General features: G+C 53.6%; 461 protein-coding genes, 14 tRNA genes, 2 rRNA genes and 3 pseudogenes (2 of these 480 only partly in view). 263 read left to right on the top strand and 217 right to left on the bottom strand.

All coding sequences use genetic code 11. From position 1 onward, the window contains the following. On the bottom strand, nucleotides 1–179 hold the start of the coding sequence (locus tag PED39_02865) for a hypothetical protein (protein WII08159.1). 355 nt of this gene lie to the left of the window's left edge; the window shows 179 of its 534 coding nt (coding positions 1–179); it begins with the start codon at nucleotides 177–179; its stop codon lies off the left edge, out of view. Between the two features lie 155 nt (nucleotides 180–334). Between PED39_02865 and PED39_02860 the strand changes: the two genes are divergently transcribed. Next, a complete protein-coding gene (locus tag PED39_02860) occupies nucleotides 335–1,948 on the top strand; it encodes a radical SAM protein (GenBank protein WII08158.1) in 1,614 nt (537 codons plus the stop codon). Nucleotides 1,949–2,039: 91 nt separating this feature from the next. Continuing rightward, entirely contained in the window at nucleotides 2,040–3,101 is a 1,062-nt protein-coding gene (locus tag PED39_02855) for a DNA primase large subunit PriL (protein WII08157.1), read from the top strand. On the opposite strand, the gene PED39_02850 is transcribed toward PED39_02855, so the two are convergent. The 5 genes from PED39_02850 to PED39_02830 are packed head-to-tail and all read right to left on the bottom strand — an operon-like array spanning nucleotide 3,095 to nucleotide 7,204. Beyond that, nucleotides 3,095–3,769: a CDP-alcohol phosphatidyltransferase family protein gene (locus tag PED39_02850; GenBank protein ID WII08156.1), complete on the bottom strand. Its 675-nt coding sequence runs from the start codon at nucleotides 3,767–3,769 to the stop codon at nucleotides 3,095–3,097. The genes PED39_02855 and PED39_02850 overlap by 7 nt on opposite strands. After that, nucleotides 3,760–4,293, bottom strand: a complete 534-nt coding sequence (locus tag PED39_02845) for an adenylate kinase family protein (GenBank protein WII08155.1) — start codon at nucleotides 4,291–4,293, stop codon at nucleotides 3,760–3,762. Before PED39_02845 ends, PED39_02850 begins: the two co-directional genes overlap by 10 nt. Then, the gene (locus tag PED39_02840; protein WII08154.1) at nucleotides 4,290–5,210 is read right to left on the bottom strand and encodes a PfkB family carbohydrate kinase; all 921 of its coding nucleotides are present in this window, start codon (nucleotides 5,208–5,210) and stop codon (nucleotides 4,290–4,292) included. Before PED39_02840 ends, PED39_02845 begins: the two co-directional genes overlap by 4 nt. Beyond that, nucleotides 5,207–6,445, bottom strand: coding sequence for an adenosylhomocysteinase (locus tag PED39_02835; protein ID WII08153.1), 1,239 nt, complete (start codon nucleotides 6,443–6,445; stop codon nucleotides 5,207–5,209). Before PED39_02835 ends, PED39_02840 begins: the two co-directional genes overlap by 4 nt. After that, nucleotides 6,446–7,204 (bottom strand): 4-phosphopantoate--beta-alanine ligase, encoded by a 759-nt coding sequence (locus tag PED39_02830; protein ID WII08152.1) that lies wholly within the window; start codon nucleotides 7,202–7,204, stop codon nucleotides 6,446–6,448. Nucleotides 7,205–7,325: 121 nt separating this feature from the next. Between PED39_02830 and PED39_02825 the strand changes: the two genes are divergently transcribed. Then, on the top strand, nucleotides 7,326–8,057 hold the full coding sequence (locus tag PED39_02825; GenBank protein WII08151.1) for an RNA methyltransferase: 732 nt from the start codon (nucleotides 7,326–7,328) through the stop codon (nucleotides 8,055–8,057). On the opposite strand, the gene PED39_02820 is transcribed toward PED39_02825, so the two are convergent. The 7 genes from PED39_02820 to PED39_02790 all read right to left on the bottom strand — a co-directional run bounded on the left by PED39_02820 (nucleotide 8,049) and on the right by PED39_02790 (nucleotide 12,630). Next, complete coding sequence (locus PED39_02820; GenBank protein ID WII08150.1) at nucleotides 8,049–8,852, bottom strand: hypothetical protein; 804 nt, start codon at nucleotides 8,850–8,852, stop codon at nucleotides 8,049–8,051. The two genes, PED39_02825 and PED39_02820, sit on opposite strands and share 9 nt — an antisense overlap. Nucleotides 8,853–8,956: 104 nt before the next feature. Further along, nucleotides 8,957–9,271 (bottom strand): 50S ribosomal protein P1, encoded by a 315-nt coding sequence (gene rpl12p / locus PED39_02815; protein ID WII08149.1) that lies wholly within the window; start codon nucleotides 9,269–9,271, stop codon nucleotides 8,957–8,959. A 20-nt stretch (nucleotides 9,272–9,291) separates the two neighbouring features. Then, entirely contained in the window at nucleotides 9,292–10,293 is a 1,002-nt protein-coding gene (locus PED39_02810) for a 50S ribosomal protein L10 (protein WII08148.1), read from the bottom strand. Nucleotides 10,294–10,305: 12 nt separating this feature from the next. Continuing rightward, on the bottom strand, nucleotides 10,306–10,944 hold the full coding sequence (locus PED39_02805; GenBank protein WII08147.1) for a 50S ribosomal protein L1: 639 nt from the start codon (nucleotides 10,942–10,944) through the stop codon (nucleotides 10,306–10,308). Nucleotides 10,945–11,101: 157 nt separating this feature from the next. Next, nucleotides 11,102–11,572, bottom strand: coding sequence for a 50S ribosomal protein L11 (locus tag PED39_02800; protein WII08146.1), 471 nt, complete (start codon nucleotides 11,570–11,572; stop codon nucleotides 11,102–11,104). 3 nt (nucleotides 11,573–11,575) lie between these two features. Next, complete coding sequence (locus tag PED39_02795) at nucleotides 11,576–12,433, bottom strand: transcription elongation factor Spt5 (protein WII08145.1); 858 nt, start codon at nucleotides 12,431–12,433, stop codon at nucleotides 11,576–11,578. Continuing rightward, nucleotides 12,400–12,630, bottom strand: coding sequence for a protein translocase SEC61 complex subunit gamma (locus PED39_02790; GenBank protein ID WII08144.1), 231 nt, complete (start codon nucleotides 12,628–12,630; stop codon nucleotides 12,400–12,402). The genes PED39_02795 and PED39_02790 overlap by 34 nt, the downstream gene beginning before the upstream one ends. Before the next feature lie 255 nt (nucleotides 12,631–12,885). Between PED39_02790 and PED39_02785 the strand changes: the two genes are divergently transcribed. Then, entirely contained in the window at nucleotides 12,886–13,050 is a 165-nt protein-coding gene (locus tag PED39_02785) for a hypothetical protein (protein WII08143.1), read from the top strand. A 15-nt stretch (nucleotides 13,051–13,065) separates the two neighbouring features. Beyond that, nucleotides 13,066–13,323 carry a UPF0147 family protein gene (locus PED39_02780; protein ID WII08142.1) on the top strand — a complete coding sequence of 86 codons (258 nt, stop codon included), beginning with the start codon at nucleotides 13,066–13,068 and terminating at the stop codon, nucleotides 13,321–13,323. 176 nt (nucleotides 13,324–13,499) lie between these two features. Here PED39_02780 and PED39_02775 read toward each other — a convergent pair whose 3' ends face one another. Both PED39_02775 and PED39_02770 read right to left on the bottom strand, forming a co-directional pair. Continuing rightward, entirely contained in the window at nucleotides 13,500–13,814 is a 315-nt protein-coding gene (locus tag PED39_02775; GenBank protein ID WII08141.1) for a hypothetical protein, read from the bottom strand. Between the two features lie 121 nt (nucleotides 13,815–13,935). After that, nucleotides 13,936–14,610, bottom strand: a complete 675-nt coding sequence (locus PED39_02770) for an alpha/beta hydrolase-fold protein (protein WII08140.1) — start codon at nucleotides 14,608–14,610, stop codon at nucleotides 13,936–13,938. 295 nt (nucleotides 14,611–14,905) lie between these two features. Between PED39_02770 and PED39_02765 the strand changes: the two genes are divergently transcribed. Next, nucleotides 14,906–15,178 (top strand): Gar1/Naf1 family protein, encoded by a 273-nt coding sequence (locus tag PED39_02765; GenBank protein ID WII08139.1) that lies wholly within the window; start codon nucleotides 14,906–14,908, stop codon nucleotides 15,176–15,178. Then, nucleotides 15,144–16,076: a transcription initiation factor IIB gene (locus tag PED39_02760; GenBank protein ID WII08138.1), complete on the top strand. Its 933-nt coding sequence runs from the start codon at nucleotides 15,144–15,146 to the stop codon at nucleotides 16,074–16,076. The genes PED39_02765 and PED39_02760 overlap by 35 nt, the downstream gene beginning before the upstream one ends. Before the next feature lie 72 nt (nucleotides 16,077–16,148). Here the strand turns inward: PED39_02760 and PED39_02755 are convergent, their stop codons facing one another. Beyond that, nucleotides 16,149–17,420 carry a hypothetical protein gene (locus PED39_02755; GenBank protein WII08137.1) on the bottom strand — a complete coding sequence of 424 codons (1,272 nt, stop codon included), beginning with the start codon at nucleotides 17,418–17,420 and terminating at the stop codon, nucleotides 16,149–16,151. A gap of 124 nt (nucleotides 17,421–17,544) precedes the next feature. Here PED39_02755 and PED39_02750 point away from each other — a divergent pair, with 124 nt between their 5' ends. From PED39_02750 to PED39_02735, 4 genes are all read left to right on the top strand, one after another. Further along, nucleotides 17,545–17,769 carry a DUF6290 family protein gene (locus PED39_02750; GenBank protein ID WII08136.1) on the top strand — a complete coding sequence of 75 codons (225 nt, stop codon included), beginning with the start codon at nucleotides 17,545–17,547 and terminating at the stop codon, nucleotides 17,767–17,769. Next, nucleotides 17,766–18,032: a type II toxin-antitoxin system RelE/ParE family toxin gene (locus PED39_02745; protein ID WII08135.1), complete on the top strand. Its 267-nt coding sequence runs from the start codon at nucleotides 17,766–17,768 to the stop codon at nucleotides 18,030–18,032. Before PED39_02750 ends, PED39_02745 begins: the two co-directional genes overlap by 4 nt. A 68-nt stretch (nucleotides 18,033–18,100) precedes the next feature. Then, a complete protein-coding gene (locus PED39_02740) occupies nucleotides 18,101–18,358 on the top strand; it encodes a DUF5654 family protein (protein ID WII08134.1) in 258 nt (85 codons plus the stop codon). A gap of 48 nt (nucleotides 18,359–18,406) precedes the next feature. Next, on the top strand, nucleotides 18,407–18,745 hold the full coding sequence (locus PED39_02735) for a hypothetical protein (GenBank protein WII08133.1): 339 nt from the start codon (nucleotides 18,407–18,409) through the stop codon (nucleotides 18,743–18,745). Nucleotides 18,746–19,054: 309 nt separating this feature from the next. Here PED39_02735 and endA read toward each other — a convergent pair whose 3' ends face one another. After that, entirely contained in the window at nucleotides 19,055–20,128 is a 1,074-nt protein-coding gene (endA, locus tag PED39_02730; GenBank protein WII08132.1) for a tRNA-intron lyase, read from the bottom strand. A gap of 157 nt (nucleotides 20,129–20,285) precedes the next feature. On the opposite strand from endA, the gene PED39_02725 reads away from it, so the two are divergent. The 5 genes from PED39_02725 to PED39_02705 all read left to right on the top strand — a co-directional run bounded on the left by PED39_02725 (nucleotide 20,286) and on the right by PED39_02705 (nucleotide 25,688). Continuing rightward, on the top strand, nucleotides 20,286–20,816 hold the full coding sequence (locus PED39_02725) for a helix-turn-helix domain-containing protein (protein WII08131.1): 531 nt from the start codon (nucleotides 20,286–20,288) through the stop codon (nucleotides 20,814–20,816). 2 nt (nucleotides 20,817–20,818) lie between these two features. Beyond that, on the top strand, nucleotides 20,819–22,969 hold the full coding sequence (locus PED39_02720; protein ID WII08130.1) for a CDC48 family AAA ATPase: 2,151 nt from the start codon (nucleotides 20,819–20,821) through the stop codon (nucleotides 22,967–22,969). A gap of 80 nt (nucleotides 22,970–23,049) precedes the next feature. Continuing rightward, nucleotides 23,050–23,997, top strand: coding sequence for a transcriptional regulator (locus PED39_02715; GenBank protein ID WII08129.1), 948 nt, complete (start codon nucleotides 23,050–23,052; stop codon nucleotides 23,995–23,997). Beyond that, entirely contained in the window at nucleotides 23,994–24,602 is a 609-nt protein-coding gene (locus PED39_02710; GenBank protein ID WII08128.1) for a hypothetical protein, read from the top strand. The genes PED39_02715 and PED39_02710 overlap by 4 nt, the downstream gene beginning before the upstream one ends. A 6-nt stretch (nucleotides 24,603–24,608) precedes the next feature. Continuing rightward, nucleotides 24,609–25,688, top strand: coding sequence for a CPBP family intramembrane metalloprotease (locus PED39_02705; GenBank protein ID WII08127.1), 1,080 nt, complete (start codon nucleotides 24,609–24,611; stop codon nucleotides 25,686–25,688). Here PED39_02705 and PED39_02700 read toward each other — a convergent pair. The 6 genes and pseudogenes from PED39_02700 to PED39_02675 all read right to left on the bottom strand — a co-directional run bounded on the left by PED39_02700 (nucleotide 25,658) and on the right by PED39_02675 (nucleotide 30,628). After that, entirely contained in the window at nucleotides 25,658–26,416 is a 759-nt protein-coding gene (locus PED39_02700; GenBank protein ID WII08126.1) for a sugar phosphate isomerase/epimerase, read from the bottom strand. The genes PED39_02705 and PED39_02700 overlap by 31 nt on opposite strands. Beyond that, a complete protein-coding gene (locus tag PED39_02695; GenBank protein ID WII08125.1) occupies nucleotides 26,413–26,799 on the bottom strand; it encodes a hypothetical protein in 387 nt (128 codons plus the stop codon). The genes PED39_02700 and PED39_02695 overlap by 4 nt, the downstream gene beginning before the upstream one ends. A gap of 43 nt (nucleotides 26,800–26,842) precedes the next feature. Next, nucleotides 26,843–27,202: pseudogene (locus tag PED39_02690) on the bottom strand (ABC transporter ATP-binding protein). Nucleotides 27,203–27,218: 16 nt separating this feature from the next. Beyond that, nucleotides 27,219–28,055: an ABC transporter ATP-binding protein gene (locus PED39_02685; protein ID WII08124.1), complete on the bottom strand. Its 837-nt coding sequence runs from the start codon at nucleotides 28,053–28,055 to the stop codon at nucleotides 27,219–27,221. Between the two features lies 1 nt (nucleotide 28,056). Further along, nucleotides 28,057–29,160 (bottom strand): iron ABC transporter permease, encoded by a 1,104-nt coding sequence (locus tag PED39_02680; protein WII08123.1) that lies wholly within the window; start codon nucleotides 29,158–29,160, stop codon nucleotides 28,057–28,059. Between the two features lie 91 nt (nucleotides 29,161–29,251). Further along, nucleotides 29,252–30,628, bottom strand: a complete 1,377-nt coding sequence (locus PED39_02675; protein WII08122.1) for a hypothetical protein — start codon at nucleotides 30,626–30,628, stop codon at nucleotides 29,252–29,254. Between the two features lie 225 nt (nucleotides 30,629–30,853). Between PED39_02675 and PED39_02670 the strand changes: the two genes are divergently transcribed. Next, a complete protein-coding gene (locus PED39_02670; protein ID WII08121.1) occupies nucleotides 30,854–32,284 on the top strand; it encodes a DNA-directed DNA polymerase II small subunit in 1,431 nt (476 codons plus the stop codon). Nucleotides 32,285–32,327: 43 nt separating this feature from the next. Here PED39_02670 and cobB read toward each other — a convergent pair whose 3' ends face one another. The 18 genes from cobB to PED39_02580 form a co-directional block, all read right to left on the bottom strand. Continuing rightward, entirely contained in the window at nucleotides 32,328–33,659 is a 1,332-nt protein-coding gene (gene cobB, locus PED39_02665) for a hydrogenobyrinic acid a,c-diamide synthase (glutamine-hydrolyzing) (GenBank protein ID WII08120.1), read from the bottom strand. Continuing rightward, complete coding sequence (cfbD, locus tag PED39_02660; protein ID WII08119.1) at nucleotides 33,656–34,729, bottom strand: Ni-sirohydrochlorin a,c-diamide reductive cyclase catalytic subunit; 1,074 nt, start codon at nucleotides 34,727–34,729, stop codon at nucleotides 33,656–33,658. The genes cobB and cfbD overlap by 4 nt, the downstream gene beginning before the upstream one ends. Further along, nucleotides 34,726–35,940 carry a coenzyme F430 synthase gene (cfbE, locus tag PED39_02655; GenBank protein ID WII08118.1) on the bottom strand — a complete coding sequence of 405 codons (1,215 nt, stop codon included), beginning with the start codon at nucleotides 35,938–35,940 and terminating at the stop codon, nucleotides 34,726–34,728. Before cfbE ends, cfbD begins: the two co-directional genes overlap by 4 nt. A 13-nt stretch (nucleotides 35,941–35,953) precedes the next feature. Further along, nucleotides 35,954–36,754 (bottom strand): nitrogenase iron protein NifH, encoded by an 801-nt coding sequence (locus PED39_02650; protein ID WII08117.1) that lies wholly within the window; start codon nucleotides 36,752–36,754, stop codon nucleotides 35,954–35,956. Between the two features lie 12 nt (nucleotides 36,755–36,766). Beyond that, entirely contained in the window at nucleotides 36,767–37,552 is a 786-nt protein-coding gene (locus PED39_02645; GenBank protein WII08116.1) for a sirohydrochlorin cobaltochelatase, read from the bottom strand. A gap of 186 nt (nucleotides 37,553–37,738) precedes the next feature. Next, nucleotides 37,739–38,296, bottom strand: coding sequence for a hypothetical protein (locus PED39_02640; protein WII08115.1), 558 nt, complete (start codon nucleotides 38,294–38,296; stop codon nucleotides 37,739–37,741). Nucleotides 38,297–38,903: 607 nt separating this feature from the next. Further along, on the bottom strand, nucleotides 38,904–39,050 hold the full coding sequence (locus PED39_02635) for a hypothetical protein (GenBank protein WII08114.1): 147 nt from the start codon (nucleotides 39,048–39,050) through the stop codon (nucleotides 38,904–38,906). Between the two features lie 13 nt (nucleotides 39,051–39,063). Further along, complete coding sequence (locus PED39_02630) at nucleotides 39,064–39,684, bottom strand: V-type ATP synthase subunit D (protein ID WII08113.1); 621 nt, start codon at nucleotides 39,682–39,684, stop codon at nucleotides 39,064–39,066. Nucleotides 39,685–39,689: 5 nt separating this feature from the next. Beyond that, the gene (locus PED39_02625) at nucleotides 39,690–41,198 is read right to left on the bottom strand and encodes a V-type ATP synthase subunit B (GenBank protein WII08112.1); all 1,509 of its coding nucleotides are present in this window, start codon (nucleotides 41,196–41,198) and stop codon (nucleotides 39,690–39,692) included. 5 nt (nucleotides 41,199–41,203) lie between these two features. Continuing rightward, nucleotides 41,204–42,931, bottom strand: a complete 1,728-nt coding sequence (locus PED39_02620) for a V-type ATP synthase subunit A (GenBank protein ID WII08111.1) — start codon at nucleotides 42,929–42,931, stop codon at nucleotides 41,204–41,206. Beyond that, nucleotides 42,932–43,237: a V-type ATP synthase subunit F gene (locus PED39_02615; GenBank protein ID WII08110.1), complete on the bottom strand. Its 306-nt coding sequence runs from the start codon at nucleotides 43,235–43,237 to the stop codon at nucleotides 42,932–42,934. Continuing rightward, nucleotides 43,237–44,292, bottom strand: a complete 1,056-nt coding sequence (ahaC, locus tag PED39_02610; GenBank protein WII08109.1) for an ATP synthase A1 subunit C — start codon at nucleotides 44,290–44,292, stop codon at nucleotides 43,237–43,239. The genes PED39_02615 and ahaC overlap by 1 nt, the downstream gene beginning before the upstream one ends. A gap of 5 nt (nucleotides 44,293–44,297) precedes the next feature. Continuing rightward, nucleotides 44,298–44,855 carry a V-type ATP synthase subunit E family protein gene (locus tag PED39_02605; protein ID WII08108.1) on the bottom strand — a complete coding sequence of 186 codons (558 nt, stop codon included), beginning with the start codon at nucleotides 44,853–44,855 and terminating at the stop codon, nucleotides 44,298–44,300. 20 nt (nucleotides 44,856–44,875) lie between these two features. Further along, complete coding sequence (locus tag PED39_02600; GenBank protein WII08107.1) at nucleotides 44,876–45,115, bottom strand: ATPase; 240 nt, start codon at nucleotides 45,113–45,115, stop codon at nucleotides 44,876–44,878. Nucleotides 45,116–45,117: 2 nt separating this feature from the next. Then, the gene (locus tag PED39_02595) at nucleotides 45,118–47,142 is read right to left on the bottom strand and encodes a V-type ATP synthase subunit I (GenBank protein WII08106.1); all 2,025 of its coding nucleotides are present in this window, start codon (nucleotides 47,140–47,142) and stop codon (nucleotides 45,118–45,120) included. Nucleotides 47,143–47,146: 4 nt separating this feature from the next. Continuing rightward, on the bottom strand, nucleotides 47,147–47,479 hold the full coding sequence (locus PED39_02590; protein ID WII08105.1) for a hypothetical protein: 333 nt from the start codon (nucleotides 47,477–47,479) through the stop codon (nucleotides 47,147–47,149). 106 nt (nucleotides 47,480–47,585) lie between these two features. Further along, complete coding sequence (locus PED39_02585; GenBank protein WII08104.1) at nucleotides 47,586–48,044, bottom strand: cytidine/deoxycytidylate deaminase family protein; 459 nt, start codon at nucleotides 48,042–48,044, stop codon at nucleotides 47,586–47,588. 67 nt (nucleotides 48,045–48,111) lie between these two features. Continuing rightward, complete coding sequence (locus tag PED39_02580) at nucleotides 48,112–49,245, bottom strand: low temperature requirement protein A (GenBank protein ID WII08103.1); 1,134 nt, start codon at nucleotides 49,243–49,245, stop codon at nucleotides 48,112–48,114. An 85-nt stretch (nucleotides 49,246–49,330) separates the two neighbouring features. Here PED39_02580 and PED39_02575 point away from each other — a divergent pair, with 85 nt between their 5' ends. After that, the gene (locus tag PED39_02575) at nucleotides 49,331–50,161 is read left to right on the top strand and encodes a S26 family signal peptidase (protein WII08102.1); all 831 of its coding nucleotides are present in this window, start codon (nucleotides 49,331–49,333) and stop codon (nucleotides 50,159–50,161) included. Nucleotides 50,162–50,217: 56 nt separating this feature from the next. On the opposite strand, the gene PED39_02570 is transcribed toward PED39_02575, so the two are convergent. Continuing rightward, entirely contained in the window at nucleotides 50,218–51,456 is a 1,239-nt protein-coding gene (locus PED39_02570; GenBank protein WII08101.1) for an orc1/cdc6 family replication initiation protein, read from the bottom strand. Between the two features lie 466 nt (nucleotides 51,457–51,922). Between PED39_02570 and PED39_02565 the strand changes: the two genes are divergently transcribed. The 9 genes from PED39_02565 to PED39_02525 all read left to right on the top strand — a co-directional run bounded on the left by PED39_02565 (nucleotide 51,923) and on the right by PED39_02525 (nucleotide 57,822). Then, on the top strand, nucleotides 51,923–52,219 hold the full coding sequence (locus PED39_02565) for a hypothetical protein (protein WII08100.1): 297 nt from the start codon (nucleotides 51,923–51,925) through the stop codon (nucleotides 52,217–52,219). 6 nt (nucleotides 52,220–52,225) lie between these two features. Next, nucleotides 52,226–53,548: a tRNA(Ile)(2)-agmatinylcytidine synthase gene (locus tag PED39_02560; GenBank protein WII08099.1), complete on the top strand. Its 1,323-nt coding sequence runs from the start codon at nucleotides 52,226–52,228 to the stop codon at nucleotides 53,546–53,548. An 87-nt stretch (nucleotides 53,549–53,635) separates the two neighbouring features. Beyond that, a complete protein-coding gene (locus PED39_02555; GenBank protein WII08098.1) occupies nucleotides 53,636–54,814 on the top strand; it encodes an acetyl-CoA C-acetyltransferase in 1,179 nt (392 codons plus the stop codon). Nucleotides 54,815–54,881: 67 nt separating this feature from the next. Further along, complete coding sequence (locus tag PED39_02550) at nucleotides 54,882–55,475, top strand: TatD family nuclease-associated radical SAM protein (protein WII08097.1); 594 nt, start codon at nucleotides 54,882–54,884, stop codon at nucleotides 55,473–55,475. 133 nt (nucleotides 55,476–55,608) lie between these two features. Continuing rightward, nucleotides 55,609–55,818 carry a hypothetical protein gene (locus PED39_02545; GenBank protein ID WII08096.1) on the top strand — a complete coding sequence of 70 codons (210 nt, stop codon included), beginning with the start codon at nucleotides 55,609–55,611 and terminating at the stop codon, nucleotides 55,816–55,818. 184 nt (nucleotides 55,819–56,002) lie between these two features. Further along, the gene (locus PED39_02540) at nucleotides 56,003–56,179 is read left to right on the top strand and encodes a hypothetical protein (GenBank protein WII08095.1); all 177 of its coding nucleotides are present in this window, start codon (nucleotides 56,003–56,005) and stop codon (nucleotides 56,177–56,179) included. Between the two features lie 109 nt (nucleotides 56,180–56,288). Then, complete coding sequence (locus PED39_02535; protein WII08094.1) at nucleotides 56,289–56,564, top strand: hypothetical protein; 276 nt, start codon at nucleotides 56,289–56,291, stop codon at nucleotides 56,562–56,564. 192 nt (nucleotides 56,565–56,756) lie between these two features. Further along, nucleotides 56,757–57,428, top strand: coding sequence for an SIMPL domain-containing protein (locus PED39_02530; protein ID WII08093.1), 672 nt, complete (start codon nucleotides 56,757–56,759; stop codon nucleotides 57,426–57,428). 46 nt (nucleotides 57,429–57,474) lie between these two features. Then, nucleotides 57,475–57,822 (top strand): hypothetical protein, encoded by a 348-nt coding sequence (locus PED39_02525; protein WII08092.1) that lies wholly within the window; start codon nucleotides 57,475–57,477, stop codon nucleotides 57,820–57,822. 123 nt (nucleotides 57,823–57,945) lie between these two features. Here PED39_02525 and PED39_02520 read toward each other — a convergent pair whose 3' ends face one another. From PED39_02520 to PED39_02510, 3 genes are all read right to left on the bottom strand, one after another. After that, the gene (locus PED39_02520; GenBank protein WII08091.1) at nucleotides 57,946–59,301 is read right to left on the bottom strand and encodes a DUF2130 domain-containing protein; all 1,356 of its coding nucleotides are present in this window, start codon (nucleotides 59,299–59,301) and stop codon (nucleotides 57,946–57,948) included. Nucleotides 59,302–59,393: 92 nt separating this feature from the next. After that, nucleotides 59,394–60,620, bottom strand: a complete 1,227-nt coding sequence (gene dcm / locus PED39_02515; protein WII08090.1) for a DNA (cytosine-5-)-methyltransferase — start codon at nucleotides 60,618–60,620, stop codon at nucleotides 59,394–59,396. Nucleotides 60,621–60,645: 25 nt separating this feature from the next. Then, nucleotides 60,646–61,101: a very short patch repair endonuclease gene (locus PED39_02510; protein ID WII08089.1), complete on the bottom strand. Its 456-nt coding sequence runs from the start codon at nucleotides 61,099–61,101 to the stop codon at nucleotides 60,646–60,648. Between the two features lie 81 nt (nucleotides 61,102–61,182). Here PED39_02510 and PED39_02505 point away from each other — a divergent pair, with 81 nt between their 5' ends. From PED39_02505 to PED39_02495, 3 genes are read left to right on the top strand one after another with little or no spacing between them, the layout of a single operon-like run. Further along, nucleotides 61,183–63,858 (top strand): hypothetical protein, encoded by a 2,676-nt coding sequence (locus PED39_02505; GenBank protein ID WII08088.1) that lies wholly within the window; start codon nucleotides 61,183–61,185, stop codon nucleotides 63,856–63,858. Nucleotide 63,859: 1 nt separating this feature from the next. Then, a complete protein-coding gene (locus PED39_02500; GenBank protein WII08087.1) occupies nucleotides 63,860–65,074 on the top strand; it encodes a hypothetical protein in 1,215 nt (404 codons plus the stop codon). Next, on the top strand, nucleotides 65,058–67,625 hold the full coding sequence (locus PED39_02495) for an SNF2-related protein (GenBank protein WII08086.1): 2,568 nt from the start codon (nucleotides 65,058–65,060) through the stop codon (nucleotides 67,623–67,625). The genes PED39_02500 and PED39_02495 overlap by 17 nt, the downstream gene beginning before the upstream one ends. 86 nt (nucleotides 67,626–67,711) lie before the next feature. On the opposite strand, the gene PED39_02490 is transcribed toward PED39_02495, so the two are convergent. Beyond that, on the bottom strand, nucleotides 67,712–67,861 hold the full coding sequence (locus PED39_02490) for a hypothetical protein (protein ID WII08085.1): 150 nt from the start codon (nucleotides 67,859–67,861) through the stop codon (nucleotides 67,712–67,714). Between the two features lie 302 nt (nucleotides 67,862–68,163). Here PED39_02490 and PED39_02485 point away from each other — a divergent pair, with 302 nt between their 5' ends. Continuing rightward, nucleotides 68,164–68,685 carry a hypothetical protein gene (locus PED39_02485; GenBank protein ID WII08084.1) on the top strand — a complete coding sequence of 174 codons (522 nt, stop codon included), beginning with the start codon at nucleotides 68,164–68,166 and terminating at the stop codon, nucleotides 68,683–68,685. Between the two features lie 61 nt (nucleotides 68,686–68,746). Here the strand turns inward: PED39_02485 and PED39_02480 are convergent, their stop codons facing one another. From PED39_02480 to PED39_02455, 6 genes are all read right to left on the bottom strand, one after another. Continuing rightward, complete coding sequence (locus PED39_02480) at nucleotides 68,747–69,829, bottom strand: DUF3883 domain-containing protein (protein WII08083.1); 1,083 nt, start codon at nucleotides 69,827–69,829, stop codon at nucleotides 68,747–68,749. Continuing rightward, on the bottom strand, nucleotides 69,822–70,892 hold the full coding sequence (locus tag PED39_02475; GenBank protein WII08082.1) for a DNA cytosine methyltransferase: 1,071 nt from the start codon (nucleotides 70,890–70,892) through the stop codon (nucleotides 69,822–69,824). Before PED39_02475 ends, PED39_02480 begins: the two co-directional genes overlap by 8 nt. Further along, entirely contained in the window at nucleotides 70,889–72,019 is a 1,131-nt protein-coding gene (locus tag PED39_02470) for a DNA cytosine methyltransferase (protein ID WII08081.1), read from the bottom strand. The genes PED39_02475 and PED39_02470 overlap by 4 nt, the downstream gene beginning before the upstream one ends. A 124-nt stretch (nucleotides 72,020–72,143) precedes the next feature. After that, nucleotides 72,144–72,812, bottom strand: coding sequence for a hypothetical protein (locus tag PED39_02465; protein ID WII08080.1), 669 nt, complete (start codon nucleotides 72,810–72,812; stop codon nucleotides 72,144–72,146). Between the two features lie 466 nt (nucleotides 72,813–73,278). Next, a complete protein-coding gene (locus PED39_02460) occupies nucleotides 73,279–74,445 on the bottom strand; it encodes a hypothetical protein (protein WII08079.1) in 1,167 nt (388 codons plus the stop codon). Continuing rightward, nucleotides 74,446–75,174 carry a hypothetical protein gene (locus PED39_02455; GenBank protein WII08078.1) on the bottom strand — a complete coding sequence of 243 codons (729 nt, stop codon included), beginning with the start codon at nucleotides 75,172–75,174 and terminating at the stop codon, nucleotides 74,446–74,448. It abuts the gene before it with no gap. 278 nt (nucleotides 75,175–75,452) lie between these two features. Between PED39_02455 and PED39_02450 the strand changes: the two genes are divergently transcribed. The 4 genes from PED39_02450 to PED39_02435 all read left to right on the top strand — a co-directional run bounded on the left by PED39_02450 (nucleotide 75,453) and on the right by PED39_02435 (nucleotide 78,122). Continuing rightward, on the top strand, nucleotides 75,453–76,508 hold the full coding sequence (locus PED39_02450) for a hypothetical protein (protein ID WII08077.1): 1,056 nt from the start codon (nucleotides 75,453–75,455) through the stop codon (nucleotides 76,506–76,508). Nucleotides 76,509–76,913: 405 nt separating this feature from the next. Continuing rightward, on the top strand, nucleotides 76,914–77,246 hold the full coding sequence (locus PED39_02445) for a hypothetical protein (GenBank protein WII08076.1): 333 nt from the start codon (nucleotides 76,914–76,916) through the stop codon (nucleotides 77,244–77,246). A 140-nt stretch (nucleotides 77,247–77,386) separates the two neighbouring features. Then, nucleotides 77,387–77,749, top strand: a complete 363-nt coding sequence (locus PED39_02440) for a hypothetical protein (GenBank protein ID WII08075.1) — start codon at nucleotides 77,387–77,389, stop codon at nucleotides 77,747–77,749. Next, nucleotides 77,742–78,122, top strand: a complete 381-nt coding sequence (locus PED39_02435; protein WII08074.1) for a hypothetical protein — start codon at nucleotides 77,742–77,744, stop codon at nucleotides 78,120–78,122. The genes PED39_02440 and PED39_02435 overlap by 8 nt, the downstream gene beginning before the upstream one ends. Before the next feature lie 793 nt (nucleotides 78,123–78,915). On the opposite strand, the gene PED39_02430 is transcribed toward PED39_02435, so the two are convergent. Continuing rightward, entirely contained in the window at nucleotides 78,916–79,368 is a 453-nt protein-coding gene (locus PED39_02430) for a hypothetical protein (GenBank protein WII08073.1), read from the bottom strand. A gap of 653 nt (nucleotides 79,369–80,021) precedes the next feature. Between PED39_02430 and PED39_02425 the strand changes: the two genes are divergently transcribed. The 7 genes from PED39_02425 to PED39_02395 all read left to right on the top strand — a co-directional run bounded on the left by PED39_02425 (nucleotide 80,022) and on the right by PED39_02395 (nucleotide 83,786). Further along, nucleotides 80,022–80,195 carry a hypothetical protein gene (locus PED39_02425; protein WII08072.1) on the top strand — a complete coding sequence of 58 codons (174 nt, stop codon included), beginning with the start codon at nucleotides 80,022–80,024 and terminating at the stop codon, nucleotides 80,193–80,195. A gap of 598 nt (nucleotides 80,196–80,793) precedes the next feature. Further along, nucleotides 80,794–81,345 carry a GNAT family N-acetyltransferase gene (locus PED39_02420; protein ID WII08071.1) on the top strand — a complete coding sequence of 184 codons (552 nt, stop codon included), beginning with the start codon at nucleotides 80,794–80,796 and terminating at the stop codon, nucleotides 81,343–81,345. A gap of 89 nt (nucleotides 81,346–81,434) precedes the next feature. Continuing rightward, on the top strand, nucleotides 81,435–81,929 hold the full coding sequence (locus tag PED39_02415) for a hypothetical protein (GenBank protein ID WII08070.1): 495 nt from the start codon (nucleotides 81,435–81,437) through the stop codon (nucleotides 81,927–81,929). Further along, the gene (locus PED39_02410) at nucleotides 81,926–82,612 is read left to right on the top strand and encodes a hypothetical protein (GenBank protein WII08069.1); all 687 of its coding nucleotides are present in this window, start codon (nucleotides 81,926–81,928) and stop codon (nucleotides 82,610–82,612) included. Before PED39_02415 ends, PED39_02410 begins: the two co-directional genes overlap by 4 nt. Continuing rightward, on the top strand, nucleotides 82,609–83,073 hold the full coding sequence (locus tag PED39_02405) for a hypothetical protein (GenBank protein WII08068.1): 465 nt from the start codon (nucleotides 82,609–82,611) through the stop codon (nucleotides 83,071–83,073). Before PED39_02410 ends, PED39_02405 begins: the two co-directional genes overlap by 4 nt. Before the next feature lie 144 nt (nucleotides 83,074–83,217). Next, on the top strand, nucleotides 83,218–83,379 hold the full coding sequence (locus tag PED39_02400; GenBank protein WII08067.1) for a hypothetical protein: 162 nt from the start codon (nucleotides 83,218–83,220) through the stop codon (nucleotides 83,377–83,379). After that, nucleotides 83,376–83,786, top strand: a complete 411-nt coding sequence (locus tag PED39_02395; protein WII08066.1) for a hypothetical protein — start codon at nucleotides 83,376–83,378, stop codon at nucleotides 83,784–83,786. The genes PED39_02400 and PED39_02395 overlap by 4 nt, the downstream gene beginning before the upstream one ends. Nucleotides 83,787–83,925: 139 nt before the next feature. Here the strand turns inward: PED39_02395 and PED39_02390 are convergent, their stop codons facing one another. Next, a complete protein-coding gene (locus tag PED39_02390; protein ID WII08065.1) occupies nucleotides 83,926–84,387 on the bottom strand; it encodes a zinc ribbon domain-containing protein in 462 nt (153 codons plus the stop codon). 298 nt (nucleotides 84,388–84,685) lie between these two features. Between PED39_02390 and PED39_02385 the strand changes: the two genes are divergently transcribed. Both PED39_02385 and PED39_02380 read left to right on the top strand, forming a co-directional pair. Beyond that, nucleotides 84,686–85,165, top strand: a complete 480-nt coding sequence (locus PED39_02385; protein ID WII08064.1) for a hypothetical protein — start codon at nucleotides 84,686–84,688, stop codon at nucleotides 85,163–85,165. After that, the gene (locus tag PED39_02380) at nucleotides 85,162–85,677 is read left to right on the top strand and encodes a DUF367 family protein (GenBank protein ID WII08063.1); all 516 of its coding nucleotides are present in this window, start codon (nucleotides 85,162–85,164) and stop codon (nucleotides 85,675–85,677) included. Before PED39_02385 ends, PED39_02380 begins: the two co-directional genes overlap by 4 nt. Before the next feature lie 64 nt (nucleotides 85,678–85,741). Here PED39_02380 and PED39_02375 read toward each other — a convergent pair whose 3' ends face one another. Continuing rightward, a complete protein-coding gene (locus PED39_02375; protein WII08062.1) occupies nucleotides 85,742–86,044 on the bottom strand; it encodes a zinc ribbon domain-containing protein in 303 nt (100 codons plus the stop codon). Between the two features lie 271 nt (nucleotides 86,045–86,315). On the opposite strand from PED39_02375, the gene PED39_02370 reads away from it, so the two are divergent. The 6 genes from PED39_02370 (at nucleotide 86,316) to PED39_02345 (ending at nucleotide 91,827) form a co-directional block, all read left to right on the top strand. After that, a complete protein-coding gene (locus PED39_02370; protein WII08061.1) occupies nucleotides 86,316–86,585 on the top strand; it encodes a hypothetical protein in 270 nt (89 codons plus the stop codon). A gap of 147 nt (nucleotides 86,586–86,732) precedes the next feature. After that, entirely contained in the window at nucleotides 86,733–88,040 is a 1,308-nt protein-coding gene (locus PED39_02365) for a DUF4143 domain-containing protein (GenBank protein ID WII08060.1), read from the top strand. Between the two features lie 140 nt (nucleotides 88,041–88,180). Then, complete coding sequence (locus tag PED39_02360; GenBank protein ID WII08059.1) at nucleotides 88,181–88,417, top strand: hypothetical protein; 237 nt, start codon at nucleotides 88,181–88,183, stop codon at nucleotides 88,415–88,417. Next, the gene (locus tag PED39_02355) at nucleotides 88,414–90,504 is read left to right on the top strand and encodes a minichromosome maintenance protein MCM (GenBank protein ID WII08058.1); all 2,091 of its coding nucleotides are present in this window, start codon (nucleotides 88,414–88,416) and stop codon (nucleotides 90,502–90,504) included. Before PED39_02360 ends, PED39_02355 begins: the two co-directional genes overlap by 4 nt. Nucleotides 90,505–90,508: 4 nt before the next feature. Continuing rightward, on the top strand, nucleotides 90,509–90,799 hold the full coding sequence (locus tag PED39_02350) for a DUF424 family protein (GenBank protein ID WII08057.1): 291 nt from the start codon (nucleotides 90,509–90,511) through the stop codon (nucleotides 90,797–90,799). Further along, complete coding sequence (locus PED39_02345; GenBank protein ID WII08056.1) at nucleotides 90,796–91,827, top strand: NMD3-related protein; 1,032 nt, start codon at nucleotides 90,796–90,798, stop codon at nucleotides 91,825–91,827. Before PED39_02350 ends, PED39_02345 begins: the two co-directional genes overlap by 4 nt. A 2-nt stretch (nucleotides 91,828–91,829) precedes the next feature. Here the strand turns inward: PED39_02345 and PED39_02340 are convergent, their stop codons facing one another. Further along, nucleotides 91,830–92,372, bottom strand: coding sequence for a CDP-alcohol phosphatidyltransferase family protein (locus PED39_02340; protein WII08055.1), 543 nt, complete (start codon nucleotides 92,370–92,372; stop codon nucleotides 91,830–91,832). An 84-nt stretch (nucleotides 92,373–92,456) separates the two neighbouring features. Here PED39_02340 and PED39_02335 point away from each other — a divergent pair, with 84 nt between their 5' ends. After that, the gene (locus PED39_02335; protein ID WII08054.1) at nucleotides 92,457–93,395 is read left to right on the top strand and encodes a fumarate hydratase; all 939 of its coding nucleotides are present in this window, start codon (nucleotides 92,457–92,459) and stop codon (nucleotides 93,393–93,395) included. Continuing rightward, nucleotides 93,320–93,958, top strand: coding sequence for a FumA C-terminus/TtdB family hydratase beta subunit (locus tag PED39_02330; protein ID WII08053.1), 639 nt, complete (start codon nucleotides 93,320–93,322; stop codon nucleotides 93,956–93,958). Before PED39_02335 ends, PED39_02330 begins: the two co-directional genes overlap by 76 nt. Nucleotides 93,959–93,963: 5 nt before the next feature. Here PED39_02330 and PED39_02325 read toward each other — a convergent pair whose 3' ends face one another. Beyond that, entirely contained in the window at nucleotides 93,964–94,830 is an 867-nt protein-coding gene (locus PED39_02325; protein WII08052.1) for a carboxypeptidase-like regulatory domain-containing protein, read from the bottom strand. Between the two features lie 45 nt (nucleotides 94,831–94,875). After that, a complete protein-coding gene (locus tag PED39_02320) occupies nucleotides 94,876–95,364 on the bottom strand; it encodes a YbjN domain-containing protein (GenBank protein ID WII08051.1) in 489 nt (162 codons plus the stop codon). A 149-nt stretch (nucleotides 95,365–95,513) separates the two neighbouring features. On the opposite strand from PED39_02320, the gene PED39_02315 reads away from it, so the two are divergent. Both PED39_02315 and PED39_02310 read left to right on the top strand, forming a co-directional pair. After that, entirely contained in the window at nucleotides 95,514–100,874 is a 5,361-nt protein-coding gene (locus tag PED39_02315; GenBank protein WII08050.1) for an ATP-dependent helicase, read from the top strand. Between the two features lie 90 nt (nucleotides 100,875–100,964). Then, entirely contained in the window at nucleotides 100,965–101,360 is a 396-nt protein-coding gene (locus tag PED39_02310; protein WII08049.1) for a transcriptional regulator, read from the top strand. Here PED39_02310 and PED39_02305 read toward each other — a convergent pair. Beyond that, nucleotides 101,350–102,153 carry a DNA glycosylase gene (locus tag PED39_02305; GenBank protein WII08048.1) on the bottom strand — a complete coding sequence of 268 codons (804 nt, stop codon included), beginning with the start codon at nucleotides 102,151–102,153 and terminating at the stop codon, nucleotides 101,350–101,352. The genes PED39_02310 and PED39_02305 overlap by 11 nt on opposite strands. 57 nt (nucleotides 102,154–102,210) lie before the next feature. Here PED39_02305 and PED39_02300 point away from each other — a divergent pair, with 57 nt between their 5' ends. The 4 genes from PED39_02300 (at nucleotide 102,211) to PED39_02285 (ending at nucleotide 105,162) form a co-directional block, all read left to right on the top strand. Then, on the top strand, nucleotides 102,211–103,023 hold the full coding sequence (locus tag PED39_02300) for a TIM barrel protein (protein WII08047.1): 813 nt from the start codon (nucleotides 102,211–102,213) through the stop codon (nucleotides 103,021–103,023). Nucleotides 103,024–103,193: 170 nt separating this feature from the next. Continuing rightward, a complete protein-coding gene (locus PED39_02295; protein WII08046.1) occupies nucleotides 103,194–104,618 on the top strand; it encodes a DUF1538 domain-containing protein in 1,425 nt (474 codons plus the stop codon). Nucleotides 104,619–104,622: 4 nt separating this feature from the next. Continuing rightward, on the top strand, nucleotides 104,623–104,973 hold the full coding sequence (locus tag PED39_02290) for a hypothetical protein (GenBank protein WII08045.1): 351 nt from the start codon (nucleotides 104,623–104,625) through the stop codon (nucleotides 104,971–104,973). 114 nt (nucleotides 104,974–105,087) lie between these two features. Next, nucleotides 105,088–105,162: transfer RNA gene (locus PED39_02285), tRNA-Thr, on the top strand. 18 nt (nucleotides 105,163–105,180) lie between these two features. Here PED39_02285 and thiC read toward each other — a convergent pair. Continuing rightward, nucleotides 105,181–106,494: a phosphomethylpyrimidine synthase ThiC gene (gene thiC, locus PED39_02280; GenBank protein ID WII08044.1), complete on the bottom strand. Its 1,314-nt coding sequence runs from the start codon at nucleotides 106,492–106,494 to the stop codon at nucleotides 105,181–105,183. Nucleotides 106,495–106,606: 112 nt separating this feature from the next. Between thiC and gyrB the strand changes: the two genes are divergently transcribed. The 6 genes from gyrB (at nucleotide 106,607) to PED39_02250 (ending at nucleotide 113,131) form a co-directional block, all read left to right on the top strand. Then, on the top strand, nucleotides 106,607–108,520 hold the full coding sequence (gene gyrB, locus PED39_02275; protein ID WII08043.1) for a DNA topoisomerase (ATP-hydrolyzing) subunit B: 1,914 nt from the start codon (nucleotides 106,607–106,609) through the stop codon (nucleotides 108,518–108,520). Nucleotides 108,521–108,524: 4 nt separating this feature from the next. Next, on the top strand, nucleotides 108,525–111,032 hold the full coding sequence (gene gyrA / locus PED39_02270) for a DNA gyrase subunit A (protein WII08042.1): 2,508 nt from the start codon (nucleotides 108,525–108,527) through the stop codon (nucleotides 111,030–111,032). A 75-nt stretch (nucleotides 111,033–111,107) separates the two neighbouring features. After that, nucleotides 111,108–111,183, top strand: a tRNA-Phe gene (locus PED39_02265). Nucleotides 111,184–111,215: 32 nt separating this feature from the next. Next, nucleotides 111,216–111,392, top strand: coding sequence for a hypothetical protein (locus tag PED39_02260; GenBank protein WII08041.1), 177 nt, complete (start codon nucleotides 111,216–111,218; stop codon nucleotides 111,390–111,392). Continuing rightward, on the top strand, nucleotides 111,374–111,913 hold the full coding sequence (locus PED39_02255) for a DUF531 family protein (protein WII08040.1): 540 nt from the start codon (nucleotides 111,374–111,376) through the stop codon (nucleotides 111,911–111,913). Before PED39_02260 ends, PED39_02255 begins: the two co-directional genes overlap by 19 nt. A gap of 258 nt (nucleotides 111,914–112,171) precedes the next feature. Further along, nucleotides 112,172–113,131 (top strand): polyprenyl synthetase family protein, encoded by a 960-nt coding sequence (locus PED39_02250; GenBank protein WII08039.1) that lies wholly within the window; start codon nucleotides 112,172–112,174, stop codon nucleotides 113,129–113,131. On the opposite strand, the gene purM is transcribed toward PED39_02250, so the two are convergent. The 4 genes from purM to PED39_02230 all read right to left on the bottom strand — a co-directional run bounded on the left by purM (nucleotide 113,132) and on the right by PED39_02230 (nucleotide 116,846). Next, nucleotides 113,132–114,148 carry a phosphoribosylformylglycinamidine cyclo-ligase gene (gene purM, locus PED39_02245; protein WII08038.1) on the bottom strand — a complete coding sequence of 339 codons (1,017 nt, stop codon included), beginning with the start codon at nucleotides 114,146–114,148 and terminating at the stop codon, nucleotides 113,132–113,134. A gap of 67 nt (nucleotides 114,149–114,215) precedes the next feature. After that, entirely contained in the window at nucleotides 114,216–114,617 is a 402-nt protein-coding gene (locus PED39_02240) for an RrF2 family transcriptional regulator (protein ID WII08037.1), read from the bottom strand. Nucleotide 114,618: 1 nt separating this feature from the next. Further along, nucleotides 114,619–115,545, bottom strand: a complete 927-nt coding sequence (gene cysK, locus PED39_02235; protein WII08036.1) for a cysteine synthase A — start codon at nucleotides 115,543–115,545, stop codon at nucleotides 114,619–114,621. Between the two features lie 5 nt (nucleotides 115,546–115,550). Next, the gene (locus tag PED39_02230; GenBank protein ID WII08035.1) at nucleotides 115,551–116,846 is read right to left on the bottom strand and encodes an O-acetylhomoserine aminocarboxypropyltransferase/cysteine synthase; all 1,296 of its coding nucleotides are present in this window, start codon (nucleotides 116,844–116,846) and stop codon (nucleotides 115,551–115,553) included. A 105-nt stretch (nucleotides 116,847–116,951) separates the two neighbouring features. Between PED39_02230 and metA the strand changes: the two genes are divergently transcribed. Genes metA through PED39_02210 form a run of 4 tightly spaced genes read left to right on the top strand, consistent with a single transcriptional unit; the run spans nucleotide 116,952 to nucleotide 119,999 of the window. Continuing rightward, nucleotides 116,952–117,878, top strand: a complete 927-nt coding sequence (gene metA / locus PED39_02225) for a homoserine O-succinyltransferase (GenBank protein WII08034.1) — start codon at nucleotides 116,952–116,954, stop codon at nucleotides 117,876–117,878. A gap of 5 nt (nucleotides 117,879–117,883) precedes the next feature. Further along, a complete protein-coding gene (gene nifS, locus PED39_02220; protein ID WII08383.1) occupies nucleotides 117,884–119,065 on the top strand; it encodes a cysteine desulfurase NifS in 1,182 nt (393 codons plus the stop codon). 2 nt (nucleotides 119,066–119,067) lie between these two features. Then, nucleotides 119,068–119,508: a Fe-S cluster assembly scaffold protein NifU gene (gene nifU / locus PED39_02215; GenBank protein WII08033.1), complete on the top strand. Its 441-nt coding sequence runs from the start codon at nucleotides 119,068–119,070 to the stop codon at nucleotides 119,506–119,508. After that, a complete protein-coding gene (locus tag PED39_02210; protein WII08032.1) occupies nucleotides 119,505–119,999 on the top strand; it encodes a DUF3877 family protein in 495 nt (164 codons plus the stop codon). The genes nifU and PED39_02210 overlap by 4 nt, the downstream gene beginning before the upstream one ends. On the opposite strand, the gene gltS is transcribed toward PED39_02210, so the two are convergent. Both gltS and PED39_02200 read right to left on the bottom strand, forming a co-directional pair. After that, on the bottom strand, nucleotides 120,000–121,157 hold the full coding sequence (gene gltS / locus PED39_02205) for a sodium/glutamate symporter (protein WII08031.1): 1,158 nt from the start codon (nucleotides 121,155–121,157) through the stop codon (nucleotides 120,000–120,002). 53 nt (nucleotides 121,158–121,210) lie between these two features. After that, the gene (locus PED39_02200; GenBank protein ID WII08030.1) at nucleotides 121,211–121,717 is read right to left on the bottom strand and encodes a flavodoxin family protein; all 507 of its coding nucleotides are present in this window, start codon (nucleotides 121,715–121,717) and stop codon (nucleotides 121,211–121,213) included. A 256-nt stretch (nucleotides 121,718–121,973) separates the two neighbouring features. On the opposite strand from PED39_02200, the gene PED39_02195 reads away from it, so the two are divergent. Together PED39_02195 and PED39_02190 are read left to right on the top strand one after the other, a co-directional pair. Next, complete coding sequence (locus PED39_02195; GenBank protein WII08029.1) at nucleotides 121,974–122,657, top strand: RlmE family RNA methyltransferase; 684 nt, start codon at nucleotides 121,974–121,976, stop codon at nucleotides 122,655–122,657. Further along, complete coding sequence (locus PED39_02190) at nucleotides 122,654–123,274, top strand: fumarylacetoacetate hydrolase family protein (GenBank protein WII08028.1); 621 nt, start codon at nucleotides 122,654–122,656, stop codon at nucleotides 123,272–123,274. Before PED39_02195 ends, PED39_02190 begins: the two co-directional genes overlap by 4 nt. Before the next feature lie 3 nt (nucleotides 123,275–123,277). Here PED39_02190 and PED39_02185 read toward each other — a convergent pair whose 3' ends face one another. Both PED39_02185 and PED39_02180 read right to left on the bottom strand, forming a co-directional pair. After that, on the bottom strand, nucleotides 123,278–126,022 hold the full coding sequence (locus tag PED39_02185) for a DEAD/DEAH box helicase (protein WII08027.1): 2,745 nt from the start codon (nucleotides 126,020–126,022) through the stop codon (nucleotides 123,278–123,280). A gap of 48 nt (nucleotides 126,023–126,070) precedes the next feature. Next, on the bottom strand, nucleotides 126,071–127,291 hold the full coding sequence (locus PED39_02180; protein WII08026.1) for a (Fe-S)-binding protein: 1,221 nt from the start codon (nucleotides 127,289–127,291) through the stop codon (nucleotides 126,071–126,073). A 158-nt stretch (nucleotides 127,292–127,449) separates the two neighbouring features. Between PED39_02180 and PED39_02175 the strand changes: the two genes are divergently transcribed. After that, the gene (locus PED39_02175; protein ID WII08025.1) at nucleotides 127,450–128,619 is read left to right on the top strand and encodes a hypothetical protein; all 1,170 of its coding nucleotides are present in this window, start codon (nucleotides 127,450–127,452) and stop codon (nucleotides 128,617–128,619) included. On the opposite strand, the gene PED39_02170 is transcribed toward PED39_02175, so the two are convergent. Then, nucleotides 128,612–129,487: an EamA family transporter gene (locus PED39_02170; GenBank protein WII08024.1), complete on the bottom strand. Its 876-nt coding sequence runs from the start codon at nucleotides 129,485–129,487 to the stop codon at nucleotides 128,612–128,614. The genes PED39_02175 and PED39_02170 overlap by 8 nt on opposite strands. 161 nt (nucleotides 129,488–129,648) lie before the next feature. Between PED39_02170 and PED39_02165 the strand changes: the two genes are divergently transcribed. Next, on the top strand, nucleotides 129,649–129,996 hold the full coding sequence (locus PED39_02165) for a hypothetical protein (GenBank protein ID WII08023.1): 348 nt from the start codon (nucleotides 129,649–129,651) through the stop codon (nucleotides 129,994–129,996). A 28-nt stretch (nucleotides 129,997–130,024) separates the two neighbouring features. Here PED39_02165 and PED39_02160 read toward each other — a convergent pair whose 3' ends face one another. Further along, entirely contained in the window at nucleotides 130,025–130,882 is an 858-nt protein-coding gene (locus PED39_02160) for a DUF1638 domain-containing protein (GenBank protein ID WII08022.1), read from the bottom strand. 45 nt (nucleotides 130,883–130,927) lie between these two features. Beyond that, nucleotides 130,928–131,962, bottom strand: a complete 1,035-nt coding sequence (locus PED39_02155) for a hypothetical protein (GenBank protein WII08021.1) — start codon at nucleotides 131,960–131,962, stop codon at nucleotides 130,928–130,930. Nucleotides 131,963–132,065: 103 nt separating this feature from the next. On the opposite strand from PED39_02155, the gene PED39_02150 reads away from it, so the two are divergent. Beyond that, nucleotides 132,066–132,545, top strand: a complete 480-nt coding sequence (locus tag PED39_02150; protein WII08020.1) for a hypothetical protein — start codon at nucleotides 132,066–132,068, stop codon at nucleotides 132,543–132,545. Nucleotides 132,546–132,563: 18 nt separating this feature from the next. On the opposite strand, the gene PED39_02145 is transcribed toward PED39_02150, so the two are convergent. The 7 genes from PED39_02145 to PED39_02115 all read right to left on the bottom strand — a co-directional run bounded on the left by PED39_02145 (nucleotide 132,564) and on the right by PED39_02115 (nucleotide 141,242). Further along, complete coding sequence (locus PED39_02145; GenBank protein WII08019.1) at nucleotides 132,564–134,429, bottom strand: SpoIIE family protein phosphatase; 1,866 nt, start codon at nucleotides 134,427–134,429, stop codon at nucleotides 132,564–132,566. Nucleotides 134,430–134,444: 15 nt separating this feature from the next. Further along, complete coding sequence (locus PED39_02140; GenBank protein WII08018.1) at nucleotides 134,445–134,738, bottom strand: STAS domain-containing protein; 294 nt, start codon at nucleotides 134,736–134,738, stop codon at nucleotides 134,445–134,447. After that, nucleotides 134,735–136,924, bottom strand: coding sequence for an ATP-binding cassette domain-containing protein (locus PED39_02135; protein WII08017.1), 2,190 nt, complete (start codon nucleotides 136,922–136,924; stop codon nucleotides 134,735–134,737). Before PED39_02135 ends, PED39_02140 begins: the two co-directional genes overlap by 4 nt. A gap of 12 nt (nucleotides 136,925–136,936) precedes the next feature. After that, a complete protein-coding gene (locus PED39_02130; protein WII08016.1) occupies nucleotides 136,937–139,114 on the bottom strand; it encodes a cysteine peptidase family C39 domain-containing protein in 2,178 nt (725 codons plus the stop codon). Between the two features lie 112 nt (nucleotides 139,115–139,226). Then, a complete protein-coding gene (locus PED39_02125; protein ID WII08015.1) occupies nucleotides 139,227–140,621 on the bottom strand; it encodes a radical SAM protein in 1,395 nt (464 codons plus the stop codon). 41 nt (nucleotides 140,622–140,662) lie between these two features. Then, the gene (locus PED39_02120; protein ID WII08014.1) at nucleotides 140,663–140,941 is read right to left on the bottom strand and encodes a hypothetical protein; all 279 of its coding nucleotides are present in this window, start codon (nucleotides 140,939–140,941) and stop codon (nucleotides 140,663–140,665) included. A gap of 22 nt (nucleotides 140,942–140,963) precedes the next feature. Continuing rightward, nucleotides 140,964–141,242 (bottom strand): hypothetical protein, encoded by a 279-nt coding sequence (locus tag PED39_02115; GenBank protein ID WII08013.1) that lies wholly within the window; start codon nucleotides 141,240–141,242, stop codon nucleotides 140,964–140,966. 237 nt (nucleotides 141,243–141,479) lie between these two features. Between PED39_02115 and PED39_02110 the strand changes: the two genes are divergently transcribed. From PED39_02110 to PED39_02090, 5 genes are all read left to right on the top strand, one after another. After that, nucleotides 141,480–141,677 (top strand): hypothetical protein, encoded by a 198-nt coding sequence (locus PED39_02110; GenBank protein ID WII08012.1) that lies wholly within the window; start codon nucleotides 141,480–141,482, stop codon nucleotides 141,675–141,677. 4 nt (nucleotides 141,678–141,681) lie between these two features. After that, the gene (locus tag PED39_02105; GenBank protein WII08011.1) at nucleotides 141,682–141,879 is read left to right on the top strand and encodes a hypothetical protein; all 198 of its coding nucleotides are present in this window, start codon (nucleotides 141,682–141,684) and stop codon (nucleotides 141,877–141,879) included. After that, entirely contained in the window at nucleotides 141,876–142,109 is a 234-nt protein-coding gene (locus tag PED39_02100; GenBank protein ID WII08010.1) for a hypothetical protein, read from the top strand. The genes PED39_02105 and PED39_02100 overlap by 4 nt, the downstream gene beginning before the upstream one ends. Nucleotides 142,110–142,383: 274 nt before the next feature. Then, nucleotides 142,384–142,728 (top strand): hypothetical protein, encoded by a 345-nt coding sequence (locus tag PED39_02095; GenBank protein WII08009.1) that lies wholly within the window; start codon nucleotides 142,384–142,386, stop codon nucleotides 142,726–142,728. Continuing rightward, the gene (locus tag PED39_02090) at nucleotides 142,725–143,099 is read left to right on the top strand and encodes a hypothetical protein (protein ID WII08008.1); all 375 of its coding nucleotides are present in this window, start codon (nucleotides 142,725–142,727) and stop codon (nucleotides 143,097–143,099) included. Before PED39_02095 ends, PED39_02090 begins: the two co-directional genes overlap by 4 nt. Before the next feature lie 173 nt (nucleotides 143,100–143,272). Here PED39_02090 and PED39_02085 read toward each other — a convergent pair whose 3' ends face one another. Beyond that, nucleotides 143,273–144,334, bottom strand: coding sequence for a carcinine hydrolase/isopenicillin-N N-acyltransferase family protein (locus PED39_02085; protein ID WII08007.1), 1,062 nt, complete (start codon nucleotides 144,332–144,334; stop codon nucleotides 143,273–143,275). Between the two features lie 62 nt (nucleotides 144,335–144,396). Between PED39_02085 and PED39_02080 the strand changes: the two genes are divergently transcribed. The 7 genes from PED39_02080 (at nucleotide 144,397) to PED39_02050 (ending at nucleotide 148,603) form a co-directional block, all read left to right on the top strand. Then, nucleotides 144,397–144,669: a tyrosine-type recombinase/integrase gene (locus PED39_02080; GenBank protein ID WII08006.1), complete on the top strand. Its 273-nt coding sequence runs from the start codon at nucleotides 144,397–144,399 to the stop codon at nucleotides 144,667–144,669. A gap of 359 nt (nucleotides 144,670–145,028) precedes the next feature. Further along, complete coding sequence (locus tag PED39_02075; protein ID WII08005.1) at nucleotides 145,029–145,352, top strand: hypothetical protein; 324 nt, start codon at nucleotides 145,029–145,031, stop codon at nucleotides 145,350–145,352. Nucleotides 145,353–145,654: 302 nt separating this feature from the next. After that, complete coding sequence (locus tag PED39_02070; GenBank protein ID WII08004.1) at nucleotides 145,655–146,023, top strand: hypothetical protein; 369 nt, start codon at nucleotides 145,655–145,657, stop codon at nucleotides 146,021–146,023. Next, complete coding sequence (locus PED39_02065) at nucleotides 146,013–146,366, top strand: hypothetical protein (GenBank protein WII08003.1); 354 nt, start codon at nucleotides 146,013–146,015, stop codon at nucleotides 146,364–146,366. The genes PED39_02070 and PED39_02065 overlap by 11 nt, the downstream gene beginning before the upstream one ends. Nucleotide 146,367: 1 nt before the next feature. Then, nucleotides 146,368–147,762, top strand: coding sequence for a hypothetical protein (locus PED39_02060; GenBank protein WII08002.1), 1,395 nt, complete (start codon nucleotides 146,368–146,370; stop codon nucleotides 147,760–147,762). A gap of 285 nt (nucleotides 147,763–148,047) precedes the next feature. Then, nucleotides 148,048–148,305 (top strand): type II toxin-antitoxin system Phd/YefM family antitoxin, encoded by a 258-nt coding sequence (locus PED39_02055; protein ID WII08001.1) that lies wholly within the window; start codon nucleotides 148,048–148,050, stop codon nucleotides 148,303–148,305. Then, nucleotides 148,286–148,603 (top strand): type II toxin-antitoxin system RelE/ParE family toxin, encoded by a 318-nt coding sequence (locus tag PED39_02050; protein ID WII08000.1) that lies wholly within the window; start codon nucleotides 148,286–148,288, stop codon nucleotides 148,601–148,603. Before PED39_02055 ends, PED39_02050 begins: the two co-directional genes overlap by 20 nt. 420 nt (nucleotides 148,604–149,023) lie before the next feature. Here PED39_02050 and PED39_02045 read toward each other — a convergent pair whose 3' ends face one another. Continuing rightward, nucleotides 149,024–149,698 (bottom strand): hypothetical protein, encoded by a 675-nt coding sequence (locus PED39_02045; protein ID WII07999.1) that lies wholly within the window; start codon nucleotides 149,696–149,698, stop codon nucleotides 149,024–149,026. An 852-nt stretch (nucleotides 149,699–150,550) separates the two neighbouring features. Here PED39_02045 and PED39_02040 point away from each other — a divergent pair. From PED39_02040 to PED39_01995, 10 genes are all read left to right on the top strand, one after another. Then, nucleotides 150,551–153,256: an InlB B-repeat-containing protein gene (locus PED39_02040; GenBank protein ID WII07998.1), complete on the top strand. Its 2,706-nt coding sequence runs from the start codon at nucleotides 150,551–150,553 to the stop codon at nucleotides 153,254–153,256. Between the two features lie 4 nt (nucleotides 153,257–153,260). Continuing rightward, entirely contained in the window at nucleotides 153,261–154,310 is a 1,050-nt protein-coding gene (locus PED39_02035; protein ID WII07997.1) for a hypothetical protein, read from the top strand. A 1-nt stretch (nucleotide 154,311) separates the two neighbouring features. Next, entirely contained in the window at nucleotides 154,312–155,697 is a 1,386-nt protein-coding gene (locus PED39_02030) for a helical backbone metal receptor (GenBank protein ID WII07996.1), read from the top strand. Continuing rightward, nucleotides 155,694–157,556, top strand: coding sequence for a PQQ-binding-like beta-propeller repeat protein (locus tag PED39_02025; GenBank protein WII07995.1), 1,863 nt, complete (start codon nucleotides 155,694–155,696; stop codon nucleotides 157,554–157,556). The genes PED39_02030 and PED39_02025 overlap by 4 nt, the downstream gene beginning before the upstream one ends. Next, nucleotides 157,549–158,682, top strand: coding sequence for an iron ABC transporter permease (locus PED39_02020; GenBank protein WII07994.1), 1,134 nt, complete (start codon nucleotides 157,549–157,551; stop codon nucleotides 158,680–158,682). The genes PED39_02025 and PED39_02020 overlap by 8 nt, the downstream gene beginning before the upstream one ends. Beyond that, nucleotides 158,672–159,472, top strand: a complete 801-nt coding sequence (locus PED39_02015; GenBank protein WII07993.1) for an ABC transporter ATP-binding protein — start codon at nucleotides 158,672–158,674, stop codon at nucleotides 159,470–159,472. The genes PED39_02020 and PED39_02015 overlap by 11 nt, the downstream gene beginning before the upstream one ends. A 47-nt stretch (nucleotides 159,473–159,519) precedes the next feature. Next, entirely contained in the window at nucleotides 159,520–160,773 is a 1,254-nt protein-coding gene (locus PED39_02010; GenBank protein ID WII07992.1) for a hypothetical protein, read from the top strand. Nucleotides 160,774–160,904: 131 nt separating this feature from the next. Beyond that, complete coding sequence (locus PED39_02005) at nucleotides 160,905–161,618, top strand: hypothetical protein (protein ID WII07991.1); 714 nt, start codon at nucleotides 160,905–160,907, stop codon at nucleotides 161,616–161,618. Next, complete coding sequence (locus PED39_02000) at nucleotides 161,609–162,190, top strand: hypothetical protein (protein ID WII07990.1); 582 nt, start codon at nucleotides 161,609–161,611, stop codon at nucleotides 162,188–162,190. The genes PED39_02005 and PED39_02000 overlap by 10 nt, the downstream gene beginning before the upstream one ends. Then, nucleotides 162,187–163,665, top strand: coding sequence for a leucine-rich repeat protein (locus tag PED39_01995; GenBank protein ID WII07989.1), 1,479 nt, complete (start codon nucleotides 162,187–162,189; stop codon nucleotides 163,663–163,665). Before PED39_02000 ends, PED39_01995 begins: the two co-directional genes overlap by 4 nt. 51 nt (nucleotides 163,666–163,716) lie before the next feature. On the opposite strand, the gene PED39_01990 is transcribed toward PED39_01995, so the two are convergent. Both PED39_01990 and PED39_01985 read right to left on the bottom strand, forming a co-directional pair. Then, on the bottom strand, nucleotides 163,717–163,860 hold the full coding sequence (locus PED39_01990) for a hypothetical protein (GenBank protein WII07988.1): 144 nt from the start codon (nucleotides 163,858–163,860) through the stop codon (nucleotides 163,717–163,719). A gap of 604 nt (nucleotides 163,861–164,464) precedes the next feature. After that, the gene (locus tag PED39_01985; protein ID WII07987.1) at nucleotides 164,465–165,877 is read right to left on the bottom strand and encodes a putative DNA binding domain-containing protein; all 1,413 of its coding nucleotides are present in this window, start codon (nucleotides 165,875–165,877) and stop codon (nucleotides 164,465–164,467) included. A gap of 987 nt (nucleotides 165,878–166,864) precedes the next feature. Between PED39_01985 and PED39_01980 the strand changes: the two genes are divergently transcribed. Continuing rightward, on the top strand, nucleotides 166,865–167,860 hold the full coding sequence (locus PED39_01980) for a hypothetical protein (GenBank protein WII07986.1): 996 nt from the start codon (nucleotides 166,865–166,867) through the stop codon (nucleotides 167,858–167,860). Between the two features lie 81 nt (nucleotides 167,861–167,941). Further along, a complete protein-coding gene (locus PED39_01975) occupies nucleotides 167,942–169,459 on the top strand; it encodes a hypothetical protein (protein WII07985.1) in 1,518 nt (505 codons plus the stop codon). 128 nt (nucleotides 169,460–169,587) lie between these two features. Here PED39_01975 and PED39_01970 read toward each other — a convergent pair whose 3' ends face one another. Beyond that, complete coding sequence (locus PED39_01970; GenBank protein WII07984.1) at nucleotides 169,588–169,797, bottom strand: DUF6290 family protein; 210 nt, start codon at nucleotides 169,795–169,797, stop codon at nucleotides 169,588–169,590. Between the two features lie 659 nt (nucleotides 169,798–170,456). Between PED39_01970 and PED39_01965 the strand changes: the two genes are divergently transcribed. The 5 genes from PED39_01965 to PED39_01945 all read left to right on the top strand — a co-directional run bounded on the left by PED39_01965 (nucleotide 170,457) and on the right by PED39_01945 (nucleotide 182,725). After that, a complete protein-coding gene (locus PED39_01965; GenBank protein WII07983.1) occupies nucleotides 170,457–171,443 on the top strand; it encodes a hypothetical protein in 987 nt (328 codons plus the stop codon). 99 nt (nucleotides 171,444–171,542) lie between these two features. Next, nucleotides 171,543–173,039, top strand: a complete 1,497-nt coding sequence (locus PED39_01960) for a hypothetical protein (GenBank protein ID WII07982.1) — start codon at nucleotides 171,543–171,545, stop codon at nucleotides 173,037–173,039. Between the two features lie 8 nt (nucleotides 173,040–173,047). Then, nucleotides 173,048–178,726, top strand: a complete 5,679-nt coding sequence (locus PED39_01955; GenBank protein WII07981.1) for a leucine-rich repeat protein — start codon at nucleotides 173,048–173,050, stop codon at nucleotides 178,724–178,726. Next, nucleotides 178,723–181,632: an Ig-like domain-containing protein gene (locus PED39_01950; GenBank protein WII07980.1), complete on the top strand. Its 2,910-nt coding sequence runs from the start codon at nucleotides 178,723–178,725 to the stop codon at nucleotides 181,630–181,632. Before PED39_01955 ends, PED39_01950 begins: the two co-directional genes overlap by 4 nt. A 115-nt stretch (nucleotides 181,633–181,747) precedes the next feature. Beyond that, nucleotides 181,748–182,725: an adenosylcobinamide amidohydrolase gene (locus tag PED39_01945; GenBank protein WII07979.1), complete on the top strand. Its 978-nt coding sequence runs from the start codon at nucleotides 181,748–181,750 to the stop codon at nucleotides 182,723–182,725. Nucleotides 182,726–183,021: 296 nt separating this feature from the next. Here PED39_01945 and PED39_01940 read toward each other — a convergent pair whose 3' ends face one another. The 8 genes from PED39_01940 to PED39_01905 form a co-directional block, all read right to left on the bottom strand. Next, nucleotides 183,022–183,318 (bottom strand): hypothetical protein, encoded by a 297-nt coding sequence (locus tag PED39_01940; protein ID WII07978.1) that lies wholly within the window; start codon nucleotides 183,316–183,318, stop codon nucleotides 183,022–183,024. Beyond that, nucleotides 183,315–184,037, bottom strand: a complete 723-nt coding sequence (locus PED39_01935; protein ID WII07977.1) for a hypothetical protein — start codon at nucleotides 184,035–184,037, stop codon at nucleotides 183,315–183,317. The genes PED39_01940 and PED39_01935 overlap by 4 nt, the downstream gene beginning before the upstream one ends. Continuing rightward, the gene (locus PED39_01930) at nucleotides 184,037–184,333 is read right to left on the bottom strand and encodes a hypothetical protein (GenBank protein ID WII07976.1); all 297 of its coding nucleotides are present in this window, start codon (nucleotides 184,331–184,333) and stop codon (nucleotides 184,037–184,039) included. The genes PED39_01935 and PED39_01930 overlap by 1 nt, the downstream gene beginning before the upstream one ends. Further along, the gene (locus PED39_01925) at nucleotides 184,334–184,630 is read right to left on the bottom strand and encodes a winged helix-turn-helix transcriptional regulator (GenBank protein WII07975.1); all 297 of its coding nucleotides are present in this window, start codon (nucleotides 184,628–184,630) and stop codon (nucleotides 184,334–184,336) included. Next, complete coding sequence (locus PED39_01920; protein ID WII07974.1) at nucleotides 184,630–184,899, bottom strand: hypothetical protein; 270 nt, start codon at nucleotides 184,897–184,899, stop codon at nucleotides 184,630–184,632. Before PED39_01920 ends, PED39_01925 begins: the two co-directional genes overlap by 1 nt. 226 nt (nucleotides 184,900–185,125) lie before the next feature. Further along, nucleotides 185,126–185,518 (bottom strand): hypothetical protein, encoded by a 393-nt coding sequence (locus PED39_01915; GenBank protein WII07973.1) that lies wholly within the window; start codon nucleotides 185,516–185,518, stop codon nucleotides 185,126–185,128. A 72-nt stretch (nucleotides 185,519–185,590) separates the two neighbouring features. Further along, nucleotides 185,591–186,289 carry a hypothetical protein gene (locus tag PED39_01910; protein ID WII07972.1) on the bottom strand — a complete coding sequence of 233 codons (699 nt, stop codon included), beginning with the start codon at nucleotides 186,287–186,289 and terminating at the stop codon, nucleotides 185,591–185,593. Nucleotides 186,290–186,300: 11 nt separating this feature from the next. Then, a complete protein-coding gene (locus PED39_01905) occupies nucleotides 186,301–186,648 on the bottom strand; it encodes an AbrB/MazE/SpoVT family DNA-binding domain-containing protein (GenBank protein ID WII07971.1) in 348 nt (115 codons plus the stop codon). 261 nt (nucleotides 186,649–186,909) lie between these two features. Here PED39_01905 and PED39_01900 point away from each other — a divergent pair, with 261 nt between their 5' ends. After that, entirely contained in the window at nucleotides 186,910–187,056 is a 147-nt protein-coding gene (locus tag PED39_01900; protein ID WII07970.1) for a hypothetical protein, read from the top strand. Then, entirely contained in the window at nucleotides 187,056–188,018 is a 963-nt protein-coding gene (locus tag PED39_01895; GenBank protein WII07969.1) for a site-specific integrase, read from the top strand. Before PED39_01900 ends, PED39_01895 begins: the two co-directional genes overlap by 1 nt. A gap of 122 nt (nucleotides 188,019–188,140) precedes the next feature. Here PED39_01895 and PED39_01890 read toward each other — a convergent pair. Then, nucleotides 188,141–188,217 (bottom strand) — tRNA-Ile (locus tag PED39_01890). 94 nt (nucleotides 188,218–188,311) lie between these two features. Between PED39_01890 and PED39_01885 the strand changes: the two genes are divergently transcribed. Then, a complete protein-coding gene (locus tag PED39_01885) occupies nucleotides 188,312–189,499 on the top strand; it encodes an ATP-binding protein (protein ID WII07968.1) in 1,188 nt (395 codons plus the stop codon). 65 nt (nucleotides 189,500–189,564) lie between these two features. Here PED39_01885 and PED39_01880 read toward each other — a convergent pair. The 3 genes from PED39_01880 to PED39_01870 form a co-directional block, all read right to left on the bottom strand. Then, nucleotides 189,565–189,640: transfer RNA gene (locus PED39_01880), tRNA-Asn, on the bottom strand. A 62-nt stretch (nucleotides 189,641–189,702) separates the two neighbouring features. Beyond that, nucleotides 189,703–190,008 (bottom strand): hypothetical protein, encoded by a 306-nt coding sequence (locus PED39_01875; GenBank protein ID WII07967.1) that lies wholly within the window; start codon nucleotides 190,006–190,008, stop codon nucleotides 189,703–189,705. Nucleotides 190,009–190,077: 69 nt separating this feature from the next. Then, nucleotides 190,078–190,245, bottom strand: a complete 168-nt coding sequence (locus PED39_01870) for a hypothetical protein (protein ID WII07966.1) — start codon at nucleotides 190,243–190,245, stop codon at nucleotides 190,078–190,080. A 243-nt stretch (nucleotides 190,246–190,488) separates the two neighbouring features. Between PED39_01870 and PED39_01865 the strand changes: the two genes are divergently transcribed. The 9 genes from PED39_01865 to PED39_01825 all read left to right on the top strand — a co-directional run bounded on the left by PED39_01865 (nucleotide 190,489) and on the right by PED39_01825 (nucleotide 196,256). Continuing rightward, complete coding sequence (locus PED39_01865; protein WII07965.1) at nucleotides 190,489–190,989, top strand: ArsR family transcriptional regulator; 501 nt, start codon at nucleotides 190,489–190,491, stop codon at nucleotides 190,987–190,989. Between the two features lies 1 nt (nucleotide 190,990). Continuing rightward, nucleotides 190,991–191,506, top strand: a complete 516-nt coding sequence (locus PED39_01860; protein WII07964.1) for a tRNA (cytidine(56)-2'-O)-methyltransferase — start codon at nucleotides 190,991–190,993, stop codon at nucleotides 191,504–191,506. Then, the gene (locus PED39_01855) at nucleotides 191,490–192,068 is read left to right on the top strand and encodes an HDIG domain-containing protein (protein WII07963.1); all 579 of its coding nucleotides are present in this window, start codon (nucleotides 191,490–191,492) and stop codon (nucleotides 192,066–192,068) included. The genes PED39_01860 and PED39_01855 overlap by 17 nt, the downstream gene beginning before the upstream one ends. A gap of 105 nt (nucleotides 192,069–192,173) precedes the next feature. Further along, on the top strand, nucleotides 192,174–192,485 hold the full coding sequence (gene trxA / locus PED39_01850; GenBank protein ID WII07962.1) for a thioredoxin: 312 nt from the start codon (nucleotides 192,174–192,176) through the stop codon (nucleotides 192,483–192,485). A 2-nt stretch (nucleotides 192,486–192,487) separates the two neighbouring features. Beyond that, the gene (locus PED39_01845; GenBank protein ID WII07961.1) at nucleotides 192,488–193,378 is read left to right on the top strand and encodes an FAD-dependent oxidoreductase; all 891 of its coding nucleotides are present in this window, start codon (nucleotides 192,488–192,490) and stop codon (nucleotides 193,376–193,378) included. Next, nucleotides 193,368–193,880, top strand: coding sequence for a helix-turn-helix domain-containing protein (locus PED39_01840; GenBank protein WII07960.1), 513 nt, complete (start codon nucleotides 193,368–193,370; stop codon nucleotides 193,878–193,880). The genes PED39_01845 and PED39_01840 overlap by 11 nt, the downstream gene beginning before the upstream one ends. Nucleotides 193,881–194,021: 141 nt before the next feature. Further along, complete coding sequence (locus tag PED39_01835; protein ID WII07959.1) at nucleotides 194,022–194,471, top strand: helix-turn-helix domain-containing protein; 450 nt, start codon at nucleotides 194,022–194,024, stop codon at nucleotides 194,469–194,471. A 5-nt stretch (nucleotides 194,472–194,476) separates the two neighbouring features. Further along, a complete protein-coding gene (locus tag PED39_01830; GenBank protein ID WII07958.1) occupies nucleotides 194,477–194,722 on the top strand; it encodes a hypothetical protein in 246 nt (81 codons plus the stop codon). Continuing rightward, a complete protein-coding gene (locus PED39_01825; GenBank protein WII07957.1) occupies nucleotides 194,715–196,256 on the top strand; it encodes a tRNA uridine(34) 5-carboxymethylaminomethyl modification radical SAM/GNAT enzyme Elp3 in 1,542 nt (513 codons plus the stop codon). The genes PED39_01830 and PED39_01825 overlap by 8 nt, the downstream gene beginning before the upstream one ends. 16 nt (nucleotides 196,257–196,272) lie before the next feature. On the opposite strand, the gene PED39_01820 is transcribed toward PED39_01825, so the two are convergent. The 3 genes from PED39_01820 to PED39_01810 all read right to left on the bottom strand — a co-directional run bounded on the left by PED39_01820 (nucleotide 196,273) and on the right by PED39_01810 (nucleotide 199,556). Further along, nucleotides 196,273–196,563: a hypothetical protein gene (locus tag PED39_01820; GenBank protein ID WII07956.1), complete on the bottom strand. Its 291-nt coding sequence runs from the start codon at nucleotides 196,561–196,563 to the stop codon at nucleotides 196,273–196,275. A 274-nt stretch (nucleotides 196,564–196,837) separates the two neighbouring features. Further along, a complete protein-coding gene (locus PED39_01815) occupies nucleotides 196,838–197,293 on the bottom strand; it encodes a hypothetical protein (GenBank protein ID WII07955.1) in 456 nt (151 codons plus the stop codon). Between the two features lie 67 nt (nucleotides 197,294–197,360). Continuing rightward, on the bottom strand, nucleotides 197,361–199,556 hold the full coding sequence (locus PED39_01810; protein WII07954.1) for a CDC48 family AAA ATPase: 2,196 nt from the start codon (nucleotides 199,554–199,556) through the stop codon (nucleotides 197,361–197,363). Nucleotides 199,557–199,642: 86 nt separating this feature from the next. Between PED39_01810 and purS the strand changes: the two genes are divergently transcribed. From purS to purQ, 3 genes are read left to right on the top strand one after another with little or no spacing between them, the layout of a single operon-like run. Continuing rightward, nucleotides 199,643–199,882, top strand: a complete 240-nt coding sequence (purS, locus tag PED39_01805; GenBank protein ID WII07953.1) for a phosphoribosylformylglycinamidine synthase subunit PurS — start codon at nucleotides 199,643–199,645, stop codon at nucleotides 199,880–199,882. Nucleotides 199,883–199,886: 4 nt separating this feature from the next. Further along, a complete protein-coding gene (gene purL / locus PED39_01800; protein ID WII07952.1) occupies nucleotides 199,887–202,214 on the top strand; it encodes a phosphoribosylformylglycinamidine synthase subunit PurL in 2,328 nt (775 codons plus the stop codon). Next, nucleotides 202,211–203,029: a phosphoribosylformylglycinamidine synthase subunit PurQ gene (gene purQ, locus PED39_01795; protein ID WII07951.1), complete on the top strand. Its 819-nt coding sequence runs from the start codon at nucleotides 202,211–202,213 to the stop codon at nucleotides 203,027–203,029. The genes purL and purQ overlap by 4 nt, the downstream gene beginning before the upstream one ends. A 22-nt stretch (nucleotides 203,030–203,051) precedes the next feature. On the opposite strand, the gene PED39_01790 is transcribed toward purQ, so the two are convergent. The 3 genes from PED39_01790 to PED39_01780 form a co-directional block, all read right to left on the bottom strand. Continuing rightward, nucleotides 203,052–203,708 carry a DUF120 domain-containing protein gene (locus PED39_01790; protein ID WII07950.1) on the bottom strand — a complete coding sequence of 219 codons (657 nt, stop codon included), beginning with the start codon at nucleotides 203,706–203,708 and terminating at the stop codon, nucleotides 203,052–203,054. A 100-nt stretch (nucleotides 203,709–203,808) separates the two neighbouring features. Then, complete coding sequence (locus tag PED39_01785; protein ID WII07949.1) at nucleotides 203,809–204,177, bottom strand: hypothetical protein; 369 nt, start codon at nucleotides 204,175–204,177, stop codon at nucleotides 203,809–203,811. Nucleotides 204,178–204,209: 32 nt separating this feature from the next. Then, nucleotides 204,210–204,776 carry a DUF998 domain-containing protein gene (locus PED39_01780; GenBank protein WII07948.1) on the bottom strand — a complete coding sequence of 189 codons (567 nt, stop codon included), beginning with the start codon at nucleotides 204,774–204,776 and terminating at the stop codon, nucleotides 204,210–204,212. A gap of 70 nt (nucleotides 204,777–204,846) precedes the next feature. Between PED39_01780 and PED39_01775 the strand changes: the two genes are divergently transcribed. After that, nucleotides 204,847–205,611 carry an ATP/GTP-binding protein gene (locus tag PED39_01775; GenBank protein ID WII07947.1) on the top strand — a complete coding sequence of 255 codons (765 nt, stop codon included), beginning with the start codon at nucleotides 204,847–204,849 and terminating at the stop codon, nucleotides 205,609–205,611. Between the two features lie 48 nt (nucleotides 205,612–205,659). On the opposite strand, the gene PED39_01770 is transcribed toward PED39_01775, so the two are convergent. Further along, nucleotides 205,660–206,904, bottom strand: a complete 1,245-nt coding sequence (locus PED39_01770) for a proteasome-activating nucleotidase (protein ID WII07946.1) — start codon at nucleotides 206,902–206,904, stop codon at nucleotides 205,660–205,662. A 96-nt stretch (nucleotides 206,905–207,000) separates the two neighbouring features. Between PED39_01770 and PED39_01765 the strand changes: the two genes are divergently transcribed. Next, on the top strand, nucleotides 207,001–207,489 hold the full coding sequence (locus PED39_01765) for a multiprotein bridging factor aMBF1 (protein ID WII07945.1): 489 nt from the start codon (nucleotides 207,001–207,003) through the stop codon (nucleotides 207,487–207,489). 35 nt (nucleotides 207,490–207,524) lie between these two features. On the opposite strand, the gene PED39_01760 is transcribed toward PED39_01765, so the two are convergent. Together PED39_01760 and PED39_01755 are read right to left on the bottom strand one after the other, a co-directional pair. Next, complete coding sequence (locus tag PED39_01760; protein ID WII07944.1) at nucleotides 207,525–208,022, bottom strand: DUF2240 family protein; 498 nt, start codon at nucleotides 208,020–208,022, stop codon at nucleotides 207,525–207,527. Between the two features lie 86 nt (nucleotides 208,023–208,108). After that, the gene (locus tag PED39_01755) at nucleotides 208,109–209,125 is read right to left on the bottom strand and encodes a hypothetical protein (protein ID WII07943.1); all 1,017 of its coding nucleotides are present in this window, start codon (nucleotides 209,123–209,125) and stop codon (nucleotides 208,109–208,111) included. 104 nt (nucleotides 209,126–209,229) lie between these two features. On the opposite strand from PED39_01755, the gene PED39_01750 reads away from it, so the two are divergent. The 4 genes from PED39_01750 (at nucleotide 209,230) to rpsB (ending at nucleotide 210,848) form a co-directional block, all read left to right on the top strand. Beyond that, nucleotides 209,230–209,559, top strand: coding sequence for an SMR family transporter (locus tag PED39_01750; protein WII07942.1), 330 nt, complete (start codon nucleotides 209,230–209,232; stop codon nucleotides 209,557–209,559). Then, complete coding sequence (locus tag PED39_01745) at nucleotides 209,556–209,900, top strand: SMR family transporter (protein WII07941.1); 345 nt, start codon at nucleotides 209,556–209,558, stop codon at nucleotides 209,898–209,900. Before PED39_01750 ends, PED39_01745 begins: the two co-directional genes overlap by 4 nt. A gap of 117 nt (nucleotides 209,901–210,017) precedes the next feature. Next, nucleotides 210,018–210,200, top strand: coding sequence for a DNA-directed RNA polymerase subunit K (locus PED39_01740; GenBank protein ID WII07940.1), 183 nt, complete (start codon nucleotides 210,018–210,020; stop codon nucleotides 210,198–210,200). An 18-nt stretch (nucleotides 210,201–210,218) separates the two neighbouring features. Further along, nucleotides 210,219–210,848, top strand: a complete 630-nt coding sequence (gene rpsB / locus PED39_01735) for a 30S ribosomal protein S2 (GenBank protein WII07939.1) — start codon at nucleotides 210,219–210,221, stop codon at nucleotides 210,846–210,848. Nucleotides 210,849–210,932: 84 nt separating this feature from the next. On the opposite strand, the gene PED39_01730 is transcribed toward rpsB, so the two are convergent. From PED39_01730 to PED39_01715, 4 genes are all read right to left on the bottom strand, one after another. Next, entirely contained in the window at nucleotides 210,933–212,630 is a 1,698-nt protein-coding gene (locus PED39_01730) for a class I adenylate-forming enzyme family protein (protein WII07938.1), read from the bottom strand. A 1-nt stretch (nucleotide 212,631) separates the two neighbouring features. After that, a complete protein-coding gene (locus PED39_01725) occupies nucleotides 212,632–214,203 on the bottom strand; it encodes a hypothetical protein (GenBank protein WII07937.1) in 1,572 nt (523 codons plus the stop codon). A gap of 165 nt (nucleotides 214,204–214,368) precedes the next feature. Further along, nucleotides 214,369–215,274, bottom strand: a complete 906-nt coding sequence (locus PED39_01720; GenBank protein ID WII07936.1) for a glycerol dehydrogenase — start codon at nucleotides 215,272–215,274, stop codon at nucleotides 214,369–214,371. Beyond that, entirely contained in the window at nucleotides 215,271–216,590 is a 1,320-nt protein-coding gene (locus tag PED39_01715; GenBank protein WII07935.1) for a single-stranded DNA-binding protein, read from the bottom strand. The genes PED39_01720 and PED39_01715 overlap by 4 nt, the downstream gene beginning before the upstream one ends. Before the next feature lie 181 nt (nucleotides 216,591–216,771). Here PED39_01715 and PED39_01710 point away from each other — a divergent pair, with 181 nt between their 5' ends. After that, the gene (locus tag PED39_01710) at nucleotides 216,772–217,845 is read left to right on the top strand and encodes a formate--phosphoribosylaminoimidazolecarboxamide ligase (GenBank protein ID WII07934.1); all 1,074 of its coding nucleotides are present in this window, start codon (nucleotides 216,772–216,774) and stop codon (nucleotides 217,843–217,845) included. Here PED39_01710 and PED39_01705 read toward each other — a convergent pair whose 3' ends face one another. Continuing rightward, nucleotides 217,846–218,136: a hypothetical protein gene (locus tag PED39_01705; GenBank protein ID WII07933.1), complete on the bottom strand. Its 291-nt coding sequence runs from the start codon at nucleotides 218,134–218,136 to the stop codon at nucleotides 217,846–217,848. It lies immediately after the preceding gene. Between the two features lie 389 nt (nucleotides 218,137–218,525). Between PED39_01705 and PED39_01700 the strand changes: the two genes are divergently transcribed. The 6 genes from PED39_01700 (at nucleotide 218,526) to PED39_01675 (ending at nucleotide 225,004) form a co-directional block, all read left to right on the top strand. After that, nucleotides 218,526–219,611 (top strand): pyridoxal phosphate-dependent aminotransferase, encoded by a 1,086-nt coding sequence (locus PED39_01700; GenBank protein WII07932.1) that lies wholly within the window; start codon nucleotides 218,526–218,528, stop codon nucleotides 219,609–219,611. 183 nt (nucleotides 219,612–219,794) lie between these two features. Further along, entirely contained in the window at nucleotides 219,795–220,799 is a 1,005-nt protein-coding gene (locus PED39_01695) for an aminotransferase class V-fold PLP-dependent enzyme (GenBank protein ID WII07931.1), read from the top strand. A 2-nt stretch (nucleotides 220,800–220,801) separates the two neighbouring features. Beyond that, entirely contained in the window at nucleotides 220,802–222,382 is a 1,581-nt protein-coding gene (gene serA / locus PED39_01690) for a phosphoglycerate dehydrogenase (protein WII07930.1), read from the top strand. 4 nt (nucleotides 222,383–222,386) lie between these two features. Beyond that, nucleotides 222,387–222,782 carry a hypothetical protein gene (locus PED39_01685; GenBank protein ID WII07929.1) on the top strand — a complete coding sequence of 132 codons (396 nt, stop codon included), beginning with the start codon at nucleotides 222,387–222,389 and terminating at the stop codon, nucleotides 222,780–222,782. Continuing rightward, a complete protein-coding gene (locus tag PED39_01680; protein ID WII07928.1) occupies nucleotides 222,782–224,665 on the top strand; it encodes an ATP-dependent DNA helicase in 1,884 nt (627 codons plus the stop codon). Before PED39_01685 ends, PED39_01680 begins: the two co-directional genes overlap by 1 nt. Before the next feature lie 57 nt (nucleotides 224,666–224,722). After that, on the top strand, nucleotides 224,723–225,004 hold the full coding sequence (locus tag PED39_01675; protein WII07927.1) for a hypothetical protein: 282 nt from the start codon (nucleotides 224,723–224,725) through the stop codon (nucleotides 225,002–225,004). Here the strand turns inward: PED39_01675 and PED39_01670 are convergent. From PED39_01670 to PED39_01660, 3 genes are read right to left on the bottom strand one after another with little or no spacing between them, the layout of a single operon-like run. Continuing rightward, entirely contained in the window at nucleotides 224,998–225,624 is a 627-nt protein-coding gene (locus PED39_01670) for a tRNA 4-thiouridine(8) synthase ThiI (protein WII07926.1), read from the bottom strand. The two genes, PED39_01675 and PED39_01670, sit on opposite strands and share 7 nt — an antisense overlap. After that, a complete protein-coding gene (locus PED39_01665) occupies nucleotides 225,624–226,190 on the bottom strand; it encodes an exosome complex RNA-binding protein Csl4 (GenBank protein WII07925.1) in 567 nt (188 codons plus the stop codon). Before PED39_01665 ends, PED39_01670 begins: the two co-directional genes overlap by 1 nt. A gap of 6 nt (nucleotides 226,191–226,196) precedes the next feature. After that, complete coding sequence (locus tag PED39_01660; protein ID WII07924.1) at nucleotides 226,197–226,790, bottom strand: METTL5 family protein; 594 nt, start codon at nucleotides 226,788–226,790, stop codon at nucleotides 226,197–226,199. A 233-nt stretch (nucleotides 226,791–227,023) separates the two neighbouring features. Between PED39_01660 and gdhA the strand changes: the two genes are divergently transcribed. Next, nucleotides 227,024–228,373 (top strand): NADP-specific glutamate dehydrogenase, encoded by a 1,350-nt coding sequence (gene gdhA, locus PED39_01655; protein ID WII07923.1) that lies wholly within the window; start codon nucleotides 227,024–227,026, stop codon nucleotides 228,371–228,373. 705 nt (nucleotides 228,374–229,078) lie between these two features. Beyond that, nucleotides 229,079–230,659 (top strand): bifunctional phosphoribosylaminoimidazolecarboxamide formyltransferase/IMP cyclohydrolase, encoded by a 1,581-nt coding sequence (purH, locus tag PED39_01650; GenBank protein ID WII07922.1) that lies wholly within the window; start codon nucleotides 229,079–229,081, stop codon nucleotides 230,657–230,659. A gap of 59 nt (nucleotides 230,660–230,718) precedes the next feature. On the opposite strand, the gene PED39_01645 is transcribed toward purH, so the two are convergent. Then, complete coding sequence (locus PED39_01645) at nucleotides 230,719–230,931, bottom strand: hypothetical protein (protein WII07921.1); 213 nt, start codon at nucleotides 230,929–230,931, stop codon at nucleotides 230,719–230,721. A 63-nt stretch (nucleotides 230,932–230,994) separates the two neighbouring features. Next, on the bottom strand, nucleotides 230,995–232,227 hold the full coding sequence (locus PED39_01640) for an MBL fold metallo-hydrolase (GenBank protein ID WII07920.1): 1,233 nt from the start codon (nucleotides 232,225–232,227) through the stop codon (nucleotides 230,995–230,997). Nucleotides 232,228–232,538: 311 nt separating this feature from the next. On the opposite strand from PED39_01640, the gene PED39_01635 reads away from it, so the two are divergent. The 8 genes from PED39_01635 to PED39_01600 are packed head-to-tail and all read left to right on the top strand — an operon-like array spanning nucleotide 232,539 to nucleotide 239,704. Further along, nucleotides 232,539–233,942, top strand: coding sequence for a hypothetical protein (locus PED39_01635; GenBank protein ID WII07919.1), 1,404 nt, complete (start codon nucleotides 232,539–232,541; stop codon nucleotides 233,940–233,942). Then, entirely contained in the window at nucleotides 233,827–234,339 is a 513-nt protein-coding gene (locus tag PED39_01630) for a transcription factor S (protein ID WII07918.1), read from the top strand. Before PED39_01635 ends, PED39_01630 begins: the two co-directional genes overlap by 116 nt. Nucleotides 234,340–234,348: 9 nt before the next feature. Beyond that, nucleotides 234,349–235,083 carry a DNA polymerase sliding clamp gene (locus PED39_01625; GenBank protein ID WII07917.1) on the top strand — a complete coding sequence of 245 codons (735 nt, stop codon included), beginning with the start codon at nucleotides 234,349–234,351 and terminating at the stop codon, nucleotides 235,081–235,083. 5 nt (nucleotides 235,084–235,088) lie between these two features. Continuing rightward, a complete protein-coding gene (locus PED39_01620) occupies nucleotides 235,089–235,919 on the top strand; it encodes a transketolase (protein ID WII07916.1) in 831 nt (276 codons plus the stop codon). Next, entirely contained in the window at nucleotides 235,916–236,857 is a 942-nt protein-coding gene (locus PED39_01615; GenBank protein WII07915.1) for a transketolase family protein, read from the top strand. Before PED39_01620 ends, PED39_01615 begins: the two co-directional genes overlap by 4 nt. A 4-nt stretch (nucleotides 236,858–236,861) precedes the next feature. After that, nucleotides 236,862–237,509 (top strand): fructose-6-phosphate aldolase, encoded by a 648-nt coding sequence (gene fsa, locus PED39_01610; protein WII07914.1) that lies wholly within the window; start codon nucleotides 236,862–236,864, stop codon nucleotides 237,507–237,509. Nucleotides 237,510–237,515: 6 nt separating this feature from the next. Next, nucleotides 237,516–238,658, top strand: coding sequence for an NAD(P)/FAD-dependent oxidoreductase (locus PED39_01605; GenBank protein ID WII07913.1), 1,143 nt, complete (start codon nucleotides 237,516–237,518; stop codon nucleotides 238,656–238,658). Further along, a complete protein-coding gene (locus PED39_01600) occupies nucleotides 238,658–239,704 on the top strand; it encodes a class I SAM-dependent methyltransferase family protein (protein WII07912.1) in 1,047 nt (348 codons plus the stop codon). Before PED39_01605 ends, PED39_01600 begins: the two co-directional genes overlap by 1 nt. Here the strand turns inward: PED39_01600 and PED39_01595 are convergent. Beyond that, a complete protein-coding gene (locus PED39_01595; protein WII07911.1) occupies nucleotides 239,673–241,181 on the bottom strand; it encodes a hypothetical protein in 1,509 nt (502 codons plus the stop codon). The genes PED39_01600 and PED39_01595 overlap by 32 nt on opposite strands. 105 nt (nucleotides 241,182–241,286) lie before the next feature. On the opposite strand from PED39_01595, the gene PED39_01590 reads away from it, so the two are divergent. From PED39_01590 to PED39_01545, 10 genes are all read left to right on the top strand, one after another. Further along, nucleotides 241,287–241,781, top strand: a complete 495-nt coding sequence (locus PED39_01590; protein WII07910.1) for a ribonuclease III domain-containing protein — start codon at nucleotides 241,287–241,289, stop codon at nucleotides 241,779–241,781. A 68-nt stretch (nucleotides 241,782–241,849) separates the two neighbouring features. Beyond that, nucleotides 241,850–242,776 carry a ribose 1,5-bisphosphate isomerase gene (locus tag PED39_01585; GenBank protein ID WII07909.1) on the top strand — a complete coding sequence of 309 codons (927 nt, stop codon included), beginning with the start codon at nucleotides 241,850–241,852 and terminating at the stop codon, nucleotides 242,774–242,776. A 4-nt stretch (nucleotides 242,777–242,780) separates the two neighbouring features. Next, entirely contained in the window at nucleotides 242,781–244,010 is a 1,230-nt protein-coding gene (locus tag PED39_01580; GenBank protein ID WII07908.1) for a RuBisCO large subunit C-terminal-like domain-containing protein, read from the top strand. Then, nucleotides 244,007–245,518, top strand: a complete 1,512-nt coding sequence (locus tag PED39_01575; protein WII07907.1) for an AMP phosphorylase — start codon at nucleotides 244,007–244,009, stop codon at nucleotides 245,516–245,518. The genes PED39_01580 and PED39_01575 overlap by 4 nt, the downstream gene beginning before the upstream one ends. After that, a complete protein-coding gene (locus PED39_01570; GenBank protein ID WII07906.1) occupies nucleotides 245,515–246,279 on the top strand; it encodes a polysaccharide deacetylase family protein in 765 nt (254 codons plus the stop codon). Before PED39_01575 ends, PED39_01570 begins: the two co-directional genes overlap by 4 nt. Before the next feature lie 81 nt (nucleotides 246,280–246,360). Then, entirely contained in the window at nucleotides 246,361–247,248 is an 888-nt protein-coding gene (gene folD, locus PED39_01565; GenBank protein ID WII08382.1) for a bifunctional methylenetetrahydrofolate dehydrogenase/methenyltetrahydrofolate cyclohydrolase FolD, read from the top strand. Beyond that, nucleotides 247,245–247,904 (top strand): RNA 2'-phosphotransferase, encoded by a 660-nt coding sequence (locus PED39_01560; protein WII07905.1) that lies wholly within the window; start codon nucleotides 247,245–247,247, stop codon nucleotides 247,902–247,904. Before folD ends, PED39_01560 begins: the two co-directional genes overlap by 4 nt. Before the next feature lie 5 nt (nucleotides 247,905–247,909). Further along, nucleotides 247,910–248,863: a DUF1743 domain-containing protein gene (locus PED39_01555; GenBank protein ID WII07904.1), complete on the top strand. Its 954-nt coding sequence runs from the start codon at nucleotides 247,910–247,912 to the stop codon at nucleotides 248,861–248,863. A 4-nt stretch (nucleotides 248,864–248,867) separates the two neighbouring features. Beyond that, nucleotides 248,868–249,647 (top strand): polyprenyl diphosphate synthase, encoded by a 780-nt coding sequence (gene uppS / locus PED39_01550; GenBank protein WII07903.1) that lies wholly within the window; start codon nucleotides 248,868–248,870, stop codon nucleotides 249,645–249,647. After that, entirely contained in the window at nucleotides 249,644–251,368 is a 1,725-nt protein-coding gene (locus PED39_01545; GenBank protein ID WII07902.1) for a TIGR04190 family B12-binding domain/radical SAM domain protein, read from the top strand. The genes uppS and PED39_01545 overlap by 4 nt, the downstream gene beginning before the upstream one ends. Nucleotides 251,369–251,378: 10 nt before the next feature. Here PED39_01545 and proC read toward each other — a convergent pair whose 3' ends face one another. Then, nucleotides 251,379–252,185 carry a pyrroline-5-carboxylate reductase gene (proC, locus tag PED39_01540; protein ID WII07901.1) on the bottom strand — a complete coding sequence of 269 codons (807 nt, stop codon included), beginning with the start codon at nucleotides 252,183–252,185 and terminating at the stop codon, nucleotides 251,379–251,381. A gap of 137 nt (nucleotides 252,186–252,322) precedes the next feature. Between proC and PED39_01535 the strand changes: the two genes are divergently transcribed. The 14 genes from PED39_01535 (at nucleotide 252,323) to PED39_01470 (ending at nucleotide 264,826) form a co-directional block, all read left to right on the top strand. Continuing rightward, nucleotides 252,323–252,664 (top strand): NADH-quinone oxidoreductase subunit A, encoded by a 342-nt coding sequence (locus tag PED39_01535; GenBank protein ID WII08381.1) that lies wholly within the window; start codon nucleotides 252,323–252,325, stop codon nucleotides 252,662–252,664. Then, nucleotides 252,655–253,218 (top strand): NADH-quinone oxidoreductase subunit NuoB, encoded by a 564-nt coding sequence (nuoB, locus tag PED39_01530; GenBank protein ID WII07900.1) that lies wholly within the window; start codon nucleotides 252,655–252,657, stop codon nucleotides 253,216–253,218. Before PED39_01535 ends, nuoB begins: the two co-directional genes overlap by 10 nt. A gap of 2 nt (nucleotides 253,219–253,220) precedes the next feature. Continuing rightward, nucleotides 253,221–253,685: an NADH-quinone oxidoreductase subunit C gene (locus PED39_01525; protein ID WII07899.1), complete on the top strand. Its 465-nt coding sequence runs from the start codon at nucleotides 253,221–253,223 to the stop codon at nucleotides 253,683–253,685. A 4-nt stretch (nucleotides 253,686–253,689) separates the two neighbouring features. Further along, a complete protein-coding gene (locus tag PED39_01520) occupies nucleotides 253,690–254,844 on the top strand; it encodes an NADH-quinone oxidoreductase subunit D (GenBank protein WII07898.1) in 1,155 nt (384 codons plus the stop codon). A gap of 4 nt (nucleotides 254,845–254,848) precedes the next feature. Next, complete coding sequence (locus PED39_01515) at nucleotides 254,849–256,018, top strand: NADH-quinone oxidoreductase subunit H (protein WII07897.1); 1,170 nt, start codon at nucleotides 254,849–254,851, stop codon at nucleotides 256,016–256,018. A 5-nt stretch (nucleotides 256,019–256,023) separates the two neighbouring features. Beyond that, entirely contained in the window at nucleotides 256,024–256,758 is a 735-nt protein-coding gene (locus PED39_01510) for a 4Fe-4S binding protein (GenBank protein WII07896.1), read from the top strand. After that, nucleotides 256,758–257,099: an NADH-quinone oxidoreductase subunit J gene (locus tag PED39_01505; GenBank protein ID WII07895.1), complete on the top strand. Its 342-nt coding sequence runs from the start codon at nucleotides 256,758–256,760 to the stop codon at nucleotides 257,097–257,099. Before PED39_01510 ends, PED39_01505 begins: the two co-directional genes overlap by 1 nt. Further along, nucleotides 257,092–257,391 carry a hypothetical protein gene (locus PED39_01500; GenBank protein ID WII07894.1) on the top strand — a complete coding sequence of 100 codons (300 nt, stop codon included), beginning with the start codon at nucleotides 257,092–257,094 and terminating at the stop codon, nucleotides 257,389–257,391. The genes PED39_01505 and PED39_01500 overlap by 8 nt, the downstream gene beginning before the upstream one ends. Continuing rightward, nucleotides 257,388–257,696: an NADH-quinone oxidoreductase subunit NuoK gene (gene nuoK / locus PED39_01495; GenBank protein ID WII07893.1), complete on the top strand. Its 309-nt coding sequence runs from the start codon at nucleotides 257,388–257,390 to the stop codon at nucleotides 257,694–257,696. The genes PED39_01500 and nuoK overlap by 4 nt, the downstream gene beginning before the upstream one ends. Before the next feature lies 1 nt (nucleotide 257,697). Further along, on the top strand, nucleotides 257,698–259,698 hold the full coding sequence (gene nuoL, locus PED39_01490; protein ID WII07892.1) for an NADH-quinone oxidoreductase subunit L: 2,001 nt from the start codon (nucleotides 257,698–257,700) through the stop codon (nucleotides 259,696–259,698). Between the two features lies 1 nt (nucleotide 259,699). Continuing rightward, nucleotides 259,700–261,196, top strand: coding sequence for an NADH-quinone oxidoreductase subunit M (locus tag PED39_01485; GenBank protein WII07891.1), 1,497 nt, complete (start codon nucleotides 259,700–259,702; stop codon nucleotides 261,194–261,196). Nucleotide 261,197: 1 nt separating this feature from the next. Further along, nucleotides 261,198–262,682, top strand: a complete 1,485-nt coding sequence (locus PED39_01480; GenBank protein ID WII07890.1) for an NADH-quinone oxidoreductase subunit N — start codon at nucleotides 261,198–261,200, stop codon at nucleotides 262,680–262,682. Nucleotides 262,683–262,785: 103 nt separating this feature from the next. Beyond that, nucleotides 262,786–263,733, top strand: a complete 948-nt coding sequence (locus PED39_01475; protein WII07889.1) for a class 1 isoprenoid biosynthesis enzyme — start codon at nucleotides 262,786–262,788, stop codon at nucleotides 263,731–263,733. Nucleotides 263,734–263,737: 4 nt separating this feature from the next. Continuing rightward, entirely contained in the window at nucleotides 263,738–264,826 is a 1,089-nt protein-coding gene (locus tag PED39_01470) for an NAD(P)/FAD-dependent oxidoreductase (protein WII07888.1), read from the top strand. On the opposite strand, the gene PED39_01465 is transcribed toward PED39_01470, so the two are convergent. Beyond that, nucleotides 264,827–265,285 (bottom strand): nucleic acid-binding protein, encoded by a 459-nt coding sequence (locus tag PED39_01465; protein ID WII07887.1) that lies wholly within the window; start codon nucleotides 265,283–265,285, stop codon nucleotides 264,827–264,829. A 92-nt stretch (nucleotides 265,286–265,377) separates the two neighbouring features. On the opposite strand from PED39_01465, the gene PED39_01460 reads away from it, so the two are divergent. The 8 genes from PED39_01460 (at nucleotide 265,378) to PED39_01425 (ending at nucleotide 274,533) form a co-directional block, all read left to right on the top strand. Beyond that, nucleotides 265,378–265,959, top strand: coding sequence for a CDP-2,3-bis-(O-geranylgeranyl)-sn-glycerol synthase (locus PED39_01460; GenBank protein ID WII07886.1), 582 nt, complete (start codon nucleotides 265,378–265,380; stop codon nucleotides 265,957–265,959). Between the two features lie 4 nt (nucleotides 265,960–265,963). After that, a complete protein-coding gene (pyrE, locus tag PED39_01455; GenBank protein WII07885.1) occupies nucleotides 265,964–266,497 on the top strand; it encodes an orotate phosphoribosyltransferase in 534 nt (177 codons plus the stop codon). Next, nucleotides 266,494–267,024, top strand: a complete 531-nt coding sequence (locus PED39_01450) for a uracil-DNA glycosylase (GenBank protein WII07884.1) — start codon at nucleotides 266,494–266,496, stop codon at nucleotides 267,022–267,024. Before pyrE ends, PED39_01450 begins: the two co-directional genes overlap by 4 nt. Beyond that, nucleotides 267,021–267,791, top strand: coding sequence for an HAD-IIA family hydrolase (locus PED39_01445; protein WII07883.1), 771 nt, complete (start codon nucleotides 267,021–267,023; stop codon nucleotides 267,789–267,791). The genes PED39_01450 and PED39_01445 overlap by 4 nt, the downstream gene beginning before the upstream one ends. A 154-nt stretch (nucleotides 267,792–267,945) precedes the next feature. Then, nucleotides 267,946–271,527: a chromosome segregation protein SMC gene (smc, locus tag PED39_01440; GenBank protein WII07882.1), complete on the top strand. Its 3,582-nt coding sequence runs from the start codon at nucleotides 267,946–267,948 to the stop codon at nucleotides 271,525–271,527. Nucleotide 271,528: 1 nt separating this feature from the next. Then, nucleotides 271,529–272,398, top strand: a complete 870-nt coding sequence (locus tag PED39_01435) for a chromosome segregation protein ScpA (GenBank protein ID WII07881.1) — start codon at nucleotides 271,529–271,531, stop codon at nucleotides 272,396–272,398. A 1-nt stretch (nucleotide 272,399) separates the two neighbouring features. Next, nucleotides 272,400–272,900 (top strand): SMC-Scp complex subunit ScpB, encoded by a 501-nt coding sequence (gene scpB, locus PED39_01430; GenBank protein ID WII07880.1) that lies wholly within the window; start codon nucleotides 272,400–272,402, stop codon nucleotides 272,898–272,900. Between the two features lie 190 nt (nucleotides 272,901–273,090). Beyond that, complete coding sequence (locus tag PED39_01425; protein ID WII07879.1) at nucleotides 273,091–274,533, top strand: hypothetical protein; 1,443 nt, start codon at nucleotides 273,091–273,093, stop codon at nucleotides 274,531–274,533. Here the strand turns inward: PED39_01425 and PED39_01420 are convergent. The 6 genes from PED39_01420 to mtnA all read right to left on the bottom strand — a co-directional run bounded on the left by PED39_01420 (nucleotide 274,466) and on the right by mtnA (nucleotide 280,511). Then, entirely contained in the window at nucleotides 274,466–275,695 is a 1,230-nt protein-coding gene (locus tag PED39_01420; protein ID WII07878.1) for a transposase, read from the bottom strand. The two genes, PED39_01425 and PED39_01420, sit on opposite strands and share 68 nt — an antisense overlap. A gap of 501 nt (nucleotides 275,696–276,196) precedes the next feature. Continuing rightward, nucleotides 276,197–277,075 carry an agmatinase gene (gene speB, locus PED39_01415; protein WII07877.1) on the bottom strand — a complete coding sequence of 293 codons (879 nt, stop codon included), beginning with the start codon at nucleotides 277,073–277,075 and terminating at the stop codon, nucleotides 276,197–276,199. Next, nucleotides 277,072–277,449 (bottom strand): translation initiation factor IF-5A, encoded by a 378-nt coding sequence (locus tag PED39_01410; GenBank protein WII07876.1) that lies wholly within the window; start codon nucleotides 277,447–277,449, stop codon nucleotides 277,072–277,074. The genes speB and PED39_01410 overlap by 4 nt, the downstream gene beginning before the upstream one ends. A 350-nt stretch (nucleotides 277,450–277,799) precedes the next feature. Beyond that, nucleotides 277,800–278,882 carry a ribosomal biogenesis protein gene (locus PED39_01405; protein WII07875.1) on the bottom strand — a complete coding sequence of 361 codons (1,083 nt, stop codon included), beginning with the start codon at nucleotides 278,880–278,882 and terminating at the stop codon, nucleotides 277,800–277,802. Between the two features lie 4 nt (nucleotides 278,883–278,886). Then, nucleotides 278,887–279,495 (bottom strand): class II aldolase/adducin family protein, encoded by a 609-nt coding sequence (locus PED39_01400; GenBank protein ID WII07874.1) that lies wholly within the window; start codon nucleotides 279,493–279,495, stop codon nucleotides 278,887–278,889. After that, entirely contained in the window at nucleotides 279,492–280,511 is a 1,020-nt protein-coding gene (gene mtnA, locus PED39_01395) for an S-methyl-5-thioribose-1-phosphate isomerase (GenBank protein ID WII07873.1), read from the bottom strand. The genes PED39_01400 and mtnA overlap by 4 nt, the downstream gene beginning before the upstream one ends. 72 nt (nucleotides 280,512–280,583) lie before the next feature. On the opposite strand from mtnA, the gene PED39_01390 reads away from it, so the two are divergent. Beyond that, complete coding sequence (locus PED39_01390) at nucleotides 280,584–281,366, top strand: winged helix-turn-helix domain-containing protein (protein WII07872.1); 783 nt, start codon at nucleotides 280,584–280,586, stop codon at nucleotides 281,364–281,366. Here the strand turns inward: PED39_01390 and PED39_01385 are convergent. From PED39_01385 to PED39_01375, 3 genes are all read right to left on the bottom strand, one after another. Then, entirely contained in the window at nucleotides 281,337–281,969 is a 633-nt protein-coding gene (locus PED39_01385; GenBank protein WII07871.1) for a 2,5-diamino-6-(ribosylamino)-4(3H)-pyrimidinone 5'-phosphate reductase, read from the bottom strand. The genes PED39_01390 and PED39_01385 overlap by 30 nt on opposite strands. A 45-nt stretch (nucleotides 281,970–282,014) precedes the next feature. After that, on the bottom strand, nucleotides 282,015–283,070 hold the full coding sequence (gene rtcA, locus PED39_01380; protein WII07870.1) for an RNA 3'-terminal phosphate cyclase: 1,056 nt from the start codon (nucleotides 283,068–283,070) through the stop codon (nucleotides 282,015–282,017). Between the two features lie 53 nt (nucleotides 283,071–283,123). Continuing rightward, nucleotides 283,124–283,195, bottom strand: a tRNA-Gly gene (locus tag PED39_01375). Between the two features lie 81 nt (nucleotides 283,196–283,276). On the opposite strand from PED39_01375, the gene PED39_01370 reads away from it, so the two are divergent. The 3 genes from PED39_01370 to PED39_01360 all read left to right on the top strand — a co-directional run bounded on the left by PED39_01370 (nucleotide 283,277) and on the right by PED39_01360 (nucleotide 285,260). Continuing rightward, nucleotides 283,277–283,352, top strand: a tRNA-Val gene (locus PED39_01370). A gap of 374 nt (nucleotides 283,353–283,726) precedes the next feature. Next, a tRNA-Val gene (locus PED39_01365) sits at nucleotides 283,727–283,802 on the top strand. 66 nt (nucleotides 283,803–283,868) lie between these two features. Further along, nucleotides 283,869–285,260: an aldehyde dehydrogenase family protein gene (locus PED39_01360; GenBank protein WII07869.1), complete on the top strand. Its 1,392-nt coding sequence runs from the start codon at nucleotides 283,869–283,871 to the stop codon at nucleotides 285,258–285,260. On the opposite strand, the gene PED39_01355 is transcribed toward PED39_01360, so the two are convergent. The 6 genes from PED39_01355 to PED39_01330 form a co-directional block, all read right to left on the bottom strand. Continuing rightward, nucleotides 285,261–285,824 carry a hypothetical protein gene (locus PED39_01355; GenBank protein ID WII07868.1) on the bottom strand — a complete coding sequence of 188 codons (564 nt, stop codon included), beginning with the start codon at nucleotides 285,822–285,824 and terminating at the stop codon, nucleotides 285,261–285,263. A gap of 1 nt (nucleotide 285,825) precedes the next feature. Then, nucleotides 285,826–286,470: a hypothetical protein gene (locus tag PED39_01350; protein WII07867.1), complete on the bottom strand. Its 645-nt coding sequence runs from the start codon at nucleotides 286,468–286,470 to the stop codon at nucleotides 285,826–285,828. Further along, a complete protein-coding gene (locus PED39_01345; GenBank protein ID WII07866.1) occupies nucleotides 286,467–287,300 on the bottom strand; it encodes a hypothetical protein in 834 nt (277 codons plus the stop codon). Before PED39_01345 ends, PED39_01350 begins: the two co-directional genes overlap by 4 nt. 2 nt (nucleotides 287,301–287,302) lie before the next feature. Next, nucleotides 287,303–288,211 carry an ACT domain protein gene (locus PED39_01340; GenBank protein ID WII07865.1) on the bottom strand — a complete coding sequence of 303 codons (909 nt, stop codon included), beginning with the start codon at nucleotides 288,209–288,211 and terminating at the stop codon, nucleotides 287,303–287,305. 40 nt (nucleotides 288,212–288,251) lie between these two features. Then, nucleotides 288,252–288,461: a hypothetical protein gene (locus tag PED39_01335; protein ID WII07864.1), complete on the bottom strand. Its 210-nt coding sequence runs from the start codon at nucleotides 288,459–288,461 to the stop codon at nucleotides 288,252–288,254. A 61-nt stretch (nucleotides 288,462–288,522) separates the two neighbouring features. Then, complete coding sequence (locus PED39_01330; protein ID WII07863.1) at nucleotides 288,523–288,915, bottom strand: hypothetical protein; 393 nt, start codon at nucleotides 288,913–288,915, stop codon at nucleotides 288,523–288,525. A gap of 76 nt (nucleotides 288,916–288,991) precedes the next feature. On the opposite strand from PED39_01330, the gene PED39_01325 reads away from it, so the two are divergent. The 3 genes from PED39_01325 to PED39_01315 all read left to right on the top strand — a co-directional run bounded on the left by PED39_01325 (nucleotide 288,992) and on the right by PED39_01315 (nucleotide 291,353). Beyond that, nucleotides 288,992–289,077, top strand: a tRNA-Leu gene (locus PED39_01325). Nucleotides 289,078–289,166: 89 nt separating this feature from the next. Next, nucleotides 289,167–289,709 carry a hypothetical protein gene (locus PED39_01320; GenBank protein ID WII07862.1) on the top strand — a complete coding sequence of 181 codons (543 nt, stop codon included), beginning with the start codon at nucleotides 289,167–289,169 and terminating at the stop codon, nucleotides 289,707–289,709. 9 nt (nucleotides 289,710–289,718) lie between these two features. Further along, nucleotides 289,719–291,353 (top strand): hypothetical protein, encoded by a 1,635-nt coding sequence (locus tag PED39_01315; GenBank protein ID WII07861.1) that lies wholly within the window; start codon nucleotides 289,719–289,721, stop codon nucleotides 291,351–291,353. 1 nt (nucleotide 291,354) lies between these two features. Here the strand turns inward: PED39_01315 and PED39_01310 are convergent, their stop codons facing one another. The 12 genes from PED39_01310 to PED39_01255 all read right to left on the bottom strand — a co-directional run bounded on the left by PED39_01310 (nucleotide 291,355) and on the right by PED39_01255 (nucleotide 303,096). After that, nucleotides 291,355–291,723: a hypothetical protein gene (locus PED39_01310; GenBank protein WII07860.1), complete on the bottom strand. Its 369-nt coding sequence runs from the start codon at nucleotides 291,721–291,723 to the stop codon at nucleotides 291,355–291,357. A 1-nt stretch (nucleotide 291,724) separates the two neighbouring features. Then, a complete protein-coding gene (locus PED39_01305) occupies nucleotides 291,725–292,462 on the bottom strand; it encodes a geranylgeranylglyceryl/heptaprenylglyceryl phosphate synthase (protein ID WII07859.1) in 738 nt (245 codons plus the stop codon). 110 nt (nucleotides 292,463–292,572) lie between these two features. Then, nucleotides 292,573–293,562: a methyltransferase domain-containing protein gene (locus tag PED39_01300; GenBank protein ID WII07858.1), complete on the bottom strand. Its 990-nt coding sequence runs from the start codon at nucleotides 293,560–293,562 to the stop codon at nucleotides 292,573–292,575. 15 nt (nucleotides 293,563–293,577) lie between these two features. Next, on the bottom strand, nucleotides 293,578–294,519 hold the full coding sequence (gene radA, locus PED39_01295) for a DNA repair and recombination protein RadA (protein WII07857.1): 942 nt from the start codon (nucleotides 294,517–294,519) through the stop codon (nucleotides 293,578–293,580). 141 nt (nucleotides 294,520–294,660) lie between these two features. Beyond that, the gene (locus tag PED39_01290) at nucleotides 294,661–295,827 is read right to left on the bottom strand and encodes an aminotransferase class I/II-fold pyridoxal phosphate-dependent enzyme (GenBank protein WII07856.1); all 1,167 of its coding nucleotides are present in this window, start codon (nucleotides 295,825–295,827) and stop codon (nucleotides 294,661–294,663) included. A gap of 4 nt (nucleotides 295,828–295,831) precedes the next feature. Then, nucleotides 295,832–296,674, bottom strand: coding sequence for a diaminopimelate epimerase (gene dapF, locus PED39_01285; protein WII07855.1), 843 nt, complete (start codon nucleotides 296,672–296,674; stop codon nucleotides 295,832–295,834). Then, nucleotides 296,675–297,931, bottom strand: coding sequence for a diaminopimelate decarboxylase (gene lysA / locus PED39_01280; protein ID WII07854.1), 1,257 nt, complete (start codon nucleotides 297,929–297,931; stop codon nucleotides 296,675–296,677). It abuts the gene before it with no gap. A 5-nt stretch (nucleotides 297,932–297,936) separates the two neighbouring features. Beyond that, nucleotides 297,937–299,280, bottom strand: coding sequence for an aspartate kinase (locus PED39_01275; protein WII07853.1), 1,344 nt, complete (start codon nucleotides 299,278–299,280; stop codon nucleotides 297,937–297,939). Then, nucleotides 299,277–300,056 carry a 4-hydroxy-tetrahydrodipicolinate reductase gene (gene dapB, locus PED39_01270; GenBank protein WII07852.1) on the bottom strand — a complete coding sequence of 260 codons (780 nt, stop codon included), beginning with the start codon at nucleotides 300,054–300,056 and terminating at the stop codon, nucleotides 299,277–299,279. Before dapB ends, PED39_01275 begins: the two co-directional genes overlap by 4 nt. After that, nucleotides 300,057–300,935: a 4-hydroxy-tetrahydrodipicolinate synthase gene (gene dapA / locus PED39_01265; GenBank protein WII07851.1), complete on the bottom strand. Its 879-nt coding sequence runs from the start codon at nucleotides 300,933–300,935 to the stop codon at nucleotides 300,057–300,059. Between the two features lie 2 nt (nucleotides 300,936–300,937). Continuing rightward, nucleotides 300,938–301,360 carry an Lrp/AsnC family transcriptional regulator gene (locus PED39_01260; protein WII07850.1) on the bottom strand — a complete coding sequence of 141 codons (423 nt, stop codon included), beginning with the start codon at nucleotides 301,358–301,360 and terminating at the stop codon, nucleotides 300,938–300,940. Nucleotides 301,361–301,503: 143 nt separating this feature from the next. Next, nucleotides 301,504–303,096 (bottom strand): mechanosensitive ion channel, encoded by a 1,593-nt coding sequence (locus PED39_01255; protein WII07849.1) that lies wholly within the window; start codon nucleotides 303,094–303,096, stop codon nucleotides 301,504–301,506. Between the two features lie 50 nt (nucleotides 303,097–303,146). Here PED39_01255 and PED39_01250 point away from each other — a divergent pair, with 50 nt between their 5' ends. After that, nucleotides 303,147–303,956, top strand: a complete 810-nt coding sequence (locus tag PED39_01250; GenBank protein ID WII07848.1) for an A24 family peptidase — start codon at nucleotides 303,147–303,149, stop codon at nucleotides 303,954–303,956. On the opposite strand, the gene amrS is transcribed toward PED39_01250, so the two are convergent. Further along, nucleotides 303,949–304,959: an AmmeMemoRadiSam system radical SAM enzyme gene (gene amrS, locus PED39_01245; protein WII07847.1), complete on the bottom strand. Its 1,011-nt coding sequence runs from the start codon at nucleotides 304,957–304,959 to the stop codon at nucleotides 303,949–303,951. The two genes, PED39_01250 and amrS, sit on opposite strands and share 8 nt — an antisense overlap. Then, nucleotides 304,946–305,878, bottom strand: coding sequence for a thiamine-phosphate kinase (thiL, locus tag PED39_01240; protein ID WII07846.1), 933 nt, complete (start codon nucleotides 305,876–305,878; stop codon nucleotides 304,946–304,948). The genes amrS and thiL overlap by 14 nt, the downstream gene beginning before the upstream one ends. Nucleotides 305,879–305,969: 91 nt before the next feature. Here thiL and larA point away from each other — a divergent pair, with 91 nt between their 5' ends. The 5 genes from larA (at nucleotide 305,970) to PED39_01215 (ending at nucleotide 309,836) form a co-directional block, all read left to right on the top strand. Continuing rightward, nucleotides 305,970–307,211, top strand: coding sequence for a nickel-dependent lactate racemase (larA, locus tag PED39_01235; protein ID WII07845.1), 1,242 nt, complete (start codon nucleotides 305,970–305,972; stop codon nucleotides 307,209–307,211). Continuing rightward, a complete protein-coding gene (locus PED39_01230) occupies nucleotides 307,212–308,312 on the top strand; it encodes a (Fe-S)-binding protein (protein WII07844.1) in 1,101 nt (366 codons plus the stop codon). It abuts the gene before it with no gap. Then, nucleotides 308,309–309,097 (top strand): dihydropteroate synthase, encoded by a 789-nt coding sequence (folP, locus tag PED39_01225; protein ID WII07843.1) that lies wholly within the window; start codon nucleotides 308,309–308,311, stop codon nucleotides 309,095–309,097. The genes PED39_01230 and folP overlap by 4 nt, the downstream gene beginning before the upstream one ends. A gap of 80 nt (nucleotides 309,098–309,177) precedes the next feature. Beyond that, nucleotides 309,178–309,435 (top strand): hypothetical protein, encoded by a 258-nt coding sequence (locus PED39_01220; protein WII07842.1) that lies wholly within the window; start codon nucleotides 309,178–309,180, stop codon nucleotides 309,433–309,435. A gap of 35 nt (nucleotides 309,436–309,470) precedes the next feature. Continuing rightward, nucleotides 309,471–309,836 carry a hypothetical protein gene (locus tag PED39_01215; GenBank protein WII07841.1) on the top strand — a complete coding sequence of 122 codons (366 nt, stop codon included), beginning with the start codon at nucleotides 309,471–309,473 and terminating at the stop codon, nucleotides 309,834–309,836. Here the strand turns inward: PED39_01215 and PED39_01210 are convergent, their stop codons facing one another. From PED39_01210 to PED39_01175, 8 genes are all read right to left on the bottom strand, one after another. After that, nucleotides 309,837–310,376 carry an SIS domain-containing protein gene (locus tag PED39_01210; GenBank protein WII07840.1) on the bottom strand — a complete coding sequence of 180 codons (540 nt, stop codon included), beginning with the start codon at nucleotides 310,374–310,376 and terminating at the stop codon, nucleotides 309,837–309,839. A 1-nt stretch (nucleotide 310,377) separates the two neighbouring features. Then, on the bottom strand, nucleotides 310,378–311,415 hold the full coding sequence (locus tag PED39_01205) for a TIM barrel protein (GenBank protein WII07839.1): 1,038 nt from the start codon (nucleotides 311,413–311,415) through the stop codon (nucleotides 310,378–310,380). Nucleotides 311,416–311,564: 149 nt separating this feature from the next. Continuing rightward, complete coding sequence (locus PED39_01200; protein ID WII07838.1) at nucleotides 311,565–312,362, bottom strand: sirohydrochlorin cobaltochelatase; 798 nt, start codon at nucleotides 312,360–312,362, stop codon at nucleotides 311,565–311,567. Nucleotides 312,363–312,376: 14 nt separating this feature from the next. Further along, entirely contained in the window at nucleotides 312,377–313,006 is a 630-nt protein-coding gene (locus PED39_01195) for a precorrin-8X methylmutase (GenBank protein WII07837.1), read from the bottom strand. A 12-nt stretch (nucleotides 313,007–313,018) separates the two neighbouring features. After that, nucleotides 313,019–313,753 (bottom strand): precorrin-3B C(17)-methyltransferase, encoded by a 735-nt coding sequence (gene cobJ, locus PED39_01190; GenBank protein WII07836.1) that lies wholly within the window; start codon nucleotides 313,751–313,753, stop codon nucleotides 313,019–313,021. After that, entirely contained in the window at nucleotides 313,750–314,514 is a 765-nt protein-coding gene (gene cobM, locus PED39_01185; GenBank protein ID WII07835.1) for a precorrin-4 C(11)-methyltransferase, read from the bottom strand. The genes cobJ and cobM overlap by 4 nt, the downstream gene beginning before the upstream one ends. After that, entirely contained in the window at nucleotides 314,511–314,786 is a 276-nt protein-coding gene (locus PED39_01180) for a hypothetical protein (protein WII08380.1), read from the bottom strand. The genes cobM and PED39_01180 overlap by 4 nt, the downstream gene beginning before the upstream one ends. Before the next feature lie 2 nt (nucleotides 314,787–314,788). After that, nucleotides 314,789–315,184 carry a precorrin-2 C(20)-methyltransferase gene (locus PED39_01175; GenBank protein WII07834.1) on the bottom strand — a complete coding sequence of 132 codons (396 nt, stop codon included), beginning with the start codon at nucleotides 315,182–315,184 and terminating at the stop codon, nucleotides 314,789–314,791. 82 nt (nucleotides 315,185–315,266) lie between these two features. Between PED39_01175 and cbiD the strand changes: the two genes are divergently transcribed. The 9 genes from cbiD (at nucleotide 315,267) to PED39_01130 (ending at nucleotide 322,397) form a co-directional block, all read left to right on the top strand. Continuing rightward, nucleotides 315,267–316,400 carry a cobalt-precorrin-5B (C(1))-methyltransferase CbiD gene (cbiD, locus tag PED39_01170; protein ID WII07833.1) on the top strand — a complete coding sequence of 378 codons (1,134 nt, stop codon included), beginning with the start codon at nucleotides 315,267–315,269 and terminating at the stop codon, nucleotides 316,398–316,400. Continuing rightward, the gene (locus PED39_01165; protein ID WII07832.1) at nucleotides 316,397–317,425 is read left to right on the top strand and encodes a cobalamin biosynthesis protein; all 1,029 of its coding nucleotides are present in this window, start codon (nucleotides 316,397–316,399) and stop codon (nucleotides 317,423–317,425) included. The genes cbiD and PED39_01165 overlap by 4 nt, the downstream gene beginning before the upstream one ends. Beyond that, nucleotides 317,422–319,404, top strand: a complete 1,983-nt coding sequence (gene cobK / locus PED39_01160) for a precorrin-6A reductase (GenBank protein WII07831.1) — start codon at nucleotides 317,422–317,424, stop codon at nucleotides 319,402–319,404. The genes PED39_01165 and cobK overlap by 4 nt, the downstream gene beginning before the upstream one ends. Then, the gene (locus tag PED39_01155; protein WII07830.1) at nucleotides 319,401–320,750 is read left to right on the top strand and encodes a cobyrinate a,c-diamide synthase; all 1,350 of its coding nucleotides are present in this window, start codon (nucleotides 319,401–319,403) and stop codon (nucleotides 320,748–320,750) included. The genes cobK and PED39_01155 overlap by 4 nt, the downstream gene beginning before the upstream one ends. A gap of 86 nt (nucleotides 320,751–320,836) precedes the next feature. Next, nucleotides 320,837–321,196 carry a 50S ribosomal protein L18e gene (locus PED39_01150; protein ID WII07829.1) on the top strand — a complete coding sequence of 120 codons (360 nt, stop codon included), beginning with the start codon at nucleotides 320,837–320,839 and terminating at the stop codon, nucleotides 321,194–321,196. Nucleotides 321,197–321,201: 5 nt separating this feature from the next. Next, nucleotides 321,202–321,627, top strand: a complete 426-nt coding sequence (rplM, locus tag PED39_01145; protein WII07828.1) for a 50S ribosomal protein L13 — start codon at nucleotides 321,202–321,204, stop codon at nucleotides 321,625–321,627. A gap of 4 nt (nucleotides 321,628–321,631) precedes the next feature. Then, entirely contained in the window at nucleotides 321,632–322,033 is a 402-nt protein-coding gene (locus PED39_01140) for a 30S ribosomal protein S9 (protein ID WII07827.1), read from the top strand. Between the two features lie 9 nt (nucleotides 322,034–322,042). After that, complete coding sequence (locus PED39_01135) at nucleotides 322,043–322,234, top strand: DNA-directed RNA polymerase subunit N (GenBank protein WII07826.1); 192 nt, start codon at nucleotides 322,043–322,045, stop codon at nucleotides 322,232–322,234. A 90-nt stretch (nucleotides 322,235–322,324) separates the two neighbouring features. Further along, nucleotides 322,325–322,397, top strand: a tRNA-Pro gene (locus PED39_01130). Nucleotides 322,398–322,743: 346 nt separating this feature from the next. Here PED39_01130 and PED39_01125 read toward each other — a convergent pair. Next, the gene (locus PED39_01125; protein WII07825.1) at nucleotides 322,744–323,664 is read right to left on the bottom strand and encodes a hypothetical protein; all 921 of its coding nucleotides are present in this window, start codon (nucleotides 323,662–323,664) and stop codon (nucleotides 322,744–322,746) included. Between the two features lie 263 nt (nucleotides 323,665–323,927). On the opposite strand from PED39_01125, the gene PED39_01120 reads away from it, so the two are divergent. Further along, a complete protein-coding gene (locus PED39_01120; GenBank protein ID WII07824.1) occupies nucleotides 323,928–324,551 on the top strand; it encodes a hypothetical protein in 624 nt (207 codons plus the stop codon). Nucleotides 324,552–324,555: 4 nt separating this feature from the next. Further along, nucleotides 324,556–325,992 (top strand): cardiolipin synthase, encoded by a 1,437-nt coding sequence (gene cls / locus PED39_01115; protein ID WII07823.1) that lies wholly within the window; start codon nucleotides 324,556–324,558, stop codon nucleotides 325,990–325,992. 35 nt (nucleotides 325,993–326,027) lie between these two features. Here the strand turns inward: cls and asd are convergent, their stop codons facing one another. Further along, on the bottom strand, nucleotides 326,028–327,113 hold the full coding sequence (gene asd / locus PED39_01110) for an aspartate-semialdehyde dehydrogenase (GenBank protein WII07822.1): 1,086 nt from the start codon (nucleotides 327,111–327,113) through the stop codon (nucleotides 326,028–326,030). A gap of 3 nt (nucleotides 327,114–327,116) precedes the next feature. Next, a complete protein-coding gene (locus tag PED39_01105) occupies nucleotides 327,117–328,883 on the bottom strand; it encodes a cation:proton antiporter (protein WII07821.1) in 1,767 nt (588 codons plus the stop codon). Nucleotides 328,884–329,132: 249 nt separating this feature from the next. Between PED39_01105 and PED39_01100 the strand changes: the two genes are divergently transcribed. Then, on the top strand, nucleotides 329,133–329,729 hold the full coding sequence (locus tag PED39_01100) for a hypothetical protein (protein ID WII07820.1): 597 nt from the start codon (nucleotides 329,133–329,135) through the stop codon (nucleotides 329,727–329,729). A gap of 143 nt (nucleotides 329,730–329,872) precedes the next feature. Next, nucleotides 329,873–330,568, top strand: coding sequence for a hypothetical protein (locus PED39_01095; GenBank protein WII07819.1), 696 nt, complete (start codon nucleotides 329,873–329,875; stop codon nucleotides 330,566–330,568). Here PED39_01095 and PED39_01090 read toward each other — a convergent pair. Further along, on the bottom strand, nucleotides 330,476–330,856 hold the full coding sequence (locus PED39_01090; GenBank protein WII07818.1) for a hypothetical protein: 381 nt from the start codon (nucleotides 330,854–330,856) through the stop codon (nucleotides 330,476–330,478). The two genes, PED39_01095 and PED39_01090, sit on opposite strands and share 93 nt — an antisense overlap. A 72-nt stretch (nucleotides 330,857–330,928) precedes the next feature. Here PED39_01090 and PED39_01085 point away from each other — a divergent pair, with 72 nt between their 5' ends. Next, nucleotides 330,929–332,089 carry a hypothetical protein gene (locus PED39_01085; GenBank protein WII07817.1) on the top strand — a complete coding sequence of 387 codons (1,161 nt, stop codon included), beginning with the start codon at nucleotides 330,929–330,931 and terminating at the stop codon, nucleotides 332,087–332,089. On the opposite strand, the gene PED39_01080 is transcribed toward PED39_01085, so the two are convergent. Beyond that, entirely contained in the window at nucleotides 332,062–332,895 is an 834-nt protein-coding gene (locus PED39_01080) for an MBL fold metallo-hydrolase (GenBank protein ID WII07816.1), read from the bottom strand. The genes PED39_01085 and PED39_01080 overlap by 28 nt on opposite strands. A 94-nt stretch (nucleotides 332,896–332,989) precedes the next feature. Here PED39_01080 and PED39_01075 point away from each other — a divergent pair, with 94 nt between their 5' ends. Next, entirely contained in the window at nucleotides 332,990–334,279 is a 1,290-nt protein-coding gene (locus PED39_01075; protein ID WII07815.1) for an amidohydrolase family protein, read from the top strand. Between the two features lie 32 nt (nucleotides 334,280–334,311). Here PED39_01075 and PED39_01070 read toward each other — a convergent pair whose 3' ends face one another. Continuing rightward, nucleotides 334,312–336,171: a cation:proton antiporter gene (locus PED39_01070; protein WII07814.1), complete on the bottom strand. Its 1,860-nt coding sequence runs from the start codon at nucleotides 336,169–336,171 to the stop codon at nucleotides 334,312–334,314. A gap of 167 nt (nucleotides 336,172–336,338) precedes the next feature. On the opposite strand from PED39_01070, the gene PED39_01065 reads away from it, so the two are divergent. Both PED39_01065 and PED39_01060 read left to right on the top strand, forming a co-directional pair. Further along, nucleotides 336,339–337,196 (top strand): 4Fe-4S binding protein, encoded by an 858-nt coding sequence (locus PED39_01065; protein ID WII07813.1) that lies wholly within the window; start codon nucleotides 336,339–336,341, stop codon nucleotides 337,194–337,196. Nucleotides 337,197–337,314: 118 nt separating this feature from the next. Continuing rightward, nucleotides 337,315–337,695, top strand: coding sequence for an alanine:cation symporter family protein (locus PED39_01060; GenBank protein ID WII07812.1), 381 nt, complete (start codon nucleotides 337,315–337,317; stop codon nucleotides 337,693–337,695). Between the two features lie 65 nt (nucleotides 337,696–337,760). Here the strand turns inward: PED39_01060 and PED39_01055 are convergent, their stop codons facing one another. Continuing rightward, complete coding sequence (locus PED39_01055) at nucleotides 337,761–338,174, bottom strand: hypothetical protein (protein ID WII07811.1); 414 nt, start codon at nucleotides 338,172–338,174, stop codon at nucleotides 337,761–337,763. A 92-nt stretch (nucleotides 338,175–338,266) separates the two neighbouring features. Here PED39_01055 and PED39_01050 point away from each other — a divergent pair, with 92 nt between their 5' ends. The 9 genes from PED39_01050 (at nucleotide 338,267) to PED39_01010 (ending at nucleotide 348,795) form a co-directional block, all read left to right on the top strand. Then, nucleotides 338,267–339,739: a DUF853 family protein gene (locus PED39_01050; GenBank protein WII07810.1), complete on the top strand. Its 1,473-nt coding sequence runs from the start codon at nucleotides 338,267–338,269 to the stop codon at nucleotides 339,737–339,739. 5 nt (nucleotides 339,740–339,744) lie between these two features. After that, nucleotides 339,745–340,620, top strand: a complete 876-nt coding sequence (locus PED39_01045; GenBank protein ID WII07809.1) for a phosphatase PAP2 family protein — start codon at nucleotides 339,745–339,747, stop codon at nucleotides 340,618–340,620. A gap of 311 nt (nucleotides 340,621–340,931) precedes the next feature. Then, nucleotides 340,932–341,603 (top strand): energy-coupling factor ABC transporter permease, encoded by a 672-nt coding sequence (locus PED39_01040; GenBank protein WII07808.1) that lies wholly within the window; start codon nucleotides 340,932–340,934, stop codon nucleotides 341,601–341,603. A gap of 2 nt (nucleotides 341,604–341,605) precedes the next feature. Then, a complete protein-coding gene (locus tag PED39_01035) occupies nucleotides 341,606–341,893 on the top strand; it encodes a cobalt transport protein CbiN (protein ID WII07807.1) in 288 nt (95 codons plus the stop codon). 288 nt (nucleotides 341,894–342,181) lie between these two features. After that, on the top strand, nucleotides 342,182–343,006 hold the full coding sequence (locus tag PED39_01030) for an energy-coupling factor transporter transmembrane component T (protein WII07806.1): 825 nt from the start codon (nucleotides 342,182–342,184) through the stop codon (nucleotides 343,004–343,006). Next, nucleotides 343,006–344,118 carry an ABC transporter ATP-binding protein gene (locus PED39_01025; protein WII07805.1) on the top strand — a complete coding sequence of 371 codons (1,113 nt, stop codon included), beginning with the start codon at nucleotides 343,006–343,008 and terminating at the stop codon, nucleotides 344,116–344,118. Before PED39_01030 ends, PED39_01025 begins: the two co-directional genes overlap by 1 nt. Further along, nucleotides 344,115–345,260: an ABC transporter ATP-binding protein gene (locus PED39_01020; GenBank protein ID WII07804.1), complete on the top strand. Its 1,146-nt coding sequence runs from the start codon at nucleotides 344,115–344,117 to the stop codon at nucleotides 345,258–345,260. The genes PED39_01025 and PED39_01020 overlap by 4 nt, the downstream gene beginning before the upstream one ends. 300 nt (nucleotides 345,261–345,560) lie before the next feature. Next, nucleotides 345,561–347,591, top strand: coding sequence for a cation-translocating P-type ATPase (locus PED39_01015; GenBank protein ID WII07803.1), 2,031 nt, complete (start codon nucleotides 345,561–345,563; stop codon nucleotides 347,589–347,591). Between the two features lie 250 nt (nucleotides 347,592–347,841). Next, nucleotides 347,842–348,795 (top strand): calcium/sodium antiporter, encoded by a 954-nt coding sequence (locus PED39_01010; GenBank protein WII07802.1) that lies wholly within the window; start codon nucleotides 347,842–347,844, stop codon nucleotides 348,793–348,795. Here the strand turns inward: PED39_01010 and PED39_01005 are convergent. Next, entirely contained in the window at nucleotides 348,721–349,638 is a 918-nt protein-coding gene (locus tag PED39_01005) for a DUF2099 family protein (GenBank protein WII07801.1), read from the bottom strand. The two genes, PED39_01010 and PED39_01005, sit on opposite strands and share 75 nt — an antisense overlap. 77 nt (nucleotides 349,639–349,715) lie before the next feature. On the opposite strand from PED39_01005, the gene PED39_01000 reads away from it, so the two are divergent. After that, nucleotides 349,716–350,561: a hypothetical protein gene (locus tag PED39_01000; protein WII07800.1), complete on the top strand. Its 846-nt coding sequence runs from the start codon at nucleotides 349,716–349,718 to the stop codon at nucleotides 350,559–350,561. A 586-nt stretch (nucleotides 350,562–351,147) separates the two neighbouring features. Beyond that, entirely contained in the window at nucleotides 351,148–351,750 is a 603-nt protein-coding gene (locus PED39_00995; GenBank protein WII07799.1) for a DUF3800 domain-containing protein, read from the top strand. A 248-nt stretch (nucleotides 351,751–351,998) separates the two neighbouring features. Here PED39_00995 and PED39_00990 read toward each other — a convergent pair whose 3' ends face one another. Then, nucleotides 351,999–352,973 carry a site-specific integrase gene (locus PED39_00990; GenBank protein ID WII07798.1) on the bottom strand — a complete coding sequence of 325 codons (975 nt, stop codon included), beginning with the start codon at nucleotides 352,971–352,973 and terminating at the stop codon, nucleotides 351,999–352,001. Then, entirely contained in the window at nucleotides 352,974–353,096 is a 123-nt protein-coding gene (locus PED39_00985) for a hypothetical protein (protein WII07797.1), read from the bottom strand. 133 nt (nucleotides 353,097–353,229) lie between these two features. Here PED39_00985 and PED39_00980 point away from each other — a divergent pair, with 133 nt between their 5' ends. From PED39_00980 to PED39_00970, 3 genes are read left to right on the top strand one after another with little or no spacing between them, the layout of a single operon-like run. After that, nucleotides 353,230–353,766, top strand: coding sequence for a hypothetical protein (locus PED39_00980; protein WII07796.1), 537 nt, complete (start codon nucleotides 353,230–353,232; stop codon nucleotides 353,764–353,766). A 9-nt stretch (nucleotides 353,767–353,775) separates the two neighbouring features. Further along, nucleotides 353,776–354,009: a hypothetical protein gene (locus PED39_00975; GenBank protein WII07795.1), complete on the top strand. Its 234-nt coding sequence runs from the start codon at nucleotides 353,776–353,778 to the stop codon at nucleotides 354,007–354,009. After that, nucleotides 354,006–354,371, top strand: coding sequence for a DUF3800 domain-containing protein (locus PED39_00970; GenBank protein ID WII07794.1), 366 nt, complete (start codon nucleotides 354,006–354,008; stop codon nucleotides 354,369–354,371). The genes PED39_00975 and PED39_00970 overlap by 4 nt, the downstream gene beginning before the upstream one ends. A gap of 201 nt (nucleotides 354,372–354,572) precedes the next feature. Here PED39_00970 and PED39_00965 read toward each other — a convergent pair whose 3' ends face one another. The 11 genes from PED39_00965 to rpiA form a co-directional block, all read right to left on the bottom strand. Next, nucleotides 354,573–358,286, bottom strand: coding sequence for an InlB B-repeat-containing protein (locus tag PED39_00965; GenBank protein WII07793.1), 3,714 nt, complete (start codon nucleotides 358,284–358,286; stop codon nucleotides 354,573–354,575). Nucleotides 358,287–358,667: 381 nt separating this feature from the next. Then, on the bottom strand, nucleotides 358,668–359,852 hold the full coding sequence (locus PED39_00960; protein ID WII07792.1) for an SGNH/GDSL hydrolase family protein: 1,185 nt from the start codon (nucleotides 359,850–359,852) through the stop codon (nucleotides 358,668–358,670). A gap of 639 nt (nucleotides 359,853–360,491) precedes the next feature. Continuing rightward, nucleotides 360,492–360,959 carry a hypothetical protein gene (locus PED39_00955; protein WII07791.1) on the bottom strand — a complete coding sequence of 156 codons (468 nt, stop codon included), beginning with the start codon at nucleotides 360,957–360,959 and terminating at the stop codon, nucleotides 360,492–360,494. Nucleotides 360,960–360,964: 5 nt separating this feature from the next. Continuing rightward, complete coding sequence (locus PED39_00950; protein WII07790.1) at nucleotides 360,965–362,014, bottom strand: hypothetical protein; 1,050 nt, start codon at nucleotides 362,012–362,014, stop codon at nucleotides 360,965–360,967. A gap of 106 nt (nucleotides 362,015–362,120) precedes the next feature. Beyond that, a tRNA-Tyr gene (locus PED39_00945) sits at nucleotides 362,121–362,232 on the bottom strand. A gap of 158 nt (nucleotides 362,233–362,390) precedes the next feature. After that, on the bottom strand, nucleotides 362,391–363,134 hold the full coding sequence (locus tag PED39_00940; protein WII07789.1) for a PAC2 family protein: 744 nt from the start codon (nucleotides 363,132–363,134) through the stop codon (nucleotides 362,391–362,393). Further along, nucleotides 363,112–363,300, bottom strand: a complete 189-nt coding sequence (locus PED39_00935; GenBank protein ID WII07788.1) for an RNA-protein complex protein Nop10 — start codon at nucleotides 363,298–363,300, stop codon at nucleotides 363,112–363,114. Before PED39_00935 ends, PED39_00940 begins: the two co-directional genes overlap by 23 nt. Nucleotide 363,301: 1 nt before the next feature. Further along, entirely contained in the window at nucleotides 363,302–364,084 is a 783-nt protein-coding gene (locus tag PED39_00930) for a translation initiation factor IF-2 subunit alpha (protein WII07787.1), read from the bottom strand. Further along, nucleotides 364,084–364,251 carry a 30S ribosomal protein S27e gene (locus tag PED39_00925; protein WII07786.1) on the bottom strand — a complete coding sequence of 56 codons (168 nt, stop codon included), beginning with the start codon at nucleotides 364,249–364,251 and terminating at the stop codon, nucleotides 364,084–364,086. The genes PED39_00930 and PED39_00925 overlap by 1 nt, the downstream gene beginning before the upstream one ends. Nucleotides 364,252–364,256: 5 nt before the next feature. Continuing rightward, nucleotides 364,257–364,535 (bottom strand): 50S ribosomal protein L44e, encoded by a 279-nt coding sequence (locus PED39_00920; protein WII07785.1) that lies wholly within the window; start codon nucleotides 364,533–364,535, stop codon nucleotides 364,257–364,259. A gap of 90 nt (nucleotides 364,536–364,625) precedes the next feature. Beyond that, nucleotides 364,626–365,357: a ribose-5-phosphate isomerase RpiA gene (gene rpiA / locus PED39_00915; GenBank protein WII07784.1), complete on the bottom strand. Its 732-nt coding sequence runs from the start codon at nucleotides 365,355–365,357 to the stop codon at nucleotides 364,626–364,628. 99 nt (nucleotides 365,358–365,456) lie between these two features. Here rpiA and PED39_00910 point away from each other — a divergent pair, with 99 nt between their 5' ends. After that, entirely contained in the window at nucleotides 365,457–366,185 is a 729-nt protein-coding gene (locus PED39_00910; protein WII07783.1) for a diphthine--ammonia ligase, read from the top strand. Here the strand turns inward: PED39_00910 and PED39_00905 are convergent. Next, complete coding sequence (locus PED39_00905) at nucleotides 366,114–368,342, bottom strand: heavy metal translocating P-type ATPase (GenBank protein WII07782.1); 2,229 nt, start codon at nucleotides 368,340–368,342, stop codon at nucleotides 366,114–366,116. The genes PED39_00910 and PED39_00905 overlap by 72 nt on opposite strands. Before the next feature lie 66 nt (nucleotides 368,343–368,408). Continuing rightward, nucleotides 368,409–372,275, bottom strand: a complete 3,867-nt coding sequence (locus PED39_00900; protein WII07781.1) for an AAA domain-containing protein — start codon at nucleotides 372,273–372,275, stop codon at nucleotides 368,409–368,411. Nucleotides 372,276–372,415: 140 nt separating this feature from the next. On the opposite strand from PED39_00900, the gene PED39_00895 reads away from it, so the two are divergent. After that, a complete protein-coding gene (locus tag PED39_00895) occupies nucleotides 372,416–372,793 on the top strand; it encodes a thioesterase family protein (protein ID WII07780.1) in 378 nt (125 codons plus the stop codon). Here the strand turns inward: PED39_00895 and PED39_00890 are convergent. Next, nucleotides 372,780–374,174: an MFS transporter gene (locus tag PED39_00890; protein ID WII07779.1), complete on the bottom strand. Its 1,395-nt coding sequence runs from the start codon at nucleotides 374,172–374,174 to the stop codon at nucleotides 372,780–372,782. The genes PED39_00895 and PED39_00890 overlap by 14 nt on opposite strands. Nucleotides 374,175–374,207: 33 nt before the next feature. After that, complete coding sequence (locus PED39_00885; GenBank protein WII07778.1) at nucleotides 374,208–375,467, bottom strand: tripartite tricarboxylate transporter permease; 1,260 nt, start codon at nucleotides 375,465–375,467, stop codon at nucleotides 374,208–374,210. 123 nt (nucleotides 375,468–375,590) lie between these two features. Between PED39_00885 and PED39_00880 the strand changes: the two genes are divergently transcribed. Continuing rightward, nucleotides 375,591–376,670, top strand: a complete 1,080-nt coding sequence (locus PED39_00880; GenBank protein ID WII07777.1) for a tyrosine--tRNA ligase — start codon at nucleotides 375,591–375,593, stop codon at nucleotides 376,668–376,670. Between the two features lie 3 nt (nucleotides 376,671–376,673). On the opposite strand, the gene PED39_00875 is transcribed toward PED39_00880, so the two are convergent. The 13 genes from PED39_00875 to PED39_00815 all read right to left on the bottom strand — a co-directional run bounded on the left by PED39_00875 (nucleotide 376,674) and on the right by PED39_00815 (nucleotide 384,967). After that, the gene (locus PED39_00875; GenBank protein ID WII07776.1) at nucleotides 376,674–377,645 is read right to left on the bottom strand and encodes a DHH family phosphoesterase; all 972 of its coding nucleotides are present in this window, start codon (nucleotides 377,643–377,645) and stop codon (nucleotides 376,674–376,676) included. 85 nt (nucleotides 377,646–377,730) lie between these two features. Beyond that, nucleotides 377,731–379,125 (bottom strand): ABC transporter permease, encoded by a 1,395-nt coding sequence (locus tag PED39_00870; protein ID WII07775.1) that lies wholly within the window; start codon nucleotides 379,123–379,125, stop codon nucleotides 377,731–377,733. Beyond that, nucleotides 379,122–379,847, bottom strand: coding sequence for an ABC transporter ATP-binding protein (locus PED39_00865; GenBank protein ID WII07774.1), 726 nt, complete (start codon nucleotides 379,845–379,847; stop codon nucleotides 379,122–379,124). The genes PED39_00870 and PED39_00865 overlap by 4 nt, the downstream gene beginning before the upstream one ends. Before the next feature lie 75 nt (nucleotides 379,848–379,922). After that, on the bottom strand, nucleotides 379,923–380,270 hold the full coding sequence (locus PED39_00860; GenBank protein WII07773.1) for a prefoldin subunit beta: 348 nt from the start codon (nucleotides 380,268–380,270) through the stop codon (nucleotides 379,923–379,925). Continuing rightward, nucleotides 380,267–380,506, bottom strand: coding sequence for a KEOPS complex subunit Pcc1 (locus tag PED39_00855; GenBank protein WII07772.1), 240 nt, complete (start codon nucleotides 380,504–380,506; stop codon nucleotides 380,267–380,269). Before PED39_00855 ends, PED39_00860 begins: the two co-directional genes overlap by 4 nt. A 1-nt stretch (nucleotide 380,507) precedes the next feature. Continuing rightward, nucleotides 380,508–380,648: a DNA-directed RNA polymerase subunit P gene (locus PED39_00850; GenBank protein ID WII07771.1), complete on the bottom strand. Its 141-nt coding sequence runs from the start codon at nucleotides 380,646–380,648 to the stop codon at nucleotides 380,508–380,510. Between the two features lie 22 nt (nucleotides 380,649–380,670). After that, nucleotides 380,671–380,922: a 50S ribosomal protein L37ae gene (locus PED39_00845; protein ID WII07770.1), complete on the bottom strand. Its 252-nt coding sequence runs from the start codon at nucleotides 380,920–380,922 to the stop codon at nucleotides 380,671–380,673. A 5-nt stretch (nucleotides 380,923–380,927) separates the two neighbouring features. Beyond that, complete coding sequence (gene rrp42 / locus PED39_00840) at nucleotides 380,928–381,698, bottom strand: exosome complex protein Rrp42 (GenBank protein WII07769.1); 771 nt, start codon at nucleotides 381,696–381,698, stop codon at nucleotides 380,928–380,930. Then, nucleotides 381,695–382,435, bottom strand: a complete 741-nt coding sequence (rrp41, locus tag PED39_00835; protein WII07768.1) for an exosome complex exonuclease Rrp41 — start codon at nucleotides 382,433–382,435, stop codon at nucleotides 381,695–381,697. The genes rrp42 and rrp41 overlap by 4 nt, the downstream gene beginning before the upstream one ends. Nucleotides 382,436–382,437: 2 nt before the next feature. Further along, nucleotides 382,438–383,148: an exosome complex RNA-binding protein Rrp4 gene (gene rrp4 / locus PED39_00830; protein WII07767.1), complete on the bottom strand. Its 711-nt coding sequence runs from the start codon at nucleotides 383,146–383,148 to the stop codon at nucleotides 382,438–382,440. Between the two features lie 19 nt (nucleotides 383,149–383,167). Continuing rightward, nucleotides 383,168–383,863 carry a ribosome assembly factor SBDS gene (locus tag PED39_00825; GenBank protein WII07766.1) on the bottom strand — a complete coding sequence of 232 codons (696 nt, stop codon included), beginning with the start codon at nucleotides 383,861–383,863 and terminating at the stop codon, nucleotides 383,168–383,170. A 9-nt stretch (nucleotides 383,864–383,872) separates the two neighbouring features. Continuing rightward, nucleotides 383,873–384,595, bottom strand: a complete 723-nt coding sequence (gene psmA / locus PED39_00820; GenBank protein WII07765.1) for an archaeal proteasome endopeptidase complex subunit alpha — start codon at nucleotides 384,593–384,595, stop codon at nucleotides 383,873–383,875. 69 nt (nucleotides 384,596–384,664) lie between these two features. Beyond that, nucleotides 384,665–384,967: a hypothetical protein gene (locus PED39_00815; GenBank protein WII07764.1), complete on the bottom strand. Its 303-nt coding sequence runs from the start codon at nucleotides 384,965–384,967 to the stop codon at nucleotides 384,665–384,667. Nucleotides 384,968–385,465: 498 nt separating this feature from the next. On the opposite strand from PED39_00815, the gene PED39_00810 reads away from it, so the two are divergent. Genes PED39_00810 through PED39_00795 form a run of 4 tightly spaced genes read left to right on the top strand, consistent with a single transcriptional unit; the run spans nucleotide 385,466 to nucleotide 391,630 of the window. Continuing rightward, nucleotides 385,466–388,486 (top strand): FAD-dependent oxidoreductase, encoded by a 3,021-nt coding sequence (locus PED39_00810; GenBank protein WII07763.1) that lies wholly within the window; start codon nucleotides 385,466–385,468, stop codon nucleotides 388,484–388,486. Between the two features lies 1 nt (nucleotide 388,487). Further along, nucleotides 388,488–388,910, top strand: coding sequence for a hydrogenase iron-sulfur subunit (locus tag PED39_00805; protein WII07762.1), 423 nt, complete (start codon nucleotides 388,488–388,490; stop codon nucleotides 388,908–388,910). A gap of 1 nt (nucleotide 388,911) precedes the next feature. Further along, nucleotides 388,912–390,111, top strand: coding sequence for an oxidoreductase (locus PED39_00800; protein ID WII07761.1), 1,200 nt, complete (start codon nucleotides 388,912–388,914; stop codon nucleotides 390,109–390,111). Nucleotide 390,112: 1 nt separating this feature from the next. Then, nucleotides 390,113–391,630 carry a Ni/Fe hydrogenase subunit alpha gene (locus PED39_00795; GenBank protein ID WII07760.1) on the top strand — a complete coding sequence of 506 codons (1,518 nt, stop codon included), beginning with the start codon at nucleotides 390,113–390,115 and terminating at the stop codon, nucleotides 391,628–391,630. Nucleotides 391,631–391,708: 78 nt separating this feature from the next. Here PED39_00795 and PED39_00790 read toward each other — a convergent pair whose 3' ends face one another. The 4 genes from PED39_00790 to PED39_00775 form a co-directional block, all read right to left on the bottom strand. Continuing rightward, a complete protein-coding gene (locus tag PED39_00790; protein ID WII07759.1) occupies nucleotides 391,709–392,503 on the bottom strand; it encodes a metallophosphoesterase in 795 nt (264 codons plus the stop codon). A gap of 2 nt (nucleotides 392,504–392,505) precedes the next feature. Next, nucleotides 392,506–393,888 carry an NAD(P)H-hydrate dehydratase gene (locus PED39_00785; protein WII07758.1) on the bottom strand — a complete coding sequence of 461 codons (1,383 nt, stop codon included), beginning with the start codon at nucleotides 393,886–393,888 and terminating at the stop codon, nucleotides 392,506–392,508. A gap of 5 nt (nucleotides 393,889–393,893) precedes the next feature. After that, on the bottom strand, nucleotides 393,894–394,190 hold the full coding sequence (locus PED39_00780) for a signal recognition particle subunit SRP19/SEC65 family protein (GenBank protein WII07757.1): 297 nt from the start codon (nucleotides 394,188–394,190) through the stop codon (nucleotides 393,894–393,896). 102 nt (nucleotides 394,191–394,292) lie between these two features. Next, the gene (locus tag PED39_00775) at nucleotides 394,293–394,673 is read right to left on the bottom strand and encodes a 30S ribosomal protein S8e (GenBank protein ID WII07756.1); all 381 of its coding nucleotides are present in this window, start codon (nucleotides 394,671–394,673) and stop codon (nucleotides 394,293–394,295) included. Nucleotides 394,674–394,988: 315 nt separating this feature from the next. Between PED39_00775 and PED39_00770 the strand changes: the two genes are divergently transcribed. Next, complete coding sequence (locus PED39_00770; GenBank protein ID WII07755.1) at nucleotides 394,989–395,540, top strand: GNAT family N-acetyltransferase; 552 nt, start codon at nucleotides 394,989–394,991, stop codon at nucleotides 395,538–395,540. On the opposite strand, the gene PED39_00765 is transcribed toward PED39_00770, so the two are convergent. From PED39_00765 to PED39_00750, 4 genes are all read right to left on the bottom strand, one after another. After that, entirely contained in the window at nucleotides 395,488–396,129 is a 642-nt protein-coding gene (locus PED39_00765; GenBank protein WII07754.1) for a metallophosphoesterase, read from the bottom strand. The genes PED39_00770 and PED39_00765 overlap by 53 nt on opposite strands. Before the next feature lie 24 nt (nucleotides 396,130–396,153). After that, nucleotides 396,154–397,185, bottom strand: a complete 1,032-nt coding sequence (locus PED39_00760) for a hypothetical protein (GenBank protein ID WII07753.1) — start codon at nucleotides 397,183–397,185, stop codon at nucleotides 396,154–396,156. A gap of 8 nt (nucleotides 397,186–397,193) precedes the next feature. Then, on the bottom strand, nucleotides 397,194–398,150 hold the full coding sequence (locus PED39_00755) for a hypothetical protein (GenBank protein ID WII07752.1): 957 nt from the start codon (nucleotides 398,148–398,150) through the stop codon (nucleotides 397,194–397,196). A 101-nt stretch (nucleotides 398,151–398,251) separates the two neighbouring features. Then, nucleotides 398,252–398,337, bottom strand: a tRNA-Ser gene (locus PED39_00750). 675 nt (nucleotides 398,338–399,012) lie between these two features. Here PED39_00750 and PED39_00745 point away from each other — a divergent pair. Next, a 16S ribosomal RNA gene (locus tag PED39_00745) occupies nucleotides 399,013–400,482 on the top strand. Nucleotides 400,483–400,631: 149 nt separating this feature from the next. Next, nucleotides 400,632–401,105: a hypothetical protein gene (locus PED39_00740; protein WII07751.1), complete on the top strand. Its 474-nt coding sequence runs from the start codon at nucleotides 400,632–400,634 to the stop codon at nucleotides 401,103–401,105. A 1-nt stretch (nucleotide 401,106) separates the two neighbouring features. On the opposite strand, the gene PED39_00735 is transcribed toward PED39_00740, so the two are convergent. From PED39_00735 to PED39_00720, 4 genes are all read right to left on the bottom strand, one after another. Beyond that, on the bottom strand, nucleotides 401,107–401,736 hold the full coding sequence (locus tag PED39_00735) for a flavodoxin family protein (GenBank protein WII07750.1): 630 nt from the start codon (nucleotides 401,734–401,736) through the stop codon (nucleotides 401,107–401,109). Between the two features lie 63 nt (nucleotides 401,737–401,799). Next, nucleotides 401,800–401,875: transfer RNA gene (locus PED39_00730), tRNA-Gln, on the bottom strand. A 27-nt stretch (nucleotides 401,876–401,902) separates the two neighbouring features. Next, nucleotides 401,903–403,132 carry a tRNA (N(6)-L-threonylcarbamoyladenosine(37)-C(2))-methylthiotransferase gene (locus PED39_00725; protein WII07749.1) on the bottom strand — a complete coding sequence of 410 codons (1,230 nt, stop codon included), beginning with the start codon at nucleotides 403,130–403,132 and terminating at the stop codon, nucleotides 401,903–401,905. Continuing rightward, nucleotides 403,132–403,767: a translation initiation factor IF-2 subunit beta gene (locus PED39_00720; protein WII07748.1), complete on the bottom strand. Its 636-nt coding sequence runs from the start codon at nucleotides 403,765–403,767 to the stop codon at nucleotides 403,132–403,134. The genes PED39_00725 and PED39_00720 overlap by 1 nt, the downstream gene beginning before the upstream one ends. A 205-nt stretch (nucleotides 403,768–403,972) precedes the next feature. On the opposite strand from PED39_00720, the gene PED39_00715 reads away from it, so the two are divergent. From PED39_00715 to PED39_00680, 8 genes are all read left to right on the top strand, one after another. Next, nucleotides 403,973–405,850: a hypothetical protein gene (locus tag PED39_00715; GenBank protein ID WII07747.1), complete on the top strand. Its 1,878-nt coding sequence runs from the start codon at nucleotides 403,973–403,975 to the stop codon at nucleotides 405,848–405,850. A 165-nt stretch (nucleotides 405,851–406,015) separates the two neighbouring features. Further along, entirely contained in the window at nucleotides 406,016–406,444 is a 429-nt protein-coding gene (locus PED39_00710) for a 30S ribosomal protein S12 (GenBank protein WII07746.1), read from the top strand. 5 nt (nucleotides 406,445–406,449) lie between these two features. Next, a complete protein-coding gene (locus PED39_00705) occupies nucleotides 406,450–407,034 on the top strand; it encodes a 30S ribosomal protein S7 (GenBank protein WII07745.1) in 585 nt (194 codons plus the stop codon). A gap of 18 nt (nucleotides 407,035–407,052) precedes the next feature. Next, nucleotides 407,053–409,338 carry an elongation factor EF-2 gene (locus tag PED39_00700; GenBank protein WII07744.1) on the top strand — a complete coding sequence of 762 codons (2,286 nt, stop codon included), beginning with the start codon at nucleotides 407,053–407,055 and terminating at the stop codon, nucleotides 409,336–409,338. A gap of 57 nt (nucleotides 409,339–409,395) precedes the next feature. Continuing rightward, nucleotides 409,396–410,661 (top strand): translation elongation factor EF-1 subunit alpha, encoded by a 1,266-nt coding sequence (tuf, locus tag PED39_00695; protein WII07743.1) that lies wholly within the window; start codon nucleotides 409,396–409,398, stop codon nucleotides 410,659–410,661. 11 nt (nucleotides 410,662–410,672) lie between these two features. Beyond that, on the top strand, nucleotides 410,673–410,987 hold the full coding sequence (rpsJ, locus tag PED39_00690; protein ID WII07742.1) for a 30S ribosomal protein S10: 315 nt from the start codon (nucleotides 410,673–410,675) through the stop codon (nucleotides 410,985–410,987). A gap of 119 nt (nucleotides 410,988–411,106) precedes the next feature. Next, nucleotides 411,107–411,179: transfer RNA gene (locus PED39_00685), tRNA-Ala, on the top strand. A gap of 198 nt (nucleotides 411,180–411,377) precedes the next feature. Further along, complete coding sequence (locus PED39_00680; protein WII07741.1) at nucleotides 411,378–411,854, top strand: hypothetical protein; 477 nt, start codon at nucleotides 411,378–411,380, stop codon at nucleotides 411,852–411,854. 401 nt (nucleotides 411,855–412,255) lie between these two features. Here the strand turns inward: PED39_00680 and PED39_00675 are convergent, their stop codons facing one another. Next, a complete protein-coding gene (locus PED39_00675) occupies nucleotides 412,256–412,645 on the bottom strand; it encodes a hypothetical protein (protein ID WII07740.1) in 390 nt (129 codons plus the stop codon). Nucleotides 412,646–412,992: 347 nt separating this feature from the next. Further along, entirely contained in the window at nucleotides 412,993–418,056 is a 5,064-nt protein-coding gene (locus PED39_00670) for a hypothetical protein (protein ID WII07739.1), read from the bottom strand. A gap of 529 nt (nucleotides 418,057–418,585) precedes the next feature. On the opposite strand from PED39_00670, the gene PED39_00665 reads away from it, so the two are divergent. Next, entirely contained in the window at nucleotides 418,586–419,002 is a 417-nt protein-coding gene (locus PED39_00665) for a hypothetical protein (protein ID WII07738.1), read from the top strand. 146 nt (nucleotides 419,003–419,148) lie between these two features. Here PED39_00665 and PED39_00660 read toward each other — a convergent pair whose 3' ends face one another. The 3 genes from PED39_00660 to PED39_00650 form a co-directional block, all read right to left on the bottom strand. Then, entirely contained in the window at nucleotides 419,149–419,424 is a 276-nt protein-coding gene (locus PED39_00660) for a hypothetical protein (protein WII07737.1), read from the bottom strand. Between the two features lie 176 nt (nucleotides 419,425–419,600). Further along, nucleotides 419,601–420,800 (bottom strand): DNA polymerase IV, encoded by a 1,200-nt coding sequence (gene dinB, locus PED39_00655; GenBank protein WII08379.1) that lies wholly within the window; start codon nucleotides 420,798–420,800, stop codon nucleotides 419,601–419,603. A gap of 98 nt (nucleotides 420,801–420,898) precedes the next feature. Continuing rightward, nucleotides 420,899–421,093 (bottom strand): hypothetical protein, encoded by a 195-nt coding sequence (locus PED39_00650; GenBank protein WII07736.1) that lies wholly within the window; start codon nucleotides 421,091–421,093, stop codon nucleotides 420,899–420,901. A gap of 224 nt (nucleotides 421,094–421,317) precedes the next feature. Between PED39_00650 and PED39_00645 the strand changes: the two genes are divergently transcribed. From PED39_00645 to PED39_00630, 4 genes are all read left to right on the top strand, one after another. Beyond that, nucleotides 421,318–421,890 carry a hypothetical protein gene (locus PED39_00645; GenBank protein WII07735.1) on the top strand — a complete coding sequence of 191 codons (573 nt, stop codon included), beginning with the start codon at nucleotides 421,318–421,320 and terminating at the stop codon, nucleotides 421,888–421,890. Nucleotides 421,891–421,947: 57 nt separating this feature from the next. Continuing rightward, complete coding sequence (locus PED39_00640; GenBank protein WII07734.1) at nucleotides 421,948–422,592, top strand: methyltransferase cognate corrinoid protein; 645 nt, start codon at nucleotides 421,948–421,950, stop codon at nucleotides 422,590–422,592. A gap of 275 nt (nucleotides 422,593–422,867) precedes the next feature. Beyond that, entirely contained in the window at nucleotides 422,868–424,322 is a 1,455-nt protein-coding gene (locus PED39_00635; protein WII07733.1) for a trimethylamine methyltransferase family protein, read from the top strand. 140 nt (nucleotides 424,323–424,462) lie between these two features. Beyond that, nucleotides 424,463–425,077, top strand: coding sequence for a winged helix-turn-helix transcriptional regulator (locus PED39_00630; protein WII07732.1), 615 nt, complete (start codon nucleotides 424,463–424,465; stop codon nucleotides 425,075–425,077). 142 nt (nucleotides 425,078–425,219) lie between these two features. Here PED39_00630 and PED39_00625 read toward each other — a convergent pair whose 3' ends face one another. The 3 genes from PED39_00625 to nifB all read right to left on the bottom strand — a co-directional run bounded on the left by PED39_00625 (nucleotide 425,220) and on the right by nifB (nucleotide 429,319). Continuing rightward, entirely contained in the window at nucleotides 425,220–426,995 is a 1,776-nt protein-coding gene (locus PED39_00625; GenBank protein ID WII07731.1) for an alanine--tRNA ligase, read from the bottom strand. Between the two features lie 102 nt (nucleotides 426,996–427,097). Further along, complete coding sequence (locus PED39_00620; GenBank protein WII07730.1) at nucleotides 427,098–428,054, bottom strand: hypothetical protein; 957 nt, start codon at nucleotides 428,052–428,054, stop codon at nucleotides 427,098–427,100. Between the two features lie 32 nt (nucleotides 428,055–428,086). Beyond that, nucleotides 428,087–429,319, bottom strand: a complete 1,233-nt coding sequence (nifB, locus tag PED39_00615) for a nitrogenase cofactor biosynthesis protein NifB (protein ID WII07729.1) — start codon at nucleotides 429,317–429,319, stop codon at nucleotides 428,087–428,089. Nucleotides 429,320–429,410: 91 nt separating this feature from the next. Here nifB and PED39_00610 point away from each other — a divergent pair, with 91 nt between their 5' ends. The 16 genes and pseudogenes from PED39_00610 (at nucleotide 429,411) to PED39_00535 (ending at nucleotide 444,162) form a co-directional block, all read left to right on the top strand. Next, nucleotides 429,411–430,796, top strand: a complete 1,386-nt coding sequence (locus tag PED39_00610) for an MATE family efflux transporter (GenBank protein WII07728.1) — start codon at nucleotides 429,411–429,413, stop codon at nucleotides 430,794–430,796. Nucleotides 430,797–430,852: 56 nt separating this feature from the next. Next, complete coding sequence (locus PED39_00605; protein WII07727.1) at nucleotides 430,853–431,245, top strand: DUF61 family protein; 393 nt, start codon at nucleotides 430,853–430,855, stop codon at nucleotides 431,243–431,245. Between the two features lie 441 nt (nucleotides 431,246–431,686). Further along, nucleotides 431,687–434,601: ribosomal RNA gene (locus PED39_00600) — 23S ribosomal RNA — on the top strand. Between the two features lie 113 nt (nucleotides 434,602–434,714). Continuing rightward, on the top strand, nucleotides 434,715–435,353 hold the full coding sequence (locus PED39_00595) for an MBL fold metallo-hydrolase (protein ID WII07726.1): 639 nt from the start codon (nucleotides 434,715–434,717) through the stop codon (nucleotides 435,351–435,353). Beyond that, complete coding sequence (locus PED39_00590; GenBank protein ID WII07725.1) at nucleotides 435,354–435,992, top strand: L-threonylcarbamoyladenylate synthase; 639 nt, start codon at nucleotides 435,354–435,356, stop codon at nucleotides 435,990–435,992. It begins immediately after the preceding gene. After that, nucleotides 435,986–436,876: a type II methionyl aminopeptidase gene (gene map, locus PED39_00585; GenBank protein ID WII07724.1), complete on the top strand. Its 891-nt coding sequence runs from the start codon at nucleotides 435,986–435,988 to the stop codon at nucleotides 436,874–436,876. The genes PED39_00590 and map overlap by 7 nt, the downstream gene beginning before the upstream one ends. A 34-nt stretch (nucleotides 436,877–436,910) precedes the next feature. Further along, nucleotides 436,911–436,998 (top strand) — tRNA-Leu (locus PED39_00580). 399 nt (nucleotides 436,999–437,397) lie between these two features. Continuing rightward, entirely contained in the window at nucleotides 437,398–438,042 is a 645-nt protein-coding gene (locus PED39_00575) for a B12-binding domain-containing protein (GenBank protein ID WII07723.1), read from the top strand. 13 nt (nucleotides 438,043–438,055) lie between these two features. Further along, nucleotides 438,056–439,462, top strand: a pseudogene (gene mtbB, locus PED39_00570) ([dimethylamine--corrinoid protein] Co-methyltransferase). Between the two features lie 151 nt (nucleotides 439,463–439,613). Beyond that, nucleotides 439,614–441,059 (top strand): annotated as a pseudogene (gene mttB / locus PED39_00565) ([trimethylamine--corrinoid protein] Co-methyltransferase). Between the two features lie 37 nt (nucleotides 441,060–441,096). Next, entirely contained in the window at nucleotides 441,097–441,741 is a 645-nt protein-coding gene (locus PED39_00560; protein ID WII07722.1) for a methyltransferase cognate corrinoid protein, read from the top strand. Nucleotides 441,742–441,804: 63 nt separating this feature from the next. Beyond that, entirely contained in the window at nucleotides 441,805–442,878 is a 1,074-nt protein-coding gene (locus PED39_00555) for a DMT family transporter (protein ID WII07721.1), read from the top strand. A 1-nt stretch (nucleotide 442,879) separates the two neighbouring features. Then, entirely contained in the window at nucleotides 442,880–443,188 is a 309-nt protein-coding gene (locus tag PED39_00550) for a hypothetical protein (GenBank protein WII07720.1), read from the top strand. A 2-nt stretch (nucleotides 443,189–443,190) separates the two neighbouring features. Continuing rightward, nucleotides 443,191–443,352 (top strand): hypothetical protein, encoded by a 162-nt coding sequence (locus PED39_00545; protein ID WII07719.1) that lies wholly within the window; start codon nucleotides 443,191–443,193, stop codon nucleotides 443,350–443,352. A 92-nt stretch (nucleotides 443,353–443,444) separates the two neighbouring features. After that, nucleotides 443,445–443,780, top strand: a complete 336-nt coding sequence (locus PED39_00540) for an SMR family transporter (GenBank protein WII07718.1) — start codon at nucleotides 443,445–443,447, stop codon at nucleotides 443,778–443,780. A 4-nt stretch (nucleotides 443,781–443,784) separates the two neighbouring features. After that, nucleotides 443,785–444,162 carry an SMR family transporter gene (locus tag PED39_00535; protein WII07717.1) on the top strand — a complete coding sequence of 126 codons (378 nt, stop codon included), beginning with the start codon at nucleotides 443,785–443,787 and terminating at the stop codon, nucleotides 444,160–444,162. Nucleotides 444,163–444,201: 39 nt separating this feature from the next. On the opposite strand, the gene PED39_00530 is transcribed toward PED39_00535, so the two are convergent. Continuing rightward, nucleotides 444,202–446,142: an ATP-binding protein gene (locus tag PED39_00530; GenBank protein ID WII07716.1), complete on the bottom strand. Its 1,941-nt coding sequence runs from the start codon at nucleotides 446,140–446,142 to the stop codon at nucleotides 444,202–444,204. Then, nucleotides 446,127–447,101 (bottom strand): AAA family ATPase, encoded by a 975-nt coding sequence (locus PED39_00525; GenBank protein ID WII07715.1) that lies wholly within the window; start codon nucleotides 447,099–447,101, stop codon nucleotides 446,127–446,129. Before PED39_00525 ends, PED39_00530 begins: the two co-directional genes overlap by 16 nt. 295 nt (nucleotides 447,102–447,396) lie before the next feature. Here PED39_00525 and PED39_00520 point away from each other — a divergent pair, with 295 nt between their 5' ends. From PED39_00520 to PED39_00485, 8 genes are all read left to right on the top strand, one after another. Further along, nucleotides 447,397–447,672, top strand: coding sequence for a hypothetical protein (locus PED39_00520; GenBank protein WII07714.1), 276 nt, complete (start codon nucleotides 447,397–447,399; stop codon nucleotides 447,670–447,672). A gap of 8 nt (nucleotides 447,673–447,680) precedes the next feature. Beyond that, nucleotides 447,681–448,208, top strand: a complete 528-nt coding sequence (locus PED39_00515) for a YcxB family protein (protein ID WII07713.1) — start codon at nucleotides 447,681–447,683, stop codon at nucleotides 448,206–448,208. A gap of 67 nt (nucleotides 448,209–448,275) precedes the next feature. Continuing rightward, nucleotides 448,276–448,686 carry a hypothetical protein gene (locus PED39_00510; GenBank protein WII07712.1) on the top strand — a complete coding sequence of 137 codons (411 nt, stop codon included), beginning with the start codon at nucleotides 448,276–448,278 and terminating at the stop codon, nucleotides 448,684–448,686. A gap of 298 nt (nucleotides 448,687–448,984) precedes the next feature. Further along, nucleotides 448,985–450,754 (top strand): amino acid permease, encoded by a 1,770-nt coding sequence (locus tag PED39_00505; GenBank protein ID WII07711.1) that lies wholly within the window; start codon nucleotides 448,985–448,987, stop codon nucleotides 450,752–450,754. 213 nt (nucleotides 450,755–450,967) lie between these two features. Then, the gene (locus PED39_00500; GenBank protein WII07710.1) at nucleotides 450,968–451,441 is read left to right on the top strand and encodes a 30S ribosomal protein S13; all 474 of its coding nucleotides are present in this window, start codon (nucleotides 450,968–450,970) and stop codon (nucleotides 451,439–451,441) included. An 11-nt stretch (nucleotides 451,442–451,452) separates the two neighbouring features. Continuing rightward, nucleotides 451,453–452,100, top strand: coding sequence for a 30S ribosomal protein S4 (locus PED39_00495; GenBank protein ID WII07709.1), 648 nt, complete (start codon nucleotides 451,453–451,455; stop codon nucleotides 452,098–452,100). Beyond that, nucleotides 452,100–452,486, top strand: coding sequence for a 30S ribosomal protein S11 (locus PED39_00490; protein WII07708.1), 387 nt, complete (start codon nucleotides 452,100–452,102; stop codon nucleotides 452,484–452,486). Before PED39_00495 ends, PED39_00490 begins: the two co-directional genes overlap by 1 nt. A gap of 12 nt (nucleotides 452,487–452,498) precedes the next feature. Beyond that, complete coding sequence (locus PED39_00485; protein ID WII07707.1) at nucleotides 452,499–453,341, top strand: DNA-directed RNA polymerase subunit D; 843 nt, start codon at nucleotides 452,499–452,501, stop codon at nucleotides 453,339–453,341. Nucleotides 453,342–453,400: 59 nt separating this feature from the next. Here the strand turns inward: PED39_00485 and PED39_00480 are convergent, their stop codons facing one another. The 3 genes in view from PED39_00480 to PED39_00470 are tightly spaced (at most 49 nt apart) and all read right to left on the bottom strand, a layout consistent with a single transcriptional unit that may run on beyond the window. Further along, nucleotides 453,401–456,793, bottom strand: a complete 3,393-nt coding sequence (locus PED39_00480; protein WII07706.1) for a DNA polymerase II large subunit — start codon at nucleotides 456,791–456,793, stop codon at nucleotides 453,401–453,403. Continuing rightward, on the bottom strand, nucleotides 456,790–457,788 hold the full coding sequence (locus tag PED39_00475) for a 50S ribosome-binding GTPase (GenBank protein ID WII07705.1): 999 nt from the start codon (nucleotides 457,786–457,788) through the stop codon (nucleotides 456,790–456,792). The genes PED39_00480 and PED39_00475 overlap by 4 nt, the downstream gene beginning before the upstream one ends. A 49-nt stretch (nucleotides 457,789–457,837) precedes the next feature. Beyond that, nucleotides 457,838–461,373, bottom strand: the 3' portion of a protein-coding gene (locus PED39_00470; GenBank protein ID WII07704.1) for a lamin tail domain-containing protein. It continues 361 nt past the right edge of the window; only the last 3,536 of its 3,897 coding nucleotides appear in the window; its start codon lies beyond the right edge, outside the window; the stop codon is at nucleotides 457,838–457,840.

The raw sequence follows: 461,373 nt of genomic DNA, 5'->3' as shown, positions 1-461,373 counted from the left end.
CCTCCGAGGATCGCCAGATATGAAGCGAACGTGATCATGATCATATCCGTTTCGAAATAGTCCAAGTATTCCACGTCGAACTGTACTGATACCAGCAGGAAACCGAAAACAAGGAGCGCGAAGGCCAACGTCGCCCATCCGAACGCCTTGACTCCGGATTCGTTTAATTCGAATGTCATGACCCCGAAATCGCTTAGGAGAGTATTTCTATCTGCCGTTGGTCACACTCTTCACAACCTTCCGCAGCAAGGGTGGCGTGCGCAGGTACTGAGCCCGAAGGACATCGGTCAGCGCTTCCATTCAACAGATATACGAGTAGGACGTACTCACTGCGATGACCAAGGAGATAGTGATCGTCCTCATCGACGGTTACATCGACGACCCGGCCGCACTGGGGGTGCCGCCTTACATATCGCCAATGATACGCTCGATACCAGGCGCCGCCTTGGATGCCGGTGCCGACAGGGTCGAGTACATCTCCATAGACATGATCCGCAGGCACAGGAAGATCCCCGATGCCGCGGTCACGGTCGTTCTTTCCGGGAACACAGTCCCCGGTAAGTACCTCAGGACCATGCCGATGTCCCTGAAGGAGCTGAAGGAGATCGCTCCGAAGCTGAAGGGATGGAAGATGATCAGCGGTTCCGCCGCCGACTCTGAGGAGGCTGGACTCTTCGACTTCGTCATCAGGAAGGATCCCGCGGCATCGCTTTATGACGGCATCTGCGGCAAGGAGGTCGGAGAGCGTTTCAGGACGCTCGAGGAATGGAACAGATGGATGCTCCTGGGTGCCGACATCGTCACCCAGCATCAGGACTTCCCAGATCCCCTTGTGGCCGAGATAGAATCGTACAGGGGATGCCACCGCTACAAGTCGGGAGGATGCTCATACTGCATCGAGCCTCTGAAGGGCAGACCGCTGATGAGGGCCCCGAAGGATATCCTGGCTGAAGCTTCCAGGCTCAGGGAGCTCGGTGTAAGGAACATCAGGATAGGCGGCCAGACATGCATAGTTTCCTACGGCTCCGAGGACGATTCCGAGATACCTAGGCCTAATCCCTCGGCCGTAAGGGAGCTCTTCGAAGGCCTGAACGCCATGGGATTCTCGACGATACATGTGGACAATGCGAACCCTGCCGTCATCGCCAGCTACCCGGAGGAATCTAGGGAAGTTCTCAAGATACTCGCTGACAACTGCACAGACGGTAACGTCCTCGCCCTTGGAATGGAATCGGCGGATCCGTTCGTGGTCACCGAGAACAACCTCAACAGCACATCCGAGCAGGTCATGGATGCCGTCAGGCTCATCAACGAGATCGGCTCCGAGAGGGGCCCGAGAGGTATGCCCAAGCTGCTCCCCGGGATCAACATCGTATGCGGTCTGGACGGAGAGACACCGGCCACATACGACATGGACATGGAGATCCTGAGGAAGATGCGCGACGAAGGGCTGATGGTCCGCCGCATCAACATACGTCAGGTCCTACCGGTCAGAAGACCTTTCAACGTCAAGGTCGACCAGCGCAGATTCAAGAAGTTCAAGGAGGAGGTTCGCGAGGAGATCGACCGTGCGATGCTGGAGAGCATCGTGCCCTACGGGACCGTCCTCAAGGACGTCTATCTGGAGCTGAACGACGGGAACACGACGTTCGGCAGACAGATCGGATCCTATCCGCTCCTGATAGGGATACCGTACAAACTCGACACGGAGCAGTTCACCGACGTGTTCATCACCGAATGGGGGTTCCGTTCGATCACAGGGATAACCTATCCCTTCGACATCAACCACATGCCGATGTCGTCATTGGAGGCTCTGCCGGGTATCGGAAAGAAGAGAGCCAGCAAGTTAGTTTTAGAGAGGCCTTTCGCCTCCATGGAGGACCTTGAGAAGGTCATCGAGGATCCCCACGTGATGGACGGATTACGCGATCTGATCTACCTAGGATGAATCGGTCCAAGGATACCTTCCTCGATCCAAGCAGTCCCGATTGTGACCGGAGATGTCAATCATTATCTATCCCTAAGATAGTCCGTCGGGCATGGATACCAAGCGTGCGGCTAGATACCCGTTCCTCAGGGAATCGTCCGAGTTTGCGGAGAACAATTCCGCAGACCTAGAGTCCCTGATCACGTCAGAGTCGTACGCACCTGCACGCACAAGGGGCAGGGAAAGGGTCCTCCAGGCTCTGGATAGATCCGAGGTTTCCTATGTGGAGCTGATGTCGGATTACGACAGGCTCATCGAGGTCATGTCATATCCCTATGCGAGGATGATAGTCTCCCAGATCGGCGACCGTTTCCTGACCAAGAGGTACGCTCTCGCGGAAGCTGTCCGCATGAACAGCCTCCTGAACAAGGAGGACAGGGAGACCGTCCTGATGGTCTCCGAGGAGCTGGGCATCACGTCCACAGTTGACCGCGACGGGACCATCCACATGAAGTTCCCTGATTACCTTAGGCTGTCCAGCAGGCTAAACAGCATCGATTGGAAGCTCATCAACAGCGACATCCACCACGGTATCGTCTACCTCCCGCAGGACAAGTACAGCCGTCTCATGCAGAATGCCCTTCAGGACAAGATCGAATCGGAACTTCCGGTAAAGACACCGGACGAGTACAAGAGGTACTTCGAGGGCGACGTCACCGCTGTGACCATGGCCCTGGCGGACACGAAGATGAAGATGAGCCCCACCAACGGAGAGGGTATGAAGATGGACTACATGCCGCCATGCCTGGTGCACATACTGGAGATGTCGAGGAACGGTCTGAACCTTCCTCACAGCGCCAGATTCGCGATTGTCACGTTCCTGAAGGCACTGGGGCTGGGGTATGACGACATCATCAAGGTATTCGCAGAATCGCCGGATTTCGATGAATCCAAGTCCGAATATCAGATCAAGCACATCATGGGTGAGCTGAGCGGAGGAGAAGGTTACTCTCCACCGGAATGCAAGACGATGAAGACCAACGGTCTCTGCTACAACCCCGATAAGCTGTGCGAGCAGGAGTGGATGTCGCATCCGCTCAAGTACTACAGGACCAAGGCAAAGGATGGCAACAAGGGTCAGCAGACCCCTGCCGGGCCGGAGCAGTCTCACTGATCCTTCTTCTCATCCATCTTGGAGAGGTTGTTCCAAGTTATGATCGCCCTCTGGATGGCCGTGATGTTGCCGACTACAGCGAACCAGAGCATCATGATGGTCAGCCAGTTTATGGAGAACACCCAATCGCCGATCGTGAGGTCGTACCATCCCATGCCGAAGCTTCCGAACACGAACTGAAGGATAGGGAACAATGTCGAAAGAACGACCCTGTCCGCACGTCCGAGGAGACCTGCGTAGAGACGGGGTGCACCGATCGCCTGTGCCTGCGTTCCCATGTACGACGTGAGAAGGACACCCACCAATGCCAGCATCCCCAGGTAAGGGTTGCACCAATAGCCGCAGAACGCAATTCCGCCGATCATGAAAACATCGGCATACCTGTCGAATACGTGGTCGAGATAATCGCCTTTGGCGCTGCATTTTCCGGCGAGCTTCGCGATCTTGCCGTCGAGTGCATCGAAGTATCCCGATACGATGACGAGGAACGCACCGACCAGCAGGAGCCATGTCCTGTCGTCAGCTCCGCTCAGATAGAGGACGATACCGCTCAGCAATGCTATGAGCAGCCCGATCCAAGAAACGATGTTCGGATTCACCTTTATGAAAGCGCGTGCGACTGGCGCGAGCGCGAAATCAACCTTCGATCTCTGTCCGTCTAGAACCATTTGTCCATCCCCTGCGACCAATCGGTCTTTCCTGGTAAGTAGTCAGTAGTCTCCCCTTTTAGTATTTTTTCCACGGAATCCGCGGAAACCGAAGGATCCCCTCCGGAGCAGTCCACCTCGTAGACGGGGATGTCCGAGTCGGTGGCCTCGCACAATATCACGTCCAGCACCTCGGACTGGACGTTCTCCAGGACCTTCTCCTCCGAGTAGCCCCTGGCCTTCAGCCTCTTGTACAGGATCTCCGGATCGCAGCGCAGGACGATGATCCCGCTGCAGTCCATGAAGTGGGAGAGATGGCTGTCCATGAGGTGTAGCCCGTCGGAATCCCGATAGGGTTGAAGCGAATCGTTCAATGCATCCAGATCCACCTCGTGCGTGTCCCTGGAGGCGTCCAGCTCCCCGAGCAATCCGTGGGAGCGTATGTGCTCGTTCATGTCTATGACATCGTAGCCCCTGGAGCGCAGCTCCGCGGATACGGATGTCTTGCCGGTACCCGGCGTGCCCGTTATCGCGAAGAGGCTCATGAGATCTCTCTCAGATAGGGCTCCGCCCTGGCCATGACAGAATCCCAATCGGGGATGTGCGTCAGGGCCCCGGTCTCCTCTATGACGAAGGATGCTACGGCTGATGCTATGGTCAGCGCCTCGGGGATGCCGTATCCCTTGTACAGTGCGGTGTAGAATCCCGCTCTGTAGGTGTCCCCGCAGCCTGTAGGGTCCGCTATCCTGTCGGCCTTGACCGTAGGGATCCTGATCCTCTCGTCGCCGATCCTGGCCACGCTGCCTTCGGCCCCGTGCGTGCATACGACCATGCCGACATCGGCATCCAGTATGTCATCGACTCCGGCATACTTCTTCAGGGACTCCGCCTCGAAGTTGTTGCAGAACATTGAATCCGATCTCTCCAGAGCAGGGACGAAGTTGTCCCTGTTCCATATCCTGTGGGATTCCTGGGCAGGGTCCAGCGCGATCTTGGTGCATCCCTTGATCGCGTCCATGACCTTGATGTAATAGGAGGGTTGTCCTGTGCAGAAGTGCGTGTGCTTGGACTTCTTCGCATTCGATGTGAGCATGATCCCGACCTCATCAGCGAAACCCTGGGGCCCCTGGTAGAACACGACCTTCTGAACCATGTTGGGATCGTTGACGACGACCGCTCCGGATGTCTCGAACTTGTCAACATGGAGGAACTCGTCCAGTATCAATCCTGAATCGGCTATCTGCTTCTCGTACATGCCGGGAAAATCGTTGCCTACGAAAGCGCAGAGAGCGGTGGGGCATCCCAGCTTGGCCGCCGCCACGGCGATGTTCGTCCCCGTCCCGCCGAGGGTCGTCATCTTCGTGACGATGTCCTCGGTGGTGTTGTCCGCGGGGAACTTCCTGACCGTCATTATCTGGTCGACGGTCACATGGCCGTAGACGGACAGGAAGGGCTCCTTCATGTGCCTTCCTGCCATCCAGTGGTGTACTTTATCTGGTCATCCGAGAGGTGGTCGATGACCACTCCCATGGACTCCAGCTTGATGCTCGCGATCTTCTTGTCGATCATCTCGGGCACCCTGTGGACAGTGGGCTCCATGTTCTCGTAGTTCCTGCTCATGTACTCGATACCGAGAGCCTGTGTCGCAAAGGACATGTCCATGATCTCCGCGGGGTGTCCCTGACCTGCTGCCAGGTTCATCAAGCGGCCCTCTCCGATCAGATAGATGCGGCGGCCGTCCTTCATCTTGTACTCGTCGATGAACTCGCGGACGCGGGTGCATGATTCGGACAGAGCGTAGAGATGCTCCTTGTTGATCTCGTTGTCGAAATGACCTACGTTACCTACGACGCAGCCGTCCTTCATGACCTGGAAGTGCTCCAGTGCGATGATGTCCTTGCATCCTGTGACCGTGAAGATCATGTCCGCGATCTTGACGGCATCGATCATCCTCATGACCTGGAATCCGTCCATCTTGGCCTCTATGGCCTTGACGGGATCCACTTCCGTGACGATTACGCAGGCACCCATTCCCTTGGCCCTCATAGCGATTCCCTTTCCGCACCATCCGTAACCGGCGACGACAAGGGTCTTTCCGGCGACCAGCAGATTGGTCGCGTTCATCCATCCGTCGAATGCTGACTGTCCGGTTCCGTACCTGTTGTCGAAGAGGAACTTCATCTTGGCGTCGTTGACGTCCAGGACGGGGAACTGCAGGGTTCCGTCGGCTGCCATGGCCTTGAGACGGGTCACACCGGTGGTGGTCTCCTCGTTGGCGGCCTTGATGTTGGGCAGCACCTCCCTGCGGCTGGTGTGGGCCATCGTGATCAGGTCCGCACCGTCATCGATGATAAGGTCCGGGTTCATGTTCAGGACCGTATTGAGATTCGCGTAGTACTCCTCCTGCGTCTCCCATTTCTTAGCGAAGACGTCCAGTCCGTACTCGTCGCGCAGCGCGGTGGCGACGGAGTCGTCCGTGGAGAGGGGGTTGCAGCTCGCGAGGCGGATGTTCGCACCTGCGTCCGCCAGAGTGATGGCCAGCATACCTGTCTTGGCCTCTGTGTGGAGGGCCATTCCGATCTTGAATCCTGCCAGGGGCTGCTCCTTTATGAAATTCTTTCTGATCTCCTGGAGCACGGGCATGTGAGTCTCTACCCAGTGGAGCTTCAGGGATCCCTGTTTGAGAAGGTCTTCCATTCAATCATCTCCCGTTTCGAAACCTGATATCAGTGAATCACAGATGTATTTGACGGTTTCACGACGGTTCTTCAGGCTACTGTATTGGTTAATTACTTTAAGTATTGCATCGTCGTCGCCCCTGAGCTCCCCGATGAAACGGATGATGTTCTCCAATGCACGGGTCATCTCGTCCGAGATGGGAACCGTCGCTTTGCATGACGTGCGGGACAGCGGGTTTAGGTCTATGGATATCACGATCTTGCCCATGGACACCAGCGCCTCGGCGCGGTCGCCGTCCTCTATGGGAACGACTATCACATCGCTGTCGAAGATGCCTTCCTTCGTGCACAGGGCACGGTCGTGGTTCAGGCCCTGGATCCTGCAGTCGGGGTCCCTTCCGAGGACCTTGCCGGCGCCCTTGGACTCGAGGTACGATATCAATCCCTCCATCCTCTCAGGGGTCCTGTGGAAGAGGTTGACCTCCATCTTGGCCGGTACGGCCTTGGCGAGCGCGATGAGGTTGTCCGGGTCCAGCGCAGCGGCGTTGCCGTTGACGCATACTACGGGGTTCTTCGCCCTGAGAAGGTACGCGGCGGCCACCTTCTCCGCCTCCAATGCGGGCGGGATGCTCTTCTCCCCCATGAGGTAGTCGTATGCCTCCCCTCTTCCGTGGGAGATGAGCCCGGTGGGGGTCACAAGACCTTCCTCGACCATATGAGCCAGACGCTCCCTTGTCATCAGCGATTTGTATCTCGGGTGATCCTTTGGTATGTCCATGAATCTTCCTCTTGATCCGCATATGCGGCTTGACTGAGAACCCTTAATGTTCCTGTCTCGAATTAATGTATCGCTCTCCCGTTCGATGATGTTATGTAGCCAATCCGTTCTGTAGGGGCATATGCCAGAAATCCGTGTGGTAATCGTCGGTCCGAAGTACGAAGGGAATGTGGGGGCCATCGCCAGGTCCATGGCGAACTTCGACATGAAGGAGCTCTATCTTGTGAATCCCTGTGAACTAGGGGACGATGCGTACCGCAGATCGAAGCACGGAGCGGACATCCTTGACAATGCAGTGATCTGCAACACGCTGGAGGAGGCCACTCAGGATTGCTTCCTAGTCGTCGGGACCAGCGGTGTCGTCACCAAGGGCGACAGCAACTACACCCGCGTGCCCATGCCCGTCAGGGAGTTCGCGGAGCACTGCAGGGGCTACACCGAGAAGATCGCTGTTGTGTTCGGAAGGGAGGACATCGGTCTTCTCCAGGACGAGCTGAACTACTGCGATGTCCTCGTCACCATACCGGCCAGCGAGGAGTACCCTATCCTGAACCTGTCCCATGCCACCCACACGGTCCTCTACGAGTTCTTCATGTCCATGCACACGGACCCCAGGAGGCCCGAGCCTGCGGACAAGAGGGAGAAGGAGATGCTATACGCATACTTCGGGGACCTGCTGGATGGTATCGAGTACCCGAAAGAGAGACGCCCTTACACCAGCATCATGTTCAGAAGGATGATGGGGCGTGCTATCCCCACGAAGTACGAGTACAACACGCTCATGGGCGTTTTCGGCGATGCCTCAAAGTACCTGAAGTACGGCAAGTCCTGGAAGAAGGACAGGTCAGAATGACTTGACGGCCCTGAAGACGATCACTTTGGAATCGTCAGAATCGGATCTGGCGACCACTTCGGGCATCGATCCGTGGTTCATCACTACCTGATTCTTGATATCCTCTATCTCGGAGGATTTGATGTTCTTCCCGACCATGACGACGGAGTCGTCCAGCGCCTGGGAGTCGTCGAACAGGATATTATCCCATGCCTTCATGACCGCCTTCACGGGCATGACGTCGCTGTGGGATACGAATGCATATAGCTTGCTCTTGAACGTCGAGAAGAACGGTCCTTGCAAGCAGTCCCTGACCGATACGACTGACGATACTACCATGGTGTCGCTGAGCCTGAGGAAGTTCTTCCATTCACGGTCGCCGAACTCGAGGTTCAGTTCCTGGGATCTCTGCATGTCGATCACCAGGCTGCAATCGGTCAGAGCGACGGATTCAGGAAGTGCTTTCAGAGCCCTCTTGCGCCTGTCCGCCTCCATCTCCATCGGTATACCGAATATGGAGACGATCTTGCAGCCGACGGCCCTGGAGGTCTTGATTATCTCCTGCACCAGATCGGTGCCGAACTCCCCGCCCAGAACACAGTATGTGGTGACGATGCGGTATTGGGAGAGACGATCCTCCAATGCTTTCTGGTCATTGATGTCCAAGGTAGATTCCCCCTTGGTGACGATGTCCAGGTCCTCGCCGAACTTCTGCCTGGCGTCCTTGACGGATTCGTCGAAGTTCTCATCGGCGGCGGGTCCGAGAATGGCGTTGCCGGCAGCCCCTCCGCACATGATGATGAGAACGTCGCTCATTGTATCGGTTCTCCAATGACGGACGGATGTATAATGAATTCGAAGAAAAGAAACCACAAGGGTGTGGTAAAAGGTTTGTATTGACTCTTAAGATCAACTTGCGTTCATCCGAAGAGAGCAGAGAGACCTGCTGCTGCATCCTCTTCGCTGACCTGCTCAACCTCGGGCTCCGCGGCTGCTGCGGGTGCAGCGGCTGCTGCTGCGGGGGCGGCTCCAGCTGCGGGTGCTGCTGCGGGCGCTGCGACTGCGGCGTTCGCGATAGCATCTGCGATGTTGACTCCCTCGAGTGATGCAACCAGTGCTTTGATCTTTGCTGCGTCAGCGTCAACTCCGGCGGCTGTGAGAACTGCCTTAACTGCGTCCTCGGTGATGTCCTTGCCAGCAGAGTAGAGCACCATTGCGCTGTAGATATACTCCATTTAATTCAACTCCTTTAATTTCATCCGAAGAGTGCCGAGAGGCCTGCTGCTGCATCCTCCTCGCTTACTTCCTCGGGTTCATCCTCTTTCACACTCTCTGCTGCGGGTGCTGCTGCTGCAGCTGCAGGTGCTGCTACGGCGGCTGCGGCTACCTTAGCGTTCACAGAATCGCTCTGGTATCCGCTCGCTGCTGCAACGGACAGCGCCTGGGCGTCCGCCTTTGCGACGAGTGTCTTGATACTTGCTTCGTTGGGTATCGCGGCTTCAACAGAGACTGCAACAGTCTCCCTGAACGCCTTGGCGATGAGCAGTGGGGTGGTCTCCTTCGTGGGGAAGGCGATCTCGACACCGAGTGCCAATGCGTTGTGTGCAGCCGTAGCGAACATGTTAGCGTAGTAATCCTCAGGAATGTCCAAGACATCTTTGTGGTAGACTGTTCCGTCCTCGTAGGCGGCCCTAAGGTCCAATCCTACGATCATGGGAAGAATCTCGAGCTTGGGCAGCATTGCTGCAACGTCCGCGGGGATGGGTTCACCCTCCTTCACGAGCGTCGTGTCCTTCTTGATTCCTATCTTTCCTCCCTCAATTGCTGCGGGAAGGCCAATCTTCTGAAGCTCTCCGATAATCGGTCCGGGTCCGAAAGGTGTCGGTCCCTTAGGTACAACGATGTCGAAGGGTGCGATCTGACCGGGCTTTGCCGGTGCGGGTGACATTGTCTTCTTCAACTGTGCGAACAGTTTGAAGGGATCCATGTCAGTTGTGACAATCGCACACTGTCCATCGATAGAGTCCTTGAGTGCCTCGATTCCGGGCTTTGCGCTGGAAACCTCGTCGAGGGCCAAGAGCATGAGCTTGTTCTTGGTCATCTTGAGCTTCGCGTGTGCCCTGAGTCCTGCCCTCATGGCCTGGATCTGCTGTCCGGGGATGTTCTCCATGTCGACAACTGCGACAACTGGAGCCTCGCGCATATCCTGTACCAGCTCGCTTACCAGATCCTTCTTCCAAGTTGCGACGTGTGCCATCTTCAAACCTCCTTACAGAATCTTCTCCGAGGGACCCATGGTCGTCTTGACGTAAGCGGATGCGATGTTGTGCCTTCCCTTCTCGAGGTGGGCCTCAACACGCTTGATGATGAGATCGATGTTGTCAGCGATCTCCTCTGCGCTCATGTCAGCGGAGCCGACGGGTGCGTGGAATGTCTTCCTGTCTTTCGTTCTGATGGACACAGACTTGCGGAGACCGTCAATCATCGGTGCGGGATCTGCTCCCGGTGCGATTGGTTTAGGCATCTTTCCGCGAGGTCCCAAAACGGTACCCAGCCTCTTACCGACCTGAGCCATCAGAGGTGCCTCAGCGATAAAGTATGTGGTACTGTTCGCGATCTTCTTAGCCTGTTTCTTGTCGTCTGCAATCGCTCCGAGTTCCTCGGGTGTGATCACAAGATCGGCCACGTCCTTGGCTTTCAAGGCAAGTTCGCCACCACCAATGACGCAGATCTTCACCGACTTTCCCCTTCCGTTCGGGAGAATGATATCCTCCTGGATACGGTTCTTGGGGATTGTCAGATCGACATCCACGAGATTGATGGCCAACTCAACCGTCTCAGTAAAGTTGCGCTTCTTTGCACTCTCGAGTGCTTTCTGCACGGCCATTACGGTTGATTTTTCTGCCAATACAATTCCTCCTGTAGTGCTTGCGAGCCTTGCGGCTCTCCTACAAGTATTCCACCGTTAGAGACATCTGATATATAAACCTATATATAGAGTCTCAAAAGCGCATACGCGCACAAAAGTATAGGAAAGAAAGGGGGCGGAGCCCCCGTGATTTTTTTCAGAACTGGGAGTCGTACTCACCGGCCTTGACAGCCTTGGTGAAGTCCTTGGGTCCCTTTCCGTCGATGGTCACACCGATGGCGACACAGGCTCCGGCGACTTCCAGAACCCTTGCCTTCATCGTTGCGCCGAGGAGATCGTCGCCCTTCATGTCGGCGATCTTCTTTGCCTGGTCGAGGGTCAGGTTTCCGACCTTCTCGGTCCTGGCGTTGTGAGCTCCGGACTCTACTCCGAGCTCTCCCTTGATCAGTGCGGACACAGGGGGTGTTCCGACCTTGATGTCGAATGTCTTGTCGTCGTTGATCAGGATCTTGACGGGGACCTTCATTCCGTCGAATGCCTTCGTCTTCTCGTTGATCTTTGCGATGACCTGACCGATGTTCACTCCTTTCGGACCCAGTGCGGGACCGAGCGGTGGACCTGCGGAAGCGCGGCCTCCGTCCACCAATGCCTCAACAGTATCTACCATTGCTCATTTCTCCTTTTCAACTAGTCTGACGCTGTCTCCCTTGACAGTGACAGGAATGGGGACCATGGCCTCGGTGAGCTCGACAGTGATCTCCTCTTTGCCATGATCGATGTGCTGTACCCTTGCTTTCTCACCCTTGAAGGGACCGTTGATGAGTTCGACAGTGTCTCCCTCGACGATTCCTACTACAGCGGATACGGGTGTGAGGTAGGGACTTACCTCCTCAATTTTAGCCTCGCCCTCGATGAAGTTCCTGGCCTTCTTGATGTCCTTGGACTTCTCGCGGACGCGATCCGTGTTCATTCCTTCGACGAACACGTATCCCCTGAGTCCGGCTGGGCTCAGGATCGCATATATGTCCTTGTCAGCAGATTTGTTCGCCTTGGATGCCAACTCGTTCGCGACGGTCTTCTCCTGGTCGATCTGCGTCTTAAGGACCATTATGGACTGTTGTGCTACGGCTTCGAATGTGATTGAATCCATTCCGTCGTCGGCAGAGCCGTTGACGGTGATGGTGACGGAGTCGCCGTACCTTGCTCCGTTGGGGCAGATGACGACCAGCTTCAGCTCCTTGGCGTTCTTGCCGGGGAGGGCCACGTCGACCTCTGTCTTGCTTCTTCCGTTGGACCAGATCTCCCCATCGGTTGCATCGTGGAGCTCCACTGTCCACTCAGGGGCATTCTCTGCGTCGGGTCCGGTCACGAGTGAGAACGAGAGTTTCGCTTTCTCCGCACCCGAGCTGATCTGGAACTTCCAGAAGACTGTACCGCTGGCTGCAACCTTCTTCAGATTGTTTTCACCAGTGAACATCATGATGCTCAGCTCCTTCAGAAGTATTTCGGCAGGACGGTCATCAGCCACATGATGGCGAATCCGACTGCTCCGATCAGGATGATTCCGATCGCCGTGATGTACACGGTCTTCTTGTACTCATCCATGCTGGGCGTGCGCGCCATCTTCATGATCCTTCCGTACTTTCCCTTTCCGAATCCGCGTGCCTTCGACTCGAACTCGTCCTGGAGCTCTTCGTACGTTGACTCTTCTTCGTCTGCTGCCATTTGAATCGTTCTCCATCGGCGTTTGCCGATTATTTCGGTGCTTGCTTTCGCTGAAGCGATAACAACACAGAACGAACCCCTCTAACGGACATTCTATTATAAACGTTTCTAATGAAAAGGGGCTTTTCTTACCTATCCTAGGTGTGTTTAGTCTAATACTTCACGCATTAGTTATCTTTATAAGTAAAAAGAGAGAACCGCCAATGATATATATGCCGTGCTTGTTCGCCCAACTATCCTACGGGGGTAATAAGAATGGAAGAGATTCTGTGCAACGTAGAGCTTGTGAAAGAGAACAACGATTTTGTCGTCAGGATTCAGAGCGATCTGGGCGGCGTCAGGGAATACAAATCGATCAACTTCGAGGAAGTCCTCGACCAGATGGTACAGGACCTTCAGGAAGAGTTCGAGAGCTTCTGAGCTCCAGGTGATTCCATGGCAGACAAAGTGAAACAGATAACCGATGTTCTCGACATGCTCGCAGAGGACACCTCCATCCCCAGAAACATCAGGAAAGGCGCGACTGACGCGAAGGCCAGGCTCCTCGACACCAAGGAACCCATGGACGTCCGTGCGACAGGCGCCATCGTCATCCTCGACGACCTGGCCAACGATCCCAACATCCCCATGCACGGAAGGACGTTGATCTACCAGGTCATGAGTCAGCTCGAGATGATCAGTCAGGGTAACTGATCCTTCTCTTCCAATTCTCTTATTTCCTTGACTGGGCTCTGCCCAGTCCTGTTTTTTTCAAAATCCGACTGTGATGATATGGCCGATGGGTCCGTCCATAGCAATCGCTATTGACTGTCGATCGTCTCAATCAAGTGGAGAAAAAAAGGAAAGGTGTTTGGGGACAATGTCCCCGATCAGCTCTTCAGAACTACCGCGAGGAAGATACCAACCGCGATCAGTGCTCCGACAAGGATACCGATGAGGTTGATAATCGCGTCAATGAATACGTCCCAAAGAGGTACATCGGCGAAGATTGAGATGTCGCTGAAGCCGCAAAGCCAGATCCAAATGCCTAACAAAGCGACTCCGATAACGGTCATCAGACCTCCGTATCCCTTAGCCTTTCCCGATCCGAAGAACGCTGCCAGAAGGCCTGCGATCACCATGACCAGGGCGAAAGCGATGACGATGAGACTGACGAAATCCATCGACCAGATTGCTAGTGCCATGTTTTTCACTCCGTTTTTCATTCCCGTGACACGGGCATAATGTTATTGGGAACAAACTCGCCTATATTTATTAATTATCTGTGAGAGTCTGGACACGCTGAAGGCGTGTTCAGCGCCGATTTTAGCGGATATCGTCCGATATCATCGAGATTATCCCCTTGGCGCATCTCAGGTCCGCATCCTTGAAATGGTTGCCCGGATTGAGCTCCCAGATAACGTCCAGACTGGCCTCCCTGTAATGGCTTACCAGCCATTCGGTCCTGTCCTGGACAGTTCTCAGCAGAGGGTTCCTGGTGTTCCTCTCCGCATCCCCCAGTGAGATGTACATGCGGTCGGGCCGCCTCATAGGCTCGTGGCTTGCCACAAAATCGGTGAAATCCGGGAACCACATGGAACCGGACATGCTGGCGACGCGGTCGAACATATCGCAGCGGTAGATCGAATAGACGGCGAAGAGCCCGGCCAAGGAATAGCCTGCGATCCCTATCGACGAAGGCCTTCCGTTCACATGCTCCAGTGCTTCGGGTATGATTTCCTTCGTGAGGGTATCGAGATAAGCGTCCGCGCCTCCGGTGCAGGGCGTGTCGCCCTTGAATGCTGGAGGAGAATCCCACGGGGCCATGTCATGATTCCAGTCCAGGCCGCTCACGCATAGGAGGTTGAACTCCTTGTCGCATCCGGACTTCACGGCATCCGCTACCTTGCTGCCGTCGCCGGAATACTCATTCAGCACGACCAAAGGACGGCCTGCCGTGTCCGCTAGGAAAAGCGTGATACTTCTGCCGCCTGCCGACAACTCCTCCTTCCTAATTCGATCGCCGCCGATTGGATGGGTTCTGTCGTTATATGGGTTCCTGATCGGAGCGTTCAATTGGATGAAAGAGAGCACTGTTTCCACTGGAAAATGAGTACTCAACTCAACCAAGGATAATCCATCCAGCCACCGAAAAAATAGATAATGATACTTAAATATGAGAAAATCGACAAAAAACGAAGGATAATATCATATCCGATATAAATAAATCCCAATGTATTATATAGTAGTCCAGTATAACCACAATTTGTTAGGAATAACTCCATACCCAGGCGGAATGACTATGGATTATTTGGGAAGTGTGCAGGAGATAACGACCGAAGGGAAATTGGTCGTCAAATGCACCGGTTTACCCGAGATCGGAGAAGTCGTCTACGACGCCGAGAAGAACAAGATCGGTGTTGTCAAGAGGGTGTTCGGACCTGTATCCGGCCCTTACGCATCCATCGAGCCCAAGTCCAAGCCCACGGGAGGAGAGAAAGGAACCGACCTTTATACCACAGGAGGAAACAAACATGGTAAAGACAAAGGAAGGAGCAGAAGAAATTGAGGTCTGTCCCGAGTGCGGAAGCCACCACCTCGTACGTGACTACGAAAGGGGAGAGCTCCTGTGTGAAGACTGCGGTCTGGTCCTCGACGACCAGTTCATCGACCAGGGTCCCGAATGGAGGGCCTTCGATGTGGAGCAGGGAGAGAAGAGGGCGCGTACCGGTGCACCCATGACCTACACTATCCATGACAAGGGACTCTCGACGGAGATCTCGTGGAAGAACAAGGACTCTTACGGAAAGAGCATCCCCACCAGGAACAGGGCACAGCTGTACAGGCTCAGGAAATGGCAGAGAAGGATCCGTGTATCCAACGCTACCGAGAGGAACCTGGCGTTCGCCCTGTCCGAGCTGGACAGGATGGCCTCGGCGATGGGACTCCCCAGGAATGTCAGGGAGACCGCCGCCATGATCTACAGGAAAGCGGTCAACAAGAACCTCATCAGAGGAAGGTCCATCGAGGGAGTCGTAGCTGCATCGCTGTACGCGGCATGCAGGCAGTGCGGTGTTCCCAGGACCCTCGACGAAGTGGGCAACAGCAGCCGTGTTGGAAGGAAGGAGATCGGAAGGACCTACCGTTTCATGACCCGCGAGCTCAAGCTGAAGCTCATGCCCACCAAGCCCCAGGACTACGTGCAGAGGTTCTGCTCCGAGCTCAAGCTGAGCGGAGAGGTCCAGACGAAGGCCGCGGAGATCCTGAAGGACACTTCCGAGAAGGAGCTCACCTCCGGAAGGGGACCCACCGGTGTCGCTGCAGCAGCGATCTACATCTCGTCCATCATGTGCAACGAGCGCAGGACGCAGAGGGAGGTCGCCGATGTCGCCGGAGTGACCGAGGTCACCATCAGGAACAGGTACAAGGAGCTCACCGAGAAGCTCGGTATCGAGATCCAGCTCTGAAAACAATACAAGGGCCTCACGGCCCTTCTCTTCTATCGAATTCAATCCGTCGAACGAGTGACCGTTCACGGTTCAGTCGGTCGTTATCCTCTTGTAAAGGAACTCCTCGCTCTCATCGCTGATGTCCATGCTCCCTTCGCGATAGTAGTACTCGGAACCGTGCCTCTTCTCCACCGACTTCAGTCCGTCCTTTAACGATTCGTAAACGATCACGGCGATCATGATGCAGAACAATGTGACGTATGTCATGGCATCTATTATCTCGTCCAGAGATGCGCCGGGACTGAACAGCAGCCAAGATGCTATCCACAGCACGCAGAACAACGCCAGACTCGCAACTGCCATCTTAGTTTTACTGGGTGGCAGGTCCCCCGCGACCTTCCCCGTCTGACCGTTCACAGCGAAAGTGAACTTCTCTTCGTTCCATCTCAGATTGAAGAGCCAGACTGGATACAGGACATAGTCCACCCCGGACCTCTTCGCGTCTATCGACGACCCGTTCATGGTGATCTCGTCGTATCCCGTGATGGTCCCTCTGAACCTGTCGTCCACCTCCTCGCAGACGCGCTCGCGGATCCTCGGGGCAACATCCTCCTGGGCGATATCGTACTTGTCCGCCACGTAGCCGGAAAGGTAAGCAGTCCTGAAATCAACTGCCTCCTCCGAATCGAAGGGTTCCAAAGATTCCATGAGGTCGTCCGGCATCTTCGAGGAACCGTCGGCAGGAACACGGTCGAAAGATATTGATCCCTTTTTCCTGATACGGAAGAACCTCTGCTCCACGACATCCCCGTTCTTTCCCGGGATGAGGGTACGCTGCTTCATACCGGTGTATTCGAGGTCGACGTCCAACTCCAGGTCGTATATCCAATAAGGAACGTACACCCCCTTGGATTCCTCCAGTTCGCTGAGGTTCACGAACCCCTTCTGAACGAACCTCTTCTTGCCTATGAACGAATGCATCTCGTTCAGCGCCTGTTCCTTGGACAGCTTGAACGGTATGACCTTGTCAGGCATGAGGGAGCCCGTGAGACGCCCCCTGAGGATTACGGTACTGCCGCAGAAAGGACAGATCGTGGCGGACGTTGTGGATTCGGTGTAGATCTCCCCTCCGCAGGAGTTGCAGCAGTATTCCCTGACGTCGTCATCCTCGGACCACTGCTCTCCGCCGTTCATGGGGAGCTCGATGCTGTCCGCATCCGGCCTTACGTCCCCGCCGGAAGGTATGAACTCCGCAGGGTCGTAGCTGCATCCGCAGTATTCGCACACCACCTTCTGCGTGCCGGCGTCGAATGTTACCGTCGCCCCGCAGTTTGGGCATTTGTGCTCGATGGTGTCGGACATGATACATCAATCCATTAGGGTACTGGATTCGAAGATATATCAAAGTCAGGTCAGATGTATGAAATCAAAACAATCACAACCACCATATAAATAGTACAATGTACTACACATCGTTGGTGATCTAATGGCATTCTCAATAAGACTGACTGCAGAGGAAGAACTCCTTGCAAGAAGGTATGCAGCCTTGACAGGCGTTTCTATGGGAGAGGCTTTCAAACAAGCTCTGTTTGAAAAAATTGAAAATGAGTATGATATTGCTGTAGGAGAAACAGCGTATAGAAAATACCTCGAGAATCCTAAGACCTATTCTCACTCAGAAGTTCTGAAGATGTTTGGTGATGAAGAGTGATTTATTCCGTCGAGTACACTGAGGATGCTGTTAAGCAGCTCAGAAAAATGGACCGTTACACAAGGACCATGATACTCAATTGGATTACAAAACATCTCGAGGGTACAGACGATCCGTTTGCATCTGGAAAAGCACTTACGGGTGATAAGGCAGGACTATGGATATACAGGGTGGGAAACTACAGACTCATCAGCAAAATCGATGGAGGGAAACTTGTAATCTTGTTAGTGGAGATCGGACATAGGTCCAATATTTACGATTGAACGGTTCATTGGAGTAAATGTATTCTGAATTCACAATGCGTTAATACCGCCAATTCAATACCCCAACCATGGCAGGAGAACTCAAAGTCCAGCTACTTGAGACATTCGCAGCCCTTATCACCGCAGCCTTCGGACTCGTCGCAGCTCTGGCATGGAACGAGACCATCAAGGCGGCCATCGCCATGATCTTCCCCAACGACGACGGAACGATCTGGGGAAGCCTGGTGTACGCCATCATCGTGACAGTCCTGGCCGTTATCATGACCTTCTGGATCTCGAAGGCCCTCGGTAAGGCGAAGGAAGCCGTCACGAAGGACAAGGAGTGAATGTGAAACTCAGGGGGATTTCCCCCGATCTTCTTTTTCGAACTGTTGATGCCCACCGAACCGCAGAAGGAATGGGCCGCGGCCAAGGATGATCTCGTCGATGCGCTGCTAAATCTCGGATTCCCCGAAGAGTTCGGGCTGAAGATCGCCAAAGGACTGGGCTACCCCAAGGCGATACGCCGCATGACCTCATATGTTATCAGGGCCAGACCTAAGAGCCCCGAAGCGATAGCGGATGAGATGATCGCGATCAGTATCGAGATAGATGCGTGGAAGCGGAAGAAGGAAGGAGAAGAGGCCAACTCGAAGTACAACGAGATCCTCCGCTACGGCTTGGATGAGGGCCCCCGATGTAGAAGTCATGCTGACTTTCGGGCCTACAATTAAGTAATAATTAGGGGAACACCCCCTGCCGGTTCCCGGACTTTCAGTCCGGTACAAACGGACTAAAGTCCTATCAGGGTGTCGACCCCGGGGGACTGACAGGGGGTGGAAATAAATTTTCTACTAACCTTAGTCGCGGTCCGCAAGGCGGATTCCGGCTAACTATAACGGTGGGTCCATTGACCATCGTTATCGAGTGGTCATAAACCATCGGCGTAGAAAAAGCTTGACATCGGCTGAATGATGTCGGAGGCTCGAAAGGTCGACCCCTTTAGAAGAAGGGCTCAGAGCCTCCCAACCGCCCATATGACTTCATTTTCCTGGCAGCAGACCGGGCTTATACCACTCGAACTCCAGATAGTGAACAGAGTTGCCCTGAACCATGGCGAAAAGGATCTCCTTCTTGACTCCGCCGGACAGCCTGACCGTCCTGGAGATATCGGGCCACATCTTGGTGACCTCGTAAGGGACGGCATGCACCAGGAACCTGGCATGGCAATCGTCCGGATCGTCCTGATAGACCCTGAAATGGGTGCCGTACTTGAAGCCGGCCTTCACGACCAAACCTCTCTCCCTAAGGTCGGTATAGACCTTCAGGCGGTTCTCGAACTCATCCTGCTCATTGAAGCCGTACTCGAAGAGATCGTCGTAATCCATCTCTGTCCCGGATTCGTCCTTCACTGTCAGCTTTCCTTTCCCGACCAGATAGCAGGCCTCGACCAGTGACAGCTGATAGATACCGTTGATGAGCTTTCCGAAGAACCCGTAGTCGTGGAGGAAGCCGCACTGCTCCTGCTGGAAGATGAACACGCGGTCGCTCACCAGGACCCCGTCAGCATGACCCTTCACATCCGTTGGGAAGACCTTCCCTGCGGGATCCTTGACATGGAGCTTGTAGTATGTCACGTCCCCTTCCTCGTCGACCACGCCGTACAGGAGGTTCTTCCTCCTGTCGTTGGTCTCCTTGGTCCCTTCCAAGGATTCGGAGGCGTCCAGAACGCTCCTTTCGGAGACCGCCCTGAGCATGTATGCGGGACGAGAATTGGACTGCCTCTTGCCGGCGCCGAAGACCGAGAGGTCGTAGTTGCCGGTCTCCTGCTTGACGACCAACCCCCTTCCCAACCTGATGTCCCTGTAGACGATGTAGAGGATGTCGAAACCTTCGATGGCATCGGACGAGAGCTTGAAGATCTCCTCGAAGGACAGCTTCCTGCCCTTGTCCAGGACCTCCAGCTTGCCGAGCTCCGTGAGGAGGGTCGCCTCCAAGAGGTCCAGGTCGACACCGCCGCCGCTGCGCGGGTAGCCGTAGTTGCCCTTGCCGTACAGGTGGTTGCCGTCGGTCTGGTCCTTCACGATGACGTAATCGTCCGCTAGTTCCCCTTTCATCGGATGTGTGTAGATTTCCGAGTTATTATAATTGTAGGCCAGGGCGGAAAGGTGTCCGCCTTGTTTCGTCATCGAGAACGATATTTAGTTATCTTTTTATAGAAGTTCTGTTCTATCATCAACTAGTGAACCAACGGTTAACAACTGAGTGATCCACATGACGGACATAGACGAACTGCTATCGATAATAGAGAATCCGACGAGGAGGAGGATCCTCGAATACCTCACCAGGGAACCGAGCTATCCTCTGCAGCTATCCAAGGAACTTGGCGTTAGCCAACAGGCCGTCATGAAGAATCTGGCTCTTATGGAGCAGACGGGGATGCTGATGAGCTATCCCGAGGAGAGCTCCATGGGTCCGACCAGGACCGTGTACGTGCCCAACAGGCAGTTCACGCTGATGATCGACCTCCACGACAACATGTTCACCGCCCGCCTAATTTCCTCCGGCGGGAAGGATGAAAAGGAGACGGATATCAGCGACACGGAGAAGGCGGTGGAGCAGCTGAAGGAACTGGATTCGAGGATCGCAGAGCTGGACCGGGAGCGCGCTGCCCTGATGGACGAGCGCAACTCGGTGATGAACGGGATCAACCAGGCGATACGCTCGGTTGAGGACCCGGAGAGAAGGAAGGAGCTCTACAGGCAACTGGACGAGATGATCGATAATAACACTGAGGAGGACTGAAGATGGTCAACGAGAAGGCGATTAAGGTCGCAGAACTGAAACCCGGCGAATCGGGAAGGGGAGTAGCAAGAATGGATTCCGAGCTGATGACGGTGCTCGGCATCAAAGTAGGGGACATCGTCCAGATCGACGGTGCGAAGAAGACCGCCGTCAAGATCCTGGACGGATACCCTGAGGACGCCAACAAGGGAGTCATCAGACTCGACAACCTCACCAGGAAGAACGCCGGCGTGACCGCCGACGACCGCGTATCGGTGAAGAAGATCACCGTCCAGGGCGCAGAGAAGATCACGTTCGCACCCTCTGGCGAGCTCAGGCTCCAGGGAGGCGAGGACCACCTCAGGCAGCTCTTCGAAGGATGGGTTATGTCCAAGGGGGACACCGTTCCCATCAACGTCATGGGCAACAAGATGGCCTTCGTGGTGAAGTCCTTCTCGCCGACGGGCGTGGCCACCGTCATCACTCCGGATACCAAGGTCAAGATCACGAACAAGCCTGCGGACGACGGCAACATCCCCAACGTGTCCTACGACGACCTCGGAGGACTGGGCGACGCCGTCAGGAAGGTCAAGGAGATGGTGGAGCTTCCGCTGAAGCATCCCGAGCTCTTCAAGAGGCTTGGAGTTGAGCCTCCGAAAGGTGTGCTTCTCCACGGTCCCCCGGGAACCGGAAAGACCATGCTGGCCAAGGCGGTCGCCGGAGAGACGAGCAGCAACTTCATGTCCATAGGCGGACCTGAGATCGTCAGCAAGTTCTACGGAGAGTCCGAGGGCAAGCTGAGGGAGATCTTCAAGGAGGCTGAGGAGAACTCGCCCAGCATCATCTTCATCGACGAGATAGATTCCATCGCCCCCAAGAGGGACGAGGTCAGCGGGGAGGAGGAGAGGCGCATAGTCGCCCAGCTCCTGTCGCTGATGGACGGGCTGAACTCCAGAGGAAAGGTCGTTGTCATCGGAGCTACCAACAGGCCCAACGCCATAGACGAGGCCCTGAGGAGGCCCGGAAGATTCGACAGGGAGATCGAGATCGGCATCCCCGACAGGGACGGCAGATTGGAGATCCTCCAGATCCATACCAGGGGAATGCCTCTGGACAAGGACGTGGACCTGAACTGGCTTGCCGACAAGACTCACGGATACGCCGGTGCGGACATATCGGCGCTGACCAAGGAGGCGGCGATGACCGCGCTGAGGAGGGTGCTGAAGGACGATGTCGAAGCCGAGAACACGCCCATCGAGGTGCTCAACAGCATCGTCGTCACCAAGGACGACTTCAAGAACGCCCTGAAGGACATGCAGCCCTCCACCATGAGGGAGGTCCTGATCGAGAAGCCCAACGTCAAATGGGAGGACATCGGAGCTCTGGAGGATGCGAAGCAGGAGCTGAAGGAAGCGGTCGAATGGCCGCTGAAGTTCGGCAAGGTGTTCGAGCATATGAACGCCAGACCCCCGAAGGGAATACTGCTCTACGGTCCCCCAGGAACCGGAAAGACCATGCTTGCCAAAGCGGTGGCGACGGAGTCGGAGGCGAACTTCATCTCCGTGAAGGGGCCGGAGTTCCTCAACAAATGGGTCGGTGAATCCGAGAAGGCCGTCAGGGAGACGTTCAGGAAGGCCAGGCAGGCATCGCCTTGCGTGATCTTCATGGATGAGATAGACTCCATAGCGCCGGAGAGGGGAACCGGAGGCGACAGCAATGTCACCGAGAGGGTCATCTCCCAGATGCTGACGGAGATGGACGGTCTGGAAGGACTGAACGACGTGGTGGTCATCGCCGCGACGAACAGGCCGGACATAATGGACCCCGCTCTGCTGAGGCCCGGAAGATTCGACAAGTCCATCTACATCGCGCCCCCAGACCTCGAATCGAGGAAGTCGATATTCGGCATCCACACCAGGGGAAGGCCCATGGAAGAGGATGTTAACCTGGAGGATCTGGCTCAGCGCACCGAAGGCTGCACCGGAGCTGACATATCCGCGATATGCAACGAGGCGGTCATGAACGCGGTGAGGAGGCTTGTCGCCAAAGGCGAGGCCCCTACCGATGAGGACATCGCAGCCTGCAAGGTGAGCATGGAGGACTTCGACAAGTCCATCGATAAATTCGGTCCCAAATCCAGGCAGAAGCTGAGCGAATACAGCGGTCTCCAGTGAGACAGAACAACAGGGCGGGCTACCGCCCGCCCGAAAATTTTCGAGAAATGGTTTATAGAAGTGAAAACCCATCTAGGAACATGGACCGGATGGAACTGATCAACACGACCCGCGCGATATTGGCGAAAGCGGGGTTCGACGTCTCCTCCGCACTCACGCTGAGAGGCATATGCTTCGACATCGTGGCCAGGAGGGACCAGCAGGTGCTGATCATCAAGGTCCTCAGCAACATCGACGCGTTCTCGAAGGAGAACGCCGATGAGATGAAGGTCCTGGCGGAATCGCTCGGGGCCACACCGATGGTCACGGGAGAGCGCTCCAGTTCCGGAGCGTTGGAGCCCGGGATCGTCTATTCAAGATTCAACATTTCTATCGTCTCCAACGAGACGCTGGCCGACCTGCTTCTGGATGAGGCTCCGCCCTACATCTTCGCAGCTCCCGGCGGACTGTACGTGAGATTGGACAGCGAGATGCTGAAGGCCGCAAGGGAGGCCAGAGGCATCAGCCTGGGAGTCCTGGCGGAGACCGCAGGGGTCTCGAGGCGTACCATCCAGATGTACGAGTCCGGTATGGGGGCCATGATCGATGCAGCGCTGCGCATGGAGGAGTTCCTGGAGCTGCCGATCATCGAGCCGATAGACCCGTTCACATTCAAGAGCAAGGAGCGCCTGGAAGAGCAGAGGGAGGCTCCCCAGTCATTGGAAGGCACATTCGCATTGCAGCAGCTCTCGTCTCTGGGATTCAACGTCAGACCCGTCGTGAGGAGCCCGTTCGAAGCGGTCTCGACCAACGACAAGGCTCTGATGCTAACGAGCCTGGGCTCCGATGAAGAAAAAGTTATGGAGCGCGCCATAGTCGCTTCCGAGCTGTCCAGGATCATGGACAGGTTCTCGGTCCTCATCGTAGAGAAGAAGCGCGAGAGGGACAACATCAACAACACCGCCATCGTCTCCAACGAGGAGCTGAAGAAGATCGACGAGCCCAACGAGCTCACCGATCTGGTGGAAGAGAGGAGAACGAAGAGATGATCTCCCTCGATGTGGGGGATTGCAGGGTGGACATCATCCCTGTCGTCAACGGTCTTGTTTCAGAGGCGGACACGGTCCGCGGAGAATTCTCGGAGCATGATGCCTACGCCGCCGCGCTGAGCATCGAAGGCATACAGTGCCTGAAGAACCGCCGCAACATCCAGGACGTTTTCGACGTCAGCGAGCTGGACATGGTCTATGCGAAGCACATGGAGAGGTTCGGCGAGGTGGAGATACCGTCACCAGCGATGTACACGTTCATCGATCTGGTGACCGAAACGGGGAACCTGTGCATACCTCTGGACATGAACGATTCGGAGTTCACCGACCTCTACTGCGACACCGTCGGAGCTTTGGAGTTCGTGAAGGAGCACGGCATCGCCAAGAAGGGCATGAAGAGGATCTTCGACGGCAGCACGCCGGAGAAGCTGGCCAAACAATGGGATGCGTTCGTCAATTCTACGCTCAAATCATACGGTACTCTTTCCAGGAAACGCGAGGAACACATCGCAAAAGAGATAAAAGACATCGCGATTTACAAGGATAACCTACTGGCCGTCATCGAGGTGGAACGCGTCGATGGCGTGCTTGAATTGCTGAGGTGAGAAGGGATGGTGTGCGACGACTGCGAGAGGTGCAAGACGCTGGGCTACAAGTTCTGCATCAGATGCGGTGCCAACTTCGCCATGGAGGCACCAATAGCTGATTACCGCGTCAAGCCCCCCGAGGGAAGGCACCCGATCCTCGAGAAGACGCCCTTCCCCGGAGCATGGCTGTTCCTGATCCTCGCGATAGCGTCCATCGGCCTCATGCTGTACTACTTCGGTACAACCATGGAGTACGCCGGGACCAGACAGGACGTCCTCTATCTCTTCTTCTGGGAGATGGTCAAGTTTGTGACGCTGGAGCCCTTGCAGGTGCAGATCCTCTTCGCATTCATAGGAGTCTGCTCCATCGCCAGCCTGATCATGGTGATCATCGATTCCAAGGAATTCTTCAAAGGCGGTGACAAGTACGTAGAGAGGGCTTCCAAGACACCATTATATTGGATCGGTGTCCTGTTCGGCTCCACCCTTGTGCTGGAATCGGCGATAATCGTATTGCTGCAGCTCGCTGGGGCAGACGTGAAGGTCCCCGACCCACTGGCCAATTTGGATTTCACAGAGGCCCTCTATGAATACTCCTTCGCAGGCGTATGGGAGGAGATAGTCTTCCGCGTGGTGCTCATGGGCATCCCCATGATGATAATCGCCATCGCCGGAAGGCAGAAGGACTTCTGGAAGTACCCGTTCGGCGGATTCGGAGTGTCGAGAGCGGCTGTGATCCTCATGATCGTCTCATCGATCATCTTCGCATACGCTCATGCGAGCGGATGGGGATGGTGGAAATCCTTCACCGTCCTTCTAGGCGGCCTGATGTTCGGATACCTGTTCATGAGGTTCGGAATCCATGTGACAATCCTGGTTCACCTGATCAACGACTTCTTCGCGGTCTGGCTGATGGCAGTTGATCTCTGGTTCACTCTGCCGTTCCTGCTCATTCTGATCTTCGGAGTCCTGACATTGCCTGTGATGTTCGTCAAGACATGGTACGGCATCAAGCACCTGAAGACGATGTCCAATACCGGATTCAAGAAGGATGAGCCTCCAGAGGATCCCCCTCAGGACAACATGGGCTCCAATATATACTGAGACTCCTCTGCGGACTCGTAGTTCTTGGACTCTATGACGAAGTTGCGCTTGTAGAATTTGAGCTTCGAGAGGACCCTCTCGAAATCTATCTTTCCCTGACCGATGGTCAGGTGCTCGTCCTTCTCGCCGCAGTTGTCGTGGATGTGGATGTTCGTTATCCTGTCCCCGAAGGTATCGATCATGGCATCGATCTGGCCGGTGGTGTTGGCATGGCCGATGTCGAAGCAGATCCCGAGGTCGGTACCGTCCACGATGTCGCTGAGCTCGGATGCGGTGCGTCCGAGGAAGAAGTACATGACCGGCATGTTCTCTATCGCGACTGACACCCCGTACTCTGCCTGAGCCTTGTCGAGGGCCTTCATGGATTCCTTTGCGTGGACAAGATACCTATCCTCTATGCCGTGCACCGACATGGACGACAGCCCGGGATGGACGGTGACCCTGTCGATGCCCAGCCTGTTCGCCGCCTCGATGGTGTCCAGGATGTCCTTCATGGAGGCCTCCCTGACAGGTCCGCTGATGGATGCGATGTTTATGTCGCATATCGGCGCATGGACGGAATAGCTGAGGTCGTAGGACGGGAGCAATTCCGAGAACTCGTTGAAATTGTAGACGATGCTGTGACTGGCCTCGGAGAAGATCTCCCACAGGTCGAAGTTGCCCACGATCCTGTCCAGCCATTTCTGCGGGGAATCGGATGAGAACGACGTGCAGGATATGCCAATCATATCCTGACCTCCTCTCCGTTGACGGTGACGGGTGCGACGATGTCGATCAATCCCTCGATGTCGTCGTCCTCTATGCAGACCTCTATCGCTCCAAGGACGGGGTTCTTGTCGGCGAAGGATACCTTGCCGACGGTTGCGACCTGCTTATTCAGGTTCACCCACGTCTTCTCGCCGCGCCTGTTCTTCAGCATCACGCCGCGAGTGGCGTCGAGGATCTTCTGCCTGCGAATCATCTTCGAGAAATGGTCGATGGTCGCGGTTCCCCTGAATCCCTTGGGCGTGCGTTCCAATTCAGCATCCGGGAAGATGGACAGTATCGCTGCCTCGACCTTCTCCTCGTCCTCGCTGGGGTTCACCAGGCACTCGATCGTCACTGAGGTCATGCGATTGCATCGGAATGGAGCATAAAAACGGTTTTGCCGGGATTCATCCCACTGACTCCAATATTATGTGCGGTGACCCGTCGTCGTCTATGACCTTGCAGTTCACGTTGTAGACGTCCTTGATCATCTCCTTCGTGAACACTTCCTGCGGCGTACCGATGTCGTAAAGCACCCTGGGAGGCCCCATGACTATGACGCAATCGGCGAACTTCGATGCCAGGTTCAGATCGTGACTGATCATCAGAACTGACGTCTTGGATTTATCGCAGAGTCTCTTTAGGAAAGCGGATACATACACCTGATGCCTGATGTCCAAATTCGATGTGGGTTCGTCCAGCAGCAGGAGCTTGGGTTCCTGCACCAAACCCCTGGACAGTGATACCTTCTGATGCTGGCCTGCACAAAAGTTAGAATCCTCATCACTTCACATACTGCAGAACAATGTGCGGGGTTCCACCATCATCCTCCACCCTGCACTTCACGTTGTACACCTCTGATATCATCTTCTCGGTAAACACCTCTTGCGGTGTACCGATGCTGTGTATCTTTCCTGGTGCCTCCATCACAATCACCCTGTCAGCGAACTTCGCCGCCAGATTCAGATCATGACTTATCATAATGATAGTCATCCCCGTCTTAGCGGACAGCTTCTTTAGGAATGCAGTGACGTATATCTGATGCCTGATGTCCAGATTCGATGTCGGCTCATCCAAAATGAGTATTTTCGGCTCCTGGACCAATCCTCTTGCGATGGATACTTTCTGATATTGTCCCGCGGATAGATCGTTGAACTTCTCCATGGCATAATCCTGCATCTCCAATGCCTCCAAGGCCTTGTAGGCCATCGCAACCTCCTCCGGTTTGGTCTTCCAGGACTGATGAGCATACCTTCCTATCAACACCGTATCGAGAACAGAAAGCACACTGAAATCATTGGTCTTGACCGGAACATAGCCAGCAACCTTGGCAAGTTCCTTCAGCGCATAGGTCCTGACCTCCTTCCCGTAGATCTTCACGATACCTGTGGACGGCTTCAACAGACCATTCATGCACTTGATCAAAGTGGACTTCCCTACTCCATTCGGACCCACGATGCATACAAACTCTGGTTTGTCTATAGTGAACGAAATATCATGAAGGATGGTCTTCGTGGACTTGTACCCGAAGGTCACATCAGTCATCTCAATGATGTGCTCCGCATTGAAATCAGGCGGAGTCTTATCCACATCGTCCCTGAGGAATTCCGGGAGCCTCATCTCACCATGCCTCCTTCTTCTGCCTTACGATCAGGTAAAGGAACAGAGGTCCTCCGATGAACGCGGTTATCACACCTACCTGGATGGTGGTGGGGTAGAAGATGCTCTTTCCGACGATATCCGCTATAATCAGCAATGCCGCACCAAATGCTGCGGATGCAGGAATCAGGAATCTATTATCCGAACCAACGAATATCCTTGCTATGTGAGGACATACCAGTCCGATGAATCCGATCAATCCCGTGAAGGATACGACTCCGGCCGCAAGGAATGAGACGATCAGCAGAGCGATAATCCTGAGCTGATCAGAATTGACTCCCAATGATTTTGCACTCTCATCCCCAGTGGCGACTACGTTGAGCTTACGGGAGAGTAACAACAATGCGGTTACACCGATCACAACGAAGAAGAACATAGCTGTTACCGCATCCCAACCAGCTATTCCCTTTCCGGCGATATCGATCGAACCTACACTCCAGGAATATATGGCCGACAATGATTCGGGATCGACGAACAACTTGATCAGCGTCGTCGCCGCATTGAAGATGTACATCACCGCGATACCTGCCATGATCATAGTGGTAGGCGATGCGGATTTCAGTTTGGATACGAGGATGATGACGAACATCGGGATCAACGCGAAGATAAATGCGTTGGTGACCACCGCAAACGCGGTCGATGCCACTGACAATCCCAATCCCATCGCCAAGGATGCTCCGAAGGATGCTCCCGATGAGATTCCTGTCGTGTAAGGATCGGCCAACGGATTCCTCAAAATGCTCTGCATAACCGCACCGGCGGCCGCCAATCCTGCTCCAGCCAACAGGCCACAGCAGACCGATGGTCTTCTGATGAACCAAACCGCATACTCGACCTTGTCTTTGGACATATCCCCGGGATGTCCTGTGATATGATTCCACACGACCTCCATTGCATCCATGAAAGACACATAATCCGCACCTATAGACAATGCATAGATGGAGCACACGAAGGCGAGTATCGCGCTACCGATAATGAACAGCCATTTGGCGCGAATGTACTTGTTGTAACTGGAGATCTTCTCATCGTATCCCTTGACCTCCACTTCGGCCGTCCATCTATCCACGGCATTCTCGATCGGATCATATTCTTCCATCATACCCGCCTGTTATCATGAAATGTAAAGGGTTTGGGAAAAGGTTTAATTCAAAGTTATCTCAGGCGTTCTCTTTCTGATACTTCTGAACAAGGGTGGTGTAATTGTCACCGGTGTAGAAGATGAAAGCGTTCTTCGCCGTGTACTGCTTAGTTCCGAAGTAGGTGTTGTCCTGACAGCAGAAGTTGTCGAACCAGTACTGGAGGTTCTTCTCCGCCTCTTCCTGTGTGAAGAGCTCTGGGTACAGGTACCATGCACAGTAATATGCCATCGCATAGGATGCGTATCCTCCGCAGACATAAGGCATAGCGCACATTCCGTTGTTCTTATATGCCTCGGTTCCCTCGAAGAATGCAGCTACCTTGTCAAAGTACTCATTGTACTGTTGCTGGCTTTCACAAGTGAACCAGTCTATCGAAGAGTAGTTCATGAAAATGACCTCCCATTTGTCCTGAGCATCCTCTGTATACCAGAGCTGATCTTTGACTGTCTGTCCGTATGCAGTCTGTGCATCTCCGGTGTAGACGTTAGCAATCTGGCTCATAAGGTTGACAGATCCCTCGTAGGCTGTTCCACAACATACTGCGGTCCTTGATCCCTTAGGTGTTGTCATGGTCACCATTACATTCTTCTTCTCAACATTGCTGATCCTATCCTGGATGTCCTTGATGGCTCCGAAACAGTATTCTGCATACGCCTCGGCCCTGTCCTCCTTGTTGAAAAGAATTCCCATTGTGAGCATGGCGGACATGGCGTTGCTTCCGACGTGGGAGAGCAGTAAGATCTCACAGTTGGGGTGCGTGTCCATATATCCTGCTTTACACTTGTCATAGTTGTTCTGGTTAGGTGTGACCATAATGAGATCGATGTCCTCATCAGCGAATGTAGCAAATGTCGTATCATACCAGTTGTTGGTCGATACACTCTCTACCTCCACTACGTGTGAAAGATCATACTGGTGTGTCTTGACCTGTGTTACGTATGCATTTGCAACCTTGACATCATCCCAGATTCCGAGGACTGCTGCTGCCTCGGCCTGCTGCCAGTATGAGACGAAAATGTTCCTGTCGACGAGAGGGTATGTAATCTCCATAGGCCATCCGAGATACGTCTGATACCATACCTTTCCAGGCTTGTTGTTGATAATCATGTTGACCTGGTCGATGTCAGCCTTTGTGATCGCACCATCATTGTTTGCATCGGCAAGAGGGTTCTTCTCTGCATCCCATGTTGTCTTCCCATCGATGATATCTTGAATGAAAGAAACATCATCACTGTTGATGTAAGCATCGTTGTTGGCGTTTCCGTAAACGAGATTTCCAGCATCGATAGTTACCTTGTCCTTGTCGCTTCCGTTGTTTAATGCCATCACAGCAACTGCGGCTGCTGCAACCACAATAATAGCAACGACGGCGATCGCAAGTACCTTGCTATTCACAGTATCACTTGGATTATTAATCCAACATACTCAATATTTTAGTAATTTATAAAGATCCCACCGAAAAAACAGAGGTCAATTATATAATAGTAAAAATTTTTTGACCATATTAAAAATGTCGGTCTTTTTATGATGGCGGACATCTCTAATCATTTTCCTACTTGATTATCCTCCGTCCGCGCCGGACGAAAACCAATAACTAATCGTACCGCATGGGGAAGGGATATGAGGGAGCAGGTTCTATCGGCCGCCGCAAGCAGGGGCATCTTCTTCTCGCCCGACGCTTTGGAGATGATACTCTCCAACAACGAGCCGATGGAATTCACGAACACCGTATTCTCCCATCTGGCCAAGAACACCATGTTCGTCAGCAAGCAGGACATCATGGACTGCATCGCAGGCGACAAGATACTGCACGAATCCCCCAAGGAGATCAAGCCCAAGAACAAGTTCACCTCGGACATCAGCATCGTCAACGGCACGGACGTCACCGGACAGTCCACCTGCGAAGGGAAGGTGAACGACTTCGCCCAGTACATCAAGGCCAGGTTCTTCACCATGAAGAGGCTGATCGAGAAGCGCAACGATTTCGGCAAGGCGATCAGCATCGAGAGGGCCATGGCCCATGACAGGGAGGTGCGCGTCATAGGCATAGTATACGAAGTGTCGATCACCAAGAACGGACATACCATGCTGTCCATGGAGGATGAGACGGGCATGATCAAGGTGTTCATATCGAAGGACTCCCAGATATCTCAGGAGATCTTCGTCAGCGACGAGGTCGTCGGCATCATCGGGAGGTCCAACTCGCGCACCGGGTTCATCTCTGCCGAGAAGGTCGTGAGACCGGACATCCCAAAGACGCACAAGTGGGAGATCAGCGACAGCACCTCCAAGATAGCGTTCCTGTCCGACTGCCATGTGGGCAGCAGCACCTTCCTGGAGCCTCAATGGAAGAAGATGACCGCGTGGCTGAAGCAGAACGCGGCGGAGGAGGGCATCAACTACCTTGTCTTCCCTGGTGACGTCGTCGACGGCATAGGGGTGTTCCCGGATCAGGACAAGGAGCTGGACATCCCCGACATATACCTGCAGTACGAGAAGCTGGCAGAGTACCTAAAGGAGATCCCCGACCACATCAAGATGGTCATCCATCCCGGCAATCACGATGCCGCCCGTCCGGCGGAGCCGCAGCCCGCGCTGAACTCGGTGTTCACAAAGGGATTCGACTCCAACATCCTGATGGTGAGCAATCCGGTGTACCTGAACGTAGAAGGAAGGACCGTCCTGACATACCACGGCAAGAGCATCGACGATTGGGTCGCCTCGGTCCAGTACCTTACTTACGAGGACCCGCTGAAGGTCATGAAGGAGATGTGCATCAGAAGGCATCTCGCGCCCATCTACGGCCAGAGGAACGCTCTCGCACCGGAGAAGAAGGATTACCTCGCCATGGAGATCGTGCCGGACATTTTCGTATCCGGCCATGTCCACGGAATGGGTCAATTCCAATACAACGGCGTGAGGATGATCAATGCATCAACCTGGCAGAGCCAGACTGAGTATCAGAAGCTCCACAACTTCAACCCGACCCCTGCCGTCATGCCCGTGGTGGACCTAGCGGAAGGCAGGGTCGAGATGAAGGACTTCAACTGATCTGCAGTTGCAGGAAACTAGGAAACCTTCGCTCGTTTTAGAATCAGAGATTATCGACGAAACCCTTGGTCCAATCGTCAGAGGATAGGGCATGCTGGTGCATGTAGGAACCCATGGATCTCCTGACTACCAGGCCGTCCTTCTTGTCCACTATTCCGAGCCCTCTCTTCACATCGAAGCCGAAGGTCTCGGATCCTGAGGCGGACACCTCGGAATAATGGTACTCGTGACCGCGAACGCTGCCCTTGAAAAGAGGGTTGTTCGCATTGGCCTCGGCCATGACATAGGTGGGGCCGTGGCGCTTGTTGACAAAGACCGAATCGCATTCGAAGATTCCTGCCATCGGATGGCTTCTGCCCTCCGGGTCAATAATGTTCCTGCACATGGACATCAGCCCGCCGCACTCGCCCAGGATGGGCTTGTTCTCGAGGGACATGTTCCTCAGACCGTCCATGAAATCCCTGTTCTCAGAGATGGCCTGTGCATGCAGCTCAGGGTATCCTCCGCCGAGGTAGACCGCGTCAGCATCTGGAAGGATGTCCCCGGCGATGGGGCTGAACCTCTCTGTCTTGAATCCGGAGGCTTCCAGGCACTCGATGTTCTCCCTGTAGTAGAAGCAATAGGCATCGTCATAGGGAACGGCGATGCGGGCGCCGACATCCCTCTGGACATACGGTGATTCGGTCGGGAGATCGGGATCGGTGGACTCTGCTATCCCCATCAAAGCATCGAGGTCGACGGTATCGACCAGCCTCTCAAGGGAAGCTATGCCGCTCTTGGCGGGATCCACTATCGTGTGCAGGCCTAGATGCCTCTGGCCCAGGGTGTTCTCCTTGTCCTTGCGGATCTTGCCGACGACGGTAACATCCTTGCAGTAGGTGGACATGGTGACGTCCAGCTTATCTGTGTGCTGAGGTCCGGACACCTTGTTCAGGATCACACCGGCGATCTTCACGTCGGGATCGAAGGCCTTGAAACCGTTGAGGATCGCAGCGGTGCTGCGAGTCAGGGAACCCGCGTCCATGACCAGCACGACGGGCAAGTCGAGGAGCTTGGCGATGTATGCGGTGGAACCGAGGTCGGAATCTCCCGCGAACCCCTCGTAAAGTCCCCTCACACCCTCCACGACGCATACGTCTGCATCCTTGGATGCGAAGCCGACGAGATTGCGTATGGTGTCGTCGTCCATGAGGAAGGAATCGAGGTTCCTGCACGGCCTCCCGGTGGCCGCAGAATGATACATGGGATCGATGAAATCCGGTCCGGCCTTGAAGCCCTGGACCTTGTACTTCTTGGAGAGCAGGGACATTATCCCTGTGGTGATGGATGTCTTCCCGACACCGCTGCCGGTACCGGCAATGACGAATCCCTTCATCCTACCAGCTCTCTGAGCGTCTGAGCGGTCTCCAGCGTGATTATGTTCTTCGTTCCCATCACGAGACCGTGGCTGCCGACCTCTCCGACTGCTGCCAATCCTTCCTGGATGTAGTTCTGCAGCTCACGGGGCTGATCCGTCACGAGGACGCAGTTCTCGTCCAGGAACGGATATGCATGGCAGATACCCAATACAACGGTGAGATCGGGTCCGAATCCTTTAACGGCCTCTCCCATCTCGTCCCCGACGACGGCGTACTCGTCGAGCCCGCCGACGATCCTGTCCAGCTTGACATCCTGGGCCTCTAGGTCCCTCAGGATGTCATCGCAGTATCCCCTGATGCGGGGCAGTCCCTTCTCCCTGTCGAGGTTGGCGACGAAGAACGTCTCTCCGCCCAGTTTCTTCCTTGCGTCGTTGACGGCGCTGAACATGTCCGCGAAGCGGTAGGCCAGTTCCTTCTTGGCCACCATGACGACGGCGACCTTGCCGCCGGCCTTGAGAGTCGATTCTATCCTCTTGCATACGGACAGCTTTGTGGGGCTTCCGGCAGGTGAAAGGTAGGTCTTGCTGGCCATACCTTTCTTCTTCTCGAGATCGGTAGCGGCCTTAAGGAGCTTGGACTGACGGTCCGCCTCATCGGAGGGGATTATCCCTGCCTTCGCTCCGGCCTTAAGGGCGCGGATCGCACCCTCGGTATTGCTGTCCATGCAGCCGTGGCAGTCTATCGGGAAACAGATCGTATCTCCGAGATCGACCCTGCCGATGACTGCTGAAATATCATCTCCGATGATAGTGCTGGCACATGTGCCTATTACCGCCATCGTCTTAGGATTGAACCTCTGCTTCGCCTCGGTGAGCGCCTTCTCCAACGAGGGCCCTCCGCCGAAGATGAGGTCGTTGTCCTTCATAGATGAGGTCACCACCCTGACCCCTGCGTTCTCCATCGGCCTGGAGGCCATGAAGGAGCATCCTGCGGGGCCATGCATCACCACGACGTCCACGTTCATGTCCCTGGCCGTGTACATCGCGGCCACTATGGGGTTGGGACGGGGGTGGAACACTCCGCTCATTGGTACCCTTCCTTGGTCATGCGGATCACCAGTTTGGTGCCCGCGGGAATCTCCGGCTCGGTTCCGTCGCCCGGAGTGACGATGAGCCCTACTCCGTAGCTGTCGACGACTCCCTCTATGAGGTCGCGGTCCAGCTTGTCGCAGACCTTCTTGGACACCGGATCGATGACCACCAATGCGCCGTCCAGGCATCCCATCGCATCGAGCGTCTTCAGGGTGCGGTTGACGGACATGTGGGAGATGCCGGGGTTGCGTTCGATGACGTATCTGATGCCGTCCCTGACGGTGACCTCTCCCCTTCCAGGGATTCCTTTGAATGTAGACAATGCCCTGAACACGCTCTCTGAGTCGATGTTCATCGCGTCGCAGACGCACAGGGCCATGTCGATGGCCTCCACGTACTGCAGACCTAGATATGAGCCGTCCAGCTCCACATCGTGCTTTCCGTTGTAATCCACGACGAGCTTCAGGGGCTCTCCGAACTTCGGCGTCTCCTTGACCGTTACACGGCTCTTGACCGTCGTGAGGGGTTTCCCGTACTTCGCCCAGATATCCTTCTCTGATTCCAGGACGATGTTGACCTTGTCCGTGAGGATGTCCTTCTTGGCCTCTTCCGCACGGCGGGTCTTCTTCGCGATGCCGTAGTCCTCCAGGAGGTTGGTGATGCATGCGATGTCCGCCTTCGCGGATCCTCCGAGGGATACCTCGCATACCATCACATCGTAGTCTCCCTCTGGGAGGTCCAACAGGTAGGGCGGGGCGATGCTCTTCAGCTCCTTGACGTCGTGGCCTTCGGGCTTGTAAGGGCCGGAGCCCCTCGATGACCTGAGATAGACCTTCCTTCCGCTGTTGGCCAGTATGTGGGAGATGAGGTAACATGTGGTCGTCTTCCCCTTCACTCCGGTGACCTCGATCCTGAACCTCCTGTCATCCATGAAACGGTTGACGGCCTGCGAATACCAGATGCGCTGATCGTATGTGCAGCCCTCCAGGAAGATGTCCGGGCAGTGACAAGGCATGGAGACGAGGTCGTAATGGCCAGGCGCAGGATTGCCCACATAGACTTCCGCCCCTAAGGACCTGAGCGATTCCAGCATGGACTCCGTAGCGATCTTGTAAACGTCCGCTACGGCGACATCGTGGCCCTCTGCCTTGAATAATGGCGCTAGGATCTGTCCGCCGTGAGTCATGTCCAACAACAATACCTTCATACAACTCCTCCTTTCAATTGCATCCGTCGCATCCCGAATAATCGTCGATCTTCATTCCGCCGGAGATATCCTCGGACCTGTCGAGCAGTACCTTTGACAGCTTGCGGTAGAGATTGGCCATATCGGAATCCGGTGCTCCCGAGACAACCGTGGAATCCTTCGATTCGCACTGTTGCACTGTGGGGGACCTGGGGAGCCTGAAGATCATCTCTGAACCGATCTCCTTGGCTGCTTCCAATACGAGACGGTCCTCGTCCTCCACTCCCCTTGAGTTCTGGATCAGCCCGCCGAACCTGGCGTAGCCGTCCTGCTTGAAATCGTTGACCGCTGTGGCGATGTTCCTTGCGGCATACAGGGACATCCTCTCGCCGGATGTGACGACGAAAACATCCCTGGCGTAGCCGTTGCGTATGGGCATGGCGAATCCTCCGCACACGACGTCTCCTAGAACGTCATAGATTATGACATCGGGTTTGTAGACGTCCATGGCGTCGAGACGGTCCAGCTCTTGGAACGCGGCTATGATTCCCCTTCCGGCGCATCCCGTGCCGGGGCGGGGGCCCCCGCATTCGACGCAGAGCACTCCGTGGGAACCTACATGGACCATGTCGTCCAGTTCCCTGTCAGGTTTGTCGCGCATGATGTCCAATACGGTGGGGATCCTGCCTCCTACGATCATGCTGGTCGAATCGGCCTTGGGATCGCATCCGATCTGCATCACTCTGAGCCCTGACTCCGCCAGGGCATCGGAGATGTTGGATGAGGTCGTGGATTTGCCTATGCCACCCTTACCGTAGATCGCTATCCTGCGCATATCCCACCCTTATCACTGAATGCCGAGATAATGCCTTGCCTGCCTGTCGAGCAGGTCGGTGAGACGGTTGTCCGCCTCTACCGGGCGGGTGTAGGACAACGATATTGTCCTTCCGTTGACGGTGATGTCTCCGCCTTCGCTGTAGGGAGGGATTCCCAGCTGCTCGGGGATCTCCTCTCCGAGGTGCAGGCCCATTGCGATGAACAGGGGGATCGCGATGATCCTCTTGACTCCCTGCTTCTCCAGATCACTGAGGACATCCTTGATGGAAGGCTCGCAGAACTCGTTGAACGAGTGCAGAGCATGGGAATAGCCCCTCTCTCTGAGCCTCTCTGCGTTGAGCTTCACGACGCGCATGTTCGTGAGGGACTTGTACCTGGTTCCGTGTCCGAGGACGAGGATTCCGCAATCCTGGTCTCCGTTCACATCTGCGATCTTGTCGCAGATGATGTCGGTGAGGGAGAAGCTCACGTCGAATGCGGGAGCGATCTGGATGGTGACGGTCTTGCCCTTGCACTGGACCTCCGCCATGTCCGCCTGCATGCCGAACTTCTCGGGTATAAGCTCCCTTGTGAGTGTTCCCTCCGCGATGTAGTAGGGGAGGACGACGATCTGATCGACGCCTTCGTCGACCATGGCCTCCAGCGCCTCGGGGATCGTGGGGGAGCTTACCCTGAAATAAGCGATGCCCACGTGCTTCCATCCCCTGCACCTGAGCCTGCGTGCCTGTGTTTCCAGGACCTCCTCTAGATTTCCTTTCCTTGTTCCGTATCCGACTATGATGATTCCTTTGGACATTCGAGACCCTCGTTCGATAATACTGATAGGAATCCCATACATCCTTATTATTAATAATTAATTTTTGAGTAACACTATTTATGATTTTTACTCTTGAATAGTATTAACAAACTGTATAATAGATAAGTATGGCTTTTGAAGGGGGGGGGGGATCACTTCTCCCACCATCCTTGTTATTTGACGACTTCAATCGCGTCGTTCTAACTCATTAAAAATCTTTTTAAAACCTACGCCTTCAATCTTTCCATTTTTGTCGCAATGCAATACAGGATACAGGTATTTTTTGAATGCTTCACTTTTTTCCCTGTCGGCATCGATATAAATTCCATCTGCCACATAATTCAATGCATAATTGGAAATTAAATCTGCAATCTGTAATTCTGCCCAATCGTGTGACAAGCCACCTAAAATATGTGGTACAATGGTGCAGTTGAGCTTCTTATGATCATGCGGATTCGTATATGATCCCGTTATAGCACTAAAATCAGCTAATTCATTATTATCAGAAAGATCCCAGACCAGCAAGTTAAGCATGTCTTTAGTTCTTTTATAATTTAGAGAAATCGATATGCGTTCTAATAGCAACTCCCTGGCAATATCCTTAGCTTGCAATCCATTTTTAACATTGGAAGCTGTAAACTTTTTTTCTAATCTCTTTATCGCAGGTGACATATTAGAAGCGGTCACAAAAACAGTCATATTGTACCTTAATATCAGATCAGAAATATCTTTAGCAACAGACATCTTGTCAACTCCAGGATTTAAATGATTCCTAGAAATGTCCGTCCCTTTCAGTTCTCTATTATAGAGTCTCATATTTTTCTTTGTTATAGCGTGTAATTCTTCCGTTATTTTCTAATGATTGTCCAAACTTGATAATACTCCAACAGTCACCCAATAATTGACCTTTCCTTTACTCTTTGAACCACTGCCGGATTCATCCATGAAAACGATGTTACACTCCATTTTGTCAATCTTCTAAATCTTGATTAGAAACATCACAAATATATATCGTGTGATGGAATGACTATATGGAGGAGGGAGAACGGGTTTCACCTGTTAGGCCCTGCTCCGTATTATTCTGTTTCTACTGTTAAATTCGATAAGAATAGACTCTGTTCGTGACATATACAATTATCAGGATCAGATTCTTGAAGCCATATCAAGATGGGTCGAGTAAACATATTTCCCCCGTAAAAACGGGGGAATACTTTTTTCAATACAACTATGAAATGTTTTCCAGAGATTCAAAGTGATTTTTCCCATTGTTTTACTGTAGTAGAATAGGATCCTTTGAATAGCAAGGGGTGCCGGCCCTCCGGGCCGGCTGGAAGATGATTGATAAAGGTGTTTACTGGCCCGTGTACAGTACCCAGATGATGAGGAAGACTCCGATCATGAGCATGCTGTAAGCGACTATCCAGACGATATTGAAGGCCTTCTTGAACTTCTTCGGGTCCTCCGTTATCTCCTCGTAGCGCTCCTCCAGCGATTTCATGATCTTCGCCTCATCATGCCTTCTTCAGGTGCTTGAGCCTTGTGGTGTTCTCTCTTTCCATCTCTTCGAGACTGAATTTGATGAACCTTTCGGACTCCTGGAGCTCGGGAATGATCTTGAACTCGAGTGCGTTGACTCTCCTCTTGGTCTTCTCGATCTCATCCAGCAGTTTCTTCATGGTGGTCTCGACCTCTGCGGCGCGGACGATCGTCTCGAGCAGTTTCTCGAATGCGATCGAAGCGGCCTCGATGTAGGCCGAGGTGGAGATGACTCCGTATCCCTTCTCAGTCATGAGGACGTGGATGTGGTCCGCCTCCACCTTGGGAACGACCATTCCCATGATGCTCTTGCTGGTTACATTGACCTGCGGGTCTGCCTTGAGGGCATATGCCGCGGATTTCACGGCGACCTCTCCCTCTACCGCACGGGCTATGGTGATGGTGCGCATGGCGTACTCGTAATCCGAGCTGACGCCGGCACGCATCTGCCTGGCCTTCTCCAGGATGTCGAAGAACTCGATGATGAGACCGTCTCTCTTCATCTTCAGGACCTTGTGACCGCCTTGGGTCAGTTTGATCCTGCTCTTCAGCTGGAGCAGTACCGAACGGTTGGGGGTGACATCGTGTGCTCCCACGGATATCAAGCCTTCTTGGGCAGGTACTTGTCGATGTACTTACGGCTGATCCTTGTGATCTGGTCCAGATCGAGGGCGGTGAACAGCTCCCAACCGAGGTCGAGGGTCTGCTCGATGGAACGGTCCTCCTCGGCTCCCTGCCTGACGAAGCGGTCCTCGAACAGGTCAGCGAACTCCAGGAGCTTCCTGTCCTTTGCGGACAGCGAGTCCTTTCCGACGATGGCGACCAGTCCACGGAGGTCCTTACCCTCTGCGTATGCCGCATAGAGCTGATCGGAGACTCCCTTGTGGTCCTCACGGGTCCTTCCCTCTCCGGTTCCTCCTCCCATCAGACGGCTGAGTGAGGATGAAACGTTGACTGGCGGGTAGATACCGTTCCTGTGGAGGTCCATGGACAGAACGATCTGTCCCTCGGTGATGTATCCGGACAGGTCGGGGATCGGGTGGGTGATGTCTCCACCGGGCATCGAAAGGATAGGGATCTGAGTGATCGATCCCTTCTTGCCCTTGATCCTTCCTGCACGCTCGTACAGCTGTGCGAGGTCGGTGTACATGTAACCGGGGTATCCACGCCTTCCGGGCACCTCTTCACGGGCTGCTCCGATCTGACGGAGAGCCTCACAGTAGTTGGTGATATCGGTCATGATGACCAGCACCTGCATACCGAGGTCGAAAGCCATGTACTCTGCGGTGGTGAGTCCGAGACGGGGTGTCAGGGTACGCTCCACAGCGGGGTCGTCTGCGAGGTTCAGGAAGACCACTGCGTTCTTCAGTGCACCGGTCCTCTCGAACTCCTTCATGAACATCTGCTTCTCTTCGTTGGTGATTCCCATCGCGATGAACACGACAGCGAACTCCTCGTTCTCTCCGCGGACCTTTGCCTGACGAGCGATCTGAAGAGCGATCTCGTTGTGGGGAAGTCCGGATGCGGAGAAGATAGGAAGCTTCTGTCCCCTGACCAGGGTGTTCATTCCGTCGATGGTTGAGATTCCTGTCTGGATGAAATCCGACGGGGAGTCCCTTGCCCACGGGTTGATAGCGGCTCCGTTGATCTCCAGCTCCTTCTCGGGCACGATGGGTGCTCCTCCGTCCAGGGGCTGTCCGGATCCAGAGAGGATCCTTCCGAGCATGTCCTTGGACACGGGCATCTTCATGGTGTCGCCGAGGAACCTGACGGATGCGTCCCTGTCGATTCCGGATGTTCCCTCGAACACCTGGACGACGACGACCTCATCCGAGGAGTCCAGAACCTGTCCCCTCCTTGTCGTTCCATCGGAGAGCCTGATGTTGACCATCTCTTTGTATCCGACGGGCTCTGTCTTCTTGACGTAGATCAGAGGTCCGGCGATCTGGGAGACTGTCTTGTACTCTTTGCTGATCTTTGCCTCGACCTTCTTGGCTACAGGCTTGGTCGCCTTTGCTGCAGTCTTCGTTACCTTCTTGGCTGCTGCGGGTTTCGCTGCCTTCTTAGCTGCGGGTTTCGCTGCGGCCGTCTTTGCTTTTGCTGCTGCCATCATAATCACGCTCCAAGCTCCGCGAACTGCTTGTCCATGTCTGCGTCTACAGCCTCGAGCTCCTCGTCAACGTTGGGCTCGTACTTGGACTGGTTGAATCTCGTCCTCACGGGGAGGTATGCGATCTTGTCGACGGCTGCGCCTGCCTGCAGAGCCTTCTCCGACATGTCGGAGTACTTCTTGATCAGGGTCAGCATCTTGTACTGCCTGTTGAGGGGGCAGTAACAATCGACGGGGTCGTATGCGTTCTGCTGTAGGAAGATCTCACGGATCATCTTTGCGACCTCGAGTGTGATCTTCTGCTCGTCGGGCAGAGAGTCGGAACCGACCATCTGGACGACGTCCTGCAGCTCGGCCTCCTTCTGGAGGGTCTTCATGGCCCATGCCTTCAGCGCGGGGTAGTCCTCTGCGACGTTGGCCTTGAACCAGTCGAGCAGCTGCCTGTCGTACATGGTGTACGATGTCAGCCAGTTGATTGTGGGGAAGTGCCTCCTCTCACGGAGCTTGGTGTCCAGTGCCCAGAAGACACGTACGATACGCAGTGTGTTCTGAGTGACGGGCTCCGAAAGGTCTCCTCCGGGGGGTGAAACCGCTCCGATAACGGAAACGGATCCGTCTCCTCCGCTGAGCACCTTGGCCCTTGCGGCACGCTCGTAGAACTCGGAGAGACGTCCTGCAAGGTATGCGGGGTATCCCTCTTCTCCGGGCATCTCTTCCAGCCTGGAGGAGATCTCACGCATTGCCTCTGCCCACCTGGAGGTGGAGTCGGCCATGAGTGCGACGTTGTAGCCCATGTCCCTGAAGTACTCGGCGATGGTCATTCCAGTGTAAACGGAAGCCTCACGAGCTGCCACAGGCATGTTGGAGGTGTTCGCGATGAGAACGGTCCTCTTCATGAGCTTCATTCCTGTCCTGGGGTCCTCGAGTTCGGGGAACTCTGTCAGAACCTCGGTCATCTCGTTTCCACGCTCACCGCATCCGATGTAGACCACGATCTCGGCATCGGAGTACTTTGCGAGGGACTGCTGTGTGACAGTCTTTCCGGTTCCGAATGCTCCGGGGATTGCGGCTGCTCCTCCCTTTGCGAGGGGGAACATCGTGTCCAGGACACGAAGTCCAGTGACCAGGGGGATGTCGGGCTGGTACTTCTCGGCGACGGGCCTGGGGTTACGGACGGGCCAGTACTGCATCATGCAGACTTCCTTTCCGGCGATCTTGGCAACCGTTTCGTCGATGGTGAACTTTCCGGTAGAGATCGAGTCGACCTTTCCGTTGAGTCCGATGGGCACCATGATCTTGTGGAGGATAGGTCCCTCCTGCACGGTACCGATGACCATTCCCTCGGAGACCTCGTCTCCCTTCTTCACTGTGGGGTTGAACTCCCATTTCTTCTTGTGATCCAATCCAGGTGCAGCGACTCCACGGAAAATGAAGTCTCCCATCTTCTCCCTCAGAACGGGGAGAGGCCTCTGGATTCCGTCGTAAACGGATTCCAAGAGTCCGGGACCGAGCTCAACGGACAGGGGCTTTCCTGTGTTTGTGACAGGCTCTCCCGGTTTGACGTTGTCTGTGTCCTCATAGACCTGGATGATGGAGTACTCGCCGACGATTTTGATGACCTCTCCCATCAGTTGCTCCTTTCCAACGTGTACGACATCGTACATCTTGGGTGAGATTCCTGTGGCGGTCACGACAGGTCCGGCGACCCTGTAAATTACACCTTCAGTGCTCATTCAATCATCCTCATTTTTGTATAAATCTACGCCAATCGCCCTCTTGACCTTCTCGCGGAGATCGTCATCCGATCCTCCGACGGCCACCACGACGGGCTGGATGGACTCCAGAACCCTGTGCCTCATGTTGAAGGGGAGATTGTCGAGGTCCTTCGCATCTACTGCGAGGATACCGATTGTAGGCTGGGACAATGCGTCCAGCATCTTTTCTTGATAGTTTTCTTGGTCGGCTACGAATACGCGCCTGATTCCGGCAAGCCTGAATCCGAGTGTGAACTCCTCACTGCCTATAACTGCGATTTCCATCAGATCACCAGCAATCCTTTGATCGTTTCCTTGTCGAGTCCGCTCTCGATTCCCCTCGCGATCGTCCTGATATTCCTTACCTCGTTCTCGATGCCGATCATGTAATCGACGGCGGGTAGGATGGACAGAGGGTATTCCTTCGCGAACTTCTTGGATTCCTCGATCTCGTATTTCTTCATCTTCAGGATAAGGTCGCGGACGGTCATGTCCCCGGCCTCTACCAGTTCCTTGAAGTAATCGTAGAAGTCGAGCTGTGCGAGGTCGGAGTAGGTGTCCTTGACGGTCTCCGCGTCTGCCAGCTGTTTGGCGAACTTCATATCGATCTGCTTTCCTCCGGGGATGACGTAATCCATGACCTTGTCACCGGTTACGCCCTCGACCTTCAGCTTGAGGATGGTCTCCAGGTTCTTCATGTCGACGACCCTCCTGATGTAATCCGAGAACATACGTGTCGGAAGGGAGGTTGTCGGGATGACCCTGATGAGCCTCTCGTACTGGACCTTGTCGAGGTAATCCTCGATCCTGCCGAGGGTTCCGGTCTGCTTGTAATCCGCCAGAAGATCGGCGGGAAGCGGGATGGCCTCGGCCTTGCAGTAAGCAGTCAATATCTCTTCGCTCGACTCGAGCGATATGAGTCTCTCTAATTCTTCGGCGCCCATATTGCCAGCGGGGACCAGATCTGCTCTGATGTTGTCCACTGACAGACCATATGACTTTCCACGCAGGATGACCTTCACGTTCCAGTTGTCCCACTTCTGCAGGTATGACGCGAGGAGGGTGTAAAGCTCTCCCTGTGCTCCCTGGAGAAGGGACTTGCAGGTGTCCGCAAGGTACATGTAGGTCGCACGCTCGACGAGGTCGACTCCCTCGGTCTTATCAGCGAGCTCCGTGACTTCCTTGGCGTATCCTGCCTCGGAGGTGAAACGGGCCAGTTCGCTGACACCGAGCTGCAACATCTTGTTGTAGTCATCCTCCTTGATCAGGAGCGCCTTCATCGCTTTCGCTCTGGTGGCGGTGTATGCGTAGTTGCCTTTGTTCTTACCGCGCCCGAACATTTGCTTCACCCGAAGAGAATGTCGGACACGTTCTTGATGCCGCGGTCCCAAACCGTGCGGAGAAGAGCGGAGTACTGCATGTCGATCTCGATCTGGCCGTCCTCGCTCTGGAGGATGAGACCTGCCTTGATCCTGCTGTCCTTCTCGACCTTCTTGACACCGAGGTCCTTCGCCGTGAACTTGTCGTTCTCGGAGATGATGGCCTTGGGTTCAGGGATGATGGTCTTGGCGGCATTCACCATGTTCTTGTAGTGCTTCAGCTTCTGTTCGGCTGATGCACCCTCGAGCTCGGCGAGTGTCTCGTCGAAGACCTCGGAGAGGACCTCCTTCTTCTTGGCAAGGACGATCTTCTTGCTCTCCAGCTCTGCGCTGGAGACTTCCTGACGGTCCATGCGGTCGATGGTGTCCGCGAGCCTCTTGTCTTCGCTTTCTTTCAACTCGGCGATCTTGGTCTCTGTCTCCGACTGGATGCGGGCGATCTCTGCGGCAGTCTCTGCCTGGATCTTCGCCACGGCCTCGTCGGAGATCGCCATGATCTCCGCAGTCACTTTGTCTAATGCCATGAGATAACCTCGAGGCGTAATCACAACTGACCGGGTAATACGAAGAGAGCGAGGATAGCAATGACCAGTCCGAAGATAACGACGGTCTCAGGAAGCACCATGAACATCAGTGCCTTTCCCATCATCTTGGGGTCCTCGGTGATTGCACCGACGGCTGCTGCTCCGATGTCTTTCTGGGCCATTCCTGTTCCCAGTCCAGCGAGTCCGACTGCAAGTCCTGCTCCAACTGCCATAAGTCCTAATCCAATTCCTTCTGCCATTTTCAAGCCTCTTTTACATTTTTATTTGATGAAACTGTTTTGTTGCGTTTGATTTTGAGGGGTGTGAACTCCGTTCCGTCTCCCTCGTAGAACCTGACCATGAACTCGACGAGCTGCAACCTTAATGCGTGCAGTCCCGCGGACATAATTCCGAGAGTCCAAATCATGAGCTGGAAGAACACGAATGCGACGAATCCTACGATGAGTCCGAGGATACCGTCGAGTCCTCCTGCGATCATTCCGATCGAGATGTAGTTGAATGCCAATGCCATACCGGCCTTTGACATTCCGATCGCGACCAGACGAGTGTATGAAAGTATGTTTCCGACCGTGTCAGGAAGCTCGATGACGACCTTCATGACACCTTCTGCCTTCGCGTTGATGACGATACCGATCAACAATATCACCGCACCCACGCCGATGAATCCCATGTAGAGATCGTTCGGGAGGGGGCTGGAGGTGACGAGGTTGGTAGCGACTGCGTAACAGATGAAGACCAGTCCGACGAAGGTGAGGAACGCTCCTCCCTTCTCCATGAACCCGTGCTTGAATCCGAACTGCTTCGATTTGTTGTAAATCGCCAGTATGTATCCGAGGCTCAGGTGGACGATTCCGATGTAGACGGACAGCTTGAGCAGCATGCCCACGTACTCGGCTGAGATCTTGTGCACACCGTGTCCGCCGATCAACCATGTGAACGCCTTATCGAGGTTCTCAAGGCCGAGCAGGCTCTGCCACGTGTACTCCACGCCTTCTGCTTCACCAACGAAGTGCATTCCTAGGGCTTCTCCGAAGAAGAAGAAACCGAACACTGCGGCCCACAGGCCTCCGAAGAACAGGACGGTCGCGATAGCGCGCCAGTCCGGGTTCTTAGCGAACTTCAGACCGTATGCTCCCAGGATGATGAAGGGGATAGCGTATCCGATATCTCCTACCATGAATCCGAAGAACAGCGGGAGGAAGATCGCGATGAGCGTTGTGGGGTCCACCTCGTTGTACTTTGGTACCGACATCATCTTTGTCGGATATTCGAAATGCTTGCTAACTCTGCCGTGCTTCATCTTGGTGGGCACGACCTTGAAGCGGTCCTCGAACTTCTCCGATTCTCTCTCCTTCCTTCCACGGTTCTCTTCAACCTCGACGTATGTTGCGGGTATCTGCGACTCGATGGTGAGCTTCACCATCTCCGCTCTGCTTGTAGGTACCCATGCGTCGACCAAGAACGTGTACTCTGAGGTGGCTATCCTGACGGGCAAAGTACCCTTGTCAGCCTCCGCAGCGAGTTCTTCATCGGATGCTCTGAGGAAATGTTTGTGCTTCTCAAAAAGAACCTCTGTTTCCTTCTGGACTACCTCTTGCTCCTTTGTCAAGCTGGCCAACTCTGTGTCGACCTTCTTGAGGGCAATAGAGACCGGTACCGGTTCCTCTGGAACGGGTATCTCGGAGAAACCGCACTCGGACAGGATGTTCTGGGCCTTGGCCCTGTCCTCGTTCCTGACGAAGACAGCTGCGACGCCGCCCTTCTTCTTGTCCATAGAGGTGAAGACCTCAGCGAAGTCCTTGAGGGACTGTGTGGGGTCCTTCTCCACGGTTCCGACCATGGACACGATGCTCCTGTAACCGGAGTACATGTCGAGGTCTATCGGTAGTCTGGCAAGGAGATCAAGATTCTTCTTCTTTGCGTTTAATTCGGTGATTCTCTGATTGAGATCATTCCTTCTGTCCAGAACGGCTTTGACCTCGCTCTCGACAGATTCGACGCTGTCAGATGATATCTGGCTCCTGATTTCACTCTCTGAAATCGGTTGGGTCTTGGTATGCTTATTGATACCGAGATCCTTCTCCATCGCACGCACCTTCAGAAGCCTCTCGGCTGTCTTGGGTGAGTAGGGACGGGGCGTTCCGAGGGTGAAACCCTCATCCGCGTCGACAGTATGATCGATCAGGTGGATGTTCTCAAGCTCGTACAGGAGATCAATCGTCTCGTCGAGACATGAGTTTGCACCCACAATCACGATTCTACTCATCGACTCAGGAAGAAACATTCAAAATCCTCTCAACTTCTTTTTTAAGGAATTTCTTTGCTTCCTCTTTCTTCGCCTTGGAACCGTAGTCGATCTTATCGGCTTCGGCCTTACCGCCAGCAAGCTTAGAATCATGCTGCTCGGCAAGCTTGTCCTTTTCCGCGGCTACTGCGGACTCGTAAGAGCTGCGCATCTGAGCTTCAGCGTCCTGAATTTTCTTCACAGAATCTCTGCGAGCTTCTGCGAGAGCTGCTTTCTGTTCGTCCTCGGCCTTTTTGACCTTGGCGTCAGCTTCCGCTTCCGCTTGTTTTATCTCCGTAAGTATTTCAGTCCGGCTCAAATTTACACTCCCCGACTTGAGCCTTGTATCCCCTAATTATTATAAAAGAACCGCCCCTAATAATAATAGAGCGGGGTTAGTTGGATGGGAGGTTTTCGGGATGAGATCAGAGGGTTTTCTCGGGCTTGTACTCCCTTATCTTGATGCCCGCCTCTTCCAGCAGTTCCTTGGAGAGGTCGTCGGCATAACCCTCGCTGTAGACGATCTCCCTGATGCCCGCGTTGATGAGGATCTTGGCGCACATGGAGCAAGGATAGGTCGTGGTGTAGATGGTGGCGCCGTCCACGCTCACTCCGAAATAGGCTGCCTGGGTCACTGCGTTCTGCTCGGCGTGAACGCCCCTGCAGAGCTCGTGCCTCGTGCCGGAGGGGACGTTCATCCTCACCCTTATGCAGCCGAGCTCCTCGCAGTGCTTCGTGCCTTTGGGGGATCCGTTGTATCCGGTGGAGAGCACCCTCTTCTCCTTGACTATGACGGCACCCACACGGCGCCTCAGACAAGTGGAACGCGAGGAGACGAGTTGCGCCATCTCCATGAAGTACTCATCGTTGCTTGGTCTCTCCATCCTTGATCCTCTCCCGGACTTAGAGGATGATAGTCCCGTTCACCGATATAACAGGTACGGAGACCGCTCAGATATGATGCAGAGGATTGATGCAGCGATTCGAAGAGTACTTGTACCAGAATAGGTAGAAATTGCCTCCGGTGGCTATGAGCGAACCGATTAGGAACCCGTACGGACTGTCCGGGAATCCGAAGACCACCAGCGCCCCGATCGCCACGACGGCCACGGACATCGCCACATCCTTCAGGCTGTGCGGGAAGTCCTCGCAGTAGTATTTCGATGTGGCATGCAGGGCGAGGTAGAACGCCAGTATCGACATCATCATCAGGCCCGCGGTGAACATGTGTTCCGCCTCCTCGCTCTTGAAGTACAGCAGCGCCACCGTCACCAGGTTGATGGCGATGACTATCTGGTAGTGGCTCCAGGTCATCCTGGTCGGCTTGGCGATCTGATGGTGGTTGCATAGGAAGTGCACCTGGGCCACGTAGGATCCGAACATGAACAGGATTATCATGAGCACCATGGGCGCCGCCGTGCCGAGCTCGTTAGGAACGAAGAATCCCGTGATACCGACTATCGCCTCACCGAAGGTGACTATGGTGATCAGCTCGAGCCTCTCCACCAGATGCGGCATGCTGACGATCCTGAGGTCGTACTTGCCCTTCTTAACGAACGGCAGCATCATACCCAGAATTATGGCGGTGATGATGACCATGATCGACGTCTCGCTGTAACCGGCCAGGTTGATGACCAGGGCGATCATGTAGATCGTGATTATCAATATGAGGATGTCCAGCGTGTGCCATGCCGCCGTGATGTCCTGCTTCTCCTTGTAGATCTGAATGATGTAGAGCGCAGCAACGGATCCCAACACCCCAAGCATAGCGATGATGAAACCGGTGCTGTTGTCCAAATTGTACGTCAGCGTATTGGCCACCACTATGACGGCGCCCATGTTGAACGACACAAGGACATACTCGTACCAACGCCATGAACCGTAGCGGTTCACGTACTCGGTCATGTACAGCCATGCCTGGATGATGACCATGGATGCGATGATGTACACCCCGAACATCTCGTGGGTGAGGATTCCGTGATCCGGCTCCTCCACTATGAGGGTCATCTGCGATATCGCATAGACGTAGATCAGATCATAGAACAGCTCGATGAGCTCGACCTTCTTCTCCTTCACTTTCGGCATGGCAGCTCTTGAAGGCGTGTCAGAACTATTCAGTAGAAAAATCTGTAGGCCCTGAATCTAGATTTTATATCTCGATACCTTACGCATGCACGTGAAAAGGGAGAGCAGGATCCTCATCGCTGTCATCGGCATACTCGCCATTATACTCGGAGCAGGCTATATCGGCATCTTCACGGTATCCGGACTGGACTCCCCTTTGAGCGTTGTCACCTCTTCAAGCATGCAGCACGACAACGACCTTTCTCAGATAGGTGTGATCGACACCGGGGATGTGATGATCATCCAAGCGCCTTCCAAGGTCGATATACAGAGCTATGTGGAGGGCACGGTCTCCGGGTTGAAGATGTTCGGAGATTACGGTCACGTCATCGTGTACAACCGCGGCGACGATGTGAACCCCGTGATCCACCGCGCCATAATCTGGTTGGACTACAACTCTAAGGACGGCACATGGAGCGCACCCTCTCTGGCCGACTACAAGGGATCATGGTCCTGCACCGGTTCGAACAATTATCTGTCCCTTTCCGGCACACTGACCTTCCAGGGGATAACCCAATCCAACAAGACGGTCAGTATCAACCTGGATTCGCTTGGGAAGCAGAGCGGATACCTGACCATGGGTGACAACCCTGTCTCCAACTCGTATTTCGACCAGGCCGTCGGGATCATATCACACCCCATAGGGAACGACGACATCAGATCCGTGCCGATAATGGAGCTTCCCTGGATGGGCGTGCTGAAGGTCTACATGACGGAGAACAAGAGGGCATATCTCAGCCATGTTCCCAACTCCAGCATCTGCCTCATAATGCTGTTCGCCACTGTCATCGGACTGATCTACAGCTACGACATCTTCTACCTCAGGAAGAAGCTCGCAAAGGATCAGAAGGAACTCGACGAGTACTGCTATTATTGACACCCCCACCCCACCGTTTCCACTGGAACCGGAAAAGAGGGTATTGGTGATTTTCCTCAGATCAGAGTGGTCTGTTTCGGAGGCTTATAATTGACGAGATCCTTGAAGAGCTCATCCTCTTTCAGGAGGTCGACGATATCCCTTGAAAGATTCAATTCTATCTCCTTGGTGCGTCCGTTGCGGCCGTAGGATTTGACCCTTGCATAGATGAGACCTAGCATGTCCAGTTCGGAGATCATGTCCGCGACCCTTCTCTGAGTCAAGGATGAGTAACCGATGATCTCGCAGATGTCCTTGTAAGAGCTGTACACCTCTCCGGTGATCATGGTCTTCTGACCTTTCTCTGTTATCTTGATGATGCTCATGAGGACGATCTTCAACTGATCGTTCAATGCCTTCTTCACGATCTCAGTGACCGCATCCATCTCGAACTTGTTCTTAGCCGATTTGACATGGGCTTCTGTGATGACGGGATCCCCGTTGCGCTCCGCGATCTCGGCTGAAAGCTTGAGAAGACTGATAGCCCTTCTAGCATCTCCTCCGTCCTGGGCGGTGATTGCCGCACAGTAAGGGATGACCCCGACATCGAGGATGCCTTCATCGAAAGCGTTGTTCGCCCTCTCGAGAAGGATATCGTTGATCTCCTCCACACTGTAGGGAGGGAAGATTATCTTCTCTTCGCAGAGTCTGCTTTTTATCTTGGAACTGAGGAGATCCGTGAACTTGGGATTGTTCGATATCCCTATCACCGAGATCTTGGATTCCTTCAGAGAATTGTTGATAGAAGTCAGATAATAGAAGACATCGTCACCGTTCTTGTTTATCGATCTGTCGATCTCATCCAAGACCACGATGAAGATCTTCTTCTGTTCTTCCATGTAGTTCTTCAGTTCTTCGATGATCTTATCGACCGACCATCCGGTATAAGGGACTTTCTTGGAAGAATCGGTTATGATCGTGTTCGCGATGTTGTAGAGGATTCCGTATGGGGTATCCGTTATCTCGCAGTTGATGTAGATGAGAGATACATTCTCCTCTGCAGAATCGGCCTTCTTCAGTTCCTTTCCTAGGAAATTCACTGTTACAGTCTTTCCTGTTCCTGTTTGACCAATAATCAATATATTCGAAGGTTTGATCTTGTTCAGTGAAGGAGCTATGATCTCGACCAATTGATTAAGGAGATCGTCCCTATGAGGAAGCGATTCCGGTATGTAGTCGGTCTGGAGGTATTTCTTGTATCTGACCAGATCCTTTCTCTTGTTGAGATATTGATTGAAGATATTTGGTTCAGTCATGTCAGATTTCTCCAGTGGCCTATACCGCTTTGTCGTTTTCTTTCCTCTGTAAGAGGTATCGTAGATATAAGGATTTTCAAAAGGTTCCTGTTAAGAGAATGATCCTTTCTTCAGGAATAGGGATTCTGCAATCAAAAGCTGCTATAAAATGGATGTTTTACCGATTATCAATTTTAGATTCTTAAACTTACGATATTCATCCAATCACAAGCATTTATATCATCATCATCGATAACGAATCTCCAGAGGTAACTCTTATGAAAGGTTGGATCACAATCGGACTCTGCGTCGCAGGGATCATCGCATTCATCGGTGTCCTGTACGTTCTCAACATGATTTTCTCCTGAAAAAAGGGTACATACCCTCTTTTCCGGTTCCAGTGGAAACGGTGGGGTGGGGGTCTATCATAGTTACTGTCGGAGTAACCATTTTAACCGACGTTCTGTAATGATATCGCCGATACTCTATGGATAGGAACATGGTCTTGGGATTATCAGTGATATTGCTGATATCGTTGTTCGCCTACTTCTCTGACGAGAACAATATAGAATATGATTATTCGGGGATCGTCCATGACATAAGGACCTCTTCCACAGGGTACACCTTCTCCATAGATTGTCCGGAAGGTGATCTCCGCTGCTATTACAAGGATATGCCTCAGGATATGGGATACTATTCGGTCAGAGGGGATTTCTCCAACGATCATACCATGTTTTTCGTCAAATGGATGACGAATAATGATATCTATGAAGATAGGGATTGAGAATCCATGTTCGTAGCTGTGGACGATACCGATTCCATGAAGGGGAACTGCACGACGTTCCTGGCTACGGAGATTATCAGGGAATTCTCAGATTTGGATCTGATCGGGAATCCTAGATTGGTGAGGCTGAATCCGGCCACGCCCTGGAAGACCAGGGGGAACGGTTCCCTTGTCATGAGATTCGGTAAAGGTACCGGGAAGAAGCGTTTCATCGGGATGATCGGTGACAGGAAGATCTTCTGCTACGATTCCTGTACTTCCTTCGAACCCGATCCGGAGATGATGAAGGATAGGATTATCCCCCATATCCTGGAGCATCATGAGGATGATGCGGACCCCGGTTTGTTGATCTCCAGGGTGAAGCCTTCCCAGAGCTTCTACTGGAATGGCGTCAGGACCATCATGGATCGCAAGGTCATCGATAAGGAGATCAAGAGGATCGGTGCGACCACCTATGAGATCGGCTGCGGAAGGGGGCTCATCGGCTGCACATGCGGCATGGCATGGAGGCCCAGGGACACGACATTCGAATTGCTGTCCTACAGGCCTTACGACAGATGGGGCACAGAGAGGATCTTTGATCCTCTGACCATAAGGGATGTGGAGCACGGCTATCCTACCACATTCAACAGCTGGGAGGACCGCATGCAGAAGGTGGCGATGGTCCCTTCCACCCCGTGTCCGGTGATGTACGGCCTCAGAGGAGACGATGAGAAGGATCTCATCGAGGCTTCGAAGAGGATCTCGACGGAGCCTATTGAGAGGTGGATGGTCTTCCTGACGAATCAGGGGACGGACGACCATCTCATCAGGGACCCTTCCAAGTTGGTCCCGAACCAATCGTACATCCTTAAAGGCACGATCGTCTCGCAGCCCCGGCACATCTCCGGAGGTCACGTCTTCATAGATATCGAGACGAGGCACGGAGTGCTCACATGCGGAGCATACGAACCGTCGAAGGAGTTCCGTTTCACGGTGGACTGGCTCATACCCGGTGACGAGGTGGAGGTATTAGGTGAGCTGAGGGAAGAACCCCGCACCCTGAACATTGAGAAGATTCATATCATCTCCACTGCGGACGAGTACAGGAAGGTCTCCAATCCCGTGTGCCCGAAATGTGGCAGGACCATGAAATCCAAGGGATCCGGACAGCCGTACAAGTGCAGGGACTGCCACACGTCCTCCGAAGAGCCCGTTTTGGAGAACGTCCGCAGGCAGGTCGTGCCCGGATGGTACGAGCCCCCGACGGCAGCCAGGAGGCATCTCTCCAAGCCCCTGAAGAGAATGGGTTTGGAGCAGCCTGTGGAGTTCCTCAACGGCAGGGTCTGAGCTTTTTGTATTCGGCGATAGTCGAACTTCGACAACGTCACTCTTTAATACTGAACCCATATCTTCACGATTAAAGGAATGATAACCATGGACGAAGTCGTAATCTTAAGCGCAGTAAGGACGCCCATCGGAAAATACGGAAAGACACTCACAGGCATCAAGGCCACCGACCTCGGTGCGATGGTCGTGAAGGAGGCTGTCAGCAGGGCAGGACTCCAGCCCACTGACATCGAGGAATGCATCATGGGTAACGTCATCAGCGCCGGACTCGGCCAGAACCCCGCGAGGCAGGCTGCCATCGGAGCCGGCCTCCCTGAGGAGATCGGTTCCTTCACCGTGAACGCCGTATGCGGATCCGGGATGAAGGCCGCCATGCTCGCAGCCGACGCCATCAAGGCAGGGGAGTACAACGTCCTCGCGGTCGGAGGAATGGAGAACATGTCCTCCGCCCCATACATCATGAACGGCGCCAGATGGGGATACAGGATGAACGACCAGACGGTCGTCGACGCCATGGTCCACGACGGACTTTGGGACATCTTCAACAACCAGCACATGGGATTCACCGGCGAGATCGTGGCCGAGAGGTTCAACGTCTCCAGGGAGGATGCCGACCAGCTGTCAGTGGAATCCCACCTGAAGGCCGCCAAGGCGACCAAGGAGGGCAAGTTCAAGAAGGAGATCCTTCCCATCACCATCCCCAACAAGAAGGGAGACATCATCTTCGACGCAGACGAGGGTATCAGGGAGGATTCCTCCATGGAGGCCCTCGGGAAGCTGAAGCCCGTCTTCAAGAAGGACGGAATAGTCACTGCCGGTAACTCCTCGCAGCTGAGCGACGGAGCCGCATCCCTGGTGGTCGCATCGAGGAAGTGGGCGGAGGAGCACGGACTCAAGCCCCTGGCGACCATCGAGGCCTACGGGGAGAGGGGAGTCAAGCCCGAGTACATCATGGAGGCCCCCATACCCACCACCAGGCACGTCCTCAAGAAAGCCGGAATGACCATCGACGATATCGACCTCTTCGAGCACAACGAGGCCTTCGCATCCGCATCTTGCGCGGTCAAGAAGGAGCTCAACGTCCCCGACGAGATCTTCAACGTCAACGGAGGCGCGGTCGCATTGGGACACCCCATCGGATGCTCCGGTGCCCGTGTGCTCACCACCCTGCTCTACGCGCTCCAGGACCGCAACAAGGACGTCGGTCTCGGAACCCTCTGCCTAGGCGGAGGGAACGCGGTGACGATGATCATCCGCAGGTGCTGATCAAACCAAGGGCCTCACGGCCCTTCTTTATTCACTATTTTATACCGAATCACTCATGGGAGTCACGATGCCCAGCATAGTCTACCGCTACGGATCGAGATACTACATCAACATGACCAACAGGTGCCCCTGCAGGTGCACCTTCTGCGTCAGGGACGAGACCGATCATCTAGGGGATGCTGACTCGCTGTGGCTGGACAGGGAGCCCACGGTGCAGGAGCTTGAGGACAAGCTATCATCGCTGGATCTGGAAGGGGTCCCGGAGATAGTGTTCTGCGGCTACGGGGAGCCAACGGAGAGGTTCGACGACCTCAAGGTCATCGCCAGGTTCATCAAGGATACCCTGCACAAGAGGGTCAGACTGGACACAAACGGTCTGGGCAACCTCATCAACGGCAGGGACATCGTGCCGGAGATGGTGGGTTTGGTGGATTCCGTTTCCATCTCCCTGAACGCATGCAACGCGGAGGAGTACCTGGAGGTCACCCGCAGCAGGTTCGGGATAGATTCCTACCAGGCGGTCCTGGACTTCATCAAGGAGTGCAGGGAGTCCATCGACGGCGTGACAGTCTCCGTCGTAGGGGGATCCATCAGTCAGGCCTCGGAAGAGGAATGCGGAAGGATCGCCGACAGGATGAGGGTGGCGTTCAGGGTAAGATGATCGATCCTTCTCTTTGAAGTCGGGAACGGTTGGTTTTTCAGTGTTTAGTTAGCGAGCGATCTAACCTTATCGTTACCAGGAACGGCACGAGCAAGATTATAAAACTGAGACATGCGGATGATAAATCGATAGTATGGAGGAAACGGCAAAGAGTTTCGCTGAGGAACTCAGGGAGCAGGCCATCGAGGATGCGCAGATCGATGTTCAGGCTAAGAATATCGTTTTCATGGTTAAGAGGAATAACATTTCGATAGACGAGGCTATGAGCAATCTGAGTATCGATCCATCATTAGAGAAAGACATCCGTTTCCTCGCCGAGAAGGAGCTTCAGAAAGGGGATTGATCAGATATCATCGACACCAAAATCAGGGTGTTCTCATCATCTACATAGGTCTTTGCATTGTACATATTGTCTACCCGGTTTGCCAACTAGAGAATGTACCGATTTCTTGAAGTGCAAGGAACGGCAAGGGCAAGATTATAAAATTAAGACAAGCGGATTGTTAATCGATAGTATGGAGGAAACGGTGAAGAGCTACGCTGAGGAACTCTTGGAGCAGGCAGTGGAAGATGCCCTGATCGAAGAGGATGCTAAGTTTGTCGTAGCGTTGGTCAGAAGCGACAACATCTCCATTGACGAAGCCCTTGTAAAGCTCAACATCAAGGAGTATCTCATCAGGGACGTTCGTTTCCTCGCCGAGTAGGAGCTTCAGAAAGCGGATTGATTAGACATACATCATCGACTCCATAATCGCGCGTTATTATCATCCATCATGCGTCTACCCTTTGTCTTCCAGGGCATGTACTGATTTCTTGAAGTACGAGGAACGGCACAGGCAAGATTATAATAATTGGATAGGGCACTGTTCAATCGATAGTATGGATGAATTGACTAAGAGCTATGCTGAGGAGCTTAGGGAGCAGGAAATCGATGATATTTTGATTGAGAACTATGCACATTCAGTAGCTTCGATAGTCAGAATTCGCAAAATGTCCATTGATGAGGCTATCGTCGATCTCGATATCAAAGAGCACCTCGTCAGGGATGTCCGTTACCTTGCAGAAAAGGAGCTTCAGAGAGCGGACTGATCATCGATCCATCTCTGAGCCGCAGCTTTGCTGATTTCACTCTCCAGCAGTTTCTTCACTGATATCATCGCAACCGTCCGGCTAACCCGCAGAAAAAAGATAACAAACATAACATTGTAGTGTTATTATACTCCTGCGACCCATATCGATCACGTAAGCCCCGGAATACTTCCGGGAGAAGAAGGTGAGAATATGGAAAGAATGATCACTATGAGCGGCAAGGCCACCGTGACCGCACCGTCGGATATCACCGTGGTGAGTTTCGACGTCACCGGAAGGGCGAAGGAGTACAGTAAAGCAGTGCAGGAGATGACCGACTGCACCGTGAGGCTGAAGGATGCCATAGAGAAGTCGGGCATAGCCCGCGAGGCGCTCAAGACCACCAACCTGTCCGTCTCTCAGGCCTATTCCAAGAGGAAGATCGGTGTGGACGAGGACGGTGATGACGTATACAAGGAATATCCGGACGGCTTCGTCTATGAGCAGGGTCTGTCCTTCGAGTTCCCCAACGACAACAAGAAGCTGGCGGATATCCTCGGCAGGATAATGAAGATGGACATCACCCCTAGGATCAGGTTCTCTTTCAGGAACAGTGACATGGAGGCCCTGAAGAACAGGGCGCTGCAGGAGGCATGCAGGCATGCAAAGGATGAAGCGGAGACCATCGTGCAATCCGTGGGTGCGAAGCTGGGGAAGCTGCTGAGCGTCGACAGGAAATTCAGCTCATACGGAGGGTACGAGGACTATTCCGATTGCAAGATGCTCGCATCGCCGATATACGATGGTGGATTCGGCTTGGATATAGATCCGGAAGATACTTCCGTCGAGGAATTGGTGACCATGGTCTGGGAGATCGAGGATTGATCAACGATGGGGGAGACCCCATCATCTTCCTGTGAGGTGCGGAACGATGGATAGACCAGCGATGAGGGACGATTGGCGGTTCGTAGACATCGGTGACCAATCCATCAGGATCATATTGAAGAGGAGATTCAGCTCCGAGGAGCTGGGGATCCTCAGATCCGGTCGCAGGCCCGAGGGCATGGATGACAGGTGGGGATCGTTCATGGAGGGGGATACATTGTACCTGTACCGCAGTTGGACCGGTAACAGCATCTATAGGCTGAGGATCGACGATGACGGAGAGAATGAGCTGTCAGTGAACACCGATCATGAGGTCTACAGGTACGAAGGGGATGAACAGAAAGAGTTGGATAGGGTCAACTCTATTCTGAACATCTGGTTATGTGGTGAATGATGCAATTCTCATTTAGGTATCACATTTGTCAGAGTAACATCTAATTGCATACCTAGCAGTTTGGTTAGGATATCTAGCATAGATGTCAGCTGCACACTTTTTCTTAATACCTTCCTTATCGATTCAATTCGATCGTTCGTCTGATTTCTGCTCATTATCGTCCTTCAGATCCGCGAATTTCTTCGCCATAGTGGGATTGTTCTTGGTCAGCTTCTTTATCGACAGGTCCTGGGCCTTGTCGTTCGCCAGTCTTAGGTTCCTCTCTGATCCTATCAGACCCTCCTTCACCTTCTGCAGGTGGTCGATGGTCTTGTCGATCTCATCTATGGCCTTGGCGAACCTCTCGCTCGCCAAACGGTAGTTCCTCTCGAAGCCGTCCTTGAAGGCGTTCATGTTCTCCTCGAAATGGGTGATGTCGAGATTCTGGTTCCTGATGTCCATGAGCTCCTGCTTGTATTGGAGGGAGTTCCTCGATGCGTTGCGCAGGAGGGTGATCATGGGGATGAAGAACTGCGGCCTTATGACGTACATCTTGGGGTATCTGTAGGAGACGTCCACTATGCCGGTGTTGTACAGTTCGTTGTCCGGTTCCAGCATGGTGACCAGGACGGCGTATTCGCATCCCTTCTCGGTGCGGTCCTTATCGAGTTCCCTGAAGAAGTCCTCGTTGCGGTGCTTGGTGGCGGTCTGATCGGCCTCGTTCTTCATCTCGAACATTATGCTGATGTACTCGACGCCGTCCTCGGAATCCCTGAAGATGAAATCCCCTTTGGATCCAGAGCCGGACACCTCGTTGTCCTTCTCGAAGTACGCGTTCTGGAATGCGGTGGGGCGCAGCTTGTTGAACTCGTTCATGCAGAAGATCTCAAGGGATTCCCCAATCATCTTGGTGCTCTGTTTCGCTTTGAAATCCTTGTAGAACTGGACCTCCTCGTCCTTCGCTTTGAGCTGCGACTCGTATTGGTTCCTGATGTTGTCCTGCTCGAGTCTGTTTGACATCTCGACTTGGTCGATCTTCGCTTTGAGTTCTGAGATCTCTTTCTCCTTGGAGTTGAGTTCCTCTATCTTCCTGTTCTCCGCTTCGGAGAGGGCGAGTTTCTTCTCGCTCTCCCATCCGGATTGTTTGGATTTCAGATCGGAGATCTCCTTCTCTTTGGCATCCTCGGCATCCTTCACGGCGATGGTTTTCTCCAGTTCGAACTTCTCGATCCTGGACCTGAGATCGGCTATCTCCCTGTCCCTGGAGGCTATCTCCCCGTTCAGCTGCTCCTTCGTCTTGTTGAGGAGGTCGGCGTGCCTCTTCTCCTCTTCAGCTTTGGTGATAGATACGGCATCGGCCTTCTCCTTCTCGTAATGCTGCACGCGGTACTCCATCTCCTTGGAGAACTCCGCGTCGCGCACCTGGCTGACTATCTTTCCGTAATCGGATTCGTCTATCTGGAAGAACGTTCCGCAGCGGGGGCATCTGATCTCGGACATGGAGAGGGTATGGTAGTGGAAGGATAAGAATCCTATAACCCTCGTGTTTGCATGTAATTCGAACCGTGATAAAGTCGAAAGAGGTCGATTCATCACATGTCTTCGAGACTTAGGATGCCCTTACCCATTCTCTCGATGAGATCCACAACAAGCGCATTACCCATTGTGAAATATCTCTGGCGTTTCGATAGCATGAAGGTCCAACCAGGCTCGAAGCCATTCAGTTTCTCGCACTCTTCGGGAGTCAGCACACGAAGCATGCCGTTGCCTGGATCCCTTATTACGTGAGAACTGCGGTTTCTTGTCCCTTCGGATGTGAGCATGGTTCTTCCAGGCTTGTCCAGCGGGTCCGGGAAAGGAATGGAGCCTTCGGAATAGTAATATTGGATGCCTGTTTTCTTGTTCGTTCTCAGCAAGCGTTTACTGCCCTTCATCTCAATCCATTTGTCGATATAATCCTCCTGCAAGTATGCAGGGTCATCGCAGCTATCTACGACGGTTGATAGTAATCCCTCGCCCTTCTTCTTGCGATACTTTGGAACGGTCTCGCATGTGTAGATGTTTCCCTTTGACATCACACCGGAGTTGTAGAAACGTCCTTCGAACCTGTCGGATACATCGACCAGGCCTTTGTAGGATTTTTTGATTTCGTAAGAGCCGATCTTCTCCAGGTCTTTCAGACCTTTGACCGGGAACACGGATTGGAAATAACCCTTCGAAAGGACCAGATCCTTCAAGTCGATGTCTCTCACTGTTTTGATGAACGGATGGTTCTCTCTGCAGGCGAATATGAATGTCCTCCTGCGTCTCTGAACCATTCCGTAGTCATTAGCGTTGATGACGCGCCATTCCACGTAGTACCCCTCGTCCGAAAGGCATCTGAGGATTACCCCGAAGTCCCTTCCTCTTTTGTCCACTGGTGATTTGAGGAGGCGATCCACGTTCTCTAAGAGAATGTATCTTGGGTGGTGCTTTTGAACGATGTGGTATAGGTCCCACCACAGGACTCCCTTTTTCCCTTGGATGCCTTTTGCATGTGTGGAAGCCACGGAATAATCCTGACAGGGGAAACCGCCTACTAGGAGTTCGAAGTCTTTTGGGACATCGTCCCTGACTTTAGAGATGTCCTCGTTCACATTCTTGGAGCCAGAGTTTCCGTAATGATATTCATAGCATGTGAAGGCGGCCTGCATCTTGGATTTTGGCTCCCATTGATTAGCCCAGATGGTCTTGAACCTCTCTGAAGAGGCTCTTTCTAACCCGACACGGAATCCCCCGACACCAGCGAACAATTCGACTACGCGGATGCAGGATTCCATGTTAGCGGGATCCAATCTACCGATATTAATCCTTCTTACGTTTGCCACGTTTCTTTTCATCATCCTTTGAGAGAATCAGTTCTGCGATACGTTCAATCTGCGATTCCAGATTCTTTTTGAGGTCGCATTCCCATACAACCATCACTGTCCATCCCGATGATTCCAATGCCGATATCTTATCAGCATCACGGATCTTGTTAGCCTCGAACTTGGATTCCCAGTATTCCCTGTTGTTCGTGGGCACGGGCAGATTGCACTTGGGGCATCTGTGCCAAAAGCATCCGTTAACGAATATGGCGATCTTCCTGCCCGGATAGCAGATATCCGGCCTTCCAGGAACCTTCCACTGCAGGCGGTAGCCGCTGTAACCTGCATCCCTGAGGCCTTTGCGGAGGATAAGCTCCGGTTTGGTGTCTTTGCGAACGTTTCCTTTCATGGATTTCGTGACGTTCTTATTCAAGGGCTTCGGCGCAGTCCTCATACTTCTCAGATTGGTTTACAGGTATATCATTGGTTCAGGATTAGGATGCTTAGTTTATAATCCGACAACTATTACGAATTGATGGGTGGAAGTGGCATCGAAGTTGAAGAGGCGATAATAGATTTTCTCAGGCAATTCGTCGGCAAGTCTTCTTCTGAGATAGAGGCCATCCTCAAGGAGCATCTCAATCCGCAGTCTAAAGGGTATTTCAGGTCCTTGGCGGATAGGATGTTGAAGTCATCGCCAGATCTATACTACGCTCTCATAACCAGTGGAACCTACATAAGAACCGTCCGTGTGAAGGATGATTCTCCTCCCAAGGAGAGTATGTCATTTCCGGCATTTGATTTTGAGGAGATGACCAACTCGTCATGGCAGCAGAGTGAATTCTATAAGCAGATTACCAGTAGGTTCCTTTTCTTGGTGTTTACATCATCTGATGATTCGGAGGACGGGGATTTCTCGTTTAAGAATGCGGCTTTCTGGTCAATGCCAGATGATGATCTCCAGAAGGCTGAGTTCGTATGGAACGATACCAGGCAGAAGATCGTTGATGGCAATATCGATGCTTTCATCCCCAAGACGGCCAACCTAATGGTACATGTGAGACCTCATGGACAGAACGCTGCAGAGAGGAAGTACAGCTTTTGGTTGAACAACGATTATGTTGGGAAGGTCATATCCTCACTTCCTGTTATCCAACCACCGTCTTCGACTGGAAACAAAGAGGCACCCAAGACTTTGGAACAGAACATCATAGGCGTCCTATCAGAAGCAGATGGACCGGTAGTCGCATTCAAGCTGAAGAAGAATTTAGATTCGAAATTGATGTTCAATGAGAGTTATGACCGCGTTATTGCATCGCTTCTGGAGAGAGGGGTCGTAGAACGTACTTCCAATGGGTTGTCCCTCAGGGTCCTGACCGTACATAAGATGGTGGAAAAGGCACCGGAGAACGTGAGGGATTATTTCGCTTTGGATTCAGAGGCATTTGAGTCAAGATACAAAGACGTCGATGATGAATTGTTGAGGATTCGTGCGTACTTCTCGGCAAGACCGAAAGAGGATGAATTGGCATCAGATTTCAGTTTGTACAAGTTCAAGGCAAAGCAGTTCATGGACCTGTATTCTGTGGACGAGGAGACCTATCGTTATCTTGAGCTCATGCATCCTAAGGGATGGAAGGAACCGGAGGATCTGCTGAACGATCCGACGAAGACTGACACCTTCAAGAGGAAGCTCCGCGCGATGATGTACAACAATATCGAGTTGGAGGATGGGAAATTGAATCTCTCCGACGATTCCATCATCGCATATGTTCTTTCCAAAATTGGCAAACCCAAGCACATATCAGAGGTCAGCAGGCTCTGCAAGGAGTTCGTAAACAAGAATTGTCTCAAAAACGCTCCCCTCTGTAAGATGAACAGTGCGGACATAAAGCTATGTTCTGACAAACCCGGAACCCATGTCCTGCGTTTGGATTCAACGACTGTCAGGTATTACCCATTCGATGAGAAGCAGGTCACAGAGTTCCTCAAGAGATTGGATCTGGGGAGGTATAGCGATTCCTATATCTCTGCTCAATTGATAATCATCGATTCCAAGGCCATCTGTGATGAGTATGACATAAGGAACGAGCAGGAGATGTACATGCTCTTGAGTAAGTACAAGCACAACAGCATCCTTACTTCATTGAACATGGTGTTGCCGACATCTCCGTCTGTATGCTTCGGTCAGGCGACGATACCTGATCAGATAACAGCGTTGTTGCAGGAGACCGGTCGCATAAACAAGAACGATTTCTGCAGGATGTACTCAGAAAGATACGGAATGAAGGAGCAATCCATAAGATCCCTCATGACTAAGTTCTCCCAGTACTCCAATGGGGATTACTTCGACATGAATCTGCCGAAGTTCTCAGACGAGGTAATCGAATACCTCTCGACGATGATGAGTCCTCCCAGGATTATGTCTCATGATGTGGCCCGTAAGCTGTTTTTCAAGGCTGAATCCAAGTTCGACATAAAATCAGATGATAAGAGCACACATAAGACTAAGAACGATCCGTATTACAACATCGATAACCTTAATAGATTGGGGTACAGAAGTGCTCAAGGTTCAATTTATCCGGATGCCTACCAGTCGTTACGTGAGGCCGTCGATAAGGAACTGTTCTCCAAGGATTTCGTGACAATCACCGATGAGATGAGGGACAACAAATCAGTAATGAACATATTCAACGATTATCTGGAAAGTCGCAGGTATTACCTCATCGAGGGGGACACATATGTCACTGCGGACAAATTGTACGGAGCAGGTGTCACAGACGACATGATTGCAGATTATCAGTCTGCGGCAGCATCCTTCCTCGAACCTGACAGCTACTTCACATTGGATTTCCTCCATAATTGCGGATTCCAGCATGAACTGGAGGAACAGGGGTTCGAGGATGAGTTCTACGAGAACATCCTCTGTCTCTCCAGGAACCTCAGGTGCGGTGAGATCCACAAGCATAAGGTGTTCACCAGCATGGAGAAGTTCAATCGCAACGGGGCGATAGTAGATATGACGCTGACCGCCCTCGGCAATGATGACAGTGATTACGAAATCGATATCGTAGATAAAATCGATGAGCTATACGGCTTAAATCTGGGCAGGGAGCTTAGAAATGAACATAAGCCTTTAAGGTATTGCAAGTACACTGAGAAGATATTCCGTGACGATCAAGCGTACGTAGATGAAATGACAGGGGCATAAAATGACCGAGCTAGATTTATCCAATTCGAACATTGTTCAAGAGACCGATCTTTCCAAGAAATTGACCATCGATGGTCAGACCAAGGCCTATCAGGTCTACAGGATTAAGCTGGACCAGCTCTACTACAATGATCAGAATGATAGGATAGCCACATGGATGAGCAAGTACGAGTCGGAAAATGGCGCGATAGACATCAACAATCCCGAGTACAACAACATCATCCACGATATGATCAAAGAGAGCAATCTGGATGCATTCAAGAAGACTAAGAACAATATCAAGCTGTATGAACAGAGGGAGTCTGGTGTCGTCCTAAGGGACGGCAGGATCATCGATGGTAACCGTCGTTTCACATGCCTGAGGGAGCTCAGCCTCGAGGATCCCAAGTTCAGCTTCTTCGATGCTGTCATCCTTGACAACACATATGATGACGAGACCGGGAAGAAGGCGATAAAGTCGCTAGAGCTCACACTCCAGCATGGAACGGAGAAGCAGGTGGACTACGACCCTATAAACAAGTTGGTGGGGATTTACAGGGATCTGATTGAGGATGGGCATTCTTTCGAACCTAAAGAGTACGCACGTTGCATCGACCAGAAAGAGGCTGAGGTTCGTAAGCTGATGGAGATTGCCAATCTTATGGTGGATTTCCTGGAATTCGTCAATGCCCCTAAGCAGTTCTACATAGCATCGAATCTCAACATAAATGGGCCGCTTTATGAGATTCATAGCGTTTTGAAGAAGCTACCAGATGATGAGGTGAAGGAGAGGTACAAGAAGGATATGTTCGCGTCTCTTCTCTTCGGTTCAGGCGACATGACTCGCCAGATTAGGAAATTTAAGAAAATTGCTGAGAGCGAGCTATCTGAGGAGTACCTTACCGCCACCCAGGAAATAGTGGATGAGGTCATTGAAAAGATAGCATCTATAGACGAGCCGATCACACAGACAGTCATATCGGAGCAGATAAGGAACGATGAGGAGCTAGCCAGAAAGATTGAGGAAACGGTGAACTCTGAGTTCGACCGCATCTCTATCATGAATGCCAAAGATGCACCGCTCAACCTCGTTGATAATGCGATGATGAAGATTTCAGCTATCGATAAACCATCCATAGAGATCGTCGAGCAAAAGGACGACCTAAGATACAAGCTAGAAGAGCTCAAGAAGATGGTAGAGGAACGTCTAGGGATGCTGAATGACCAGACTAGATGAGTTGCAAGGATACTACGACTCCTCCGAGAAGGATTTGCTGAATGATTTCTACATTCCGTTCTTCAGAGCTGCAAAGAGGTTCGACCGTGTATCCTGCTATTTCTCTTCGAAAGCTTTGGCAGCATACTCGCAGGGCCTCGTTGAGTTCGTACACAAGCCCGATTCGAAGTATAGGCTCATCGTGTCTGAAGACATCGAAAAAGAGGATTTCGATGCTATAACCAAGGGAGAGAAGAGTCTCGAGGATCTGGATCCCATGTTCCTGAGCCGTCTGCGCGAGGATCTCACATTGGATGAGGAGGATTCTCTTCAGATTCTAACGGATCTGATTTCAGCCGGTGTGGTCGAGATCAAGATTGCACTAGTTCGCAAGGGGATTTTCCATTACAAATGGGGGTATGCTGAGGGCTATGATGGCGATGCGATGCTGATGCTTGGATCCAATAATGAGACAGCAGCGGCAATCGAAGAGAATTACGAGAGCTTCGATTTCAGAAGATACGAATCATTCGATTCACATAAGGAGAATTTTGAGAGGATGTGGAACGATGATAAGCCTGGAATGATCGTCAAGAAACCTTCAGAGGTTGTTTGGAAGGAGATTAAAAGCCATTCCCATGGCGGCGTGGCTGTGATAGACGAGATCGATAAGACGAAGAATTGCATCTTTCTGGATTTCGATGGTAGCACGATAGTTCTCGACAACCGTCTAGACAATCCTCCAACCAATTATGCAATCGTCTATAAGTCTGATATCAAAAGGTTCGTATCATCATTCGACAAGGAGATAGTATTCCGCAAGGATCTAGATTACATCTCCTTCCAGCGCATTATCAGTAACCTCGGCTCATACTGCCATGACAAGGACATAAGGTTAGCAGTCTCCAAGAGGTTGATGGATTACATCAATTCACACGATCTCATCATACAGAAGAGAAGGAAGTTAGGGATTGATATCAAGAACCGCGCTCACAACATCATGAACGAGTTCATCGTATACAAAAAGACAGTCGATGAGGCCAGTGTGAGGCATCTGTACGATCAGCAGATGTGGGACTCATTCTTCATGTATGCGATGATGAAGGCCGGTAACTTCTCAGTACCGGGATCGGGAAAGACAGCATCTGTCCTGGGGGTATTAGCTTACCTCAAGTCGACATCCAATCTTCTGAACATGGTGGTGGTGTGCCCATTAAACTCATTCGATTCCTGGATTTCAGAGTACAGGGCGATGTTCGGTCGGGAACCCAAAGTGTTCGATTCCAGAGATCATCAGGGAACATCTTCTCTGGCGGCATTCTTCAACAGCTATGCCACCGTGGATATGGTTCTGATAAACTATCAGAGCCTCTGGAAATACGCATCCGCCCTCAATGAGTACCTCATATCAAAATGCCTGCTGGTCTTCGATGAGGGTCACTACATCAAGGGCTGGAGCACCAAGAGGTCTGCGGCATCCAGGATGGTAGCGGAGGAATCGACGCGCACGTTGGTCCTCACAGGTACTCCTATGCCCAATTCGTATTCAGATCTCTACAGCATACTGCATATCCTCTTCCCTAAGGAGTACGGTTCATATTTCAAATACGATCTTTCTTCTCTTCGGAACCCCACTCAATCTGTGATACAGGACATCAATGACAAGATCCAACCGTTCTACTGCAGGACGAGTAAGGATGATTTGGGGGTGCCGCCGGAGAATCCGGATATCCAGATACTTGTGGAATCAACCAATGAGGAGAATCTGCTCTACAGCAGGATAAAGGAAGTCTGTGCAGGCAATCCGCTGACATGGATCATCCGCCTTCTCCAGGCGGAATCGGATCCGAGTATGCTGTTGAAGGACGAGGTCCCTGACGAATTGGTGCAGAGCTTCAAGGATGAATCAACCGATGACTACAATCCGGATGTCATGGCAACGCTGCTGCCATCCCTTAAGGATTTGGCTCCGGTGATCTCAAAGATTGGTGTTACCTCAAAGACCAGATTATGCATAGATCAGGTATCGATGCTCGTCAGGGAGGGCAAAACCGTCATAGTATGGTGCATCTTCAGGAAATCCATATACAACATCAAGGATCTTCTGGGCGCAGAGGGCATCTCCTGTGAGAGCATCGATGGTAGTGTCCCGGTGCATGAGCGCTCCAGGATCATCAATGATTTCAAGGGTGGCAGGTTCTCTGTGCTCATCACGAATCCACATACTTTGGCAGAATCGGTTTCATTACATACTGTATGCCATGACACCATTTACTACGAGTACAGCTATAATCTGGTCCACTTGCTCCAGTCCAAGGACCGCATACACAGATTGGGTCTGTCTGATGATCAGTACACGCAGCACCGCTTCATGAAGGTGACTTACGGCGGGATGATGTTGGACGGCATCAGCAGTGGGCATTCCACATCATTGGATGATGAGATCTACAATCGTCTGAAGATCAAGGAAACCATAATGAAAGAGGCCATCGAGACAGGTAAACTGGAGGGGGTGCTCTCTTCATCTGACGAAGATATCAGGGAGATATTCTCGAAAATGGGTTGGGATTGAAAGATTTGTAACTGGAATTGTATCGTTGTCAGAATATTCTCATCATCTTTTCTTTTCCGTATTTCAGCCCTTTATGATACGCTCTATCAAGCATCTCCCGAAGAGTTTTCATATCTGCATGGAACCAGTCTTCTTAGCTCTTTCTCGGCCTCCTCGCATCCGTGTTCGACTGCACATTTGTACATGTCTATGGCCATGCCCAGATCCTGTTGAATTCCTTCTCCTTTCTCGTACATCCATCCAAGCACTCTGTATCCGTAGCCGTACCCTTTCAGGACCGAGCTTCTCCGCTTCGCTTTTGATGAACACCGCCCAGGAGATGCCCTGGACCTTTATCAGCTTTGAAATCTCGAGGAATTCGTCCATCGAGCATAGAAAATAGGAGTTGGGAATATAATTAGTTGGTTTTACGATGTAATACTGAACGGATTCTTGATGATTCATAGAATAGAAAAAACACATGACTGCCTCATTGTAGGATCAATCCGTGACCTCTTTAGCAGCGCAGCTAAATACAATGCTGCAGCTTACATTTACGATGTCACTTGATCTCTCGAATTTGGAAACGGGGGAGTTAATAGAAGCTTACGGCGACTGCATAGCTCTTTTGAAGGAACGTAACGTAATCCGTACCAATAACGTTGTGGGGGATTTGGGAGAATATCTTGTAATGGAACAGTACAAAAAAGATACGACACTTCCCAACCTAACCCCTGCGGCTACAGGAACCAAAAACGTCGATGCCATCGGCCGTAACGGAAAAATGTACAGTATCAAAACCACAACCGGCTCAGTCACGGGTGTAATTTACGGGCTCCATACACCGGACGAAAACGTGCCAGACGAGAAGATGTTCGATTATCTGGTGATATGCCGCCTGGATCGCAATTACCGGTTGAAAGCAATCTATCAACTGGACTGGGATGCGTTTGTTAGACACAAAAAATGGCATTCACGGATGCGTGCATGGAATGTATGCGTCAGCAAAGAGGTTATAGCAGATTCCCGGATTGTTTATGAATCTGGAGAAGAGGATTTCAACCAGACCAGATTGTTTTGAATGACGAGTTCAATCAATTGTTCAATAGAATCGATGACGTCTCTCAAATCATAAACCGATATCAAAAATCAAGATTGATTTCCTCGTCGAACAATAGGTCGTTGCTGTTTGGATCTATGGTAAGTTTGGCTGTTTCAAGTGTTGTTAACAACTTCAAGCGTTCAGCACATTCCTTCAATATCGTGTCGATTTTCTGGAAATTCTCTTTTGAATTGGAACACACTCTTAAGCAATACTTGGCATTGTTGCCGCGATATACCCTGTAAATGGCATAATTGCTACCGCTATTGGCAACAAAATCTATTTCCTGCTTACTGAAGACCATTGGGCGTGAGAAATCGTACCCCGTGGTCTTTACGTCGAGATATACGATTTCATCCGATTTTTTTACGATAAAGTCATACGGTTCGCCGCTTTCACCATCTTTGTTCTTCCATTCGTATTCATCTATTTTCTTCTGAGTACGTAATTCTTGGAAATACCGGTTGATTATTTCCTCGCCTTCACGACCGATTTCTTGCATCCTCTTTGATGCTTTTACGTAGTTCTTGTGAGTGAAGCGGGTTTTTTGATTACCTGTCTGAACAGCGATTTCCAACTCTTTGTCCATTCCGCCCAGATACTCAGTCAAAATCGGATTAATGCAGGAAAGAATCGTCCTATAACGATTATCGTCAGAAGATATGCCCTTCGAGATGCGTTTATCGGGGTTAATTCCGTTTTTAACAAGACATTTGTATATATCCGACTCCGAATCGAATAGTATAAAAACGGGCGTTTTATCAATCAGACTGAACCAAATAAGATACCATCCGCAATCCTTCTTCCGACAGATTTCACGTATTGTCTTCAGCAAACTAGCATCTTGGTTTATGCCTGTACGAAGACCGATGCTACGTCCAGATCCTCCCCCAGACGGCTGAATTCTGTGATAACTCGCTGGAAGTGTTTTTGACATCTGATCGTACAGCAGAATCGATTCGGCCTCATCGTCATCCTCAAAAAACTTAAAGATACTATTGATTAAACCGATATGGGTTTGATGAGTCGACTCGTGCCCTAGATCAGCGCCACTCAGCTTTTTTAAGCCAATAATCTGGTCGTAGATTTCTATGGATTGTGAAGGGTTTGAAATATCACTCATCAGTTAGATGTAAATGCACGAAAAGATAATATAATATTGCATAGACGGTGTTTACGCTGACCGCATTTCCTGCTTGTTTGTATAACTGACAATCAGAAACTCCCGATGTTTCAACCTTATCGAAGTAAGTAGAGTCAAAACCTTGTAAAGCAAAAGCTTCTCTAGGAGTTATTCTCCTAATTGGCTGTTTTGCCAACTCTTCTTTGGAGAATTGTTTTTTAACATATTCCTCGGGATTGTCTGATTCGATATATCCCGTACTGAAATAATTGTCTTGGCAGGCCCTGTGCATTTTAGCCATTGTAGCGGTTAACGGACGGGCAATTAGTTGATTGATCTCCGAACGGGATTGGAAATTCTTCGATCCATTTGCGAGAATAGTCGGTTTTATCCTTTCGGATAAGAAATATTTGGCATCAACTGACTTAGAAAGCACCTCGTGTGTGTTATCTTGCTTCATTATCGAGGTCTTTCTCTCAATTTTATCGAAAGTAGTTTTCACGACACCGTTTGAAAAATCAATGTCTCCCATAGATTTGGGATACGCGAATATGTAGATCCTATTGCGAGTTTGAGCAAGACCGTAATCAGACGTGTTGAAAATATCCATTTTTACCCTATAGTTTGCGGATTCAAGAGTGCTGATAATGACGCTGAGGGTATCTCCCGAATCGTGTGTTTTGAGATTTTTTACGTTTTCAAGAAGAATGTAACGGGGCTTCTTGATACGTACGATTTTCATTATTTCGAAGAAAAGGTTGCCACGATCATCATCAAAACCTTTCTGCTTACCCATCATACTGAATGGCTGACAAGGAAATCCGCCTGTTATCAAACTGATATCTGGGATGCTCTTAATGTTCGATTCGTCGCTGTTGAATTCAACTATATCGCCGATATCCATCTCGCCATTTGTATCGAAGACACTGTTGTATGTCCTCTTAGCGTTGACGTCTATCTCTGAATACCCAACAGTTTTGAATTCCACTCCGAAGTCGATTTCCAATAATTCTGAGGCCTGGCGGAAACCACCCACACCGGAAAAAAGTTCTAATTGTTTCATAAATGTTTAATGACCTCTTCTCCGATAGCTTGGGCCAATTTTACTGGCACGGCGTTTCCAGCTTGCTTATACCAACTGTTTTGTGCCCCGTAGAAGATAAAATCGTCGGGGAAGGTTTGGATGCGGGCGGCCTCACGGGGGGATAGCCCTCTAGCTTGTGTGGGATGAATGTACATATTACAATCAAACTTCATGTGGGAGGTAATAGTCTTGCAGACTTCGTCCTCTTTGAGTTTGAAATATTTGTCCTTGAAAATGTCGTTACGTGATGCGTAAGGCATTATATCTTTGATACTAGGGTGAAGCGAATTTGCCCCCTGGGGCAACCTCGTAAATATCTCAATGTCGCGATTGTTGTTGTACCGGTTCTTATGATTATATAGGGATTCAATCTTCCTGTCCCCATTAATGAATCTATAGAACTCGTCCATTTCATACTTGTAATCTCTGGCAAAGTATCCGACTTCGTCATTTTCAATGGAACTGCTGTTTTTCTGTCTATTGGGCATCAATGGGGGGAGACCTTTTAATGCATCGCGGAGAACAAAACGAGGGCACGAATCTGACTTGGAACGTATATCTGCGATGATTGAATCTGAAGATATACCCATTCTATTTCCAATAACGATAAGCCTCTCCCTGTTCTGGGGGACACCGTAATCTTTGGCGTTGAAAACAGAGTAAGATACGTCATACTCATTTCCAAGAATGTTTTTTATGTCCTCGAAAATTTCTCCAATTTTGTTCAACATCCCTTTTACATTTTCCATGATGAAATATTTGGGACGAACGTGGTCCAGGAATCTCAAATATTCTTTGTATAGGATATTGCGGGGATCATCAATCAAACGCTGACGGTTAGCCATTGAAAAACCTTGACAAGGCGGACCACCACATACTAGGTCAATGTCTTTGAGATAATCCGAGTAGTCCTCGATGTGGTCATTTAGATCTGCAATGTCGCCTATAAACATCTGTTCTTCTGAAATGTTACGATTTTTTATGAATGTGTTAGAGCAGACGGGATCTATGTCACTGGCAAATACTAATTTGAATCCAGCTTGTTCCATTCCAAGACTGAGCCCCCCGCATCCGGCAAACAAATCTGCAAATCTAAACGAACTCATGAACAAAAAGGAATATTGAATTTAACAAATAAATCTATTCAAAGAACCCTATTGATGCGTCTCTCAAAACCCTCCAATTACAGCAAAGAGTGTTTGTATTTCATACCCTATCGAAATCATTCCACTAAGGGAAGACAATTGTATCAGAGGGAGTTGTAGATTTTGTTTGTGTGACCTCAATTTTTGAATCGATCCCCGCTATGAGCCAACCATGTTCCTTTTCTGGCAAACGGGATTCGACTTTAACAATGCGTCCCGGGATTGATTCCACGATGAATTTGTAACCATCCTCATCCAATTTGATTCTAGAAGGATCGCTGCAAGAAACCAGTTGCCTCCATTCTGTTTCTTTGTCAAATTCCGGTTTCTTCGTGTAAAAAGACATGTGGGACAGATTGATGATTTCCTTGGTCGAAGATTCGAGATCATCCTTGATTGAGTCGAAACCTTCCTTTGCTATACGAAGCATCATCTGACCGTATTTTTCTCTCAAATCATCCGCTTTCGCGAGATAGTCGGAATAAACGACCAGTTTCAACTTTGTATAATCCGGTTCAAACCAAACACAGACGCCATCGTCCTTAGCGTATTCGTGCCACATATATTCCGGATTATTACCATCCGAGAAACTACCGATGAAAACATTGTTTTCCATCGCATCCTGGACACTGTTCCAAATGGAGATTATATCCAAATTCTGCTCCTCGAGCATTGCTTTTAGGATCCGTGCTCTAACCACATCCAAAAAATCATTAGTATTCATCTCTGGTGCAATCGGGAGCTTGCATTCCATATGATCATCTCTTCTGTACTCGCCCACGCTTCCAAATTTAGTCACCGAGTTGAGTATATTGTCTACTGCATGGCCTTTGGGCATGTATTTGCATAGCAGGGCAGGTTTTTCTTCAGAATAATAGGGTGTACTGTGTGATTTCGCGTATTGCTCTACTGTGTCATCGAGAGACTGTATCTGCGCATCTACAAGACGTTTGTATCCTTTGACACTCCTATCCTAGATTTCCTTGAGATTTTTGCTTGCTGTAGGGTTGATTCTCCAGAATGCAATCCGTAACTTCGTCCAAACGATAGGTCTTCTGTGAAGGTACTCTCTGACATCGGGGTCACGCATCACGCGACCTCTTGCCTTTTTGAATTCTTGACGAATAGTATCGTCGGGCACCACATTAAATCTAGTCTTCACAACCCCTCATTAAGATTGTAAGATATTGATTTGTGGGAAATCGAAAGGTGAAAAACCATTATTCTTTCCAGAAATAATCAACGATCTCAAGGAACTCGTATCTAAACTCCCTGTATTTCTCTGGGCACAGATGTCTCTGAAGGTAAATGGATATCTCTTCCGACTTCGTTATAACCTTCTTCAGGAGATGTATCCCGTATGCCTGTTCCTTCGTCGGCCTGGGGATCGAATCCCTTCCTTCAAGCATTAGGGAATCCGTGTGATGAAACAGTTCGCTTAGTATCCCGACGAACACATCGCTAATCTGAACAAACCTGTTCTCCTTGGAATCGACAAACTCGTATCCTTCGTACGGTTTCCCGTCTTCCAGCAGATCGTACTTCCTCAGACTCTTTTCCACCGTACTCTCGTGGTCGAAACGATGGAAAGCATTGGGTGTTTTCTGCATGGCATCCACATATTCCCATTCGTAGGAATCGATCATCACGCCCGGCTCCCCGCCTGAGAGGAAGGTCATCTCCTTTTCTCTCCTCAGATCCTTTATAAGCTGCCTGGTTGCCTCGAGATAGAATAATTCGGGCGTATCATCGTAGCTGTTCTCTTGGATGAAATCCGATACCGCCCTAGCGAATGGATCTATGTCCTCGTTGTCCAAATTGGGGAATCCGTAACCCTGGAGGATGTACGTCATCTCGTCCAGGTGGCCCATGACGAAGTAGAACAGCTGGTCTTTCATTATCTTGTGGAAAGGCATCATCACACGGCCCGCCTCGGTAATCAAGGCCTCGTCGACCAGATCTATGATTGACCAGTACAGGTTGTTCAATGTGGAGAAGTGGACGATGACGCCGGAATCCAGCATCCATTCCAGGAACGTGTGGACCCTCTTCAGGCCGATATCCTTCATGAAATCCCTATTCTTCAGAATCGAACCCGCTTTCAGTTCGTTCTCCTTCTGAATCCCTAGCCTGTCCATCAGTTCTTCAGCATCGGGTTTCTTCCCGGGATCGAACGCTATGCCGCCGAGAATGAAATCGTATGTTAATGCCCTCTCGACATTGTAACCCGATTGTTTCTCCGGATCGAACCTGAACCTCCTGAAGTTGTTGGTCTCGTCGTAATAAAACAACCATCCTTTTACTGGCGGATTCTCGATGTGTCCTTCCTTGACCGACTGCCAGATGTCGATTTGTTCCCGGGTTTTGGATTCCTTATCGTATGCCATTTACGATTCCGGATTGATCTGTTGGGATAAGGATTTGAGTATCCACCCCTCCATAACCGCATCGTCTATCGCCCTGTGCCTCATCCCCTCCAGCCCCATCGGGTCCTCCGGACACAGCACACGGTACGCGTCTATGGATCTCACCCACTTCTCGGGATAGTAGGAATCCTCCCTCTCCCTCAGCAGCCTCTCCTGTAATCCTTTATCCTCAATCGAATCCGAATCCGCCAGCTCGTACACCTTGGTAGTAGCGAGCTTCATGATGTCGATCTTCCTCGTCACAATGTTACGGATGTTCAACGGCTCCTGATACAGGAACTTCCCGAAATCGAATTTCACATTGTAGGACGTGACCTCCTTCCCGGAGACGATCTCCCGTACCTCTCTCACCACCGTATCAAGGTCCTTGGCGGCGTTCAGCGTATCCTCCATCCTCATGTCGGAGTTCCTGTAGATCCATATCCCCCGGGATCCGTCGGGATTCACATACTTAGAATCGAAATCGACGATGTCATCATATCGGATCATCTCCGAATCCTCGACCGACCATGTGTAGCCGTGCATCCTCACAATGTCCACGGTCCCCAATTCGCGGTAGATGTGCCTGAGCAGCCTGTCCGCGTCCGGGGCGTAGAAGCTGTCGATGGCCCCGGGATCGCTGGTCTCGAAGTAGAAGTTCCCCTCTCCCGAGGGCATGGTCTGAACGGGGTTCTCGTAACCGCCGATCATCAAGTGTCTTTCATATTGCAGTTCTTTTTCCCGCCCGTCCTGTGTACTTTTGGACGGGTCTCCGACTCTTCCGTCGATAGTTTTATTCTGTCCCATGGGATATCTCCCAGGGATGACAGAGTGCCGGAATCCTGTTCTGAAGCACGGGTCCGCCCGTGATGGCCAGTCACTCTGAAACTCCGCCCGGGAGTTCCATCGTATCCTCTGATTTAAGTATACGACTGAAATCCCCCACCTGGTATTGCATGACTTCACAACGCCAATGCGCTCTGCCTAAGATGATTGCAAAGGCCTTAAAGGACCCGAAGAGGAACGACAAGATATTATCCAATATCCAATCCATGGCGGATAATCTAAAAGAATTGAAGACCGATTTCGAACAAAATGGATGCATCCAGGATGTCTTTTCCAAAGCAGATGACAATCGCTTCAGACCTGTCAGCAAGGCGTATTGTGCTGTTCCGCCACGCTTCGTATATCGTTGCCTAGAACCTGAATATGTGATAAAAACTATCGAAAACGATAAGATCAGATATTCACGCCCAGTTAACTTCAATGACAAGAAGGATCCAGACTTAGCATCTCTTCGCAATTCCAACCGCAAGGTGTTCTCCGAATCGGCGATAAAAGCATTCATGGATGAGGTGGAGAAAAAGAAAGACATTTCAGATGATGATAAGCACAAAGTACGTGAAAACCTGCACTCATTCAAATCATATTATGACGACATCTACGGAAATCTCCATATATGCTGCTTTACCGACGACGTTGCTGCGGATTCGAAGGACGATGAAGACAGCCGTTGGGCTGGAAAGCAATTCAGAACTGCAGCCTTATGTATAGAAAGTGAAGGAATCCCATCTCTGCATAAGATTTATTACAGCAGTAAAATCCGTATGAAAGGGAAGAAGAAACGCTTAGAAAAGATGTTTATCAAAGGGAGATTCAGAGAATTCGAAGGATTCTATTATGATTCGATGGCGGATTTTTTAGCCAGGATATACATCAAACAAAGGAAGTATAGTTGGGAGCATGAGTGGCGTAGTTCGATAATTGGTACATTAGATCCAGAATGCTTTGCTATTGAGGATGATGGTTATGCACATTTGTATTATCAAGGCATAAATGAATGGATAAGGCACGTCATAATTGGATGCAATACATCTGATTCGGATAAGGCTAAGATAATAACGCTGTGTGAAGAATATGGATTCGGTTTCTGTCTCATGAATGAAGATTATTTGATTTCACCCATAGTTGGGCACGAAACAATTTGTGATAATTGTGAACTAAGATCTGACAGATGTGCTTTGGCTTATAAATCGAACAAATAATTATTGTCGAATAATACCCCATCTGAATAATCTAGAATCGAGTACTCATTCTGAATCCCGCGGAATGTGTTATCTAATTCATAAGAACCTTGCATCATTTACGACCCTAGGTTCCAAGACTTATCCACTCTAGGTTCAGGACACTCGTCTCCTGGTAATATTATCAGAACACTCTGTTCTCGGCACACACCCACTTATGACGGCACTTTAGTGCGTTTTCTTCGACCTTTATTACAGATCTATTATCAATCATTAAAAAAACTTTGAATGAAATGTTACGATGCACATCTGTACGTTATTGGTGACAGTCCGCACGCTGGTAGTTTGACAAATAGCATAGATGGGCTGTCGTTGTTCGATAAATTAAGGTAGTCAATATAATTGAGTAAAAACGTGAGTAATTATATGGCATACAAGGGAAAACATCCGTGCTCCAAAGAGACTGTTGAAAGAATAACCTCAGTTAGAGTAGATGATGTCAATTTGGAACGGATTGCATCCATCTGTAAGCTAAGGGCATTGATCCAATTGAAAGAAGGCCCGAGGTACTTGATGGACCTCTACGGCCTGGTCAATCTGCAGAACAAGACTAAATTGAGGTTCGATGAGATGGAAGCACTAGGATTAATATTCTATAGCACCCTGAATAGGAAAACTGTGGTCGAACTCACAGAGAAAGGCGAAAGGGTGGCCACTCATCTAAGAGCAATATTAGGTGAGTTAGAACCTTTAAACTAAGAACCGAGGTAGTTTAACCTGCTATCTAAGGTTGTTAAACTAACAAGTAATACTCCCAACTTATCTATTCCTTCACTCACTACTCCTTCGACTTATGAGTTCCTCGGGCTAGAACAATTGGTCGAAGATTAGGTGAAAGAATGCAGATACCGATAGCTTACAAAGGGACACGCCAGTGTCCCAAGGATGTCGCAGACAGGATAACGAATGATAAAGTCGATGACAGGGCGATAGAATGGATCGACTCGGCCCAGAAGCTAAGGATCCTCTTACAATTGAATGGTGCTCCAAGGATCCTCATGGATCTCTACCAGATGGTCGGCCGCAACACATACACTGCAAGGAGGATCAAGGAATTGGCCGATCTAGACTTGATCGAGTACTGCACATTGGATAGGAAACAGGTAGTGGTTCTCACCAAGAAAGGAGAGAGGGCCGCAACTCATCTCAAAGCGATGTTGGATGTACTCACTGAAAAGACCATAGAGGCTTCAAATGAATGAGGTGAAGCAATCATCAACTTACTCCATCGAAAGCTGCTGCAGATGCGGCAAGGAGTCCCCATGCTTCTCCCTTCGGTTCCCGGAGTACGGAATCTATCTGTGCATGGAATGCCTCTCCGGAGTGGAGTTCATGACCCGCGCTTACACGGACCAGTTCGATTCGGACGGTAGCAGCGTGTACATACAGCTGTCCAAGCTGCAGGTCAGCGACCTCCGGTCAGCTTATTCCTCTCCGAAGATGTCCGGTATGCTCGCAGACATAGAGCTCGACGTGGAGCAGGACATGAAGCTCAGGCTCATGCTGACGAATCCGGAGAATACCGACGAGGACCTTGGACTTACATACAAGGAAGTGGATGAATATCATTATTGAGCGATTTAGCAAATACGCATTTTCCAAACTTTTTCTTAATCTAAATCTTCCAACGAAAATATGACTAATTTCTAAGAGGAAATACTGTTGATTTGAAAGTAGAAGTGATTAATTCATTGACTATGGAAACAATCTATCATTTTCTTTTTGGAAGATCATCCAACATCCACAAATTGAGAAGATTTTCTAGATAGGGTGGGGCCTGGTTCCTTCCGTCTGTGATGTAATCATTGAGCAATTCATAGAACCATAATGGCGGTCTATCGTTACCGATATATGCGATCGACGGAATCTCGATGGGCAGTCCGCCTGGACGATCTAGTTCTTCCATCTCCATTATTTCAAACGAAATGAGAAACGGCAGTTGATCATTCGTATCAGGCAAGCTGTGCCGGAAGGCCAGATAACGTCCTCTGTTCAATCTGAATGTTAGCAATGCGGGATAGATTGTTCCGTTATGATACAACTCACCGATACGATATAGGCTGGTTTTGTTGTTTTGGTATCTTATCATATGCTCCTTAAAGTCGTACAGTGTTCTGCCGTTCAATACATCGTTGAGAGTAAGAAGCAGCAACCGATCCAACAGTATACTGTACGTGTCTGTGCGATAATTCAGAACGAATGTTTTCCCTTTGATTGAGAATTCATCCATATTGTTAATCAGAATCTTTTCAGCTGCTGTTGGCGAGATCTCCAAAAGACAGAATATTGGTAGGATGAAGTTGTTTTCCAGATAGAGCGGGTAACAATCTAGGAACAAATCACGGACAATCCTGTCATCAGATTGTTCCTATCCATCTTTGCCGCATTTTATGATGGTTGCGGATTCGAGAATTTTTCTCTCATCTTCTGATAAGATCAGTTCTTCCCAGAATGCTTCACGTCTGAATAGTTTTTGATCAGTTATGAACCAATCTAGAGGATTATACGTTTCATTAGAAAGACATTCTTTTTCAAGAGCCAATTCTGAAAGGCTTTCCATTTCATCCTTTATTTTCCTTAGGTGTTCTACCAGGTTTGAAATGGATGATAACATCTCCGAGCATTCCTTCTTACCGAGTTTTTTCTTCTCGATACATTTGACTTTTTTCTGATTGGAGAAGAGTTTTTCAACGATATCCTTAGTCCCGCTCGGGGAATTTGAAAGAGTATTTTTGACATCCATCAATTTACTAATGAATAGATCCATTTCATTGCTCATTTCGAATATTTTACGGAATCTTCCTAACGTTGGTACCGTCATAGAATAAAGGTCGCCGTCGTAAACCTAATCCATTCTGATTTTGATATCATTTGATTTGAGCAGATTCAGAACCAGTTGTCTGTTGACCATCAGATGATAATAAACAGAATTCTTCAAGATGTGATTCTCGACCTTGTCGTCATTATTCGAATATAGTATGTTCAGATATTTTACAAAGGTTTCAGAACTTTCTATAGGGAAGAATCTGTATTGGTTACTCCTGCGCGATTTGGATTTTATCAACCCATCATCTTCCAATGAATTGCAAATATCAAGAAAGTTCGAATAAAGCGTAGATTTCGATTCAGATCCGCCTATTTGGACTTTATAGCATCCAACCATTCCATTAATTGAGTTGAGAATAGGAATTTCTTGATCGTTTGCATCGTCGATAACGATTCCAAAATTGTCGAATCTTATGCGGTTATTATCGCTCATGTATTCATTCAGCATTGCTGGACGATACAGGTTGTTAAACAGATGATTAAGTACCCAGATTTTCCTTTTGGAACTTCTATATCTGGTCTTTTTAGTATCCGCACTCATCGTTACAATATTCTGACGATAGGTTATAAACAATTCTAGTTTTGTGATTTTAAATTAAAAATACAAAACTAGGAACGCATATAAATCAGCAATATGTCTAGGCAATCATGTCCGGTTCATTGGGCATAGATGATATAATGAAAAATCAGAGAGCATATGTGAAGAATCCGAATAACAAGATGAACAAGGCTGCCAGGGACAATCGTGCAAATCAGTTGAACCCTAACAATAAGGAGTATTGGAAATCTCGCGGCTACATAGTAATCGAGAAGGAGGAATGACATGTCTAAGGAGATGTATTGCCCTTATTGTAGCAAGAAAGTCGAGACGCGTTTAGTCAACTGGTGGATGGTCCTTTTGACAGTGCTTACAGGGAGCATCATCATTTACCTTCTCTATTGTCTTCTGATCGGATCAAGAATTTGTAGGGGCTGCAAGTGTCGCATCTACGATATCGGACTCGAAGGGGGCGCACGTCTTGAAAAACCATAAGTTTGTCAAGAGCAAAAGCTCACCACAGAGCGGAGAGGTATGGTTGGCCGATTCTCTTTCTTTCGATGATGGCAGTGGTTCTAAGAGTCGTCCGGTGATGATCAGGCGTCGTGAAGGTGATTCGTTCATCTGTTACAAATGTACAACGAAACCTAAGGACTACAGAAACAGATATAGGATTCTGGATTTGGAAGAAGCTGGTTTAGAGAAGGATACGTATCTTGACCATGAGCCTATTAAGGTTGGCAGAAATCAATTGTTGTATCGTGTGGGCACTATCTCGCAGGATGACCTCTAGTGTTTCTTTGGATGAAATGACCATGTGATGCCATTATGGCCTCGGTGATCGTTCGTTGATTCAAATATCCCCACATCCATACCGACAGTATGCAAAGCCTGGGGACCTGCAGGATCGAGACCGAGAGGCTTGCCCTTCGCCGTTTCACTGAATCCGACATAGAGGACACCTTCCGCAATTACGGTTCCGATCCCCTCGTGAACAGGTACATCAGCTTCGCCCCCTGTTCCACAATCGAAGGCACCAGAGAGTTCATAGGAGGCCATATCATCCGCTACATGGACGATCCCGACTTCTACGGATGGGCAATCTCTTTTGACGGGAAAGTCATCGGATCCATAGGGCTTTTCGACATCGACAAGGAATCCGAATCTTGCGAGATCGGATACAGTCTAGGAAGCAGATGGTGGGGGAAAGGCTATGCAACCGAATCAGTCAACGCCGTTCTGAGGTACGCCTTCGAGAGCATCCGCCTGCATAGGGTGCAGGCAACGTACCATCCGGATAACAAGGCATCCGCCAGGGTCCTTGATAAGGTCGGCATGAAATATGAGGGGACGATCCGTGACGGACAAAGGAACCCGGACGGTACCTTTTCGGACCTCATCCTCTGTGCCAGACTATCCACCGATGAACGATGAATCCTGTACGAACCATCCGTCACATCCCATTATATCCGTTCCACAGTGAACCTTAAGGATGCAGAAGCATCCGAGGCAGGTTCCCGGAAATGGATCGCAGGACAGCGCTCATAATCGCACTATCGGCAGCGACGATCGCCTTCATTCTTGCAGCCTTCATCACCTATTGCCCGATGCCCGGCTTTCGTCTTCTGATAGTGATGACCGGATCCATGGATGGGAATCCCATGCCTTACGGCATCCAGACCATCCCGTTGCACAGCCTGGTGCTCCTTCAGGAGGACCCGGAATGCATCGGTGTGGGGGATGTCATCGGTTACAGGATTCCGGGGATGGAGGAACCCTTCCTGCACCGCGTGTCGGAGATAACGGATGGGGGCTATGTGCTCAAGGGGGACAATGCGCCCACCTCCGAGCTGATAGCAGACTCCGATGTGGTCGGGAAGGTCATCGGTGTGTATCCCCTGATCGGGAGGCTGATATTCTTCCTCAGGACCCACGCCTTCTACCTGATCGGGCTCACCCTGATCCTCGCGATCCTGTTCCGCTCAATACAATACATCCGCGAGGAGGAAGAGATATGAGAAGAAGGATAACGCTCCCTCTTGTCGTGATCGTCCTTTGCCTGGTGTCGATGGTAGGTGTCGGTTATGCGTACCAATCGTCGATCACCAGCGGGGGCAACGCAGTCGAGGGGCACTATGTGACATTGACCGCGGCGAACGGATCCGCGGCGATTCTGAACTACACCCAGGAGTACGACACCTACACCGATGAGGGCGACCTGTACTACATCCTGCTCATCGGGGAGGACCAGGACACCCTGAAGCTGAACGAGGAACCATACACAATAACCATCGAGGACAGCACCGACAGCACATACAACCTGAGGATAGATGCGCCGTTCAATCCGCTGACCTGGACACAGGATACTGATACAATAAGCTGCGAGTACTACTTCGAGGTGACCGTAGGGGATGCTGCAAGGCCTGCGTACTTCGGGATACTGGCTTCCGGCACCGAGTACAGGCTGTACGCCTATGAGACGAACCAATACGACGAACTGGTGAGGCCGAACGTCCTGACGGAGGCCGCCCTGTCTACGGGGACATACCATTTCGATGTGTACCTCAAGCTGCATACGGTTGGGATGGAGCTGTCGAACGGGAGCACCGGAGTCTACGTTCCCAAGACGGAGTTCGTGGACGAGTTCGTCGCATCCGGGCTGGAGATCGAGTTCACAGCGGTGAGGGCAGTCGAATCATGAAGTCGTCGGCAGTCATGCTGGCCTTATTGATGGTGACGGTATCCGCAGTGAATGCAGTGCAGATCACGTCCTACTTCAATTCCATCGAATCGGAGTATTGCGTGGTGACATGCGATTCGGAGGGGATCGTCTTCTCAGATGGTGCTGTCTGGTTCACGGACAACGGTCCCTGCACGTTGTCCTACACGGATTCTTCCGGGATTCCAGCTGATGCGGAGTTCACATTCTATTCGGATGCAGAGGATGGGACCACGGTGGAGCTGATATTCAAGGCAGGTAGCGTATCAAGGATAGTCTCGGGAACCTTCTCGGACGGTGTGTGTACGGTGACCTACAAGGGCATGTCCTCTGGAGTATCCTTCGAGCTCTCCGGCAGGACGCCGGAGGCGGATGGAGAGGTTCTGATGAAGATCACGGCCGTCCCGCAAGGGACCGGCCGTTCCTCCACATTCGTCTGCTGAAACCGTAAAACGGCCTTCCCTGTGGGAAGGCCCTCTTATCTCTTGTTGATGGAATCATATTTCTCGAAACAAACCTAACCCGACTAAAACCGCTAACACGGCTAATGTCGCTCCATCCAAATACGTCTCTTCCGATTCTCAATCATGACGGAAGTAACTGAAGAGATGAAGAGACAAATCGCTAGATTATGTTCACAGCCTGCTAATCTTAGCGATTATGATTCCTGGACCAGGGACGTACCCGATTTCGCAGAGCGCTGCAACTATGTCCCTGGTCCCTCGAAGAACCGCAAGAAGGAGGAATGACCGTGGGCTATGCGCGCTTTTTCATCTGCGAGAAGTGCGGGAAGAGGATCGAGCTCGCATGGGGGATGAGCTATCTGTACGGATGGGGGAACACCGAGCTCTTGGAACGGATTGACAGCGGCAAATATGGGCGGAAGGCCAAGGAGGTCCGCGGATCCCACCAGGAGGCCCTATGCCATCTGGAGGATCATCCATTCATCTGCAGATGCGGGCATATTGAGGCCTGTAAGAGCCTCGTGATGATGAGCAACGACCTGTCCAAGCCCGAGGTCTACTACTCATCCGAGCACATGTGCCCGGTATGCAATAAGAGGATGAGACCTCTGAAAGAGAGCGGTGAGATCAGATGTCCGGGTTGCGGCGGAGAGATGGAAGAGGATCTGAAATCCATGATAATGATAGACTGAGATCATTCTGAGAATGGTTATCCAGCAGTATGGTGATTTGCCACTCAGCTCGCCCGTCTATCATCAACGATCAGCACGAAAAAACGATCATCACCGTGGCATCGTTCGTTACCGTTAGCAACGATAAAAAGCCTGACGCTCAGGAGTTGTACTCTCTGAGCATCTCGTTGATCCTGTGCGTCTCCTTGTAGCCGTCGTATATGCCGTATATCCACAGCACGAAGCATATCGGGAAGGTGTAGAACACGAAGAACGTTATCACCAGCATCAGGACCTGGGCGAACATCAGGGTTATCCCCCTGGTCACGGAACCAGCGTAGAGCGTCCCGAACCCTGTGAATATCACCGACAGGATGATCGCCACCACCTCGTCCTTCTCCTTCACCACGGCGGATCCCTCCCTGGTCTTCGGAGGTACCTTGTTCCTCTTGCTCTGGTCCGCACCGCAGTGCGGGCAGAACCTGTACTCGTCGTCGATCTCCTCCCCGCAGGAGAAGCACTTGTACACCGTGGGAGCCGTTATCATCAGCGGCCCGTGGCATCTGGGGCATTCGGTGTCCTTGGAGGTCAGTTCCTCCCCGCAGTAGGGACAGAAGGTCATGGTACGTAATCCCCTTTCATAGCATAAGTACCTGTCCGAAGGTCATCCGTCCAGTTCGTCCATGAACGCTGATGCGAACAGCGGCAGATGGCGGAACCGGGATGTCATAATCTCAGGATATTGTCTCTATGCATCATTGGGAAAAATGTAGAAAAATACATTTTTACGCGCGGAAAAATGGAGAAAAATACATTTTTCCCAAATCCTGGAGCGGGAACAACGCCGTCCGATCCGAGAATCACGGACTCTTCCCGAATCATACTTTATATCCGATGCCATACCGAGACCCGTTGGTACCATGTTCGGAAAGAAGACCGAGAAGAAGCTGCGCATCCTGTTCCTCGACAGGAAGAACGACTACACCTCACAGCTGGCGGAGTACTTCGCCAACCAGTTCTACGAGAACAAGTACGAGGTGTACAGCGCCGGTTTCGAGCATGACATCATCGACTGCGACATGATCTCCGTGATGTATCAGAACGGGGAGGACATGAGGCGCCAGGTCGCCAAGGACCTGAAGAACACCGAGCTCCTTCCCAAGGACGATTTCTATGATTTCGTTGTATATTTGGAGCAGCCGATCTTCGACGAATTCTCCAAGAAATCCCCTTGGCAGGGCAAGCAGATCCTCGCCCCCATGATGAACAGGGAGGACTTCACTGCCACCGACGACGCCGAGCTCTTCGACGATTACGTCAAGGTCATCGATCAGGTCAGGGAATGGGTGAAGGAGAACCTGGCCGACCCCGATAAGCTGTCTGCGCTGGTCACGGCATGATACCGGTAATCATCTTCGACAAATGTCAGTGCGACCCGAAGAAGTGCACCGCGAAGCGGATGATGAAGTTCGGCCTCGGAAAGGAGGCCAAGACCTTGGGGGCCATCCCGAAGGGATCGATAGTACTGTCCCCCTTTTCAGATAAAGCCATGTCCCCGGCGGACATCCACCACGCCAGGAAGGGACTGGTGGTCATGGACCTCACATGGACCAACATAGACGAGTTCCCCAGGCTGAAGAACGTAGAGGAGAGGGCATTGCCGTACCTGCTCGCTTCCAATCCCATCAACTGGGGCAGGCCGATGGAGCTGAACAGCGCCGAGGCCGTCATGGCGGCATTGTACATCCTAGGGGAGAAGGACCAGGCCGCTGAGTTCTTGGGCAGGTTCAACTGGGCCCCAGAGTTCATGAGGCTCAACGGGGAGATGCTCGAGGATTATTCCAAAGCCAAGGATTCCGCGGAAGTGGTCCGCATCCAGAATGAGTACATCGAAGCGATAACCAAGGGATGACCTATCGGTATGGCGGATGCGAAGACAGGGGCCGGAGACCCCGATTTTCAGGCATTAGTTCGGTTCACGGATGAATGGTGGCAGCAAAAATAAACCATATCACGACCAAAACGATATTCAAAGCCACCGATACCAAGGCACCTATGCCTGCCATCCTGGCACACTTGGGTTTGCTGTCCATCCAAATCAGCCATAGGATGAATCCCACCAGGGGAATGAAGAAGCCCAGAACGGCCCAGCCTATGCTTCCGGAATCATAGTTCTGATTGTAGTATGAAGGGCCGGGGCCGTTCACCTGTGAAGCTCCGCATTCTGGACAATATGCGGCATTGTCCGGAACCATCTTGCCACAATTTCTGCAATACATGTAATCAGCTTTTTTCTGTCGTCGATCTCATTTTCGAATGCAGTCAAAGTTCACACGATCTGTTATGTCGAGGAAATGCCGCAGGCCGCACCAGATTCGATGGAACCGTTCAGATCCGCTCCGTACTTCGTGTACGAGGCGAGGACAATCTGTAACAATATAATGTTAGTGAAAATATTGAGATTATGAATATATGCGGCCAGCATTCCTAATCTGGAATGCCTTTTTCTGATGATTTATATCTACTATCATCGGTTACCGTGTTCCGAAGATGGAACATAACCTGCTTATCAGACGCATCCTGCTCACGTACCTTCCCATCACGATCCTGGTATCGCTCACATCCACAGTGTCGACGTTCATCAACACCTTCATCACTGGAGTATGGCTGAGCGACGAGGACGTGGTCGTAAGGAAGGATGACGGTCTGAACGTCATCGTGAGGGACGATTCCCAATCGGGCACGGCCGTCCCGGAGGGTGTGACGCATTCCAACCTGCTTGGTCTGAACACCTATTACATCAACGTCAAATCAGAATGAGTTTTACGGGAATTACTACCTCGATTCGGTGAAAGTTCCCAAGTGAAAACGGTGAAAGTTCCCAAGTTATACGGGAAAAAGTTCCCAAGTCACATGGGATATTTCACTAAATACTTTGAACACATACCTTAACGTCAGAGGCATCGCATGAAGGTGGACGGATACATCCCGAGGGTAGTGGACAAAGAGATAGAGCAGTTGATCCAGGCCTACGGGGCGGTATCGATAGAGGGGCCGAAGTACTGCGGCAAGACCTGGACATCCAGGACCCATTCGGCCAGCATGTTCGCCTTGGACGACACCGATGGCAATTACAGGAACCTAAGGATAGCCTCCATGGATCCGAAGGTGGCCCTTGAAGGGGACAAGCCCCATCTGATCGACGAATGGCAGCTCGTCCCGGCGATATGGGATTCGGTGAGGAGGGCAGTTGATTCCGAGAACGGTCCCGGGAAATACATCCTCAGCGGATCATCGACACCTGAGAGGGGGAGAAGCGACGATCCCTTGGAGCAGATCAGGAAGGGGAGTCTTCACAGCGGTCTAGGGCGTATCGCAGCCGTGCGCATGCGTACAATGTCGCTTCTGGAGATCGGAGCGTCCGACGGCAAGGTCAGACTGAAGGACCTTTTCGACGGCGATGTCCCCACATCCGTATGCAGGGAGCAGAAACTGGACCGCATAGTCGATCTGGTCATGGGCGGCGGATGGCCCGGGAACCTCAGTCTGGACATCGAACACCGCCTGTTGGCCGTCTCCCGTTATCCAAACGAGATCTGCGAGAAGGACCTTCCCCGTGTGGATGACAGCAAATCGCCTTCCAAGATGAAGATGCTGATGCGTTCGCTGTCACGCAACGAGAGCACCCTCGCCAATTATTCCACCATATCCCGTGATATGAAGGAGTTCGACGACGAGGTGATGTCCGACGAGACCGTCAAGAGCTACATGTCCGTCCTTGACAGGATGCACCTGATAGAGGACCAGCCGGCCTTCAATCCCAATCTGAGATCCTCGGTCCGTGTCGGCAAGAGCCCGAAGAGGCATCTGACGGACCCCGCGCTGTCCATAGCTGCCATGGAACTGAGCAAGGATATGCTGGTGGACGATCTGAACCTGTTCGGATTCATGTTCGAGGCCATGTGCGAGCGCGACCTGCAGATCTATGCGAATTCCATGAGGGGGCACCTTCACCACTACCGTGATGCGAAGGGCCGCGAGATAGATGCCGTGGTGGAGCTTCCCGACAGGAGATGGGGGGCGTTCGAGATCAAACTGGGAGCCAACCAAACGGATGCCGCGGCCGAGGAATTGATCAACATCAAAGAGATGATAACCAATGACGGCAGCGGACGTCCTCCGGAGTTCCTGTGCGTGCTGAGCGGTATGGAGAGCGCCGTGTACAGGCGCGAGGACGGGGTCTACGTGATACCGATCACCTCTTTGGGATGCTGAGCCCGTTCTATACCATGATGAAGGTTCCGGGCCCCTAATCTTCCATTTCTTCGCAACCCATATTTTACCCCGTAGGTCACGACCAATTAACGGGTCAGACAATGCCTAATATACCCCATCGTTCCTACGACTTAGAGCACATGAACGACAGTCTGCTTTCCATGATTTGGGAGTCCTTGGGGGACGATAGACTGACCACCAGGGAGGCCAGCGAGAGGCTGGACCACCTGTTCGGCTACCGCTGCCCGGACGATCTCGCCAAGACCCTGTCCAAGTACCGCAAGGAGGGGACGGTCAAAGGGGAGATCTCCATGGAGGCCGGCGGATGGGTCTGGTGGGTGGATGACGACTGCCGTTCCGAGAGGGGAGAACAATGACGTACGAGGATAACGAGATCGAGAAGCTGTGGACCACGCTGCTCAGTACTGACAAGTACCGTGTGATGATAGCGGACATAACAGACAATTATCCTCAGAAGAAGAGCGTCAAGGTCGATTTCGAGGACATCACCATGCAGGATGTCGAATTCTCCGCCTATCTCCTTGAGGAGCCGGATAGGTGCCTCGAGATCGCAAGGAAGGCAGTCATGGAGCTGGTCCCCAACATCGACCGTCCGGGACACACCATCAACGTCAGGATCATCAATCTCCCTAGAGACGCGAAAGTTGACATCAGGAACCTCAGGGCCGACCACCTCGGAAGGCTGGTCGCGGTGGAGGGACTGGTCAGGAAGGTCACCACCGTAAAGCCCCGTATGACATACGCATTGTTCAGGTGTGCCAGATGCGGTTCCGAGATATGGGTCCCGCAGACCGGTATGATCATGAAGGAGCCCCTGATGTGCAACAATCCCGACGGAAGCTGCAACAAGCAGTCCACTCGTTTCATCGAGGACCTGAAGGCATCTACATACATCGACACTCAGAAGATCGAGATTCAGGAGAGGCCCGAGGGACTCAGGGGAGGATCCCAGCCCGAGAGGCTGGTGGGCTACGTCGAAGACGATATAGCCGGAATCGTGACGGCCGGTAACAGCATCACGTTGAACGGTGTGCTCCGCTCGGTAGAGAAGTACGAGAGGGATAAGTCCACGGTCTTCGAGACATATCTGGACATCATCTCGGTGGAGTTCGAGCAGCACGAGTATGATGAGATCACCATCACAGAGGAGGACGAGGAGAAGATCCTAAGGATGTCCAAAGACCCCAACCTCTATGATAACATCATCAGATCGATAGCGCCATCCATCTTCGGGATGGAGGAGCAGAAGAAGGCCATCGCGCTCCAGCTGTTCGGAGGATGCCACAAGGAGATGGACGACGGAACGAGCCTGAGAGGAGACATCCACATCCTGTTGGTCGGAGACCCCGGAGTCGCTAAGTCGCAGATCCTCAGGTACATGAGCAGGCTCGCACCAAGAGGGATCTATGCATCTGGAAAGTCAGCTTCAGCGGCTGGATTGACAGCGGCTGCGGTCAGAGACGACTTCGGAGACGGAAGGTGGACTCTGGAGGCAGGGGCGCTGGTCCTGGCCGATAAGGGACTGGCATGCGTCGATGAGTTGGACAAGATGAGCGAACAGGACAGGTCGTCCCTGCACGAGGCGATGGAAGCCCAGAGGATCTCCGTCGCCAAGGCCGGTATCAACGCCACGTTGCAGTGCAGATGCTCCATGCTGGCAGCTGCCAACCCCATGTACGGAAGGTTCGAGGAGGAAGAGACCGTCATCAAACAGATCAATCTCCCGCCGCCGTTGGTGTCCCGTTTCGACCTGATCGAGATATTGACCGATAAGCCTGATAAGAAGCGTGACGAGAAGCTGTCCAGCCACATTCTGAACACGCAGATGCGCGGTGAGGTCAGGATGATCCCCGAGGGAAAGGAGATCAAGGGCGTGGATGTGAATAGGATCCTCAACGACACCGGGGAGCTGAAACCGGTCTACGAGATAGAGGAGCTGAGGAAGTACGTCGCGTACTCCAAGAGGATAGTTCCGGTCATGAGCAACGATGCATACAAGATCATCCAGGACAGTTTCCTGAGGATTAGGAATCTGGGAGGCAACGGAGTCGTGACCATCACGGCGAGGCAGCTGGAAGGATACGTCCGTCTGGCCGAGGCCTCCGCAAGGATGCGCTTATCAGATACCGTGAACGAGATCGACGCTAACAACGCAGCCGAGCTCATAGAGTCGTACCTTTACAGGATCGCAGGAAGCGACGACGGCAGCCTGGACATCGATAGGATCGCTTCAGAGCACAGCGCCAGGGAGCGCAGCGGTCTGAAGATGATCAAGGACGTCATCAGAATGGCCAGCGACACGGGAATATCTCTCGAAGAAGTCATCGCCAGATGTCAGTCAGAAGGTCTGACGGAGGACCAGATCCATGATGCTTTCAAGAAGATGAAGGCCAATAACGAGATATACGAACCAAAGCCTGGATTCTTCAAAATGCTGGATTGATAACATGTTCGTGAAGCTTCACAGGGATGAGCAGGCCGTTATTCTGGCTGCATGCGATGAGGATCTGGTCGGACAGACCTTCAGGGACGGCGACAGGAAGCTGGACGTCAACGAGATATTCTACAGGGGCGAAGCCCTCGACAGGAACGGTCTTGTCCAGCGCATGAAGTCGGTGGACATCATGAACCTAGTCGGCGATGAAACGGTGACGGTGGCCATCGAGGAAGGATACGCCTCCGAGGAGGATGTCATCGTCATAGCCGGCGTAAAACATGTTCAGGTCGTGCTATTGTGAACTTCTGCGTGAAGTGCGGCCGTGATTGCGAGGAGTCCCTCCAGGGTCTGTGCATAGACTGCTGGCTGGACGGCCGCAAACTGACCGAGCTTCCGCACCATGTCGACCTGAAGGTGTGCACCAACTGCGGCGAGTTCATGTTCGGCGACAGATGGGTGAAGAAGGAGCTCACCGAGGCCGTCCAGGATGCGGCAGTCGATGCACTGTCGGTTATCCGCGATGCGAAGGTCCTAGGGGTCGCGACCTCGTACGAATGTCAGGATCCCTACGTCTATGTGGTCAATGTCCACACGGACTGCGATGTGATGGGCTACGAGACTAGCGATGTGGCCTCCACCATCGTCCGTATCAAGAACAACGTCTGCAAGAGGTGCTCCAGGCAGCTAGGCAGCTATTACGAGGCCATCCTCCAGATCCGCACCGGTGCGAAGGGAGGCCTGACCAAGGAGCAGAGGGAGGAATCCCTGGCGTTCACCGAGGAGTATGTCGCAAGGGCGGCATCCACCAACAAATCCCTGTTCATAACCAAGATGGAGATCGTCACCGGAGGTGTAGATGTCTATCTATCATCCATCTCTCTCGGAAAGAACCTGGCCAAGGAGTTCTCCGAGGTCTACTGCGCAGAGACGAAGGAATCCCCCAAGCTGGTCGGACAGACCACTGACGGCCAGGACATGTACCGCTTGACCTATCTGGTCCGCCTGCCGGAGTACCATGTAGGCGATGTCGTGATCTTCGAGAACAGGTACTGCAAGCTCACACGCGTCTCAGGCAACGGCGGGCGCGTATTGGACCTGATGAACTTCAGGGAGAAGTCCGTCAGGAAATCCGACATGACGGAGATCAAGCTCTACGAGAAGGCCGATGACCTGAAGGAGGCCACCGTCATCAACGCCAGCGGTCAGGAGATACAGGTCCTCCATCCAGACAATTTCTCGACCGTGGACCTCAGGGTCCCCGAGGGATATGAGGCAGGGGAGACCGTGAAAACGGTCATCATCGACGATGTCCTGTACCTCGTACCGTGATCTCAGTTCTTCTTCACGAAGAATACGCCTTTTGCATTGGGATCGTATTCATCGCTGGTCAGGTTGTAGTAGAAGTGCTCCATGGTCGACACGGTCGCCAGGATGCCGAGGATGACGATGGTGGCTGGAACGCCTATGAAGGCGATCAGCACCGGTGAGAGATAGATCCCCGCGCTTGTGGCCTTGTTTAGGTACGAGTGCAGGAAGGCGGCCTTGCCGAATCTAATCGATCCGACAGCTATGGCGATTATGCGGGATATCGCCAAGGCCGCTATCCAGATGATCATCCAGTCCTCCAGGACTATGTTCGGTATGATGCATATCAGCAGGCTCACCACGAAGAATCCGTCCGCGATGCTGTCGAGCATGCGTCCCTTCTCCGCAGGGAAACCCATCCTCCTGGAGATTATCCCGTCGAACACATCTGTCAGGGCGGCAACCGCTACCAATAGCAGGAAAAGCGGCGAGAAGACCTCGATGAAAGGCAAAATCAGGGATATCCCGATCCTCGAGAACGATAGCATTGGGGGGATTTCCTTGATCACGATGGTGAAATAGTCCTTTACTAGTTAAAACAGATGGCGGAACTGGTACGGAACTCAAATCCTATTTTTCAGGTCTGTAGAGCGATGATCGTCTTCAACACCATGTACCTTCGATGGTCACAGTCATATATCGGTCACTTCTTCTCCTCCATCATGATAAAACTGCCTGAGCCCGTGGAGGATGTCGTCTACAACCTCCTGCGTTTGGCCAACACGAAACTTCCCGAGGATATCGGATGGGCCATGGAGGCTGCTTCCGGTTGGGAGCAGAACGAGATCGCCTACACGCAGCTAGGGGCCATCATGGACAACGTCAAGAAGGCAGAGCACATAGGCATCCCGATGTGCCAGGATACCGGCATACCGGTGTTCTATGTCAAGGGGAAGTTCGATTCTTCCATCGGCAAGGCCATAGCGAAGGCAGTCGAGAGGGCGACGAAAGAGATCCCTCTCAGGCCCAACACAGTCGATCCCATCACCAGGGAGAACTGTGGATTGAATCTCGGGCCCGGAATGCCGATCATCCATTACATCCCTACAGATGATGACTTCACGCAGATCACCGTTCTGCCGAAGGGAGCGGGATCGGAGAACATGACCCGCCTGGGCATGCTGAACCCCGCAGATGGCGTGGAAGGGATCAAGAAATTCATCATAGACTCCGTTCTGGACGCCGGAGGGCGTCCCTGCCCGCCGACCATCGTCGGTATCGGAATCGGAGGGACATCAGACGTCTGCGTCGCGATGGCCAAGGAGGCATTGATGGTCCCGATTGATGAGGAGAATCCCGACCCCGTCCTCAGGAAGCTGGAGGAGGACCTCTTCGTCGCACTGAACAACTCAGGCCTGGGCCCCATGGGCCTCGGAGGATCAACCACTTCCCTCGGAGTGAGGATCAAGAAGTGCGCCTGCCACACGGCCAGCCTTCCAGTTGCTGTCAACATCGGATGCTGGGCAACCCGCCGTGCATCCGCCAAGATCACAGCCGACGGAGTGGAATACGCCCAGGGGGTGAAGTTCTGAAGGTCATAACCGCACCTCTGAAGGAGGAGGACGCAAGAGCCCTCAAACTGGGAGAGACCGTCTTCATATCCGGACCGGTCATCACCGGCCGCGATGAGATGCACATCCGCGCCCTGGAGTACGCCAGGGAAGGAAAGGAGGTCCCCAAGGACATAGAGGAATCGGTCCTGTTCCATTGCGGACCCATCATGCTCCAGAGAGAGGACGGCTCATGGTCCGTCATCGCAGCCGGACCCACAACATCCGCCAGGATGAACAAGCTCGAGCCTGAGTTCATCAGGAGGTTCAAGATCCGCGCGATCATCGGAAAGGGAGGCATGTCCGCCGATACCATCGCAGCGATGAAGGAATGCGGATGCGTCTATCTGGCCGCGACCGGAGGAGCAGCCGTCAGCCTCGCAGAGGGATTGAGCAAATGCACCGGCTGCGAATGGTTGGACCTGGGCATGGCAGAGGCCATGTGGAGATTCCAGAGCGACCGCTTCGGACCGTTGGTGGTAGCCATTGATGCCAACGGCAACAGCCTCTACGAAAAGGTGAACAGCAATCTTGTAAGGCCGTAATCGGCTCACTTCTTCTTGGCCTTGGTCTCGGGAAGGTCGTTCAGCACATAGATGCCGTTCTCCTTCTCGGGCTTTCTGGCCATGTATATTCCGAAGAGCGCGACAAGGACAGATATCAGAAGTCCGAACAGGGCCAGGGTGTGCGCCATATCCATTCCGAGCACACCGATGTGACTCTTCTGTACCATCTGGACGTTGGTCGTCATGTTCAGCGAGGGATCCACATTGCTCACGGTCACGTCCTCCAGGCCTCCCTTGGCGACGGTCACGTCGTAGGTGGTTCCCGTCGGGCAGTCTATGTGGTAGTGACCCGCATTGTTGCTGGTGCCTGTCAGGTTGTACTGTCCGGAGACGATGGTGATCAAAGCTCCTTCAACGGGCACAACACGGTTCTCGATCATGGTGGTGACCGTTCCGAATATGGTTCCGTTCGTACGGGCCAGGAGCGCGGTGACCCCGTAGTCGTCGTACAGCTCATGGACGCCTTCGGTCTCGGTCTCGTCCTTCAGGACGATCTCGTACACGTTGCTGTCTCCCAGGCGGACCAGTTCCGAGCAGTAGCTCTGCACGGAATACCCTTCGAGCGTGAATGTGATGTACCTCAGGCTGGTGTCGTACCTCACGGTGAACGATCCGTTATCGGTGCTCGTAACTTCCTGCAGGGGATCCTGATCGAGGGATGCCCATGTCTTCACGCTCACTCCTTCCAGGGCCCTGTGGTTCTCCTGGGGAGGGATCTCGTGCACGTAGCCGTGCAGGGATGCGATCGGGGATTGCGCCCCATCGTCGGCCGAGGCATCCTCTGCGCTGATGGCTACGCCTGAGAAAAGCAGGGCGAAACCGAGCAATGCGAGAAGGAACTGCCTCTTCATGATGGATGTGAAGGTCCTGACAGTTATTTAAGTGGAATGTAAGGATCATCCATACATCGCGTCAGGTATCTTGGAGACCTCTTCAGCGAGCTTCTTCAGGTCGCCGTCGTGCTGGTCCACGGTCTTGACCATGTGCTTCATCATCGACAGGACGAACTCCTGCGACATCTTGGTCTCAACGAAGATATAGCCGTACTCGAAGGATATCAGTCCCTCGTCCGGGTCCAGGAAGAACGCTCCGAACGGCAGCGTCTTGTTGATGCCGTTCAGCTCCCAGGCCACTTTCTCGAAGTTGTTGGGTTCGGCCTTCAGGGCCAGGGGGCACACGAAATGGATGGCCGCATCCTGCACGACCATGTTCATCATGATAGGCAGGTCATCGCCCTGTATCGGCACTGTGAACATCTTGTAATCGTCGGAGTATTGGTATTTCATATCGTTGGATTCCAATGCCTTCCTGATCGTCGTGATGACGTCATCGTCACCGGTGAGCCCATACCTCTTCGTCTCGTTCTTCTTGCCGAAACCGAACATACACACCGTATCATGGTCTTGGTATTTGAACGGATATCGGCCAGATTATCAGAATCGTAGGTCCTTAAAGCTACAATTCACGGGTGGATTCAGTTACCTTTTTAACAAAAGGTTTTAATCTATAATGTTTCTGTCAGACGGATATTCTCATGGTCGAGAGGGTAGACAGGACATACAGTAAAGATGAGGTCATGGGCATGATGGAGCCCCTCATCTCAACATGGTTCAATGAGAAATACGACGATCTCACCATTCCTCAGGCGAAAGCTATCCCCGTGATCCATCAGAGGCGTAATGTTTTAGTTTCCTCTCCTACAGGATCCGGTAAGACCCTCACGGCCTTCACAAGCATCATCAACGAGCTCACCCGCTACGCCAGGGAGGGGACCCTCGAGGAGCGCGTCTACTGCATCTACGTATCTCCGCTGAAAGCCCTCGGAAACGATGTCAACCGCAACCTCAACACCCCGCTGGCCGAGATGAGGGAGGTTGCGCACAGGCACGGAATGAACATCCCGAACATCACCGTGGCCGTTAGGTCAGGAGATACCCCCCAGGCCGAGAGGCAGAAGATGGTCCGCCATCCTCCCCACATTCTTATCACTACGCCGGAGAGCCTGGCGCTCATCCTAGCGGCACCCAAGTTCAAGGATGCCTTCAACAAGGTCGAATGGGTGATCCTGGACGAGATCCACGACATCTGCGATTCCAAGAGAGGAGCTTTCCTATCGCTCACGCTGGAGCGCCTCAGGAGGCACTGCGAGAACGATTTCGTCCGCATAGGATTATCCGCAACGCTGGCCCCCATAGAGGAGATAGCCGCATACCTTGTGGGATGCGAGCCCGACGGGAAGCCCAGGGACGTGGCGCTGATAGAATCAGGTTCCAAGAAGACGCTGGACCTTCAGGTGATATGCCCGACAAGGGACCTGACCACACTCTCATCGGACATCGTCAACTCGATGATGTACGACACCCTGAAGGAACTGATCGATACGCACGACACGACGCTGGTCTTCACCAACACCAGGTCCGGAGCCGAGAGCGTCGTCTACAAGCTGAAGGAGAGGGGACTGGAGAACATCGAGGTCCACCACAGCTCATTGGGAAGGGACATCAGGCTCGACGTCGAGGAGCGTCTCAAGCACGGAGAGATCAAGTGCGTGGTGTCATCCACCTCATTGGAATTGGGTATCGACATAGGTTCGGTCGACCTGGTGTGCCAGATAGGTTCTCCCAAGTCAGTCGCGAAGGGGCTGCAGAGGATTGGAAGGAGCGGTCACAGCTTCGGAAAGGTGGCCAAGGGAAGGCTGCTGGTCTTCGATCCCGACGACCTAGTGGAATGCGCCGTCATGTGCCGTGCTGCCCACAGGGGAGACATAGACCGTGTCGGTATCCCCGAGAACGCACTGGATGTACTCTCTCAGACCGTCGTCGGCATGTCGCTGGACAACAGATGGGATATCGATGACGCATACGATCTCGTGAAGGGCTCGTACTGCTACCGCAACCTCTCGAAGGAGAGCTTCATGCAGGTCATAAAGTACCTGGGAAGCAAGGATGACTTCGAGGGAGTGTACTCCAAGATATGGTACGACGAGGAGGAGAACACCTTCGGAAAGAAGAAGGGTTCCCGCATGATCTACTTCATGAATCTGGGAACGATCCCGGAGGAAGCCAACTACCGTGTGATCACGAACCACGGATCGGTGGCTGGGGAATTATCAGAGAAGTTCGTCGAGAGGCTGTCACCCAGGGACGTCTTCGTACTGGGAGGACGCTCGTTCGAGTTCGTCCGCTCCAAAGGAATGACGGCATATGTGAAGGAGGCCAACGGCAGGAAGCCCACCGTTCCCTCCTGGGCAGGAGAGATGCTGCCCAGGTCCTTCGATCTGTCGATGGACGTCGCCATCTTCAGGAGGGAGATGTCGCAGAGGATCCTGGAGAACGAGACCGAGGCCATTGCTAAGATCTCCCAGGAGTTCGACGTGGACGAGGGTTCCGCCCGTTCGATCTATTCATACTTCAAGGAACAGGACGCAGTCGCAGGTTTCATCCCGGACGACAGGAAGCTGGCCGTCGAGGAGTACATCGACCCCTCCGGCAACCAGAAGCTGGTGTTCCACTTCCCGTTCGGACGCAGGGTCAACGATGCCCTGTCCCGCGCATACGCCCACAGACTCACCAACCTCCTGGGTGCGAACGTATCCGTCACAATTTCAGATGATAGCTTCATGCTCGGATGCCCCAGGACATTCGATATCGACCAGCTGCCCGGACTTATCAAAGCGAGCGAGCTGGAGACGGTCCTGAGGAAATCGCTGAAGGATTCCGAGATATTCAAGCTCAGGTTCAGGCACACGGCCGCCAGGTCGTTCATGATCCTCAGGAACTACATGGGCAGGCCGATAAGCGTCAACAGGCAGCAGGTCAGATCCACCTATCTCCTGGAAGCATTGGGAGGAATGGAAGGTGTCCCCGTCATCGAGGAGACCTACAGGGAGGTCATGGAGGATGACATGGACATCAAGAACGCCCAGCACGTCCTCAACCTGCTGGATTCCGGCGAGATGCAGCTCAGCCTAATCCGCTATTCCGGAACTCCTTCACCCTTCGCCCACTCAGCGATCCTGTCCGGATTCTCGGATATAGTCCTCATGGAGGACCGTTCCGCACTGCTCAGGGAGCTCCACAGGAAGGTCCTCTACCGTGCGTTGGGAGACTCCGTCAGGGAGTTCGAGTTCGATGAGGACCAGATCGTCCCCTACTACGCTCAGAAGCCCACCCGCATCACATGCAAGGACGACATCCCCAAGCTCCTCATGGAGACCGGACCGCTCCAGGCGCTTCGCGAGAGGGGAAGGAACATCTATTCGTATTCGGACGAGGACAGGAAGGTGCTGGATGGCTGGGTCCGCGAGCTGATGCACTCAGGCGAGATAGGCACCGTGTTCCTGGACGAGCCCCACATCATGGTGGCCGATGAGATCCCATATTATGCCGCGGCCACGAGGAAGGAGAGGGAGCTCAACGAGACCGACCAGGCAGTCTACGACCTGATAGACATGGACGTACCGATGAACGAGGTGGCCGAGAAGCTGGAGATCAGCGAGGACATGGCCATCAGGTCCATCAGGAAGCTGGAATCGATGTACCTCATCACCAGATCCGACCTCGTGAACAACAAATGGGTCTTCGGCAGGGTCGATTATCCGAAGATGGATATCGACGAGGCCACGGACCGCATCGTCATGAGATATCTGGACTGCTTCGCGCCCGCATCCGTGCAGGAGGTCGCATTCGCGCTGTCCCTAACGGACGACAAGGCCCGCCAGTCATTGGAATCGCTGGTCGCCAACGAGGAGGTCGTCAAGGGAAGGTTCCTGGTCTCCGAGAACGACCAGTACATGCTGAAGATCGACCACATGAGGCTTAAGGCCGGAAAGGACAACATCTACAGCTATGAGGCCGTGGAGAGGTACAGGCTAACCAAAGGCCAGCATTTCAAGACCATCAAGGAGTTCTTCGACTTCCACGGTTCCGCAGGGAACGAGCTGGACGTGTACAACAGGGTCGAGAACTTCGACCTCGACGAGTGGTACAGGCTTCGCGCGGCCGGCGAGATCCAATTGGGACGCTTCGTCAGGGGAAGGGTCAGGTTCGTCATGAAGGACGACGCTGACAGGTATGCCGCCGTGAGGATGGACGAGACCGCCCCGGAGGACCTGGAGCTTCTGAACCTCATAGACGGAATGGGCATGGCCACCCTCCGCCAGCTCGTCGCCGAGACGGGCAAGGACAAGGATATTATCCGCGATTCAGTTATGCGTCTGGACAGGTCCCTCCGCATCATCCGCGCATTCAGCGAGAAGGAGGACTGGGGAACGGAGAACACCTATGCAGTCTTCAGACCGGGAATCCCCGAAGGGGATCCCGCTAAGGACCTCATCGCCAAAGCCATCAGGGCCTACGGTCCGATTCCTGCTCAGGGTTTGCGTTACATCGTCGGTGCACCTTTGGACGTCGTCGAATCCACTGCGGCCGATATCGGTGCCAAGGTCATCGCTGTGGGTGACGGCCAGTCGCCCATGTACATCATGGAGGACGAGATCCCCGCCCTTGACGCTGTCAAGGAGGAGGAATACCCCCTCAGATTGTTGTCATTGTTCGATCCAGACCTGGGATCCAAATGGGCCGAGATCGCCGCTCGTTACGGCGACCGCTGGATTTTCCCCTTGGTTAAAGGGACAATGATCGTCGGTGCGCTGGAGATCTGGGAGATGTCGGGATGCATCGAGGTCAGATCCATGGATATGGACGACCCGGAGATGTTCCCGGAGGTGCTGAAGACCATCGACCACATGATGGGATTCTACAACCAGAAGGGAATCGACATCGTCCGCATCAGGGAGGTCCTCAGCGTGGATGTTGCGGATCTGGACGACGCCAAGGTCAAGGCCCTGGAGGATAGCGGATACGCCTTCGTCAACGGATTCTACGCCAAGGGACGCTTCGATCCCTGGACCATGACCGAGGAGCAGATGCTCTCGTACATCTTCGCCAACCAGAAGGTCAACAGGGCGAACATGTACCCCTCGGTCGCCGACTGCGTGGCCAAGCGCGGATACATCCGCGGCGACCAGGAGGTCTTCACCAGGGTGTCCGAGAAGACGCTGATGAAGAAGCAGATGGAGAAGGGCTACCTGATGAAGATGACCCTCACCCCCATGTATCAGGGATACACCGATTCCGATCACGCCAGTTTGTTCAGGGCACAGAAGGGATACGTTCCCGACGAGGACGCCAAGACCCTACTGTCCCTCATCGTCATGAAGCAGCCCGTATCCAAGAAGAAGATAGTCGAGGAGTCCCCGCTTTCCTTAGAGAGGACCAACGAGATCCTAGGCGAGCTCAACAGGATGTCGGTGCTCTACCAGGATGCCGACGGAGGGTTCAACATCGTCCCGGACAACGGAATGGACCAGATGGAGGCCACCAAGGAAGTCGCCAGGATGCACATGCGCGACTTCGGCATCTTCACCGCCGAGGACATGTCCATGTTCATCGGCAGCAGGATGTCGGTCACACGCAGGGTACTGAGGGAGCTGGAGGACGAGGGAATGGTGAAGAAGGGATTCTTCGTCGCCGACGATCCCACTCTCAGATGGATGCTGGCCAAGGACGTCGGGAAGACCAGCCGCAGGGCAGGGGAGTCTTTCATCCTGAACTCGCAGGACAACCTTCACGCCTATCTCCGCGACATGATCAAGAGGGAGGTCGGCTCCACCAAATCCGTGATCTTCGCCAACAACAAGATCATAGGCTCCTTCCAGGGTAAGATATGCGCCTCCGGAGCGAAGGTGGAGGAGTTCGAGGGATCCGACCGCGCCAACCGCATGATGAAGGAGGCGGCGCAGTCTTTGGGAACCAGGTTGGACACCAAGAGGGACCGTGAGGACGAGGATTGGGACGTCTCCGAGTTCTACACCAAGGTCAATACGGGCGCATGAGCTAGCCGGCTCTAGCCAACGGTTCAAGGTCGGTTAATTGTATTTGAAAAATAGTCAAGCATTTTATACTCAAACAATTTCGAATCCAGCATGAAGATCCCCTGCGAGATAATTGTATGGTATATTCTCCCGATAATCCGCAGGGAGATTGCCAACGAATTGGTCAACGTACACCACATGACTCAGGCCGAGGTGGCACGCAGGTTCAGCGTCACAGATGCCGCCATCTCCCAGTATCTCAAGAAGAAACGCGGGGACAGCGCCATCATCGAGGAGAGCGAGGCCTATGCGGAATTCCAGGCATCCATAAGGGAATCTGCCAGGCGCATAGTTGTTGAGGATGCGGACTTCGAACTGGAGCTCTGCAGGCTCTGCGGAACGGTGCGCAACTCGGGTCTTCTGAACGAGGTGAGCCTCAAGCAGACTGGCGACACTTCTGCCAACTGCAATGACATGGGTTGCGCGATCGCGCCTGTCAAGAAATGAAATCGGCGTGATACAGGAACTCTTGAGCATATCCTGCATATTCCCCGAACTTCTCACGTCCGTATGCGGAGACCGCCTTGTAGTTGCCGGTCACGCCGTAGATGTCCTCCATGACCTTGGATATCCTGGCGTCTATGGGGAAGGCCTCCATGTGCTCGAATGCGAACAGCGCCACGCAGTCAGCCACCTTCGGCCCGATGCCGTTGATGTCCTGAAGGGCGACAACGCATTCCTCATAATTCATCTCCGAAAAGGATTCCACATCGATGTCCCCGGACTCCACCCTCTCGGCGAGGGTGACGAACCTCGATTCCCTGAAGCCGAGCCTGCATTCCGCTATACATCCGCATCCGTCCAGGATCTGCTTGGGCGTGGGGAAGCCGTGCCTCCTTCCCAGATCGTCCCCGAAGTGGTCGCAGACAGATTCAACCATCTGACCTATCCTCTTGACGTTGGCGTTGGTGGCTAGAAGATATGTGGCCAGGCACTCCCAATGGTCCTGGCGGAGTATGCGCATGCCTGGACATCTGTCCGCCAGGGATGCTACGTACTCATCCCTCTTGGAGATCTCGGAGATGATGGTCTCCAGATCATCGTCCCCTCCGAGGTATCTGGTGATCCCCTTGCGGTCATCCGTACCGATGACCTCCACGGATGTGGGGGATATCTGCTTCATGGTAATGATCTGGTTCCTCCAGACACCTTCCCAGCTGCCGTCGTCCAGCTTATGCCAGCGGTGGGCCTGTCCGCATCCCAATGTGGGGTCCAGCGATACCTCCAGATCGATCCTCATGGTTACCCGATATCGCTTCCAGATAATCATTTATTCGGTCAGGGACATCGCCCCCGCATGATGAGATTCGGTCCCGCAGGATACCCCTCGGCAGGAAAGACGCCTGAAGGCTCCCTTGAGTACACCAAAGGCTTGGGCCTCAACGCTTTGGAGGTGGAGTTCGTCCGCGGAGCCCGCATCAGTCCCGAGAGGGCGCAGGCGGTCGGAGCGAAGGCGAAGGAGCTCGACATCAGGCTCAGCTGCCACGCACCGTATTTCATCAGCTTCAACTCAGACAGCATGGAGACCCGCGACAAGAGCATCAATTGGGTGATGGATACCGCCCGCGCCGCACACAATCTGGGAGCCTACATTATCGTCATCCATGCTGCCGCATACGGCAAGACGCCGGAGACCGCACTTCCCAATGTCATCGCCGGGCTGTCCAAATGCAAGGACATGCTTGACGACGAGGGGATCAAGGACGTCATCCTCGGGGTGGAGACCATGGGCAAGCTCGGACAGTTCGGGACGCTCGCAGAGATCGGCAAGGTCATGGACGAGGTCGACGGGGTCCACCCGGTACTGGATGTAGCTCACGTCCACGCCAGGGGCCACGGGTACCTGAAGACCGAGGAGGACATGAAAGGTCTCATCGACGAGTTCTTCCCCCTTGCAGGGGACATAGCCCATTTCCACATCAGCTGCATAAAGTACGGCGATAAAGGGGAGATCTCCCATCTGCCTCTGGAGTCCAAGGACCCCGACCTCCAGCTCCTTGCGAATGTTCTCGCGGACAGCAAGCAGGAGTGCAACTTCATTTGCGAATCGCCGATGATAGAGAAGGACGCCGTGGTGTTCAGGGACATGTTCCCCAAGTACCGTCAGTGAACGGTAACGCTGTGCGCTCCATTGTACTTTCTGATTTCGTCAATGGACAGATATCCTCTGACGTTGGATGGATTCGGCCATATCTTTTTATCATTTCAAAGCGATGTTAAGCTGGGTGTTACTGGTTGAGGGAGGTCAGGGGTTATCTGTCGGAGGTGAGTAAGACTACTTTGCCTATCGCAATTTTCATCCTTGCGATCGACACCTTGACCGTAGGCACCAACCCCGAGCAGTTCGCTATCGAGCTGCTATGCGTCATGTTGGTCATAACCGGGTTCTCCCTGTTCCTGTACGGGGTGGACATAGGAGTGATCCCCATGGGGAGGGTCGTGGGTTCCGAGATATCCCACAGGAAATCCGTCCTGCCGATGATCCTGATCGTGTTCGTTATCAGTGTCGTCGTCACGGTGGCCGAGCCGGATGTGACCGTTTTCGCATCCACGGTCGATCTGTTGTTCCATGATGTGAACTACGGTATGCTGATAGCATCCATCGCCGTCGGAGTGGCGGTCATGCTCGTGCTCGCGGCTCTGAGGATCTATCTGAATTACTCCATGAAGAAACTGATCACGATAGGTTATGTCATCGTTATCATCCTGGGGCTCGTGGTCCCCAAGTACATCCTGGGGATAGCTTTCGATTCGGGAGGGGTCACCACCGGCCCGATAACCATCCCCGTCCTCATGGCATTGGGAATGGGAATAGGGATGGCCACATCCCGCAGCTCCGATCCGATGAACAGCTTCGGGATGGTCGGGTTGGCATCGATAGGCCCGCTGATAACGGTCATGCTCTACGGTCAGTTAGCCGGAATATCGGACCTGATGACCCCCGTCGCCGCCGCGGAGATCGACGACATCAGCAAGGAGACCCTGATCCGCTATCTATCGGAGGCATTCGTGGACACCCTGGGTTCGGTCATACCGCTTCTCGTGATATTCCTGCTCCTGCTGAAGTTCTATCTCCACGGGACTTGGCACGACGTGAGGATCACGTTAGCGGGAATGGGGATCACCATGGCGGGGATGGTGTTTTTCCTCACAGGCGTCTATGCCGGTTTCATGCCCATGGCCCAGGAGACCGGGGTCTACCTGATCCAACACGGAGCAGGGATATGGATACTTGCCATAGGACTCATCCTGGGATTCCTGGTCATCGCGGCGGAGCCCGCGGTGAAGATCCTGGGATCGCAGGTGGAGAGCGTATCCAGGAACATGATAACATCGAAGACGATAATGATAGTCGTCGGTATCGGGGTATCTGTGTTCGTCGGAATAGGCATGTACGCCATGTCGCAGGGCTGGATGTCCATATACTACATCCTGCCGATATATGTCGTGGCTTTGGTCATGCTGTGGTTCATGGACGACAGTCTCGTGGGAATCGCTTACGACGCGGGAGGCGTGGCCACCGGACCCATGTCCGTAGCGGTCATAATGTCCATGTACACGGCGATGGCAGAGGAGCTGGGCGGGGATATCGCATCGGAGAATGCGTTCGGAGTCATCGCCCTGATAGCCTTAGCGCCGATCATTGCATTATCGATAATGGGAATCTATATACGTCTGAAAAGGAAATCAATTAACAGGAACTGAGACGATGGAAACTAATCAGAACATGGTGATGATAGTCTCGATGGTCGACAAGAGCGTCGCCGACGAGGTTGCATCCCAGGTGTACGAGATAGCGCAATCCAAAGTGTCTATTTTCTACGGATCCGGAAAGACCGATGAGAGAGGCTTCCTCGGGGTTCGGTTGAACGACGAGGTCGTCGAGATCGTCTGCGTGGTGGACCATTCCATGGTGGATGACATCACGAAGCTCATATCGGAGGTCGGCCGCATGGACGAGCTTGGTAAGGGATACATCGTGGAGATTCCGTCCGTCACGTTCATGGGTCCTACGCCCAAGGCCGACCAAGCCGAGGCCGAACCCAAAGCCGACCAGTAAATCCTTCCGGAATCAGCGCTTTATCAGCCCTAACGACCAGAGGATATCAGCGTGAGCACTCTCGACATACCGTCCGAGCCTATTTTATACGGTGATAATATCACTAGCCTTGAGGCCGCTGTGGCTTAGTGGTATAGCATCTGATTCGTAATCAGAAGGCCGAGGGTTCAAATCCCTTCAGCGGCTCCATCCTCTTCTTCAGACCTTTCAACAATCCTCTTTGGGAGAATCCTTCTTGCCGGGCTTGTCCCCGTTCATGTAGACGTTGACGATCTTGATGGCGCATACGTCGCCGCACATGGAGCATCCCTCGCTTTCCTCCGTGCAGCCTCTCTTCCTGTACCTTCTGGCCTTCTCCTCGTCGATGCAGGTCTCGAACATGGTCTGCCAGTCCAGCTCCTTCCTGGCGTGGGCCATCCTGGTGTCTCTCTCCCTGCCGATGCCCCTTGAAAGGTCCCCGACATGGGCGGCGATCTTGGACGCGATAACGCCCTCTCTGACGTCGTCAAGGTCTGGAAGGGACAGATGCTCCGCCGGAGTGACGTAACATAGGAAATCGGCCCCGTTCTGGGCCGCTACGGCGCCTCCTATGGCGCCTACGATGTGATCGTAACCCGGAGCTATGTCCGTGACCAACGGTCCAAGGACGTAGAATGGGGCCTCATGGCAGAGCCTCTTCTCAAGCTGCATGTTCATCGGGACCTGGTCCAAAGGCATGTGACCCGGGCCCTCAACCATGCTCTGAACACCTGCCTCGCGGGCCCTCTTAACCAAATGACCCAGCGTCATCAATTCTGACAGTTGAGCCTGGTCGCTCGCATCGTCGATGCAGCCCGGTCTGAAACCGTCCCCGAGGGACAGTGTGAACTCGTATTTCCTCGCCATCTCCAACAGATAGTCGAAGTTCTTGTAGAGGGGATTCTCCTCGTCGTTGTGAAGGATCCAAGCCGTGAGGAACGATCCTCCTCTTGACACGACATCGGTGATCCTGTCGCTCTTCTTGAGCCATTGGACGGTATCCTTCGTGATTCCGCAGTGCACCGTCATGAAGTCCATTCCGTCCTTCGCATGCCTCTCTATGCCGTTGAAGATGTCGTCCTCGGTCATCTCCACGATGGCGTTCTTCCTGGCGGCGTGAACTCCGGTCTCGTAAATCGGGACGGAACCCATCATGACAGGACACTCACCTATGAGCCTCGCCCTTATGGCGTCTATGTCCCCTCCGGTGCTCAGATCCATCACAGCATCGGCACCGTACTCTATGGCGACCTTCAGTTTCTTGGACTCCATCTCCACGTCGACCATGTCCCTGGACGTTCCCAGGTTGACGTTGATCTTGACAGACATGCCTTGGCCTATGGCCCTGGGTTCGCAGTCGTGTATGGGGTTGTGCGGTACGCAGATCCTTCCGGAGGCGATTCCGTTCCTGACGAACTCCTCGCTCACCTTCTCCTGTCTCGCGATCTCCTTGATTAGGGGCGATACGACTCCTCTGCGAGCCTCTTCCATTATGGTGCTCATAGATTATCGTCCAGACATCTTCTGGCGGGGTATATCAAAGTTGGGAATGTGCGCGTGCGGGCGCACACATACGCGCGCATACATTATATACAAACGGGGGATACGGAAAAGCATGACCATGGATGGGAACATACAGAAGGCCGAAGAGGAGTACAACGCGGACAGCATCGTCGCGTTAAAGGGCCTCGAGGCCGTCAGGAAGAGACCCGGGATGTACATCGGGTCCACAGATACGCGCGGACTCCACCATTGCGTCTACGAGGTCGTGGACAATGGTATCGACGAGGTCATGGCAGGATTCGCCACGCGCGTCGAGGTCACCATAAACGAGGACGGCTCAATCACCGTGGTTGATGACGGAAGGGGAATCCCCACCGAGATCAACCAGGAGGAGGGCAAGTCCGGACTAGAGATGTGTCTCACGGACCTTCATGCAGGAGGAAAGTTCAACCAGAACTCCTACAAGGTGTCCGGAGGACTCCACGGAGTGGGAGTATCCGTCGTGAACGCCCTCTCCAAGAAGCTCATTGCCACCGTCGACCGTATGGGCAAGAGGTGGAGGCAGTCCTACCAGATCGGTATCCCCGACGGACCCGTAGAGGAGATCGGGGAGTCTGACAGGCACGGTACGACGATCCAATTCTGGCCGGACGGAGACGTATTCGAGACCACCGAGTTCGATTATTCTACATTGCAGAACAGGTTCCGCAACCAGGCATTCCTGAACAGCGAGGCCACCATAGTCTTCACCGACAAGCGCACGGGCAGGACCGAGACCTTCCACTACGACGGAGGAGTCTCGGAGTTCGTGCAGTACCTGAACAGGTCCAAGACTCCGCTGCACCCCAATCCCATCCGTATTTCCGGGGAGAGGAACGGAGTCGCCATCGATATCGCGATGCAGTGGACCGACGGGTACAACGAGGAGATCGACTCCTTCGTGAACACGATCTACACCCCCGAGGGAGGAACGCATCTCACAGGATTCAGGACATCCCTGACCAAGACCGCTAACGATTACGGCAAGGCGAACAACCTGCTGAAGGACCTGGTCCTTGAGGGAACGGATATCCGTGAGGGACTGACGGCCATCGTCAGCATCAAGATGTCCGAGCCCCAGTTCGAGGGACAGACCAAGGCCAAGCTGGGAAGCAGCGTGGCCCAGGGAGCGGTCAGCAGCCTGATGAACGAGAAGCTCTCCGAATTCCTGCTCGAGAACCCCGCCATCGCCCAGCAGATCATCAGGAAGGCCGTCTCCGCCTACGAGGGCAGGGAAGCGGCAAGGAAGGCAAGGGATGCCACAAGGAGGAAGGGGGTCCTTGAGACCACGAGCCTCCCCGGAAAGCTCGCCGACTGCTCCGAGAAGGACCCGTCGCTGTGCGAGCTGTACATCGTCGAGGGAGACTCCGCAGGAGGATCCGCCAAGCAGGGAAGGGACCGTGCGTTCCAGGCCATCATGCCCCTCAGGGGAAAGATCCTGAACGTGGAGAAGGCCCGTCCCGACAAGCTCCTCGACCATGAGGAGATCAAGAACCTCGCCATAGCGATCGGCGGAGGTATCGGAAAGGAGTTCGACATCACCAAGATCAGGTACCACAGCATCGTCATCATGACCGATGCGGATGTCGACGGAGCGCACATCTGTACCCTACTCCTGACGCTGTTCTACAGGCAGATGAGGCCCCTCATAGAGAACGGCAACGTCTACATCGCCATGCCGCCTCTCTACAGGGTCTACAAGGGCAAGAAGCAGATCTACTGCTACAACGACGAGGAGATGGCCAAGGCCATCGAGGAGCTGGGCCAGGGATGCAACGTCTCAAGGTACAAGGGTCTGGGAGAGATGAACCCCCAGCAGCTGTGGGAGACGACCATGGACCCCGAGAACAGGGTGATGAAGAAGGTCTACATCGAGGACGCCATACTGGCCGACCAGATGTTCTCAGTCCTCATGGGCGACGATGTGGAGCCCAGGAGGGAGTTCATCATCGAGCATGCACACGAAGTGATCAACCTGGATGTGTGATACCATGGACGAGGAACAGCAACCCACAAAGAGGATAATCAACCAGACGGTCGAGCAGGAGATGCAGCGCTCCTACATCGACTACTCCATGAGTGTCATAGTAGGACGTGCCCTTCCGGACGTCCGTGACGGACTGAAGCCGGTCCACAGGAGGATCCTGTACGCGATGGACCAGATCGGTCTCACCTACAACAGGCCCCACAAGAAGTCCGCCACAGTTGTCGGAGAGGTTTTAGGAAAGTACCACCCCCACGGCGATTCCGCCGCGTACGAGGCGATGGTCAGGCTCGCGCAGCCCTTCTCCCTCAGGTATACTCTGGTGGACGGACAGGGTAACTTCGGTTCGGTCGACGGAGACTCGGCCGCGGCCATGCGTTACACAGAGGCCAGGATGACCAAGATGGCCAGCGATCTCCTGCTGGATCTGGACAAGGAGACCGTGGACATGGTGGACAACTACGACGGTTCCCTGAAGGAGCCTTCCGTCCTCCCGTCCAAGTTCCCCAACCTGCTGGTGAACGGATCAGACGGTATCGCCGTCGGAATGGCGACCAAGATGCCGCCCCACAACCTCACCGAGGTCTGCAACGCCATCACATACACGATCGACAACCCCGAGGCGACCGTGGACGACCTGATGCAGTACGTCAAGGGTCCCGATTTCCCCACCGGAGGAACCATCTACGGACTCTCCGGAATCAGGTCCGCATACGAGACCGGAAAGGGAAAGCTCAGGGTAAGGTCCAAGGTCCACTTCGAGGACATGGACAACGGAAAGACCAGGATCATCGTCGACGAGATCCCCTACCAGGTCAACAAGGCCATGCTGATCATCCAGATCGCCGACCGCGTGAAGGACAAGGAGATCGAAGGTATCACAGATCTCAGGGATGAATCGGACAGGCACGGAATGCGCATAGTCATCGAGCTCCACAAGGATGCGATCCCCAACGTCGTCCTCGAGAACCTCTGGAGGAAGACCAACATGGAGATCACCTACGGTGTCATCAACATCGCACTGGTGGACAACAAGCCCGCCCTCCTCGGTCTGAAGGAGCTCATCGTCCAGTACATCAAGCACAGGAAGTCCGTCGTCACCAGGAGGACGCAGTACGAGCTGGACCAGGCGGCGAAGAGGTTCCACATACTCGAGGGTCTGATGAAGGCCATCAACATGCTGGACGAGACCATCGCACTCATCCGCGAATCCGCGGACGGTGAGGCGGCCAACCTCGGGCTGCAGAATCTGCTGGGCATCGACCAGGAGCAGGCCAAGGCCATCCTGGACATGAGGCTCCAGAAGCTGACCGGACTCGAGTTGGACTCCATCAAGCAGGAGTACGAGCAGCTGAGGATCCTGATGGATGACCTGAAGGACATCCTCGCTCACGAGCAGAGGGTCCTGAACATCATCAAGGACGAGCTCAAGAACATGTCCGAGACCTACGGAGACGAGCGCCGCACCGAGATCGATCCCAACGAGATCGATGCCGACGAGGAGGACCTGATCCCCAACGAGAAGGTCGTCGTCACGGTCTCCAATGACAACTACATCAAGAGGATCCCGCTGAACACCTACAGGGCGCAGTCCAGGGGCGGAGTCGGCCTCACGGCTATGCAGACCAAGGAGGAGGATCACGTGGCAGCCATGTTCGTCATGATGTCGCACGACTACATCCTCTTCATCACCAACAAGGGACGCATGCAGTGGCTGAAGGGATACAGGATCCCCGAGGGAAGCAGGCAGGCCAAGGGTAAGCCGATCGTCAACCTGATCCCCGATCTAGAGGAGGACGAGAAGATCATCAACTCCATCACCACCCACGACTTCCCCGACGACAGGTACCTGGTGTTCTGCACCAGGAACGGACTGTTCAAGAAGACCGTGATGTCCGCATACGGAAACGTCAGGTCCAGGGGAATCAAGGCCATCAAGCTGGACGAGGGCGACGAGCTGATCGGAATGGGAATCACGGACGGTGAGGACCAGATCATCATCGCATCCGCAGGAGGACAGGCAGTCAGGTTCGACGAGACCGACGCCAGGCCTCTCGGCCGTGACACCATGGGAGTCAAGGGAATGACCCTCTCCGACGGTGACAGGGTCGTGTCCATGGCAGTGGTGAAACCCGGCGACAAGCTGCTGACGGTGTCCGAGAACGGATACGGTAAGATCTCCGACGTGGACGATTACCGCAAGACCAAGCGCGGAGGAAAGGGAGTCATCACCATCAAGACCGACGAGCGCAACGGAAACGTCGTGAGCGTCAGGAAGGTCGTCAACGGCGATGAGCTCATGCTGCAGTCCAAGAGCGGAAAGATCATCCGCATGCAGACCGACAGCATCCGCGAGACCGGACGCAACGCCAAGGGAGTGAGGGTAATGGACATGCGCGACGGCGACAAGATCATCGCTGTCGAGCCTGTCATGGCCGAGGATGCGGAGCCCGAGGACATCGAGGCTCCCGCCGAGGAGGCCCCAGCACCCGAGGGCGGAGACAACCAACAGTGAACCTGAAAGGGGGCTCAAGCCCCCTGGAAAGGTTCAAAAAGGCTTATAAATAGAATGTCCATAGGGGGAAATTGCGCCGTGGTAACTCAGTTGGGAGAGTGCGTGACTGAAGATCACGAAGTCGCTGGTTCGAGCCCGGCTCACGGCACCATCTCTTCTATCATATCGTTTTGAGGCCATCTCATGGAACCCGACCGCATCTTCATAAACTTCCGCGAGGAGAGCATGACGATGATGCAGGTCATAAACAAGGTGGCCGAGCTGCAGAAGCAGTATCCCGAGTACGAGATCTTCATGGACGGAGACGCTTACGCTATAGTCGGAAGGAGGAGGAAGGAGCGATGGGAAGAGGAAGGATAACCATAGGTCTGTACAACTCCTACGATCAGAACTTCAGGGAGCCTCACAGGCGCATCATCGCACGTGCAGGGGACCTCGCCATGGCCTTCGATATGAATCTGGCTCTTTTCGGTTTCCCGATCCCGGAGGACACCCGCACGCCGGTGGAGGTGGCCAATTGGATCGCCGGAACCACCAGCATCGGCCATCACGGCGACTACTTCGTGGACCTCGCCGAGAAGGGGCGCTTCCAGAAGTACCCCTATCCCTCAAAGGGTTTCCCTCCGCAGCTCGGCGAGCCCGTGCTCACCACATGCAGGGCCGAGGAATCCAAGAAGGTGACCGTGGGGCAGCTCACGGACATGGTGGAGAACGGCCAGAGCATCCTCCTTGTGTTCGGCATAGGCCCGCACGGAGTGCCCAAGGATGTCATGAAGATCCCGAGATACAACTTGGACATCACCACCGGGGGATTCTCGTTAGAGACATGCGCAGCCCTTGGATCCGTGGTCGGGGCGCTATACTCCAAGCTCAACTACTGACCGCATTCCAGTCACTTCATCTGGGGTCAATGCGGCACTCTTGCCTATAATCCGGCTTGGCCGTTGCAAGGAGAGAAGAACAAGGGCATGAACTAAATTCTGTTCAACCCGCCTGACAACGTCAATACTTCACGAGAGCATGACCTAGGAAGACCTCATCGATATCCTACTCTATGTCGTTCCTCGACACGTGAACCCCCTGGATAGAAGGCTTCGTCATGACCAATTTTATTATAATACCGAGCGCATCCGTGGCCTATGGCTGAGGGATCTCGCGGCTGGCAAGATGTTATCTCCGATGATCTGGTGGAAGTTTCCAAGATCATGCGTGAGGCCACCCGCGACGGGAATGCGGAGGTGCAGGAAGTCATGGACTACGCACTCGATTCTCCCGGCAAGCTCATACGTCCCTCTATGGTCCTGCTCGTGTGCAATGCATGCGGTAAGAAGCCCGACATCCATGCCAAGAAGTACGCCGCAGCGGCAGAGCTGGCACACATGGCCACACTGATCCACGACGACATCAACGATGAGAGCGAGAACCGCCGCGGGAAGCTTGCGACGTACAGGAAGTACGGTGTCCGCAAGGCACTCACGACAGGGGATGTCATGCTGGTCAAGGCGATGTCACTGTTCGATTCAAACCCTCAGCTCCTGCAGAGCATCATCGACATGGGTTCGTCCCTTGCGGACAGCGAGTTCCTCCAGTACAACCACAAGTTCGACCTGGACATCCTCGAGCAGGAGTACTATCAGGTCATCTCCGGTAAGACAGCGGCCTTCCTGGCCGAATGTGCAAAGACCGGCGCCATAGCAGCAGGTGCATCCGACGAGCTCATCGAGGAGATGGGACGCTTCGGACAGCTGTACGGCATGGCATTCCAGATAGCGGACGATCTCATAGACCTGTTCGGTTCCGAGAAGGTCTCCGGTAAGACGGCTATGAGGGACCTCAGCGAAGGGGTCATAACACTGCCCACAATCCTTGCCATCCGCGACGTCAAGATCGGCAACAAGATCCGCGGAAAGATCAAGAAGGGAGCCTCTCTGGACGAGATCCGCGATATGATCCTCCAGACCGAGGCCGTGGATGACTGCAAGCTGATCATCAAGGATTATGTAGATGAGGCTGTGGACTGTCTTTCCGTTATCCCCGACAGCGAGTACAAGACCTCGCTAATACAGCTGGCCGAGCTCAACCTGAACAGGCTGAGCTGATCAGTAGTGATCGTACAGTATGTTTCCGGGTTCCAACAGTACCCCGTCGCCCTTCTGGACGCGTCCGACTACCTCGGCGTTCTGATACTTCTTCGCGATCTGCTCAGCATCCTCGGCAGGGGCGATTATGGTGAATCCCATGCTCATGTTGAGGGTCTGGTAGATCTCCTTGTCCTCGACCTCTCCCAGCTCCTGGAGCTTGGTGAAGATGGGCGCGGGCTTGACGGGATCGCTGATGACGTACTGGAGTCCCTTCCTCATACGGAGGATGTTCCTCAGTCCGCCGCCGGTGATGTCCACCAATCCGTGGACGTTGAAGTTGGAGGTGATCTCGAGGACCTGCTTGACATAGATCTCGGTGGGTGTGAGGAGCTCTTCTCCGATGGTCTTGGACAGACCGGATACCTTGTCGTTCCAACCGATGTTGTTGGCCTCTACGATCTTCCTTGCCAGTGTAAGTCCGTTTGAGTGGATTCCGGAGGATCTCAGGGATACGATGAGGTCACCCTCCTCGCAGGTGGATCCGGTGATGATCTTGTCCTTCTCCACGTATCCGAGGCAGGTTCCCGAGAGGTCGACGCCGTTCACGATCTCGGGGAGGACGGCTATCTCCCCTCCGACGATCTCCATGTTGGACAGCTCCGCACCCTTCTGGAGTCCGATACCGATCTCCTTGGTGATGTCCTCGTTGGGCTTGTCGATGGCGATGTAGTCAACGAAAGAAGTGGGCTCCGCGTTCACGCAGATGGTGTCGTTGACGTTCATGGCGATGCAGTCTATACCTACGGTGTCCCATTTGTTCAAGGCCTCGGCGATCATGAGCTTCGTACCGACACCGTCTGTGGCGAGTGTGATGTACTTGTCTCCGAAATCGATCAGGCTTGCGAAGAGTCCGGGCATGCGGACGTTCTGACCGATGCCATCCCTCTTGTACTCCAGCTTGTCGACCAATGCCTTGATCGCGTTCGATTTCTGATCGATGCTCACGCCCGATTTCTCGTAGGTCCAACCGCTCATCGTGATCCTCTGGAGAAGGGTATGGATAGAGGGTTTTTATGGGTTGGGATTGTGCTCTGGAAAAGCTTCACATGAGATCCGTCAGCTTGACGGTGTCTAGATAGTCGGACATGATATCGTCCAGCTTCTTCCACATGGGAAGGGTCTTGCAGGTGTCCGCCTTGGGGCAGACGAATCCTCCAGTGAGGCATGCCACAGGGGCCATCTGGTCCTCGGATACCCTGAGGATCTCGCCGACCGTATACTGGTCGGCAGGCTTGGACAGCTTGTAACCGCCGCCCTTGCCTGCCACACCGGTCACCAGACCGGATTCCTTTAGGTTCGGCATTATGGATTCCAGGTACTTGAGGGACAGTTCCTGTCTCTCGGCGATATCCTTCAAAGGGACGGTGGCGCCCTCGCCCTGCTCGGCCATGTCAAGCATCACGCGCAACGCGTACCTTCCCTTTGTGGATACCAGATAACTCATTTCATGCCTCGAACAGTGCTGTGGACAGATACCTCTCGCCCGTGTCGGCGAATATCGCGACGATGTTCTTGCCCTCGTTGGCGGGATCCTTCGCCAGCTGGATGGCCGCAGCCAATGCCGCTCCGGCGGAGATCCCTACGAGGATGCCCTCGGTCTTTCCAATGAGTCTACCGTTTATGAATGCATCGTTATCCTCTACGGCGATGACCTGGTCGTAGATCCCGGTATCGAGGGTGTCGGGGACGAATCCCGCACCGATTCCCTGTATCTTGTGAGGCCCGGTCTTGCCCTCGGAGAGGAGAGGTGATCCCTTGGGCTCCACAGCCACGACCTTCACGTTCGGGTTCTTGGATTTCAGATACTTCCCTGTTCCCGAGATTGTACCTCCGGTACCGACTCCGGCCACCAGGATGTCGACCTTCCCGTCCAGATCCTTGTAGATCTCCGGGCCGGTCGTCTTGAAGTGGATCTCGGGGTTGGCAGGATTCACGAACTGTCCGGGTATCACAGAGTTGGGGATCTCCTTCACCAGCTCCTCGGCTTTCGCAACTGCTCCCTTCATTCCCTTGGCCCCCTCTGTAAGGACCAGTTCTGCCCCGTAAGCCTGGATGAGCTTGCGGCGCTCGATGGACATGGTCTCGGGCATGACCAGTTTGATCTTGTAGCCGCGGGCGGTCGCTATCGATGCCAGGGCGATACCGGTGTTCCCGGAGGTCGGTTCGATGAGGACAGTGTCCTTGTTTATCTTACCCTGCTTCTCCAGTTCGTCGATCATCGCCTTCGCGATCCTGTCCTTGACGGAACCGGCCGGGTTGAAGAACTCTATCTTACCGTAGATGTTGGCCTTCAGCCCCAGCTCCTGTTTTATCCTTTTGAGCTCCACCAGGGGAGTTCCTCCGATCGTTTGATCTATCGATGTGTACAACATGTATCTCACTCTTTGACTGCTTCGAATCCTTGTTTGAGGTCGTTTATGATATCGTCTATGTGCTCCGTTCCGATCGACAGGCGTATGGTCGTCGGTTTGATCCCGCATGCCAGCAGATCCTTCTCGTCCAGCTGCGAATGCGTCGTGGATGCGGGGTGTATCACCAGGGATTTTACGTCCGCCACGTTGGCCAGGAGGGAGAAAAGCTTCAGCGATTCTGTGAATTTCTTCGCCGTGTCCGCATCCCCTTTGATCTCGAAGGTGAAGATAGATCCCGCTCCTTTGGGGAAGTACCTGTCGTAGAGCTCCTTCTTCTTTCCAGTCTCCAAAGAGGGATGGTTGACCTTCTCCACCTGAGGATGGTTCTTGAGGAATTCCACCACCTTCAGCGCGTTCTCGATGTGACGGTCCGTACGGAGGGACAGCGTCTCCAATCCCAACAGCAGGAGGAAAGAGTTGAACGGTGAGATGGCGGCTCCCTGGTCCCTCATGAGGGTGGTGCGGATCTTCACGACGAATGCAGCCTTGCCGACGGCTTCCGTGAACACCACTCCGTGGTAGGACGGATTCGGTTTGGAGAGAGTCGGGAACTTGTCGTTCTGTGCCCAGTCGAAGTTGCCGCTGTCGACTATCACACCTCCCATCGCCACACCGTGACCGCCGATGAATTTGGTCGCGGAGTGCACCACGATGTCCGCTCCGTGCTCTATCGGCCTGAAGACCGAAGGAGGGCTGAACGTGCTGTCGACGATCAGAGGGATCCCGTTCCCATGCGCTATCTTGGAGATCGCATCGATATCGGCGACATCGGAGTTGGGGTTCCCCAGCACCTCGGTGTACAGCAGCTTGGTGTTCTTCTTGATCGCTTTCCTGAAGTTCTCGGGATCGGAAGGGTCGACGAAAGTGGTCTCGATGCCCTGTTCCCTGAGCGTGTTGGCCAATAGATTGAATGTACCCCCATAGAGGTTGGTAGACGCGACGACATGGTCGCCTGCCAAGGCTATGTTCTGTATGGCATACGTTATGGCCGAAGAGCCTGACGATGTCGCCAGAGCCGCCACTCCTCCTTCCAAAGCTGCAATTCTCTCCTCCAGTACGGAAGAGGTGGGGTTCATGAGCCTTGTGTAGATGTTACCGGGTTCGGTGAGTGCGAAGCGTCCTGCCGCAGTCGCCGAGTCCTTGAATACGTAGGATGTGGTCATATAGATGGGTACAGCGCGGGAGTCGGTCGCAGGATCGGCCTCCTCCTGACCAGCATGTACCTGCAGTGTCTCGAGTTTGTATCCATTCGGTGTTGTCATTGGTTCACCAAAGGCTATAACAAGAATGTTGGATAAAAACCTACCTATTAAATTGGTAGGAATTACTAAATACGCAGTTTGGGTTGAGGTGGATAGGTGGAGCAGATGCCGATCAACATACCAGACGGACTCCCGGCCTTCAAGGCCCTGGAGGATGAGAACATATTCGTGATGAAGGAGACGAGGGCTCTAAGTCAGGATATCAGGCCTCTTAAGATAGGAATATTGAATCTTATGCCTACGAAGGTGGAAACCGAGATTCAGCTCATGAGGCTACTCAGCAACACCCCTCTCCAGATAGACATCACCTTGCTGATCCCGGCGACACATGATTCCAAGAACACCTCCCACGAATACCTGGAGAGGTTCTACAGGACATTCGATGACATCAAGGAAGGCAATCTGGACGGTCTGATCATCACCGGGGCCCCGCTGGAGGACATCGAGTTCGAGGAGGTGGACTACTGGGATGAGCTCTGTGCTATCATGGATTGGTCCAAGACGCACGTGACCACCACCATCTACATCTGCTGGGCGTCACTTGCCGGGCTCTACCACAACTACGGCATCGGGAAGCAATCCCTTCCTGCCAAGAAGGCGGGTATCTTCGGATATAGGAACACGATGCCCAGCGAGCCTCTCATGAGAGGGATCGACGACATCTTCAGAGTGCCTCAGTCCAGATACGCCACCGTCCTAGCGGACGATATCCTCGCCTGCCCGAAGCTCCACATCGCAGCCATCGACGACAACAGGGATGTGGCTGTCGTGATCTCCGACAACGCGGAGATCTACATCACGGGGCACATGGAATACGACCTCAACACTCTGGCCAACGAATATCAGAGGGATGTCGCAAAAGGAATAACCCCGGCCTTCCCGGTGAACTACTATCCGGGTGACGATCCCCAGTTCGACCCTATCCTGAGCTGGAGGAGCTATTCCACATTGATTTTCACCAATTGGCTGAACTATTATGTCTATCAGCTCACGCCTTACGACATCGGCAAAGCCGGAAAGATCAGAGGATGACAGTTATGCAGAACGTATATCTTGATAATGCAGCGACCGCACGCATGAAGAAAGAGGCACTGGATGCCATGCTCCCGTATTTCATGGACGAATACGCGAATCCGTCCAGCATCCACGCGATGTCAAGGAACCCCAGGGCGGCGGTGAAGAAGGCCAGGGAGCAGATAGCGTCATGCATCAATGCGGACCCGTCGGAGATATTCTTCACTTCAGGCGGTACCGAATCGGACAACTGGGCTCTAATCTCCGGAATGGAGATGCTGGAGAAGAAGGGAAAGCATCTGATAATCTCCACCATAGAGCACCATGCGATCCTGGAGACCTCCTACTATCTGGAGAAGAGGGGATTCGAGGTGACGAGAGTCGGGGTGGATTCCGATGGAATCATCAGAATGGATGAGCTGGAGAAGGCCATCAGACCGGATACAGTTCTGATCTCGGTGATGACAGCGAACAATGAGATCGGTTCCATACAGCCTATCGCGAAGATAGGGAAACTCGCGCATGAGAAGGGCATCCTGTTCCATACGGATGCGGTGCAGGCATTCGGACACATCCCGCTCGATGTCAAGTCCATGGATATTGATATGATGAGTGCCAGCGGCCACAAGTTCGGTGCACCCAAAGGTGTCGGCTTCCTTTACGTGAAGAAGGGGATCAGACTGCCTCCTTTCATGCATGGAGGGGAGCAGGAAGAAGGCCGCAGGGCAGGTACGACGAACGTTCCCGGCATAGTCGGGATGGGAGTCGCAGCCGAGATCTCATGTAGGGAAATGGCCGACAACGCGACAAAGCTCACGGAACTCCGCGACCATCTCATCGACCGTGTCCTTACCGAGATTCCGTATTCCAGGCTCAACGGTTCAAGGGACAAGAGGCTTCCAAGCAACGCGGACTTCAGCTTCGAGTTCATCGAGGGGGAGTCCATGCTGATGAGCCTGGGCATGAAAGGCGTTTTCATCTCAACAGGATCCGCATGCGCATCAGGATCGCTCGACCCTTCCCATGTGCTGTTGGGGATCGGACTTCCGCACGAGATAGCCCACGGTTCCATCAGGGTATCGATACCGGAGGGCACCACCATGGAGCAGATAGACTATGCGGCCGACTGTCTGAAGCAGACGGTAGAGAGCATGAGGGCCATCTCTCCGCTATATGACGATTTTATCAGAAAACAGAGGGAGTGAACATGTACGACGGAGAATACAGCGACAAGGTGATCGACCACTTCACCAACCCCAGGAATGTCGGGGAGATCGAGAATCCCTCGGGAGTGGGAACGGTCGGAAACGCGAAGTGCGGGGACATAATGAGGATCTTCCTCAACATCGATGAGAACGGAATCATCAGGGATTGCAAGTTCAAGACCTTCGGGTGCGGAGCAGCCGTCGCCAGCAGCAGCATGGCCACAGAGATGGTCAAAGGCAAATCCGTGCAGGAGGCCATGGAGATCACCAACAAGGCGGTAATGCAGGCTCTGGACGGACTCCCTGTTGTCAAGATACACTGCTCCCTTCTGGCGGAGGAAGCAATCCATGCGGCGCTTTGGGATTACTGTCAAAAGACAGGCACCGTAATCGAGGGATTGAAACCTCCAAAGGCGGACATCAACGATGAGTGCACCATATGAACGGAGACGAACTGTTCTCCAGGGTGATCACCACCATCCAGGAGATGTATCTGAAGATCGGGGATTCCTACGGGAGCGTGTCGCTCTACTATCCTTTCGAGAGCGATGATCCCATCGAGGATGAGTTCCGTCATGCCGCAGCCGATTTCCCGGATATGTTACTGGAGAGGCTGCCACAGCGTCTGAGGGTGACAGTCAGCGAGAAGGATTGTGTCCGCATATCGAAGATGCCCGTCAAGGAAACCATCAGGGACATGGTGACGATCACCAAAGGCGGGACAGGCATCGATGCCGTGAAGGAATACATCGGCAGCAGGTATCCGGATTCCAAGATGGTGAAGTCGGGCTACATCGATTTCGACTGGATACTGACTTTCCCTGAAGGGCTGGATGACGATGTGTACTGTCTTTCAGAAGAATTGGGACGGGTGACCTATCACAGGTTCTCCAAGGAAGAGTATCTGGCCTTGGGATTCGAGATCCCGGAATGATCACAGTACGTTCAGCAGGACCGTCAGAACGCTGACGTTGATGAGGTCCATGAAGACCCCTCCTATGAGGGGCACTATGAAGTAGGCGACCGGGGCGGGACCGTTCTCCGATATCATCGCTTCAACGTTGGCGACGGCGTTCGGCGTCGCACCCATACCGAACCCCATTGTTCCCGATACCAGTGCGGCCGAATCGAAGTTGGCACCGGTGAATCTGAACACCAGATGGTAGGCGAAGATGCTCAGCGCCACCGTCTGTATGAGGAGGGTGATCACCATCACGGCCGCCAGATCCGCCAGCTGCCACAGCTTGATGGACATGAGGGCCATGGAGAGGAACAGACTGAGGCAGACCCATCCTATGGTCTCGATCTCCTTGTTGGGCAGGGTGAAACCGAGGACATCGGCCACATTCCTGACGATTATCGCCACGATCAATGCCCCCAGATAGGTCGGCAATGCAATTCCGACCATGCTCAAGGCATTGTTGATGAGGGTTCCCAGACCCATACAGATCACCAGCAGAAGGAAAGCGACCAGGAATTCATGCGGCGATATGATCCTCTCCTTCATCTCCTCCTTTTCATCGATCTCTCCTTCGGAAACGAGATTGTGTTTCTTCACAAGGCGCCTTCCAAGGGGTCCGCCCAGCATACCTGCTATGGCCAGTCCGAACGTCGCGGCCGCTATGGCAACGACATCGCCTCCCACGAGTCCGTAGTCCTCCACAAGGACCTGGCCGTAGGCTGCTGCCGTTCCGTGACCGCCTGTCAACGATATCGAGCCCAGGGCCAATCCGTACTTGGGGTCCAGGCCGAACGCGCTCACGCTCACGATGCCTATGACATCCTGCATGACGACCATCATGAGGGCCAGGATGACCATGACCACGAGGATCCTGCCGCCGGACTTCAGCATCTTGAAGGATGCCATGAAACCCACCGAGCAGAAGAACACTCTCATGCAGATGTCCTTGATCGTCTCGTCGAAGGTGATCTCGGCCACGCTCCCGGAATGCAATATCAGCATCGCCAGAGAGAAGATGAGTCCGCCTACCACCGCTGCGGGTATGCAGAACTTCCTGAGCGCAGGGATCTTGTTGATGAGGTATCCTCCGAAAACTAGAACTATCGCACCGATGGCGGCGCTTTGATACATATCGAACTGCAGTTCTATCACGGAGGCACTTCCTTTGGATACGCCACAAATCGTCAGTTGATCGATGCACCGAGGTCGTGGGCCTGTTGGGTCCCTCCGGATCCCAGTACCTCTCCGAGGCTGTTCCATCCCACGCTGTCCACGAAGTTCCTGTACCAATCCACCGACAGGTCATACTGCGGATCGTCCGATGTCATCAGCAGGGCGCAGTCCCTCTGGCAGGCCTCGAAGCCGTATTTGGAGAACATCGCGAACAATCTGTCGACGGTGGTCTTGAGGGGTCCGGCCACTCCCAGGAAGTACACAGGCGAGGACAGGACCACGACATCGCACTCCTTGAATGCGTCGTAGATCTGCGTCATCTCATCCTTCTGAGCGCATGGATCCGCATTGCGGGTGCATCCCATGCATGCGAGGCATCCGCGGATGCTCATTGTCTGAAGGTAGAACTCCTTCACAGAGTTCCCGGATTCCTTGGCTCCCTTGGTGAACGATTCGACCAGGGCGGCCGTGTTTCCGTTCTTCCTTGCGGCTGCATTCAGTATGATGATGTTGGACATGATGGAGGGGGATTGGCATGTTCGCATATAATCTATTCATGGGATAATTCAGGTACGAATCGTGGTCAGGCGTCGATTATCGTTCGCTACTCAGGTATAATTTCGCATTCTTTACCTGAACAAATCGAAATTTACGACGCAGATGCATCAATGTCGGATGTCAGCGTGTATGTCATCCAAAAGGTGCTCAAGCTGACGATGGGGAGGGTTGGAGCATTCCCGACAACCTTAATATGAGAACCCCGTAACCAGATTCATGGCCGACCTACACGACCGTTGGGTTGCAGAGAGGAGGAACGAGCACTACTACAAGCTCGCCAAGAAGCTCAATTACCGCTCCAGGGCATCCTTCAAGCTCATCCAGATCGACGAGAGGTTCGGCATTTTCAAGGAAGGCGACTCAGTTGTGGACCTGGGAGCATGTCCCGGAGGATGGTGTCAGGTCGCCCAGGAGAGGACCTGGCCCAACGGCCATGTCATCGGTGTCGACCTGAGGTATATCAAGCCCATGGACGGCGTGGAGTTCATCATCGGCGACATCACCGAGGATTCCACCATGAGGGAGCTCCTCAACAGGTTCCACGGGAAGGCGGACGTCGTCCTATCCGATATGGCGCCCAATATCGCCGGCCATTATTCAACCGATCACGCCAGATCCATCAATCTCTGCATGTTCGCTGTCGATGTCTGCGACCGCATCCTGAAGAAGGAAGGGAAGCTGGTCATGAAGGTCTTCATGGGAGACATGTTCGATTCGCTGAAGGAAGAGCTTGAGAAGCGCTTCCAATCGGTTAAGGTCCATTCGCCGGATGCGTCCAGACCTACATCTTCGGAGGTCTATGTGATCGCCCAGGGATTCTACGGCAAATCCGTCAAGCTGAAGGATGTCACCGAGAAGGAGAAGAAGCCGGAGTTCACGGTCAAAGGCGGATTCATATGAAACCTACTAAGATCGTCTGCATCGGATGGAACTACAAATCGCATGTCTCCGAGCTCAAGTCCAAGCTCCCTGAGGTGCCTACGATATTCTTCAAACCCACCAGTTGCTTGATTGGAGACGGTGACGAGATAGTGATCCCGGAAGGTGTGACGAATGTGCAGCACGAGGTGGAACTGGCGCTCATCTACGGAAAGGACTGCAAGGACGTCTCTGAGAAGGACGCGATGTCATACATCTCCCATGTAGCTGTTTTCAATGATGTGTCCGCCAGGGATATGCAGTGGAAGGCACGTGATGAAGGCAACACATGGGATTTGGCCAAGGGCATGGACACCTTCGGACCGATGTCCGATCCCGTGCCGATCGAGAACGCAGGCGACCTGCAGAACCTAGAACTCGAGCTGACGGTCAACGGCGAGGTCAGGCAGAAGGGCAACACCGCCAACATGATCTTCACCCTGCCATGGATGGTCTCTTACGTCTCCAGGTTCATCACGATGTACGAGGGCGACATCCTAATCACGGGCACACCTGAAGGTGTATCCGAGATCAAGCCCGGTGACACCGTCGTAGCGAAAATTCAGAACGTGGGCACTCTGACCAACAAGGTCAGATGAATATCAATCCCAGAATCTCTTGTTCTTCGCGAAGAGTATCTCCGCATTCATGATCTCTCTGAGGAACTCATCCTCGTCAGTGTGCAGTGTACGAAGGATCCTGGCCGCTGTATCCGGGCCGATCCCTCTTCCTGCCAGTACAAGGGCTGCCCTGTTGCCTTGTTCAGCGATGAGATTCGCATTGCGGCTCATCTTCTGGAGGTCCAGCTTCTCCTGTTTAGAAAGGGCGGGTTCCTTGATCAGCTTCACCGTATCCCTCTCGTAGTTCTTCAGAGCTGCGATCATAACTCCTCCGCATTGGGGGCATTTGAATTTCTTCGGGGCATCCCCGACCCTGAACCTGGTCTGGGAACCGCAGTGCATGCAAGATGCGAACAGGATCTCATCCTCCAGCCTCTTCTTCAGCGCCATCAGGATGGAATGGTCCGCACGCACAGGCTGCATCAGTTCCTTCGATCTCGTGATCCCTTCTAGAGCGATATGCGACAGCCTCTGGACCTTCATCTCTATCTCACCGTCGGCGATCATCTTCACGACCTTCTCGGTGTTGGGGATGTCCAGATCCTCCCACAGGACCTTGTTAATCGCCTCGGTGTAAGCCGGTGTGTCCTTGTGGAGGTCGAACAGCCTTCCGAAGTTCATGAAGCGATGGTCCGCCTCCTTCTCCACGATACCGAACTTCTTCGCCACATAGACGAATCTCCATCTCAGGAACGATGAGTTGAGGATGGTCATCCTGGCCAATGCTTCCACGGTTCCCGGTTTGACGGACCTGATGGTGTTCATCATGGTGTCCTTGTCCACGTATCTGGGCAATTCGAGGATGATACGGTAGGGATCGGTCGTCACACCTATGGATTCCCCGAGGCGTGCGCTCAGGAGAGCTGAGTAGATCTTCCCCAGAGTCTCGTTCACCCTGCTCCCGAAGCAGCAGTTGACTATCGCCATCTGCTGGGCCAGGTCTATCGTGACCATCTTGTCGGTGGGCATGATCGATTTCTCGTCCTGTTCCGCGAAGTATTGCTTCAGGACCCTCACGCATCCTTCGTCGCCGGGATAGTCGCCGAAGTTCCTGAGCCTCCTCATCCTGCCGACCTCCATGGCGATCTCGAAGGGAACAGGGATATCCGATCCCACCCAGTTCGGGACTGAACCAACCTCCTTGGCCTCCTCGACCAGGATCTCGTCCTCCCTCATCTCGACTATGCGCCAGGTGCGTCCTTTGGCGATGAACATGGCGTATTCCTCGGCGAACGATGCGACGAAGCTTTCGTCCAGCGTACCGATTATTGCCCTGGTCCCGATGTCGCGGATAAGATACGTCCTCTCGTCAGGGATCATCGAGATGTTGTCGTAGAAGTAGTTCATCCCTTTCTTGGAGCGCTTGAAGGTGTTGCCGTCGTCGAAGACCATCTTGATGCTCTTCAGCTGCTCCAGCACATCCAGCATCTGACCCATGGTCAGGTTCCTGAATGGATAGGCGTTCCTCATGACCTTGTAGGCCAGCTCCTTGTCCATAGCGCCGCTCATGGTCATGGCGATGAGCTGGTTGGCCACCACTGATAGCGGGCATTCCCTGCCCTCGAAGAACTCCAGCTCCTTGGAGTCTGATTTCCTGGCGACGACCATGGCCTCCGCCACCTCGTCAGGTGCGGTAGCGATTATCTTCGCCCTGATGACCTCCCCGATCCTGTGGCCGGCCCGTCCAGCGCGCTGAATCATACGGGAGACCTGTCTGGGGGAATTGTATTGGATTACCATCTCCGTGGTACCGACATCTATTCCCAATTCCAGGGACGATGTGCAGATGAGGCACTTCACGTCCCCTCTTTTGAAGCGGTCCTCCATCTCCATCCTGTTCTCCTTGGACAGGGATCCGTGGTGGACCTCGATCGATATGTTGTCATCCCAAAGGTGGTAACGGGCGGCGAGCCACTCGGCCGTCTCCCTGGTGTTCACGAAGAACAGTGTGGAATTGCCGCTCTCGACTATCTGTCTGGCTCTCTTCATCACCGCCAGTATGTCGGGGTCGCTCTGGAGCTTGTCGATGAGCTCCGAATCCTTATCGGCAGGCTCTGGGCTCTCGACCTTTATGTCGAATTCCCTGAAGGTGTCATGCTTCCTCACGACGACCTCCCTGTTGTTGCCCGCCAGGAAATTCGCTACATTCTCGATATTACCGACGGTGGCGGAAAGGCCGATCCTCTGATAGTTGCCCGCCAGGAGCACCAGTCTTTCAAGACCTACGCTCATCTGGGCCCCTCTCTCGGTGTTGGCCAGCTCATGTATCTCGTCCACGATCACCCATTCCACATTCTTCATGTGCTGGGCGAGCCTCTTGCCGGTGAACATCACCTGTAGGGTCTCCGGAGTGGTGATTAGGATCTCGGGGGGATGCTCGGACTGCTTGTTCCTCTCGGCTTGGGATGTGTCCCCGTGCCTCACGCCAACCGTTATGCCCAGTTCCCTGCCGTAGTCCTCCATCCTCTTCAGCATGTCCCTGTTCAGGGCCCTGAGGGGAGTGATGTAGATGCATCTGATCCCGGGCTTCCCCTGCGATCTCTTGATCATCTCCAGGATGGGCAGGATGGCGGCCTCCGTCTTCCCTATTCCGGTCGGGGCCACGAGAAGCAGGTTCTCTCCCCTGATGATCCTGGGGATGGAGTCGGCCTGGGGAGGTGTCGGTTCGGTTATCCCCTTCTCCGCCAGGACGCGTACGATGTCGGGGCAGAGTTCGGGGAATGTCATGAAAAACGTAAGATAGGGGGCCGGAGCCCCCTTTGATATGTTCGGGTTTCAGGCTTTGTCCGCTGCGGGCTCTTCGGGTTTGGGCGCGGTGACCTCGAGGAGGACCTGTGAGAGATCCATGACCTTGATGGGCGAGCCGATCTTCTTAGCGGCCTGGCTGAGGTTCAGGGCACAGAAAGGACAGCAGCTGACGAGGACGTCCGCTCCGGTCTCCTCCGCATCGTGCACCCTCTCGATTCCGATGTTGAGAGCGAAATCGGGGTATGTGCTCTTGTATCCTCCTCCGGCACCGCAGCACCTGGAGTTCTCCCTGGACCTCTCCATCTCGACGAACTCGACGCCCTTGATCTTCTTGAGGACGTTCCTGGGTGCGTCGTAGACACCGGAGTGCCTTCCGAGGTGGCAGGGGTCGTGGTATGTGACCTTGTGGTTGAACTCGTTGTTCAGCGGGAGCTTCCTGTCGTTGATGAGCTGCTCCACGTACTGAGAGAAGTGGTAGACGTTCTGTCCGGCCTTCGCGTAGAACCTTCCGAAGTCGCAGGAGACTGTCTTGTAGCATCCGGAACAGGTCATGACCATGTCCTTCGCTCCCATTCCATCCGCCTTCTCGACGTTGTGCTGGGCGCAGTCTGTGGACTCCTTCTCGTTTCCTGTCCTGATGAGGGGTGACGAACAGCACCACTCGTCGGGTCCGAGGCAGTTCATCTGGACGCCTGCGCGGTCCAGGACCCTGACTCCGGCCTGTGCGATGTGCTGCATCCTGTAGGATCCGGTACATCCTGCGAAGAAGATGACGTTAGCAGGGAGGTGCCTCTCGACATCCTCGGGCCACCATGCATCCCTCTTCGAGTCGGGCTCGTTGTAGGGGTTGTGGTTGGCGTGGATGCTCTTTCCCATCATGACCGCTGCGGGCATGGGTCCGATTCCGATCTCCACCATCCACTTCCTCATCGTCTCCCAGAGGTCGACGAGGCGGATCTTGGCGTGACAGACAACCTCACAGTTTCCGCATCCTGTGCACTTGTACATGGCGTCAACGAACTCAGGGCTGAGTGATACGGGCCTTCCGAGCATCTTGTCCATTCCGCCGCGTCCCATCAGGTCCAGCTGCTTGAGGTAGTAGATCTTTCCCCTGGGGGTGACTGAGTCCCAAGGTGTCTGGGCGTGAGCCTCGCAGACATCGATACAGTATCCGCACTGAACGCACTGTGTGAGTTCCTGCGAGATCTGAGGCATGTTTATGATTTTGAGTCCCATTAATTCTGGCATTCTTATTCCTCTTGGAGCGGGGGTGCTCCGGATGTAATGGATGTTCCACCGATTCACCTTATTTAAGTATTATAGGGTGGGATAGGCAATCCCGGCCGTCTGCGGGATGTTGTAATGAGAATAAATGAGATTTATATCTGTACAGCCATCATGTCCCCGTGAAGAGCGTCTACGACGATTGGACAGGGAACGTCGTCCCCGAAGCGGACATGCGCAGCTTCGACCCGGAGGCATTGAGAGCGATCAGGGCGACCTATGTGTCCGAGCATTCCGAGCACAGGGACGAGATCGCCGGCATGGACGATCAGGAGTTCCTGTCCCGCATCGGAGTCCTGAAGAGGGGCAAGGTGACGGTGGCCTCCATGATACTCATGGGAAAGGCGTCAGAGAGGGTGATCCCCTCCACCGTATGCATCAGATGGAAGCTCCTTGACGTGGACGGCTCTGTAGTCGATACCCGTACTGTGAACGGCTCCATGGTATTGGCCATAAGGAAGGTCGCATCCATCATCAGCAACTCAACGGTGAAGATAGAATCCGATGAGGGCCAGACATTCGTCAGCACCTACCGTGTCGCATCCCTCACGGAGGCGATGTTCAACGCTTTGCAGCATCAGGACTACACCATGGGAGGGACCATAGACGTCATCGAGCGCGAGAACGAATCCGTGACCGTGATGAGCAAAGGATCCTTCCCGGAAATGCAGCCGGAGTCCTTCGTAAAAGGTCAGAATCAGACCATGGCCTCCAGGAATGCCTTCCTCATCAAGGCCATGACCGAGATAGGCCTGGTGACCAATTCCGGTGCCGGTATCCGCAACTTCTACCTCTCCCAGATGCACAAGCATTTCCCCTTGCCGCATTTCACCATAACCGACGATTCCGTCTCAGTCACATTCCCGGGAAGAAGGGAAGGAGCAGTGGCGCGTGCGTTGGACATCCATTCGAACATGTCCGTGCAGGACATCCTGGACCTCGACCGTTTGGATTCAGGGAGGTACATCCCCGACAGGAGGATGCAGGCGCTGATCTCAGAGGGACTGGTCACGGTCTATGACGGGGTCCCCTGCATAAACCTCTCCCACGAGGATCCCTCGTCCCTTTTCAGCAAAGGTTCCGATCAGAGCGCTGTTCTGAATCTGATCAAGGAGAATGGCTCGGTCACCCGTGCGGATGTGGTGGACGTTCTGAGATTCAGGGACAGGAAGGGACTGACAGACGAGCAACTGTCGGTCAAGGCCACTAACATCCTCCAGAATCTTAGGAAGGACGGCAGGGTGAGGAAGTCCGAGGGCAGCACGCGTTCTGCCAGGTACGAGCTCATCTGAATGCGGTGTCCTTCCTGGTGTTCAGCATTATCACCGATACCAGGATCAGAGCTATACCGAGTACATTCATCCACCCGAACTCGTCGCCGACGATTATGCTGAGGACGGTAGCGACCATCGGCTCGACGAACGCTATTATGGATGCCTTGCCGGCCTCCATGCCCCTCAGTCCGGTTGTGTAGAAGAAGTACGGCAGGATCGTGGACACTATGCCCAGTCCGAGCACATTGAGCAGGATATCGGTATTCATGCAGGCTCCCAGGACATAAGGCACATCGGTGAACGGCACCAGGCATAACGTTGCGACAAGGAACGTGTAGAACAGCACCGTTAGCAGACTGTACTTCTCCAGTGCGTACTTCCCGAATATCGAGTAGAGGGAGTAGCCGAATCCGGCCAGCACTCCGAACGCGATTCCTATGTTGAGGTCGCCGAATCCTAGGCCTGTGGTGAAAACGCATCCGATGAACGCGATGACCAGTGCCAGCACCTTGTTCTTGGTCATCTTCTCCTTGAACAGTATGGCCGACATGACGACCACGAAGCACGGCGCGGTGTACAGCAGGACCGATGCCGTGGAAAGCGAGACCATCTGCTGCGTCGTGAAGTACATGATGTTGAAGAACACGATGCTGAAGAGACCCGTGCCCACGAACATCCATATGTCCCTGGGCTCTATTCTGAGCTTCTTCTTGTCTACCGAGAGTATGACAAGGAACATAGCAACCAGTGTGATGAGGCACCTCGTGAAGGTCATCTGCAGAGGGGACACGTCGTATGCGTAGAGAGAACGTGTGAAGATCCCGATGATTCCCCAGAGCGATGCACCTATCATGACGTATATCGCTGGAAGGAGATCGGACCTCATGCTATCGTTCCTGCGAACGGTCATGATAATAAATATTCAACGATGGCTGGGTTCATCAGATGGTTCGATAATTTAAACTATGTGCCAGCGTTTGATTATTAATCAAATAATTGACTAAAAATCCAGTAATTAATATTTGTTAAATTGTTATATGAATGAGCATGTCCAAGAATCCGCCGCCGGCATATGACCCGGTGTCCCATCAGATTCTTGAGTATCTGCTCGATCATGATGAGGCTAAGGCATCAGACCTTTTCCATCTAGCGACCTGGAGGGCACTGGAACCCCGTTTGAACCAACTGATAGCGGACGGGCTCCTGACGATGAGGACGATGGAGACCGGGAGGAAGATCAGGTTCTTCTCGCTGACGATGAAAGGGCATGTATGCGCTGTCCTCTCACGTTTGCTCATCAGGACATATCGCGGTCAGTTCAAGTTCGAGGATATGGAGTTCATAGAGCAGGTGGACGGGCTGGAGAAGTTCACGAGTCCCCAGTCGAAGAAGTGATAGGACTCAATCTCGCAGGTCTTACAGTTCATTCGTTTTTCTTCAGGAATGATTTGCATCTGCTGTAAAGGTCATCGGTGGGCTGTAGGTCTGCCCATCCATCCTCGGCCATCCTTATGGTGAGCCCAGTCCTCTCGGAAACCTTTTGGATATCTCTCTCGAAACCTTCCCTGTCGCCGATCCCGGTATCGATTTTCAGTATGTGCTCGTAACCGCCCAGAGAGAGCAGCCATCTCATGTAGCCGTCGCGTCCTGGGGCTATCCCTAAAGCTTCCCTCATCTCGTCGGTGAGGCTGGCCTCAGTGGCAGCGGACTCGGCCTGATCTGCCTCCATGAACTCGTCGTAGTTGGTGGCCATTGCAGGGAATATGTACAGATGTCCAGTGTACTTCTTCTGGAGCTCTATGTACTTGGGCCCTCCGGCGATGTTTATCCCCACGCAGTCATGACAGAGCTTGCCTTCCTTGTCGCAGAACATCGCGCCAGGTTTGTAGCCCTTTTCACTGCACCACTTGGGGATGTTCCATTCGAAGTTACCGCAGGTCCCCAGATAGAATCCTATGCCGTCCACGAAGGGCTGCATCTCCTCGGTGATGCCCTCCACGGTCTTCTTCAGTTCATCAGGTTTGGAATGGAGTCCGAGGTTGATCATGTAGATGATGATGGTGAACCTGTCCTGTTCCGGAACGAAGTTCCTGGAGATGATGTCGTTCCATGGAACGAGCCTGTAGCTCTGTCCGATGCCTTCCAGCTTGTTCTTGATGGAGGTGTTGTGATCGTTGTCGATAACGATGATGTTCTTCTCTTCGGGATCCTTGCCCAGACTGTAGGTCAGATTGTCATCGGTCATGGGGCAGACTATCAGTCCGAGGACTCCAGATGTCATGATCATCATTACATGAATGTCGTAGATAAAGGCATCTTCAGTTCATCAGATGAGATCGAAGTAATCCTTGAACCATCTCTTCGTCTGACGGATGAGCTCTGACAGCATGAACGATATCTTTCCTTGACCGGCAGGCCTCTCCCTCTTCTCTTCGATCGGGATCCTCTCGATCCTATCCGCACCGACATGGCTGGCCATCCAGGCCAGCAGTTTGTTCTCATATTCCCATAGATGCCTGATGTGCCTGTTCAGTATATGGATGACATAGAAGAACAGGAACGAGAAGTACAGGCCGACGACCATGAGTATGGGGTTAACTTCCGGAATGCTGAAGCCCAGACCGTTCGCGTATCTGATGCTGAATCTCAGCACAGTTGTCAGCACAAGGGAGATGACAATCAAGGCGACCTGGATCTCCACCTTGTTCTTCATCGTGCTGGGTTTCATCGGTTCGGGGAATCCTTTGCTGTCGAAGGTCCCTTTCAGCAATTCCGTGAACCTGCATAGGATGTCATCTATCTTGTTTAACTTGTAAACGCCGAACAGACTGGTGATGCAGAGGTTGGCGGCTGCGATCCCGAGGACGATGGTCTCCGGGGTCTTGAACTGGCCGTCCCCAGAACCCGAACGGAAATCCAATATGAAGAAACTCAGGGCCATCATCGCCACCATGGCGGCGAATATGAGGAACGAGACCATCCTTCCCCATACGATGCGCTGAGAGGCCACATCATCTGCCAGCAACCTGAGTTCTCTGGAATCCTTGTCGTTGTCCTCCACGAACTCGCATAGGGCATCGGTCCACACTATGGTACGGTCCGTATGCAGCTTGATGGATTTCATCAGCACATAGGTGATGAATGCCGCATCCATGGAGAAGAACAGTGCGATCAGGTATTCGCCTGCATCCGAAAAACCGAACCACACCCCTGATTCGATGTAGAGCCTGACGATCAGGAGTACGATGAAACTCAGGGAACCGGGGATTATCAGCAGCAACACTAACGGATTAATCGATATGTCCTTACCAGCACGGCGTAGAACGCAATCGAGGAATCTGTCCTCTGCCGACATGCCCATAATGGTACGATATTTTTAATTGTAAATAACCATTTTTGAGCCGATCGGCATGGAGTTGGGCGGTGAAAGGACCAGTATTGCGAGGATGCCTCGTATCCTATACTTGGTGGAAATATGCCTGGCCTACGTTCTGTCGTTCAACATCTACAAGTTCAGCGTCCTCTCGTATGGGCTGGACCTGTCCACTCTGGAGTCCTCTGTAAGGTACCTCTACATCCTGGGCTCAACCATCATCTCATCGGAGATGACCATAAGGACCATGGTAAAGCTGTCCTCGGCCCAGAAGAGGTCCTGGCAGCTGGCCAACAAGACCATGATCCTGCAGATATTCCTGGTCCTTCTGAACGGTTATGTGTTCGGGAACTGGGCAAGGAACCCGTTGATCCAATCCGAGGTTCCATTCGTATTCGTCTGCATCCTCTGCATGCTCATCATGTTCCTTCCGCATGTGAGGAAGTACTACACTCCTCCGATGGTCGGCACTACCGAGGCCAAGAAATGGATCCCCTACATTCTGTGGGATTTTACCAAGGACAGCAGGTACCATTACATCTTCGGTTACGATGACGACAAGAAGTCCTGAACGTCGAAGATCCGGACATCAGAAATGCTTCTTGAGGGTCAGGATGTTGGTTCCGTCCCTGTATTCGTATGAGCTTTCTTCCATGATGCTATTGACGATGATAAGGCCGAGTCCGCCTGCGCGCAGGTCGGTCTCTCCCTCTTCGTATGCATGATTTTCGACCTCTAGCTGATTGAAGGGTTTAGCATGATCGATTATCGTCAGGACGAATCCTCTGCTCTCGTCATCGAAGGACAGACGCACCAGGATCTCGCCGCCATTGTTCTCGTACCCGTACTTGATAATGTTGGACAACAGCTCATCGCCGACTATGACCATCTGCTTCTTGAAATCCTCGGGGAATCCGTGCTCGTTACCGAAGACTTCGATGTATTCCAGCATCTCAGGGATGTTATCGATCTTGGCATCGAAACTCCTCTCCTCGAAATAGTCCTTGTTGGCGTGATACTTCACGGTGAGAAGGGTGATATCATCGCTCTGAGGCGTATCCCCGACGAATTCCGCCAGATCATGCTTTATCGCGTCATGGAGTTTGATGACGGACTCATGGACCTGACCGTTCATCGTGTTCAGAAGTTTCTCGTCTCCGTAGAAATCGCCATCGGTATTCCTGGCCTCGGTCACACCGTCGGTGTAGAGGGTCATGCTCTCCCCAGGATTCAGAACGACCTCCTCATCGACGATGAAGGTCTTATTGAAGCATCCCAGCATGATCCCGGGGTTGCATTTCAGATAGCGGTAGTTCCCGTTGGAACCGATCAATACCGGGTTGTGTCCCGCGTTGGCGAACACTATATCTCCGTTCCTCTTGTCCAGAATGGCCAAGAAACAGGTCACGAACATGCTGGCGGAGTTACCCTTCTTGATGGAATCGTTTATCTCATTCAGGATCTGGGAAGGAGTTTTCCCTACTTTCGCGAAGTCCCTGAAGGCGGTGATGGTCTTCATCATGAACATGGCTGCCGGAACTCCCTTGCCAGAAACATCTCCGATAAGGAATGCGAAATGGTCCTTGTCGATCTCCAGATAATCGTAGAGGTCTCCACCGACCTCTTTCGCAGCCTTCAGCTCTGCGACGATCTCAATGCCTTTTATCGACAGATTCTTCTTGGGCAAGGTCTCCATCTGGATCTTCTTGGCGACCTCCAGCTCGGTCTTGCCCTTTTCAACCTCGTTGCTGGCGTTGACCTCATCCGCTAGGAGGGTCTTCGTCCTCTTGTTGAGATACATCACTCCGGCGAACAGCAGGATGATGAACAGCAGCCTTCCTCCCAGATACGCAGTCAGTATTACGTTGAATCTGTTCTCTCCAGCTAAGGCCAGGGCATCCAGGTATTGCTGCCTTCCCTCCGGTGTGTCCGGATAGATGTCAGGCAGAAGTTCGTTGTGGATGGTACCGCTGAGAACATCGACCTGACCAGAAAGGAGGTTGGAATCGTATTCTCCATAGAACACTCCCAGATACAGACAGCATATCATCGCTGTGATGACGGTCACGAAGACGATCATGCAGACCCGGGGGTTGTAATAATGCCCTGTAAGGGCGATACAGACGGCCCACCCAAGTATACCATGCTTCGGCATTATGATGTTCAGGATCGATATGGTCAGGATGAACAGGAACAGCACATAGTACTTGAACAGGGGATTGTAGAGATGCTTGCTCTTGTAGAACAGCATGGGGGTGAGCAGCAACACGACCACGATTGGAAGGATCGTTATCGTCAAATTGTATGTGAACTCTCCGACCTTGAACACGTTTGGGATGTAGGCCATCCACACCAGGATCGCCAGGGCCGCGGCCAGGAGCAGGACCAGGCACATGTGTCTATTGGCGTCGGCCTCATTCTTCGCATACGGACTTAGATATCCATCGTCGGTCATAATGAACACGTGTAATCAGAGCTTTTCGATCTTGAGAAGATTCTGGAAACCTACCATCTCTAGGATGGAATAGATGTCCTTGGGGACGTTGATCAGTGAAGTGTCATCGCATTGCTGCTTCAATCTGACGATTATCCTCAGTCCCGCCGATGATGTGTATTTGAGGTCCTTCAAATCCAGGACGATAGCCTCGTAGGTGCTGCTGGCCATTACGCTCTCTATCTCCTTCTCCGCTTCTTCCGAATTGGAGGAATTCAGTTCCCCTTCCAGGAAGAAGGTCAGGGTACCATTCTCTATGGTGTGCTTCATGCTCTCCCCTCGCTGTTCAATCTCTGTCTCTCGACCAGTTCGGCGAATCTGCCATTTCTGTCGATGAGGGTCTGATAGTCGCCCTCTTCGATGATCCTGCCGTCCTCGAGCATGATGATGCGGTCCGCATTCATAATCGTTGACAATCTATGAGCTATGACGATCCTCGAGCAATTGAGCTTCTGGATGGATTCAGTGACCTTTTTCTGCGTTTTGTTGTCCAAAGCGCTGGTCGCCTCGTCGAAGATCAGGATCTTCGGTTTGTGCACGACGGCCCTGGCGATCATTATCCTCTGCTTCTGTCCTCCGGAGATGCCGCCCTGTCCTTCTGATATGATGGTCCTCATGCCCATCGGCATCTCCCTGATGTCCTCGGCCAGATCCGCGATCTCCGCCGCCTCCCAGGCATCCTTCTCCTTCAGATCCGGAGCGGTGATGAGGATGTTGGACATGATATCGGCGTGGAAGAGGGTTCCGTTCTGGATGACCGAACCTATGTTCCTCCTCAAAGAGGTCAGGTCGATGTCCTTGATGTTGATGCCGTCGTAGAGAATCTCTCCGCTCTCAGGTTCCTCGAATCCGAGCAGCAGCCTCACCAATGTGGATTTGCCGCACCCGCTCTGTCCGACTATGGCAACGTACTCTCCCTCCTTGACGGTCAACGACATGTTATCCAGGATCAGCGGGCCGTCCTCCTCGTATCTGAACGAGACATCCTTCAGTTCAATGTTGCCGGACACCGATTCCAGCTTGATCTTGTCGCTGTTGTTCTCCGGCTCTGTGGTCATTATGGGTCTGGCCATCTCGAAGAGAGGCTGGGCGGAGAACACAGCTCCCAATATCTGACCTAGGTTGAGGAATGCGGCCGTGATGAGACCGTAGCTGGTGATGAAGGCCACGTAGTTACCGACCGGGATGCTGTTCTCTGCGGCTATCAGGTAAAGGACGATGCTTCCCACCAACGTGATGAGCAGAGAGATCGCAGCGTTCAGTTTGAGGATGAGCGGAGGGTTGTACGTCACCTTCGTGGCCCTGAGGTACGCCCTGGTCCATTTGGCGAACGCCCTCTTCTCGGAACCGGACAGCCTGATCTTCTGTATGCCGTTGATGATCTCGTAGGTCACTCCGTCCTCCTTGGAGGACAGCTCGAGCACCTTCCTGGTATGGCTCCTCTGGACATACGAGATGTAAACCGAGAATCCCAGCGATACCACCTCTATGATCACCACAGGGATGATCAGCACGGGTGCGAAGCTGAACAACTGGACGATATAGGCCAGCGACATCACGAACGACAGCAGCGCTATCGACATCTGGTTGACGATCAGGTTCGACAGCATCCCGACGCTGTTGAACCTGGCGGTGAGCTCTCCGGTGTTGTACTGCTTGAAGAACGACGTAGGAAGGCTCAGAGTGCGCATCATCGTCGCTTCCTGTACCGAACGGTCTATCCTTATGGCGACGCGGGAGTTGATGAAGGCCTTCGCCGCATTGATGATCAGCAGACCGGTCGCTGTGGCGATCAGATATATGGATACACTGATGAATTGGTCCATATCCTTCGAACCAACGACATCTCCCGTCATCAGCTTGATCAGGTAAGGCAGAAGGAGCCCGACCCCGGTTGCAATGATCGACAGGAGAATCACCAGGGCTATGTCCGTCGGACGGATGGCTTTGGATATGTAGCTGGCGTATTCCTTGAATGAGACCTTCGTCTTGGGAAGAGGCCTGTAGAAGCTGTACGCCTCCAACTCGAGCCTGTTGACGAGATTGGCATCGATGGTGGTCTTCTTTCCGGTCTCGTGGTTCACGTAGTAGTAGCTCTTCGTTCCCTTGGGGAAAATGACCACCGGGCTGTTCGAGACGATCGTGAAGATGAGCAGCGGGCATTCATCATCGCCGGCGTACGAGTCATCCAGCATTATCTTGCGGTACTGTACGTCGTACTGGCCGAGAGCGTAGTTGAGCTTGTCCGTGAAATCTGTAATGTTCGTCGGGATGTCCGTCATCTGGTGGTTGAAGTAGGAGAGGATCTGCGATATCGCGTAGTTCTCCCTGGCGGCCTTCTCGCTCAGATCGGTCGGATCAGCAGCCTCCATCCCGGCCAGTGACTTGAAGGATTCCTTGAGCAGGTCATCGTCTAGCTTCTTCCTTTCCTTCAACTGATCCTCGAACCAACCCATCTCCTCACCTCCTCATCCATTCGTTACCAGATCGTAGTAGCATCCCTTGACTGCCATGAGCTCGTCATGGGTGCCGCGTTCGATTATGTGTCCCTTGTCCAGAACCACGATGAGGTCAGCATCCCTGATCGTGGACAATCTGTGTGCTATGACGATGGTGGTAATGCCCCTTGCCTTGATGGCGTTGACGACCTCGTATTCGGTCTTGGCGTCCAAGGCACTCGTCGCCTCATCCAGTATTATCAGGCTGGGGTCGTTGGCGAGTGAGCGGGCGATCTCGATCCTCTGCCTCTCCCCTCCGGAGAAGTTCTTCCCGCCTTCCAACACGAGGGAGTTGTACCCTCCCTCCCTGCTCATGATAGTGCTGTGGATCTGAGCATCGTTGCAGGCCATGATGACCTCGTAGTCAGCTATCGATTCATCCCACATCTTGATGTTGTTGTTGATCGTGTCCTCGAACAGGGTTATCTCCTGATCCACGACGGCTATCGATGATGTGAATATCTCGTGGTCGATCTCGCTTATCCTCTGTCCGTTGAATATTATGTCCCCGCTCCATGGCGAATAAAGTCCGGAGATAAGTCTGGAGACCGTCGATTTACCGCTCCCCGTGGAACCGACTATCGCGACCTTCTGACCCTGCTGGACCTCCAAACTGAAGCCCTCTATGGTAGGCTTGTCCATTATTGAATAGCCGAAGGTCAGGTCCCTGACCACGAGGTCGCCTCTGATCTTGGAGGCGTGGTCAGTGGGTATCTCCCTGATGACGTTCTCATCCAGAGGGTTCTCCAGGACATCGTCCACCCTCTCCATCTTGGTGCGCATCTCCTGCAGTGTCTGCCCGCTGGACACGACGGTCATGGCAGGTGACATGAACAGGCTCATCAGACCCTGGAAGGTCACGATGGCACCGACTGTGAACTGGTCGTTCATGGTAAGGTATATTCCGAGGATCAGGACCGCATAGTTGGCCATCGTAGAGATGAATGAGGGCAGAAGGCCCAAGGTCGCATTGATCCTGGCCATCTTGAACTTCCCTTTGACCACATCGTCCTGCACTGCGGACCAGGATGCGAAATAAGAGGATTCGGAACCGTTCGATTTGATGGTCTCCACCATCTCGATGCCTTTGGAGGTCATCGCAGTCAGATTGGCAGCGTCACGTAATTGGACGCGCGAGACGTTCACCCTGATCTTGGAGATGTACTGTGAGATGAAGATGTTCAGGACGATCGCGGAAACCCCTACGAGCGTCAGAATCCAGCTTTGTTTGATCATGAAGAACAGATAGACGATGATCATGATGGCGCTGTACATCAGCGGGGCGAAGACGTTCACCATAGTCTCCGCTATAGTGGCGTTCTCCGACTGGCGTCTCTGCAGGTCCCCTACCATCCTCTGGGAGAAGAACTCTATCGGCAGCCTCAGGATGGTCCACATGTATGTCTTGGAACCGGCTATGTCGAGCTCGCCCCTGATCTTGTACTGGTAGAGGGATTGGATCATCTTCAATATAACTTGGAACAACCCGACTCCCGCTATGATCAGAATGAAAGGTAGAAGCCATCCCGGATCCTCGCCGCCCAGCACCTTATCGATGAATATCCTGTCCATCAGCGGATTGACCACGCCGGCCAGGTTGATGAGGATCGCCGTGATCGAGAAGAATGCGACTATCTTCATGTTCCCCTTGAGCCTCTTCTTGGCGAAATCGATGACCGATTTCCTCTCTCCGCTGGGAACGAAATCCTCACCTGGTTCCAATTCGAGGTAGATCCCGGTGTACATCTCGTCGAAGGTCTTCAGGTCGACCTTGACCAGTCCTTTCGCGGGGTCGTTGATTATGGCCTTGTTCCCTTTGAAACCGTTGAGCACGACGAAGTGACCGCCGCTCCAGTGTATGATCGCAGGGAATTTGCCCTTCTCTTTCAGCTTCTCGATGCCGCAAGCGAACCCCTTGGTCTTGAATCCATACTTCTGGGCGGCCTTGAGGATGTTCTTGGCGTTGCTCCCGTTGCGTGAGACGCCGCAATCGACCCTCAGCTGCTCCAGCGGGACCCATTTGCCGTAATAGGCCATGACCATAGCTAAGGATGCAGCTCCGCACTCGAGTGTCTCGAGTTGCATGATGAGCGGAGTGCTCGCTACCCCGGAAGTTTTGGGCTTCCTCACCTTCTTAGCTTTAGCCACCAAAAATGAACACCTGTTCTTAAAATGGCGAAGAAAATGAAACTATGTAAAATCGACGTACTGACCGCTGTTTTGCTACGATCATTCTAAAGAAAAGTCGATTATGGGCCCCTCAGATGTCCAGGGGGTTGATCAGTTGCCATTCCTTGAGCGAATCTGTGATCCTCTCATACCAACCGTTCTCGAAGAAGATGCATTTGCTGATGTCCTCGTGATAGAAGTCGCTGTCAGGCGAATACAGCAGACCCAATGCCGGACAGCCTCCGGTGCAGGCCTTGTAGTACTTGCAGTCTGCACATTTGTCGTTCTTCATTATCTGGACCAGAAGAGGCGCTACGGCCACGTCGAGATAGGGGCTGTTCCTGATGAGGTCCTTGAGAGGAGTCACTAACAGATTCCCCAGGCTGATCCCCTTGTCCATGAGATAGCCGGACATCTGCAGGCACGGAACGACATCCCCGGTGCTGGTCACGGCGATCATGCCGCGGTTGCTCTTGCACATGGGGATGCGGATGTTGAACCTATCCTTGCTGCACGATACGGGGACGAGTTCGTAGTTCTTGAACCTGGGGACCATCCTGATGAGCTGCCAGACCTCCACGTTCATCTTCAGACCCGAAGCCATGTACTCCTTGGAGAACTCCGTCATGCGCTCATAGTACTCCTCTATCGTGAGACTCGAGTGCGGGGAGGACTTCTCCCATCTGGGCGCTTCGGTGGTCCTGATGATCCTCATGTTCTCCACCCCGAGCCCGTCGAGCAACCTTGCCGTATCCATCATGACATCGACATTCTTGCGGTTCACCTGGACCTGGGCCATGACCCTGAAGCCGTTACTTATGCAGAGCTCTATGGCCTTGATCGCCAGCTCCTCCGCCTTCGGATTCTGTCTGATCCAATTGTGATGGCCGATGCCGTCGAACGATATCTTGATCACCGGTCTGCATCCGATCTCTTTGAAAGCATCCAGCATGCTCTGGTCTATCAGCACCCCGTTGGTGTTGAGCTCGAAGATATGCATGTTCCTCTCGTAGATCGCCCTGACGATGTCCAGGAACCTGCGGTGCATCATAGGCTCTCCTCCGGTCACGGTGAACGCATGGACGCCGATGTCCCTGGCTTGGTCCAGGATGTCCATTATCTGCTCGTAGGAGAGCTCGCTGTTGAGCGGTGCGTTGTCCATCGCATTGAAGCAATGGAGGCAGTTCATGTTGCACCGCCCGGTGATCATCAGATTCATCCTCGGGAAATAGAGGTTATCGTATTCCTTCAGAGCTGACCACTCGCTCGGGCCGTCGCCTTCGCTGCATACTTCGATGAATCCCTTGTCGATAAGTCTGTTCACAAGAGGATCCGTTCCGATATCATGTTCGCCGTCGCACTTCAGGAGCAGTCCGAACTCGTCTTTGGAGACTCTCAAGGCCAGATCGGTGCCTTTCTTGTACACGGCACCGTCTAAGTATTTCCATTTCCTCAGCGCGATGTTCTCTTTCAGACGGTAGAACATGGTTTCACATGGGATCTTTTGTTCGGATCCGTTCGGTATTTTCAAGAATATTGCAGGAGGCCGTTGTACTTGGTACCGCAGCCTTTGCACTCATAGTAACCGATACCGTCGTTCATGGTCTCGATGTATTCGGTGCATCCGCATTTGGGACAGACAGGGAGGACTCTTGTGTCACAGCTGCCGGTAACGGCCGCCATCTGTTCATCGGTGAGCTCTACGCCTTCCGCCTTGGCCAATGCCAACAACTCCTCCGTGGATTCACATTTCTTGGCCAGTTCGAGCTGTTCCTCGGTCAGACCTTTCAGCAATTCCGATTTCATTTAGAATCACCTGACAGAATCATCATTTGTATTGGAGCATGCCGTTGTACTTGGTACCGCAGCCCTGACATTCGTAGTATCCTACGCCACCGCTCATGGTCTCAGTGAACTCGGTACATCCGCAATTGGGACAGACAGGATTGACTTCCGTACCACAGCCGCCGGTCACTGCGCCCAACTGCTCTTCCGAGAGCTCCACGCCCTCTCTTTTGGCAATGGACAGCAGCTCTTCCATACTCCTGCAGTCCTTGATCATCTCTTTCTGTTCCTCGGTCAGACCTTTCAATAGCTCTTCCCTCACGGTTATCCCCCGCTATAATTATGCATGCAGTTATTGGGATTATATCAAACTGTTGTTTTGAAGTACGGAAAACGTGTTTTTGTGTTAATTCTCGACTGCACCATCAGAACGGCATTGTTTTAGTCTAATGGTGGACGCGTGAGTCTCGGCTTAACAACCCCCTTGGACAAGTTTTTTTTGTAAAATTCTGACCCCACAACTACCTTCTTTATTTAAGTCGAATGATATCGTATCATCATGAGTAAGTCAGGCGATGCATTCATGAAGCTTGATAAGACCCTTTACGAGGGCGAGTTCGTCGGCATGTGTGAAGGTGTTATCGTAGCGCACTCCAGGTCGTTCGACGAGGTCTATGATGAAACCGTCAAAGCTTGCGGCAACAAATATGTTCCTTTTGTGACTCAGGTTCTACCTGCGGAATGCATGCTTTTGTGATAGCATGACGATGAACTTCAGATACCTGGATTCATCCAGCCCTAATGGGACTATCAGTAAGCGTCCATACGTCCTCGTCAGATTCTTTCACAACGACAAGGAATTGGAGCAGTATGCTCTGATCGATAGCGGTGCTGACATGAGCGCTATGGATTACAGGTACGCCACGAAATTAGGGCTTGACCTAACAGGAAAAAGGTGAAGACATTCGGCGTATCTGGTCCGGTCGAGTCCGTCGTCACCAGGATTCATGTGGAGATCTCCAAGGGTCATGAGCATTACGTTTATGAGATCCCCCTCCGTGTGCTTTTCTCAGAAACGGAATTCTTCGCCCCTACGCTCTTGGGCAGACAGGGTTTCTTTGATAAATTCGTCATTACCATTGACGAATCCGAGCAGAAGATCAAGCTGAAGCACAATGGTCAGGAATGAGTTAACCGTTGTAAGGTCGTCTCTTATTTTGTGTCCATGAGAGTAAGTCATATGACATGAAAAAGTGGTGGGCCCTACCGAAACCAAATCTCACTGAGCCAGATCACAGAAAAATATTCTATAAAGAGTCGAATTTCTGGCGATAAAAATGCCGTGGGGAACACAGAGGGAAGAATTCCTTGTAGCGTGGGTCCGGTTTTAAGCGCTCGATCTGAGAACAACGACGGCCGTACAGCCGTTCCCTCAACATTGCACTCAGAGCGAGGTAATCAATATGAAAGCGAAAGCTAGGTATGGGCCCTACAAGGCCGGGAGCAGCAGGAAGAACAAGAGGACCAAGGTCAGGAATCTTGTGTCCTTCGAGAAGGGGAACATCAGGATATTTCTCAGACAGATAACGCCATTCGACGAGGTTTCTGAGGAGTACGTCCAGCCCTTCCTAAGGTTGGTCTCTTTGGTTGACGGCAAGTATGCGAGGATTCCTTTAGACAAGGAGATTCTGATCGAGTTGGGAGGATTCCTTCAATCGATCGGTTCCGGACTGTCGATGAAGGAGGATTCAGGATTGGAGTACTCAGCCCCTTTGAAACCGGAAGCTATCCAGGAGGCGAGCGAATGAGCTCAGAGGAGGAATTCATCCAGGAAGCTCAAGAGAAGCTTGGGGTCCCACAGCCGGTATCGAAACCTCCCATGAGGCTGCCGTTGAACAAGTTTCATTACGGCCGCCTCTTCGCCAATTTCACATTGGTGGCAGACTATGACATCAAGAATCAGGAGTACAACCCTCCGGAGCCCAGACTGAACACATCTATGGGGGAGAAGCGCATTTGGCTTCCCACAGATCCGGAGGTCATCAGGCTTTTGGGCGAGTACTTCATCACAGTCGGAAAGACGATGGAGGATCTCAAGTTCCCTACCAAGGAAGTCTATATCGAGGAGATCAGGAGGATCCTGATGTCATGCGGGTGTGTGGTGAAGGATGGGAATTAAGAGATGCTGCCTGACTTGCGCATACTTCCCAGGATTCAACGAGGACGGATTCTACATGCGGTTCATAGTCGCGGATTCTCTCCAAGGGTCCCAAGGCGATCAATGACGATCTTCTTGGTCCCCTTCGAAAGACAGTACTTGTCGGGACCCTCTTCGGGATGAACTCCATAGGCTCAGGCCGCTGCGAGCTCTAGTCTGATAGGATGATCATAGTCCATCGTCTGGCCGGTGCGGAGGTAGAGGGTGGCCGTCAGGTCCTCGGTGTCGTAGACGATCGACCATCTGGTGTAATGGGAAAGGTCGGAGCTATCCTGCTTGACAGATACCAGCACGTCCTTGACCCGGTCCTCGTCCATGACGTCCGATGCGTCCAGGGCATCCCTTATGATATCGTACCTTTGTTGGCTGCTCTCGGATATGGGAACTCCAGTGCCGGGGTAGATGTAATGGTTAGTCATCAGTTCGGTGGGTGTCGCCTTGATCCTCCCGTCGATGACCTCGATCGCCCTGGAATCGCCAGATGTGTCGGTGACTAACAGATGGTAGCATCCCTCGGCCCTCAGGCTGTAATCCTGCAGGAGATCCACGGCCTTCTCGGCGGAGTCCGCATGGTCGAGTATGATCCTCAGGGCGCAGGTCGTGAAGATTGGCGTCTTACCCGACATGTCCATCTCACTGACGTTGTGCACCATGTTGACGCAAACGAAGACGCCCTTCTCGTTGACACCGTCCAGAGGGATGTACGGGGCCGCGTTCAGCCTGACATCGGCGGGCAGCTTGCGATAGTCCTCGTCGGTGTCCACGAACATCCTCATGTCGACGAGGCTCATGGACCGGTAGCAGCCGTCCGCATGGGTGTAGACCACCGCGGGCATGCTGTATCTGTAATCGAAGTTCCTGCCCACGAGGTATCCGGAGCCGTCGGCATCGGTCGCCTCGAAGACGGAACAGTTCCCGGGGATGACGCCGTTGATGTACCGCCCGCACGTCACGTTGTCCTTGAGATATTCGTAGAAGTCCGTCAGATCCAGATCGGACGAGCCGTGCCTGAGGTAGTCCTCGAATCCGTAATCCCCTGTCATGTCTATGTAGGCCAGTTTGCCATCGGCATCCACCTTCACTTCGAAGATGACGGTCTGGTCGTCGTCCGGTACAGCGGTGGACAATACCAGCGCAACGACCGCCAAGGCGATCAGGATGGCAAGGGCTATGATGCCCCTCGTTCTTGTGCTCATGGGCACGGTATGGGCTTCAGCATAGAAATTAATACCCTTCCCTGGCGCTGTTCCCTCCTCTGATGGTCAAGTCGGGATTCGTCACGATGGAGACCATCAACAAGAGGAAGAGGAGCGTCGAGAAGATCATCGGCGAGAGGCTCGCTCTCAAGGACGCCCGCCGCGCCTACGGGCAGAGGATGTTCGACCGCGGGGTACCCATCGAGAGCGTATCCTATGCAATGGGGCACGACTCGATCAAGACCACGCAGAAGTACTACGCGAACTACCGCGAGGAATCCATCCTAGACAACATCTATGACGTCATGAGGGGCAGGTCTGAGAGCATGCCCTGATCCATAGTAGTGCGGGCACACCGGCCGGGCGACAACTGTTGTTGGGCTCAGATTCCAGAAATCGAGCCCGCAACAGTCCAACTCGGCCGAAAACCGTCACTTTCCATCCGAAAAAACACGGACAGCATCTTAGTTGAGCCCATTTTAAATTATGTCATTGACATAAAAAAAAAGGTGGGCCCTACCGAGTCCACTTCGACAATAGCCAGATCTTCGTAATTTTTTCTATGAGGGGGCCAATTTCTGGCGATACAATTGTTGTGGGGAACAGCTCAGATGCTACTCTAAACAGTTGTGGGCCCGAATTGTCTTGGCTTCCATCCGTACGACCTCTACCTCAAGCAAAACGGGGGGATGCGATGGATACAACAACAGTTGATAATCAGAGATCCGACAAGGCAAGGAACACAAAGAGGAACAGGAAGACCAAGGTCAGGAACATAGCTGCCTTCGACAAGGGGAATATCAGGATGTTCCTCAGGTCAGTGGTCCCCTACAACAAGGAGACGGGATGCTACGAGGAGCCTCTCTTAAGACTGGTGACCCTCGTCGATGGGAAGTACGTCAGAGTGCCTCTCGACCCCGGTCTCCTTAAGGAATGGGGAGCCTTCGTCCAGAAGGTCGGTACCGATTTCGAATCCGAATGTCAGGATAGGATAGCTGATACAATGACTAAGGTCTGAATCGAGATAGAGTCGATAGAGGTATCAAGGAATTAACAGAGAATCAAGCAAGCGCTGTTGCCTAAGATCAATATCATCCAGGACAACACGGCGTACCGTGGGGGAACACATAGAATAACAACACCACGACCCCACGAGTGAAAGAGGCGCCGCGATCCATCAATTCTACACAATGCAAAGGCAGCAGGGCATGAGAAAGAAGGGCAGCGGCCGACAGGCCGTAGAGGACGCTCCGTCACCGGGTTTCCCGCATCCAGGATGCGCCCAAGGTGAATAACGCCGAAAGGCAGGACAGTGATTACGTGGTTAACGATACAATCATAAAGGAAGCGCAGGAGGCGCTCGGAGCACCTCAACCGGTATCCAGGCCTCCGTTGAGAATACCTGTAACCAAGTTCAGGCACGGGAACATCTTCGTGGGACTGAACATGATTATGGATTACGACAAGAAGAAGCAGGACTACAAGGTGCCGAAGCCTAAGATGACCTTCATCGTAGGCGACATGCACCCGTACCTTCCTGTGGATGCACAGCTGTTCAAGGACCTCGGAAGATCGTTCATCGAGCTCGGAGAATCCATCGAGGATATGGAATTCCCCAAGGAGGAGATGGACATAGAGGAGATCAGAGAGAAGATGAGAGCGCTGGGGTGCAAGTTGAATGATTCTTAAGAAGAAGTGCTGCCTAACCTGCGCTTGCTATCTATGTCCGGACAGCAAAGGCAAGCTCTGCGGACCCTGCGGGGATTACACCCCTCTGGTCTTCGACAACGGTAACATCGAACATCGCGACAGCGTGATCATCGAACTCTACGGCCTGGATGCCCTCAGGGACCTTTACGACGAAGACGAGTTCGAAGAGTACTATGGATTACTGGTCGAAGAGAAGGAGACGGCCTTGGGACTCGACCGTCAGGGTCGTCTCGACGACTCGGACAGGAAGCAATTCGAGGAGGTGTTCGGTCCCACCGACTGGCCAAGCAAACGTCTTGCCGATTTCGGGAAGGAGCCCTGACATGGATCTCCAGGAACTGTTGGATCTGGGATACACCGAGGAGATGGATTCGGCCGAGCTGGAGCTGAGGATCGCAGAGAGGAACGAGCATCCCGTCATACAGTATGTGAAGATGTTCCCGTTCGAGGATGCATACTACAATCCGGATGATGTCCCCATCTGCGATATCCCCGAACCGCTGACATGGGTGGCTCCCGGTCACGACCTCCAGCGTCCCAAAAGGCTACGCTGCGGTCCGGTGAGGATCAAGGGATCCACGGGAGAGAAGGGCCGTCTCTTCGTCTCCTGCTCAAACTCCAGATTCCATTATCTCAGAGGGAAGAACAACCATTGCTGGTCTCCTAAATGCCCCGTATGCCTGAACGATTCCTGTCTTAGAACGGGAACACGCATCGAGATGAGATACGTGGAATACCGTCTGCTGTGCGAGAAGCAGGGCATCGAATCCGGGAACGTGGGGCATTGGATAATCTCCCCTCCCCAGGACCAAATGAGATGGATCATGCAATCTCATGTGTGGTTCAACAGGTTCAGGAGGAGGCTCCAGCAGGATCTCTGCAAAGTGGGATGTCTGGGAGGTAGACTCGTCTTCCATCCCTGGAGGATGAAGGACTGTACCTGGGAGAACGGCCCCCATTTCCATGGAGTGCTCATAGGATTCCTGGACACGAAGGCGTTCCTGGATACCCATCCCGGATGGGTGATCAAGAAGGTGCATTCCAAGGATGAGCTGCAATCCATACGGCTCACCTTCGCCTATCTTACCACACACGAAGGCATCGGGCTGTACGAGAGGAATCCCACGAGTGACGATTACACTTCGAAGATCCTGAACTACTATCTCCCTGGCCTGAACTCCAACGACGATACTGGACAGAATGGATCGAAGAAGAGGATGTTCAGGTACACCGAGGAGGATCAGGCCAACGAGGTACTCGGCAAGGGCAGGATGGTAGGGGAGATAGGTAACTTCGACTGGTTGGGATATGCCATGGAACCGCAGTTCTCGCAGATCAGTGACAATTACTTCGGAGTGTTGGCGAACAACATGATCAAGACCGTCGACAGGGAATCCTACAGGGTCACTAGGACCTGCACGCAATGCGGAGGTACACTGAACGTCTACTCGGGCATATGCGACCAATGCGGCGAAGCTGCATCTCACATCTTCGAGAACAAGGTCAGGGCATTCGCACGCGATGCCCCTTACGTGAAGGAGGTCCTTCCGGACCTGAAGGACAGTCTCCGCCTCGATGGATCCACGATGGGGGATCTGACGCCGGATGTGGCCATGATAGTATCCGACAGGGAGGTCATGGATAACATAGCATCCTCCAGGCCCAAGGATCCGATGGCGGAGTATCAGCGCCATGCCGCTGCAAGGAAGATAGCCTGACATTCCACGGCCCTCGGAGGCTTCTCCGACAAACCCTTTCCAAACGGTTTGCAAACATCTTATGTCGCCCGACGGACGCGTGAGCGTACGTCGCGCACCCGGAGTGACCCTCAGGAAGCGGAGGGTGCGGGCGACAGGGGCCGTGGCGGCGTGGCGCGTCGGGCCGTGGACCGGCGCCCGCCGACCGGCCTTTCCCGATGTATGCAACAGATTCCAGATTCAACTCATTTTATACACCATAATGACATAATTATGTCTAAATATTCAAACGATATATAAGTGATCATGACTGCCATAGTCCCAATCACAGAACTCAGGAACACCTCCAAGATCCTCGAGATGTCGGAAAAAGAGCCTGTGTTGATCACCAAGAACGGCTTCGGTTCAAGAGTACTGATGAATATAGAGACCTACGACAGGATAAAGGAGATCCTTTTGGACATCGAGCTGGCGGAAGCGTTCAGACGTTCCGAGGAGGAAGGAGGCAACGTGGATGCTTTCGAATTCCTGAAGGAGCTCAGGGATGACCCAATTTTCCATTGAACTATCCCCTGACGCAAAGCAGCAGGTGGATTCCATCGCCAGGTACATCGCTATCGAACTCGGGAACGTATCAGCGGCCCTGTCGTTCCTGGACGATGTGGAAGCATCCATGGAAAATATCAGGGACAATCCGTATTCCCACATGGTCAGACCCAATTCCGCAAGGATCGACGGTTATCCTAAAAGACAGTTCCAATTCCGTAAGAACTTCATCATGTTCTATGTGATCCTAGAGGATCGCAACCTCATCAGGATACTGAAGGTCGCATACTCATGGATGGATCTGAGCAAAGACTGAACGCTGTATCCTGCCATATATGTACCATGCTGAAAGATGGTACATAAAAATTGAACTAATTAGTACATAAGGGAAGGGAGGTACCATGCTGATAATGTTAATAAAACTGGTTTAATTGACCCAACTATGACTAACTTAACTGATACAATAGAGGATTTCAAAATAGATGTTGAAAAATCATTCTGGGCAAGTTTCATCTTTATTCTTTTTGCATTTGCGTTCCAATTTGTATCGGATGGATTAATTTCAACAATTCTGATGGGAATATCTTCTATACTAACTATCATCGATCTTATTGTATTCCTATTAACAAAGGAACCTTTGCCTTTAATTGCATCAATTGTGGGAACCGTATCGGCTGTTATCTTCCTCTATAATTGTGGCATTTCTGTTTAAATTAGGGGCTTATGCCCCAGTTTATCATTCAGAGAATCCGTGTTCTTCAAGCCACTCTTGGATGCTGTCGAATCCCGGATAGATTTGGACAGTTTCCAGAACTGCCTGCTTCCTATCCTCGTTGTTCTTTCTGAAGTCGCTGTCCACATGGGCGATCTGACGGAGGATGACGAAATCCAGGACGTTATCCGGAGTATCCTCCGAATCCAATCCCGCATTGACTGTGATGACCTTCATCAGCATCGATGACCAGGCACTCTGTTCATTCGATGTCCTCTTCGACCAGAATAATCTGATCTTTCCCAGATCCTCCGAGATAAGCTTCCTGTCCTTCAGCCTGTTCAGTGAATCCTCGATGCTCTTGTGCTCTCCTTCATCCGAGCCGATCCTCATATCCCTTGCGATGTACACAGGCTGATTGATCTCGACGAACTCGTCCGAGGTCAGCCATTCCACCGTCTCTTCGGAGTATTCGTGCTCGATCCCTTTGATCTTCGAAAAGATCGTCACTGCGATGTCCTCAATGACCTCCAGCGGAGCCTCTCTGAGGAAATCGCTCACGGTGAACTCAGCCCACTTGTAGGTCCTCATCCATTTGATTTTGAGGTCGCGGAATGCCGCGAACTCTGCTTTTGTTTCAATTCCGAAATCGTTTCCGACCTTCTGGAAGGTCATATTCAGTTCTTCCGATGTTACCATCTTCTTCAACTCCTTTTTTTCTTAGGGGTTACCTGAACCCCGGAACGGAGCTGAGAGCGAGGGGATTATGCGGACTGCGGTGAACAGAAGAGAATCGTTCAAGAAGAGAAAGATGAACCGCAGGACACAATATTGCCCCTCGCGATGAGTGCAGGGGTGAAGGTACCCCGAAGATTATTCACTGTGTAAACCCCACCATTTGTTATCCGTTTCAGTGAAAAATGAAACAGGACATAAATTCAATCGCGACTAGGCGATGAACATTACTCGATTTCATTCCAAGTCTCAAATTTATTATTCGTTAATTTGGAAAAAGGCTGATAGGTTAATTTGATAGATTATTATTCTTGCATGTTCTCCACGAAATAATGACCAATGTCCTTAGTAGAATTAAACAGATCCCGAGCCACGCGGTGGTCTTATCAATCCTAAGGAGTTAGAAACTATCATATTCGAAGACGGTCTGGTGTTATCCCCAGAATGTATTTCGCCTATGTCAATGGGTTTGATGATTGATTACTTGACCCGCTGGTAGCTATCCGGTGATAAAGAAGAAGCCTTTTCTATATCCATTTACTTGACAAAAACGATTCGTCAGGACTGCAGTTTTGTCGGTATACATGAGGTTTTCGAACCGTTGATGTTTGTTGATTTATGGATCGTAGATGACGTGCAATCGGCTACGTAAGCGGGCGTCATATGGAGTTGTAACGCCCTCACTCTCATCCATACGGCTGAAAGGGAAATACGTACAAAAGTGTGCATTGGATGCTATATGCGTGATAATCTGCACTCCTCAATAAATCCTATGGATAACAATACAATCTCCATGTGTACAGAGAGGGAACCGCTATGAAGGCTTCAGTCATAGTAGTGGTGCTGATAGCCGCGATCGCCGTCGCAGGTGCCGGAGTGTATTTCATGATGAGCGGCGGAAGCGGGAACGAGGTAATCGACGATGAGGATCCAAAGCCGTCGCCATCGAATCCGGAGGAGCCGTACAGCGGCGAGATTCTTGAGCCCAGGGAGATAAAGCCGACACTCCCGTCTCAGTGGTCTTACGTCGGAGGGGATGTCGGGAGCTTCGGCATCACCGATTCCAAGACGCCCCTGAATCAGAGCGACATGAAGATGCTCTGGAAGGTATTCTCGGAGATAGACGCCTCCGCATCCAATTGGAAGACGCCCAGCTCGCCGCTGTGCGTGGGAGACAAGGCCTATTACTACAAAGGACAGGAATCCGCGTTCTATTGCGTGGACATCGCCACGGGGAAAACCATCGCCAAAGCGAGCTGTCCCTCGAAGACCGTGTACAACATGGCCATAACCTACGGCGACGGCAAGGTGTTCGCGGTCACGTCTACAGGCTACTGCTCCATTCTCTACGCTTTCGATGCGGAGACCATGCAGCAGCTCTTCGTATCCGTCCCGGTCGATGGAGGGGAGACGCAGGGAACGGTCACCTACTACGACGGCAAGGTGTTCTTCGGAACATACGACGGGGATTACGCGTGCTTCTCCACCGAAGACAAGGACAGGACGAGGGCGGACGAGGAGGTCGAGCCACTGTGGCTGATGGAGTGCGACGGATGGTACAACGCCACCCCCGCCTTCTTTGACGACTACATAGTGCTAGTCAAGAGGGGATTCAACGACATGGGCGCCACGGCGTTCTTCATGGATGCGGACACCGGAAGGGTGATCGATTCCATCCACTTCGACAGGGAGTACTCCTCGTCGGGCGCCACCGCCTACGAGGGAAGGGTGTACATCCCGCTCAACAGGGTCGCCGACCGCAACGACTGGGAGCCCAACGAGTTCACGTCCGAGAAGCTGGCGATTCGCTCGTACAAGGTCACCCCCGAAGGGTTCGACAGGTCCTCCGAGAGGTACTGGGAGTCCGAGGACAGCTTCTGGCAGAAGAATTACAAGGGGGCGGTATGGGGAGGCACCCAGTCCATCCCGGTGATATGGAACGACACAATATATATCGGAGGCGGAGGGAAGACCCTGGGAAGCAACGAGCCCCTTTGGATAATCGATATCGGCAAGGACGGGGACATGAAGGCCCGCGGCTACCTGAAGGATGTCTGCACCAAGGGCACCATGGCGATCTCCACCGCCTATTCCACGAAGGACAACGGCTATGCCGTGTACATCTACGTGATGGAGTACGGCCATGTCAACGAGGGGGAGGCGGCTGACAGCATCAACGGCTATGCGGACATCTTCGTCATCAAGGACAGCAAGGACAGGGGCACGTCGATAGAGTTCAAGCTCAGGCCCGATCCGGCACAGTTCTGCTACCAGAGCTTCGTGATATCGGAGGACGGATACGTTCTCCTGAGGAACGACACCACCCTGTTCTGCTTCGGCAAGGAGAACAGGTACGGACCGGATGACGTATCCTCATCGATAGACAGGTTCCTGGACATGTACGATGACGGCAACGTCAACTACAGGGATTACCAGAGGATCGTCGCAAGATACTCCGGCCTTACCGACCAGGATAGGGCGAAGGTCTCCAACTACCAGGACCTGGACAGGTTGTGCGTCACCCTGACGCTGAGAACCGTCTCGGGCGATCTGGTGATGAAGGTCCCGAAGGGAGCCATCGTCGACCTCCCCGATGTGGCCGTGCCCGCGGGCAAGGTGCTCACGGGATGGAAGGAAGGTTCTGCTGACTGGACGTCGTTCAGCACGCCTGTCGCGAAGGACACGGTCCTGACGCCGGTGTACGCTGACGCAGTGAAGATCACCATGGATCCCCAGAACGGGGGCGGATCCAGCATCATTACCCTGGCCAAAGGGGATCTGATGCCGTACATCCACGATCCCTCCAAGGAGGGATATCAGTTCGGAGGATGGTTCGACGGTTCCACCCAGTACATTCCAAACAAGACCAAGGTCTCGAAGGACGCATCACTCACGGCCAGATGGCTAAAGGTGAGCTATCTGGACTTCGATCCGGACGGAGGCTCCTTCGTGTCCGAGGTCTACTACGGGGTTTATGACAGGCCCCTCGGCGACCTGCCGGTATCGGTGAAGGCCGGCCATACCTTCATGGGATGGTTCTACGACGGGAAGGAATACACCTCGGCGACCGTTTACAAGTTCGAGCAGGGGATAACACTGAAGGCGAAATGGTCCGAGAACGCCTCGGCCACCGTGGACAACGGCAAGGGGCTGTCGGTGACCGGCAAGTTCCCTGCATCCTCCACATTGTCCGCCAACGCCTCTAACACCAACGGAAGCACCTACAAGGCGATCAATTCCGAGTGCAAGGACAGGACGGGTAGCGACTCCAACTGCATCCTGGTCACCCTGAAGGGGGACGGGGTAAGCAAGGAGCTGCCGCTCACCGTGAAGGTGAAGGCGAACCAGGGCTACGATGGGAAGGAGGTCAAGGTGTTCTACTACCTGGACAAGGTGATCGAGACCACCGGCAAGGTCAAGGACGGATATCTGACGTTCGAGGCCTACGGCAACACATTCTCGGGCGGAGTGCAGATGACCTTCGGCGTCCAGAAGGGCGTGATGAGCGAAGGGTCGTGGTGATAGGATGAACAAGAACACATTGGTTATCATACTGATAGCGGTCATCGCGGCCGCAGGGGCGGGAGCCGTTTTCGTCATGATGTCCGGCGGCAGCAGTGATGTCGACGATGGGACGTACAGCATAAGCCTGGAGGTCTCCCAGGGAGATGGGACGTACAGGGAGTACTCCGCAGAGGGGTCCAGCGTCAAGGAGGTGCTGCAGAGCACCTTGGGGGACAGCATAGTGCTGAAGAGCAACGGCAACGTCCAGAGCTACAAGGGCAAGGAGAACTCGGACGACAGGTCCTGGATCGTGTTCAGATGGCAGAGCCTGAAGGGCTGGGTTCCTGCCAAGGATGCCGACCTGAGGGACGGTTCCACGCTGGTCCTGGAGTATGCAGAGAAGGTGGTCGAGAACGGAAGGACCGGATACGTCCAGCCCGCGTTCAGCATAAGCAGCGAGGCGTACTTCTTCATACAGGTCCCCGACCTCTCGGAGATCGAGAAGGTCGCCAAGGACCCCAACTCCAAGCCCGACGACAAGTCGGAAGGGAAGAGGCTGACGACGTCTGAGAGGTTCGACATCATGATGGGATGGTTCGAGAAGGCAGGTCTCAGCACGGCGGACATAGAGGAAGGGTTCTGGATCAAAGGCTCCGGTACGAACGTGAACGAGGCCTTGGTCAACGCGGTGAGGGACACGCTGTTCCCCGACGCGGAGGTCGAGGTGGTGGAGGACAAGGGAGTGCTCGATTACAGGTTGGATGGGCAGTCGGTCCACAGCCATCTCATGAGCAAGGACATGTTCGGATGGTTCACCGGATTCTTCGGATGGGCGGACACGCAGCTCAAGAACGGGGACTGGACGTACTGGTCGCAGTTCTCCTACAACCCCAACGCCAAGTCTTTGGACGACACCAGGCAGTGGACGTACAACAACCTCACATTGGGCAAGTACGACATGGGCAGGTACCATTACTTCGCCCTGGTCCTGCAGACCACATCTGAGAAGCAGGCGGACGACGGAGTCGAGATGGTCATGCCTACGCCGTCGACCATACCCGAAGGTCTATGAGATGAACTCCACCGGTAAGAAGCTGGCCATAACCGCTGTCGTCGCTGTCGCGGTGATCGTCCTGACCCCGGCCATGGGCCTCACCCATGCGGAGACCGAGGGCAGGAGCGGAGTGGTCATCGACTTCGGGTACTGGGATACGGTCTGGGTGAACCTGGATTTCGGGGACGGCATGGACGGATACGAGGCGCTGGAGACGGCGTGCGGTCTGAAGGGCTACCCGCTGGTCTACCAGGATGACAGGCACACCATAGTGCATTCGATAAACGAGCAGTCAAACCTCCAGGGGAAGAAATGGGGGATGTACATGCTGTCCGAAGGCCAGTGGATCCCGTGCGACGACCCCTCGGCCGTCATCCTCGGTCCGGGGGACATAGCGGCATGGGCTAGGGCGTCCGGTCCGGACGACGTCATACCGGGTACCGACCAGTCCGGGTTCACATACTACAGCTACGCTGACTCCGGATACTCCCTGAAGACCGGCGAGAAGCTCAAGGTCGTATCGCTGGCGCCCTCGGTCACGGAGACCATATGCTCCATCGGGGGATTGGATTACATCGTGGGAACCGACCTCTACAGCAACTATCCGGAGGGGGTCGTAGAGAACAAGGCCGAAGGGAAGATCAGGAACGTCGGCGGGTATTCCGATCCGAATTACGAATGGATCGTGAAGCTCGGTCCCGACGTGGTATTCTGCGAAGGCGGCACGGGTGAGCACGTGGCGATGGCAGACAAGCTGAGGAAGTCGGGGATAGACTGCGTCGTGACTTACGACGTCACCAACATAGAGGTGCTGTACGACAACATCTGGCTGGTGGCTTCTGCGATGGGATTGAGCGAGAACGCCAACAGCGTCATCCAGACATTCAGGGGGACCATCGACGCGGTCTCGGGCGTCATAGGCTATCAGGCGGCGGTGAGGACTTTCATCGCCCTGTCGGCGGACCCGTCCCCGTGGACATCAGGCAGCAACACGTTCGCTTCCGACACGATCGCGAAGGTCTCGGGCAGCAACGTGTTCGATTCGCAGTCATCTTCATGGTTCATGGTCTCCAAGGAGCAGATCCATGCCAAGCAGCCCCAGGTCATGATAATCCTCCACGGCAGCGAGATAACCTCCGAGGAGGAGTACGAGGAGTTCCTGGAGAGGATAGATCCCGTATGGAGGGAGACCCCGGCCTACAGGAACGGGAACATATACCTGTTCACAGGGCAGGCGGCGGACCTGCTGTCCAGACCGGGGCCGAGGCTCTGCCAGGCGGCCGAGCTCCTGGGCAAGGCGCTGCATCCGGACCAGTTCGAGTTCAGGGACCCGCTGGATACGATACCGAAGTACCTGGGGGACGATTACAGGGATTACCTTACATATCAGAGGGGGATGGCATGAGACGCTACGCACCTTTGCTGGCGATCGCCGTATTGGTCCTGTCGGTGTTCTCGGTGGCATCGATCGATGCCGATCAGCAGGACCAGGTCCTCGTGGATTTCGGGAACGGCAGCTACCAATGGTACGCGAACGGCGGAGGCGCGACCTTCGGGAGCGTCCTGGAAAGCTCCGTGGAGGATACCGGAGTCATAAACGAGATCAGGACGAGATCCGCATCGGACTGCGGATGGCATCTCTTCCAATGGGAGGACGGATGGACGGACAGGGGAACGGACTTGAACGCACCGTGTTCGGGTACGGTAGCTTTCGGATTCTACCCGGACGGCTTCGCACCGGTGTCCACCCCGGAACACCCGACGTCATGGACGACGCTGAGCGGATCCTCATCGGCATCCAACGTCTCCGTGTCCCACGGACAGAAGGAACCGAAGATGCCCGTGGAATGGTACAACACGTACACCACGGGATACGTCGACTCCGGACTCGTTGTCGCAGGGGACATGCTCTACCACACGACGGGAGGGGCCTATGGGGCGACCGGAGGGGACGAGGATGCCTGGGTGTACGCACTGGACAGGTTCACAGGAGGGATCGTGTGGAAGTATCACGGCATCAAAGGCGCCGGATACGAGGTCACCACCCCTGTGATAGTGGGAGATTATCTGGTGGTGACCTTCACATGCGGGGATGTGATCTGCTTCGACAGGTACACAGGGGAGATCAGGGACAGGATGACGGTGGATATCAACCCGCCCACCGACGATGACGGCGACGTCATCTGGGAGGGAAGGGTCTTCCAGACCGGGGGCACGACCCCCGTGTACGATTCCGGAAGGATATACTTCGGGACATCCTCGGGAACGGTGATGTCCCTGAAGCTGTCCCCCGAGGGCAAGATGTCCGTCGACTGGGAGTACGCGCCTCCGTGCGAGAGGGACCAGTCCGGCGACTATATCGGGACGAGAGGCTGCTTCTACTTCCATGCCCCGACCATCGCCAAGGTCGATGGGAAGAGGATGCTGTTCACAGGAAGCTATGAGGGATACGTGTACGCGCTGGACGCCGACACCGGCAGGGAGATCTGGGTGAAGAGGGTCATAGACATGAGGGACGACAACAGGGCCGCTCCCGGGACTCCGGGTTCGGCGGCATCCGTCTCCGTCTCCCCGGACGGGTCGCATCTGCTGATCGGATGCACCGATGGGGCGCTGTTCTCCCTGGAGGGATACCTTCTGGCGTTGGATCCGGGGACCGGTGAGAGGCTTCAGGCGGACGGAAAGGATTGGAAGCTGGATGCGCTGTTCACGTCGCCCGTGGTGACGGACAGCGGGTTCTTCACCTATGTGTCGCCCCTGTCGGCAGGATCTCAGAGCTTCGCCACCGCCGACGGCGGAGAGGTCGAGGCCACCACGGCGGTCTACAAGTTCGACTGGGACGGGAAGGTCGTATGGAAATCGCAGGACTATCAGATGATCAAAGGCGCTCTGACATTGGACGCCGACGGGGTCCTCTACGGAACGGATTACTCCGCGGGAGCGTTCTGGCCCACCGGAGGCGCCCTGACCGCGTGGGACTCCAGCGACGGCAGCGAGATCTGGAGGGTGCTGCTCTCGCCTTATTCGGAGGATTCGTACTCCATGGTCCAGCCAACGGTGGTCGACGGCAAGATATACACGGGGAACGACTTCGGAGCCGTATACTGCCTCTCCGATATCGAGGGGGAGGGTACCGACGAGGAGAGGGTGCAGGCCCTCGAGACGGTCGGATTCGCGCATTGGTCATGGTACCTGGCCGCGATAGTGGTCGCATTATCCACGGTATCGTTCGCGATACTTTACAGGAGGACGATGAATGTCTAAGGATGGGCTTTTCTCTCAGCTTAAGAAGGGATACAGGGGAATGAAATCCGATCTGGAGAATCCGGATGAATCGGAGATCGAACTGAAGAAGAGGCGTTTCAGGCTGATAGTCCTGTTCGGCCTGTTCATGTCGGTGGTGGCGTTCCTGATTTCGATCTCGATCTCGTCGGGCGGTATCATACCGCTGAGCGACGCCATCGCGGCGCTGTTCTCCTCCATCGGGAAGGCGGTCGAAGGCGACAGGAACCTCGACATGATCGAGCTGTACATATTCAACGCAAGGCTTCCCAGGACGATAGCGTCCATCGCCGTCGGCGCGGGCCTGGCGATTGCCGGTTGCATGTACCAGGCCATCATCAGGAACCCTCTGGTCGACCCGTACATCACGGGAGTGTCATCCGGTGCCGGCTGCCTGGCCATGGCTGCCACCGCCCTGGGGTTCAGCATCTCCTTCCTGGCGGACAACACCCTGTACATCATCCCGGTCGTCGCCATCATCGGAGGCATCATAGCATTCGCCATCACCATGACCGTCGCCGAAGGCAGCGGAGGGTCATCGGTCAACTACATCCTCGCCGGAACCATAGTGGGATTCGCATTCTCGTCCGTGCAGACGATATTCATGTCCATGGGCAAGGACAACCTGACCGACGTCATGTGGTGGCTCTACGGCAGCTTCGCGAACATCACATGGGAGAACGCTTGGATAGTCTTCATCCCTGTCATCGGCATATCCGTGATAGCGATGGTGTGGGCGAGGGAGTTCAACCTCTATTCCATGGGGGAGGACCAGGCCGCCCAGCTGGGATTGAATGTCAAGAGGTTCAAGAGGCTGACCATGATAGTGGCGTCCGTGCTGACGTCGCTGTGCGTGGCATTCGTCGGGATCATCGGATTCGTAGGATTGGTGGTGCCGCATGCCTGCCGTATGGCGCTGGGAAGCGACCATCGTCTGATCATGCCCGCCTCGATAGTCATAGGCGCGATGCTCATGCTGTTCGCCGACCTGGTAGCCAGGACGGTCATGTCCCCGGCGGAGCTGCCTGTGGGTGCGATAACGGCGATGATCGGTACGCCCGTGTTCGCCTACATGCTCATGAAGAGGGGGCGCAACTATGACGGATGATCCCCCGGTGCTCAGGATAAGGGGTCTGGTCAAGGACTTCGACGGCTTCAGGGCCCTCAAGGGGATTGACCTGGAGTTCGGCAAGGGCTTGCTCATAGGCCTCATAGGCCCCAATGGGTGCGGCAAGTCCACGATGATGAAGTGCATCTCCAGGATCCACCCGCAGACCGAGGGCACCATCGAGGTCGCCGGGAAGGACGTCTCCACGATGAAGGCCGCGGAGGTCGCCAAACTGGTCGCCAACGTCCCCGCGGAAGCCGGACAGACCTTCGGCATAAGCGTCATGGACATGGTCATGCTCGGAAGGTATCCGTTCGTCGACAGGATATGGTGGGAGAATCCCGAGGACGAGAGGATCACCAGGGAGGCCCTGAGGACCTTCGGCATAGACCATCTCAGGAGGAAGCAGGTGGCGCTGTGCTCGTCGGGAGAGAGGCAGCGCGCGCTCATCGCCAAGGCGTACGTCCAGGAGCCCAAGCTCATGCTCGTCGACGAGCCCACCTCGCATCTGGACATGAAGTACAAGCTGCAGGTCATGGAGTACCTCCAGAAGATGGCCCGCTCGGAGATGACGGTCATGGTCGCCGAGCACGACATCTCCCTGATGGCGAGATACTGCGACATGTGCGTGATAATGAAGCAGGGGGAGATCGTGGCCGTGGGGGACCCCAAGGAGATCATAACCGAGCAGCTCATCAAGGACGTGTACGAGGTGGAGGCCAGGGTCGGCCTCGATGCCGACGGGGAGATCTACGTCCTGCCGAAGAGGTACATAGAAGGGTCGCTGTGACCGATAACATATGGATGTTATATCCAACTAAAGCATTATGGTAAACGATGTCGAACGAATTCGCGAGGGAGACCGATTCTTGGAAGGGCAGGAAGGTATGCTGCTTCAGATGCGGCCATCAGTGGATCTCCCGCTCGGACGAGCGCCCGGTCTCGTGCCCGTCCTGCCGTTCCCGGCGCTTCGACGTGCCGTCAAAGGAGCACAAGTGCTTCAACTGCGGCGCGGAATGGGCCCCGAAGCATTCCAGCGACATCTGTCCCGGATGCGGGTCGTCCGTATCGGACATCGGGGTCAGCAGGGGGTTCTCCTGCAACCAGTGCGGCCACCGCTGGGTGTCGCGCGGCTCGGAGAAGCCTGTCAAATGCCCCAGGTGCAAGTCCCGCAACTGGGACGAACCGAAGATCCCGAGATTCACATGCCGCAAGTGCGGATACGTCTGGAAGAGCAAGATGGAGCATCCGGAGCAGTGTCCCAAGTGCAGGTCGAGGTCCTGGGATAAGGACACGTTCAAGCTGAAGTGCTTCAGATGCGGCCACAAATGGATACTCACGGAAGGCGTGGAGCCGAACGCGGTGAAGACATGTCCCTCGTGCAGGTCGATGAAATGGGATGAGCTGCCGCCCAAGTCGGAGTGCTTCAGATGCGGCAGGATGTTCATCCAGTTCAAGAGGAACAGCCTCTGCCCCATATGCAAGGGGGAGGACCACAGCGAGTTCAGGTGCGGATTCTGCGGCGCTGAGTGGGTCGCCTCCGCAGATGCCAAGAAGATATGCCCCGCATGCGGCCTGGTGTTCTCGGACGACGAATCGGAGAAGCTGATCGTGCTCTGGGAGAAGGACGGGCTGAGGCTGGTCTATCTCTTCAAGGACGGGATAGGGTGCGTGTACCTGTGGGAAGGGTCCTATCCGATATCATGCAGGTACATGGACGAGCTCCTGGACGAGAAGGGATTGGAGTTCGCGACCATCGTCAGGCACGCAGGCAACGAGAGGTACGGCAGATTCTGGGATTCCCTGACGGAGGATATGATGTCCCGCAGGGATTCGTACAGGGAGAACATCCCGTACTTCATGGATCGCCTTGGCCTGAACGAGGGCCAGGCTGAAATACTGGCCCTGCACTTCACAGGGATGAGCCCGGAGACCATAGCATTGAGGCTGGGCAGGTCCCTGAGGGACATAAGGTCCGAGTTCACCAGGATCCAGAACGCCTTCAGCAGGGGCGGCATAGTCGTCAACGACTCCGTCTACACCGAGGACCCGATCTCATGCTATGAGGATGAGCAAAGGGACACTACATGAAGTTACATGTTTTCCCTGTAATGTAGAATATTGTATCGTAAAAACTACACTTAGTTACATGATGGACACATAACCTATTTGGATGGTCTGCATATTGGTACTATCATCCATTGGCCTCGAGGGGTGCTAGGTTGATAGATGAGAAGGATTACCAGATCGGGATGCTGCGTCTCGAGCGCATAGTCGAGCGCAACCGCACGGTTCACGATGCCGACGACAGATGGTGCGTAAACGAGTGCAAGCTGTGCGGTTACATATGGAACGCCGAGAGCGAAAGCGAAAGGCCGAACGTCTGCCCGATGTGCAGGTCCTCGCTGTGGGACCGTCCCAACGTCAGGAAGGTCATGTGCTACAGATGCGGTCACGAATGGATCACATCCAGCGAATCCCCCATGATGTGCCCCTCATGCAAGAGCAGGAGGTGGAAGAACGAGCTCCTGCCCCTCGAATGCTGCAGATGCGGGTCAACCTGGGAGGACACCTTCAAGCAGGGCGTCCCGGTGACCTGCCCGAAATGCGGGGTCCTGAAACCCGAGCAATACAAGGTCGGGAGGATCCACAAGAAGACGCTGAGGGACGTCACCGAGCACAGGAACAACAGGGTCTCCCTCGACGAGAGCATCCTGAAGGAGATGTGGGGCATCGACGAGGACCTCTTCAGGTCGGTCTGTCTGAGGAAGCACGGCCTGACATCCGTGCAGGCAGACATCATCGTGAAGTTCGACCGCGGGGAATCGGTCCCCGACATAGCATCGGACATGTCCGTCTCGGTGTCCACCGTCATGGACGTGGTCCTTCCGTTCATGAGGCTGTGCGAATCCATGGGGGTGAGGACATGGAGCTGATCAACGAGAACAACTACGGTCCCATGGCGAGGTACACCGACGCGCACATATTCCTGGTCCTCGACATCATCCAGAGGAGGGGACGCATAAGCAGGAAGGGCCTCGTGGAGGAGACCGGTCTCGGAGAGGGCAGCATCAGGGGCATGCTGAAGGTCCTCAAGGAATGGAAATGGGTCGAGGTCAAGCAGAACGGGATACACATCACCGCGTTCGGCAAGCAGAGCTTCGACAGCTTCCGGCTGAGGTACGTGGACATCTACAACGAGAAATATGCCGTGAGCAGATACCAGCAGGGGATCATCGTGGAAGGTGTCGCAGACAGCATAACCAACGGCATGGCGCAGAGGGATCTGGCCATCAAGAACGGTGCGGACGGGGCCGCCATATTCGTCATGAGGGGCGGCAGGATCATATTCCCGGAGTCATGGGACATAGACGAGAAGGACCCTGAATTCGCCAAGAAGATAAGGGCCACGGGCATCAAGGACGGCGATGCTCTCGTGATAGTGGACACCAAGGATCCCGACGAGGCCAGGGTCGTGGCCGCGGCGGTCGGACTGGCGATGAGATGAGAGCCTATCCGGCGATAATCCTGGCGGCGCTGCTGCTCATGGTCTGCCCATCCTTCATGGACGGGACAGAAGCATCCGAGACATGCCCGGACGGGACCGTCTACGGGTACGAGACGCATGGCAGCAGTCATCCCGACTACTATTGTGTCATAACGTCGGCCGAGACCGACGAGAGCATACTCCATCTGCCGTCGGTTCTGGAAGGATACGACGTGCGCACGCTCGCATCCCATGCATTCGACGGGTGCATGTTCGTATCGGCGGTCATCCCGAAGAATCTCAAGGAGATAGAGAACGGCGCCTTCGCAGGATGCCCGCTCCTGACAGATGTGTACTTCATGGGCGACCGTCCGGTCATGGGCGATCCCTTCCCGGAAGGGGTGAGGGTCCATACGGTCCCCGGTTCCACCGGTTGGACCGGTACGGAGGCCATCGACGTCGTCACCGTCGGCGGAGTGGATTACGCGATCCTTCCCGACGGCGCCGTCGTGACCGGAGGCATCCCAGTCGACGGAGTGCTGTCCATCAGGGGAGAGGTCGACGGCGTCAAGGTTGTGAAGGTGGACGATTATTCCTTCGCCGGGGCCATGAGGGAGGACGGCACGGTCGACAGGAGGTCGGACATCGACAGGGTGGAGATGCCTGAAGGGCTGCTGTCCATCGGACAGAGGGCGTTCTACTACAACGATGTGAAGGCCGCCCCCATACCCGAGACCGTCAAAGACATCCAGGACGAGGCCTTCAGGGCGTGCCACAATCTGGAATCCGTGATATTCTCCGGGAATCTGAAGTACATAGGCTTCGAGGCGTTCCGCGACTGCCATTCCATAGAGGCCCTGGACGTCCCCAGTACAATAGGTTTCGTAGGCGACGGGGCGTTCTACATATGCGAATCGCTGGAATCCCTGAGGCTGGGGGTCGATGCGGTCCCGCGCATGTTCGGATACTGCGTATCGCTGAGGGATGTGGAGTTCGGCGACGGAGTCGAAGGGATAGGGGCGTCGTCGTTCTACCAATGCGAATCCTTGAAGACCGTCGAGATCCCGGACAGGGTGAAGGTGATAGGCAGGGAGGCGTTCCGCGACTGCGTCTCCCTGAGCAGCATCGACCTGAACATGGCCGAGGGCATCGGCAGGATGGCTTTCAGGGGCTGCGAGTCGCTCAGGACGCTGACCGTCCCTTCGGATGTCAGGCTCATAGAGGGCTACGCGTTCGCGGACTGCACAGGGCTGCAGAGGATCGATGCCCTCGGCATGGCGCCGAAGGGCGATGACACCTCGTTCCTGAACGTGGATGCGACGGTCCATTGCAAAGAGGGAGCGGTCGGTTCATGGGAGTCCTCCGGCCTCGGCCTGAAGGTCGTCGGCGATCTGGACGAGGGTACGGACCATACGTTATTGGTCGCAGCGGTCATCGTGACGTTGTCTCTGATAGCGATCGGGGCGGCATACATCATCCTCAAGAGGATTCGCTGATGCCGCACGGGGAATGAGGTGGCGTCGTTTCCTCGAATCAGATATCGATGGTCATTTGACGTTCAAGACCGGATGCGGTCCGCACATGTCCCGACACTGCTTATCGCCGAAGGATTCGCATCCGGCGTCGATGTCGGAGTTCGGGAACATCTCCGTATCCTCAATCCGAGGTCCGTACTCTGTAATCTCTCCCATGGCGGTTAAGTAATTTGCGGCATTTTGGTTAAGTGATTTGCGGTTCGGCTGACATCGTCCATGCGCGTTCGATCCTTACTCCTATCATACTTAGCAACCGGTCAGATCCGATTAACGAAAAGAAACGTTTACCATCAGAACAATCATCATGTGTTTTCTGATCGAGCGTTCCGCGGTACGATTGTATTTCAATTCGTGCTTTTCATCTTAATTCAAAACTCTTCAAAACTCTTCAAAACTCTTCATTTGAAGAGTTAACAGAAACTGATGCGGTCGCTGGGAATGCCTTCCTGGACGATCAGCGAGATGCATCATCTCATTAGTATCGATTTGCTGGTCCTCCTCATCCCGGCTATCGCCTTTATCAGATTGATGTCCTTTTATCTTCTGAGGATTCTAAGATAATCCTTGCGTACGACCTCTTCTCTCATGTTCCATCGATCTCGCTAGTAGTTGGTTATATATGTTATAATGGATTTATTTTCGAAATCAAATAATAAATCCAGTTTATTGGATTATTATCAGAAGGCGAATGATCTAGAATATATGCCAGCGGATCATCTTGGGATTATATCATTCTGATATAATTATTATATCGATTATATCACTCGATGATGACCCATTTCCCACGTGTGCCTCCGATGCGGTCTATTCTTCCGGATTTCTTCAGGGAACCGATTGTACGTGATATCTTACTTCTCTCCATCCCAGTCGCCTTGGAGATCTTATCTATGGAGATGGAGGGGTCGTCCGCCATCATCCTGAGTATGACCGCTTCCTTATCTGCTGATGACGTCCAACTTCTCAGCATGAGGTTGACAGTCACCGTTTCTGGATCCGAAGTCTCTTTGTATTCAGGAGGAGGTAGGCTCAGTTTTCTGCATATGGAGAAGACGTCGCTCACACCGCTCCCCGCACGTTCCGAGAATCCGATCAACCCCAGCATTATGGCGATATGCGGATTGCGAGGGTCGCTGATACCGCCCTCCACCATCTCTTCATAGGGGATCCTGAGATCGCCTGGGTTCCTGACAAGGAACCTGTCAAACCTCCATTCGGCCCTGATGCCTCTGAAACCGCTGTAATCGGCATGGATGAGCGCATTGACAAGAAGCTCCCTCTCCGCTCTGACGATGCTGCTGACGTCTACGCGCTCCATGCCGTCCAGTTCCTTCCCCTGATCGTTGATGATGAGCAGTCTGTTGCTGACCTCGGTGAGGAACGAATAGATGTTCCCGTTGAACTCTCCTGTGCCTGATGTTATGCGATACGTCCAATTATCCGCGTCCTTGGGCAATTCGAGATAATCGAGATGGTAATTCGGGAACTGGGACATGATGCTGTAGTCATAGCCGAACATGAGAAGCCCTGCAAGCGTCGGATATAACTTGCCGGAATCATCTCTGGAGCAGGCACCCAACAGTCTGAGGAAGTCCAAATCGTCCCTATCATTCCAGGGATGCGAAGGATTCCTCCCGGACATCCTTTCCCTGAAGGATTTGACGGACCGCATATCCAGATCGTCCATGGACATGGACTCGATGGGAATAGAATCCTGGGATGAATCTGCCGAATCCCTGATCAACTGCTTCAACTCACTGACAGAACAATGGTAATCGCTCTCGCCGTTCCTCTTGTACGTGCCGTTCTCCATGGACCTGTTGATGTAGACGGGGCGTTTCCTGCGCTCCGCACGGGGCACATGGACTTTGATGACGGTCTTCCCACCGATAGCGATTTTGCTGATATCATTCGGAGACAGCAGGTTAACGCTGACCTTGTTATCATCATTAAGGAGGTCCCAGATCTCTTTCATGATTTTATCCGGATCGTCAATGCCTATCACCTCACGGGTGTCGTCATCGATTCCTAGGAATATTGTGCCCCCGAAGGTATTGGCGAATGATGAATAAGTGGGCCAGAAATCCTTCGAGAGTTTACTGCTGCAATTCTTGAATTCGAGGTATTCAGTCTCTTTATCGACGACTCTGCCGTCAACGACGTTTAATTCGACCATCGTGTCGATTATATCATTATGATATAATAATTATATCGATTTTATCACTAGATAATAATCATGCTTTATGAACCTCCTGCATAGCATGCAATGACGGTTTTCAGGAACGGCCATGACATATTCGCATGATATTTCCTATCGATATTGGGAGAACGTTCCGTCAGGTACATGGATTTTGATATCAGGGATGACACGTCAGTGATTGACAGGAGATTTGCATTGCCACATTAGACTCCGGTTCGTTCAGACATACTGTTCAATCGGAATCACCGATACTCGAATCTGCAGCGACCATATATTCTTCTGAATGATGCTAGAAAAGGGATATAGTCCCATCAGACGATTACTTTCGTCGATGTGATGACGAGTGATTATCAAACGCAAATCTAGAATGAATCGATGCGAAGACCGAATCTGTTGATAGCCCTTCAGATCAGATATTCCTACTTACGATATATGATATCATAATAAGTATAAAGGATCCGGAATTCCCGGTTGCTTAAATACGGATCATCCTTCTCCGCGTCTCCGACGCATTTCTAGGCTCCTTTCCGCAGCCGAAATTTAGTAGCCGGATCGGGTCATATCGGAGCATATTTCCAACTCTCAAAAAGTCAGATTTTCCGACGAAAAAATGCATTGGAATACATATCGCTGAAGGTTAGCACGGAAGTTCATATACTTTGTAAATGTGTGATGTTAGCAGGCTTTTTCGGGAGGAGGAGTGACGACCCTCTTCTACCGAGAAAGGGAGGGACCGGGAGCGGATCCGGGAATCGGCATCGATTTCGAAACCGTTTGCCGGGTCCACGAAGCTCGGGGCCGAAACCGCCCCCCCTCCTAGAGGAAGCAGAAGTCGTGTATATGCTTCCCGGAAAAGCAGAGAATGTCGAGGGTCGGTCCGATTGGACTAGGAGCGGTCAACGCTCGACCAAGAATATCAATCGAAACCACTTAAGCGAAACGATTTCAGGAGAATGATTAAAAATGGAAAAGAGCAAGATGTTTGCCATAACAGCAGCATTCATGATGCTGGCAGTGGCAGGGATTGCTGTCGTTGGAATATCGGACGATTCCGATGCAACGAGCACAGGTTCAGTGAAAGTGTATTATTACAATGAAAACAGCTCGCAGTGGGCTTCCGCATCCGTCATTGCATACAATTTGTACATAGCAGTCAATAATGCAGCTTCAAATCTGGGTTACACTGTATCGACGAATAATGCCAATTGGTCTGTTGGCGTGGTTCCCATAGACAACAATCCCAACAAGGATTATGGACTTATTACTGCGGTGAACAACAGCACAAACTTCAAGATTTACGGATACAATAATGCCGATGAAGCCTGGAACGAAATTACCAACTACCCTCTCGGATGGTTCAGACCATATGTCGACTACACTGCAGTCAATGTCGACGGACACTATGCAGCATATGCGAACGTCGCTATCGTTACTCAGGATGGACAGGGGGGATATCATGACTACACTACCATCGAAGGAATGATTGATTTGACCAGTGTTCAGTCAGCGTCCAACATGTACAGCTTTACAATAAGGGATGACTCAGGAACAATTGAGATTCCTGAGGGAAGTGTTGCTAAGATGCCTTTTGGATCTACGTATGATTACCAGCCGATCACAACTCAGATGGTACGTAGTGGAGTTACAGTTTACGGCTTTGGATCCGATGCATACCTAGCATTGATCGATGCAGTCGGAGCAGAATTGGTTGGACAGATGACCGCATACATAGCACATACCAACTATTATACATACTACTCGTGGATGACTTCCCTCTATAATATGGGGACTGAACCGATTATGGATGGCAGTGAAATTATTGGGTACAAGTATTGGGAACTCACTGACACCAGCGGATACTGGGTCAGTTGGACACTTGGATACTATTCCATTGAACATCCTGATTCGGCACAGCACATGACTGCTTTCAACCTGACATACGTCGAGAGCTATAATTGAGGTAAAAGGCTGGGAAATTCCCAGCCCCTTTAATTCATCCGAAAGATGTATCGGTGATACTTAATCGGATAGGGAGGGGGCATGAATCCAAAGATAGTTATGCTTAGTGTATTGCTGATCGGTGCAATCCTTACAATTACATCGATGTCGATGGTTTTCTTCGAGGATGCCGAAGCGACTCCAGATTATTCAACACCAAACTATAAAGCTCCAACGTTCAAGACTACTGAACCCGCAGCCCAAGATTGGGATCCGACAACGTCCTTCGTTGTTAATATATCGTCGATGCAGATACAAGGCGTCTCAGATACTGGTCCGTTCAACGACGATTCTCATGCGACCATCACATTGGTCGTTGGGCAGTCTTCTAAATCAGAGGAATCGGTAACTTTTGAACAAAATCAGGTCTCGTGGGACGGCCCTGTTTTGAATATTGGCGCTGTAAATTTGAATTGGCAAGTACTCAAAGTAAGTTCAAAAGTCATGAAGATGAATTTCGAACTATCTTCCACAGGTCCTGTAGATGTGGATAAGGTGTTGGTTAAGATCAAGGCACGTGGATTGAACACAAATACGAATGTGGTGAATGAACTAGAAAGGACATTTACATTTAACATCGCAGGAGCAGGGACATCTCACGGGATCAATACAGTATCTACTGGGGGATCTGTTTACATTTATCCAGCTGATGATGTTGAAACATTTGTTATGGATAGTGCAAATCAGAGCAAGGGGCAGATAAGCTCTGCGGTTTCAGGACAGTTGGTCAGAATATCTCCATTTCCAAGTACAAATGGTATGATAAGTTCTGTATCTGTCAAGGATTCAAGTAACAACGTTTTAGATGTAACGACAAAATCTCATATAGAGACTACAGGTCTGACCGCCCCAGAGTATTGGTACTATTTTTTCACGATGCCAGATTCCGATGTTACGGTAACGGTGGAATTCAATTCGCATCAATTATCATTAGTATCTGATCATGGGTCTGTATCCAAGAAACTTGTTAGAAATTTCCTCGGTCCCGTCAAGGAATTGAATGATATGTCCGGTGGTGCAGGATATCAGGTAAATTCATTCCAGGTGAAAAGAAGTGGTGATTACTACTTCAATCAGGATGTCATCGAACTGACTCCGACACCGGAAGAAGGGTATGTGTTCAAACAGTGGAATGTCACCTCCGGAGGAGTGACCGTTGGAAGCGATAACAGGTTCACAATGGGGGATACCGCTGTGACCATCGAGGCAGTCTTCGAGAAAGTGCAGGACCAGCCACAGGTTCCCGAGGCAAGTTCGATGACCTGTTCGGGAATCAAGGACGGTTCCAACATCGTCCTCAGCATCCAGATCGACGGAAAGGGCGATGTCACCAGCATGCAGGATCCAAGGCTGTTCATTACTGTGAAATACGGCAACCAGGGTTCGAAGGTGATCAATTACTATTCGAAGCCTGTGTTGACCAACGGCTCAGGTTCCGATGTGGCGATCTTCTCCGCAGAGGGCCTGAACCAGGTGGTCGTCCAACTGGTCGACGGAGTGACTAACGGTTTGCCAGCATCCTATGTGTGCTGGTGCCACTACGAACCTGCAACGGCGTGAGGGATTATATGGCACACGCTACACATCTGTTATGATTCTCGCGGCTGCAATAGTGGTGCGTTCCCCATCGCTATAATCCCTCTTCCCGGCCTCGAGGGGTCGGGAACAACCTCTTTACAGGAAGTATCCTACGACAGCGATTCCGGAACGGTAACGTTCTCGGGATCCTCGAGATATTCGGAGTACGCCTCGTTGGCGCATCTGATGTCGAACTCATCCTCCAGCCTCTCCATTACGGATTGCCTGATGAACTCGCTGAGGGTCACGCCGTAGAACTCGGCATACGATTCCATGAGGTCCTTGTCTCTGTCGCTCATACGGACTGTGCAGCTTGCCATTATGATATGTAATACAATTGTAATGCAAAATTAAGCCCCCGTCCCACATCCGCGCAGAAGCCTTATCATCGTTCGTTTGCAATCATCGAATCAAAGAAGTTTGAAGATGAGAGGGCGATTATGCATCGCATGCGATCAAGCAATCGAATCGAATCACGATAGCGGTCGTGTCCTCTCGCCATGATCAATGGATGGTCACATCTTCCTATTTATGATACATGATATGATAATAAAGACGTCTATATGGAAATCCTCGGTTGCTTAAATACGGATCATCCTTCTCCGCGTCTCCGACGCATGTCTAGACCCCTTTCCGCAGCCGAAATTTAGTAGCCGGATCGGGTCATATCGGAGCATATTTCCAACTCTCAAAAAGTCAGATTTTCCGACGAAAAAACGCATTGGAACGCATATCGTTTAAGGTTAGCACGGAAGTTCATATACTTTGTAAAAGCGTGTAGTTAGCGGGCTTTCTCGTAAAACAAAGCGGGGCTTTCCTACAAGCGAGAAAGAGGGGGACCGGAGACCTAGGTCTGTGGGGGACCCCCCCCCCCCCAAATGGGACGAAGCCGGTATGGGGCCTGAAGGGAAAGCCGAGTGTCGGTACTGATCTCGAACGAGGTTAGAAGACACATCAAAAATACAAAGGAGTAAAGAACATGAAGACAAAGGCATTTGCCATAATGGCAGCATTCATGATGCTGGCAGTGGCAGGGATCGCTGTTGTCGGAGTATCGGATGATTCCGATGCAACAACAACCGGATCTGTTAAGGTGTATTATTACAACGAAAACAGCTCGCAGTGGGCTTCTGCAACGACGATTGCATACAACTTGTATATTGCAGTGGACAACGTAGACTCGACACTCGGGTACACGATAACCACAGACAACAGCAGCTGGAAATCAGGATACAATCCTGACAAGGACTACGGACTGATCACCGCGGTGAACAATTCAGCGAATTTCAAGATCTATGCATACAACAATGCAGACGAGGCATGGAACGACATAACTAACTATCCTCTCGGATGGTTCAGACCGTATGCTGATTACGCAGCAGTCAACGTCGATGGACATTATGCAGCATACGCGAACGTTGCTATCGTTACACAGGATGGACAGGGAGCATACCACGATTATACAACCATCACTGGAATGATCGGATTGACTGAAGTGCAGGGCGACTCTGATTTCCTATGTAGTTTTTTCTTGGCTGATGAGACAAATAGAGTAAACATTCCTGCAGGAACACAGGTCAAAGTGTTCAATGGAACCACTTATGAGTATCAAACAATAACCACACAGGATATAAGAAACGGAATTACTGTTTATGGATATGGGTCTGATGCATATCTTGCACTTTTGGATGCAGTGGGTGCCAGTCTCTCTGGGCAGATGACTGCATATATAGCGCATACTGGCTATTATACATACTATTCGTGGATGAATTCTTTGTTTGGGATAGGAACAACTTCTACGACGGAGTCGGGTATTACAACATACTATTATTGGGAATCTTTAGATCCCAATGCGGTTTTGCCAGGTGACGAATATCTACAATGGACTCTTGGATACTATTCCCCTATGCACTTCGATTCTAATCAGGTATTGAATGAATTCTGGGTGATATACACCTTTAGTTGAAAACAAACGGCTGGGGAAACTCAGCCTTTCTTTTTGGGTTTCTAATAAAAAAAGCAGCTCATGAGAATTGTTTTCAACACATATTATCGAGGGAGTCATATGAGCAAAAAAGAAAGAATTGTTGCGTTGCTATCGATAATTGCCTTAAGTTTATTCTGTTTTCAAACAATATATGACGATACAAATTCTGTAGAGGGGGATCCAGCATCATATATTTGGACTAGTTTTCCAGCATCATTGAGTTGGGATCCCTCGTCTGATTACGAATTACATCTTACTAATGTAAAAGCCATGACTTCGGCCTCACAGAGGCTAAGTGATGCTAATTTCAGGGCATTTATTACATTGACGGTGGGGGATTCGACAGTAACCTCTGCAGAGATCACTCAACAGAGTGAAGATGTAACAACGGTTCAAGGCAGCACAATTAGCAACGGTGGAATACAGATACTTTGGTCGATAACCGAAGATTCGACAGGTAACGCTGTAACGCAAAAAAAAGTAATAATCGATTTGAAAATCCATAAAGACGGTGAAATTGAACAAGATAGTTTTACTCTGAAAGTAAGTATTAACGGAACTAAAACGAACAATACGACAGTGTTGGGTGAAAAGACAGCTACAATCAACGTTCTAAAACTGAATGACGTACAAATAGTCTGTAACGGAGGAGTTGCTTACGCATACGCCGCAACCGATGTAGATACTCATGTAGCCGATAGCGATAATAGGTTCCCGATAAGTTCAGCAGCTTCAGGACAACTGGTAAGGGTGTCCCCATTTCCAAGTACTAACGGCATGATTCAGAGCATTGTAGTAACCGATTCAGACAATAACTCTGTAGACGTTACATCGAAAAGCCATCAAGACACAGATGGTTTAACAGCTCCAGAATACTGGTATTACTTCTTCACCATGCCTGACAAGAATGTTACGATTACAGTGACATTTAATTCAAAGCTTGTCTCCATATCAGCTGAACACGGGTCTGTTGACATGAAATTGGTTGCAAATTTCTTAGGCCCTGTGAGAGAAAGTGAATTGCAAGGTGGTGCCGGATACAGTAAAACATCGATGCAGGTGCTTAGGCAATCCGGTTATTATTTCAACCAGGATGTCATTGAGCTGACCCCGACTCCTGCAGAAGGTTATGTGTTCAAGAATTGGAACGTAACATCCGGCGGTGTGACTGTAGGCAGCGATAACAGGTTCACAATGGGCGAATCCGCTGTAACCATCGAGGCAGTCTTCGAGAAAGTGCAGGACCAGCCACAGGTTCCCGAGGCAAGTTCGATGACCTGTTCGGGAATCAAGGACGGTTCCAACATCGTCCTCAGCATCCAGATTGACGGAAAGAGCGATGTCACCAGCATGCAGGATCCAAGGCTGTTTATCACTGTGAAATACGGCAACCAGGGTTCGACGGTGATCAACTACTATTCGAAGCCTGTGCTGACCAACGGCTCAGGTTCCGATGTGGCGATCTTCTCCGCAGAGGGCCTGAACCAGGTGGTCGTCCAACTGGTAGACGGAGTGACTAACGGTTTGCCAGCATCCTATGTGTGCTGGTGCCACTACGAACCTGCAACGGCGTGAGGGATTAGATGGCACGCTACACATCTGTTATGATTCTCGCGGCTGCAATAGTGGTGGCGTGCTCCATCGCTATAATCCCTCTTCCCGGCCTCGAGGGGTCGGGAACAACCTCTTTACAGGAAGTGTCCTATGACAGCGATTCCGGAACGGTCACGTTCTCGGGAACCTCATCCGCAGGTCTGGTCAACGTCATAGTCACCGGACCGTCATACTCCTCGCCCGTGGATCCCTGCGTGGTGTCCGGAACGACTTTCGGACATACGCTCAGTGTCGGACAGCTAGCCGCAGGTACGTACACTGTGACCGCATCGGCCTCCGGACATCAGGATTCCAGGACGTTCACGGTACAGCAGTCGTCACCCCAGCCTGCAGGCTACGTGACCATCTCGAGCGTGTCCTATGACAGCGATTCCGGAACGGTCACGTTCTCGGGAACCTCATCCGCAGGTCTGGTCAACGTCATAGTCACCGGACCGTCATACTCCTCGCCCGTGGATCCCTGCGTGGTGTCCGGAACGACTTTCGGACATACGCTCAGTGTCGGACAGCTAGCCGCAGGTACGTACACTGTGACCGCATCGGCCTCCGGACATCAGGATTCCAGGACGTTCACGGTACAGCAGTCGTCACCCCAGCCTGCAGGCTACGTGACCATCTCGAGCGTGTCCTATGACAGCGATTCCGGAACGGTCACGTTCTCGGGAACCTCATCCGCAGGTCTGGTCAACGTCATAGTCACCGGACCGTCATACTCCTCGCCCGTGGATCCCTGCGTGGTGTCCGGAACGACTTTCGGACATACGCTCAGTGTCGGACAGCTAGCCGCAGGTACGTACACTGTGACCGCATCGGCCTCCGGACATCAGGATTCCAGGACGTTCACGGTACAGCAGTCGTCACCCCAGCCTGCAGGCTACGTGACCATCTCGAGCGTGTCCTATGACAGCGATTCCGGAACGGTCACGTTCTCGGGAACCTCATCCGCAGGTCTGGTCAACGTCATAGTCACCGGACCGTCATACTCCTCGCCCGTGGATCCCTGCGTGGTGTCCGGAACGACTTTCGGACATACGCTCAGTGTCGGACAGCTAGCCGCAGGTACGTACACTGTGACCGCATCGGCTTCAGATATGTCTGATGAAGCATCTTTCACAGTCACTGCATCCATCGGATCAGTTCAGCTCAGCATTGACGGAACCGTTCTGCTAAGCGTTACAGGGCATTTCGATTCTTTTACAATCCCATCGACCGTCACCACGGTCGAATCAGGAGCCTTTGCTTCGTGCACGATTGACAATTTCGTCTATGACCGCGATGTGAATTGGAGGATTTCCCTTAGTGATGGAACATATCCGATGGAGAATGCAAACATTTCTGTCATTTCGATTGGAGATTCGGTCACATCCATTCCCGATTATCTCTTTGCTAAAACGGAAATAACTTCATTATCTGTTCCGTCCAGTATAGAGTCAATAGGTATCAAGGCATTCTACCACTGTGATAACTTAGAAACCATTACAGTATGCTCAAATTCTCGTCTGACAACCATCGATCAGTACGCTTTCAGCAGCAATAATGAATTGAGAATGGTGACATTCGAATCCTCGCAGAAAGGATATGGATGCGACATACTGAGGGGGGCGTTCTTCTTGAACCCGTCCTTTACCAAGGTCAATGTGGGTAGCGGTTTCAATCTGGTTTCTATCGGTGATTTCGCATTTGCAAAGAGGAACAACAATATCAACCCAGATGCTGAAAACGCAAGTCTATGGTCATTAGCGGTCAACATCAATTCGGACAGCGGTATGGTCATTCCGGCAACAGTCAACTCCATTGGTTTTGCCGCATTCTCTTGGGTCGATAATGTTCCCTGGAGCAATAAGGAACCGGGAATGAATACAATATCTGAGAATGCTAAAGGTTCTACCATAGATCGCCGTATCTTGACCTCGGAAGGATTCTCAATAATATTCGCTCAAGGTTCCCAGTTGGGATCAGTGGGCGACTATGCATTCTCCGGATACAGTCATGTATCAACAATTGACCTGAGCGAGTGTAAGTATCTTGTCGAAATCGGAAGAGGTAGCTTCTTGTATTCGGTTTCTGAAGATTCTCAAATCAAGCTCTCTGAATCCTTGCTCAAAATCGGAAAAGAAGCCTTCAAATCGGGAATGAAGATACTGAGCGGAAGTCAGATCACAGTTCCTGCTTCGGTTCAGTATATTGGCGATATGGCATTCGACTGCGTCAGTCTGGTCAAATTCGAGCAAGGTTCCGATCTTAGGAACTATATGGGTTCCTCATCCAACGTAGTTGTGGATCTAAGGAATTGTGACCATTTGGATTATGTCAACGGACAGAAAGTCATGTTGCCCGTCGGAGTCTTCGAGTGCGACGCGACCATAGTGGATAGCTCGACACCATTGGCATCTGTACAATCGTCCGTCCTTACAATCAGGGATAACACCGTGGCCGTTAATAAGAAAGGGCTGGAGAAAGCCGATTCAGTAAACTGCTCTGGAAACAATACCAATTTCAGTTATGAGGATGATATCCTATTCCTCACGAAGAATGGAAAATCAAAGCTTGTCCTGGTCATGTCGGATTCTACCACCTTGACTCTCATGAGGTCCGGATTGGTGATCGAGGATGGTGTGATACCCGGAATAGTTCAGACGCTCATAGTCGGAGGCGGCATATCATTCGCCGAAAGCTGTGTCAATGCAGATTCATCGTTGGAGACCATCATTTTCACCCATCCTCTTGACGGTTCATGGGATGTGGTCGACGCATTCAACGGCGGAGGTGTTGTGAACTACTTCGCAGATGCCGATAGCTCAAACGATGTTCTCCGTCAGTTGTCGGTATTAGGCGACTTATATCTAGGATATCACGTTGGTAGCAGCACAGTATACGTTCCTAGTAAAGTGGAGGGCCATGAGATCTCATACAGTGTTTCTGAATCAAGTGAGATGTCGTTGATACTCAATATCAATGATACCATCAGCAGAGTCCTTCTTCCAGAATGTAACGATGCCAATGTTCGCATAACGGATGGAAAGCTTTGCATATCAGATGTCACCAAGAATCGCGTGACTGTCGGCCTCAACACAGAGGGAATAACAATCCTGTTCGATGGAAACGGAGGTCTCTTCGAAGGCATCGGTAAAGTCTCGAGGGTTGTACCGAAAGGTTCTGACATCGCCAGCATGGACATGCCTCAGTTCATCAAGAACAGATGCATGATGTCCGGATGGTCTTTAGAGCCTAATGGTGAACCTGTAAGCGAATCCACAGTATTCTCATCGAATACAATCCTATATGCATGCTGGACACAGAGGAATCCAGAATTGACGCTAGATTGCACGGCCGCATCAATATCCGTCAGTCCGTCAATCACCGGAAATCTGGTGACACCCGGCAGTTACACCTTAACATGCAGATCGGTAAACAATGGATACGAAGTGTTGGGCTGGATGGTAAACGGTGAAATCGTTTCCGGCAGTATTGATGAGCCTTTGGTGCTTAACGTGCAGGATGATACGACTGTTAGTCTGATGTATAGATTCCATTCATCCAGTTCCGGTCTCGATGCTGTAAGCAACCGCGGTATGCCCACATCAGAAGAGATACTGCAGATGGTCCAGGCATACAGTCTCGGAGGGCCCCTCGATACATCATCTAACATCTGGAAAGGGCATTCGTCAGTTCCACTGATTGTTGACGATCGCGTCTATTTCAGGGCAGGTAACTACCTTTACGTAGCCGAGTCTGATACAGGATACGTCTTGAAGTCCGTGCCGTCAAGGGAAGCGGAAGCTTACTACCATTCAGTAGGATATGGTGCTGGCGTCATAGTTGACTATCCTACATCGAAGGTTTATGATCTGGATCTGAATCAGCTATATGTCTTGGACAGACAGGTCACAGGCGTCGAGTACTATGATGGTTACTTCTACACATCAGGCTCTTCAGTCTATAGATTCACACCAGATGATGTTGATGTTTCAAGATCAGATGAATCAAAGCAGCTGGAATTCATCGGAACGATAGAAAAGTCGTTCAGCTCCTACGGATTCACCAGCAGCGTGTTCGTCGATCATTACCTGTATCGTATAGTTACCGAGGGGGCATCACGCGGTATTGGAGTGATGGACCTGGATACCAAACAGGTGGAAAGGTTCTATTTCGACAGCCTGGAATCTATGTTCCTGGATGACGGATGGATATCATACTACGACGGTGTTCTGTACATGAGCGCTTACTCAGAAGGTCTGTTCGGAGCTGTCGGATCGATCAACAACAGCCGCATAGCATACTGCACTGTCGACGGATTGAATCATGGCACTGAGAAATACTACGAGTTCAGAGACAACGGTTTCGTTTCACAGTTCCTGGTGGTCGGAGGAATAGGATATGTCAACTGCGAGAGCAAGTTGTACGCTTTCGATATGAGCTTGGGAGAATTAAGGTCCCCGAGGTCTGTCGACTCATCCTTCGGACACGGTTCGATGTCAGTCGATGTGTCGCACATGGACGAGGTTGGATCCCCAGTCTATATCTACATGATACCCTACGATGGCTACACACAGTCAACTTTCTGCATCATCAAGGATTCAGGAATCGGAGCGCAGAGGCATCTTGAAAAATCTGATGCCAACTATCTTCCCAGGCAATGGAATTCGCAGACAGTTCGTCCGGATATAGATGGTAGGATAGTTTGGTACAACGATTCTGGACACATCTTCACATACACGACACCCGAGAAGAACCCATACTTTTTCTTCATTGATGATGGAGAGAAGGCGGGCTGGTATCAGGCGTATGGAAAGAACATGTACGATGCAGCAAGATCCTTAGGCGATGAGATTCTGTCCATAGACGGTACGTTCAGTGCATCTAGGCTGTTCGGTAACACTGTAGCCGACGCGAAGATAATGGCAGTCCACGCACCAACTGATACGATCATGCAGTATGATTGGTCGGTTGTGGATTCATTCAATAACAGACACTTCGATACCGATCACTACATCATAATAACCGCAGGTGATGCGATTGTTCAGAAAGGTTCTGTTTACACCTATTGGGATGGGTCGGCGTTCAAGACATACTCGTTCAAGGAGAATATCGGCGACCGCAATCTCATCGGAGTGCAGATGGTCCCCGGTAACAGTGCATCATTGGTACAGTTCTTCGAAGGGGATGAGGAGATCGACGATTCCTACATAATCGGAGTCGTCGGATCCGACGTACTTGGTGACTTCCCAAGGGTCCACAAGGATGGATATCTGCCCGTTTGGAAGGATTCGTCCGGTAACGAAGTGACCTCGTTGGAGGGCACCAAGTTCGTCTCGGGAGGAACCGTCTACAAGCTGTCCTGGGAGAAGATCCATTCCTACGAGATCTCGGTAACCAAGACGGAGGTCAAGGACAACACCCTGAAGCTGGAGTACACGATCGAGACCACTGACGAATCCGGACTCAACATCCAGGTCCAGGCGGCCTATTCGGACATGACTTTCGTCAGGGAGCCCATCGAAGCGAAGATCGCAGAAGACGGAAAGATCACCCTGGTCTACACCAATACCGGTGAATCGGCACCCGTCAAGGCGCTGGTTACGGCATACAAGGGCAACATCCTGGTCCTTGCCGAATACATCGACCTCACGGAGAGTGGTTCCTCATGAACAGAAAGGCAATGAATCTGCTTTTGCTGATCACAGCAATGGTCGCAGTCTCCTTCCTGTTCATCGGCGATACCGTTGACGCGGATGACGAAGGACTGACGTCGGAGTACACCTACTCCGAGGGTGTCCTCACCGTCACCGGTACCACCATGGAGGGGACGAAGGTCATCAACCTGACCGTCAACGTCTCCGAAGAGGTCAAGATACCTGCTTTCGCAGACATCGACGAAAGCAATTGGACGTACAGCGCGAAGATTAAATGCACTCTGGTGGACAACGCCACCCTCACGGTGGAGGCTCAGAGGCTCAACGAGGCCAAGGTGACCAAGAACATAGATCTCGTTATCAAACAGTCTGTGGTCGATGTCACTGGGATCGAGATAAACCAGCTCGACAAGGAGATATCGCTGTATGTCGGCGACAGTGCTACGCTGAGGTACGAGATCAAACCATCCAACGCAACCGATAAGACCGTCATCTGGAGTTCAGACAAGCCCAACATCGCATCGGTCGATCCGAAGACCGGTGCGATCAAGGCAAACGCTGCAGGCAACGCGGTGATCACGGCAACGGCGGGAGGCAAGACCGACACCGCTAAAGTGAAGGTCCTCAACGTCCCTACTACCGATCCCTCGTACACCTTCGACATCAGGATCGAGTTCCACACCAATAAGCTCAATCTAGGCCAATCCGGCTACGACCTGAACGCTCTCAAGAGGGGTATAACCCTCACAGCAACCGGAAAGGATGCAGGAGCGGCATTGGAGAAGGCTCTGAAGGACAACAAGATCCCATGCAGCTTCTTCAGCGGAAGCTCCGGCGGCGAGAGCCTCCAGCATTGGGTCAACCACATCTTCGGAATGGGCGACACCCACTTCGACAACGGAGTGTGGATGTACTGGGTGCAGTACCACAACGGTTCCTACAACGACAAGACCCTCGGTTACTACAAGGAAGGCGGAAGCTTCGAGCTCGTCTACGGAATGACCGCAGGCGACAACTCGTCCGCTCAGAGGATCCAGGCCGTGGAGATCCCCCAGGTCAAGCAGACCTGGACGGGCAGGGACATCACAGGATTGTCCAACACGTCTGCGTACACTGTGGTCTCCGGAGGAACAGGAAAGGATGTGGGCAGCTACACCGCCATCCTTAGGCTCAACAACGGCTATGCGTGGGAGGACGCCACCTTCACCGACAAGTCCGTCCGCTGGACCATCGAGAAGCAGGTGTCCGAATCGTCAACCACCAATGCTGACGGATCGGTCACCAAGAAGACCGAGGAGAAGGACGAGAACGGTTCCACTCTCACAGAGACCACCACGAAAACCAAGAAGGATCCCTCCGGAACCACCACCGAGACCAAGGACGTCAAGGTGACCACCAAGGACACCAGCGGAAAGGTCACCGGAATGTCGGAGGTCAAGGAGGAGACCGTCAAGGACAAGGCCGGCAACGTCACCCATCACAGCACCGTGGAGACATCCATGGACAAGGACGGGAACGTCCTGTCCTCCAAGGAAGAGGTGAAGGACTACACCAAGGAGAAGGACGATGCAGGCAACGACGTCAGCGTCGAGACGGTATCCACCGTATTCAAGGACAAGGACGGCAACGTCATCGAGAACAAGGAGGTGGCCACCGCCACCAAGTCCGTCACCGACGAGGACGGAAGCGTATCAGATGTCAGGACAGTCACGGAGACCGAGAAGGATGCCGAAGGCAACGTCAAGGGATCGACAGAGAAGTCGGAGACCAAGGACAAGGACGGCAACATCACGGAGAAATCCGAGGTACTGAGGGACAAGGACGGCAACGAGACCTATTCCAAGGTCGAAGAGATCGTCCCGACCAATGTCATAGAGGAAGAAGGTAAGACGGTGACCGAGTCCTGCACGAAAGTCACCGAGAAGGAATCCGGAAAGACCACCGTCACCGAGGAATCCGTAAAGGAGACCGTGGGCGCCGACGGCGCAAAGGAGACGGAGAAGGCCAGGGAGGAATCAGTTACCGATCCCAACGGAAGCACCTCGTCCAAGAAGGTCACCGAGAAGGTGGTCGAGGACGGCGAGTCGAAGCTGACCTCCACCCAGACCGAATCCAAGGACGCATCCGGCAAGGAGACGTCCGAGAAGAAGGTCGTGGCGGAATCCAAGGACGGTTCCGTGAGGTCATCCGTCGAGGTCCCGCAGGACGGTAGCCCCGCGGAGATCGTAACTGTCCTCGGAAGCGGTCAGTCCGGCGGCGTGATGTCGATATCCTCCGAGCAGGTCAAACTCGCGGTGTCCCTGCAGGAGAAGGTCTCCGGAGAGATCACCGATGTGCAGCAGGAGAAGGTCATGCTCGCGGAATCAACGACCGACAGCATCTCCCTGACCCTGTCAGGCGAGGCCATGAAGGGCATGTCCGATTCCGGGGCCGTCCTGAATCTGGTATCGTCCGAAGGCTCGCTGAAGGTATCCAAGGAGGTCCTGGGCAACCTGTCCGGCGAGGACGAGGTACTCATCCAGTTCTCCGCTTCGGAGGAAATCTCCCTCTCGGAGGATCAGAAGGACGCCATCGGCGAGAACGCCAGCGTCCTCGAGATCAAGGTGTCGTCCGGCGGCGAGAGCCTCGGCAACAGCATCAACGGCGTCCTGACGATAGTCGTCAAGCATGTCGCCGCGGAGGGAATGGTACCTGCGATGTACTATGTCGCCGACAACGGTGACATGGAGAAGCTAGAAGGGTCCTACGATGCCGAGAGGCAGGAGATGACCGGAGTCACCACCCACTGTTCGATCTATGCCGTCATCGACGAGGATCCGAACGCCGGGGACGATAACGCCCTGCTGTACGCAGGAGTGGCCATCATCACCATCCTGGCCGTCGTCGCCGTAGCGGGATTCCTCTACATGCGCAGAAGCTGAGAACCTTTGGTAAACGAAGGCCGTCCGGGATTCCGGGCGGCCTCACCTTAACATCCATTCCCCCGAAGAAGGTGGAACGATCCCTCCGTTCATCAAGAGCATCCATATGCATAACATGAAAGGCTGGCCCGTGGCGGCCATCAGGTTCACCGAGACCATGGAGGTCCTCAGCAGCGCCGTTCTCAACGGCGGGATGGCGGCGGCCGATGCCGTGTTCATCATGGAGGTCCCGAAGGATTTCAAATGCGAGAACTTCATGGCCCTGATCGCGGGCGTCAGGGATTCACTGGGATTGCCGGAGAACTCGGTGGGCATGATGACGGCGGCCGAGGTGGACCAGGTCTTCAATGTGAAGTCCTCAGCATGCAGAGGAGTCGAGGTCACCGCCTTCGCTACCGCAGGCCTCGCGAACCATGTCATCGCCGGAGAGGAGCTGACCGACTACGGGATGAAATCCGAGACGTCCATGAAGAGGATGAGGGCGCTTAGGCCGGGCACCATCAACATCGGTGTCGTATCGCCCAAGCCCCTCACCCTGGCCGCGAAGGTGAACATCATGAACCCCATCGTTGAAGGGAAGACGGTTGCCATGTTCAGACAGGGGTTCCTGGAGACGGGGACGACATCCGATTCGGTTGCCGTGTTCTCACCCAGAGGGAGCGGTCGCGAGAACTGGACCGGTACCGGTTCGGACATAGGCATAGCGGCCGCGAGAGCGGTCATAGACGCCGTCGGATGGGCCCTGAGGAAGAGGGACGAGCATCCGATGCCGTTCGAGCCGAGGGACGTCCTGGAGAGGATGGGATTGACCGGGAATCGTCTGTACGGGTATTCCGGCATGGGCATCGGCAGAGAGGAGTTCAGTGAGAGGCTGGACACCGTCCTTTCGGATGAGGGCGTGGCTGCCGCGCTGGATGTCGCATATACGGTGATGCACAGGGCGGATTCCATGGCGGATGACGGGTACGGGGTACCCCTGGAAATAATCAGAGGCATGCTATGCGATGCGTTCGGGGTGGAAGCGGCCGCAGGGGATGATATCGATAGCATAGTTCGCACTATGGTGTTGCAGAGGATCGATTCTGTTCGGTGACATGGCATCAGTAAGGTCCGTCCCAGTGAATTCTCACATCGAGTATGATTCCTGTCGTAACCATCTGCGGATACGAGGTATCTGCACGTCTTCCATCTGTTTTGTCATGTCAATTTGTACGTTTTCCAATAGATGATCTTCACAGACGTGTACGTTCTACAAGCATTCTGATTATGATCGCAAAGAGGATACGGATAATAATCAGGGACCTCCAATGATCGGGTCCAAGGATAGGCCCCCTAACCCGATAATATTCGAACATGATGGTATGTAAAGGGGCTTTCGCCCCTTATTATTCAATATTCGTCTGAAAGAAGTATCGTTGTTGCGGACCTGTCGCATTCCGTGATTACGTATATCTTCCCGACGTCGGTCTCGTAGCTGCTGAACAGGCTGTCCGCCCAGTCCCCTTTCTTCTCTGCTTCAAGAGATTCATTGTTCATCGCCTTGTCGTCCTCACAGAGGTCTCCCCAGTCGCCCTTGCAGTGTCTTTCCAGACAATTCTGTACGACTTCTTCTGCGTGCTCGTCAGAGTAGACTAGATCTCTGATATCGCAGGTCATGACTACCGTCCCCGTCTCGAACAGGCTCATGCGATCACCTCCTTGGTGGAATCGATGGAGATGTGTCCTCTCATCTCGTCCGGGGCCAGTATCGACTCCCTTCCGTCCTTCCACTGGAATCTGGGAAGAGTAAGTTCTTCCTCGTTCATCTCCACGATGAGTTCCATGAACGGTTTGTCGACAACTCTGAGGATCTTGTCAGGCTGCCTCTCGTTCAGAGAGTAGTACGATCCGATCTTGAATCCCGTGCATCCCATCCCTTCCTCTTTCCTCTTGTTCATCTCGTAAGAATAGTTCCAACAGACGTCGGAAATCGTCCTCCCGTGGTGCATCAGGCAGTCGATCATATCCCCGCCGAGCTGCTGATTCTCAGGCTGTTCCTTGTCCAGATAGTGTAAGAACTCGCACAGTCCGTACTCGTTCTGCTCCCAGGTGGAATCGTAGAACCTCCTTCCGACTATCTTCCAGTCCTTCATCAGATAGACTCCATTGTCCCCGTTGTCCATGTCAAGGCACTTGACGTCGTCTATTCCTACGGAGCATCCGTCGGCTCCCATGAAGTTCCCGATAACCTGGGCCAGCCTGGCCCATCCGTAATCGTCGTTCTCCGGTCTTCTGAAGGCCCTTAGCCTGCAGTACTCCAGGAATCCCTGGACGGAGTCCCTTCCTCCGTTCCAGTGAAGGTAGATCCCGAGTCCGGACCTCTTCTCGAAGTTCTCTTCGGTCGTGATGACGGCTCTGTTCCCCATCAGATCACCCCGTTCATCTTCGCTTCTGCCATCCACACCGTGTACTCCTCGTATTCATCGGTGCTCATCAGGATGTCCAGGACCTCTTTCCTGTCCGCGAACATCCCCCTGAAGGGCTCGTCCGGGCACATGATGACCGGTTTCCTCTTGGATTTCCTGACGGTCGCGACAATCGCGGGGATGCTCATTCTGTGGCCCTTGTCAGTCCTTCTGATGACCAATCTGTATCCAGTGTACTGGTCCTGGTCCACCCTCAGGTCCTCGGAGTTCAGCACGGCTATCTGCCAATCCTGCATTCAGGCCACCTCCCCGCTTGCGAGCATGTCCTTCACGGTCAGGATGCCGAGCGTGTTCAGCCTGTAGCACATCCTGTGCGCGTATGCCCTTTTAGGGCTGGAAGTCACGTGCCTCTGGAGGTGGTATACGAACCCCTTCTCCTCCAGCTTCTTGATCTCTGCAGACACTTGGCTTCTGGAGATTCCGATCGCTTCTGCGATGCCGTCCTGAGTTGTCTTATACGGCATCTCATAGGTGTTCCCGTATCCCAACTGTCCGTACAGGTGAATCAGGATCTGCTCCTGCCTAGTCGCCATCAGCAGCACCTCCCAAGGCCTTCCTCGGTGTAGTTGCCGTCCTCGTCAAGCGGATACACGTACGGGTCGTCCTCGACCATGAATCCGCTTCCGTTGCCGCATTCCCTTATCCATGCGGCCACCATTCCGATGCCTGCGTAGTCCTGCTCGTCCAGCATCTTCTGGAGGTCGTTCCTGTCCCATCCGTAGCGGACGATTTCGTACAGATCCTCCACGTTCAGCTTTTCGATGACGACCTCACCGGTCAAAATCCTGTAATCGGTTTCCAAGTCGTTTCTTAAGGAGTTTATTTTGTTTTCCTGATCTTTGTATCTATAGATCATAACAACACAAACCTGGGTGTTTGAAACCCGGAATGGCTGTTCGAAGCGCAGCAATACGTTACTTTACATTGAAGATGGAAAGGACGATATGCCTGCGCGAGTGAATGAAGGGTGGAAAACATCCCAGGGGGTGTGATTCATTTCATCATACTCCGCTATTGTGTTCATCTAATCAGTTCCGATCAGCATCGCGGTAATTCAAAAGTTCGAGGTATTTCTTTCTGATGAAAGGTGATGATGGATCCGTGACTTCAGAATGCGAATCAAGCGTAGGCCTTAGTTCTTCTTCAGGAACGATATACTCCATCACACCGTTTGTCTGGTGCCCTACTACGATCGTAGCACGGATGTCGGATGGATAATCATTCTCGCCTATGTACAGCATCTCGACTTTCATATCCTTGAATTCATACATCTCGCATCTGGTGTATGGGTCCCCGGTCTCTTCAGGATCCTCATCCCATTCGTCTATCAGGATGCCGGATCTTTTCACATTGTCCGTGACGACATCGATGTCCTCTTCACCGATCCAGATCATCTCTTCGAGATCGAACGATTCATTCATGCTGTCCGTTATTAAGTATAGAAAAAGGGAGTAAAAGGTTTACCTTAGTTGGGAATTAGTAACATTTTAATGTCAGATTCCGAGAGCAGGTCCGAATGTTTGTAAGAAAAGACTGACAATTCCTAGTTCGGGAGAGTATTGTTCCAATCTGTTATGAATCCTGTTACCAAGTCTTTTCAGTACACTGATATCATCAGGATGGTTCTCCCCTTCTTTAGTGATATTGATGATTTCTTGTCTATCTTCTTCAGAGATGTCAGAATCTATGGCGATTTGTCGAACTTTTTGGTATATTGCCTGTAGATCGGTTATGTTTAAAGTTAGAATTTTTGTAGTTATATTGATCGTGATATGCTCTGAATCTATCAGATTAACGTGTTCATTTATTTTGTATTGCTGTTCTTCTTCTAATATTTCCAGCATTCCATCAAGAGCGAATCTGACCTTTTCTTTGAATTTGTTCAAATCCTTATCATGCACGCGCCATCCGCATTTTATATTTTGATCAATCTGGACTATTGCTTTATAGACACAATCATTGCGTCCATAGTATGGTTTCACATGATCGACCCATGTGTTCCATCTCATTTTTAACGAATCGAGTTCCTTTTGATCAACCTGGATAATCTGCTGATCACCACATGCTGTTATTAAAACAAAGCCACCAAGGTTTTTCTCTATAGGCTGGTAAGATATATTTGCGCCATCCAATATATGGATGAAATCATCCCTTATCTTTATCGTATTCCTGATTAGAATATCTGTATCCACAGTGTCACCGGTCACTGATTATCTTTGTTTTTGAGCCTGCGGAGCTCTTCCTTGTTCTTCTTGTCCTTGAGGTATTGCTCTCTGGAAAGCCTCTCTATCTCCTCGGGGTCGACGACCTCGGGATCGAAGTTCACAAGGTATTGATCTTCATAATCTCTCAGTCTCTCCTCTATCTCCTGTGTCTCGAAATCGAATCCGTTGTATTTCGTGGTGACCTTCATCAAGCAGACCTTCCTTCCACTGATGTCCCAATAGACCTCATCGGAATTCTTCTCCAGATCCATGAGTTTCATTATTTCTGAAGGTATGGTTATCCTTCCTGATGCGTCGATTTTGATCTTATTACCAACTTGAACCATATTTTCCCTATTGGGAAATTATCCCCAAAGGTATTAAATAGTTTTGAGGAAATCGTACCCATACAGTCGAATACGGAAAATACGGCAAAATTGACCGAACAGAAAAACGGTATTTGGACCCGGAATTTGAGCTTGATTGAATCAAAATCGATAATTTCCAAGCAAAATTCCGGAAAAGAAGCCCTATCCGATCCGGTCATTCTTGCATATTCCCCTTACGGGAAAATTTTCCCAAAGACTGACAGTATAGGAGACGAACACATGAAAAGATGTTCTGAGAACGGAGCCGCAATCCGCGGACATGATGCATGCACAGGTGCGGAACCCATCGGGATCACAGCATGTATCATGCAAGGAAGCACCACAGAACCAGCAATTAGAACGACCATCACCCAGGGGGCATACTGATGAGGTACCAGTTCATGACCGATGTCAACAAGTACATCGATAAGATCGCGCAGCATCAGAGCGCCAGTACCGTGTACAACAAGCAGAGGAAGCTCCGTCTGATAGCGGATAACTTCAAGATCCTCTACGAGGAGGGTAAGGTCTCAACCAATAACCCTAGGAAGATAACCACCGACGACATCGAAGCGTATGTGGGGTTCAGGCGCAGCAACAACATCAGCGACGCCACCCTCAGCAAGGACCTCTGTCTTCTGAATCAGCTTTGCAAATCGGTCGGTAATGAAGTGGTCAAGGAATTCAGGGATTTCGATGCCATCTATAGACCTCATGCATACAACGGCATGAAGGATCCGATGCTCAACTCCGTCATCGACAGGGTGATAGAGTTAGGCAGGTCTACCGAGAGCTTCGAGATCCTCGAGGGGTGCACTGCCATCCTTCTCTGCTCCAGCGCAGGTCTCCGCACACAGGAGGCCCGCAAGATGTACGCATCGGATGTGCTCACCGGACCTCAGGGTCAGGTGTTCCTCCGCATCGTCCATGTCAAGGGGGAGGGAAGCTACGGACATCAGCGTACCGCCATCGTCATGGACGGCGTCGAGGACATCATCCTCAGGTACGTCGAAGAGAGGAAGAAGAGGCTTGCGATGCTCGGAATGGAGACCGATTCTCTGTTCCCTCCGATGCAGAGGGGAGGGGAGTTCTACACCCAGCAGGGATTCTGCAAGCTGAAGGCACCCATCGAGAGGATCCTTGGCACAAAGATAGAGCTGCGCTCGGGCCGCAGGGCATTCGGGCAGAGGCTCCTCGACTGCGGTAATCAGGTCGAGGATGTCTCGGTCATGATGGGGCATGCTTCAACCAAGACCACCGAGCTCTACTACGCCAGAGGAAAGGAGTCCCTTGCCATGGCGAGGGTATATGGTAACAGGAACAACAGGCCGTTCACATTGAGGCCCTGAGGAGGTGTGATCCGGAGTGGGCCCAGACGAGAATTCTGGCCCACTCTGGTGTGGGTCGGAACGAGATAAAGGAAGCTATAACGAAAACCATAGAAATTTTTTACAAGATCTGGGTAGGAAAGTGGTGGGCCCTACCGGGTTCGAACCAGTGACCACTCGGTTATGAGCCGAGCGCTCTACCTGACTAAGCTAAGAGCCCATCGGACGTCGTTAAACCGATTATACATAATAAATTATCGAACGGGCGCCTTAGAGGGGTTTTTCCTAAATACGGGCATCATCTTACGGCACATATGGAGAAAGGGACCCTGGAAGGGTTGCTGGGTGACAATTATAACAACATCCCCACCAGGACGCTAGTGCTGTACATTCTGTTCCTGGCCTTGGCCATAGGCATATCGGCCAACGACCTGTTCTTGGGAAGGATAGACCAGCTGATCCTGTCGGTCCCGATATCCGTTATGCTGGCCATAGCGATAATCACCGATCGCAAGGTCGCACACGTGCCCCCTCTCCTGATTCTTATCATGATGATCGCCCTCCTTCTGGTCGTCATCTCGAGCGCGTTCAAGGACCAGCACTATCTGATAGACATTGCATCGAGCATGCTCACCGGAGTGTGCCTCATGCTAATGGGGCAGGTCGTCGTGTACACGATGCTTCATTCCTCCCCGGAGAAGCAGCAGGACAACAAGCTCTTCATCTACTCCGCAGGGTTCAGCATAGGGATGACCGTTCTGCTGATAATGTTCGTCGCAGAGAGCGTCTACTATCACTTCCAGGAGTATTCGGGATTCGAGCTCTGGAACATGACGATGTACGTCATCTATGCGATCATCGGTGCGGCTATAACCGCCGCTCTCAGCGAGCTCGGTCTGGACAGGGTCGTAATCAACAGCGGTATCAACAGGAGCCTCGAGGTCTATTCCGACAGCGTGTACTCCAACGAGCTTGCGAGGGAGGAGGCGCTGAAGATCATCACCTCGGGAGAATCCGAGAAGCTGGAGTTCAAGTCCACGATCACCACGAACATTCAGACTGGAGAGAACGACAAGAGGATGGAGAAGGCCGTTCTGAAATCCATAGTCGCGTTCCTTAACACCACCGGAGGCATCCTGATGATAGGCGTCTCCGATGATGGTTCGATCTACGGCGTGGATGAGAAGGAGTTCGACAACAGGGATAAGATGAATTTGCACCTTACGCATATGATCTCGTCGAAGATCGGTGACGAGTTTTTTCCCTACATCTCCTTCAGGGTGATAGACATGGAGGATGGTAAGGCCATCATCCGCGTAGACTGCTCCAAATGCAAGAAGCCTGTGTTCCTGAAGGACGGGAAGACCGAGGAGTTCTATGTCCGCTCCGGACCCTCCAGTGTCATGCTGACCGGATCAAATCTCGTGAACTACGTCAACAACAAATCCAAGAAGAGCAGGCAGAGCGTCGTCCGCGGATTGATCTCCGACCATGAGGAATGAATCGATGGCTCCGCCCATATGAATGGGATGAAGAACAGGACAGAAGTCGGTGGTGGAAAAGATAATGGCGCCGCCGCACGGATTTGAACCGAGGACCTTGTGATTAACAGTCACACGCTCTACCTACTGAGCTACAGCGGCTTGGTAGTAATGCGTGGAATGATGGACTCATATTAAAAGTATTCGTAGAGCCCATTCAGACGTCAGATTTGGGACAGAAGTTCCTCGACTTTTGAGTACAGGCCCTTGACGTATTCAGAGATGTTCTTCAGGAACTCATCGTACTTCTCGGTGACCATTGCCCCTTCCTGGGTGGCCATTATGATGCCTTCCTTCTCCAGCAGCTTGAGCGAGTACCTCACCTTGTGCTTCGGTATCCCTGTCATGGCCGAGAGCTTGATCAGTCCGATGGGCTGGTTCAGCTTCACCGTCTTGAGGATCATTATGTGCCTCTCAAGCAACGCAAACTCCTCTGAAATGGATCCGATCGGTTCCTTCTCCTCAGCCATATGAAAACCTAATGTCAATTAGAATGTATAAGAAATTGGGTTTGAAAAGGTCTCAGTAGAGGTACGTACTCATCTTCCGTACCAGTTCTGCTTGCCCCACTTGCCGTAGTTGGTCCACCATCCCTGGATGAGTGATCCGCAGCAGTCGAGAGCCTTCTGCTCTCCCTCAGCACCCTTGTAGACCTTGTAGCAGTTGAGACACTGCCACCTGAGCTCGGGTTCCTTGGTCTGTTTCATGCACTGATGATTAGGAAGTCGGTTAATAAGGATTTGGATGGGAAGACTGTCCATATTATCCATTAAAGTTGATTTCAGGGACTGAATCGGTCGATAATTCCATCGATACGTCGTTTGACGACCGGTCTTTTGCTGGATCACGTTAACAGCTGTCTATTTTTGTCCAATAATGGTAAGAAAAACTGGATTATATGCGATTTGGCACACACCTTATTTATAAACATGACTCCATTAACTATGTTTATGAACAGAATAAAGGTCATCAACGAACCGTCCGAGCTGGTTCCCATGCTCAGGTCCGTTGATACACCTATCAAAAGAGAGGTGTTGAAAGAGGTGACCTTGGAGTGGAGGACTGCCGACGAGATCGAGGAGAAGTTCGGTCGCGAGGGCAGGGATGCTATCATCTTCTTCGAGAAGATGAAGCTCGTAGAGATGCGCTGGCTCTCTAAGGACGGAGGGTATCCGTCAAAGTCCTATCACACATACTACACCTCATTCAATATCAACGCTCAATGGCCGGTCTACGAGATCAGCGATGTCCTCACGGCCGCCATGATGAGCGATGAGGAGTACTCCGACATAGAGTCCAAGATCCTCGCTGAGGTGGGCAAGGACGGGAAGTTCTCGGGAGATGTCGCCGAGACATTAGGTCTGTCCTCGACAATGCTGAAGAGCCTTGTCCGCAGATCCGTCAAGATGGATTACCGCGGGCACAGGATAGAGCTCATCAAAGAAGAGTGAGATGTCCGACATTTGGATAATGAGAATCGGCCACCGTCCCGAGAGGGACAAGAGGGTGACCACCCATGTCGCATTGTCATCCAGGGCATTGGGAGCCAAGGGCATATACGTCGACACGTACGACCCGGTGCTGGAGGAGAACATCCGCAGCGTCGTGGACAGGTTCGGAGGGGACTACGCCATCAAGACCGGCGTGACCTGGAAAGAGGCCACCAAGGACTTCAAGGGAAAGATAGTCCATCTGACCATGTACGGCCAGCAGGTAGTGGATGCCATCCCCAAGATCCCCAAGGACGAGGACATAATGATCATCGTCGGCGCATCCAAGGTGCCTTTCGAGGTCTATGAGCGTGCAGACTTCAACGTCTCTGTCGGCAACCAGCCCCATTCGGAGATCGCAGCGCTGGCCATATTCCTGGACCGTTACACCGAGGGCAAGGCCCTTTACGAGGACCGCCACGGCAAGATGACAGTGATACCCAACGAGAGGGGGAAGACAGTTGTCAATTCCGAGTGACCGCGAGTGCATCGAGTTCCTCATTGACAGCGGTTGTAAGAAGAGGGTCATAATCCACTGCTGCACAGTGAGGGCAGTTGCGGACGAGATCTCAAGCAGGATAACCTCGGCCAACAAGGACCTGGTAACAGCCGGAGCGCTCCTTCACGACATAGGCCGCGCCAAGGATCACACGATATTCCATGCCTACATAGGATCCCAGATGGTGGAGGAATACGGTCTCCCGAAGGAGCTGGTGGACATCGTCCGCAAGCACACCGGAGCTGGTCTGGACGACGAGGATGTGGAGGAGATGGGCCTTCCGCCAGGGGATTACATGCCCAGGACGATCGAGGAGAAGATCGTCGCCCATGCTGATAATCTGGTGAGCGACAACAGGGTGGTTAACCACAACCATTCGGTGTCCAAGCTGATCAACAAGGGGGCGTTCCGCGGAGCGGACAGGATAGAGTTCCTGCACATGGAGCTCTCCGACCTGTACGGCCAGGACCTCGACGTCATGCCGAAGAAGATCGGTGAGTACCCCAAGCTGAAGACGGTTGACGAGTTCGTGCTGGAGTGAACGTTACGAAATGCATCCCGGCAGCGTCAGCTATGGACGGCTTCACCGATGGGACTGAGTGGTGCTTTTTATTAGTAGAAGGTATCTCGCATCCAGTGATCAAAAATGGTGACCGAACTCAACGAGACCAACTTCGACAAATTCGTGGATGACAACAAGCTCGCTATCATCGACTGCTGGGCACCCTGGTGCGGACCCTGCAGGAGGATGGGGCCCATCATCGAGGAGCTCGCAGAAGAGCTCAACGGAAAGGTCGGAGTCGCAAAGCTCAACACCGATGAAAACCAGGGAATCGCTGTGAGGTTCCAGATCAATGCCATCCCCACTCTTCTCATCTTCAAGGACAAGGTCCTCGTCCAGGAGCTCGTAGGACTCAGGCCCAAAGAGGCGATCCTCGAGGTCGTCAACGGACTCTGAACATGGAGACTGACGTTCTGATAATAGGATGCGGGCCTGCCGGACTGCAGGCCGCCATCCATTCTTCACGCAAGAAGGCCAGCACACTGGTCGTGGGTAAGGTAATCAACAGTTCCGTCCACGGAACTGAGATCGAGAACTACCTGGGTGCATCCAGCGACGGTGACACGATCCTGTCGGAGGGAGTGGGCCAGGCGCGTTCGTTCGGTGCCGAGTTCCTCGATCAGAACATCGTGACGTCGGGTAAGGACGGGGATTCCTTCGTCTTCACGACCGACGACGGTACCGAGATAAGGTCCAAGGCGGTCATCATCGCCACAGGCATCTCCAGGAAGAAGCTGGGCGTACCTGGAGAGAAGGAGCTTTTCGGCAAGGGCGTTAGCTACTGTGCCGTCTGCGACTGCAATTTCTACAAGGGTCGCAGGGTCGTCCTGGTAGGCAACGAATCCGAGGCCGCGGTATCCGCAAAGCTCATGACATCCTATGCCTCGGAGACCTGCTGGGTGGCATGGGACCTGACGGCCAACGACGCTGTCGTTACGGCAGCATTAGATGCGGGCGTCAGGATGTACACCTCCAGACCGAAATCCATAGACGGGAACGGCAAAGTGGAATCCATAACCCTCCAGGACGGGACGGTCATCCCCACTGACGGAGTCTTTATCGAGCTCGGGGCCAAATCCGCTGCCGACATAGCGATGGACCTCGACGTCATGCCGGAGATGGACGATTCCATAAAGGTCGATGCAGAGTGCAGAACATCCGTTCCCGGGGTCTTCGCCTGCGGGGACATAACCGGTAAGCCGTGGCAGGTGGCGAAGGCTGTCGGCCAGGGTTGCGTGGCCGGCCTCAACGCGGCCGATTTCGCCAAAGGTAATTCAAATGACGGTTGACGACCTGGTCACAGGAATGCTCAGGGAGGAGGGCGGATTCCAGATCGCTCTCAGGAACATCCTGGAGGACGAGATGCACATGTCCCTAAACGAGTTCTGCCAGGCATCCGGAATATCACAGAGCACCCTCTACAAGGTCATGGAGGGGGAGAGGGAGCCCAATCTGCGCACGGTGCGTCAGGTCATCAAGGCTCTCAAGATGCTCAACAAGACCGATGATTCACGTTTTATCGCCATCATAGCCGCATCCACTGCTTTGGAGAACGTTCCGAGCAGCCTGATCATAGGCGGCCATCGTATCAATGTCCACCAGTACCCCGTGGCGACCCTCGAGGATGCCATAATCGCAGCCGTCCGTGCAGAGAGGGACGGTGCTTTGGGTCTCGTGTGCGCACCTATCGTCGCCCCTACGGTGGAGAAGATCCTATCCATACCCGTTTCCCGTGTGATACCCACCTCTAGTGTGCAGGTGGCCATCGAGAGGCTGACCGAGAACCTTTGAAAATAACACGGCTTAAGCACTGCGTTTAACAGTGTTTTTCTTACGATTTTTATCATCGAATTTAAGGTCTTTGGCATCGCTAATTAACGTCCTACCTTAACCTTTAAAATCATCAACCGCTATAGTGGAGGCTGGTATCAGATGTTTGAGCTTCAGGTGGTTAGCAACACACCCATGAGCGGGGTTACCGACGTCAATGTCGTCGCGGAGACTTTCCTCGTTCAGATAGGCTATCTGCCTAAGGGCTACGATCCCAAGACCGGGGCCGTGACCATACGCGAGAGCGTTCCGTACCGTCTTTTCATGGATTATCTGATGGCCTTCCCGTCCAAACCCTGGACAGTAGAGGAATTGGCGGTTCTTCTCGATACCACGAAGCCGACCATCTACAGGCACATCAACAAGCTGAAGTCGATGGATCTGCTGGAGGCCATGGATGTGGAATACAACGACCAGATCCGCAAGGGCTACCGCATAAGGTTCGGGGACATCGTCAAGGCATGGAGCTTCACCGAGGCCAATGTCACCATGGCCATGGAGAACTATCGCAAGACAGTGATTCACTTCCAGGAACTCATGGCCCAGAAGTGATTCGCATGGATGGGGAGTTCTCGGTTTCTGTTGGGTCCAAGTATCGCGTCAACCACGGTGACGAGGAGCTAACCGTCGGAGTTTTCAAAGGTTATTCCGCAATTGGATCCGAGACGGCGATGGTCTTCCAGCTCGACGACGGCGTCATCAGATTCATCAACCTTGCCCAGATCATCTATCTAGACCTTCTCGAGGCCGCTCCCAAGAAGCCCTCCAAGAAGAAGGAAACCGGCAGCGTGTACTATGGATGAGCGCATCGTCTCTTTGTCCGAGGAGATCATCGCAGCGGTGAAGAGCCAGACTGTCAAGGATCGTGACGAGCTTCAGAACTTCAAACTCAAACTCTGCAAGAAGTACGGCCTCGAACAGGTCCCTATGAACTCCGAGATATTGGCGAACGTCCTACCGGAAGACCGCAAGCTTCTCACACCCTATCTGATCAAGAAACCGATGCGCACCATGAGCGGAGTGGCCGTGGTCGCTGTCATGTCCTCACCGTTCGACTGTCCTCACGGGAAGTGTGCGTACTGTCCCGGAGGGGTAGCGAACAATTCTCCCCAGTCGTATACAGGTAAGGAACCTGCAGCAAGGCGTGCTGGAAGGAACGATTTCGATCCGTACAGACAGGTCATGGACCGGATAACGCAGCTGACTGAGATCGGCCACCAGACCGACAAGATAGATCTCATCATAATGGGAGGGACGTTCACCTGCAGGGATCCTGAATACCAGGAATGGTTCGTGAGGAGATGCTTCGATGCCATGAACGGCGTGGATTCACTCACTCTAGGCGAGGCTCAGGCTCTAAATGAGCTCTCAGATCACAGATGCGTCGGATTGACAGTGGAGACCCGTCCGGACGTCTTCGACAATGCTCAGATAGAGCGTTCCATGAGACTCGGGGCAACAAGGGTGGAACTAGGAGTGCAGATCCTGGACGATGATATCTTGGACCATGTCGACCGTGGCCACCGCACCGACGCAGTCCGCGACTGCACCAAGAGGTGCAAGGACCACGGACTGAAGGTATGTTACCATCTCATGCCTGGACTTCCGGGCTCATCGCCGGAGCACGATCTGGAGTGCTTCCGTAAGGTATTCGATTCGTCTGACTACCGTCCGGACATGCTGAAGTTCTATCCTACACTTGTCGTCGAGGGGACCAAGGTGCTGGATTGGTGGAAGGAAGGCTCGTACAAGCCACTGGATACCGAAGAGGCCGTCGATCTCCTGTGCAGGATGAAGGAGACCGTACCGGAGTACGTCAGGATTCAGCGCATCCAGAGGGACATCCCCGTTCCTCAGATCACCGCAGGGATCTTGAAGAGCAACATCCGCCAGCTGGTGGCCGAGGAGATGGAGAGGCGCGGAAGACCGTGCAGGTGCATACGCTGCAGGGAGGTAGGGCACAGGGGAATCACCCTCGACGATCCTGACAAAGTGCAGCTCAAGATCACAGAGTATGACGCCAGCGGAGGAAAGGAGTACTTCGTCGCCATGGAATACGAGGATTCCATAGTTGGTTATGTAAGGGTCAGGATAGATTCGAATCCTGTGGCCACGATCAGGGAGCTGAAGGTATTCGGAAAGATCGTATCCATAGGCGAGGACGGAGAGGACTGGCAGCACAGAGGATACGGCAAATCCCTCGTACGTGAGGCCGAGCGCATCGCCAAAGATAATGGGAAATCGGGGATACGTGTGACCAGCGGTGTGGGAGTCAGGCAGTATTATGCATCGCTGGGGTTCGCCAAGGAATTGCCGTATATGCAGAAGGGCCTTTGATGATTTTGCTGTGAGTTCATCTCTCAGAGTTTTTTTCATTCACCTTTTCATAAACTTTTGATCTCATCGGTTCTTCTAAATCCATTATACCAAGAGCCTCATCGATCGTGATGTCTAAAGAATCCATTACATTCAAGGTCACTTTGGAGATTTCTTCTATAATAGTTTCTGAAGCTTCTTCCATAGCTTTCTCCATAGCCTTCTCCATTGCAATTTTCTCAGCAACAGGGATAGCCTTCTCCATTGCTCTGTTGTAAGCTTCGCGATTGCGATAGTTCTCCAATTCCTCATCCAGGGTAAGTGTCATGCGTATCGCCTCCAGATTCCTGGATAAAATATTATTGATTTGGATATTATAATTGATCGACAGCGCGTCATTACGCTCGTTCTCAGACAATTCGCTGGAAAACATGGTGTTCATGATCCCCATCATGGCGTTCGGTGCCTTGGAATCCGCCCATCCGATATTTACAACCAGAATTTCCAGGCGATCGCTGATTGGGATGTCGGTGCGTTCATCTGAAGACCATTCCATTGATCCCTGAACTCTGTATCTGATGATTGAATTGCGGTCCTTGTCCCTAGGCTGAAGTACGCACCATACAGAATACACTTTTTTTCAGATCCTCATAATGGTCCCCTGAGAAGTCCTTCCCCCTCTGATCGGCAATGATGGATGACGCGTAGAATAGGGCCATGTCGACCAGACTGTACCCTGGATTCGGATCGGCCTGTCCTTCAACGTTCAATATGAGTTTGACCTTCTCGTTATCGGGTAGCGTGATATCGAACAGTGAGTCCAATTCGCTCTTGCGCCCTCTAGAGTTAATCAGTTCAGCATTCCTTCCGGGAATGTTATCGCTAGCTGGAGAGAGACATTTGCGAATATACTCGGGATCCTTGTCTTTCAGTTCTGTAACCCAATCCCCTACCAGTTTTGAGAGCACATCGGTGTTGTGCATCAGCTGCTTGAAGTTAGAGTCAAGGATGTTTCTTCTTGTGAGAGATGGTTTCGCATTATCATTTTCTTGATACATGCATGCCTTGTGTCATGTTCAGATTATAAAGACAGTATGTAGAAGTCATGCTGACTAACTTTCAATATCAGCCGTAGAACGGTATGTTATCCCAAGATGCACGGCGTTTCTTGATGTCCTTGCCCATCTTCTCGTAGTTGGCGAACATATTGGAATCCACGGAGGGTGAAATCTTCTCCAAAGCTGCCATGAAATGGTCCATGGTGATATACTCGGAATCATGGTCCTCGCGATATGCAACCAATCCCGCTTCCCTGCAGAGCGCTGCGAGATCCGCCCCGACATAGCCGTCGGTCTTCGATGCTACGAATTCTAGATCGACATCCTTCAGAGGCATCTTGCGGGTGTGGACCTTGAGGATGTGCCAGCGTGCTTTCTCATCGGGCTTTCCAACGAGGACGAGCTTGTCGAATCTTCCAGGCCTCAGCAGTGCGGGATCGATCATGTCCGGGCGGTTGGTGGCGGCCATGACCATGACGTTGTTCAGGCTCTCGACGCCATCCATTGATGTGAGCATCTGTGCTACGACCCTCTCCCACGAGGATCCATCTTCGCCTCCGCGTATCGGGGCTATCGAATCTATCTCGTCGAAGAAAATGATGCACGGAGCCATCTGTTTGGCCCTCTTGAAGATCTGGCGGATCGCCCTTTCGCTTTCTCCCAGCCATTTGCTTGCAACCTCGGGTCCGTTGACAGTGATGAAATTGGCTCCCGCCTCGTTGGCGATGGCCTTGGCGATCAGAGTCTTACCGGTTCCCGGGGGACCGTACAGCAGGACTCCCTTGGCAGGCTCTATGCCCAGTCTCTCGTAGGATTTGTTTCCCTCCTCGGGGATGAACGCCTCCTCGATCTGGGCGCGGACATCATCCAGTCCGCCCACGTCTTCCCATGTTACCTTGGGGATCTCCACCAGGACCTCCCTCATTCCGCTGGGCTCCACTTCGGTGAGTGCATCCTTGAAGTCGTTCAGCGTGACCTTCATGTCCTCGAGGACGTCCATCGGGATGGGCTTGTCCAGGTCCAGATCTTTCATGTGAGACCTGACGCATTTCATCGCGGCCTCTCTGCACAATGCAGCGAGATCGGCACCGACGAATCCCTGCGTAAGTCCTGCCAGAGCGTCCACGGACACATCTTCAGTCAACGGCATGTCCCTCAGGTGGACATTCAGTATGTCGCAGCGCGCTTTGCGTCCCGGTATGCCTATCTCGATCTCCCTGTCGAACCTTCCTGGTCTCCTGAGGGCGGAATCGATCGAATCCTCCCTGTTCGTGGCTGCAACGACTATGACATTCCCTCTGTCACCGAGTCCGTCCATCAGGGTCAGGAGCTGTGCTACGACGCGTCTCTCGACCTCGCCTGCGACCGAATCCCTGTTGGGGGCTATCGAGTCTATCTCATCGAGGAAGATTATGCTGGGGGTGTGGTCCGAGGCCTCCTTGAAGATGTCCCTCAGCCTTTCCTCGCTCTGTCCGTAGAACTGTCCGATGATCTCGGGTCCGCGGACCGAGAACAGGGTAGCCCCGGATTCGTTGGCCACAGCCTCCGCTATGAGTGTCTTTCCGGTCCCCGGGGGACCGTACAGGAGGACTCCCTTGGGAGCGCCTATCCCGAGCCTCTCGAAGAGCTCCGGGTGCTTCAACGGAAGCTCCACCATCTCCCTGATCCTCTTAAGCTCGTCGTCCAGTCCTCCGACGTCATCGTACGTGACCTTCCCTCTTGCAGTCCTCTCGGTCTGCTTCTGGGCCATGTCCTTGACAGTGAACTTCGTCTTCTTGGTGACGATAACCGGACCTCTGGGGGTTGTGGATGCGACATTGAATGTGGACCTGTTCCCCATCAGCGCCACGTTGGGGACTATGATGTCCGTCCCCATCATCAATGGTCTGCCCTGCAGACCAGATTTGAAAATTTCCTCTATGTCCTTGCCGAAGCGGATCTTCTTCCCTTCGGGGATGTTGGGGTACAGCATGACCGATTCGGCCTCCGCGGGGATGCATTTCTTCACCGTGACGTTCTCGTCTATGCTCACCCCGGCGTTGGTCCTGGCCAGTCCGTCGATGGCTATCAGGCCCTGGCCTTCCTGATCTATCCCGCAGGGGAAGACCTTGGCCACGACAGACCTCTTTCCGATTATCTCAACGGTGTCACCTAGCTCCAGACCGAGCTTGCGGCGGGATGCTGAATCCATCCTTGCACGGCCGTATCCTGACTCCGTCTGACGTTCGGGCATCGCCACCTTGAGAACAATCGAATCTGCCATCGGGTAACCCGATGTTTTATTAGCTCATAAATGTGGCTACAGCCACCCACCAATCCCTTTTATCCACGCACGCGATAGGGATGTTTATGGCTGTACTAGAGATCAGAATCGAGCTCAAGAAAGGCGTTGCCGATCCTGAAGGCAAGAACACTAAGAAGACATTGGAATCCCTCGGTTTCGAGGGGCTCGGCGAGGTCAGGTTCGTCAAGCTCTTCGAGGTGGAGGTGGACCTTCCTCCCGAAGAGGCCAAGAAGGCTGGGGAGGAGATGTGCAGGAAGCTCTTGGCGAACCCTGTCATCCAGAACTACAAGGTCGCAGTGAGATGATCCAATGGCAGATCTGATGATCAAGCGCGATGTCCCCTTCCCGCTCTACGACGTCGCAATCCTAGATGCCACGGACGACCAGCTGAAGCAGGTCTCCGCAGACATGGCCTTGGGATTGTCCGTGGACGAGATGAAGGTGGTCCGCGATTATTTCAAGAAGGAGGGTAGGAATCCCACAGATGTGGAGCTCCAGTCCCTCGGACAGGCATGGAGCGAGCACTGCTGCTACAAGAGCAGCAAACCCATCCTCAAGGAGTTCGTATTCGGACTGGACAGGGAGGATATCCTCTCCAGGGGAGATGCCGGGGTCATGGTCTTCGATGACGACTACGGCTACTGTCTGAGGATAGAGAGTCACAACCACCCCTCCGCTGTCGAGCCCTACGGAGGAGCAGCGACGGGAATCGGAGGAATCCTGAGGGATGTCGTGTGCATGGGAGCGCAGCCCATCGGTCTGGCGGATCCCCTGTGCTTCGGACCCATAGACTACAGCGGGGAGATCCCTCCGGGAACAAAGCACCCCAGATACCTTGTCAACGGTGTCGTGTCCGGAATCAGGGACTACGGTAACCGCTGCGGTATCCCTACGATAACAGGCGGATTCTTCTTTGATGAGAAGTACACAGGCAACTGCCTCGTGAACGTGGCATGCCTCGGAATCGTAAAGAGGAAGGACCTGGCCAACAACTTCGCCGGAGGGCCCGGCGAGGTAATGATCCTCATCGGAGGACGCACCGGACGTGACGGAATTCACGGAGTCAACTTCGCATCCGCGGACCTTACAGCCACCTCGGATGAGGACTCCAGGGGAGCCGTCCAGCTGGGAGACCCCATCACAAAGGAACCGGTCATGCACGCATGCTTCGAGGTCAACGCCAAGCATCTCATCACCGGAATGAAGGACCTCGGAGGCGGAGGACTGAGCTGCGTCGTCGGAGAGATGGCGCTGGAAGCCGGATGCGGAGCGGATGTGGACCTGGAGAAGGTCCCGATCAAGGAGCCCGGACTTGCACCCTGGGAGATATGGGTGTCGGAGTCGCAGGAGCGTATGATGTGCACCTGTAAGCCCGAGAACGTGGAGAAGGTCCTGGAGATCTTCGATATGTGGGATGTGCTGGCCACACCCGTGGCAAGGACCACTGATATTAGGCACACCCGCCTGTTCTGGGAAGGAGAGCTCATCTTCGACATGGACTTGGAGTTCCTCACAGGAGGACCGGTCTACAACAGGCCTTACACGCTGCCCAAGGTGTCCTCCAAGCAGAACGAGAAGTTCCCCAAGCTGCCCTCTGACAAGGAGGTCATCCTCAAACTGTTGTCCGATTTCAATGTAGCATCCAAGGAGTGGGCCATCAGGCAGTATGACCACGAGGTCCGCGCCAGCACGGCCATCCACCCGATGGTCGGAAAGCTCAATGAGACCGGTCCCGGAGACGCGTCCGTTCTCCTGCCGGTGCCCGGAAGCAAGAGGGGGCTGGCAGCTGCAGTCGGCTGCAACCCTTGGTTCTGCGAGGCAGACCCCTACAAGGGAGGAATGGCAGCCATCGATGAGACGTGCAGGAACATCGTCGCCGTAGGCGCGATGCCCAACGCATTCACGGACTGTCTCAACTTCGGAAACCCCGAGATCCCGGAGAGGCTCGGAGTCTTCAGGGAGGCGGTCAGGGGATTAGGTGAGATCGCCAGGGAGCTCAACATCCCGATCCCTTCAGGAAACGTCAGTCTCTACAACGAGGCTCCTGGAGGAAAGCACATCCTGCCCACGCCCATGCTGTTGGGATGCGGAATCATCGACGACGTGACCAAAGCCGTCACCGCCGACTTCAAGAGGGCCGGAAGCTGCATATTCATAGTCGGAAAGACGAAGGACGAGATGGGGGCATCCCTGCTCTTCCGCAAGTTCGGAGGAGTGGAGGGAGAGGTCCCCGGAGTCGACATCCCTGCGCTGAAGAGGAACATGGCCAATCTGCTGAAGGCGATGGACAAGAGGCTCGTCCTCAGCTGCCACGACTGTTCCGACGGAGGACTCGCCGTGGCCGTGGCCGAGATGTGCATCTCCGGTCAGATCGGAGCGGAACTCGACCTTTCAGCCATGGAGGGCGAGCTCAGCAGGAAGCTCTACTCCGAGAGCAACAGCCGTTGGATCGTCGAGGTCGACGGCAAGGATGCGACGGAGTTCACCAAGATCATGGGCGACGATGCCCAGATAATCGGAATCACCAAGGGTGATGAGTTGAAGATCAAGGACAACGGAACGGTCATCACCGTCGAGGAGATGAGGAAGGCCTGGAACGATCCCATTTGGAACATCATGGGAGGTGCTTCCCAATGAAGGCAGAGGATGTCAAGGTATGCGTCATACGCATCGAAGGAACGAACTGCGAGGATGAGATGGCCAACGCTTTCAAGATGGTCGGAGCCCAGGCGGAGAAGGTCCATCTGAAGCAGCTGCTCGGTCAGGCCCCTGCAGAGATGAGGCGCAGTTTGGAGGACTACGACGCACTCGCATTCCCCGGAGGATTCTCCGCCGGAGACTACGTACGTGCAGGTGCGATATTCGCAGCCAGGATCAAGGCCGGTATCGGCAGCGACGTCAAGAAGTTCGTGGAGTCGGGCAAGCCCGTCCTCGGAGTCTGCAACGGATTCCAGATCCTCGTCGAGATGGGACTTCTACCCGCAATCGAGGAGACCATGTCCGCAGAGCCCCAGGCGGCCCTGTACAACAACGTCTCCGGAAGGTTCGAGTGCCGTCCCACGATCCTCAGGAACGACAACAGGGGCAAGTGCGTCTTCACAAGCAAGGTGCCTGCCAAGAAGACCCTGATGATCCCCTCCGCTCACGGAGAAGGGAACCTGATGAGCATGGATCCTGATTTCGTGCAGAAGCTGGAGGACAACGACCAGATCGTCTTCAGGTACGTCCGTCCCGACGGTTCCGACGCCGATTATCCGTGGAACCCCAACGGTTCCCCCTCGGACATCGCGGGAATATGCAACCCTGCCGGTAACGTCATGGGAATGATGCCCCATCCGGAGCGTGTGATGACAAGGTTCACTCACCCTGACTGGACAAGGGGATACGACACGGAGGAAGGAGACGGCAGATGCGTCTTCGAGTCCGTGATGAAGTATCTCGAGAAACTTTAAACGGGACGGGGGCGACCCCGTCTCACAGTTTTACTTTCACGTCTATCCTGTCGCCGTCGCTCAGGCTGAGGGTTCTCCTCACGCTGCAAGGCGCTATGATCTCCAGGATGTCGACGTAATGCGACCTCTCAGGCACGATGATGGCGCATTCGATGTTGTGGATGGATGCCTTGTATGCGATCACGTTGCCGAAGCTTCTGCCCTCGTTGGTGAAACCGTCGATCATGATCCCGGCGGTGTTCCTGACGATGTCGATCTTACCGATCTCCTCGGGGTAGATGCGGACGTTGAAGGTTCCCTGGAAGGGGCTGAACCCGAGTTTCTCCTTGAACTGCTTCAGGTAGCCTTCCTGACAGATGTAGTAGCCGCCCTCGCCCATTCCCGATGCGACCTCCCCATGGATGTTGAGGTGGTCGGTGCGCTCGAAGATACGGCGGTATTCGGTGTACTCCTTCTTCATGAGCTCGACACCTTTGGGAGTGATCTTGATGCGCTGTCTTCTGGTCCCCAGGTCCCTGGTGATGTAACCGTCATCGATCAGTTCGAGGATCCTCTTGGATGCGGATTGCTGACTCATATCGAGCGAATCGCCCAATTCCCTGGAGGAAATGGATATGTAATCATCCAGTGCTCCCAACAAAGCCAACTTGCGGAGGGCGAACGCAAACTTCTCATCCATGTTTTCGGTATACTATTCTCTACCAATAAAAAAGTTGATGAGCTTAATCTAACAAAATTAGATGTAGGAAAAAGGGCCCTTTCGGGCCTTTTGAAGTTTCTCAGATGACCCTGTTGGTGTCCACGTAGCTCTTGGTGGATCCCATGCTGCCGATGGCGACGCAGAGGATTCCGAGAATTACGAGAATGATAGCCAAGATGGGCATCATCGCACCGTAGATGGCTGCGATGACCGTGAAGGCCACTGTCAGTGCGGAGAGCACGACGACTGTGGATCCCTTCACAGGGCTGTAGGAGGAGAAGCATCCTGCAACGGCGAAGAACACCATGGAGACAACCATGTTGATTCCGACGAAGGGGGTGCACTCAACCGTTCCGTCCCAGGCGTATGCCATGGAAGCGAACGCGATGATAGCACCTACGAATGCTACTCCCATTCCAATCTTCATTGTGTTGGGCATTGCGCTCATTTTATTACCGTCCTGTTATCGGGTTACCTATTTTAACCCTTACTGAAAGCCAGCGAGAGGCTCTGGGTGATCATCCAGATGCACATGGCCAAGACTGCTATTACCTCAATTCCGCCGAGCTGGAATCCAGGCATCGAGGCGAAGACGATGACCACGAGAGCTCCGGTTGCTGCAGCGCTGACGACTTTTCCTGAGCGATAATCAGTTATTGCACTGATGATGACCGTGATGAGGATCAGGAAGAAGTATGTGCAGGCAATGGGGATGTGGTAAGCCGTGTCCTTGGTGAACAAGCCGATAGCTGCGAGCAGAATTCCACAGAAGAACAGTACGACCGCTCCTCCGCATGCAGCCCCTTCATAGGCCTTGATTTTTCCAATCGAATGGATGACGATAAACAAACCTGCGATCATGCAGGTGTAGTTGAATATGTTGGCCGCAAGAGCCGAGTGCGATATGCCGAGGTCGGAGAGCGTGTTCAAGTCGAATTCCCAAAAGCCGTCTATGAAGGCGGAGATCGCGAATGCGATGGGAGTAAGTGCTCCGACAAGGATTCCGGCAAACGCGTAAGGCGCCGCGCTCCTTGTTTTAGTAACCATGTGTTTGGCATTGCGTATTTATTTTATATTGATTTCCCGTGTTCAACGTCTGACTAAGGTCGTTGATCACTTGAAATTCCTGTTTTTTATCGGAACTGCTGGCAGTGGAAAGAGCACGTTGGTCGGAGCATTCAAACAATGGTGCGATGACTCGGCAGTTGATGCGGTTGTCGTGAACATGGATCCCGGAGCGGATGCCCTGCCTTACACTGCAGATGTCGACATCAGGGAATGGATCAACCTCAGCGAGGTCATGAAGGAGTACAATCTCGGTCCCAACGGTGCGCAGATCGTAGCAGCGGACCTGATGGCCGTTAACATCAACAAGATGATCGACGTGATCTCGGGATATGACACGGACTATGTCCTGATCGATACCCCCGGACAGCTGGAGTTGTTCGCCTTCAGGGAGTCCTCCAACGTCCTCATCGATGCGTTCGGAAGGGAGGATTCCATGCTGGTCTACCTATCCGACCCGTCCCTTAGTAGATCCCCGAACGGATTCGTCACGGCCATGGTTCTCGGAGCGCTGGCACAGTTCAGACTGCAGATCCCGATGATCAATCTCCTATCCAAATCGGACACCCTTTCCGATGACGACGAGCAGAGGATGCTAGATTGGTACGTCGTGCCCGATTCGCTCTACGGCGACCTGTTGGACGCGGATAACAATCCCGAGACCGTTGTCGGAATGGAGCTCTTCAAGGCCATGGAGAATACCGGTGTCTTCGGTGAGATGCGTTCGGTTTCCTCGGAGACCGGAACAGGCCTGGAGGAGATCTACGCTGCTGCGCAGCTTGTCTTCTACGGCGGAGACGACAGCAAGAGAGAGTGATTCTCGGCAATAATTGAAAAAATGGGGCCAATGGCCCCTTTTGCAGTTTTATTGGAACATGTAGGCGGGAGCAGGGTTGGTCTTGTTCCTTCCTGCTTCCATGACCTTCTCCTTGGCAGCTAGGAAGTCTGCCTCGGTGGCCTTGTTCCTGCTGTCCCTGATGGCGAGCATTCCCGCCTCGGTGCACAGGTTCTTGATCTCGGCCCCGGACAGTCCCTCGGTGATCTCCGCGAGCTTGTTGGCCTTGACCTTCTTGTCAACGTTCATGTGCTTGATGTTGATGTCGAATATCTGAGTCCTGGCCTCGAGATCGGGCAGTCCGACGTCGATGATACGGTCGAATCTTCCGGGCCTCAGCAGGGCATCGTCCAGGATGTCGGGCCTGTTGGTGGCTCCGATGATCTTGACATTGTTGATCGCAGTGAATCCGTCCAGTTCGGACAGGAGCTGCATGAGTGTCCTCTGGACCTCCCTGTCTCCTGAAGTCGCAACGTCCAGCCTCTTGGCTCCGACGGAATCCAGCTCGTCGATGAATATGATGCTGGGTGCCTTCTCCTTGGCCAGCTCGAACAGGTCGCGGACGAGCCTTGCTCCCTCTCCGATGTACTTCTGGACGAGTTCAGATCCGACAAGCCTGATGAATGTGGCATCGGTGGCGTTGGCCACGGCCTTGGCCATCAGGGTCTTTCCGGTTCCCGGAGGTCCTACGAGCAGGACTCCCTTCGGAGGCTCTATACCGATCTTGGCGTAGAGCTCAGGTCTGAGCAGCGGATCCTCGACTGCCTCACGGAGCTCGAGCATCTGCTGCTTGAGTCCTCCGATGTCATCGTAGGTCACGTTGGGCTTCTCAAGGACCTCGGCTCCGGAAACGATCGGGTCGACCGAGGACTGGATGACCTCCATGACGGCAAGCGTCTGCTTGTTCATGGTGACCCTTGATCCGGGAATGAGCGACTTCGGATCGATGTAATCTGAAATGGCGACGACGAAATCAGGTCCTGTGGAGCTCTTGACGACCGCACGGTTGTTAGGGAGCACGTCGCGGAGGTTTCCCACTATGAGCGGGGGCGTCTTGAGCCTCTCCATCTCTCCCCTGATCCTTGCCAGGTCCTTCTGGAGCCTGAACAGCTCTCCTTCAGCGTAGCGCTTCTCGTTCTCAGCGTTGCGGAGATCCTCCACCAGCCTGACATTCCTGTCCTCCAGCGTGACGATCTTTGCTTTGAGTTCCGCTACCTCATCGGTGAATCCTGAATCGACTTCGTTTCTTTCCAGGATGGTCTCGTCGTTGTTCATCAGAACCTTGATGGACCTTCCCTTTATTATTATATCTGATGAGAAGCCCGGCTATTCAGCATCATCCTTATCTACAATCGGAATGATGAAGTAAGCATGATCTGCGAGATGTGCGGAAAAGAGGTCCCTCTGACGAAGACTGTCATCGTCGAGGGAAGCAGGTTGAACGTCTGCCCCAACTGCGCCAGGTTCGGGGAGGACTACAGGGCCAACCAGAGCGGTGCGCCTATTTCATCCTCAGTCATCGACCAGAGGCTCGAGAAGCGCGAGAGGAGGATGAAGACCAAGGACATCTACGCCGGCAGCTCCTCCACCGAGCTCATCGACGATTACGGTACCGTGATCAGGGAGGCACGCGAGGCGAAGGGAATGGACCTGGAGCAGTTCGCGGCATCCATCCTTGAGAAGAAGGGTACGCTGTCCAAGATCGAGGCCAATGCGCTGGTCCCCGACGACAAGATCATCAAGAAGATCGAGAAGGCCCTCGGCATCAAGCTGACCGAGACCGTCCAGACGGGAGTCACTGTGGGTGGAGGCAACAGTGGCAACAAGATGACTCTCGGCAACTTCATCAAGAAGGAATGAAACCAATCCCCGGCATGTCCGGGATTCTTTTTTCATCATCGGCTGCGAATACCCTCGTACACCTTATCGGTGTAGGGGCCGACATCGATACCGTTGTCCCTCAGAACAATCAGGGCGGCGGCCGCGATGTCGATATCCAGTCTCTTTTGGATCCTGGAGCATGCGGGGACGAAGTCCTTCGTCTGTATCCCGTTCTCCTTGGCGACGTCGATCAGAACATGGAAGAGGTCCGGTTCCGGATTCTTTTTACTTGGTGCCGTTGCAGGCTTGTGCAGCGAATCCACCAGCTCCTTGGAGGGCTTGTACGCCAGCGGGAGGTCCATTCCGCTGAAATCTGTAGCGGGGCGGATGTAGTCCCCTTTCTTCACTATGGCCCCATCGCTCAGCAGGCGGTTGAGGAGGAGCTTGGAATCCGACGGCGACATCCATTTGAGCTCCAGGGACGTGATCATGACGAACTCGTCCGGTTTGGAGACATCCTTACCGATGCTGCGGAAGAACGCAGCTGCGCAGACGGTCAACTCGTCGGTCATAACCCGCAGATTGGTTGGTTGATAATTAGGCTTTGTGTTAAAAGTGGGGGCCAAGAGGCCCCCGAAATGGTTTATGAATCGGAGATTCACTTGAACATGTTTGTCTCGTTCAAAGTGTATGTCCCTTCATAGTACGATTCATCGCCATTGGAATTCCGCTCGTAACTGATGATCGAAGCGTATATGATGCCGCTATCGCTGGCCCAGAAGATGTACGTACCCTCTGCGGTGAACACGATCAATTCACCATCGATCCCAACGACTTCGAAGTCATAGACGATCCTGTTCACATCCCTCTCGCCGAACGCTGTGGTGATAGTATCCTTGGTACTGCTCTTCTCCGTAGCGTTGTAGCTGTAGGTGATGGAACCCACTTCAGCATCCTCGGCGAACCATTCCAACCAGCTGGTTAGGTCTATGTCGGAGAGGAATTCCGCCTTATGCGTTAACTCATAATGCACTTCCGGCTCATTGGTCCCCTCTTTACTCTCTATTTCGTATTCATAGGTGTCGTCATCATACACCTCGGTTATGGTGTACTTCTCCGACAAGCTGGTGCCTTCGGCAAGTACGTATTCAACGGTCTCGTCGCCCAGACCCAGGATCCAATAATCCTTATTCCAGCCACTGTCATCCGTCCATGAACCGATAGCGCCGACGAACAGCTCCAGCTCCTCCTTGGGGGAGTTGTAATCCAACGAGATATACAATAGTTCATCCTCATAGTATTCATCATCTGTGATGACGATCCTCTCCACCAGGATGTATCCGGAATCAGATGTGAAAGCATAGATTCTTGGATTGTCGACATCATCAACGTAGACTCTGGCATTGACTCTCTCGCCGTTGACGCTGACGGTCCTTACATCATCTGTCAGGATGTATTCATCGGAGACATAGAGGTCGTCGATGAACTCATCCACGGTTTCGACTATCGTGTGAGATCTCGTGTATTCGCCGGAGATGGCGAAGTACGATCCGGTTTCCAAATCGGTATCGAGGTTGTCGGTAGGGTTGGTCGAGCCATAGAATGCGATGAATGACGCAAACAGCACGATAATGACGGCCGCTATGGTCGCTATGGCTGTGGTGTTTTTGGACATGGTTGGAAATAGTTTCCAGCATATATAATCAAAAGTCACAATATACTTCCAGACTATAGTAGATTAGAACCCTTTAAATCCGATGTCATCTGGTATCTTCTGCCATGACCGACTTGGGATTACTATGGGTGATACTCGCAGGGCTCATGGAGCCTATCTGGATGGTATCCCTTCAGAAGTACAACGAGAGCAAGAACATCCTCTGGGGAGGAGTGGTTCTTGCATTCATGTTCATCGGACCCGCATGTCTGTCCATGGCCACTGAGGGGACTCTGCAAATCAGCATAGCCTATGCTGTATGGGTGAGTATAGGTACGGTCATGACGACCCTGGTGGGATGGTTGATGTACAAGGATCCCATTGATCGCTACACCCTTCTTTACATCGCGATGGTCGTGGTAGGCGTCGCTGGATTCGATCTGGTGGTAGGATGAACTCAGCATGGTGGTGGGTAATCGCGGGAGGTATCGTCGAAGCGATATACACGACGTTCATGGGTCTTGCCAACGGTATGACCGACATCGTCTACACCGTATTGGGATTCTCCCTCAGCATCGTAGGCACGGTCCTGCTCAACGGCGGACTCAAGCGCGGACTGCAGATGGGTGCTAGCTATGCGGTATGGGTCGGTGTCGGCGTCGTAGGAGCTGCGATAGCAGACATCCTTGTGTTCAACAACGGCCTGAACATACTAGGATACATGTTCTTGGCCCTCACCATGGGCGGTATCGTAGGTCTAAATCTCAAGAGCGACAAGCTCCCGGAGAGGGCCTGATGACGGGCGTCCTCGCGCGCGCGTTTTTTGATTATATACTAACAGATAAAATAAGGGCCTAGCAAAGGTTTATAATCAGGACTAGTTTACACGGCTCTATCCTGTATGGTGACTTATATGGAAACACACAGTAAGTACACAAGATTCGAGAAAGCAAGGATCATCGGAGCGAGGGCACTGCAGATCTCATACGGAGCGCCCGTACTCACGGACTATCCGGAGGATATGCTTGACCCTATCGATATCGCCATGCTGGAATTCGACAAGGATCTCATCCCGATCACTGTCGTCAGGAACTGATCATAAAGAGGTATCAATATGAGCGAAGAGGAAACATATGTAGCACCGGGAACCGATCTCCTGGTGGAAGAGGACATCTACCTTACATCCGGAGTACACATCGGAACACAGCAGAAATCCGCCGACATGAAGGACTTCATCTACAAGGTCAGGCAGGACGGACTGTACGTTCTCGACGTCAAGAAGACCGACGACAGGCTCAGGGACGCAGCTTCCTTCCTGGCAAGGTTCGACTCCAAGAGGATCCTCGTCGTCTCAGCTAGACAGTACGGACAGAAGCCCGCAAGGGAGTTCTCCAAGGCAATCGGAGCACCCGCATTCGCAGGCCGTTTCGTCCCCGGTACCCTCACCAACCCCCTGAACCCCGCGTTCATCGAGCCCGAGGTCCTGGTCGTCACCGATCCTTCGGCAGACAAGCAGGCACTCAACGAGGCCCTTAACCTCGGAATCCCCATCGTCGCACTGTGCGATGCCAACAACGAGACCAGGAACGTCGACCTCGTCATCCCCACCAACAACAAGGGAAGGCGCGCACTCGCATGCATCTACTGGATCCTCGCAAGGGAGGTCCTCACCAGGCGCGGAGACCTCAAGGACCCCAACGACTTCCAGTTGTCCATCGACGACTTCGAAGCTAAGCTCATCTGAGCATTCTAAACTTCACGCCCCTTCGGGGGCTCTTCTTCTAAAACAATCGTTCAGAACATACCGACACGGTATGTGCTAGACGGATCACTTGTAACGATATTCCCCGTAGATCTTCTCGAGGGCGATGTTGTCGTTCTTGCCCATGCTGGTGAGGGGAATGGAATCGACGACGATGACGTCCACCGGCTTTCCACGGTCCTCGACATCCTCGTCGCAGACCTTCAGGAGCTCCTTGCGAACCGCATCCTTATCGCAGCCCGGCTCCAGCTCGACCAGCGCTAGAGGCATGTGGCCGATCCTGTGGTCCAGATCCTTCACGCCGATGACGGCGCAGTTGACGACATGGTCGTGATAGGTCAGGAGGTTCTCAAGGGTCGTTGGAAAGACCTTATGGCCGTCGAACCTGGCGATCATCCTCTTCAGACGGCCCATGACATGCAGGAACCCATCCTCGTCGAGGAATCCCAGGTCTCCCGAGTGTATCCAGGTCATTCCGTCATCATGCTTCTTCATGATCTCGGCAGTCTCCTCGGGCTCCTTCCAGTATCCCTTCATGATGATGGGTCCGGCCATGCAGATCTCGCCTGTCTCGTTGTATCCCAATTCTTTGCCTGTCTCGGTATCGAAGATGCCGACGATGGATAGCGGACAGGGCGCACCCACGGTCCCTGGTTTGTAAATATCAAGGAACGAAGCCGTAGCAGTGGAGGACACCTCCGACATGCCGTATCCCTGGGAGAGCCTGTAAGGCATGTTGTGCGACTTCATCTCGCTCAGCATCCAGTCCTCCAGACCCCTGCTGATGTTGTCCCTTCCGGATCCGAGGGTATAGATGAACGATAGGTCCTTCCCTTTGACCTCCTTGCTGCTGAGCATCATCTCGCAGTAAGCGGGGGTGGCTATCATATGGTTGGGACGATACTTCATCACGAGTTTCCCGAAGTCCTCCGGGACAAATTTGGGTATGATGATGAGCCTTCCGCCCTTTGATATCGGCATGTGAAGTCCGGTGACCAGTCCGTAGGATGTGAACATCGGTATGATGCCGAGGAACGACTGGCCGTTGTTGAAGGTCGGTGCACTGATCTTGAAGTTCTCCGCGACCGCGTTTATCGAATCGTTGGTGAGCATGACGCCCTTCGGCGTCCCGGTGGTCCCGCCGGTGTAAGTTATCGCGGCGGTGCGGTCGCCGACGTACGGCGCTTCCGGTGCCTGGCGACCCTCTCCGAAGGCTATGAAATCCTTCCATCTGATGACGTTAGGTCCATAGGTGACCTTGGGGAGCTTGAAGCTCGCTATCATGCGCTTCAATGCGCTGACGCTGCCCGTGGAGGGGATGACATAGAGCGTGTAGCCGTTCTTGGTCAGGACGTTCCCGGCCCTTTCATAGACGGCATCCAGTACGAATGCCTTCTTGATCCCGGAGGTCTCGGCACGTTGGAGAATGCTCTCGCGGTCCATCCTAGGGTCGATCGTGTTGGCAGTTGCACCGATCTTGTTGAGCGCATAGAACAGTGCAATCGATTCCGGGACGGCAACGGTCACCAGCGTAATCACGTCATCCTCCTTGATGCCGATCGCGTCGAGCGATGCGGCTATCCTCTCTATCATATCCCAAAGTTCCGAATGTTTGATGGAAGAACCGAAGAAGTCTAGGACGACCTCATCCTCCCTGTTGGCATTGGATGTCCTGATGTAACGGTATGCGGACATCTCCGGCATGGGAGGGATGTCCGGTGAATACAGGGACATCCATACGCGTTCCTCGGACGGTGTGGTCATCTTAAGATTCCGCCTTCTTTCTGTGGATGTGGTATTGATACAATGCCGATGCACCAATGGCCACTGCTACGATGATCATTGCGATGAAAAGCGGGCTGATGTTCCTGGGAGGGTTGTTCAGTATATCATGCTGTTCGATGGCCGTGATGATCGCCGATGCCACTTCATCATGGCCGGCCGGCGAGGGGTGGATCAGTGCAGCGGCGAACATGCTGTTCGCTAAGTACAGCAGGAACATCTCGTTGTAGTCAAAGAAGACGCTGTCGGTTCCGTTGGATATGGTGCAGCCGCCATCTTCGTGGAGGACGATGTCGCAGTCGTAGTCATGGATCATGTCCAGGTTGTTCACCAGCTTCATCTTGGTCGCGTTGGCCTGGGCCTTTATGCCGTCCCCTTCCAGCAGCTTTAACAGGTCTCCCTTGTTGGAGCCTAGGGAGTACTTCAGGAACTCGGTGAGGTCATGATCGTCCCCGTCGTAGTAATCGTAGACAACGTACGATTCCACGGGTATGTACCAATCGCATTTCTTTTCGATGTAGGGGCGCAGCTCCTCGGGGACCACTTCATCATGGCCGTCCAGGAGCGCTATGGTCATGTCGTTCTTCGAACCGTTGGTGAGATACAGATTCGATAGGTCTGCCTGCGTGAACTCGTCCAGGAGCTTCTCCGGGGACTTGTCCAGGCTGACATGGTATACACAACCGGCGTACGGGGACAGATATTTGGCGTAGAAGTTTCCGAAACCGCCCATCATGCCGTAGAGTTCGCCTGCGGGGATCGTCAGCGGACCAACGGTGAGCGACATCTCATTTATGGGGTTCGTGGTGTCCACGACTATTATGGTCGCATCGGGATTCAATTCCAGGATCCTAGCAACGTTGTAGTCGAAATCACGGCAGTACATCGTGATACAGTAAGCGACCCCACTGGTGAAAGATTCGATGAGTTTGCTGATGAAATCCGCGCCTAATCCGGATAGGATGGCCCTGTCGACGACCAATGCGTTCATACCAGTTGTTCCCATGATCGATTTGGCCAAAATGTAAGAATACGGGTCCAAGGTCTCGAACGGTCTGTTCAGGGCGGGGTCGTCAAGGTTCATGAACACGCTATCCATGGTGTTGGAGAAGTCGAAGTGGAACTGGTATGTAATCAGGTCCGCCTCGGAGATCCTGTCCTGGTAGTAACGTTTGAAACCATCCATATCCGGCGTGTATCCCTCGGGCAGGATCTTGGCGCTGTTGGACATGTAATGTTTATAGACTTTGGATACGGTGTAGTCGTCTCCGTTGTAATCGTCGTAGATGAGGGAGCGGAAATCCAGCGTACGTGTCGAACTGACTGCTAACTGATGGTATTCTACCTCGTACCCCTGTGATTCGAGGTACTTCGCGATCTTCGTGGGGTAGATGACATCGCTCTTCACTTCGAACCCGTAGCTGTTGTAGTCGGTGCTCGTGTAGTATTCCGGATTGCCATAGCCGTTGACCATGGAATCGCCTACGGATATGTACGTTATCTGAGGCTTCCAGTCCTCCGCATCCGTTTGGATCAGCGGGGCCAATGTCGGCATTATCATTAAGGAGACTGCAAAAAAAGTCACAATAACCTTGCTGATGCCTTTCCACATCCAGATTCCTCAGCCATCCAGCCATGTATCTGGCAGATACAACTGTTCTTAGCGTTACTTGGTATAATAAGGTTACATACGACGGGAGGGGTACCACCCCTCCCAGATTCAAATGCGTTTGAGGTATCTGAGGTTGGGCTCGTAGACGAGTCCCTTGTCCATCAGGGTGTTGGAGACCTCCTCGAGCTCGATGCTGCTGATGCCTTCGGCCTCGGCTCTTCTCTCGAGCTCCTCCCTGGGGGCTCCCTTGCCGTCGGTGTCCAGCTCTTCCAGCAGATTCAGGATCATGTCCTCCAGCTGAGCGCTGTTGTTTCCTGATGCACCGTTCTCGGGAATCTCGATCTCGTCGGGCTCTCCGGAAAGGTCCTCGGGGAATCCGAGATCCACATCCCTGTCGGGCAGGAGCATCCTCAGCGCTGCCTGGATGGTCTTCAGGTACAGCGAAGAGTCGGGCATCTGACCGTAATTGTCCAGCGCATATGTGATGCCGAAGGCCTCCACCGGGCTCATTCCAGCCTTGATGAGGTCCTGTTCCGTCGCGTCGCCCATGCCGAGCACCCTCTTGGTGTTGGTCAGCCTCCTCCATGTGGATTTGGCGGTCTCGAGGATCCACTCCTTGCGGACGTCCTCTGTGATGGGGATGACGTGCTCCGGTCTGACCGATATCAGAACCCTGCCGTCATCGGCATTATAGGCTCTGACCCTTCCGACCGCCGCGACGAAGCACGGAGCCTCCAGGTCGGCCATCGTCGCAGCCGCCTCGGGCTGGAATCTTCCGACGTTGATGTAGAAGCTGCCGGACACATCCTGTATCCTGGCCCTCCACATGGGCTCTTCTTCGCTTCCGGTGTTCTCCTTCTCGGTCATGACCCCGGCGATGAGGACCCTGTTGATCTTCGCACCGAGAGGTGTGACGATGTAGGACGGGGCCTTCTCTTCGGTGGCCTTGATCTCCAGCGTGGATGAGTTCAGCTCGGTGGCGAACACCCTCCATGCGGTCTCTCTGGCGTTCATATTGCCGCCTCCACTTCGTCAAGGAGCTTTCCAGCTTCCTCTTCAAGGTCGATCTTGACGCAGTCTGCCGATTTGACGATGATGCTCGGACCGTAGTCGTCGCTCATGACGTTGCCGGTGACGGAGATCCTCTTCATCAGGATCTTTCCGGTTATCTCCCTTCCGACGACGCCCTCGCCCTGAGCCGCAGCCAATCCCTGGGCTGCCTGCAGGGTCACTCCTGTGAGCTTCTCTGTGTCGGCACGGTTGATTATCGCCCCGATGGCACCAGTTCCGTCATCCAGGACGATCTTGAGCCTCAGGTCCGTGATGCCCTCCACCATGCCGTGGGTGGTGCATGTCCCGTTCAGCATTGAACGGTTGCATTGGGGACATCTCCTGATTATACCGCTACCCTGGCGGACATCGACCACCAGGCCTTCAAGCGTTATGTCCAGACCGCCGCCGATCCTGCTGATCTCATCGACGGTCTTCTTGTTCACCGATGTGTCTATCACATCTGCGATCTCATCTACGCGGCTGACCTCGCATCTGTCGCCGAGGTTCAGCTGAGGAATGCCCTTCCAGGACCTTATGTAGGCGTTCTGGATGCACAGCGATTCCCCCTCCTTGATGCCGAAGTCGCTCCATGCTGAGAATTGGATCTTCCCGGTGTCGTCGGCGATGACACCTGAATACACGGTCTTGGGTTCGCCCTTGGCGGTGATCTCCCTGGTCTCCACGGAGACGATCTTGCCTGTCACGGTGACGCTTCCCATGCCTTCCTTGATGGATCCGATCTTGACCTCGGTCACGGGTCCAGCCGAGATCTGCCTCTCCTGAGGCTCGATCTTGGGACCGGAGTAGTTCTCCACGCGGCCGCGGTTCCCGATGTTGATCTGGACCTTGTCGTTCCAGGTCTTGCAGTAGCAGTTTCTGAAGATGTAGTCCGTTCCCTTGGCCAGTGAGAGCGCTCCAGGCTCCCATACGGTGAATGATGCACTGCCGGTCTCGTCAGCGAGGATTCCCGAGATTATGATCTTGGGCAACCCTTTGACCGTGATCTCCTTGTTGTCCACGAAAACGACCTTGGCCGTGATGTCAACGTTCTGTTCCGAGCCCGTGAGCTCGCCAATCTTCTTGACCAGGCTGTTGCCGGTCACGAAAGTGGATGTATCGGTACCTCCGTACTTTCTAATGATGCCCCTCTTGGCGGCATCGATGTTCACGTGGTACTCGTTGAGATATTTGTTCAGCTCCTCTGCGAGCTGTTCTTCGTCGATCTTGTCTCCGAGCACCCTTTGCAATTCCTGAATATGGGGTGTTAGTTCATCCATTTCCATTGTATCGACTCCTTCCCATAGGGATGGACGTCAATGAATCATTCCCTATCTATAAAAGGCTACGAGGGGGGTGACCGAAAGTGGCGAAAGTGGATGCAGAGCGGTATACCCAGAGTGGTCGATTTCTTGATTTTTTCTCCGTAGGGTTTAAATCACACATCAACATTGATGTTTAATGGTACCCAAGAAGAGAATCGATGAAATCCTTGACGGCTACGACCCTAAGGATATTACGATCGCTACCCTCTGCTCCCACTCCTCGTTGCAGATTTTCCACGGAGCTAAGAAGCTGGGGTTCAAGACATTGGGATTGACCATTTCGCATTCCACCAAGTACTACGATGCGTTCCCACTCGGAAAGCCCGATGAGATCATCAAGTACAAGGACTTCGACGACATGGAATCCCGTGTCGACGAGCTCTACGACAGGAATGCCATCATCATACCCCACGGGTCCTTCGTCGAGTACATGGGGTCCAAGAGGTTCTCAGACTACCCTGTCCCGTCATACGGGAACCGTGAGGTACTGAACTGGGAGTCCAGCAGGGAGAAGCAGAGGGAATGGATCACCAGCGCTGGGGTATCGATGCCCGAGATCATCACCGAGCCAAAGGATATCGACAGACCGGTCATGGTCAAATACAATGGGGCCAAGGGCGGAAAGGGTTACTTCATCGCCATGGACTACAACGGATTCAAGCTCGCGGTAGATCCCGACGAGTCTTACAACATACAGGAGTACTGCTTGGGAACAAGGTACTACATGCATTTCTTCTACGACCCGCTGAAGCACGACGGGTACAGGTGCGCTGAGGGAGGGTCCCTCGAGCTGATGTCCATGGACCGTAGGGACGAGTCCAACATCGATGAGCTGTACAAGCTCGGTAACATAGACGAGCTGAAGAAGGTCGGAATGTACCCCTCGTTCGTGGTTACCGGGAACACCCCTGTCGTCCTGAGGGAATCGCTGCTCCCGAAGGCGTTCGACATGGCGGAGAAGGTCGTCGATAAGTCCTACGAGCTGTTCGGAGGAATGTGGGGACCGTTCTGTCTGGAGACAGTCGTCAACGACAAGCTTCAGTTCAAGGCATTCGAGATCTCTACCAGGATCGTCGCGGGTACGAACCCGTTCATCTCCGGCTCCCCCTATGCCGACCTGATATATCCCGGAATGAGCACCGGCGCCAGGATGGCCATGCACATCAAGGAAGCCGCTGAGACGGGCAAGCTGAAGGACATCGTATCCTGATCACCTGAAGATCATCTCTCCGGTGGAGCCGTCGTCAACGAAGTTGTTGTTCTCCAGCAGCTTGCGCCTTCCGCGGTCCACGTATACGGATACGCGGAAGTTGCCGACTTCCTTGCCTGTCATTGCCGAGACGATCTCGGAGGCATCCAGCGGGGGCATTCCCTTTATGCGGACCAAGGAGAAACACAAAGCTTCCATCACTGACAGACCCTCGACGACCGTGAGATCCAAGAAATGTCTGCTGATCTCATCCTTTATGGCATTCAGTTCGGATTCTGACAGGCCGGACATGTCATTACAAAGAGAGAACAACTAGTTTAAGTTAAGGAGATAACGGCTATCAAAGGAGCCGGATCGGTTAGGCCGATCGGACCTTGACATCCCTTACGGACGTCAATGACAAGCATCCGACCTCACCTCTTGCCAACGGTCTTGGTTCGCCGAGAATGGCCTTGCCCAGCGTCCCGGGCTTACCGTTCTACTGCATTATTCCATTCAGAGTAATTATATTTAATACATGGTTCATGCCGTTCCTAATTGGATTTCACGGCGCTTTACTAACAATTATTATCATCCTCAGTAATGCGCGATTTAACAATAGGTGCATCAGGATGGTTTCGCAGAGATTGCAGACGGTACCTGCCTCAGGAACGATAGCGATATCAAATCTTGTCAGTCAGATGAAGGCCGAAGGCGTGGACATCGTGTCCTTCTCGATGGGAGAACCGGATTTCACTACACCGTCCAACATCATCGACGCGGCATGTGATTCCCTGCACGCGGGATTCACTCACTATACCCCTTCCACGGGTATTCCCGAGCTCAGGAAGGCCATCGCCGATTACACCAAGAAGAACGACGGAGTCCCCTGCGACGCATCCAACGTTCTGGTCACACCCACCAAGCAGGCCATATTCATGACCTGTCTAGCATACATCGATCCAGGTGACGAGGTCATCCTGCCCGATCCATCATGGGTTTCATACGAGGCATGCGTCCGTTTGGCCGGAGGCGTCCCCGTCTACATCCCTACGAAGTTCGAGGATGGATTCGTTGTAGACCCTGCACTCATCGAGGCTGCTATCACCCCTAAGACCAGGATGATAATCCTCAACACCCCAACGAATCCTACCGGTGCGGTCATACCAGCTGACAAGCTGAAGCAGATCGCGGACATCGCGATCAAGCATGACATCAAGGTCATGTCCGATGAGATATACAGTGCTATCATCTATGAGGGAAAGCACGTCTCTATGGCCTCATTCCCCGGCATGTTCGACCATACCATTCTCATTTCCGGTCTCTCCAAGACCTTCGCGATGACGGGATGGAGGCTGGGATGGGCAATCGCTCCGGCCGAGGATATCAAGAACATCAACAAGTTGCAGTCGCATTCGATCTCATGCTGCACGTCCTTTGTTCAGAAGGCTGCGGTGGAGGCCCTCACCGGACCCCAGGATTCCAAGTTCGAGATGGTCAAGGCGTTCAAGAAGAGGCGCGATCTGGCACTCGATCTGATCGCGGACATTCCCGGCATGGAGTGCAACGTTCCCAACGGAGCCTTCTATCTCTTCCCGAAGTACAACAAGGACATCCCATCGGCTAAACTCGCCGAGATCCTCCTCAAGGAAGGCCATGTCGCCGTCACCCCCGGTACCGCATTCGGACCTGGCGGAGAGGGATTCTTCAGGATCTCCTACGCCACATCCGAGGACCAGATCAGAGAGGGCATCTCGAGGATCAAATCCACGCTCTCGAAGCTCTGAAATCCGCTTTTCAGTGCGTTTCTGAAGGTCAGTATGGACGCGCATGCGCGCGTTCCTGCATCCTATTTTATAGGACGTGCGGGTTACACAATCAATGTCGCTTACGCGAGCGAGGGATTAATCTTGAGTAGAACGTTGTTCACGGTCGGCCCCGTACATGTGGAGCAATCGACCCTTCAGGCTATGACAAAACCTATGATCACACACCGCTGCAAGGAGTACAAGGAGCTCCACGCAGGAATCGTTGAGAAGATTCAGAAGGCTCTCAACACCGATATGGACGTGTTCCTTGTCGGAGGATCCGCCACGGTGATGCTGGAGGCAGCCATCAGGAACGGCGTTAACAGCAACTCCCTCGGACTGACGAACGGTTCGTTCGGTAACAGGTCCATCGAGCTCGGGGAGCTCAACGGCAAGAACGTGACCAAGGTCCAGGTCCCTTGGGGGCAGGCCATGAAGCCAGAGCACATCGCCGGCAAGGTCACAAAGGACATCGAGGCCGTCCACTGGGTGAGCAACGAGTCCTCCACAGGAGTGTTCAGCGACTCCCTCGCCCTTACCAAGGAGATCAAGGCCCAGAACCCCGATGCGCTCACGATGATCGATGCGGTCACATCCGCATTCGCCATGGACCTCAAGGTGAAGGACCTTGACGCTGATTCCATCGTCTTCGGAACCCAGAAGGCCCTCGCCCTTCCCCCCGGACTCGCGATCATGCTTTGCTCGGAGAGGCTCCTGGAGAAGGCTAAGACCGTTCCCAACCGCGGATTCTACGGCGACTTATTGAAGATCAAGAAGCAGGCGGACGTCGACTATGCACTTACGACTCCCCCTGTATCCCTCATGTACGCCCTCGACTACCAGCTGGACAAGGCTCTGGCAGAGGGCATGCAGAACAGGTATGCGAGGCACCAGGAGATGGCCGACATGGTCAGGAACTGGGCCGACAAGAAACTGCACGGAGTCTTCCCCGAGAAGGGATACCAGTCCAATTCGATCGGTGTCCTCAACAAGGGCGATATGGACTTCGATGCTTTCAGTTCCAAGCTGAAGGCCAAGGGATACGAGATATCCAACGGCTACGGCGATGTCAAGGAGACCACATTCAGGATCGGGCACATGGGAGACACCACGCCCGCTATGGTGAAGGAGCTCCTGTCCGTAATGGACGAGGTATTGGAGGAATGAAGATGACAACGAAGATTCTGGTATCGGACCCCCTGGATGCAGAGGGTCTCGAGATCCTCAAGAACTCCGGTTTCCCCGTCGACGAGGTCTCCGGACTCACAGAGGATGAGCTTTGCGCGAAGATCGGCGATTACGATGCTCTGATCATCAGGTCGGGCACCAAGGTGACCAGCAAGGTCATCGACGCAGGCAAGAAGCTGCGCGTCATCGGACGTGCCGGAGTAGGTGTGGACAACATCGACGTCCCGTACGCCACCGACAAGGGAATCCTCGTCATGAACACCCCCTCGGCGAACATCCTGTCCGCAGCGGAGCACTCCTGTGCTATGCTCCTGGCAGTAGCAAGGAACATCCCCTTCGCACACGAATCCATGCACAAGGGCGAGTGGAAGAGATCCAAGTACACCGGTGTCGAGCTCAACGGAAAGGTGCTCGGAATCATCGGAGTGGGACGCGTCGGCGGAGAGGTGGCGAAGCGCATGAAGGCCTTCAACATGACCATGATCGGATACGATCCCTTCCTGCCCAAGGAGGTCGCGGACTCCCTCGGAGTCAGGCTGACAACCCTGGAAGAGGTCATCACCAAGGCCGATTTCATGACCATCCACACACCTCTTCTCCCCGAGACGAGGAACATGATCTCGCTCCCCCAGTTCAAGATGATGAAGCCCAACGCGAGGATCGCCAATGTGGCCCGCGGAGGAATCGTCAACGAGGACGATCTGTACACGGCTCTGAAGGAGAAGATCATCGCAGGCGCCGCATTTGATGTGTGGTGCAACGAGCCCCTCACGGACGACGAGAAGAAGCTCCTGGAGCTGGACAACCTCGTCACCACACCCCACCTGGGAGCATCCACGGTGGAGGCACAGCTGAGGGTCGCAGTCGAGGTCGCTGAGCATGTCATCATGTACCTCAGGGACGGAATCGTATCCAACGCCATCAACGCACCCCGCGGATCTCTGGACAAGGAGACCGAACCTTACATCCCCCTGGTCAAGAACATGGGATCCATCATTCAGCAGATCATCGGCAACAACCCGCTCAACAAGCTGGAGATCTCATACTGCGGCAACCTTGCCGAGAAGCAGACCAAGATGCTCACAGTCAATGCGATCATCGGATACCTCGAGGGCATCATCGGAACCGCCAACATCATCAACGCTTTGCCCGTGGCGAAATCCAAGGGAATAGAGGTCATCGAAGGCACGAAGGATGCTTCCAAGGACTACTCCAGCATCGTGGAGATGAAGTTCACATACAACGGCATCACACGCTCGCTGAGGGGAACCGTCATCGGAGGAACACCCAAGCTCATCGGAATCGACGAGTTCATCACCGACATCACGCTGGCCGACAGGATGATCATCCTCAAGTACAAGGACACCCCCGGTGTCATCGGAACAGTCGGAAATGCCATCGGAGAGCTTGGAATCAACATCGCTCTCATGGCCGTCGGAAGGAATGCTGGAAAGGCCACAATGTTCCTGACCATGGACCAGGACGTCCCCGAGAACGTCGTCAAGGCTCTCGGAGAGAAGGTCGGAGTCGAGGAGATCAAGTACATCGAGCTCGGACAGTGATACCATGAGCATAGTCACCGTAGACGATCTGACCCTGGCCATCAAGAACAGCATCGACGATTCCCACGCCATGGTGGAGGAGCAGGCATACGAGCTCGCCCATCATGTGCTCAACTTCTTCGGATACTCCGACAGGATCATCGACAACGTCCTGGAGCCTGAGGACCGTGATGCGTTCTATATGCTGGAGGACGGAGGGATCCTCACCACCGAGAGGGAGGAGACCACTCTGTACGACGGAAGGGAGTGGAGGATCCACTACTGGCTGTTCAAGAGGGACAAGATCGCGGATCTGATGGTCAACTCCAGGAGTAGGGAGAAGTCCACCGGTGACGAGGAGTTCACCTACGCCGACCTTCCGGACGACGTCTGGCAGAGAGGCGGCGAAGAGGACGAGTGATGGATTACTTCCCCTACGAGTACCGCGCCGGTCAGAAGGAGCTAGTCGAATTCATTGACCGCACGGTACGCGATCGCAGGTGTGCGGTCATAGAGGCGGGGACCGGAACCGGAAAGACGGTCACATCGCTGTGCGGGGTCCTGGGCTACACCAGGGAGCACGGCATGAAGGTCATCTACCTGACCAGGACCAAATCCCAGCAGAAGCAGGTCATCAGGGAATCCGCCGCCATAGGCGGGGACATCATGTGCGTGGCGATGCAGGGCCGTTCGGCAGCATCATGCCCGATGATGAGGGACGATCCAGATTTGGCCTCAGGCAATGCCGAGGAGATCTCCAAGCTCTGCTCGGAGTACAAGAAAAAGAAGAACGGCATCTGTCACTGCAAGTATTTCTCGAACATCGAGGTGACCGATGTTGAACAATGGGTGGATGTCATCAGGAGGGAGCACCCTGAACCGGAGAGATTTGCCCAGATGTGCGAGGATGCCGAGGTCTGCCCCTATGAGCTGATGAAGCTCCTCCTGCCTTACGCCGATGTGATAGCCGTTCCGTACCCATTCATCTTCATGCCTATGATCCTGGACCGTTTCGTGGAGTGGGCAGGTGTCCCTCTGTCGCAGATGGTCCTGATAGTCGACGAGGCCCATAACCTTCCGGATTACCTGAGGGACGTCCAGACATTCGAATATTCTGAATACGCCATGGATCTGGCCGCCAAGGAGGCGAAGGACCATGGGGACTTCGAGCTCCAGGAGGGCATCACCGTGACTGATCTGGTCGCGGTGCTGAAGGAGATACTGGCCCATGCACAGAAGGAATATCTCATAGATGATGACGGGATGCTCCCGCCGTACTATCTGGAGGACGAGCTCATGTCCCGTCTGGGAGTCAGCTCGGTCACTATATCCCGCATGTGCAAGGCCATGGAGGAGATCGGCGACGGCATCATGGAGAAGAAGAAGGAGCGCAGGAAGCTTCCACGTTCCTACATCCATTCGATGTCCAGATTCATACGCGCTTGGATTGACGGGGACGAGGACAACTATGTGAGGCTGATCGTCAAGGAAGGGGATAATCCGCTCTTCCAGGCATACTGCATGGATCCCTCAGGCGCTGCCGGACCATTGATAGACTGCTTCTCGTCCATACACATGTCGGGTACGCTCCAGCCTCTGGACGCATACATCTCTGAACTAGGTCTGGACAGGGTAAACAAGCTCTGTCTGGACGGTATATTCCCCAAGGAGAACCTCCTCACCCTGTACACGGACAAGGTGTCCATGAAGTATGAGGAGAGGGAGATTCCGGAGAACTACAACACTCTCATGGAGATGATAGTGGAATGCGTCAACGCTGTCAGGGTCAACACATCCGTGTTCTTCCCGTCCTATTCGTTCATGGACAAGATGGTGGACGACGGTCTTGTACAGAACCTCCGGAGGGATGTGGTCTATGAGCAGAGGGGTATGTCGCAACCAGAGCTCATGAACGTCTTCGAGAACTTCAAGACGTCTCAGGGAAGCGTCCTGTTCTGTGTGACCGGAGGGAGGATCAGCGAAGGTCTGGACTTCCCGGACAAGGCCTTGGAGATGGTGATCATGATAGGCATTCCCTATCCAAAGCCTACTGCCAAGATGCGTGCCATGCGCAGGTATTACGACATCAGGTTCGGCAACGGCCTATGGTACACCAACACGATCCCCACCGTCAGGAAGATGAGGCAGTCCATTGGCAGGCTGATAAGATCGGAGACGGACAGGGGCGTCGCAGTCATCCTGGACCGTAGGATAGCAGGCCTCAAGGACATCCAGGCGGAGCTAAGTCAGGACATACCGTCGAAGATAAGGGAGTTCTTCGGCTATTCGAAGTACGATCTCTGACAGGCTACGGTCAGATCATCCAATACGATTATTTACTGAACAATCTTAACCCGGGGCATGGAGATAACCGTAGAACCCGATGTGGAGCAGATGATCAAGGAAGCAGGATGCGATTACCGCGTCTGCACAGCATGCCTAGGTCCTGCACTTGTACCTACCTCGGTAAAAGGCCCCAAGGAATCAGACATCAAGATCAAGATCGGGGACAACACGCTTTACATCTCCATGTACGTCGCACGTTACATCTCCAGAGTCACAATGGACATGCTGTACGATGATGACGAGATCGATTCCTGTCCAGCGTTCCCGGAGAGGTTCCACAACAAGTATTATCACTGAACAAGGACAGCCTTCTCAGCGCATTCGTGCGCGAGGGAATCGATGTCTATCTTGGCGCTCATGGACGCCACCTTGTCCGGAGAAGCTTCGGTTATAGGCCTGATGGGCACTATCTTGCAGCCGTCGGTCGGTCTTATGGAGATCTCGTAAGTGCCTATCTGCTTGGCCACCGCCTCTATCTCCAGTTTGTCAAGCCCGATGAGCGGCCTGGCTACGGGGAAATCGAGCCCTGTGTTCTCCGACCTGATGTTCTTCAGGGTCTGGGAAGCTACCTGGCCCAGGGAGTCTCCCATGATTATCCCTGATGCTCCGAGCTTCTTCGCTAGTTCCCTGGCGGTCCTCTGCATGACACGTTTGCACAGTACGCACTGGTAGTGCGGATCGCAGTTCTCGTTGATGATCGTCTGATTCCTTCCGTGCTCAGCAACGTACAGAGGAAACTCTTTCCCGGTGACCTCCCTGAGACGCTGGGCTATGTCCTTGACGACCTCGATGGAGCGGTCGTCGGTGTACGGACGGTTGTCCATGTGGAGAAGAATGACATCCGCACCGCGTTTGCTCATGAGGTAGGATGCTACGGGAGAATCGATCCCGTTGGACATCAGTGCTACTAGCTTCATCAGAGGTCCACGTCGCCATAGTCGTCAGCTAGTTTTCTGGGCATGGCGTACTTGCACTCGGGGCAGAAAAGTCCGTCGCCCTTCTTGCTCCTGACCATCTCGGTCTTGCACTTGCCGCACTGAGCCCTGATCACTCCAAGGTGATCATCCTTGGTGGTAAGCTGGAGAGCGGGTTTGATGGCTGTGACCCTGGCCCTGATGAAGTCTCCCTTCCTGAGCTCCTTCGACACATCGTCGGTGTAGCCCTGGGAGATCTTGGACACGTGGATCGTAGCATAAGTGTCTCCGCCGAGCCTCCTCTGGACACCTTCCTTGACGTAGACGTCGGCGGTGGCCATCGTGTTCCTGATGTCGCCCACGATACCGTAGACTATGTCTCCGACAGCAAGAACGTTGGGCGGGTTGGGGGAGACAACCCTGACGACGCAGTTGTCGTCATCGAACTCGAGCTCCCCGATCTGTGAGGCGTAGATAACGCCGTCCTCTGCGAATGTTCCCTCTGCGGCCAGATACTCCTCCTCTGAGGCAACTTCCTGTCCGGGGAAAACTAGATTGGAATCTGTCATGTGAAATCACCTAATGTTGACGACCGCGACGTCAACCGTCTTCTTCGTCTTCTTATGGAATGAAAATGTATGAGGGATTTCGTACTTATAGATTTTATAATAAGTAATATGGCGACCCCTCTTCTCGCAGTATCCTTTGACGAAATCCAGGGTCTCCGCCATGTGTATGGAGTAGACGCATTCCGAGAGCTCCATTGCCTTGTCGAGGAAGGCTCTGTCGGCGTTCCTGTTCTGGCAGCCGAACGGGGGATTCATGAACACCGTGTCTGCTCCCTCCTCCACATCCAGGATATCCGATTTGCGGAATTCGACGTCCACTTCGAGATCCTCCCTGTTGGATTCAGCAACCCTCAGGGCCGATTCAGAGATGTCGAAGCCGATGACCTGCGAAGCACCAAGAAGGAATGAGCCTATGGAGAACATCCCTGTGCCGCATCCCAGATCCACGACCTTCAGGCCTTCGATGTCTCCTTTGCTGTAGGCGTCGAAGAGGATGTCCGAAGCTATTGTGGCCGGGGTCATGTACTGTTCCAATGCCGGATCGGGATCCTCGAAGTTCCTCACCCTCTGCAGGGTCATCTCTAGGTCCTTCTTCCTCATTCCGTCATCTCCCGGCGGCATTCCCGCCGATTCCGATGTACGGTCTGCCCCTATAAAATTCGAATCCCGTAAAGAATTGTGACCGATATCGGACATGGTTTTTTCGCAGTTGTTACCTGAAAAACAAATGGATTTACCGAGAAATCTTTCGTGGGGTTTCTTTTTTATTATATGATTTTCATGAGCTGATTGCAGGGATAATAAGACAATATTTCTGTAACCAGGTGAAGAACATGGCTATCAAGAACAAGTACCTGAAGGAAGTCTATGCCGGTCTGGAGCAGCGCAACAAGGACCAGCCCGAGTTCCTCCAGGCGGTCAAGGAAGTGCTGGAGTCCCTTGAGCCCGTCGTCAAGGCGAGGCCCGAGCTCCAGGAAGCTGGAATTATCGAGAGGATTGTAGAGCCCGAGAGGATCATTATGTTCCGCGTATCGTGGATGGATGACAAGGGCAAGGTCCAGGTAAACCGCGGATACCGTGTACAGTTCAACTCCGCAATCGGACCCTACAAGGGTGGACTCAGGCTGCACCCCTCAGTCAACCTGTCGATCCTGAAGTTCCTCGGATTCGAGCAGATCTTCAAGAACAGCTTGACCACACTCCCGATCGGAGGAGGAAAGGGAGGATCGGATTTCGACCCCAAGGGCAAGTCCGATGCAGAGGTCATGCGCTTCTGCCAGTCCTTCATGACAGAGCTCGCCAAGCACATCGGTGCAGACACCGACGTTCCCGCTGGAGACATCGGAGTTGGCGGAAGAGAGATCGGTTACATGTTCGGACAGTACAAGAGGCTCCAGAACGAGTTCACCGGAGTGCTCACCGGAAAGGCAATCCCCTGCGGAGGATCACTCGCAAGGACAGAGGCCACAGGATACGGTCTCTGCTACTTCACCGAGGAGATGCTGAAGGCCAAGAAGGATTCCTTCAAGAAGAAGACGGTCGTCATCTCCGGATCCGGAAACGTCGCAACATACGCCTGCCAGAAGGCAACCCAGCTGGGTGCAAAGGTCGTTGCGGTCTCAGATTCCAACGGTTACATCTACGACCCCAAGGGAATCGACTACAAGATCATGAAGGAGATCAAGGAGGTCAAGAGGGACAGGATCAAGACCTACGTCAACTACTCCAAGACCGCCAAGTACACAGAGGGTTGCTCCGGTATCTGGACCATTCCCTGCGACATCGCACTCCCCTGTGCGACACAGAACGAGCTGGACGAGAAGTCCGCAAAGATCCTGATCAAGAACGGCGTCAAGGCAGTCGCCGAGGGAGCCAACATGCCCAGCACCCCTGGTGCAGTTGCAGCATTCCAGAAGGCAGGAGTCCTCTTCGGACCTGCCAAGGCAGCCAACGCCGGTGGAGTAGCCACATCTGCACTCGAGATGAGTCAGAACAGCCAGAGGCTCGCATGGACATTCGATGAGGTCGATGCAAAGCTCCACGACATCATGGTCGAGATCTACAAGCAGGCCTCCGAGGCCGCTAAGAAGTACGGCATGGAGGGCAACCTCGTCGCCGGTGCAAACATCGCCGGATTCGAGAAGGTCGCCAACGCCATGCTCTGGCAGGGAATCTCCTACTGATAAACCATTCAAGGTGCCTTCGGGCACCTCCCTTCTTTCATAATTCCGTTGTTTTATCGAATCATATCGAGTTAGGTCGATATCGCCAACTGTGTTATTCTGCCTCCTAAAAGCAATCAATAGGTCATATCATCCAACTATTGATCAGATTCATACATTGTTGAACTCTTTTCAGGTGTTGTTATTATATTGGAGGAGGATATTACACGTTTGCAAGTATGACCCGCAATGCGGGGAGTGGATGGCAGCTGGATGGGATGCGGATAAAGAAGCGCTTGTCAGTTTGTACATTTACTGAATTCAATACCTTAACGTTTAAATACAACGTAAAACTAATGACCTTTCAAGGATGTGCCTACTGGGTTAAGATGTCGAAAGTAGGTGTGTCTAACCCTAATAAACGATTTACCTAAGTCACGGAGGGATCCGTGGGTTGGGTTCCCCTAATATCTATCCGGGTTCGGAGAAATCCGAGCCCGGATCCCCTAAATTCTAAGAAATTGTGTCCACTAACATCATGCGTCACATTCGCGTGTTAGTATTGCGGCATCCCGAGCACCTTTCTCCACCTCTCTAAAATGCCTTGATTTTCGCCTTGAAAAAAACCCAAAACCTATCTCTCAGAGGCCTTGTAAACGATCCCCTTCGGACCTCGTTTGCCAACGGTTATAACTGATAACCTGCATTCTAAGATGCATACAGAGTATGCATTTCCTCGAACGAGGGGGTGTGCTTCTGGCCAAGATAAAAAGAGCAGTCATCAGCGTTTCCGACAAGAGCGGCATAGTCGATTTTGCAAAGGAACTCGCCGCCACAGGTGTGGACATCATTTCCACAGGCGGAACATACAAGCTTCTGAAAGAGAACGGTATCAAGGTTACCGAGGTATCGGACGTCACGGGATTCCCCGAGATGTTGGACGGGCGTGTCAAGACACTCCATCCCAAGGTACATGCGGGAATCCTCGCACGCAGGGACATTCCTGACCACATGTCAGCCATCAAGAACAAGGGAATCGAGCCCATCGACATGGTCGTCATCAACCTGTATCCGTTCAAGCAGACGGTCCTCAAAGAGGGCGTACAGTTCGAGGACATCGTCGAGAACATCGACATCGGTGGCCCCAGCATGATCCGTGCGGCTGCCAAGAATTACGAGTCCGTGGCCGTCGTCACCGACCCCAAGCAGTATCCTGAGATCCTCGAGCAGCTGAAGACAAAGGGAGAGCTCAGTCTCGAGCTCCACCAGAAGCTCATGGCAGACGCATTCGTCGCCACAGCCAATTACGACGCCATGATCGCCTCCCAGATGAAGGAGAGGTTCATCGGCAAGTTCCCCGACTCGTTCCCCATACCCCTGGAGAAGGTCCAGGACCTCAGGTACGGAGAGAACCCCAACCAGTCCGCGGCATTCTACAAGGACCCGTTCACACCCGGACCCACAGTCGCCAAGGCGGAATGTCTCTGGGGAAAGGAGCTGTCCTACAACAACATCCTCGATCTTGACAAGGCATTGGACATCTGTATGGACTTCGAGAGGCCGACAGCAGTCGTTATGAAGCACACCAACCCCTGTGGTCTCGCATCCGCAGACACCATATTCGAGGCATTCGAGACAGCATACAACGTCGACCCCTTGTCCGCGTTCGGATGCGTCATCTGTCTCAACAGGCCCTGTACGAAGGAGTGCGCGGAGATGATCTCCAAGTACTTCGTCGAGGCCGTGCTCTGTCCCGACTTCGAAGAGGGCGCAGTGGAGATCATGGAGGCCAAGAAGAACATCCGTCTGCTCAGGACCAACTGCCCAATCGGACCTTCCGAGAGGGTCAGGGAGTACAAGATGAAGAAGGTCCAGGGTGGAATGCTCGTTCAGACCGACGAGGATGTCGTAGTTGACCCCAAGAACCTGAAGGTCATCACCAAGCGCGCACCCACAGAGGAGGAGATCCACTCGCTGCTGTTCGCATGGAAGCTCGCGAAGCATGTGACCTCCAACGCCGTCGTTTACGTCAGGGGCGAGCGTGCAGTCGGAATCGGAGCCGGTCAGATGAGCCGTGTGGATTCCGCAAAGATCGCCACCATGAAGGCGAACGAGCCCACCGAGGGCTGCGTCATGGCCTCGGATGCATTCTTCCCGTTCAGGGACGGAGTCGACGAGGCAGCCAAGGCCGGTGTGACAGCCATCATCCAGCCCGGAGGAAGCATCAGGGACCAGGAGGTCATCGATGCCGCCAACGAGCACAACATCGCGATGGTCTTCACCGGATGCCGTGTCTTCAGGCACTGAAAAACAAATTATGGGCCGGGAGACCGGCCCATCTATGATTTTGATAAAATTTCCAAGGATCAGTTCTTGGTAAGGTCCACCGCGGATTCAAGGTCCTCGGGGATTATGGGTTTGCCTTCCGCCTTTTTCTTCATGTGTCCGCCGGGACCGCCGCGCGCAACCCTTGCTTTCTCTATGCACTCGGGGTTGTCACAGACGAATGCGGCATAGACTACATTCTTGCAGGGCCCGCCGCAGAACTCGCATGTGTACTCATCCAGATTGAGGGTCATAGTTGCGATAACGATAAGGTCGTATAAAAAAGCGGAATCCGGGGCAGAGCCCCGGTCCAGGTTTCAGAGATCGATCTCGAATTCTTCGCCGGTCTTGGGAAGGAAGACCTTGTAGTCCCCTTCGAGATCGGGCAGGAATGCCTCACGGGACTCGGAGTGCATGATGATGACGTTGTCGGGGTCGCACTCCCTGATGAAGTTGACGATCTGATTGTGGTCGGCGTGAGCCGAGAAATCGTACTTCTGCAGTTCGCATGAGATCTTGACGATCTCGCCGTCGATCTTCACGCATCCCTCCTCGAGGAGCATCCTTCCGTTGGTGTCCTCCGCCTGATAACCTACCAGGAGGATGGCGCTCTTGGGGTCGTCCTTGATGGCGTTGAGGTATCCGAGGACCGGTCCTCCATCGAGCATTCCGCCGGTGGTGACGATGACCTCGCCCTTTATGGCCGATGCCCTCGAACCGGAGTTCCTGACCTCGTTGAACTTCCTCTTGGCCGCTTTCAGGTGCTTGACGTCCTTGATGTACTCGGGGTAGTCGAGGAAGAGACGGGTGACCGATCTTCCCATTCCGTCCACCCACATCTCGTAACCGAGGTTCCTCAGCAGGAGCATGATCTCCTGCGTTCTTCCGACTGCGAAACAGGGGATGAGAACCTTTCCGCCGCGGTCGATAACCTCATCGATCTTGGCGAGGAACTGCTCCTCCGTGGTCTTCCTGTCGGGGTGGTTGCGTCCGCCGTAGGTTCCCTCGATGAACAGGGTGCTGCAGTCGTGGGGCCTTGCTCCTCCGACGAGCCTCTGAGTCTCGGTGTGAATGTCGCCTGAGTAAATGACGCTCGAATCCTTCTCGAACATGAACATGGCCGCTCCGGGAATGTGTCCGGCATCCAGCATGGTCACGTCGACGTGGTTTATGCTAATCTGATCCTGGTATGTCATCGGCACGACTGCCTTCATGGTTCTCTCGATATCGCCGGATGTGTAGGGCTGGGGATAATCCTCGGCCTTGGCGATCTTGAGGGTGTCGTACATCATCAGCTCCGAGATCTCCGCGGAGAGAGGCGTGGTGAACAGATCGCATTCGTTCTTGCCGCAGATCTGTGGGATCATTCCGCAGTGATCCAGGTGCGAGTGCGTAAGGAACGCATAGTCGATGCGTGGCGCAGGGAGAGGATACTCCGGAGGCTTTGTAGGGCTGAGACCGTACTCGATCAGAGTGGTCATGCCGCCCCCCTCCATAGTCATCCCCATGCGTCCGACCATGTCGGCACCGCCCAGGAATTTACATTTCATTTTCATGTGCTAGCTCCTTTTCGTATATTGCCTCTCATTCAGGAGAGGACTTTGTGAAAGAAGGTGTCTTAACACCCTCTTGACTGTGATGATGATACAGGGCTCCTCGAAACCCCATATTATAAGAGTAATTCTTCCCTAATTATGTATAGTATATAAAATCTTAGAAAAGCGATGTCATAGGACAGAATAATCAAATCGAATGTCTGGCACATCAATTTACAGATACTGGCTCATAGAACCTAGATATCGAATTGAATATGAGCCACACTTCAAAACCGTTATATTTACAAATCAACATTCTCGAGTTCATGGGAACACTCGATAACAAATTCGGAAACTACGCAGGGCTCTGCTCAGCAGCCCTGTTCATCATCGCAGCGTTCGTAATGCTGCTGATGAAAGCCGATGTCGAGACGGAACTGACATTCTATTCCAAGACTATCCTGACCATCGCCGGTATCGTCGGATTGGTGGCAGGTATCCTCATGTACATGGGTGAGGGGGAGAAAGAAAAGAAGATCGACGCAGGATTGTTCGTGCTACTTGGATTGGTTGCGGCACTGACCTATGGGCTGATCTCCCTGTCCGTTGAAGACACAACCGTGATTGGAATCGTCGGAATCGTCGCACTCATCGCTATGCTTGGTTGCGCAATGTGCGATTCCAAGAAGGGAAACAAACTCATGCTGTACTTCGATATCGCCATGGCGGTGCTCGCACTGATCATGGCAGCACTCGTCTTCGCCAAAGTGAACCCCACAGTGGCCATGGCGGCAGCCATCATGGTAATCGGAATCTGGATGGCAGTCTACACGGGCATCGCCAGGGAATATGCCGAGGCAGAGCCTGCGATCGACCCTACACGCAAATCCGCCAAGAAGGCGAAGAAGCAGAGGGCCAAGCAGGAAGAGGAGGCCAGGAAGGTCCAGCAGAGGCACGACAAGCTCGAGATAAAGGCCAAGAAGGACAAGAAGAAGGCAGAGCAGGAGAAGAAGAAGGAGGAGCAGGCCAAGAAGCACGAGAAGCCCAAGGCCGAGCCCAAACCCGCACCTACCGCTCAGAAGGTCGAGAAGGCCGAGCCTGCCAAGGAAGAGAAGCCCGTCGAGGCGCCAAAGGCAGCAGAGCCCGCAGTGGTCAAAGAGGAGCCCAAGAAAGAGGAGAAGCCCAAGACCAACAACGACTTCATGTCCAAACTCGTGTCTTCAAAGGATGCCAGCTCTAAGGCGGCATCCGTTCCTGCAGCGAAGGATGAGGAGAAGCCCAAGGCCGAACCCAAACCCGAGCCCAAACCGGAACCTAAACCTGAACCCAAACCCGCACCTGTCGCCGAGGAGCCCGCAGCGGAGCCTGCAGAGGAGCCTGCCGACGAAGGCGATGAGGAGATGGACGACATCTACACCGACTATTCTCCGGAGGCGCTCGTCAGGAGGGCCGCTTGGAACAAGGGTCTGAGGTGCAGGAGAGACTATGGAGACTACAAGATCCCCGTTGCATTCGTCAAGGGCAAGGTCGCAGTGTACGTCGAGGAACCCGGTTCCGGAGATGCTGCTGTCGAGGCCAAGCTCAAAGAGGAAGGATGGGAGGTCCTGAGGTTCGATGTCAACAAGGTCACCGACGGTCTCGAGGAGGGAGCGCAGATCGCAGAGGCGGTCAAGGCGAACCTCCGTGCTCAGAAGACTTCGAAAAAGAAGAAGAAACCCGCCAAGAAGTAAACCTTTCAAATGCGGGGCCCATGCCCCGCTCCCTTATATTCGCACGCGCGCCACATACCTTAAAATAGAGACAGTCGATGCACTTGCAGAGGCTGATTACGTGTTTTGCTCGTGTGGCTCGATGATGTTCCCCAAAGATGGAAAGTATGTTTGCAATTCGTGTGGCGCTACCAAGGATATCGGTGGCAAGGCAGAGGTCATCAAGACCGATTTGAAGGAGAAGGAGACCACTGTGATTACGGAGAATGTGGCCACCCTGCCCAAGACCCGTATCCCATGTCCCGAGTGCGGACACACAGAGGCGTTCTTCGTCATCAGGCAGACCCGTTCGGCCGATGAACCTGAGACCAGGATCTACCGCTGCACCAAGTGCAACCACTCTTGGAGAGAGTATTGAGGCGATAGCATGTTCGCGGCAGATCTGAAATCCGACACCCTGAAGGGATTGGTCAACATCATTTCGACACTCATAGACGAGGTCAAGTTCACAATCACCCCTGAGGGCATGACCCTGAAGGCGGTGGACGCTGCACACGTAGCCATGATCGAGATGGACATATCGGACAAGGCGTTCGAGTCCTTCTCCGCGGAGAGCACCGAGCTCGGACTCGACCTCGAGAAGGTCAAGGGAGTCCTCAAGCTCGCAGGAGCCGGAGAAGTCATCAGGATGGAGCAGGACGACTCCACAGGCAAGCTCGTCTTCAAAGTAGGGAACATCACAAGGCGCATGAGCCTCATCGACACCACCGGCATGAACGACCCCAAGGTCCCCCAGCTCAACCTGGCAACCAACATCCTGGTCCCCATCGAGGAGCTCCAGAAGGGAATCCGCGCAGTGGAGTCGATCTCGGATCACATCACACTCAAGGCAGGACCCGATTACTTCGAGCTCTCGAGCGAGGGAGACACGGACTCCGTGTACCTCAGGCTCGACGCCTCAGCTGCCAAGATCGAGGCATCCTCAGAAGTATGCAGCATGTTCCCTCCAGACTACCTTTCCAACATCATCAAGGCAATCCCCTCGGGAACGCAGGTCAACATCGAGTTAGACAACGACTATCCCGTGAAACTCGTCTTCGCATTGGCGGACGGTGCGGCTAAGGTCAGCTACCTCCTCGCACCCAGGATCGAGAGCGAGTGAGGATCATGACGGACTACACAGTCGCGGAACTCGAGAACATAGCGAACAAGCTCAGGCTCCATGTGGTCGAGATGACCTACGCGGCCCGTTCTGGGCACCCGGGCGGTTCGCTCTCGGCAGCGGACATGATCGCTGCCCTCTACTTCAAGTTCATGAGGCACGACCCCAAGAATCCCGATTGGGACGGAAGGGACAGGTTCGTGCTCTCCAAAGGCCACGTCGCACCCGTATTGTACGCGGCACTGGCCGAGTCCGGGTACTTCCCGGTCGATGACCTCCTCAGCCTGAGGCAGGTCGGTTCCAAGCTCCAAGGCCACCCCGTTCGCGGCAAGGTCCCCGGAGTGGAGATGTCCACAGGCTCACTGGGCCAGGGACTGAGCATGGCCTGCGGTATCGCACTGGCAGGCAAGATGGACGGCAAGGACTACAAGACCATATGCATGCTCGGCGACGGAGAGCTCCAGGAGGGACAGAACTGGGAGGCGGCGATGTTCGCCCACCAGGCGGGTCTCACGAACCTCATAGCTATCGTGGACCGCAACAGGCTGCAAATCACAGGCGACACCGAGGGAGCGGTCGGACTCGAACCCCTTCCCGAGAAGTGGAAGTCCTTCGGATGGAACGCAATAATCATCGATGGACACAACATGCGCCAGATCCTCGAGGCCCTGGACAAGGCTGCTAACGCCAAAGCCAGGCCTACAGTGATCATCATGAAGACCGTCAAGGGCAAGGGCGTCTCGTTCATGGAGAACAACGCCGGATTCCACGGCAAGGCCTGCAACGACGAGGAGCAGGCAAGGGCCGTCGCAGAGCTCAAGGCGGTGATCCAATGACCGGAGAGAAGCTCGCACAGCGCAACTACTACGGCAAGGCCCTGGCCGAATTGGCCAAAGAGGATCCCAACATAGTCGTGATGGATGCCGACCTCGCAGGATCCACTAAGACTTCGGATTTCCAGAAGGCGTGCCCGGAGAGGTTCGTCGAGGTAGGAATCGCCGAGTCCAACATGATCGGCATCGCCGCAGGACTGGCAGCATCCGGCAAGACAGTGTTCGCATCCACATTCGGAGTGTTCGCGACCGGAAGGTGCTGGGAGCAGATCAGGCTCGCGGTAGCTTATCCGAAGCTCAACGTCAAGATCGTCGCCACACACTGCGGTATCAGCGTGGGCGAGGACGGAGCATCCCACCAGGCATTGGAGGATGTGGCGATCATGAGGGCACTGCCCAACATGGTGGTCGTCGCTCCCGCAGACGCTTACGAGGCATACGCCGCCACGAAGGAGCTGGCAAGGTACAACGGACCCGTCTACATGAGGATGGGCCGTGCCGACTTCCCGACGATCCTCAGCGAGGATGTGGAGTTCCACATCGGAAAGGCGACCGTGCTCCGCGAGGGCAAGGACGTCACGATCGTCGGATGCGGACAGATGGTATCGTCATGCATCGAGGCCGCAGAGCAGCTGAAGGCCGAGGGCATCGAGGCCGAGATCATAAACATGTCAACAATCAAACCCCTCGACACGGAGACACTGGCCAAGTCCGTCGCAAAGACCGGATGCTGTGTCACCGCCGAGGAGCACAGCATCATCGGAGGACTGGGATCGGCCGTTGCTGAGGCCCTCTGCGATGGAAACTGGGTGCCTCTCGAGAGAGTGGGTACCAAGGACACCTTCGGGGAGTCCGGAAAACCTGACAAGCTAATGGTGAAATACGGTCTGACCACCGCGGACATCGTCACCGCGGCCAAGAAGGCCATCGGAAGGAAGTGAAGAGATGAAGATTTTCATAGACACAGCGAATCTGGACATGATCAAGGAGATCAACAGCTGGGGTATCCTGGACGGAGTAACCACAAACCCCAGTCTCATCGCGAAGGAAGGCGTCGACGTTAGGACACGCGTCAAGGAGATCGCGGAGGTCGTAGACGGACCCATTTCAGCCGAGGCGATGTCCATGACCTGCGACGAGATGGTGAAGGAGGGCCGCGAGCTCGCCAAGATCCACCCCAACATCAATGTCAAGCTCCCCATGTGCGTGGAGACCCTCAAGGCCACCAAGATCCTCTCGTCCGAGGGAATCAAGGTCAATGTCACTCTGATCTTCTCGCCTCTGCAGGCACTCCTGGCAGCCAAGGCAGGAGCAGCGTTCGTTTCCCCGTTCGTCGGACGTCTCGACGACATCGGACAGTTCGGAGGAGACCTCGTCGCTCAGATCATGACGATCCTGGAGAACTACGGCTATCCCACAGAGGTCATCGCAGCATCCATCCGCGGACCCACCCACGTCCTGGAGGCCGCTCTCAACGGATGCGACATCGCCACCATCCCCTACGACACACTGAAGAAGATGGTCGGCCACCCCAAGACCGATGAGGGAATCGAGAAGTTCATCGCCGACTACGAGAAGTCCAAGAAGAACTGAGCTGATATGCACGATGTTGTGGTTGTCGGCGCCGGTCCCGCAGGGAACCTGGCGGCCAGATCGCTGGCGGAAAGGAAGTTCGAGGTCCTGGTGATAGAGGAGCATGAGAGCTCCGGATTGCCTCAGCACTGCACCGGACTCATCTCCGACGAGACCATCGCCATGTCCAGGGTCAAACCGGACATCTACAACACACTCTACGGCGCAGAGGTCATATTCCCCAACGGACAGTCCATCGAGGTCCGTTCCGACAAGCCGAAGGCACGCATCGTCGACAGGGTCGATATGGAGATGAAGATGGCCGCTGCGGCCATCGATGCCGGTGCCGATTATTGCTACAACGAAAAGTACAAGTCGCACGTCATTGGAGATGCCGTCGTGGTGGACACCGATGTCCGTCCGCACAGGGGAAAGATCCTCATAGGCGCTGACGGAGCATCGTCGACCATAGCGATGTCCTTGGGAGACAACAGGCCCAGGGAGTACGTGAGGGGGATCCAGGCGGACGTCAAGCTCAGGATGGATAACCAGGACCTTTTCAGGGTATTCCTGGGGAACACCGTCGCACCCGGTTTCTTCGCATGGCAAATCCCCTGTGGATCATTCACGCGCATAGGACTATGCACCACATGGTCAGCCGGACCGCCTTCCCAGTACCTCATCGATCTCCTGATCAGGCTGGGCCTGGAGGACAAGGTCATCAAGGTGACCTCAGGCAAGATCCCGCTGGGAGGACGCCAGTTCGTCTGCGGTGACAGGTGCATACTGACCGGTGATGCGGCAGGCTTCGTCAAGCCCATCTCGGGAGGAGGACTCTACCCCGCATTTAGGGCGAACAGGCACCTGACCGACATCCTGGCCGCAGGTCTGGATTCCGATGCCGTTTACGCAAGGGACCTCTCGGATTACGAGAGGGCATGCAACGAGGATTTCGGACGCGACCTTGACCGCGGATACCGTTTGAGGAAGGCATACCTGAAGCTCACCGATCCCGACCTGAACAAGGTCTACGATTACATCCTGAAGAACGATCTGATCCCGACGCTCAACGATTTCAACATCGACCACCCGTCGGACACTTTCACAAGGATCGTCAGGAGCCCCCACGCTCTGCTGTCGGCCTTGCCTTTGGTCCTGAGGACTATCTGATGAAGAGGGTGACATTCGCCCGCCTTCCTTCCGAGGAGGCAGGTCCGATCATCCGCAAGCTCATGTCTCTGGAGTATGTCGATCTCCATGCGAAGATCGGCAAGGACTCCGATTATCGCTACATACCTATCCTGCCGGAGCATCTGGATGATGTCCGTCAGATGGGGTTGGAGACCGTCGAGGGGGATGCCCACACATTGGACAGGAGGAGCCCCCAGGAGAAGATACATGACATCCTCTCGTCATACGATGAGCTGTCGGGCATCGTACCTGAGAAATGGGAGTACGTCGGGGACATTGTCATAGTGAGGATGGATCCCCGCTGCGAACAGTACAAGGAGCTGATCGGGCGCACTTACGCCGATGTCCTGGGCGCGAAGACGGTCTGTGCTGATGTGAGAGGTGTGTCCGGGGAGTTCAGACAGCCCAGCATGGAGATAATCTACGGAACCGAGACGGAATCAGTCCGCCTCGAGAACGGTATCAGGTATGGTTTCGATGTGACGAAGGTCATGTTCGCCTCCGGGAACACCGACGAGAGGATGCGCATGAGGAAGCTGGACTGTACCGGGGAGACAGTCGTGGACATGTTCGCCGGAATAGGTTATTTCACGCTCCCGTTGGCAAAGTACTCCGGAGCAAGGCGTGTCTTCGCATGCGAGAAGAATCCGGAATCCTACAGGTTCCTCTGCAGGAACATCATCGACAACGAGCTCGAGGACAAAGTGATACCGATCCTATCGGACAACAGGAATCTCGCTGGGAGGGCATTTGCCGACAGGATCCTGATGGGCTATGTGCAGACGACCTCCGAGTTCGTGCCGAAGGCATTGACGATGATCCGTCCAGACGGTATCATCCACTATCACGACACATTCTACGTCAGCGAGTACGAGGACAGGATCTGCAGCATATTCGATGATGCCTGTGGTCCGGACGGATACGAGATCGAGAGGATACACGAGGTGAAATCCTATGCTCCCTCGGTTTCCCATTACGTCGCGGATATCCGCATCAGACCTTCTCGCCAGAACCCGACGCTGTGAGCAGCGTGTTCATGGTGTCGCGGTACTTGTCACCGTTAGCGGCCACTACGGCCTTGGCGAACGGAAGGAGATAATCTGCGAAGTCCTTCTCCTCCTTGCTGAGCTTGATAGGCATCTCAGTCGCTCCGGTGGCCATTACGAATGCTGCGGCCAGGCTGCGTGACTTGTTGTTCTTGAGACCGAGGTTCTGCAGGTTCTTGAAGACCATGGTCTCTCCGCCGACCTTTGCAGCCTTCGCGAGGCTGTCAGCTATCACGGTTATGGGTCCGGGCTTGTTGAAGACCGGTAACGAATCGACGACCGATGCCGAGATGAATATGCTGTGTGCAGAGTCCAATACCTGCAGGGGCTGATTCTTGGACTGGTCCCCCATCTTGTCAGCGGTCGCAGCATCGGTGTGAGCGGCCACGATATCCTTCCAGTCGTTCTCCCAGATGGGGCTGAGCGCATCGGTGACCTTGTTGCTCCTTGCGACGATGGCCCTTGGGTTGTCCGTGAGGAACTTATTCAGAGTAGCTTTGACTTCCTCAGGTCCCTCCAGGGCGGATATGAACTTGTCTAGGGACGATCCGTAGTTCTGCGTGCCGATGATGTATGTAGCCGTCGAGCTTCCCTTCAGGTTGCCCAGTTTGGACCTCTTGATCTCGGCAATGAGGGAGGAATCCGTGGTCTTCCCGATGATGTACTCTCTGAGCTTGTCCTCCGAGATCTCTTCGTAATCCTTCTCTCCCTCTGCGTGGTATTTGTGCCTCACGCGTACAGAAAGGTCCTTGACGGGATCGTTGCCTGACATACGGGACAGCAGGAACTGGATGGTGGAGACGTTCTTGGCGCAGTTCTCGCAGATCTTAATGGTCCTTCCCAGGGATTTGACCTCGATCTCGAGCACCGCAGATGCCTCGTGCCCGCACTCCAGATCGTCATCGGGGAACTCGTAGGGGGTCTCCCAGAATGTGTCGTAGAGGTAGTCCTCGGGCATGTTGAATTGATCGGAACAGACCATGGTGTCCTCGAATGAGTAGAGGAACAGGCCGTTCTTCTTGATGAACTGGTTGTAGAGCAGCAGCCTGATCTTGGGATCCGTGTAGTATTGGCATCCGATCAGTTTGTCCGCTCCGACGCTTCCCCTCACCGCATACGAGACCACTTCGTCGCCCAGCTTGGCGCTCGCGAGCAGCGGGATGGATCCAGCCGCGGCCAGTGAGATGGTCCCGGCGTAGGCCTTAGTGATGTCGTCGTTGAACATCTTTCCAGCTTCCTTCACCAGGGCATCGGGGTTGTTGCGTATCTTCTGCAGGGAATCGATGGCCTTGAACGTCTTGTCGAAATGGCATTTCCTGCAGTTACCCGCGCATTGAGGCCTGAGCAGACCGGGGTTGTCAGCAAGGGTCCTTGAACGCTCCAGAAGATCCTCCTCGAGCTTCTTGGAAGTATGCTTGACGCCTCTCATTCTCACGCGCTTCTTCTTGCCGGGCATAATGCGCCAATAGTCTCCCTTTTAGATATATTTCTCTATAGCGCGCACGCGCATGGGCGAACGAACGGGAGCAGAGCAATATATCCGCTACTCATTCAGAGGTCCATGGAGACTGATTTCGAGAAGGAGGTACGCGAGTTCCTTGCCAAGAGCCCCTTCGGTTACAGGAAGGTATCCGAAGAAGATCTGGCACTATTCTGCGCCGCACTCACTCACGACAGCTTCTCCAACGAGGCACTGAACATGGATCCGCCAAGGAAGGTGCCTTCCTACGAGCGCCTAGAATTCCTGGGGGATTCTGTCCTTGAATTCCTCGTGTGCGAGCACATCTACCGTGACACTGACATCAGCGAGGGCCCGATGACCGATTACAAGCAGGACAAGGTGGCCAACCATATGCTGTCCGAGAGGATCCTGGCCAAAGGCATCGACATAGACGGCATGATGAGGGTGGGGCACGGCCACATGAAGGGACAGACCAAGGATGTCGTGGAGAACATGCGCGCCGACTGCTTCGAAGCGGTGATAGCCGCGGTATGTCTCGCATACGGTCTGGACGAGGCCCGCAGGATCGTCCATGAGATCGTGATCGACGACTGAACGCATACTTCGACATATGTGGGAGCCGACCTCAATATTCTTTTAACGTTATTCTTTGATACATGGGCATGGACCAGAACATCGTTGTCACGGCACAGGAAATCCGTGACATGAAGATCCGCGGAGCGGGCAGGATCGCCAGGGCGGGAGCCGATGCGATGAGGAAGTTCGCAGAATCCTATTCAGGGTCGGACATCGCCGCGTTCCGGAAGGACATGGACGAGGCTTCCAAGGTTCTTCTGGATTCCAGGCCGACCGCGGTCTCGCTGTGGAACGGTGTGCAGGCATCGATGAAGGGCGTCAAGGACGAGGACGATATCGAATCGGCCAAGGCATTGCTTATCTCGAACTCGGAGCAGTTCATCAAGGAATCCGAGGAGGCGGTGAGGACCATCGCCAAGATCGGTGCCAAGAGGATCGAGGACGGCGATACGATAATGACGCATTGCAACAGCAGCGTCGCCATAGGGGCGATCGTCGAGGCCTTCAAGCAGGGCAAGGACATCAAGGTGTTCGCAACGGAGTCCCGTCCATGGAGGCAGGGCATCCTCACGGTCAACGACCTGGCCAAAGAGGGAATCGATACCACCCTGATAATCGACAGCGCCGTGCGTCTGGTCATGAAGAAGGTCGACAAGGTGCTTGTGGGAGCCGATACGATAACATCCCACGGAGCACTGGTGAACAAGATAGGCACCTCCCAGGTCGCAATGGCGGCCAAGGAGGCCAGGGTCCAGTTCTACACTTGCAGCGAGACCTACAAGTTCTCGCCGCTGACTTTGGACGGGGACCTCGTCAAGATAGAAGAGCGTGAGACGTCGGAGGTCGTGAAGCCCGGGGAGATCCCGGATTCGGTGAAGATATACAACCCGGTGTTCGACATCACGCCAGCACAGTACATCGACGGCATAATCACGGAGATCGGACTCATATCGCCAGGTTCCGTGTATGACGTTATGGAAAGGAAGTTCGGAACGGAAATGATGAAGGAGTGAGAGCATGGATTCGTATCTGCATTTGGGAGAGCCGGTTGATCCGGACAAATATGTCGTCTGCAAGTACCGCGTCACCACTGACCTTCCTATAGAGAAGGCCGCAGAGGCGATCGCAGCGGAGCAGTCCACGGGAACGTGGACGGGTATCTCCACCCTCGACCATGAGGTCTTCAGCAATCTCGGAGCGAGGGTCGTGGACATCAGCGGCGACAACATCATCGTCGAGTTCCCCACCGATGATTTCAGCATCGAGGTCGGAGCCGTTCCCCAGATCCTCAGCGTAATAGCCGGAAACCTGTTCGGACTGGGTGCACTCAAGGGAGTGAGGCTGGAGGATGTAACGTTCCCCAAGTCCATACTCGAGCAGTTCAAGGGACCGAAGTTCGGTGCGGACGGTATCAGGAAGGCCCTGGACCGTCCCGAGAAGCCGCTGGTCGGTACCATAGTCAAGCCCAAGATCGGTCTCGATCCGAAGAAGACTGCTGAATACGTCTACGAGGCGGGAGCCGGAGGGCTCACCAACTCTAAGGATGATGAGACCCTGGTGGATCAGCCTTTCTGTCCCATAGAGGACAGGACATTGGCGGTCGCAGAGGCCTTGGACAGATTGGAATCCGAAGGCCACAAGATGATGCATGCAATCAATGTGAGCACTCGCGGAGATAAGATCGTCGAGCTCGCAGAGAAGGTGCAGTCGTGGGGTGCAAGGGAGATCATGGTCGATGTCATCACATGCGGATTCGGAGCCGTCCAGGCATTGGCCGAGGACCCCTCTATCAAAGTCCCTATCCATGTCCACAGGACCATGCACGGAGCGTTCACCAAGGATCCGTTACACGGTGTGGCGATGCTCCCGCTCACGAAGCTGACCAGGATGTGCGGCGGAGATGCCCTGCACATCGGTACCCTCGGAGTGGGAAAGATGTCGGGCAGCACCAAGGAGGACGCGAACCTTCCTGCATGTCTCGGCAACGATGTCCCCTATAAGACAGTCATGCCTGTTTGCTCCGGAGGAGTGTATCCGGGAATAGTCGAGGCCATCGTGAAAAAGGCAGGCAACAACGTGCAGATACAGGCCGGAGGCGGAGTGGCCGGACATCCTGGCGGTGTCAGGGCCGGTGCCATGGGTATGAGCCAAGCCGTGGACGCGGCGTTCCTGGGCATCCCCAAGGAGGAGTACGCCAAGGACCACAACGAACTGAAGATCGCACTTGAAACGTGGGGGTCGAAATGAAATTCAAAGTCAAGTCGTACGAAGTGTTCATTAGGACACCGACCATCCTCTTGGATGAGAATGACTGCATAGCATTGGGCCTGAAGGAGAACGACCGTGTGATGATCACCGGGGAAAGGGCCACCATCGCTGTGATGACCTATGGAAAGGGCGTCATAGAGTCCGGAACCGCAGGAATTCCTGTCTCACTTCTGAAGAAGACCGGTACGAACAAGGACGGAACGGTCGACATAGTGTTCGCCCATGCCCCCGATTCCGTCAGGTACATCCGCATGAAGATGGACGGGGAGAAGCTGGACAAGGACCAGATCGAGGCAATCGTCAGGGACATCCTGGAGAACAGGTTGTCCGAGATGGAGGTCTCCGCATGGCTTACCGCCCTGTACATCAACGGTATGGACATCGATGAGATCGCCAACTTCACCATGGCAATGGCCAACACCGGTGACATCCTCAAGTTCTCGAGGAAACCTGTGTTCGACTTCCACAGTCTGGGAGGCGTTCCCGGAAACAAGATCACACCCATCGTGGTATCCATAGTGGCCGCAGCCGGACTGATGATCCCCAAGACATCGTCCCGTGCGATCAGCAGTGCCTGCGGAACATCGGACTTTGTCGAGACGTTCTGCGATGTGGAGTTGGAGGCCAGCAAAGTCATGGCGATCTCAGAGGAGGTCGGCGGAGTGTTCGCCTGGGGCGGATCGATGAACCTGGCCCCCGTCGATGACATGGTCATCAAGATAGAGCACCCCCTCGGAATCAACCCCAGGGCACAGATGCTCGCATCCATCATGAGCAAGAAGGTAGCAATGGGCTCCACGCATCTCCTGGTCGATATCCCGATGGGATCCGGTACCAAGGTCCCTACGCTGGAGATGGCGAAGTCCTATGCCCGTGACCTGATGGACCTGGGAGAGAGGATCGGTATGCACGTCGAGTGTGCGATAACATATGCCGACCAGCCTGTCGGCAACGCCATAGGTCCCAATCTGGAGGCCAGGGAGTGCATAAGCATCCTGGAGGGAGAGAAGCATCCGTCCAGCGTGATCGAGAAGGCATGCGAGTGCGCCGGAATAATCCTGGAGATGGCAGGCATCAGCAACGGGTTCGAGAAGGCCAAGCAGATCCTGGAATCAGGAGAGGCCCACAAGAAGTTCATAGAGATCGTGGCCGCCCAGAACGGCAGACCCGACCTTAAGTCAACAGACCTGCAGCCCGGCAAGTACACCGTTGATGTGGTGGCGAGCCATGCAGGTTACGTCCATTCGATCCGCAACAAGGAGATCGTCAACGTGGCGAAGATCGCCGGGGCACCCGCGGACAAGGGTGCCGGTCTGATGGTGTACAAGAAGAAGGGCCAGAGGGTCGAGGAAGGAGAGGTCCTAATGACCATCTACGCCGAAAGCGGGGCGAAGCTCACCCGTGCCCAGAAGGCCGCTGTCAGCAATTCGCCCTTCGACATCGAGGGAATGCTCCTCAAAAGGGTCACCGACGTCAAGATGAGATGACACGCAAGCTGATGTTCACGGTCGACGTAGACCGTGATGTTAATGTCCAGATCGAAGGCAGTCAGGCAGCCGGGTCGCTGGACCGCGGCCAGGGTACCTCTCCGAGGTTCGCATCGACCGAGAAGGGTCTTGCGATACTGTCAGATTTGCTGGATGATCTCGGAATCAGAGGTACGTTCTTCATCGAAGGCCGCACGGCCGAGACCGTCGATTGCTCTATCCTCAGCGGCCACTGCATAGGTTTCCACGGGTATGACCATGAGGATCTGACAGCTGTGGACGACCTCAGGCTGGTGATGGACAGAGGATTCACTGCCGTCAGGGACAACGTCTCCAAACCGGTCTGCTTCAGAGCACCTTACATGAGGACCAACGACAGCGTCATAGATGAGCTGGTGAGGCTCGGCATCCGTCATGATTCATCGGTATACGCCGACCCTAGTACTCAGCCCTACAATGTGAAGGGCGTCATGGAGCATCCTGTGGCCAAAGGGACGGACGATCGGGGGAAGACCATCGCGGCATACCTGTGGCCGATGCATGAGGGGAAGAGGAGACCGGAGGATTACATGGCGCTGGCAAGGGCGTGCGGAGATGCGGATCTCGTCATATCGACGCACAGTTGGCATATGGAGGAGAGCAGGGATTCCGGGCCCATGCCCTCAGACAGGATACAAGCCAACAGAGTGCAGGTAGAAGACGTCCTGAGGATGCTGATGGACGATGGCTTCGAGCCATCGGTAATATGCGGCGACCGTTGACCGTAACTGTTGCTTGACTCTGTCGTCCGCACGCGTACGATTATATACGCACCAGATTATCGACTGCTTACCGTGAGTGCTATGACCAAGCTCATACTAGGTAAGGACGTATCGGCGGAGATCTACGCCGAGCTCAGGCAGAGGATAGAGGCCCTGAAGTCCATGGGAGTCGTCCCTGGATTAGCCGTCGTCCTCGTCGGTGACGATCCTGCTTCCCAGGTCTATGTCAGGAAGAAGGGGGAGATGTGCGAGGAGCTTGGCATGAAATCTGTCACGGTTCGTATGCCTGCGGATACCACGCAGGAGCAGCTCATGGCCAAGGTGGATGAGCTCAACAATGATCCGTCCATACACGGTTTCTTGGTGCAGCTGCCGCTGCCGTCCCATCTCGATGAGGAGATGGTCATCAACGCGATCGACCCGAAGAAGGACGTGGATTGCTTCCACCCCAGCAATGTCGGCCGTGTTCTGATAGGCGATCCGGATTTCCTTCCAGCGACACCTGCAGGTGTCCAGCAGATGCTGATCAGGTCGAAGATCGATACCTCAGGAAAGCATGTCGTAGTGGTCGGCCGCAGCAATATCGTGGGGAAACCGATGGCCGCCATGATGGTCCAGAAGGGCATAGGAGCGGACTCCACCGTGACCGTAGTGCATTCGCGCACGAAGGATCTGGCCGCCATCACCAGGCAGGCCGATATATTGATAGTTGCAATCGGCAAGCCCCGTTTCATCACGGCCGATATGGTCAAGGAAGGCGCCGTGGTGATAGATGTGGGCACCAACAGGATCGATGATCCCACCCACCCGAAGGGAAGCAGGCTCGTGGGGGACGTGGATTTCGACAACGTGAAAGAGAAGACATCGGCGATATCGCCCGTACCCGGAGGGGTGGGCCCGATGACAATTTGTATGCTCATGGCCAACGCAGTAAAGGCGGCTGAGAAGGTCTCGGAAGTGAAACAATGATAAGAGAATGCGAGGAGCACGGATATTTCCGTAACGAACGCTGCCCGTATTGCGGGGAGGAAGGAAAGTTCATCATGTCCGATTATGAGGTCGAGAAGATCGGCCGCACGCTGGCGGGCATCCTGAGGCACGGCAAGTACAACCTTAGGATGGACGATCAGGGATATGTCTCCACACGCGACGTGCTGGACAAGATCAAGGACCTCTACCCGCGTATGAATTGGCTGAGGATAAGGCACCTTGAATCCCTGGTCGACACCGACCCCAAGGGAAGGTACAACATCTCGGCAGGGAAGATCCGGGCCACATACGGCCACACGATCGACCTGGACATCAGGTTGGACTGCGAGAACATACCCGAGGAGCTGTTCTACCCCACCAACGAGGAAGAGGTTCAGGACCTCTTGGACAACGGTATCGTGCCCGGAGACCGTTCGATGGTCCACCTGTCCAGGACATTCCAGGACGCTATGCGTGCTGGACTCGTCCACACAGAGGACCCCATAATCCTGGGAATCGACACGGACATCTGCATGGAAATGGGATCCGACATAGGCAAGGCCGCACGCACGGTCTACCTCTGCAGGTCGGTGCCCCCGGAGGCGGTGTTCGTCGCAGATCCCGATGATTACGAGACCGGCGAGGACGAGGAGTGAATCGGATGGTCCAGATACTCACCCCCGATGAGGTTCAGGCTAAGAGCGGCAGGATGTTCTGCAAGCAGTTCCTCACTATGGTCGATGAGAAGAACGGGAAGGTCCAGATCATAGAGAACTGCTCCTCCGTCGGTCCAGCGGAATGGGACGTCGTCAACAGGCGCCGTTCAGGAGGTGTGATCACATCGGTCGATCTGAAGTCGACGATGATCATCACCAACACAAGAATCGGGGAGAGCGAGATCAGCCTTGGTCCCGCATCCGCCAAGCTGGGTGCGCAGGGAATCAAGGCAGTGAAGATCGATGGAGACGAGGTACGCACCACATGGTACGGCATGGCAGGAGCATCCGTCGGTGTCGGTGCATGTCTTCCGGCATGCCCCGATGTCATCCGTACGGAGTATCCGGACGATTTCAAGATGGGAGGCGCCCACACATGCCATGTGGATATCATCACGCCCAAGCTGGTCCGTGTGATCATCGGTATCGACGACACGGACACCAAGGAGAAGGGCGCTACATGGGTGGCCGGCCTCAAGCTGGGAACCCAGTGCCCCATAGGCAAGTTCATCGAGCACAAGATCGTGCAGCTTAACCCGGACGCCCCCAACAAGACTACCAACTGCTGCGGTACGGCCATATCGTTCGCTGTGGCGGAGAAGGACATCCCAGCGTTGATCGAGTATGCAGTCGATTTCCTGAAGAAGGAATCCTATTCCGATGATGCGGTCATGACAGTCTTCCAGGGACTGGAGATCCCCAAGGGCCTGTCCGATTTCGGCTGGAGCTGCAAGACGGTCCTCTACAAACCGGAGGATGCCGTCAAGGTGGCCGAGGAGAACGGGGTCCAGATCATATCGCTGAAAGGCAGCCTCAAGGGTGCCATCGGTGCAGTGGGTGCAGTCGGATGCTTCGATATGGGATTGAAGTCCGCAGGCATCCCGCAGGATTTCGAGTGATCAGATGTCGCTCTTCCGCAAGATGGCGAACCCGGCCTACAAGCCTTACGAGGCAGAGCTGGAGAAGGAAGTCAGAGCGGGAGGCATCCCTGAGCATGTGGCCATCATAATGGACGGTAACCGCAGGTACGCCAGGGAGGTCATGGGCGAGGAAGCCAGCCAAGGTCATGTCAAAGGCAAGGATAAGTTCGAGGAGGTCACCCGCTGGTGCCTCGATCTGGGAGTGAAATACCTCACGGTATACGCATTCTCGGTGGAGAACTTCTCCAGAAGTCAGGAGGAGGTCGATATGCTCATGGATCTCATAAGCAGCGCCCTCACCGAACTGGCTGACAGCGAGGAGGTCCAGAGGTACAGGCCCTGCATAAGGGTCATCGGAGACCGTTCGATCATCCCCGAGAATCTGTACAAGGCAGTCGAGTACGCTGAGAACAAGACCAAGGATTACGACGGCTGCTGTCTGAGCATCGCCATAGCATACGGCGGCAGGCAGGAGATAGTGGGAGCCGTGCGTGAGATATCGAGGAAGGTCAAGGAAGGAGAGATCGATATCGACGACATCAACGAGGAGATGCTGTCAGACCATCTCTCCACCAAGGAGATCCCGGATCCAGATCTGGTCCTCCGCACATCCGGAGAGGTAAGGGTATCCAACTTCCTTCTCTGGCAGATCGCTTACTCCGAATTGTACTTCACAGACGTCTACTGGCCCGGATTCAGGCGCATAGACCTTCTCAGGGCCATCAGGACATATCAGCAAAGGAAGAGGCGGTACGGAGCATGAGGTCGGACATAATCTTCATGCACGCCCCTTCAGTATACGATTTCCGCAAGAAGCCCATATTCTACGGGCCGGTCAGCGATGTCATCCCGTCATCGCCGGTATTCGAGATGTACCCTATCGGGTTCATGACGATATCCTCCCATCTGGAGGCGGCAGGTTTCAAGACCAGGATCGTCAACATAGCCGTCCAGATGCTCCAGAGCGATAAGTTCGACGTGGAGAAGAGGATCAGCAAGCTCAACGCCAAGGTCTTCGCCATAGATCTGCATTGGATGCCACATGCCCATGGAGCCATCGAGCTGGCCAAGATCGTGAAGAAGTACCATCCCGACGCCCTGGTGGAGTTCGGAGGGCTGACCTCCTCATACTTCCACAGGGAGCTCATCGAGCGTCCGGAGATAGACCTGGTCATGAGAGGGGACACCACCGAGGTGCCCACAGTCATGATGATGGAGGCCCTGGAGAAGGGCACGGACCTGTCCGAAGTCCCGAATCTGACCTGGAAGGACAAGGACGGACACGTCCACGAGAACGGGATAACATACTCCCTGACCAGCCTGGACGAGATCAGGTTCGACTACGGGACCATGATCAAGTGCGTCATGCGCAACATGGACATCAACGGCGCATTGCCATGGTACGGATGGGACAAGCTACCGCTCACATCGGTGTTCACCGTCAGGGGATGCTCCATAAACTGCGCCGAGTGCGGGGGATCCCATCATGCGAACGGCAGGGTCGTCTGCAGGAAGGCACCCGCCTTCAGGAGCCCCGAGAAGCTGGCCGAGGACATGGACCTTATCCAATCCTATCTGGACACGCCGATATTCATAGTGGGCGACCTGAGGCAGCAGAGCATGGACTATGCCGACAGGTTCCTGGCGGCCTGCAAGGAGAGGCGCATCAAGAATCACGTGGTCGTTGAGCTCTTCAACGGTGCGACGCCGGACTACTTCAGGAAGATCGATCAGACCTTCGAGGGAGGATGGTCTATTGAATTCTCCCCGGATTCCCACGACGAGAAGGTCCGTTTCGCTCTCGGGAAGGGATACACCAACGAATCCATAGAGAAGACGATCCCTGCGGCATTCCGCAACGGATGCAGCAGATTCGACCTGTTCTACATGAACGGACTGCCCTATCAGGACAGGGAATCGGCCCTCTACAGCGTCCAGGCCTCGGAGAGGCTGTGGGCATCGGTCAACAGGGACGACGGCCTTTTCATCTACAACGCGCCGTTCGCACCCTTCGTCGATCCCGGCAGCAGGATCTTCGAGGAGCCCGACAAATGGGGATACACCCTCAGGGCACGCACCCTCGAGGACCATAGGAAGCTTCTGGACAACCCCTCGTGGAAGCATGTCCTGTCCTATGAGACCAAGTGGATGACAAGGGATGATGTCGCCGAGGTATCTTACGATGCGGCCCTTGTGCTGGCGCAGAAGGAGTTCGAGGCAGGCCGTACCAGTGAGGCGATGTACAAGGACCGCTGCATGAGGACCGAGTTCGCAAGGGAGCTCATGCACAAGGTCGATGACATAATGAAGATTCAGGATCTGGAGGAGAGGGAGGCTAGGCTTTGGGAGACCAAGGACGAGGGTACCCGCATGATGAACTCCACCATCGCCAACAAGAAGGATCTGGACTGGGATGCCGGCTCCATATGGTCCAACGCACCCCGCGTAGGGTTCGGTCTTTTCAAATCGCTGATCAGGAAATGATCGGTATCGATCATTCCTTGCTCATCTCGCGGGACCTCTCTATGGTCCCGTCAACGGCATTGGACATGGCTGAACGCATGCCCATGTCCTCGAGGATCTTGACACCGACGATAGTGGTTCCTCCGGGGGAGCATACCTCGTCCCTCAGCTGATCGGGGTGCTTACCGGTCTCGAGGACCATCTTCGCCGCTCCGAGCATCGATTGTGAGGCCAATTTGACAGCCTGCTCGCGTGTAAGGCCGTTAAGCACTCCTGCATCCGCTATAGCGTCAATTACCATGTAGAAGAACGCAGGCGAGCTTCCGGCGACACCGGTCACGGCATCCATCTGCGATTCGGGTACCTCGACGGCCAAACCGACGGAAGAGAGTATCCTAGCTATCTCCGCCTTCTCATTAGAGGTCATCGAGGAGTCGCAGGTATAGCCCATAGCACCCTCTAGTACCATGCAGCAATGATTGGGCATAACCCTAACTATCTTTGCATCTGGCACATAGGATTTTATCTTGTCGATAGAGAGTCCGGCGACGATGCTGAGGAGAATCTTGCCCTTGCCGATCGCGACACCCTCGTTCTTGAAAAGTCCCTCCACGTTCTTGGGTTTCACCGCAAGGACGATGAGATCGGCCTCGCCGACCATATCCGACGCCTTCTCGAAGACTTTGACCCCGTACTGCGACGAAATATGGTCCCTAGTCTTCTTCGACGGTGCGCAGGCTACGATGCCTTCCGCGGGGAAAACACCCTTCGAGATCAACCCTCCGATGAGGGCCTCCGCCATCTTTCCTGCGCCGATGAAACCTATGTTTGCGGACATGAGGTCAATATCATCCATCCAGTACTAAAAAATTGGTCAAAACGTCCTAACTCGGCCTCTATATAGGAACGCGGGCGTGCTTATCTTTATGTACTAACAATGAATCCAAGAGGCCAATGTTACTAATTATGTACTACATGCCGTTGGCCTTCGTAGCGCTACTAACGTTAGCTTTCGGGCCATTAGCATGGTTGGTATCTAGGTTCTTAAGGCCTGAGAAACCCACTGAGTGGATGGAACAGACCTACGAATGTGGTTCCGAACCCATCGGAGATGCCCACGTGCAGTTCAGATTCCAGTACTACACGTTCGCTCTGATCTTCGTCGTGTTTGACCTGGTGGCAACATTCCTGCTCATGTGGGCAATCGCATTCGCAGGCCTTTCTGCCACAGCCCAGCTGATGATGATCATCTTCTTCGGTATCATGGTTCTCGGAGTCGCGTACTCTCTGAAAAAGGAGGCAGAAGTATGGATATGAGCCTATACCCCCATGCAGTCGCAATGAGTGCTGACGAGTTCATGACATGGTCGGACGCGATCATCAACGATCTCCTCAGCACCGGAACGAAAAAGACAGTGGACAAGTTGACAGGACCCATCTGGGCTTGGGGTATGAAGAACTCCATGCACCCTCTGCACTGGGGTCTTGCGTGCTGCGCTCTCGAGATGGCAGCGGCATCGGCACCTAGGTACGATGCGGAGCGTTACGGTATGATCTACCGTTCCTCCCCCAGGCAGACAGATATTCTCCTGGTCAACGGTTGGATCTCCAAGAAGATCCGTCCCGACCTCAGGCGTCTCTACGAGATGATTCCGAACCCCAAGTGGGTCGTAGCCATGGGAGAGTGCGCCATCTCTGGAGGACCCTGGTACGACTCCTACAACTGCGTACAGGGACTGGACCAGATCGTCCCCGTCGACGTGTACATCCCCGGATGTCCTGCACGTCCCGACGCGATGATCGACGGTTTCATGCTCCTTCAGAAGAAGATCGAGAACTACTTCCGCAGAGGAAACTTCATGGAGGACTGAGGATGGCGGAAGTTTATCAGAGTCCTTCTGTCGATGAGATCACATCGGCACTCAAAGCAAAGTTCCCCGACGTCGAGATCGTCGAGACAGAGGAGCGCAGGGTCAAAGCCAAGTGCCCCAGGGAGATCTCGCACGACGTCTGCAAGTTCATCCACGACAACCTGACCTTCGAGCACTGCTCGGTCGTCACAGCCGTGGACTACGTGGACCACCTCATGGTCGTCTACCTTCTCTCCAACTACTACAACGGTGTCATGATCGACCTCAACGTCGATGTGCCCGCCGACGATCTCCACATCGCCTGTGTTACAGACATCTGGCAGGGAGCTAACTGGCATGAGAGGGAGACCTGGGAGCTCTTCGGAATTGTCTTCGACAACCACCCGAGGCTCGAGAGGCTGCTCACACCTCAGAACTACGAATTCTTCCCCTTCAGGAAGTCATACAAGATGAGGAGTCAGGAGTGATACGATGGCAGATTCACTTGTACCAGTTTTGGAAGCTCAAGAGAAGATGGACACCGACAAGATGTGGGTCATCTGGGGACCTCAGCACCCGTTCTCTCACGGACTCTGGACACTCAAGCTCCAGATCGATGGAGAGTTCTGTACGGACGCTGACCCCATAGTCGGATACCTTCACCGCGGTTGGGAGAAGGAGACCGAGAACAGGGATTACGCAAGGATCATCCCCATGACCGACCGTCTCTGCTATTGTGCATCGATGACATACTCTCACCTGTACTGTATGACAGTTGAGAAGGCGCTCGGAATCGACATCCCTGAGAAGGCAAAGTACATCAGGATCGTCGCAGACGAGGTCTGCCGTATCCAGTCGCACCTGATGTGGCTCGCGGCGGTAGGTACCGATATGGGTAACCTGACCGTCTTCCTGTGGGCCATGAGGGAGAGGGAGTACTTCCTCGATCTCAACGTCAAGCTGTGCGGAGCCAGGATGACCACCAACTTCCCGCGTATCGGTGGAGTCAGGAACGACACCACTGAGCTGTTCGACAGGGATATCCTGAGGACAGTCAACCGTTTCGAGAAGGCAATGTGGGATATCATCTACCTGATCGACGATTCATCGGTCTTCGTATCGAGGATGAGAAAGGTCAGCTACATGACACGCGAACAGTGTGCCAACATGGGTCTCACCGGTCCCGCAATGAGGGGATGCGGTGTCGATTTCGATATCCGCCGTGACGACCCCTATGACAATTACGACAAGGTCGACTTCGAGGTCCCTGTCCTGAACAAAGACACCAAGGTCGGAGACACGTACGACAGGTACATGATCCGTATCGAGGAGATGTTCCAGTCATGCGACATCATCAGGCAGGCAGTGAAGAAGATCGAAGCACTCGGAAAGAACGCACCCTACAGGATAAAGACCCCCACCAAGGTCCCTGCCGGAACGACATTCGGAAGGCTCGAGGACCCCCGTGGAGAATCCATCATGTACCTCGCATCCGACGGTACAGACAAGCCCTACAGGCTTAAGGTGCGCAGCCCGATATTTACGAACGTATCATGCTCCAAGGCGATGTGTCAGGGCGTCAGGATCGCTGATGTCCCCGCTGTGCTCGCACAAATCGACATGTGCCTCGGAGAGACAGACAGGTGAGAAGATGGCAGTTGCTCAATATTCATCTATACTGGATTGGATCAACTATGGGGACCCCTATCAGAACCCCTTCACGCCCTTCATCACCGACAACCTGCCCTACGACATCTGTTACGGTCTCTGGGAAATCATCGGCGGAACACTCGCATGGTTGATCAACCTGCTGTTCCCCAACAACTGGCTGTCCGAGTGGCTCGTCAGTGACCAGGTGACCGTGCTGTTCGCACTGGTCCTCTTCATGCTGGTCATCTTCATCGTGGCCTTCGTGGTCGTCCTGTTGAACCTATGGATGGAGCGTAAGGTCCTCGGAAGGTTGATGGACAGGCGCGGAACAATGGTCGGAATGAAAGGATTCCTCCAGTGTGTCGCTGACGGTCTCAAGACCTTCATGAAGGAGAACACAATCCCCGCAAAGGTCGACAAGATGACATACATCTGGTGTGTGTCGCTCATCGTCGGTCTCTCGTGCCTGGTCGCGTGTATGGTCCCCCTGTCCGACAGGTGGTATGTCGTCAACTACGACACAGGTCTCCTGATTATCATGGCGTTCTACGCCCTCGCACCGTTCTTCATCCTGGTTTCCGGATGGGCCCAGAACAACAAGTACTCCCTCATCGGAGGAATCAGGGCCGCAGAACTGATGATCTCTTACGAGGTCCCCATGCTGATCATCATCGCTACGATCTCACTGCTCGCCGGCAGCTTCAACATCGGAGACATCGTCGCCCTGCAGGACACAGTTTGGCTGGTCGTCCCCATGTTCTTGGGATTCTTGGTCTTCTTCTTCTGCTCCATTGCAGAGTGTGAGAGGCCCCCCCTCGACATCGCGGAGGCAGAGACCGAGCTGGTCGAGGGATGGCAGACCGAGTACGCAGGAATGAAATGGGGTCTCATCATGCTCGCAGACTACCTAAGGGGTTCAGTCTCATGCGGTATGGTCGCGATCCTGTTCCTCGGAGGATGGACTATCCCCTTCATCGGTGGCACAGCCCTTCCCGAGATTGTCTTCCTGATCAAGGCATGGTTCGTGTTCTTCCTGATGATCGTCGTCAGAGGAGCGATCGCCCGTGTCAGGCCCGACCAGATCCTGAACTTGGGATGGAAGGTCTTCATGCCTCTGTCCGTGTTCAACCTGGCCATTGCCGTTCTTCTTAAGATAGGAGGGTTCTACTGATGGCGATGAAGTATCTAGATAAGTATCCGAAGAACCTCGCAAAGAGCCTTTGGATAATGAAGCCTACCTGGACGGTCTTTAAGCTCTTCTGCAAGACAGTCGTCCACAGGCCCGTCACCGTCCTGTACCCCTATGAGAAGGAGTGGATTCCGGAGAACTACCGCGGACGCCCCGGACTCAGGTTCGACAAGTGCGTTGGTTGCGGAATGTGTGTACGCATGTGCGTAACGCAGGCCATCAAGCTCATCGAGGTCGAAGATGACAACGGTGAAAAGGTAATGAGGCCTCAGGTCAACATCGGAAGGTGCGCATTCTGCGGATACTGCGCAGAGTACTGCCCCGTCGATGCTATGACCGTCACCCCTGAATATGAGTTGGCCGAGTACACAAGGTACGACCTGCTCTGGGGCCCCAGGAGGCTCAACTACGATAAGACGACCCCCGGAATGGAGGTCAAGCTGGAGGTTACGTTGCCTTCCGATATCGAGAACGGCAACCCCGAGAGGCGTGTCCACATCTTCGATGTCGACAAGCCCGAGCTCACCGACAGCAAGTGTATCGGATGCAAGAAGTGCTCCAAGGTCTGTCCCGTCGACGCCATCACAATGGTCGAGAAGGGAGTCAACGACAAGGGTAAGCCCATCGTGCGTCCTGAATTCGATAACGCGAAGTGTATCTCATGCAAGAACTGCGTGGACGCCTGTCCTAAGGATGCACTCGAAATCAAGGAGGTGCTCTGATGGGAGTCATTTGGGATGCCCTAGTTTGGGTCTGGAACGGATTGGTCGGTTTCGGTACCTATGCACTTGACAACCTCGATCTCGTTGCATTCCTCATACTGGCAGCGATCACAATACTCGCAGCCCTGTATGTCGTGCACGACAAGGAGGTCATGCATAGCGCGTTCTACCTCGCTCTGGTTTTCTTCTGCGTAGGACTCTTCTACTTCTTCCTGGAGGCGGAGTTCCTCGGAGTTATCCAGATGCTGGTGTACGTTGGTGCTATCACCATCCTGTTCGCATTCAGCGTCATGCTGACAAGAAGATACATTGTAACAAAGGAGGATGAGGACGATGAGTAAGAGATCCTCTAAGGGCCTTGTTGTGGTCGGAATCCTCCTGGTGGTCCTCATCGGAGGCATATTCGTTTCGAACATCGAGACAAACTACGACGAACCTCAGGGACTGCCCACATTCGCAGGTACAGAACATGATCCCGACCAGGACATATTCGACGGAGGCGAGCTCAAGGAGAACAGTCTGCCCTATGCTGTGTTCGAGGAGTACGGATTCGTGCTGATCCCCTTGGCTTTGCTCATGTTCGGAGCCATGGTCGGCGGAGTCGTCATTTCGAAGGAGGAGGTGGAAGAATGATTCCAATGGAGTACTTCCTCGTCCTCGGAGCGATCCTCTTCTGTATCGGGGCATACGGTGTCCTGACGAAGAGCAACGCGATCGTCGTCCTGATGTGTATCGAGCTTATGCTCAACGCGGCGAACATCAACTTCGTCACATTCGCGGCATTCAACTACGATATCGTCGGTCAGGCGTTCGTCATCATGTCGATCTCCGTCGCAGCGGCAGAGGTCGCAGTGGGAATCGCTATCCTGCTCAACGCATACAAGATTAGAAAGTCCACGGAGCTCGATGATGCTGAGCTCACATCTATGAGGTGGTAAGATGATAGCTGAATACACATGGCTCGTTCCTTTCATCCCTATGATGTGTTTCCTCATCATCGGTATCATCGGAAGGAAGACACCCGAGAAGGGTGGTTACATCGCAATAGCCGGAGCCCTGCTCTCGTTCCTGATCGCACTGGCGATCAGCGTGGAGTACCTCGGCAGCTCCGAATACGAAATGGGACTTCCCATTACCGAATCGATCAGGTGGTTCGCCATCGGCGACTACACACTGAACCTCGGATACTACGTCGACGGACTGACATGCATGATGATGCTGTTCTCGTCCTTCATCTCGACACTGATCTTCATCTACTCGATCGGCTACATGCACGACCAGGGAGAGAGGAAGAACAGGTACTACGCCGAGGTCTCGCTGTTCCTTACCGGAATGCTCGGACTCATCGTATCAAGCAACTTCCTGGAGCTGTTCATCTTCTGGGAGGTCATGGGACTCTGTTCCTACCTGCTGATCGGATTCTGGTCATTCAGGCACCACGAGGGAGACGCTGCTTCCGCCAACGCGGCATCCGCAGCAAAGAAGGCTTTCCTCGTCACCCGTATGGGAGATGTCTGCCTCATGGGAGGCCTGTTCATCTTCCTCAACCTGTTCCACAGCTTGGACTACACGGACATGTTCGCAGCAGCAGAGCAGGTCGCACAGTCGAACCCCGAGCTCATGACCCTCGGTCTCCTCCTCATGTTCGGAGGAGTCATCGGAAAGAGCGCTCAGTTCCCTCTGCACGACTGGCTGCCTGATGCAATGGCAGGTCCTACCACAGTATCATCTCTGATACACGCAGCAACCATGGTTAAGGCCGGAGTCTACCTCGTAGCAAGGGCCTTCCCCATCTACGTCATGGACGGCAATGTCATGCTCTTCGTGGGCATCATCGGAGGCGTAACCGCCTTCATCGCAGCCACCATGGCTCTCAACAACATGAACATCAAGAAGGTCCTGGCCTACTCCACCGTCTCACAGCTCGGATACATGATCCTCGCTCTGGGAGCAGGAGGATACCTCTGGTCGCTCGGATACTACGAGCTCGGAGCGCTCGGATTCTTCGCAGGATGCTTCCACATGGTCAACCACGCCTTCTTCAAGGCACTCCTGTTCATGGGCTCCGGATCCGTCATCCACGGAACCGGAACAGAGGACATGAGGCTGATGGGTGGCCTGTTCGGAAAGATGAAGATAACAGCAATCACCATGCTCTTCGGATGTCTGTCCATCGCTGGAATCCCGATCTTCAGCGGATTCTGGTCCAAGGATCTGGTCATCGATACCGCTATGCTTGCATTCGAGCACGGTGTCGGAGACGCAACCACATGGTTCCTCGTCCTTTGGATCCTCGCAGTCGTTACCGCATTCATGACGGCGTTCTACATGTTCCGCATGTGGTTCATGACCTTCATGGGCGAGCCCCGCGAGAACGCACAGCACTGCCACGGAGAGTCTCCCAAGACAATGACCACCCCCTTGATCATCCTCGCGGTATTCGCACTGATCAGCGGACTGTTCATGTTCTTCGGACTCGACCAGATGCTTGCATTCGAGGGAGTCATGATCGACGGAACCGAGCACGGAATCGAGCTGTTCACCAACCCGTACACCTACCTCACTCTGGTGCTCGCGGCAATTGGTATCCTCATCGCATACGGCATGTACGTAAAGCAGTCCATCAACCCCGGAAAGTTCAACAAGAACGGAGAGTCTGGACTGTACAAAGCACTCACAAAGAGATGGTGGTTCCCCGACCTCTACAACCAGATCTCATGGAAGTTCGGTTACGGAGTCGCAAAGGGAGTCAACTACGTCGACAGGCAGATCGTGGACGGAACTGTCAACGGTCTGTCCGCAGCAGTCGTCGGAGGAGGAGATGTCCTCAGCAAGGTCCAGACCGGACACGTGCAGGACTACTCGTCCATCGTGCTGCTCGGAGTATCGGTCCTATCCGTGCTCTGCATTGTGATCTTCGCATTACTGGGAGGTTTCTGATATGAGTATGATTCTTTCAAGTCTGATCCTCATCCCCCTGATCGGAGCGATAATCGCTCTGCTCATGGGCGGTTCGAGGGAGAAGTACTCGAAGTACGTCGCTATCGGATTCTCCGCAGTGACGCTCGTCATTTCCCTGCTCCTTATGCTGGGAGTGTTCGGCGACTTCGCCGATCTCAGCGAGAGCTTCGAGTGGATTAGCACATCGACGTTCATCATGAACTACTCTCTGACAATCGATGGACTCAGCATCTTGATGGTCTTCCTGACCGCACTGCTGGTCCTCCTCGTCAACGTATTCTCGTTGGACGAGCACAGGGAGAACAACAACTACTTCTACGCCCTGATCATGGCGATGGAAGTCGGTCTCATGGGTGTCTACACCGCATCCGACTACTTCCTGTTCTACATCATGTGGGAGGTAACTCTCATCCCGATGTACTTCATGATCTCATGGTACGGAGGACCTCGCAGGCACTACTCTGCGATCAAGTTCTTCATCTACACACACGTAGCATCGCTGGTCATGCTGATCGGTATCTTCGTACTCGGTTACGAGTCCGTTGAGCCCGGAATGGCAGTCAACTTCTCGTTCGACGCCATCAAGCTCGGTATCGCGAATGCGGGAATCACTATTCAGTCCCTCATCTTCGCCATGCTGTTCTTCGGATTCATGGTCAAGATGCCTTCAGTACCGTTCCACACTTGGCTGCCTGACGCCCACACAGAGGCACCTACCGAGGGATCCGTCCTTCTGGCCGGTGTCATGCTGAAGATGGGATCCTACGGTATCATCCGTATCTGTATCGAGGCCCTGCCCGATGCAGCATACGTCTGGCAGTGGGTCATCATCGCGATCGCCATCGTCTCCATCATCTACGGAGCATACGGATGTATCGCACAGACAGACCTCAAGAAGATGGTTGCATTCTCATCCATCAGCCACATGGGAATGGTCATGCTCGGTATCGGATGTATGTCCGAGGCCGGAATCACATTCGCGGTCTTCCAGATGTTCGCACACGGACTCATCACCGCAATGCTGTTCATGGTCTGCGGTATGACCGGACACAAGGTCGGAACCAGAGAGATCCCCTTCCTCGGTGGACTCGCTGGAAGGATGCCTATCTATGCGACATTCATGATGATCGCGTTCATGGCATCTCTCGGACTGCCCGGACTCGTCGGATTCTGGGGAGAGTTCCCTGTCATCATGGCGTTCTATGAGTTCATCCTCGAGAACGATGTGATCTGGATGCTCCTGTTCTGTATGCTGTCCCTCATGCTGACCGCAGGATACTACCTGTGGGCAATGCAGAGGACCCTGTTCGGACCCGAGACCACAAAGATCGACCTTTCGAAGGTTCACGATGTCGCGCACTTCGAGTTCGCGGCCCTGGCGGTCCTGTCAATCCTGGTCGCATTCTTCGGAGTGTGGCCTGATGCGGCTCTCCAGTACATCGAATCCTACTCCACCATCCTTATGGGGGTGATTTGAAATGGTAGCTGAGATCATAACATCGATATTCGGTGACCTTACACCTCTCGCAGCCATGATCGTATTGGTCATAGCAGCACTCGTGATGCCCGGCATCCAGATGTTCGGAAAGAAGCACACTGCAACATGGGCAATCGCCATGATCTTCGTCATCTTCGCGATGTTCATCGACATGTGCCTCCTTGTCGACGGCTACGTCGGCTACTATCTTGGCGTGTACTTCGACGAGTACAGCTCGATCATGGGACTCCTGTTCCTGATCGTCCTGTTCCTCGTAGTGCTTGTCTCCAACTCAAGCGTTGAGACAACCAGGAACCATGCCGGAGCATACTACTCGCTGCTCTTCGGTGCAACGACCGGTATGCTGTTCGTTACGACATCCTACGATCTGCTGACCATCTTCGTCGGAGTCGAGCTGACCAGTATCTCCTCGTATGCAATGGTTGCATTGAAGAGGAAGGACGGAAGGTCCGCAGAGGCAGCTGTGAAGTACGCCATCATAGGCGGTATGTCCACTGCACTGACCCTCTACGGAATCTCGATGATCTACGGAATCGCTCAGACGACAGAGACTTACGCACTCGCAGAGTTCGTCGCCTACAACACGGAATTCAACTGGGCCTTCATGATCGGTATCATCTGCATGATCGCAGGATACGGATTCAAGATAGCAGCAGTACCGTTCCACATGTGGGCACCCGATGTGTACGAGGGAGCAGCCTCACCTGTCTCCATGTTCCTGGCAACAGGATCCAAGAAGATGGGAATCGCTGTGTTCATCCAGGTCTTCCTGGTAATGTTCATCGGAGCGGCAACGTTAGGAACCATCTACGGAGAGGTCGCACAGTACATCTTCGCAATAATCGCAGCGTTCACGATGACGGTCGGAAACATCGTCGCCATCGCACAGAACAACATCAAGAGGATGCTCGCATACTCATCCATCGCTCAGGCAGGATACATCCTGATCATCATGGCAGTCATGACTCCTGAGGCAATGGCAGCAGGTATGTTCCACATGTTCACCCACGTGTTCATGAAGGGAGGAGCCTTCCTCATCGTCGGTGCACTCATCTGCGCCGGTATCGGTGAGAAGATCTCCGACTACAGGGGACTTGCCAAGAGGGCACCCTTCCTGGCAGCGGCCATGATGCTGTTCCTGTTCTCGCTTGCAGGTATACCCCCGCTCGCAGGATTCACTTCCAAGTTCTTCCTGTTCGCATCGGCTCTGGGAACCCCCGGAGACGCATCCGGAGAGTGGGTGTGGCTTGCATTCGTGGCAGTCCTGAACTCCGCGATCTCGCTTTACTACTACGCAAGGGTAGTCAAGGCGATGTACATCGAGAAGGGAGAGAGCACCGAGAAGTTCAAGATCCCCGCAGCATTCACCGTTGCGATCGTGATCTGTCTGATCTTCGTCGTCGTGCTCGGAGTCTACCCCGATCTCCTGTACGGATTCTGCGAGGCAGCATCCTGGACTATCTGATGACAATCCAATAAACCCTTTACCCAAACCTCTTACCTTTCATCTTTTTCAGGACTTACACTTCCACGGTTAGAGTTAAGTACGGCACTCCGATACCAGTGTAATGGCTGAGAGCTGGTATTCCATAGTCGAGAAGGACGTAGAGTCCGTCGACGAGGTCCTCATCGATGGTGTGATGCGCACTTATCCCGAGCTCAACGAGATGTGCAAGGATATGATCGCCTCACGCAATCACAAGGTCAGGCCCGCTCTCGGAATTCTATCATACTACGCCAACGGAGGCAAGGACTCCGATACCGCGGTCTACATGGCAGCCAGCTTCGGAGCGGTCTTCGACGGCCTCCACATGCACGACATGATCGATGCGGACGGTAACGTTAAAGGGATGAAGAAGAAACTCTTCCACAAGATCCCTCCCACCACCAAGGTCATCGTCGCAGGCGATTACATGTACATCATGGGATTCCGCATGGCCTACGATAAGGCGCCCAACGTCGCTCCGTACATCATGAAGGTCTCCACCATGATCAGCGACGGAATATTCAGCCAGACCGACAGGCTCGGCGATTCCACGGTTACCAAGGACGAGTGCCTGGAGCTCATCAAGAAGAGGGTGGCATCCGAACTCAGCGTGATGATGGAATGCGCGGCCAAGGAGGCCGGTGCGAAAGAATCCGTCATCGCAGAGATGGGAGTCCTGGGAGAGGGACTGGGGATCGTACTGAGGATCCGTAACGATCTCGAGGACCTGTTCGGTAACGGCAAGGGAATCGCACAGATGGACACCCTGATGCAGGGGATCCCGACAGTGCCCCTCTGTCTGGCGATGGCCGATGAGAGCATCGGGGAGAAGGTCAGGCAGGCCTTCTCCGACAAAGACATCCAGAAGAAGGATGCAGAGAGGATCGTATCCTCCATGAAGGCAGCGGGAATACAGGAGCGCTGCGAGGATATCATCAAGGAATACAGTAAGAAGGCCAGGGAGATCATCAGCGGCCTTCCCGATTCGGATTATAAGAGTTCATTATTGAGTTTCATCGACACGATGTGATAGCATGGCCGAGAAGGTGGATGTCCTGGTCGTCGGATCCGGTCCGGCGGGAAGCGTGACCGCAAGATACGCCGCACAGGCCGGAGCATCGGTCAAGATCCTCGAGAGGCGTCCCGTTGTCGGAGTCCCCGTGAGGTGCGGCGAGTTCATGCCCTCCGACGAGGAGATTCAGAACATGTTCCCCAAGCTCAGGGACATGAAGTCCCTCTTCGACATTCCGGAGGACCTTCGTTGCCTGAATACCGTGGGGATAAACCTCATCGATCCCGATGACAGGGTCACGACGCTGGAGTTCAACGGATACACCACAGACAGGGACAGGTTCGATCAGTACCTGGCCGATCTGGCGGTGGAGGCCGGAGCAGAGCTCTGTCTCGGTCAGGCCTTCAACGAAATCAGGGACGGCGTCGCCGTCACCGACAAGGGCGAGATCGAGTACAAGGTGCTCGTGGGAGCGGACGGTCCCGGTTCGAGGGTCGCCCAATCTCTTGGATTGCAGAGGAACAGGAACCCCTATCCTGCGGTGACCGCCCAGGTCAAAGGGGATTTCGAACCTTACACTCAGATGTTCTTCGGTGGCATCGCGCCCGGTGCGTACGGGTGGATCATCCCCAAGGACGGACGTGCGAACGTCGGTGTAGGATTCTCTCCCAAGTTCGCAGACGGCACCCTCTCATCATATTTCGATAAGTTCATGGCCAGGCACGGTTTCAAGGCCGAGGGCAAGGTATACGGGAAGTACGTTCCCAGCGAAGGCCCCATCCCCAAGACCGTCAGCGGCAACGGAATGGTCGTCGGAGATGCAGCCGGTCAGGTGATATCAGTCAACGGAGGAGGAATCCCCCTGGCGATGATCGCAGGCCGCATATGCGGTCAGGTAGCGGCGGATAACGTCATCAACGGAGCATCTCTCCAGAATTATGAGACGCAGTGGAGGGAGATCATGGATTCCCCCCTCAAGATGGCTGCTCTCAACAAGAAGCTCGCGGACACCTTCGCCTTCAGATCCGATGCCACTACCAAGATGTGCATGAGGATCCTCGGCAAGCGCAGGATGGGCAACCTGATCAGATGCAAGCGCATCTTCCCGTGATCATTTCCTTCTGCAGGCCTTCATCGGAGAACCGCAGACAGGGCATTCAGGGTACTTCTCCTTGAACCATTTGCCGCAGCCTATGCACTTGTAGTTCCACTTGACGACCTTCTCTATACCCTTCATTCCGACCGGTTTGAAACCGAGCCCCATCACCCTTGCCACATTCTGAATGGAGTAGTCGTCGGACCATATGGTCCCGTTGACATCGACAGCCAGTGCCAGCACCGTCATGTCGACAGGGGATAGCCTCCCTATGTCGCCGGTCTTCTTGGCGGCCTCCTCGACCTTCTGAAGGGACTCCTTCGAGCATTCGGAGACCTTAACCATGTCGCCCCAGAGCGATAGACGGGGATCCTCGTACTTCTCCAGCTCCCTGATGACGCCTGGGGGACACACGTGTTCCTCTTCGGGTAAGGCATCCATCGAGAAGAATGCAGAACTGTCCAATACGAGCATATGTGCCTATCGGTGAGGGAATAGAAAACCGTGACGGATGGTGAGCGATATGATATTAACTGCAATCCCATATCTGGATGCAAGGTGCCTGAATGGAGATACTGGAGATTCTGACAATCATGGTGACCGGGCTTTGGCTTTTCCTGCCGGCCATGGTCCCGAACTCCGCAGCCGTAGTCTTCGGGAAGAAGTCGAAGACCAAGATGGATTTCGGAAAATCCTGGAGAGGCAAGCGTATCTTCGGTGACGGCAAATCATGGGGAGGATTCTTCGGAGGAGGCCTTTCTGGAGTTCTCTTGGGATTGATCCTGATGGGCATTGGTTCCCTCTGGGATCCGGAGAACTACGGAGGATACGGACCTTCATTCTGGTCCGATGTCGGGATCCTGTTCTGCCTCGCCTTCGGAGCGGTCCTGGGAGACCTGTGCGGGGCATTCATCAAGAGGAGGTTCGGCATGGAGAGGGGTCAGAAGGCGCCTGTCCTGGACCAGTACGATTTCGTCATCGGTGCATTCCTGGTGACCGCACTCTTCTTCCCCGGATGGGTCTACGCAACCTACATAGAGGGATGGCATCTGGCCGCCCTGATCTTCATATTATTGATAATGTTCTTCATCCATCGCATCGTGAACATTATCGGATTCAAGATGGGACTCAAGAAGGAGCCGTGGTGATCACATGAGCGAACTCACAACTGCATTGAAGGACTGTGGAGCACTCCAGTTCGGAGACTTCACGCTGGCATCCGGTGCCAAGAGCGAATACTACATAGACATCAAGAAGGCCAGTACCAACCCGAAGGTCCTCTACATGATCTCCGTCCTCATGGCGGAGAAGATGCAGGACGAGAACCTCCGTCCGGACAGGATCGCAGGGGTCGTTCTCGGATCGGTCCCTCTGGCGGCCGCGCTCTCGTTGGCAACCGGCATTCCCTACGTCATGGTTCGCAAGGAGAAGAAGGACCACGGAACAGGAAAGCTCATCGAGGGAGACCTCAACCCCGGGGACAAGGTCCTTGTGGTCGAGGATGTGGTCACTACCGCAGGATCAAGCATCGCAGCCATCAAGACGCTCCGCGAGAACGGGGCCGTGGTGGAGAATGCTATGTCGGTCATCGACCGTGAGAGCGGCGGTGAGCAGAACTATGCCGAGATCGGCGTCAAATTCTATTCCCTGGTGAAGGCCTCGGAGATCGTGAAGGAAAAGAGATGAGGCCCGAACCCGATTGCAGCCTCTGCGGACTGTGCGAAGGCCGCACCAATATCGTCCTGCCGGACGGCAGCTTCGATTCAGGGATAATCTTCGTCGGGGAGGCTCCCGGGGAGAACGAGGACCTGGAGGGAAGGCCGTTCGTCGGCCGTTCAGGCAAGATCCTGGAAGGGATGATGAAGGACGCGGGGTTCAGCCGTTCGGACGTCCTGATCACCAATACGGTGAAGTGCAGGCCCCCCAAGAACAGGGACCCGACATCCGAGGAGATGGCGGCCTGCAGGCCGTTCCTGGAATCGGAGCTTTACGATGCTGAGGTGGTCATCGGTCTGGGGAAATCGGCATGCCGCGACCTCATGGGATACGAGGGCAAGATGGACGAGATTGCGAACGTCCCCACGACGATAAGGATACGCGACAGGGACATCAAGTTCATACCGACCTACCACCCTGCCGCTACCATCTACAACAAGACCTCGAGAGAGGAGCTGAGAAGGACCATAGAGATGATAGGAGAGCTGCTGAGATGAGATTCACTGGATTCATGATCGATATGGACGGAACGGTCTACAAGGGCAGCGAGCTCATACCCGGAGCGACCGAATTCATCAAGGCTCTGAAGGACAAGGGGATACCCTTCGTCTTCCTGACGAACAACTCGTCCCATTCCCGTTCCTATTACAGCGACAAGCTGGTCCGCATGGGGTTCGACGTCACTTCGGACAATGTGCTGACCTCCAACATCGCAACGGCACGTTTCGTGGCCACGCAGCGTCCCGGCAAGAGGGTCTACGTGGTCGCCTCGCCGGATGTCACCGAGGAGGTCAGGTCGATGGGCGTCAATGTGGTCGAGGACGATCCCGACATCGTGTACCTCACGTTCGACCGCACCATCACATACGAGAAGATCAACAAGGCGTACAAGGCGTTGATGAAGGGGGCGGAACTCATCGCCACCCACCCTGACGACGTATGCCCTACGGAAACTGATTATGACATAGACATCGGACCCTTCATAAGGATGTTCGAACAGATGTGCCAGACTACTGCAGTGATCATCGGTAAACCGAGCAGTCTCATGCTCGACATGGCCGCTGGCGAGATGGGAGTGGATCCCAAGGGGACCGTCATGGTCGGGGACCGTCTATACACCGACATCAGGATGGGGAACCTCGCGGGCATCGCTTCCATATTGGTCCTCAGCGGAGAGACTTCGAGGAGCGATCTCGAGTCCTCGGACATCGAGCCCACGGTGGTGTTGGATTCGGTTGCGGACATACCTGCTCTCCTAGACTGAGCCATACGCCCGCTTTTCATAATGTTATTTAAATACCATCGTGCGCATTATTATTTAATCGAATAGCGCGGGCGCAAGGGATGCACAACCTGCGGTAAACGTTCGATAGGATCGGCCGGCTGATAAGTCGGCTGTTTCCAGTTGGGGGGATCGGTTGCACCTAAAAACAGTCGAGATGGAGAATTTCAAGTCATTCGGCGGAAAAGTCGTAGTTCCGCTGATGGAGGGTTACACCGCGGTTACGGGACCCAACGGTTCCGGTAAGTCCAATATCACGGATGCGATCCTCTTCGTCCTGGGACCCAAGAGCCCCAAGGCCGTCCGCGCCGGAAGACTGACCGACCTGATTTTCGACGGCGGGAAGAGCAAGAACAAGGCTTCGTTCATGAAGGTCTCTCTCATCTTCGACAACACCGACCGCATGATGCCTTGGGATGACGATGAGGTCAGGCTGACCCGTTACATCAAGATGTCCGACAACGGCCAGGATTACAGCTCATACTTCTACATCAACGACCAGAAGTCCACCCTCACCGAATTCGACAACCTGCTCACTAAGGCCAGGATCAGCGCAGAGGGCTACAACCTCGTCCAGCAGGGAGATGTCACCCACATCGTCCAGATGGGTAACACCCAGAGGAGGGGCATACTCGACGGAATATCGGGAATCGCCAGCTTCGATGCGGACATCGACAAGGCGGAGGCCGAGAAGACCGAGGCCAATGCGAATCTGGACAGGATCAACATCGTTGTCACCGAGCTCACCAATGACGTGAAGAAGCTCGAGAAGGAGCGCGAGAACGCTCAGAAATACGTCGAGGTCAAGGATGCCCTTGACATGGCGAAGGCGCAGCACTCTCACAGGAAGCTGCAGATGTCCAAGGCATCGTACGATGCCCAGGCGGAGCAGATCGAGAAGCGCAATCAGGACATCCAGAGGTTCGCCGCCGAGAAGGCGGAGGCCGAGGCCAAGAGGGATGCGAAGCTCAAGGAGATCCGCGACGTCGAGGACGAGATCGAGAGCAAGATAGGTCCCGAATACAGGCAGCTCAAGGAGAAGATCGAGACCACCAAGATCGATTACGCCACGAAGAAGGACAAGATCGATACCACGGAGTCCGACCTTGAGGACAACAGGAACTTCAAGCAGCAGTTCGAGGAGACCATTTCAGGTAACAACATCCAGGCCAAGGCCATTCAGGAGACGAAGGCCGAACTGGAGATCAAGCTGACCGAGGCCCAGCAGGCCAAGGCGAAGGCAGAGGAGGAGGAGCGCAAGGTCTCCGACCTCATATCGAACGCCGGCGGAGAGCAGAAGGAGCTCCAGCAGCGTTTGGAGAAGGTAGAGAAGGAAACGGACGAGTGCTCCGAGGTGCTGATGGCCACGCAGGGCAAGTACGCCAAGGCGGAAGCGGCATCCGAGGAGGCTCACAACGCATACGCCTCTCTCGACGAGAAGATTCAGAGCATAGACTTCGAGATCAAGGACGCCAAATGGTCCTTGGATCAGGAGAAGGCAGCGGCCGGACCGAGCCTGGAGGACTTCGGGGCGAAGATCCTGGAGCTTAGGGGCAAGGAGTCCGAGCTGGAGAAGCAGGAGATCGACCTCAACAACGCCTACCGCAAGATCGACGAGGAGTACAGGGCGCTGCAGGCCGAGAAGAAGGTATCCGACAGGATGAACCAGGGAAGCATGGCCGTCGAGGCCATCCTGGCCCTCAGGAACAGGGGCGAGATGCCCGGAATCCATGGAACTATCCAGGAGCTGGCCAAGGTGGATGCGGGCTACGAGGTCGCCCTCTCCGTGGCCGCAGGCGGAAAGATGCAGGCCGTCGTAGTGGACGACGACCAGGTGGCCGCAGATGCGATCGCATACCTCAAGAAGGAGAGGCTCGGAAGGGTCACATTCCTCCCGCTCACGAAGATGATGGGCGGAAAGCCGAGGGCTAAGGCCATCATGAGCGAGAAGGATTCCGAAGGATACGCAATCGACCTCATAGATTTCAACCAGAAGTACTACAACGCATTCTGGTACGTCCTGGGCGACACGCTGGTCGTCAAGGACATGGACACCGCCCGCAGGATCATGGGCGGAATCAGGATCGTCACCAAGGCCGGAGAGCTCATAGAGGCATCCGGAGCCATGGTCGGAGGAACGATCAACCAGCAGAAGATGATGAAGTTCGGTGCGGCATCGGAGAACGAGCTGACCGAACTGGGAGAGAAGCTCAGGAAGGCATCCGAGGCGTTGGAGAACGTGAAGGCGGAGCTCAGGAAGATCCGTGACGAGATACGCGGTGCCGATGACGAGATGAGGAAGTCATCCTCGTCAGGAATGGAGCAGAGGGAGAAGGTGGCCGGCCTCAAGGCCAAGATCACCGAGCTGGAGAAGACCAAGAAGGAAGCCCAGCAGTCCCTGCAGGAGGCCAGGGTGAAGTATGAGTCCACGGACAGGGATCTGGCGGACGCCAGGGCCGAATTCAACAGCCTGACCGAGAAGATGACAGCCCTCACGGATGAGAGGACGAAGATCAGGAACCGTATCGCGGAGATAGCGCCTGCCGACCTGCAGAACAGGATACAGAACGTCCGCAATGAGCTCTACAACCTCACCCAGACGATATCAGACTACAAGCTCCAGATCGGAGGAGCCGATACCGAGATCCTCGGTCTCAAGAAGCAGAACGAATCCACGCAGATGCAGCTCGACAAGGTCAACTCCAACATAGAGGAGGACCTGCGCATCATCGAGGAGAGCAAGGAGATCATGGAGCGTCTCAAGGTCGACCTCGAGGCCCTCCGCGCCATAGAGGCGGAGATGGAAGGCGGTCTCGAGGATCTGCGCAACAAGAAGGACGACCTCACCAACCAGAGGTACGAACTGGACACGCAGGTCAGGGACAAGGCCATGGCCATAGAGAACGCCCAGGCCACGATCACGAGCTTCAAGGCCCAGATGCTGGAGCTCGCCGAGATCATAAGGCAGAACCAGGAAGAGGTGGACGCCATCACGTTCGAGGTCGCCCAGCCCATACCCTCTGAGGAGGAGATCAAGCGCATCATCAGGAGCTGCGAGGCCACGATCAACGCGCTCGGTAACGTCAACCTCCGCGCCATAGAGGACTATGACGAGAAGAAGGGCCGCCTGGACGCATTGAACGAGCAGGTCCAGCAGCTCAACAAGAACATCGCTGAGCTCACAGCACTCACCGACTCGCTGAAGGACAAGAAGAAGGGACTCTTCATGCAGGCCTACACGGCGGTCGACGAGAATTTCAAGAAGATCTACGCCCAGCTCTCCGGAGGAGGGGAGGCGTTCATGGCGCTGGAGGACGAGGAGGACCCGTTCAACGGCGGATTGATCATAAATGCGAAGCCCAGGAACGGAAAGCTCCTGAGGCTGGAAGCTCTCTCGGGAGGAGAGAAGTCGCTCACGGCGCTCTCCTTCATCTTCGCCATACAGGAATACCAACCCTCACCGTTCTACGTGCTCGACGAGGTCGACATGTTCCTGGACTCCGTCAACTCGGAGATGGTGGCCCACAGGGTCAAGGAGAGCTCGCAGAAGGCACAGTTCATTCAGGTGTCCCTGAGGAAGGTCGCGCTAGCGGTCGCCGATCAACTGATCGGGGTAACCAGGCCACCTACAGGCATCAGCAAGATCATAATACAGCCCGATCTGGCTGAGGTCTCTAAATACGAGGAGGAGGCTGTAAAGGAAAACGAGGCGAACTGAAATGGATGGGAACGTAAGGATAGAGGATTTGGAGCAGCACCTGCTGTTCCACAAGGCAATGAGCGAGAACACCGAGACCTACCAGAGGATAGGCGGATACATGGACATCCTCTCGAAGGCGGAGAACGGGGAGAGGCTCCCCGACCCCGTCGACGAGGCGATCCGTTCCGTGTTCAGCCTGGTGCTGGAGAACGGCATCGACCCCTGGGAGATCAACCTCTCGGAGTTCGTCAAGATGTACAACTCGAAGGTCGTCAGAAATGCCTTCGACATGATTGTGGCCGGAAAGCTGATGCTGATGGCATGGAAGATCCTGAGGATGCAGTCGGACTCGACCAGGACCCTCTCCGAGCCTCCGATCGAGGAGTTCGGAATGGACATCGATGACAGCTTCTTCTACGAGGATGAGGAGACCATGGTGGTCCCCGAGGTCATCCTGACCGAGGCCTTCCAGAGGGAGCCTGTGCGCCCTGTCACCATGTACGAGCTCATCGATGCTTTCGAGGAGGCCAGGGCCGAGATCGAGATCCAGCAGGAGAGGGAGCGCGTAAGGTCGCAGCTGAAGGCCAAGGAGCCGACCAAGTTCGACAACAAGGCCCACGAGGAGGACGACGCCAGGGACGTCGAGCAGGTCTGGGCGAGGATCCAGAAGCTCGGAACCGGACAGATCTGCATCGAGGACCTGTACACCAACGACCTGAAGGAGAACCTGAAGACCTTCGTCTCGATCCTCCACTTGGTCAGGGTCGGACGCCTCAACGTCTGGCAGGACTCGCTGCCCTACGGCGACATCTTCGTCGAGATCATGACCGAGGGTGCTTCCGGAACCATCGAGGACAGCATCGCCGGACGCATCGAAGCGGTGATGTGAAGTGAATGTGAAGGCCGCGGTGGAGGCGGCCCTGTACTCTGCCTCCGAGAACCTGAAGATATCCGACATAGCGGCCAAGACCAACCTCCCGGTGGAGGAGGTCAGGACAGCCGTGATGGACCTTCGCAGGGAGTACGACGACAGGGACTCCGCCATCCAGATCGCCAAGATCGGCACCGAGTACAGGATGATGCTCAGACCTGAATACACCGAGGTCACCGGCACCTTCGCCAAGGCGGAGCTGTCCGGAGGAGTACTGCGCACCCTCACGACCATCGCGTACTACCAGCCTGTCCTTCAGGCCGAGCTGCTGAAGCTCCGCGGACCCCGCGTGTACGAGGACGTGCACACCCTGGTGGAGATGGATTTCGTCGCCAGGAAGAGGGCCGGGAACACCTGGGAGCTGACCACCACCAAGAAGTTCGCCGAGTACTTCGGCATCGGAAGCACCAGGATAAAGGACATCCAGGCTTGGATCAAGGAGAGGTCCAGCAATCTCTGAAAACTCCGGATCGGCGGCAGGGAAGACCCATCCACAGTACCTGCCGGCCGGTTCGGGTTCAGAGTCTGTACAACATCAGTCATTATCCGTGCCTGGTGACCGAAGTTATTTATTAGACCATAGGTCTAAGACGTCCATTGGGTCGCCCGCTATTATTTGTGGTGCGGGCGCTGGGAATGACGGGTAAGCTATGACACTGCTTGCAGGAAGTAACACCGTAAGGGGCATAATCAACGATGAGTTGGATGTCGAGATCGCTTTGAAGATCGGTAAGACCATCGGTCTCACCTATGGGTCTCCAGTGGCCGTGGCCATGGACGGACGTCCTTCCAATATCATGCTGAAATCCGCACTGGTAGCGGGTATAATGTCCGTCGGATGCGACGTCATGGACCTGGGAATCGTTCCTACACCCCTGATGCAGTACCATATGGTCCACAATCCCGATATCAAGGCGGGCGTCAACATCACAGCTACTTTCGCCGGTCAGCAGATCAACGGTTTCAGGGTCCTGAAGGCCGGAGGAATCGAGGATCCCATCTTCGATGAGATAACGATGGATTCCATCATGGCCCAGAACAAACAGGTCCCTGCTATGGAGGTCGGCAGGATATACAAGGTCGCTGACATCGCAGAGAGCTATATCGATCACGTCATCTCCAAGGTGGATGCCGAAGCAATCCGCCAGGCCAATCTGAGGGTCTGTGTAGACTGCCGTAATGTGGCGGTTGCGAAGATCATATCCGGTCTCCTCATGAAGCTATCGGTCGACCGTCTGACCATCGGCGGAGACAGCTCCGTCATGGACAGGGAGAGGATGATCAAGCTCGGGGACATAGTGAAGAGCCAGAATCTGAATCTAGGTATCGCAATAGAGATGGATGCGGACCATTGTCTATTCGTCTCGGAGGACGGAAGGCCTGTGCAGGGAGACAAGAGCTTCGCCATTTTCGCGAAGAACATGCTCGCCGAGAACAAGGGAAAGGTCGTCATGCCCATCAACTCCTCTACGCTGATGGAGGATGTCGTCAATGAAAACGGCGGACTAGTCATCTTCTGCACCATAGGCGAGCAGACCGTCGTCAGGAAGGTCAAGGAGAACGTGGCGGTGTTCGGAGGGGACATCTTCGGTTGCACCGTGATCCCTAGCGAGATCCAAACATGCGATTCCATCCTGGCGATGGCAAAGATGCTGGAGATCGTCGTGAAGGAAGGGCCGATGTCCAAGCTGGTCGAACCGTTCCCCACTTATTGCATCTCCAGAGGATCGTTCGAGTGTCCCGAGGAGGAGATCAACGGGATCCTGGACAGGTTCAAGGCCGAACACGAGGGAGAGAGAATGGAGCTCGTGGACGGCATCAAAGTCTTCAACGACAAGGGATGGATCCTCGTCAGGCACTCCAACGTGAAGGGTGTGATCAAGCTGTACGCCCAGTCGGACAGTTACGAGACATCGGACACATGGATCCGCGAGACCATCGAGAATCTCTCTAACCTGACTTTGACACATCGCAGCGATCCGGCTGACCGATCGGTGAAGGTCTCTGTACGTGCCTCTCCGCCTATCATGGCGGTCGGCGATTCGTCCTTTGCAGGAACGGGGTGGCCGGTCCACCCCTGTGAAGTATATTGATTGCCGCATTGACATCCCTGTCCACGGTGAGGCCGCAGCAGGGGCACATATGTATGCGGACATCCAGCTTCTTCTTCACTTCCGCTCCGCATCGGGAACACATCTGGGAAGTCCCTCTGGGATCGACTTCGATCACCCTCTTGCCGGCGCATTCTGCCTTGCTTTGGATCCTGTTTCTCAGCAATCCCAGGGAACTGTTGACGAAACCGCGGGTCATGCTCTTCGATAACGACCTGTTCCACAGCTTCTTCACGTTCAATTTCTCCATCACAATGATGTCGTTGTTGTCCACTATCTCCTTCGATATCCTCTCTATGTTCTCCTTCCTTTTGTTTGCCATTTTCTCATGGTGATGCCTGAGCCTGCTGCGTGCCTTCCTCTCCTTGACAGGATCACAGCAGTCCTTGGACAGCCTTTGACTGAGCTTCTTCAGTTTCTTCAGATCGTTCCGCATGTCGTTGCTGTGGTCGTAGGTCTTACAGTACGATGTTGCCGCTATGTGCCTTATGCCCATATCCACTCCGACGGCCTTGGGCTCCGAGTGCTCCTTGGGCTCTTCGGCTGGGAATTCGTAAGAGATGCACGCGTAGTATTCCATATGGGTGCCCATGTCCTTCCTTGATATGATGCAGGTCTTCGGCTCCCCCGGCAGAGGCGTGTCCTGGTTGTAGCACCTTATCAGCCCCTTGACCTTCCCCAGCCTCAGCTTCCTGACCCTCTTCCCGTTTACATTTACAGCATACTCCAATCCGAAGTCCCTTTTGGAAAGATGGGCGTAGGAATCGTACCTACCCTGCTTCCTGTACCTCGGCCATGACATGTTGATCGGGGATCCGGCAGGTATGGTCCCTTTCGCCACGGCCCTGTCCCTCTTCCTGACCGCGTTCTCCCTGCATTTGGAACAGGCCTGATGTACCCTTCTCGATACGTCGTTGTGGGTCATGCTGTGCATCTTCCGGAAGCACGGCCACATCTTCCTTAATTTGGTGCAGAGGTTGTTCATCTCGAACTCAGATAGGATCCTCTCCTCCTCGGCATAAGCCAGTTTGTTGGCAGTGATGAGGTAGTTGAAGACGTACCTGTTGTAGCCGATGGTGCAGTCTATCATATCCCTTTGAGTAGCATTGGGCTCGATCCTCATCTTGAGCACTTTGTAGCACATCGTCGGATGAGTCGTATCTTTAGAATATAATTGTGCGTCCGGTTCGTCGGTCCCTATCCAGAAAATGCATGTTTATGTTCATCATAATAAACGCCGTATCATTCAATGGAACGTCACCGCTTGTGTTGCGCGATGACCATTCAGAGCATTTTCCATCCTTTGAAACAACTTCATTCGACACATGATCCGTTCGGTCCAGACGTCCGAGGACCCGGATTATTCTCGTTTAATCCGAGACGGAATTTGACAGCTGATGCCCGTTAGGAACATTGAATGGATGAGCGGTCCGTTGGTTCTTGATTTCCGATATAACTCAAGTCAGGAATGGGTGTCGATCCGTATCATATCGCCTGATGTGTCCAATCAGAGATGTCCTCCACGGTTCGATCCTGCTCCATATCGACAACTGTCAAATTCTGTCGGTTCCCGTTTTTTAGAATAATGATTGGCAGATGTGTCAAAGTCAGGTCTCTAAGAAAGAGCAGGAAGAGAAGGAAGCGGTCACTGCCTGAGATTCTTGGCGTGGACCGCGATCGCTTCGTTGATAAGCCTTGCACCCAGTATGGCCGTTATGCCCGAAGGGTCTGCCGGAGGACATACCTCGCAGACATCGAATCCAACGAGTCTGTCGCCGACCGCATTGATGACCTTCTTGACGTCGTAAGGATGGAGTCCGAAAGGTTCTGGAGTGCCGGTTCCGGGCGCGTATGCAGGATCGATTCCGTCGATATCGATGGTGAGGTAGACGTGCTCGTGCTTGACGCTGTCGAGAGCCTTCTTGATCGCCCAATCGATGCCGTTGTCGAAGATGTCGTAAGCGCTTATGAACGGGATGACATCGTCCCTGTCCAGCTCTTCCTCTCCGATGGCGCGGCAGCCGAGGACGAAGGTGTTCTCGATGCCTACGTGTTCTGCAGCGCGCCTCATGATGCAGGCATGGCTGAGCGGTGTCCCGAGATACTCGTCCCTGGAGTCCAGGTGGGCATCAATCGAGATGACGGCGATGTCGTCCTTGTCGAAGTTCCTGACCACAGGAACATTCACAGAATGCTCCCCGCCGATGGTGATGGGGAACTTGCCGTCCCTTATGGCAGGGCCGACGGCGAAATCCACTTCCTGGACCATGTCCTCGGGGACGACGAAGTCGTCCACGTTACCGTAGTCGCAGATGGCCGGCAGCTCCTGATGGATGCCGTGCTCGAAATGGATCTCCTCAAAATTATAGGAGGCCCGCCTGATGGCGGTGGGTCCCTCCCTAGCGCCTGCCTTGAAGCAGGCGGTATGATCATACTGGACTCCGAATATGACGACCTCGGACTCCTCATATTCAGAGTCCGCTCCGGCATACCCGAGTCCGTATGATATTTTACCAGTCCTCACATGAACTTGTATCTGCCCATGGCGTTGAGGTACAGAACCTCAGCACCCTCCTCGATCTTCTGCTCTGCGTCGTCGTTGATGACGATGGAGAGGTTCTCGAAGGTCTCGAGGTCCATGACGAGGGCTTCCTCGCCGGTGATGGACAGGATCTGTCCCTTCCTCTTGTCGATCATGGGGACCTGGACTTTTGTACTGACAGGTCCAACGATGGATTTCTTTGCTCCGGTGAAGATGCTGACTGCATCGATGTTCGCCTTTGCGGATCCGTGCTTTCCAGGCTTGGAGGTAGTGATCTTGACGATCTTACAAGGCTCCTCGTCAACATTGACGTACCTTCCCTCTTTCAGCTCTCTGATCTCTTTCATCTCCCACATTGGTTTCACTATCCTTTGGATTATTCGATCCAGCTTTATGGCCGGAAGTTCACTTCCCCATTGGAAGCGAACACATGCAAGTCGTAAACGGTTACAGACCTCATGTTATCTGGCTTCCAGGATGCCGTCTGTAATTATAATGTTATGCGCGCGTTAATGACGGTCGAATTACATGAACGGTCTGGGTCGGATCGATGATGAGGAGCTCTGTTCGGCCTTCCTTTCTGCATGCATCTATCGACGTTAAGATGGAAGATGCCGGTAATTCGTACCTCTTTCCCGATTTTTTAGTAAGAAACGTGACGGGGAATTGACCAACTTACTATATTCTCGAAAAAATAGTAAGTAAATCAGCGCCTTCTCAGTTTTCCCCGGTTCTTGCGCTTGTTCTTCTTTTCGGGGACCTTGGGCGGATCGGGATACCTGCGCTTGATGTCCTCGACCCTCGCCATAAATTCCTTGTTCAGATCGTCGCCGCAGAATTCCCCGTGGTATTGATCGACCTTCGCGGCGATGAGGATCTTCCCTGCCAACGCACGGGCTATGTTGCCTCTCTGCCAGTAGGGGGCCTTGTGGACCTCAGGATGCTGGTAGATGATACCGTGCTTAGGGCCCTTCTTGCCGGACTTCAGATGTCTGAACATCGCCCTCTCCGCTCCCAGCAGCTGGACCGTGGAAGAGGGAAGTGTGGAGAGTCTCTCGAGTCCTCCAGACAGCGAGATCAACCTTGCCGCCAGAGGCCCTCCGACTATGGCGCACATGTTCGGACAGGTCTCCTCCACGATCTCCTGGATGTAGGCCTCGGTGCGCTCCTCGTCATCGTATAGGCGGTATAGCGTGTCGGCCAGGTCCATGACGGCGCGCATGTCGTTGTCGTTGAAGTCCGCACCTATCGATTGTATGTCGATGCCCAGCTCCTCGATGATAGCATCCCTGTCGCCGTATCTTGCGATGAGGTCAGCGTACTTCGAGTCCTTGGCGTAGTCAGCGAGCTCGGGGAAGTGCATCCCGTACCACTCGTGGAGCCTCTCGTTGTAGAGGTTGATCGTGGCGATCTGGTCGTCCAGGTTCCTGATCGCTTGGACCAGGTTCTTGTCCCTGGGGACGGGTTCGGATGTCCTGAGCTTCCCGAGGCCCATCATGACCTCGTGCATGAACGCATCGTCGTATCCGAACTTCTGAGGGGTGAGGAACGATGAGTCGAACAGCTCAGGCTTACCGAGTTCGGATTGTCTCCTGTCCCCGACCATGAGCTTCTCAGATACCTTCGCAGCGAGCTCCCTCTCCTCATCGAGGATGCCTCCTCTCTGGACGGCGGCGAGCTTCTCAGCGACCACCTGTGCGTCCTTGGGCATCAGCCTCTTGTCAACGATGCTGTGTGATCTCTCATCGATGAGGAAAACTCCGAACCACTTGGTGACCAGTATCGCCATGTTATCACATCTTGGAAAGTTTGGTTATCTCCCTCTTGGGGAGGTCGGTGACATCGTCGCCGCAGAGGAGCTGGAGTCTTGCCTGGAATTCCAGTTCCTCCATCCTGTTGTAGGCCTCCTCGAGGGTGCGTCCCTGAGTGAGGGCGCCGTGCCTCTCCATGAGCATGGCCTTGCAGTGCCCGTACTCGGCCACCGCATCGACCAGCTTCTTGGATCCGGGGGTGTAGTAGCCGATCATCGGCACGTCTCCCAGCAGAAGCACTCCCTCAGGGGTGATGTTGCTCTTGATCTTCTGTCCCTTGACAGCGAGAGCGACGCAGTGGAGCGGATGGCAGTGGACAATCGCATTGGTGTCCAGATTCATGTTGTAGAGGGCCAGATGGAACTTGTGCTCTATCGAGGGCTTGCCATCGGAGAGCACCTTTCCCTTGGAGTCGATGAGGACCATGTCCTCGGGCTCCAGCATGCCCTTGTTCCTTCCCGACGGGGTTATGAGCACCTCGGAATCGTTGATCCTGACGCTCATGTTCCCTCCGGCGGATACCGTGAGCTGTCTGTCGTAGAGCAGCTTGCAGATCTTGACGAGCTCCTGTCTGGCGTATCTCTCGTTCATTGCTTCACCATATGGATCTCTTCGGGTTTCAATATTCCCTTCTCGGTGATGAATCCCGTGACCAGCTCCGCAGGGGTGACGTCGAACGCTGGGTTGAGCGCTTTAGAGCCGACCGGAGCGATCCTGATGTCCTTGACCATCGTGACCTCGGTCTCGGACCTCTGCTCGATGACGATGTCCTTGCCGGTCTTGGTTTTGAAATCGAATGTGGAGATGGGAGCGGCGACGTAGAAGGGAATGCCGAAGTGCTTGGCGACGATGGCCTTGTCGAAGGTCCCTATCTTGTTGGCGAAGTCGCCGTTCTTGGCGATCCTGTCCGCTCCGGTGATGATCATGTCGACTCCCTGCGACATGTAGTACGCTGAGGCTCCGTCGGGGATGATGGCATGGTCTATTCCTTCCTGGTTGAGCTCCCATGCGGTGAGCTGCATGCCCTGCAGACGGGGTCTGGTCTCTGATGCGTATACGAAGAACTTCTTGCCCTGTTCGTGGGCCTTCCTCATGGGTGCGAGGGCGGTACCGACATCGACGGTGGCCAGTGCTCCTGCGTTGCAGTGAGTCATGAGCTTCATTCCGTCCTTGATGAGCTCCGCTCCGTACTCGCCGATCTTGGTGCACTTGTCGACCATCATCTGCGCGTATCCGTCGGCGGCTTCGACGGGATCCTTCCCGTCCTTCAGCTCCTTGTACATGTAGTCGACAGCATAGAACAGGTCGTTGGCGGTGGGTCTGGCGGCCTTGATGTCCTTGGCCGCTTTGTCCAGATCGCATCCCTTCAGGGCTGCCATGCACATGCCGTACGCTGCAGTGGCTCCGATCGAGGGGGCTCCGCGGGTCGTCATGTTCCTGATGGCCTCTGCGATGTTCAGATAGTTATCGAAGTCGACAAGGACAATCTCTGCAGGGAGTTCCCTCTGATCGATCATCCTGACTTTTCCGTTCTCGAACCAAACGGCCCTGATATCGCATACTTTCCCGTTAACCGTTGCCTTCATTGGCGCACCTGTCTCGGCCATTCATTCGTGAATATACAAAAGTTATGAATTGTCTTAGCGAAACTTATATATACGAACCGCATACGGACTTTTATGGCAGAGGATAATTCGAAGTACTTCGAGTTGTATATCACTTCAGAGGGGGCGGTGCAGGTATCCAGCGATGTCAAGCTGAAGATCCTGCATGAGCTTTCAGAGGGGGACCTCTCGCTCACCGAACTCTCGAAGAAGGTATCGAAGGCACAGTCTACGATATCGGTCCACCTGGATTCCATGGTGGAGGACAAGCTGATCTCGGTCCATGACGATCTTCAGGATAATAGGAAGAAGTACTACTCCCTGATCTCGCTGCCATTCGGAAAGTCTGTTCCCTCGTCCGATGAATCAAGGGACCTGGCGTTCGGTATCCTGGGCAATGTTGCCAAGGATCCAGAGATGATGCTCAAGGCTATGCCTTGGTTCGTCTTCCTCGGATTCGACGGAGTCGGTCTCAACGTGGACCCGATGGCCAGGATACTCGGGTTCATCCACGGTGCATCCCTGTCGGGATCGTTGACCGGGAAGGATCTGGAGGAGACCATAGGCAACGCCCGCGAGTACCTCAAGAAGATGGGATTCGGAGAGGCCAGCATCTACTCCGTCAAGCCTCTGACGATCATCATCAAGAACAGCATTCCTCTGACGGAAGGCTCCGCGAACTGCATGATAATGTACGCAGCCAGCTTCTTCTGCAAGATCCTGGAGGATGCAACGGGCAAGCCCCATGAGATGGTGAGCAGCGAGGTGTTCGGAACAGACTTCAACTATCTCCGTTTCGTCCTTGAGCCCAGGATGCACAAGATCCCGTTACTGGAAGAGGGGTTTGAAGGTCAGTAAGGCCCCGTTGCCGAGCATCTCGCAGTCTTCCAGGGTCATCTTGATTCCGTTCTCGGTCACCCATCCGTCACCGTCGCAGGGCGTGGGGGCATCCTTGCCTCCGATTATCAGCCCTCCGACGAACACGGTGTAGCGGTCCACCATCTTGGCCTTGAAGAACGATGCGATGGTCTTCCCGCCGCCTTCGACGAGGATGTTCTCGATGCCCATCTCGGCCAGTTCAGTCATGACCTTCTCCAGGTCTATGGATTCTGTGCCAGCACGGATGATCTCGTCGCAGTTCCACGACCTTTCGCAGCCCTCTAGTGTGACCATGACCGTCGGTGCTCTGTCGTTGAGGACCTGAGCATCATCGGGGGTCCTTCCATGAGGGTCGAGGACTATGCGTATGGGGTTGGTATCGTAGTCCCTGTCCTTGAGGGTCAGGTGAGGATCGTCCGCTATGACCGTCCCGACTCCGACAAGAATGGAGTCGTACTGCTTCCTGAGCCCCTTCACCCTGGTCTTGTCCTCGTCCGAAGATATGCGGACCTGTGTGCGGTCGTCCCCGGCCAGTTTGCCGTCGGCCGACATTGCGCAGTTGACGTGGATGAACGGTCTCATCGATACCCTACCGATAAATGCATGAACAACGGGCTATAAATCCGTTCATCTGGGGACGAGTGCTTTGTTGTTCTCGCCAGGGGTGACGGTGAACCTGTAGACGTTGTCCTTCCTCTCGACGCCGAACTTGACGTCCAGGAATGATTCCAAGGTGTCCATCTGGCTGAGCAGGTGCTTGCTGATCCTGGAAACGCTGAATCCGCTCTTGCCCTGGGCCATCGCCATGTAGGGGAGGACCTGGTCTGCGGTGTGGACATCCATGGTGGCTCCGCTGGTCATCTCCCTGATGAGGTCGGCAGCAGCATCCTCCCCGGCCTTGTCGGCGGTGTGTCCGCGGGATGTCAGTGCGTTGCTGCCCAGCAGTCCGTTCTCGAACTCTGCGGTGAGCACGATACCTGCACCGCGGGAGTCCCCATCGGTCTTCTGGATGTCGAACTCGACGTCCGCATAGGGAGCAAGCGTCTTCTGGCAGCTTTGGATCATATCCTTGTTTATCCAATCCGGCAGACGCTGGCTGAAACAGATTCCCTTGATGCTCTTGAGCTCTCCGAGATCCACGATGTCCAGGGGCTTGATCGTGTCGATGGGGTCCAGCGTGGTGATGACGCGGCCTCCGCCCTGGGGGTAGAATCCGCGGTCGATGATCTTGACGTTCGCCTCGATGCCCATCCTCCTCATCAGAGGGAAGAGAAGGGTCTGATACGAGTCGATAGGAGGCGCCCACATGACATTGGTCCCTCCGCTTATGTCCACGGTGAGCCTCTTCCTGTGGTTCCTTCCGGCAAGCATCATGGCCTGCAGGACCAGACTCAGGCTTCCGGCCGTTCCGATGTTCATCTCGATGTCGTACTTGTGCTCGTTGCCGGGCGTGAAAAGAAGCTCGCGCGAGCCTATGGTGTTGCCCTCAACGGTGGATCCGGCCATCTGGGCCACGGCGTCCACCGCAGCGCAGTGCTGCTTGGACAGTCCGTTGGTAGGCCTGTTCTCCCTGATACGGGTGAGATGCGTGGTGATCCCGGTGACGGTAGCCATGGCTACAGAGGTGCGGACCATCTGTCCCCCACCTTCGCCTCTCGAACCGTCGATTTCCAGGACCGTCATGATGATACCATATGGGAATCTTTTAGAAAAATCATCGCTTGGGATGGTATGAGTGCGATAGCCGGGAGTCGAACCCGGGTCAGGTGCTTGGGAAGCACCGATCATAGCCGTTGGACCACTATCGCAACTGGTCTCTGAAAGCGGACTCTGAATAATAAACGTAGTCCTCGCTGTTTTTATATCAAAAGTAGCTTAGGTGTCTTTGCGGACTCGTGGTCTAGTGGTTATGACGTCGCCCTTACAAGGCGAAGGTCGCCGGTTCAATCCCGGCCGGGTCCACCATCTTTTGTCATAGTCTTTTTCTTGATCTTCCTATGCATTTTTCGGATGGATACACTTTCCTACCTTGTTTCTTCCCCTAGGTCGTAAAGCCCCGTTGACTTTGGATGCATTGGATACATGGTTTACTATCCATCAGAAAATAAATTACTCACTTTTGTACATTATTTTCTTTATCGCTAAGATTGTTTTATATACCTGTAGTGTTGTAATGGGATTATACATCCATCCATCGATGTATCCATAGACAAAGATGGCGGATGTTGGAGAACGCGGGTGGTTTATTCCTCCTTTCCTTACCACTTTCCATCCGCGTTTCTCTCCCATACTTCCTTCACTCAATGATTATATACGGCGATATGTTGAGGATTTCCAACGGACTCGTGGTCTAGGGGTTATGACGTCGCCTTCACACGGCGGAGGTCGCCGGTTCAAATCCGGCCGGGTCCACCATAGTATCTTTTGTCCAGAAATACTGACCGCAACCTTAATTGCGAACTAGTCCTATCGATGTCCATCATGGCAGACGTTCCCGATTTTCAGACCACGGAAGAAGGCAGGCAGTACGAGCAGGAGATCATGATCATCCTCAGCGCCGAGAAGAAGGATTATCCGAATTACTTCGGCGGACTGAAGATAGCCTCTGGGCATGAGTTCAAGATCTCCAGCCCCATCGATCCCACCATCGAGTACGGGATCTTCCAGGAGCCCGAGGAGGGGACCATGGAGGAGGCCGTCACCGCTGCATCCAAAGCTTTCGAGCAGTGGAGTAAGAAGTCCGCGGAGGAGAGGATCGGGTACTTCAAGGCCCTGCCTGGAGTCCTGAAGGCCAGGAGGGAACATTATGCGGCAGCGATCACCGTGAGCACTGGAATGGTCCGCGAGGATGCCCTTGCTGAGGTGGACTCCGCCATCGTCGCCATAGAGAAGATCCTAGAGGATGCTGCCAAGATCGGAAGGAAGAGTCCCTTGGGCGTATGGGCAGTCATCACCGCCCACAACTCCCCATTCGCATCTCCCGTCGCCTATTCGGTGGCCGCGATGGTGGCAGGGAACACAGTCGTCATGAACCCTTCCAGATATGCGCCAATGCCGGCACACATGTTCTACAACCTCATGGAGAAGTACAACCTTCCCGCGGGGGTCCTGAACCTCATCGTGGACAGGAAGGAGTACTCAACCGAGGCTTTGGCCAACGACATGCGCTTGGCGGGTATCGTGGCATCGGGATCCGGCGACAGGCTGGAGAACCTCATGTTCCTCCAGGTGGACGATGAGATCAGGTTCGTCAACGAGATCAAGGGAATGAATCCCGCATTGATCTACAGGCCCTCCGACATGAAGGCCACGGTCAGGAACATCATCGATTCGGCGTTCTCTTACACCGGACAGCGCCTGTACTCGTGCTCGAAGGTCATCATCACCCGTGACGACCAGGCGAAGTTCAACGAGGTCATATCCGTGTTCATGAAGGACCTGAAGGTCGACGATCCTGTGAACGACACAGCATACACCGGGCCCGTCATCAACGATGAATCCGCCGAGAAGTTCAAGGCGAAGGCGACGGAGCTCCTGCCGTTCACCATAGCGAAGGCGGCACCGGTCTCCAAGGAACTCCCCGAGAATTATGTGGCGCCCATCGTGGTAAGCGGGCTGTTCGAGGAGGACGACCTCAACTACATGGATTCCGGACTGCCCATTCTCAACGTGATGGTAGTGGATTCAGTGGACAAGATGTTCGAGGAGCTGGAGAACACCGAATGCGGTCTTTCTGCAGGAATATTCTCCAAGGATGCCAAGGTCATCGACCGCTTCAACAAGGATGCTGACGTCCCTGTGAAGTATGTCAACGAGAGCAGCAGGACGATCAGGCCCGCATGCACGGTGAGCCTCGACGCATTCCACAGTTGATCAGTTCGTCTTGACGTTCCAAGTGCAGCCTTTGGCAGCTGAAACCAGGGAGGACATCTCGCTCTTCTTCAGGGGATCCTTCCGATCCTGTCTGAGGACGATCATGGAGCATCCTTTGCATTGATCGCCAACGGCCTTGACGCTGTCGGCATCGTGTTCCTTGGCGTTCAGTGTAATGGCGAACTTGCATCCGTTGTCCTTCAGGATCTCGATGCAATCCTTCTGTTCATCAGTGAGCGATTTGCCTATGAGGATGTTCGCCGCATGCACATAGCCAGCACCTACCAGATCATCCAATATCGAAGGGTCGCGTCCGTCCGTGACGATCAGCACTTTCATGCCTCTAGGTTTCACGGATTTGATGAGCTTGTAGGTGTCATGCGAAGACAGGGGATCGGAATCAGAATCGACACCAAGGTAGTCCAAGGATTCCTTGTCCGTTTCCAATGTCGTTCTGATCTGATCAGTGTCGGCCTCTTCACCGTCCTCGGACAGATGGATGACCGCCATGAACTTGTCGGGTACGGTGACCGTGTCGATCCTTGAGAATCCGGTTATGTGCAAATCAATACCTCAGGGTATCAAGGAGGGTACTGAGGACATCGCAACAGTCCCTGTCCAGATCATCGGTTATCACCGCAACGTCATCGCTTGAAAGAAGGGCCACGGAGGCCATGCTGAGGGCGTATTCCCCGGACCATGTTCTGATGGCCGGGAAGATGAACTCGGTCCCCAGCAGATTCAGCACGCGCTTGAGGTATGTGTAGGTCTCAAGACATTGCTTCATGTTCTTCACCATCGGGTCCAGCAGGATCTCCTGAACGCCCATCTCCTTCGCCCTCAATCCCAGGTCGACCAGGACCTCCGGATCCTCCTCGCTTATGCACAGTTCGGTGTCGAAGGCACTTGCGATCTCCGCATAGCGCTCCAGATTGTCCCTGTTCGCTCCCTTTATCGTCACGAAGGTAACGTCGATGCTCTCCACGGCCTTGAGGATGACCTCAGGTTCTTCCGATTCCAGGATGATCGATTTCTTCCAGATCCCCCGGACCAGTTTGGCCACGGATACGAAGGGCTCCTCCGAGAAGCTGTCGTTCCTGATGCATATGCAGTCGGGGACGGAAAAATTGTACTTGGCTTCCTCGATATCGGCGACCCTCTTGCGGATATCGTCCTCCTCCATGAGGTCAGAAATGGACACCGCGATCATAGGTCTGCCAACTCCTCCCCGTACACGCGGGCCATGTCCGCGGAACCTGGGGATTTCACTATTATCACATCGGCCCCTGCCATCATAGCGGTCAGTGCGGCCGTTGCCTCTGCCATGGTGCCAACCCTGGCCGGGAGGAATATCTCCTCATCCTCGTACCAGGTCGTGGACACGTCGCATACGATGTTGTGTCCGAATCCTTCCATTCCGAGCAGGCCGTCCTCGCGATAGGACATGATCCTGTCCCTGAGGTCCTTCATGCCTCCGCCTTCCCTTGCCCTGCCGAGATCCACCAGGACCTTCTTAGCACCCCTTTCCTTCATCTGCTCGATCATCCGCTGGGGGTCGTCATCGCATACGGCCACGACGATGTGCTCTCCGCAGCAACCGGCCATCTCCAGGCTCTGTTCGCTGTCCAGGCAGTTGATGATCAGCACAGTATCCTTGATGCTCTCAGCAGTGCTCACGAGGATGTCAGTATCGCCGGAGATCATGATGGGCAGCCTGGTCCTCTGAGAGATCCTGGCCACCAGTTCGGGGGAATCGTCCCTGCTCAGCCTGAGGCATACTCCGTCAGCCCCGAGCTCCTTCCACATGACGGCCCATTCCTCGATGTCCTTCTCACGTCCGGAGAACATTGGTTCGACTTCTTTAGGGTAGCCGGTGATGTTGTCATAGGTCTCTCCGAAGATGACAGGCCTTCTGTGTCTGGCCCCGTCCAGATCCAGGAACGCAGGGCTCCTTGCCCCGCCTATGAGATAATCCCCTTTTCCTATCGCGAGCTCTTCGATCTCCGCAGGGTAAGTGCGGGACACATCGGGGAGCTGCATGATCACATCAACTCGACGAACTCTTTGAGGACGAATACGCCGTTCAGGTTGTCCAGCGATTTGGGCAGGAGGTCCCTGATCTCGGATGCGGTCTTGTTGCTCTTGCAGATGTCCATGACCAGCTCGAGGCTCATGGTCTCGTAGCAGATCTTGACCTTGCTGAAAACGGATATGAGGTTGACGTTCCAGTCAGCGATGCCATCCAGAGTCTGTGTGATGCTTCCGGGGCAGTCGGGGATCTCCATCGAGACCTTGACAAGCTTCGTCTCCTCCTTGAAGAGCGTGATGGAGCAGATCCATGAATCGGCATCCATGGTGATGAGGACGTTCTTACCGTCGAGGTTAGGCAGGATGTCGCCGTAGACCTCCGCGATGTCGAAGCATCCGTTCTTGATTGTGGTGGGGTATCCGCGCCTGATCTCCTCCTTGCCGGTCTCCTCGACCTTGCCCTTGAACAGCCTTCCGATGTCGGCGGGCTTGATCTCGATCCTCTTGATCTTGGAGACGGAAGGGTCGTTGTTGTGCTTGAGCTCCTTGAACTTCTCGAGGAGCAGCTCTCCCTCTCCGGCGAAGTTCATGTCGGCCATGAGCTTCCATACGATGACGGTGTCGGATATTCCGTTCAGCGAGACCGAGTTCAGGATGTTGATCTCCCTCTCGGCCAGGAAATGCGCGGCCTGGGCACTGGATCCCGGGACGTCGTCCAGGTACATCGTGATGTGCGTCAGGGTGCGGTAGTTCTCCTGAGGGAACATGGAAAGCATGATCTCGTAGTTTTTGGGACCCTGTTCCGGATGCTTGAAAAGCGTGCTGTAAACACATCCGCCGTCGACGATACCAATCGTGTCCGATATCCAGTTGTCGACCTTGATCGATGAGCCATTGACCTTCGCGAATTCCCAAATCTTCATGGAGACACTTCGAGAGTGGATAGCCCTATCCGTATAAACGTTATCGTTTGGGGTTCTTCAGGTCGAATTGGTTCTTGGGGGAAGTGAGGGGCTGCGTCCACACGGGTTGCTCCTTCGATTGGTATTCCATGTCCTCCGAGATGTTGTGGAGGCTTCCCGCATAATCCCTGTCGGATGCGATCCTGCGGATGATTTGGGAATCATCGCCGGAGCGCTGCTCCATGCCGGACTTGCAGAGAGCTTCGTCCATGAGGTCGGCCGCTTCGTTGAGGAGTCTCTCCGCCTTCCTGAGCTTCTCTATCCTGTCCGTTTCAGTCCCTCCTGGTGATGATGTACCTGGCGGGTCTGGTCGCCCCGCTCTTGGCGTTGTATCCGCATCTGCTGCAGATCCTCGAGAGCTCTACAGTATCTCCGTCGAGAGTCATGTTCCTGATGGATTCGAGCTGTCCTCTGCACACGGGGCACTTCACGTAATCCATCGGAGCGTCGGTATGGGCGTACCTGATCTCGAGGTTGAAGAGCCCGTTCTTTATGCCCACCTTCCTGATGCGCTCCCCGCTGACACGGAAGTTCTCGTCGACGCACATCAGCTCCGTCTGGACCAGTTCGTTCAGGACGGTCTGGGACCCGATCCTGGGCGAACGTGTGAGACAATTGTCGATCGCCTTCGCGATCTCGTAATCCTTCGGGATCCTGTAGGACATCGTCAGGGAATCTCGTTCCAAATATATTGACGATGGGGGTTGTGTTTATGTAGTGCGATGGATTAGACTGCCTTGCGCGGGGGTAGCCGAGTTGGCCAAAGGCGCGGGACTTAAGATCCCGTCCTTAGTGGTTCATGGGTTCGAATCCCATCCCCCGCACCACGGCTGTTCCTTTTACGGCGTGTGGGTGCTCGCGCGTGACGGCTGCTTTTATATGATGAGGTCATTCGAAACCTCACGGAGTAATTGTCTTGCCCGGTGAAAACAAGAAAACTAAGACTGTTCAGAAGCCCGCGGCCCAGAAGTCTGCCGCATCTAAACCGACGGCCCAGAAGCCCGCTGCTCAGAAACCGGCAGCGCAGAAGCCCGCTGCTCAGAAACCGGCAGCACCCAAGACTTCCACGAACAAGCCCATGGTCCAGAAGCCCGTTCAGAAGGTAACGGTACAGAAGCCCGCCGTCCAGAAGACGCAGGCCAGCCAGTATGCGGGTGCGAAGGACACGGCGAAGAAGAACAAGCCTGTGAAGACGAAGGAATCCACCAAGAAGCAGTCCATGCTCAACACGCACAAACTGGCGCCGTTCAAGTACGACATGAACGAGATCCTCTCCGAATCCAGGATGGACCCGGCAAAGGCATCATCATTTTTGGCATCCGTTATAGCAAAGGCATCCCGCATCTCCACGAAGGCCGCTAAGGAGTTCGTGAAGACCTTCCTCGATGCCGAGGATATCACCAAGGAGGAGTACGACAAGATCTGCAAGCTCCTCGACAGGTACAGCAAGTTCCGCTGAGGTGTCCACATGGCATCGGAAGAGGTCCTGCGCAAGACCCTCAAGAATGCGGACGGCAAGCCTTTCCAGAAGTACAAAGGTATTCAGAACAACTTCGTCCTGGAGGACTTCGAGATCATCTTCGACGATGTCCAGAACGACAGGATGGGACACACCGCGATACGCGTCAGGGTGCCCCACAAGAAGGCGGGATTCCCCGAGGACATGTATGATACCAAGCTCAGGGAGATCGCCCTGAGGGACCTCATAGCAAGGCGTTTCAGGGAGTCCGCACGCACGCATGCACGTTCACCCATACCGAAGACCTCCGGAGGAGAGGTATTCATACCCCGTCCAGGGCAGGAGATCCTGGAGAGGGGAAGCGTGGCAATATCGCCGTATTTCATCGAGGTGCGTTTCACAGCGGACCTTCCGGCGAACGGCAACAAGGTCAGCGCAGTGGCGATGGACCTCCTCATGGAGAGGATCAAGACGATCATCTCGGAGTCTCTCTACTTCTCCGCCTACAAGCAGTCCAAGGTGTACAACCATCTCCAGACCTATGAGAACGCCGAGTTCATCAGGGAGAATCTGGACTCCAAAGGGATCGTAGCATTCATCGCTGATGGATCCGTCCTTCCGAGAAGGGATGACGATCTCGCGCCGATGGTCGACGCAAAGGAGTTCGTATCGGATCCCGCGCTAAAGGTAACATTCGATGTCCCTTACGGAGAGCCCATCAGCGGTATGGGCATACCGAAGGGATTCACGGCCGTCACAGGTGCGAGCAGGAACGGTAAATCCGCTCTGTTGGATGCCATATTCGCAGGCGTCTACGATCACATACCCGGCGACGGGAGGGAATACGTCATCACCCCCAGGGATGCCGCATTCGTCATGGCCGAACCCAACCGTCCGGCCGATTCCGTGGACATCTCGATGTTCGTTCCCGAGACCCCGGAGTTCGATGACACATCGGCAGCCAAGAAGGAGTTCGTATCCTCGCCCATGTCCGAGTTCGTATCCGTCTCCGAGGCTGTCGAGATGGGTTCCAAGCTCATACTCATCGATGAGGAGTACTCCAACCCATGCGTCATGAGGAAGGGATTCCTGGCCGACAACGAGAAGATAATCTCATTGTCCGAAATGGGAAGCTCAATGGGCAGGCAGGGCATATCATTGGTGATGGTCTCAGGCGATGAGAGCGTCATCAGATCGGCCGACAATGTCCTTGTCGTGGAAGGTTTCAAGGTATCCCCTGCGAAGGTCGAGAGGACGGGAAACGGTAAGGAATTCAGCATGCCCTCGGACAGGTATCCGGTATCCAAAGGGATCGTCTACGAGAAGGGTCACAGGGATGTCAACGTGACCGCCCAGGAGATCAGGACGATCGAGATCGGCGAGTTCAAGGTCCATGCTCCTGTGGCGGCGCTTTTCGACATCTCACAAACAAATACGGTTGCCGATGCGATTGCCTACATGAAGGAGCACATGGACGGTTCCAAGAACATGCTGGACGTCTGCAAAGATGCCATAGGGGCCATCAAGGCCGAGGATGATTCCACGGACAACGGATCAGGCATGCATCACGCCACGATCAGAGCGATCGATCTGGCAGCGGTACTGAACAGGCATCCTCAGATGCTCGCGATCCAGAAGAAGTGAATCATCTTCTGTTGTAGGAGTCGGAGAAGCGGTTGAAGACATTCTGCGCATAGTTGGTCATGTGCACCTGGTCCTGCTTCGCACCGGGGTTGTTGTCCGGGACGATGAATCCCTTGATGGGATATTCCTTGTCGCAGTGGGGGCATCTGACGTTGGGGCAGTTCTGACTCGCTTTGGGGCAGTATTTGCATGCCACGGCCCTGGACTGGAAGAGGCTGAACTCCTTTCCGCAGTTGGGGCAGAGGTACCTGCGCGCAGCTACTTTCAGGTCGTTGTTGATTCCCGCTGCCCTCTCCTCCGGAGTATTCCAGATGAACTGGCGGGGAGAGATAGGGGTGTTATAACTGGGGGTGTCGGGATCGTATGCCATCTCAGATTCCCTTGGCTGCAGAGACAACAGCCTTGAGCTCCTCTGCGGAAGCTCCCTTCTCAATCATGGTCCCGGTGACGATGACGTCCGCTCCGGCGACCCTTGCCGCTGCGGCTGCCTCGGGTGTCCTGATTCCTCCTCCGATAATGAGGGGGATGTCCACGTACTTCTTGATTGCGGCGATCATCGCGGGAGGTACGGGCTTGTCAGCTCCGGACCCTGCCTCGAAGTAGGCGAATTCGAATCCGAACATCTTGCAGGCCATGGCGTAGGCGACCGCCTTCTCGATCTCATCCTGTCCGACGAGCTTGGCGCTGCTTACGCGGGCGACGGTCATTCCGGGTTCGACGATGACGTATCCCATGGGGAAGGACTCCAGTCCGAGCTGAGCAATGACGGGTGCTGCAGCCACCTGCCCGAAGGTGATAAATTTGGGGTCCGTAGAGTTGACGATCTGCATGAACAGTACAGCATCGAGCTCCTTGTTGAGGGAATCCGGGGGTCCTCCGAAGAGGACGACGGGAAGACCGGAAGCCTCCTTGATAGCCTTGGACGTTGATGAGAGGTTCTCTTTGGTGATACCGCTGGAACCGCCGACGAAGATGATGTCTGTGCCCGCCTCCTTCATTGCCTTTGCAAGCTCGGCCGCTCTCTCTGGGGTCTGCTTGTCGGGATCGATGAGTGCAGCATGCACAGTTCCGTTCGCAATCTTGTCGAGCATGTATTGTTTGACTGTCATTTCAAATCACGCCATTGGGTCCTGCGGGCCCTTCGTCGACCTTAGTATGTTGAGGTCATATTAAAACGCGTGCGAAATATCGGAATTGTCAACGCTGAATCCAAATCAGATCAGTTCCTGAAGATATGGTAATGCCTCGTCAGCGTGCCGTGAACCCTTTGAAGGAACAGGTGCTCGCGTACCATTCCGGGAATCTCAAGCGGCTGGGGTAGAACGATCCCTGCCTTATGACCTCTTTTGAGGCATTTGGGGATGACCTCTCCCGCGCGGTTGTACAGCTTTGTGATGTTTTCGCCGCCTGTCTTGGTGCTCCTTCCATACGGAGGATCTGTGCAGATGGAATCCATATCTGGGAACCTTTCCGCGATCTCACCGATGTCTATGACATCGAAGTCATGCATCTTCAGACCGTAGAAGTCCAGGTTCTCTTGGCAGCCGATAATCATGTCCTCATCGAAATCGGATGCCACTGCCTTCATTCCCATCTCGGCCGCTTCGATGACGATCCCCCCGGTACCGCAGAAAGGGTCCAGAACGGTCTGTCCGCGTTTGACCTCGGCCATGTTGATAAGTGCCCTTGCGTACTTAGGATGAATCGAGATGGGTGAGAAGAACGGCCTTTCAGCGACCTTCCTTTTCTCCAGTAGATCCTTCTCGGTGATCTTGTCCTCCAGATAAAGGTGAACCTTGTCGCACATCTGCATCCGGACTATGAAATCAGGATCCTTCAGATTCACATCGTTGTTCTTGGACAGTAGCGCCCCGGCATTGCGGATGAGCTTCTGAGAATCAACATCCTTCATCATGCCCTCGAACCTCTTCGCCCTGATAGCGAACGATCCTTCTGGGAGCTCCACGTCCGCAAGCCCAGAGACATCTTCTGAAGTATATTCCCCCAGGTAGCGTCCTATGCTGTGAGACATGGCGATACGGTCTGCGACCGAATCGAGATGCTTCTTGTCGAAAGACGCTATAGCATAGCCCGGTCCGGATGAGATGATGTTGCACTCGTCGGTCTCGGCCTTGAGGCATCCTTTCACCTCGGCCAAAGGCATATCCTTGGATTCGCCGGACAGTTCGAAGAAGAATTGGGGGCTCACGCCCCCGTTTAGTGTTTAGTCCTTAATACCGTCTTCGGTCACCATGAAGACAGCTTCGCCTTCAGGCAGGTTGGGTGAGTCGATCAGTCTTGCGATCCTCTTTCCAGCCTTTCCCTTCCTCAGGTAGATACGGAAGGTGGCGGTGTGACCTACGATGTGTCCTCCGATGGGCCTGGTGGGGTCTCCGAAGAACGCATCGGGCTTTGCAGCCACCTGGTTGGTCACTGCGATGACGGCGTTGTTCAGCGTTGCGAAGTTGAGCAGATCGTGCATGTGGCGGTTGAGGATCTGCTGCCTCTCGGCGAGCGCTCCCCTTCCTACGTATTCCGCTCTGAAGTGTGATGTGAGCGAGTCCACGATGAGCAGCTTGACCTTCATGGTCTGTGCGAGCTCCAGCGCCTTGTCAACGAGCAGCACCTGGTGCTGGGAGTTGAATGCTCTGGCGACGTGGATCCTCTTCAGGGTCTCGTCGGGGTCCGCGCCCATGTAGTTGGCCATCTGGATGATCCTTTCCGGCCTGAACGTGTTCTCTGTGTCGATGATTATGACATCCGAGTCGAAACCGCCCTTCTCCTCAGGGAGTGTGGCGTTAACCGCGAGCTGGAAGCAGACCTGCGTCTTACAGCTTCCGAACTCTCCGAACAGCTCCACGATGGACTGCGTCTCCAGACCTCCTGCGAGGAGCTCGTCGAAGGCCTTCGATCCGGTCGTGAGCTTGGTTATCTGTTTGCGTCTCTCCAGGATGTCTTCTCCTGTCTCGAAACCGCCAATGTCCGCGCAAAGCTTGGCACCCTCTATGATGTCCATTGCCTTCTTCTCCCCGATCTCGCAAGTCTCTGCAAGTTCGGACGGGGAAGCAACTGCGATGGCCATCAGTTCGTTGTATCCTGCTTCACGGAGTTTTTCTGCTATGGCTGGTCCTACTCCTGGTATATCTTCAAGGGTTTTTGTGGCCATTGTGATTCCTCGATTCATCATCGACTAATCCGTATATAAAGCTGAGAAGGGGGTGACCGAAAGTGGAAGATGAATACTGTATGAGCCAGACATCAAAAAAGCAGACTGAAAATGGAAGGGGTTTGAGTGAAGGGAGGACCTTCACTCGATGTACTTGTTCTGCTTCATCCTGTCAAGCGCCTTCCTTATGCGCTCGACGGGCTCGGTGACGGTCATCCTGATGTATCCTTCGCAGGATTCTCCGAAGCCGGTACCGGGGGTAACGATGATTCCGAGGTCGATCATCTTCTGAGTGAACTCGTCCGAAGGCATGCCGCAGTTGAACCATACATAGAAGGTTCCCATGGGCATCTTGACGTCGTAGCCCAGTTCCCTGAGGCCGTCCACGAGGACCTTCCTCCTCTCGGCGTAGATCTTCATGTTCTTGGCGACCTCCTCAGGCGCCTCTCCGTTCGGCCCGTAGAGGTCCAATGCCTTGATGGCGGCCTTCTGGATGAAGATGGGGGCTCCGGAGTCTATCTGTCCCTTGCACTTCTTCAGTCCCGCGACGAGGTCCGGGTGTCCAACGGCGTAGCCGAGCCTGAATCCGGTCATGTTGAACGTCTTGGAGAACGATCCGAACTCTATGCAGTTAGGTCCTGCCTGCAGTGCGGAAGGAGCCTGGTATCCGTCGTAGACCATCTCGCAGTACGCGTTGTCGTAGCAGAAGATGGTGTTGTTGGAATCGCACCAGTCGTACACCTTCTTGAGGTAGTCCAGGTCGCATGTGGTACCCGTCGGGTTGTTGGGATAGTTCAGATAGAGCATCCTTGCGCCCTGGGGGCACTCGTCGACATCCAGGAGCCATCCGTTCTCCGCCTTCAGGGGGACCTTGACGCACTTGGCCTCGTTGAACAGGGTGGCCGCTCCGGAGTACACGGGGTATCCGGGCGAGGGTGCGATGATCGTCTCGCCTTCGTTGACGAAGGCCTGGGCGATGTTGAATATCCCTTCCTTGGAGCCTATGGTTACGCAGACCTGGGTGTCGGGATCGATGTCGAGGCCGTACCTCTTCTTGTACCATTTGGCGACGGCGACGCGGAGATCCTTCTCGCCTGCCGACGAGGAGTACTTCTGATTCTCGTTGATCTTGGCCTGGGCGTACATCTCGTCGACGATGCACTGCGGGGCCGGGAGATCCGGATCGCCGATTCCGAAATCGATCATGTCCCATCCTTTGGCTCTCTTCTCCGCGGAGAGCTGCTCCAGCCTGACGAAAAGGTAGGGTGGAATCTTTTTGAGCCTTTCAGCCTGTTCGAATACTGCCATATTATCACTCCATGCAACCGTCGGGAACGTCGCCCTCGAAGACCAGCTCCGCGGGTCCGTCCATCAGGACGTACTTGAGGTCCTTGTCCACAGTGATCTTCAGCCATCCGCCGGGCAGATGGACGCCCACCGGGGTGTTGAACGGAACGAATCCGTTGAGCGCTGCTGCTACCGTGCTGGCGCATGCGCCTGTACCGCAGGCGAGTGTCCATCCGGCCCCTCTCTCGAAGACCCTTATGTAGATTTTGCCGTCGATGATCCTGCAGAACTCCACGTTGGTCTTCCTGGGGAAGAGCCTGTGTGTCTCGATCATAGGACCGAGAAGGTCGATTGTAGCGTCGTCCATTTCCTGGAATGTGATGAAATGGGGGTTGCCCATGGATACGGCGTTGGCCTTGAAGAAGAACTTCATGAGGGCGAAGTCCTCGTTGATGTACTGTCCGTCGTAGTCGATAGGGATGGACCTTCCGTCGAGGATGGGCGCTCCCATGTCGATGACCGTGCTCACGGCCACTCCGTCCTCCACGACGACCTTAGCCTTCAGGACTCCTGCCATGGTGTTGATGGTGAACTCCTCCTTGTCAACGATGCCGTGGTTGTAGGCGTGCACGGCGACGCATCTGATACCGTTGCCGCACATCTCCGCCTCGGTCCCGTCGGCGTTGATGATCCTCATTGTGATGTCGGTCCCTTCGCCGGGCATGATGTAGAGCACGCCATCGGCTCCGATGCCGAAGTGCCTGTCGCAGGCACCCTTGCACCACTCGTTGTCTATCTCCAGATCTCCGTCGGTCCCGTCGAGGAGGACGAAGTCGTTTCCTATTCCGTGATATTTCCAGAAATGCATTCACATCAGCCTCTCGGGTATGATCTGGTGTCTCCACAGCTCCTCCACGGTCTCGGGCTCGCGGATGAGCTCCGCCTTGCCGTCGTTGACCAGGACCTCTGCGCACAGGGGCCTGGAGTTGTAGTTGCTGGACATGGAGAATCCGTACGCTCCTGCGTTGTAGACGGCGACGATGTCGCCCTCCTTGGGTTCGGGGAGCACACGGTCGTGGGCGAGGTAGTCGCCGGATTCGCAGATGGGTCCGACGACCTCGTACCTGTTGGTGCATGCCTTGCCGAACTTGTTCGCAATGGCGACGTAGTGATATGAATCGTAGAATGCCGGCCTGATGAGCGTGTTGAATCCTGCATCGCATCCGATGTACTTCTTCAGCCCAGCGTCTTTGACGTCGTTCACGGACGTCAGGAGAACGACAGCATCGCAGATGATGTATCTGCCGGGTTCGAGTATGAGCGTCTTGATATCCGTCTCCTGCTCGATCATGTCGGTGATCTCGGAGGCGAGCTCGTTGAGGTCCATCTCATCCTCCTGCGGCTTGTAGGGGACTCCTATGCCTCCGCCCATGTCGATGAAATCCAGCTTGATGCCGAGCTCCTCTATCTCGTTGACCAGGTTGATGATGACCTGCATCATGTCGAGGAAGGGCTCCACGGATTGTCCTCCGGAGCCTATGTGGGCGTGTATGCCCTTGATCTTGAATCCCAGGTCCTTGGCCCTGGCGTAGGTGTCGATGACCTCTTTGAGGGGGATGCCGAACTTGGCCCCCTTGGAGCCTGTGATGACCTTGTCGCTGTGCCCAGATCCGACACCGGGGGTGATACGGAAGGATATCTCGTGCTGAGGGGAGATCTTTGCGAGCCTCTCCATCTCGGACACGGAGTCGATGTTGATCATGACTCCAAGCTCCGCGACCTCCTTCAGCTCCTTGTCGCTGACGTTGACGCCGGTGTACATTATCCTGTCAGGGGTGAATCCGGCCTTCAGGCAGGTCTTGACCTCTCCTATGGATACGGCATCGATGCCTGATCCCTCCTGTTCGAGGATCCTCAGCACGGACAGGTTGGTGTTCGCCTTGCATGCGTAATGGATCTTGGTGTCCATGTATCTGGAGAACGCACCGTGGATGTTCCTGTAGTTCTCCCTGATCCTGGCCTCATCGTAGACGTACAGAGGCGTACCGAACTCCTCCGCCAGTTCAACAGTTGATTTGCCGGCGATGTACATCACGCCGTCCCTGCATTCGAAATCGCGCATCATTGGTCTCACCCTATGTACTTGGAGTGGAGCACCGCGACGACATCCATGACCATTCCCATGGGCACGACGAAGTTGAGCGATACCTCGGAGGCTCCCTCCGAGATCATCTCGACGTTGACCCCCGCTTCCTTGACGGCGGTGAAGATGTCACCGGTCGCGCCGCATTTGGACAGAAGGTCGTCACCGACGCAGCACACGAGGGATGCGTTGTTCTTCACGTCGATCCTCTCGATCTCGCCGTTGTCGAACTCGTTGAGCCTGTTGATGACAGATGCGACCTCGCCGTTGCTGATGAGTATGGCTATGGTCGACAGCGATGTCGATATGGAATAGATGATGATATTGTCCTGGGCGATCTTCCCGATGATCATTGATACAAGCTCGGGCCTGTATGCGATCTCAGCAGAACTGATCGTCACGATCGCCAGATCGTTCTTCGTGGCTACGCTCTTCAGAAGTCCCTTGCCCTTCTTCTTGAGGGAGTGGATGAGCGTTCCGGGCTCCTCTGGCTTGAAGGAGTTCCTGACCTTAAGCGGGATGCGCTTGATCCTCACGGGCTCGATGGTCCTGGGGTGCAGGACCTTGGCACCGAAGTATGCGAGCTCTGCCGCCTCTCCGAAGGTCATCTCCTCGATCTTGATGGCGTCCTTGATGATTCTGGGATCGGCGGTCATGAAACCGTCGACGTCCGTCCAGATCTCCAGCATGTCCGCGTCGAGCGCATTGGCGACGACTGCGGCGGAGTAGTCCGATCCTCCTCTTCCGAAGGTGAGCGGGACTCCGTCCTTGATACCGTAGAATCCGGTGATGACAGGGATGACCCCCTGCGATAGCAGAGGCCTGACCAGCATGGTCATTCCGCTGGCCGTCTCGTCGAGGTCAGCCGAACCTGACAGGGGCAATCCGACCGCGGCTATTCCGGCGGTCTCAGCGGTGAGTGCGACGGAGTCATATCCCATCTGCTTGATGTAGAACGAGAGCATCAAAGTGGAGAACCTCTCTCCCAGGGAGGTGACGAGGTCCTTGTAGTATGCGTCGTTGGGATCGCTCTCGATGGCCTCCCTGAAGAATGCGAGCCTCTTGTTGAACTCGACCATGAACTCCTTCATGGTCTCCTCGTTGAACATCTGCTCGGCGGCCATGATGTGCTTGTTGGCGAACTGCTGGACTATCTCATCGATGTCCTTTGTGGGGCTGTCGACGACCTGGACCAGGAAATTCGTTATGCCTGACATGGCCGAAGCAACGACAACCTTGTCGCCTTCGGTGTTGACGATAATGTTCGCCACTCTCTCGATCGCTTCCGCGGAACCGACGCTGGTTCCCCCGAACTTCATGACTGTTATCATAGCCCGAGCACCTCGTTCATGCTGTGGATCTGACCATCCTTCTTCCCCGCCAGCCATCTTATGGATTCGATGCAGCCCTCGGCGAAGACCTCGCGGGAGATCGCCTTGTGGGTGAGCTCGACCCTCTCGTTGTTCTTGGCGAAGATGACGGTATGGTCTCCTATTATATCACCGGCGCGGATGGAGTGCACGCATATTTCTCTTTTACGCGGTCCAGTGACTCCCTGCCTGCCATATTCGATGTCCTCGATGCCCGTAGCGCCGCTCAGCCTCTTCACGGCCTCCATGGCCGTTCCCGAGGGGGCGTCCTTCTTCATGCTGTGATGGGCCTCGATCACTTCGATGTCATAGTCCGGAAGATACTTGGCCATGACCTCGCACATCTTCCAGAACACGTTGACCCCTATCGCGAAGTTGGAAGAGATCAACCCTGACGTGTTGTTCTTGCGGATGTTCTCCCCCATCCTGTCCAGAACGGCCTGGTCCACCGCAGTGGTCCCCAGGACTATGTTCGCTCCGTACGACGGGATGTCCGCTATGATCTTCGATGCCGCTGCAGGGGATGTGAGGTCCACGTAGACATCGCACCCCTTCAGCAGTTCCGGCAGTTCGGCAGGCGTCTTCCCGACTATCCCGGGATAGATCTCCCTGCCAACGTTCTTTCCTTCAGGGGACACGGTGCCCCCTATGAGCTTCATGTCGTCCGATGCTATGATCTTCTGGCAGACGAAGGTTCCAAGCTTTCCGGTTGCTCCCCCGACCACTACGTTAATCAATCAAACACCTCGGAGTCCCAATGAATCGAGGACGGGGTCCAGTATGGATCTTCCTTTCTCGCTGAGTGCGGTCAGAGGCAGCCTTGGGATGCCGTTTCCGTATCCCATCCTTCCCATGGCGTACTGTACGGGTATGGGGTTGGATTCGCAGAACAGTGCGGAGAACAGGGGCAGGAGCTTCTCGTGGATGTCCCTTGCCGTCTTCACATCTCCGTCCATTGCGGCGTTGACCATCGTCGACATAAGCTTGGGGCAGCAGTTGGACGCGACGGATATGACTCCGTCGGCTCCGAGCGCCAGCATTCCCATCGTGAGGCTGTCGTCCCCGCTGAGGACATCGAATCCCTTCGGTCTCCTTGCAAGGATGTCCATGATCTGCGAGAAGTTCCCGCTGGCCTCCTTCACTCCCGCGATACCGGGGAGCTCTGCGAGCCTGAGGATGGTGTCGACGCTGACGTTGGAAGCAGTCCTTCCGGGAACGTTGTACACGATGACCGGTATGTCCACGGCCTCCTGGATGGCCTTGTAGTGCTGATAGAGCCCTTCCTGGGTGGGTTTGACGTAATAGGGCGAGATGGACAGGATACCGTCCACTCCGAGATCTGCGGCGCTCTTGCTCAGCATGACCGCCTCAGCGGTGTAGTTGCTTCCGGCCCCCGCGACGATCTTCGCCTTCTTGGCCTCGTCCCTTACGACCTCAACGACATGGATATGCTCCTGGTGTGACATCATCGCGGACTCTCCGGTGGATCCGCACGGGATGAGGATGTCCGCCCCGTTGTCCTCCTGGAATCTGACCAGTCTCCTGAGGGCGTCCTCGTCGATGCTTCCGTCGTTCTTGAACGGCGTGATGATTGCCGTTCCCATTCCCCTGAACATCTTCAGGCCTCCCCGAAGTGCTCCTTGAGGATGATGCGGGTACGCGTGCTCAGGATGTTGTCGTAGCGCCTTATGCGCTCGATAATCTCGTTCAGGTACTGTGATGATTCAACATCGACTATGGCGATGATGTCTTGGTCTCCGGTGACCTCGAACACTTCGGTGACACCGTCGTAGCTGGCAAGCTCTTTTGCTATGCCCTGGGTGTCCGTGTTGACATCTATCCTGATCTCCACAAGCGCCTTGACGTTCCTCGAACCGGTCTTGATGGTGAAACCGCGGATGATGCCCTCATCCGTCATCCTGTGGACCCTGCTGCGGATTGTCCCTTCGGATACGCCGAGCTGATTGGCGATCTCCACGAAGGGGCACCTAGAGTCCTTCTTCATAATCTCTATGATCCTCTTATCCAGGTTGTCGATCATATTCGTCACTCTGGAAGGGTTAATTTCTCATTGTATAAAAAAGCTGACAGAAATCCGTAAGGTTTTCTGTGCAATCCGTAAAGTTACTAACGGAATCAGTAGAAAAAGGTTTAAAGAACTGCGGGAATCCGCAGTTTTGTAGTTTAATGATCCTTCTTTTCACTGTGGTCCGAGAGGATATCGATCTGCACCCTGTCATAGGGGATCTCGATGTCGTTCTCGGCGAATGCCTCGTAGATCATTCCCCTCAGCTTTCCTGCGGCGGCACCGGTGTCGTCGAAGGTGGGGGTGTGAACGGACAGCCTCAGCTCGATACCGGATGACAGGAAGTTGGTTACCCTTACCTCGGGTCCAGCATGATTCTTGTCCTGAACGACAAGGTCGCATTTGTTGGCGGTGTCGATCATCACCTGTTCCGCCTTCTTCAGGTCCGTGCCGTAGGCCACGGAGAAGAATACGTACTGCCTGCAGATCTTGTCGCCCTTGGTCATGTTGCTGATGGTGGCGTTGGTCACCACGTTGTTTGGCATGGTGATTATCTCATCGCCTGCCCAGTTGCCGAACTCGGTGTACATCAGCTTCACCTTGCGGACGATGTATACCTTGTCGTTGATCTTCAGGAAGTCGCCGGCCTTGAAGGGCCTGGTGGTCAGTATGACCAGACCGCTGAAGAACTGCGAGAGTACGTTCTGTGCTCCCAGGGTGATTCCCAAGGAAATGACGCCCGCGCTCACCAGTATTCCTGTGAGGTCGACCCCGAACGCTCCGAGTATGGCGGTGGCGCCTCCCACCCAGAATATGATCCTTCCGATCATCTTGAACAGCGGGACCAACGAAGTGTCGATTGCGGAGTTGCGTTCCGACTTCTCGATGTTCGTCAGCGTGGATGTGACTATGAATATGTAGAGATCCCACAGTATGAATGAGATCAGCACGATCGATATGACTGTGGCCAACTGGTTGAAATCCGAGATTATGGAGGTGTCCGCATCCAGAATGTAAAGGCTCTGCGTCAGGGCAGCCAGTGCGATAAGGGGAGTGATCATCCTGAACAGCTTCCTGTTCAGCGTCTCGGCCTCTTCCTCGGTGGTCCTCCTGTAGAGCAGCTTTGCCGCTCTGGGGACCAGCATATGGCAGATCAATGCACCGATGAGCACGGTCAGGATGACGGTGACCACGGCAGGAACCCAAGGGCTGTCCAGAGGGGAAGGCAGGGTGTTCGGGAAGATCCCGAAGAACTTGTTGTACATCCCTGCGGAATCATAGATTGATTCCACGGATACGAGGAACGTGATGGTAGTTATAGCGGTGACCTTCGTCTCGGATATCTCCGTGACCGAGATGGTGATCGTGACAGGCACATCGCTCATGGTATCGGCCAGATTCTTCGCCTTGATGGTCACCTGGCCGCTGGAGATGTGGTTCTCCCCCGATCCTTTAGGGCCCAGAAGGGCTGTGCTCGGAAGCTGTTCCACTATCAGATAATTCGAATCGGAAGTCGAGGTGTAGTTGACGTCCATGTAATACTTGGACTCGTTCACCACATGCAGGTTCCATGTCGCGCTCTCCCCGTTCGCAATGGTGACGTACACCGGCTTCTCCGGAGCATCGGTTCCTGCGAGTATGATGTAGTAGCTGTCGCTGTCCAGGGCATCGCTGCTCTGCACGCACAGAGGCATCGCCGCGAGGGCAAGTATCGCTGCCACTATGGCGATTGCCATCTTCCTTCCGTTCATACTGCGTTATAGGCTACCCATTAAAAATAAGAAGTGCCGATTATCGACCCATGCTAGCATCCATGACGGTGTTCGCGGCCGTTTCGGCAATCCTTGTCTTGGCTGCCGTGTTCGATGTGCGCAGCAGGGAGGTGCCCGATCTGTTGTGGATAGTCATGTTGGTCATCGGTGCTACGTTCGGATTCTCATCCGGATCGCTATCCGAGGGACTGCTCTCAGCCGTCGGATACCTGATGATCGCGATGTTCATGTTCAGTCCGAAGGTCGAGGGCAGGATGTCCGGGATAGTAATCATCGCTTTCCTGACGGTCATGATCGCCTGTTATTGGGTGTCATCCGATCCATCGCATCTGGTCTCAGCATTGATGGCCCTCATCGTCATAGGTCTGCACTTCGCAGGACTGGTCAAAGGGGGCGCCGATGTCAAGGCGTTGGTGTCGCTGTCCATGGTGTATCCGGTCTATGCGGAGTTCGGATGTCTGATATGGCAGCCGATCTATCCAGCTGGATTCGTGTTCAACCCGGTTTTCTCCACGCTGTTATTCGCACTGCTGTTCTCGCTTCTGTTCATGATCCCGGTCGTCATGAGGAATTCGAAGAAGGGCGACAGTTCGTTCAACACATATGTCTTACCGATAAACGAGGCCAGAGCTTCGTTGGTATGGCCTGTGGAGGATATCAGGGAAGGTCATAAGGTGAGGATAAAACCGAAGGACGATTCCGTATCGGTGTACGACCGTCTGGAGAAGGCTGGTGAGACAGAGGTTCGCGTGACCCCGATGGTCCCCTTCCTTCTGCCGGTTCTGATGGCTTTCCTTATCGTGATGATAGCAGGAAGTCCTCTGTTCGTGCTCATCTGAGCATGTTCAGGTCGCGGCCGCATTTGGAGCATTTGCCGCCGTCCAGAGAAATGATGTTGGCCGAAAAGCCGAGACGTTTCACGACGACCTCTCCGCATCCCGGACAGATGGTGTCGTCCGCATCGTCGATCAGGGTGTTCCCGACATAGACGAAGTTCAGCCCGCACTCCATGCCGATCTCCCTACAGCGGAGCAGCAGCTCAACGGGCGTCAGGGGAACATCCCTCATCTCGTAGTCCGGCTGGAAACGGCTGAAGTGGACGGGGACATCGACAGACAGCTCGCTCCTCACCCAGTTGCAGAATGCGAGGATCTCCTCCTCGGAGTCGTTGACTCCGGGGATAACGATGTAGTTGAGCTCAGTGTGGACTCCCCTCTCATAAACGTTGCGGACCGTTATCAGAACATCGCCCAGATCCCAATCGCACAGCTTCTTGTACGTCTTCCTGTCGAACGATTTGATATCGATAGACATCGCCTCGACGACGCTGCAAAGCTCCCTCAGCGGGCCGTCGTTGACTAGTCCGTTGGTCATCAGGGCGATGTGCATATCGGGTGCAGCCTCCGCGAAGTCCATGATGTACTCGAACCAGACCATCGGCTCGTTGTATGTGAAAGTGACCGTGTCCATCTCCTCGTCGCGGCACATCTGGAGGAGTTCCTCCGGGCTCTTGAACGTGGCGCGCTTCTTCCCGATCGACAGTTTCGCGAAGGAGTAGTTCTTGCAGAATTGGCAGTTCATGTTGCAGCCGACGCTGCCCACGGAGAGGCACTTGGAATGGGGCTTGTAATGGTAGAGGTTCATCCTCTCAATCGGGTCGACGGAGAGGGACGAGATCTTGCCGTAGGAGTTGCAGACGAGCATGTCCTCATCAGCCCTGCGTGTGCCGCAGTAACCGAACTCGCCCTGCTTGATGAAGCACTTCTGCTGGCACAGCTCGCAAACGAACGATTCGCCCTCGCGGCGGTAGTATCTCGCCTCGACCTTGTCAATATTCGCCATAGGTTATTTCGCTCCTCTTCCCGTCGCGTATGAGCTCCGGGCGGTCCCCCTCGTGGACCATGCCGATTATGGAGAACTCTATCTCCGCGTCGTACAGTTTGTTCAGGCGGTTCTGGTCGGCGGTGAACATGAGCTCGTACTCGCCTCCCCAGCCCAAGAGCAGCTTCTCGAGCGGAACGCCCGACTGCTTCGAGATGTCCTCCACGAATTCCTCGTGGGGAAGGAAACTGAATTCGATATCGATCCCGACTCCTGATGCCTCGCATATCGTATTCAATGCGGTTCCCAGTCCGTCCGAGAGGTCTATGCACGAGGTGACGACCCCGGACTCTGCCAGCTCTATCCCTTCGGTGACACGGGGGATCGGCATGTACAGCGTGTCCTTCGCCTCCTGGCAGTCGATGCCCTTGTCGATGGCTACGAATCCCGCCGCAGGGCCTCCCAGAGGTCCTGTGACGGCCACGACATCTCCCGGCGTTGCTCCTGACCTAAGCATGGGTGCCCTTCCGTCCAGAGTCCCTATTGCCGTTCCGGCGATCAGTCCTGGACCGTTCTTGGTGTCCCCTCCGACGATCCCAGTGCCGCAGAACTCCGCACACTGGTCCATCCCGCTCATCATGTCATAGGCGGCCTGCGAATCAAGGGTGGGCGGCAGCGCCAGGGCAGCTGTGAAGCCTATCGGTCTGGCGCCCATCGCAGCCAGATCGCTGAAGTTCACCGCCGCAGCGTACCATCCGAACTGCTCGTAGCTCATCCCGACGGGGAAATGCCTGTCGAATGTGACCACATCGGTGGTGACGACTATGTCCTTGTCTATCACCGCAGCGTCATCCCCAGGACCGACACGTCCCTCCGGGCGGATGAACGTTTTGAAGTCCTGGATGAGCTGGCGCTCGCCGATGTCACCTATCATTGCCATTGGGTGCCTATAGGCGACTCAGTCTTAAAGAACCTGCTCCCGCGCACGATAGTTTTTAATCAAAGGAAGAAGGATGCACTAACCTGGTCCAATGATAATCGACGTGAAGTACGGAAAGGACGGAGTGCAGAAGGTTGACATTCCGGATGAGAACTATGTGGGAACATACTACCCCAAGGACGTTGAGTGCGGTGACCCCGACAAGGTGATCGGAGAATCCATCGACTACCCCCTGGGATACGGATCCATGGAGGAATTCCTCGAGGGTGGAGAGGACATCGTCTTCATCGTCAACGACGGAACCCGCCCCACACCCACAGCGAAGGTTCTGGATGCTCTTTCAAAGAAGATGGACCTGAAGAAGGCCAGGTACCTCGTCGCAACAGGGACCCACAGGGACATGACCGAGGAGGAGTACAACTTCGTCTTCGGCAAGCACTACAAGGACCTGAAGGACCGCATCATCTGTCATGACGCCAAGAACTCCGAGTGCGTATTCCTCGGAACGTCCAAGAACGGCACTCCTATGGAGGTTAACAAGATCGCCGTGGACGCGGACCGCCTGGTGATCATAACATCGGTCGAGCCCCACTACTTCGCAGGATACACCGGAGGAAGGAAATCGTTCCTTCCCGGAGTCGCATCCTTCAAGACCGTCGAGACCAATCACAAGCTGGCGATGAGGAAGGAGGCCCAGGCACTCGCTCTCGAGGGCAACCCCGTCCACGAGGACATGATGGATGCCCTGGAGGTCGTCAAGGGCAAGAAGATCTTCGCCATCGAGACCGTGCTGGACAGGCACCAGAACATCTATAAGGCGGTGTCCGGAGAGCTGAACGCATCGTTCTACGAGGCCGTGAAATACGCCAACGAGGTGTTCTCCGTCCCGATCCCGGAGAAGGGAGACATCGTCATCTCGGTCGCACCCTACCCGATGGATGTGGACCTCTACCAGTCGCAGAAGGCGCTGGACAACGGTAAATGGGCACTCAAGGAGGGAGGGAAGATCATCATGGTCTCCAAGTGCAGGGAGGGCATAGGCCACCCCACGTTCCTCAACCAGCTCTCGAGCTCGAAGGACCCCAACAAGGTTCTGGAGAACCTCAGGGCAGAATACAAGCTGGGATACCACAAGGCGGCCAAGATGGCCGAGATCGCCACATGGGCATCCGTCTGGGCGGTCACGGACCTTGATCCCGAGATACTTTCAAACGCGAACATCAGACCGTTCCCATCGGTTGCAGATGCGGTCGCCGAGGCCCTCAAGGAGAACCCCAAGGCGCGTGTCATCGTGCTGATGGACGGTAGCGTCACTATCCCGAGGGTGGAATGAATGAGCGATTTCAAAGTGGACAACCTGGAAGAGGTAAGGAAGGCGGTCAACGTCTGTACGATGTGCGGATTCTGCAAGAGCGTCTGCCCTTCGTTCAAGGCGATCAATTGGGATTCGGCGCTGTCGAGGGGACGCATAACGCTGACGTACGGACTCCTCAACGGAGACATCCAGCCGGATGACGCCCTCGTGCAGAACATGTACACATGCACAACCTGTGCTGACTGCGTCAGGAGATGCCCCTCTAAGGTCGACATCGTCGAGATCATCGAGCTCTGCCGTGCAGATCTGGTGAAGAACGGCCACATCCTGCCCAAGCACAAGGCCATGTGCGAGAAGATCATGGAATGCGGCAACCCGTTTGGCGAGACGCAGTCCAGAGAGGAGGCACTCGGAAGGAAGCCCCACAAGGCGAAGGTCGGATACTACGTCGGCTGCACCGCCACATACAGGTCCAAGAAGACCGCCCAGGCCACACTGTCGATCCTCGATAAGCTGGGAGAGGACTTCACAACCATCGATGAGGTCTGCTGCGGATCGGTCGCACAGAGGGTCGGATGGCCCCAGGAGGAGACGACCGAGCTGTTCAAGAAGAACGTAGAGGCCATCAAGGCTCTGGGAGTCGAGACACTGGTCCTGGCATGCGCAGGCTGCTACAGGATGTTCAAGATCGAGTACCCCAAGTACGTCGACGTTCCGTTCGAGGTGCTCCACATCACCGAGTACCTGGCGAAGAAGGACCTCAAGCTCAAGCCCATGGAGGGCGTCGTTGCGACCTACCACGATCCATGCCATCTCGGCAGGCACTGCGAGGTCTTCGAGCCTCCGAGAGAGGTCATCAAGAAGATCCCGAAGCTGGACTTCAGGGAGATGGAGTTCAACCGCAAGACCAGCCACTGCTGCGGAGGCGGCGGTGGAGTCAGGTCTGCCTACCCCGAGGTATCCAAGGACATCGGCAACACCAGGCTGGACGAGGCGAGCTTCGCCGACCTGATCATCACCACATGTCCGTTCTGCGTCAACAACCTGCAGGCAGCCATCGGGGACAGGAAGGTCCAGGTAAGGGATCTCGTCGAGATAATCGACGAGCTGATGGAATGATCATTCCGTCCTGGCGCAAGAGCCCCATCCAGATGATGGGCATACTCAACCTGACCCCCGATTCTTTCTCTGACGGGGGCAGGTGGAGCGATGCGGATTCCGCTGTCAAGCACGCTTTGGAAATGATAGACCAGGGTGCCGACATCATCGACATCGGAGCGGAATCCACACGTCCAGGCTTCACTCCTGTCCCGGAGGAAGAAGAATGGGCAAGGCTCGAGCCCGTATTGAGCGCGCTGATTCCATCCGTCGATGTCCCCATCTCCGTGGATACCATGAAACCGAAGGTTGCTGAGCGCTGCATCTCCAAAGGCGTCGGCTACATCAACGATGTGAACGGCCTGAGGGCCGACGGTATGATGGAGGCCTGTTCCCAGGGTGACGTGAAAGTCGTCATCTCCCACATGCACGGTTCCCCTCTGGAAACCCATTCATCCGAGATGGGGGCGGATTACAAGGAGGTCATCAGGAGGTTCTTGGACGGGCAATGCTCCAGGGCCATCGAGGTAGGAATATCCAAAAAGAATCTCATAGTGGATCCCGGGGTCGGTTTCGGCAAGACGATGGAGCAGAACATGGAGATCGTCAAGGACCTGTCCTTCCTGGGCGGCGACCATCCGATACTGGCAGGGGTGTCCCGCAAGAGGTTCCTGAAGACATTCTATCCCGACGAGGACATCGATGAGGTGACTGCGAAAGTATCATCGATCGCAGCTCATTCCGGAGCCTCCATCCTCAGGGTCCACGATGTCGCGAAGACCGTCGGATACCTCATGAACGAATGACCTCAGTATAGCATCTAAAGATGCTAGAAAGCGGTTGCATGGTTAAAGAACGGATGAGTGCATCTTCTCCCGGTGACCGAATGGTCAGATTCACACTGAAGAACATAACGAGGGATTTCAGCATCAGGATGGATATGCCCGGGGACGAGAGCATAATGGAGATCAGGGACACGGTAGAGGACTACTGGGGAGAGACCGATATCGTGCTAGTCAAGGACTACTATCTGCTGGATTTCGAGAAGACTATAGGAGAGGAACTGGCCGACGGGGATCTGGTGGAGATCATCCCCGATCCGAACATGCTGAGGACCAGCCTCTATCAGGTATCGGAACGATAGGAAGGTTTGTTGTATGACCATCTGCATGACGTATCATGGCGAACAGATTGGGCACCAACGCCGATGTGCTCCTGACGGAATCGATCCTAGGTAAGATTCTAGAGACAATGGATTCCATGCTGCTGGAGAGCGATGCCGCAGGCATCATCCTCATGGGAGAGAGCAGCGATGATGCCCAGGGTAGATTCATGGTGATCCGCGGTATTGGCGGGGAGCCTGCCATAGGCCTTTGCGTGGCATCGAACGAGGGCGGTACCGAGCCCTCCGAGAACGATCTGAGGCTGTTCAAGTCGAAGATGCAGTCGGGAATCCTGATGAAGGTCGATGTCTATGCGCACCAGTTCTCGATGTACAAGGTATCCGATACAGTGGACGATGCCACGGTGCTCTTCCAGGAATGATCAGACCCAAATAGCGTGCCTGCTGCGCATCTCCTCCTCGGAGATGTTCTGCTTCTTCATGATGTCTCTGACCACGCATTCGAAGAAGAGATGCGCGGTGTCCTCGAAGATTGTTCCGAGGGGAGCGATCCTCTTGGTCTCCTCGTTCTCCACGATGTTGAACGCTATGGTCACGTCCGAGGTCCTGGCCAGGTCGCAGTCCTTCTTTCCTGTGATGGATATCACCTTGGAACCTACGACCCTTCTGGCGATCTCGGCAGTCTGAACCACCGATGATGTCCTTCCCGTGTTGGAGATAAGCAGGGTGAGGTCGTCCTGGGTGATGATGGGCGTTGTCATCTCTCCGACGAAGTGCACATCGATACCGAGCTGTATGAGACGGACCGCGAAAAGCTGACCTATGAGCCCGGACCTTCCGGAACCGTAGATGAAGACCCTTCTGCTTGCCAGTATGGAGTCTATAAGCTGCTCCTCCAGGGAGATGTCGACATCGGACAATGCCTTCTCGCAGTAGGAGATAAGGTCGGACGGGATCTTCAAATCACTCACCGGCAGCTGCGGCTTCGGCCTTCTTCTTTTCCTTGAGGTCCTTAGCCACTTTCTTCGCCAGCACCCTCTCGTGGATGATCTTCATGTACATCGCATCGTGCTCGAGGAGAGGCGATGTGGAGATGATCGTCGCATTGGGCTTCATCTCGACAAGAGCTTCTGCCAGGGGTTCGAACTTGAGGTTTCCTTTCTTGATCGGGGTGAGCCTCTTCTCGTTTCCCTCGGTGTACTCGACACCGGCGAATGCCGTGTGGATCCTTCCGTCGCAGTAGGGCTCGATCTGCTCGAGGACATTCAAGAAGTCGTCGATCTCGAGGAGTGAGCCGTTGGTGCGTGAATGGTGGTGTGAGAAGTTCATGACGGGCATGGTACCGGGGATCTCGTCGCACAGGTCCAGCACCTGCTCCAAAGATCCGAACACATCGTCCTGTCCGGTGATTTCGATTCCGAGCCTGGGGGTGAGTCCGCTCTCCTCCCACCAGCCCATGATGTCCGCGACGTTGTTCCTGATGTTGTCGTCGATCTCATCACGGTCCGCGTCCTGCGGGTAGATCCCGAGGCTGGTGACGACTACGTCCCCGCCCAGCGCATTCAGGATGATCGCGGCGTGCCTGATGCTGTTGATGCAGTGGTCCGTGAGTTCCGTGTTGGATCCGAGGTCCATGTAGTAGGGCGTGTGGATGGACAGGTTGACGTCCAGCCTCTTCGCCATCTCGTTGGTCCAGAAGAGGTCTCCGAACGTGTCCGAGACGCCTGCGGGCATGTAGATGAGGTCGTCATCCTCCTCGATGGGCTCATCGGGGTCTATGATGATCTCCCCGTCCCTGTCGATCTCAAGGACGAATCCTTCCTCGACATCCTTCAAGGTCATTCCAACCTCCTCCTCGTCGGCAGGCCTGGCGTATGCGTTGGACCTTACCATTTGGATCTCCAGAGCGCTGAGGCTCAGGTTGTGGACATCCTCGATGCCGTCCTGGAGTGTGCGACCTTTACAAGAGAGTGGGATTCCCGCTGGACCGAATCTTATCATGAAATCACTCGGCTCGGTATCTTCCAGCCTGTATAAAAAAATAAACGCGCCTGTTCCAAGGATAAATGGGGGTACAAGCGGTTCATCGGAAGAATCGGCTTCCGTGTGCCAGTATCAGAAGGAAATCGGGGGATGGCTCCCCCAGTGTTTCATTGCTTGATGACGTTCTCAAGGTGCTTGAGGAAGAGGTCCTGGAATGCCTTCTGCTCCCCGAGTCCCTCGAGGATGCATTCGACCTCGCATCCGGCATCGATGAATTTGGATCTCAGCGAATCCTCCTCATCTCCGGCCATGTCGTTGACGGCATGGTCTCCGGCGACCAGCATGAACGGTGCGAGGTAGACCATGTTGTACTTGTGGCTGGCCATCGCGGCCATCGTGTCCTCGAACGAGGGGAACCCTTCGACCGTAGTGACGTAGACATGCTGGTATCCCAAGGCCGACAGCTTCATCTGCAGTTCGCAGTAGCATGCGTTGGCGAAATGCTCGGTGCCGTGTCCCATGAACACCATCGCCCTTCCCACGGGAGCATCGTTGAATACTCTCTGGAGGTAGGATTTGTCGATGGCATCGATCACAGCGTCGTAGTCCTCCTCCGTTGTCAGAAGTGGAGTGCACATGCGGAAGCAGTCGAACCTGTCCTTGAATTCGGACGAGATCCTGGCGACATCTTCGTACTCGATACCGTTCATCACATGGGTCGGGAGGACCACCACCTTTCTCACACCCTCATCGATCAGTCTCTGGAAGGCGTCGGTGATGTAATCGATCTGAATACCGTCGCGATCCTTCAGCTTCTTGATGATCATCCTGCTGGTGAAGGCCCTTGCGACCTTCCAGTCGGGATACTTCGATGCGACCGCCTTCTCGACGGCGTCGATGGTCTTCTCGCGTGTCTCCTTGTAACTGGTACCGAAACTGACTACCAATATCGCCTTGTCCGTCATACGATCACCGGGTCTCAGCCCTTGTAGTACATCATGGCGTTGCAGATCGTGGCCGCGATGTTGGAACCGCCCTTCCTTCCCACGGGGATGATGTAGGGGACGTCCCTCTCAAGGATGAGCTCCTTGGACTCGACGACGTTGACGAATCCCACGGGAGCGCCGATGATGAGCGTGGGCTCCAGCTCCTTGGCGTCGATCATCTCTGCGAGCCTTACCAACGCGGTGGGCGCATTGCCGATGGCGAATATGACGGGATGCTCCTTGGCGATCTCCGCTCCCTTCTCCATGCAGATGGTGGCACGGGTGCAGCCTCTCTCCTTAGCTTCCTTGACGACATCGTCGTCGCTGATGAAGCAGTGGACCTCTCCGCCGTACTCCTTGAGCTTGTTCTTGTTGATGCCCGCCGCCGCCATCTTAGTGTCGGTGACGATGTGGGCGCCCTCCCTGATTGCCCTGACACCGATCATCTCGGCGTCCTTGGAGAACTTCAGGTTGTCCGCGTAGTCGAAGTCTGCCGAGGTATGGATGCATCTCTTCACGATGGAGAACTGGGGCTCCGGCCATGTCCTGCCGCCCAGCTCCGAAGTGATGATCTCCATGCTCCTCTTCTCTATGTCCTCTGGTTTCACTACTGTTATTGCCATTTTTCTCACACCTCAGATTCTGTATCCTCTGGGAGTAATCATGCGTCCGTTGGACACGTAGGTCTGCGAGTTACCGATGATAACCATGCAGAACATGTCAACTTCCGCTTTGTCGAGATCGCCGAGGGTGGTGATCTCCTTGTGCTCGTCTTCACGTCCGGCGTTGCGGACGATACCGACTGGTGTGTCGGCCGAGCGGTGTTTCAACAATATCTGTTGAGCCTGATTGAGGTATTCCGTCCTGCCCTTGCTTTTGGGGTTGTAGAGGCAGACGATCATGTCTCCGATCCCGGCGCAGTCGACGCGCTTCATGATGAGGTCGATGGGGGTCATCAGATCGGAAAGGCTGATGATTGCCAGGTCGTGCATGAGCGGTGCTCCGAGGACCGATGCGGCGGTGGATGCGGCGGTGATGCCGGGCACGGTGTCGATCTCGATATCGGCCTTCATCTCGTCCGCCAGCTGGTAGATGATCCCTGCCATTCCGTAGATACCGGAGTCGCCGGAGGAGATCATGGCGACGTCCTTTCCTTCCATGGCATCTTCTATGGCCATCCTGCAGCGGTCGACCTCCTTCATCATCCCGGTGGCCTTGTAGGTCTTGTCGGGGAAGTAGGGCTTGATGATGTTGACGTATGTGGTGTATCCGGTGACGACATCAGCGTTCTGGATGACGTCGGCGGCCTTGAAGGTCATGTGCTCCTTCCCGCCGGGTCCGAAACCAACGACGTGGAGTTTTCCCTTCATTCGTCCACCGCCTTGCGGAACTCTGTCGAGAAGTGCTTGTCGTAGAGCTTGGAGAGCTTGTAGTCTCCCTCCAGGAAGTTACCGACCACAGTGAGGGCGGTCTTGGTGATTCCGGCTGCCTTGACCTTCTGCTCGATGTCCGCCAGGGTACCGATGACGATCTTCTGGTCGGGCCATGTCGCCTTGTAAACGACGGCGACAGGGGTCTCAGGGGGATATCCTCCCTCGATGCACTGTGCTGAGAGCTGGTCGAGGAATCCCACGGATAGGAAGATGACCATCGTTGCCCTGTGCCTTGCGAGGTCCACGAGCTTCTCTCCAGGGGGCATGGGGGTCCTTCCCTCCATCCTTGTGAAGATGACGGTCTGACTCTGGTTCTCTCCGGGGAGGGTGTACTCCTTCTTGAGGACGGCAGCGGTTCCGAATGCCGAGCTGACTCCGGGGATGACCTCGTAATCGATGTTGAGCTCGTCGAGCCTGTCCATCTGCTCCCTGTGGGCCCCGTAGATGGCGGGGTCGCCAGTATGGACGCGGACGCACTTCTTTCCCTCGTCCTCGGCCTTCTTCATGACCTCGATGACCTCGTCCAGGTGCATGAATGCGCTGTCGTAGATCTTAGCACCGGGCTTGTGGCCGTCGAGGACGGCGGGGTTGACCAGTGAACCGGCGTAGATGATGACGTCGGCCTCATCGATCTTCTTCTTTCCCTTGATCGTAATCAACTCAGGGTCTCCGGGACCCGCTCCGATGAATGTTATCATTCTTTCTCCTCCGTTTTGATTAAAAGCGTTGTGAAGTAACCGTACTCGCGTCCCTTGACGACGGGGCCGATGTACTGGTCCTCCATTCCGATGTTGCTCATTACTGTTATACACGAGATGTTGCGTCCCTTGGCCACGACCCTCTCTGCGATCTGGTCCACATGCTTGTACGCCTTCATGACCACGATGTTCTCGAAGTGGTCGAGAGCGACCTCCAGCTTCTCGAACTGGGATTGGTTGAAGGGTATGACAACCAACGCCTCCTCGCCCATCGTCAAAGGGATGCCTGCGAGCGAGGCTCCGTGGAGTATCCCCTGGACTTGATCATCTTGTCTATGCGCATGTACGTGCTGAAAATGCTAAGGTCGCCGAGGGTGATCATCGCGATGCTCTTGCCCTCTTCCAGAGCGGAGCATATGTCGTCGTAGGCCTTCTTCCAGCCCTGCTCGCGGACAGCGTAGTCGGGATTCATGGAGAACACGTACTCCCTGACCTCTTTCTTCGAGATGTCCACAGTGGGCTTGATAATGTTAAGGGCTACGCTCCCCTCTCCAGCTGTCTTGACGGGGTATGCGACGATGTCGCATTTCTCGATAATCTCCTTAGCCTTCAATGTCAGCAGTCCAGGCTGTCCTGGTCCTACGCTGACTCCGTATAGTTTTCCAGTCACGCGCGTACCTTCTCTAGGATAGATAAACCAAACAGAAATAAATAGTGTAGTATATGCATAAGGGAAGCAAACACTGGGTACCATGAACGACGACTCCTACGTTTTTGTAAACAACAAGAAGCTCAAACGCGGGCATACCACTGGCACATGCGCAGCCGCAGCTACGAAGGCGGCCACGGAGGCCCTGCTCACGGGGAAACCGGTGGAGTCGGTCAGGATTCACACACCTAAAGGGATCACTCTGGACCTTCCAGTGGAGGATATGCATATCGAGGACGGATACGTCACGTGCGCCGTCAGGAAGGACGGAGGGGACGACATCGATGCCACTCACGGCACCCTCGTGTACTCCAAGGTATCCAAGGCAGAATCAGGTATCAACATCGACGGAGGCTTCGGAGTAGGCAGGGTCACCAGGAAGGGACTCGATCAGCCTGTCGGTAACGCCGCGATCAACCGTGTCCCCCGCTCCATGATCAAGGAGGCGGTGGAGGACGTCAGGTTCTCATCCGATTACAAGGGCGGGTTCGATATCGTCATCTCCGTTCCTGAAGGAGAGGAGATCGCCAAGAAGACATTCAACCCCCGTCTGGGGATCACTGGAGGGATATCAATCCTGGGCACCAGCGGTATCGTCGAGCCTATGAGCGAGACCGCTCTGGTCAATACGATCAAGACGGAGATGAACATGCGCTCCCAGGGCAACAAGGTCCTGCTGGTCGTTCCTGGTAACTACGGAAAGGAGTTCTCCCAAGGGCTTCCGGGGATCGATCCGGAATCCGCCGTAAAGTGCAGCAACTTCGTCGGCGAGATGCTCGATTACGCTTGCGAGATCGAGCGCGATATCGTCCTGGTCTCGAATCTTGGGAAGATCGTCAAGGTCGCTGGAGGCATATTCAACACCCATTCCCGCAATGCGGATGCCAGGATGGAGATCCTGGCCGCGAACGCAGCGGTGGCAGGCGCCAGCCTGGACGCCGTCAAGAGGATAATGAACTGCATCTCCACAGATGATGCGCTGGACATCATCAACGAGGAGAACCTCATACCGGAGGTATCGAAGCTCCTCATAGACAAGATAGAGTTCTACATGAATCACCGCACCGGAGGCGCGATAAGGACATCCGCCGTGATGTTCTCTTCGGTCTACGGGCTTCTGGGCAAGACCAGTCTGGCCGACCAGATGCTTGACGAGATAAGGGAGGAGGACCTATGAGGATCAATGCAATAGCTTTCTCTACGAACGGTTGCAGGACGGCCATCAGACTCAAGGAGGCCTTCCCAGAGGAGGACATCAGGATCTTCGCCAAGACGCAGTGCGACACCCTGGGTGTGGAGCGCATAGAGGAGAAGACCAGCGTATGGACCGGGGAGTCGTTCAAGGAGTGCGATGCGATCGTTTTCATCGGTGCGATAGGCATCGCCGTCAGGTACATCGCACCCTACATCAGATCCAAGGCCGTCGATCCCGCCGTCATCGGCATGGATGAGCACGCCCATTGGACCGTAGCTCTTCTGGCAGGGCACATCGGCGGTGCTAACGCACTGACAGCAAGGATCGCCGAGCGTCTGGGATCGGAACCGATAATCACTACAGCCACCGACCTCAACGGCAAGTTCTCCGTGGACACCTTCGCAACCGTCAACAACCTCAGGATAATGGGGCTGAAGACCGCCCAGGACGTCTCCGTCAGGGTACTGGACGGAGGCTTCGTGGGCTTCACTACAGAGATCCCCGTGCAGGGAGATCTGCCAGCAGGCCTTACATTAGCAGATTCGGGAGAATTCGGTGTGAGCATCTCCACGGATATCGAGAAGAAACCTTTCGGGACGACCATGAGGCTCGTTCCCATGGACATCATTCTGGGGGTCGGCTGCAAACGCGACACGGACCCTGCAAAGCTGAGAGAGTTCATTTCCTCCGTCCTGAAAGAGGACAGGATTCCAGATCAGAGGATCGGTGCTGTATGCAGCATAGATCTTAAGAAGGACGAGGCCGCGATCCTGGAATTGGCAAAGAATTACCGCGTGCCTGCCAAGTTCTTCACGTCAGAGGAACTGCTGGAGCTCGAGGGAGAATTCTCCAAATCGGATTTCGTGAAATCCGTCACCGCAGTCGACTGCGTGTGCGAGAGGTCATCAATCAGGCCGTTCGGAGGGGAGATCATCAGACGCAAGACAGCCAAGGACGGCATGACGCTGGCCATATGCCGCAGGCCCATGGAGCTGAGGTTCCTATGAGCGGAATATTCATCTTCTCGGGCACATCAGAGGGCAGGACCCTGTCCAAGCGCCTGGCGGATGCCGGTGCCGATGTGCATGTCAGGGTCGCCACCGAGTACGGCGCAGAGGTCATGGGCTATGACGAGAGGATAGACGTGAAGGTAGGCAGCTGCGGAGGAGCGGAAGGCATCGCCAACGTCATCCGCGAGAACGGCTATGACACCGTCATCGACGCCACCCATCCCTACGCCCTCAACATCACCGAGCACATCAAGCAGGCCTGCGATGCAACCGGTGCTTACTACATCAGGCTCAAGAGGTCGGATTCGGACACCGATTCCGACAGGATTGTGAAGGTATCGACGGTCCAGGAGGCCATCGACTACCTGAAGGACAAGGAGGGCAACATACTGGCCTCTACAGGATCGAAGGACATAGCCCTCTACACGCAGATCCCCGACTACAAGGAGAGGGTCACCGCGAGGGTGCTATCCACAATGGAATCGGTCCAGAAATGCGCCGAGTACGGCTTCTCCGGCAAGAACCTCATCTGTGCGCAGGGCCCGTTCTCGGAAGAAACAAACTACGCCACGCTGAAGCAGATCGACGCCAAGTACCTGGTCACCAAGGATTCCGGCACTGCGGGAGGATACGAGGATAAGGTCCGTGCCGCCATGAGGGCAGGGGCGACGGTCGTGCTCATCGAGAGGCCGAAGGAAGAAGGTTCAACATACGAGGAGGTCCTGGACATCCTCGGAAAGAGGTTGGGATTGAAGATGGATAAGGAAATTCCCTCTACCAAGAGGATTGTCAACGTCATAGGCATCGGAATGGGCGAGTACGGACTCACCATGACCGCCAAGCAGAGAATCGACGAATCCGATTTCGTGATTGGCGCCAAGAGGATGGTGGAGACCGTAGCCATGGGCAAGGAGATACTCGAGGAATACAGGTCCGACGAGATCATAAAGTACCTAAGAGAGAATCCAAGATACACCAACGTGTCCGTCCTCATGTCCGGGGACATAGGATTCTACAGCGGAGCGAAGAAGCTCCTGGAGAAGCTGGACCGCGATGAGTTCGAGGTCCGTACCGAACCGGGAATATCCTCCGTCGTCTATCTCTGCTCCAAGATCGGCACATCCTGGCAGGACGTGTACATGACCAGCGCTCACGGCAGACCCGCCAACCTCATAGGGCTCAGCAGGACGCACGCCAAGGTATTCACTTTGCTGTCCGAAGAGGATACTGTTCACGCCATGGCAAAGGAGTTCATCGACTACGGGATGGATGTTACCATCACCGTCGGCCAGGACTTCGGATACGACACCGAGAAGGTCTTCTCCGGAAAGCCGGAGGATGTCCTGAAGGAGAGCTTCGGGAAGCTCTGCGTCGCATTGATCTGCAACCCCTCGCCTGTCACCTCGAACCCGATAAGCATCCCCGACGAGGAGTTCATCAGAGGGGACGCTCCGATGACGAAGAGCGAGGTCAGGGCGCTGTCCGTGGCGAAGCTCAAACTGTCAGACGATTCCATCATCTACGACGTCGGAGCGGGTACCGGTTCCGTGTCCATCGAGATGGCCCTGGTGGCCGTCAACGGTATGGTGTACGCGGTGGAGAAGGAGGATCCCGCGGCAGACCTCATCGAGGAGAACAAGATCAAGTTCAAGGCGCCGAATGTTCAGGTCATCAGGGGACTGGCCCCCGAGGCTATGGCCGATCTGCCTGCACCGACACACGCTTTCATCGGAGGATCTTCAGGCAATCTGAAGGATATCATCAAGTGCCTCCTGGACAAGAATCCCGACATCAGGATCGTGATCAACTCGGTCACCATCGAGACACTGGAGGAGACCACGCAGGTCATCAGGGAGTTCGGTCTGGTCGAGGAGGAGATCACATGCATCAACGTCTCCAAGGCCAGGAAGCTCGGCAAGTATCATCTGATGACGGCCCAGAACCCCGTCTACATAGCGGTGGTGGGGGGCAGATGACCCTCCCCAGGTTCCTGATCGCGGCCCCTGCAAGCGGCAGCGGGAAAACACTGATCACATGCGGGATACTGCAGGCCCTGGTCAACAGGGGCCTGAAGGTCGCATCGTTCAAGTGCGGACCCGACTACATCGACCCGATGTTCCACAGCAGGGTCATAGGGACCAGATCCAAGAACCTGGACGCATACTTCGTAGGCACGGACACGCTCAGATACCTCTTCTCCAGGACCGCATCGGAGAACGACATATCGGTCATCGAGGGAGTCATGGGATTCTACGATGGGATTAGCGCGCTGAGCATGGACGCCAGCTCTCACGACGTTTCGAGGAAGCTGGACACTCCCGTCATCCTTTTGCTGAACAGCAAGGGCGCCAGCATATCAAATCTAGCAACTCTGAGAGGATTCCTGGAGTTCACCGACAACAACATCAAGGGAGTCATCTTCAACCAGATGTCCGAGAAGATCTTCAACATGATCAAGCCCGAGGTAGAGAAGCTGGGCCTGAAGGCCATCGGGTATGTACCCAAGGTCAGCCATCTCGTGCTGGAGAGCAGGCATCTAGGTCTGGTCCTACCGAACGAGATAGACGAGCTGAAGGAGAAGCTCAACCAGCTGGCAGAGGTCCTGGAAGGATCTTTGGATATCGACCTCCTGATCGAACTTGCATCCTCAGCTCCTGACTTGGAATACAAGATCCCTGAGGTCAAATCTTTGCCTTCACCCGTAAGGATCGGACTCGCTCAGGACGATGTCTTCTGCTTCACCTACGAGGACAACATCGAGATCATGAGGAGGATGGGTGCCGAGATCGTGGAGTTCTCCCCGCTGAACGATGAGCACCTTCCCGATGTGGACGCAATCGTCCTCTCCGGAGGGTATCCCGAGCTCCACGCAACGAAGCTCTGCTCAAACAAGTCCATGATGAAGGAGATCCGCGATAAGGTCGCAGAGGGCATGCCCTGCCTGGCCGAATGCGGAGGCTTCATGTATCTCCATGACAGGATCGAGGACAGCGAAGGGGTCATGCACGACTCCTGCGGTGTCATCAAGGGTGAGGTGAGGAACACCAAGAAACTCTCCAGATTCGGATACATCACGGTGTCTTCCGAGGCATCGGATTCCATACTGAAGGACGGTCCCGTGAAGGGTCACGAGTTCCATTACTGGGACAGCGACAACTGCGGAGGATTCTGGAAGGCCGTCAAGACCAACGGCACCGAGTACACATGCATGCACGAGGAAGGCAATCTCGTCGCCGGTTATCCCCATCTGTACTTCTATTCGAACCCCGATGTACCCTACAACTTCCTGCAGAAGGTCCTTGCCTACAAGAGCTCCCGCTGACCCTGTCCCTATAATACACGCGTAGATACCTTTATATTAGGGACGTGAATACGAGGGTCTACCCAAATGTCGGGAGAGTCAGAAATATGACAACAGCAAAGACAAACCCCCAGTTGGTTGCCACGATCGATAATCTGAAGGCAATCACCAGGGACAACAACGCTGCTATCTGGCGAGACATCGCGCTTAGGCTCGAGAAACCCAAGAGGAACTGGGCCGAAGCGAATCTCAGCAAAATCGAGAGGTATGCCGCAGACGGAGAGACAATCCTCGTCCCCGGTAAAGTTCTCGCAGCAGGTAGCATCAGCAAGAAGGTAACAGTAGCCGCATACAGCTTCTCCGATGCTGCCGCGAAAGCAATCGTAGCCGCAGGCGGAAAGACGCTGTCCCTCGAGGAGCTCGCAAAGGAGAACCCCAAGGGAACCGGTGTCAGGATCATGAGGTGATTTGGATGGTTACAGTTATCGACGGAAGGAACCTCATTCACGGAAGGCTCGCAGCCATTGTCGCGAAGAGGATCATGAACGGCGAGGAGATCGTCGTCGTCAACGCAGAGGCCATTGTCATCACCGGTAAGAAGGAGAACACCTTCGCCGACTTCAAGGCAAAGGTCGACCGCGGAGACACAACCAAGAGGAAAGGACCATTCTACCCCCGCAGGGCGGATCTCCTGTTCAAGAGGTGTGTCAGAGGAATGATCCCCTGGACCAGCACCAGCGGAAGAGAAGCCTACAGGAGACTCCACGTCTTCGTCGGAACCCCTAAGCAGTTCCAGGAGTCGGAGATGGAGAAGCCTGAGGGAGCAGTGAAGAAGATCGGCGGTTACTACACGACCCTGGGAGCCGTATCCAAATACCTGGGTTCAAAAGTGAGGTGATTCCATGGTTGAGTGCGTAAACACAAGTGGAAAGAGGAAGACCGCTATCGCAAGGGCAGTTGTTAAGGCTGGTACCGGAAAGGTCACCATCAACAAGGTCCCTATCGACGTCTTCACCCCCGAGCTCGCAAGGCTGAAGATCGAGGAGCCCCTCGGTCTCGTTCCTGAGAAGGCAGAGAAGGTCGACATCGCCGTCACCGTGAACGGTGGAGGAGTCATGGGCCAGGCGGCCGCAGCAAGGACCGCCATCGCCAGGGGACTCGTCCAGTTCTACAAGGACGACGAGCTCGAGTCCGTCTTCAGGGAGTACGACAGGACCCTTATCATCAACGATGACAGAAGGAAACTGCCGAAGAACCCGCAGGGACCCGGAGCACGTGCAAAGAAGCAGAAGTCCTACCGTTGAAGTGATAGCATGATAATACCCGTGAGATGTTTCACATGCGGAAAGGTCGTGGGCTCAGCCTACCCCGAGTACGATAAGCGCGTGAAGGCAGGCGAGAACCCCAAGGACGTCCTGGACGACCTCGGATTCGAGAGATACTGCTGTCGCAGGATGATCGTCTCCCATGCTGATCTGATCGGCGAGATCGCGCCTCTAGGATAAAACAGTGAAAAAACCCGTCTGGGCATCCGCCCAGGCGGGCACTTTAATGCACAAACGATTTAAACAGAAACAGATTACCCCGATTCTGTCGGGCCCGTGGGGTAGCTTGGTATCCTTCGTGCTTGGGGTGCACGTAACTCCAGTTCAAATCTGGGCGGGCCCACTTCGATTTATGTCAATTGACATAAAAATCGCACCCACTCAAACCTAGTCTGGGTAGATACAAATGCTCTCAAATCCCTTAGGAAGACGATGTTGTGAGAGTGTGAATCGGAGCACTGTTAAAACTCGATCCACTCCTTGTTCAGTATAAGCATGGGGCAGATATTTCAGATTGGATCCGCGGCTTTCGTTCAAGATGCCAATTTGGAATTCATCTTCGCGAGCTGGAAGTAGAAATCGGTCTGAAAACGGGCTATGTTATGCTTCATAGCTCTGTTGAGATTCCCTGTCAGGTGCGTTGGGAATACAAAATGTAGAGGCGGCCGTCGGCCACCTCTGGTTGGGTTTCAGAGCTTTATGAGGCTGGTGCCTTTCAGGGTCATTTCCTGAGTATCGCCCTGTGTGGTCTTGTAGAGGACGTTATTCGAATCGAAGTAGAATGTCATGGTAACTTTGTCAAATCCGTGATCCTGGTATGTTCCCTCCTGGACGGTCACCTTCTTCTTTCCGAAAGCGGTGTCAATGGTCTCGGAGTATTTCTGACCGTATGCCACTTTATACATCTCTTCGAGGTTCTTCTGCTCATATTCATATGACACAAGGGCGAGGAATTGAGTTTTGGTAAACTCTATGCCTGATTCGGTCTTTATTTTCTCTCCATCGATGGATTTGATGACGATTTTTTCGGTCATATCCGTGTTCTCGTCTTGGACAACAGTTATGGTACACAGATCGCCATCCAGATTCGATACGGTGATTGTGGTTTCTAAATTCGAACCTAAGGTGCTCTTCGTCTTTGTGAAAGAACCGTTGGTGACCACTTGTTCATCGAGTGTCTTTGTGAGATCCAGGTTCGTGTCCAGCAATTCTACGCTACCGGTTCCCATAATTGTTTTATCGAAGGTCTCTTTGTATTTAACGCCAGATTTCGGTTCGATATACATTGCGAATTCGCCGAATTCTGCACTAGTCTGTTTGTAAACGTCACAAACGACATTCTGTCCTTTGTACTCTATTGTCTCTGTGCCGGTCTTTTCAAATCCTTCTGTGGTGACGTAAAGGAAGTTAGCCAGGAAAGAAGCGACCTCGTAGTCATCATGAACTTCGGTGTTTTTACCGTGTGATGATATCTCGACTTCGATGTAATCGCCCACTTTCAAATCTGTTCTGATGTTGTCATCGCCGCTGTTGTTCAGCAGGAAATAGGCTCCTACTCCAGCCACAGCGATGATCGCAACTAAAATAACCGCTATGTAAGATGATTTCATAATTGTCTAGCACATTAGGTAATAAAAAAAGGTAATTACAGGACAGTCGGAATTTTAACATCAGACGAGTCGGTTGGCTATAGCATCCAGTAAAGCCTTAGGAATTATACTGCATCCGTCACAGGTCTTTCGGGAATCTGGTCTGTTGATATGCATCAGATGTTGGGGATGACGGCATAGGTCAGTACGAAATAGACCTGTTAAGAGCCGGCAATACATACTAAATTTATACCGTTAAACCGCTTCCAGCACCTGGTAATAGAATGTTGTTCTTCGAAAATGAGAAGGTTCTTGGGCTAGTATTCTGGGCCGTAGCCGCCTTCTTTATCTTCGACTCTGTCCTCGTGATGCTGATCCCGTTCGGATTCATTGACATGGAAATTCCGATCGAGGTCGCAGATGTTGTTCTGTTCTGTGTAATAGTAGGTTCAGGGAGGCTCATCTCTGCCCTGCTGTACGCTTGGAACGCTCACAGGGTCATGATAGGGAAGGTCTCCGGCAGCGTTCAGATACTCTCCCAATATGTCATAATCGTCGGTGTGACCACACTGATCATAGAGGTTATGGACGCCATCGGCGAGATAGTATGCATCGGATCGTTGGCCGACGGTCTGATAACGATGGCGATAGGCATAGTATTCTGTGTGGTCCTGATGCTGGTCTCATACAAGATAGGCAAGGGAAAGAAAGGGCCTCTGAAGAAGTTCCTTTGGGCTGTACTGGTAATCGCCTTCATCATCATGGCGGTATACAACGTCCTTCCCGTAGAATCGTATGAGGATCTGATCTACTGCACCAGCCATCTGATCATCGCCATCTTCATGCTCCTCTTCCTTCTGGATACCGGGGTCAGAGAGGAGATGGGATTCAAACCGAGGAGGGTGTGATAGCATGATAGACTGGTTGACTCAGTTTGCCATCGAGATGGATGTGATATTCCTGCTCTTCCTGTTCTTCTCGGAGAGAGGCCATCCTGCTAAGCTGATCATGTGGGCGCTGGCCTTCATATTCCTCCCGGTGGTAGGTTTCGTGATCTATCTGTTCATCGGACAGTCGTTCTATTCGAAGCATGTCTTCAGTCTCAAAGGCGTGAAGGACGATAAGATAGAGGACGAATTCAAGATCGCCAAGGACGACATAGATACGGAATCGGATCCGGACTACCGCGAGCTGATGACGGCCGTTCACAACATGGGCGGTCTGGGCTATTCGAGGGATAACAACGTCCGCCTCTACACCTTGGGGGAGGACAAGTTCAAGGACATGTACGAGGACCTCAGGGCCGCGAAGGATTTCATCAACATCGAGTACTACATAGTGAGGAACGACGAGCTCGGAAACGAGCTTCTGGAGATCCTGACGCAGAAGGTCAAGGAGGGTGTGGAGGTCAGGTTCCTCACCGATTATTTCGGTGTCGGGAAAGGGCCCAAGGCCGCCATCAAGAAGTTCAGGCAGGCCGGGGGCAAGTTCGGGGCATTCCACAACGTCATTTGGCTGATGTTCAGCCCCAAGAAGAACAACCGTAACCACAGGAAGATCGCCGTCATCGACGGAAAGATCGCTTACTGCGGGGGATTCAATGTCGGCGACGAGTACCTGGGAAAGGGACCGTTGGGATTCTGGAGGGACACCGCAGTCCGCATAACCGGTTCCGCCGTCAAGCCTCTGATGCTTAGATTCCAGATGGACTGGGAGTACGCAACGAAGGAGCCTCTGAGCTCCGACAGGGAGGGAGTCAAGCGCTTCTATCCCGATGCGGATCAGAGCACCAGCGGCGAGACCAGGATCATCACCGTGTCCGGAGGTCCGGATGTCTCTGATTTCAACCCGGTCAGGCTGGAGTACCTTGCGCTGATCAACAAGGCAAAGAAGTCCGTGTATCTCCACTCGCCCTACTTCATACCGGACGATTCTCTTCAGGACGCACTCACCATGGCAGCGGCCAGGGGAGTGGATGTCAGGGTCATAATCCCGGACAAGCCGGACCACATGTTCGTCTTCTGGAATAACATCCGCTGTGCATACGCCGTCATGGGCAACGGAGTGAAGGTGTACATGTACAACCGCGGATTCGTGCATTCCAAGACAATGGTGGTCGACGGGGAGTACTGCTCCGTCGGTTCGGCCAACTTCGACGACCGTTCGCTCGTGCTCAACTTCGAGACCAACGCGATGATCCTGTCCAAGGAGATAGGCCGTCAGATGGACGAGGCATTCATGGAGGATCTGGAGTACTGCACGGAATACACCCGCGAGGATTACGAGAACCTCAACGGATATCAGCAGGCCAGAGTAGCCGTCTCAAGGCTGTTCAGCAGCCTGTCCTGAGAAAAAACTCAGACGGGGGATATCCCCCGTCGTTTTCATTCTTTTTTGGCGATAAGGCCCTTTGCGGTCAGCAGTTCGGCGCATAGAACTGCGCCTCCGGCCGCACCGCGGAGGGTGTTGTGAGACAGCCCTACGAACTTCCAGTCGTAGACGCTGTCGGGTCTGAGCCTTCCGACCGTGACACCCATGCCGTTCTCGTAGTTCACGTCCTTGATGACCTGGGGACGGTCATCCTCCTGGAAGTACTTGATGAACTGCTTCGGTGCACTGGGAAGATCGAGGTCCTGAGGCTCTCCCTTGAACTCCTCCATCTTCTGGATGAGCTGCTCCTTGGTTGCCGGTTTCCTAAGTTTGACGAACACGGCCGCGGTGTGTCCGTACAGGACGGGGACGCGGATGCATTGGCTGGTGATCAGGGGGCTGGTCGCAGGGACGATCTCACCGTTCTCGACCTTTCCCCAGATACGGAGGGGCTCCTTCTCGCTCTTGTCCTCCTCGCCGGAGATGTAGGGTATGACGTTGCCCACCATCTCGGGCCAGGTGTCGAAGTTCTTTCCCGCTCCTGAGATGGCCTGGTAGGTGGTCACGATGACCTCGTAGGGCTCGAACTCCTTCCATGCCTCAAGAACCGGAGTGTAGCTCTGGATCGAGCAGTTGGGCTTGACGGCTATGAATCCGCGTTTAGTGCCGAGGCGCTTCTTCTGTGCCTCGATGACCGCCATGTGGTGCGGGTTGATCTCGGGGAGGATCATGGGTACGTCGGGGGTCCAGCGGTGAGCGCTGTTGTTGGATACGACCGGGATCTCCTTCTTGGCGTAGTCGTCCTCGATCTTCCTGATCTCCTCCTTCGACATGCTGAGGGCGCTGAACACGAAGTCCACCTTGCTGCAGATATCGTCTATGTCGGCCACGTTCTGTACCATCATCTTCCCGATCTTCTCGGGGACCGGTGTCTCGATGCTCCAGCGTCCTCCGAGGGCATCCATGTATGTCTTGCCCGCAGAACGCTCGCTGGCGGCGAGCACGGTGATCTCGTACCAGGGGTGGTCTGCCAGCAGGGACACGAATCTCTGCCCCACCATACCGGTGGCACCTAGTATTCCGACTTTCAACTTATCCATTTTTCATTCCTCCGAATGGGACTCGCTCTCAGCCCCTAGTTTGCTTAAGACCTTTTCAAGTGATTTGCTCCTCTTACCGACCTTGAACCTGTAGACCTGGTAGATTGCTACTGCAAGGACGATGCATGCGCTGACGAATATCTGGTAGCCGGTATCCAGCGGATTGGGGACCAATGCCACGATCAATATGTCGACCACTCCTGCTATCAGGAGCGGGTTCATGGTCTCGTAGAATTTCGCCCTGTCCTCAGGTATGTCCCTGTTGTTTTTCAGCTTACCCATGGAGAGGAGATAGAGCAGCACACGTATGTTCGAGACCTGCCTCATGCAGGGTCTGAGCAATATCAGGATGTTGATGAACAGGAGCACATACATCGCAAGCGTCTTGTCTATTCCGAAGCTCTCCTGGAGCCATCCGCATCCCGGCCCATATCCGAAGTAGAACAGGACCTCGACGACGATTATCAGGAACAAGTTGAAGTAGACCGACCCCAGACCTGATGTGAATGCCTGCCTCATGTTCTGTGACAGCGTGTTGAGGTCATCATAGAATCTGTCCCTGACAGAGGTCAGTCTGGCGAAGCCCCTCTTTACTCCGTTGGGGCATGCCTTGTACAGTGCATCATAGCCTTTGCCCGAGTATCTGGTCAATATGGGCAGGAAGATCATGGAGATAAGCGCCGCTCCGATGACGGACGAGTAGAATCCCTGATCCACCACGCCGTTGTCCAAAGCCTGCTTGGCGATGATGAAGGCGAATTCTCCCATGGCGCACAGGCCGATAGCCGACACGAATCCGGTGCGTTGATCACCGTTGCCCACCCAGTATCCCAAGTACACGGTCGCGGTCTTGCATATCGCGAATACCGCGTATATGATGAAGATGAGGGCCAGATTCTCGGCCAGACTGCCCAGGGTGACCTCCATTCCCACAGATATGAAGAACATGGCCATGAACAGGCTCTTTATCGGGTCCACGAAGTGCTCCACCGCATGTTTCGGACGAGAAGTTCCCACTATTACACCCATCAGGAATGCTCCGATTGCGACGGACAGCCCCATCTTGGTCGCGGCGTAGGACAGGACGAACAACGCACCTATGCAAAGCAGCGAGATCAGCTCGTCGTTGGACCTCATGTAGAACCAATCTATGATGCGGGGGACGATGTAGAGTCCGAGCGTGAAGCAGGCAACCATGAATATGGCGATCTCTGCGATGAGTATCGCCAGGTCTTCTGTGCCCATGGAGCCTCCCGTCAGCATGGGGGTGAGCATCGAGAGCATTATGACCTGTCCGATGTCCTCCATTATGGTGACCAGAACCAGCAGCTCGATATGCTCCTTGTCCAGCTGCCCCTGTGACTGAAGGACGGCCATCACGACGGCCGTACTTGAACCGGATATTATGCAGCCCAGGCATATGCACTGGAGCGTATTGAATCCGAGAAGGAAACCCGCCAGCACCCCGCCTATGACCATCAGCGGAAGCTGGACGGCGGCGACGATGACTGCGAATTTACCCTGTTCCTTCAGTTTGCGTATGTCGATCTCCATCCCTATGGAGAACATCAGCATGATCAATCCGATATCGGAGAAGATCTCGACCACCAGGTCGGCTTCCTCAGCCACGTGTATGTAGTTGGCAATCAGGATACCCGCGGTTATGAACCCCAGAAGGGGCGGGAACTTGATCTTGTTCATCACGATCGACAGGAACGCTGCCAGTATGACGAGGGTTGCCATGATTGCTATGAGGGTCGTTTCTTCCATAGGGTGCCTTCTTAGTTGGGATGATAGGCCAACGGTATCCATCCCCATTAATAAAGGGTTCGCATGTGTGCGCGTGAGGCGATGCTGTTATTTCTGTGCCGTATGAAGCAATATTCAATAGGTGTTAAGCTGATTGTACCAGAGCTCCTAACAAACTTATGTTTCCGACGTTGGCACATTCGTCCAAATGTACAATTTTACTGACAAAACAGCGTAACCTGTATATATCCTCAAAACGAATTCATGTCCATGGGATTCTTTAGCGAACCTAAACACGCCGGAACGGCGTACGTGATCGTAGCTATCCTGCAGATTCTTGGAGCATTGATTTCAATAATCCTCGCTGCTATGGATGCAGAAATCGCCCTTGTACCCGTCGTCATTTCAGGCATCGGAGCCATAATCGCCGGTGTCATCATGTTCGGATACGGTAACAAGGTCAGGACAGGAGTCATCTCTGATAAAGTCGAGATTCTCGCACAGTTCGTTAGGATTGTCGGAATTGTGATGATCATCACAGCGGTATTCGAATGCATCGCAAAAGTTGTCGAGGGTATGGACCTCGGGACCGAGATGTACACAGCAATCATCACGATCGTTCTCGGTCTTATCGTCATCTTCTGCGCCAGTAAGATCAACGATGGAAAGAAGACCGGAGGGGACAAGGTCATATGGATCTTCCTCCTGTTGATCTTCATCGTCGAGATTCTCTTGGCAATCCTCACCATCGTAGTAGGACTGATTCTCATCATTCCTGCCATAATCGGTATCTGCAACCTCGTCCTCTACGGATGCATGTTTGCACTGCTTATCGACAACGATGTGAAGAACGCAATGAACATGTGAGTACACGATCACTAAACCCTTTCCCCAAACCCCTTACTTTTCCACTTTCGGTCTTGCTTTTCAGATACTGGCTTGCGTTCTTGTGCAAAGCTGTTCGGTGACCTCCCTGTGAGGCTCTTATATCCTTACTCTTCATCAGCACCGTGGTCTGCGAAGATGCGATCAGGGCACTGATATCGGATGCCCTGTGCGAATTGGATTCGAGTTTCGGGAGGTACGACTCCGGCAGAGTGGTCTCTGGCAACAAGGTGCCGTCCTACAAGGACGTGGTTACCAAGGAGGACCCCCTAAGGCTGACGCAGAGGGTATTGGTGAATCCTGTGATGGTCTGTCTGGGGTATTCGTCACTGTATTCGGGCGATGTGTTCGAAGGCAGAGTGCCCGGAGTGTCTCTGGCAACGGTATCGATGAATTCCGTGCTGTCCTCGGCATCGTCTCGGGTTCTCTGCGCCATGAATGCCGATGATGCGCCCAGAGGGATAGCGACCGATGGATTCCGTTGGTTGCTGGCCGTCCGTCATGGCGATAGGAACAGAGTATGCGCAATGTCGGATCTCAGGCCGTATTACATAGAGGTGCTTGACAGGGACAGGTTCCGTGCGGCTGTACCGGAGAGCGATGATGTGCTTTCCGAATTCATCAGAATCTTCTCCAGTTCTCGGATCGGGCGAGATCCGATACGAATATGCGGCGATAAAAGAAAGGAAGGGGTTTCCGCCCATTTGGGCGGTATTGGTTTTGCAGCCTCAGATACCGAACCACTCTTTGACACCAGGTCTGAAGAAGTACCAAATCAGGAGGATGTCGATAATGGTTCCGACGATTCCATAGGGGAATGAGAGGATTCCCATAATCGCGGAGAGGATGTAAAGGATGACTGCTATGTACCAAATGGGTTTCCAACCCTTGAGGTATCCGATAGCGATCACGAGTGCGATTATTGCAGTTACAATGCCAACCGCGGAGATGTATCCGGCGATAAATTCAGATCCAGGAATCATAGATGCGATGTACTCAGCAAGCGCAGCTCCTCCTATGATACTGCCTACGATCAAAATGACTGCACCGATCAATCCAAGGATACCAAGGATGGTGATCAATAATGGACGAGTTTTACCTTCTGCCATGTGCCCTATATCGGCAAACTACGTTAAATAAACCATCGCCAGATTTATTATCTGGGGGGCTGTTTTGCAGCCATGAACGGCAGGGACAAGGCCATCTTATCTGCTATAGGCGTAGCCATTGCAGTGGTTGTCGTGGCCATCATCGTCACACTGCCGCATGAGGCCCCTGTCGTTCCGGACGACCCTGATCCGGAAATATCGCCGTATCCCGAGGGAATAACATTCGATAAGACCACATCCACCCTCATGTCGGAGGAATCTGTCGTCTGGACAGTCGTGGATCAGCTGAAGGAGCATATCGACAAGATCAAGGATAAGGATGAGTATGGGGGGAAGTCATTGACTTTCGATCCCGGATTCTACAAGGTCACTGTCGGAGAGGACACGTTCGATCTGATCATCGACGGAAAGATCACCAAAGAGATGTCCTGGAAATACCATCTGGCCAAAGAGGTCTACGACGTCTCAGTAAGCTACGAGATAGACATCTCTGAACTGGCGAACATAATGATTGAGAACAGGGAATGGAACGATAACACCAGGTTCAAGTTCGTCGACCTTCCGAGGGAAGTCTACGTGAATGAAACCGTGCGCTCCATCGTATCACAGTTGGAGTCCAGGTACTTGGAGATAGGAGGATCGCTCGAAGACAGGCAGTCGTACGCCGATTTCCTCATATCCTTCGCACAGCTCGGGATCAAGTACCCCCACAGGACCTACACCTGGGTGGACGATATGGGAAATCCAGTCTACGACAGGGATATATTCGGGAATTCGGTGCCGAAGACTTCTACCGATTACGAGGTCTGGGGTTGCGAAGAGTACTGGGCCAATTCCCTGGAGACGTTGTTCTTCGGCATAGGCGATTGCGACGATTCCGCTGCCGTTGGTTGTGCGTTATTCAAGGCCGCAGGGTTCCGTACCGCCATGGTTGGTGTCCCTGGTCACGTTGCCGCCAGTGTTGCCTTGGATTCATTTGAGGAACGCAATCTGGAGGACTACAAGGACTTCCTGAACACATACAGGGTATTCACGAAGTCCTCAGGATACGATATAACCGGCCAGGATACTGAGATACTGTACTATGGTGTGGATACCACGAAGGGGCAGGCGCCGGTAGGTTACCTTCTGAAAGGTTCTGCGGAAAGCATCGGAAAGGAGACCATGTATTGGGGAATGGCAGGATACTACCCCGTGTCTGAGGATCAGACCGAGCTGGACGGAATCCAGTGATCATCGAAGGTCTCTGCATCCGATAGGTTCAGTTCCTCACCGACATCCAGTATCATCAGGTCACGGGCCGCTACGGTACGGATTCCTGTGGCGTCTTCTGTCATCTTCGCTTCGTTCTCCGGACCTCTCCTGATGATGACCACTCCAAGGTGGATGAATATTGCAAGCTCCGGTTTCACGATTTCTATGAACTTGATCGCATCGTCGGTGCAGAGATGCCATTTTATGCGGTTACCCATGGGCGTCGTCACCGGGAGGATGAGCACCCTGGTCCCGATGTACTGCTGAGCGATCTCCACCGAGAACTCCGTATCGCTGACGTATGACACGTCACCGTGATCGGTGTGGAAGACGAATCCCACGTTGGTGGGGTCGCTGTGGACCGCCTTCTTAATGTCCACACGCATTCCGTCGACATCCAGGACATCGCCGGGCCTGAACACCTTGTAACCTTCCACGATCCTCAGGTGGTAGGGCGACACGCAAGGCCCCAGCCCAGCTTCGCCCTCTATCACAGTGGGCGACCCGTAGATGTGCCCCCTCTTCTTCCATCCGCCGTGAGACATCCCCTCGGCCACGCATTCGGCATCCGAATAGTGATCGGGGTGGCAGTGGGAGATGATCATCGACGATGTGTTGCAGACGTCATAGTGGATCCTCTGCATCTGGACCAGCGCACCCGGTCCAGGGTCGACGTTGAGCATCTTCCCATCATGCTCGATGAGCATTCCGCCGGTGGACCTGACCTGATACATGGTGGTGTGCCTACCACCGCCGGTTCCCAAGAAAGTGATGCGGAATGCCATGCTATCAACATCCTCTCAATGGTTCTGCGGATTATAATATGAATCTCTCAACGAATCAATCAACGTTATATGGGTGCTCGGGGATTATCCGCTCATGATAACAGCGATCCGTAACGCCTGGATTGTCACACAGAACGCATCCAGGGACATCATCCGCGGGGATGTGGTCATAGACGGCGAGAAGATCGTGTCCGTCGGCCCTGAGTACAAGGGCACCGCAGAACGCGAGATCGACGCCACCGGCGATATCGTCATGCCCGGTATGATCAACACCCACACCCATGTGGCCATGTCCGTGATGAAGGGCGTGGTGGACGATCTCACGTTCCCCGATTTCCTCGATAAGGTATTCAAGATCGATTCCGACCGTACAGATTACGATCTGGACATTGGTACGAAGGTCGGGTGCATGGAGATGATCCGCAGCGGTACGACGACCTTCATGGATCTCTACTACTCGGAGGATGTGATCGCAAAGGCAACCCAACAGGCCGGGATAAGGGGAGTGCTTTGCTGGTGCTGTCTCGATGAGGATAAGACCACGCAGAAGGGCAATCCTGTCCAGAACTGCAAGAACTTCTATTCCAAGTTCAAGGGCGAGAGGAAGATCGTTCCCGGAGTAGGACTCCAAGGAGTCTATGTGTGCAACGAGGAGACCTGCGTAAGCGCGGCACAGTTCGCTGACGAGGTCAACGCTCCGTTGAACTTCCACCTTTCGGAGACGAGGGGGGAGGTGGCTGACCACAAAAAGAAGACAGGCATGAGGCCCGCCGAGTGGCTGTCGGAGATCGGCGCTCTGACTCCGCACATGGTCGCTGCACATTCTGCATGGTTGACCAAGAGAGAGGTCATGCTCATGGGCAAGGTAGGAATGTCTATCTCATCATGTCCTGTATCCAACATGAAGCTGGCTACCGGAGGCGTGGCCCCTGTGCCCGAGCTCACGGAGGCAGGAGTGAACGTATCATTCGGAACCGACGGGAACACCACAAACAACACCCTCGACATGTTCGCCGAGATGAAGTCCCTCGGACTGCTTCAGAAGTCCAGCAGATGGGACCCCGTTGTATGCGGAGCACAGCAGCTTCTTGATTTCGCTACCATAAACGGTGCGAAGGCCGTCGGTATGGCGGACAAGATCGGTTCGCTGGAGCCCGGCAAGTACGCCGACCTGATCATACTCGACGGAAAGGCACCAAACATGAGGCCTCTGGTCCCCGAGAACATGATCGCCAACATAGTCTACTCCGGAAACGGCCTCAACACCAAGACCGTGTTCTGTCAGGGAGACATGGTCATGCAGGACGGCAACATCCTGACTTTGGACAAGGATGACATCCTGTCCAAGTCGGAGGATGTCTGGAGACAGCTCTGCATCAGATGAAAACACAATCTGCCCGGATTCTCCGGGCAGGATCATTCTTCTCTCATATCCCCGGTATCTATCGATACGGAATACTTCTCTTCGTTCAGCAATTCCTGCTCGCGGACCTTCTCGTTGAGCATCTTCAGGAACATATCCGTATCGACGATCTCGTATTCGTCGACACCCATGGTGTATGATCCCATATTGGACCTGTATTTGATGGCCTTCCTGTTGTAAAGCAACAGCACCGCCAATGCGACGATCAGGACCACGATGTGCTCCCAGATGCCAAGATCGTTGGGGATGATGATTATGATGGTGATCGAGACGATCAGTCCAGTGATGGGCGTGTTGGACCTCATGAACCATTCCATGAACGTGTCCGCCTGAGTCCTGGAGGACTTACGGATGTGTCCTCCGTTGGTGAGGACGCTGATGGTCTTGATGTTGTTGATGATCCTGATGATGGGAACATAGATCACGATGAGGTTCAGAACGAGGACGATCATACTCCATAGATATGCCCCGCCGCCGAAGTATTTCATTCCCCATTCCTCGAAGAATGTTGACAGCATGATGAACGCTATCTCTATGACGACCACTGCTACGATGTAGATGTAGATGTTCCTCAACGTGGTCTGGAATTCCTTCTTGGTCTTCTTGGAGGACCTGTTGACCCTGGCGTATGCTGAGGTCTTCACGTAATCAACGGAAAGCAGTGCCTTACGTAAAGGCGTAGGACACCTCTTGGAAAGGCCGTCCCATATGATCCCGGACTTCTTCGCTATTATCGGAAGGATCACCATGGACAGTAGAGCGGCTCCGACGACCGATGTATAGAAGGAAACATCGATCACGTTGTAGTCAAGTGCCTGCTTGGCGATGATGAATGCGAATTCTCCCATGACGGCGAGGCTGATCGCCGATATGAAACCGGTACGGGGGTTCTCGTTGCCCATCCAATATCCGAGGAACACGGTGGAGATGATAAGGGTGGCGAACATTCCGTAGATCACCACGATCATGCCTATGTTGTCTATCAGCGTCTCTATTTGGATCTCCATTCCGACGGAGATGAAGAACATGGCCATGAATATGTTCTTCATGGGCTCGATATCGTGAGTGATCTCTCTGCTCTTCCTGCTGGATGCGATCATCATTCCCATGAGGAACGCTCCGATAGCGACGGACAGTCCTGCGAAGTTCGCAAGCAGCGCCATACCGAACGCCATTCCGACGGCGAAGATGGTCAGTACCTCCGATGATACGTTATCCGAAAGCCAGTTGATGACACGGGGCATGAGCCTCAGTCCAGCGAAGATACTGACGAGCATGAACACGACGATGCTTACGATCATCGCAGCCAATCCTCCCGGGTCCATGCTAGAACCGGCCATCATAGGCGTGAGCACGGACAGCAGTATGACCTGTCCGATATCCTCCATGATAAGGACAAGGATGAGAGTGGCCTTGTGGTCGCTGTCGAGGAGGTTATGCGTGGACATAACGGCCAGCACCACAGCGGTGCTGGAGCCAGACATTATCGCACCTATGACCATGCTCTGGAGGGATGTGAGTCCGAGCACGAAGCTACCAATGACGATGCCCAAAAGCATAGTGACCGGAAGCTGGACCAGCGCCACCTCCATAGCGAACAGACCCTGCTTACGGATCTTCTTCATGTTGATTTCCAAACCTAGGCAGAACATCAGGATGATCAATCCCATGTTGGACAGGATCTCGACGACCTCTTCTCCGATTTCGGTGATGGACCAGAGGTTTGACAGGATGATACCCGCCATCAGGTATCCTATGAGGGGAGGGAGCTTGATTTTGTTGAAGATGATGGAACAGACTGCGGCCAACAGCAAGAAAGTTGCCAAGCTGGTCAAAAGTATAATCTCGTCCATCTCATCCCTAAAGACGTACGTGCATATGTTAATATAAAAATTGTTAAGGGAACGGGCCAAAAAGACGTGTGCTGGTACATTGGTTGGATGTATTGTTCAGAAGATTGACCTATTCGTCATCTGTCGTAGAGCAGGTTTTTATTAGTATTATGGTTGCAACCGTCTGTATGGAGATCATTCCCCGCATGTCGGTCAGGCTGCTCAAGCACATCTTCGGGTGGAGGTACAAGCTGGCTTCGTATACCCGCAGGTACAAGACCTTTGACAAGGTGATATCGAAGACCTTGTTCGATGGCGATGACATGATAGTCCTGCCGAAGGACAACGTCGTCAGGAAGACCGTGAATGCGAATATCGAGATCGAGGATGCGGGGGAATCCACAGTGCTCCCGAGCGATGTGGTCAAGTCCCTGATCAGGCGTGCTAACGATGTCTTCATCATGAACTTCTGTCTTTGCCGTAGGTCCAGTAAGTGTGAGGATTACCCCGTGGACCGCGGATGTATCTTCCTAGGGAAAGGAGTGCATAAGATCCCTTCCGATTTCGGTCATCTCGCCACTCACGAGGAGGCAGTGGCCTACATCGACGAGTGCGGCAAAGAGGGATTGGTCCATATCGTTGGCAGGAACAAGCTGGACAGCATATGGCTGAGCACGGGTGACAAGAAGGACCTGATGACCATCTGCAACTGCTGTCCCTGCTGCTGCCTTTGGAATGTGACCAGAGATATCTCTGATACCATAGGCAGGACATTCAGGCGCATGGAAGGGGTCACGGTGGATCTCGACACCTCCAAATGCATAGGCTGCGGATCATGTGAAGAGATTTGCTTTACCAAGGCAGTTAAGATTGTCGAGGGTAAATTCACAATAGATCAAGGACTCTGCAGGGGATGCGGCAGGTGTGCGGAGGAGTGCCCTACGGACGCTATCGCAATCGGATACGAGGAAGGAGCGATCGACGGCATAGTGGACAGGATCGGATCCCTGGTGAGGTTATCCGAGAACGATCCCTCGGCCCATTGAGGGTCAAGAATCCGATCATTCGAACCTCGGCGGTACTCATCGTTCAAAAACGTGGAGCCGCACCAAACCCTGGCTTCGCTCTAAGAAAATGATATTAACGCCAAACACCAATTTTCGAATGATATCTTGGGCAGCAGCTACGATAAGCCTGTTCCTGTTCTTCTTCGCGTTCACGAGCCTCATGGGAGAGTATGCGATGTCCGAGGGCAACATCAGGTTCGTGAAGGATGATCACAAAGTCATATTGGTCCTACGTATACTGGCAATCCTGACGGTGTTCGGCGCCAGCCTAATAGACATGTCCATGATGGACCTCATATCCGATACCTTCAATGCCGCCATGGCGATAACCAACGTGTTCGTGCTCGTCCTACTGTCGCGTACAGTTCTGGAGGTGTACCACGATTACTTGGATCAGAAACGGAGAGGTATCGAGGAACCCGTTTTCCACAAATCGGCTCTATCCGATTCTGAAGGTGTGACGGAGTGGGATGATTGAGAGGTCCATTCGGATTCGGAGAAGAAGTAATCGAAGGGGCACCTCAGAGAGGTGCCGTAAGTTTTTCAGAGACCAGCTACGAAGGAATCGATCGCTGAGGGATCCTCTTTGACGACCTTCTTCGCTTTGTTGATGAAGATGCATTTTTCGATTCCGAGCTCGGATGCGATCTTCTCCACCTGATTCTGTCCCTTGTCATCGTTGTACATGCAGCAGAGGTAGAATCCAGTCTTCTTTTGGTCGATGACAGATTTGTTCTTGGCGACATATTCCACCAGGTCCTTGGGGATCCTTCCGGCGTGGACCCTGCTTCCGATGATGATGGTGTCGTAAGCGGAGAGGTCCTCATTCCCTGCAGCTCCTGCAGTAACAGCCTTTCCCGAGGTCTTGCCTGCGATGTAGTTCGCAACGGCGGTGGTGTTGGAACCGCCCGAGTATACGATCAATGTGGTCATGGTCTGGAGAGTGCTTTTTGTCATAAAATATGTTATCAATCATCGGACAGCAACCACTTATCTATCTTCACGTCATTCACAGACCGTCGGAAGATTAGTTCCGCCGGTGATTACGCATGTACTCGGACAACAAGATCTGGATCGCAAGCAGTGACAAGAGGGTTTACCTTTATCCCGAGATGGCCAACAGGCACGGTCTGATAACCGGGGCCAGCGGTACAGGGAAGACTGTCACCCTGAGGGTTCTGGCCGAGTCGTTCAGCGATGCAGGCGTTCCCGTATTCTTTGCGGATATGAAGGGAGATGTTGGTGGGATCTGCCGCGCCGGCGAGGACACGGAGAAGATGCGTAAGCGCGTCGATAGATTCGGCATCGACGACTGGAGCTTCAAGGCATTCCCCACAAGGTTCTGGGATGTCTATGGGGACACCGGTCACCCCGTCAGGACCACCATGTCATCTATGGGTGCGACATTGCTGGCGAGACTGATGAATCTCTCCGATATCCAAGCAGATGTGCTCACAGTCGTGTTCAGGATCTGCAGGGACGAGGGATGGGACGTCATCGACACCAAGGATCTGAGGGCCGTACTCCAGTACGTGAACGAGAACAAGGACGATTACATAGCCGAGTACGGTAACATGTCCACTCAGAGTCTCGCTGCGGTCCAGAGGTCCCTGCGCTCACTCGAGGATGAGGGAGGCGACTTCTTCTTCGGAGAACCCGCACTGGACATCGAGGACTGGATGCAGACGGACAAGGACGGCAAGGGAATCATCAACGTCCTGAACTCCGAGAAGCTCTCCAGGAGCCCCAAGCTCTATGCGACGTTCATGATGTGGCTGATGCAGGAACTTTTCGAGAGGCTTCCCGAAGCAGGGGACCTGGACAAGCCTAAGCTGGTGTTCTTCTTCGACGAGGCTCACATGCTGTTCTCCGACGCGCCCAAGTCCTTGGTGCAGAAGATCGAGCAGATGGTCAAGCTCATCAGGTCCAAAGGCGTGGGCATATACTTCGTATCTCAGAGCCCATCGGACATACCTGATTCCGTCCTCGCTCAGCTCAGCAACCGCATACAGCATGCCCTGCGCGCATACACCCCGGCCGAGCAGAAGGCCGTGAAGGCAGCTGCTGGAGCGTTCCGTGCGAACAAGGCGTTCAAGACAGAGGAAGCGATAATGGAGCTTGGAGTGGGCGAGGCGTTGGTCTCATGCCTGGACGAGAACGGTACGCCGTCCATCGTCGAGAGGGCATTCATCCTTCCGCCTCAGAGTTCTCTGAAGGCTCTCGACAGCGAGGGCTACGACAAGATGATCCGCACATCTCCGTTGGACAAGAAATATAGGAACACCGTGGACCGTCATTCCGCCTATGAGGCGATACAGAAGCTCAACGAGAAATCCAAGAAGGAGGAGGCAAAGCAGCAGGAGAAGGCAGCCAAGGCGACTGCTTCGAAGACCTCTACCGCTAAGAAGACCACCAAGAGCGCCGCACAGAAGACAGCCGAGAGGGCAGTGAACAATATGGCGAGGTCCGCGAGAAGAACAATAGGCAACAGCCTGGTCAAGAGTCTGTTCGGCAAGAAGTGAAACGGATGTGGACGGGCATCGAGCTGCTGTACCATCTGCAGGAGCTCAGGATGGAATATCCGATTCTGGGGGACCTTTTCCAAGCAATGTCCTCCAGGATCGTCTATCTGGTGCTGCCGATAATGATAGTCGCTGCGTTCTACTGGACCATCGACAAGAAGCAGGGGGAAATCCTAGGTCTGTCCTGCATTCCGGCGATGGTCTTCTCGATGCTGTCTAAGTACGGGATAGGGCAGCCGAGACCCTGGGAGATCGATCCGCGCATAGAACACGTATCGGGAGTCCATGCCAACGGGCCGTCGCTACCCAGCGGTCATACAGCCATGACCGTATCATCATTCATACCGGCGGCCATTTTTGGCAGGAACGTGTGGTTCGCGTGCTCAATGATCGTGCTGACATCTCTGGTGATGTTCTCCAGATTGATCCTCTGTGTCCATACGCCGTTGGACATCATCGCAGGATTAGCCGTCGGAGCATTATCGGCGGTCACAGCCTGGAAGGCGGTGGATTGGGCATATGGGAACGATCGCAGACATCTTTTCATTGATTTGGTGTACGTTGCGTTATTCACCATCTTATTCGCGACGGCTCTGTTCGTTTGGAATGTGGAAACGACGAAGGTATTGGAATACATGGGATTCATTTACGGCATGATCCTGGGGAAGGTACTGGAGCGCAGATATGTAAGCTACAAAGTGCCCGATATTTCCCTGAAGAATAAGGCTAAGATCTATGTAGCAGGGATGCTAGCCGACGCTCTGATTCTCCTGATCCCCCTGAGCCTGATACCGGGATACGGGACGGCGATAGGCGGTTTCGCCATGATGCTGTGGCTGTTCTATCTCTACCCCAAGATCATCATGAGTAATGGATTATGAACCGATAGATATCAGACGGCGGTCACAGTTTACTAGTCACATCCATCTACCGTAGAAATTTCTTAAGAAATATGAGTGAAAGACTGAAAGGTCAATTCTATATATGGTATTTTTAGGCATAGCTTAAAAAAATTAGATAAGGTTATCAAAATAGTAGATAAATAACCCTAAAAGAGCGTTAAAGTTGACTAACCTTTTAATATTACATAGTTGGATTTACCGACCAATCGAATAATCATATCATGATTAATTTGATAAAAACGTACCTAGGAATCTATGTCCTGGTACTATCCCATTGGATGGTGAAATAAATGCACATAATGGAAGGTTTCCTTGACCCGATCTGGTGCGCAGTGTGGTTTATCATTGCGATCCCCTTCGTCGCTCTTGGAGCCAAGAAAGTCATCGAGCTCGTTCGCGAGCACCCCGAGCAGAAGATGACAGTTGCCCTCGCCGGCGCTTTCATCTTCCTGCTCTCGTCGCTGAAGCTCCCTTCCGTAACAGGATCGAGCTCACACCCTACAGGAACAGGATTCTCCGCAGCACTCTATGGAGTCTCGGTCACTGCATTCCTCGCAACTATCGTTCTGATCTTCCAGGCACTGCTTCTGGCGCACGGAGGACTCACAACACTCGGAGCCAACATCTGCTCCATGGGTATCATCGGACCTTTCTTCGGTGTACTCATTTGGAAAGCAATGATGAAGGGCGGAGTTAGCATGCCTATCAGCCTTGGTATCACAGCGCTCATCGCAGACTGGATGACATATGTCGTCACAGCCTTCCAGATGACACTCAACCACGGGCAGTCTATTGAGGCATTCGTCAACTTCCTGTCCAACTACGCTCTCACTCAGATCCCCTTGTCGGTCGTCGAGTGCATTCTGTTCTACATGTTCGGTATCTACCTCATGAGGAACAAGCCCGAGATCTTCGACATCGCTGGTGAGATCGCCGCAAAGGCAGCAGCAAAGGAGGCCTGAAAATGGCAGAGTCTAAGACAGTCTACATTGCAGGTTTCGCAATCATCGCACTCCTGGTCATCGCAGTTCTCGCTTACGGAGCATCACAGGACTGGGAGTTCGGTGGAGCAGACGATGGTGCAGAGGGAATCGTCGAAGAGGTCGACCCCGGCTATGAGTCCTGGTGGAACGGAATCTTCGGAGACTACGAGCTTCCCGGTGAGACCGAGAGTATGCTCTTTGCCCTCCAGGCCGCGATCGGAGCTATCATCATCGGATACTTCATCGGTGCCTACACCAGGAAAGAATGAGCAAATCCAACAGAGCGGTGACCCGAATCTCGGGCATCGCTCTGTAAACAACTTATCTTTTTACTTGACAAATGTGTTTGGTGAAATATCGTTAGTAATTTTTTTCCACCAATATTATTACGTTTTTCTAATTATTCTTAAAAATCAATTTCTTTTCGACATTATTATAATCCCTAATGTGGTGCCACCCTTACATTGGATAATTAATCCAAACATCACGAGTGCCATTATCGGTGTTTCCCGACGATCAACTCGTACCCCCAACGATTAGAAACAAACGGTGAACTGATGTCAGAAGAAACACAGATGGACACATTGGCTTACAGTTCGAGGATGTTGAATTGGTCACCACTGGGCAAACTCCTGTTTGTCGTAGCAATATTGGTCCTGAACATTCTCACAAACTCTGTCCTCGTGACATTCATTACGATGGGGGTTGGACTGGCCCTCATGGCGTATTCTACGAATTTCAAGATTCCATTCATTATATTCCTGGCGATCCTGGAGGCTTTCCTGATCCTTGTTATCGGTGCAGGAGTCATCTCGGTCAACGGTGGCTACGATGACGGTTCAACCGTCATTTGGGACACCGACTTCCTGTGGATGCACTTCCACATGACCGTCAACAGTTTCAACAAAGCATGGCTGATCCTCTTCAGGGGAACTGCTGGAATCACAGTGATGCTCTCATTCGCAACATCCACACCCATTCCGCACATGTCCTTGGCGATGAAGCAGATCCACATGCCCGTCGAACTCATCGAGATCGTCGTGCTGATCTACCGTTACGCCTTCCTTCTCTTGGAGAGGATGGAGGCAATGTGGGCTGCCGCCAGCAGCAGGATGGGATTCAACGGTGCCCGCACCTCCATCAATACAGTGGCTGCGATCGCCGTGGGAATATTCATTCAATCCACTAACCTGTCCGACAAGTCGCAGATCGCACTGGACTGCAGGAACTATCGCGGTTATTTCCCTGTGTTCACGGAGCCTGCCAAGATGGGTATCAAGTGGCTTGTCGCGATTGTAGTCACCGCGGCAGGACTGTATTGGTTCGGCATTCAGACAGAGGATTGGATCAGTATGGCTCAGTTACTCCTGGGGGTGAGCTGATGGCATTGTTCGAATTGCAGAATGTAACCTACAGGTACAACTCCAGGCAGACGAAGAACTCCCTAAATAACATAAGCATCAAGGTGAACGAGGGAAGGCGCACGGCCATACTGGGAGCGAACGGGGCCGGCAAATCCACCATGTTCTACCATTTCAACGGTATCTTCAAGCCGTCGTCCGGTGTGGTCCTGTACAAGGACAAGCCTCTGGACTATTCCAAACCTGCCCTGAGGGAGCTCCGCAGCGACATATGCGTCGTCGTCCAGAATCCGGATGAGCAGATATTCTCGTCAACGGTCGAATCGGATGTCGCTTTCGGCCCCATGAGCATGGAGCTTCCCAGAGAGGAAGTCGACCAACGCATCACCGAGGCGCTCGACATGGTAGGGATGACGGATTTCCGCATGCGTCCCTCCACACAACTCTCATACGGGCAGAAGAAGCGTGTGTCCCTCGCCGGAGCACTTGCAGTCAGACCGAAGGTCCTAGTATTGGATGAGCCCACCGCCGGTCTGGACCCCCAGATGGCCCGTGAGGTAATGGAGCTGGTCGATCAGCTCTGCTGCACGGGAACAACGGTGGTCCTGTCCACGCACGACGTGGATCTCGTCTATTCTTGGGCGGAGGACATCATCGTCCTCAACCATGGGGATCTGGTCTATTCCGGGGAACCGGAACCCTACTTCACCGATGCCGAGAGGACTGCCTATGCAGGTCTGGCCAGGCCCCACACGTTCTCTGTCAACTCCTACGTCTCTAAGATGCGTAACCTCTCTGAGGCGCCGTATCCGCGCACGACCAGTCAGTTCATCTCCAAGATGGCTCCGAAGGAATCCGTCGGTGGAAAGGTCAGGATTGTGTCCGTGAAGGACGGGACCGAGCCCGTTACTGCCGAGGGAGCGGTAGGTGCTTACGGATACACAGCCAAGAAGTTCGTTCAGAAGAACGACGTCAAGATCGATTACATGTACGATGCATTGGAGATGTGTATGCAGGATGCGGTCAAAGGTAAGAACTCTACCCTGTACTGCGACGATTCGATGGTCAGTATGGCGTCGGAACGTATCCGCTCGCTTGAAAAGTTCGGAATCAAGGCGGAGGTGGTAATGTGACCGATGAGAAGGCATTGTTGGAGACCCGTGACATAACGTTCTACTATGAGGGCAGCAAGAAACCATCCCTACAGCATGTGTCGCTTACTATCAAGAAAGGTGTCAAGACGGCCATCCTCGGAGGTAACGGAGCAGGAAAGTCCACTCTGTTCTATCATCTGAATGGTGTGGTTGAGCCTGCATCCGGAGTCGTCCTGTACATGGACAAGCCGCTGTCCTACAAGAAGAAGGCCAAGCGCGAGCTATGCTCCCATGTAGCGGTGGTCCTTCAGAACCCTGACGACCAGATCTTCGGACAGACCGTATTGGCCGATGCCCAGTACGGACCTAAGAACATCGGTCTTTCTAAGGAGGAGGTCGATGAGAGGGCCAAGAGGGCCTTGGAGCAGGTCGGTCTCTGGGAGAAGAGGGATTCCAACTCCCTTCAGTTATCCTACGGACAGAGGAAGAGGTTGTCCCTGGCCGGAGCGCTGGCGATGAACCCTGAGATCCTCATCATGGACGAGCCCACTGCCGGTCTGGATCCACAGATGGCATTAGAGCTCATGGAGCTTGCGGAGCAGCTGCACCACAACGGAACGGATATCGTCCTGTCCACTCACGATGTCGATCTCGCCTACATGTGGGCCGATGAAATCCATGTCCTGAGGAAATCAGAGAAGATCTATTCGGGAACCCAGGAAGGTTTCTATTCGGATGCAGAACTATCATACTCGGCAGGTCTGCTGCCACCTTCCATGTTTCAAATGAACAACACCCTTTCCGCACTCCGCGGAAAGGATCCGGCACCGTATCCGCACACCGAGCCCCAGCTCATCGCGAAGATGGTCCCGGACAAGGCACGTGGTACCATGCAGATCATCCCCTTCAGCGGCGAGATCACACAGGAGACCGTCAACGCCAAGAAGTGGGAGGGAAGGATCGTCGGCATCTATGGTACGAAGGTCCGCAGAGCAGTGTCCTACGCCAACATCACCGTGGACTTCTTCTTCGGTGGATTCGAGTCCTGCGTATCGCAGCTCCTGAACGGAAAGGATGTGGCGCTTTACTGCGATCCCGACTGCGTAGATCTGATGGAAAAGAAGGCTAAGGAGATGTCCGTGTTCGGGGATCCCATCAACTATTCCATCGTAGAACAGTAATACTTTCAACATAAACCATTTAGATTCGTATTACCAGCGGATAATGCCGGTAATACGGATCCCTTTTCGATAACATGAGGTGTTAACGTATGCCAATTCGTGCGACCTAGGTATCACGATATTTTGTTCCTTATACACGCTAGCCTGGGAGCATGTCAGGTTATTAATCTTCGGAATAGATGTTACTGTTTCGATAAAATGAGTCTCTCCGAAGGCCTCATGAACAGTAATGTTAGACGCATCGTGTTACTGCTGTTGGCGGTGATGTCCACTATACCGTTTCTCGTACACAGCGAGGCAATGGACGGATTAGCAGACGTCAGCCTGTATATACTGTGCGGATTACTATCTGCGACATACATCATAGACGGAATTAGATCGGGCGAGGAGATCGATTCCAATGCCATGGTCGGCATTGTGATGATGTATGTGGTCTTCAGAGGGGAAATACCGATCGTTGGATTGGTGGCGATTCTCCTCCTGATACTGGATTTTGTCAAGGACGACGTGAAGAGCTCCCTGATAGTGCTAGTCGTCGCCGGAGTTTCATTGGTGCTGTCCATATTGTATCCTGGGGCATTCCCTGCGGATTCGGCATGGATAGCGATTATAGTCTGCGGTGCGCCCATCCTTTGGGACGCGGTCACTGGTCTGATTCTCCACCACGACATCAAGGCAGACGTTCTCGTAGCAATCGCGATAGTCGCAGCGCTCTATCTAGAAGAATGGTTCGCAGCGGGAGAGGTAGCCCTGATCATGGAGATCGGTGGATTCCTCGAGGATTTCTCCGCTGCCAAGGCCAATAAGGGGATAGAGGCTCTGCAGAGCATGTCCCCCAAGATCGGAAGGATAGTGGACGGAGATAATGTGACCGAGGTCCCCGTGGAGGAGATCGTGATAGGTCAGACCGTCAGGGTCCTGCCCGGCGAGGCCGTTCCCGTGGACGGAAGGGTTGTAGCAGGAGAGACTTCGATCGATCAGTCGGTTATCACCGGTGAGTCGCTTCCCGTGGACAAGCTCGTGGGTGACAATGTGTTCAGCGGGACCATCAATCAGATGGGGTCCTTCGACATGATCGCCGAGAAGACCTCCGATGACTCATCCTTCCAGAGGATGGTCGGGATGGTCTCATCTGTGGATGCGGATAAGACCCGCATGGTAAGAGTCGCGGACAAGTGGGCCACGGCACTGGTTGCGATTGTAATGGTCCTTGCCGTTGCTACGTACTTCCTGACCAACGACATCTACCGTGCGGTCACCGTCTGTATCGTGTTCTGCCCCTGTGCTTTTATCCTCGCTACCCCCACCGCGGTGGTAGCCACAATTGGGAACCTGGCGAAGCGCGGAGTCCTGGTCAGAGACGGGGATTCGTTGGAAAGGATGTCGACGGTCGATACCGTTGCTTTCGACAAGACTGGTACCATAACCGAGGGAAGGCCCAAGGTCCTGGAGGTCTATTCTGTGGGTGACAAGAAAGATTTCGTCTCGATTGTCGCATCAGCGGAATCTGGATCCGAGCACCCGCTCGCGAAGGCATTCGTATCCTTCGCGAACGAAGGAGGGGTGAAGCATTCAAGACCAGATACTTTCAAGATGACCGTAGGGCGCGGAATCGAGGCGATCATAGAAGGTTCCAAGGTCCACATCGGAAACGCTAGGATGATGGAGGAGGCCGCAATCACCATCCCGGCCGACGCATCCGAGCTTTCCGAGAGTTTTTACTCTAAAGGCAGCACAGTCGTGTTCGTTGCCAAGGACGGGGCGTTCACAGGTTTCGTCGCATTCTCGGATTCCATCCGTCCGACCTCCAAGGATGCCGTGTACGAGCTAAGTTTCATGGACATAGGATGCGTGCTGCTGACCGGGGACAACGTCCGTGCGGCGGCCCATATGGCTTCTGAAGCCGGAATCGGCGAATACAGGGCCGATTGCACCCCGGAGACCAAGGTGGCCGTCATAGAGGATAAGCAGGATGCAGGAAGGAAGGTCTGCATGGTCGGTGACGGTGTAAACGACGCTCCTGCCTTGAAGAAGGCGTGGGTAGGCATCGCCATGGGTTCCACTGGAACGGATATCGCCGCGGATGCATCGGACATGGTCCTGGTCAAGGACGGTCTCGACTTATTACCCCATCTGTCCGGAATATCGAAGAAGATGATGGGCAAGGTCAGGTTCAACATAGCCTTCTCCATGTGCTGGAATTTCCTGGCCGTCGGGCTGTCCATGCTGGCGGTGCTGAACCCCGTCACCGGTGCGCTGGTGCACAACGTGGGATCCGTGGCCGTCGTGGTCAACTCTGCCCTTCTTCTCATGTACAGCAAGAAGAAGTAAAACCCAAACCCGTGGCTTCGGCCAAGGATTTGTTATAATAATTGAAATTGGTAATGTGATACTTTTTCAACTCAGAGGCCAGTTTTTTTTCAATATTCTGTCTTGACATCCGAGGATGCATAAGGAACCCTCTCAGTGCATATACATATTGGTGGTACCAGGGGAAGATGGGTCGTGTACAAGCGATGATACGGAAATAACATGGTACAGTCTCAGAGAATGTGTTATATTCTGGAGTGTATGACCGGTCATGATTTGGATTGCTATATGCCTCATCGCAGGTGCCGTGATGTTATACTTCGGATCGGAATGGTTGGTCCGCGGAGCAAAGGGTCTGGCTTTGAACCTGGGAGTGGCCCCGTTTGTCATTGGTCTCACCGTGTTGGCGTTCGGTTCTTCAGCGCCCGAGGCAATCACATCCATCGTGAGTACGAGCAATCCGGAGATCATCATAGGGAACGTCGTAGGAAGCAACATTGCCAATGTCGGGCTCGCCATCGGATTGGCGGCCGTGTTGGGCCCGATGGCCGCAGTTTACAAGGACATGAGGCTGGAGATATGGGTGATGCTCCTGGCGAGCGCCGTCCTCTGCTGTCTCGGTCTTCTCGGATCGATCGGTTCCATGATCGGCATACCGTTGGTCCTTTCCCTGTTCGTGTTCCTGTTCGTCGTCTTCAAGAAGAAGAAGGCGGACAAGGAAGGCCGTGCGGTCTATGAGGAGGAGGTCACCATCGATACCCTCCGTACATCGGTGCTCTTACTTCTGTGCCTCATCGGTCTGGTGCTTCTGTACTTCGGCGCGAAGTACTTCATCGAGGGAGCGAAGGACCTGGCCCATCTCCTGGGAGTATCCGATATGATCATCGGTCTGGTCGTCGTCGCCATCGGAACGTCGCTGCCGGAGATCTGCATCAGCCTTCTGGCCGCCCGTCGTGGAGAAGCGGACTTGGCCGTCGCGAACATCGTTGGTAGCAACATATTCAACATAATGTTCGTGCTTGGCATCGGTGCAGCGTTGGTTGACATACCGATCTCTCAGTCGATGGTCGGATTCCATATGCCGATGATGATGCTCCTGGCCGTAACAATGTTCCTGATAGTCCGCTTCAAGAATAGGATTGACAGGAGGTCAGGATTCGTCCTCTTGGCCATCTACGTGGTCTACTTCATAGCGATGGCCCTTAACCCCAGTCTGATGTCCTGATCGGTGCCAGTTGATCAGAGGTCTGGGCTCTTCCTTCGGCTCGCCCTTGTAGGGCTCTCTGCCGATGGAGACAAGCTTGTCGAGCACCATCCTCTTACCGATGTCGGTGACCCCGTAGATCTGGATCTTGTTCCCTGCCACAAGGACGTCCCTGGCCTCTGCCTCTTTCCTGATAGGTTCTGATGCGCAGGCCGTTATCATGTCGCAGTTATCGAACATGACCTTGGCGCCCCTACAGTTGGTGTGACTGGTGTGCACACCGACGATCAGTGCGCGATCACCGTAAAGATCCCTTAGGGTCTTGGCATCATCGGCTCTGGCGATGGTTACGGCGAACTTCATGAATCCCTTGGAATCGGCTAACGCGGCCCCTTTCACCATGTCCAGCGGTACCGTATCGGGATCCAGGACGTTGTCCCTGCCTACGGCATCCAGTACGACCTGGAGAGGTGATGTCTCGACAAGTCCGGATATCCTTCCGCAGAGACCTTGGAGGAGTGCAGGTTCGGTGACGATCGCCGTGCCGCATCCATCCGCCGCTATGACCGCAGCGTCAATGTCCCCTTTCTCCAATGCAAGGCTTAGGATCTCGGATACGCCGAAGGTCACGTAGTCCTTGGCGCGGACCACCCTGTTCTCGGTGCAGAAACCGAAGTCCCTTATGCGGAACTCCACGTTCTCGCGGATCTTCTCCGGGGAGATGTCCTCCATGCCGCAGAGCTTCTTGAACAGTGGGCAGAATCTCAATTCGGACTGTCCTATCTCCGCTACCTCGCCGTCGATGATGACCACGCGGGTCATCCCCAGCATGTCGAAAACGTGTCTTCCGCCTTTACCAGTCATGTTATCCTATTTCCATCGTTTCGTAGATATAAAAAAAGATGATGAAATGATAAAATAACGAACCCCGATTATAGGGCATGAAATCATCAGTCGCTCTGACCGTGGCGGCCATCGCCGTGGTCGCATGTCTAGGATATTCCTATCTGGTGTACTACGAGGTGGACAATACCGAGGACTACACCCTTTTGGCATCCTCAGATCTCAACGAAGGATTGACATTCGAGTTGGTGGCCGGAGGTCACACTGAAATGGAGAAGACAACCGTGTTGACAAAGGTTTCCGGCAGCGATGTGACTGTGGGCATCGATGCAGAGGAGTCCTACATGACATCATTCAGTCTCTATTACTTCTCCCCCGACGTGTATCTGCCGATAGACTACACTGATCCATCAGCCATTCCCGAAGGGGTCTCCGTCTATGTAGAGGGAGACCTGTACATCATAGACGGCTCATTCGAGCAGAGGCCGGGACAGATATTCGCATTCAATGACCTGTGGATCACCTATGATGGCGAGGAGGTATCGGATGTCGACGGATCCTATCAGCTGAAGGTCGAAGTCGACAGGGCGGGGACTCAAGTCCACATGGTGACAACCGAGGAGGTCTGGACAGAGGATGGAGAAGTCCAGGTGAAGGTTACTGCCGCCATGGAAGCAACGGGAACGGTCGATAAGGATGTGGCCCTCGCCACTGCCCTGGAAGTTTTCGATGAGGACATTTATCATGACTGCAGCAAAAAGGTGACCAACGGTAAGCTCGGAGGACTCAACGTCAAGATCTACACCTTGAACGGTGAGAACTACAGGGACTACAAGCTCTACGTCTACAACGGTTACGTCCTGAAGTCCAAAGGTACGATCGTTTATGACGGAATCGAATACGAACAGTACTTGGACACCAAGGTCTACATGCAACTGCTTTGATCAAAACTTCCGCCGGGTCGGATCCCGGCGGATCACTTCATCCATTTTCACAGGCACTGACATTCGCGTCATTATATTGTTCAATCTTCTAAACCCCTGTTTATTATAGGAGCTGTGGAATCGGCTAGCACGGATTATCTCGGTCTGAGCGACGATGAGGTCAGCACACTGCTGTCCAAACTGACTTCGTGAGCCCAACGAGGTCAGTTCGGAGCGAATAGCTCTCATTGGATCGGTAGCAAGCAAACCGTCATTCAACTCAATCGTCAACCTCTACAGTGAACGATTTGTTGGGATAGTACTCGATCTCGACGAAGCTTTCCTTGACCTTATCCGGGATTGTTCCAATCGAGTAGTTTGTCGGCCATGATTTCGAGGCTGAGGAAATAGAGAACAGGCTCAGATCATACGAAGAGAAATACCGTGATGATTATGAGATTGAGGACCCTGAAGCTGCTGAGCAGAAAGCCTGGGAAGAGTATCAGAAGGACAAGGTTGCCAGACAAGCTTTGAAAGAGAAGAATTCGTGAATTCTTCACGATAGCAATATCTACCAATTCCATTTTTTCTAATATCAAGGTGAGGAATGACTTCTACAGCATCTTTGGATGAATCCGGGAATGTTGGTTCCCAGGGCACGTACTTTGTGTTATCAGCTCTGATTGTGAAGCGTACAAACGATCTGAACAAATCATTCAAAATTCTAGACGAGATGAGAAAGAAGAGGAACAGCGCCAAAGGCTCTGACCCTGAAGTGAAGTTCAGCAATTCCTATCCGGATGAAAGGATAAGGGTGCTTCAGTCACTGTCAGAGAGTTCTGTTTCCATTGTCTTCGTCGTTATCGATAAGAAGAAATCCAAGTTGTACAGCAATACGCACAACTGTGATTTGTATAAGGCAGCCATTAAAGAGATACTCCCTCTGGTCGGAAAGGCACTTACGACCAATGACGTTGCTCTGAATTTCGACGAGAATCTCTGCATCAGTATGAAGGATCTGATCGAGGCTGTGAACAACAACCTTCAGAACCGTAATGTCAAATCTGTGAAGAAAGTTAGATCCTTCGCCGACAAAGCGGTGCAGCTAGCGGATTTCATTTCAGGATCTATCCGTGAGAAGTACGAAAACAACGATGAACAGTATATGGCTGTAATCGAAGAGAAGATATCCATTGCCCATGAGACATAATGGCTGCTCACTTGCAGCCGACTCATGGGTCTTACTTGGATATGTATCCATTATCGTTTGTCATATTTAAATTGAACTCGTTCTGTTTCGAATCATCAATACAAGATGCTTTAGAATTGTGGTTCGAATGAGGCTTCTCCATACTCTATTTGATTGGTTAACCGGATAAGAGGAATTCCCGACCGGTAAGTCGCCAAATTCCGAAGATGCTGGATAGAAATGGTCCCCACTCCCTGATTGGGAACGGATTAAACACGCTGGACACCCCCTTTCTGGAATATTCCCATACGAATCTTCTTCTGATAATCGCCGTGCAGATCCATGGCGGCCTGCATGTCGTCGAGGTTGATCCCGAGGTACTTCAGGGTGGTAACGATGTCCTCGTGACCGAGTATCTTTGAGATCGATTCTATAGGCGCTCCGGCATGGTACATGGTGCGGCCGAATGTCCTCCTGAGGGTGTGGTTGGTGAACTCCACTCCGAGGCGGTCGCGCACGATGTGTATAACTCCGCGGTCGAGGCTGTGACCCCTATCGGAGTAGGCTCCGGCCTGGGGTTTGTACTTGTAGTGGCACCAGATGAAAACGTTGCCTGGATCCTGCCATAAGGGGTTGAATGCCCTCACGCGGTCCACGAGCCTCTGACGCTCTTCCATCCATCTTCTCAGGACGTCCTCCGTGTCCTCACTGAAAGGAACGGATCTCCATTTGCCCTCTCCGTGACCCTTTCCGAGGACCTCAACCGTCCTCATCCTGTAGTTGATGCAGTCGAGCTTGAGATTGCAGACCTCCGCGATACGGAGTCCGAGGTTGAGCTCGAAGTGTATCACAGCCTCTTCGAGGATGGTCTTGGGTGCGTTCAGAAGCTTCTGCTGCTCAGGATCGGTAAGCCAATCCACGTTGGGGCGCATGTCTTGGGGCCAGCGAATATCCATGCTGACGATCACATTGTTTCCGAAGAAGCGGAGATACCTTGAGAAAATGTGTGTATGCCACTTCCTGGTCGAGACCTCGAGATCCTTCCAGATTTCATCCAGAAGGTATCTGACGGCCTTTTCCGTTACGTAGTATGGCAGAGGGTCGAAACCGGCTGCTTCGAGGTCCCTAGCCATCTTGGTCAGGACGGTCCTGTACTGGTCGTACGTTTCCGTCTTGGAGCTCTTCTTGTTCTCCCTGATGTACTTCTCGATACATCTTTCGGGAGTCGAGATCCTGGTGGTCATTCAGGGCTCCTCCTCTAAAGGCACCTCCTGAGAAGCGGTTTGATCGTCCTCAGGTAAGGCCGTAAGTTCGTTCTTGTGCAGTTCTAACCAGAGATGGTATTCCCATTCGTCCATGTAAACCATGACTTTTAACCTCCTATATTTTGTAAGTGATAGATTACAAAATGCATATATAAAGTTAGTTTATACTAGACATCTGGTTTAAAAGTAAATCAATCCATTATCATATTGAAATAGATAGTTAGCGAGGGATTACATGGGTGAAGAGGCCAAAACGCGCATAATGATTAGGGTCACCGATAATATGTGCAGATCCATGGATGCCTTCGCAGGCAGCACCCATGCATCTCGTCCGGACGTCGTGGTCGATGCATGCCGCAAGTTCTACACGGAGATATGCACGAGGGAGATGCTCATTCTCGATGCGGTGGAGGAACGCAAGGTATCAAGGGAAGTGGGCCAGGCGGTCTACTACGAAGAGCTGGAAAGCTACATCGAGACCATCCGTGAGGACTACGAAGCCACTGCGAAGATGGGCAGGGACAGCATAAGCATCCTGGTGGTCTTCCCATATATGCTGCTGGAGCAGATGAACAGGGTCATCGAGAGGACCAGGCAGTTCAAGAACCATCAGGATTTCATCAAGATAGCGTTGATGTATTTCTTCGCGAGCCAGCGCGATATACTATGTCATGAAAAGAAGATCGAAGATTTCCTGAAATCCAGCGACATCAAGGGCGAAGTGGACAGGATCCGCGAGATGATCAGGAACAAGGAGAAGCCTGTTCAGTGACGGGATAAGATGACTTCGATAGTGGCCATAGACGAATCCGGCAATCTGGGCTCGGAGGATAGATTCTTCATAATGGCCGCAATCGTATCAAGACGTGTCAGGGACCTGAAGCCAGCCTTCAAGACCATTGATTTGGTCAAGAACAGGAGGAAGTCGTTCAAGCCCGGTCATGAGATCAAATTCTATAATTCATTCATGGATGAAAAGGAAGAGATTCTGGAATCGCTTGTCGGCTGCCGTTGAACATAGTCTATGTATGCATCGATAAGGATTCCGATGGCTACATGGATGTCCGTGGGAAGAGACTATACAAAGAAGCTGTCAGACTGTTGATGCCTCTGGTCAATGATGCGCTTGAGACCAGGGATGTGATATTCCATTTCGACCAGAACCTTGGCGTATCAATAGGGGATCTGTCCGAAATTGCGAAACAGGGACTCGAAGGACGCAATATAAAGGCCGTAAAGAAAGTCCAGTCACATGACAATAAATGTGTCCAGCTGGCGGATTTCGTCGCAGGTTCCATCCGTTCTAAGTACGAATCGAACGAGGACAGTTATTACGAGCTGATAGCGAAGAAGGTATCCTTCGCCCATGAGCCGTAATGGCCACACTCCAGCAGCCGACTCATGGGTCTTATCGGGATAATGATTTATCGGCACAGTCGTATTTAAAGTAAACTCAAAAAGATGTCCATGGCCCATGAGCTGTTACGGCAACTACCATGCAGCCGATCCGTCACGGTTTCGGGAAGAGGTTTGATATCCGGACGGCCCAACCTCAGCCGTCCGGATGTTTTTGCGGTCTCAGCTCCTCCGACCGGTTCCCTTCCGGTAGAAGGTTATGAAGAGCAGGAGGATCGCGACGATGACCACAAAGATCACGAGGAGGATGTCCGCGAGGGACACCCACTTCACTACGATGGTCATCCCGCCCTCTTCCAACACGTCGGATGTGGAGCTTTGACCCATCCTGACGGACCAGGATTTGCTTATTGATCCCAGGTCGTCCAGTATCTCCGTCACGGTGGAGCCGACCGCGAACTTCTTCGAGTAGTATCCGCCGCTGTACTTCCATCCGTCCCCGGGGTCGGATACCGTTCCGCCGCTTATGTTCACAGACACTGTGGCGCCTCTATCGTACACGAGGGCGTAACGGCTCAGATGCGGAGCCGAGAACCAGACCATATCGCCGAATTTGGTAATGTCCACCTTCTCCAGTACGGAACCATTGACGTAGAACAGCTCCGTGAGATCCTTGTCGACATCCTTCAGGTCGTCACATATGATGGAGATGTCTATAGGCTCGGCGAATAGTTCCTTGTAGGTCTGACCGTTGACCACCAGGGTTATGTCGTAGACCTCACCGTCCCTGTCCTTCAGGACGTAGACCTCCGATATGTCCTTGGTGTCCACCATGAGGATTGCATCCTTTCCTTTGCCTATACCGGCCAGAGTCTTAGAGGGAACGTCTATGGTCACATTCTTGTCCTTGAACACCAACTTCGCACCGTAATTGATCATGGCGTCGAACAGCTCCGATGTCAGATGGATCCGCCCTTCTGCGGTGACGTTCAGAATCGGCGTCTTGCTATAGGATGCGATGTTCTTCATCTGCGAGATGATGGAGGACACCTCTTTGTCGCTGAATTCCCCGTCGTCGCTGACCGCCTCGTAGATATTGGGGTTGACGGGTGACGGCGGCACGGGGGCTTTTCTCCATTCGGCTGCGAGAGTGATCTCTGAATCGACCGCAAGGATCAGTTCCGACATGTCGGCCCTGTCATCGTACGTCTCTTCGGTATCGGAAGTCCAATGGTCGAACACGTAACCGGTTTTCGTGAAAGCATTGGGATTCAAGGTCCTGCTTCCATCGCTGTACCTGATTGTCTGTTGTTCCATGGTACCTGATCCTGTACCCGGTTCGAACGTAACGGTCAGGGTCCAGACGTTCCACTTGGCATATAGCGTCATATTGTCCACGGACACGATACTCTGCTCGCTCCAGGGAGTGTCGAATGTCGGATCCTTATACCATCCGGCGAATGTGTAGCCGGCAGCCATCAGCGAGCCGGGATCCAGAGTAGAATCTCTCGCCACGTTGACGCTATCTTTGAGAACCAGACCGGCCGTATCGAAACGCACGGTATATTCCTCAACGATCGCATACAGGCCGAAGAGGGTTGCATCGAAGGTACAGTTGCTGGAATGCAGCCTCTCCATGCCCCCTGTTCCGTCCAGGTAACGTATGGAATATTTGCTATAACCGGCTGTCGGGTCCAGCTCTATCGTCATAGGCGATCCGAGTTCTGATGTGATGTGATAGGTGACGGTATCCGTGACCACCGCCACATCGATATTGAAGACTTGGCTATGAGGTATCAAAGAAGAATATGCCTCAGGCGCACTGGTCGAAATCGCAGATACCGACAGCGCCGAATTTTGATCGATCATGATCGAATTATCGCCCACTCCCGCTTCGATAGCTTCTCCGATATCCGATAGTGCAGCTCTGGTGAATACCAGGTTCGCATTGAGGGAATCGATATACAGGTCTCCGTTAGATCCCTTGAATAATGTCAATGCCGCCACCGGAATGGGGACTGTTTGCACCGTGGGGACGTTCAAGCGGACGTCCGACTTTCCAAGGATCGCAACGCTCAGTGAAGCCCTGTTCTTGATACTCTCAAGGACTCCGTCTGTAAGGTTATCGATAGGAGTGACGACCACTTCGGTCGGCAGATAGAGATTGCTAGCCTCATGCTCGGTTTCGATCTTCACACTGTCTCTTGTGAAAGTTACAGTATTGTCATTATCGGTCAGGACCGTAACGTAAGTGTCGGAAGTCAATGGACCTACTGTGTATTTGTTAGCGGATTCGGTCAATTCTGTTATCCCGGCATAGACCTTATTGATTAGATGATTGTCTTCAGCTGTTATCGTCAATTCGACGGTACCGGTCTGATAGACGACCGGGATCGGTGACTCGTTCGTAACACTGCCGTTGGAGATTGTCTGTGTTCCTGATTTCGAAACGTAGCTGATGGTGTAATCATCGCCTTTGAAAGCGTAGACGTAGTTAACGAAGGCCGCGGTTATCGTCAAGGGGTTATCCTTAGTATAAGCGTCCGTGATAGCCACCGAATCTGTATTTGTCTGAGGAACCATTGCATTCGAAGGCCCCACCAGGAACATACCGAAATGGACGCCGTTGTTAGGTGTGGCCGTGACCGTCAGATTGATGTTATTACCAGTCGATATCGTAAGCACATTGTCCTGGACAGAATACTCGGAAGTTCCCGGAGTCACGGTCGCATCGCTTCTATAATGTATCGTCAAGGTTCCTCCGGCGGCCTGTATGACGGAAACGACTTCAGGTGTACCGCAAACGGCTTTCAGGACCATCGACCTGACCTTTCCGCTAACCTGGATTCTGTCATTGAGTTCGTCCATGAAGTAATTGAACGACTTTCCGGAGGCAGGGGTTACTGTGTATGTGTATACGGTATCGCCATCAGTGATGGTCATATTGTTATCAACCATCGCAAGAGTTGCATCATTTCCTACATAGATCGGATCCGCCACATTAGTCGGTGTGTCCGAACCAACTTTCTTGGTAACTGCCAAACTAGCGGTTTCCACATGTGTTGTTGAAACACTGACCTTCACCTCAACGGCTGCCGCATCCATCAGATACATGATGCGCGAGCCGGTAATCGAATCCGCTTCTGATATGACCGAATCCATCCATAGGGTGCTGAGTCCGGCACGGTTACCCGTGGTGTTATGTGCTCCTCCGACACGGACTGATTTATCGGTTTGAGGTGAGGATATAGCTATTCTGTCACCACTTATATCCAAGGACATCTGGTCATCCGCCCCGGTGTAATTTCCTGTATCGAACCAACCCAAGCAACCCCAGAGGGGATTATCTCTGAGCCATGTTTTAGAATACCATCCACTCGTCGCGTTATTGAAACTCTCTATGATTTTTTCTGCTGTTATCTCTTCTGCTTCAAACACTAAACGATATTTTGAATCATGGTATGTTCCTTTCACGTCCCCAAGGAATTCGGCTACGCTTCCCCAGGTGTTCTCCAGTAGCAGCTTGGATGCGGTGGTCCTGCTGGGCTCAACAAGATATGTTCCGAAATAACTTCCCGCGGTATCCACTGTTCCTGTTTCTGATCTGAATCCGCTATTGAACGAACCGGTGGCCAATCCGCGACCGATCATTCCTTGGGCGTTCTCGGTACCCATGATGGTAAATGCCATCATCTTGTACAACTGCCATTGGTCGTAACCCCAAAGTGAGTATGATCCTGTGTTACCAATATTTGTGTTGTTATTACCGGCTAGGGTCTTGAATTCTGCCAATGTCTTGTTGACAGTAGGCACTTTGCCACTCTGCGACACCAACTCTGAGTCTGATGTGGCATATGCTTCATAGACCCCTATGGCGATATATGGCTTCACATTTCCTGTGTTACCATATCCATCGGTATGGCCGTTTGCGTGCATGCCCGTGACTTCATCTCCACCATTTGGAGTATATGACTGTTTGTTCGAAAGATACAGCCGATATTCCGAACATGAGGCCAAAGCGCCGTCTGGGCTCACTTCATGTCCTTCGCCATCAACTCCTACCGATTTCCAATAGACGGTCGGAATCACAAGCATAACGTTGTAAAGGTCCGTGGAAAACATCATCCCTTTAAGGGTCTTCTTCAAGTTGTACGGGTCCAACACATATGCCACTGTTCCCTTCTTGTCGTTCAGTCTGAGTTCCTTAGAATCGTCAGGATTGCCATAGTTGGAATCCTTGATGTTGATCGCTGCGTAAAACGAATTGAACGGCCCCAGACCGGTATCGGGATCGAAATCCCAAAAAGCATTGATACTCTAGCTACTGTTTCCAGTGGATGAATTACTGGAATTCGGACCATCCTTTGCAACACGGTATTTGCTTTCCAATGACGTGTATGCACTTCCAACATGATGGGACTCCAAAACGTTGGTAATGTTATTTCCGTTTTTGTCGAAATCTATCCTATATAGATAGTCTGTGCCCTTGGGGATTGCATTGGATGAATGCTTTGAATACGTTCCTTCGAGTTCTTGTTTGATGTAGTTGAACATCAGCTCAAATCCAGCGTTGTTCGGATGCAGGGACCTCACACTGTAATTCATGTAATCTCCTCCATCAACAAAATAATCGGCCGATGCCTTGGTAAATCTCTCCGGCAGACCGCATTTGGACATGTCAATACATTTGATGTCGTTATTCCCTGTGCCGTGAGTACCGTGATAGGTCTTCATGTACTTGCATATGGCTTCCAACCCATCGTTGAACGTATCCCTGTAGAACCCTGTCGCGTTTTCATTGTTGCCGTAGTGGACGCCCTTCTGTATCTGTGCCGGTTCTGTAAAAGGCAGGAGACATATGATCTCCAGATTATCACCTGGAGTCTGATATTTATCTATGACTCTCTTCAACATCAGAGTGTATGCCTGAGCGATATTGTCATAGGATGTCCTAGAGGAACCTCCTACAAGATCCTGTGCGATGTATGTTGCCAACGAATCACCATCGACGTCTCCGATCGTTGCACTTCTGTTTCTATTGTAATCGTTGGTACCAACGAAGATCAGAACGATATCGGGATTCGATGTACCGTTCGACAGGTCATTTACTACGGTTTGGTTGGCCCTCGGAGAAGTACCGTTGGCAACCGTGGATCCACTGTATGAATTATTGACAAGAAGATTGTTTTCCCATCCTTCCGACCCGTTATTCCAATCCTTTATAAGACGCCCCCACCACATCGTATTGATGCTGATTTGGTTGGGTCCGTTAGCGTTATAATAAATCGCGTTGCCCTGTTTGTTATGGGTGCTCAAAGTGGAGATGCTGTCTCCGATAATGCTTATTTTCTTATTGCTTCTATCTGTTACAGGGAAGGCTGAAAGATCGAGTCCCCCCCCGTTATCTGTCTGGTCCCACTGGACCACGGACAATGGTACTATCAGCATCATAGACACCATAATGACTGCCATCAATGCCTTTTTTGAATCTGTCTTCAACATGATCACCTAATACAGGTTTTCATCAAACATTTTCTGGGGTCTACCAACCATATGGGGCTGGATTAAAACCCTGTCTGAATATACCCGTTAAATTCTCCATCATTATATAAACATATGTAGAAACTCTGGTTTTCTTATTTAACTTTCCAGGGACTCATTGGCTGTAGCATCTGTTCCATAAAGTTCAAAGAAGATCGATCAGGGTACTGTACAATCATAAAGAACGATTTGTTGATCCAAGCATTCGTCATGTTGTCGGCTGGTAAGAAGATAAGAATATATCGTTTCACATTCGCGCGCCTAAGTCTCCTATACCCTTACAGAAATAAGCTTGAAGATTTCCGCTGTCATCCATTCTTGGATAAACGTGACGAGTTCTGATAGTAGTCTAAGAAATGGTAGTACATAACGGCCGGTGTAACAGATTTAGATAACCTTTAATCACTCAAACATCACAGCTAATGTGGTCGAGTCAGGTTTCAACTTTGGTTATCTTCATCAAGTCTATGCATACTTCCCCGTCCGAGCTTCGCTCGTCCGGGTCGTATGCTCTCCATTCCCGTTGCCTTCGCTGCGCTCGGCAACGCGAATGTCGAGGTTTCGCCCACGTCCCCTACGGCGAAGCTTCGGGGCCGGGGCTCAACGCGGCGGGCCGCCTTCGGCCACGCTTCGCGTGAGCCCGCCGCCATACGTGCCGTCCACACGTCGTCGCCCCTGCCCCAAGGGGCGACGGGGCTTCGCCGCCGCGTGGCCCGCCCGTATTGATTGGGATAGAAGTATGGTGTGTCTGAGGTCCGATCGTTTGCGGTGACGGAAGGGCAGACTAGGGCGGTAATTGATCGGATCGAAAAAGGAGCTGGGGTGACGGAAGATCTTGTATCTTCTGCCATATCCGTCCTTCATGTAGTACGTATGTTCTCTGATATCCTCGATTCTGTTCCTATAAGCATTGTAATGGCTGTAACCGAAAATGTACAGTTTCTCACCAATTACCAGAATGGAGTACAGGAGTCCGCATTTGAAATCTGAATAGATGAACAGGATCGCCTGATAGAGGTGGCTGAGGACATTGGAGATCAATGTCTGAGATTTTATCTTGTAACGCATGGGTATCACATTATCACGAGCTTTTTGGACGGCACGATATCAGGTCTGATACGCAATGCCAATTGAATGTCTGGGGGGAGATTATCGAGGGCCCAATCCATCCATGTGTAGAGCCTTGGATTGTCGACAGAGACCGTATCGACGTACATCCAGCGGGATTTCAGTTTCTCGATCTTCTCCTTTATCTTCTTGAGGTCCTCTCTGAACGACTTGGAGATGACCCAAGTCTGGGAGTTCCAAATGAGGTTGTTCAGGACCGTCCAGATCTTCGTGCGGTATTTCTCCGGCAGCTCCGACACCCTCTCGTACTTATCAAGGTCGGGGATGTCCTGAAGATCAAGCGACTTAGAGATGTATTTGGCGATGTAGTTTATCGGGTTGGAGTAGCTCTTCATCTGGAGACGGTCATTTGTGAAACCGTAGATGTCCACGAAACCGACACCCCAGATGGGGCTCTTAGAGTTCCAATCATCCAGATTCTTTAGTTTGGAAAGGATGGAACGTGTGTACGGATCCGACGGATCTGGACGATAGGAATGGCTCTTCTCGTGCCATTTTATCTTTAGAGGCCTGTCCAAGTGGAGGATGATATGCACAGCCGGATAGCCGGATGTAGTGGACTCTTTGACAATCACCTTCGAGTAACCGTCGTCCAAGGCCTTCTCCAGACGTGCAAAGAACCTGCTGATGCCCTTGCCTTTGGCAGTGATGAACCTGTTAGCCTCATCACGGGACATGACATTATGGTCGATGGTCAGGGTCATGAAGAGAAGATGTGAGAAGATGCCGGAAGAGGTTTGTTCAGAGATGGTAGATTTCTTGATCAGTTTAGCTAACATAGATTTCTTGAAAGACTGACGTAAAGCATACGCGGCATTGCCTCTCCTCGATACAGGGCAGGCACGGTGCTCTCCCGTATCGAGGTTGGCAAAAAGGTTGTAGTAGACAAGGGTCACCCATTCGATGAGATCCTTCAACAGGCAGTCTGCATCGATCTCTCCGGAGAGCACTTTCTTCTGCAGCTCCCCGCGGTCCATCGTGTCAAAAACCGACACGAGAACCCCTCCAGATAGGTAATATTCCGATAGGAATAGAAATCGACTTAACGCTGTGAATTGCGAAAACCCGAAAATCGCACTTTCCGGGGATGCTGGATAAGGATGGTCCCCACTCCCTGATTTGAACAGGGGACCTGCTGATTTCAGCGGCTGTATCGGGTTTTACCGAAAACACTCTACAGTCAGCCGCTCTAGCCAGTCTGAGCTAAGTGGGGACTTAGATTCGGGGATGCTTATACATTATAAAATAGTATTGGTCTTGTTTCCAGAGCCAATTATTCTCCCAGAATCGTGCTTCATAATCATCGATATTCATGCAGAATATTGTTGTTTTCAGACTTAATAATTCGACGAGATCGATCCTAAAGATCGTTCATCTGAAGTACGAAAGATCCTCGGGACTGGTCTCTGCAAGCGCCTGAACCTCATCGTTGATCTGCTCCACCTGTTGGATGTCTGCCTGCATCTCGGAAGTGTCCAATTCGATGCCGAGTATTTTGCATAGGACATCTACGACGCATTTGGCGCTCTTGTGATCGATGATAAATCCGGAGGTCTCTCCCATGATGCATGCAGCATCTATGTCGTACTCATCGGCCATGACTAGGAACATCGCCGCAGCGCCTATGATCCCGCCCTGAGGCTCGTTGGCCTTGAACGTGACGCCGGCCTTCTCGAGCCTGGTCTTCAGCTTTGAGTCGTTGACCACCCCGAGGACCTGAGGTTCGGTGACGACCTGGCCCAATCCGTAGCCGCCCAGTGTGATGATCAGCTCAGGATCGTACTTCACGATCTTCTCGAAGATGAATTTGTTCAGTTCGAACTGTCCCTGAGGCGTCGAAGCCTGGAATTCTCCCTCTAGGAAGATGATGTCATGTCCGTTGACATCCTTCGCATACCAGAGCTCCTCTGAAGCGGGATACGCGATGCTCTCGTTGTCGACGAACACCTGCGGAGGGAGGTCGCTGGAGAGGATCGTGGCGAATCTCTTGGTCTCGAGTTTGTAGCTGATGAAATCAGCGGCTATCTTGCCCACGTTGCCGACACCCGGCAGCCCCTCGATGAAAATCACGTTATGGAAATCGGGCCTGCAGTCATAGGTGATCGTGTTTTCCATTCTCTCCATACTCCTGAATGATGGATCTGCGCCTGTACTCTCCCATGCGGTCATCCGGGGAATACCTGGGGGGTACCGGACATACCGTGGGCTTGTGACAGTATTTGCATTCGGACAGAAGCGTGTATCTTCCGCATTCGGCGCATTTGCGGATCTCGCTCTTCATCTCACTTGCTCTCACGTTTCAGCACTGCTGTGCCGTCGTTCGACGTCAGTGAATCGATGGCCGTCGCGGTGACAGCCTTCATGATGTCCTCGGCCTCTTTGTACTCGGCCGCATTGACCACGACTCTGTACCTGGGGCAACCTACGCAGGTTATCTCCACGGATGAGCCGTCCGCCGCCGCCAGTCCCTCCATGAGGGCGTTCTTGATGAGCTCCATGCCGTTGGGTGCCGATGAGCTCATCTCGAGGATTCCGTCGATCTGCACCGTGGGTGCCGCGACGTTCTCCTTGGCGACTTCCATAAATGTATCTACCCACTTGCCGCTGAACTCCGATGTGAAATCCTCAGGGTATGCGACAGCGGATTCAAAAGCACTGTAAAGTGTCTCGTAGGCCTCAAGCAGGTCGTTTCCGAACTGCTTGTAGGCCTTGTCGATGTCAATGTTCATCCTTTCAGCGACGATCTCGAGAAGCTTCTCTGCCTTCTTCTCGTTCTTCCACTGCTGGATTTTCTCCCTTTTCTGATGATCATTGACCGATTTTAAGGAAAGGTCGATGTGACCTTTTTGTGAATCAACGCCCAGAACTTTGCAGACGATCTTTTGGCCTTCTCTGACGAAGTCCCTGATGTACTTAACCCAGCCAGTTGCGACATCCCTGACGTGAATGAATCCTTCCCTGTCATCGTACTCGTCGAGAGTAACGAATGCTCCGAAGTTCTTCACGCTCTTAACGGTGCAGACTACAAGCTCACCGTTCTCGGGAAGGCCCCTGACCCTAGACATCAGTTGACGACCTCAACGATTTCGCCCTTGATCTCGCCAACTCCGCCCTTGGGGACGATGAGTGTGGCTCCGCAGACGTGGCAGGTGACCTTGGTCGCTGCCTTCTTGAATGCGATCTGCTCGTTCTCGCAGTCGGGACACTTGATTTTGATGAAATCTCCGGTCATGATAATCACTCCGTGAGCTCGAACTTCTTTGCGCGGATGCAAGGCGAGATGTTGGCCTTCTTGCACTGGGTGCATCTGTACCTGAGGTTGATCCTCTTGGTGGGCTTCTCCCTTCCTTCCGGCTTGGGCCTGGGGAATCCTCCGTAACCTGCGGTTACCTTTCTGAATCTCCTCTGTCCCCATTTGAGTTCGCTCGCCTTCTTCTTCTTGACCCTCTCCACCTCTTGCTCGGTGTGGGCCTTGCAGGTAGGGCAGTATCTTTTGATTGTTCTGGGCATTTTCATGGTATACACCTTGAATTGAATCGGGCGACCTATTATCGAAGTTATATAAAAACTTGATACCCCATTGGATGCGCGCGTATATAGGGTATTTTAGAGAAGGATGTTCGGACCGTCCGGATTCTGAGCGGCAAGGGCATCTGCCATGCTGTAGACGCTTCCGTCAGGCTTGGCGATCAGTACATCGTAGGCGGTGTTGAGGAACAGTCCGTTCTCCACCACTCCGGGGATCCTGTCTATGGCGGCCTCCAGGAAGAAGGGCTTGCTGATGGATTCGAACCTGCAGTCGTAGATGTAGTTGCCCCCGTCAGTGACGAACGGTTTGCCGTCCCTCATCCTGAGCTCGGGTTTGCATCCCTGCTGCTCCAGGGCGTGCTTGGTGTGCTGATGGCCGAACTGCAGGACCTCCACTGGGAGAGGTGCTTTGGTTCCGAGCACATCTACGAGCTTGGAGTCGTCGGCGATGATGATCTCCTTGACGGTAGCGGCAGCCACGATCTTCTCTCTGAGGAGCGCTCCTCCGAGTCCTTTGATCAGCTGCATCTGGGGATCCACCTCGTCGGCTCCGTCGATGGTGATGTCCAGGTGATCGATCTCATCCAGATCCACGACTTTGATGCCGAGGCTCTTCGCCAGTTCCTCGCTCTGCACGGAGGTTGCTGTGCAGGTGAGGTTGTACCCCTGCTTGACGAGCTCTCCGATCCTCTCGATCATGAACTTCGCGGTGGATCCGGTACCGAGTCCTACGAACATTCCGTCCTTGACGTATCTGTTCACAGCCTCCTCAGCCACCAGTTTCTTCATCGCGTTCGCGTCGAGGGTCATATCAGTCACAAGCCCCCATGCCGACAGGAAGATAAATGATTATTGGGGCTCAGTAGATGAAGGCTCAAGTTTTATTATCGGACACTCGATGGAAGGTCCATGAGGCTAGCATCCCTGTACTCGGGCGGGAAGGACTCCACGTTCTCGTTATATCTGGAGGAGCAGATGGGCCATGACGTGCCCTATCTGGTCAACATCATGCCCGAGGACAAGGCATCATGGATCTTCCATACTCCCAATCTGAATGTCGTCCCGCTTATGGCGGAGGCCATGGGCAAGGAGCTGATAACTGCACCTAGTACCGGCACGGAGGAGGGGGACATGGAAGGTCTGCATAATGCCCTCGAGGGATTGGATGTGGACGGCATAATCACAGGTGCGGTCTGGTCCGATTACCAGTGGGACAGGATGAATCTCGTCTGCAACGACCTCGGCCTGAAGGTGTTCTCTCCGCTGTGGAGGAAGGATCAGGACATGGTCATGGATGCCTTCCTGCAATCAGGCATCAAGGCGATAATCGTCGGGTGCTACGCAGAGGGCCTGGGCCAGGAATGGCTCGGCAGAGAGCTCAACGCCGAGACCGTGGCGGAGCTGAAGATGCTCCGCGAGAAGTTCGGGATAAGCATAATGGGGGAGGGCGGAGAGTATGAGTCCATGACCCTGGATTCCCCGATGCATTCCCACCCGCTGGAGATAGTCTCCTCCGAGATTTCCTGGAAGAGGGACAACGGTACCCTGAATGTCACATCGGCGAGATTACGCCAGCGATCTGGGTTCGAAACCCCTCATCCTCAGCGCGTTGGACACGACCGATATCGACGACAGTGACATCGCCGCAGCGGCTATCATCGGCATCACCATCACGAGGTCGGTGTATCCGAAGAGCACAGGAAGTCCCGCAGCGATCGGTATGCAGACCGCGTTGTAGAACAGTGCGAAGAACAGGTTCTGTTTCACGTTCTTCAGTGTCGCCCTTCCGATCTCCAATGCCGCAGGTACAGTCCTGAGGTCGTCGTTCATCAGAACGATGTCGGCAGATTCGATCGCTATATCGGTTCCTGAGCCGACCGCCATCCCCACATCCGATTGTGTGAGCGCAGGAGCATCGTTGATACCGTCTCCAGTCATGGCCACGCGGGCCTGCTGAACCTGCAGCTTCTTGACGATGTCAAGCTTATCCTGGGGTCTGGTCTCAGCAACCACTTCCGTCAGTCCTGCCTGTTCCGCTATGACATCCGCGGTATCCTTGCGGTCTCCGGTGACCATCATGACTCTGACGCCCATGTCCTTGAGGTCCCTTATTGCAGCAGGGCTCTCGTCCCTTATGGGGTCGGAAACGACGATGGATCCTGATTGGATGCCGTCGATGGCCACGATGATCCCGGGGGAGTCCTGGAATTCGATTCCGTTTTCGGTCATCAGTGCTTCGTTGCCTATCTGTACATCATGACCGTCGACCCTGCAGTATATTCCTTGACCTGTGATGGCCTTGAAATCGGAATGCGGAGGAATCTCTATGTCGTTCTCCTTCGCGTAGTTGACTATCGCTTCGGCCAGAGGGTGCTCCGAATCGGATTCGGCAGCAGCCACAACGGAGATGAATTCCCTCTCGTCCTGTTCCGTTACGATCTTTGTGACCGTCGGGTGCCCTTTCGTTATAGTACCTGTCTTGTCCAGGATCACCGTGTCTATGTTGGCCGCAGCCTCTATCGATGCGGCGGTCTTGAACAGTATCCCGTGTCTCGATCCATTCCCTGTGCCGATGACGATCGCCAACGGGGTCGCGAGACCGAGTGCGCAGGGACATGAAATGACCAGAACGGAGATGGCAATCGTGAGACAGAATTCCAAGTCGTAACCCGCATCGGGAACGAACATCCCTGCCACGAACCATGCTATCGCCGACAGTGCCGCGATTACTATGACCGCAGGGACGAATACGGCTGCTACCCTATCCGCAACATGGGCCACGGGAGCCTTCGTTCCCTGCGCCATCTCCATCATCCTGGCTATTTGGAACAGAACGGTCTCTTCACCGGTCTTCTCGATCCTGATCTTCAGGCTTCCGTTACCGTTCACAGTGGCTCCGTAGACCACAGAATCTATTGTCTTGGAGACAGGGATCGATTCCCCTGTGAGCATGGATTCGTTCACCGCAGAGTTACCTTCGATGACGACTCCGTCCGCAGGTATGGACTCTCCCGGACGGACCAGGACGATATCCCCTACGATGAGCGATGAGGCCTCTACCTCGTACTCCTTGCCGTCCACGATGATCGTGGCCTTGCTGGGGGCCAGGGACAGCAGCTTCCTGAGGGAATCGTTTGTGTTATGCTTGGAGCGCGCCTCCATGTACTTCCCGACGCTGACTAGGGCGATGATCATGCCTGCGGAGTCGAAGCTCAGCATTATGTGCATGTGCTCATCGGTCATGAACGCCAATGCGGTGTAGTACAATCCCATCAGAAGCGATGCGGTGGTGCTCAGGGCGACAAGCGAATCCATGGTGGGGCTCTTGCTGAACAGTGCAGGATACCCTTTCTTGTAGAAGCGTCTGCCCGAGTACATTATCGGCAGGAAGATCGCTAGCTGTATGATGCAATCGACCCTCATGCCCCACGGGCTACCGAGAGCGGAAGACCAGGGCATCTCGAGGCCCAGCATGGGCCCCATTGCGATTATGCTCAGGGGTATGACGAAGAGTATGGAGATGATGAGGTCCCTCTTCTGAATTCTGAGGGCCTCCAGCTCCTGCTGCTCAGCTCTCTCGCGATCGTCGCTGATCATCTGGTAGCCGGCAGAGGTTACCGCATCGGCCACCATCTCATCCGTAACCTTCGTCTCATCATAGGTCACCGTGGCGGTGTTGTTCCCGAAGTTGGCGACCACAGTCTGCACTCCGGGGATCTCGCCTATGGCGCCCTCTATCCTGTTGGAGCAGGCGGCGCAGGTCATCCCGCCTATGCGGAACACACGTGTCTTCATGAGAACAGGCCGTGCTTGGCGGATGCCCTGAATCCGGCATCGACGACCGCACCGATGAGCTCCTCATCAGATGCACCGTCGTGCTCCACGACGGCCCTCCCTGCCTTGAGGTTCACATCCACGCTCTTGACCTTGTCGAGTGCTGAAAGCTTCTCGTTGACCTTGGCAACGCAGCCCTCGCACATCATTCCTTCGATTTTCAATGTAGTCTTCATCTAAAACCCTCTCTATGGCATCGATTATGCCGGCGATCTCCTTGTCCGGATTCTTCCAGAATCCGGGAGTCCAGACCCTGTGGATCTTCCATCCCCTGGATTCCAGGTACTTCTGCCTGTGGTAGTCCCTCTCCCTGGTGGAGTCGGACATCTCGTAGAGGCGGCTGTCGCACTCGATACCGAGTATGTACCTGTCGTTCTGTTTGACGGCCAGGTCTATCTGGTATCCTCCGATACCGACGTTCCTCTCTACCGTGTAACCTTTCCTGAGCAATGCGTTGTAGACCTTGTCGGCTATGCGTCCGGAGTTGAACTCCTCGGGCTCGGACCAACGCTGGTCACCGAAGGAATGGAGGATCGCATCCGCCAGATCCCTGTTGCCGCTACTGATTGCATCAGCGTACTGGAGGTACTTCTTCAGCACGCGGGGACCATCGTTCTTGTTGTCCTCGACCTGGAGCTCCTTGGGCTCGAAGGACGATACGATGTAGATCTTCTTCTTCGCTCTCGAGATAGCGACGTTGAGACGGTTCTCACCGCCGCGGTTGTTCAGCCAACCGAACCTCTGCATGAGCTTACCGTCGGCGTTCTTCGCATATCCGATGGAGAAGATTATGATGTCACGCTCATCTCCCTGCACACTCTCGATGTTCTTGATGAACAGACCTACATCCTCACCGTTGTCGAACCTCTTCATCTCGTTCGTGACGGTCTTACCGAACGCTCCGTCCTTGGTGCACTCGTCATCGATCACATCGTTGATCAGATCCCTCTGGGATGCGTTGAATGTGATGATTCCGATGGTCTCGTCGTTCTTCCTCTCGTTGAATATGTGCTTCAGGAGCTCGACGACCTTGTTGGCCTCAGCTATGTTCGATTTGTTCTCCCACAGTCCGTCAACCCTGATGGTCTCAATGGGCGGCTTGGGAGGATCTATGACGTTGGGGGAGACATACAGCCTTCCTCCGTAGAACGCATAGTTGGAGAATGCGATGAGCTCCTCGTACTTCGACCTGTAATGGAAGTTCAGCAGGATGGAGTCGTACCTGGCCCTGGCAAGGTCCAGAAGGGACTCCTCTTCCAGCGCTGCGGATATGTCGTCGTCAAGGTCGTCCTCGTCGGAATCGTACTCGATCCTTCCGACTCCGAGGCTGGAGGGACGTAGCTGCTTGTGATCTCCGGCCACCACGACCTTCTTCGCACGGTAGATTGAGGGTATTCCCTTTTCCACGTACATCTGCGACGCCTCGTCGAAGATGAGCATATCGAACACACCCATCTCCAGCGGCAGTATCTCGGATACCACTTCAGGGGTCAGAAGCCATACGCGCACACCCTTGAAGAGCTCGTAGCCGTAGCGGTTGATGAACTTGTTGAGGTTCCATTTCCTCTTGGATTCGATGATCCTGTTGATGTCCCCGCGCCTCTTGGACTCGGAGATGTACCTGAGGTTGTTCTGGAGGATCTCCTCCACCTTGTCCTTGCACATCAGGCGCTTCTCCTCCATCTTCCTGTCCATGTCGCGGATGATGCTGTCGAAGTCCCATATCTGCTGCATGATGTCCTTGTGCTCGGCATCGAACTTCATCAGGTGCTCGTTCAGCAGCCAGCTGTATATCTTGTCGTTGCTGTCTGTGAACCTCATCTTAGTGGAATTGGAGATGGACAGTATATCCTCGCCGTAAAGCTTCTGATCGTCGTTCATTCTCTTGTAGACCGTGGACAGGGAAGCGAACTTCTCGTACTCGTCCAGTCCGTCGACGATCCTCCTGGGGTCGTCCATGAGATAGTTGAGCAGATGCTGGTTGTAGTTCTCGAAGTACTTCGAGGCCATGACAGTTGCCTCGCGGTTTACCTTGCCTTTGGAGAACAGCCTTCCCATGAATCCCTTGGAGTTGAAGTCCTTCATCTGCATTTCCAGATCCATGAGGTCTGCCTTCATCTCCCCGATGTTGTATTCGGACAGGTCGGTCCTCATCTGAGTGATCCAGGGCAGGGATGTTGACAGCGACATGTAGTCGCTGAAGTTCCTCATCAGCGCTTCGTTGCCGAATGTCTTGTGCAGCTCGGTCACGACCGGGTACTTCAGGCCCATGAGCTTGGGGTCGATATGGTCCTTCAGGACCTTGTACTCGCTGAACTGGCGTTCGTCCGCCAGATTGGTCTTCTCCATACCGTAGAGCTTGTAAGGTGCGATTCCGAAATCACCGGGAGTGTACATGGTGTCCGCTATGCGCGTGAGCATGTCCACATCGTCGTCGATGCTGTCCGATATCCTCTCGAGGTCGGTACCTCTCTTGGGAACTCCGGATGAGAGCATGACCTCCAGCTGTCTGTAGAACAGGTCCTTGTTTCCCACATCGTCGATCAGCAGGCAGTACTTGGACAGGTTTCCCAGACGTGAATAGACGACATCTAGCGCGGTCTTCTTCTCGGAGACCATCAGGACGGTCTTTCCTTTCACCACGGCAGATGTGATCAGTCCGGTGATGACCTGCGACTTACCAGTTCCCGGGGGTCCCTGGACGACGATCTCGTCATCAGCATCGATCGCGGTGAGGATGTTCTCCTGAGCGCTGTTTAGCGAATTGATGTAGAACAGGTTCTTCTCCGATGCCTGGATCCCCTTCTTCTTGATCTCGTCGAATGACAGCGGGTCGGGCTTGTCCGACAGGAAATCGGTCTTGTCCAGGTTCTCGACCAGATCCATCAGGATACCGTTGATCTCCTTGCCGGAGAGAATGGCATCGAAGTCCCTTTGGATAGAACTCGAGTATGTGGGGTACTTACCTACCACGATGTTGGGCACCAGTTCCATGTCCCCTGGCAGGTAGTCGGGGAACTCCCCGGCCTTGTAGTCGATGAACTCCATCGGCTCGGCGTTCTCGCACTTGATCTCGATGCCGTTCATCTTGAAGAAGTGGAGCGAGTCCTCGATGAATGTGTCCCCGTTGTATTCCTCCAGGATGTTGTTGGGGAGGGGCTTGTTCTGGCCTGTGGCCTTGATGTACGCCAGGATGAGCGTGTTGTTGTACATCGCATCGCGGGATGTATCGAATGTGAGCGTGATGGAACGGGCATCCTTCTCCAGTGTGACAGGGAAGAGCGCCATGGGTGCACGGATGTCGAAGTCGCCGTCGGGCATCTTACCCTGGACGAACGGGTATCCGATGTAGAGATCGTACTGTCCCTTCTCCCTCATCTCCCTGTTGACCTCACGGATGACCTGGTTGAGGTGCTTGTAGACCTTCTCATCCTCCTTGCTGTTGGTGATGTCGCAGAGCTTCAGCACCCTCTTCTTTCCGAACAGCAGACCGAGAACATCCTGGTCCGGGAGAGTCATGAGATCGAAGGTGTTCTTGACCGAGATCTTTCCCTGGTAGAGCAGACGGTTGCTCCTGCTTATGTTGATGAGCTTCTTCTCCAATTCCCTGAGGGTCTTGGCCGTGTCCGTTGCCAGATCGGATCCCTTGGCAGCCGTGACAGCGTACTTCCTGGTGATGGCCAGGAACCTTTCGCCGTATACCTCGATGAACCTCTGGCCCACTCCCACGATGGCTACGAAATCCTCTATCTTCGTGGGTACGCGGTGCGCCATCTCCATGAGTGCCTCATCGGGACAGACGTTCGGGATCCTTCCCGTTGCCATTCTGCCCTCTTCCCTGAGGCGCTCCCTCAGTTGGTACAGTTCGTCGTACAGCTGCTCTTCCAATCCCATAGAGGGCATATTATTTTCATTGTAGTAAAACAATGTCGCTTGGACAGGAAAATCTACCTTGATTTTTTTGTAAGGATGTTCAGCAGCGGACCTCTGCATCCAACTAAATATGCCGATTCCATCATCCACGTATGCTGAGCATGGGAATCAAGGGTGCGCAATCGGTCGAGGTCACCGAGGACAACACAGCCATTTCTTTGGGTAGCGGGGACCTTCCCGTTTTCGCCACACCGGCCATGATCGCATTGATCGAGAAGACAGCTTCGCTCAGCGTCGCACCGTATCTCGATATCGGCACATCGACAGTAGGCACCCATCTGGATGTGGCCCATTCTTCGGCGACACCGGTAGGGATGACCGTTGTCTGCGAGACAGAGCTCACGGAGATCGACAGGAGGAGACTGGTCTTCTCCGTCCGTGTGTACGATTCCAAAGGCGAGGTCGGATCCGGAACCCATGAGAGGTTCATCGTAGATTCTGGGAAGTTCATGCAGAAGGCGGAGCTCAAGCGCTCTTGACCTTCCTCTCGTCGATTATTATCGCAGTGATTATCGCCACTACCGATAGGATTATTCCGACGTACATGCAGAGCATGTAACCGTCCATGAAATCCTCGGGAGATATGAGGTCGACCGGAACCCCGATCGAACCTGAACCGTAGCTGACCATGGTCGCGAACAGTGCGGTACCGAACGACCCTCCCACGTAGTACAGGAAGTTCGATATGGTCGAGGCCATGCCCTTCTCCTTCTCCGGGGACAGATCGACTATGCGGCTTGCAAGAGATGCCCCGCATGATCCCCAGAATATTCCGCAGAGGAGCCCTATGGGGATGAAAGGCAGCCACCCCATATCTGGTCTGATCAGTGCATAGCCTACAGCCGATGCCAGCATGCTGACCGTGCATATTATCGACAGGTTGCGCCTGCCGTGGGTGTCTCCGTAATGTCCAGCAGGGATGCTGATGATGATCGTGAAGATGCTGGGGATCAGTACGATGAATCCCGCCAACGTGTAGCTCATCTCCAGCTCTTTGATGAGGTAGAACGGGATCAGATAGGCGATTCCGACGTATGCGATGCTGGTCAGGAAGTAGGTCAGCATTGCCGAGTCCAATCTCCAGTCGCGGAACATGCTGACGTTGAGCATTGGGTAGGCAGCCTTCTTCTCCGCACGGACGAACAGTACAAGGGAGACGATCGCAATCACGCCCAGCACCATGCAGATAGTCGCCTGTCCGTCCTTCGCGAACATCTCCACGATATAGACTGCGCAGACTATGGCGACGAAGAGCAGCGCACATCCGGTCAGGTCGAGCTTCGCACCTTTGACCGGGGTCTCATCGGGCAGTGCGCGGAATGCGAAGAGGATAGCGAATATCCCTATTGGGATGTTGATGAAGAATGCCCAGTGCCAGGATAGCACATCGATGAGCACTCCCCCTACCGCGGGACCGGAGCAGAAGCCCACAGCTCCCGACAGCATCAGAACGCTCATTCCGAGCCCTAGTTTGGTAGGCGGAAGGAACTTCACGCATACCATCGGGGCGACAGCTCCGAGCATAGCGGCTGCTATGCCCTGAACGGTCCTTGCGAATATGAGGATCTCGAGATTCCATGACAGTCCGCATAATAGCGAAGAAGCCGCGAACAATCCGAATCCTATGATGAATATCCTCCTGATGTGCCCCATGTCGGCGATCCTGCCGAAGGTGAGCATCATACCGGCGATCATCATGAAGTATGTGACCGCCACCCAGGCAACTGCGTTGGCATCGGCTCCGAAGGATTCCGCTATGGAAGGAAGGGCGATGTTGACGATACTGCTGTCCAGACCGTCCATGAAGACCGCAAAGGCCATCGCAAGGAGCGCCAACAGCTCTGCTCTGGTAAGGTTCACGTTCCTGTTCTATCAATTGGATGTATATCAACATTACATGATTAGCGACGGAAGTATCAGACAGCCGCAGAGGACGGTCTTACCCATGTCGTTTGACACAGGGATGAAACCGATGGCCAGTGCCACCCCCAAAACCACCAGTCCCCAGAATCCGGTGGATAAGGTTGTCATCCCAACGAGGAATGCGATGACCAGTTTGTTGATTCTTGTCATGTCCATCCTTTCCAAAAAGGAGGTCATGGCCCTTCCGCTCATGATTGTTAGATGATATCCGACAAGGGATGCTATCGCAGCAGATACCAGCATCATGACAAGCGGTTCAGAGGCGAACCCTCCGATGGAATCTCCGAGGATGGTCCCTATCACGATTACCGTCCCGGAACGACCGCCCCCGGTCACTGACAGGGTCACGAGGGACAGGACCGTGGTCACAGTACCTATCGAGGCTACAGTGGATATGAATCTCTCCGGCGTCCTATCCGGCATGAGCGTTGCGGACACTGTGGCCCCCACGGTGGATGTGATGCCGGGGAACCAGCCGGCTATCGCCCCCATTATCACTCCCTTGAGTCCGGGAATAACTCCTACGGGATCTTTTCCAGCATCCTTTTGCGCAGGTATCCTGCCACCGGTATCCGCTTCCAGCATGACAGGCAATCCGAATAATCCTGTCAGCATGGGCATCAGCAGGGTCCCCTCTCCCAGCAGACCAGTGCATGGTATCGGCAGCTCCATGACGGCATAACCTAGGATCCCGGATAGCACGAAAGCAGCCGTGCCGTAGAAAGCATGCCCTTTCCTCCATTCGTTCAGCAGCAGGATCCCCGATACGAAGATCAGGACGCTCTTAGTCATTCCGTTCAATAGATCGGAACCGCCCATTGACATCACAGCCTGCAGAGGTATCGCAAGCAGCACGGCAGAAGAACATCCGATCAGGCTTCCGATGGCGGCCGCACGGACCGCCCTCATGCCTTCCCCGGCAAGCAGCAGACGATGTCCAGGCAACACGGATATGGCATCTTCTGCATCGGGAGCGCCTATGTACACGGATGGGACGAAGTCCACATAAGAATGGACCACCGACGCCGACATTATGGTGCTGCAGATCGCAACGGGAACGTACTCGCTAGATATGATGCCGGAGAGTGTTTCCTGCAAAGGAGGTAGTGAGATAAGGAGTATCGTTGCGAGCGTGTTCACATGGATCCCGGGAACGAGTCCCGAGAAGAGTCCCATGGTGCATCCTATCAGGGAGAATACCGCTACGATCAATATCAGCGTCGGGTCCACGGGTTCATGGACTTTGATGAGTGGAATATAAAGACACTATGTAGCGGTCATGCTGACTGATTCGGTACACACTGTGTCCCGCCAACGCTTAATATAAGCGGACCGTTGCCACCTTTGATATTCATGAATGTAGACGAAAGGCTGGCCTTGGTGACAAGGAACACCGAAGAGCTCGTGACCGAAGAGGAACTCCGTGCTCTCCTCACGGAGAAAGAGGAGCCCACGGCCTATATCGGATTCGAACCTTCAGGAACGGTCCACTTAGGCTGGGTTCTCGTCGCGCAGAAGATCAGGGATCTCTGCGACGCAGGTTTCAAGGTCACCATCTTCTGGGCAGATTGGCATGCGTACATCAATGACAAGCTCGGCGGAGACATCGAGAACATCAGGACCTGCGCCAGATACATGCAGGACTGTTTCATCGCGCTCGGTGTCCCCAAGGACAAGGTCGAATTCAAGTACGCCAGCGACCTGTGCTCGGAGATCGAGTACTGGGAGAAGGTCATCAAGGTCGCGAAGGTCACATCGCTCTCAAGGGTCAAGAGGGCCATGACGATCATGGGAAGGTCCGAGGACGAGGCAGAGGTCGACGCATCCAAGGTGCTGTACCCCATCCTCCAGGCCACAGACATATTCTTCCTGAACTGCGACGTCGCTTACGCCGGTATCGACCAGAGGAGGGCTCACATGCTCGCCAGGGATGCCGCCGATAAGCTCGGATGGAAGAAGCCCGTAGCATTGCACACACCGCTGCTCCCCGGACTCAAGGGAGGCAACAGGATGGATCCCATCGAGAACAAGATGTCCAAGTCCAAGCCCGAGGGCAACATCACGATCCACGACAACAGGGACGACATTGCGAAGAAGATGAAGAAGGCGTACTGCCCCATGGACAAGCTCGACGCTGAGGGCAACGAGGAGGTCAACCCCGTCCTCATGCTGTGCAAGTACATCATCATCCCCAGGAACGGATCCCTGTTCGTTGACCGCCCCGAGCAGTACGGCGGACCCGTCACATACAACTCCTACGAGGAGCTGGAGCAGGCATACTTCGACAAGAAGCTCTCGCCCTTCGACCTCAAGACCGGAGTAACCGACGGAATGGCCAAGACTCTGGAGCCTGTAGCGGAATACTTTGCAGCACACCCTGAGAACCGTGAGGCACTCGCCAAGGTCCTCGAGGGACTCACCAAACTCAGGTGAGGATCACAACTCTTTCTCAAGGAGGTCTTTGGTCTTCAAATCCCTGAAGACCTCCATTGTTCTTTTCATACAGATGAACAGCATGGCCTCGACATCCCCGATCCCGGAGAGTCCTGCCGCTCCGCCGTGTCCCCCGCCGTCGGTGACCGGCTCCTTGCCGATACCCTGAACGATCTCCCCGAGGTGCAGTCCCTTGCGGACGACCTCCTGGGTAGCTCTGGAGCTTATCCTGAAGGTATCATCCCTCTGAGATCCGACGAAGACCACATCCGCCCCGGCGTTCATGATCGCCCTGCAGGATGATGCCTCGAAGCTCCCTCCGTACGCGGTGGCGACGATGTAGTTCCCTACACGGTCGAACTTGGTCCTTTCGATGGCCTTGAGCATGGCGATCTTCTCGGACATGCTGACCGGAGCCACTGTGAAGTTGTAGGCCTCGTCCATGTCGATGTTGCAGCGCCTCATGAGGTCCGCAAAGGCCTCCAAGAGCCCCGGTTTGGCGAATTGGAAATGTCCGCTGTCCGTTATCATTCCGCCGATCAGCATGAGGGCCATGTCACGGTCTATCGGGGTGTTGCTCTCATCGAGGATCTCTTTGATTATCTCGCAGCAGGACGTCCTCTTGTCATCGCAGTAGAAGTTGTACCCGTCCCATTTCCCGGTGGGGACGTGGTGATCTATGATGATGGCATCCTTGGGGATCTCAACCTCGGTCTCAAGCTGTTCCGGGGACGAGGTATCGACGATGACGACCTGATCGTATCTCGATATGTCGCAAGATTCCAGAATGGGCACGTCCATCTTCTCGACGACAAGCCTACTGATCCTGTCGATGCCGTTACCGGCGAAGATGTCCGCCTCGGGGAAAGCCCTCTTCAGAGCATAAGCGGAGCCTATAGCATCCATATCCGCATTGCCGTGGACCAGGATGACCTTCCTCTTCCCTTTGAGCTTGTCCGCGATATCCCCGAACATGCGTGGGCATACAGATAGCAGATAAAAAACTGGGGGATTATCAGAAGAGGGGCCGACCGATGGCCTCGGTCGGCCCGTTATAGGTTCAGCGCTTCGAAGGGCGCTTGTTGCGTCCGGTTAGCTTTTCCACGTACTTGTTCTGCCCGAGTCCTGTGATGAGGATATCGGACTTGTACAGCCTGACGGTGATGAATATCGACACCAATGCGAACACCGCCATGTAAACCAGACCTGCCAGCACCAACGTCATGTCACCGTTGAGCAGTGCCTCCGGAGCCATCATGGGGTGGCTGAAAGGTATGACGAACAGCACAGCTTTGATGATGATGTTGGAGCCGTACCATCCTGAGAACATCGTGATGAACATGGGGATGATGGCAAGGATGCTAAGAGGCATGGTCATCGTCTGCGCCGATTTGTAGTTCTTCGCAAACGCTCCGAGGATCATGCATATTCCCAATGCGCATGCGATCGAGAGGAACATGGACAGTCCTATCAGCGCATAATCGGTGAGTCCGAGCGCCAGACCGAACGACCCTATGTCTATTCCGCTGCCGCCCACGGCCATCGCTGTGACCGAACCGATGTAAAGCCCCATGCCGACCATGTAGGCCAATCCGAATATCAGTCCGACAGCCGCTGCTGCGATGATCTTACCGGTGACTATGGTGGTCCTGCTGATCGGCAGGGTCAGCAGCGTCTCCAGAGTCTTGTTCTCCTTCTCGGATCCCATGGAGCTTATGACGATGCTTCCCACCATCATGATGATGATCATGATGATCATCGGGATGAACATGGTCTGACCTGTCAACGCCTCGCTGATGTCGGAGGGAGTGACGTCCTCGTAAGGCTCTCCGTTGATGTAGGTGACGGTATGCGATCCGTTCACAGGGGTCTTCAGGAAGTTGATGAATCCTGCATCCTCTCCGAGCATGAGGAAGGACGAGAGGCTGCTGTTCATGTATTGGACGATGTACGACGTGGTGGTCGAGGACACGGTACCTCCGATCATTCCCGAGGGCTGGTAGAGGTAGTACTGGTAGATGTCTCCCTTCTCGTAGGGTCCTCCCTCGCCGGATGTGGCCGCATCCATGCTGTCCTCTATGTTCTTCTTGAAATCATCACCAAGGACCAGGACCACTGAGGCTCCTGTGGATTCCATCTGTTCTAGGATGTTGCCCTTATCCATCTTGATGACGAAGTCCTCGACGTTAGATGGGGTGATCCTCTTATCGCCGCTGCTGAGGTAGAAGCTGATCAGAAAATCGTATGCATCCCATGAGCCGTATTCCGTCTCGATGTACTGGTCCTCGTAGTTCGCTATGCCTATGGTGGGCAGCACGGCGCTCTTCTGCACCTCTTCACCTATGAGTCCGCCCAGTCCTGCGAAGAGGACCATCATGATGATCACGGAAGCCACGGATCCGGGCGTGAGGAGTTCCTTGACCTCTTTCCTTACAATGTTGGATAGGTCGCTCATGCTCCTTTCACCGCCGCTACGAACACCTCTTCGAGGTTGTCCTTTCCGTATTTCTGCTTGAGCTCTTCAGGGGTTCCGACCTCGATCAGGTTCCCCTGATCGATCATACCAACCCTGTCGCACAGCATGTCAACTTCGAACATGTTGTGAGATGACATGATGATGGTCACACCGCTCTTGGAGATCTTCCTTATGACCTCCCTGATCTCGTAGGCGTTGATGACATCCAGTCCGGATGTCACCTCGTCCAATATGGCGAGCCTGGGGGATGTCATGATCGCCCTAGCGATGAGGAGTCTGCGCATCATTCCCTTGCTGTAGGTGTCGATCCTGTAGTCGATCTTGTCACCGAGATCGGCGAGGGCGATGCCCTTCTCCACCATCTCGTCCCTCTCCTTTCCGGAGACGAAGAATTCCGCTATGAACGTGAGGTATCTCCTGCCGGTCATGTCCTTGTACGCCCCGGCGTCCTCGGGCAAGTAGCTGATGAGCTCCCTGACGTCGTCGGACTCCTTGGTGACGTCTTTTCCATAGACCTGGATTGTCCCGGAGGTGATCTTGAGGATGGTTGATATCATCCTGAGGATGGTGGTCTTACCGGCACCGTTGTGGCCGATCAGACCGAACACCTCTCCTTCCTTAACCGTCAGCGAGACGCCGTGCACGGCTTCCCTCTGACCATACGTCTTACGGACATCCGTAAGGACGAGTGCATCTGTCATGCACGAATAATTATAGTGATGTTATAAGAAAAATATCCCGGAATGATCGATTCCGGGATGAAATTGTTATCGGGTTTACTCTTGGGCGGTTCCCATGGCCTTGTTGATGGCCTCCTGCAGCGAGGTGTACTTCTCCTTGAGAGAGGTCTCCTGGCGCTCCAGGGATCCGATCCTGACCTCGAGAGTCTCGATGGACTCGTCGAGCTCGGATTTGAGGGACTCCACGTCGTCGACCTTGATCATGAAGGCACCGGAGGTCCTGTAGACCGTTCCCGTGGACTTCTCCAGTTCGTCCTTGGTCTTCACGAGCTCGCGCCTGTTGGCATCCATCTGCATCTTCTGCGATGTGACCGCCTGGAGTTGCTGCTGCACCTGCTGGAACTGGGTGATCTGGTTCTGAAGCTGTGGGCTTATTCCGTTCATTGGTTCACCTTTGTCAGATTTCCTATGTCTTCTATCACGCGTACGCACTCGAGATACGAGTTGACCGCCGCCCTCATGGCTGTGGTGTCCGTGGCCCTGATGTGTATCAGGGCCTCGTCACCCTTCAGTTCCACTTCGGTCTCCGTGCGGGGGAGTTCCCTCCCTGCCTCGGGGGAGATCGTGGGGACTGTGACCGACGCTATTCCGCCGGTCAGCCTGAGATCGGCCTCGATCATCTCAATCGGTGCTGTAGACCTTCTTGTCGACAGGCCTGTCCTTCAAGAAGATCTGGTATCCGCACTTCTCGCACTGGAGTCCGAGGGAGTTGACGTTCTGGGGCTCGTTACACTTAGCACATCTGTATTCGCCTGCGCTCATTGTAATCACCGTTCAGATCGTCTCACTGCTCTGAGACCTGCGAGATGTCCTTCTTTGTGTCGGGGCTGTATGCTGCGGCTGCGAACTTTGTCTCGCAGCGGCTGCAGTACCAAATACCGGAGCTGACCCTCTTCACGTTCATGTGGTGGCAGACGGGGCACTCGTGCTTTCCCTTCTGCTGGGCCTCGATGGTCTTGATCCTGTTGCGTACGATAACTCCGTACCTTGCTCCGAACCTTCCGGAACTTCCTGCCTTCTCTGTTCTCTTTGACATAGGTTTCACCCGATGAGTTTCCTGATCTCAGCACCCTTCTCAACAGCCCTGTCGAGACAGAGGCTGAGTTCGTCGAGTGTGATCGATCCGCATCCGCCTTTCTGCATGGCTCTGAAGTTGCCGATGTCGTCGGTCGTAACCGTCAGACGGGCGGTTGAAATCTGCTCTTCGTCGAAATTAGGGTCTACTATTAAAGTATTACCTATTTTGACCTCAGTGATGGATATGGGGGTGCATGTGATGGGCAGGGGCTTGTTCTCTCCCTTTCCGTACTGCTCTCCCGGGATGGTAGCCGACTTGAGTGCGCATACCGCAGCCAGGTTGGCAGCGTCGAACAGGTTGCCGTCATAGTCGAGGGCGTATATGTCGACGAAGCACATCCAGACCTCTTCTCCGGGTACGATGCACAGTGCCTCGACATCGACCATGCCTGACTCACGGATACCGCGGTCGACGACACGGGCGAGCTCGATCGCATCCTCTCCGGGCGGTCCGGACTCGAATGTGGGGTGTGCCATGGGGATAAGCTCGGCACCGGTCGTGAGCACTCCGATGTTGGGGGTGTCAGGGAACGGTGTTCCGGGGATGATCTTGACTCCGGCGATGACCTCGGTCTTTCCCATCTTGATCCTTGCGGATCCGTCTGCGCTCTCGATGACATCGGTGACGATGCTGATGTCACGGACGTCGGTGACTCCGCGTCCGTCCAGCCTCTTGCCGTCGGCGATGAGCTTCATCATGTGGTCGCGCTTGATCTCGGACATCATCTCGGTCATTCGGATGCCTCCTCTGCGTTCTTGGAGTAGCGTCTCTTCAGTGCGTCCACCTGGAGCTCGTGGAGCTCGTGGCAGCCTGCTACGGCCATCTTGATTCCGTGGTCGAACTCCTCGCGTGTCATGTTTCCGTCCATCTGCAGGAGAACGATCTCGTCAGTGGAGGGGATGATCGCGATGGGCACATCCGCCTGTCCGTAGTTGTCCTCCTCCTTGTTGAGGTCCAGGAGGACGTGTCCGTCAGCCTTTCCGCATGCCAGTGCAGGGACGATGTCCCTCATGGGGATACCTGCGTCAGCGAGTGCGACGGATGCCGCTGTGAGTCCTGCGCACCTTGTTCCTGCGTTAGCCTGCAGGATCTCGATGAAGACATCGATGGATGCACGGGGGTAGAGCTCTGTGAGGACGACCTTCTCCAGTGCCTCGGAGATGATCTTGGAAATCTCGATGGACCTTCTGTCCGGTCCGGGCCTCTTCCTGTCGCTGACAGAGAAGGACTGCATGTTGTACTTGCACTGCACGATGGCCTTCGTAGGGTCCTGCAGGTGCCTGGGGTGGCATTCCCTGGGTCCGTAGACCGCTGCAAGGACCTTGTTCTTTCCAATCTCCACGTATGCGGACCCGTCCGCATTGTTGAGGACTCCTGCCTCAATCTTGAAGGGCCTGTGCTGGTCGGCGGTCCTTCCGTCGATCCTGAGGCCGTTATCGTCAACTAATACCATATCTGTGTGTCCGCTCATGGTCACTCATCCCCCTCATCATATTCCTCGTCCTGAGGGATCTTCTTCTCGATAAATTCTTTAATCCTGTCAGTCAGGTTGCTGCTCTGGGCGAGGTCCTCGATCATCTTGATCGCCTCGACTGCCACGTCAGCTTCCTCATCCTCGCCGTCCACCCATATCCATCCGTTCTGTCCGACGGTGATACGGCAGTCGGTCATGTTCTTCAGCATGGAGATCATAGATCCGCTCTTGCCGATGACCCTGGAGACCTTGGTGTGGGAGATCTTCACGAGCCTTCCGCCCTCGATCTTCCTCAGTCCCGAATCCTTCATCGTGACGGAGATCTTCTTACTCTCGTCCACTGCGAGCACCTTCAGGAGCACAACGTTCCCGATGGTCAGGAACCTGGATGTGTCTCCGAACTCGACCTTCCAGGGTACTTCGCTCACATGCAGCGGTGCAGGGTAAGGTGCACCGATATCCACCAACCAGTTGGAGGGTCCGATGTCCACGATGACTCCGAAGACGGTGTCGCCGGATGTGGGCATGTATCCTCCCCTGAGGGGAATGACTCCGACAGTGTTCTGGAAGACATTCCTTACTCCCATAACGCTGGCGCGAACCTTGCCGTCCAGCACGTATGCGTTCTCTCCGGGCCTCATCCCCGTTCCGTCGAGGATGTCACCGGGCACGACGATCTGACGTGTCTGTCTGGCGTTTCTTTTTTCCATTTTATCACTCTCGCGAATGTCAATTAATCAATTTCACGGATGCAGAGCCCTTCGTCTTGTGCTTGAGCTTGTCCGTGATCTCTGTTATCAGGCCTGCAGGTATCTCCATGACGCCTATCCATGAACCGTCAGCGGTCCATTCTTCCTTCTCGACGATACCGTAGCTGATGATGTCATCGAAGCAGCGTCCGTAATCGGCACCGTCCAGTTTGATGGCGATATGGGATTTCTCGAACCTTATGGGAAGGAGAGGTCTGAGGAGTTTCATAGCCTCGTCGATCTCCTTGTCCAGCGGTTTGAAGGGGTCCACGTGGAACTTGGCCTCCTCCAGCGCCAGCTGTATCCTCAACGGTGGGTGGGGAGTCTTTGTCTGCGGGTTGATCGCATTTGCGGCGATGTAGGTGATTATCTGTTGCTTCTTGGCCTCCAGCATCTCCTTGCGCTGTTCGGCCGTGATTTGAATCTCACCCTTCTCGACGATCTTGCTCGCGATCTCCGCGACGTCCTCTGTCCCGAAGGCCTCCTTCAGTTTGTCCTCTGCCTGCTTGGTCCCCTTGCTTGCGTTCTTGAAGACCTCCTCCACTGCCATGTAGTCGACGATGTCGAAGGACTTTCCCTGTTTGATCAGGTCGAATACCTTGGGGTCCAGGAGGATCTCGAATGTCTCTCCGTGACTCTCAAGCTTCGCTGTGATCGCGTCATCAAGGCTGACCATGTTCCTGCCTCAGGCCTTTTCCTTGGATTTCTTCAGCAGTGCCTCGATCTCGGATTCGGTCAGTCTCCTGAACCTCTTTCCGACCTCGGCAACACCGATCTCTGTGGTCTCGGCGCTGGGCTTCTCCTCGATGGCTGCCTCCAACGCCTTCAGTCCGAGCTTCAGTGCCGCATTGGCGGTCATGTCGTCCTTGTATTCCTTCTCGAATACGTCCATGACTGCGGGGCGTCCGCTTCCGATTCCTGTCGCCTTGTATGCGACAAGTGCTCCGGAGGGGTCGGTCTCGAAGAGGTGTACTCCGAGGTCATCCGTTCCAGCTACCAGGAGGGCTGTTCCGAAGGGACGTGCCCCGCCGTACTGGGTGAACTGCTGCTTGTAATCGCAAACCTTCTTGACGAGCATCTCGACGGAGATGTTCTCGCCGTAGCTGACCCTGTGGACCTGGGCCTCATGCCTGGCCTGATCGACCAGCACCCTAGCGTCCGCAACGAGTCCAGAAGTCGCACATCCGATGTAGTCATCGATATCGTGGATCTTCTCGGTGGATTTAGGCTCCAGGAGTTTGCTCATCGATCTCTTGTCGACGATGAGGGCCACTCCGCCTTTGTACTTTAGTCCGATGGTCGTGGAACCTTTCTTCACGGCCTCACGGGCGTACTCTACTTGGAAAAGTCTTCCGTCAGGGGAGAAAACTGTGATCCCCCTGTCATAAGCCATTTGTCCGGGTTGCATAATTGCTGCTCCTTTTTTCTTTACGCGGGAGCATTCTTAAAGTATTATAAAAGGAAGAGGTAGGAAGGTTCAGCGTTTCTTCTTCTGGGAGACCTTAAGTTCGGGATACTCCTCACGTATCTTCCTGAGAGTTCCTGATGTGATGAGGGATTCGCACCCCGGATAGGCTGCCTTCATGGCCTCCGTCACGGCCTCCTTCTCAGAGGGGTTGCATCTAACTACAGCCTTGCCTCCGAAGCTAGTGATGACGCGGAGATCGGGCATGGATGTCTCTAAGCTTGACAATGCTGAGAGGACATCGGATCTCCCTGCGGATTCCGGTACTGTGTAGACGATGTAGCGCCTTCTTCCGCGGACGGCTTTCACGACCATGGACCAGGGTACAACGTCCTCTTTCTTAACATCTTTCTCGCTGTCGCCACCACGGTCGATATTCGTTGTTTTCCTATTGTTTTTTAGCTCTACCTAAACAATTTTAGGTCTTTAGATGGATGAATTATGTATCCATCATCAATCTGATAGCCAGACAAAAATTGTACGCAAAAAATCCCCATTTCCGCACTATTTAAAAATTATTTTAACGTCACTTAATATGAAGATATAATTTTACTTCGCCTAAATACGAATTAAAATTCAAAATTTAACTAAAAATTTGGTAGCATTATCATAAAGGATGAGATAAATTAATGTCAATAAAAGAAATGCTGGCACATGAAATAACAATTAATTTTTAGCAATATTTTGATTTTAATCAAAAATCGACTTCGACGGTCTTTGTAATAATTATTAAGAATATTTATTGCTTTCGTAAAAGCCCTTAATATACCAATAATTCATGCCTTAATTATTCCTTATACGGGAGGCAATGATTTGACAAAATCGGCATTGGTTATCGGAGGAGGAATTGCGGGTATTCAAGCATCGCTTGATCTTGCAGACAGGGACATTCATGTCTACCTTGTGGAGAAAGACCCCACAATCGGTGGAATCATGTGCCGTCTCGACAAGACATTCCCTACGAATGATTGTTCCGCATGTATCCTCTCGCCTAAAATGGCGGATTGTAACGGACATCCCAACATTGACGTTCTGACCTACCACGAGGTTCAGAAGGTCGAGGGTAAGGCAGGAGATTTCAAGGTGACTGTCCTCAAGAAGGCCAGGTACGTCAACCCCAACGAGTGTACCGGCTGTGGAGACTGTCTTGCAAAGTGTCCTGTTAAGAACATCCCCGACAAGTACGAGTTCGGGCTCACAACAAGGAAGGCAATCTACATCCCCCACGCACAGGCTGTGCCCAGGGTTGCAGTTATCGACGCCAGCGTTTGCATGAAGATCAACAAAGACAAATGTGGAAACTGCGCCAAGGCTTGTGGAAAGGGCGCAATCCACTACGATGACAAGGATGAGCTCATCACACTTGAAGTCGGATCCATCATTTCTGCGATCGGATTCAAGGTATGGGACGCACACATCGCCAGCGAGTACGGATACGGCAGGTTCGCAAACGTCGTCACCGCCATCGAGTACGAGAGGATCATGTGCGCATCCGGACCTCACAGGGGTCACATCGTCTGCCCCTCCAACGGAGAGGCACCCAAGAAGATCGCCTACATCCAGTGCTGCGGATCCAGGTCCCAGAAGAAGGGATGGAAGAAGTACTGTTCTTCCGTCTGCTGTATGTACGCGACAAAGCAGGCAATGATCACAAAGGAGCACGGAGATCTCCAGGAGGACATCTTCTTCATGGACATCAGGTCCTACGGAAAGGAGTTCGAGGCCTACATCGAGAGAGGCCAGAAGGAGTACGGAATCAACATGCACCGCGGTGCACGTGTCTCCAACATCGAGGAGGACCCCGAGACAAAGAAGCTGCTCATCAGCTACACCGACGACAACAACGATGGTGTAACAGAGGAGTTCGACATGGCAGTCCTCTCAATCGGTCTCACACCCCCCGAGGGAGCCGAGGAGTTCGCCCAGACACTTGGAATCGAGCTCAACGAGTACGGATTCTGTAAGACCACGGTCTTCCACCCCCTCGAGACAACCAGGCCCGGTATCTTCGTAACCGGAGCCTTCGCGGCACCCAAGGACATCCCCACATCTGTCGCCGAGGCATGCGGATCCTCCGCAAAGGCCGGAGCATGGATCGTCGGCAAGAACTTCGAGCCCTGCGCTCCCAAAGTCTACCCCGAGGAGAAGGAAGTCATCGGTATCGAGCCCAGGGTCGGAGTATGGGTCTGCCACTGCGGTATCAACATCGGATCAGTCGTTGATGTCCCCGCCGTCACAGAGTACGCGAAGACACTTCCCGGAGTCGTCATCTCCAGCGAGTCACAGTATGCATGTGCACAGGACTGTCTGGATGCGATTTCCACAGCAATCAAGGAGCACGACCTCAACAGAGTCGTCGTCGCATCCTGTACCCCCAGGACACACGAGCCCCTCTTCAGGGAGGCATGCAGGAACGGAGGACTGAACAAGTACCTGTTCAACATGGCCAACATCCGTGACCAGTGCTCGTGGATCCACATGCACGCCCACGACGAGGCAACCGCAAAGGCAAAGGACCTTCTGAGGATGGCCATCGCAAAGGCATGCCTGCTCGAGCCTCTCGAGGGATCCGAGATCCCCGTCACCCAGGCAGCAGCCATCATCGGAGGAGGAATCACCGGAATGAACGCTGCACTCGACATCGCCGCACAGGGATTCCCTGTCCACCTCGTCGAGAGGGAGAAGGAACTCGGAGGATTCGCACGCAACTTCAACTTCAAGGAGGATGGAGTTTCCGTTAAGGATTACCTCGCAGAGACAATCAAGAAAGTGCAGAACGAGAAGCTCATCACAGTCCACACCGGTGTTACCGTTAAGGACATCCCCGGATTCAAGGGTAACTTTGAGCTCCAGCTCAGCGACGGTACCAAGTACCCCGTCGGAGGAGTCCTCTTCGCCGTCGGAGCTGCCCAGTACCAGCCCACAGAGTACGGATTCGGAAACGATGAGAAGGTCACAACCCAGATCGCACTCGAGAAGAAACTCGAATCCGGAGACTTCAACGGAAAGGACGTTGTATTCGTCAGCTGTATCGGATCCAGGAACGACAAGGTCAAGTACTGTTCACGTGTCTGCTGCGCTTCCATGCTCTGCAACGCGATCAAGATCAAGTTGAAGGACCCCACAGCGAATGTCACCATCATCCACAAGGACATCAGGACATACGGATTCCGTGAGGAGATGTACCTGAAGGCATGCCAGCTGGGAGTCAGGTTCCTTAGGTACCCCGTCGAGGACGAGCTGCCCAAGTACAACGGAACCTACATCAACGCATACGACGCAACACTCGGAGAGGATCTCGACGTCCCCGTCGACACCCTGGTGCTCGCTACCGGTATCGCACCCCTCAGGGAGGAGAAGGAGGAGCTCGCCAAGATGGTCAAGGTCCCCATCTCCAAGGACGGTTACTACTTCGAGGCCCATCAGAAACTGAGGCCCGTCGACTTCGCAACTGAGGGAGTATACGTTGCAGGAACCGCACACTGGCCCAAGTTCATGGACGAGTGTATCGCTCAGGCATCCGGAGCAGCCTCCAGGATGCTGACCGTCATCTCCAAGTCCAAGTACATTTCCGAGGGTATCGTAGCTACCTCCAACCCCGACCGCTGTGACGGTTGCGGTGTCTGTGTAGGATGCTGTGATTACAACGCCATCTCGCTCGTCGAGCAGCCCAACGGAGCCTTCAAGAGTTTCGTCAACGCCGGTCTCTGTAAGGGATGCGGAAGCTGTGTCGCGTCCTGTCCTGCAGGTGCGATGGAGCAGAGAGGATTCAGGAACAAGCAGATCTGCGCTGAGATCGACGCATGTCTCGATTTCCCCGTAGGAGGTCAGTGAAATGGCAGACTTTGAGCCAAGGATTGTAACATTCTGCTGCAACTGGTGTTCATACGCCGGTGCAGACGGAGCTGGAGTCGCAAGGCTTCAGATGCCCACAAACTTCCGTATCATCAGGACAATGTGCTCCGCACGTGTCGACCCCGAGTTCGTTCTCAGGGCCTTCTCCAAGGGAGCAGACGGAGTCATGGTGCTCGGATGCCACCCTGCAGACTGCCACTACATCGGCGGTAACTACAGGGCCAGGAGAAGAATTGCTCTGCTGAGGATGGTCCTCGAGCAGTACGGTTTCGACCCCAAGAGACTCAAACTTGAGTGGGTCTCCGCATCAGAGGGAGAGAAATTCCAGAAGACAATCGTCGACTTCGTCGATGTGATCAAGCAGCTCGGACCCACACCGCTCAAGAAAGAGGAGGCGAACTGATATGGGATTCTTCGATAAGTTATTCAAGAAGGGAGAGAAGAAAGAGGAGCCTAAGGCAGCAAAGGCAGCCGCGGCACCCAAGGCAGCAGCTGCACCTGTCGCAGACGGACCCAAGGAGCCCATCGGACTCCAGGCAGCAGACCTTGGAGAGCTTCTCCCCGGAGCACCTCCAGGAGGAAAGTTCAAGCTCGCTATCTACTGGGCAGCAGCCTGTGGAGGATGCGACGTTTCACTCCTCGACACAAACGAGAGGATCCTCACCATCGGTGACATGGCAGACATCGTAATGTGGCCTATCGCAGCCGACGGAAAGGAGAAGGACATCGAGGCAATGGAAGACGGAGAGATTCTCGTCTCCATCATCTCCGGAGCAGTAAGGAATTCCGAGAACGAGCACATGGTCAAGCTTCTGAGGAAGAAGTCCAAGGTCGTTGTCTCATACGGAACCTGTGCATGCTTCGGTGGAAGCCCCGCCCTTGCAAACCTCGTCCCCGGAGAGGGAAAGGAGATTCTGGAGTACGTCTACCAGAAGACTCCCACGACAGCCAACTTCCAGGCGGATTACCACGCCGGTGCACCCGTTGTCCCCCAGACCTCATACCAGGCACCTGAGGGAGAGCTCACTCTGCCTGTGTTCTACGACACAGTCAAGACACTCGACCAGGTCATCGACGTCGACTACTACGTCCCCCGATGTCCTCCCCTCCAGGAGTCCATCAGCGTCCTGCTCAAGGCAGTCGCGGACTTTGCTTACAGGGGAGTTCCCCTCCCGCCCAAGGGAACCGAGATCGGAGTCACTACCAAGACCCTGTGCGAGGAGTGCCCCAGGAAGAAGGAGAACCTCAGAATCGAGCACATCTACGAGCCCCACGAGATCGATGTCAAGCCCGACGTGTGCCTGATGGACCAGGGAATCCTGTGCCTCGGACCCGCAACAGTCGGTGGATGCGGTGCAAGGTGCACCAAGGTAGGCCAGCCCTGCCGTGGATGCTACGGACCCACATCCGATGTCCAGGAGCACGGAGCAAGTGTGTTCACAGCTATCGCTTCGATGTTCCCCATCCGCGAGGACGACGGAATCATCGGAGAGAGCGAGATCGTGAAGATCATGTCGGAAGTCAAGGACCCGCTCGGATACTTCTACGCATTCACTCTCGGTAAGTCATTGATTAGGAAAGCAGTTGTAGAAGGAGGTCAGTGAAATGACAGGACCTATCATTTGGGACGAGAAGCAGAAGGTCACCGGAAACAAAGTGACCGTCGACCCCATCACACGTCTCGAGGGACACGGAAAGATCGAGATCTTCCTCGACGACAAGGGAGACGTTGCCAACGCATACTGGCAGGTTCCCGAGGTCAGGGGATTCGAGAGATTCTGTATCGGAAGGAAAGTAACAGAGCTCAACCAGATCACAGCAAGGCTGTGCGGAGTGTGCCCCGGAGCACACCACATGGCCTCGACAAAGGCGATTGACGGATGCTACAACACGAAGCCCACAGAGGTCGCGTACCTCCTCAGGGACACGTTCTACAACGCCCATTTCGTGCACAGCCACATCGCGCACTTCTATGCGCTGGCAGCACCCGACTTCGTCTGCGGACCCGCAGCACCTGCCGCGGAGAGGAACGTTCTCGGAGTCGTAGCCCGCGTAGGACTCGAACTCGGAGGAGCAGTCCTCAAGACACGTGCGGAGGCCCAGAAGGTTCAGGCTATCATCGGAGGAAAGCCCACTCACCCCGTGATGGGAGTCCCTGGTGGAGTCACCACTGCTATCACAAAGGAGCAGCAGAAGGAGATCATCGGCTACGCTCAGGGAATGATCGACTTCGCAAAGACCTCTATGCAGGTCTTCAACGATGTCGTTCTCGGAAACAAGGAGTACATGGACATCGTCCTCAACCCCGACCTCTACTACAACGAGACATACCACATGGGACTCGTCAACGAGAGGGGACAGTTCGAGATCCACGACGGAAAGGTCAAGGTCGTCAACCAGAAGGGAGAGGACTGGGATCTTTACGACCCCTACGATTACCTCGACCACATCGGAGAGGCAGTCGAGCCCTGGTCCTACGAGAAGTTCCCCTACCTGAAGAAGCCCGGATACAAGGGACTCGTTCCCGGACCCGACAGTGGAATGTACAGAGCATCGCCCCTTTCTAGGCTTAACGTCGCGAAGGAGATGCCCACACCTCTCGCTCAGGAAGAGTTCGAGAAGTACAAGGGAATCCTCAAGGACGCTGGAGTCGAGGGACCCTGCCAGCACACACTGGTCACTCACTGGGCAAGGCTTATCGAGCTGCTCTGCTGCGCTGAGAAGTGTTTCGAGGACGCACAGTGCCCTGACCTGACTAGCAGCGACATCAAGCAGAAGGACATCCACGCCGGCGGACGCGGAGTAGGATGCGTCGAGGCTCCCCGCGGAACCCTGACACACGACTACACCTGTGACGAGAACGGTATTGTCACTGCATGTAACCTTGTCGTCGGAACGACCAACAACAACGGACCCATTTGTATGGACGTTGCCAAGGTCGCAAAGGGACTCATCCACAACTATGAGGTCTCCCCCGGTCTGCTGAACATGGTTGAGATGGCGTTCAGGGCATACGACCCCTGCAACTCCTGTGCAACCCACAGCCTGCCTGGACAGATGCCTCTGACAGCAGTCATCAGGAACTCTGACGGATCTGTCTACGACACGGTCACCAGGAACTGAAAACAATAAAAGGGAGGGGGCAACCCCTCCCGCCCGCAAAACCACTTCTTACTTCTGCGTTTTGATTATTGAAAAAGATCAACTGTACTTCGCACGGCTCTGAGGGCCCTGTTTGAATCTGGTGTTTTCCCTTCCGGATATCATGTTGTTCGATCTCTTTCCGAGATCTATGCCGTCCAGAAGATACAGATGCGCATTGTCCAGATCCAACAGGTCACTGTTCAGAACAGGCCCCAGAAGATCCTCTCCGATGACGTTCACCGGAGAACCGCCAAGCATCCTGTTGAACGCAGGGACCACGATGAAGTTGCGAGGCAGCTTCTGATACTTCTCATCCTCTGTCTTGGCGAAGGTTCCCCTGAACCAGCACGGTTCTGTCATCTGCCTTCCGACACCGTCTCTGAACATGACCGCAGGGTGGTTGTGGCCTAAGATGAGGGTGTCGCAGTCCATGACTTCCTCCGAGGGCCACGTATGGCCGTGGATGAGTCCAAGGCCATCTATCTTGAGACCGGTGGCAGGACGTATCCTGACTTTAGACGGGAGGAATTCCTCGATCATCGTGTCGTGGTTGCCCCGCACAACATCTATGGAATTGAAGCGTTCGAACAGGCTCTCGAAGAAATCCGGAATCTCAGCATACTCCTGTTTCGTGGATCCGGGAACGGAGTCCTTGACGTCGCCTATGACCACGAGTCTGTTGATGTCATCATCGGCAGCATCCAGGATGGCCTGATGCATATCAGAGGTATGAGATGTGAGATGGAATCCTTTGGCTCTGAGATGGGATTCCAGACCGATGTGTAGGTCGGTGATCACAAGGCTGTTTCCGGCCTTGAGGGCGGGTATGCCGTAGACCGGTTGAAGGTCCATCTTCACCTCAGGTTGTCTCTCAGAACGTGGGGGATCTCCTCTATGATGTCGGTGGCCACCAGTCCGTAGGACTTGTCCTTGAAGGCATATTCCCCAGCTTTTCCAGATAGGAACGCTCCGAGCGAGGCGGCCTCCATGGTACTGAGGCCCTTGGACAGCAGAGCGGCGACGGCTCCAGAGAGGACGTCACCGGTTCCTGCCCCGGTCATCGCCGCGGTTCCGGACCTGTTGTATCTGGTCGCGTTTCCGTTGGTGATCGTGTCCACGTGTCCCTTCAGGAGAAGCGTGACATTCATCAACTGTGCGAGGGGCTCAGGTCCTCCGTACTGGGAATCCAGCTTGCGGAACTCTCCTTTGTGGGGTGTGAGGATCGTAGGTGTGGGGATCTCCATCCCGATGATCGCAGACAGCGCATCGGCATCGACGACCATGGGTGTCTTGCACTTCCTGACGAACTCTTTGACTGCGAGCATTGTGTCGGGGTCCTTCCCGATGCCGGGTCCGATAAGGACGGCATCGTAGTTCATGGATTCCGCCAGGAGCATATCCACTGATTCGGTGGTCAGATGGTTCCCGGGAAGGGGGGTGATCATGAGGACCGGAGAATATGTCGCAACGATGGGTGCGACGGTCTCCGGCGTGTAGAGCCTGACGATGTCCGCTCCGGTCCTGAGCGCTGATAGGGAGCACATGACGGCAGCCCCATAATAGGGTCCTCCTGCAATGATCATGAGCCTGCCGTTCTCCCCTTTGTGGCTGTTCTCGTCCGGAACAGGGTATCTGAGGACGTCCCCAGGTCCGATAAACTTCATGGCATCCACGGGGATTCCCACATCGGCAACGAGGATGTTACCGCAGTTGTCGTCGTTCATCCCTGTCTTGACATCATGGAATGTGATGGTCGTCCGAGGGACGATGGTGACATCGGATCCGAGTCCCGATGGGACATCGACCGATACGATGGGGAGGCCTGATGCATTGGCCTCCAGTATGAAACTCCTGTAAGGGTCCTTTACTTTGCCCCTGATACCTGTGCCCAGTGCGCAGTCGACAATGACATCCGCCTCATTGAGAAGGCTTGAATTGTATTCCTCCACTCTACACTGAAGCTTGGAGTACCTCTGCTTGGAGATCTCGGAGTGGATGGCGCTGGATTTCCTTAGGAGCGCCACTGTGACCATGGAAGGATCCATGAGCAATGCGGCGGCGAATCCGTCACCGCCGTTGTTGCCGGGCCCGCATACGAACAGTATACGGCTCTGGGGGTAATGTTCGATAAGGAAGCTGGAAACGACCTTCCCAGCATTGTCCATCAGGGTGGACACGGGGATACCCAAGGCTTCCGAGTTGGCATCGATCACTCTTGAATCAAGACCGGATATCATGGGCCTCACCTTCCCTGATTCTTCACCAGGACCTCTGCGATCTTGGGCAGAAGCTCGGTCTTGGACATGTCGGTCCTCTCCACTTTGACGCATCCGTGCTTCTCACGGGGGAACTTGGGGTAGGACATGTCCTCGCGTATCTCGAATTCAAGATCCAAAATCATCGCACCCTTTGCGATGAGGTCGAGATTAGGGCTGGGTACGCACAATTCCTTGGGCAGCCTCCTTCCCTGTGCCCTGGTCAGGTTAGCGTCGAAATACTCTGGCCATAGCGTAATCGCAACATCCGGATCGTATGTCATGATTGTGGGATAGAAGTCGGACTAATAATGGTTTCCGAATTATTGTTCAAAAAGAAATATCCTTACCCGAGAGGGGTAAGTAAAGGGTTTGTGTCAATGTGATTACTCGATGAGCACTGCGTTAATTGCTCCATCCTGGCCAGGCCTGGATGTGATGATGGCATCTCCGATCTCTGTGGAGATGGTGGCTCCCTTGTTCATGATGTTACGCTGAACATAGTTGGGATCCGAGGGGTTGGACTTAACGGTCAGGATCTTTGCCTTTGTGACCTTGTTAGTCTTCTTGTCCATTACATTTGCGTACTCTGTGCTGAGCATACCAACCTTGACACTTCCGCCCATTCCGCGATACTGCTTGAGATTCGTTGCACCGATCTTGGTGTACTGCTTCTCTCTGCTGATCTCGAATTTTCTCTTTCCCTGACTGGGGACGAGTCTGCCTCCAGTGGGCTTTCTGTTGGATTTACCCTGCCAAAGTGCCATAGTAATCGAGCCCTCTAATTATAGTGCTCTATATAAAAGTTATCAGAAATAAGATACCAGGAAGATCCGGGAGAGATGAATCTCCCGGCGAAACCCCGAATGTCCAGAGAGATTGTCGATGATGACCGATCTCGCCATCGGCCACGAGACACAGAGTGGTTGAACTGGACATCCTCGAGTCTCTACCCCATTGGATGGGTGTAGCACTATCTGATTGCATTCTATTTAACTATACCTATAGGGGGTATTGGTTGTGCATAAAAAATCAGAATTCTTGTGCGCTACCAGTATTTATCAGCAAACCGATTTCCAGTCATGGAATTGATATTCCTGAATGAATCCGATGCCGAATCCATCTCGGAGTACATCCATGATATGTGGGTGGACACGTATGCTCCAATCATCAAGGGCGGAAGGCAGCACGCCGAGGACATATTCGATGATTGGGTCGGCCCGGGGAGGATCAGGAAGGATATGTCAATGGGCCATTTCTACGCATACCCTGTCAAGGACGGGCGGATCCTGGGCCTGATGTCCGCCGGCAAGGAAGGCGACGAACTATTCATCAGCAAAGTCTACATCGCTCCTGAGCACAGGGGCGAGGGTTACGGCAGCGAAGCTGTGAAGCTGGTATTGGATTACGGTAGGGCCAGGGCCTGCAAGAGGGCTGTTCTGGAAGTGAATCCCAAGAATGAGAATGCAAAGAGATTCTATTCGGGATTGGGATTCAAGAAAGTGGGCGTCAGAGAATACGAGAGCGGTGCTTACACAGATCTGATGGCCGTCGACCTGCGACGACCATCAGTTGTGAAGTTCATTCTTTGTGGAGCATCATCACATCGACGACCTTTCCGCCGTCCACAGTGATGATTGCGCTGTAACCGTCCTTTGCAGGACCGGGGTTGACGAAGACCGTTCCGTCGATCTCTTTGCATCCGATCGCTTCATGGATGTGTCCGGACATCGCCAGAATAGGTTTGTACTCATCGACGATCTTCTTGATCGCAGGGCACCCGACGTGCGCTCCGGAGGGAATCTCATCCAGGATTCCATAGGAAGGCGCGTGAGTCATGAGGATCATACCCTTCGAGGATATCGGTTTCAGACTGTTGTAGATCTCATCCTCCTCCAGTTCGAAAGGCGAATCGAAGGGGCTCCTGTTCCCGCCGCCCAGACCGACAAGGTCGTATCCGTCGATTACGGTCTTCTTCTTGTGCATATCGATGGCGATATTACCGACCTTGGACGGCATATCCCTAGCATCGCAGTTACCGGGAAGGACGTACACCCTACCTTTGATCTTGGATAGTAGCTCGACAGCCTGATCCGCCGTACCCATATCAGTGACGTCACCCAAGTGTATGACGAAGTCGACCTTGTGCTCTTCGATCTCCTTGTTGATCCAATCCAGAGCGGATGCGTTCTGATGGAGGTCTGTGATCAGTAGGAATTTCATGATACGTAATCAGGAGTTCCGTAATTAATCATTCTGGGGATACTCTTCCTGTAGCTGTTCTTCCCACTCGTAGATATCTAGGTCGGCAGTTTGGAAGAATCTGGGCTGCACCTTCGGCTTGTCCTTGATGCGGATCCTCATGAAGAAGCCTTCATCCCCGTACAAACGGAGGTACAGGCCCTCGCTGGCCTGTTCGAATGAATGGTAGTTGAGAGGGAAACCGGTACCGTACGGGCGGGTCTTCAGATCCTCATCGACGCTGATCCTGATCCTGTTCTCGCCTCTCCACTTCTTGGAGGTGAGCAGCAGGGATCTCTTGCCGTCGTGGACTGTGGCTGTGTACAGGGCCTCGATCGGGCAGTCTAGACCAGTTACATACCATTTGCTCATGTCCATTCCTAGGAGGGGATAGACCTCCTCCGTGTAGATGTACGCCCCGGGCCCGGAGGACAGCAATGCATCCGTGGCCTCTATGCCTCCTCTGAGCTTCGAGCCCATACTTTCCTCACGGACGTCCCTCTGGATAAGGAAGAGCGTGAAGAGGAGATAGATGAAGACCGATGAAAGGTTGTACACTGCAAGCAGCATCAGATCGACTTCCAGGCTTAAGATGGCGATGATGAGGATCATGAAACTGGCGGCCAGATTAAGAATCATCATGGTTATGCTGACGTATATAAGACGGGTCACACTGTGTTCGTCTCCGATGAAACAGTGAATTCCGCTCACCATCATGACGAGATCCATGAAGAACAGGATGGCCATACCGGGTGCTTCCATCAATTCGGGGATCAAGGTCCCCATTTCAATCACCGGGATGCAGACTGCAATCGTCAGTATAGCGAACCTCGGCGGCCTGTTTATGTAGCGTATGACAAGGATTGCGGGGATAATGTACGCGAGTGATGCCCACTCTGTGGTGATATCGAACACTTCCTTCGGGACGATTATCAGGATCAGTGTCGCGACGAAGATGGACAGACAGCCAATGGCTATCAGGACAAGCAACACCTTGGGGAGTACGGACATATGTCTGCCAATCTTGCTCCTGTTCATCCCGTTGTTCAGGATCTCGCCCCCTTGCTGAGACCGACTATGAAGTCGGTACCGTCTTTGCCGTACATGTGGAGGACGTTACCCTCTCTGCGAACAACGTCCACCTTTATCCTGTTGGCGTGTATGATGGAACCTGGGTTGGAAGAGATGGTCAGATATATGCCGTCATGCCCTTTCCATATCTGTGCGGTCACGTTCGCCTCCATGGTATTCCCGGTGATGGTGAACGTCATCTCACGGTCGACTGGGCCGTCGTTGTTCCTTATCCAAAGATTTCCGTCGCGGTTCAGGAGATTCTCCGCTACAATAGGGTTGATATGTGCATCGTCATCCATGCGGTAGTTCTCACGTATGCGGGTCAGGTGGGTGACTATCCGGCCTTCCGATGTTCCATAACGAATGAACTCCGTATCTAGCAAGATGAGCAGCACCAGGTACATTATGCACTCTACGAACCTTGTATTGGTGTCAATATATGGTGTGAAGGGCAGTATGCTCTGGGATCCATTGGCGACCAGCATGAGCAGATCGATCATTGCGAGTATGATGGATGTGATTGACATGGACAGGCGCCTGATGACCCTTCCCATGCAGAAGGATGCACCGGTGTACATCAGGTTAATCGCCAGCAATATCATGACACAGTTGATGGCCGCGGGCACCATGTCATCGAAGTCCAATATATCCAATCTCAGGGCAAAACGGGACAATCCTAGGGAAACCGCATAGAGTCCTATGCATCTTATCAGGTCTCTTCTTCCGACAATGATGATGAACAGTCCTGAAATGGTCATAATAATGTGTGCGATGACAATCAGCGAGGAAGGTTCGATGGAGACGTAGACGTCTTTGTAGAGGAGGTATCCTCCGTATGCTAACAAGAGAATCCCCATGGCTATGCCTAGGGCATAGGGTAGAATCTTGAAGGCTTTGAGAGCTCTCATTCTCCAATTCCGTTTATCCATCGGACCACTTGTTGCGGAGAGGAATTGCGATGATTCTAAAAGTTGTTTGCGGAAGAAAGGCCGACAGCCTAGGGTCATTTGTCAGATAGAAGAGGTGAGAATGGCGTGGAGGACGTGATTTGAACACGCGAGCGCATAGCGCACTAGCTTAGCAGGCTGGCGCCTTACCGGGCTGGGCCACCTCCACTTGTATTCTGGGGAATGATATATCTCTAATAAAGGTTTGGTCGCATCACTAGTTCTCTTCTTACTTATATTATAGATAAGATGATTATTGGAGAAGATGCCTATCCAATCAGAATAAGCTGTGAAATAGAAGATGGAATGTTATTTTTGGATAGTATCATGGACCTTTGAAAACCCTCATCCTCAATGTTTTTATAATACGTGAAAATAGGGGGGGTTGCGCGATGAGGCGGCGACCACCCAGTGGTTGTCCGGACCGATTTGCGATGATGATCGACCCCGAGGTTTCGAGGGAAAAGAACTCCGTCAGGAATTCTTATATACTCCCTCAGATTACACGGGGTTGCGCGATGCGACGTCAGGTCGACTCCCAGAGTCACTGGCGGTCAAGTCACGTTCCATGTATGTGGCTCGGTGGCCTTCCATATAGGATTATATACTTGAGCAATATACAGGGGAATGCGCGGTCCGATATGGCCGCAATCATGGAGAATCATGATCCCCGGCAGGGAAACACCATCCTGTCGTGCCCTCATGAATTCTGACGTTCGATGCTACGAATGTTCCGTTAGACGGAATATTCGAAAGAGTGTGCCGTTTAGCGGGACAGCGGTGAAACATGGTAAACTGCCAGTTTCAATTTCATCCATCAAAGACGAAATAAGTCAATGATTTGACTCCGGTTGATCCTGCCGGCGGCCACCGCTATAGGATTTCGATTAAGACATGCGAGTCGAGAGTCGTTATGGACTCGGCGGACTGCTCAGTAACACGTGGAGAACGTGCCCTTAAGTGGGGGATAATCTCGGGAAATTCAGGATAATACCCCATAGATCATGGCATCTGGAATGAGTCATGGTTCAAAGTTCCGGCGCTTAAGGATCGCTCTGCGGCCTATCAGGTAGTAGTGGGTGTAAAGTACCCCCTAGCCTACGACGGGTATGGGCCTTGAGAGAGGGAGCCCAGAGTTGGATTCTGAGACACGAATCCAGGCCCTACGGGGCGCAGCAGTCGCGAAAACTTCACACTGGGGGCAACCCCGATGAGGGAAATCCTAGTGCTAGGACATTTGTTCTAGCTTTTCTCAAGCGTAGATAACTTGAGGAATAAGGGCTGGGTAAGACGGGTGCCAGCCGCCGCGGTAATACCTGCAGCCCAAGTGGTGGTCGATTTTATTGAGTCTAAAACGTTCGTAGCCGGTTTGGTAAATCTTTGGGTAAATCGGGAAGCTCAACTTTCCGACTTCCGAAGAGACTGTCAAACTTGGGACCGGGAGAGGCTAGAGGTACTTCTGGGGTAGGGGTAAAATCCTGTAATCCTAGAAGGACCACCGGTGGCGAAGGCGTCTAGCTAGAACGGATCCGACGGTGAGGGACGAAGCCCTGGGTCGCAAACGGGATTAGATACCCCGGTAGTCCAGGGTGTAAACGCTGCCGACTTGGTGTTGGAGGCCCTTCGGGGGCATTCAGTGCCGGAGAGAAGTTGTTAAGTCGGCTACTTGGGGAGTACGTCCGCAAGGATGAAACTTAAAGGAATTGGCGGGGGAGCACCGCAACGGGAGGAGCGTGCGGTTTAATTGGATTCAACACCGGAAAACTCACCAAGGGCGACTATCACATGAAAGCCAGGCTAACGACCTTGCTTGATTCTTAGAGAGGTGGTGCATGGCCGTCGTCAGTTCGTACCGTAAGGCGTTCTCTTAAGTGAGATAACGAACGAGACCCTCATCTATAATTGCTACTTCACCCTCCGGGGTGGAGGCACATTATCGAGACCGCTGGCGCTAAGTCAGAGGAAGGAGAGGTCAACGGTAGGTCAGTATGCCCCGAATCTCTTGGGCTACACGCGCGCTACAAAGGGCGGGACAATGGGCTACGACGCCGAAAGGCGAAGTCAATCTCGAAACCCGTCCGTAGTTCGGATTGAGGGTTGTAACTCACCCTCATGAAGCTGGATTCCGTAGTAATCGCGAATCAAAAACTCGCGGTGAATATGCCCCTGCTCCTTGCACACACCGCCCGTCAAACCATCCGAGTTGGGTTTCAGTGAGGTGGCCCCTGATTAGGGTCTTCGAACTGAGATTTAGCAAGGAAGGTTAAGTCGTAACAAGGTATCTGTAGGGGAACCTGCAGATGGATCACCTCCTACGCAGGGATGGGGTTCGCCCCATCCCTCTCAAAATTAACGCGTAACAATTGCAAGGAAATTCGTAAAGGATTTCCCGCAATTCCTTGGCAGCTTACCATGCACTAAACGTAGCATCGAACGTCACTTCATTTCTATCAGGTACTTTCAATGACAATCGTTGTTTATTCCTCTAAAACAGGTTCTTCAAAGAAATACGCAGAGGCCTTCGCTTCTAAGAAAGGTTATTTGTGCTATTCGGTTAAGGACGAATATGATCCGAATGAGATGATCGTGTTCTTCGGATGGCTGAGAGGACCTGCAATAGTGGGAATAGACAAGATCAACAAGCAGAGGCTCCTGGCCGTGGCATCCGTCTCCCTGGAAGAAACTCCGGAGTTCGGGTGGGCAAAGGTCAAGGACCAGAACAGCATCAATGTCCCGTTCTATCATCTGAGGGGATGGATCGACCGCAAGAAGCTGAACATCTTCGATAGGCTCTTCTTCGATTTCCTCTGCGCATTCTACAAGCTGAGGGGATTCGATGATCGCACTGGCCCATTGTTCGATGCTATGATGAATGGCGGCAGCTTCTATGACGAATCTGGTCTGGAGCCGCTTTTCCTGTTCACAGAGAACAGATGATTTACCTTCTGGCGATGGAAACCCCCATCGAGAATGCTTTCTTCAGCTCCTCGGGGAACACTTTCTCCCTTCTCTCGATTCTCTCTTCTGCATTGAAGAACGTCCAGCTGAATTTGCTGTAGTCGTTGACCTGCATAGTGTTTCCGGATATCAGGGTCTGGGTGGGACCAATGAACCTTTCGATGGTTGCCTTGTAACCGTTAATCTTGTCCACATACATCGTGTCATCTGCGTTGCTGGTCATCACGAGCATCACTGGGATGAAATGGTCGTTGCAGCATGGCCTTTCCAGGTTATACGTGAGGTACGGGAAGATCAGCCTCTCGTAGAAGAGTTTGAATTCGGCACACAGGTCTCCAAAATAGTTGGGAGCACCCATTATCAGTCCGTCAGCGGTCTTTATCGAATCCAAAACGGGTTTCAATGCATCCTTGAAGATACATTCCCCTTCATGATCCTTCCTCTTGCATCCGAAGCAGGAGACACAGCCGGAGATTCCTCCCAGCTTGTAGAGGTCGTACTTCTCCACGGTCGCCCCTTCCGATTCAGCTCCTTTCACAGCCTCTTGGACGAGCATGTCCGTATTCCAGTTCTTGCGCGGGCTACCGTTGATTGCAACGATTTTGGTCATGGTTGAAGGTTAGTCAGTATTCAGAATTAATCTTTCGTCCTAACATGGATTAAGAATTGATGATGGTAGTCCCGTCCGGATTCGAACCGGAGTCGCCGGCTCCAAAGGCCGGCATGATTGACCACTACACTACGGGACTCTGTGTCCAGATGATACAGTTGTCTTATTACAACCTTTGTCCGAACAGATATGTGGGTCTGCAATCGGTGACCTCGATGTCGACGAAGGTTCCGAGCGGGATGTCCTCCCTGATGACTACTGGACGGTAATACTCGGTGCGGACTATGGTTCCCTCCTTGCCCACTTCTGTCGCTAAAGTTCTGAATCTCTGACCGATGAGCCTTTTGTTCACTTCGTACTCCACTGAATTCTTCAGCTCTGTCAGTTCGGTGGATCTCTCTTTGAGTATTCTGCCGTGGAGCTGTTCCATGGAGGCAGCTTCGGTACCCGGTCTCGATGAGAATCTCGTGATGTTGAGGGTATCTGCGTGAAGATCCTTTATGAGCATCTTGGTCTTCTCATGATCCTCATCAGTCTCTCCGGGGAAGCCGGTTATGATATCTGTGGCGATGCTGATTTCTGGTATGCTGGCACGTAGGGTGTCAACCAATTCCATGAACGTCTCTGCGGTGTATCCTCTGCGCATGTTCTTGAGCACAGTATCGCTTCCGCTCTGAACCGGGATATGCAGGAATCTGTACATCCTGCTGTCATCCATAGTCTCTATGAGGCCGTCGACGATCTTCTTCAGATGGTTGGGGTTCATCATGCCTATGCGCACCCTGTAATCTCCATCTTTCTGTAGCATTGAACGAATCAACGAAGGCAGATCAGTCTTACTGTCCGCACCATAGCAGGCGGTGTCCTGAGCGGTTATGAGGACCTCCTTGGCTCCGTCATCAATGAATCTGTTGAATTCCGAAACAAGCTCATTCTCAGGGTAGCTCTGAAGCCTCCCTCTCGCGAACTTGGTGATGCAATAAGTGCAATTGCCCAAGCATCCCTGAGCTATCGGCAGAATGGCATCCGTCCCTTCATGCACTGCAAGAGGAGGCCCGGCTATTCCGTATCTGTCAGCGACCTCCTTGGCGAAACGATGGTAGTCAGAAGGCGCCAGAACGATGGATTCTGGAAGGCGTATCTCGACCCTCTTGGGCTGAACCTTAGCCATGCATCCGGTGACGATGACCTCCTTCTTCATCTTCTTGAGCTCGGAGATCCTCGAGAGCATGTGCTTCTCGGTGGTCTCTACAACTGTGCAGGTATTCAGGATGACTATGTCCGCGTCTTCCGGCGAGGATGCCTCCTGGTAACCCATGGACGCCATGTCGCGGGAGAGCTTGCGCCCTTCCCCGTAGTTCATCGTACAGCCGTACGATTCAACGTAGTACTTCATCAGCGGGTGCAGGGCTCGGTGGTGGGGACTGCGAAAGCGGTCTTGGCCGAGATCTTGGTGATCTTCGCGTGGACCGTTGCGCCCTTGACTGTTCCGGGAACGACGACCAGGTAGTCGAAGACCTTTCCGACCCCATCGCCCTTCTTTCCAACATCGGAGATTGTGACCTCGATGATGTCGCCTTCCCTGATGGTGTTGGCGGTGTCGGCCTTGACGGATTTCCTGACGGTGATGGGCCTGCGTGCACCGCATGCCTCGCACTCGAGCATCAGTGTCCTTCCGTCCTTGGTCATCTTGGTGTCGGGCAGGCCGCACTCGGAACATATAACATAGGTCTCGGTGTACATTTGGATCTTGTCGTTGATCTGCTGGGGACCGATCTTGGCTTTGAAAACAGCCCTGCGTCCCTCGATGTTTCCGGGGGTTCCCAGTTCCTTGAGCATGAACTGGAGCAGGTGCTGGGGATCCCTCCTCAGCTTGTCGGTGATATCGATGAAGTTCCTCAGAACTGTGATCTTTCCCTCTTGGAGGACATCCATCTCAGGGAGTTCGAACCTCTCGTGGTTCTCGATCGTCTCAGGACAGGCAATTTTTGCTCTGTCGAGCAATGCCAAGTAATCATCGTCTCCGGCCATGTTATACACCTTGGGTTGGGCTATTGGGGGTTTACTTATAAAGGTTTACATACGCGCGCGTCTGAGCTATATGAGTCGAAATATCGCGAATCCTCATCGTTTTTGCTCTGAAACGGCGGACTTTGAAGAGAGTATGTGCGAACTTTCCTATCCACCCCTCCCCAAATATTTTAGATAGGAGCGACATTGGGGCGTGAGTGAGATTATGGGTGACCAAAAGGACATTACCGATATGAGTTTCGAAGAGTTCTTTTCCGAGTCCAAGACCAAGGCGGAAAGAGAGGCCAACAGGAAGGCTGAAGCAGTCAAGAAGGCCAATCCTGAGGCCGTGCCTGCGACTGGACGCGGATTCATCGGATCCGGTCCGAAGATCAACTTCAACAACGGCAAGTTCTTGCTTTACGTCCCCAGATACAAAGGTCTAGAGAACGATCGCTTCAACGTTGCGGTGGAGTTCGGGGACAACGTCATCCCGATGCACCGCCTCGAGTCGGTCAAACAGGGAGGGGGAAGAGTCACACGCCCTTCGACAGTGGATCTCACTCCTGCCGAGGTCACTCCCATGGACGACTTCACCGTAACCATCGACGGCGAGAAGGCGTTCGTCAACAAGGCCCACCCCATCTCATTCTACAACAGCGTCGGATCCCCGGTCGTCAGGCCGATGGGAGAGGTCACCGCAGTGGCCAGGGCCGGTGCTGAACTGAAGCTGTTCAAGACGGAGCTCCTGGAGAGCACCGTGAAGAACGGTCTGTCCATCTTCAAGCTCAACGTTCTGGTGTCCGGTACTGCCAAGGTCGAGGGCATTTCCGAGGTGCCTCCAGAGGAGGAGGTCAAGGAGGAGCCCAAGCCGGAACCCGAGCCTGAGGTCAAGGAGGTTCCCAAGAAGAAGCCCTCCAAGAAGGCAGCCAAGGGAGAGTTCACCTTGTCGCAGCCATCGGCCGATGCCGATGTCATTTACGACGGCGAGAAGCTCCCTCTGTACGCTGAGAAACCGATCATGTCCGTATCCGTCACTGGATGCGAGCCTTCCGAATGCATCGTCCGTGCCGTGGGCAAGGACGGGGAGATACTGAACACGTCCGCAGCCGCGCAGATGTATGTGGACACTGGTAAGTACGGAGGCCCCGTGACGGTCACATTGGAGAAAGGCAGCAAGAAGCTCGCTTCGTCCAAATACTTCATCATCCCCGGGTTCAGCTGCCAGTATGCTGGAAAGGGAGACATCACAGACGATCTGCAGGTGTCCTACAACGTGTTCGGTGAGAAGGGAACCAAGGATGTATCCTCGGAGGACCCGTACACCTTCACCTACGACGGAATGACCTTCAAGGTCGTCTGGTGCGTGCCCTACGTCACATATGACATCGGTAACGGTCCACAGCCCTTCGACACCGTGGACGTGGATGTCCTGGAGCTCAAGGACAAGATGACGGTCACAGTGCGTGGAGCTAGGAAGAAGGCAGTCTTCTTCGGAGGCGTCACAGGAAAGAAGAAGGACGTGACCCCTGACTGGGAAGAGGAGAGCTACGACATCGATCTCCAGCCCATCATCGATGAGGTCATGGCGGCACCGTCGTCCACCTTCTGCTTCTACATCACGGTCAATTCCTTCCCCAACAGGAAGTTCATGACCATCAAGAACCCCGTAAGGATCAGCGCCAAATTCGAGGAGGGCAACATCGTAGCCGAGCTCGACCCCTCCGTCAAGGACTGCGTATGCCGTCTCTACAAGATCGACAAGTCGGTCCAAGAGGTGCCCATAACATTGGATAATCCTAATGTGCCAGTATCTCAGGATGTAATCGAGGCCGAGGTCATCGAGATGTACAAGGGACAGCCTCGTACGACCATAGTCGTCATGGTTCGCACACTGCCCTTCCTGATCAAGGATTCGATGGGCGACAAGTGGATGTACGTCTCCAAGGACAAGCGCATCCCACTCCCCGGAGAGCTCTACAAGGACGGACAGCCCGACACCGCCGCCATCAGGTCATGGCATGAGAGGATCGTCAGGATGAACCCCGAGCTCAAGGGCGTGACGTCCGAGATGATATTGAAGGCCTTCAAGGACTTCGAATGAAAACCACGGGGGATTCCCCCTCTTTTCTATTATATACACGCGACTTCACGCGTGCTACTTATTAAATACCACTTGTGGCTACGCAGATTGCTTTGAGTACATCCTATGGAGGATGACCAACGCACTCATGATCAATTGGAATCGCAAGGTTCTGAAGGTGAAATTATGGGAAATGGCTTGTACACAGCAAGAAAAATGAAGACGGACCGTCAGAAGTTCCGCTGGTTAGACAGGGGATACAAGAAGAGGGTCCTCAAGCTCAGGGAGAAGTCCGATCCTCTCGAGGGATCCGCCCAGGGCCGTGGAATCGTACTGGAGAAAGTCGGAATCGAGGCTAAGCAGCCCAACTCCGCTATCCGTAAGTGCGTGAAAGTCCAGCTCATCAAGAACGGACGTCAGATCACAGCTTTCGCTGTGGGAGACGGTGCTATCAACTTCATCGATGAGCACGACGAGGTTATGATCGAAGGTATCGGAGGAAGGATGGGTAGGTCCTACGGAGATATCCCCGGAGTCCGTTACAAGGTTATCAAGGTCAACAACGTGTCCCTCGACGAAATGGTCAGGGGAAGGATCGACAAGCCTGTTAGGTGATTACCATGGCAGACGAGATCATCACACAGAAGGCCCTCATGTTCGGCAAGTACGACTCCACAGAGGTCGTCGTCAACGACGGAGGACTCGCAAAATACATCGACCTTACGCCCACCAACGTGCCCCACTCCGGTGGAAAGCACGCCAACAGGTGGTTCGGAAAGTCCAAGCTCAGCATCGTCGAGAGGCTCATCAACAACATCATGAGGACCGAGAAGTACACCGGAAAGAAGATGAAGGCGTACAAGGCGGTCTCCCAGGCCTTCGACATCGTCGCAGCAAAGACCAAGAAGAACCCCATCCAGGTCCTCGTCGAGGCTCTGGAGAACGCAGCACCCCGTGAGGAAGTCACAAGGCTGCAGTTCGGTGGAATCTCCGTGCCCAAGGCAGTGGATGTCTCTCCCCAGAGGAGGCTCGACATCGCCCTGCGCAACCTGAGCACAGGAGTCGTCAACGCTTCGTCCAAGAACAAGAAGCCCATCTACGAGTGCCTTGCAGACGAGATCATGCTCGCTGCCAAGGGTGACATGACATCGTTCTCGGTCGCCAAGAAAGAGGAGATCGAGAGGGTCGCTCAGTCCGCTAGGTGATTCTCCAGGTGAGTGAACATGGGACGCAGAGAAGACAACGCAAAGAAAGCAGTAGAGCTGATGAAGGACCAGACCCTCATCAGGAACCTCGGAACTGCCGCTCATATCGACCACGGAAAGACAACCTTCTCCGACAACCTGATCGCAGGAGCCGGAATGATGTCCTCCGAGACAGCAGGAGAGCAGCGTCTGCTCGACTACGATGAGCAGGAAGCAGCAAGGGGAATCACCATCAACGCAGCATCCGCTGCAATGGTCGTTCCTTACAGGGAGCCCAAGACGGGAGAGCTGAAGCACTACCTCGTTAACCTCATCGACACACCCGGACACGTCGACTTCGGTGGAGACGTTACCAGGGCAATGAGGGCACTGGACGGAGTATACATCCTCTGTTGTGCAGTCGAGGGAATCATGCCCCAGACAGAGACTGTCATCAGGCAGGCAATGAAGGAGCGTGTCAGACCCATGCTGTTCATCAACAAGGTCGACAGGGCCATCGTCGAGCAGCAGCTGACCCCCAAGATGATGATCGACAAGTTCTCGAAGATCATCACACAGTTCAACCAGAAGATCATGGACATCCTGCCCGCACCCCTCAACAAGGAGTGGCAGGTCAGCCTTCAGGACGGAACCGTCGCACTGGGATCCGCCTACAACAACTGGGCAGTCTCAATCCCCTACCTCAGCAGGCCTGAGGTCAACAAGAGGGCCATGGACCTTTGTCCCGAACTGAAGGACCAGCTCGCATCCAAGCCCTTCAATCTCAACACGGTCTTCGACCTGTGTGCTCAGGAGGGCGGACAGGAGAAGCTCGCCAAGATCATCCCCATCGCAGATGTCGCATTGGAGATGGCAATCAACCACATCCCCAACCCGACCGAGGCACAGAAGGTCCGTATCCCCACCATCTGGAAGGGAGACCTCAACTCCGATCTCGGAAAGCAGATGCTGAACTGCGACCCCAACGGAGAGGTCGCACTGATGGTCACCAAGATCATCATGGACAAGCAGGCCGGAGAGATCGCTATCGGAAGGCTGTTCTCTGGAACCGTCAAGAAGGGAATGACCCTTTATGTATCCGGAATGCCCGCACCCCAGCGTGTCCAGACCGTCGCACTGATGGTCGGAGCAGACAGGACACCCATCGAGGAGTGTAAGGCCGGAAACATCGTCGCGGTCACCGGACTGAAGGACGCAATCGCAGGATCCACCGTGTCCACACTGAAGGACATGGAGCCCTTCGAGAAGATGACTCACTACTCCGAGCCCGTCATCACAAAGGCCATCGAGGCCAAGAGCATGGCGGACCTGCCCAAGCTGGTCGAGGTTCTGAGGGTCATCGCAAAGGCCGACCCCTCGCTGAGCATCGAGATCAACAACGAGACCGGGGAGCACCTCATGTCCGGAATGGGAGAGCTGCACCTCGAGATCACCGAGTACAGGATCGTCAACGAACAGGGTGTCGACATCGTCTCCTCGCCTCCTATCGTGGTCTACCAGGAGTCCGTCAAGGGACCCAACCCGAACGAGTTCGAGGGTAAGTCACCCAACAAGCACAACAAGTTCTACTTCATCGTGGAGCCCCTCGAGGACGGCGTCAAAGAGGCCATTCGCAAGGGAGAGATCGACACAGAGGCCAAGATCAAGGATCCCAAGGAGCTCGCAAAGGTCCTCGTCGACTGCGGAATGGACGTCGACCAGGCCAAGGGAGTTGTCGGATTCAAGAACAACAATGTTCTTATCGACTGCACCAAGGGTATCCAGTACCTCCACGAGACAATGGAGCTCGTGAAGCAGGCCTTCGAAGAGGCCATGATGAGGGGACCCCTCGCAAACGAGAAGGTCGCCGGACTCAAAGTCAAGCTCATGGATGCAAAACTCCACGAGGATACCATCCACAGAGGACCCGCTCAGATCATCCCTGCAGTCAGGGACGGTATCTACGGAGCAATGTGCCAGGCAGGAAGAATCCTGCTCGAGCCCATGCAGAAGGTCTTCATCAGCGTTCCCCCGGATTACATGGGAGGCGCAGTCAACCTGATCAACCAGCGCCGCGGTACCATCCTCGAGATGGGACAGGACGGAGCAGACTCGACCGTGACAGCAATCTGTCCTGTCGCCGACATGTTCGGATTCTCATCCGATATCCGTGGAAGCACACAGGGACGTGCGATCTGGTCAATCGAGAACGCTGGATTCGAAAAGCTCGTGCCCGAATTGCAGAAGAAAGTGGTCACAGAGATCAGGACCCGTAAGGGACTCAACCCTGAACCCTATGACGACAAGTATTACTCAGGGCTCTAAACCTTTTAATATGAAACTAGTTTACGCATAAAATAAGATTCCATTGGAGGAACAAATATGGCAGAGAAAGAACACATGAATCTGGTCATCATCGGACACGTCGACCACGGAAAATCCACCCTCACAGGAAGGATCCTGCTCGAGACCGGTGCAATCGACCCCCACTTAGTCGAGAAGTACAAGAAAGAGGCAGAGGAGAAGGGAAAGGGATCCTTCTACTTCGCATGGGTCATGGACGGACTCAAAGAGGAGAGGGAGAGGGGAGTTACCATCGATGTCGCTCACAAGAAGTTCTACACAGACAAGTACTACTTCACCGTCATCGACGCTCCCGGACACCGTGACTTCGTCAAGAACATGATTACCGGAACATCCCAGGCAGATGCAGCAGTCATCACCTGTTCCGCTATCGAGGGACCCCAGGCTCAGACAAAGGAGCATGTCTTCCTCGCAACCACCCTCGGTGTCAAGCAGATCATCGTCGCCATCAACAAGATGGACGCTGTGAAGTACGACGAGGCCAAGTACAACGAGGCCAAAGAGGCAATGACCAAGCTGATGAAGATGGTCGGTGTCAAGACAGATGAGGTCCCCTTCATCCCCGTATCCGCATACGAGGGAGACAACGTCAAGACTGCATCCCCCAACACCCCCTGGTACAAGGGACCCACACTCATCGCAGCACTCGACAACCTTAAGGTTCCCGAGAAGCACACAGAGAAGCCCCTCAGGCTGCCCGTTCAGGACGTCTACACCATCACCGGTATCGGAACCGTTCCTGTCGGACGTGTCGAGACTGGAGTTCTCAAGCCCAACATGGATGTCATCTTCAACCCCTCCAACGTGAAGGGAAAGATCAAGACCATCGAGATGCACCACGAGCAGCTGCCCCAGGCACTGCCCGGAGACAACGTTGGATTCAACGTCGGTGGAGTCGCAAAGAACGACATCAAGAGGGGAGACGTCGCAGGACCTCTCGACAGCCCTCCGTCTGTTGCTAAGTCTTTCACAGCACAGATCGTCGTCCTGAACCACCCCTCCGTCATCACAGTCGGATACACACCCGTGTTCCACTGCCACACCACCCAGACCGCATGCAGGTTCGTTGAGCTCATCAAGACCATCGACCCCAAGTCTGGACAGGCAAAGCAGGAGCACCCCGACTTCCTGAAGACCGGAGACATCGCAATCGTCAAGGTCGAGCCCACAAAGCCCATGGTCGTCGAGACCGCTAAGGACTTCCCGCCTCTCGGAAGGTTCGCCATCCGTGACATGGGACAGACCGTGGCTGCCGGAATGTGCATTGAAGTCCAAAAGGCTTGAAAGTGATTCCGATGTCACAGCGCGCAAGAATCTCTCTCAGCGGAACCGACCCCGCAAAGGTCGACAGTGTCTGCGCCCAGATCAAGGGAATCTCCCAGAGGACTGGAGTGGACATCCGCGGACCCGTCCCCCTTCCCACCAAGAAGCTGAAGGTTCCTTGCAGGAAGAGCCCCGACGGAGAGGGAAGCGAGACATGGGATCGCTGGGAAATGCGCATTCACAAGAGGCTCATCGATCTGGATGCCGACGAGCGTGCCCTCAGGCAGCTCATGAGGATCCAGGTGCCCGATGGAGTCAACATTGAGATTGTGCTCCGCAGCGCTTGAACAACAAACCCTTACGAGGGGGTTCGCCCCCTCATTACCTTCTATTTTTCCCTTTGATTTGATGTCTGGATGGGCAGACCATAAGGTTTATATCCATTATTCAAATAGGGGGGATTACTGGGCAGTTAGATCAGCTGGAAGATCGCCTGCTTTGCAAGCAGGAGGTCGTGGGTTCAAATCCCACACTGTCCACTTATTCCATCAAAAGTGACCCGCACAGGTTACATTGTCATCGATTTCAGCAATGTCCACCTTTTTTCTGTGTCTGTCCACCAGTCACAGTTGGCCCATTGTCCGCTCGTTATCGTAACTCCCCTATCCGGTGGGGTTAAGGGGGGTTTCGGAAAGGGTTTCATCAGAGGCATCGGACCAGGTCTTGCGGACCGCATCATGGCGAGGATGCGCGGAGAGGAGACCGACGGGTACTCCGAGGGGACCAAGGACTGGCTGACATCCCACGAGTTCAGGATGCTGAACCAGGAGAAGTACATCGGGCGCAGCAGATCGATAGACATCGGCTCCGAGGACACGGATAGGCTGTGGGACGCCTACTACAGGCTCGTGGACAACGGTCTGATCGAAGAGATCGAGGACCTGAGGCTGTTCTGGTCCAAGGGGGAGTCGGTGTCCAAAGCGGGACAGTCGAGCTGCCTGATGAGGACGGTGATCATGAACAGGAGGTTCCTGGACGACAGGGTCCTGAAGGAGGTCCTCGATTACTGCCTCTTGCACGAGCTTGCGAACATCCTGATCCCGTTCGGCATCGACAACGTCGAGAGGAACAGGGAGGTCAACGAGCTTGCGAACGGATTCGCCGGGGCCGAGACCGCCAAACAGTGGCTGGACCAGGTCATGATGGAGGTCTGATCCGGACAAACGGGGGGAGGGGGACATCCTCCCTTTCAAAGGATACGATGATATGTTAGCAGATGCATCAAAGAGACATAGCGCAAGCGGTCGCCACGCTGATGACGATCGCTGACGGAGGTCTGAAATGAGCGACGGAGGGAACGGACGGCACGGATATACCGCGGATGAGATGGCATCGATAGTGGCGCCGATAGCGGAACGCCACAACGTAACCGCCGTATATCTGTTCGGATCGAGGGCGACCGGCAGGAACGGGCCGGACAGCGATTATGATTTCATCCTCGATACGACCGATGACTTCTCGTTCTCAGATTACTGCGGGTTCACGGATGAGCTCTCGGAGGCGCTCGGAAGACCGGTGGACATCGTGGACCGCTCATGTCTTTCGGACGATGGGTTCAGCAGAAGGGCCAGGAGGGAGGAGGTCCATGTCTGGGGGAGATCGTCGTCCTCGTCATCCTCGACAGGCTCTTCGTCATCCGGGAAGTCGTATGCCCGTTATCGATCATTGTCTTCCTGAACGAGACCGCATCGCACACCTTGTCCTCGATGTCGGAGACGAGGAATCCGATATCCTCCTCATCGTTGCCGGGTTCCATGGTAAAGACGTAGAAGTCGACGAGAGTATTCATGAGGGCCTCGAGGATGACGGGCTCTCTGCCGTCGGTGAGCCTATCGGCGGCGTTGATGAGGATATCCTCGAGCTCATCGGGATCGGTTATCGGAAGGTCCGAGATTATCTGGTCGTGGAGATCCACTGTGATTGTATCATTGATCTGGTTTGACATTTATGGTCACTTTTCCTCGCGACGCTTCGGAGGGATCGCGGTCCTCGTGACCTTCGAACGGGAACGGACGCTTGCGCTGGAATGATGTTCCCGGACGATACCTTACTCTATGATGCCGGATGCTCAGAAATGGTACGGGTCGACGCCGATGGGCATCTCGGATATCTCCATGGATGCCTGTCTTCCCGTTGACCGCAATCGGCTGCAGGAAGGGATATGTGAGGATAGGATATAAGGTTCTGCGAGAGAGTTCGCGGATTGTCCACTACAAGAAGGGAATGGGCCCTTGCGGGCCCTGTTTGTCTTTCGGTTATTGGTTCTCTTTCAACATCGTTCCGAAGTTACCTTCAGCTCCTGTTGAGTCTCAGCGCGACGATGACTGCCATGATGGCGATCAGGATCACAAGGATGACGAGCAGGATGGTGGTGATGGTCCACTCGTTCTGCTCGACGGGTGTGGGTTCGGGTGCGATGATCTGCTCGGTTCCGTAGAGCTGGAAGACCTCGGAAACCACGGTCTCTCCGTCCTCGGGCACTCCGGACACAACGAACTTCAGGTCCTTGAGTATGGTTCCGTCCTGGGTGTACAGCTGGGCGGTTCCCTCGTATCCGGACATGAGCGTGTAGGAAACGGTGTGGGTACCGGCCTCGAGGTTGTTGACAGTGGTGTACACGTTGTTTCCGATGAGACCGCCGCTTACCAGCTGGATTCCGTCGATTGCGACGGACTTGACTCCCGCGTCGGTGATGATCGAGACCTTGTAGATGGCCTTGTCGATATCTGCATACACCGAGTCGACATTGGTCAGCTTGACCTCATCGGCGATGGCGGGCGTTCCGGACTTGACGTACATCCAAGAGTTGACAACGGCGTTCTCTACAGATGGCGTCTTGACGACATCCACGGTCTGGGTACTGCTGGTAGGCACGTACACATACATGTACTCGGTTCCGTTAACGGTGTAAATGGTCTTGTGCATGTCCTCGATGATCGCATCGTCGACAACTGCGGTGGGTGCCGCTGCGACGATGGTGAGTCCGGTGTAAGCCTCTCCGAGGAGCATGGCGGTTCCGGACAGGTTCATGGCCTTGCTTGAGACCCCGACGAGCGCGACCTTGACATCAGCTGATCCGGCGGTGATCTCCAGATCTGCATCGTCCTCGGCCACGGAGAATGTTCCCGCAACGACGAGCTTGTCGATCGTGGCGGTTCCGCCGTTCTTAACGATGAGGGCTCCGTTGACTGTGACGGTCTTTCCGGTGAAGGCCTTTCCGTCTACGGTCAGGTTCGCACCCTCTGCGACAGTGAACGTGACTGCAGAGACGTTGAATGCTGCTCCGAGATTGACAATACCGTCGGAGACGGTGACTGCCTTGGCGGTGGTTCCCTCGATGACTCCGTCGTCGGGGGTTCCGGACACGTTGAAAGCTGCGCTGTCGCCGGTGGTCAGCTGAAGTACGATGCTGTCGACATCCTTCACGGTGACGTCTCCGATCTCGCTCGAGACCTTTGCGGAGAGTCCTGCTCCGTCCTCTACGACTACCTTGACCTTTCCGGAGAGGGCGATCTCTGTCGCGGTCAGGTCGTAACCTGCCTTGACGGTGACGGTCTTCTCGGTGGTCTTCGAGTTCATGAGGATTATGTCGGAAACGGTGTTGCTTCCGTAGATGCTGAACGAGGATCCAGTCGCTTCTGCAGCGAAGAGCACGGGCAACACGGACACGGAGGTGTTGAGGTTGAACGTGGCCTCGTCGGTGGTGTACGTGAAGTAGGCTCCTGCGATCTTGTAGTAGTCATAGGTGAGGTCTCCGACTGATGCGAAGACTCCCTTGTTGACGATGGCGGATGCCTTCTCGGTGGCGGTGTCGGCTGCCTTGGCGGCGAACTTTGTCTCCGCCTGGATGACGTCCCATGCCTCGAGTGTTCCGTCGATGGTCACGGTGACGCCGTCGTTGAGCTTGAGGGTCTTGCCTGCGGGGACGATGAGGTCCACTCCGGACTTGACGGTCAGGTTCTTGTCGAGCTCGACGGTGTCGGCCTTGGTGATGGTGATCTCGTCGCCTGCCTCTGCGAGGGACATGGCGGTGTAGATGTTGGTGTATGTTGCATCGGTGCCGTCGGTGGTGAAAACGTCGGACACGATGGTGCCGGTGTTCCTGAGTCCGGTCCTGGCGACCTCGGCTGTGAGGGTTCCGTCAACGGTGGCCCCGTTGATCTTGAGCACTCCTCCGTCAGCGACTGCGAGTACTGCGTTCCTGTAGTCGGAATCTCCGACGGTTACGGTGGCAGTCCTTGCATCCACGGTGACTCCCGCGGGGATGGTGACCATGTCTGTGACCTTCAGCGTGCCGGTTGTGGTGATTTCGGTGGCACCGCTGTCGATGGCTTTCTGGAGCGATGTGTACACATACATCTGGATGAGGTTCTCGGTGACCTTGTACATGGATGCGGAGACGATAGCAACCTCCGAAGTGACGGGGTTATATGTCTTCATCATTCCGGTCACAGAAATCTTAGCCGCAGCGTCACCAATGAATGCTGCAGTTCCATTGGGCTGCAGAAGGATTCCGGAAACGGTGAGTTCCGTTCCATCGGCTCCTACATCGAATACAACATCAGATCCTGCAAGTGCGAATGTGTCGGCGACTGTGAGTCCCTTTCCGGATGCGATAGCGATCGTCGTGTCGTCTCCGGAGGTCTGCATAGCGTGCTTGTTGACGGCTCCGGAAAGATCCATGTAGTTGTAGTAGTACGTGATACCGGACAGGGTGTAGGATGTGTAGGATGTCTTGACGACCAATCCCTGGATTCCTACAACGTCTCCAGCGGTCCTTGTCTCATTGAGAGTGATGTTGTTGATTTCATTAAGTCCAGCAACGGTTGAAGATCCTTTGGGTACTAATCCCCCGTCGGTGATGCTCAACTGGCTGTTAGCACCGTTATACAGGTCTACGGATCTAATGTCAACGGTCGCGCTGCCAAGCATGTTTACGGTGAGTGCTCCAGTAAGGTATCCGTCGATGATGACGGTTCCCTTGTTGAGGAATGTTCCCTGCACTCCGCCCTCGACCTTGAAGGTTCCTCCGGCGGCGACAGTGAACTTGTCTGCTCCAAGAATAGCTTTTCCGTACTCTCCGACCTCGACCTCTCCGCCCTTCTTGACGGTGAAATCGGCGTCAGTGATGGTCATGAGTGCAGGTGCTGCAGAAGTACCGGACACAACGACGCTTCCTCCGTTTTCGACGGTGATGGTATCGGCTGATGTGACGAGGAATCCTGCTGCAGGTGTTGCGGTGGTGGATTCGACGGTGATGGTACCGTAGATCTCGGCTGTGGCGGTTGAGCTGTCGATAACGAGCTGGCCGCCGTTCTTGATCAGGACTTCCACGCCCTCGTTGACGATGAGGTCTCCCGCGATGGTCAGGACGACGTTGTCGGGGATCGTGAGGTTGCCCTCGACGATGACGATCTGCATCTGAGAGTATGGATGGGTGGGTCCCGCAAGGGTTCCGCTGATCTTGACGGTCTCCTTCGCGCCCTCGATGTTGACGTTGGCCGCCGTGATGTTGAGCTTGGTGGTCTTGATGACCGCTCCCTCGTATGCGTTAAGCTTTCCCTTGGTAGAGGAAGTGTGATCTTTGATTTCAGAAGCGTTACCAGTAGTAGTGTTGGCTGCCTGCACGGTTCCGTAGACGTTGACGACACCGGAGTCTGCAATTGCTACATCGCATCCATTATAGTCTTCTGCTCCACCGTTTCCAAGCGTGAGTGTCGCATTAACCCCGATGTTCAGAGTTGCGGTGGGTGCGTCAGCATCATTGCTTCCGACAACGACATCCGCGGTAGTAGTGAACGAACCTGCCTTCAGGAGGACGGTTCCTGAAACTACATCTCCAAGAACTGCGCTTGCTGCCTGTGTATACGTAGCCTTCGCACCAGTGAAAATGACGTTATTTCCTGCTGCATCGATCAAGTCTGCAGTGATGGCTCCGCTGTCCGCTGTAATGACGGCATCATCCGCAAGAGTCGCCTGTCCTCCGATAACGAGTCCTGCTGCGGCAACTGTGGATGTTCCAAGAGCTCCTCCGGTCAATCCAGTGATGCTTCCAGAGATGTCCGAAGATCCATTGTTGCCGAACTCAAGCTTGTCAGAGGCATTGTTTGCTGCTTTTCCGACGAAGTCAGTCAATACTGCGCTACCCTTGACTGTCGATCCTACGTAGGCGTTGACCGTAGCGTTTATCTTGGCAACGGATGTCACTGAAGGTCCTGCTGTGGTCTCTGAAGATGTAAGTTTGATCTCCTTTCCGGAGGCAACTGTCAGCGAGCCAGCATTAACGGTCAAAACCACTGTGTTTGCACCAGTGAGGCTCAAATTACCATTGATGATGATGTTTCCATTGAAAGCATAAGCGCCTCCGATGGAAACATCCATGTTGAGAGTCGTGGTCTTAGAAGCTGCCCCTATGGCCGCAGCCGGGATACCAGGAAGTGTGGTCGTACCAGGGGTGATCGTTCCGTAACTGATGGTGGTCAAATTAAGGGCTGGCGTCTCAGCGGAAGTAGCGGTCACAGCTCCAACGAATCCCTCAAGGGCCACGCTGTTGGTGGCTGCTGTTGCATCCTTAGCATACGATTCAACGGTTCCGGTGAAAACGTTGCCTGGTGCGAAATTCGCTGCTGCCACTGTATCTGTTGTGAAAGCGCGAAGCTCCACGGCCTTTCCCTCGGCAAGGGAAAGCGATGCTGCTGTTCCCAGAGTAAGTGTGGCTGGAGCATTACTTGCTGCATCGACCTTGACATCTCCGGTCACTGCGACCTTTCCATAGATAGTGGATGCACCGGTAACAATGAGGTCTCCGTCGATCGTCACATCGGATGCCGCAGGGAAGATTGTTGTGTTCCCTGCAAGTGTGAAATCTCCGTCATAGGTGACGTTCTTACCGAACACGATGGTTCCCTGTGCATTCCATCCAGTACCTGCGGCAACTGTGATCGATGCACCATTCTCCTCATCATATGCAGCTGTGATGTCATACACTACATCTGCAATGGTTGTAACTGAGAACTTGGTGGTCGCGGTGTATTTGACTTTACTGCTTGCATCCAGATCGGTCTCGGCTACATAGAATACTACTGCACCAGCTGACGCTCCGTTAACGACAGTGACAGTGATTCCTGGAGCGAGGTATACATTTCCAGCTCCAGTATCGGTAACGGTGATTCCTTCCGTTGCTATGTAAGAATTAGCAACTGTTCCTGTATTGAAATTCTCTGTTTCAGGTGTGAGTATAGCTGACTCACTCTGTACGGCATCATCTGTCTCCGCGGGTGCGACGACAGCGAATGCGGCGAACGCCATAGCCAATACAGCCAAGACTGCCAGGAATTTCATTCCTTTTGTATTCATATTTCATTTCTCCTTTTCAGCGGTGATGTTACCTCTGATCCGGGTTGCCTTCTTACGAAGGTGATGTCGAAAAATCTCCGTTTACTTGCAGGACCCTCATCCCTATAATGGGATCCCGCGGGCCTTTCACCGCCCGACCCTCTTATCCCGTCTCGGGCCCCTAATTTCCCTTGACGGAGAAAGATACGGTCGATGAGTTGATTCGGGACGGAGTATTAAGAAGGGGTCAAAGGTTCGATTTCGGGCGCTGAAACGGGCACAGATTGGGCGCTCCCGATTATGTGCATCTTGTGTCTTCACCAATAGCGTAGAATTAATCGGGAATCCATGTCCGCTTTAAATCCTCGTCCTGGAATCCTCATGTATGAGAGATCAAGACCGCTTCCTGCCGGGATTCGGGATGACACCGTCCGACTATCGGTCGCCGGATCGGGATGTTGTAGACTCGCGGAACCCGTCGGGACCGTCGCCGGATCGTGAGATGTCATCCGGGGCCGATGACGGGAGGACGCAAGAGGGGGGGGGGGCTGTGCGGTCCCTCCGTCTGGGAGAGGGCATAGACGGCCGCTCCAACGTGAAGGAGGAGCCGCACGACTTCGACGACCTTCCGCCGGAGGTCCGCGAAGCGCTGCTCAAGCGGAGTGCGACGAGGAATCCTGAGCGCTCCACCCTGTCGAAGCTTGAAGGAAAGTACATGATGGCGCTCCTGATCTACCTTGACAGGATGTCGCCCGTTCTCAAGTCCGACATCTACAACGACATCTCCCGCAGCGGGAGGATGACCGACAAGCTGAACGACCTGCTGTCGATGGGATTGATCGAGATGTATCGCACCGGGAGGACGGATTCCAAGGTCATCGTCATCACGGACAAGGGGAGGAAGGTCGCCGGCATCATATCGGAGATGATCGGGATCATCGAAGGCGATATGGCCAAGAAGGATTGAACCTCGGTATCCATTCAGTATCCGGTCGTCCGAGGGGGTCCTCGACATGATATGGCTTGAAAAGGGACGATTCACGATCCCCCGATCGGACGGAGGCTCCGCTGGGGAACGCCCTTGCCTGGCGTCTGAGGAAGAAGCTGTCCGGCTCAGAAGGGTCCGTCCATGACGAGGTCGTTGTTCTTCGGTGCGAATTCCAGATCTGATACTGCGAATGGTGTGAACTTTGCAAAGTCCGTAAGTGTCTGGCCGTTATCCTTCAGGCGTTCCTTGTTTCTCAGATAAGTGGTCATGACCACGCAGTAATGCTGCGCGAAGCAGACTGCCTCGTTGTCCTGGATGTACCTTACGTAGTTGCTTACGTTGTCGTGGACCCAGTCGTAGGCTCTGAAAAGTTCAACACATTCGCTGCATCTCCTGATCATGTACTGCCTGTGGATACCGATGCTCTGTTGATCCTGATAGTGGCGGGTGTTTTCGCATCATATATAGCGGTCCGCAGAAGGTAATCAGCCGATGTGAAATATGGAAAGACAGGGTTTTCGAGAAGTGCTAGCAAACCTTGTGCACCCTCGCAATCCTCTTCCTTCGGTTTCTCTATTCATCTGGCCCTATGCGTCCTCATATGCTCGGCAATGGTGCGAATGGTATCCCTGTCGATATCGTATCTACCCAAGGAATCCATATCATACCTTTTCCTGATGGATTCCAACCGATCAGTCAGCTCCGAGTCGTCTTTATCTGTTCCCAGAAGAGAATCCAAGGTGGTCTGGTTAGGATTCGATTTCGTCAGGTTGTACACATTGATGCCTACGCGCCTGATTGGACGGAAAGGGAGCTCGTCAAAGAGCGACATGGCGACTTCGTGCAGCTCTGTCGGATCATCACATGCCTTCATGGATCTGTTGGCCGAGAATGCGGTCCTATCGGTGTACGAGCCCATGACGAACATACCGTTCCCGAATTTACCGTACCTATTCAGATTGTTCACTATATCAACACACATCAGGAACATCACGTCTGAAAGAAGCCAGTAATCATCGATATTTCTCAGAAAAGTCAGGCTCCTGCAGATGGATTTGGAATCCTCCGGGAGATGCGGCGTCACCACCCTGGAGTCCAGACCTTCGGCCAAGTCAAGGATCCTCTGTGCCTGAGAGCCCAACAAACCAATGACTTCGGCTCTATGCTCGCGTACGTCCTTAGGTGTGATCAGACCGATCGAATGAAGTTTCTCATACGTCTTCGGACCGATCGAATTTATCTCTCCGATATCGCGTCCATCCATCAGATCCATGAACTCCTGCGGGGACAGTATCTCGAAGTATCCGTCAGGCTTCATCTCCTCGCTTCCGGCCTTCGCGGATACCATATTGTACCCTAGTCCAACGGAGCATCCCATGCCCAGTTCGTCCCTGACGCGTCTCTTGATCTCATGCGCGAACCGTCTGGCCCCGTCCAAGTCTCCTGCAGTATTGGTAACGTCCAGGTATGCTTCGTCAAGCATCACAGGCTGCATGACGTCCGTATATTCCGACCAGAGGCTGTGAAGCTCCTCTGTTGCTGCACGGTACTTCTTCATGTTACCGTTGATGAATACGGCAGTGGGGCAGATGCGCTTCGCTTCCTGAACGGAGATGCCCGAGCGCAAGCCCGCCTCCCTGGCAGGATAGTTGCATGTTCCCACGACCTGAATCTGGTCCGAGGGGGAGAGTACCACTACGGGTTTGTCCCTCAGAGAGGGATCGTCCCTCATCTCGACAGATGCGTAGTAGCAGTCCATATCAACATGGATGATCATGCGATCCAAACAATCCCCACCTACAGGTGGATGGAGTGCATGTTATGATAACTTTATGTGCATAATCACCGACTCGGTCGCATCGTATTATGCAATCCTCACCATCCCTCGGGGACTTTGGAATCCAGTATCAGATAGAACGATTCCAGATGAGAAATCGGTCTTGAGAATTCCGTCTCCAGCCCGAAGGATTCTATCTCCATTCTGGCCTTGAGCGCAGACGGGCCGTAGAACGCTACGGATAGCGGGATGATGCGCACCTTCTTCTTGCCAGAATCAATAATGTCCCTCATGGCTTCCGATACCGTCGACGGTACTGAAACCGGCAAGGTACGATATATCCCTATACATCCAATCATCGTTGTTTATAACAATATTTCTTTTATATTTGTCAATATTATGATAATAATTATTGTATTATTGATAAAAAATGATATTATTTAAATAAATGCCTTGGGAATTTGAATAATCGAGTGATATCGACGCATAATGTCATTCAACATTCGGAAGTGAAACAATGACTACGTATGGAGAAGGCTATGGAAAAGGCATGTTCATCGGGTGTGCATTCACCCTTGTGATGACCCTGGGAACTCTGCCTATGCTTCTGCCCGCTTACGAGGGGCAGACTGAAGGGCCGATAATCATGACTGTTGCATATGTCATCCTGGGGATCACCCTTGGTGCACTCGGATTCAAATTCAGGAAGGAAAAGATCGACAACATGCCGATCGTCTATGGAACGTCGGCACTGGCCGTCGGAGTGATGTTCATCCTGATAGGGATATTCGGACTGATCGCGAACTATGCGATCGCGAACCCGATAGGTCTCGTATACCAATACGTCCTGGACATCGTGATAGGCATATGCGCTGCGATCGTAGCGTATATGGTGAAGTCCAAGGAGACCCTGGGAACGATGAAGATCGTGATCATCATATTGTTCGTAGCGATGATGGCTGTCTCCTGCTGGGGAATCTACATGGGAATCTCCCAGGGCATGATGGTCGGAATGCCGATGTTCAACACCCTGATGATATCTCTCGTATTGACTGTGTTCGCGGCCAAAGGAGGGCCAGGGGCCGCTTGATCCCATTACCCTTCAAGGGAAGGAACGAATTAAGATCCAGAGGAGGAATAGCAAAAAATGACACTTGCAGAAGACGCAAAGAATGCAATCATGAAATACGACAACAAGGGCGCGGCCGAGATCGCCAAGAAGGCAGTCGCGGAGGGAGCAGACCTTGTTGACCTGATCGAGAACGGATACTCTGCCGGAATGACGGAGGTCGGTGCACTCTTCGAGGCAAAGAAGCTGTACCTACCCCACGTCATGGCAGCTGCTGCAACGATGAACGCCGCTATGGAGATACTCGAGCCCGAGATCGCGAAGCTCGGAGCAGAGGCCGGAACCGGACTTGGAACAGTCGTCATCTGTTCCATCGAGGGAGACATCCACTCCATCGGAAAGGACATCGTCGCAATCATGCTGAAGGTAGCAGGATTCAACGTCAAGAACATCGGAAGGGACGTGCCTCTCGACACGATCATTCAGGCGGTGAAGGACAACAACGCCGTTGCTGTCGGGACATCCGCTCTGATGACCTCCACGATGGTGGGGCAGAAGACCTTCGAGGATAAGATGAAGGCAGCTGGACTTAAGGACATCTGTCTCACCAACGTCGGTGGAGCACCTGTCACCCAGCAGTGGGCAGACGAGATCGGAGCAGACCTGTACACAGAGAACGCCTCGGATGCGGCTGCAAAGTTCGCCGCCGCTTTCGAGAAGTGAATCGACAAACGATTTATCTAATGGCCTCTTGCCTCGGATATCCTTTCTTCGAACGGGGCGGGAGGCCGCTTTTACCGATGGAAACCATTTCATTTTAAATCAATTATATTCATAAAATTGCCATTTTTTAATATAATAATTCTTATAAAATACATATTTACAATAATAATTTTTATAAAATTCATTATTTCAGGTTGCTTTTAAATACTGGAGAATTTGATTTTTCAATTGCAGATATCGATTGCGTAGTACCTGCAACGTCAAGGAGATAGAGTATGAAACTAGAGGTATTGACAAAACAGGAATGCGCCCAGATCCATGAGGGCGCGCTCAAGGTACTCGAGAAGACCGGCGGTAAATTCATGGACCCCAGGATCTTCGAACTGTGCAAGAAGAACGGATGCGATGTCGATGAGAAGACAGGGATAATCAAATTCCCTCGCGGACTCATAGAGGACTGCCTCAAGAAAGTCCCGAACTCCTTCGAGATCTCTGGAAGGAGCAAAAAACCTATCAAGGTCGGTGTGGACATGCAATCCAGGTTCGCCAACTTCGGAACCGCTGTCAAGATTGGAAGGATCGATGACAACGGCAACTACACCAGCAGGGCCTCCAACATAGACGACGTCTATATGATGTCCAAGCTCACAGATGCTATCGAATGCTATGACATGTCCGTCACGCCCTGTTCTGCCAACGAGCTGATATCCGCAGGGGTCTCCAAAGACGCCCATGAGCAGCTTCAGGCAATCCAGGGATTCACCGGTCATTTCATGGCCGATTGGGTCGCTAAGAACATAAAGTACGGATTCGAATTCACGAAGATACTCCGCGGAAGCGAGGAGGAGGCGTACAAGAAACCATTGTACACGATCGGTTGCCCTTCGGCATCGCCCCTCACCTTCGATGACAGGTTCTCGGGGAACATCATCGAATCCACGAAGTACAACATGCCGACCATGGCCATGGGAATGGCCCTGAACGGAGCTACCTGCCCTATCTCCCTAGGAGGCGGACTGGTGGTCCCTATCGCGGAATCTTTGGCGACGGTTGCGATAAGTCAGATGCTCAACCCGGGCAATGCCGTCTGGTTCGGAAGCTCCGGAACGATGATGGACCTCAAGAACGGAGGCCCTTCCTGCGGTGCACCTGAGCGTGCGCTGATCAGCGCCGCATATGCCAACATGGCGGCATACTACAACATGCCCTCATTCATCGCCGGTCCGGAGACGGACTCGAAGAGGATTGACTATCAGGCCGGACACGAGAAGACCATCACAGGATACACTGCCACCCTTGCCAAGGCATCGATGCACTTCGGGCCCGGTATGCTCGAAGGAGGCCTTTCCACATCCCCTGAGATGCTGATGCTGGACAGCGACAACATCGAGATGATGAAGTATGCCGACAACGGTATCCTCGTCAACGATGAGGAACTGGCGCTGGAGGATATCTATAATGTCGGACCTGGAGGGGACTTCCTGTCGCTCCCCATGACCCTGGCCAGGATGGACACCCAATCGAATCCTGCCATATTCAACAGGCAGGACGAGGGAACCTGGATGGAGTCCTTCGGAGGCAAGGACAGCCTCAGGATAGCCCATGACAAGGTCCAGGATCTCATCGACAACTACACTCCGGAGCCGATCGACAGGGACCTGCTTGATGAGCTCAAGAAGGTCGTTGACAAAGCCGATGAAGCCGCCAGGAACAGCACCAGCGTGTACTGAGCTCCATGTCCGCCCCGGAGATCGGCATTGAACGATCTTCGGGGTCAGCGGAGCCGGAGGATGCTGAACATCAATGGTTTGCCGGTTCTTCCTTCTTCCGGCAAACCATTTAAACACCTTCATCAACATCCGGAGGGACGATGCCTAAGAATTCTAAGAGTCAGAACGCGATAGACAGGAATCGTGTCATGGACCGTCTCCTGAGGGACCCTGGATGCACTGTGCAGACCCTAGCGGATGACTGCAATCTCTCCACTCAGCAGGTATACAGGATCCTGCGCCACCTGGAGGAGGAAGGAATCGTATACGGCAACCCTATGATGATCGACCTCTCGAAGGTCGGTAAGAAGAGATTCATAATTTTCGCTACCAGGAGTGGCCGCCCCTCGGACCAGAGCACACTCAACGGATCGCTGTATTCCAAGGTCTTCCTGGAAGAGATGAGAGAGAAGAATCTGGACATCATACCGGAGGACGATTACACATGTACCGGGGCTTTCGATATGGTCACCATATTCCTGGCCAACAACGCTACGGATGCCAACAAGTACCTTGATCTCCTCAGGCATGTCTCGAATGATTACTTCAGCACTTTCCGGATATCCGAGGTCCTCTTCACCACAAGGAAGAATATGATCGCCACTCCGGAGAGGAAGCGCTTCATAGAGTATGTGAAGGACATCAGCGAGTACGGATCCAGACTCAAGGATCCGGAGGAGCTTGAAGAATATCCTTCCGATGATGAGGACGAATGATCCGTCCTCCTTCATGAGTTGCCTCCGAACAGAGGAACATCATCAAACATCCGGTGAATCTTCCCTTCCGCTAAAGGAACTTTCGTTCTATAGTATAATATGTTTTAGAAAAAGGATGTGGCCATAAGGCCACATGATGTTTTCAGTCGAACTTGCCGACGACTGCCTTGATACGCCTGACGCCGGCTGCGGAGCTCTCTTCCTTCTTGATCTTGAATCCCTGAAGCTCCTTTGTGTTCTTGACGTGAGGTCCTCCGCACATCTCTGCGGAAACGTCGCCGATCCTGTAGACCTTGACGATCTCGCCGTATTTTGTGGTGAAAACTCCCTCGACTCCCTCGTCCTTGGCCTGCTCGTAGGGCATCTCGATGCACTCCACAGGGATCTCGGCCTTGATGCATTCGTTCACCCAGTCCTCGATCTGCTTGAGCTCCTCGGGCGTGACCTTCCTGTCAAGGTTGAAGTCGAATCTGAGCCTCTCAGCTGTGATGTTGGATCCCTTCTGGTGGATGTCCGGCGATACGAACTTCCTCAGAGCCGCGTTGAGAAGATGTGTGGCGGTGTGCAGCTTGGTGGTCTCCTCGCTGTGATCGGCGAGACCTCCCTTGAATGTTCCGCCGTCTCCCTTTGAGACGTCCTGGTGCTTCTTGAACCTGCCGTTGAAGTCGTCCATGTCGACCTTCAGGCCCTTCTCAGCCGCCAGCTCCACAGTCATTTCGATGGGGAATCCGTAGGTGTCGTAAAGCCTGAAGACTGTCTCTCCGTTCAGTACTGGGCTGTCACCGTTCTCTGCGACCATCTGGTCGAATCTCCTGAGTCCTTTCATCACAGCCTTGTGGAACTTGAGCTCCTCGTTGTTGATGTTTGTGAATATGAAGTCCTTGTTCTTCTCCAGCTCGGGGTATGCCATGCTGTAGTTGCTGACGATGACCTCTGCGATCTTCTGCATGAAGGGTTCCTCGTAGCCGAGTTTGGACATATACCTGGAGGATCTCCTGATGAGCCTCCTGAGGATGTATCCCTGTCCGATCTTCGCCGGAACAACCCCGTCGCCCAGGATGAATGTGGCGGCCCTCATGTGGTCCGCTATGATCCTGAATGCCCTGGTGTCATCGTCGTTCTCTCCGTACTTCTTTCCGGTGATCTCCGCGATCTTGTCGATGATGGGGGTGAACAGGGGAGTGTCGTACACGGTCTCGTTGCCGTTGAGGATACGGAGGATCCTCTCCAGACCCATTCCGGTGTCGACGTTCTTCTGCGCCAGAGGAGAGAAGGTTCCGTCAGCGTTCTTGTTGTACTGCATGAAGACGTTGTTCCAAATCTCGGTGAATTTACCGCAGTGGCATGAGGGTCCGCAGTTCGGTCCGCATTTGGGCCTTCCGTCGTCGTAGAATATCTCGGTGTCGGGTCCGCAGGGTCCTGTCTGTCCCGCAGGTCCCCACCAGTTGTCCGACTTGGGATAGAAGTAGATCTGCTCGTCGGTGAGTCCGTGGGATTTCCACAGTTCAGCCGTCTCAGTGTCCCTGGGCGCGTCAGCGTCTCCGGCGAATGCGGTGACGGACAGCTGTTCCGGTTTGATGCCGAGGACCTTGGTCAGAAGGTCGTAGCTGAACTCGATGGACTCCTTCTTGAAGTAGTCTCCAAGCGACCAGTTGCCGAGCATCTCGAAGAAGGTGAGGTGGCTGGCGTCCCCTACCTCATCTATGTCCCCGGTCCTAACGCATTTCTGGAAGTCCACCAGTCTCTTGCCTGCAGGGTGCTTCTCTCCGAGCAGGTAGGGAACGAGCGGATGCATTCCCGCGGTCGTGAACAGAACGGTAGGGTCGTTCTCAGGTATGAGCGAGGCAGAGCTGATGTAAGCGTGCCCCCTCTCCTTGAAGAAGTTGACGAAAGTCTCTCTCATCTCTTGAGCGTCCATGATGTACACTCCTATCTAATGAGGGTGGCTATCGCGCGCATATTAATAATGTTACGCTAGTGGAGAGGAATTCAGGGGCAGGCGCCCCCTGTAATTAAGGTTTCAGACGAACAGGTTCGTTCCGATAAGTTTGTAGATCTCAATACCCACATCAGTTTCGAGATAATCCTCTTCATCATCGTAATAATCGACTGTGTAGCTGTACTCGACACAATAGATTACATCGTTCTTTCCCACCCACAGCTTATAGGCGGAGCTTCCCTCGAGGCCGTCGTCTACAAGATCGATCTTGTAGGTGTACACGGTGGTGTCCCTTATGCCGAAGGCAGTCTCTATCCTCTCTTCCTTCTCATCGGTCTTGACAGCGTCTTTGCTGACGTATTCGAGGAATGATTCGAGGGATATGCCCTGGAGGAAATAGCTCCTGTCGCCACTTAATTCCACGGAGTTCACTTTGAAGTCGATGTTACCGTCATCGACGGATGTGACCTGGTAGCGTACAGAGTCGGTCAGACTGCTGACGGTGGTCTTTCCGTAGATTGTCCTTCCGTCGATGGATTCGACCTCGTAATGGGTTGTGAATCCATAGGGTGGTTCGTTGTGCTTTACGATCACAAAGGTCCCTACCTGAGGCGGATCATCCCCGGGGACCGAGTCGATGTCCAGGTTCGTGTCCGTGACCTGCTTGACGATCCGGTCGTCACCGGTGCCTTTGACAGTCTTGTAGATGAATCCGGAATCTGCGTTCACATAACAGATCTCGTCCGATAGGTTGGTGAATCTGATGCAGTCGATCTCCTCTCCTTTGAACTCGACCCTGTCCTCAACGCCGCCGACTATATCATCCAGATCGACGAAGTACTCCTCGATAAAGTGGGAGACGGACATGTACCCTTCGAGATTCTCGTCGAGGGTGTAAGACATCTCGTAGTAGTCGCCCACTTTGATTTCCTCCTTTAGTCTGTCGCCCTGGTCACCGGGGTTGTACAGCATGTATGTAGCTAAGCATGCTATCACCACGATCGCCGCTATGACGACTATCGCAATCTTGGAATTCATATTGAATGAACCGGGTCGCAAATATATACCAGTCACTGGGAGAATGTTTGTCTGACAGCTTCGTTGACATCGCCGCCAGAGATCACGACCTTGATCCCAAGGCTGGCAAGGATCTTCGACGGCATGGGGCCGATCTCCTCGACAATGACCGTTCCGCACTCCCCGATCTGTTTCACGATGGATTCGATATGATGCCTGTGATCCTGTCCCGCAACGGTCTCGGACCTATCGATAGGCACGGTCCTTAGGAACCTGACCGTGTTCCCATCGGTAGCGTATATCCTGAACTCCGATGCGTTGCCGAATCCGGAATTGACCGTCTTTCCGTCGCTGGTTGCCACAGCTACCTTGGACTCGTCTTTCTCGACTTCGATGGAGACATTGATCGGATTATCCTTCAGCCCGCATCCTTCTATGTGCGTGAATTCCTGGGAACGGTCCTCGCCCAGAAGTCCGATGGCATCCGCACGGCATTGCCTGCAGTGACGCATCATCCTCATGTCCAGACCGCAGCGGTCCATCATGTCCCTTCTCTCCAAGGGAGTAGGTGCCTTGAGGTCTGAGAACTTGGTCCCTTCAACAGGGATGAGCGGAAGGATGTTCACGATGTACACTCCCATCTCCTTGACCTGCTTCACCAGGTCGGGGATGTGGTCATCGTTGATCCCGGGAACCATGACGATGTTGATCTTGACCAGCATCCCCAGGTCCACGCATTTTCTGATGCCTTCGAGCTGTCTGTCCCTGAGGATGGTCGCACCTTCGACACCGGAGTGCTTCTTGCCTTCGAAGATCACGGCATCGTAGATCTTGGCCCCGATCTCCGGATCGGTGCAGTTCATGGTGACGGTCACGAACCTTACGTTCAGGTCGTATAATCTCTGGGCGCAGTCCGGGAGCGCCAATCCGTTGGTGGATACGCAGAGCGTCAGCTCCGGCATCTCTTTTCCTATAAGCTCCAGAGCTTGGAATGTGTTCTCGTTGGCAAGCGGGTCTCCAGGACCAGCAATTCCGATGACCGACAGCTGGGGGATCTGTTCCTTCACCGCCTTCACCTTGGCCAGTGCCTGCTCCGGTGACAATACCTCGCTGGTCACACCGGGCCTGGACTCGTTGCAGCAGTCGAACTTCCTGTTGCAGTAGTTGCATTGGATGTTGCACCTAGGTGCCACCGGCAGGTGCATCCTCGCGAACGTATGATGGGCATCCTCGCAGAAGCAGGGATGCTCCGATAATGCTTTCTTGATGTTCTCGGGAATATCCATGGCTCGTTTCACATCGCGGACTCTCTTAAAAAAGATACTGTCTTCCAGTAGATTATTATCGTACTAGTCAATCGAAGGGGGAGGGAGGCAAATGGTGCAGCTGCTCAGGTCGGACAGTAATGATTTGGACACACTGTTGGGGGAACCTAAGAAGGCCATCCGCAGCATGTTCACTCCGTTCCTGATAGCATTCGCGATCATCGAGATCAACCAGTTCGTGGACACGTTCTGGATATCAGGATTGGGAACCCAGTCTGCAGCAGCCATCTCCACGATCATCCCGTTCTACATTCTTCTGATGTGCACAGGCATAGGGATATCCGTAGGTTCAACGACCTCTGTCGCGTTCCGTGTCGGCCGCGGGGAGATCGAGGACGCATCAAAGCTCGCATCCAATGCGCTGTTGCTGGGGATCGGGATGTCCATGGTAGCATCTCTGGCCCTGTTGCTGATATTGGACACGGCCATAGACGTGCTCGGTGTAGACAGCATCAGACAGAATTGCTGGGATTACCTTCTACCGATGATATTGCTGAACGCACCGATGACCCTGCTCACGGTCATGGGAGGCAATCTCAGGGGCGAGGGTGCGGCCAGGAGATCCACGATCATACAGATAACCGCAGCCCTTCTGAACATGGTCTTGGATCCGATACTCATATACGTGTTGGGGATGGGCATATCCGGTGCCGGTCTGGCAACCGGTCTGTCAGCCACGATATCTTTGATGATCGGGCTGTCATGGTACGTGAGGGGCAAGACCCTCATCAGGATGGACCGTTCCACCCTCAAGGCGGATAAGGGCATGATGAGGGAGGTCCTGACCGTGGGCGGACCAAGGACTGTCAATGAGCTCATCGGCAGCGCCATGACCTTCATCCAGAGGATCTTCTTCGTGATAGCCGGAGGTACGGCGGCAGTGACGATGTACAACTATCCGTGGAGGTTCATCTCGCTGTTCATGCTTCCGGGCAAGGCCTTCGAGAGCAGTCTGATCCCGGTGAGCTCCGCAGCACATGGCCAAGGCGATACCGACAAGATGTGGGCGGCATACGTGTACAGCTTCAAGCTGACTGCTGCGATATCCATTGTGGCCACCGTTCTGATATTCGTGTTCGCTGAACCGCTGATGTCCATCATGACCTATGAGGAATCCATGCATTCCCTGCTGGACAAGCTGGTCTGGTGCCTGGAGCTGTCCTGCATAATACTGCCATTCATGGCGCTGAGAGGAGTCGGTGCCGCACTGCTCCAATCAATGAAGAAAGCGAAGATACCGATGTACTTCGACCTGTTCTGGGGTTCCGTGCGCATGGTGCTGTATGCGCTGAGCGCCTATGGGCTGCTTGGAGTGGATCCCTTCGATGGGATCATCTACATCATGGTTATCGTGTACTCCCTGAGCGGAGTGATAATCAACGCACTAGCGGTATGGCAGTTCAAGAAATTGAGGCGTATCATCCGCTCTAACGAATGACGATCCGATTCTTCTCTTATTATTATAATAAATATAATATGAACATTGGGAGACACATGGTGGATTTCCTAGCATCGGTCATGTCGGAGCTCAATTCCAATCTCGCCGTCGGCAAGAGGACGATAGAGCAGATGATAGACTCTAGTGATTACACCTACCGTACGAAGAGCGGTTCCGTCATCGATATCCCGAAGGAGCAGATAGATTTCATTTGGAGCATCTGCGATGAGTCGGAGAAGATCAGGCTGAGGCTTCCGATCTACGTCTCCACGGATATATCCTCAGATTCGGGGGCATGGAAGGTCGAGGGAAGTCCGGATGCAGATGTTGTAGCTAGGATCCTGGGCAAGAAGATGTTCAAAGAGGGTCTAGTTCGTCTGTATCATCCTGATTTGAAGGACTTAAGGGCTAAGATCCCTGATGCCATCATGATGGTCTTCACACCCTGAACACAAGGGTTTTATATGACTCCAGAATACACGACTTTGCGCGATGAGACCCATCGTGTAGTTGACAGCCAGTGTGTCTGTCGATTGAGATAAGTTCGAAGGTTCGAGCTACCCCAAAACGTGGTCCTGCTAAGCTTTAAGTACTTGGTTCGATTACAGGGGGTTGCGCGACTCAACCAGTCGTGTGGCCAGTGCATAGCACGTTGGTCAAGATCGAATCATTTGAGAGAAAGACCGGCCAAGCAAGAGTTAAATACTTCCTGCTTGTACGGGCATTTCGCGCATGTCAGTAATGGCAGCGATTCAAATCGAATGTAACATGCACCCGAACAGAGGTCCTGTCTCGGGGAAGTGGTGTAGGGCCCCGTAAACGGAGGATGAGAGCGGATCAGCCCAGTGATCACCGATCATACGAAACCTGGACGTGTGCTAGATCATACGCCAGCGGCGATGCTACGCCGTATGGGGGATGGTTCGGCTAGAGCGCTGAAGAGGGTCGTGTCAAGCAGCGATATGCGTCGGGTAGGTGCAAGAAGCCTATGATCCGACGATTACCTAATGGGACTTCCTATTCTTCGGAATGATCAGTAATGATCGGGAACGCGGGGGATTGAAGCATCTTAGTACCCGCAGGAAAAGAAATCAACAGAGATACCGTTATTAAAGGCGATCGAACGCGGTATAGGGCAAACTGAATCCCTTATCGAAAGGTAAGGGAGATGTGGTGTTGCAGGCTCATTTACTCCTTAGCTCGTATACTCGAACTTGTCTGGAAAGACAGGCCGTAGAGGGTGATAGCCCCTTAGAGGAAAACTTGTATGGAGATTTTTGATGTCCTTGAGTAGTCTGTGTTGGATATCACGGATGAATTTGGGAGGCATTCACTTCCAACCCTAAATACGTCTCTAGTCCGATAGTGCAGTAGTAGCGTGAGCGAAGACTGAAAAGTACCCTTAACGGGAGGTCAAAAGACCTGAAACCATACGGTCAAAGATTTATATGGCATCAAAGGGAAGAAACCAATTTGGTGGACCAGTGTTATATTGTTCGTTTCGAAAAACGATCCAGGGAGTTCTGGTCATTGGCGAGGTTAACTATTCAATTAGGGAGCCGAAGGGAAACCGATTGTCCGCAGTTTTTTACGAGGGACATCGTGTGCTCGCGAGGAGTCAATGGTGCGGATACCCGAAGCCGGTCGATCTATGCCTGAGCAGCTTGAAGCCCCTCGAAGGGGGGGTGGAGGAGCGAACCAGTTCTGATGTGCAAATCGTTTGGATGACTTGGGTATAGGGGTGAAAGGCCAATCTAGGCCGGAAATAGCTGGTTCCCCGTGAAACTAGTCGCAGCTAGACCTCGATCGAGGCAGAACGTGAGGTAGAGCACCGATTGGGTGCTTAGGGGAAGAAATTCCTCGGCATCTTGTCAAACTCCGAACTTGCGTTCACCGTAGACGTCGGGTGTGAGGCCATCCGGGGTAAGCTTGGTGGCCATAAGGGAAACAACCCAGACTACAGTTAAGGTCCCTAAATATCGGTCAAGTGTAATACGAAATGGCGTCGGCGGTCTAAAACAACCGGGAGGTGGGCTTAGAAGCAGCCATCCTTCAAAGATAGCGTAACAGCTCACCGGTCTAGATCGTGGGCCCAGAAAATGGACGGGGCTAAACCGATTACCGATACTGTAGAAGACAGAAATGTTATTTGGTAACGGGGCGTGGTGCATGGGTAGAAGCAGGGGAGTGATCTCCTGTGGACCGTGTACCAACGAGGATCCTGGAGTGAGTAGCAGCAAAGCACGGTGAGAATCCGTGTCGCCGCAGGGGCAAGGGTTCCTTGGCAATGTTCGTCAGCCAAGGGTTAGTCGATCCTAAGGTAACTCTTAATCGAAGTTATCGAATGGGAATCAGGTTAATATTCCTGAACCAGTAAGATCTTTGCCTACGTTGTTGGATCAGGGTAGTTGTTGCAGGCCCGTCAGCCTGTCTAAGTACCGAATCTGATGAAGAACCGTAATGGTGAGAAGTTGGAGAATGTACGATGGGGCGAGCGTAAGCTCGCTTATGATAATCCCCGGTCCCCGTGAAAGCAATGTAGTTACAATCTTATTGTTCGTACCAAGAACCGACACAGGTGTCCCTAGGTGAGTAGCCTAAGGCGTGTTAGCATAATCGTGGCGAGGGAACTCGGCAAATTAGCCCTGTAACTTCGGGAGAAGGGGTGCCAGTACTGTGAGGTACTGGTCGCAGTGACAAGAGAACACCGACTGTTTAATAAAAACATAGGTCTCTGCTAGTTCGAAAGGATGTGTATAGAGGCCGAAGCCTGCCCAGTGTCGGCATCTGAAAATCTGTTTCAACGGATCGAAGGACCGATAAACGGCGGGGGTAACTATGACCCTCTTAAGGTAGCGTAATACCTTGTCGCTTAATTGGCGACTTGCATGAAGGCTCAACGAGTGTTCTACTGTCCCCGCCATGACGCTAGTGAAAACAATCAGTCTGGTGCACAATCCAGACCCCTCCATCTGAAAGCGAAGACCCCATGGAGTTTCACTGCAACCTGTTGTTGTTGTAGGAAATGGTATGTGTAGGGTAGGCGGGAGACGTTACCCAGGAAGGTGCGCTAGCATCTCTCCGAGTCACCGATGAAACACCGCCCTTATCATTTCTTACGACTCACCTCTCCGGAGGAACAGCTATAGGCAGGCAGTTCGGGTGGGGCGCCACGCCCTCAAAAAGATAACAAGGGCGCCCAAAGGTTAGCTCAGGTAGGTCAGAAATCTACCGAAGAATGTAAAGGTAAAAGCTAGCTTGACTCGGAACCAGACAATAGGGTTCGGAGATAGGAAACTATGGCTTAACGAACCAATCAACCTCCTGAATGGGGGTGATTGATATCAGAAAAATTACCCTGGGGATAATTGAGTTGTCACGAGCAAGAGTTCATATCGACCTCGTGGCTTGCTACTTCGCTGTCGGCTCTCCCTATCCTGGTGGTGCAGCAGCTGCCAAGGGTGGGGTTGTTCGCCCATTAAAAGGGATCGTGAGCTGGGTTTAAAACGTCGCGAGACAGTTTTGTTGCTTTTTGATGGAGGTGTTGGTACCTGATGAGAAGGACCCTTTAGTACGAGAGGAACAGGGGTTCGTGGCCTCTAGTTTATCAGTTGTCTGACAAGGCATGCTGAGTAGCCACGCCGCAGCGGATAAGAGCTGAAAGCATCTAAGCTCGAAGCCGCCTTAAAAAAGAGGTACCCATATAACGCTCATAAATGATGAGTTTGATAGAAGCCGGATGTAAGTATCGAGGTTCGCCGAGATATTCAGTCCTGGCTTACTAAAGTTATTTTGACGTCGCTGGAGTGTGATCTAGCAGTTAAACAGGTTTCGTATGAATTAATTCTCATCCTCAGGAAATCCTTTACCTTTTCTTCATCTCTATTGTTTTATAGGGTTCTACCGTTAGTGGTCTCGATGATCCATAAGATAGGTCCGTACATGGGTGCGGACTCCAATATCTACCTTCTTACCGGCGATCGTAACGCCATAATCGATACCGGTACCGGTCTCACCACCAGCTATATCATCAATGCGATCAAGCTGATAATTGGTGATGCTGGCACTATAGATATGATACTTCTTACCCATTGTCATTTCGACCATATCGGCGGTGCCCCTGCGATCATGAACGCTTTTGGATGCAAGACATATGCGGGAGCCAAGGATGCTCCTGCTGTAAGGGAGGGGGATTCCCTATACACCCTAGCAAACGATTTCGGGCTCAATATCCCGCCGTATCCTGTCGAGGATCTATTTGATGGAGACATCATCGATCTAGGAGACCACAGGCTACGTGTCATCGATACCCCAGGCCATACTCGGGGAGGGATTTGTTTCTATGATGAGATCTCATCCTCGCTATTCTCAGGCGACACTGTCTTCGAGGACGGGGTCGGCCGCACGGATTTCAACGGCGGGTCGATCAAACTCCTGAGAAATTCTATAAAATACTTGATAGACATGCCAATCAAGGGATTGTATCCCGGACATGGCAGCACGGCTACTGATGGTCATGCCGCCATAATGAGAGGAATGGAAATAGTAGGTGATTGAGTGAAGATAATCAAGTGCGACTATTCTAGCGGTTTCGGTGTTCAATGCGAAGAAGCGGTAAAGGCGGCTGCCGAAGACATCATGGCAGGAAAGCTCGTCGTCTACCCCACAGAGACCGTGTATGGTATCGGCGCAGACATCTACAACGAGGCCGCTGTGAAGAACCTCTATCTCGCGAAGAAGAGGCCCTTCGACATGCCCCTCTCCGTCGCGGTATCCGACAAGGCCATGATCGAAAAGGTCGCCGTTCTTAACGAGAACGCAGAGAAGCTCATCAAGGCATTCCTCCCGGGACCTCTCACACTCATAGTCAAGAAACAGCCCAGCGTACCCGACATAGTGACCTCTTCATCACAGAAGGTCGGGATCCGCATACCCGACAACAGGTTCGCACTGGAGCTCATCAAGCGCACCGGCCCCATCATCACCACATCGGCCAACCTGCACTCCCACCCTGATGCGATCAGCGTCAACGCCGCAATAGAGGATTTCGGGGATGCTGTAGACACATACATCGACGCAGGTGCCTGCAATCTTGGGAAGCCGTCGACCATCGTTTGGTTGATGGATGACCAGGTTGAGATCATACGTCAGGGCGCCATATCCGAGAAACAGATCATGGAAGTCTTAGAATGTTGACGAGCGAAGAGTTAGAGAAGCTGCGCAAGGCAGGAAGGGTCTCCGCAGAGGCCAGAGAGCTCGGGATGTCCATGTGCAAGCCTGGGGCCAAGCTGTACGATGTCGCTCAGGAAGTGGAGGGGTATATCCGCAGTCACGGATGCAAGCTCGCCTTCCCCTGCAACATAAGCAGGAACGAGATCGCTGCACATGCAACGCCCAGCTGCAACGACAACACAGTATTCGAGGTAGGGGATATCGTCAAGATCGATTGCGGAGGGATATTGGATGGTTTCATCGGAGATACCGCAGGAACCGTCGAGGTAGGCTCCCGCAGCTATCCCGATCTCGTGGAGATCAGCAAGACCGCCAGGAACACGGTCGCAGAGTTCATAGGCGAAGGCGTCCCTCTGAAGGACATCGGCAGCGCCGTTGAGAGGACCATCAGGGGAGCAGGCTACGCACCCATCGTGAACCTCTGCGGTCATCAGATCTCAAGGCATCAGCTTCATGCTGGATTCTCCGTGCCCAACTACGACAACGGTGACGAGACCAAGATCGAGGCCGGCATGACCGTGGCCATCGAACCTTTCGCCACCAATGGTAAGGGACAGATCAAGAACGGGAAGCCCGGCAACATCGTCCGTATCATAAGGGAGAGGCCGCTCGCCGATCCCAAGGACCAGGAGTTCTACGAATACATCAAGGAGGAATTCTTCCAGCAGCCATTCTGCGCCAGGAGCTGCGAGTTCCCTGATGCTGAGAAGCGTGTGAAGAGCCTCATGCGCCACGGTGTGCTGTCCTGCTATGCAGAATTGGTGGAGGTCTCGGGAGGTTTGGTCTCCCAGCACGAGTATACATTCTACATCGATGGAAAGCGTGGCGAGGTCACTACACTTCCATAAACGTTTTAACCAAACTCCCCTTCTCCCGCATTAAGCTGAAGTTGCCAAGCCTGGTCAAAGGCGAGGGACTCAAGATCCCTTCTCGTAGGAGTTCGCCGGTTCGAATCCGGTCTTCAGCACCATCTTTATTATTCCAATAATATAAATTGGATAAACTTGATTTCGTTGGCGGTAATTACAATCCAATCATCTTTGACCGACCGATTTTCAGGGATAGAAAAATCGGTAAAATTTTCTCTCTCCATCGGTCATAAAAGCAGATATATATGGATATTACATACATCCATAGTATTGTATTAAATATAACATATGAAAAAAGTGATAATTTGTGATTTTTTATCAATAAACCTATTTAAACATATGTTAAAAATCCAATAAACTTTAAATATTTGAAACAGGTTAGAAATGGTATATCATTGGGTTGATTAATTCTTCTATATAGACCTAATTACATATCCTTATTAATTAACGAGTATTGCTCATACTCAAGCAAACCTATTGCTAAAAAAGGAGGAAAACAAATGGCTTATGAGGAGGAAACAAAGAAACTTCAGGATGCTCTGATATCCTGTAAGGTTCCTGATATCGCTACAGCGGTGCAGGCGGCACACGATGCCGGCATGCCTGCTGAGGATATCATCAATGCCCTCGGAGCAGCAATGTCCGACGTCGGAGTTCTGTTCGAGAGGGGAAAGCTGTTCCTGCCCCACGTACTCAGTGCGGCAGCAGGAATGAAGAACGCCATGAATGTTCTCGATGCTGAGCTCAAGGCCGGTGCAGGCGCCGGACAGAGCAAGGGAACTGTAGTTATGGGTACAGTCGAGGGAGACGTTCACGACATCGGAAAGTCAATCTGCTCTACGATGCTCCAGTGTGCAGGATTCGAGGTACACGATCTCGGAAGGGATGTGCCCCTCAAGAACTTCATCGAGGAGGTCAAGGGCGGCTGCAACTTCTGCGGAATGTCCGCACTCATGACGACAACCATGACTGGAATGAAGACAGTCATTGATAACCTCAAAGCCGACGGTATCCGTGATAACGTTACCGTCATGGTCGGAGGTGCACCTGTCACGCAGGGATACGCCGATAAGATCGGAGCAGACCTCTACGGAGAGTCCGCATCCGAGACGACCAAGAAAGCCTCAGCATTAGCTTCAGACTGAAATAGGTGAGTAAATGAGCGAGTATTACACAAGAATGGGTGACGGAAAGAGAGTCACCATGACCAAGGAGAAGATCCTCGACGATATCCATGAGGGTACCGCCGATGCAGCAGACATGGCTTCCATCCCCCAGTTGGACGCGAACGCTATCGAGCACATCGCCGAGATCATCATGTGTCAGGACAGGGTCGTCGGAGTAGAGCCCGGCCAGGAGGTCGTCCTTTCGTACGATATCGGACAGCTGGACTTCACAGGAGACAACGGAAACTCCGGAAACGGAGTCGACATGGGAAGGCTCGAGGCAGCACTGCTGCACGAGAGGGCCCTTGGAGCCGACACATTCGAGCTCGCACACTCCGATTACTCCATCAAGCCTGTAAAGCCTGTCATCTCCATGGAGATGCAGACCATGGAGGAGATCCAGGCCGAGATCATCGCACCGTTCTTCTACGGAGCTATGCCCAACCAGGGACTCTACTATGCCCCTGACGGACCCTACGGAAACCCCGCAGACCTCATGAGGGAGTTCAAGATCGAGGAGTCCATGCAGCAGTCCGAGCTCGCATCCCAGCACGTTACAAGGGATATCGAGTACGTTGCAACAAGGCTCCAGGCAGCCGGATCCGATGGATTCAACTTCGACACAACCGGTTCCGCAGGAGATGCGGACTGCGTCGGAACACTCAACGGAGTCAAGATCCTGAGGGAGCAGTGCCCCGAGGCATACATCCAGGTCGGTTTCGCTGGAGAGTCCATCATGGGAATCCACGGAATGATCGAGTTCGAGGGACAGGTCGTCGCGGGAATGTACCCCCACCAGTACGTCCACCTTGCAGAGAAGGCAGGAGCAAACGTCTGCGGAACAGTCTGTAACTCCAACACCAGCAAGTCACTCGCATTCAACATCGCAAGGGCGGTCACATTCATCAAGGAGGCCGTCAAGACATCCAACATCCCGATCCACGCGGACATGGGAATGGGAGTCGGAGGAATCCCGATGTGCGAGACACCCCCGATCGACGCCGTCTCCAGGGCCAGCAAGGCAATGGTCGAGATCGCCGGAGTCGACGGTATCTAGTGCGGAGTAGGAGACCCCGCCGGAATGGACCTGCCTCACTTCCTGACATCGGGAATGGGAGGAATCAGGACCACCGGAGATCTCATCGCCAGGATGCAGTTCGGAAAGAACATGAGAATCAAGGATGCTAAAGAGTACGTCGCGAAGAAGCTCGGTGTCACCGCTGTAGAACTTGCAGACGAGTTCGTGATGAGGGACCTCCGTGAGGAGCTCGGAATCGGAATCGTCACCGGAGTGCCCGGAGCACCCCGCGGAATCGCAGCCAAGATGAACATCGAGAACCTTCTCGACATCAAGATCAACAGCTGTGAGAAGTTCCGCGAGAAGACACAGAAACGCTGATATCGACTAAAAAGGGGAGTCGCGGAAGGCGATTCCCCTTACAAGTCCTCATCTAGATGAAAAACGACTTCGAAACGTCTTTAATCCAAAAGGAGGAAAACAAATGAAACAAATCCAGTACCCTGGAAAAATCGGAATGAACGGTATCAAGATGAACCTGTTCACCCATGATGACTGCGTGTCAATCGACCTTGCAACAAGGGATGTTCTCTGGAACTACGGAGTGCAGGTTTCTGACGACGAGTGTATCAAGATCTTCGAGGACGCCGGCTGTATCGTCAACTACGAGACAAAGATGGTCAGGATCCCCGACTTCCTTCTGAACAAGGCACTCGCATCCGCCCCCAAGACATTCTACCTCTACGGAAGGGATGACGACCACACAGTCGAGCAGGCATGGAACGGACGTGTCCACTACACCTGTTTCGGAACCGGAATCCAGGTTTGTAACTACCTCGGCGACGGAAAGTACGAGACCCGTGACTCCAACAGCGAGGACCTTGCTCAGATTGCAAGGCTCTGTGACTGGGCAGATGGAATCAGCTACTTCTCCCTTCCCGTTTCCGCAAGAGACTGGGCAGGAAAGGGAGCAGAGGATGTCCACGAGATGTACATCTCCATCGCCAACACCGTCAAGCACTTCCACCACATCGACCCCGTCGCTGAGCATGTGAAGTACTACTGGGAGATGCTCAAGGCATACTACGGAGGAGACGCAGAGAAGGCCCGCGACAGGCCCCTGATGTCCATGCTCGTTTGCCCCACATCACCTCTCGAGCTGTCACACAACGCAGCACAGGTTATCAAGCAGGGAGCAGAGTTCGGAATCCCCGTCAACGTCCTGTCCATGGCAATGGCTGGAGGATCCTCGTCCGTTCACCTCGCAGGAACACTCGTCACCCACAATGCAGAGATTCTCTCTGGAATCATCCTCGCTCAGATCGTCAAGCCCGGAGCACCCGTCTACTACGGATCCTCCACTACGATCTTCGACCTCAAGCACGGAACCGCACCCGTCGGAGCACCCGAGCTCGCTCTCATCTCCGCAGCTGTAGGAGAGCTCGGTAGGTACTACGGACTTCCCGTCTTCACGGCCGGTATGTAGACCGACGCCAAAGTCCCTGACTCCCAGGCAGCCCACGAGAAGACCATCACTTCTCTTCTCCCCGCAATGGCCGGAGTCAACATGATCTACGGATCCGGAATGCTTGAGCTCGGACAGACCTTCTCACTCGAGCAGCTCGTTATCGACAACGACATCATCGCAATGGAGAGGAAGGCACTCGAGGGAATCGTCGTCAACGACGAGACCCTGGCAGTCCCCGTCATCAAGGAGCTCGGAGTCGGAAAGGACTTCATCGGACACCCCACCACCATGGCAAACATCGACCTCGCATCAGACCCCACTGTGTTCAACAGGGACATGATCGGAGACTGGAGAGCACAGGGATCCAAGGCATGTGTAGACGTCGCCCACGAGATCGTTGTTGATGTACTCAAGAACCACGTCGTTGCACCCATTGACCCTGAGATCGCAAAGAAGATGGAAGCAATCGTCAAGCAGGCCGACGATGACTTCCTTAAGGGAAAAGAGTGAATTGAAACATATTTGATTTGAAGGAGGAATAGTAAAAATGACACTTGCAGAAGACGCAAAGAATGCAATTATGAAATACGACAACAAGGGCGCCGCCGAGATCGCCAAGAAGGCAGTCGCAGAGGGAGCAGACCTTGTTGACCTGATCGAGAACGGATACTCTGCCGGAATGACAGAGGTCGGTGCACTCTTCGAGGCAAAGAAGCTGTACCTGCCCCACGTCATGGCAGCAGCCGCGACAATGAACGCAGCAATGGAGATTCTCGAGCCCGAGATCGCAAAGCTCGGAGGATCAACCGGAACCGGACTTGGAACAGTCGTCATCTGTTCCATCGAGGGAGACATCCACTCCATTGGAAAGGACATCGTCGCAATTATGCTCAAGGTCGCTGGATTCAACGTCAAGAACATCGGAAGGGATGTACCTCTTGACACGATCGTCCAGGCATGTATCGACAACAACGCTGTCGCAGTCGGAACATCCGCACTGATGACATCGACCATGGTCGGACAGAAGACTTTCGAGGAGAAGATGGCAAAGGCCGGACTGAAGGGCAAGTGCCTCACCAACGTCGGTGGAGCACCCGTCACCCAGCAGTGGGCCGACGAGATCGGAGCAGACCTGTACACAGAGAACGCCTCTGATGCAGCTGCGAAGTTCGCCGCCGCTTTCGAGAAGTGAATTAAAAAACCAATTACCAAGGGGTGCTTCGGCACCCCACACACTACATTAGGAGGTTAATGTATGGATGTTAATGAAATAAGGCACTTGGACCACGACAGGAAGAAGAAGATCGGACTGTTGATGGGAATACTCTGTGCCTTGTATTGGGGAGTATGGTACGTACCTGGTTACGCAATTTACAAGTCTCCTCTGGTTGATGATGTTTATCAAAACATGCTGGACGCAGGAGCGGCAAACGATCTCGCACTCGTCTTCCAGGCACTGTTCCTGACATTCATCAACGCTGTCGCTTGTGCAGTCCTTCTGTTCATCTGGAACGGAGGACTTGGAAAGAACAGGGAATTGGTGAGGACATTCGTCCAGTTCAAGTCAGTCACCAAGTACTACGTCATTGCAGGAATCTGCGGAGCATGTGCCGTTTCCGGTACCTACCTCGCAGCTCTGTTCCTGAGTCCCGGTTTTGCAGCTGTCGCTGGACTTCTGTACCCGATTGTAGGAACCGCTATGTCCGTTCTCTACCTGAAGCAGAAGGTCTCTAAGAGGGCATACTACGCAGTTATTGTCCTGATCGTCGGAGGTATCACCCTTTACGCAGGAAGTATCATCGCTGACCCTACCGTTCAGATCTACGGAATCATCGGAGGACTCATGGCAGCCTTCGGATGGGGATTCGAGGGAGTCGCCGCCGCAAAGGCATTGGATCTCACTGAGCCTGATATCGGTATCCACCTGAGATTCATATTCGAGGCCCTGTTCTGGACCTGTGTGATGATTGTTATCCTCATCTGCGGATTCCCGATCTTTGACTCTATCGGATGGCTGTTCGACCCGACCACCTTCCTGATGGTCCTGATGATCGGATTCTCCTTCGCATGGTGTTATGTTTCGTGGTACAAGTCTTTCCCGATGATCGGACTCGCAAGGGGTCAGGCAATCGGATCACTGTACGCAGCATGCGGAGTCATATTCCTGGCTATGTTCCTCGGACCTGAAGCAGGTCTCGGATACACCGAAGACACTATGGTCATGATCGTCGGTTCGACTATCCTCGGACTGGTCATCTGTCTGTTCGGAGCATACCTGTTGGCAACCGAAGACTCTGAAGAAATGGCATCTATAAGGGACGGTAATTGAAATGATGGAGAATACCCCAGTCAAGTTCCGTATCCTCGAGTTCCTTGAGAACGGCCCCAAGAGGACCGATGAGATCTGTTTCGCACTCTCCAAGGAGTACAAGGGATACGACAGCGCATACGGAAGAGGAATGATCAAGTTCGACTGCATCGAGATGGCATCCTACGGTCTGATTTCTGACGACGGCGCCATTGTTGATGAGGAAGGCATCCTGGATAAGGGAAAGCTCCTCACCACATATTCTCTCACTAGCTACGGATCGGACTATCTCGATTATCTCAAGAAGACCGTTAAGGTCAAGAAGGTGTGAATATGGCAGCAGAAGCAACATATGATGTTTGGCAAGCAGTCGTGGATTACCTGGAGCCCGGTATCTTCGGAGGAGTCGGCGGAATGGTAGTCATGACCGTCTTCATCCTCGGACTCTGTGCCTACGGACTGATTAAGTCCAGAAAGATCTACAGAGAAGTCTGAAACTCATTAGGGCTAAGGCCCAACGGAGGGGGAAACCCCTCCCAATAAACATCTTCCAGGGGGATTGCCCCGCTCGATAATAGGCTGATAAAATGGATGTAATCTGGGCATGGATCATCCTGATAGTGGCCAGTATCATAGAGCCGATATGGGTCACCTGTCTCGATAAATCCGAGAATTTCAAGAAGAAGGGCTGGGGAGCAGCAGCTATTATTCTGGTCCTTCTATGTCTGTACCTTCTGTCCATACCGTCCAATCCAGAGAATATAGGTCCCGGAGTCTCGTACTCCATATTGGCAGGTGTCGGCGCAGCCGGTATCGTCATCATCGGAAGGGTCCTGTACAAAGAGAAATTGACTGCAAGGAAGCTGGTTTTCATAGCGATGATCGTCGTTGGGATAATCGGTGTGAGGTTAATCTCAGGGTGATAGGATGGACGATAGCTGGAAGACTAATACGAAGATTGCTTGGCTTCTGATCATCCTCGGAGGTTTCCTTCAGTTGGGATGGTCGGTAGGTCTTGCCTATACCGAATCTTTCACCAACATCGCATGGGATATCGTTACTATCGTGTTCCTTGTTCTGAGCATGATCTGTCTGGAATATCCAATGAGGATGGGTGTTGCATTCACGACCGCGTATGCGGTGTGGATTGGTATCGGCGTGTTCCTCACGGTGGTGATCTCCTATATCCTAGGATTGGAGAGCACAGGGTTCTCGTGGGGAATGGGCATGTGCCTCGCCCTTATCATCGCCGGTGTCATCGGATTGAAGATGACGCCTGTCGAGTATATCGACGAGGAGAAATGATTTCAACCGGGGCGTCCGAGAAGGACGCCCCGATCCTGTTCATATGATTTTCGCGTTAGCGGTACGCACCAGATTGATTTCCTCATAGGTCTCTATGCGGAGATCGTCCAGAGTGTAGTACTTTGCATGAAGGGCATTTGCGAATTTCACTGCGTTATGCTCCACATCCTCGCGTTTTTCAGTATCGATGACGATCCATTTTACCGTGGGGAGGTTGACTTTCTCGGCCATCTCGAGGGCCTGCTTGAGGGGATCAGTTTCCTTATCGTCCGGATCCAACGGAAGGTTGGCATTTCCGTCTGTGACCAATACCACATAGCAATCATCGTTGGGACGTTTCTTGGTGTACATCGCCATATAGTTGCTGAGGTATTGTATAGCACCGGAGAGCGGGGTCTTCCTGCCTATGGCCAGATCATCAAGCATCTTGTAAATGACCTCCACCTCTCTTGAGGGTTGCAGAAGCATTGTGATGGCCTTCTCGTTGAAGGTCATGAAACCTACGCGGTCCTTCTTGACATAGTGTTCTTTGAGCAGGGAAAGGATTGCTCCTTTGACCGCGACCATCCTGTTACGGATAATGAGCGAACCGCTTGTATCCACTGCGAACAAGAAGGTTGAGGAGCTCCTCGTCTCCCTGATCTTCTCCCTCATGTCCTGTTTCTCGATGATGACGGCCATATCGGTGTCATTCTCCTTATGGCGTTTCATCTGATAGGGGGCGCTAGCGCGCACGGTCGCATCGAAGGCGAGATCAGGATTCTTCTCATCGGTGACTCTGGAACCGACGTATCTGCCGTTCCTCTCTTTGGTCTTCTGCTGGAATCTCTTCCCATTGGCAGACGCTTCGCCCTTTGCCTTCGCAGTGTCCTGTTCGAAAAGATCGATGGTCTTGAACGTCTCTCCGATCTTAGTGATGACGTCCTCTGTTTCTTTCCTTTTGAACTTAGGTCCGTTACCTTCTTCCACAGGCTGGTTGGCCGACATATCGGTGATGCCGTCGCCCGACAGATCTACGTTGTCCTCTCTGTTGGTGAACAGCTTCTTTGCAGCTTTGGAATCCGTGTTGAATCCGACGGTTGACCTGGCCAGTTTCTGCTTCTTGTCAACCCTTCTTCCTTTGACGACTTTCACTCTGTGGTTAAGACAGAGGACGGACGCTTCCATGATGTCGGATTCGTTTGTCTCCGTTCTTCCATCCAGCGCAGCCAGAGTCATGGCGACGTTTGCCGCAGAGAGGTCTCCGCGGTGGCCATCGATGCCCATGTTGTTGCACACGCCGGCTATGGCCTCCATCAGAGCATCTGAAGGCTCCTCATCCTTCAGGATATCCGAGGCACGGGTTATCCTGTCGTGGACCTCATCATCCGCCTCGCGGTACTTCTCCATGAATACATCAGGGTCATCGTCGTAGGCGATGCTCCTCCTCAGGATCTCTTCTCTCCCTGCCGAATCTTCTGGATAGTCCACGGTGACGCACATGTCGAAATGGTCCAGGATCGGAGGGGAGAGGTACGAGTCACTGTTGTTCATGGTGGCGACCAGGATGGTGTCCACCTTGTACGACGTGGACATGTTCTCCCTCTCAATCCTCACCTGACCTGACAGGACAGCATCAATGACTCCTGTGATGATCCTGTGTTCGAATAGGTTGATGTCATCCATGTACAGGATGTTGTGGTCACCTCTATTGAGCAATCCTTCCTGAAGAGATAGCTTCCCTTCTTTGACCGCCAGTTCTATATCGAGACAGCCGAACAGTTGCTCGTCGGTGACATTCAGCGGAATGTTCACTATCGATTTTCCGGAAATCTGTCCGAGCGAACGTGCTACCAGTGTCTTCCCGGTACCGGACGGACCTCTGATTAGTACTGATTTGATGCGTGGATTCGCTATCGCGCACATCAGTGCTTTCTTGGTCTGATCCATCCCGTATACTGCAGAGAAAGGATAGTAGGCCGTCTTCAAATTCCCAGACATACATCCAACTCCTTCTCATCGAAGGTGACGTTGTCGAATGCACGTTTCTTGAGACGGTGTGACAGGACCAGGGGAGCGATCTCGCGGAGGTCTTGTTTGGTGACCTCTTTCCTCCCGTCCAGCGCGGCATTGGCTTTGGCAGCCCTCATCATGGTGATGTCGGCTCTGTGCCCTTCCATCTTGAAGTGTATCGATACCATGACGATATCATGGATTATCTTGTCGTCGAGCTTCACTTCAGAGAGAGTCTCTCTTGCGGTGACGATTTTCTTGCGGAGCTCATCTATCTCGTCCTTGCAGGATTCCAGGTATCCTTCGGGATCCTTGTCGAACTCCATCCTGCGCTTGATGACCTCCATCCTGGTGGGGACCTCCTTCTCTCCCTCGATATCGACACAGAGTCCGAACCTGTCCAATAACTGGGGCCTGAGGCTTCCCTCTTCGGGGTTCATGCTTCCGATGAGAATGAACTTGGCAGGATGGGAGAATGATACGCCCTCCCTCTCGATGTAGTTGACACCCATCGCGGCGGAATCAAGGAGCAGATCGATTATATGGTCGTCCAGAAGGTTGACCTCATCCACATAGAGAACGTTCCCGTTTGCCTGTGCGAGAACTCCAGGTTCGAACTTCTTCTCTCCTGTTTTGAGGACATGTTCCAAATCCAACGTTCCGGACACACGGTCCTCGGTCGCACTCAGAGGGAGTTCCACAACGGTCATCGGCATTTCCTCGGATTTCAGTTCTTCCCCTTTCGAGAGTTTTTCGCGACATTGGATGCACATCCTCTTGGGATATCTGGGGTCGCAGTGGAACGGACAGCCGATAACGGTTGGTCTCATAGGGAGAATCTGTGACAAGGATCTGATGGAGGTGGACTTCGCCGTACCCTTTTCCCCTTTGATCAAAACCCCGCCGATTCCAGGGTCGATGATGTTCAGGAGCAATGCTTTTTTCATCAAATCCTGTCCGACTACACGGACAAATGGGAACATAATCGATTCCGTTGTCATATTACCTGCGGGCTAGATTCAATAGCCGTTAATAAAGGATATGTCGAATATAGCCAGATTTTTATATGTTAACTCCGTCGAGCGTTTCATGTCCAGCGAGGCTCAAGATTATTCAAATCTCACAGATGAAGACATCGAGAAATTGATCCTTTAGAAACACGAGAAGGATGGAATCAATCCGAAATCCATCGAGGAGCTGAAGGAGAACAGAGCCTGTATAGAGAAGATCGATGAAATCCTGATGCCCTATGCGGATCGCGTCAAAGAACTGGATAATTTTGTAGATGAGGCAGAGCTTATAGAGCACTTCCATCTGGACAGTGACGATCCGGAAGTGCTTGACAAAGGCCTCAAGGACATGTGGCAGCGCGTAGGGATGTTGGAGAACGGTGCGGCAAACGCCGCAAAGAACGGCAACACGAGGGAGAAGGTAGAGCTTGAGGCAGAGGTACGTGCTCTCAGTAAGCTTAGGGCCCAGACCCTCCAGAAGATTGAGAGACTCAGAAAATCCCAGTGAGAGATACCATGGAAGTAGACATCGGAAGGAAGCGCTTCTCATTCACTCTCGACGACAGCCTCACCAGGGAGGAGATGAAGAAGATCGGCCGTGCGATCCAGTACAGGAACCAGAAGAAGATGATCGCCACCGTGATCATAATAACCCTGCTGATCGCTCTCATCACGATTTTCATCAATCGTATTGCTATAATGCTGTACATCGTTCTGTTGGTTCAAATCGCCGTCTACCTGGAGTTCGGATCAAGGAGCATAGCTGACAATCTGAAGAAGAAGTTCCCTATCAGCTATGATTTCTATGAGGACGGTCTCATCGAGCATGAGGAAGGGAAGGATACCCTCCTGATGTACGATCAGTTCAGCGGCATAAACATGAACGAGTACGTCTTCACAATGGTCGGAAAGGGAAGCGAGGTCGTCGTGATCCCCAGGAGTCGTCTCGATGAGGAATCGACAGAGTTGGTCATGAAGCTCGGAAGGATTCTCGCCAGAAGGAAGAAGAGGGTCCTGAAGACCTCAGGCAAGAACTCATCCTGAGCAGTGCACTCTAACGGTCCAAGAGGATTTCAGAGGCTTTATATCGTTCAATCCTGAATGACCATCCATGAGTTACCAGACGTATCTTCCCGCGATCTCGCTGATCGGCGGCATAGTAGGGATTTGGGCATTCCTGAGTCCATGGATTCTGGGTTTAACCGGAATGGATCTCATAGACAGTTCCTATGAGGATTTCCAGAAGTATCTCCCGATGGTGGCTCTGATCCTCTGCGTTGCAGTAATGTGCCTATCGGCCTTCAGCATCGTTCTGGGTACGCCATGGTTCATGCCGTTCCTGGTCCTATTCCTAGGCATGGCCGTGCTTCTGGCAACGTCGTTCTTTACCATGTGGGTCCCAGCGGAGGCAAAGATGGCGCAGGACATGGGCATATGGATCTCATATCTCGCAGGCGCACTGATAATGTTGGGCTCGATCGTGCAGTATATGACTGCGATGAAGAGAGTTCGCAACTTGTAATCCTTCATTTCTAGAAAGGTCGAACTCGCGGGCGGAATTCTAATTGGATATATAGTCCAACTTATATATACCAATTTACACTTTTAATACGGACCAAAAATCATTAAATACAATGGTAAAAACCGATTCTGCAGTAATTGATAATTTTTAAATATGGTAAAAATGAAATTGAAAGAAAATGAAGCCATTTTCCTACAACCATATAAATAACTATGCCTAATTATGAGTTATCTTTTTAAACCATCAATACAAATTCTAACCAACTGAAAGGAAACTGACAGTGTTAGGAGGAAATTCAATGGCTAAGCATGGAGTAAGGATCCTTGCCGAAGGTAACAGCCACTCTTTTGGAGGAGGTTTTACCGAGGAAACGGGTCTGGTCAAATCCATCGACTGGAGGCAGGGAGTCATCATCGCAATGGGTGTGCCCATCCTGATCCTTCCGGGTATTTACGATATTGCAGGAACCGCCTGGGGACTCAGTATCTTCATTTGGACCATCTCCGTTATCCAAGGTTTCGCTCAAAATCTTGCCATCGGTGAGTTGGCAGCTGCACTCGAGACACCCGGTATTGGTGGTTGTGCGCAGAAGATTTTCACGAAACCGAATGGAGGGAGATTCGGTGTTGGAAAATTCATGGGAGCGTTCACGGCATGGTCGTATTGGTTCACGTGGACCCCTGTTATCCCGATTTTCACTTGTACTGCGATCGATTACATCACCAAATATCTGGAGTATGGTCTCGGAATAGGACCGTTCGATGACAACATTATGTTCGCATTCCAGATCCTGTTCGGTATCGCAGTTTACAGTCTGATTATCTATGTCGGTTCCAAAGGATTGTCCGGCGGAGCGAAGATGGGGCTCATCCTCGCTTTGATCGCTATCGTCCCGCTGCTCGTCGTCGTCATAACGCCGTTGATCGGTGCTACCGTAGGCGACGCATCGTCCGGCCTTACCGGATTCTCCCTGGACAGGATATTCGAGAACCTTGTCCCCGAAGGATGGGGCTGGGGTGCCGGCGACTTCATGATGGTCTTTGGAATGTTCGCGTATGCTCAGTGGTGTGCATGCGCTTGGGAGTCCGCTGCAACCTATGGAGCAGAGTACAAGACCCCTGGAAAGGACGTACCGAAGGCGCTCATCTCCGCAGGTCTCATCTGTCTTGCATTGTACTTCATGGTACCGTTCGTCGTGTACGGAATGATGACTCCTGGTCAGATCGATGACTGGGGAATCTCCACCATGTACCCGATCGCACAGTTCGACTTCGGAAGCATCGGATTGGTCATTGCACTGGTCTTGTTCACCGCAGCGATGATCATGCTTATCCAGACCGCATTCCTCGGTTCCTCGAGGACCCTGTACTTCATGGGTCACGAGGGTAACATGCCCAAGATCTTCACCTACACCAATAAGAACGGTGCGCCTCTCGTGGCCATGTTCTTCCAGTTCACCATGGGTGTGATCTTTGTCATCATCATCCACTTCGGTTCTGTGGGAATGATCCTGGCAGCATCCTCATTCGGATTCTGTTTCGCATTGGGTTCTGCGATGCTCGCATACATCACTTCGTACAGGAACCCCAGGTTCAAGGACCTCGAGAGGCCCTTCAAGGCCCCCAAGGGATGGTACTATGTGGCCTGTTTCCTGTGCATCTATCAGTGGTTCGTCCTGATCCCCTGTCTCGCATTCTGGTGCATAAACGGCGGAATCGAGAACGGATTGTTCTCCGTTGTCATCGGTGCCATCATCCTGTTGATCTATGTCCCTGTCTGGGTCATCCTCCAGTGGAGGGCCGGAAAGGCTGAGGAGAGCTGCTACATCTGCGGAAAGTCCGTGGAGGACTACAACTCCTACATCCTGAACGACTCCCACCGCGACTTCGCGGAGCACCAGGACAAGATGGATGAGATGGATTCTCTGCCCATCGTACTCGTCGGAGACATCTACGTCAACATGTGCCCGATCTGCTACGAGCTCACTTTCGGTACCGCCAATGTCGATGGCAAGGGCTCGAAGATAAAGAACTACATGAATGTTGAAAGGAATTACGACAAGGAGTGAAACTGTTTCGAGGGGGGAGACCCCCCCTCGTCCAACCCCTTTATAATAAGATAACTCTTACGCGACCTACTGTTTTATAAATAAGAAGAACATCCCGCCGTTTACGTAAACTCAGGACCCACTCTCTAAATGGGAGTGAAAACTGAGAGCCCTTTCCGGAAGGAAAAGAGCTTGATTGAATCCCTTTGGGGATCATTTACGGAGGAATGAAAAATGGCCAAAGCGAAGAAAGACTCGCAGCAGACCGAGGATGAGAACTTCAACTACATCGTCCGTATCGTCAACTCCGATATCGACGGTCAGAAGAGGACAGTCATCGGCCTTCAGAGCATCAAGGGAGTCGGAAAGAGGGTCGCACAGATCGTTGCCAAGAAGGCACAGGTCGACCCGTCCGTCAAGATCGGATCCCTCCCCGACGACAAAGTGAAAGAGATCGAGGCACTCGTCAAGTCCTACGTCGAGTACGCCCCCACATGGGCTATCAACAGGCAGATGGACTACGAGACCGGAGCCGACATGCACCTGTTCGGACAGGACCTGGAGATCATCCAGAAAGAGGATGTCAACAGGATGAAGATGATCCGCTGCTACCGCGGAATCAGGCATGAGACCCACCACAAGGTAAGGGGTCAGAGGACTCGCTCGAACGGAAGACACGGACTCACCATGGGAGTCTCCAAGAAATGAAGGTGGTTTGAATGGGAGATCCTAAGTTTTCAAGAAAGACATATGACACCCCCTCGCACCCCTGGCAGGGAGAGAGGATCAAGGCTGAGGTCGAGGTCGTCAACGCCTTCGGACTCAAGAACAAGAGAGAGGTTTGGAAGGCTCAGACCGTCCTCAGGAACCTGAGGGGCCAGTCCAGGACACTCCAGGCACGTCTCAGAACAGGCGATGCGCAGGCAAAGATCGAGGCAGACGCCCTTCTCGCAAAGTGCGGAAGGCTCGGATTCCTCACCACTGACGCTACCCTGAACGACATCCTCACACTGAAGGACGAGGATGTTCTCTCACGCCGTCTCCAGACTATCGTCTACGAGAAGGGACTGTCCAGCACAATCAAGCAGGCAAGGCAGATGATCACTCACGGACACATCTTCGTGAACGGACACAAGGTTACCGTTCCAGGATACATCGTCACCAGGAAGGAGGAGTCCTCAATCGAGTACAACCCCTCCTCGCCCTTCACCGACGAGATGCACCCCATGAGGATCTCGGCAGAGCAGGCAGCAGAGAACGCCGCAATCAGGGCCAAGTCGGAGGCAGAAGCAGAGGCCGCAGCCGCCGCAGCAGCAAAGGCAGACGCGGAAGAGGCAGGAATTACAATCGAGGATGGTGAGCAGTGATGGCCGCAAAATGGGGAGTCGCTAACATCTTTGCTAGCTACAACAACGTCATGATCACATTGACAGACATCACCGGAGCAGAGACCGTTGCAAAGGTCACCGGTGGAATGGTCGTAAAGCAGGCGAAGGACCAGTCTTCGCCTTACGCGGCACAGAGGGCAGCCGAGAAGATTGCCGAGGTCGCTAAGGAGAAGGAGTACGTCGGAATCCACGTCAGGGTACGTGCTCCCGGAGGAAACAAGTCCGTATCGCCTGGACCCGGTGCTCAGGCCGCAATCCGTGCTCTCACAAGGGCCGGACTCAAGATCGGTCGCATCGAGGATGTCACACCCATACCGCACGACGGAACCAAGAAGAAGGGCGGACGCAGAGGACGCAGGGTCTGAGGGGGATATCCCATGGACATAGAGATTATCGAAATGGCCGACAGGAAGGCAAAGTTCGTACTCAGGAACTCTTCCCCGGCCATGGCGAATGCGCTCAGGAGAACGCTCCTGTCCGACATACCCAAGATGGCTATCGACAGTGTGGAATTCTACACCGGTAAGATCGAGGGTGACGACGGTAAGGAGTATGAGAGCATCACGCCCTTGTTCGAGGAGATCATCGCCCACAGGATGGGAATGCTCCCTGTACCCACTGATCTTGATCTGTTCGTACCCAAGAGCGAGTGCGAATGCGGAGGAGAGGGTTGCCCCAGCTGTACCATCATCTACAGCCTGAAGAAGACCGGACCCGCAACGGTCCTGTCCTCTGACCTGCAGCCTCTCGGACCCAACCCGGAGAAGCTCAGGATCGTCGATGAGTTCATCCCGATCGTCGAGCTGACCGCGGATCAGGGTATCACCGTGTACGCGAAAGCTGTAATGGGAACGGCCAAGAAGCATGTGAAGTGGCAGGTCTGCAACGGTGTCGGATACAAGTACATGCCCGTCATCGAGATCGACCCCAAGCACGCTGCCGATCCCCAGGTCATCGAGTGCGCAGAGCTCTGCCCTGCCGGACTCGAAGTCAAGGGAAAGAAGCTGGTCGTCAAGGACCCCGTCGCATGCGGATACGCAAGGGGATGCCTCGAGAAACTGGACGAGACAGAAGGAATCGCCGTCAACTGGGATGACTCCAACTTCCTGTTCAAGTACGAGACAGACGGTTCCCTTACCGCTCAGCAGGCGCTCGATATCGCTTTGGAAGTCCTCTCCAAAGAGGCAAAGGACTTCGCAGGCGACATCGCTGCACTTTGAAACATTTCACCCCTCCGTAAGGAGGGGCTTATTCTCTATCCATTATCAATATTGTAAGCTCAGAAGAAATCGGAGAGCTTGCACTTCTTGACCTTGTCGTTCTCGAAAACCGAGTTCATGTTCATCTCGAGGATGTCGATCCTTTCCCTGGTGTAGGCATCGAGACCGTACTTCTCCCCGATGTTCTTGGAGATCTCCAGGTACTTCTTGACGGATGCCTCGTGAACGGTGAGGTTCAGAGGGTTCTTGCACTTGTAGCAGCATCCGCTCAAGGTCATCCTGCGGTATTTGGCGCCGCAGTTGGTGCATCTTACGGTCTGCGTGGAGAAGCTCCTGAGGTTTCCGATCATGTCGGGCATGAAGTGCTTGTTCAGGACACGGACGGCCACATCCTTCTCGTCGACGGCGCGAAGCTTCTTCCCGAGCATTAGCTGTGCATCCATCTTGTCCTTCATGGATTCCAATGTGGTGTATGCCGAGTACTTCGGGCCGTTGGCGATATCGTTGGTGTCATGGGTGAATCCGAGTCCCTCGTATTGCCTGTATGTCCCGATGCGTCCTGCGATGAGGTCCATGCACTTCTCTATTTCCTTGGGTTCCTTCATGGCCATGGCAGCCTCATAGAGCTCAAGCGGGTATTCCCTCAAGCAATCCACGTTGTGAGCCTCCTTGTCGATCTCGTTTGGATCAAGCCTGGTGGTCAGAACCAGAGGTGCATCCATGAGTCCTCCTCTCCTGTCCGGCAGGAAGCTCCTGGAGAAGTTCAGCAAAGCGTCCAGTCCGAGCATGAGACAGTCCTCGTCACCGTCGCAGTTCCTTCTCTTCGCAGCGTGGAAGAATGGGTGTCCGTAACATCCGCGGACATCCGCATACCCTATGATACGGCACAGGATGCAACCGGAAGTGTGGGGCGCGAGTCCGAAGACCAGGTTCCCTATCAGGTCGGTCCTGTTGTTGACGTTGTAGTAGCGCGGGAGGTGATACAGCATCTCCAGCTCGTCATCCAGATATGTGGCGACCCTTGCAAGGTAGTCCCCGCAGTCCTTGGCGGGAACGACATCCTGAACTTTGATCTCGCAGATCTGCTCAGGGTCCACCAACGGGTCTCCGTTCCAATCTGTGGTATAGCCGAGCTCATGAGCCTTCTCGATGGAGAGGCCGATCTCCCTCGGTTTGAAGTGTGTGAGTGGGATGTCGGTCATATCGAAACGGACGGTACCGTCCTTGAACACAGATATGCCGTTCTTGCTCCTCAGGATTCCCTTCTCCAGAGGCTCGACCGTTTTCAGTTTGGAGATGAGGGTGTCGGTGCACTTGACGTCGCCCGGGTTCTTGATCCCGAGGTTCTCGCAAGCTGCATCCAGCTCCTGTTGGAGGTCGATCTCCATCTCGGCAGGTCCGGATCCTCCGAAATCGGATTTCACCGGTGTGTACACTGTGTGGACTTTGCAGTCCCTGCACCAGTTCCTGAAGGTCATCTTTTTGCATTCCGGACATCTTCTGTTGCCCACGGTGGCTCTCAGCTTGGCAGACCTGCTCTCGCTGCGGAGAGTGGATGAAAGCAGGCTGATGGCAGCACCGATCTCCCTGCCCGCCTTGGGGTCGTCCCCAACGGGGAACACACAGTGCAACTTGGGCTGAAGCTCACGCTCCTTCGCTTTCTCGGGGCGGCCCATCCTAGTGCCTACGCGGGTCATGGCCCTTGCCCTGACCTCGTATCCTGCAGCCTTGCTGACAGCTTCCAATGTGGAGCTTCCTTCGAGCTCCGGGCCTGCGGTGAGCTTTCCTCCGTCATGTTTGATGCCCATGCCGTCCAGCATGGGTTCTGAGTATCTCTCGTCGATGATGACCTTCTTCTCGACCACGCGGTGGGGTACGCAGATGTCCTGCAGTACTTTCTTGGATTCCGGCTCTAGGTCTACTGTCAGGTTCTTTCCGTCGAACGTTCCCGTGGCGATGACATGTTCCCTCAGGAGCTTGATGTCGTCCAGCTGCATATCCGACCAGAACATGTTGAACTTGGGATGAAGGGGGACGCCTAGCTGTGCGCACATCTCCTTAGCACGCTCGTACGTGGGATCCATCCAGTCCGCTGGAAGGTCTCCCTTCTTCTGAATCTCCAGCTTATGCCATTCCACAGGGTATCCGCAGGGAACCAATGTATGGTTGTTCTCGCAGAACTCTCCGAAGGGGACAAGGATCTCTCCATTGTCCAGGATCTCGGAGATCCTGCTTCTGACTGCAAGAACCTCTTCCTTGGTCTGACAGTATACGACGTCTCCGTTCTTCAGGAGGACCGTCGGCCCTTCCAGGACGTCACATGGTGTGACGACACATGCCTTTCCGGGCCTCTCGATCTTTAGCTGTGTACCGATGGCCATGAAGTCGTCCATGACGTACATGCTGGCGGTGCTGTAGGCAAGGGAGGCAAGACCCGATGTCCTGGCCCTCCCGTATCTGAGTCTGAATCCTCCTACGCGGCACGGATGACCGAAGATCGGACGGCCTGCGACGATGTCCCTGAGGTACTTGTCCAGAGGCTGCACCTTCTTCTCCACGGGCTTATCTTCCGCCTTTTTCTCAGGCTCCTTGGTCTTGTGTGCGTCAAGGTACTGTCCGATGAACTCCCATCCGGGGATGTTCAGCTTGTCGACGTGCTTCTTCAGCTTCGCAGCCTTTTGACACATACCCTCGGCAATGACCAGAACGGCTCCTCCCCTGACACGGTTGGTGTCTATCCTGGGCAGGTCCCTGAATCCTGAGATCTCGATCTGTTCCGTTCCTTCTCCATCGACGCATATGGGGCAGTTGCTGACGATGAGGTGGATCTCTTCTGCCGTGGGGGAGTACTGAAGGTGCTGACATTGCTTGTAGAGCGGGATCTCCTCGTCGAATCTCTTGATCTCTCCCTCTGTGGGGATGTACTTCCCGATACCGAGCTCCCTCCTCACGACGTCCGCGATGAGGACGCTCATTGCCTGAGCGGTTCCTCCCGCGGCACGGATGGGTCCGGCGAACAGAAGGTCGACATAAGATGATCCGTCGTCGTTCTTCCTTATCCTCGTCTCCGCTATACCTTCAAGCGGAGCGACCAGGATCCCCTCGGTCAGAACGGCCAATCCCACCCTCGTTGCCCTGTCCAGAGCCTGCTCCAAACTGTCAGCGGGCCATTTGGCGACTTCCTTGGCGGTCAGCAGACAGGCGACCTCACGGTTTCCTGCCTCCTTGGTCTTCTCCCTGATGACCTCGGCCACGCCCCTGACGTTGTAATCCTTGAGTAGCTCCTCGCATCTGGAAGCAAGGTCCTCAGCCTGAGGGACATCCACATAGTCCTCGGGATCGTATCCCATCGCTCTCGCTTTGGTGGCGATCGCGTAGATCTCATCCTTCTTGGCGTTGAGTTCCGTGAAGTATTGGGCCATCGCCTCGCTGAATACCGGGCCGGCCATCATTCCACTTCCGCTTCAACCGCTTTCCTGCGGGTGATCTCCCTCATCTCTTTGATGACCGTCTCGGTGAGAGCCTCCATGTTCTCTCCCGACTGGGCTGAGAAGAACAGCCTTCCGTCCCCGGTCTTAAGAATGTCGCTCTTGCTCTCTGCGACTATGATAGTGACGTCACCGAAGTTCTCCTGGACATTGGCCAGCAGCTTCTCCTGCACATCGCGGTTGAAGCCGCATGTCTCCGAGGGGTCGATGACGAAAAGCATGACATCGGTCAGGTACCTCAGCGCGAGGACAGCCTGCTTCTCGATGTCGTTCCTCTTCTCGAACTCCCTGTCCAGGAGTCCGGGGGTGTCGACGATCTGGTATTTCCTCCAGTCGTCTTGAATGTGACCTACGATGATTCCCTTGGTCGTGAACGGATAAGGTGCGATCTCAGGCTCTGCCGTCGACATCACAGTGACCAGATTGCTCTTTCCCACATTGGGGAATCCAGCTACCACGATCGTGGGGATGGCGGGATCGATGGCGGGAAGCTTCCTGAACTTGTTCTTGGCATCTTGAAGGAAGAGGAGGTCGTCGGATATGCGATCGACGTAGGAGTTCAGCCTACCGTAGAATCCTCTTCTAAGCGACTCGATTATCTCCGGGTCCTTCGTGCGGCGGATGTCCCTGAGTGTCTCGTTCTTGAGCTTCTCGGCCTTGGTGGCGCACCAGTTGACTGCTCCTAGAGCCTTCTTGTACCTGTCGATGCCTATGACGATGTCCACCAGTTCTGGGAAGAAGTCTCCCTCCTTCTCCATCCTCGGGAATCTGTCGACGTATCCCTGGAGAGCGGTGACGACGATGTCCCCGGCAGCGGTTACCTTCGCCAAGGCGGTCTTCTTGCGGGTATCCAAGGTGTTGGTGCCGTTCTTATAGATCTTGGATGCCCTGTGGAAAGCCTTCTCCATGAGCTCTTCCGACGTCAAAACAGTGGGTATCTTGAAATCTATTCCGGCCATGTTTACAGGATTCCCTACCTATAAATTAAGGTTGTTGCCACTCTCTCCATCACGCCCATTCTATGTTGATCCTGAAAAGCCATAGATCGTGGTCCATGCCCTTCTTCGGGGATAGTTTGGAGGGAATAATCTCGAGCGGACAGTCTATGATGCGGATCCCACACTCGATCCCTGGAGTCCCCACATCTTTCCCATAGATCCTGCTCAAAGCAGATACATTGGCCCTGAATGTCACGCCCAGATCCACCTTCGGAGCATCATCGAGCGAACGGGCCAGCAGACGCGGGTACTGTATCCCAACATCGAATGTGACCTCGAGATCTATGTTGTCTGTGAATGCGGCCACACCGTCGATCCTGTAGGGGTTCTTCATCGACAGCGCTACGGATTCGATCTTGCCCGCTATGTACTTCAGCACATCCTCCACAAGCTCGGAGTCGCATCTCAGCGCAACGCGAACCCCTGATTTGGCAGTGGAGGTCGGGTCGGTGACGTCCACTTTGATGAATACCGAGGCTTCCACCAGACAGCCGGCCACCTTCTTGATGACCTTGTCGATCGAGTTCTTCACAGTGAGCTTGATGACCTCCTGCAGGGAATCGGTGTCTGTTATCGCACCGACCTTGTCGAACGCTGACTGGACGGAATCCCATACGATCTCCTTGGCGATCTCGCAGGTCATCAGGTTGGTGGAGATGTATGAGCCGTTGGAGCGCCCTATGGTCCCTTCCTTGAATTCCCATTCCCCTGAAGCGTCGTAGGTCCTCTGCCAAGTCTTCCCGTTGTCGGATTCGTCCTTATGCGTGCCCGTCCGGTCCACGATGTTCCCGTCCGGATCCTTGAGGGTGAGACCCTCTCCGTTCTTCGTCGTCTTTCCCTGGGAGTTCACCATGAGGAATGTAGAATTGAGCACCAGGAACTCGCCGGGAGATATTGTGCCAGATAAGGTCATTTTCTTCTTTGAGAAGTCCGAAGATGCTACGATGCTGTACCCATCCAAGTCTATGGTCTTGTCAGAATTGTTGAACAGCTCTATCCATTCCTTCCCCGAGTCATCTCCTGCAGGATTGGATTCGTATTCGTTGATCAGGATGCCCTCCGCCATGGGCGCGGTGTACTTTATCCCGATGCCCGCATCCAGCCCTATGTTAACCCCGAGCCCCGGTAAGGGGATGCTGCTCAGTGCCTGACCTATCCCGGGGATTTTGCTGAGAGTCATCCCGATCTCGTTGTAGTCGTCCAAATCCGGCAGGATCGCCGTGATGTCTGCTCCGCGGACGTTTGCCGATACCGTCAGCAGATGCTTGCTGCTCTTCATAAGCGGATCAACGGATATTTTGACCTTCCAATCCTCATTTTCGACGGAGGCCTTTCCGGTGACGAAGGTGTTGTTGATGTGCATCTCACCCTTCACCTTAGCTGTGATCTCTGCTTTCAGATCCATGCCTGCGACCGGTCCGGTCAGCGATGCCACGAATAGAGTCTTGACGTTAGAAGTCAGAGAGGCCGCATCGAACTTCAGCTGGAAGGTGTATCCTAGGTATTCGAACCCTATGGTCTGCTCCTTGAGATTGAGACTGTAGAACATGTCCAGTACATCGTCACCGAATACCTGCGATACCATGGTCTCCAGCCATTCCGCCATCTCCGTCAGCGGGGCCGTAACCCTTTCGAACAGTCTCACTACTATATCGGAAACATATCTGGAGATCTCCATAATGCAGGCGTTTATCTCATCCACTATCTCCTTCACGATGGCCATCACCTTGCGGAGAGGCTCAATGATCGGCTCGAGATAGACGGACAGCCTGTTCCAAATGTCGTCATAAATGGTCTCACTGGCCTTGTACTGGACGCCTGCCAGTGCCCAACCGCTGGCGACGCTTATCTCCAGCATGATGTCGTTCGTAAACATCCCTTTGCAGGCGGCAGTGACGGAGGAGCCCATGGCGGAGGACAGGGAGTTTGATGATTCTATGCGGTAATCAATGCAGTCCCTGAGGCGTATCTCGAAGGTTGTGGAGTATCCGGCGCTCATGGATTCCCTGAATCCGGTCATGTGGGTGCATTTGCTTGTGACCACGGTCGGTGCGCTGATCACAGGATCGGAATCGAAATAGAAGTCCAGTCTCTCACGAGTGAGGTTCCCGGCCCCATCCGCCAGGATGAACCCGTCTGTTCCCCTCATCCGGACTATCTCCGAATAGGGGTTAGAGGACATGTTGTCGATGACCTCAGACAGCAGGACATCAACTCTGTCCTCGACCAGCTCCTGCAACCCGAGCGTTCCGATATAGCCTGATGCAATCTCAGTGAGTATGCTCTGGAGGATGCTTGGGCCATTTCCCTGGACATATCTCAGCGAGTCGTAGACCGAAAGATCATCATGCAGCTTCGCTATGTATCCGTGAATCGCGCTATCTATCTCCGGTGAGGAGATCAGACTTTCTGCATCGTCTCCGAACAATGCGAACAGTTTCTCCTCAATGGATCCACGGAGAGCAACAGTATCGCAGAGGTCGTCCGCATGAGACATCACGGTCTCAGCTATGGATGCATAGAATGGATCGTAACTGTCCTGCGATGCTATGGAGTCAACCAGCACGGCGTTCAGGCTGTCGGAGAAACCATCTGTCACCCCTTTGTATGCTTCGGACATCTCCCTGATGAAAGAGACATCATCATACGGATCGGTACGGACGATGACATCCTCCAGATCCTGTTCGAATAATCTCGCAGCGGCCGTATTGAGAGCGCTTCTAAGTGTGTCCGTTATGTAATTCTCCGTGAGCCTGTAGTGGACATTGAAGAACCTGATCCATCCCTGATCCAATATGTCTATGACGGGATTGTCGACAGTCAGAGTGAATCCATCAATGGTCACTGAAGTGGTCCCCGATCCCGGGAAACGGTACCTTTGCTCCTCGATGCCATGTTCGTCCATGAATCTGACGATGTAATCCCCTGCTCCGAAGGCATCCTCTCCAGTGAAGAACTTCACCAGACATTCGGCCGCTAGTGTGCGAAGACCTCCCTCCCTGTCGTTCTTCTCTGTGATGTAGTCCAACCGCAGATAGTCGTACCATTTCAGGACGGCGTCGTCCAAGATCGACATCAGGCACTGTCCGTAGAAAGCCGACCTGTCTATCACGACGGTGCCGCATACGATGTCTGCGGCATCGATCTGTTCGCTCTGCCCGTTGCGGAAGCACATGGTTCCTATGATGTCCAGCGCATTACGGTATGCCTTCGAGACGTCCGATTCGGTGATGATGGACATCGTCCCGGCAACTCCGAACTGAGTCCTGGACCCGTAGCCGTTGAGGACACGGTACTGCGCCAATGATTCGAGTTCATAGGACATGATCTGCGAGATGGAGATGCCTCCGTCCTCGACCATCCTCTCGAACAGAGATCCCTGTTCCGCCGCAAGGGGGAGGGCATAGCTGCCGTCCGTGGAGATAACGATATCGCGGACGGAGCCGCCGAATCCGGATGATGCGCTGACAGTCATCGTCCCGCTTCCCTTGAGATAGGCGGGGATGTACCCGCCAACGGGGCTTTCTCCGTCAAGGACCTCCATGG

The sequence above is a fragment of the Methanomassiliicoccales archaeon LGM-RCC1 genome, assembly GCA_030168575.1.
Classification (GTDB): domain Archaea; phylum Thermoplasmatota; class Thermoplasmata; order Methanomassiliicoccales; family Methanomethylophilaceae; genus Methanoprimaticola.
This window is presented reverse-complemented; position numbering and strand designations above follow the sequence as displayed.

Excerpts from the sequence above, each read along its gene's own strand:
- PED39_02860 (WII08158.1), top strand. The coding sequence starts at position 335 with ATGACCAAGGAGATAGTGATCGTCCTCATCGACGGTTACATCGACGAC.
- PED39_02855 (WII08157.1), top strand. The coding sequence starts at position 2,040 with ATGGATACCAAGCGTGCGGCTAGATACCCGTTCCTCAGGGAATCGTCC.
- PED39_02850 (WII08156.1), bottom strand. The coding sequence starts at position 3,769 with ATGGTTCTAGACGGACAGAGATCGAAGGTTGATTTCGCGCTCGCGCCA.
- PED39_02845 (WII08155.1), bottom strand. The coding sequence starts at position 4,293 with ATGAGCCTCTTCGCGATAACGGGCACGCCGGGTACCGGCAAGACATCC.
- PED39_02840 (WII08154.1), bottom strand. The coding sequence starts at position 5,210 with ATGAAGGAGCCCTTCCTGTCCGTCTACGGCCATGTGACCGTCGACCAG.
- PED39_02835 (WII08153.1), bottom strand. The coding sequence starts at position 6,445 with ATGGAAGACCTTCTCAAACAGGGATCCCTGAAGCTCCACTGGGTAGAG.
- PED39_02830 (WII08152.1), bottom strand. The coding sequence starts at position 7,204 with ATGGACATACCAAAGGATCACCCGAGATACAAATCGCTGATGACAAGG.
- PED39_02825 (WII08151.1), top strand. The coding sequence starts at position 7,326 with ATGCCAGAAATCCGTGTGGTAATCGTCGGTCCGAAGTACGAAGGGAAT.
- PED39_02820 (WII08150.1), bottom strand. The coding sequence starts at position 8,852 with ATGAGCGACGTTCTCATCATCATGTGCGGAGGGGCTGCCGGCAACGCC.
- rpl12p (WII08149.1), bottom strand. The coding sequence starts at position 9,271 with ATGGAGTATATCTACAGCGCAATGGTGCTCTACTCTGCTGGCAAGGAC.
- PED39_02810 (WII08148.1), bottom strand. The coding sequence starts at position 10,293 with ATGGCACACGTCGCAACTTGGAAGAAGGATCTGGTAAGCGAGCTGGTA.
- PED39_02800 (WII08146.1), bottom strand. The coding sequence starts at position 11,572 with ATGGTAGATACTGTTGAGGCATTGGTGGACGGAGGCCGCGCTTCCGCA.
- PED39_02790 (WII08144.1), bottom strand. The coding sequence starts at position 12,630 with ATGGCAGCAGACGAAGAAGAGTCAACGTACGAAGAGCTCCAGGACGAG.
- PED39_02785 (WII08143.1), top strand. The coding sequence starts at position 12,886 with ATGGAAGAGATTCTGTGCAACGTAGAGCTTGTGAAAGAGAACAACGAT.
- PED39_02780 (WII08142.1), top strand. The coding sequence starts at position 13,066 with ATGGCAGACAAAGTGAAACAGATAACCGATGTTCTCGACATGCTCGCA.
- PED39_02775 (WII08141.1), bottom strand. The coding sequence starts at position 13,814 with ATGGCACTAGCAATCTGGTCGATGGATTTCGTCAGTCTCATCGTCATC.
- PED39_02765 (WII08139.1), top strand. The coding sequence starts at position 14,906 with ATGACTATGGATTATTTGGGAAGTGTGCAGGAGATAACGACCGAAGGG.
- PED39_02760 (WII08138.1), top strand. The coding sequence starts at position 15,144 with ATGGTAAAGACAAAGGAAGGAGCAGAAGAAATTGAGGTCTGTCCCGAG.
- PED39_02755 (WII08137.1), bottom strand. The coding sequence starts at position 17,420 with ATGTCCGACACCATCGAGCACAAATGCCCAAACTGCGGGGCGACGGTA.
- PED39_02750 (WII08136.1), top strand. The coding sequence starts at position 17,545 with ATGGCATTCTCAATAAGACTGACTGCAGAGGAAGAACTCCTTGCAAGA.
- PED39_02740 (WII08134.1), top strand. The coding sequence starts at position 18,101 with ATGGCAGGAGAACTCAAAGTCCAGCTACTTGAGACATTCGCAGCCCTT.
- PED39_02735 (WII08133.1), top strand. The coding sequence starts at position 18,407 with ATGCCCACCGAACCGCAGAAGGAATGGGCCGCGGCCAAGGATGATCTC.
- endA (WII08132.1), bottom strand. The coding sequence starts at position 20,128 with ATGAAAGGGGAACTAGCGGACGATTACGTCATCGTGAAGGACCAGACC.
- PED39_02725 (WII08131.1), top strand. The coding sequence starts at position 20,286 with ATGACGGACATAGACGAACTGCTATCGATAATAGAGAATCCGACGAGG.
- PED39_02720 (WII08130.1), top strand. The coding sequence starts at position 20,819 with ATGGTCAACGAGAAGGCGATTAAGGTCGCAGAACTGAAACCCGGCGAA.
- PED39_02715 (WII08129.1), top strand. The coding sequence starts at position 23,050 with ATGGACCGGATGGAACTGATCAACACGACCCGCGCGATATTGGCGAAA.
- PED39_02710 (WII08128.1), top strand. The coding sequence starts at position 23,994 with ATGATCTCCCTCGATGTGGGGGATTGCAGGGTGGACATCATCCCTGTC.
- PED39_02705 (WII08127.1), top strand. The coding sequence starts at position 24,609 with ATGGTGTGCGACGACTGCGAGAGGTGCAAGACGCTGGGCTACAAGTTC.
- PED39_02700 (WII08126.1), bottom strand. The coding sequence starts at position 26,416 with ATGATTGGCATATCCTGCACGTCGTTCTCATCCGATTCCCCGCAGAAA.
- PED39_02695 (WII08125.1), bottom strand. The coding sequence starts at position 26,799 with ATGACCTCAGTGACGATCGAGTGCCTGGTGAACCCCAGCGAGGACGAG.
- PED39_02685 (WII08124.1), bottom strand. The coding sequence starts at position 28,055 with ATGAGGCTCCCGGAATTCCTCAGGGACGATGTGGATAAGACTCCGCCT.
- PED39_02670 (WII08121.1), top strand. The coding sequence starts at position 30,854 with ATGAGGGAGCAGGTTCTATCGGCCGCCGCAAGCAGGGGCATCTTCTTC.
- cobB (WII08120.1), bottom strand. The coding sequence starts at position 33,659 with ATGAAGGGATTCGTCATTGCCGGTACCGGCAGCGGTGTCGGGAAGACA.
- cfbD (WII08119.1), bottom strand. The coding sequence starts at position 34,729 with ATGAGCGGAGTGTTCCACCCCCGTCCCAACCCCATAGTGGCCGCGATG.
- cfbE (WII08118.1), bottom strand. The coding sequence starts at position 35,940 with ATGAAGGTATTGTTGTTGGACATGACTCACGGCGGACAGATCCTAGCG.
- PED39_02650 (WII08117.1), bottom strand. The coding sequence starts at position 36,754 with ATGCGCAGGATAGCGATCTACGGTAAGGGTGGCATAGGCAAATCCACG.
- PED39_02645 (WII08116.1), bottom strand. The coding sequence starts at position 37,552 with ATGTCCAAAGGAATCATCATAGTCGGATACGGAACAAGGAAAGGAAAT.
- PED39_02640 (WII08115.1), bottom strand. The coding sequence starts at position 38,296 with ATGTCTGTTGCTAAAGATATTTCTGATCTGATATTAAGGTACAATATG.
- PED39_02635 (WII08114.1), bottom strand. The coding sequence starts at position 39,050 with ATGAAATCGCTGGAGGAGCGCTACGAGGAGATAACGGAGGACCCGAAG.
- PED39_02625 (WII08112.1), bottom strand. The coding sequence starts at position 41,198 with ATGGCAGCAGCAAAAGCAAAGACGGCCGCAGCGAAACCCGCAGCTAAG.
- PED39_02620 (WII08111.1), bottom strand. The coding sequence starts at position 42,931 with ATGAGCACTGAAGGTGTAATTTACAGGGTCGCCGGACCTGTCGTGACC.
- PED39_02615 (WII08110.1), bottom strand. The coding sequence starts at position 43,237 with ATGGAAATCGCAGTTATAGGCAGTGAGGAGTTCACACTCGGATTCAGG.
- ahaC (WII08109.1), bottom strand. The coding sequence starts at position 44,292 with ATGTTCGGGCGCGGTAAGAACAAAGGCAACTACGCATACACCGCCACC.
- PED39_02605 (WII08108.1), bottom strand. The coding sequence starts at position 44,855 with ATGGCATTAGACAAAGTGACTGCGGAGATCATGGCGATCTCCGACGAG.
- PED39_02600 (WII08107.1), bottom strand. The coding sequence starts at position 45,115 with ATGGCAGAAGGAATTGGATTAGGACTTATGGCAGTTGGAGCAGGACTT.
- PED39_02595 (WII08106.1), bottom strand. The coding sequence starts at position 47,142 with ATGAGTAGAATCGTGATTGTGGGTGCAAACTCATGTCTCGACGAGACG.
- PED39_02585 (WII08104.1), bottom strand. The coding sequence starts at position 48,044 with ATGGAGAGACCAAGCAACGATGAGTACTTCATGGAGATGGCGCAACTC.
- PED39_02580 (WII08103.1), bottom strand. The coding sequence starts at position 49,245 with ATGCCGAAAGTGAAGGAGAAGAAGGTCGAGCTCATCGAGCTGTTCTAT.
- PED39_02575 (WII08102.1), top strand. The coding sequence starts at position 49,331 with ATGCACGTGAAAAGGGAGAGCAGGATCCTCATCGCTGTCATCGGCATA.
- PED39_02570 (WII08101.1), bottom strand. The coding sequence starts at position 51,456 with ATGACTGAACCAAATATCTTCAATCAATATCTCAACAAGAGAAAGGAT.
- PED39_02565 (WII08100.1), top strand. The coding sequence starts at position 51,923 with ATGGATAGGAACATGGTCTTGGGATTATCAGTGATATTGCTGATATCG.
- PED39_02560 (WII08099.1), top strand. The coding sequence starts at position 52,226 with ATGTTCGTAGCTGTGGACGATACCGATTCCATGAAGGGGAACTGCACG.
- PED39_02555 (WII08098.1), top strand. The coding sequence starts at position 53,636 with ATGGACGAAGTCGTAATCTTAAGCGCAGTAAGGACGCCCATCGGAAAA.
- PED39_02550 (WII08097.1), top strand. The coding sequence starts at position 54,882 with ATGCCCAGCATAGTCTACCGCTACGGATCGAGATACTACATCAACATG.
- PED39_02545 (WII08096.1), top strand. The coding sequence starts at position 55,609 with ATGGAGGAAACGGCAAAGAGTTTCGCTGAGGAACTCAGGGAGCAGGCC.
- PED39_02530 (WII08093.1), top strand. The coding sequence starts at position 56,757 with ATGGAAAGAATGATCACTATGAGCGGCAAGGCCACCGTGACCGCACCG.
- PED39_02525 (WII08092.1), top strand. The coding sequence starts at position 57,475 with ATGGATAGACCAGCGATGAGGGACGATTGGCGGTTCGTAGACATCGGT.
- PED39_02520 (WII08091.1), bottom strand. The coding sequence starts at position 59,301 with ATGTCCGAGATCAGATGCCCCCGCTGCGGAACGTTCTTCCAGATAGAC.
- dcm (WII08090.1), bottom strand. The coding sequence starts at position 60,620 with ATGGAATCCTGCATCCGCGTAGTCGAATTGTTCGCTGGTGTCGGGGGA.
- PED39_02510 (WII08089.1), bottom strand. The coding sequence starts at position 61,101 with ATGAGGACTGCGCCGAAGCCCTTGAATAAGAACGTCACGAAATCCATG.
- PED39_02505 (WII08088.1), top strand. The coding sequence starts at position 61,183 with ATGGGTGGAAGTGGCATCGAAGTTGAAGAGGCGATAATAGATTTTCTC.
- PED39_02500 (WII08087.1), top strand. The coding sequence starts at position 63,860 with ATGACCGAGCTAGATTTATCCAATTCGAACATTGTTCAAGAGACCGAT.
- PED39_02495 (WII08086.1), top strand. The coding sequence starts at position 65,058 with ATGACCAGACTAGATGAGTTGCAAGGATACTACGACTCCTCCGAGAAG.
- PED39_02490 (WII08085.1), bottom strand. The coding sequence starts at position 67,861 with ATGTACGAGAAAGGAGAAGGAATTCAACAGGATCTGGGCATGGCCATA.
- PED39_02485 (WII08084.1), top strand. The coding sequence starts at position 68,164 with ATGTCACTTGATCTCTCGAATTTGGAAACGGGGGAGTTAATAGAAGCT.
- PED39_02480 (WII08083.1), bottom strand. The coding sequence starts at position 69,829 with ATGAGTGATATTTCAAACCCTTCACAATCCATAGAAATCTACGACCAG.
- PED39_02475 (WII08082.1), bottom strand. The coding sequence starts at position 70,892 with ATGAAACAATTAGAACTTTTTTCCGGTGTGGGTGGTTTCCGCCAGGCC.
- PED39_02470 (WII08081.1), bottom strand. The coding sequence starts at position 72,019 with ATGAGTTCGTTTAGATTTGCAGATTTGTTTGCCGGATGCGGGGGGCTC.
- PED39_02465 (WII08080.1), bottom strand. The coding sequence starts at position 72,812 with ATGGAATGCAAGCTCCCGATTGCACCAGAGATGAATACTAATGATTTT.
- PED39_02460 (WII08079.1), bottom strand. The coding sequence starts at position 74,445 with ATGGCATACGATAAGGAATCCAAAACCCGGGAACAAATCGACATCTGG.
- PED39_02455 (WII08078.1), bottom strand. The coding sequence starts at position 75,174 with ATGATCGGCGGTTACGAGAACCCCGTTCAGACCATGCCCTCGGGAGAG.
- PED39_02450 (WII08077.1), top strand. The coding sequence starts at position 75,453 with ATGATTGCAAAGGCCTTAAAGGACCCGAAGAGGAACGACAAGATATTA.
- PED39_02445 (WII08076.1), top strand. The coding sequence starts at position 76,914 with ATGGCATACAAGGGAAAACATCCGTGCTCCAAAGAGACTGTTGAAAGA.
- PED39_02440 (WII08075.1), top strand. The coding sequence starts at position 77,387 with ATGCAGATACCGATAGCTTACAAAGGGACACGCCAGTGTCCCAAGGAT.
- PED39_02435 (WII08074.1), top strand. The coding sequence starts at position 77,742 with ATGAATGAGGTGAAGCAATCATCAACTTACTCCATCGAAAGCTGCTGC.
- PED39_02430 (WII08073.1), bottom strand. The coding sequence starts at position 79,368 with ATGACGGTACCAACGTTAGGAAGATTCCGTAAAATATTCGAAATGAGC.
- PED39_02425 (WII08072.1), top strand. The coding sequence starts at position 80,022 with ATGTCCGGTTCATTGGGCATAGATGATATAATGAAAAATCAGAGAGCA.
- PED39_02420 (WII08071.1), top strand. The coding sequence starts at position 80,794 with ATGCAAAGCCTGGGGACCTGCAGGATCGAGACCGAGAGGCTTGCCCTT.
- PED39_02415 (WII08070.1), top strand. The coding sequence starts at position 81,435 with ATGGATCGCAGGACAGCGCTCATAATCGCACTATCGGCAGCGACGATC.
- PED39_02410 (WII08069.1), top strand. The coding sequence starts at position 81,926 with ATGAGAAGAAGGATAACGCTCCCTCTTGTCGTGATCGTCCTTTGCCTG.
- PED39_02405 (WII08068.1), top strand. The coding sequence starts at position 82,609 with ATGAAGTCGTCGGCAGTCATGCTGGCCTTATTGATGGTGACGGTATCC.
- PED39_02400 (WII08067.1), top strand. The coding sequence starts at position 83,218 with ATGACGGAAGTAACTGAAGAGATGAAGAGACAAATCGCTAGATTATGT.
- PED39_02395 (WII08066.1), top strand. The coding sequence starts at position 83,376 with ATGACCGTGGGCTATGCGCGCTTTTTCATCTGCGAGAAGTGCGGGAAG.
- PED39_02390 (WII08065.1), bottom strand. The coding sequence starts at position 84,387 with ATGACCTTCTGTCCCTACTGCGGGGAGGAACTGACCTCCAAGGACACC.
- PED39_02385 (WII08064.1), top strand. The coding sequence starts at position 84,686 with ATGTTCGGAAAGAAGACCGAGAAGAAGCTGCGCATCCTGTTCCTCGAC.
- PED39_02380 (WII08063.1), top strand. The coding sequence starts at position 85,162 with ATGATACCGGTAATCATCTTCGACAAATGTCAGTGCGACCCGAAGAAG.
- PED39_02375 (WII08062.1), bottom strand. The coding sequence starts at position 86,044 with ATGTATTGCAGAAATTGTGGCAAGATGGTTCCGGACAATGCCGCATAT.
- PED39_02370 (WII08061.1), top strand. The coding sequence starts at position 86,316 with ATGGAACATAACCTGCTTATCAGACGCATCCTGCTCACGTACCTTCCC.
- PED39_02365 (WII08060.1), top strand. The coding sequence starts at position 86,733 with ATGAAGGTGGACGGATACATCCCGAGGGTAGTGGACAAAGAGATAGAG.
- PED39_02360 (WII08059.1), top strand. The coding sequence starts at position 88,181 with ATGAACGACAGTCTGCTTTCCATGATTTGGGAGTCCTTGGGGGACGAT.
- PED39_02355 (WII08058.1), top strand. The coding sequence starts at position 88,414 with ATGACGTACGAGGATAACGAGATCGAGAAGCTGTGGACCACGCTGCTC.
- PED39_02350 (WII08057.1), top strand. The coding sequence starts at position 90,509 with ATGTTCGTGAAGCTTCACAGGGATGAGCAGGCCGTTATTCTGGCTGCA.
- PED39_02335 (WII08054.1), top strand. The coding sequence starts at position 92,457 with ATGATCGTCTTCAACACCATGTACCTTCGATGGTCACAGTCATATATC.
- PED39_02330 (WII08053.1), top strand. The coding sequence starts at position 93,320 with ATGCTGGGCAACCCGCCGTGCATCCGCCAAGATCACAGCCGACGGAGT.
- PED39_02325 (WII08052.1), bottom strand. The coding sequence starts at position 94,830 with ATGAAGAGGCAGTTCCTTCTCGCATTGCTCGGTTTCGCCCTGCTTTTC.
- PED39_02320 (WII08051.1), bottom strand. The coding sequence starts at position 95,364 with ATGTTCGGTTTCGGCAAGAAGAACGAGACGAAGAGGTATGGGCTCACC.
- PED39_02315 (WII08050.1), top strand. The coding sequence starts at position 95,514 with ATGGTCGAGAGGGTAGACAGGACATACAGTAAAGATGAGGTCATGGGC.
- PED39_02310 (WII08049.1), top strand. The coding sequence starts at position 100,965 with ATGAAGATCCCCTGCGAGATAATTGTATGGTATATTCTCCCGATAATC.
- PED39_02305 (WII08048.1), bottom strand. The coding sequence starts at position 102,153 with ATGAGGATCGATCTGGAGGTATCGCTGGACCCCACATTGGGATGCGGA.
- PED39_02300 (WII08047.1), top strand. The coding sequence starts at position 102,211 with ATGATGAGATTCGGTCCCGCAGGATACCCCTCGGCAGGAAAGACGCCT.
- PED39_02290 (WII08045.1), top strand. The coding sequence starts at position 104,623 with ATGGAAACTAATCAGAACATGGTGATGATAGTCTCGATGGTCGACAAG.
- thiC (WII08044.1), bottom strand. The coding sequence starts at position 106,494 with ATGAGCACCATAATGGAAGAGGCTCGCAGAGGAGTCGTATCGCCCCTA.
- gyrB (WII08043.1), top strand. The coding sequence starts at position 106,607 with ATGACCATGGATGGGAACATACAGAAGGCCGAAGAGGAGTACAACGCG.
- gyrA (WII08042.1), top strand. The coding sequence starts at position 108,525 with ATGGACGAGGAACAGCAACCCACAAAGAGGATAATCAACCAGACGGTC.
- PED39_02260 (WII08041.1), top strand. The coding sequence starts at position 111,216 with ATGGAACCCGACCGCATCTTCATAAACTTCCGCGAGGAGAGCATGACG.
- PED39_02255 (WII08040.1), top strand. The coding sequence starts at position 111,374 with ATGGGAAGAGGAAGGATAACCATAGGTCTGTACAACTCCTACGATCAG.
- PED39_02250 (WII08039.1), top strand. The coding sequence starts at position 112,172 with ATGGCTGAGGGATCTCGCGGCTGGCAAGATGTTATCTCCGATGATCTG.
- purM (WII08038.1), bottom strand. The coding sequence starts at position 114,148 with ATGAGCGGTTGGACCTACGAGAAATCGGGCGTGAGCATCGATCAGAAA.
- PED39_02240 (WII08037.1), bottom strand. The coding sequence starts at position 114,617 with ATGAGTTATCTGGTATCCACAAAGGGAAGGTACGCGTTGCGCGTGATG.
- cysK (WII08036.1), bottom strand. The coding sequence starts at position 115,545 with ATGTTGTACACATCGATAGATCAAACGATCGGAGGAACTCCCCTGGTG.
- PED39_02230 (WII08035.1), bottom strand. The coding sequence starts at position 116,846 with ATGACAACACCGAATGGATACAAACTCGAGACACTGCAGGTACATGCT.
- metA (WII08034.1), top strand. The coding sequence starts at position 116,952 with ATGCCGATCAACATACCAGACGGACTCCCGGCCTTCAAGGCCCTGGAG.
- nifS (WII08383.1), top strand. The coding sequence starts at position 117,884 with ATGCAGAACGTATATCTTGATAATGCAGCGACCGCACGCATGAAGAAA.
- nifU (WII08033.1), top strand. The coding sequence starts at position 119,068 with ATGTACGACGGAGAATACAGCGACAAGGTGATCGACCACTTCACCAAC.
- PED39_02210 (WII08032.1), top strand. The coding sequence starts at position 119,505 with ATGAACGGAGACGAACTGTTCTCCAGGGTGATCACCACCATCCAGGAG.
- gltS (WII08031.1), bottom strand. The coding sequence starts at position 121,157 with ATGTATCAAAGCGCCGCCATCGGTGCGATAGTTCTAGTTTTCGGAGGA.
- PED39_02200 (WII08030.1), bottom strand. The coding sequence starts at position 121,717 with ATGTCCAACATCATCATACTGAATGCAGCCGCAAGGAAGAACGGAAAC.
- PED39_02195 (WII08029.1), top strand. The coding sequence starts at position 121,974 with ATGGCCGACCTACACGACCGTTGGGTTGCAGAGAGGAGGAACGAGCAC.
- PED39_02190 (WII08028.1), top strand. The coding sequence starts at position 122,654 with ATGAAACCTACTAAGATCGTCTGCATCGGATGGAACTACAAATCGCAT.
- PED39_02185 (WII08027.1), bottom strand. The coding sequence starts at position 126,022 with ATGACATTCCCCGAACTCTGCCCCGACATCGTACGCGTCCTGGCGGAG.
- PED39_02180 (WII08026.1), bottom strand. The coding sequence starts at position 127,291 with ATGCCAGAATTAATGGGACTCAAAATCATAAACATGCCTCAGATCTCG.
- PED39_02170 (WII08024.1), bottom strand. The coding sequence starts at position 129,487 with ATGAGGTCCGATCTCCTTCCAGCGATATACGTCATGATAGGTGCATCG.
- PED39_02165 (WII08023.1), top strand. The coding sequence starts at position 129,649 with ATGTCCAAGAATCCGCCGCCGGCATATGACCCGGTGTCCCATCAGATT.
- PED39_02160 (WII08022.1), bottom strand. The coding sequence starts at position 130,882 with ATGACATCTGGAGTCCTCGGACTGATAGTCTGCCCCATGACCGATGAC.
- PED39_02155 (WII08021.1), bottom strand. The coding sequence starts at position 131,962 with ATGGGCATGTCGGCAGAGGACAGATTCCTCGATTGCGTTCTACGCCGT.
- PED39_02145 (WII08019.1), bottom strand. The coding sequence starts at position 134,429 with ATGACCGACGATGGATATCTAAGTCCGTATGCGAAGAATGAGGCCGAC.
- PED39_02140 (WII08018.1), bottom strand. The coding sequence starts at position 134,738 with ATGAAGCACACCATAGAGAATGGTACCCTGACCTTCTTCCTGGAAGGG.
- PED39_02135 (WII08017.1), bottom strand. The coding sequence starts at position 136,924 with ATGGGTTGGTTCGAGGATCAGTTGAAGGAAAGGAAGAAGCTAGACGAT.
- PED39_02125 (WII08015.1), bottom strand. The coding sequence starts at position 140,621 with ATGTTCTACCGTCTGAAAGAGAACATCGCGCTGAGGAAATGGAAATAC.
- PED39_02120 (WII08014.1), bottom strand. The coding sequence starts at position 140,941 with ATGAAATCGGAATTGCTGAAAGGTCTGACCGAGGAACAGCTCGAACTG.
- PED39_02110 (WII08012.1), top strand. The coding sequence starts at position 141,480 with ATGAGTAAGTCAGGCGATGCATTCATGAAGCTTGATAAGACCCTTTAC.
- PED39_02105 (WII08011.1), top strand. The coding sequence starts at position 141,682 with ATGACGATGAACTTCAGATACCTGGATTCATCCAGCCCTAATGGGACT.
- PED39_02095 (WII08009.1), top strand. The coding sequence starts at position 142,384 with ATGAAAGCGAAAGCTAGGTATGGGCCCTACAAGGCCGGGAGCAGCAGG.
- PED39_02090 (WII08008.1), top strand. The coding sequence starts at position 142,725 with ATGAGCTCAGAGGAGGAATTCATCCAGGAAGCTCAAGAGAAGCTTGGG.
- PED39_02085 (WII08007.1), bottom strand. The coding sequence starts at position 144,334 with ATGAGCACAAGAACGAGGGGCATCATAGCCCTTGCCATCCTGATCGCC.
- PED39_02080 (WII08006.1), top strand. The coding sequence starts at position 144,397 with ATGGTCAAGTCGGGATTCGTCACGATGGAGACCATCAACAAGAGGAAG.
- PED39_02075 (WII08005.1), top strand. The coding sequence starts at position 145,029 with ATGGATACAACAACAGTTGATAATCAGAGATCCGACAAGGCAAGGAAC.
- PED39_02065 (WII08003.1), top strand. The coding sequence starts at position 146,013 with ATGATTCTTAAGAAGAAGTGCTGCCTAACCTGCGCTTGCTATCTATGT.
- PED39_02060 (WII08002.1), top strand. The coding sequence starts at position 146,368 with ATGGATCTCCAGGAACTGTTGGATCTGGGATACACCGAGGAGATGGAT.
- PED39_02055 (WII08001.1), top strand. The coding sequence starts at position 148,048 with ATGACTGCCATAGTCCCAATCACAGAACTCAGGAACACCTCCAAGATC.
- PED39_02050 (WII08000.1), top strand. The coding sequence starts at position 148,286 with ATGACCCAATTTTCCATTGAACTATCCCCTGACGCAAAGCAGCAGGTG.
- PED39_02045 (WII07999.1), bottom strand. The coding sequence starts at position 149,698 with ATGGTAACATCGGAAGAACTGAATATGACCTTCCAGAAGGTCGGAAAC.
- PED39_02040 (WII07998.1), top strand. The coding sequence starts at position 150,551 with ATGAAGGCTTCAGTCATAGTAGTGGTGCTGATAGCCGCGATCGCCGTC.
- PED39_02035 (WII07997.1), top strand. The coding sequence starts at position 153,261 with ATGAACAAGAACACATTGGTTATCATACTGATAGCGGTCATCGCGGCC.
- PED39_02030 (WII07996.1), top strand. The coding sequence starts at position 154,312 with ATGAACTCCACCGGTAAGAAGCTGGCCATAACCGCTGTCGTCGCTGTC.
- PED39_02025 (WII07995.1), top strand. The coding sequence starts at position 155,694 with ATGAGACGCTACGCACCTTTGCTGGCGATCGCCGTATTGGTCCTGTCG.
- PED39_02020 (WII07994.1), top strand. The coding sequence starts at position 157,549 with ATGTCTAAGGATGGGCTTTTCTCTCAGCTTAAGAAGGGATACAGGGGA.
- PED39_02015 (WII07993.1), top strand. The coding sequence starts at position 158,672 with ATGACGGATGATCCCCCGGTGCTCAGGATAAGGGGTCTGGTCAAGGAC.
- PED39_02010 (WII07992.1), top strand. The coding sequence starts at position 159,520 with ATGTCGAACGAATTCGCGAGGGAGACCGATTCTTGGAAGGGCAGGAAG.
- PED39_02000 (WII07990.1), top strand. The coding sequence starts at position 161,609 with ATGGAGCTGATCAACGAGAACAACTACGGTCCCATGGCGAGGTACACC.
- PED39_01995 (WII07989.1), top strand. The coding sequence starts at position 162,187 with ATGAGAGCCTATCCGGCGATAATCCTGGCGGCGCTGCTGCTCATGGTC.
- PED39_01990 (WII07988.1), bottom strand. The coding sequence starts at position 163,860 with ATGGGAGAGATTACAGAGTACGGACCTCGGATTGAGGATACGGAGATG.
- PED39_01985 (WII07987.1), bottom strand. The coding sequence starts at position 165,877 with ATGGTCGAATTAAACGTCGTTGACGGCAGAGTCGTCGATAAAGAGACT.
- PED39_01980 (WII07986.1), top strand. The coding sequence starts at position 166,865 with ATGGAAAAGAGCAAGATGTTTGCCATAACAGCAGCATTCATGATGCTG.
- PED39_01975 (WII07985.1), top strand. The coding sequence starts at position 167,942 with ATGAATCCAAAGATAGTTATGCTTAGTGTATTGCTGATCGGTGCAATC.
- PED39_01970 (WII07984.1), bottom strand. The coding sequence starts at position 169,797 with ATGGCAAGCTGCACAGTCCGTATGAGCGACAGAGACAAGGACCTCATG.
- PED39_01965 (WII07983.1), top strand. The coding sequence starts at position 170,457 with ATGAAGACAAAGGCATTTGCCATAATGGCAGCATTCATGATGCTGGCA.
- PED39_01960 (WII07982.1), top strand. The coding sequence starts at position 171,543 with ATGAGCAAAAAAGAAAGAATTGTTGCGTTGCTATCGATAATTGCCTTA.
- PED39_01955 (WII07981.1), top strand. The coding sequence starts at position 173,048 with ATGGCACGCTACACATCTGTTATGATTCTCGCGGCTGCAATAGTGGTG.
- PED39_01950 (WII07980.1), top strand. The coding sequence starts at position 178,723 with ATGAACAGAAAGGCAATGAATCTGCTTTTGCTGATCACAGCAATGGTC.
- PED39_01945 (WII07979.1), top strand. The coding sequence starts at position 181,748 with ATGAAAGGCTGGCCCGTGGCGGCCATCAGGTTCACCGAGACCATGGAG.
- PED39_01940 (WII07978.1), bottom strand. The coding sequence starts at position 183,318 with ATGAGCCTGTTCGAGACGGGGACGGTAGTCATGACCTGCGATATCAGA.
- PED39_01935 (WII07977.1), bottom strand. The coding sequence starts at position 184,037 with ATGGGGAACAGAGCCGTCATCACGACCGAAGAGAACTTCGAGAAGAGG.
- PED39_01930 (WII07976.1), bottom strand. The coding sequence starts at position 184,333 with ATGCAGGATTGGCAGATAGCCGTGCTGAACTCCGAGGACCTGAGGGTG.
- PED39_01925 (WII07975.1), bottom strand. The coding sequence starts at position 184,630 with ATGGCGACTAGGCAGGAGCAGATCCTGATTCACCTGTACGGACAGTTG.
- PED39_01915 (WII07973.1), bottom strand. The coding sequence starts at position 185,518 with ATGAATGAATCGTTCGATCTCGAAGAGATGATCTGGATCGGTGAAGAG.
- PED39_01905 (WII07971.1), bottom strand. The coding sequence starts at position 186,648 with ATGGTTCAAGTTGGTAATAAGATCAAAATCGACGCATCAGGAAGGATA.
- PED39_01900 (WII07970.1), top strand. The coding sequence starts at position 186,910 with ATGAAAAGATGTTCTGAGAACGGAGCCGCAATCCGCGGACATGATGCA.
- PED39_01895 (WII07969.1), top strand. The coding sequence starts at position 187,056 with ATGAGGTACCAGTTCATGACCGATGTCAACAAGTACATCGATAAGATC.
- PED39_01885 (WII07968.1), top strand. The coding sequence starts at position 188,312 with ATGGAGAAAGGGACCCTGGAAGGGTTGCTGGGTGACAATTATAACAAC.
- PED39_01875 (WII07967.1), bottom strand. The coding sequence starts at position 190,008 with ATGGCTGAGGAGAAGGAACCGATCGGATCCATTTCAGAGGAGTTTGCG.
- PED39_01870 (WII07966.1), bottom strand. The coding sequence starts at position 190,245 with ATGAAACAGACCAAGGAACCCGAGCTCAGGTGGCAGTGTCTCAACTGC.
- PED39_01865 (WII07965.1), top strand. The coding sequence starts at position 190,489 with ATGAACAGAATAAAGGTCATCAACGAACCGTCCGAGCTGGTTCCCATG.
- PED39_01860 (WII07964.1), top strand. The coding sequence starts at position 190,991 with ATGTCCGACATTTGGATAATGAGAATCGGCCACCGTCCCGAGAGGGAC.
- trxA (WII07962.1), top strand. The coding sequence starts at position 192,174 with ATGGTGACCGAACTCAACGAGACCAACTTCGACAAATTCGTGGATGAC.
- PED39_01845 (WII07961.1), top strand. The coding sequence starts at position 192,488 with ATGGAGACTGACGTTCTGATAATAGGATGCGGGCCTGCCGGACTGCAG.
- PED39_01840 (WII07960.1), top strand. The coding sequence starts at position 193,368 with ATGACGGTTGACGACCTGGTCACAGGAATGCTCAGGGAGGAGGGCGGA.
- PED39_01835 (WII07959.1), top strand. The coding sequence starts at position 194,022 with ATGTTTGAGCTTCAGGTGGTTAGCAACACACCCATGAGCGGGGTTACC.
- PED39_01830 (WII07958.1), top strand. The coding sequence starts at position 194,477 with ATGGATGGGGAGTTCTCGGTTTCTGTTGGGTCCAAGTATCGCGTCAAC.
- PED39_01825 (WII07957.1), top strand. The coding sequence starts at position 194,715 with ATGGATGAGCGCATCGTCTCTTTGTCCGAGGAGATCATCGCAGCGGTG.
- PED39_01820 (WII07956.1), bottom strand. The coding sequence starts at position 196,563 with ATGACACTTACCCTGGATGAGGAATTGGAGAACTATCGCAATCGCGAA.
- PED39_01815 (WII07955.1), bottom strand. The coding sequence starts at position 197,293 with ATGTATCAAGAAAATGATAATGCGAAACCATCTCTCACAAGAAGAAAC.
- PED39_01810 (WII07954.1), bottom strand. The coding sequence starts at position 199,556 with ATGGCAGATTCGATTGTTCTCAAGGTGGCGATGCCCGAACGTCAGACG.
- purS (WII07953.1), top strand. The coding sequence starts at position 199,643 with ATGGCTGTACTAGAGATCAGAATCGAGCTCAAGAAAGGCGTTGCCGAT.
- purL (WII07952.1), top strand. The coding sequence starts at position 199,887 with ATGGCAGATCTGATGATCAAGCGCGATGTCCCCTTCCCGCTCTACGAC.
- purQ (WII07951.1), top strand. The coding sequence starts at position 202,211 with ATGAAGGCAGAGGATGTCAAGGTATGCGTCATACGCATCGAAGGAACG.
- PED39_01790 (WII07950.1), bottom strand. The coding sequence starts at position 203,708 with ATGGATGAGAAGTTTGCGTTCGCCCTCCGCAAGTTGGCTTTGTTGGGA.
- PED39_01785 (WII07949.1), bottom strand. The coding sequence starts at position 204,177 with ATGAGCGCAATGCCCAACACAATGAAGATTGGAATGGGAGTAGCATTC.
- PED39_01780 (WII07948.1), bottom strand. The coding sequence starts at position 204,776 with ATGGTTACTAAAACAAGGAGCGCGGCGCCTTACGCGTTTGCCGGAATC.
- PED39_01770 (WII07946.1), bottom strand. The coding sequence starts at position 206,904 with ATGAACAACGACGAGACCATCCTGGAAAGAAACGAAGTCGATTCAGGA.
- PED39_01765 (WII07945.1), top strand. The coding sequence starts at position 207,001 with ATGATCTGCGAGATGTGCGGAAAAGAGGTCCCTCTGACGAAGACTGTC.
- PED39_01760 (WII07944.1), bottom strand. The coding sequence starts at position 208,022 with ATGACCGACGAGTTGACCGTCTGCGCAGCTGCGTTCTTCCGCAGCATC.
- PED39_01755 (WII07943.1), bottom strand. The coding sequence starts at position 209,125 with ATGTCCAAAAACACCACAGCCATAGCGACCATAGCGGCCGTCATTATC.
- PED39_01750 (WII07942.1), top strand. The coding sequence starts at position 209,230 with ATGACCGACTTGGGATTACTATGGGTGATACTCGCAGGGCTCATGGAG.
- PED39_01745 (WII07941.1), top strand. The coding sequence starts at position 209,556 with ATGAACTCAGCATGGTGGTGGGTAATCGCGGGAGGTATCGTCGAAGCG.
- PED39_01740 (WII07940.1), top strand. The coding sequence starts at position 210,018 with ATGGAAACACACAGTAAGTACACAAGATTCGAGAAAGCAAGGATCATC.
- rpsB (WII07939.1), top strand. The coding sequence starts at position 210,219 with ATGAGCGAAGAGGAAACATATGTAGCACCGGGAACCGATCTCCTGGTG.
- PED39_01730 (WII07938.1), bottom strand. The coding sequence starts at position 212,630 with ATGACCACACCGTCCGAGGAACGCGTATGGATGTCCCTGTATTCACCG.
- PED39_01725 (WII07937.1), bottom strand. The coding sequence starts at position 214,203 with ATGCCGACATTGGCCCCGCTGATCCAAACGGATGCGGAGGACTGGAAG.
- PED39_01720 (WII07936.1), bottom strand. The coding sequence starts at position 215,274 with ATGAACGCCAGAGAGACCGCATGGAGGGTGTTCGCCACCGAGCTGAAC.
- PED39_01715 (WII07935.1), bottom strand. The coding sequence starts at position 216,590 with ATGGATGAACTAACACCCCATATTCAGGAATTGCAAAGGGTGCTCGGA.
- PED39_01710 (WII07934.1), top strand. The coding sequence starts at position 216,772 with ATGGTACCCAAGAAGAGAATCGATGAAATCCTTGACGGCTACGACCCT.
- PED39_01705 (WII07933.1), bottom strand. The coding sequence starts at position 218,136 with ATGTCCGGCCTGTCAGAATCCGAACTGAATGCCATAAAGGATGAGATC.
- PED39_01700 (WII07932.1), top strand. The coding sequence starts at position 218,526 with ATGAAGGCCGAAGGCGTGGACATCGTGTCCTTCTCGATGGGAGAACCG.
- PED39_01695 (WII07931.1), top strand. The coding sequence starts at position 219,795 with ATGACAAAACCTATGATCACACACCGCTGCAAGGAGTACAAGGAGCTC.
- serA (WII07930.1), top strand. The coding sequence starts at position 220,802 with ATGACAACGAAGATTCTGGTATCGGACCCCCTGGATGCAGAGGGTCTC.
- PED39_01685 (WII07929.1), top strand. The coding sequence starts at position 222,387 with ATGAGCATAGTCACCGTAGACGATCTGACCCTGGCCATCAAGAACAGC.
- PED39_01680 (WII07928.1), top strand. The coding sequence starts at position 222,782 with ATGGATTACTTCCCCTACGAGTACCGCGCCGGTCAGAAGGAGCTAGTC.
- PED39_01675 (WII07927.1), top strand. The coding sequence starts at position 224,723 with ATGGAGATAACCGTAGAACCCGATGTGGAGCAGATGATCAAGGAAGCA.
- PED39_01670 (WII07926.1), bottom strand. The coding sequence starts at position 225,624 with ATGAAGCTAGTAGCACTGATGTCCAACGGGATCGATTCTCCCGTAGCA.
- PED39_01665 (WII07925.1), bottom strand. The coding sequence starts at position 226,190 with ATGACAGATTCCAATCTAGTTTTCCCCGGACAGGAAGTTGCCTCAGAG.
- PED39_01660 (WII07924.1), bottom strand. The coding sequence starts at position 226,790 with ATGAGGAAGAAGGACCTAGAGATGACCCTGCAGAGGGTGAGGAACTTC.
- gdhA (WII07923.1), top strand. The coding sequence starts at position 227,024 with ATGGCTATCAAGAACAAGTACCTGAAGGAAGTCTATGCCGGTCTGGAG.
- purH (WII07922.1), top strand. The coding sequence starts at position 229,079 with ATGCATTTCCTCGAACGAGGGGGTGTGCTTCTGGCCAAGATAAAAAGA.
- PED39_01645 (WII07921.1), bottom strand. The coding sequence starts at position 230,931 with ATGACCCTCAATCTGGATGAGTACACATGCGAGTTCTGCGGCGGGCCC.
- PED39_01640 (WII07920.1), bottom strand. The coding sequence starts at position 232,227 with ATGAAATGTAAATTCCTGGGCGGTGCCGACATGGTCGGACGCATGGGG.
- PED39_01635 (WII07919.1), top strand. The coding sequence starts at position 232,539 with ATGGGAACACTCGATAACAAATTCGGAAACTACGCAGGGCTCTGCTCA.
- PED39_01630 (WII07918.1), top strand. The coding sequence starts at position 233,827 with ATGTCAACAAGGTCACCGACGGTCTCGAGGAGGGAGCGCAGATCGCAG.
- PED39_01625 (WII07917.1), top strand. The coding sequence starts at position 234,349 with ATGTTCGCGGCAGATCTGAAATCCGACACCCTGAAGGGATTGGTCAAC.
- PED39_01620 (WII07916.1), top strand. The coding sequence starts at position 235,089 with ATGACGGACTACACAGTCGCGGAACTCGAGAACATAGCGAACAAGCTC.
- PED39_01615 (WII07915.1), top strand. The coding sequence starts at position 235,916 with ATGACCGGAGAGAAGCTCGCACAGCGCAACTACTACGGCAAGGCCCTG.
- fsa (WII07914.1), top strand. The coding sequence starts at position 236,862 with ATGAAGATTTTCATAGACACAGCGAATCTGGACATGATCAAGGAGATC.
- PED39_01605 (WII07913.1), top strand. The coding sequence starts at position 237,516 with ATGCACGATGTTGTGGTTGTCGGCGCCGGTCCCGCAGGGAACCTGGCG.
- PED39_01600 (WII07912.1), top strand. The coding sequence starts at position 238,658 with ATGAAGAGGGTGACATTCGCCCGCCTTCCTTCCGAGGAGGCAGGTCCG.
- PED39_01595 (WII07911.1), bottom strand. The coding sequence starts at position 241,181 with ATGCCCGGCAAGAAGAAGCGCGTGAGAATGAGAGGCGTCAAGCATACT.
- PED39_01590 (WII07910.1), top strand. The coding sequence starts at position 241,287 with ATGGAGACTGATTTCGAGAAGGAGGTACGCGAGTTCCTTGCCAAGAGC.
- PED39_01585 (WII07909.1), top strand. The coding sequence starts at position 241,850 with ATGGACCAGAACATCGTTGTCACGGCACAGGAAATCCGTGACATGAAG.
- PED39_01580 (WII07908.1), top strand. The coding sequence starts at position 242,781 with ATGGATTCGTATCTGCATTTGGGAGAGCCGGTTGATCCGGACAAATAT.
- PED39_01575 (WII07907.1), top strand. The coding sequence starts at position 244,007 with ATGAAATTCAAAGTCAAGTCGTACGAAGTGTTCATTAGGACACCGACC.
- PED39_01570 (WII07906.1), top strand. The coding sequence starts at position 245,515 with ATGACACGCAAGCTGATGTTCACGGTCGACGTAGACCGTGATGTTAAT.
- folD (WII08382.1), top strand. The coding sequence starts at position 246,361 with ATGACCAAGCTCATACTAGGTAAGGACGTATCGGCGGAGATCTACGCC.
- PED39_01560 (WII07905.1), top strand. The coding sequence starts at position 247,245 with ATGATAAGAGAATGCGAGGAGCACGGATATTTCCGTAACGAACGCTGC.
- PED39_01555 (WII07904.1), top strand. The coding sequence starts at position 247,910 with ATGGTCCAGATACTCACCCCCGATGAGGTTCAGGCTAAGAGCGGCAGG.
- uppS (WII07903.1), top strand. The coding sequence starts at position 248,868 with ATGTCGCTCTTCCGCAAGATGGCGAACCCGGCCTACAAGCCTTACGAG.
- PED39_01545 (WII07902.1), top strand. The coding sequence starts at position 249,644 with ATGAGGTCGGACATAATCTTCATGCACGCCCCTTCAGTATACGATTTC.
- proC (WII07901.1), bottom strand. The coding sequence starts at position 252,185 with ATGTCCGCAAACATAGGTTTCATCGGCGCAGGAAAGATGGCGGAGGCC.
- PED39_01535 (WII08381.1), top strand. The coding sequence starts at position 252,323 with ATGCCGTTGGCCTTCGTAGCGCTACTAACGTTAGCTTTCGGGCCATTA.
- nuoB (WII07900.1), top strand. The coding sequence starts at position 252,655 with ATGGATATGAGCCTATACCCCCATGCAGTCGCAATGAGTGCTGACGAG.
- PED39_01525 (WII07899.1), top strand. The coding sequence starts at position 253,221 with ATGGCGGAAGTTTATCAGAGTCCTTCTGTCGATGAGATCACATCGGCA.
- PED39_01520 (WII07898.1), top strand. The coding sequence starts at position 253,690 with ATGGCAGATTCACTTGTACCAGTTTTGGAAGCTCAAGAGAAGATGGAC.
- PED39_01515 (WII07897.1), top strand. The coding sequence starts at position 254,849 with ATGGCAGTTGCTCAATATTCATCTATACTGGATTGGATCAACTATGGG.
- PED39_01510 (WII07896.1), top strand. The coding sequence starts at position 256,024 with ATGAAGTATCTAGATAAGTATCCGAAGAACCTCGCAAAGAGCCTTTGG.
- PED39_01505 (WII07895.1), top strand. The coding sequence starts at position 256,758 with ATGGGAGTCATTTGGGATGCCCTAGTTTGGGTCTGGAACGGATTGGTC.
- PED39_01500 (WII07894.1), top strand. The coding sequence starts at position 257,092 with ATGAGTAAGAGATCCTCTAAGGGCCTTGTTGTGGTCGGAATCCTCCTG.
- nuoK (WII07893.1), top strand. The coding sequence starts at position 257,388 with ATGATTCCAATGGAGTACTTCCTCGTCCTCGGAGCGATCCTCTTCTGT.
- nuoL (WII07892.1), top strand. The coding sequence starts at position 257,698 with ATGATAGCTGAATACACATGGCTCGTTCCTTTCATCCCTATGATGTGT.
- PED39_01485 (WII07891.1), top strand. The coding sequence starts at position 259,700 with ATGAGTATGATTCTTTCAAGTCTGATCCTCATCCCCCTGATCGGAGCG.
- PED39_01480 (WII07890.1), top strand. The coding sequence starts at position 261,198 with ATGGTAGCTGAGATCATAACATCGATATTCGGTGACCTTACACCTCTC.
- PED39_01475 (WII07889.1), top strand. The coding sequence starts at position 262,786 with ATGGCTGAGAGCTGGTATTCCATAGTCGAGAAGGACGTAGAGTCCGTC.
- PED39_01470 (WII07888.1), top strand. The coding sequence starts at position 263,738 with ATGGCCGAGAAGGTGGATGTCCTGGTCGTCGGATCCGGTCCGGCGGGA.
- PED39_01465 (WII07887.1), bottom strand. The coding sequence starts at position 265,285 with ATGCTCGTATTGGACAGTTCTGCATTCTTCTCGATGGATGCCTTACCC.
- PED39_01460 (WII07886.1), top strand. The coding sequence starts at position 265,378 with ATGGAGATACTGGAGATTCTGACAATCATGGTGACCGGGCTTTGGCTT.
- pyrE (WII07885.1), top strand. The coding sequence starts at position 265,964 with ATGAGCGAACTCACAACTGCATTGAAGGACTGTGGAGCACTCCAGTTC.
- PED39_01450 (WII07884.1), top strand. The coding sequence starts at position 266,494 with ATGAGGCCCGAACCCGATTGCAGCCTCTGCGGACTGTGCGAAGGCCGC.
- PED39_01445 (WII07883.1), top strand. The coding sequence starts at position 267,021 with ATGAGATTCACTGGATTCATGATCGATATGGACGGAACGGTCTACAAG.
- PED39_01435 (WII07881.1), top strand. The coding sequence starts at position 271,529 with ATGGATGGGAACGTAAGGATAGAGGATTTGGAGCAGCACCTGCTGTTC.
- PED39_01425 (WII07879.1), top strand. The coding sequence starts at position 273,091 with ATGACACTGCTTGCAGGAAGTAACACCGTAAGGGGCATAATCAACGAT.
- PED39_01420 (WII07878.1), bottom strand. The coding sequence starts at position 275,695 with ATGTGCTACAAAGTGCTCAAGATGAGGATCGAGCCCAATGCTACTCAA.
- PED39_01410 (WII07876.1), bottom strand. The coding sequence starts at position 277,449 with ATGTGGGAGATGAAAGAGATCAGAGAGCTGAAAGAGGGAAGGTACGTC.
- PED39_01405 (WII07875.1), bottom strand. The coding sequence starts at position 278,882 with ATGGCGATACTGGTCACCAAGTGGTTCGGAGTTTTCCTCATCGATGAG.
- PED39_01400 (WII07874.1), bottom strand. The coding sequence starts at position 279,495 with ATGAACGAGAGATACGCCAGACAGGAGCTCGTCAAGATCTGCAAGCTG.
- mtnA (WII07873.1), bottom strand. The coding sequence starts at position 280,511 with ATGGCCGAGACAGGTGCGCCAATGAAGGCAACGGTTAACGGGAAAGTA.
- PED39_01390 (WII07872.1), top strand. The coding sequence starts at position 280,584 with ATGGCAGAGGATAATTCGAAGTACTTCGAGTTGTATATCACTTCAGAG.
- PED39_01385 (WII07871.1), bottom strand. The coding sequence starts at position 281,969 with ATGAGACCGTTCATCCACGTCAACTGCGCAATGTCGGCCGACGGCAAA.
- rtcA (WII07870.1), bottom strand. The coding sequence starts at position 283,070 with ATGACGGTCCTGGAAATCGACGGTTCGAGAGGCGAAGGTGGGGGACAG.
- PED39_01360 (WII07869.1), top strand. The coding sequence starts at position 283,869 with ATGGCAGACGTTCCCGATTTTCAGACCACGGAAGAAGGCAGGCAGTAC.
- PED39_01350 (WII07867.1), bottom strand. The coding sequence starts at position 286,470 with ATGATCGCGGTGTCCATTTCTGACCTCATGGAGGAGGACGATATCCGC.
- PED39_01345 (WII07866.1), bottom strand. The coding sequence starts at position 287,300 with ATGCAGCTCCCCGATGTGTCCCGCACTTACCCTGCGGAGATCGAAGAG.
- PED39_01340 (WII07865.1), bottom strand. The coding sequence starts at position 288,211 with ATGAAGATTTGGGAATTCGCGAAGGTCAATGGCTCATCGATCAAGGTC.
- PED39_01335 (WII07864.1), bottom strand. The coding sequence starts at position 288,461 with ATGGACGAAGCTCTCTGCAAGTCCGGCATGGAGCAGCGCTCCGGCGAT.
- PED39_01330 (WII07863.1), bottom strand. The coding sequence starts at position 288,915 with ATGTCCTACAGGATCCCGAAGGATTACGAGATCGCGAAGGCGATCGAC.
- PED39_01315 (WII07861.1), top strand. The coding sequence starts at position 289,719 with ATGGCATCGGAAGAGGTCCTGCGCAAGACCCTCAAGAATGCGGACGGC.
- PED39_01310 (WII07860.1), bottom strand. The coding sequence starts at position 291,723 with ATGGCATACGATCCCGACACCCCCAGTTATAACACCCCTATCTCTCCC.
- PED39_01305 (WII07859.1), bottom strand. The coding sequence starts at position 292,462 with ATGACAGTCAAACAATACATGCTCGACAAGATTGCGAACGGAACTGTG.
- radA (WII07857.1), bottom strand. The coding sequence starts at position 294,519 with ATGGCCACAAAAACCCTTGAAGATATACCAGGAGTAGGACCAGCCATA.
- PED39_01290 (WII07856.1), bottom strand. The coding sequence starts at position 295,827 with ATGGCAGTATTCGAACAGGCTGAAAGGCTCAAAAAGATTCCACCCTAC.
- dapF (WII07855.1), bottom strand. The coding sequence starts at position 296,674 with ATGCATTTCTGGAAATATCACGGAATAGGAAACGACTTCGTCCTCCTC.
- lysA (WII07854.1), bottom strand. The coding sequence starts at position 297,931 with ATGATGCGCGATTTCGAATGCAGGGACGGCGTGATGTACATCGCCGGC.
- PED39_01275 (WII07853.1), bottom strand. The coding sequence starts at position 299,280 with ATGATAACAGTCATGAAGTTCGGGGGAACCAGCGTCGGTTCCGCGGAA.
- dapA (WII07851.1), bottom strand. The coding sequence starts at position 300,935 with ATGTTCAGGGGAATGGGAACGGCAATCATCACGCCGTTCAAGAACGAC.
- PED39_01260 (WII07850.1), bottom strand. The coding sequence starts at position 301,360 with ATGATCGACAACCTGGATAAGAGGATCATAGAGATTATGAAGAAGGAC.
- PED39_01255 (WII07849.1), bottom strand. The coding sequence starts at position 303,096 with ATGAACGGAAGGAAGATGGCAATCGCCATAGTGGCAGCGATACTTGCC.
- PED39_01250 (WII07848.1), top strand. The coding sequence starts at position 303,147 with ATGCTAGCATCCATGACGGTGTTCGCGGCCGTTTCGGCAATCCTTGTC.
- amrS (WII07847.1), bottom strand. The coding sequence starts at position 304,959 with ATGGCGAATATTGACAAGGTCGAGGCGAGATACTACCGCCGCGAGGGC.
- thiL (WII07846.1), bottom strand. The coding sequence starts at position 305,878 with ATGGCAATGATAGGTGACATCGGCGAGCGCCAGCTCATCCAGGACTTC.
- larA (WII07845.1), top strand. The coding sequence starts at position 305,970 with ATGATAATCGACGTGAAGTACGGAAAGGACGGAGTGCAGAAGGTTGAC.
- PED39_01230 (WII07844.1), top strand. The coding sequence starts at position 307,212 with ATGAGCGATTTCAAAGTGGACAACCTGGAAGAGGTAAGGAAGGCGGTC.
- folP (WII07843.1), top strand. The coding sequence starts at position 308,309 with ATGATCATTCCGTCCTGGCGCAAGAGCCCCATCCAGATGATGGGCATA.
- PED39_01220 (WII07842.1), top strand. The coding sequence starts at position 309,178 with ATGGTCAGATTCACACTGAAGAACATAACGAGGGATTTCAGCATCAGG.
- PED39_01215 (WII07841.1), top strand. The coding sequence starts at position 309,471 with ATGGCGAACAGATTGGGCACCAACGCCGATGTGCTCCTGACGGAATCG.
- PED39_01205 (WII07839.1), bottom strand. The coding sequence starts at position 311,415 with ATGATAAGATTCGGTCCAGCGGGAATCCCACTCTCTTGTAAAGGTCGC.
- PED39_01200 (WII07838.1), bottom strand. The coding sequence starts at position 312,362 with ATGACGGACAAGGCGATATTGGTAGTCAGTTTCGGTACCAGTTACAAG.
- PED39_01195 (WII07837.1), bottom strand. The coding sequence starts at position 313,006 with ATGGCAATAACAGTAGTGAAACCAGAGGACATAGAGAAGAGGAGCATG.
- cobJ (WII07836.1), bottom strand. The coding sequence starts at position 313,753 with ATGAAGGGAAAACTCCACGTCGTTGGTTTCGGACCCGGCGGGAAGGAG.
- cobM (WII07835.1), bottom strand. The coding sequence starts at position 314,514 with ATGATAACATTCATCGGAGCGGGTCCCGGAGACCCTGAGTTGATTACG.
- PED39_01180 (WII08380.1), bottom strand. The coding sequence starts at position 314,786 with ATGGGCGAGGAGGCGTTGGTTGTCATACCCTTCAACCAATCCCAGTTC.
- cbiD (WII07833.1), top strand. The coding sequence starts at position 315,267 with ATGAACGACGACTCCTACGTTTTTGTAAACAACAAGAAGCTCAAACGC.
- PED39_01165 (WII07832.1), top strand. The coding sequence starts at position 316,397 with ATGAGGATCAATGCAATAGCTTTCTCTACGAACGGTTGCAGGACGGCC.
- cobK (WII07831.1), top strand. The coding sequence starts at position 317,422 with ATGAGCGGAATATTCATCTTCTCGGGCACATCAGAGGGCAGGACCCTG.
- PED39_01155 (WII07830.1), top strand. The coding sequence starts at position 319,401 with ATGACCCTCCCCAGGTTCCTGATCGCGGCCCCTGCAAGCGGCAGCGGG.
- PED39_01150 (WII07829.1), top strand. The coding sequence starts at position 320,837 with ATGACAACAGCAAAGACAAACCCCCAGTTGGTTGCCACGATCGATAAT.
- rplM (WII07828.1), top strand. The coding sequence starts at position 321,202 with ATGGTTACAGTTATCGACGGAAGGAACCTCATTCACGGAAGGCTCGCA.
- PED39_01140 (WII07827.1), top strand. The coding sequence starts at position 321,632 with ATGGTTGAGTGCGTAAACACAAGTGGAAAGAGGAAGACCGCTATCGCA.
- PED39_01135 (WII07826.1), top strand. The coding sequence starts at position 322,043 with ATGATAATACCCGTGAGATGTTTCACATGCGGAAAGGTCGTGGGCTCA.
- PED39_01125 (WII07825.1), bottom strand. The coding sequence starts at position 323,664 with ATGAAATCATCTTACATAGCGGTTATTTTAGTTGCGATCATCGCTGTG.
- PED39_01120 (WII07824.1), top strand. The coding sequence starts at position 323,928 with ATGTTGTTCTTCGAAAATGAGAAGGTTCTTGGGCTAGTATTCTGGGCC.
- cls (WII07823.1), top strand. The coding sequence starts at position 324,556 with ATGATAGACTGGTTGACTCAGTTTGCCATCGAGATGGATGTGATATTC.
- asd (WII07822.1), bottom strand. The coding sequence starts at position 327,113 with ATGGATAAGTTGAAAGTCGGAATACTAGGTGCCACCGGTATGGTGGGG.
- PED39_01105 (WII07821.1), bottom strand. The coding sequence starts at position 328,883 with ATGGAAGAAACGACCCTCATAGCAATCATGGCAACCCTCGTCATACTG.
- PED39_01100 (WII07820.1), top strand. The coding sequence starts at position 329,133 with ATGGGATTCTTTAGCGAACCTAAACACGCCGGAACGGCGTACGTGATC.
- PED39_01090 (WII07818.1), bottom strand. The coding sequence starts at position 330,856 with ATGGCAGAAGGTAAAACTCGTCCATTATTGATCACCATCCTTGGTATC.
- PED39_01085 (WII07817.1), top strand. The coding sequence starts at position 330,929 with ATGAACGGCAGGGACAAGGCCATCTTATCTGCTATAGGCGTAGCCATT.
- PED39_01080 (WII07816.1), bottom strand. The coding sequence starts at position 332,895 with ATGGCATTCCGCATCACTTTCTTGGGAACCGGCGGTGGTAGGCACACC.
- PED39_01075 (WII07815.1), top strand. The coding sequence starts at position 332,990 with ATGATAACAGCGATCCGTAACGCCTGGATTGTCACACAGAACGCATCC.
- PED39_01070 (WII07814.1), bottom strand. The coding sequence starts at position 336,171 with ATGGACGAGATTATACTTTTGACCAGCTTGGCAACTTTCTTGCTGTTG.
- PED39_01065 (WII07813.1), top strand. The coding sequence starts at position 336,339 with ATGGAGATCATTCCCCGCATGTCGGTCAGGCTGCTCAAGCACATCTTC.
- PED39_01060 (WII07812.1), top strand. The coding sequence starts at position 337,315 with ATGATATCTTGGGCAGCAGCTACGATAAGCCTGTTCCTGTTCTTCTTC.
- PED39_01055 (WII07811.1), bottom strand. The coding sequence starts at position 338,174 with ATGACAAAAAGCACTCTCCAGACCATGACCACATTGATCGTATACTCG.
- PED39_01050 (WII07810.1), top strand. The coding sequence starts at position 338,267 with ATGTACTCGGACAACAAGATCTGGATCGCAAGCAGTGACAAGAGGGTT.
- PED39_01045 (WII07809.1), top strand. The coding sequence starts at position 339,745 with ATGTGGACGGGCATCGAGCTGCTGTACCATCTGCAGGAGCTCAGGATG.
- PED39_01040 (WII07808.1), top strand. The coding sequence starts at position 340,932 with ATGCACATAATGGAAGGTTTCCTTGACCCGATCTGGTGCGCAGTGTGG.
- PED39_01035 (WII07807.1), top strand. The coding sequence starts at position 341,606 with ATGGCAGAGTCTAAGACAGTCTACATTGCAGGTTTCGCAATCATCGCA.
- PED39_01030 (WII07806.1), top strand. The coding sequence starts at position 342,182 with ATGTCAGAAGAAACACAGATGGACACATTGGCTTACAGTTCGAGGATG.
- PED39_01025 (WII07805.1), top strand. The coding sequence starts at position 343,006 with ATGGCATTGTTCGAATTGCAGAATGTAACCTACAGGTACAACTCCAGG.
- PED39_01015 (WII07803.1), top strand. The coding sequence starts at position 345,561 with ATGGACGGATTAGCAGACGTCAGCCTGTATATACTGTGCGGATTACTA.
- PED39_01010 (WII07802.1), top strand. The coding sequence starts at position 347,842 with ATGATTTGGATTGCTATATGCCTCATCGCAGGTGCCGTGATGTTATAC.
- PED39_01005 (WII07801.1), bottom strand. The coding sequence starts at position 349,638 with ATGACTGGTAAAGGCGGAAGACACGTTTTCGACATGCTGGGGATGACC.
- PED39_01000 (WII07800.1), top strand. The coding sequence starts at position 349,716 with ATGAAATCATCAGTCGCTCTGACCGTGGCGGCCATCGCCGTGGTCGCA.
- PED39_00995 (WII07799.1), top strand. The coding sequence starts at position 351,148 with ATGACTTCTACAGCATCTTTGGATGAATCCGGGAATGTTGGTTCCCAG.
- PED39_00990 (WII07798.1), bottom strand. The coding sequence starts at position 352,973 with ATGACCACCAGGATCTCGACTCCCGAAAGATGTATCGAGAAGTACATC.
- PED39_00985 (WII07797.1), bottom strand. The coding sequence starts at position 353,096 with ATGGTTTACATGGACGAATGGGAATACCATCTCTGGTTAGAACTGCAC.
- PED39_00980 (WII07796.1), top strand. The coding sequence starts at position 353,230 with ATGGGTGAAGAGGCCAAAACGCGCATAATGATTAGGGTCACCGATAAT.
- PED39_00975 (WII07795.1), top strand. The coding sequence starts at position 353,776 with ATGACTTCGATAGTGGCCATAGACGAATCCGGCAATCTGGGCTCGGAG.
- PED39_00965 (WII07793.1), bottom strand. The coding sequence starts at position 358,286 with ATGCACGCAAACGGCCATACCGATGGATATGGTAACACAGGAAATGTG.
- PED39_00960 (WII07792.1), bottom strand. The coding sequence starts at position 359,852 with ATGTTGAAGACAGATTCAAAAAAGGCATTGATGGCAGTCATTATGGTG.
- PED39_00955 (WII07791.1), bottom strand. The coding sequence starts at position 360,959 with ATGCGTTACAAGATAAAATCTCAGACATTGATCTCCAATGTCCTCAGC.
- PED39_00940 (WII07789.1), bottom strand. The coding sequence starts at position 363,134 with ATGGAAAACACGATCACCTATGACTGCAGGCCCGATTTCCATAACGTG.
- PED39_00935 (WII07788.1), bottom strand. The coding sequence starts at position 363,300 with ATGAAGAGCGAGATCCGCAAATGCGCCGAATGCGGAAGATACACGCTT.
- PED39_00930 (WII07787.1), bottom strand. The coding sequence starts at position 364,084 with ATGTCTAGGGTCAGGGGCCTTCCCGAGAACGGTGAGCTTGTAGTCTGC.
- PED39_00925 (WII07786.1), bottom strand. The coding sequence starts at position 364,251 with ATGACCGGAGATTTCATCAAAATCAAGTGTCCCGACTGCGAGAACGAG.
- PED39_00920 (WII07785.1), bottom strand. The coding sequence starts at position 364,535 with ATGAAAATGCCCAGAACAATCAAAAGATACTGCCCTACCTGCAAGGCC.
- rpiA (WII07784.1), bottom strand. The coding sequence starts at position 365,357 with ATGACCCTCGACGCGAACGCGATGAAGAAACTGGTGGCTGAGGAGGCT.
- PED39_00910 (WII07783.1), top strand. The coding sequence starts at position 365,457 with ATGAGGCTAGCATCCCTGTACTCGGGCGGGAAGGACTCCACGTTCTCG.
- PED39_00905 (WII07782.1), bottom strand. The coding sequence starts at position 368,342 with ATGAAGACACGTGTGTTCCGCATAGGCGGGATGACCTGCGCCGCCTGC.
- PED39_00900 (WII07781.1), bottom strand. The coding sequence starts at position 372,275 with ATGGGATTGGAAGAGCAGCTGTACGACGAACTGTACCAACTGAGGGAG.
- PED39_00895 (WII07780.1), top strand. The coding sequence starts at position 372,416 with ATGGGAATCAAGGGTGCGCAATCGGTCGAGGTCACCGAGGACAACACA.
- PED39_00880 (WII07777.1), top strand. The coding sequence starts at position 375,591 with ATGAATGTAGACGAAAGGCTGGCCTTGGTGACAAGGAACACCGAAGAG.
- PED39_00875 (WII07776.1), bottom strand. The coding sequence starts at position 377,645 with ATGTTCGGGGATATCGCGGACAAGCTCAAAGGGAAGAGGAAGGTCATC.
- PED39_00870 (WII07775.1), bottom strand. The coding sequence starts at position 379,125 with ATGAGCGACCTATCCAACATTGTAAGGAAAGAGGTCAAGGAACTCCTC.
- PED39_00865 (WII07774.1), bottom strand. The coding sequence starts at position 379,847 with ATGACAGATGCACTCGTCCTTACGGATGTCCGTAAGACGTATGGTCAG.
- PED39_00860 (WII07773.1), bottom strand. The coding sequence starts at position 380,270 with ATGAACGGAATAAGCCCACAGCTTCAGAACCAGATCACCCAGTTCCAG.
- PED39_00855 (WII07772.1), bottom strand. The coding sequence starts at position 380,506 with ATGATCGAGGCCGATCTCAGGCTGACCGGCGGAATAGCGTCGGTCACA.
- PED39_00850 (WII07771.1), bottom strand. The coding sequence starts at position 380,648 with ATGAGCGCAGGCGAATACAGATGTGCTAAGTGTAACGAGCCCCAGAAC.
- PED39_00845 (WII07770.1), bottom strand. The coding sequence starts at position 380,922 with ATGTCAAAGAGAACAGAGAAGGCAGGAAGTTCCGGAAGGTTCGGAGCA.
- rrp42 (WII07769.1), bottom strand. The coding sequence starts at position 381,698 with ATGACCGAGATGATGTCCGAGATCAAGCGCGACCACATGATGAAGCTC.
- rrp41 (WII07768.1), bottom strand. The coding sequence starts at position 382,435 with ATGAGCGGACACACAGATATGGTATTAGTTGACGATAACGGCCTCAGG.
- rrp4 (WII07767.1), bottom strand. The coding sequence starts at position 383,148 with ATGGAAAAAAGAAACGCCAGACAGACACGTCAGATCGTCGTGCCCGGT.
- PED39_00825 (WII07766.1), bottom strand. The coding sequence starts at position 383,863 with ATGGTCAGCCTTGATGACGCGATCACAGCGAAGCTTGAGAGTCACGGA.
- psmA (WII07765.1), bottom strand. The coding sequence starts at position 384,595 with ATGCAACCCGGACAAATGGCTTATGACAGGGGGATCACAGTTTTCTCC.
- PED39_00815 (WII07764.1), bottom strand. The coding sequence starts at position 384,967 with ATGGTCGTGAAAGCCGTCCGCGGAAGAAGGCGCTACATCGTCTACACA.
- PED39_00805 (WII07762.1), top strand. The coding sequence starts at position 388,488 with ATGGCAGACTTTGAGCCAAGGATTGTAACATTCTGCTGCAACTGGTGT.
- PED39_00800 (WII07761.1), top strand. The coding sequence starts at position 388,912 with ATGGGATTCTTCGATAAGTTATTCAAGAAGGGAGAGAAGAAAGAGGAG.
- PED39_00795 (WII07760.1), top strand. The coding sequence starts at position 390,113 with ATGACAGGACCTATCATTTGGGACGAGAAGCAGAAGGTCACCGGAAAC.
- PED39_00790 (WII07759.1), bottom strand. The coding sequence starts at position 392,503 with ATGGACCTTCAACCGGTCTACGGCATACCCGCCCTCAAGGCCGGAAAC.
- PED39_00785 (WII07758.1), bottom strand. The coding sequence starts at position 393,888 with ATGATATCCGGTCTTGATTCAAGAGTGATCGATGCCAACTCGGAAGCC.
- PED39_00780 (WII07757.1), bottom strand. The coding sequence starts at position 394,190 with ATGACATACGATCCGGATGTTGCGATTACGCTATGGCCAGAGTATTTC.
- PED39_00775 (WII07756.1), bottom strand. The coding sequence starts at position 394,673 with ATGGCACTTTGGCAGGGTAAATCCAACAGAAAGCCCACTGGAGGCAGA.
- PED39_00770 (WII07755.1), top strand. The coding sequence starts at position 394,989 with ATGGAATTGATATTCCTGAATGAATCCGATGCCGAATCCATCTCGGAG.
- PED39_00765 (WII07754.1), bottom strand. The coding sequence starts at position 396,129 with ATGAAATTCCTACTGATCACAGACCTCCATCAGAACGCATCCGCTCTG.
- PED39_00760 (WII07753.1), bottom strand. The coding sequence starts at position 397,185 with ATGAACAGGAGCAAGATTGGCAGACATATGTCCGTACTCCCCAAGGTG.
- PED39_00755 (WII07752.1), bottom strand. The coding sequence starts at position 398,150 with ATGGATAAACGGAATTGGAGAATGAGAGCTCTCAAAGCCTTCAAGATT.
- PED39_00740 (WII07751.1), top strand. The coding sequence starts at position 400,632 with ATGACAATCGTTGTTTATTCCTCTAAAACAGGTTCTTCAAAGAAATAC.
- PED39_00735 (WII07750.1), bottom strand. The coding sequence starts at position 401,736 with ATGACCAAAATCGTTGCAATCAACGGTAGCCCGCGCAAGAACTGGAAT.
- PED39_00725 (WII07749.1), bottom strand. The coding sequence starts at position 403,132 with ATGAAGTACTACGTTGAATCGTACGGCTGTACGATGAACTACGGGGAA.
- PED39_00720 (WII07748.1), bottom strand. The coding sequence starts at position 403,767 with ATGGCCGGAGACGATGATTACTTGGCATTGCTCGACAGAGCAAAAATT.
- PED39_00715 (WII07747.1), top strand. The coding sequence starts at position 403,973 with ATGGGTGACCAAAAGGACATTACCGATATGAGTTTCGAAGAGTTCTTT.
- PED39_00710 (WII07746.1), top strand. The coding sequence starts at position 406,016 with ATGGGAAATGGCTTGTACACAGCAAGAAAAATGAAGACGGACCGTCAG.
- PED39_00705 (WII07745.1), top strand. The coding sequence starts at position 406,450 with ATGGCAGACGAGATCATCACACAGAAGGCCCTCATGTTCGGCAAGTAC.
- PED39_00700 (WII07744.1), top strand. The coding sequence starts at position 407,053 with ATGGGACGCAGAGAAGACAACGCAAAGAAAGCAGTAGAGCTGATGAAG.
- tuf (WII07743.1), top strand. The coding sequence starts at position 409,396 with ATGGCAGAGAAAGAACACATGAATCTGGTCATCATCGGACACGTCGAC.
- rpsJ (WII07742.1), top strand. The coding sequence starts at position 410,673 with ATGTCACAGCGCGCAAGAATCTCTCTCAGCGGAACCGACCCCGCAAAG.
- PED39_00680 (WII07741.1), top strand. The coding sequence starts at position 411,378 with ATGGCGAGGATGCGCGGAGAGGAGACCGACGGGTACTCCGAGGGGACC.
- PED39_00675 (WII07740.1), bottom strand. The coding sequence starts at position 412,645 with ATGTCAAACCAGATCAATGATACAATCACAGTGGATCTCCACGACCAG.
- PED39_00670 (WII07739.1), bottom strand. The coding sequence starts at position 418,056 with ATGAATACAAAAGGAATGAAATTCCTGGCAGTCTTGGCTGTATTGGCT.
- PED39_00660 (WII07737.1), bottom strand. The coding sequence starts at position 419,424 with ATGATCAGGAGATGCAGCGAATGTGTTGAACTTTTCAGAGCCTACGAC.
- dinB (WII08379.1), bottom strand. The coding sequence starts at position 420,800 with ATGATCATCCATGTTGATATGGACTGCTACTACGCATCTGTCGAGATG.
- PED39_00650 (WII07736.1), bottom strand. The coding sequence starts at position 421,093 with ATGAGGGACATTATTGATTCTGGCAAGAAGAAGGTGCGCATCATCCCG.
- PED39_00645 (WII07735.1), top strand. The coding sequence starts at position 421,318 with ATGACTACGTATGGAGAAGGCTATGGAAAAGGCATGTTCATCGGGTGT.
- PED39_00640 (WII07734.1), top strand. The coding sequence starts at position 421,948 with ATGACACTTGCAGAAGACGCAAAGAATGCAATCATGAAATACGACAAC.
- PED39_00635 (WII07733.1), top strand. The coding sequence starts at position 422,868 with ATGAAACTAGAGGTATTGACAAAACAGGAATGCGCCCAGATCCATGAG.
- PED39_00630 (WII07732.1), top strand. The coding sequence starts at position 424,463 with ATGCCTAAGAATTCTAAGAGTCAGAACGCGATAGACAGGAATCGTGTC.
- PED39_00625 (WII07731.1), bottom strand. The coding sequence starts at position 426,995 with ATGGACGCTCAAGAGATGAGAGAGACTTTCGTCAACTTCTTCAAGGAG.
- PED39_00620 (WII07730.1), bottom strand. The coding sequence starts at position 428,054 with ATGAATTCCAAGATTGCGATAGTCGTCATAGCGGCGATCGTGGTGATA.
- nifB (WII07729.1), bottom strand. The coding sequence starts at position 429,319 with ATGGATATTCCCGAGAACATCAAGAAAGCATTATCGGAGCATCCCTGC.
- PED39_00610 (WII07728.1), top strand. The coding sequence starts at position 429,411 with ATGGTGCAGCTGCTCAGGTCGGACAGTAATGATTTGGACACACTGTTG.
- PED39_00605 (WII07727.1), top strand. The coding sequence starts at position 430,853 with ATGGTGGATTTCCTAGCATCGGTCATGTCGGAGCTCAATTCCAATCTC.
- PED39_00595 (WII07726.1), top strand. The coding sequence starts at position 434,715 with ATGATCCATAAGATAGGTCCGTACATGGGTGCGGACTCCAATATCTAC.
- map (WII07724.1), top strand. The coding sequence starts at position 435,986 with ATGTTGACGAGCGAAGAGTTAGAGAAGCTGCGCAAGGCAGGAAGGGTC.
- PED39_00575 (WII07723.1), top strand. The coding sequence starts at position 437,398 with ATGGCTTATGAGGAGGAAACAAAGAAACTTCAGGATGCTCTGATATCC.
- PED39_00560 (WII07722.1), top strand. The coding sequence starts at position 441,097 with ATGACACTTGCAGAAGACGCAAAGAATGCAATTATGAAATACGACAAC.
- PED39_00555 (WII07721.1), top strand. The coding sequence starts at position 441,805 with ATGGATGTTAATGAAATAAGGCACTTGGACCACGACAGGAAGAAGAAG.
- PED39_00550 (WII07720.1), top strand. The coding sequence starts at position 442,880 with ATGATGGAGAATACCCCAGTCAAGTTCCGTATCCTCGAGTTCCTTGAG.
- PED39_00545 (WII07719.1), top strand. The coding sequence starts at position 443,191 with ATGGCAGCAGAAGCAACATATGATGTTTGGCAAGCAGTCGTGGATTAC.
- PED39_00540 (WII07718.1), top strand. The coding sequence starts at position 443,445 with ATGGATGTAATCTGGGCATGGATCATCCTGATAGTGGCCAGTATCATA.
- PED39_00535 (WII07717.1), top strand. The coding sequence starts at position 443,785 with ATGGACGATAGCTGGAAGACTAATACGAAGATTGCTTGGCTTCTGATC.
- PED39_00530 (WII07716.1), bottom strand. The coding sequence starts at position 446,142 with ATGTCTGGGAATTTGAAGACGGCCTACTATCCTTTCTCTGCAGTATAC.
- PED39_00525 (WII07715.1), bottom strand. The coding sequence starts at position 447,101 with ATGAAAAAAGCATTGCTCCTGAACATCATCGACCCTGGAATCGGCGGG.
- PED39_00520 (WII07714.1), top strand. The coding sequence starts at position 447,397 with ATGCCCTATGCGGATCGCGTCAAAGAACTGGATAATTTTGTAGATGAG.
- PED39_00515 (WII07713.1), top strand. The coding sequence starts at position 447,681 with ATGGAAGTAGACATCGGAAGGAAGCGCTTCTCATTCACTCTCGACGAC.
- PED39_00510 (WII07712.1), top strand. The coding sequence starts at position 448,276 with ATGAGTTACCAGACGTATCTTCCCGCGATCTCGCTGATCGGCGGCATA.
- PED39_00505 (WII07711.1), top strand. The coding sequence starts at position 448,985 with ATGGCTAAGCATGGAGTAAGGATCCTTGCCGAAGGTAACAGCCACTCT.
- PED39_00500 (WII07710.1), top strand. The coding sequence starts at position 450,968 with ATGGCCAAAGCGAAGAAAGACTCGCAGCAGACCGAGGATGAGAACTTC.
- PED39_00495 (WII07709.1), top strand. The coding sequence starts at position 451,453 with ATGGGAGATCCTAAGTTTTCAAGAAAGACATATGACACCCCCTCGCAC.
- PED39_00490 (WII07708.1), top strand. The coding sequence starts at position 452,100 with ATGGCCGCAAAATGGGGAGTCGCTAACATCTTTGCTAGCTACAACAAC.
- PED39_00485 (WII07707.1), top strand. The coding sequence starts at position 452,499 with ATGGACATAGAGATTATCGAAATGGCCGACAGGAAGGCAAAGTTCGTA.
- PED39_00480 (WII07706.1), bottom strand. The coding sequence starts at position 456,793 with ATGATGGCCGGCCCGGTATTCAGCGAGGCGATGGCCCAATACTTCACG.
- PED39_00475 (WII07705.1), bottom strand. The coding sequence starts at position 457,788 with ATGGCCGGAATAGATTTCAAGATACCCACTGTTTTGACGTCGGAAGAG.